At 31.8% G+C, this 461,373-nt stretch carries 320 protein-coding genes, 12 tRNA genes, 2 rRNA genes, 2 other RNA genes, 1 pseudogene and 1 riboswitch (2 of these 338 running past the window's edge); of the genes and pseudogenes, 112 read left to right on the forward strand and 225 right to left on the reverse strand.

The window, feature by feature from the left end; all coding sequences use genetic code 4:
• Nucleotides 1-5,591, forward strand: the 3' portion of a protein-coding gene (locus K4L35_RS00255) for a hypothetical protein (protein WP_221617586.1). The gene continues 1,231 nt to the left of window position 1, outside the view; only the last 5,591 of its 6,822 coding nucleotides appear in the window; its start codon lies beyond the left edge, outside the window; the stop codon is at nt 5,589-5,591.
• 31 nt (nt 5,592-5,622) lie between these two features.
• Here K4L35_RS00255 and K4L35_RS00260 read toward each other — a convergent pair whose 3' ends face one another.
• Together K4L35_RS00260 and K4L35_RS00265 are read right to left on the reverse strand one after the other, a co-directional pair.
• Nucleotides 5,623-11,655 carry a hypothetical protein gene (locus K4L35_RS00260; RefSeq protein WP_221617587.1) on the reverse strand — a complete coding sequence of 2,011 codons (6,033 nt, stop codon included), beginning with the start codon at nt 11,653-11,655 and terminating at the stop codon, nt 5,623-5,625.
• Entirely contained in the window at nt 11,561-14,368 is a 2,808-nt protein-coding gene (locus tag K4L35_RS00265) for a hypothetical protein (RefSeq protein ID WP_221617588.1), read from the reverse strand. Before K4L35_RS00265 ends, K4L35_RS00260 begins: the two co-directional genes overlap by 95 nt.
• Nucleotides 14,369-14,559: 191 nt before the next feature.
• On the opposite strand from K4L35_RS00265, the gene K4L35_RS00270 reads away from it, so the two are divergent.
• Both K4L35_RS00270 and K4L35_RS00275 read left to right on the forward strand, forming a co-directional pair.
• Complete coding sequence (locus K4L35_RS00270; protein WP_221617589.1) at nt 14,560-15,213, forward strand: LemA family protein; 654 nt, start codon at nt 14,560-14,562, stop codon at nt 15,211-15,213.
• Nucleotides 15,214-15,218: 5 nt separating this feature from the next.
• Nucleotides 15,219-16,298 (forward strand): hypothetical protein, encoded by a 1,080-nt coding sequence (locus K4L35_RS00275; protein ID WP_221617590.1) that lies wholly within the window; start codon nt 15,219-15,221, stop codon nt 16,296-16,298.
• Nucleotides 16,299-16,341: 43 nt separating this feature from the next.
• On the opposite strand, the gene K4L35_RS03525 is transcribed toward K4L35_RS00275, so the two are convergent.
• From K4L35_RS03525 to K4L35_RS00300, 5 genes are all read right to left on the reverse strand, one after another.
• Nucleotides 16,342-16,848, reverse strand: coding sequence for a type III toxin-antitoxin system ToxN/AbiQ family toxin (locus tag K4L35_RS03525; protein WP_221617850.1), 507 nt, complete (start codon nt 16,846-16,848; stop codon nt 16,342-16,344).
• Between the two features lie 205 nt (nt 16,849-17,053).
• On the reverse strand, nt 17,054-17,578 hold the full coding sequence (locus tag K4L35_RS00285; RefSeq protein WP_221617591.1) for a type III toxin-antitoxin system ToxN/AbiQ family toxin: 525 nt from the start codon (nt 17,576-17,578) through the stop codon (nt 17,054-17,056).
• Nucleotides 17,579-17,938: 360 nt separating this feature from the next.
• Complete coding sequence (locus K4L35_RS00290) at nt 17,939-30,757, reverse strand: lipoprotein 17-related variable surface protein (RefSeq protein ID WP_221617592.1); 12,819 nt, start codon at nt 30,755-30,757, stop codon at nt 17,939-17,941.
• 172 nt (nt 30,758-30,929) lie between these two features.
• Nucleotides 30,930-31,187, reverse strand: coding sequence for a hypothetical protein (locus tag K4L35_RS00295; protein WP_221617593.1), 258 nt, complete (start codon nt 31,185-31,187; stop codon nt 30,930-30,932).
• Nucleotides 31,188-31,358: 171 nt separating this feature from the next.
• Complete coding sequence (locus K4L35_RS00300) at nt 31,359-31,691, reverse strand: DUF6088 family protein (protein ID WP_221617594.1); 333 nt, start codon at nt 31,689-31,691, stop codon at nt 31,359-31,361.
• Between the two features lie 424 nt (nt 31,692-32,115).
• On the opposite strand from K4L35_RS00300, the gene rpsB reads away from it, so the two are divergent.
• Both rpsB and tsf read left to right on the forward strand, forming a co-directional pair.
• Complete coding sequence (gene rpsB, locus K4L35_RS00305) at nt 32,116-32,970, forward strand: 30S ribosomal protein S2 (RefSeq protein ID WP_221617595.1); 855 nt, start codon at nt 32,116-32,118, stop codon at nt 32,968-32,970.
• Between the two features lie 2 nt (nt 32,971-32,972).
• On the forward strand, nt 32,973-33,851 hold the full coding sequence (gene tsf, locus K4L35_RS00310) for a translation elongation factor Ts (protein WP_221617596.1): 879 nt from the start codon (nt 32,973-32,975) through the stop codon (nt 33,849-33,851).
• A 58-nt stretch (nt 33,852-33,909) separates the two neighbouring features.
• On the opposite strand, the gene rbfA is transcribed toward tsf, so the two are convergent.
• Together rbfA and K4L35_RS00320 are read right to left on the reverse strand one after the other, a co-directional pair.
• A complete protein-coding gene (rbfA, locus tag K4L35_RS00315; RefSeq protein ID WP_221617597.1) occupies nt 33,910-34,254 on the reverse strand; it encodes a 30S ribosome-binding factor RbfA in 345 nt (114 codons plus the stop codon).
• Complete coding sequence (locus K4L35_RS00320) at nt 34,160-35,653, reverse strand: hypothetical protein (RefSeq protein ID WP_221617598.1); 1,494 nt, start codon at nt 35,651-35,653, stop codon at nt 34,160-34,162. Before K4L35_RS00320 ends, rbfA begins: the two co-directional genes overlap by 95 nt.
• 144 nt (nt 35,654-35,797) lie before the next feature.
• Between K4L35_RS00320 and K4L35_RS00325 the strand changes: the two genes are divergently transcribed.
• On the forward strand, nt 35,798-36,394 hold the full coding sequence (locus K4L35_RS00325) for an FMN-dependent NADH-azoreductase (protein WP_221617599.1): 597 nt from the start codon (nt 35,798-35,800) through the stop codon (nt 36,392-36,394).
• Between the two features lie 43 nt (nt 36,395-36,437).
• Complete coding sequence (locus K4L35_RS00330; RefSeq protein ID WP_221617600.1) at nt 36,438-37,205, forward strand: bifunctional 2-polyprenyl-6-hydroxyphenol methylase/3-demethylubiquinol 3-O-methyltransferase UbiG; 768 nt, start codon at nt 36,438-36,440, stop codon at nt 37,203-37,205.
• 26 nt (nt 37,206-37,231) lie between these two features.
• On the opposite strand, the gene K4L35_RS00335 is transcribed toward K4L35_RS00330, so the two are convergent.
• The 19 genes from K4L35_RS00335 to K4L35_RS00425 all read right to left on the reverse strand — a co-directional run bounded on the left by K4L35_RS00335 (nt 37,232) and on the right by K4L35_RS00425 (nt 64,840).
• Complete coding sequence (locus tag K4L35_RS00335) at nt 37,232-46,060, reverse strand: lipoprotein 17-related variable surface protein (protein WP_221617601.1); 8,829 nt, start codon at nt 46,058-46,060, stop codon at nt 37,232-37,234.
• A gap of 318 nt (nt 46,061-46,378) precedes the next feature.
• Entirely contained in the window at nt 46,379-48,577 is a 2,199-nt protein-coding gene (locus tag K4L35_RS00340) for a hypothetical protein (RefSeq protein ID WP_221617602.1), read from the reverse strand.
• Nucleotides 48,578-48,750: 173 nt separating this feature from the next.
• Nucleotides 48,751-50,331 (reverse strand): hypothetical protein, encoded by a 1,581-nt coding sequence (locus tag K4L35_RS00345; RefSeq protein ID WP_221617603.1) that lies wholly within the window; start codon nt 50,329-50,331, stop codon nt 48,751-48,753.
• A 171-nt stretch (nt 50,332-50,502) separates the two neighbouring features.
• Nucleotides 50,503-50,925 carry an ATP synthase F1 subunit epsilon gene (gene atpC / locus K4L35_RS00350; protein ID WP_221617604.1) on the reverse strand — a complete coding sequence of 141 codons (423 nt, stop codon included), beginning with the start codon at nt 50,923-50,925 and terminating at the stop codon, nt 50,503-50,505.
• Nucleotides 50,918-52,318, reverse strand: a complete 1,401-nt coding sequence (gene atpD, locus K4L35_RS00355) for a F0F1 ATP synthase subunit beta (protein ID WP_221617605.1) — start codon at nt 52,316-52,318, stop codon at nt 50,918-50,920. Before atpD ends, atpC begins: the two co-directional genes overlap by 8 nt.
• A 12-nt stretch (nt 52,319-52,330) precedes the next feature.
• A complete protein-coding gene (gene atpG / locus K4L35_RS00360; protein WP_221617606.1) occupies nt 52,331-53,185 on the reverse strand; it encodes an ATP synthase F1 subunit gamma in 855 nt (284 codons plus the stop codon).
• A 1-nt stretch (nt 53,186) separates the two neighbouring features.
• Entirely contained in the window at nt 53,187-54,770 is a 1,584-nt protein-coding gene (atpA, locus tag K4L35_RS00365) for a F0F1 ATP synthase subunit alpha (RefSeq protein WP_221617607.1), read from the reverse strand.
• Nucleotides 54,760-55,317 carry an ATP synthase F1 subunit delta gene (gene atpH, locus K4L35_RS00370; protein WP_221617608.1) on the reverse strand — a complete coding sequence of 186 codons (558 nt, stop codon included), beginning with the start codon at nt 55,315-55,317 and terminating at the stop codon, nt 54,760-54,762. The genes atpA and atpH overlap by 11 nt, the downstream gene beginning before the upstream one ends.
• Nucleotides 55,317-55,880, reverse strand: a complete 564-nt coding sequence (atpF, locus tag K4L35_RS00375; RefSeq protein ID WP_221617609.1) for a F0F1 ATP synthase subunit B — start codon at nt 55,878-55,880, stop codon at nt 55,317-55,319. The genes atpH and atpF overlap by 1 nt, the downstream gene beginning before the upstream one ends.
• A gap of 2 nt (nt 55,881-55,882) precedes the next feature.
• Nucleotides 55,883-56,191: an ATP synthase F0 subunit C gene (gene atpE, locus K4L35_RS03530; RefSeq protein WP_221617610.1), complete on the reverse strand. Its 309-nt coding sequence runs from the start codon at nt 56,189-56,191 to the stop codon at nt 55,883-55,885.
• A 14-nt stretch (nt 56,192-56,205) separates the two neighbouring features.
• Entirely contained in the window at nt 56,206-56,976 is a 771-nt protein-coding gene (locus tag K4L35_RS00385) for a F0F1 ATP synthase subunit A (protein WP_221617611.1), read from the reverse strand.
• Nucleotides 56,969-57,433 carry a hypothetical protein gene (locus K4L35_RS00390; protein ID WP_221617612.1) on the reverse strand — a complete coding sequence of 155 codons (465 nt, stop codon included), beginning with the start codon at nt 57,431-57,433 and terminating at the stop codon, nt 56,969-56,971. The genes K4L35_RS00385 and K4L35_RS00390 overlap by 8 nt, the downstream gene beginning before the upstream one ends.
• 133 nt (nt 57,434-57,566) lie before the next feature.
• The gene (rpsT, locus tag K4L35_RS00395; protein WP_221617613.1) at nt 57,567-57,827 is read right to left on the reverse strand and encodes a 30S ribosomal protein S20; all 261 of its coding nucleotides are present in this window, start codon (nt 57,825-57,827) and stop codon (nt 57,567-57,569) included.
• A gap of 69 nt (nt 57,828-57,896) precedes the next feature.
• Nucleotides 57,897-59,708, reverse strand: coding sequence for a hypothetical protein (locus K4L35_RS00400; protein WP_221617614.1), 1,812 nt, complete (start codon nt 59,706-59,708; stop codon nt 57,897-57,899).
• A gap of 11 nt (nt 59,709-59,719) precedes the next feature.
• The gene (locus tag K4L35_RS00405; RefSeq protein ID WP_221617615.1) at nt 59,720-61,624 is read right to left on the reverse strand and encodes a hypothetical protein; all 1,905 of its coding nucleotides are present in this window, start codon (nt 61,622-61,624) and stop codon (nt 59,720-59,722) included.
• Complete coding sequence (locus tag K4L35_RS00410) at nt 61,612-62,481, reverse strand: ABC transporter permease (protein WP_221617616.1); 870 nt, start codon at nt 62,479-62,481, stop codon at nt 61,612-61,614. The genes K4L35_RS00405 and K4L35_RS00410 overlap by 13 nt, the downstream gene beginning before the upstream one ends.
• The gene (locus K4L35_RS00415) at nt 62,474-63,307 is read right to left on the reverse strand and encodes an ABC transporter permease (RefSeq protein ID WP_221617617.1); all 834 of its coding nucleotides are present in this window, start codon (nt 63,305-63,307) and stop codon (nt 62,474-62,476) included. The genes K4L35_RS00410 and K4L35_RS00415 overlap by 8 nt, the downstream gene beginning before the upstream one ends.
• Nucleotides 63,291-64,667, reverse strand: a complete 1,377-nt coding sequence (locus K4L35_RS00420; RefSeq protein ID WP_221617618.1) for an ABC transporter ATP-binding protein — start codon at nt 64,665-64,667, stop codon at nt 63,291-63,293. The genes K4L35_RS00415 and K4L35_RS00420 overlap by 17 nt, the downstream gene beginning before the upstream one ends.
• 29 nt (nt 64,668-64,696) lie before the next feature.
• A complete protein-coding gene (locus tag K4L35_RS00425; RefSeq protein ID WP_221617619.1) occupies nt 64,697-64,840 on the reverse strand; it encodes a hypothetical protein in 144 nt (47 codons plus the stop codon).
• A 144-nt stretch (nt 64,841-64,984) separates the two neighbouring features.
• Here K4L35_RS00425 and K4L35_RS00430 point away from each other — a divergent pair, with 144 nt between their 5' ends.
• From K4L35_RS00430 to K4L35_RS00450, 5 genes are all read left to right on the forward strand, one after another.
• The gene (locus K4L35_RS00430) at nt 64,985-65,479 is read left to right on the forward strand and encodes a hypothetical protein (RefSeq protein WP_221617620.1); all 495 of its coding nucleotides are present in this window, start codon (nt 64,985-64,987) and stop codon (nt 65,477-65,479) included.
• 104 nt (nt 65,480-65,583) lie between these two features.
• Nucleotides 65,584-66,687: a molecular chaperone DnaJ gene (gene dnaJ / locus K4L35_RS00435; RefSeq protein ID WP_221617621.1), complete on the forward strand. Its 1,104-nt coding sequence runs from the start codon at nt 65,584-65,586 to the stop codon at nt 66,685-66,687.
• 191 nt (nt 66,688-66,878) lie between these two features.
• A complete protein-coding gene (locus K4L35_RS00440) occupies nt 66,879-67,250 on the forward strand; it encodes an adenine-specific methyltransferase EcoRI family protein (protein ID WP_221617622.1) in 372 nt (123 codons plus the stop codon).
• Between the two features lie 320 nt (nt 67,251-67,570).
• Nucleotides 67,571-68,689, forward strand: a complete 1,119-nt coding sequence (locus tag K4L35_RS00445) for a restriction endonuclease subunit S (RefSeq protein WP_221617623.1) — start codon at nt 67,571-67,573, stop codon at nt 68,687-68,689.
• A gap of 65 nt (nt 68,690-68,754) precedes the next feature.
• Nucleotides 68,755-69,309 carry an inorganic diphosphatase gene (locus K4L35_RS00450; RefSeq protein WP_221617624.1) on the forward strand — a complete coding sequence of 185 codons (555 nt, stop codon included), beginning with the start codon at nt 68,755-68,757 and terminating at the stop codon, nt 69,307-69,309.
• Nucleotides 69,310-69,684: 375 nt separating this feature from the next.
• Here K4L35_RS00450 and K4L35_RS00455 read toward each other — a convergent pair whose 3' ends face one another.
• From K4L35_RS00455 to K4L35_RS00505, 11 genes are all read right to left on the reverse strand, one after another.
• Nucleotides 69,685-71,241 carry an RNA-binding domain-containing protein gene (locus K4L35_RS00455; RefSeq protein ID WP_221617625.1) on the reverse strand — a complete coding sequence of 519 codons (1,557 nt, stop codon included), beginning with the start codon at nt 71,239-71,241 and terminating at the stop codon, nt 69,685-69,687.
• A 157-nt stretch (nt 71,242-71,398) separates the two neighbouring features.
• The gene (locus K4L35_RS00460) at nt 71,399-79,369 is read right to left on the reverse strand and encodes a GA module-containing protein (protein WP_221617626.1); all 7,971 of its coding nucleotides are present in this window, start codon (nt 79,367-79,369) and stop codon (nt 71,399-71,401) included.
• Entirely contained in the window at nt 79,294-80,274 is a 981-nt protein-coding gene (locus K4L35_RS00465) for a hypothetical protein (RefSeq protein WP_221617627.1), read from the reverse strand. The genes K4L35_RS00460 and K4L35_RS00465 overlap by 76 nt, the downstream gene beginning before the upstream one ends.
• 17 nt (nt 80,275-80,291) lie before the next feature.
• On the reverse strand, nt 80,292-83,018 hold the full coding sequence (locus tag K4L35_RS00470) for a transglutaminase-like domain-containing protein (RefSeq protein WP_221617628.1): 2,727 nt from the start codon (nt 83,016-83,018) through the stop codon (nt 80,292-80,294).
• 256 nt (nt 83,019-83,274) lie between these two features.
• Entirely contained in the window at nt 83,275-84,981 is a 1,707-nt protein-coding gene (locus tag K4L35_RS03480) for a DUF2326 domain-containing protein (RefSeq protein WP_255558982.1), read from the reverse strand.
• The gene (locus tag K4L35_RS00480; RefSeq protein WP_221617629.1) at nt 84,972-85,205 is read right to left on the reverse strand and encodes an ABC-three component system middle component 6; all 234 of its coding nucleotides are present in this window, start codon (nt 85,203-85,205) and stop codon (nt 84,972-84,974) included. Before K4L35_RS00480 ends, K4L35_RS03480 begins: the two co-directional genes overlap by 10 nt.
• Nucleotides 85,190-86,011 carry an SMEK domain-containing protein gene (locus K4L35_RS00485; protein ID WP_221617630.1) on the reverse strand — a complete coding sequence of 274 codons (822 nt, stop codon included), beginning with the start codon at nt 86,009-86,011 and terminating at the stop codon, nt 85,190-85,192. Before K4L35_RS00485 ends, K4L35_RS00480 begins: the two co-directional genes overlap by 16 nt.
• A 9-nt stretch (nt 86,012-86,020) precedes the next feature.
• Nucleotides 86,021-86,164, reverse strand: a complete 144-nt coding sequence (locus K4L35_RS00490) for a hypothetical protein (RefSeq protein WP_221617631.1) — start codon at nt 86,162-86,164, stop codon at nt 86,021-86,023.
• A gap of 84 nt (nt 86,165-86,248) precedes the next feature.
• Nucleotides 86,249-88,867 carry a PTS transporter subunit IIABC gene (locus tag K4L35_RS00495; protein ID WP_221617632.1) on the reverse strand — a complete coding sequence of 873 codons (2,619 nt, stop codon included), beginning with the start codon at nt 88,865-88,867 and terminating at the stop codon, nt 86,249-86,251.
• A gap of 146 nt (nt 88,868-89,013) precedes the next feature.
• Complete coding sequence (locus tag K4L35_RS00500; RefSeq protein WP_221617633.1) at nt 89,014-89,298, reverse strand: hypothetical protein; 285 nt, start codon at nt 89,296-89,298, stop codon at nt 89,014-89,016.
• A 168-nt stretch (nt 89,299-89,466) separates the two neighbouring features.
• Nucleotides 89,467-90,138, reverse strand: a complete 672-nt coding sequence (locus K4L35_RS00505; protein WP_221617634.1) for a hypothetical protein — start codon at nt 90,136-90,138, stop codon at nt 89,467-89,469.
• A 28-nt stretch (nt 90,139-90,166) separates the two neighbouring features.
• On the opposite strand from K4L35_RS00505, the gene K4L35_RS00510 reads away from it, so the two are divergent.
• The gene (locus K4L35_RS00510; protein ID WP_221617635.1) at nt 90,167-91,873 is read left to right on the forward strand and encodes a hypothetical protein; all 1,707 of its coding nucleotides are present in this window, start codon (nt 90,167-90,169) and stop codon (nt 91,871-91,873) included.
• A gap of 58 nt (nt 91,874-91,931) precedes the next feature.
• On the opposite strand, the gene K4L35_RS00515 is transcribed toward K4L35_RS00510, so the two are convergent.
• From K4L35_RS00515 to upp, 4 genes are read right to left on the reverse strand one after another with little or no spacing between them, the layout of a single operon-like run.
• Nucleotides 91,932-93,770 carry an ABC transporter ATP-binding protein gene (locus tag K4L35_RS00515; RefSeq protein ID WP_221617636.1) on the reverse strand — a complete coding sequence of 613 codons (1,839 nt, stop codon included), beginning with the start codon at nt 93,768-93,770 and terminating at the stop codon, nt 91,932-91,934.
• A gap of 7 nt (nt 93,771-93,777) precedes the next feature.
• A complete protein-coding gene (locus K4L35_RS00520) occupies nt 93,778-95,565 on the reverse strand; it encodes an ABC transporter ATP-binding protein (protein WP_221617637.1) in 1,788 nt (595 codons plus the stop codon).
• Nucleotides 95,565-96,101: a hypoxanthine phosphoribosyltransferase gene (gene hpt, locus K4L35_RS00525; RefSeq protein WP_221617638.1), complete on the reverse strand. Its 537-nt coding sequence runs from the start codon at nt 96,099-96,101 to the stop codon at nt 95,565-95,567. Before hpt ends, K4L35_RS00520 begins: the two co-directional genes overlap by 1 nt.
• A complete protein-coding gene (gene upp / locus K4L35_RS00530) occupies nt 96,101-96,727 on the reverse strand; it encodes a uracil phosphoribosyltransferase (RefSeq protein ID WP_221617639.1) in 627 nt (208 codons plus the stop codon). Before upp ends, hpt begins: the two co-directional genes overlap by 1 nt.
• A gap of 201 nt (nt 96,728-96,928) precedes the next feature.
• Between upp and K4L35_RS00535 the strand changes: the two genes are divergently transcribed.
• Nucleotides 96,929-98,305 carry a M17 family metallopeptidase gene (locus K4L35_RS00535; protein WP_221617640.1) on the forward strand — a complete coding sequence of 459 codons (1,377 nt, stop codon included), beginning with the start codon at nt 96,929-96,931 and terminating at the stop codon, nt 98,303-98,305.
• 75 nt (nt 98,306-98,380) lie between these two features.
• On the opposite strand, the gene K4L35_RS00540 is transcribed toward K4L35_RS00535, so the two are convergent.
• From K4L35_RS00540 to K4L35_RS00610, 15 genes are all read right to left on the reverse strand, one after another.
• The gene (locus K4L35_RS00540; protein ID WP_221617641.1) at nt 98,381-116,524 is read right to left on the reverse strand and encodes a lipoprotein 17-related variable surface protein; all 18,144 of its coding nucleotides are present in this window, start codon (nt 116,522-116,524) and stop codon (nt 98,381-98,383) included.
• A gap of 397 nt (nt 116,525-116,921) precedes the next feature.
• On the reverse strand, nt 116,922-117,749 hold the full coding sequence (locus tag K4L35_RS00545) for an MIP/aquaporin family protein (protein ID WP_255558983.1): 828 nt from the start codon (nt 117,747-117,749) through the stop codon (nt 116,922-116,924).
• A gap of 8 nt (nt 117,750-117,757) precedes the next feature.
• Nucleotides 117,758-119,278 (reverse strand): glycerol kinase GlpK, encoded by a 1,521-nt coding sequence (gene glpK, locus K4L35_RS00550; RefSeq protein WP_221617642.1) that lies wholly within the window; start codon nt 119,276-119,278, stop codon nt 117,758-117,760.
• Nucleotides 119,279-119,300: 22 nt separating this feature from the next.
• The gene (gene glpO / locus K4L35_RS00555; RefSeq protein ID WP_221617643.1) at nt 119,301-120,452 is read right to left on the reverse strand and encodes a type 2 glycerol-3-phosphate oxidase; all 1,152 of its coding nucleotides are present in this window, start codon (nt 120,450-120,452) and stop codon (nt 119,301-119,303) included.
• A gap of 169 nt (nt 120,453-120,621) precedes the next feature.
• Nucleotides 120,622-121,101: a transcription elongation factor GreA gene (greA, locus tag K4L35_RS00560; RefSeq protein WP_221617644.1), complete on the reverse strand. Its 480-nt coding sequence runs from the start codon at nt 121,099-121,101 to the stop codon at nt 120,622-120,624.
• Between the two features lie 37 nt (nt 121,102-121,138).
• Nucleotides 121,139-121,792 (reverse strand): BC85_0335 family putative methyltransferase, encoded by a 654-nt coding sequence (locus K4L35_RS00565; protein ID WP_221617645.1) that lies wholly within the window; start codon nt 121,790-121,792, stop codon nt 121,139-121,141.
• Between the two features lies 1 nt (nt 121,793).
• Nucleotides 121,794-122,330 (reverse strand): Holliday junction resolvase RuvX, encoded by a 537-nt coding sequence (gene ruvX, locus K4L35_RS00570; RefSeq protein ID WP_221617646.1) that lies wholly within the window; start codon nt 122,328-122,330, stop codon nt 121,794-121,796.
• Nucleotides 122,330-124,948, reverse strand: a complete 2,619-nt coding sequence (gene alaS, locus K4L35_RS00575; RefSeq protein ID WP_221617647.1) for an alanine--tRNA ligase — start codon at nt 124,946-124,948, stop codon at nt 122,330-122,332. Before alaS ends, ruvX begins: the two co-directional genes overlap by 1 nt.
• 7 nt (nt 124,949-124,955) lie before the next feature.
• The gene (gene mnmA / locus K4L35_RS00580; protein WP_221617648.1) at nt 124,956-126,068 is read right to left on the reverse strand and encodes a tRNA 2-thiouridine(34) synthase MnmA; all 1,113 of its coding nucleotides are present in this window, start codon (nt 126,066-126,068) and stop codon (nt 124,956-124,958) included.
• 166 nt (nt 126,069-126,234) lie between these two features.
• Entirely contained in the window at nt 126,235-126,588 is a 354-nt protein-coding gene (rplT, locus tag K4L35_RS00585; RefSeq protein ID WP_221617649.1) for a 50S ribosomal protein L20, read from the reverse strand.
• Between the two features lie 62 nt (nt 126,589-126,650).
• Nucleotides 126,651-126,839 (reverse strand): 50S ribosomal protein L35, encoded by a 189-nt coding sequence (gene rpmI / locus K4L35_RS00590; RefSeq protein ID WP_221617650.1) that lies wholly within the window; start codon nt 126,837-126,839, stop codon nt 126,651-126,653.
• A gap of 1 nt (nt 126,840) precedes the next feature.
• The gene (gene infC / locus K4L35_RS00595) at nt 126,841-127,431 is read right to left on the reverse strand and encodes a translation initiation factor IF-3 (RefSeq protein WP_221617651.1); all 591 of its coding nucleotides are present in this window, start codon (nt 127,429-127,431) and stop codon (nt 126,841-126,843) included.
• A 300-nt stretch (nt 127,432-127,731) separates the two neighbouring features.
• Entirely contained in the window at nt 127,732-128,298 is a 567-nt protein-coding gene (locus K4L35_RS00600; RefSeq protein ID WP_221617652.1) for a hypothetical protein, read from the reverse strand.
• On the reverse strand, nt 128,288-128,998 hold the full coding sequence (gene rlmB / locus K4L35_RS00605; protein WP_221617653.1) for a 23S rRNA (guanosine(2251)-2'-O)-methyltransferase RlmB: 711 nt from the start codon (nt 128,996-128,998) through the stop codon (nt 128,288-128,290). The genes K4L35_RS00600 and rlmB overlap by 11 nt, the downstream gene beginning before the upstream one ends.
• Before the next feature lie 46 nt (nt 128,999-129,044).
• Nucleotides 129,045-130,274, reverse strand: a complete 1,230-nt coding sequence (locus K4L35_RS00610) for a cysteine--tRNA ligase (protein ID WP_221617654.1) — start codon at nt 130,272-130,274, stop codon at nt 129,045-129,047.
• A gap of 73 nt (nt 130,275-130,347) precedes the next feature.
• Here K4L35_RS00610 and argS point away from each other — a divergent pair, with 73 nt between their 5' ends.
• The 3 genes from argS (at nt 130,348) to K4L35_RS00625 (ending at nt 135,677) form a co-directional block, all read left to right on the forward strand.
• The gene (argS, locus tag K4L35_RS00615) at nt 130,348-132,003 is read left to right on the forward strand and encodes an arginine--tRNA ligase (protein ID WP_221617655.1); all 1,656 of its coding nucleotides are present in this window, start codon (nt 130,348-130,350) and stop codon (nt 132,001-132,003) included.
• Between the two features lie 3 nt (nt 132,004-132,006).
• Complete coding sequence (locus K4L35_RS00620) at nt 132,007-133,572, forward strand: amino acid permease (protein ID WP_221617656.1); 1,566 nt, start codon at nt 132,007-132,009, stop codon at nt 133,570-133,572.
• An 89-nt stretch (nt 133,573-133,661) separates the two neighbouring features.
• Nucleotides 133,662-135,677 (forward strand): S41 family peptidase, encoded by a 2,016-nt coding sequence (locus tag K4L35_RS00625; RefSeq protein WP_221617657.1) that lies wholly within the window; start codon nt 133,662-133,664, stop codon nt 135,675-135,677.
• A gap of 42 nt (nt 135,678-135,719) precedes the next feature.
• Here the strand turns inward: K4L35_RS00625 and K4L35_RS00630 are convergent, their stop codons facing one another.
• From K4L35_RS00630 to deoD, 5 genes are read right to left on the reverse strand one after another with little or no spacing between them, the layout of a single operon-like run.
• Nucleotides 135,720-136,220: a redoxin domain-containing protein gene (locus K4L35_RS00630; RefSeq protein WP_221617658.1), complete on the reverse strand. Its 501-nt coding sequence runs from the start codon at nt 136,218-136,220 to the stop codon at nt 135,720-135,722.
• Nucleotide 136,221: 1 nt separating this feature from the next.
• On the reverse strand, nt 136,222-136,980 hold the full coding sequence (locus K4L35_RS00635) for a thermonuclease family protein (RefSeq protein ID WP_221617659.1): 759 nt from the start codon (nt 136,978-136,980) through the stop codon (nt 136,222-136,224).
• Nucleotides 136,981-137,016: 36 nt separating this feature from the next.
• Nucleotides 137,017-137,682: a deoxyribose-phosphate aldolase gene (gene deoC / locus K4L35_RS00640; RefSeq protein ID WP_221617660.1), complete on the reverse strand. Its 666-nt coding sequence runs from the start codon at nt 137,680-137,682 to the stop codon at nt 137,017-137,019.
• An 8-nt stretch (nt 137,683-137,690) separates the two neighbouring features.
• Entirely contained in the window at nt 137,691-138,986 is a 1,296-nt protein-coding gene (locus K4L35_RS00645) for a pyrimidine-nucleoside phosphorylase (protein ID WP_221617661.1), read from the reverse strand.
• Between the two features lie 7 nt (nt 138,987-138,993).
• Nucleotides 138,994-139,737, reverse strand: coding sequence for a purine-nucleoside phosphorylase (gene deoD / locus K4L35_RS00650; protein WP_370629450.1), 744 nt, complete (start codon nt 139,735-139,737; stop codon nt 138,994-138,996).
• A gap of 1,016 nt (nt 139,738-140,753) precedes the next feature.
• Between deoD and K4L35_RS00655 the strand changes: the two genes are divergently transcribed.
• The 15 genes from K4L35_RS00655 (at nt 140,754) to K4L35_RS00725 (ending at nt 155,851) form a co-directional block, all read left to right on the forward strand.
• Nucleotides 140,754-141,875: a restriction endonuclease subunit S gene (locus K4L35_RS00655; RefSeq protein WP_221617662.1), complete on the forward strand. Its 1,122-nt coding sequence runs from the start codon at nt 140,754-140,756 to the stop codon at nt 141,873-141,875.
• 348 nt (nt 141,876-142,223) lie between these two features.
• The gene (locus K4L35_RS00660) at nt 142,224-143,996 is read left to right on the forward strand and encodes a hypothetical protein (protein ID WP_221617663.1); all 1,773 of its coding nucleotides are present in this window, start codon (nt 142,224-142,226) and stop codon (nt 143,994-143,996) included.
• Nucleotides 143,997-143,998: 2 nt separating this feature from the next.
• Nucleotides 143,999-144,424 (forward strand): hypothetical protein, encoded by a 426-nt coding sequence (locus K4L35_RS00665; RefSeq protein ID WP_221617664.1) that lies wholly within the window; start codon nt 143,999-144,001, stop codon nt 144,422-144,424.
• A gap of 382 nt (nt 144,425-144,806) precedes the next feature.
• Nucleotides 144,807-145,925 carry a restriction endonuclease subunit S gene (locus tag K4L35_RS00670; protein WP_221617665.1) on the forward strand — a complete coding sequence of 373 codons (1,119 nt, stop codon included), beginning with the start codon at nt 144,807-144,809 and terminating at the stop codon, nt 145,923-145,925.
• Between the two features lie 184 nt (nt 145,926-146,109).
• Nucleotides 146,110-146,766, forward strand: a complete 657-nt coding sequence (locus tag K4L35_RS00675; RefSeq protein ID WP_221617666.1) for a ribulose phosphate epimerase — start codon at nt 146,110-146,112, stop codon at nt 146,764-146,766.
• Nucleotides 146,756-147,364 carry a hypothetical protein gene (locus K4L35_RS00680; protein ID WP_221617667.1) on the forward strand — a complete coding sequence of 203 codons (609 nt, stop codon included), beginning with the start codon at nt 146,756-146,758 and terminating at the stop codon, nt 147,362-147,364. Before K4L35_RS00675 ends, K4L35_RS00680 begins: the two co-directional genes overlap by 11 nt.
• Nucleotides 147,364-148,032: a hypothetical protein gene (locus tag K4L35_RS00685; protein ID WP_221617668.1), complete on the forward strand. Its 669-nt coding sequence runs from the start codon at nt 147,364-147,366 to the stop codon at nt 148,030-148,032. The genes K4L35_RS00680 and K4L35_RS00685 overlap by 1 nt, the downstream gene beginning before the upstream one ends.
• On the forward strand, nt 148,033-148,329 hold the full coding sequence (locus K4L35_RS00690) for a hypothetical protein (RefSeq protein ID WP_221617669.1): 297 nt from the start codon (nt 148,033-148,035) through the stop codon (nt 148,327-148,329).
• A gap of 3 nt (nt 148,330-148,332) precedes the next feature.
• The gene (locus tag K4L35_RS00695) at nt 148,333-148,785 is read left to right on the forward strand and encodes a PTS sugar transporter subunit IIA (protein WP_221617670.1); all 453 of its coding nucleotides are present in this window, start codon (nt 148,333-148,335) and stop codon (nt 148,783-148,785) included.
• 3 nt (nt 148,786-148,788) lie between these two features.
• On the forward strand, nt 148,789-149,064 hold the full coding sequence (locus K4L35_RS00700; protein ID WP_221617671.1) for a PTS sugar transporter subunit IIB: 276 nt from the start codon (nt 148,789-148,791) through the stop codon (nt 149,062-149,064).
• A 9-nt stretch (nt 149,065-149,073) separates the two neighbouring features.
• Nucleotides 149,074-150,567 (forward strand): PTS ascorbate transporter subunit IIC, encoded by a 1,494-nt coding sequence (locus K4L35_RS00705; protein WP_221617672.1) that lies wholly within the window; start codon nt 149,074-149,076, stop codon nt 150,565-150,567.
• Nucleotides 150,568-150,661: 94 nt separating this feature from the next.
• Nucleotides 150,662-151,900, forward strand: coding sequence for a restriction endonuclease subunit S (locus K4L35_RS00710; RefSeq protein ID WP_221617673.1), 1,239 nt, complete (start codon nt 150,662-150,664; stop codon nt 151,898-151,900).
• Between the two features lie 218 nt (nt 151,901-152,118).
• A complete protein-coding gene (locus K4L35_RS00715) occupies nt 152,119-153,213 on the forward strand; it encodes a restriction endonuclease subunit S (RefSeq protein ID WP_221617674.1) in 1,095 nt (364 codons plus the stop codon).
• A 202-nt stretch (nt 153,214-153,415) separates the two neighbouring features.
• Nucleotides 153,416-154,510: a restriction endonuclease subunit S gene (locus K4L35_RS00720; RefSeq protein WP_221617675.1), complete on the forward strand. Its 1,095-nt coding sequence runs from the start codon at nt 153,416-153,418 to the stop codon at nt 154,508-154,510.
• A 105-nt stretch (nt 154,511-154,615) separates the two neighbouring features.
• On the forward strand, nt 154,616-155,851 hold the full coding sequence (locus K4L35_RS00725) for a restriction endonuclease subunit S (RefSeq protein ID WP_221617676.1): 1,236 nt from the start codon (nt 154,616-154,618) through the stop codon (nt 155,849-155,851).
• A 49-nt stretch (nt 155,852-155,900) separates the two neighbouring features.
• Here K4L35_RS00725 and rpsR read toward each other — a convergent pair whose 3' ends face one another.
• From rpsR to rpsF, 3 genes are read right to left on the reverse strand one after another with little or no spacing between them, the layout of a single operon-like run.
• Entirely contained in the window at nt 155,901-156,155 is a 255-nt protein-coding gene (gene rpsR, locus K4L35_RS00730; protein WP_221617677.1) for a 30S ribosomal protein S18, read from the reverse strand.
• A gap of 16 nt (nt 156,156-156,171) precedes the next feature.
• Nucleotides 156,172-156,726, reverse strand: a complete 555-nt coding sequence (locus tag K4L35_RS00735; protein ID WP_221617678.1) for a single-stranded DNA-binding protein — start codon at nt 156,724-156,726, stop codon at nt 156,172-156,174.
• Nucleotides 156,727-156,740: 14 nt separating this feature from the next.
• Complete coding sequence (rpsF, locus tag K4L35_RS00740) at nt 156,741-157,103, reverse strand: 30S ribosomal protein S6 (protein WP_221617679.1); 363 nt, start codon at nt 157,101-157,103, stop codon at nt 156,741-156,743.
• A gap of 294 nt (nt 157,104-157,397) precedes the next feature.
• Here rpsF and K4L35_RS00745 point away from each other — a divergent pair, with 294 nt between their 5' ends.
• Genes K4L35_RS00745 through ftsZ form a run of 4 tightly spaced genes read left to right on the forward strand, consistent with a single transcriptional unit; the run spans nt 157,398 to nt 161,142 of the window.
• Nucleotides 157,398-157,835: a division/cell wall cluster transcriptional repressor MraZ gene (locus K4L35_RS00745; protein ID WP_221617680.1), complete on the forward strand. Its 438-nt coding sequence runs from the start codon at nt 157,398-157,400 to the stop codon at nt 157,833-157,835.
• Nucleotides 157,828-158,754 (forward strand): 16S rRNA (cytosine(1402)-N(4))-methyltransferase RsmH, encoded by a 927-nt coding sequence (rsmH, locus tag K4L35_RS00750; protein WP_221617681.1) that lies wholly within the window; start codon nt 157,828-157,830, stop codon nt 158,752-158,754. Before K4L35_RS00745 ends, rsmH begins: the two co-directional genes overlap by 8 nt.
• Nucleotides 158,744-159,922, forward strand: a complete 1,179-nt coding sequence (locus K4L35_RS00755; protein ID WP_221617682.1) for an MAG3720 family protein — start codon at nt 158,744-158,746, stop codon at nt 159,920-159,922. Before rsmH ends, K4L35_RS00755 begins: the two co-directional genes overlap by 11 nt.
• Nucleotides 159,923-159,933: 11 nt before the next feature.
• Nucleotides 159,934-161,142: a cell division protein FtsZ gene (gene ftsZ / locus K4L35_RS00760; protein WP_221617683.1), complete on the forward strand. Its 1,209-nt coding sequence runs from the start codon at nt 159,934-159,936 to the stop codon at nt 161,140-161,142.
• Nucleotides 161,143-161,291: 149 nt separating this feature from the next.
• Here ftsZ and K4L35_RS00765 read toward each other — a convergent pair whose 3' ends face one another.
• From K4L35_RS00765 to nadE, 3 genes are read right to left on the reverse strand one after another with little or no spacing between them, the layout of a single operon-like run.
• Nucleotides 161,292-162,347: a ZIP family metal transporter gene (locus tag K4L35_RS00765; protein WP_221617684.1), complete on the reverse strand. Its 1,056-nt coding sequence runs from the start codon at nt 162,345-162,347 to the stop codon at nt 161,292-161,294.
• A 4-nt stretch (nt 162,348-162,351) separates the two neighbouring features.
• Entirely contained in the window at nt 162,352-163,077 is a 726-nt protein-coding gene (locus K4L35_RS00770) for a YebC/PmpR family DNA-binding transcriptional regulator (RefSeq protein ID WP_221617685.1), read from the reverse strand.
• Nucleotides 163,078-163,089: 12 nt separating this feature from the next.
• Entirely contained in the window at nt 163,090-163,884 is a 795-nt protein-coding gene (nadE, locus tag K4L35_RS00775; RefSeq protein WP_221617686.1) for an NAD(+) synthase, read from the reverse strand.
• A gap of 139 nt (nt 163,885-164,023) precedes the next feature.
• On the opposite strand from nadE, the gene mnmG reads away from it, so the two are divergent.
• From mnmG to K4L35_RS00790, 3 genes are read left to right on the forward strand one after another with little or no spacing between them, the layout of a single operon-like run.
• Nucleotides 164,024-165,853 carry a tRNA uridine-5-carboxymethylaminomethyl(34) synthesis enzyme MnmG gene (mnmG, locus tag K4L35_RS00780; RefSeq protein WP_221617854.1) on the forward strand — a complete coding sequence of 610 codons (1,830 nt, stop codon included), beginning with the start codon at nt 164,024-164,026 and terminating at the stop codon, nt 165,851-165,853.
• The gene (locus K4L35_RS00785; protein WP_221617687.1) at nt 165,843-166,280 is read left to right on the forward strand and encodes a 23S rRNA (pseudouridine(1915)-N(3))-methyltransferase RlmH; all 438 of its coding nucleotides are present in this window, start codon (nt 165,843-165,845) and stop codon (nt 166,278-166,280) included. Before mnmG ends, K4L35_RS00785 begins: the two co-directional genes overlap by 11 nt.
• 7 nt (nt 166,281-166,287) lie before the next feature.
• Nucleotides 166,288-167,769 carry a hypothetical protein gene (locus tag K4L35_RS00790; protein WP_221617688.1) on the forward strand — a complete coding sequence of 494 codons (1,482 nt, stop codon included), beginning with the start codon at nt 166,288-166,290 and terminating at the stop codon, nt 167,767-167,769.
• Between the two features lie 161 nt (nt 167,770-167,930).
• Here the strand turns inward: K4L35_RS00790 and K4L35_RS00795 are convergent, their stop codons facing one another.
• From K4L35_RS00795 to K4L35_RS00840, 10 genes are all read right to left on the reverse strand, one after another.
• Complete coding sequence (locus K4L35_RS00795) at nt 167,931-169,874, reverse strand: transketolase (protein ID WP_221617689.1); 1,944 nt, start codon at nt 169,872-169,874, stop codon at nt 167,931-167,933.
• A gap of 124 nt (nt 169,875-169,998) precedes the next feature.
• Complete coding sequence (gene lon / locus K4L35_RS00800; protein ID WP_221617690.1) at nt 169,999-172,671, reverse strand: endopeptidase La; 2,673 nt, start codon at nt 172,669-172,671, stop codon at nt 169,999-170,001.
• 9 nt (nt 172,672-172,680) lie between these two features.
• Nucleotides 172,681-175,029 carry a class I tRNA ligase family protein gene (locus K4L35_RS00805; protein WP_221617691.1) on the reverse strand — a complete coding sequence of 783 codons (2,349 nt, stop codon included), beginning with the start codon at nt 175,027-175,029 and terminating at the stop codon, nt 172,681-172,683.
• Nucleotides 175,019-175,702 (reverse strand): MPN527 family putative ECF transporter permease subunit, encoded by a 684-nt coding sequence (locus tag K4L35_RS00810; RefSeq protein WP_221617692.1) that lies wholly within the window; start codon nt 175,700-175,702, stop codon nt 175,019-175,021. The genes K4L35_RS00805 and K4L35_RS00810 overlap by 11 nt, the downstream gene beginning before the upstream one ends.
• 372 nt (nt 175,703-176,074) lie before the next feature.
• Entirely contained in the window at nt 176,075-178,027 is a 1,953-nt protein-coding gene (locus K4L35_RS00815) for an ABC transporter ATP-binding protein (protein ID WP_221617693.1), read from the reverse strand.
• Complete coding sequence (locus tag K4L35_RS00820) at nt 178,027-179,766, reverse strand: ABC transporter ATP-binding protein (RefSeq protein WP_221617694.1); 1,740 nt, start codon at nt 179,764-179,766, stop codon at nt 178,027-178,029. The genes K4L35_RS00815 and K4L35_RS00820 overlap by 1 nt, the downstream gene beginning before the upstream one ends.
• Nucleotides 179,767-179,886: 120 nt before the next feature.
• Nucleotides 179,887-179,960 (reverse strand) — tRNA-Thr (locus tag K4L35_RS00825).
• A gap of 1 nt (nt 179,961) precedes the next feature.
• Nucleotides 179,962-180,052: transfer RNA gene (locus K4L35_RS00830), tRNA-Ser, on the reverse strand.
• 204 nt (nt 180,053-180,256) lie between these two features.
• Nucleotides 180,257-180,347: transfer RNA gene (locus K4L35_RS00835), tRNA-Ser, on the reverse strand.
• Between the two features lie 155 nt (nt 180,348-180,502).
• Nucleotides 180,503-189,829 carry a lipoprotein 17-related variable surface protein gene (locus K4L35_RS00840; protein ID WP_221617695.1) on the reverse strand — a complete coding sequence of 3,109 codons (9,327 nt, stop codon included), beginning with the start codon at nt 189,827-189,829 and terminating at the stop codon, nt 180,503-180,505.
• Nucleotides 189,830-190,245: 416 nt separating this feature from the next.
• Between K4L35_RS00840 and pyk the strand changes: the two genes are divergently transcribed.
• From pyk to K4L35_RS00880, 8 genes are all read left to right on the forward strand, one after another.
• Nucleotides 190,246-191,676 carry a pyruvate kinase gene (gene pyk / locus K4L35_RS00845; protein WP_221617696.1) on the forward strand — a complete coding sequence of 477 codons (1,431 nt, stop codon included), beginning with the start codon at nt 190,246-190,248 and terminating at the stop codon, nt 191,674-191,676.
• A 907-nt stretch (nt 191,677-192,583) separates the two neighbouring features.
• On the forward strand, nt 192,584-192,892 hold the full coding sequence (locus K4L35_RS00850; protein WP_221617697.1) for a hypothetical protein: 309 nt from the start codon (nt 192,584-192,586) through the stop codon (nt 192,890-192,892).
• 195 nt (nt 192,893-193,087) lie between these two features.
• Complete coding sequence (locus tag K4L35_RS00855) at nt 193,088-193,612, forward strand: hypothetical protein (RefSeq protein WP_221617698.1); 525 nt, start codon at nt 193,088-193,090, stop codon at nt 193,610-193,612.
• Between the two features lie 80 nt (nt 193,613-193,692).
• Nucleotides 193,693-194,241: a hypothetical protein gene (locus tag K4L35_RS00860; protein ID WP_221617699.1), complete on the forward strand. Its 549-nt coding sequence runs from the start codon at nt 193,693-193,695 to the stop codon at nt 194,239-194,241.
• A gap of 336 nt (nt 194,242-194,577) precedes the next feature.
• On the forward strand, nt 194,578-194,739 hold the full coding sequence (locus K4L35_RS00865; RefSeq protein WP_221617700.1) for a hypothetical protein: 162 nt from the start codon (nt 194,578-194,580) through the stop codon (nt 194,737-194,739).
• A 30-nt stretch (nt 194,740-194,769) separates the two neighbouring features.
• The gene (locus K4L35_RS00870; protein WP_221617701.1) at nt 194,770-194,955 is read left to right on the forward strand and encodes a hypothetical protein; all 186 of its coding nucleotides are present in this window, start codon (nt 194,770-194,772) and stop codon (nt 194,953-194,955) included.
• A 715-nt stretch (nt 194,956-195,670) separates the two neighbouring features.
• Nucleotides 195,671-197,038, forward strand: a complete 1,368-nt coding sequence (locus K4L35_RS00875; protein ID WP_221617702.1) for a hypothetical protein — start codon at nt 195,671-195,673, stop codon at nt 197,036-197,038.
• Nucleotides 197,039-197,210: 172 nt separating this feature from the next.
• Nucleotides 197,211-197,714: a hypothetical protein gene (locus K4L35_RS00880; protein ID WP_221617703.1), complete on the forward strand. Its 504-nt coding sequence runs from the start codon at nt 197,211-197,213 to the stop codon at nt 197,712-197,714.
• A gap of 33 nt (nt 197,715-197,747) precedes the next feature.
• Here K4L35_RS00880 and fba read toward each other — a convergent pair whose 3' ends face one another.
• Together fba and rpoE are read right to left on the reverse strand one after the other, a co-directional pair.
• Nucleotides 197,748-198,611, reverse strand: coding sequence for a class II fructose-1,6-bisphosphate aldolase (gene fba / locus K4L35_RS00885; RefSeq protein ID WP_221617704.1), 864 nt, complete (start codon nt 198,609-198,611; stop codon nt 197,748-197,750).
• Nucleotides 198,612-198,655: 44 nt separating this feature from the next.
• A complete protein-coding gene (gene rpoE, locus K4L35_RS00890) occupies nt 198,656-198,904 on the reverse strand; it encodes a DNA-directed RNA polymerase subunit delta (protein WP_221617705.1) in 249 nt (82 codons plus the stop codon).
• Between the two features lie 167 nt (nt 198,905-199,071).
• Between rpoE and grpE the strand changes: the two genes are divergently transcribed.
• A complete protein-coding gene (gene grpE / locus K4L35_RS00895) occupies nt 199,072-199,917 on the forward strand; it encodes a nucleotide exchange factor GrpE (RefSeq protein ID WP_221617706.1) in 846 nt (281 codons plus the stop codon).
• A 73-nt stretch (nt 199,918-199,990) separates the two neighbouring features.
• The gene (gene dnaK / locus K4L35_RS00900) at nt 199,991-201,766 is read left to right on the forward strand and encodes a molecular chaperone DnaK (RefSeq protein ID WP_221617707.1); all 1,776 of its coding nucleotides are present in this window, start codon (nt 199,991-199,993) and stop codon (nt 201,764-201,766) included.
• A gap of 84 nt (nt 201,767-201,850) precedes the next feature.
• Here dnaK and lepA read toward each other — a convergent pair whose 3' ends face one another.
• The gene (gene lepA / locus K4L35_RS00905) at nt 201,851-203,653 is read right to left on the reverse strand and encodes a translation elongation factor 4 (protein ID WP_221617708.1); all 1,803 of its coding nucleotides are present in this window, start codon (nt 203,651-203,653) and stop codon (nt 201,851-201,853) included.
• Nucleotides 203,654-203,779: 126 nt separating this feature from the next.
• Here lepA and K4L35_RS00910 point away from each other — a divergent pair, with 126 nt between their 5' ends.
• Nucleotides 203,780-204,754 (forward strand): DNA cytosine methyltransferase, encoded by a 975-nt coding sequence (locus K4L35_RS00910; protein ID WP_221617709.1) that lies wholly within the window; start codon nt 203,780-203,782, stop codon nt 204,752-204,754.
• A gap of 181 nt (nt 204,755-204,935) precedes the next feature.
• On the opposite strand, the gene K4L35_RS00915 is transcribed toward K4L35_RS00910, so the two are convergent.
• On the reverse strand, nt 204,936-206,171 hold the full coding sequence (locus K4L35_RS00915; protein WP_221617329.1) for an IS3 family transposase: 1,236 nt from the start codon (nt 206,169-206,171) through the stop codon (nt 204,936-204,938).
• 335 nt (nt 206,172-206,506) lie between these two features.
• On the opposite strand from K4L35_RS00915, the gene K4L35_RS00920 reads away from it, so the two are divergent.
• Together K4L35_RS00920 and K4L35_RS00925 are read left to right on the forward strand one after the other, a co-directional pair.
• Nucleotides 206,507-207,010 carry a type III toxin-antitoxin system ToxN/AbiQ family toxin gene (locus K4L35_RS00920; protein WP_221617710.1) on the forward strand — a complete coding sequence of 168 codons (504 nt, stop codon included), beginning with the start codon at nt 206,507-206,509 and terminating at the stop codon, nt 207,008-207,010.
• 112 nt (nt 207,011-207,122) lie between these two features.
• Nucleotides 207,123-207,638: a type III toxin-antitoxin system ToxN/AbiQ family toxin gene (locus tag K4L35_RS00925; protein WP_221617711.1), complete on the forward strand. Its 516-nt coding sequence runs from the start codon at nt 207,123-207,125 to the stop codon at nt 207,636-207,638.
• 24 nt (nt 207,639-207,662) lie between these two features.
• On the opposite strand, the gene K4L35_RS00930 is transcribed toward K4L35_RS00925, so the two are convergent.
• Nucleotides 207,663-211,016, reverse strand: a complete 3,354-nt coding sequence (locus K4L35_RS00930) for a DEAD/DEAH box helicase (protein WP_221617712.1) — start codon at nt 211,014-211,016, stop codon at nt 207,663-207,665.
• Between the two features lie 144 nt (nt 211,017-211,160).
• Here K4L35_RS00930 and asnS point away from each other — a divergent pair, with 144 nt between their 5' ends.
• From asnS to K4L35_RS00965, 7 genes are all read left to right on the forward strand, one after another.
• On the forward strand, nt 211,161-212,513 hold the full coding sequence (gene asnS / locus K4L35_RS00935) for an asparagine--tRNA ligase (protein WP_221617713.1): 1,353 nt from the start codon (nt 211,161-211,163) through the stop codon (nt 212,511-212,513).
• A 135-nt stretch (nt 212,514-212,648) separates the two neighbouring features.
• Entirely contained in the window at nt 212,649-213,401 is a 753-nt protein-coding gene (locus K4L35_RS00940; protein WP_221617714.1) for a hypothetical protein, read from the forward strand.
• Nucleotides 213,402-213,520: 119 nt separating this feature from the next.
• Nucleotides 213,521-215,269 carry an ABC transporter permease gene (locus K4L35_RS00945; RefSeq protein ID WP_221617715.1) on the forward strand — a complete coding sequence of 583 codons (1,749 nt, stop codon included), beginning with the start codon at nt 213,521-213,523 and terminating at the stop codon, nt 215,267-215,269.
• Between the two features lies 1 nt (nt 215,270).
• Nucleotides 215,271-215,978 (forward strand): ABC transporter ATP-binding protein, encoded by a 708-nt coding sequence (locus K4L35_RS00950; RefSeq protein ID WP_221617716.1) that lies wholly within the window; start codon nt 215,271-215,273, stop codon nt 215,976-215,978.
• Nucleotides 215,953-216,879, forward strand: coding sequence for an aromatic motif membrane protein (locus tag K4L35_RS00955; RefSeq protein WP_221617717.1), 927 nt, complete (start codon nt 215,953-215,955; stop codon nt 216,877-216,879). The genes K4L35_RS00950 and K4L35_RS00955 overlap by 26 nt, the downstream gene beginning before the upstream one ends.
• Nucleotides 216,872-217,741 carry an aromatic motif membrane protein gene (locus K4L35_RS00960; RefSeq protein ID WP_221617718.1) on the forward strand — a complete coding sequence of 290 codons (870 nt, stop codon included), beginning with the start codon at nt 216,872-216,874 and terminating at the stop codon, nt 217,739-217,741. The genes K4L35_RS00955 and K4L35_RS00960 overlap by 8 nt, the downstream gene beginning before the upstream one ends.
• Entirely contained in the window at nt 217,731-218,606 is an 876-nt protein-coding gene (locus K4L35_RS00965) for an aromatic motif membrane protein (protein WP_221617719.1), read from the forward strand. Before K4L35_RS00960 ends, K4L35_RS00965 begins: the two co-directional genes overlap by 11 nt.
• A gap of 78 nt (nt 218,607-218,684) precedes the next feature.
• Here K4L35_RS00965 and K4L35_RS00970 read toward each other — a convergent pair whose 3' ends face one another.
• Genes K4L35_RS00970 through gltX form a run of 12 tightly spaced genes read right to left on the reverse strand, consistent with a single transcriptional unit; the run spans nt 218,685 to nt 228,244 of the window.
• Complete coding sequence (locus K4L35_RS00970) at nt 218,685-219,083, reverse strand: MscL family protein (RefSeq protein ID WP_221617720.1); 399 nt, start codon at nt 219,081-219,083, stop codon at nt 218,685-218,687.
• Between the two features lie 20 nt (nt 219,084-219,103).
• Nucleotides 219,104-220,183 (reverse strand): YihY/virulence factor BrkB family protein, encoded by a 1,080-nt coding sequence (locus K4L35_RS00975; RefSeq protein ID WP_221617721.1) that lies wholly within the window; start codon nt 220,181-220,183, stop codon nt 219,104-219,106.
• Nucleotides 220,164-221,588 carry an Asp-tRNA(Asn)/Glu-tRNA(Gln) amidotransferase subunit GatB gene (gene gatB, locus K4L35_RS00980; protein WP_221617722.1) on the reverse strand — a complete coding sequence of 475 codons (1,425 nt, stop codon included), beginning with the start codon at nt 221,586-221,588 and terminating at the stop codon, nt 220,164-220,166. The genes K4L35_RS00975 and gatB overlap by 20 nt, the downstream gene beginning before the upstream one ends.
• Nucleotides 221,575-222,906, reverse strand: coding sequence for an amidase family protein (locus tag K4L35_RS00985; RefSeq protein WP_255558984.1), 1,332 nt, complete (start codon nt 222,904-222,906; stop codon nt 221,575-221,577). Before K4L35_RS00985 ends, gatB begins: the two co-directional genes overlap by 14 nt.
• Complete coding sequence (locus K4L35_RS00990) at nt 222,906-223,208, reverse strand: aspartyl/glutamyl-tRNA amidotransferase subunit C (protein WP_221617723.1); 303 nt, start codon at nt 223,206-223,208, stop codon at nt 222,906-222,908. The genes K4L35_RS00985 and K4L35_RS00990 overlap by 1 nt, the downstream gene beginning before the upstream one ends.
• A 7-nt stretch (nt 223,209-223,215) precedes the next feature.
• Nucleotides 223,216-224,076, reverse strand: coding sequence for a pseudouridine synthase (locus tag K4L35_RS00995; protein ID WP_221617724.1), 861 nt, complete (start codon nt 224,074-224,076; stop codon nt 223,216-223,218).
• Entirely contained in the window at nt 224,076-224,651 is a 576-nt protein-coding gene (gene scpB, locus K4L35_RS01000) for an SMC-Scp complex subunit ScpB (protein ID WP_221617725.1), read from the reverse strand. The genes K4L35_RS00995 and scpB overlap by 1 nt, the downstream gene beginning before the upstream one ends.
• Entirely contained in the window at nt 224,641-225,384 is a 744-nt protein-coding gene (locus tag K4L35_RS01005; protein ID WP_221617726.1) for a segregation/condensation protein A, read from the reverse strand. The genes scpB and K4L35_RS01005 overlap by 11 nt, the downstream gene beginning before the upstream one ends.
• Complete coding sequence (locus K4L35_RS01010; RefSeq protein WP_221617727.1) at nt 225,384-226,121, reverse strand: 1-acyl-sn-glycerol-3-phosphate acyltransferase; 738 nt, start codon at nt 226,119-226,121, stop codon at nt 225,384-225,386. Before K4L35_RS01010 ends, K4L35_RS01005 begins: the two co-directional genes overlap by 1 nt.
• A gap of 1 nt (nt 226,122) precedes the next feature.
• Nucleotides 226,123-226,506 (reverse strand): 4'-phosphopantetheinyl transferase superfamily protein, encoded by a 384-nt coding sequence (locus tag K4L35_RS01015; protein ID WP_221617728.1) that lies wholly within the window; start codon nt 226,504-226,506, stop codon nt 226,123-226,125.
• Nucleotides 226,437-226,844, reverse strand: a complete 408-nt coding sequence (locus tag K4L35_RS01020) for a hypothetical protein (protein WP_221617729.1) — start codon at nt 226,842-226,844, stop codon at nt 226,437-226,439. The genes K4L35_RS01015 and K4L35_RS01020 overlap by 70 nt, the downstream gene beginning before the upstream one ends.
• On the reverse strand, nt 226,844-228,244 hold the full coding sequence (gene gltX, locus K4L35_RS01025; protein ID WP_221617730.1) for a glutamate--tRNA ligase: 1,401 nt from the start codon (nt 228,242-228,244) through the stop codon (nt 226,844-226,846). The genes K4L35_RS01020 and gltX overlap by 1 nt, the downstream gene beginning before the upstream one ends.
• Nucleotides 228,245-228,453: 209 nt before the next feature.
• Between gltX and K4L35_RS01030 the strand changes: the two genes are divergently transcribed.
• Nucleotides 228,454-228,529: transfer RNA gene (locus K4L35_RS01030), tRNA-Lys, on the forward strand.
• Nucleotides 228,530-228,634: 105 nt separating this feature from the next.
• Here K4L35_RS01030 and secDF read toward each other — a convergent pair.
• The 3 genes from secDF to ruvA are packed head-to-tail and all read right to left on the reverse strand — an operon-like array spanning nt 228,635 to nt 232,811.
• The gene (gene secDF / locus K4L35_RS01035) at nt 228,635-231,229 is read right to left on the reverse strand and encodes a protein translocase subunit SecDF (protein WP_221617731.1); all 2,595 of its coding nucleotides are present in this window, start codon (nt 231,227-231,229) and stop codon (nt 228,635-228,637) included.
• Nucleotides 231,230-231,265: 36 nt separating this feature from the next.
• Nucleotides 231,266-232,225: a Holliday junction branch migration DNA helicase RuvB gene (gene ruvB, locus K4L35_RS01040; protein WP_221617732.1), complete on the reverse strand. Its 960-nt coding sequence runs from the start codon at nt 232,223-232,225 to the stop codon at nt 231,266-231,268.
• Nucleotides 232,200-232,811: a Holliday junction branch migration protein RuvA gene (gene ruvA, locus K4L35_RS01045; RefSeq protein WP_221617733.1), complete on the reverse strand. Its 612-nt coding sequence runs from the start codon at nt 232,809-232,811 to the stop codon at nt 232,200-232,202. Before ruvA ends, ruvB begins: the two co-directional genes overlap by 26 nt.
• A 159-nt stretch (nt 232,812-232,970) precedes the next feature.
• Here ruvA and K4L35_RS01050 point away from each other — a divergent pair, with 159 nt between their 5' ends.
• Complete coding sequence (locus K4L35_RS01050) at nt 232,971-233,738, forward strand: hypothetical protein (protein WP_221617734.1); 768 nt, start codon at nt 232,971-232,973, stop codon at nt 233,736-233,738.
• 42 nt (nt 233,739-233,780) lie between these two features.
• On the opposite strand, the gene K4L35_RS01055 is transcribed toward K4L35_RS01050, so the two are convergent.
• Nucleotides 233,781-233,854 (reverse strand) — tRNA-Gly (locus K4L35_RS01055).
• A gap of 1,829 nt (nt 233,855-235,683) precedes the next feature.
• Here K4L35_RS01055 and K4L35_RS01060 point away from each other — a divergent pair.
• Both K4L35_RS01060 and K4L35_RS01065 read left to right on the forward strand, forming a co-directional pair.
• Entirely contained in the window at nt 235,684-237,723 is a 2,040-nt protein-coding gene (locus K4L35_RS01060) for a class I SAM-dependent DNA methyltransferase (protein ID WP_221617735.1), read from the forward strand.
• 89 nt (nt 237,724-237,812) lie between these two features.
• Nucleotides 237,813-238,793 (forward strand): restriction endonuclease subunit S, encoded by a 981-nt coding sequence (locus tag K4L35_RS01065; RefSeq protein WP_255558993.1) that lies wholly within the window; start codon nt 237,813-237,815, stop codon nt 238,791-238,793.
• Between the two features lie 130 nt (nt 238,794-238,923).
• Here K4L35_RS01065 and K4L35_RS01070 read toward each other — a convergent pair whose 3' ends face one another.
• Together K4L35_RS01070 and K4L35_RS01075 are read right to left on the reverse strand one after the other, a co-directional pair.
• Nucleotides 238,924-239,886 (reverse strand): IS3 family transposase, encoded by a 963-nt coding sequence (locus tag K4L35_RS01070; protein WP_221617737.1) that lies wholly within the window; start codon nt 239,884-239,886, stop codon nt 238,924-238,926.
• Entirely contained in the window at nt 239,873-240,160 is a 288-nt protein-coding gene (locus K4L35_RS01075) for a hypothetical protein (RefSeq protein ID WP_221617738.1), read from the reverse strand. Before K4L35_RS01075 ends, K4L35_RS01070 begins: the two co-directional genes overlap by 14 nt.
• A 134-nt stretch (nt 240,161-240,294) precedes the next feature.
• Here K4L35_RS01075 and K4L35_RS01080 point away from each other — a divergent pair.
• Together K4L35_RS01080 and K4L35_RS01085 are read left to right on the forward strand one after the other, a co-directional pair.
• Nucleotides 240,295-240,378 (forward strand) — tRNA-Tyr (locus tag K4L35_RS01080).
• Between the two features lie 3 nt (nt 240,379-240,381).
• Nucleotides 240,382-240,456 (forward strand) — tRNA-Gln (locus tag K4L35_RS01085).
• A gap of 74 nt (nt 240,457-240,530) precedes the next feature.
• Here the strand turns inward: K4L35_RS01085 and K4L35_RS01090 are convergent.
• Complete coding sequence (locus K4L35_RS01090) at nt 240,531-240,857, reverse strand: hypothetical protein (protein ID WP_221617739.1); 327 nt, start codon at nt 240,855-240,857, stop codon at nt 240,531-240,533.
• A 38-nt stretch (nt 240,858-240,895) separates the two neighbouring features.
• Between K4L35_RS01090 and plsY the strand changes: the two genes are divergently transcribed.
• The 3 genes from plsY (at nt 240,896) to K4L35_RS01105 (ending at nt 243,238) form a co-directional block, all read left to right on the forward strand.
• On the forward strand, nt 240,896-241,582 hold the full coding sequence (gene plsY, locus K4L35_RS01095; RefSeq protein WP_221617740.1) for a glycerol-3-phosphate 1-O-acyltransferase PlsY: 687 nt from the start codon (nt 240,896-240,898) through the stop codon (nt 241,580-241,582).
• Between the two features lie 15 nt (nt 241,583-241,597).
• The gene (locus tag K4L35_RS01100; protein ID WP_221617741.1) at nt 241,598-242,887 is read left to right on the forward strand and encodes a YitT family protein; all 1,290 of its coding nucleotides are present in this window, start codon (nt 241,598-241,600) and stop codon (nt 242,885-242,887) included.
• A gap of 102 nt (nt 242,888-242,989) precedes the next feature.
• On the forward strand, nt 242,990-243,238 hold the full coding sequence (locus tag K4L35_RS01105; protein WP_221617742.1) for a hypothetical protein: 249 nt from the start codon (nt 242,990-242,992) through the stop codon (nt 243,236-243,238).
• 74 nt (nt 243,239-243,312) lie between these two features.
• Here the strand turns inward: K4L35_RS01105 and gap are convergent, their stop codons facing one another.
• Nucleotides 243,313-244,317: a type I glyceraldehyde-3-phosphate dehydrogenase gene (gene gap, locus K4L35_RS01110; protein ID WP_370629458.1), complete on the reverse strand. Its 1,005-nt coding sequence runs from the start codon at nt 244,315-244,317 to the stop codon at nt 243,313-243,315.
• 360 nt (nt 244,318-244,677) lie between these two features.
• On the opposite strand from gap, the gene K4L35_RS01115 reads away from it, so the two are divergent.
• Nucleotides 244,678-246,252, forward strand: coding sequence for an ATP-binding protein (locus K4L35_RS01115; RefSeq protein ID WP_221617744.1), 1,575 nt, complete (start codon nt 244,678-244,680; stop codon nt 246,250-246,252).
• Nucleotides 246,253-246,951: 699 nt separating this feature from the next.
• Here K4L35_RS01115 and K4L35_RS01120 read toward each other — a convergent pair.
• Both K4L35_RS01120 and parC read right to left on the reverse strand, forming a co-directional pair.
• On the reverse strand, nt 246,952-248,265 hold the full coding sequence (locus tag K4L35_RS01120; RefSeq protein WP_221617745.1) for a class I SAM-dependent RNA methyltransferase: 1,314 nt from the start codon (nt 248,263-248,265) through the stop codon (nt 246,952-246,954).
• Nucleotides 248,255-250,834 (reverse strand): DNA topoisomerase IV subunit A, encoded by a 2,580-nt coding sequence (gene parC, locus K4L35_RS01125; protein ID WP_255558985.1) that lies wholly within the window; start codon nt 250,832-250,834, stop codon nt 248,255-248,257. The genes K4L35_RS01120 and parC overlap by 11 nt, the downstream gene beginning before the upstream one ends.
• Before the next feature lie 168 nt (nt 250,835-251,002).
• Here parC and K4L35_RS01130 point away from each other — a divergent pair, with 168 nt between their 5' ends.
• Nucleotides 251,003-251,278 (forward strand): HU family DNA-binding protein, encoded by a 276-nt coding sequence (locus tag K4L35_RS01130; protein ID WP_221617746.1) that lies wholly within the window; start codon nt 251,003-251,005, stop codon nt 251,276-251,278.
• Nucleotide 251,279: 1 nt separating this feature from the next.
• Here the strand turns inward: K4L35_RS01130 and recU are convergent, their stop codons facing one another.
• The 16 genes and pseudogenes from recU to K4L35_RS01210 form a co-directional block, all read right to left on the reverse strand.
• Nucleotides 251,280-251,747, reverse strand: a complete 468-nt coding sequence (gene recU, locus K4L35_RS01135) for a Holliday junction resolvase RecU (RefSeq protein WP_221617747.1) — start codon at nt 251,745-251,747, stop codon at nt 251,280-251,282.
• Nucleotides 251,748-251,880: 133 nt separating this feature from the next.
• A tRNA-Trp gene (locus tag K4L35_RS01140) sits at nt 251,881-251,954 on the reverse strand.
• Nucleotides 251,955-251,972: 18 nt separating this feature from the next.
• Nucleotides 251,973-253,073 (reverse strand): redox-regulated ATPase YchF, encoded by a 1,101-nt coding sequence (gene ychF / locus K4L35_RS01145; RefSeq protein WP_221617748.1) that lies wholly within the window; start codon nt 253,071-253,073, stop codon nt 251,973-251,975.
• 64 nt (nt 253,074-253,137) lie between these two features.
• Nucleotides 253,138-253,213 (reverse strand) — tRNA-His (locus K4L35_RS01150).
• Nucleotides 253,214-253,330: 117 nt separating this feature from the next.
• Nucleotides 253,331-261,922 carry a hypothetical protein gene (locus K4L35_RS01155; protein ID WP_221617749.1) on the reverse strand — a complete coding sequence of 2,864 codons (8,592 nt, stop codon included), beginning with the start codon at nt 261,920-261,922 and terminating at the stop codon, nt 253,331-253,333.
• An 8-nt stretch (nt 261,923-261,930) separates the two neighbouring features.
• Nucleotides 261,931-267,753, reverse strand: coding sequence for a hypothetical protein (locus tag K4L35_RS01160; protein WP_221617750.1), 5,823 nt, complete (start codon nt 267,751-267,753; stop codon nt 261,931-261,933).
• 21 nt (nt 267,754-267,774) lie between these two features.
• Nucleotides 267,775-270,510 carry a hypothetical protein gene (locus K4L35_RS01165; RefSeq protein WP_221617751.1) on the reverse strand — a complete coding sequence of 912 codons (2,736 nt, stop codon included), beginning with the start codon at nt 270,508-270,510 and terminating at the stop codon, nt 267,775-267,777.
• 848 nt (nt 270,511-271,358) lie between these two features.
• Nucleotides 271,359-275,225 (reverse strand): annotated as a pseudogene (locus tag K4L35_RS01170) (DNA-directed RNA polymerase subunit beta'); the annotation flags it as partial.
• Nucleotides 275,218-278,820 (reverse strand): DNA-directed RNA polymerase subunit beta, encoded by a 3,603-nt coding sequence (locus K4L35_RS01175; RefSeq protein ID WP_221617753.1) that lies wholly within the window; start codon nt 278,818-278,820, stop codon nt 275,218-275,220. The pseudogene K4L35_RS01170 and the gene K4L35_RS01175, both read right to left, overlap by 8 nt.
• 171 nt (nt 278,821-278,991) lie before the next feature.
• Nucleotides 278,992-279,357, reverse strand: a complete 366-nt coding sequence (rplL, locus tag K4L35_RS01180) for a 50S ribosomal protein L7/L12 (RefSeq protein WP_221617754.1) — start codon at nt 279,355-279,357, stop codon at nt 278,992-278,994.
• Between the two features lie 31 nt (nt 279,358-279,388).
• Nucleotides 279,389-279,886: a 50S ribosomal protein L10 gene (gene rplJ, locus K4L35_RS01185; RefSeq protein WP_221617755.1), complete on the reverse strand. Its 498-nt coding sequence runs from the start codon at nt 279,884-279,886 to the stop codon at nt 279,389-279,391.
• 272 nt (nt 279,887-280,158) lie between these two features.
• Nucleotides 280,159-280,521 carry a YigZ family protein gene (locus K4L35_RS01190; RefSeq protein ID WP_221617756.1) on the reverse strand — a complete coding sequence of 121 codons (363 nt, stop codon included), beginning with the start codon at nt 280,519-280,521 and terminating at the stop codon, nt 280,159-280,161.
• Complete coding sequence (locus K4L35_RS01195; RefSeq protein WP_221617757.1) at nt 280,521-281,282, reverse strand: phosphotransferase; 762 nt, start codon at nt 281,280-281,282, stop codon at nt 280,521-280,523. The genes K4L35_RS01190 and K4L35_RS01195 overlap by 1 nt, the downstream gene beginning before the upstream one ends.
• Nucleotides 281,282-282,505, reverse strand: coding sequence for an MnuA family membrane nuclease (locus tag K4L35_RS01200; RefSeq protein ID WP_221617758.1), 1,224 nt, complete (start codon nt 282,503-282,505; stop codon nt 281,282-281,284). The genes K4L35_RS01195 and K4L35_RS01200 overlap by 1 nt, the downstream gene beginning before the upstream one ends.
• 40 nt (nt 282,506-282,545) lie before the next feature.
• Nucleotides 282,546-283,385: a bifunctional 5,10-methylenetetrahydrofolate dehydrogenase/5,10-methenyltetrahydrofolate cyclohydrolase gene (locus K4L35_RS01205; RefSeq protein WP_221617759.1), complete on the reverse strand. Its 840-nt coding sequence runs from the start codon at nt 283,383-283,385 to the stop codon at nt 282,546-282,548.
• Nucleotides 283,358-285,865 carry a valine--tRNA ligase gene (locus K4L35_RS01210; RefSeq protein ID WP_221617760.1) on the reverse strand — a complete coding sequence of 836 codons (2,508 nt, stop codon included), beginning with the start codon at nt 285,863-285,865 and terminating at the stop codon, nt 283,358-283,360. The genes K4L35_RS01205 and K4L35_RS01210 overlap by 28 nt, the downstream gene beginning before the upstream one ends.
• A gap of 135 nt (nt 285,866-286,000) precedes the next feature.
• On the opposite strand from K4L35_RS01210, the gene K4L35_RS01215 reads away from it, so the two are divergent.
• Nucleotides 286,001-287,236 carry an IS3 family transposase gene (locus K4L35_RS01215; RefSeq protein WP_221617329.1) on the forward strand — a complete coding sequence of 412 codons (1,236 nt, stop codon included), beginning with the start codon at nt 286,001-286,003 and terminating at the stop codon, nt 287,234-287,236.
• Between the two features lie 58 nt (nt 287,237-287,294).
• Here the strand turns inward: K4L35_RS01215 and K4L35_RS01220 are convergent, their stop codons facing one another.
• Nucleotides 287,295-288,188 (reverse strand): hypothetical protein, encoded by an 894-nt coding sequence (locus tag K4L35_RS01220; protein ID WP_221617761.1) that lies wholly within the window; start codon nt 288,186-288,188, stop codon nt 287,295-287,297.
• Between the two features lie 77 nt (nt 288,189-288,265).
• Between K4L35_RS01220 and proS the strand changes: the two genes are divergently transcribed.
• From proS to K4L35_RS01240, 4 genes are all read left to right on the forward strand, one after another.
• Nucleotides 288,266-289,702, forward strand: a complete 1,437-nt coding sequence (proS, locus tag K4L35_RS01225) for a proline--tRNA ligase (RefSeq protein WP_221617762.1) — start codon at nt 288,266-288,268, stop codon at nt 289,700-289,702.
• 128 nt (nt 289,703-289,830) lie between these two features.
• Complete coding sequence (locus K4L35_RS01230; protein ID WP_221617763.1) at nt 289,831-290,223, forward strand: MG284/MPN403 family protein; 393 nt, start codon at nt 289,831-289,833, stop codon at nt 290,221-290,223.
• A gap of 4 nt (nt 290,224-290,227) precedes the next feature.
• The gene (locus K4L35_RS01235; protein WP_221617764.1) at nt 290,228-291,337 is read left to right on the forward strand and encodes a hypothetical protein; all 1,110 of its coding nucleotides are present in this window, start codon (nt 290,228-290,230) and stop codon (nt 291,335-291,337) included.
• Between the two features lie 103 nt (nt 291,338-291,440).
• Complete coding sequence (locus K4L35_RS01240; protein ID WP_221617765.1) at nt 291,441-291,722, forward strand: MHO_1590 family protein; 282 nt, start codon at nt 291,441-291,443, stop codon at nt 291,720-291,722.
• 40 nt (nt 291,723-291,762) lie between these two features.
• Here the strand turns inward: K4L35_RS01240 and rplS are convergent, their stop codons facing one another.
• From rplS to rpsP, 3 genes are read right to left on the reverse strand one after another with little or no spacing between them, the layout of a single operon-like run.
• Nucleotides 291,763-292,116 (reverse strand): 50S ribosomal protein L19, encoded by a 354-nt coding sequence (rplS, locus tag K4L35_RS01245; protein WP_221617766.1) that lies wholly within the window; start codon nt 292,114-292,116, stop codon nt 291,763-291,765.
• A complete protein-coding gene (gene trmD, locus K4L35_RS01250) occupies nt 292,106-292,789 on the reverse strand; it encodes a tRNA (guanosine(37)-N1)-methyltransferase TrmD (protein WP_221617767.1) in 684 nt (227 codons plus the stop codon). Before trmD ends, rplS begins: the two co-directional genes overlap by 11 nt.
• Nucleotides 292,789-293,043 carry a 30S ribosomal protein S16 gene (rpsP, locus tag K4L35_RS01255; protein ID WP_221617768.1) on the reverse strand — a complete coding sequence of 85 codons (255 nt, stop codon included), beginning with the start codon at nt 293,041-293,043 and terminating at the stop codon, nt 292,789-292,791. Before rpsP ends, trmD begins: the two co-directional genes overlap by 1 nt.
• A 109-nt stretch (nt 293,044-293,152) precedes the next feature.
• Between rpsP and K4L35_RS01260 the strand changes: the two genes are divergently transcribed.
• The 3 genes from K4L35_RS01260 to K4L35_RS01270 all read left to right on the forward strand — a co-directional run bounded on the left by K4L35_RS01260 (nt 293,153) and on the right by K4L35_RS01270 (nt 296,479).
• On the forward strand, nt 293,153-294,079 hold the full coding sequence (locus K4L35_RS01260) for an RluA family pseudouridine synthase (protein ID WP_221617769.1): 927 nt from the start codon (nt 293,153-293,155) through the stop codon (nt 294,077-294,079).
• Complete coding sequence (locus K4L35_RS01265) at nt 294,079-294,930, forward strand: hypothetical protein (RefSeq protein ID WP_221617770.1); 852 nt, start codon at nt 294,079-294,081, stop codon at nt 294,928-294,930. The genes K4L35_RS01260 and K4L35_RS01265 overlap by 1 nt, the downstream gene beginning before the upstream one ends.
• A gap of 67 nt (nt 294,931-294,997) precedes the next feature.
• Nucleotides 294,998-296,479, forward strand: coding sequence for a hypothetical protein (locus tag K4L35_RS01270; protein ID WP_221617771.1), 1,482 nt, complete (start codon nt 294,998-295,000; stop codon nt 296,477-296,479).
• 86 nt (nt 296,480-296,565) lie between these two features.
• Here K4L35_RS01270 and K4L35_RS01275 read toward each other — a convergent pair whose 3' ends face one another.
• From K4L35_RS01275 to rnpB, 5 genes are all read right to left on the reverse strand, one after another.
• Complete coding sequence (locus tag K4L35_RS01275; RefSeq protein WP_221617772.1) at nt 296,566-298,497, reverse strand: hypothetical protein; 1,932 nt, start codon at nt 298,495-298,497, stop codon at nt 296,566-296,568.
• A gap of 312 nt (nt 298,498-298,809) precedes the next feature.
• Nucleotides 298,810-298,894, reverse strand: a tRNA-Leu gene (locus tag K4L35_RS01280).
• Nucleotides 298,895-298,919: 25 nt separating this feature from the next.
• Entirely contained in the window at nt 298,920-300,143 is a 1,224-nt protein-coding gene (locus tag K4L35_RS01285; protein WP_221617773.1) for a hypothetical protein, read from the reverse strand.
• Complete coding sequence (locus K4L35_RS01290) at nt 300,124-300,480, reverse strand: hypothetical protein (protein WP_221617774.1); 357 nt, start codon at nt 300,478-300,480, stop codon at nt 300,124-300,126. The genes K4L35_RS01285 and K4L35_RS01290 overlap by 20 nt, the downstream gene beginning before the upstream one ends.
• A 51-nt stretch (nt 300,481-300,531) precedes the next feature.
• An RNA gene (gene rnpB, locus K4L35_RS01295) (RNase P RNA component class B) lies at nt 300,532-300,803 on the reverse strand.
• A gap of 95 nt (nt 300,804-300,898) precedes the next feature.
• Here rnpB and K4L35_RS01300 point away from each other — a divergent pair.
• The 4 genes from K4L35_RS01300 (at nt 300,899) to K4L35_RS01315 (ending at nt 304,838) form a co-directional block, all read left to right on the forward strand.
• The gene (locus K4L35_RS01300; RefSeq protein WP_221617775.1) at nt 300,899-301,372 is read left to right on the forward strand and encodes an MAG0490 family ComEA-like DNA-binding protein; all 474 of its coding nucleotides are present in this window, start codon (nt 300,899-300,901) and stop codon (nt 301,370-301,372) included.
• Between the two features lie 125 nt (nt 301,373-301,497).
• Nucleotides 301,498-302,604: a ComEC/Rec2 family competence protein gene (locus K4L35_RS01305; RefSeq protein WP_221617776.1), complete on the forward strand. Its 1,107-nt coding sequence runs from the start codon at nt 301,498-301,500 to the stop codon at nt 302,602-302,604.
• 7 nt (nt 302,605-302,611) lie between these two features.
• A complete protein-coding gene (holA, locus tag K4L35_RS01310; RefSeq protein WP_221617777.1) occupies nt 302,612-303,553 on the forward strand; it encodes a DNA polymerase III subunit delta in 942 nt (313 codons plus the stop codon).
• Nucleotides 303,546-304,838, forward strand: coding sequence for a hypothetical protein (locus tag K4L35_RS01315; protein ID WP_221617778.1), 1,293 nt, complete (start codon nt 303,546-303,548; stop codon nt 304,836-304,838). The genes holA and K4L35_RS01315 overlap by 8 nt, the downstream gene beginning before the upstream one ends.
• Nucleotides 304,839-304,894: 56 nt before the next feature.
• On the opposite strand, the gene K4L35_RS01320 is transcribed toward K4L35_RS01315, so the two are convergent.
• The gene (locus tag K4L35_RS01320) at nt 304,895-305,068 is read right to left on the reverse strand and encodes a hypothetical protein (RefSeq protein ID WP_221617779.1); all 174 of its coding nucleotides are present in this window, start codon (nt 305,066-305,068) and stop codon (nt 304,895-304,897) included.
• A 150-nt stretch (nt 305,069-305,218) separates the two neighbouring features.
• On the opposite strand from K4L35_RS01320, the gene K4L35_RS01325 reads away from it, so the two are divergent.
• Complete coding sequence (locus K4L35_RS01325) at nt 305,219-307,288, forward strand: hypothetical protein (protein WP_221617780.1); 2,070 nt, start codon at nt 305,219-305,221, stop codon at nt 307,286-307,288.
• A gap of 85 nt (nt 307,289-307,373) precedes the next feature.
• Here the strand turns inward: K4L35_RS01325 and K4L35_RS01330 are convergent, their stop codons facing one another.
• Nucleotides 307,374-308,306, reverse strand: a complete 933-nt coding sequence (locus K4L35_RS01330; protein ID WP_221617781.1) for an aquaporin — start codon at nt 308,304-308,306, stop codon at nt 307,374-307,376.
• Nucleotides 308,299-309,336 (reverse strand): 2-hydroxyacid dehydrogenase, encoded by a 1,038-nt coding sequence (locus K4L35_RS01335; RefSeq protein ID WP_221617782.1) that lies wholly within the window; start codon nt 309,334-309,336, stop codon nt 308,299-308,301. The genes K4L35_RS01330 and K4L35_RS01335 overlap by 8 nt, the downstream gene beginning before the upstream one ends.
• Nucleotides 309,337-309,609: 273 nt before the next feature.
• On the opposite strand from K4L35_RS01335, the gene K4L35_RS01340 reads away from it, so the two are divergent.
• Complete coding sequence (locus K4L35_RS01340) at nt 309,610-310,266, forward strand: hypothetical protein (RefSeq protein ID WP_221617783.1); 657 nt, start codon at nt 309,610-309,612, stop codon at nt 310,264-310,266.
• A 31-nt stretch (nt 310,267-310,297) separates the two neighbouring features.
• Here the strand turns inward: K4L35_RS01340 and rpmA are convergent, their stop codons facing one another.
• The 17 genes from rpmA to K4L35_RS01420 all read right to left on the reverse strand — a co-directional run bounded on the left by rpmA (nt 310,298) and on the right by K4L35_RS01420 (nt 326,374).
• On the reverse strand, nt 310,298-310,558 hold the full coding sequence (gene rpmA, locus K4L35_RS01345; protein ID WP_221617784.1) for a 50S ribosomal protein L27: 261 nt from the start codon (nt 310,556-310,558) through the stop codon (nt 310,298-310,300).
• 7 nt (nt 310,559-310,565) lie between these two features.
• The gene (rplU, locus tag K4L35_RS01350; protein WP_221617785.1) at nt 310,566-310,865 is read right to left on the reverse strand and encodes a 50S ribosomal protein L21; all 300 of its coding nucleotides are present in this window, start codon (nt 310,863-310,865) and stop codon (nt 310,566-310,568) included.
• Nucleotides 310,866-311,016: 151 nt separating this feature from the next.
• Complete coding sequence (gene rsmI, locus K4L35_RS01355; RefSeq protein WP_221617786.1) at nt 311,017-311,730, reverse strand: 16S rRNA (cytidine(1402)-2'-O)-methyltransferase; 714 nt, start codon at nt 311,728-311,730, stop codon at nt 311,017-311,019.
• The gene (locus tag K4L35_RS01360; RefSeq protein WP_221617787.1) at nt 311,723-312,652 is read right to left on the reverse strand and encodes a hypothetical protein; all 930 of its coding nucleotides are present in this window, start codon (nt 312,650-312,652) and stop codon (nt 311,723-311,725) included. The genes rsmI and K4L35_RS01360 overlap by 8 nt, the downstream gene beginning before the upstream one ends.
• Nucleotides 312,639-313,295 carry a dTMP kinase gene (gene tmk / locus K4L35_RS01365; protein WP_221617788.1) on the reverse strand — a complete coding sequence of 219 codons (657 nt, stop codon included), beginning with the start codon at nt 313,293-313,295 and terminating at the stop codon, nt 312,639-312,641. Before tmk ends, K4L35_RS01360 begins: the two co-directional genes overlap by 14 nt.
• Before the next feature lie 10 nt (nt 313,296-313,305).
• Nucleotides 313,306-313,890 carry a recombination protein RecR gene (locus K4L35_RS01370; RefSeq protein ID WP_221617789.1) on the reverse strand — a complete coding sequence of 195 codons (585 nt, stop codon included), beginning with the start codon at nt 313,888-313,890 and terminating at the stop codon, nt 313,306-313,308.
• Entirely contained in the window at nt 313,890-314,174 is a 285-nt protein-coding gene (locus K4L35_RS01375) for a YbaB/EbfC family nucleoid-associated protein (protein ID WP_221617790.1), read from the reverse strand. Before K4L35_RS01375 ends, K4L35_RS01370 begins: the two co-directional genes overlap by 1 nt.
• Nucleotides 314,175-314,176: 2 nt before the next feature.
• On the reverse strand, nt 314,177-316,243 hold the full coding sequence (gene dnaX, locus K4L35_RS01380) for a DNA polymerase III subunit gamma/tau (protein WP_221617791.1): 2,067 nt from the start codon (nt 316,241-316,243) through the stop codon (nt 314,177-314,179).
• A gap of 150 nt (nt 316,244-316,393) precedes the next feature.
• Nucleotides 316,394-317,374 carry a YwaF family protein gene (locus K4L35_RS01385; protein WP_221617792.1) on the reverse strand — a complete coding sequence of 327 codons (981 nt, stop codon included), beginning with the start codon at nt 317,372-317,374 and terminating at the stop codon, nt 316,394-316,396.
• A 31-nt stretch (nt 317,375-317,405) separates the two neighbouring features.
• The gene (locus K4L35_RS03485) at nt 317,406-317,528 is read right to left on the reverse strand and encodes a hypothetical protein (protein ID WP_255558986.1); all 123 of its coding nucleotides are present in this window, start codon (nt 317,526-317,528) and stop codon (nt 317,406-317,408) included.
• 95 nt (nt 317,529-317,623) lie between these two features.
• Entirely contained in the window at nt 317,624-318,292 is a 669-nt protein-coding gene (gene pgmB / locus K4L35_RS01390) for a beta-phosphoglucomutase (RefSeq protein WP_221617793.1), read from the reverse strand.
• Entirely contained in the window at nt 318,292-320,661 is a 2,370-nt protein-coding gene (locus tag K4L35_RS01395; protein ID WP_221617794.1) for a glycosyl hydrolase family 65 protein, read from the reverse strand. The genes pgmB and K4L35_RS01395 overlap by 1 nt, the downstream gene beginning before the upstream one ends.
• Before the next feature lie 9 nt (nt 320,662-320,670).
• Nucleotides 320,671-322,311, reverse strand: a complete 1,641-nt coding sequence (locus tag K4L35_RS01400; protein ID WP_221617795.1) for an alpha-amylase family glycosyl hydrolase — start codon at nt 322,309-322,311, stop codon at nt 320,671-320,673.
• A complete protein-coding gene (locus K4L35_RS01405; RefSeq protein WP_221617796.1) occupies nt 322,311-324,326 on the reverse strand; it encodes an alpha-amylase family glycosyl hydrolase in 2,016 nt (671 codons plus the stop codon). The genes K4L35_RS01400 and K4L35_RS01405 overlap by 1 nt, the downstream gene beginning before the upstream one ends.
• 133 nt (nt 324,327-324,459) lie before the next feature.
• The gene (locus tag K4L35_RS01410; protein WP_221617797.1) at nt 324,460-325,125 is read right to left on the reverse strand and encodes a GntR family transcriptional regulator; all 666 of its coding nucleotides are present in this window, start codon (nt 325,123-325,125) and stop codon (nt 324,460-324,462) included.
• 128 nt (nt 325,126-325,253) lie between these two features.
• Complete coding sequence (locus K4L35_RS01415) at nt 325,254-326,240, reverse strand: NAD(P)H-dependent glycerol-3-phosphate dehydrogenase (RefSeq protein WP_221617798.1); 987 nt, start codon at nt 326,238-326,240, stop codon at nt 325,254-325,256.
• A gap of 59 nt (nt 326,241-326,299) precedes the next feature.
• A tRNA-Trp gene (locus K4L35_RS01420) sits at nt 326,300-326,374 on the reverse strand.
• Nucleotides 326,375-326,473: 99 nt separating this feature from the next.
• On the opposite strand from K4L35_RS01420, the gene K4L35_RS01425 reads away from it, so the two are divergent.
• On the forward strand, nt 326,474-326,722 hold the full coding sequence (locus K4L35_RS01425; RefSeq protein WP_221617799.1) for a hypothetical protein: 249 nt from the start codon (nt 326,474-326,476) through the stop codon (nt 326,720-326,722).
• Nucleotides 326,723-326,839: 117 nt separating this feature from the next.
• Complete coding sequence (gene rpmB / locus K4L35_RS01430; RefSeq protein ID WP_221617800.1) at nt 326,840-327,034, forward strand: 50S ribosomal protein L28; 195 nt, start codon at nt 326,840-326,842, stop codon at nt 327,032-327,034.
• Nucleotides 327,035-327,098: 64 nt separating this feature from the next.
• Here rpmB and K4L35_RS01435 read toward each other — a convergent pair whose 3' ends face one another.
• From K4L35_RS01435 to K4L35_RS01445, 3 genes are read right to left on the reverse strand one after another with little or no spacing between them, the layout of a single operon-like run.
• Nucleotides 327,099-329,015, reverse strand: coding sequence for a type IIA DNA topoisomerase subunit B (locus tag K4L35_RS01435; RefSeq protein WP_221617801.1), 1,917 nt, complete (start codon nt 329,013-329,015; stop codon nt 327,099-327,101).
• 29 nt (nt 329,016-329,044) lie between these two features.
• Nucleotides 329,045-331,771, reverse strand: coding sequence for a cation-translocating P-type ATPase (locus K4L35_RS01440; RefSeq protein ID WP_221617802.1), 2,727 nt, complete (start codon nt 331,769-331,771; stop codon nt 329,045-329,047).
• Nucleotides 331,755-332,753, reverse strand: a complete 999-nt coding sequence (locus tag K4L35_RS01445; RefSeq protein WP_221617803.1) for a potassium channel family protein — start codon at nt 332,751-332,753, stop codon at nt 331,755-331,757. The genes K4L35_RS01440 and K4L35_RS01445 overlap by 17 nt, the downstream gene beginning before the upstream one ends.
• A gap of 83 nt (nt 332,754-332,836) precedes the next feature.
• Here K4L35_RS01445 and gmk point away from each other — a divergent pair, with 83 nt between their 5' ends.
• The 7 genes from gmk (at nt 332,837) to msrA (ending at nt 337,877) form a co-directional block, all read left to right on the forward strand.
• A complete protein-coding gene (gene gmk, locus K4L35_RS01450; protein WP_221617804.1) occupies nt 332,837-333,433 on the forward strand; it encodes a guanylate kinase in 597 nt (198 codons plus the stop codon).
• Nucleotides 333,420-334,187 (forward strand): PP2C family serine/threonine-protein phosphatase, encoded by a 768-nt coding sequence (locus K4L35_RS01455; protein ID WP_221617805.1) that lies wholly within the window; start codon nt 333,420-333,422, stop codon nt 334,185-334,187. The genes gmk and K4L35_RS01455 overlap by 14 nt, the downstream gene beginning before the upstream one ends.
• Nucleotides 334,180-335,169 carry a serine/threonine-protein kinase gene (locus K4L35_RS01460; protein WP_221617806.1) on the forward strand — a complete coding sequence of 330 codons (990 nt, stop codon included), beginning with the start codon at nt 334,180-334,182 and terminating at the stop codon, nt 335,167-335,169. Before K4L35_RS01455 ends, K4L35_RS01460 begins: the two co-directional genes overlap by 8 nt.
• On the forward strand, nt 335,163-336,029 hold the full coding sequence (gene rsgA / locus K4L35_RS01465; RefSeq protein ID WP_221617807.1) for a ribosome small subunit-dependent GTPase A: 867 nt from the start codon (nt 335,163-335,165) through the stop codon (nt 336,027-336,029). Before K4L35_RS01460 ends, rsgA begins: the two co-directional genes overlap by 7 nt.
• Entirely contained in the window at nt 336,016-336,690 is a 675-nt protein-coding gene (locus K4L35_RS01470; RefSeq protein WP_221617808.1) for a ribulose-phosphate 3-epimerase, read from the forward strand. Before rsgA ends, K4L35_RS01470 begins: the two co-directional genes overlap by 14 nt.
• Nucleotides 336,691-336,791: 101 nt before the next feature.
• Complete coding sequence (gene trmB, locus K4L35_RS01475; RefSeq protein ID WP_221617809.1) at nt 336,792-337,400, forward strand: tRNA (guanosine(46)-N7)-methyltransferase TrmB; 609 nt, start codon at nt 336,792-336,794, stop codon at nt 337,398-337,400.
• Between the two features lie 6 nt (nt 337,401-337,406).
• Nucleotides 337,407-337,877, forward strand: coding sequence for a peptide-methionine (S)-S-oxide reductase MsrA (gene msrA, locus K4L35_RS01480; protein ID WP_221617810.1), 471 nt, complete (start codon nt 337,407-337,409; stop codon nt 337,875-337,877).
• 43 nt (nt 337,878-337,920) lie between these two features.
• Here the strand turns inward: msrA and K4L35_RS01485 are convergent, their stop codons facing one another.
• The 7 genes from K4L35_RS01485 to pepF form a co-directional block, all read right to left on the reverse strand.
• On the reverse strand, nt 337,921-338,358 hold the full coding sequence (locus K4L35_RS01485) for a hypothetical protein (RefSeq protein WP_221617811.1): 438 nt from the start codon (nt 338,356-338,358) through the stop codon (nt 337,921-337,923).
• The gene (locus K4L35_RS01490) at nt 338,358-340,748 is read right to left on the reverse strand and encodes an ATP-binding cassette domain-containing protein (protein WP_221617812.1); all 2,391 of its coding nucleotides are present in this window, start codon (nt 340,746-340,748) and stop codon (nt 338,358-338,360) included. The genes K4L35_RS01485 and K4L35_RS01490 overlap by 1 nt, the downstream gene beginning before the upstream one ends.
• Nucleotides 340,741-341,799: an ABC transporter ATP-binding protein gene (locus K4L35_RS01495; RefSeq protein ID WP_221617813.1), complete on the reverse strand. Its 1,059-nt coding sequence runs from the start codon at nt 341,797-341,799 to the stop codon at nt 340,741-340,743. The genes K4L35_RS01490 and K4L35_RS01495 overlap by 8 nt, the downstream gene beginning before the upstream one ends.
• Nucleotides 341,800-341,809: 10 nt before the next feature.
• Nucleotides 341,810-343,141, reverse strand: a complete 1,332-nt coding sequence (locus K4L35_RS01500; protein WP_221617814.1) for an ABC transporter permease — start codon at nt 343,139-343,141, stop codon at nt 341,810-341,812.
• Complete coding sequence (locus tag K4L35_RS01505; RefSeq protein ID WP_255558987.1) at nt 343,141-344,247, reverse strand: ABC transporter permease; 1,107 nt, start codon at nt 344,245-344,247, stop codon at nt 343,141-343,143. Before K4L35_RS01505 ends, K4L35_RS01500 begins: the two co-directional genes overlap by 1 nt.
• Before the next feature lie 220 nt (nt 344,248-344,467).
• A complete protein-coding gene (locus K4L35_RS01510) occupies nt 344,468-347,719 on the reverse strand; it encodes an OppA family ABC transporter substrate-binding lipoprotein (protein WP_221617816.1) in 3,252 nt (1,083 codons plus the stop codon).
• A gap of 20 nt (nt 347,720-347,739) precedes the next feature.
• Nucleotides 347,740-349,581 (reverse strand): oligoendopeptidase F, encoded by a 1,842-nt coding sequence (gene pepF / locus K4L35_RS01515; RefSeq protein ID WP_221617817.1) that lies wholly within the window; start codon nt 349,579-349,581, stop codon nt 347,740-347,742.
• A 92-nt stretch (nt 349,582-349,673) separates the two neighbouring features.
• A riboswitch (Lysine riboswitch) is annotated at nt 349,674-349,841 on the reverse strand.
• A 275-nt stretch (nt 349,842-350,116) separates the two neighbouring features.
• Here pepF and K4L35_RS01520 point away from each other — a divergent pair.
• Entirely contained in the window at nt 350,117-353,194 is a 3,078-nt protein-coding gene (locus K4L35_RS01520) for a type I restriction endonuclease subunit R (protein ID WP_221617818.1), read from the forward strand.
• A gap of 39 nt (nt 353,195-353,233) precedes the next feature.
• Here the strand turns inward: K4L35_RS01520 and K4L35_RS01525 are convergent, their stop codons facing one another.
• From K4L35_RS01525 to K4L35_RS01580, 12 genes are all read right to left on the reverse strand, one after another.
• Nucleotides 353,234-353,788, reverse strand: a complete 555-nt coding sequence (locus K4L35_RS01525; RefSeq protein WP_370629451.1) for a thymidine kinase — start codon at nt 353,786-353,788, stop codon at nt 353,234-353,236.
• A complete protein-coding gene (locus tag K4L35_RS01530) occupies nt 353,788-354,756 on the reverse strand; it encodes a bifunctional oligoribonuclease/PAP phosphatase NrnA (RefSeq protein ID WP_221617819.1) in 969 nt (322 codons plus the stop codon). The genes K4L35_RS01525 and K4L35_RS01530 overlap by 1 nt, the downstream gene beginning before the upstream one ends.
• 1 nt (nt 354,757) lies before the next feature.
• On the reverse strand, nt 354,758-356,119 hold the full coding sequence (locus K4L35_RS01535) for a M17 family metallopeptidase (RefSeq protein ID WP_221617820.1): 1,362 nt from the start codon (nt 356,117-356,119) through the stop codon (nt 354,758-354,760).
• A 156-nt stretch (nt 356,120-356,275) separates the two neighbouring features.
• Nucleotides 356,276-357,010, reverse strand: a complete 735-nt coding sequence (gene tpiA, locus K4L35_RS01540; RefSeq protein ID WP_221617821.1) for a triose-phosphate isomerase — start codon at nt 357,008-357,010, stop codon at nt 356,276-356,278.
• A 159-nt stretch (nt 357,011-357,169) separates the two neighbouring features.
• Nucleotides 357,170-357,472 carry an MMB_0454 family protein gene (locus K4L35_RS01545; RefSeq protein ID WP_221617822.1) on the reverse strand — a complete coding sequence of 101 codons (303 nt, stop codon included), beginning with the start codon at nt 357,470-357,472 and terminating at the stop codon, nt 357,170-357,172.
• The gene (gene efp, locus K4L35_RS01550; protein WP_221617823.1) at nt 357,472-358,035 is read right to left on the reverse strand and encodes an elongation factor P; all 564 of its coding nucleotides are present in this window, start codon (nt 358,033-358,035) and stop codon (nt 357,472-357,474) included. Before efp ends, K4L35_RS01545 begins: the two co-directional genes overlap by 1 nt.
• 224 nt (nt 358,036-358,259) lie before the next feature.
• A complete protein-coding gene (gene prmC / locus K4L35_RS01555) occupies nt 358,260-359,006 on the reverse strand; it encodes a peptide chain release factor N(5)-glutamine methyltransferase (protein WP_221617824.1) in 747 nt (248 codons plus the stop codon).
• Nucleotide 359,007: 1 nt separating this feature from the next.
• Nucleotides 359,008-360,087 (reverse strand): peptide chain release factor 1, encoded by a 1,080-nt coding sequence (prfA, locus tag K4L35_RS01560; protein ID WP_221617825.1) that lies wholly within the window; start codon nt 360,085-360,087, stop codon nt 359,008-359,010.
• Between the two features lie 64 nt (nt 360,088-360,151).
• Nucleotides 360,152-360,304 carry a hypothetical protein gene (locus K4L35_RS01565; protein WP_221617826.1) on the reverse strand — a complete coding sequence of 51 codons (153 nt, stop codon included), beginning with the start codon at nt 360,302-360,304 and terminating at the stop codon, nt 360,152-360,154.
• Nucleotides 360,305-360,313: 9 nt separating this feature from the next.
• Nucleotides 360,314-360,688 (reverse strand): hypothetical protein, encoded by a 375-nt coding sequence (locus K4L35_RS01570; protein ID WP_221617827.1) that lies wholly within the window; start codon nt 360,686-360,688, stop codon nt 360,314-360,316.
• Nucleotides 360,681-361,169, reverse strand: coding sequence for a DUF4231 domain-containing protein (locus tag K4L35_RS01575; protein ID WP_221617828.1), 489 nt, complete (start codon nt 361,167-361,169; stop codon nt 360,681-360,683). The genes K4L35_RS01570 and K4L35_RS01575 overlap by 8 nt, the downstream gene beginning before the upstream one ends.
• Nucleotides 361,169-361,642, reverse strand: coding sequence for a hypothetical protein (locus K4L35_RS01580; RefSeq protein WP_221617829.1), 474 nt, complete (start codon nt 361,640-361,642; stop codon nt 361,169-361,171). The genes K4L35_RS01575 and K4L35_RS01580 overlap by 1 nt, the downstream gene beginning before the upstream one ends.
• Before the next feature lie 175 nt (nt 361,643-361,817).
• Between K4L35_RS01580 and K4L35_RS01585 the strand changes: the two genes are divergently transcribed.
• From K4L35_RS01585 to K4L35_RS01605, 5 genes are read left to right on the forward strand one after another with little or no spacing between them, the layout of a single operon-like run.
• On the forward strand, nt 361,818-362,762 hold the full coding sequence (locus K4L35_RS01585; protein WP_221617830.1) for a LacI family DNA-binding transcriptional regulator: 945 nt from the start codon (nt 361,818-361,820) through the stop codon (nt 362,760-362,762).
• Nucleotides 362,763-362,788: 26 nt separating this feature from the next.
• Nucleotides 362,789-363,613 (forward strand): deoxyribonuclease IV, encoded by an 825-nt coding sequence (locus tag K4L35_RS01590; RefSeq protein ID WP_221617831.1) that lies wholly within the window; start codon nt 362,789-362,791, stop codon nt 363,611-363,613.
• 57 nt (nt 363,614-363,670) lie between these two features.
• On the forward strand, nt 363,671-365,320 hold the full coding sequence (locus K4L35_RS01595) for a ribonuclease J (protein WP_221617832.1): 1,650 nt from the start codon (nt 363,671-363,673) through the stop codon (nt 365,318-365,320).
• Nucleotides 365,321-365,322: 2 nt separating this feature from the next.
• Entirely contained in the window at nt 365,323-366,891 is a 1,569-nt protein-coding gene (locus K4L35_RS01600) for a hypothetical protein (protein WP_221617833.1), read from the forward strand.
• Nucleotides 366,891-367,244 carry a thioredoxin family protein gene (locus tag K4L35_RS01605; protein ID WP_370629452.1) on the forward strand — a complete coding sequence of 118 codons (354 nt, stop codon included), beginning with the start codon at nt 366,891-366,893 and terminating at the stop codon, nt 367,242-367,244. The genes K4L35_RS01600 and K4L35_RS01605 overlap by 1 nt, the downstream gene beginning before the upstream one ends.
• Nucleotides 367,245-367,276: 32 nt before the next feature.
• Here the strand turns inward: K4L35_RS01605 and K4L35_RS01610 are convergent, their stop codons facing one another.
• The 4 genes from K4L35_RS01610 to K4L35_RS01625 are packed head-to-tail and all read right to left on the reverse strand — an operon-like array spanning nt 367,277 to nt 370,105.
• Nucleotides 367,277-367,975 carry a hypothetical protein gene (locus tag K4L35_RS01610; protein ID WP_221617834.1) on the reverse strand — a complete coding sequence of 233 codons (699 nt, stop codon included), beginning with the start codon at nt 367,973-367,975 and terminating at the stop codon, nt 367,277-367,279.
• The gene (locus K4L35_RS01615; protein WP_221617835.1) at nt 367,975-368,712 is read right to left on the reverse strand and encodes a hypothetical protein; all 738 of its coding nucleotides are present in this window, start codon (nt 368,710-368,712) and stop codon (nt 367,975-367,977) included. Before K4L35_RS01615 ends, K4L35_RS01610 begins: the two co-directional genes overlap by 1 nt.
• A gap of 4 nt (nt 368,713-368,716) precedes the next feature.
• Nucleotides 368,717-369,862, reverse strand: a complete 1,146-nt coding sequence (locus K4L35_RS01620; protein WP_221617836.1) for a hypothetical protein — start codon at nt 369,860-369,862, stop codon at nt 368,717-368,719.
• 3 nt (nt 369,863-369,865) lie between these two features.
• The gene (locus K4L35_RS01625; protein WP_221617837.1) at nt 369,866-370,105 is read right to left on the reverse strand and encodes a hypothetical protein; all 240 of its coding nucleotides are present in this window, start codon (nt 370,103-370,105) and stop codon (nt 369,866-369,868) included.
• A 116-nt stretch (nt 370,106-370,221) separates the two neighbouring features.
• On the opposite strand from K4L35_RS01625, the gene K4L35_RS01630 reads away from it, so the two are divergent.
• Together K4L35_RS01630 and K4L35_RS01635 are read left to right on the forward strand one after the other, a co-directional pair.
• Nucleotides 370,222-371,409 (forward strand): phosphopentomutase, encoded by a 1,188-nt coding sequence (locus tag K4L35_RS01630; RefSeq protein ID WP_221617838.1) that lies wholly within the window; start codon nt 370,222-370,224, stop codon nt 371,407-371,409.
• 191 nt (nt 371,410-371,600) lie between these two features.
• Nucleotides 371,601-372,566, forward strand: a complete 966-nt coding sequence (locus K4L35_RS01635) for a bifunctional oligoribonuclease/PAP phosphatase NrnA (RefSeq protein WP_221617839.1) — start codon at nt 371,601-371,603, stop codon at nt 372,564-372,566.
• Between the two features lie 194 nt (nt 372,567-372,760).
• On the opposite strand, the gene K4L35_RS01640 is transcribed toward K4L35_RS01635, so the two are convergent.
• Nucleotides 372,761-375,656, reverse strand: a 23S ribosomal RNA gene (locus K4L35_RS01640).
• A gap of 312 nt (nt 375,657-375,968) precedes the next feature.
• Nucleotides 375,969-377,475, reverse strand: a 16S ribosomal RNA gene (locus tag K4L35_RS01645).
• The 16S and 23S rRNA genes sit together here, the layout of an rRNA operon.
• Nucleotides 377,476-377,639: 164 nt before the next feature.
• Between K4L35_RS01645 and def the strand changes: the two genes are divergently transcribed.
• Together def and K4L35_RS01655 are read left to right on the forward strand one after the other, a co-directional pair.
• Nucleotides 377,640-378,188 (forward strand): peptide deformylase, encoded by a 549-nt coding sequence (gene def, locus K4L35_RS01650; protein ID WP_221617840.1) that lies wholly within the window; start codon nt 377,640-377,642, stop codon nt 378,186-378,188.
• A gap of 19 nt (nt 378,189-378,207) precedes the next feature.
• The gene (locus K4L35_RS01655) at nt 378,208-379,515 is read left to right on the forward strand and encodes a hypothetical protein (RefSeq protein WP_221617841.1); all 1,308 of its coding nucleotides are present in this window, start codon (nt 378,208-378,210) and stop codon (nt 379,513-379,515) included.
• Nucleotides 379,516-379,625: 110 nt separating this feature from the next.
• Here the strand turns inward: K4L35_RS01655 and fusA are convergent, their stop codons facing one another.
• The 8 genes from fusA to K4L35_RS01695 all read right to left on the reverse strand — a co-directional run bounded on the left by fusA (nt 379,626) and on the right by K4L35_RS01695 (nt 407,925).
• The gene (gene fusA / locus K4L35_RS01660) at nt 379,626-381,716 is read right to left on the reverse strand and encodes an elongation factor G (RefSeq protein ID WP_221617842.1); all 2,091 of its coding nucleotides are present in this window, start codon (nt 381,714-381,716) and stop codon (nt 379,626-379,628) included.
• A gap of 15 nt (nt 381,717-381,731) precedes the next feature.
• Nucleotides 381,732-382,202, reverse strand: a complete 471-nt coding sequence (gene rpsG / locus K4L35_RS01665) for a 30S ribosomal protein S7 (RefSeq protein WP_221617843.1) — start codon at nt 382,200-382,202, stop codon at nt 381,732-381,734.
• Between the two features lie 59 nt (nt 382,203-382,261).
• Nucleotides 382,262-382,675 (reverse strand): 30S ribosomal protein S12, encoded by a 414-nt coding sequence (gene rpsL, locus K4L35_RS01670; RefSeq protein WP_221617844.1) that lies wholly within the window; start codon nt 382,673-382,675, stop codon nt 382,262-382,264.
• 330 nt (nt 382,676-383,005) lie between these two features.
• Nucleotides 383,006-383,233 carry a hypothetical protein gene (locus tag K4L35_RS01675; RefSeq protein WP_221617845.1) on the reverse strand — a complete coding sequence of 76 codons (228 nt, stop codon included), beginning with the start codon at nt 383,231-383,233 and terminating at the stop codon, nt 383,006-383,008.
• 4 nt (nt 383,234-383,237) lie between these two features.
• Complete coding sequence (locus K4L35_RS01680) at nt 383,238-391,970, reverse strand: hypothetical protein (RefSeq protein WP_221617846.1); 8,733 nt, start codon at nt 391,968-391,970, stop codon at nt 383,238-383,240.
• Nucleotides 391,971-391,978: 8 nt separating this feature from the next.
• A complete protein-coding gene (locus tag K4L35_RS01685; RefSeq protein WP_221617847.1) occupies nt 391,979-400,654 on the reverse strand; it encodes a hypothetical protein in 8,676 nt (2,891 codons plus the stop codon).
• A gap of 179 nt (nt 400,655-400,833) precedes the next feature.
• On the reverse strand, nt 400,834-407,706 hold the full coding sequence (locus tag K4L35_RS01690) for a M60 family metallopeptidase (RefSeq protein ID WP_221617848.1): 6,873 nt from the start codon (nt 407,704-407,706) through the stop codon (nt 400,834-400,836).
• Nucleotides 407,707-407,925 carry a phosphopantetheine-binding protein gene (locus K4L35_RS01695; protein WP_221617224.1) on the reverse strand — a complete coding sequence of 73 codons (219 nt, stop codon included), beginning with the start codon at nt 407,923-407,925 and terminating at the stop codon, nt 407,707-407,709.
• A gap of 82 nt (nt 407,926-408,007) precedes the next feature.
• Here K4L35_RS01695 and K4L35_RS01700 point away from each other — a divergent pair, with 82 nt between their 5' ends.
• Nucleotides 408,008-410,212, forward strand: a complete 2,205-nt coding sequence (locus tag K4L35_RS01700) for a hypothetical protein (protein WP_221617225.1) — start codon at nt 408,008-408,010, stop codon at nt 410,210-410,212.
• A 33-nt stretch (nt 410,213-410,245) separates the two neighbouring features.
• Here the strand turns inward: K4L35_RS01700 and rsmA are convergent, their stop codons facing one another.
• From rsmA to K4L35_RS01720, 4 genes are read right to left on the reverse strand one after another with little or no spacing between them, the layout of a single operon-like run.
• Nucleotides 410,246-411,010 carry a 16S rRNA (adenine(1518)-N(6)/adenine(1519)-N(6))-dimethyltransferase RsmA gene (gene rsmA / locus K4L35_RS01705; protein ID WP_221617226.1) on the reverse strand — a complete coding sequence of 255 codons (765 nt, stop codon included), beginning with the start codon at nt 411,008-411,010 and terminating at the stop codon, nt 410,246-410,248.
• The gene (locus K4L35_RS01710; protein ID WP_255558948.1) at nt 411,010-411,801 is read right to left on the reverse strand and encodes a TatD family hydrolase; all 792 of its coding nucleotides are present in this window, start codon (nt 411,799-411,801) and stop codon (nt 411,010-411,012) included. Before K4L35_RS01710 ends, rsmA begins: the two co-directional genes overlap by 1 nt.
• Nucleotides 411,801-413,159 carry a tRNA uridine-5-carboxymethylaminomethyl(34) synthesis GTPase MnmE gene (gene mnmE, locus K4L35_RS01715; RefSeq protein ID WP_221617227.1) on the reverse strand — a complete coding sequence of 453 codons (1,359 nt, stop codon included), beginning with the start codon at nt 413,157-413,159 and terminating at the stop codon, nt 411,801-411,803. The genes K4L35_RS01710 and mnmE overlap by 1 nt, the downstream gene beginning before the upstream one ends.
• A gap of 6 nt (nt 413,160-413,165) precedes the next feature.
• Nucleotides 413,166-413,840 carry a 16S rRNA (uracil(1498)-N(3))-methyltransferase gene (locus K4L35_RS01720; RefSeq protein WP_221617228.1) on the reverse strand — a complete coding sequence of 225 codons (675 nt, stop codon included), beginning with the start codon at nt 413,838-413,840 and terminating at the stop codon, nt 413,166-413,168.
• Between the two features lie 75 nt (nt 413,841-413,915).
• On the opposite strand from K4L35_RS01720, the gene K4L35_RS01725 reads away from it, so the two are divergent.
• Nucleotides 413,916-414,617: a PQ-loop domain-containing transporter gene (locus K4L35_RS01725; protein WP_221617229.1), complete on the forward strand. Its 702-nt coding sequence runs from the start codon at nt 413,916-413,918 to the stop codon at nt 414,615-414,617.
• 21 nt (nt 414,618-414,638) lie between these two features.
• Here K4L35_RS01725 and K4L35_RS01730 read toward each other — a convergent pair whose 3' ends face one another.
• Together K4L35_RS01730 and K4L35_RS01735 are read right to left on the reverse strand one after the other, a co-directional pair.
• Complete coding sequence (locus K4L35_RS01730) at nt 414,639-414,935, reverse strand: co-chaperone YbbN (RefSeq protein ID WP_221617230.1); 297 nt, start codon at nt 414,933-414,935, stop codon at nt 414,639-414,641.
• Nucleotides 414,936-414,944: 9 nt separating this feature from the next.
• Nucleotides 414,945-415,295: a co-chaperone YbbN gene (locus K4L35_RS01735; protein ID WP_221617231.1), complete on the reverse strand. Its 351-nt coding sequence runs from the start codon at nt 415,293-415,295 to the stop codon at nt 414,945-414,947.
• 142 nt (nt 415,296-415,437) lie between these two features.
• On the opposite strand from K4L35_RS01735, the gene pth reads away from it, so the two are divergent.
• The 6 genes from pth to K4L35_RS01765 all read left to right on the forward strand — a co-directional run bounded on the left by pth (nt 415,438) and on the right by K4L35_RS01765 (nt 431,130).
• The gene (gene pth, locus K4L35_RS01740; RefSeq protein ID WP_221617232.1) at nt 415,438-415,995 is read left to right on the forward strand and encodes an aminoacyl-tRNA hydrolase; all 558 of its coding nucleotides are present in this window, start codon (nt 415,438-415,440) and stop codon (nt 415,993-415,995) included.
• Between the two features lies 1 nt (nt 415,996).
• Nucleotides 415,997-416,851, forward strand: coding sequence for a tRNA lysidine(34) synthetase TilS (gene tilS, locus K4L35_RS01745; protein ID WP_221617233.1), 855 nt, complete (start codon nt 415,997-415,999; stop codon nt 416,849-416,851).
• A gap of 33 nt (nt 416,852-416,884) precedes the next feature.
• Nucleotides 416,885-418,906 carry an ATP-dependent zinc metalloprotease FtsH gene (ftsH, locus tag K4L35_RS01750; protein WP_221617234.1) on the forward strand — a complete coding sequence of 674 codons (2,022 nt, stop codon included), beginning with the start codon at nt 416,885-416,887 and terminating at the stop codon, nt 418,904-418,906.
• 98 nt (nt 418,907-419,004) lie between these two features.
• Nucleotides 419,005-426,864 carry an ABC transporter permease gene (locus K4L35_RS01755; protein WP_221617235.1) on the forward strand — a complete coding sequence of 2,620 codons (7,860 nt, stop codon included), beginning with the start codon at nt 419,005-419,007 and terminating at the stop codon, nt 426,862-426,864.
• On the forward strand, nt 426,864-427,751 hold the full coding sequence (locus K4L35_RS01760) for an ABC transporter ATP-binding protein (RefSeq protein ID WP_221617236.1): 888 nt from the start codon (nt 426,864-426,866) through the stop codon (nt 427,749-427,751). The genes K4L35_RS01755 and K4L35_RS01760 overlap by 1 nt, the downstream gene beginning before the upstream one ends.
• Nucleotides 427,752-427,875: 124 nt before the next feature.
• Nucleotides 427,876-431,130, forward strand: a complete 3,255-nt coding sequence (locus K4L35_RS01765) for a hypothetical protein (RefSeq protein ID WP_221617237.1) — start codon at nt 427,876-427,878, stop codon at nt 431,128-431,130.
• 68 nt (nt 431,131-431,198) lie between these two features.
• Here the strand turns inward: K4L35_RS01765 and K4L35_RS01770 are convergent, their stop codons facing one another.
• Both K4L35_RS01770 and K4L35_RS01775 read right to left on the reverse strand, forming a co-directional pair.
• Complete coding sequence (locus K4L35_RS01770; protein ID WP_221617238.1) at nt 431,199-432,359, reverse strand: MnuA family membrane nuclease; 1,161 nt, start codon at nt 432,357-432,359, stop codon at nt 431,199-431,201.
• Nucleotides 432,360-432,520: 161 nt separating this feature from the next.
• The gene (locus K4L35_RS01775; RefSeq protein WP_221617239.1) at nt 432,521-434,677 is read right to left on the reverse strand and encodes a variable surface lipoprotein; all 2,157 of its coding nucleotides are present in this window, start codon (nt 434,675-434,677) and stop codon (nt 432,521-432,523) included.
• 164 nt (nt 434,678-434,841) lie between these two features.
• Between K4L35_RS01775 and K4L35_RS01780 the strand changes: the two genes are divergently transcribed.
• A complete protein-coding gene (locus K4L35_RS01780; protein ID WP_221617240.1) occupies nt 434,842-436,461 on the forward strand; it encodes an ABC-F family ATP-binding cassette domain-containing protein in 1,620 nt (539 codons plus the stop codon).
• 34 nt (nt 436,462-436,495) lie between these two features.
• On the opposite strand, the gene K4L35_RS01785 is transcribed toward K4L35_RS01780, so the two are convergent.
• From K4L35_RS01785 to K4L35_RS01930, 30 genes are all read right to left on the reverse strand, one after another.
• A complete protein-coding gene (locus K4L35_RS01785) occupies nt 436,496-437,290 on the reverse strand; it encodes a hypothetical protein (protein WP_221617241.1) in 795 nt (264 codons plus the stop codon).
• Nucleotides 437,290-437,730: a hypothetical protein gene (locus tag K4L35_RS01790; protein WP_221617242.1), complete on the reverse strand. Its 441-nt coding sequence runs from the start codon at nt 437,728-437,730 to the stop codon at nt 437,290-437,292. The genes K4L35_RS01785 and K4L35_RS01790 overlap by 1 nt, the downstream gene beginning before the upstream one ends.
• A 290-nt stretch (nt 437,731-438,020) precedes the next feature.
• The gene (locus K4L35_RS01795; protein ID WP_221617243.1) at nt 438,021-439,433 is read right to left on the reverse strand and encodes a hypothetical protein; all 1,413 of its coding nucleotides are present in this window, start codon (nt 439,431-439,433) and stop codon (nt 438,021-438,023) included.
• Nucleotides 439,434-439,715: 282 nt separating this feature from the next.
• Nucleotides 439,716-440,087, reverse strand: coding sequence for a 50S ribosomal protein L17 (rplQ, locus tag K4L35_RS01800; RefSeq protein WP_221617244.1), 372 nt, complete (start codon nt 440,085-440,087; stop codon nt 439,716-439,718).
• 1 nt (nt 440,088) lies between these two features.
• Nucleotides 440,089-441,093 (reverse strand): DNA-directed RNA polymerase subunit alpha, encoded by a 1,005-nt coding sequence (locus K4L35_RS01805; protein WP_221617245.1) that lies wholly within the window; start codon nt 441,091-441,093, stop codon nt 440,089-440,091.
• A 28-nt stretch (nt 441,094-441,121) separates the two neighbouring features.
• Nucleotides 441,122-441,508, reverse strand: coding sequence for a 30S ribosomal protein S11 (gene rpsK, locus K4L35_RS01810; RefSeq protein WP_221617246.1), 387 nt, complete (start codon nt 441,506-441,508; stop codon nt 441,122-441,124).
• A gap of 2 nt (nt 441,509-441,510) precedes the next feature.
• A complete protein-coding gene (rpsM, locus tag K4L35_RS01815; RefSeq protein ID WP_221617247.1) occupies nt 441,511-441,879 on the reverse strand; it encodes a 30S ribosomal protein S13 in 369 nt (122 codons plus the stop codon).
• Nucleotides 441,880-441,887: 8 nt separating this feature from the next.
• Nucleotides 441,888-442,001 (reverse strand): 50S ribosomal protein L36, encoded by a 114-nt coding sequence (gene rpmJ, locus K4L35_RS01820; protein WP_221617248.1) that lies wholly within the window; start codon nt 441,999-442,001, stop codon nt 441,888-441,890.
• A 15-nt stretch (nt 442,002-442,016) separates the two neighbouring features.
• Nucleotides 442,017-442,202, reverse strand: a complete 186-nt coding sequence (gene infA, locus K4L35_RS01825) for a translation initiation factor IF-1 (RefSeq protein WP_370629453.1) — start codon at nt 442,200-442,202, stop codon at nt 442,017-442,019.
• Nucleotides 442,203-442,233: 31 nt separating this feature from the next.
• The gene (map, locus tag K4L35_RS01830; protein ID WP_221617250.1) at nt 442,234-442,983 is read right to left on the reverse strand and encodes a type I methionyl aminopeptidase; all 750 of its coding nucleotides are present in this window, start codon (nt 442,981-442,983) and stop codon (nt 442,234-442,236) included.
• A gap of 57 nt (nt 442,984-443,040) precedes the next feature.
• On the reverse strand, nt 443,041-443,688 hold the full coding sequence (locus K4L35_RS01835; RefSeq protein WP_221617251.1) for a nucleoside monophosphate kinase: 648 nt from the start codon (nt 443,686-443,688) through the stop codon (nt 443,041-443,043).
• Nucleotides 443,682-445,088: a preprotein translocase subunit SecY gene (gene secY, locus K4L35_RS01840; RefSeq protein WP_221617252.1), complete on the reverse strand. Its 1,407-nt coding sequence runs from the start codon at nt 445,086-445,088 to the stop codon at nt 443,682-443,684. The genes K4L35_RS01835 and secY overlap by 7 nt, the downstream gene beginning before the upstream one ends.
• A gap of 149 nt (nt 445,089-445,237) precedes the next feature.
• Nucleotides 445,238-446,167, reverse strand: coding sequence for an NAD(P)/FAD-dependent oxidoreductase (locus tag K4L35_RS01845; protein WP_221617253.1), 930 nt, complete (start codon nt 446,165-446,167; stop codon nt 445,238-445,240).
• Nucleotides 446,160-447,140 (reverse strand): prolipoprotein diacylglyceryl transferase, encoded by a 981-nt coding sequence (lgt, locus tag K4L35_RS01850; RefSeq protein ID WP_221617254.1) that lies wholly within the window; start codon nt 447,138-447,140, stop codon nt 446,160-446,162. The genes K4L35_RS01845 and lgt overlap by 8 nt, the downstream gene beginning before the upstream one ends.
• Nucleotide 447,141: 1 nt before the next feature.
• Nucleotides 447,142-448,065 carry an HPr(Ser) kinase/phosphatase gene (gene hprK, locus K4L35_RS01855; protein ID WP_221617255.1) on the reverse strand — a complete coding sequence of 308 codons (924 nt, stop codon included), beginning with the start codon at nt 448,063-448,065 and terminating at the stop codon, nt 447,142-447,144.
• 38 nt (nt 448,066-448,103) lie between these two features.
• The gene (gene uvrA, locus K4L35_RS01860; RefSeq protein WP_221617256.1) at nt 448,104-450,950 is read right to left on the reverse strand and encodes an excinuclease ABC subunit UvrA; all 2,847 of its coding nucleotides are present in this window, start codon (nt 450,948-450,950) and stop codon (nt 448,104-448,106) included.
• A gap of 91 nt (nt 450,951-451,041) precedes the next feature.
• Nucleotides 451,042-453,018, reverse strand: a complete 1,977-nt coding sequence (gene uvrB / locus K4L35_RS01865) for an excinuclease ABC subunit UvrB (protein WP_221617257.1) — start codon at nt 453,016-453,018, stop codon at nt 451,042-451,044.
• A 36-nt stretch (nt 453,019-453,054) separates the two neighbouring features.
• Nucleotides 453,055-453,131, reverse strand: a tRNA-Arg gene (locus K4L35_RS01870).
• A gap of 47 nt (nt 453,132-453,178) precedes the next feature.
• Nucleotides 453,179-453,275, reverse strand: an RNA gene (ffs, locus tag K4L35_RS01875) — signal recognition particle sRNA small type.
• Between the two features lie 51 nt (nt 453,276-453,326).
• Complete coding sequence (locus K4L35_RS01880; RefSeq protein WP_221617258.1) at nt 453,327-454,157, reverse strand: TIGR00282 family metallophosphoesterase; 831 nt, start codon at nt 454,155-454,157, stop codon at nt 453,327-453,329.
• Between the two features lie 38 nt (nt 454,158-454,195).
• Nucleotides 454,196-455,170, reverse strand: coding sequence for a recombinase RecA (gene recA, locus K4L35_RS01885; RefSeq protein WP_221617259.1), 975 nt, complete (start codon nt 455,168-455,170; stop codon nt 454,196-454,198).
• An 89-nt stretch (nt 455,171-455,259) separates the two neighbouring features.
• Nucleotides 455,260-455,526 carry a 30S ribosomal protein S15 gene (rpsO, locus tag K4L35_RS01890; protein WP_221617261.1) on the reverse strand — a complete coding sequence of 89 codons (267 nt, stop codon included), beginning with the start codon at nt 455,524-455,526 and terminating at the stop codon, nt 455,260-455,262.
• 98 nt (nt 455,527-455,624) lie between these two features.
• On the reverse strand, nt 455,625-456,455 hold the full coding sequence (locus K4L35_RS01895) for an FAD synthase (RefSeq protein ID WP_221617263.1): 831 nt from the start codon (nt 456,453-456,455) through the stop codon (nt 455,625-455,627).
• Nucleotides 456,455-457,273 (reverse strand): YcsE-related riboflavin metabolism phosphatase, encoded by an 819-nt coding sequence (locus K4L35_RS01900; RefSeq protein WP_221617264.1) that lies wholly within the window; start codon nt 457,271-457,273, stop codon nt 456,455-456,457. The genes K4L35_RS01895 and K4L35_RS01900 overlap by 1 nt, the downstream gene beginning before the upstream one ends.
• The gene (gene truB / locus K4L35_RS01905) at nt 457,273-458,115 is read right to left on the reverse strand and encodes a tRNA pseudouridine(55) synthase TruB (protein WP_221617265.1); all 843 of its coding nucleotides are present in this window, start codon (nt 458,113-458,115) and stop codon (nt 457,273-457,275) included. The genes K4L35_RS01900 and truB overlap by 1 nt, the downstream gene beginning before the upstream one ends.
• Entirely contained in the window at nt 458,115-459,002 is an 888-nt protein-coding gene (gene era / locus K4L35_RS01910) for a GTPase Era (protein ID WP_221617266.1), read from the reverse strand. Before era ends, truB begins: the two co-directional genes overlap by 1 nt.
• On the reverse strand, nt 458,989-459,393 hold the full coding sequence (cdd, locus tag K4L35_RS01915; protein ID WP_221617267.1) for a cytidine deaminase: 405 nt from the start codon (nt 459,391-459,393) through the stop codon (nt 458,989-458,991). Before cdd ends, era begins: the two co-directional genes overlap by 14 nt.
• Before the next feature lie 7 nt (nt 459,394-459,400).
• Nucleotides 459,401-459,868, reverse strand: coding sequence for an rRNA maturation RNase YbeY (ybeY, locus tag K4L35_RS01920; RefSeq protein ID WP_370629441.1), 468 nt, complete (start codon nt 459,866-459,868; stop codon nt 459,401-459,403).
• 9 nt (nt 459,869-459,877) lie between these two features.
• Nucleotides 459,878-460,252, reverse strand: a complete 375-nt coding sequence (locus K4L35_RS01925) for a hypothetical protein (protein WP_221617872.1) — start codon at nt 460,250-460,252, stop codon at nt 459,878-459,880.
• Nucleotides 460,233-461,373 carry the 3' portion of a cysteine peptidase family C39 domain-containing protein gene (locus tag K4L35_RS01930; RefSeq protein ID WP_221617268.1) on the reverse strand. Its footprint extends 836 nt past the window's final position, so the window shows 1,141 of its 1,977 coding nt (coding positions 837-1,977); the start codon falls outside the window, past its right edge; its stop codon occupies nt 460,233-460,235. Before K4L35_RS01930 ends, K4L35_RS01925 begins: the two co-directional genes overlap by 20 nt.

Consider the following 461,373-nt stretch of genomic DNA (forward strand, 5'->3'; position numbering starts at 1 on the left):
CTGCGGTCACAGTAGATTACTCAAGATATGTAGATGGTTATAGATATCCAGGTTATAAAGGTTATTTAGTTTCAAATTTTAATGATATATACTATGCCGAAAGACAAGTTTCTGCAAAACAATCAAATCCTGGAATGTCAAACGAGGATTTAAACAGGAATGAGTTATATGAAGATACATTTAATATTTTAATAAGAGAAAAGGTCGACACTTCAAAGGAGCATAAAACTGTAAATTCACTACCTACTTCAAACTATAAATTAAGTATCGATGGAGATGATACCAATTTTATTGAAATAGATGGATATCAAGAAGATAAAATATTATCTAATGAAAAACATCAATACGTAAATAAGTTGTATAAAGTTACTAAACCAGCTAAGTTTATAAATAAAGCTTTAGGAACTCATGTTAAAGTGGTTTCAGATGATAATCAACTAACTTGAAGAACAATAGATCAGCCCTCACCAATAAATATTTCTCACGCTTGAAAAGCTAATTCTGATCAAAATAATAAAGATTGAACTGTTGAATATGGCGACAAATATTATTATGACCCAGCATCAAAAACATTCTTATTTGATATTTCGTATACCAAACAACCGCAATCTATTCAACCTCAATTAGATGCCTTAAGCATTAAAAAAGCTGCTTACAATGGAAGTGATGCCATTCTATTATCTAACTCAACTTTAACTGATCAAAATTATGTTTTAACTTTCACTTCTAACTTCGAAGGAAATAATACTGAATACACAACTGTTTGGGACCCTTCAGGTTATTTAAAAATAGAAGAACTAAATGCTAAAATAACTAACCTTACTACAGCAATGACTCAAAATCCAGATCAAAGAGATAGAAATGGCGAAACAACAATATCTTTTGATATTGTAGGGATTGAAGAAACGACAGCATCAAAAAACTTTCCACAAGTTCCTTTAGCTGGATTTAAAAAAGAAGAAAAAAGACTTGACGAAGCAGGAACAGAACTGAATATAACAACAAAAACAGTCCCTAATGCATCAAATAGATCTGCAAGTAATCAAGTTACAAACGAAGAACTTATAAACCTAATTAATCCTAATTACAGTGTTAAACAAGCTACTGTATTGAATGCAACATCTTCTTATAATACGACTAATGGCACTATAACTCTTTCATACAATTTAAATTCAACTAGAAACGGCTTAAACGATATTCAATCCACTCAAACGTTTACAACTACATTCACAGGTTTTGCCACTTCAGAGACCGAAAAAGCAAGATTGAATCAATTTACAGCTACTGTTGATTATTTAGAATCTGAAAAGAAAGCTTTATTACCTAAAGGTGGAGATTTTACTGATATTCCAAGCGTTAGTGATAAAACCAAACTCATATTTACAATAACTAAAGATGGAATAACATACACAAGTACGTATGACTCAAACGCAAACAATCATCAAGGCGCTTATGTCTTTAATGATTCAGCAAATAATAACCCAAATGTTGAAATCAAAGTAAATGATATTTCATGAGACCCAGTCACTGAAGAAAATGATATATCAGGTGTAATGCCTGTAAGTTTTGAACTAAGCAGTACCATAGAAGGAGCTTTTGCTGAAAGAAGCTTCGATTCTAATGAAATTTCAGGATTTAAAAGAGAACAAGAAAGAATTCAAGAATTACTTAACAAAACCGATTTAAGTACAAAGGATTTTAGTCAAGAACTAAAGAATAAAAAACGCTCAGATTCTATTACTAAAGAAGAAATTGTTGAGCTTTTAAATCCGTTATTCGAAAATGCAAAAGCCAAAGTTGTAATTGACGACTCTTTAGAGCCAAATGTTAATGAAGGTTCTCTTCTTGCTAAAATCAAGCTAGAATCTACTAGAGATGAACTTGAAGGTACAAAAACACAAACAACAAAAAATGCAAATTTTAGTGGTTTCTTAAATGATGCATCTGATGATTCTTACAACGATTTTCAAGATCAAGACTTTATTGCCACTTGAATAGTATCAAATACAAAAGATTTAATAAATCCTATTCAAGCATCAAGTCAAGCAGCACAGACCTTCTCTAATTATTCAGTTCAGCTTTCACAACCAAAAGATATTTACTCAATAACAAATGTTTCTGTTGTCGGGTACGATGATATTTCAGGAAAAACATTACTTCAATTTGATGTAACGAAAACAGTTAATGGAACATCAACAGTTTCTAAAAAATACTATAAAACAGTAGATAATTTCTTTACCGAGCAAGAAAGAGTTAATATCCTTAAAGATAAAATGACTTTTGATGAAAATAGAAATGATTTAACAACAGTCGACTATTATAACGAGTCAGTCCAAAAAAGCGAAGTTAAGGCAAGTTCTTTAGAAGATCAACAAATTAAAAATACTGTTATTTCTAATCCTGATAATAAAGTTTTATACGATTTAAACTCACCAACAATAAGCGAACAAGACGATGTTTTAGGTAAGGTAAAAGTTTCAGCTTCAATAATAACTTCAAAATCTTCTGATGAATTGTACAAAGTAAATTCGTCTGTACCTCAGAGAGATATGCAAAAAGTAAATGAACTATTCACTAGACCGAGTGATGAAGAATTTGCAGTAAAGGCGAATAAAGAAATTGTTATTTCAGGTTTCAAAACAAAGCTTCAAGAAGCTGTGCAAATGATAAACGATAAAGAATTTTTAAATGCAAATGAAAAATTAGAACTGATTAACAACGCTCAATTGGTTGTTGGTTTATATGGAAAACCAACAGAATTTAATAAAGAAAACCATGATCGAGCAATTAAAGATATAGAATCATATGTTTCAAAATCAAAAGAATGAAATCAGACTAAAAAAGAAGCGCATGACCAAATTTCAGAAATGCTTCACTTAAATGATTCGCAAAAAGATTTTGCAAAACAACAAATTAAAGATTCATACAAAGATCCTGATTACATGACTTCTTTCACAGTTTCTGAAGAGGATTCAACAGAATCTAAAGTTCAAAAAGCTACAACTTTAAATGAAGATATGTCAGCCTTAAAACAAAGAGTATATAAAACAAATGAAGAATCTGACTATAACAAAGCTAAAAACGGAATTATTGAACAATATTCTTCTGATATTATGGCAGCAAAAGCTAAAGATGAAGAGCAAAGAAGCGATCGCGAAAAAGCGCTTGTAAAACTAGGTGAAGATATTGATAAATACAACAAACTAGTTGATTTATCAAATGATTTAATCAACAATATTGATCCTTCGACTCAAGACTTAGATAGAACTCAAAAAGACGCAAATAAAGTAACTTTATTGGGAGAAGTTTTAGAAGGTGTAGATTTACCTGAAAACGCTAACTGACCTTCTGAAGCTGTAAACAAATTAAAAGACGCAATTGATGCAAACTTAAAACAAGTTTACAAAGACGCAATTGATGCTTTTGAAAATTTAAATGAAAAAGAAAAAACAGCTCTAAAATCTCAAATAGATCAAATCAATAACTCTGTCGATGAAAATCAAGAATCTAAAAATTTAGTTGAAGAAGCAAATAAAGTTTTAGATCGTGCAAAAGAAATCGAAAAAATGAAACAAAATGCAATCAATAAAATTCTTGATGCTAAATACTTAAGCAAAGAACCAGTTGAAGATAAAGACGATGTTCAAGACTTTGTTGACAAAATCAAAGAACTTGATTTTAGTGATCCTGAACAGGATGAAGCTAATAAAACTAAAGCAGTTGAAATTGTCAAAGACGCTAAAAAGGCTGATCTAGATCAAGGTATTCAAAACTACATTGATAATCGTCTAAATGACGAAAACCCTAACAAGGTTCCTGAATCCAACCCTGATCATACTCAAAGTGCACAAAAACAATCAGCAAAACAAAATGTTTCAGAGCTTGAAGGTGAACTTCCAAGACAAGATGATTCACAAGAAGTGAATTCTGATTTACAAGAACAAAAAGATGCTATTGAAGCTCTAAAAGTAATTAACAATCTAAAAGAAAAATACAATTCTTACATTAATACAGACGTAAGAAACGAAAGTGATTACTTAACAAAACGCCAAAAATTACTTGAAGAAATCAAGAAAACTGAACAATTAATCGAAACATTAAACAACAAAACGTTTAATGATCCAAAACTTGAAGCTAATAAAAAAGCAATTTTAGATGAGCTAAAACAAGAAGTAATAAGAGCTAAAACTGAAGTTGACTTAGTTGACAATGTTCTAAACATTAAAAAACCAAGTTTCACAAAAGAAAACTTCGAAAACGCCTTTAAAACAGATAAAAACGCCTTGAATGAGCAAGGAATAGATAAAAATAACGAAGTTATTGATTACATTGGTACAGATATGTCCATGTTCTATGATTTAGCTAAGAAAAAAGTTAATTTATCTGAAGTTAACGCAAGTGATCTTGAAAGAGTTAATGTTATTAAGGCTGCAAAGTACTACCAATCACCAGTTCTAAAATCGGCAATTGAAAGTCTATTACCTGACAAGGCTTCAAAACCATATAAAGATATCGAACAGTTATTCAGAGATGTTTGAGCTTTAGAATTCTTATCTAAAGAAGAAAAATATGCAATTAACTTAGATTTATTAGAGTTTAAAAACTATCACGATTCTGACAAATACAAAGCCAAGGCCGTTCTATTAGATGCAGCTAAAGGTGATATTTATCGTCAAATTGATGAAATGCAAGACTTAAACCCATCACAAAAACAAGGATTCAAACTTGCTATTATCGATACTAACTTACTAAAAATGGATCCTTTAACAAAAGATGTTGAGGTTTACGAATCAATTATTGAAGAAGCAAAAAAATTAGACGATAAAATGTCTGAATTAGTAAAAGCAGCAAAACAAGCACAAGGTCTGCAAGGGTCATACGCACTTGACAGAATCAATGAACTTGTAAATTCTAAAGAAGTTGATTTACTAAACAATAACGTAGATGCAAAAGAAATGGATGCTTTAATTGAAGAACTTAAAGAAGACATCAAAAAAGCACTGCAAACAGTTCCAAATATTAGTCAAAACTTTATTGATAAGCTAATGGAAGAATATAAAAATGGAGCTTCATTAGCTCAAGTGGATAAAAAAGCAATTCAAACTTCTCAAAATAGACAAAAAGTAAATCAACTAGTTCAAGATTACTTAAATAACCAAAATCAAGAAATAAGATCTGAAATTGATGAAATAACAAACCAAGACCCTGAGTCTTATGTTGACGTAACTAACCTATTTGCAGCACTAGATGCAAAATTAGAGATTGAAAAAGCATTAGATAAGTTCACAAGTGCAAATATAGAGCAAGAAGATTACGACTCAATTAAACAAGATCTAAAAGTTGCTTATGCAAACAATTACTTAGATTCTGATTACGCTAAACCAATCAAAGATCAAATCGATGCTCTAAGAGCAAAAGTTAGAGATATTCTTGAAAAAGAAGAAGCAGGCGACCAAGAAATTAAACCTAAAGATTCAAATGAATCAGGAAAACCTGAAGAGAAACTATACATCTGATGATGAATAGCAGGAGCCATCGTTACACTAGGTGTAGCAGGTCTATTTGCTTGACGCTTCAAGAAACGTAAATAAGAAAAATCATGCAATTGCATGATTTTTTAAATTACTTCTTAAATTTTTTAATGATTAGTGGCATTATTACCGCAATTCCTAAAGTAGCCAGTGCAATTGAAATTCATCATCAAATACTAAATCCTGTTTTTTGGTTTTGTTTGTTTTTATCTACTTCAGGAACGTAGAATTTAGCAAGTGCTGTTTTAATAACATTAGGTTGATTTAACTCATTTATTTCTTTTTGCGTTATTGTTTTATTATTTAAAACTTTTTCAACTATTTGTGAAAGTTGTTTATCCATGGTATTTTTGGTTAATTCATTAAGTTTTTCAGCTTCATTATTTTCAAAAACTTCTAATAACATCAATGTCGATGTTGCATCTTTATTAAGTTCTTCTATTTGATTTTGAAGCGAAGTATTACCCTTGTATTCAGAATTTCTTTGAACTAATTGAGATACCTTTTGTTTTACCTTACTATAGTTTTGAGAATTTATATCAAGACTTTTTAAAAGATCATAAGATTCTTGCAGTTCTTGTTTATTATCGAGGGCATCAATTAGATTTTTGTATTTCGATAAAAGATCTGAATCATTATTTATTTTTTTAAGAATTTCTGTTTTGGTAATGTTTGGATCATTTAATACGTAAGCATCTAAAGATTGTTTCAATGTCAAGTTTTGATTATTAGCAGTTTGTGCATTTTCGTACGCTTTTTGTAACTCTGATAACGAGTTAGCATTATTGATGTCATGACTTAGTTGTTGTTTTTGAAGTTCTTTTAGATCTTCTAAATTTTTAAATCTTTTTAAAACATTTTCTTTTTCTTGCTCAAAGATTTTTACTTTTAAGTCGCTAATATCATTTATGTTTAAAATTGGTGATGAACTTTTGTCAAATTCAAGAGCCCTTTTTGCGTTTTTAAGATGTATATTTTCTTGCTCATCGATTGATTTGTAGTCATCTAGGAATCTTTGAAGATCTTCCATCGCCTTTCCAAGCGATTGAGCTTTTTCGATATTTTCTCTCATTATTTGTTCTTGAAGTGAAGGGTCTTTGCTTATAAAATCTTCGTTTTTCAATTCTTCAAGCAACATATTCTTTTGATTTGAGTTTAGGTTTTTCATTTTTGCAATTCTTTGATAAATGTTAGCTTTAAGTTCATTAAACATTCTGGCTCTCGCTTTAAAACGATCAGATAATTTGTAGTTTTTGAACTCAAGTATATCGAGGTTTACTAAATATTTGTCATTAGTTGATAAAAAGTCCATAGCTCAAACATCTCTAAACATTTGCTCAATATCTTTGTATTTTGAACTTTTTCTGCTTGGTAGTAACGAAACTAGAGCCGATTTGAAAACGTTTGACTTATAAAAGTTTACATTTTTTATTACATCTGCTCTTACAACGTCAGACTCTGAAATTGGCTGGTGATTAATATGTTTTTTAGCAATTTCGAAGTACATCGAATCATCTGACTTGATGTAATTAATGATTTGATCGTTGTTGTTTTCTTGATAAGAGTTTAACAATGTTTTTGCGCTTTCAAAAGCTTCGACAAATTGTTCTTTTGTGTAGCTTGGTTTCAGAATGTTTAAAAGACTATCAACTAATTGAATTTCAGCAAATGATTTTGCTTTGTATTTATCCATTAATTGTGTCATAACATCAGAAGTTTCTTTAAGAGACATTTCTTTGTTCGACGCGCTCTTAAGATCTTTATTATAATCAGACAAGTCTTTAATTGCTTCTGAAAGTGTTTGTTTAACTTGTAAGTATTGTTTTGAGTTAACATCAGATAATAGATATTTTTGATATTTGTCTTTTAATTCTATGAATAAGTCAAATGATCCTAAAACTTTACTATGATTTTCAAGAAGTTCTGGTTCGCTATTGTATTTGTTAGCAATTTCTTTTTTGTAATTTTTAAGTTCTTCTAGATATAGTTTAGAAGTAGTTCTTAAGTTGTCATTTATTTGATCAAAAGGAATTGACTCGATATTTTTGGCTAAATTGTCAATCCCTTGGGCTAAATCGTCTTTCCTTGCTTGTTTTACAATTGAAACTAATTTTTCTTTGTTTTCTAGCTCTTTTTCGCCTTCGACAAAAGCGACTTCTTTAATTCTTTTTACATAAGATTCGCTTTTTTTAGACGAAACATATCTTAATTGTTTAATTTGATCAATCGCTTCTTGTTTTGTTTGATTAATTTCTAGTGCTTTATTGTAAACCTCTCTTGACTGTGTGAATAAATTATCACCAAGTTCAAGCTGATCAATTAAGTTCTTAAAGTTCTCTATTTCTTGTGTATTTAGGTTTGAAAGACTAGAGACTAGGTTTTTGTATATTTCTTTAACTTTTTTATCGACTTCGTCATTAAGTTTATTAACTTGAATTAGGTTTCAGTTAGAGTTTCCTGGATTGTTTTCAAAGTCTAGTAATAATACGACATCGTTATTTGTTGAACTAAAGTTATTTTTTAATAAATCATTCGAGAGATCAATCAATGTTTTATAGGAATTAATTAATTCTGCGTCTTTATCGCTTAATTTGTTTAAATCTTCAGATATTTCATGATAATTTGAATGTGAATCGACATCTTTGTTTGTTTTTTTGTTCAATGACTTCATTTGTGCATTTAAAGCTTTTGAGTAGTCATTTACTTCGTTTACTGACTTAGTTTTTAGATCGGAAGAGAAGTCTTCTTTTCTCAACACTGAATCTATCATTTGTTTTTTGATGTACTTAATTTGATCATCGTTTAAATATGGGTAATTAGTCTTATTTATTGCAAGATAGGCTTGTTTTTTAAGGTTATTTAAAGCTTCTCCTGATAAATTCATTTCGTTTTCTATTTCTTGATATTTACCAAGAGTTTCTTGATATTTGTTTTCAGGATCTTTTTTATATTCAGACTCATAATTATCAAGTTTGGATACAAGAAGTTGTTTTTCATCATTAGATAAATAGTTGATAATTTCTTGCTCTGTATTTTCTTGATTAATCTTCTTAATAACACGATCTTTTTGGTTATCAAAATTATTTAAAGTAATCGTTCTTTCCGAACTTACATCATATGATGAAGGTTCAGCAAAAATTGCTTTTGCATTTTCGTTTTGTGCTGTTATTTTGTAAAGCTCTGAATTTATTTTGGCTGTTTGAAGAGTGTAAGTTAGGTTTGCATTTCCTAATAAATCATTAGGTTTAAGCGATAATGCATTAGCAAACAAAACTTTGTTTGTTGCATCATTAATAATTGAACTGCTAATATTTTCTACATTTATCTCTGAAGGTAATACTTGCGTTTTTGCTTTACTGATTCCGAGATCTAATGAGTTCGCGAACCCAGTATGGAACATTTCCATTCTTTGTAATTCTGTCATGAAACCACTAAAAGATTTATACAATTTCTGACTTTTTTGACCAGTTCTTTTATCTTTGATTGTATATTCCAAAAGAACATTACCATTTATTTCGTTAAAACCTGCAACCAAAACATCCTCGATTAATTTTGTATCATCAACTATAAAAGAATAACTTTGAGGATTTTGAGCAGTTTCGTTTGAAGAAACAATAGAGTTTTGCTCTTGTTCTGCTATTCATGAAACTGCAACACTAATATTGTCAAATGAAACAGGCTGTTCTTCTACTGTTTTTTCGGGTTTTTTAAAACCTTCTAATTCAATCGACTTATTATCGCTCTTTACATTAGTTAAGCCATCTCTTTTAGATTTTAATTTAATAGCAAAATTAACAGTTCCTTGATCTTTATTAGAAGATAAGTCGTTTTCAATAATAACTTCTGCTTGTTGGTTTTGGAATAGTGGGTTTAGAAGGTTAACCAGTTTATCTTTAGTTAAGTCAGAAGCGTAGTTAGTTTCTTTTGTGTCGTTGTCAATATTGCTTGAGTTTATGAGAGTATTATTTAGAATTTCATCTAAACGTTTTTTCTCAGTTTTAAAATCTTGAAGCGTTGATGTTTGTGGTTGATTGGTTGACTCAGAAGTAAATTCTGGTTTGGTTGAAATCAAATTCTCTATAACGACATTAACACTACCAAACTCATCGTTTTTATTTTCAATTTTAAGGTTTGATATTTTGGCTTGTTGGGTTTCAAACACTCATGAACCGTCTTTATATTTTGCCATTTCATCATTGATCGTGATGATTAGGTCTGGATTATCATTGTTTGCTTCAGGTGTAAACACAGTCTCAGAAGGCATTTTACTTTTATATCTGTAGTTTACTGTTATATTTGCAACAAGTTCATTAAGTCTTTGTGATTCTGACTTAAATCCATTTAAAACTTTAACAAAAAGCTTATCTGGATCTTCTTCTGTTTTTATTGTAGTCATTCCATTTCTGGTGGAATTTAATCTGTATTTAAGTGTTATAGAGTTGTTTTGAAAATCTTTTTGCACCTGTAGATCATCGTGAATTACCTTTGCTTCAGAGTTTTGGTATATACCGTTTAAATAATCTGCAAGCTCTTGGGTCGTTACTTTATCGATCGTTTTTTGTTTTAAACTTACTAGGGTTTCGTTATCAAAAGAAGATTCTAGATTTGAGTCTGTTTTTAAGTCATAAAGTCGTTGCAATTCTGTTTTAAAACCATTTACACTAACTTTATAGTCTTTAAAAACTAAAGGATCTTCTTTTGAAACAATCCTGAAGGACACTTTTGTTTCGCCTGTAATATCTCTAACATCAGGCGATTCGAGATCTGTTGTTACAATATTTTGGATTTTAGCGTTAAGTTCATTAATTTTTCAATTTGCAAATCCACCTTGAGAATCTAATTCTTTTGAAACAGTGTAAGTTTTATTGTCTGAACTAAAACTGAAAATATATTTTTCATCTTCTAATCTTTGTTTTTGTACAAGAATTTGGTTTGAATTTGAATAAGAAAGGGATGGTTTAAGAACTTCAAGGTCTTGTGCAATGCTTGGTTTTTTGAATCCTGAAATTTTAGTTTTAAACTCGGAAAAATTAGCCAATGTTGTTTGCTTGTCTTCAGATTTGAAAGGTCTATAAACCTTGTAACCCACTTCAAGTGAATTGTTTTCGTTTGCCACTTCATTTAAGCTAGTGATTTCAATCGATCAACTATTCTCTGAAGGTGTTGAATTCAAGATTATTCAACCATCATTATTTTTAGAACTTAAAATTTCTGATTCATTGGTAAACGATTTAATAATCTTAGATTCAATCTGCGTTTTTTCTTGTTGATTAGACGAATTAAACTGTTTTACAACATCGGAAACCAAAACACTATTTTTATCCTGATAATCAATCGAGACAGTAGATCCGTTTAACCTGGTATAGCTGTCCAATAGTTTAGAGCTAATTTGGTTTATTTTGTTTGCGTATTCAGTAATGTCTTGCTCAGTTAAATTTCCAGTTTTTCAAAGCTTAATTTTATAGTCAGAATAATTAGATGCTTTATTAAAGTTATCGTCCACTTCTGTTTTTAACTCTTTAAGAGAAGTTTCATAACTAGAGTTATCAGTTCCTTTTAGAGCTGTTTTTAACTCTTCTGGAGAAAGATCAAATAAATTGTAAATATTTAATTCTCCTGAGCTGGGTTTAGATCAATTTTTTGGTTTTTGAGTTTTAAATTCAACTTCATGAATAAGTTTGATTAAGCTCTTTGCAGAACCACTATATTTAGGGTTACTATATTTGCTTGCATCTTTTCCACTTATAGGACCTATTCCACTTAGTTTCTCAGCACTTTTGTATAACAAGCCTTTCTTTTGCGCGTTTTGAATTCTTTTTTCTTCGCTATCAGGTGGATTTTGAATATCAACATCATTAATAGCTTTTTTGACAGCAGTTTTAACATCCAATGATAAATAAGGTAATGCATCTACAAGTCATTCATATTCTTTACTTATGAGAAGGCTATAATTTTTTGCTCAGTCTCTTTGCATAACTTTAGCACCAATATACATATTTGTAACTTTAGAATCGGTTATTTCATTTGAATTAGCATTTTCGCCATCTGTTAAAGTTGCCGAGTTTTCAGCTTTCAATTTTTGAAGTAGTGATTCTAATTGACCAAAGAATCCATTTTTTTTCAATTGTTGAAGTTGAATAACTGATTAGCTTTGGATTTGTGGTTGCGTTACTACTTTGATAAGAAAGATTGTCCATTGAATAAAGTTCAGAAATACCATTATCAACACCTTGAACAAAGAAGAAATTGTAAATATGTTTTAGATAATCTTTAACGGTTGCATTTCAAAGATTTTTAAGTTCGGTGTTTGTTATTGGGTTTGTATCATCACTTGAATTTGATGATATACCTAAAAGGTGAGCAACTTTTTGATTTTCTATAGGTCTTTTTAATGCTTGATCCTTAGATTCAATAGTAATTGATGTTCCTATGTTATAAATGTTAAAGCTTTTGATTAATTTTCTATCTGAAGTATCAGTGGTTGCAAGTCTAGATATATCACTGAATAAGGTGAAATCTGCCTCGTCTGCAATGGCTTTTTCTAATCAAATTTTTAGTTTGCTTAATTTATCTATTGCTGTTTCTAGCTTATTTACAGGGCTAGAAGTAGATGCTTGGCTAGAACTTTTATTTGCGCTTTTTAAATCAAAGGCTTTATCATTTGTTTTTAAAAATGTCTCAAAGTTATCTAGGTTACCTTTTATCTTTGCTTTTATTTCTTGAAGTTCGATTGAATTTTTATCTGGCTTATTAATGAAATCGTTAAAAAGTTTTTGATCGATATTAAACAAGCTAGATCATTCTGAAAACATAAACATTGCTTCAAGATATCTGTATATTGAACCAGAAACAACATCTTGCATATTGGTTACTAAAGCCTCTGAAAATGATGCATCAGTGTTTCTGATCATATTATTAAATAACTTTTCAAATAAATATGATTTATATTCATCATCTGCTTTTGATGAATTGTCTGGAAGATCTACATACTGTAGGTTATTTTTAATCCCATCATATATTTTTTTAATTTTAGTTAGATTTGGTGAGAATGAAGAGATTAAATTAGTTCTAAAAGGGACGTTATTAATTTTTGTTTGATTGTTTTCGTAATCAGGATCATTTTTGACAAGTTGTTTGAGTATAAGAGAATCAAAATCATTAATACTTTTAGTGCTGTAATTTTTATTTTCATTTCATTGTTTACTTAATAAGTTTTTGTAAGTAAAAAGATCTCTTTTAGGGTCTGAAGGTTCTCTAAATCAATAGTCATAATAGTTTTTCTTTTGAGCATCTTTTTTTCTTAATGTAACCTCAAAGTAAAGAATTCTTTCTTCATCGCTATAGTGATATGAATTAATTTCACCAATACTTCAAAGTGGTGAGAATTTTCCAGGCTCTGCAAATGATTTGAGAATTTCAAGTTCTTTACCACTGCTTAAAAGATCTCCACTAACTGAAACAACATGGTTTGTTATGTATTGTTTCTTGTTTTTTGAAGTAATTAATTCTTCGTCTACTAATGTTGATTCATTAAATTCAGAAGCATTAATTTGACTGTCTCCCGTAATTGATATAACTCCTGCTTCTTCACCGACCTTTTTTCTTTCATCGGCACTTAAATTTTCACGAATTTTAAAGTTAAGTTTTGGAACTTCATTGTATAAACCGTTAGTATTATCTTGAAACTCATTATCTTCGATGATGTTTTTCTTAATGACTATATTGTAGTTATTTACAGCTTTAGTATTTTCTTGCAATCTTCTTTCGATCGGGTCCTGAGGAACTATATCTAAATTACGTTGTAAACCTTCAATTTTAACTAAACGGTTGTTTGAGGTTGAAGCTATACCAACAAATGATAAACCTGATTTGTAAAGATTATTTTGCGAATATCTAATTACTTCATTTGAAAGTGCAGGATTTTCATAATCTTTAAGTCAAAGTTTTGAAGGCGAATTAGTTTTGTTCTTACGGGTTTTAAACTGGATCACAAATTCACTTAGCACAGGTGCACCATCAGACGATTTGGCTTCTTTTTCGATGTTAAAAACAATGTATGAACCAATGTTTTTAGCTATTTTATGTTTAATTCCTTCTGTTCCACCTTTGAATCTTTCGGCAGAAGCGAATTCTGAGATTTTTTCAATGTAATCATCTTGAAATCTTTTTATGCTATTGTAATTTGTTGTAGGGCTTAATCTGATTTCAGGATAAAACTTAACACCCTTAACAGAAATATTTGATGATGTTGATTCAAAAGTTTTATCTCAATCTCTTTCAGTTCCATCATCATTTTGACCTGTAATAGCATTGAAAAGAACGCCTAAACTTTCTTGTGATGTAATTGAATTGTTTTCTCTCGCCTTATGTGAAATCATTAAAGCTTTACCAGATCCCCTTTGATCAATTTCGAGATCATCAGATAAAAAGATTCCAAACTTGATGCTATCTTGTTTTATAAAATCGTTACCATCATTTGATAATGATTTATCACTATATGTAATTTTTCAAGATTGAAATTCAGTAGTTAAATCACCACCATCAGGCAGTAATTCTATTTTTAAGTGATTGTCAACGATTTTGTCATTGGCAGCAGAGTTCCCTGTTTGTTCATTTATCGCCTTAAAGCTATAAGGCGTTATTAATGTATTATCTTTTTGTGAATTATCCGTTTTGTTTAAATGAATTTGTAAATTTCTTCCACTAGGATTAATTACAATATCAGTTTTTTCTTTGGCATTTTTTCACTCAATACTTTCTTTGTTGGCTATACCAGACGCAAAAATAAATGCAACAGGAGCTATTACTGCAGCACCAATTATGAGTTTTCGTTTCATATTTCTCCTCGTTTGTGATTAAAAATTTTTCTTATAAATAAATTATATTTATTTAATTTTTGCGATTAAAAATATGACGACAACAATGGTTTTAAGATTCATAAAAAAGTATTTTTTTCACATATTGTGAAAAATTAAATGACTTTGATAAAAAGAATATAATTTTATTAATTAAAAAAGGAGATTTAATTATGGCAAATTTATATGATCACTCAGAACAACAAGATCCAAATGGTTTTCAACCAAAACCAAGCAACACAAGAATTCAAGCTTCAGCACCTGCCTTTCTTGTAGTGTTAATGTACATTTCATTTATTTTAATCATTCCAATTTTTTGATATGTAAGTAAGAAAAATAAACTTGTATCATTACAAACAAGCACAAATGAATTAGCTTCAGGCATTGATATTCAATTGCAAAAACGTGCAGATACACTAGGTAAACTTGTGCAACAAGTTGCTTCATACAAAAACTTTGAAAAATCAACACTTGAAAATGTGGCAAAAATGAGAACATTGTCATACTCAGGTAACACAGCTGAATACTCAGAAGAAATAGAATCATTAAACAAATCAGTATTCGGTCGTTTAATGGCAATTTCAGAAAACTATCCAGAATTAAAGGCTAATACTTTATATAAAGAGTTGATGGATGAAACAACATACATTGAACGTGAAATTGCAGCTTCTAGAAGACTTTACAATTCAAAAGCAAACCAATTTAATACTGAAATTTTAACTTACTTCGGTAATGTTCCTGCTTCAGCTATGAAATTATCAACTTTACCTCTTTACCAAGCTTCAGTTGAGTCTCGTAAAGATGTAGACATGTCAGTTCTTAACTAATTTTTATGAAAAGAGTATCAGATTCAATTAGTTTTAAAAGTTTTTCTGATTCTTGTAAGGAATCATTAGGTAGTTATTTACAAGAATTGGTAAGAAATAATTTACCAAAAGCAAAAATAGAAAAAATTAAAAAACTAAAAGTTTACATGCTAATTTCTTTCTGTTCTGCCCCTGTTCTTTTGGTTTTATCTCTGCTATTTATGTCATTCAATTTGATGCATATTGGATGATCACTTGTCTTTTTAACATTTATAGTCTTTTTAATTGGTTACCTATTTTTTAGACAAAAAACTAAAACTACAAAAGAAATTGCTTCAATTATCAAAAGAACAATTCCAAAAGATGAAATTTATCATTCTTTATTTAAACAGTTAAATGAAAAATGGGAATATGTGGGTAGCGATTTAAGCAAAATCGGTGCTTTATACTCACCTGATTTTGTACAGCAAGCTTTTAGTGTTAATGAAATAAATAAAAACAAGCCAAGCTCGATACCTTATGCAGCTCACCTTTACAGTCGCGAGTCTGTAAATGCAGTTTTATTGGATCAAAAGTATCCTCTTTACTATCAAAATATTGTTTGAAGACAAATCATCGAAAGATATGACTCAAGAGGAAATCGCTTTGTAGAATATCGCTTCTTTAATTCTTGTCTTATCAGAATTGACGCATCACTACTTGATGAAGAAAAAAGAGCTTCATTCTCTTTATTTGAAAGTGGTTTTTTCACTAAAAAAGACAGAATTAACCTTGAAAACGATCAATTTAACAAAGTTTTTAAGTTACACTCTAATGATGAGTTAAGAATGAGAACATATTTCACAGTTCTTGCCCAAGAAGTTTTAACTGAAACTTATCATCAAAACATTAATTACACTGCGTGCCGTTCAATCCATACCTATGTTAATGATTGACTAATTACTTATAATTTCCAAACAAAACCAGGGTTCATGCAAATCGACACACCACAGAACACGATTAAAGAAGATTTGATTATTAATCACATTTTTTGAGATATCATGAAAGATGTTTATACATTCTACTTCTTGGTTCAATTGATTTATATTCCAGTATATCTTTACTAAAAAAGCACCCTTTGGTGCTTTTTTTAATTAGAAACATCATAGTCTACCATTGCTTGTTCGAGTTTCAAGAAGTTTGTATGATACTTCATGACTTTACCTGATGAAATTTGCTGATTATAAACGAAACCACAAATTTTTTCAATCAGTTCTTGGTTAGTTTGGAAAAATTGAGTTGTTTATTTAGTAAATTACGATACTTTACATCAAATTTTCTTATATTAATCACCTTAAACAATCCCTTTTTGACAGGAATCATTTTTCTTGTTTCTAAAAGTGCTATCTTTTCGTCTTTTTCGTTCAATATGAAAGCGAAACTCTTAGATATCTTTGGCCATGTTTTGTGTTTATCTTTGAATGATGTCAAAGGTATGAAAAAAGAATGATTATTATTGATGAAAACCAAAATACCTAAAAACGGTTTTCTATTCTTTTTGTAATCTTGTGAATAGAAAACTTCGGGATCGATATTGTTTAAATACTTTAAATAGTCAACATCGATTTCATAAAATTTAAGATTTAAAACTTTGCTGTTTTCATGGATTCCACCAATTTGATCAAAAAAGAAGCTTTTGCTCCCTGAACTTTACATCTCGCTGATTGTCTTCGGTCGCGAAACACCATCTTTAAACCTCGCTGATTGTCTTCGGTCGCGAAACACCATCTTTACAAACATATTTTACTACTTTTAAATACTTGTTGAGAAAAGTGTTTGATTATATTGCTTGAAGTAATTGTCTTCACTTGATATAAGTGTTTTAAAATTGATTTGAGGTTAAATAATTTTTCATAGCTTTTTCAAGTTTTAAGAAGTCACAGTGATATTTTAGAACTCTTTTACCTATTACTTGTTCGCTGTAGACAAATTCAATGTTTTCTACTATTTTATTCTTTTGTTTTCTGCAAAATAACAGCTGTTTTTTAATTAGAGATTTGTACTTAATGTCAAAACTTTCATCAATATTTAGCTCACTAAAAAACTCTTCCTTCACTGGAATGATTTTTCTGAAATCCAACAGACCGATAACCTCATCTTTTTCATCAAATATAAACATGTATCTTTTTGATCTTTTGGATCAATTTTCATGTTTATTTTTAGGTGATGTAAAAGGTATGAAATACTCAACATTTTCAGAAAGACTAACAATTATTCCTAAAAAAGGTTTAGTTTTTAGCTCATAATGCTCCGAATAAAAAACTTCTGAATCGATCTTGTTCAGATATTTAAGATATTTTGGGTAAATTTTATAAATCATCATTTTTTTGAAGTCTGCTTTTCTCATAATTGATTCCCACATTTATGCATCGCGCAATTTAGTTATGCGCTTTAACTTTATTTTACTCTTTTACTATAACAAAATTAATAAAAGTAGAGCTTTGCTCTACTTTATACACTTTATAGTTCCACCTATGGTCTTCGGCAGTGGGTCGCCATCTTAATCGTTTCGCATATGGTCTTCGGCAGCGAATCGCCATCTTGATCGTTTCGCATATGGTCTTCGGCAGCGAATCGCCATCTTGATCGTTCCACCTATGGTCTTCGGCAGTGGGTCGCCATCTTTACAAACATATTTTACTACTTTAGAAAGTAATATCATATAAAAGTTGAAAATTAAACTACCCAGTAAGGGTAGTTAATGCGATTATTTTTTGTTTTTGTTTCATAAAACTATTCCGGCAAGAATTGCAGCTAATGCATTAAATCCTGCTGTTATAAATCATCAAATACTGATTTTTTCTTCAATGATTCCTGGCTCTAGTAATTTTTCTATTAATGATTTTGCTAAGTTTGAAGTTTGGAAAATGTCAAGTAACGCTTGAACCTTCTCTTTGGCTACAGAATCGCCTTGTTTTGCTGCTTTTATGTTATTTGCATCTTGATTTGTAATACCTAAGATTTCTTGTGCTTTTTCAGAAAGTTCTGCTGCACTATCATCGTTGATATTTTGTACGAAGTCCATAACATCTTGAACAGCATTAGTCAATTCTGTCGCTTCTGGCACTCTTTGAGGATCGTGATCTTTGATAGCTTCTTGAATTTTTGCAAGCTCTTGAGATAGTTTATCTTTAAGATCTTCAAAATCTTGTGCATCAATAGTTGAATCTGCGAAGTTTTTAGCCGCTTTTTTAAGTGGCTCTAAATCTAAAATACCTGTTTCTATAGCTGGTTGTTTATCACCTTTATCTGTATTTTCTATTAAATCAGTGTTGTTGATTGGAATAGAGATAGGTTTATTAGGTTTTAAACTTTCTCAAACTTTTTCAATTTCTGGTGTTTGAGCAAGAGGAACTAGCCGTTGTTTTGCTTGTTGTTTTGTATCAGCGTCAACGTCAGGTACTGCGTTTAAGGCTTTTTCGATATTTTCTTGTAGTTTTTCTTCAATTTTGTTAATTAGATCGTTTATTTGATCTGTATCTAAATTAGTAGTTTGATAAGGTTCAACTGTTTCGTTATTTTGAATTTTTTCAACTTTATCAATTAAATCAGCTAATTCAGGATCAATATGTTCTTCACCAACATATTTTTTAATAGCTTGAGCATGTTTCTTAGCTTTTTCATACTCATCATTTAAATCAGCCATTGCATTATCAAGCACTTTAGCATTATCTAAAATGTCTTGCATTGGTTTGTTATCTTCATCATGAAGTTGTTTGTAGTTGTTATTTATTAATTCATCTTTAATTCCATCTTTTTGAGCGTCATTTAGATGAGGGAGCTGATCAACAGCATCAGCCTTTTCTTTTCTTTGGTTATTTACATCGTTAGCTTCATTAATTTCTTGGTAAACAACATTTGGATCATCAGATTTATCAATTTTATCTGTGAAATAGTCTTTTTCGTCATTTGTTAATCAATCTTTATCGGCTAATTCTTGTTTTAATTTATCTTTTTCGTTTGGAGAAATTCCTGCTGCTTTTGGTCTTTGACTCTGAAGAATTGTGTTGTAAACATTATCTTTATCCAATAAATATAGATTTTCTAATGTTTGTTTTTGTTGACCATTTAATTCTTGAGCATTAATTAAATCTAGATACTGTAAATTATCTTTTATAACTTCATCTATTAAAGTGTTCAGTTTATCATCATTTGATTTTTCTTTAACTTTATTAGCTTTATTTACAAAATTGTTTTTATCTGTTTTATAGTCATTTAGATTAATTAATAGATCGGCAAATTCTAAGTGAGAATCGGCTTTAACTAGAGATTGCTTTGCAAAATCAAGAATTTTTGAATCAATTTGATTTTCAGGATTTAATTTAGCCAATTGATCTTCTAGTTTAGCTTTTGCAGCTAATAAGTCGCTTTTTGCTTGATTATATGAATCGTTTGCTACTGAAGAATTTAAAAAGTCATTAATTTTTTTGTTGATGTCATCAAGAGCAACGATTGCTTTTACTTTATCAGAATAAGGTTTATTATCTTCAGAATTGTGATCTTCTAATTCAGAAACTTCTTTCACTAAATCGTTAAGACCAATTGGTTTAACTGGTTTTTGTTGATCAAGATCTTCTTTGTTTGCATCAAGATAATCATTTACTAAATTGTTAATATTTTGGTCTTTTGCTTTGTCAACTAGAGGATTCAATGGTTGATCAAAAGGTTGTTGGTCTGAAATATCAGCGTTTTTAATATCATCACTAATATGCTGTTTTTCCTCGTCGCTTAAGTGAGGTAACTTATCTACTTCATTTAGCGCATCTTCTTTTGCTTTATCAACTTCTTTAGCTTTATCAAGAATTTCTAAAATCTTATCTTCTTGTTCAGGATTATTTAGAACACCATCAATTTCAGAGTTTAATTTCTCTTTATTAGTGTCTGATAAGTTAGGTAAGTTGTTAATCGTATCTTTAGCCGCTTCTTTTTCTTTTGTGTTAATTAGATCAATAATTTTTTGAACATCGTCTTTTGATAGGTTTGACTTATCAGGACTTGTGTTAAAGGTATTTTCTGGAAGTTTAGCTTCATCTTCATCATCCAAATTATTCGAGATTACATCTTTAGCAACTTCTTTAATCTTGTCTAATGTGTCATTATTATCCAATTTTGGAAGTATTTTTTCAAGTTCTTTGATTTTTTTGTCCAATTCATCCATCTTGTCATCTAATTCTTTAGCTGCATCTTTAATATCTTGGATTGTTTTTGGATTATCTCCTACTGAAGTATTATCAACTGTAATTTCAGAGTTTTTAATATTATTGATGATTTGGTCTTTTTGATCTTGGTTTAAGTGTGGGTATTCTGGTGAGTTAATTTCGTTTGCAAGATCTTTTTTTGCATCATGATGAGCTTTAGCTTGATCAAGAACATCTTGAGGTGTTTTTTGGTCATTATCTTGATCAATTAAATCTTTGAAGTGTTCTTTTTCGGCTGGACTCAAGTAATCAAGGTTGTCGATGTCAGTTTTGGCATTTTCTTTTTTCTCTTGATCTGAAGACATTTCGTTTTCAAGTTTGTCAATTAAAGCATTTAGATTTTCAACTTGTTTTTTTGTTCAAGCTGCTGGTTTTTCTGTTCCATTAGCTTGGTCTTGAGGTTTTTCAACATCGTTGTTTCATATTTCATCAATTGGATTAACAGTACTTTTGTTATTCAATAAATCTTTAGCTGTATCGATTAGTTTTTTATATTTATCTTTCAAGGCAGGGTCGGCTTGATCATATTTATTATTTTCAGGATTAGCATCTTTATTTAAGAAACTTGTGTCTGAATTATTAATGTTGTTCTGAAGGTCATTCATAACTGAGTCTAATTCAGCTGCTTTTGCCTGTTCTGCAGATGTTTTTGAAGTATTTTCTGGAAGATTCTCAACTAGAGGGCTGTTATCTAAAACAGAATCTTTAATCTTTTGTTTTACTGCGTCTTTTTGATCTTGATTTAAATGTGGATAGTCGTCCTCTACTTTATTTACAGCTTCTTGCTTTTTCTTATTAGTTTCAATGATTGCTTGTTTTAGATTTTCGAGATCTTCTAAATTGGTTGTATTAGAAATTTTATCTTTTGCTGCTGCTTTTTCTTGATCAGAAAGTGTATTTTCAGTATCTTCAATTGGTGTTGTGTCAACTAAGTTATTTAATTCTTGTTGTTTATCAGCAACTTCTTTGACTTTTTCAGCTTGTTTTTCAAGTATTCTGATAACTTCAGCTACTTGATCAGGATTTAAAAGATCAGAATCATTATTTGGTAGTGCAGTTTCAGATGCCCCATCATTTTTATCTTGATTTCATAAATCTTTAATTTCAGAAGCTAAATCAGAACCTTCAGAAAGATCATTTGCCTTATCTGCTAAGTTTTTAAGTTTGTCTTTTAACTCAGGAGCTTTATCTAAAACAGAAGCATAAGGTTCTTGATCAAGTTTATCCTTAAGATCTTTAGCTGCATCTTTTAGTTTTTGCATTTGATCTGAATATTCGTTTGCAAAGTCTTTAACGTTTGAAACGGGATCTCCTGTTACATTTTCAGAATCAAGCTGTTTAGCATCAATTAATTTAGGCTTAATTTTGTTTGCTATTGCGTCATTAATATTTGGAATTTCTTTAATTTGATCTAAAACATTTTGTTTGTCTTGATTTGTTGCTTTTGCTTTTTCAATAATTTTGTCAATTTCTTTCTTAGCATTATCAAATCAATCATTTCCAGTTTTAGCATTGTTTTTGTGTTTTAGAGCTTCATTTTTAAGAGCTTCTTTTTCTGAATCGCTTAATAGTTCGTTTTTGTCAATTTCAGCTTCGTAGTAGCTTAAGTCTTCTTCGGCAGCATCATTTGAGTTTTGGAAACCATCAAATGTTTTTGCACCTTGATATGGATCTAGATTACTATTATCACCAAAGGAAACATCTCCTGGAAGATCAACTGGTTTGCTAATTAATTCTTGAGGCGTTTTGTTTGAAACAACTTTGTAATTCGCATCAAGAGTGCTGTTGTCTGTGTTTGCCACTGGATCAAGTAATTCAAGTGTGTATTTTTCTTCAGGTCTATATGAAGGGTCTATAGTAACTTTATCTTTGCTTTGATTTGCAGGATTTGTTGCTTTGTTTTCTGGATCATTGTAAATAATTTGATTTTCTAATTCTTTTGCTTTTTCTTCAAGGACTTTCGATTCTTTTTTGAATCCTGGAACTTTAACATATTTCTTAACTGTTGGCTTTGTTTGATCATCTGAATGTTTAGGTGAAATCTCAAACGAAACCAAAGTTTCACCCGTGATAGCATCATAACCTTCAACTTTTTTGTTTGAAATTGTGTAATTCTCTTTTAAATCTGATTCATAGTTGAATACGTAATTATCAATGTTTTTAGCTGGATCTGAATAAGGTGATATGTTTTCATTATTAGGATATAAAACTTGGACTTTATCTGCTTCAGAAGCTGTGTTAGCATTAATTTCTTGCTCTTGGGCTTCAGTTTTAAATCCATTAATTGTAAATGTGTACTCTTGATCTGATTGAATTTGTGAAGGTTGTGAATCACCATTCCTTTTTACTTGTGCATTTGTTTTTGTTGATTCTAATCTTGCCTTAACAGTTAAGGTACCTGTTGTATTGTCATGTTCTATAACGATCGGTTGTACAAGTTTAGCATTTGGAGCTGTGGTCGAAGCAACAATATCAGAAACATTAACATTTGAAGGTAATGTTTGTGCCTTATTTACAGATGAGTCTAAAGCAATATTGAAGTTTGTTGCACTCTGTGATTCTGTATTTAACCTTTCTTTTTCAGTGTCAAAACCTGACATAACAAGATCTTTAGGACCATTTGAACTTTGGTAATTACTATCTTTTGCAATAACTTTAGCTACTGCAATTGTGTTTGTACCTTGTGTTGCATCAAATCCTTTGAAACTTAAATCGCTTGCAAGTACTTTTGCGTTGTGGAAGATGTAAGCTTGTTGATCTGCATCATATGTTGCAATTTCATCACCGTTTTTAAGTTTAATATTTGCATAATTCGATGGAACGTTAAAACTTCCATCTGGAACCGATTTATCACCTGTGTATTCGGCAGATAAATTAGATAAAAAGTCGTTTAATCTAGAAACTTCATCACTTGATTTTTTGAATCCTAATATTTCAAGAGTTTTTGATTCAGATGAAGTTTGATCTTGAAGACCATCTTTTGTAGATGTTAATTTGTATTCAATTCTCAGTTTACCTTCACTGTTTAGAGGAGTTAAAGTAATGTTTTCAAATACAGAAGAATTATTTAGATTTGAGTTTTTCTCCTTATTTAAAGTAGCTTTTGAATCTTGGACATTCACTTGAGACTCAAGTAAGTCATAAATTTCTTTTTCTGTTATTGTGTCTGGTAATTTGTTTTCTTTATCGCTTACATTTAAGGTTGGGTTTTGAGTTTTTAGAAGCCTATTTAATCTTTGAACTTCAGTCATGAAGCCTTCTTGTGTTTCTTTATCTGAAGATTTAACGTCTCCGAAATCAGGGTTTACAGATGTAACTTTAATTAAGAAGGTTGCAACACCTGTTTTGTCATTTTCTGGAGTAGTTTGTTGAACTTGAATATCTGAAACTAAAACTTTTGCATTGAGATCAGCAAAAACAAACGCATCTCCTGTTTCGTTTAATACACCTGTGTATGTATTTGCGTCAGATTGTGATTTTTTAAGTTTAATTTTGCTAATTTTATCTTTTTGAATTGTTAAAGCAGAAGGTAATTGATTTTTATATTCAGGTGTAAACTCAATACCACTAAAGAAAATTGTATTTAATCTATTTGTTTCTTTTGTCGCTGTAACAAAGCCATTTTGGGCAAATGACTTAGATGCAGAAGACTTAGTTTGCTCTAAACTTGGTCTTGTTGATTTCAGTTTGAAATCAATGTTTAAAGATCCGTTTTCTGCATTAACGTTTGTAAAGGTTAGGTCAGTAACTTCAGCATTTGAGTCAGCAAGAATTGCATTTATTTTTTGTTTTACAGCTTCTTTGAATTGTTCGTGAGAACTTGCTGAGTATTTTGCTTTTTCTTGAGATAAATCAAGGTTGCTTAACTGTGAAGCTTTTTTGTTTCACAAGTCATTTAATCTTTCTTGCTCTGTTTTATAGCCACTAACGTTTTCTTGAATAGCATTAGTTGATTTTGGTTTTTGACCAAATCTAGCATCTGTTGATTCAAGTTTAAAGCTTATTGGTTTTGTTCCATTTTGATCATCACTTGCAGTGGTTGTTGGTGATGTAAAATCAACCAATTTTAGTTTTAACTCAGGGATTTCATTATTTTCATTAAATGTGTAAGTTTGGTCATTGTGCACAAGTGAGACAGTAAGCTCAGAAGGTTGAACTTGTCTTTCTCTAGGATAAGCTAAAAATTCTGGTGCTGTTGTTTTTCTTGACACTGTAATATTTTGAGCATTGAAAGCATCGATTCTTTGTTGTTCTTTAGCTTTTGAATAGAAATCACTAATTACAAACTCTTTTGTCATATTTGTTGACACTGTTGGGTTTGTAATACCATTTCTTGTTGATTTTAATTTGAATTTGTATTTAACTTGATCATCGTTGTTATTAAATACAAATGAACTTGGATCTACTGACATTTGTTTAGAAGCAAAGTGTTTGTTTAATCTTGAAATTATTTCATCTCTTGCTACTTCTGTTGAAAGTCTTGTTTTGTCAAGATCTGCAAAAACAGCTGCTGGAATTTCATTTAAAGCTGCAACTTCTTCACTTAAACGATCAGATTCTTTTTTGAACCCTCTAATTGTTAGAGTTTTAGGATTTGATTTAACGTTTGCAAAGTTAGGGTCTGTTGAAGTTAATTTAACTGTTAGAGTTAATTCACCATTGTTGTCATTTGCACTTGTAATTTGAGCAAAAGTTACATCATTTAAAAGTACTTTTGACTTAAGAGTGGCTGATGTAAATGAATTTGCGTTATTTAAAGTTTCTGATTGGTTGTTTGTGTTTGCAACGAAACTTAGTCTGTTTTTATCTAAGCTTACAGGATTTGGATAAGCCAATATTAAAGAATTCGCGTTTGCATAAGATGCTGAAACCAGTTTAGCAAGCTCTGAATTTAACCTTGCTTTTTCATCAGATTCTTTTTTGAATCCTGTCTGCAATAAGTTTTTGTTTTGTGTAGATGAAACAGATGTTAAGCCTGTTCTGGTTGATACTAATTTAAAATCTAAATTAACACTTCCATTTGTTCTGTTTTTGTTTTTGAAAGTAAGATCTTTAACTTGAGCACCATGTGGAGCTAAAAGATTGTTCAATCTTTCTTTTACGGCTGTTTCATAGGCGTTTGTGTTTGCTGGATATTTCTTTTTAAGATCCTCTAAATTAAGGGCGTCAAAAATCGAAGGCGTTTTGGCTAATAATTCATCTAGTCTATTTGCTTCTGTTTTATAGCCCGATGCTGTTTTTGTAACTGTATCGGTTTTTGGTTTATTAGCAAATCTTGCATCTGTTGATTCAAGTTTGAACCTTACAGGCTTCGTACCTGCTAAATCATCCGTATTAACAGTTGGATCAGAAGTAATTTCGACAACTTTAACACCTAATTCAGGTATAAATCCGTTTTGATCAGCTGTATATTCTCTACCATTGTAAGTGATCTTAATATCCAGTTCACTTGGATTTAAAGTTCTTGAATTTGGATATGCTAAATAATCGGGAGCTGAAGATTTTCTTGTAACTGCTATTGGAGCTGCTTTGATTGCGTTTAGTTTTTCCATCTCCTTTGCACGAGAGTAGAAACCTGTTATTCTAAGCTGATTTGTAGCAGAACTTGAAATTGTATTTGGCACAATACCATCTCTTGTTGACTCTAATTTAAAGCTGTAAACGATATCAGGACCACCATTTCTATATGTCATTGAACCTTCGTTTACTTTAGCATTTAATCCTCTTTGATTTAAATAATTATTAATATCTGTGATTACAGCAGTTTTTGGAATTTCTCTTGCTAATTTCGATTTATCTAAATCTGCAAAAGCTGTTTCAGGGATGCTTGTAATTTTAAGCACTTCTTCCTGAAGTCTTCTTGCTTCTGTTTTAAAGCCATTAACAGGAAGTGTGAATGTTTGTGATTTTACATTACTGTATGAAGGATCAGTTGAAGTAATTTTAAATGAAACGTTAGTTGATCCATTTTGATCGTTTGCGTTAGCAATTTCGCCAACCTGAACATCAGCTGGTACAATCTTAAATTTACCTGTTGTTGAAGTAAAGTTGTTTGCTTGGTTTAAATTTTCGTTCGCTGGCGATGTTGTTCTTACAAAAGTAAGCTTATTAGCCTCTAAAACAGCTTTATCTGGATAATTTAGCATTATTTGATTTGCATTTAAGTAAGATGCAGAAGCAATTTTTACTGCTAAATCGTTTAATCTTTTTTGTTCAGAAGTTGCGTTTTTAAAACCTGTTAATTCAACATCATTTGTTGTTGAAGCTGTTACTTTATTTGCACCTGTTGAAAGACCATTTTTTGTTGAAACAATTGTAAATCCAACACCTTTTAGTTTTCCATCTGTATCGTTTGATACAGGGTCTAAACTGCTTACATCAAGAGTTGCATTTCTTGATCTTAAATAGTCATTAATTTTATTTTTGAGTGTTTCGATTTGATCTGAAGGTTTCTTTGATGCTCTTTCGTTTAAAGGTCATAAAGAATTTAGATCAATGCCGTTTACAACATCTTGCAATCTTTCTTGCTCAGTTTTAAATGCACGGATTGTTTGTGATTTATTGTTGCTTGTAATTGCCGTTTTATCTTCATCAGATCTTAATTGGAAAGTTATTGTGAAATCACCATTTCTGTCATTTGCTGTTGTAGTTGGTGTTACTTGTACATTATCTAAATAAGCGTTCATGCCTTCTATATAGGCTTTTCCTTCTTTTTGAATAATGTTGTAAGTTTTGCCATCTTTAGTAACAGTACCTGTTATATTGGTTTCAGAAAATCTGTGCCCACCAGTTTTATTTAAATCTGAAGCCATTGTATTTTGTTTAGGATAATTTAAATTAAATGTTGCTCCAACTAGAAATTTTTCTAAATCTCCTTGGATATCAGCAGGTTCTTTAAAATCACCCAATGTTTGTGTTTTTGGAGTTAATCTTGTAACTTCTTGCTGTTTTTCGGCTTCTGTTTTTTCAGCAATTATTGGTGATAAAACGTAATACTCAATATCCACTTTCTTTGAATCAGTTTTGTTTACATTGATACTTTTGACTCTTACTTCTCATCCTTGGTATTTTGAAGGAGTTGTATCGTTTAAGAATGTTGAAGTAAAGTTTGCTTTATTTTGAGCTGCATCTTGAGCTGTAATTTCATTCATTTGTTTTGAAGAATTTGAGTAAGCAAATTGAGCATCAGCACCATTTAATTGTTCTAGAGCTGCTTCTGCTTCTTTGATTAAGGCATTTAAGTCTGAATCGCTAGCATTTGAGCTTAATTTAAGGTTTGAAAAACCATTTGCAGTATTAAATACAGAATCTGAATCTGATGTGAAGTGAGTTTTAATTTTTCTTTCCACTTCAGCCAATCTGTTTTTGTAATACTGATCTGAGTTTTTGTAAATTTTATCTTCTTTAACTTGGTCAAATTTTTCAAGAGCTATTAAGAGCTTTTTAGCAATACCTTGCTCATTTTTAGTTAAAACTTTTTGATTAGTTTTAGGATCTTGAATATATAAAGGTCCTGAACCACTACGGTTAAACGCTTCTTGGTAAATAGCATCTTTTGCTGATTGATCTTTTTGTGCTTTCATTCTTGATAGAAAAGCTTCTTTTGCAGAATGACTTAAATAAGGTAATTTCTTAATTCTACTTTCATTTAATTCATCAATCATTTTGTCTAACGAACTATTAAGTCTTGATCCAAGATCTCTGAAATTTAATGCGCTTGCCTGTGTATTAGGCTTAGAAGTATAACCAGAAGGTAGATTTGTAGAAGCGTTGAAGAAACCTTTAGATGCTAATTCGATTTGTCTTAAATAACCAAATTGATCCATTAATTCAGTTGTATTTTCTTTTGAATTTGTGAAGAATTGGAAAACAGGAACTTTACCATCACCATTAGGAAGTTCTTGAAGTAAAGCGTCGAAATACGGCATGTTTAAAGTGTTATTAACCTGAATTGTAGGAGTGTAATTAGAAGAAGTTTGAGTTAAAGGATCATAACCGAATCATGAGTAAATAGCTTCGAAAACTTTCTTTGCAGCTTTGTTGTACTCATTTTGGAATGCTGTATCTGATTTTAGAGAGTCTAAAATTCTGTTTTTGTTAGTTGTATTATTTTGTGAAGAGTCTTTATAGTTAAGAGAAATGTTTTTTGTTTCTGTCGACTTCGCTCAGTCGATTATTTTGTTGAAGTTGTATTGATTTTGGATTGAAACAGTTTTTTGTGCTTGTGTTGCATTCGATTTTCTATCACTTAAACTTACAGTTTGTGTTGCTGTATTTGAGCTCAAGAAATTATGTTTTGAATAGTAAGCAACTAGTTTTTGTTTTTGAGATAAGTTTGATAAAGCTGTGTCTAAACCACTTTTTGCATTGTTGTATGAAGATTGAAGATTTGAAATTAAGGTTTGAGCGTTATTTTGAATTTGTAAAACTTTTTTAAGCAATTCACCAAGCACAACAGGGTCAGTATTAGGTTGCGAAATATAAGTGTTAAACTCTTTTGCGAGTGCATTATATTGACCTAAAACAGAGTTTTTAATGTCTTCAATAGCTTTTTTGTTTTGACTTAAACCACTAACACTAGTGTTAGCCAATCCAATTTGTTTCGCAATTTCAATTAAAGATTCTGGGTTATCTGCTTTTAGCAATTTTTCAAACATTAATCCTAAAACATACGATTTAGTTTGTGCAGTAAAATCAGAGTCTACATACTCTCTTTGTTCTGCTGGAATTGCTTGGTAAATATCAGAAATCTTTTGCAATAAAGACTTCATAGAATTCTTAATATCGGTTCGCACATTGTTGTAGTTTGATTTTGTTAAGTCGCCACTTAAATATTCAGTACTTGTATCTGATGATAAATTAGCAACTCTTTTGTCAAAAGCTTCTTTGTAATCGTGTTTAACTTGTGATTTTCTGACAACATTCACATCAAAAATCAAGCTGTTTGTTTCAGGATCAAATTTTGGTGCTACTTCAGTTAAATTTTCGAATCTTAATAATTCACTTGCTCCATTTGTAAAGCTTGGTTTTAATCTAATTGAGCTTAAGTTTGTTAAAACTTTTTTATCAACGTCTTTAATAAAGTTTCTTGTATATGTGTAATTTGTATTACCGTTTCTCTTTAAATTAAATCTTTGAGTAGTTCCATCGTTAAAACTTAGTAGTGTTTGAGGTGTTCTTGTTGATTTATCTACAACCTCATAAGTGAAATTAGGAATTGTTTCATTTGATCCTGCATTTGATAAACCACTAACATTTTCACGAATAACAATGTTCATCTTCTTTTCTTGAGCTCTATTAAAGCTGTAGAAAGAACTACGGTGATTTCCTGTTGAAACTTCATCATAAACACTGGCTCCAACGAAACTGATTCCTTTTTTGAAAGCTACATTTCAGTTTCTTCTTGAGCTATCAACGTAATTAATCGCACTAGGCGCTTTTGTATTTCTTTCTGTTGTAAAGGTAAATACGATTTTATCAGATGCTTTTTGTCTGTCTACTGGATTTTGGATTCTTACAGAAATCCCTTCTCCAATGTTGTCTCAAACAAATTTTCATTCTGGGCTTTTGTCAAAGTTTAAGCTTTTTTGACCTTCTGTATAATTAGGATCAACTCCAAAAAGATCGATGAAATATTTCTTTCTTAAATTCTTATCATTTTGAATTGCAGTTTCTGTATTTTGTCCTGATCTTGTTGCATCAGGTTCAGAATATTGTCATGGTCTTTGTTCAATTGTGTCTCAAACTTTTCTAATTCATGTATTTTGAAGCCTATCTGAGTAGACATCACCTTTTAAGTTTGAAGGTGTTGCGCTTCATCTTATAGATTTGTTATTTGTATTTAATCCGTTTTTGATTTTTAGATCATCCGATAGGTATAACTGAAAACTTAGCCAATCAGCATGAGGTGTTCTTGTACCTTTACCGATTGCTTCTGAGTTTACAATTACAGCTCAACTTTGAGTTGGATTGTTTATCACTGATCAATCGGCATCTGTGATGTCGTAATCATTTTTAGAGGCATTTCAAACCAAGTTAACAGGTTTAACAATTACCGAGTCGCTTGTTAGAACTGGGTCTTGAATTACATATGCTGAGTTTTGATTTGTGATAGGATCAACTCCTCAAGTAGTTGCAACGTTGTAAACATCTCTAACTGTAATTTCATTATTTTTTGAATCATTTATAGTTTCATTTACGGCAATAACATTTCCGTTAAGTTTAACGACTGTATTGCTAGAAGTAGCTTCACCTGCTGACACTAATGAAAAAGCACTTGACAGTATCAACGGGGTTGCTAAAGGAAGTATTAACTTATTTTTCTTCATAAAAATCTCCTATTTTTCATTCTTCATAGTGTAAATTTTACTATTTTTAAAATTTTTTACTACTTTTGGAGACCGAAAATATTTAGTATTTTTTTAAGGTTATATATATATATATATATAAACACTATAAAAAGACCCTTTAGTATTTGAATACAAGATAAAAATAAAGTGACTAAAATAAAAAATAAAGTTTCAAAATAAGTTTAAAACTTGAATAACAGCACTTTTTAATCTTATTTATGGTTATAAAAATTAATTCAATATCGCTCGGAATGTCGCTCGGAATGTCGCTCGGAATGTCGCTCGGAATGTCGCTCGGAATGTCGCTCGGAATGTCGCTCGGAATGTCGCTCGGAATGTCGCTCGGAATGTCGCTCGGAATGTCGCTCGGAATGTCGCTCGGAATGTCGCTCGGAATGTCGTAATACATTTTTTCTTTTTCAACTGTTTTATAACAGTAAAACTTTTTTTCAGTTTTAATATTTTTGAACGTAAAAAATATGAAAATAATGTATTTTTTTAAATGATTTTATAGGAGAATATAATAAATAAAAAGCATAGCAAAAAGAGGGATGAAATGATAGTAAATGAATTACTTAATTTAATTAATTTGGGTGAAGGTGTTCAAGTAGAATTTCAAGAATCTAAAAAAGGGGCTTTTTAATAATTGATAGTTGAAAAAGCACGCAAATTTCAACCACCAATTATTAAAAAGTCCCACATCAGGATAGGAATATTCATTTAGAATTGGGCTATATTTAGGAATTGTATAAAGCCCATCAATTAATCTTTCAATTTTATTATTTTCACACAGCCTGTACATTATTGATTTTATTGTGTTTTTAGTTCCTAAATTATAAAAGTCTCTTATCGAATATACTTTACCTTTATTTTTTTGCATTTCATTTTCAATGCGATTTGCTATTGAACTCATATATTACCTCCTTGCACCTAAAATTACATACTTTTGGGTTCATAATTTTCTTTTTAAAAGTTTTTTATGACCCAATTTTTTCAAAACAAAAATAAAAGTTAAATTTTCTTGAAAATATATGAAACAGTTTAAAACACGAAATATTACGATTTGATTTAGGCGTTAAAATAAACAAAAGTATAAATCTTTATTTCAAATCTCTGTCTATACAATTTCTTATAAACAAAACAGACTTACTTCTTGCAAAATAATTTCCTTATATATTTATATAAAAAGTACAAAATGGTAAAATTTAAAAGAATTAAAAAATTCGCACAAATACATTATTAAAAAGTTTTTATGGATTCGCATGGGTGTGCCGAAAGTGGTGCTAGGCGTTGGAAGTAAAAATTGTAAATAACAAACTAAAAAATGAGGAGACATTATGTCAGATAAATTAGAAAAAGTTGAATCAGTATCAGCTGAAAAACAACAAAAATTACCTATCGTATCAAAAGATAAGTTATTAGAAGCAGGAGCATACTTTGGTCACAAAGCTCACGCTTGAAACCCTAAAATGAAAGAGTACATCGTTCCAAACAAAAAGAACAAAGGTGCTCACATCATTGATATTACAAAAACACAAAAATACTTAGAATTTGCTTACTCTTTAGTTTACAAATTAGCATCTAAAAAGGCAAGCTTTATTTTTGTTGGTACAAAAAAACAAGCTCAAGCAGCAGTTGAAGAAGCAGCTAAAAGAACAAACTCATTCTACGTAAAAGAAAGATGATTAGGTGGTACATTAACAAACAACCAAACAATCATGAGCCGTGTTAAAACAATGGAATCTTTAGAGGCTAAAGCTGAAGAGAACTTCAAAGGATACACAAAGAAAGAAGCTGTTCTATTCCAAAAAGAATTAGAAAAACTACACAAAAATTTAGACGGTATCCGTAAAATGAGAAGATTACCTCAAGTTATGATCGTTGCCGATCCAAACGAAGATGAAATCGCAGTTAAAGAAGCTAAAAGAAAAGGAATTAAAGTTATCGGTATCTTAGATACAAACGCTAACCCAGATGCAGTTGACTTTGGTATCCCTGCTAACGATGACTCAGCAAAAAGTATTGCTTTAATTATGACAGTACTAGCTGACGCTATTGTTAAAGCACAAGGTGGAAAAGAACTTTTCGCTTACCAATCAGACGACAAAGTAGTTTTACCTGAATTTCAAGGTCAAGCAAAACAACGTCGTGAATTCGTTAAAAGAGATCAACAACAAACATCAGGAGAATAATCATGGCAGATATTACATTAGTAAAAGACCTTAGAGCTAGAACAAACGCTGGATTTGCAGACTGTAAAAAAGCTCTTGAAGCTACAAACTGAGACATCGAAGCTGCAGTTGAGTGACTAAGAGAAAACGGTATTGCAAAAGCTGCTAAAAAAGCAGGAAGAGTTGCGGCTGAAGGTTTAGTTCAAATTGCTGGAGACAGCAAAAATGCTGTTATCATCGAACTTAACTCAGAAACAGACTTCGTTGCTAAAAACGAACAATTCGTTACATTATTAAGCGACATTGCACAAGCAGTTTGAAAATCAAACGCTTCTACACAAGAAGAGGCACTTGCTGCTAAATTAGAAAACGGTGAAACAGTTGAAGCTGCTACAGCTTCAGCAACAGCTACAATTGGTGAAAAAATTTCATTCCGTCGTTTTGTTAGAGTTATGGCAAACGACAACGAAGTTTTAGGTCTATACAGACACATCAACGGTCTTGTTGCATCAATCGTTAAGATTTCTGGTTCAAACGAAGAAGCAGCTAAAGGTGTAGCAATGCACTTAACAGCTATGAACCCAGAATTTATCTTAACATCAGATATTTCAGCTGAAAGAATGGACAGCATTAAATCAGGATTTGAAAAACCTGCAAACTTTGATGCTAAACCAGAAAAAATTCAACAAACAATCGTTGAAGGATGATTAAACAAACAATTATCAGAAATCGTTCTAGAAAAACAAGCTTACATTCTAGATGACGCTCTTTCTGTAGAAAAATACCTAAACAACAACAACTCAAAACTACTTGAAGCAGTTAGATACGAAGTTGGTGAAGGTATTGAAAAAGTTGTTTCAAACTTCGCTGAAGAAGTTATGTCATTCGTTGACAAAGCTTAATTTATCAAAAAGCGCAATAGCGCTTTTTTTTGTTTAAAAAATAACGAACATGTGTTCGTTATTTAACATCTTCTTCGTTAATTGATTTAATTATTGCATCAATTTTCATTCCGTAATCAGTAACTTCATCTAAAACGAAGTGAATTTGTGGCACTTTTCTTCACTTTAATGAATGAGATAAAACACCTCTTATGTATCCAGCTGCGTTATTTAAAGCCTGTAATCCTTTTTGTTTATTACCGTCTAAAGCAACAAAAACTTTTAGATGTGATAAATCAGTTGAAAGATTACCATCGATTACGATTGGATTAACTATGTTTACGTTTGTTAGGTCGTTTGTTACTATTGCTGATACCATTTGCATGATTGTTGATTGTTTTCTTAAGTGTGCTATGTTGTTCATTAAATCTCCCTTTTTCTTTATTTATTAATTCTTTTAGTTCTATATGCAAGGCATATTCACTTAATTTGTTTTGTGAGTGCACAAGTTTTTGCAGGTTAAATTTGGCTGATTTGTAGCCTTTTTCATCTTTTTGTTGATTAATTGATGATAAATGATGTCTTGCTTGTTTAATTACTTTATTTAGTGTTTGAATATACTCTCCAACACTTGGTTTACGGTCACTTTGTACTAAAACATTTTTGCGCAATCATAACAAATCAAGGTAGTTTAAATCATTGTCTTTATGTTCAAAATCAACCAAAATCTCCTGTCTTGGTATATGTATCAAATCAACTGTTTTTTTACGCATTGAACTGTTTTGTAGTATCTTGCGTAAAATCACAATCTTATTCACTTTATGAATTGCATTTTTAAAACTATCGTAATTGGCTAGAAAACTAACAATATCAATCATTTCTTGACTCAATTTCTTTTGCTTTGAAAGCAACCTTTTTAGGTTTAAAAACTCATAAATTCAACGATCTTCTAAACTTTCGGATATTACTTCAATCTTTTGCTCTTTATCTAAATCCAAAAGATTTACAATATCCTCAAAATAAAGCTTAAATTTGTTATTTTCAATTTTTTGCTCATAAATTTCATTAACTTGATCAATTAAAGCCCTAACGTCTTTCCGATATTCAAATCTAGAAAGTAATTTAGGAGCCTCCTGTTTTGCATTTTTTGTTTCAGGTCCTTGTTCTGGATAATCAAACTCTTTACTTTCAATTAGTTTATGCATAACTAAAACGTCGCTTTGATTATATGAAACTAAATCAGATATTAATTGTGAAACATTAATCGTCTTTTTAATCTTTAGTTCTTGCGAACTAAACTTGAAATACATATAAATTAAATATGAGCAATAAGACGCTAAATACCCTTTGCTGTAAGGCATTTTCTTGTTTAAAGGTATTAACTTTTTTGACTTGGGTAAGTCTAGTGATTTTGTGTAGTGAAATTGTTCCACTATTTCTTTTTGCTGTGATAAAAAATTAGCCAAAGATGTTGCTTGATTTGAAAACGGTTCAACATCAATATTAAACAAATCTTTGATTATGATTTTTTCTAAATCAGGATTTCATCCTATAAAACGCGTTGTTTCTTCATTTATAACTAAGTTTTGATCTTCACAAAGAATTCTAGCATCACGAATTAACATATCTCTGATTTGAAAATAAGGTGATAATGACTCAGAAGTGAAGTCGATTATTGATGTCAAATATTTGAAAACTTTTTGCTCATTGTAATATCCAATGGTATAACAAACAGGTATTTGAATTAAATTAGGGCTTATTTGCGATGCAAATGGCTGGCTAATTGCTTCAAAATCAATAAAAAATGTTGCTTTAGTTTTCATTTTACAATTATACCACGCATTTTAAACTTGTTTAGAGAAGCCAAAAAACCTAAAAATGCAAAAACTTCAAAAAAGTGCTTTTTTTCTTGTTTTTTTAAACTTTTTCGAGTTTAGTATATAATTTAAATATTATTAAGGAGAAAAATGAAAGTATTAGTTTTAACATCAAATTTAGCACCAGAAGCTGTAAGTAAAAGTAGACAATTATCAAACAGATTTGTTGAACTTTACAAAGAAAATCATCCAGAAGCAGAATTTATTCATGTAGATGTAAACACATTAAAATCAGCTCAAACAACATTAAACTCAACAACAATGCCAGAATTCTGAGCAAACGTTGAGTCAGACAAATTAATTGATCAATTAAAATCAGTTGACAAAGTTATTGTTTCAACACCAATGATTAATTTTAAACCAGCACCTGCTCTTTTAGGCTACCTTGACGCAATTAACGTCGCAAACAAAACGTTCACATACAAATATTCTTTAGACTTTAAAGCAAAAGGCTTATTAGATCATTTAGATGTGATGATCATCGCAACACAAGGAGCACCACTTAACACATATCCATGAGGTAATGTTGCTGGATACATTCAAGGTGTTTTTGAATTTTTAGGAGCTAAAAGAACATTTAACTTAACAGTTGATGCAACAAATATTCCAACAATGAACGGAATTGATGTTGCTGAAGTCGTTAAAAAATACGAGGACAGATTAGCTGCTTTAGCAAAAACATTTTAATCGGGTTAAGCCCTGATTTTTATTTTGCTTGTATAATTAAAAAATGAAAAGTAATAAGGAAATTAACGACAAAAATCTTCATTTTACAAGTGTTTATAATACAGAAGAATCACTAAATCATTACACAAAAGCAACTTTTAATGTTGGTATCTTAGAATCTGAAAAAGAGTTATTAAAAAGGTTTGCGAATAAGGAATCAAAAATTGCTGATTTAGGCTGTGGTACAGGCAGATTTGTATTTAGTGCTATTCAAAATGGGTATAAAAATATTTTTGGTTTTGATATTAGCGAAAAATCAATATTAAAAGCAAAGGCGATACAAAAAAGTAATACCAAATATCAAAGTGCTCATTTTTTAGAATTCGACTTATCTATAGATGAATATGAAAAAAATAACGATTTTGATTTCATGATTTTTACTTTTAATTCATTAATGTGCATGCCACAAAGAAGTCATAAAATTAATTCACTGAAAAACGCTTACAAAGCATTAAATTCAAAAGGTTATTTAGTTTTTAGCTGTGCCGAGCCTGAAGGCAACGATTTAAGACTTGAAATGATTGCAAAACAAAGGCAAGAATTAAAGGTAAAGAACATTAAAGATTGAGATGAAGGTGATTTTGTTTATTACCAAGGTGGAGGTGTTGGAGTCCTTTCTTATTACACGAGACAACAAGTTTTCGAACTCCTTAAAGAAGCTAATTTGCCTATGCCCAAGTTAATTTCAAAAAGAGATGAATTGGCAAAAGAATCACAGAAAGCTCAAGAGTTTTGCGATAACACAACATATTATGTTATTCAAAAGCAATAAAAAATCATGCATAAGCATGATTTTTCTTATTTACGTTTCTTGAAGTATCAAGCAAATAGACCTGCTATACCTAGTGTAACAATAGCTCCTGCTATTCATCATCAGATGTATAATTTCTCTTCAGGTTTTCCTGATTCATTTGAATCTTTAGGTTTAATTTCTTGTTCGCCTGCTTCTTCTTTTTCAAGAATATCTCTAACTTTTGCTCTTAGATCATCGATTTGATCTTTGATTGGTTTAGCGTAATCAGAATCTAAGTAATGGTTTGCATAAGCAACTTTTAGATCTTGTTTAATTGAGTCATAATCTTCTTGCTCTTTATTTGCACTTGTAAACTTATCTAATGCTTTTTCAAGTTCTAATTTTGCATCTAGTGCTGCAAATAAGTTAGTTACGTCGACATAAGACTCAGGGTCTTGGTTTGTTATTTCATCAATTTCAGATCTTATTTCTTGATCTTGGTTATTTAAGTATTCTTGAACTAATTCATTTACTCTTTGTCTATTTTGAGAAGTTTGGACTGCTTTTTTAGCCACTTGTGCTAATGAAGCTCCGTTTTCGTATTCTTCCATTAATTTATCAATAAAGTTTTGACTAATATTTGGAATTGTTTGCAATGCTTTTTTGATGTCTTCCTTAAGTTCTTCAATTAAAGCATCAATTTCTTTTGCATCTACGTTATTGTTTAGTAAATCAACTTCTTTAGAATTTACAAGTTCATTGATTCTGTCAAGTGCGTCTGACCCTTGCAGACCTTGTGCTTGTTTTGCTGCCTTTACTAATTCAGACATTTTATCGTCTAATTTTTTTGCTTCTTCAATAATTGATTCGTAAACTTCAACATCTTTTGTTAAAGGATCCATTTTTAGTAAGTTAGTATCGATAATAGCAAGTTTGAATCCTTCTTTGTGTGATGGGTTTAAGTTTTGCATTTCTTCAATTTGACGATAAATATCACCTTTAGCTGCATCTAAAAGAATTGCTTTGGCTTTGTATTTGTCAGAATCGTGATAGTTTTTGAACTCTAATAAATCTAAGTTAATTGCATATTTTTCTTCTTTAGATAAGAATTCTAAAGCTCAAACATCTCTGAATAATTGTTCGATATCTTTATATGGTTTTGAGGCTTTGTCAGGTAATAGACTTTCAATTGCAGATTTTAGAACTGGTGATTGGTAGTACTTTGCAGCCTTAATAACATTAACTCTTTCAAGATCACTTGCGTTAACTTCAGATAAATTAACTTTTTTCTTAGCTAAATCATAGAACATGGACATATCTGTACCAATGTAATCAATAACTTCGTTATTTTTATCTATTCCTTGCTCATTCAAGGCGTTTTTATCTGTTTTAAAGGCATTTTCGAAGTTTTCTTTTGTGAAACTTGGTTTTTTAATGTTTAGAACATTGTCAACTAAGTCCACTTCAGTTTTAGCTCTTATTACTTCTTGTTTTAGTTCATCTAAAATTGCTTTTTTATTAGCTTCAAGTTTTGGATCATTAAACATTTTGTTATTTAATGTTTCGACTAACTGTTCAGTTTTCTTGATTTCTTCAAGTAATTCTTGACGTTTTGTTAAGTAATCACTTTCGTTATTTACGTCTGTATTAATGTAAGAATTGTATTTGTCTTTTAGATTGTTAATTACTTTTAGAGCTTCAATAGCATCTTTTTGATCTTGGAAATCAGAATTCACTTCTTGTGAATCATCTTGTCTTGGAAGTTCACCTTCAAGCTCTGAAACATTTTGTTTTGCTGATTGTTTTTGTGCACTTTGAGTATGATCAGGGTTGGCTTCAGGAACCTTGTTAGGATTTTCATCATTTAGACGATTATCAATGTAGTTTTGAATACCTTGATCTAGATCAGCTTTTTTAGCATCCTTGACAATTTCAGCTGCTTTAGTTTTATTAGCTTCGTCCTGTTCAGGATCGCTAAAATCAAGTTCTTTGATTTTGTCAACAAAGTCTTGAACGTCATCTTTATCTTCAACTGGTTCTTTGCTTAAGTATTTAGCATCAAGAATTTTATCGATTGCATCTTGTTTGATTTTTTCGATTTCTTTTGCACGATCTAAAACTTTATTTGCTTCTTCAACTAAGTTTTTAGACTCTTGATTTTCATCGACAGAGTTATTGATTTGATCTATTTGAGATTTTAAAGATGTTTTTTCTGTTTCATTTAAATTTTCAAAAGCATCAATTGCGTCTTTGTAAACTTGTTTTAAGTTTGCATCAATTGCGTCCCTTAGTTTGTTTACAGATTCAGAAGGTCAGTTAGCGTTTTCAGTTAAATCTACACCTTCTAAAACTTCTTCCAATAAAGTCACTTTATCTGCGTCTTTTTGGTTTCTATCTAAATCTTGAGTTGAAGGATCGATATTGTTGATTAAATCATTTGATAAATCAACTAGTTTGTTGTATTTATCAATATCTTCACCTAGTTTTACAAGTGCTTTTTCACGATCGCTTCTTTGATCTTGCTCTTTAGCTTTTGCTGCTGTAATATCTGAAGAATATTGTTCAATAATTCCGTTTTTAGCTTTGTTATAGTCAGATTCTTCAGTTGTCTTATCTACTCTTTGTTTTAAGGCTGACATATCTTCATTTAATGTTGTAGCTTTTTGAACTTTAGAATCTGTTGAATCCTCTTCAGTTAAAGATCCATCTCCTATTTCTTCGTAGTCAATATATGAATCGATAACGGCTTTTTTTGCTGCTTCTTTTTGAGATTCGTTTAAATGTTCAAGAGTTGCAACTTCGTCATATTTAGCTTTTTTATCTGCTTCTCATTTATTTGCTTTGTCTATTAAAGCATCCATATCTGATACTGCGCGATCATGTACTGCTTGGTCAAACTCTGTATTTCTGTTGTATGAACCGACTCTTGACTGACCATCAACATCTATAACTTGCACTTCTTTAGCGTTTAAGAATTTAGTTTGCTCCAGCACTTCTTTAATTTCCATAAGTTTTGTTTTGAAGCCTGAAATCACAACATCTTTATTTGCTTTAACTGCAAATTGTTCTTCTGTCGGAGTTGCAAAGATTGCTGAATCTTGAGTATTTAACTTTTGTTTATCCTCTTCTGAAACGGAACTATCAATATTAAATAGTTCTTGTTCAGTTTTAGCTGTATTTAATGTGATATTTACTTTAGCTTGTCCTAAAATATCATCTTTCGAAAGAATGTTTACGCCGTTTTCTTCAGTGTATTTAACTTTGTTATCTGCATTTTCGATTACAGCGTTACTAATTTGATTTTTTTCAAGAGTCGTAGCAAAAACTGTATTTTTGTCTACATTTTCGTTTCTGTACTCAACAACACCGTCATTTGTGAGTGTTTGAGCTAGTGCATCAACTCTTTGTTGTTCTGTTTGGAATCCTGATACAGCTTTGTAGTAGTAACGTGTTGACTCAATAGGTTGACCGTTGTCACCGTTAACTGAAGTGTTTTTTAGTCTAAATCTTACAAGTGTTCTACCTGTTATTTCATCATGTCCAACAACTTGCTTATCAATAACTTCGTAATTATTGTTCTGTGCATTTGGTGCTATTGTATAGTTTTCAATGTTTTTTGCATCTTCTGATCCAGCCTGTGTTTCATTTTGAGCTACAGATGCATCATCTTTTCAATTTACATCAATATTTGCAGGATCAAAGTTTTCGATTTCGTCTTTAGCTCTATCTGTATCAGTTCTAAATCCTGTAAATGTTTGTGATTTTGAACTTGAGTAGACATCACCGACTGACGTTTTTTCAGAATCTTGTCTTGTATCTTCTGAATCTACTGAATACTTAATTAAATCAGCGTTAGTTTTAGTTGTTTTTAGTCTGAAATCAACATTAACTGTTCCTGTTGAATCGTTTGGTGTTAGTTTTGAATTTTTACCATCTGCATTTTCAACTGTTGCTTTGTTTGTTGATTGATTGTCACCATTTAGTGTAAATTCTGTTTCAGTTACTGCACTAGGTAGTTTTTGTTTTGAATCTTCATTTGTTAATGAATATGAATAACTGTCTTTCAGAGCATCAAGTCTTTGTGCTTCGGTCAAGAAGCCTGAAATATCACCTTTTTGGCTATAATCTGTTGTTTTAGCAGATTCATCTTTCATTGACATTAATTCTGTAACTTCTACTTTTAATTTTCCTTCAATATCGTTGTAGTAGTTAGTTTTGATTTTATCAGGTGCTATTTTAACTTGATGTTGTTCAAAAACATAGACACCGTCTTTAAATTTAGCTACTTCACCATCTAATGTAAGACTAAGTGTTGGAGTTTCTCCATCTGCTTGATCATAGACAACTTGTGATGCTTGAATTGTTTTATCTGAGTAATCATTAATTACTAAACTTTCTTTTAAAGCATCAATTCTTTGCTGCTCTGTTTGGAAACCTGATATTCTTAATGTTTTTGTGTCTGATGCTGTTTGATCAGTTAGCAATTGTCTATCTGATTGAATTTTGAATGTAACAGTTAATTCTCCAGTCGAATCATTTGAAGTGATTTGTAAATCTTCTTCTTTGATGTGGGCTTCATCAAGTTGAGTTTCATACTTAGTTTTAAGCTCAGCAATAACTTGTTCTTTTGTTAATGAAGAAGCTTGTATTGAAGATTTCGTATCTGCAAATAAGACATTTTCTGATAATGAAGTTTGGATTGAATCTAAACGGCTTACCTCTGTTTGGAATCCTGTTAGTTCAGCTTGTTTTACATTAGATTTGATTGTTGGTTCTTCAACAGAAGCAAAAGCATAATTAACCTGAGTTTTACCTTCTTTATCTCTTTCGTTTGTTTTTGAAAGTGGGGTTTGTTCAACTTCTACTAGTTTTACTTTTAGATCTTCTATTCATCAGTATTCGAACTCACCTTGTTCGTTATTTTTAGCTGTAACTGTGTAAGTTTGTTCTTCTCTTGCTGGTTGATCACCTTCTTCAGATTTAGCAGGAAGTGTAACAGTAAATGAAAGTTTTGATTCTTCAAGTTCTTGGCCTGATTTAGCTAATAATCAGTCTTTTGGTGCGTAATCTACTTGTGCTACTAAATCGTTGATAATTTCTTCAAGATTTATTTTTTTAAACCCTGTGATTGTGTATTCAATTCCTTCGATTGGAGTGTTTACGGTTTCGCCGTTAACTTCGTGTTCTCAAACGTAATCCTGATTTATGTTATCTGTATTAACAACATATTTGACTTTTAATGTTCCTGCAGAGTCATTAGCTTCAACAATTTCAATAATTGAAACAATTTGATCTTGGTATTCAGTTCACCCACCAGGGTTAGGTTTTCCATTTATAGTACTTGCCTCAATTTGTTTTGTTAGAACACCTTTTAACTTGGCAAGATTTTCAGCCTTTTCTGATTCATCTTCAGAAACAAGCGAGCTTGCTTTTATTTCTGATTTAACAAGTCCTAAATCATCTCTTAAATCAATTGAAAGTGTAGCTCCGTTTGTGTTGTCGATTGCATTTTCAAGTGGTTCAGTTAATTCTTCTAGTTTTTGTTTAATTTCATTGGTTTTGTCAATTAACTCTTGTGCACTAAGTGTTGAAGTTGTGTTTCCTAGAGTGAATAAAACTTTTTTGTCTGAATAACCATTTGAGTTTGAATAATTATCTGTTGGCTCTACTTTTAATAAAGCATGGACTTTTTCTCAAATGTCTTTAAACTCTGCTTTAACAGTAGGATCAGAAGCTCCAAGCCTAACTTTTAAATCTAATGCGTCTGTTGTCGAAACATAATGTTCTGAATCATAGCCTTTAAATACGTATTTTTCAAAAGGTATTACATGTTTAAGAATAGATTTTGCAGCTCCATTATTTGCTGGATCTTCATCATTTAGTGTTCCTAGACCACTTAAGTTTTTTGCAGCTTCATAGATATTACCTTTTAAAGCGTCGTTATCTGGATTTTGAATAGCTGCTATATATTGATTTTTAAGTTCTTGAGAAATGTATGGTAAATCATTAATTTTTGCTACTAATTCTAAACTTTCAAGTTTTTGAATCATGAATTCTCATTCACGTTTCATAACTTCTGAAACACTTTTTGTAGTGTTTGGTGAAGTTTGATCTTCTAAATCTTTTTGCGCTTTTAATTTTTTGTAAACTTCAACAAATTGATCACCAAATGCTTTTGAGTTTAAACTTGATGTTCAAACTGTTTTATTTTCATTAAATGATCCATTTTCAGAAATCGTAACAAAATCAGGAGTTGAACCATATTGCTTGTTGTCATATGTCGTACCATCTGTTGAGGCTTTATTATTGTTTGCTGTATATGATATCGATGTGAAGTCTGGGATGTTTTGCTGGTTTGTTAAACCGTTTGCTGTATTTGAGTTGTTTTCACCTCATAAAAAGTCATAAACATTTTTGTAAAGCTTGTTTACAGTTTCGTTGTATATTCTTACAAATTCAGGGTCGCTTGTTAATTCTGCATATAATTGATCATTTGGTGTAGACATACCTCCCAATGAATCAGGGTTATTATTTAATCAATTCGATCTATTTAAAACACCTAGAATCTCTTTTAGGGAGAAAGCACCCATTGATACATCTTTTTGTGTATATGCTGTTTCGTTTGTATCCTTGGCACTTATAAGTTGTTTTAAGTTGTCTTTTGAAAATGTTGAATTAGATGTTACACCTGAATAAATACTATTTCCATTATCCAATTGTCTTGAGTTAGCAGAATAAATGGATCCTAAACTAAAGTAAGAAGGATTCACTAAAATATTGCTAAAGTTTGAACTTCTGGATCTAACGCCATCTAAAAGGTTTTTAAGTTCAGCGTAGGTGTAATCGTTTCTTTTGATAAGTGATATGAAATCAGAATAGTCTTTATTGAATAAATAAGCCTGAGATTTTAATTCATTAAGTATTTTTGAATATTTATTTTCTGATTCAAAAACTTTGTACAGGTTATTAGGTTTTACATAGTTACCCAAAAATCCAATGTTTTGATCTCTTATTGCCTCATCAAAAAGAATTTTCATCACTATTGATCTGTTTCTTTTTTCTGATTCAGATTCTAAATAATTGAAATTATCTTTAACTCCTTCATATATATTTTTAATTTGTTCTAGGAACGATCTAAACACTGCTTTGGTTGAATCTAAATAAGGTGTATTGTAATTGTTTACGTTTTCATCTCCTCTTGTACCAACTTCAGAAGCAAAGTTTGATGATTTAGATGGATCTAAATCAAGTTGCTTAGAACCGTATAAATAATCTGTACCGTAATCTACATAATTAGATTTATATTCTCTGCTTGGATCATTTTCAAATTGTCCACCCTTGACTCAATAATTAAATTGATTGAATTTGTCAGCATTTTTCATTTCATAAGTTACATCAAAGAAAAATGTTTTAGTAGCGTCGTCATAGTAATAATTATCGTTACCTGAAATGTTTCAGATTTTCTCATATGTTTGTTTATCTGAATCTGTGAATTCAGGAGTTATCACTATTTTGTCAGATAATAACGAATAAACGTATCTAAACGCAAAATTGTAAGCTTTTGTATAAGTTGTTTCATCATTTCTGTTTCTACTGAAATCAGAATTTTCATCCCTTGTGTTTTGTATTTTATACTCTGAATCATTTAACGAGATTGGTAACCCATTTTGTGTTCCACCTGTTTTACTTGTGAATACAAAATTAGGTTTAGGTACAACATCACGGTTATCGTCAACATATCCGAGTGGTTTTTTTACTGTTTCACGAATAATAAATTTGTAAATCGCTTGTTCAGCATTAGGGTCATTCTTTTGTCCTTCTGGTAACAATGCATTTCTATCATAATATCTTGTAGCTTGAACTTGATCTTCAAAACCATATCCTTCATAAGGTCTGATAGCTATACCTGCTGAAATAAACGATCTACCTCTGTTTAGTAAGAATTTATCACTAAATTCAATCGGATCCGTTTCTCCTGGGTTATTTAATTTCACAATAGATGGTGATTTTAAGTTTCTTTCTGTTTCAAATTCAATTGTGAACTTAGTTTGAGCTTCTCTGTACTCAGAACCAGATTCGTTAAATGTAAAAGTTAAGAAGGATCCAGCACTTTCCCAGATCGGATCATACTCAGCACCATTCATTTGGCTATTTATTGCACCACCATCTTGATTCGTTAAGAAATCTTTTGTCAGTTTTTTTGATGTTTTGTTAGAAATTATGCTGTTTAATTCAGTGTTTTTAGGTTCGCTTTCATAACGAAACTTGCTTATTGTTGAAATTAATTTGTTGTTTGCATCTCTTGCTTCGAGCGTTCTTGTAGTACCAGAAGATAAAGTTATTTCTTGATTATAGAAGTTAAACTTATTAGTTTGTCAGGCTGGGGAATTTTCAGCATATGATCCTAATAACCTTATTTTCTGTACTTCTTGTCCATTTACGATTTGAGATTTGATTTTGTAATCGTCAGATAGAAAAAGATTAACTGAGTAAGATCCGTTTCATCAGTTTCCTGTATTTTCAAAATTGTTATTAAAAGAGACTCTTCACTTTTGAGTTAAAGAATCAAGATCTCCCTCAACTTTTTCAATTTTTACAAATTTATCCGTAGCTGTTTCTAAGTCGTTTGGATTTCTTGTTGTATCAGAAGCTAGTCTTGTAAAATTTTGACTGCTTGAGCTCATAAAGTTCTTTTGAATTTCACCATTGATTTTACCAGCAGGAGTATCTTGGTGAATGTTGCTTACAGTTTCTTCTGTTCCATCAGATTTGATAATTTTAATCGAAGTTCCGTTGGCATCATATTTTTGAACACCACCAGCTAAACCTGATGTAATTGTTAATGTGGCTAAAGGGCTGACAGCTAGTACGGCCAGCATTAGTTTTTTCTTCATAAATTTTCTCCTTGAAATATTGAATATTGAACTTTATGTAAATGATACTTTTATTAAAAGTATTATTACTTTTACAAAAAAATAAAAATTTTTATTTTTAGTAAAAAATAATTAGCTTTTTCATAGGTCTAAAAGTAATACTATATATTTTTAGTGCTATTTTATAGGCAAAAAAATAAAAAATATTTTAATATTTTTAAAATTTTCAAGCTCATAAAAAAATCGCTTTTTCTTGCAAAAAAAAAAAAAAAAAACTATCTAGCAAATCTAAAAGTAAAAAAGTATAAAAAAATGTCGCTTTTTGCGACATTTATTTAACTATTCAGCTGGTTTTGGATACTTATCTGCTTTTTCAGCAAACTCAAGATATTTAAGGTAGACATCTTTTGATTTGTCAACTTCTTGAGCTTCATATGATTTTACTTGGTCTGCTAATGATTTACCTTCTTCAACATCTGTGTTGATTCCTTTTTCGAGACCACGAATTGCTCCTTGGAAAAATCCTTTGAACAATCCTTCTAATTGTGGCGTTCTTTCTTTCATTAGCTCAAGAGCAGCAACAAACATTCCTATAGATGCAGTGTCTGAACTTACATCAGAAAATGCTATATTAAGCTTGTCAAATCTTGCTAATACATCATTTTCTAGTAAATCTTGCATTGTAGTAAATGATTCTTTATCTCTTTGAGGGTTAAGCATTTTTAAAATTTGTACATAAAATGTGGCATCTTTTTTATAGTTTGCAACATCTTGCATCAACGCTTCTGTTAGAGAACTTTTTAGAGTGTTTGTGTATTCTATTCTTTTCGCTCTTGCTTTTTCAGCACTATCAAGTGTTGTTTTTAGTGATTCATAATCTTTTTTTGTAGTTTCATAAAGTTTATTTAAACCATTCACAACTTCTTGACCGTAGTAATCTTTGATAGCTTGTATTTTTAACAATTCGCCGTAATTTTTGAATAAAGTATCAATCATTTTGGTGAATGCTCTCGTAGGTCTTGTTTTTTGTAGTTCTGCGAACTTAGCGAAGAACTCTTTGTATTTTTCATATACAACTGTGGTTTTATCTTCATCACCTTTTTTGTAAGCTACGACTTGATCTTTTAAAGCTTTTTCTTCTTCGTCCTTATCAAGCAATAGTTCACCAATTTTATTTACTGCGTATTGAACTGCAAGTGGAAGTTGGTGTTCAACCTGAGCTTCGATATCAACAAATCCTTTTTTAACTGCAAAGATTCTTTCCACTACTTCTTTATCTTTTTCAGAGTTTTCAAGAGTAACAGTCTTAAGAACAGTACCTTTCAAATCGTTTTCCAAAGTATTTAAAAGTGTTTCAGAAGATCTTCTTGTAGGATCTATTGCCTTAATAACAGATATATATGTATCAAGTTTTTCAAGTTCTGTTTTAAGAATTTCTTTAACTTTATCTGCTAAAGCTTTAATTAAATCTGCTTTTATTTTTGATTTTAATTTTAGAATTTTGTCAATTGTATTAGCTTCAGATTCATTTTCTGTTTTATAAGCTTTTGCATCAGTAGAAGTTTTTTTAAGATCGTTTAAATCTGCTTCATCCTTAACATTTTCAGTAACAACTTCTAAAGCGATTAAATCATCATATTTTTTAATAATTTCATCAATTTCTACCTTGATTTCATCTACTGCCTTACCAGCTAGAATATCTTCAAAGTTTTTAATTGATGATTTTAAGTTTTTACTTGCTTCAGCTAATTTGTCTTTGTCAATAGAGTATTTATTCTTGACATGTTCTGAAGTTTTTTTGATTAAATCTTTTAGATCGTTAACAGTCTTTTCATCTACTTCTTTTGCCAAGTCTGCTTTTAATATTTCTTGAGCTCTGTTCAGAGAAATATTAAGTTCTGTTCCGTAGTATTTTTGTAGTTTTTTGTTTAGCAAGAATTCTGAAAGTTTTGATTTTTCAAGGCTTAAAGCAGCACTTTTGTTTCCATTTGTTTTATCTGATTTAAGAGCTGATAAGTTTTCTTTTAGTTTGTCTAAAGAGTTAAACATATCAAGAAACTCAGTTTCTTTTAATAATTCTTCTGATTCTTTGATTAATTTATCTGAAGAATCTGATGAAACAGCAGGAAGATTTTTAGCAGGAGTTGGGCTTTCAACTGGTGCTGGTTTGACTACTTCTGGTTGAGATGGTGTCTCATTTGCTGGTTGGGGTTCGTTTGATGGATTTTCAGCAGGAGTTTCAACTGCAGGAGCTGGTTTTACAGTAGCTTCTGGTTGAACTGGTTCAGGGTTGCTTACAGGAGCTGTTGTTTCTTCAGCTAGAGGTTGTGAAGTTACTGCTGGTTTTTCAGTTTCAGGCGTTGGTGTAGCAGGTTTAGCTTCAGGTGTAGTTTCATTGTTTTCAGTCTTTTCTACAGGCTTACTTTCTACTTTGTCATTTTTCTTAACTTCAGTTTCTCCACAGCTAACGGAAATGACTCCAGTAGCTATTACCGAAGGGAGAATACTTCCTAATAATATTAATTTTGTCTTTTTCATTTTTTCCTCGTTTTTATATATACATTTAAATTTTATTTAAGTATGAAACTGAAATGAAAATTTCCACATTTGTTCCATGCCCGTCTGCAAAAAAAAAAAAAATTTTAACCTCTAAAACTCCTATAGCATAGTGGTAAAAGTTTTTTAAATTAGTGTAACAAATGATGTTTTGTTTATAAAAACTTTGAAACTTTTTTACTAAAGTCTACAAAAAATTCAAAAATTTCACTGAAATTCATGTCAGGCGTAACACTCGCTTGTTTGATTTGATTTATCAATTCGGCTTGTTCAGCATTATTTTCGTCTAATTTTGCTAAAAATTCTTGGTTGATTTTATCACTGTAAGTTTGCTTTAGTTTTTTATCTAAATAATCTAACTTCTCTTTTGCATTCTTAATAGATGAAGTTACTTTAGATAACGTACCCATGTCCTTTTCTTGGTCTTTTAATGTAAATTCGTAATCTTGTAAATTATCTATCAATTCTTTTGTCTCTGCAATTAGTCCTTCATTACCTAAAATGTTTAAATCTTCTAGTTTCTGAACAAAGAAACCAAGAGAGATTGACAAGTTAGTTGTTTCTTCATTAAAAACTGAATCTAGTTTTTCTTTTAAATTATTGATTGTTCTTGATTTGTAGTTCTGTACTAATTCTGGAGTATTTAAGTTGTTCTTAGCAGCATCAAAGTCTTTTTCTATTTTTTCTTCTGTGTTTATTAATTCATTCAATAAATCTGATTCCACAAAGTTATAAAGACTTTCGTTTGATGTAATAGAGTTGAAAATATTAACTGCTTTTTGAATATTATTTAGCTCTGAAAAAACTGTTATTTTATTCTTAAAATCAGCAAAAGCTGTATTAACTTCTAGTATTTTTGCTTGAATTTCTTGTTTATTTGCATACTTATTACTTTTGGCTGTTTGTAATAGATCACTAAGTTCATTTTTCGCATTATTAAACTGACTTGGAGTGACTGTTTGCGAAATGAAGGTTTCAGCATCAGCTATAACAGAGCTCAAGTTTAGTCTGATTCTATTAAATTCTCTTAATACTTCTATATGGTTATTTAAGTTATTTTTAAGATCAATTATCTTTGTTTTAATTACATCGTTTTTGTAATCATTTGTGTATTGATTTAAAAGTACTTTTAATTCTTCTAAGTTTGAAAAACTTTCTGACTCTGGGTTGTTTGATATAAATGAATTAATTTCATTGACAAATGAAAGAGCTTTGTTTTTCAGTTCTTGCTCCTTGGCTTTTTGTTCTTGTTCTAATCTAATTCGTTCTTCTTGTTCTTTTCTTTGAGCTTCTTTTAGTACTTTTTCATCTTCAGATTCTAAGTGATCTTCTTCTGTGACATCATTGTGATTCTCAGGAGTTTCAATACTTTTTGCATCATTTAATGTTTCCGAAGGCTCTAAATTATTAAATTCTTCTTTTTCATCTGTTTCCAATGAATTTTCATGATTTTCTTGTTTATTTTCTGGTTCAGTATTTTCAACAGCGTTTTCAGGTTTTGTTTCTATGATCGGTTCTTGATTATCTGAAATTTCAGTGCTTGAAGTTGTGCTTTGACGTTCCTCAATATTTTCATTCATGATTGGTTCGTTTTTTGTTGTTGTTTCATCGCTTTTTTCCTGTTTTTCTAAGTCCTTACTTGTGGAAATGCTTTGATTGTTTGAACAACTCATAATTGTTGGAGTGCTAATAAGTGATATTCCTAAAAGTCCTATAAATAAGTGTTTTTTGTTCATTCTTCCTTCTTTAATATTTGTTATATAAATCAATATTTTACATAAATCGCAAACCGAAAAGTGCTTGTATAGGAAGTGTTTTTGGACTTTTAGTTTAATATTTTTAAAAAATTTTAAAAGTCAAAAATGCATTTTTGGTGCCCTAAAAATAAAAAAAGTAATACTTTTGTATTACTTTTTGATAAATTGGTTGTAAGAATCAATTTTTAAAAGTGCTTTTTTTAGTTTGAGCTCGATATTTCTAATATCTTCAAGGGATGATTTTGTTGCTTTTGCAAGTTCTTGCTCAGCTTTTTCCTTGTCTCTTTGAGCTCTTTCGATATCGATGTCTTCAAATTTGATGATATCATCGGTGATGATGTTCACTTTTGTCGCATCAGCGTAAACTAATCCGCTACCAATTAAAAACTTTTGGTGATTTTCACTTTTTTGAAAGTTGATGTCGATTGTTCCCATTTCTACGTTAGAGAAAAAAGGCGAGGCATTTGCTTGTAGCCCGATGTATCCTTCTGTCGTTTTTAAAGTAACAATTTCCACGTCTTTTTCAAAAAACTTTTTGGTTGGTGTTGTGATGGTTAAGTGTGTTTTATTCATTTGCTTCTTTTTGTGCTTTTGCGATTACGTCTTCTATTTTACCTGCATATAGAAAGGCGTTTTCAGGTAAGTTGTCGTGTTTACCTTCAAGAATTTCTTTGAAACTTCTGATTGTTTCACTTAAAGGTACATAAGCACCATTAATTCCTGAAAACTTTTCAGCAACGTGAAAAGGCTGAGATAAGAAGTTTCTGATTCTTCTTGCACGAGCAACGATTTGTTTGTCTTCTTCCGAAAGCTCACCCATCCCTAGAATTGCAATAATGTCTTGCAGTTCTTTAAATCTTTGTAAAATACCAACAACACCTTGTGCCACTTGGTAGTGATCTTGACCAACTACTAAAGGATCTAATAGTCTTGAAGAACTTTCAAGAGCATTAACGGCAGGATAAATTCCAAGCGCAGCGATATTTCTGTCAAGAACTACTTTTGCGTCTAAGTGTGTGAAAGTAGTAGCTGGTGCAGGGTCAGTTAAGTCATCAGCAGGAACGTAAACAGCTTGAACTGAGGTGATTGAACCACGACGTGTTGAAGTAATTCTTTCTTGTAGTTGCCCCATTTCAGTTGCCAGTGTTGGTTGGTAACCAACGGCACTAGGCATACGTCCTAAAAGGGCTGAAACTTCAGAACCAGCTTGCGTAAATCTAAAAATGTTGTCGATGAATAAAAGCACATCTTGGTTTTGTTTATCACGGAAGTACTCAGCCATTGTTAGACCTGTAAGAGCTACACGCATACGAGCACCAGGAGGTTCGTTCATTTGACCAAACACAAGTGCCGTTTTGTCAAGAACTCCAGCTGCACGCATTTCGTAATAAAGATCATTTCCTTCACGTGTTCTTTCACCAACTCCAGCAAAAACAGAAAGTCCGTTGTGCTCTGTGGCGATGTTGTTGATTAGCTCTTGAACAAGAACTGTTTTACCAACTCCAGCTCCACCAAACAGACCGATTTTTCCACCTTTTGCAAAAGGAATTAATAAATCTACCACCTTAATTCCAGTTTCAAGAACTTCTGATGTAGTTTTTTGTTCCTCATACGAAGGACTTTTGGCATGAATTGGTGCATATTCAGCGCCTTCAGGTTTATCCATTTCATCGATTGGATTACCTAAAACATCAAACATACGACCCAAAACAGCATTACCAACAGGTACAGAAATTGCATCACCTGTGTCGATAACCTCTAATCCACGGCTTAAACCGTCTGTTGAAACCATGGCAACAGTTCTAACTGTATCGTCTCCAACATGTTGAGCAACTTCCAGTGTATATGTTTTGTTGTTTGCTTCAACGGTCAGGGCGTTTAGTAATTTAGGTAATTTTTCTTTATCAAAACGAACATCAACAACAGGACCTAAAACTTGGACAATTTTTCCGATATTTTTTGTCATATATACTCCTTATTATGTTGCATCAGCTCCAGAAACAATTTCGTTAATTTCTTGAGTGATAGCACTTTGACGTTTGTGATTGTATTCAAGATTTAAATCATTTAATAAATTGTGAGCATTATCTGTGGCATTTTCCATTGCATTTCTTCTTGATGCTAGTTCAGAAACTTTTGAAGAAAGTCCTAAACTATAAATTTGACTTGAAATATAAAGGGGAATTGCGTTAGATAAAACTGTTTGTGAGTTCGGTTCGAAGTGAACTGGCGATTTTTTAGTCACCTTGTTTTCATCAAGAACGAATGGAATTAATTGTAAATTCTTTGCATCTTGGAAAACATTATTAACAAACTCTGTGTAAATGATATTAATACTTTTGACTTCTTTATTACGATATAAAGTAAGTACTTTTTTAGCAAGCAAATTAGCTATTTTATAGCCGATTTCGTCGCCGTAGTTTGTAAAACTAGCAACTACTTCGTTGTCTAAATTTCAAGATTTTCAAGTGGAAAGACCTTTTGATCCAAACAAAATGACTTTGTCTTTTGAATTAAGGTTTTCTTTTAGTAAGTTCATAACATTTGAGTTATATGAACCACAAAGACCTAAATCAGAAGTAATAACTAAAAATAGTCTTGCTTCAACGTCTTTGTGATCAGGGAAAACAAGTTTAAACTCAGAAGTGTTTATTTGATTCATCAGTGAATCAAAAGTACTACTTAATAAATGTTTATATTCCTGAATGCCTTGATATTTAGCTTTTGCTTTACGTAGTTTTGAAGCAGCAACTAATTCCATCGCGTGAGTTATTTTTTTTGTGTTATTAACTACACCGATACGGTTTTTGATTGAATTTAAATTTGCTGCCATTTTAATCCTTAATTAAATCATAAACATCTTGAGGAATTGCTTTATGTTCTGTTGGATTGTAATTTGGTATTGTTGCAATCAGACCTTCAACGATCTTGACAAGTGCTTTTGTCAAGTCTTTTCTGTTTGCTTCTGATACCACTTTGTTTTGTTCGATTTCTAGATAAATTTGGTGACCGTGTGGATCACTTTCTAAGTAATTAACTACTTGGTTTTTGTATTCTGTCATACATTCTTTAGGTAGTGGGTTGATAATTCTTGATTTTACACCTAATAGAATTACGGCTTGTGAAATTTGAGGAATTGGTGAGTATTGTTCTTGTTTTAAAATTTCATATACTTTTTCACCATGATTTAAGATTGATTTGGTGCTTTCATCAAGATCAGACCCAAATTGAGCAAAAGCTTGCATTTCATTGTATTGAGCTAATTCAAGTTTTAAAGAACCAACAATCGATTTCATCGCTTTGGTTTGAGCTGACCCACCAACACGACTAACTGAAAACCCTATATCAACAGCTGGTCTTTGACCTGCATTGAAAAGACTTTCACGTGTGAAAATTTGACCGTCTGTAATTGAAATCACGTTTGTTGGAATATAAGCCGAAATATCACCTTGCTGTGTTTCAATGATTGGAAGAGCTGTAATTGAACCACCACCATATTTTTCATTAACACGAGCTGCTCTTTCTAAAAGTTGTGAGTGTAAGTAGAAAACATCACCTGGATAAGCTTCACGACCTGGAGGTCTTCTTAAAAGTAGCGAAAGTGTTCTGTAGGCTACGGCATGTTTTGATAGATCATCATAAACGATTAAAACATCATCACCTTGAGTCATTCATTCTTCAGCAATTGACACCCCTGTGTAAGGTGCAATATATTGCTGTGGCGCTAATTCGCTTGCTCCTGAAACAACGATTGTTGTATATTCAAGGGCATCGTTGTCAGAAAGTTTTTTAACAATTTGGGCAACCGTTGAATTTTTTTGTCCAATTGCAACATAAACACATTTTACGTTTTTACCCTTTTGATTGATAATTGTGTCAATTGCAATGGCTGTTTTTCCAGTTTGACGGTCACCAATGATTAATTCTCTTTGCCCTTTACCGATCGGAATCATTGAGTCAATTGCAATAATTCCTGTTTCTAAAGGTTGATTAACTTCTTTACGTGTCATAACACCTGAAGCCGTTTTGAAAACATTAGTTGATTTTTTAGTATTTATTGGACCTTTTCCATCAATTGGAAAACCTAGAGCATCGACTACTCTTCCTAATAATTCATCTCCAACATTAACTGAGATAACATTACCTGTTCTTTTAACTGCATCACCTTCTGAGATTTCGTTGGCATTACCAAAAACAGCAACACCTACAAGATCTTCTTCGATTAGCATAACAAGACCATAGATGTTTTCTTTGATCGTAACAACTTCAGTGATTTGCACGTTTTCAATTCCTGAAACAATAGCTATACCATCACCGATCGAAACAACTGTCCCTGTTTCAGCATAATCGATTTTAGATTCATAACTCTTAATTCGATCTTTAATAATTGCTGAAATTTCATCAATTCTATTCGCCATCTAGACCTCCTTTTTTTGCAATAATATGATTTTTGATTTTGTGTAGTTGTTCCAGAATATTTTTTTGAATAATATCTGAACCGATATAAATTTTGTATCCACTGATTAAATTTGGATCAATTTCTTGAACCAAATCAATTTTTTTGTTATATTCTTTTTCTAATTTTGCAAGTATTGCAAGAAAGTCATTTTGTGAAAGTTCCTGTGCAACAACGATTTTGGCATAAAGGATACCTAACTCTTCATCTGCTTTCTTTAAAAACTTAACTAAAATTTCTTTAAGATAACTAGCTCCGTTTTTTTGAATCAGGACTTTAATTAAATTCTTAAATGTTAAATTATATTGAGAGCAGATATTATCAATCAGAGTTTCTTTTTCGCCAAAATTTACAAAACTACTTTTGAAAAAGTCAATAAGTTCAGGGTTCTGTTTTAAAACCTCTTTGAACTCGAGAACATTATCATAAACTTCTTTAAGTTTATTTTGTTCGATTGCCAAGTCAAACAAGGCAATTGCAAAACCTTCAACATTTGTATTTTTTTGCATTATTTAATGTCTTTAGCATCTAAGAACTCATCAATCATTTCTTGATGTTTTGAGACGCTAATTTCTTTTTGAATAATCTTTTGTGCAAGTAAAACAGCAGTTTCTGTAATTTTTGCTCTTGCACTTTCTTCAATTTGTCTTTGTTGATTTGCAATATCTATGGCCGCTTCTTCTAATAAGTGTTTAGAATCGTTTTTTGCTTTTGCAGTATATGCAATAACAACTTTTTCGGCATTAACTTTGGCGTTGTTTATAACTTTATAAGCTTGATTATGAGCTTCTTGTAATTTTTCGTTTGCTTGATTTGTTAAAACAATTGCTTCTTCTTTTTGTTGAACTGAAGCATCAATGTTTGCTTGAATAAAATCTTTTCTTCTTTTAATCATTGCTTCTGTTGGTTTTTTTAGAAAGTAAACTAAAAATACGAACATAATTCCAACAGCAATAATTGTTGCAATCATCAAAGGAAGATTAGGGAAGATGTTAAGCATCTTCTCTGAAATACTGCTTGCAGTCGATACTGGTTCATCAACTGCTTTAAGTAATACTAATTCTGTTGTCATTCTTATTTAAAAACGAAGAATAGAAGAATTGAAATAACAAAAGCGTAAATAGCTGAAGATTCAGCAATAGCCATACCAATGATCATCATTGATCTGATTTTTTTCTCAGCTTCTGGGTTTCTACCTACAGCTTCTGAAGCTTTACCTGCTGCATATCCTTGACCAGCACCTGTTCCAAGAACACCAATCATTGATGCTCCAATACCAATAGCGATTAATCCTCTACCTGTATCTCCTGATGCTACTGTGTTTTGTGCATTTTGAGCAACTTCATTTGTTTGCTCTGCTAATGTAACTAAATTTTCAATCATATTAACCTCCATAATTAATAAACTGCTTGATTTTGTCTTTTAATAATTTGCTTACTTTTTTCTGTTTGAGATTCTTCATGGGCATCACCTGCTTCAAGGGCTCAATATACACATGTAAGAACCGTGAAAACATAGGCTTGAATAACTGCTCCAAAGACATCAAAATAAGCATGTAAAATAGGTGTAAATAAAGGAGCAAAGAAAAATCATTCATGATTTTCCATCCCTGGAATTAAGTTAGTTCAAACATAACCACTTAACATATAAATTAAATAAATTACTGTTCCACCACCTACTATATTTCCGTAAATACGGAAAGTTATTGAAATTAACGGTGCAAATTGACCAACGATTTCAATTGGGTTTAAAAACTTTTTGAAAAATTTCAGTTTGTGATAAGAAACACCTACAACATATATTCCGACCCAAGTAACTAGTCCAAAAATAATCAAAATTGATAATGAACTCGAAATTGGCTCTAACCCAAATACTGTCAATAGGTTACCAACCAGTAAAAACGTGAAAAGAACGAAAATGTAGTTTTTGACTTTTGGAAGTTTACCTTCTGTGTTGTCCTCAAAAATCCCGTTCACTGTTGTTACGTATTGTTCTGCAAGTAAAGCAATTCCTGTTGGTGCTTGATCTGGTTTAATTTTTCTAACTTTGAAAAAGACAACAACAGAAATTGTGCAACAAACTAAAACAAGCAAAATAAGTGTCAAAAGTGGTGGTTTAAAGAACCACTCTCACTTATCAGCTCAAAAGTGTTCTCAAATTTTATCCATTCAACCCCCTTTCCTTCTTTGATTTTTTTAAAAATTCAATGATGTTTGCAATAATAATTGCAATTACAAGAGTTGAGAGACCTCCAATAAAAGAAAAAATATTAATCGGTCGGTCAACCAAGTTTCACGGATGAGCAACGTTTAAGTTAATTTTGGCATTCTGATTAATTAAAAGGATTGCGATTAAGTGCAACCCAAGCAAACTAAGTGTGAATATCGTTCAAAAAAAACTTAGCAAACCCATCTTTCTAGCACTACTATTTTTGCTTTTCATTACAAAATAAACATATATATCGTGTAATCAAAAATTAAAAAAGACTGCCAAGGCTCCGATAGAATAACCAAAAAATAAACCGAAATTTACTTTTCATAGCATTAAAAAAATTACGTTTGATACTGTGAACAAGGCAAAAAAAACTATTAAAACTTTTTTAATGAACTCGTCCTTACCAAACATTTCTTACCACCTTGGTTGTGCTGTTATTATTTTAAAACTTTTTTAGGTTATCTTAATTTTTTTTGCAAAAAAGTTATAAAAAATCAGGAGGTATTACCCTCCTGTGTTCGTTTATGTTATTAGTTTAGGTTAACTATTTGCTTGCGTTTACAAAAGCGTCTAAACGTGCTTGTTTTCTTGCACCTTTGTTAACGTGGAATACACCTTTTTGAACAGCTTTAGCAATGATTGCATGAGCTTTAGCAACTTTTTCAGATGCTTTTTCATCTTTAGCTAAAACAGCTTCACGAGCAGCACGAATTGCTTTTTTAACACGTGATTTCATAGCAGCATTTTTAGCTCTGGCTTGTTCCATTTTTGCAATACTTTTAACTTTTGACTTAATGTTTGCCATTTGTATTAACCTCCCTTTTTCATAATAGTCTTACGACTGAAAAATCTTCCTTATTATAGCATAATGAAATTAATTTTTAGTATTTCTATAATAATACTCTTGAACTTTTGACATTAATTCATCTGATATAGGTGATATTCTTGTGTGAACTGCTGGTTTTCCTGAGTATACATTTTCGTTTGAGATAATGTAGATGTTTCTTGCGTCTTCATCAACTTCTCCAGTTGTTGCGTCTAGGAAATAGTTATCAAGCATTAATGTGTAATCAAAGAAATTTGCTGGTGTATAGTTTACAAAAGCAAAATTTGAAAGATTACCATATTTTTCGAACAATTCATCTTCATCTACATAATCATCAATATTGATGTATGAAAGTTGATATAGAACATTATAAACTTCAGGGTATTTTTTTTCCTTTATAAGGAAATATCATTTAAAAACTTTTTTCAAAATTTCTTTGACTTCTGGATTTGCATCAAGTTGTGCTTTACGAGCTTCTAGATCTTGATATCACTTAACATTGTAAGTTTCTAGTAATCAATCATGAAGTTTTTGACGTTCTTCATCCGTAACTTTTTTAACTTTTTCTAGCATTGAGTCCAACATATATGGTAAAAAGTCTGCATAAATATTTTTAGCGTAAGTCTTGTAAGCTAATTCTTGGTCGTAGTTACTTTCTCTGATTAACTTAGCATGATCAAAAAAGCTATTATAGAATGTTCCTCTTACTGTTTCGTAGATTAAGTTTTCCGTGTTTTCTTCTAGGTTTTTAACAACGATAAAACCATCAACTAGAAGTAAGTTTTGAGTTGGTTTAACAACACCTAATGTTCCAACAGGAACTCTTGCTGGTGCTTCTTCGTCATCTTCATCATATTCTTCAGTAGCAATTTTACCGAAGTTATCTTCTGAATTATAAGCATCTAGCGCATCACCGTTGTACATAATTGAAAAACGAGCATCATTACGATCGGGATCAATTGTTTTATTTAATAACTCTTGACCGTCAGCGATTGCGTTAACTGCTGAAGTATCGGTAATTGATTTTCCCATTGCATCCAAAACCAGGTTTTTGAAGTTATCAATTAGAGATCCATACGTTTCTTCTTTAACATCACCTGTAAATTCAGAAGAATCAACAACTTTTCGAGTACCGTTTAATTTTGTTCTGTAAGTTGAACCGTAAATTAAGTTATCTCTCATCGCATCTGTGAAAAAGAAACGGTTGAAACCATTGTTTTTCATAGTATTAATGATGTTAAATTGTGAATAAGGATCACTGATACCTTCAACATTTTGAATTTTTGCTAAGTTTTGCTCTAGCAATTCTGTTGTTATTTCTATTTCTTTATTTTTATTCGAAGCTTTATTGTATCCAAAAACTGCATCTTGAGCAAAGTATGGCACGAAGTATTTTCATAAGTGATCGTTTATTTCGTTTCCTTCTCAGTCCGTTTTTAAGTACTCATCATAACTTTCTAAGTGATTTCAAACCGTTTCTGTATACAACTTTTCAAGTAATGATTTAAGCTCATCTTCAGTAGTTGTTTCTGGTAAATCTAAAAACTTTTGAAAATTAATTGGTTGTAAGTATCCTTTTTTAATTAAAGAAGCTGCTTGGAAATCACTTCCGATACCTGCAACAGCTTTGTTATTGACAATTGCTGTTGTAAATTCATTAATTCCAGAAAAGACTTTGTAATCCATGGTTTCTGATAACTTTGTCAAGTTTGAAGCAGAAATATATGATTTATAGTTTCAAAAGTTTGGTTTGTAATTATTCTTAATTTTGAAGTATACAGCACTACCAAGTGCTCCTACAGAAGCAGCACCCAGAGCTAAATATAGTCAGAATTTAGATTTTAGAATTGACTTTTTCATTAGTTCCTTTACTATGATTTTGTTTTTTGATAGTAGTAGATTCTTATTTTTGACTTAAGTTCGTTATCAACAGGGATGATCGCTTTATGATCCACTGAATCAGTAGATTGCTCGATGTAGAATAAATTCTGAGCAACTGAATCATTGGTTCCGTCGCCATTATAAAAGTAATTATTGTAAACAAATAATGAATCTGCTTCTATAGGTAGTGAATAATTAATATAGTCAAAATTGTCTATATTTAAGTAGTTTTTGTAAATTTTGTTTGTGATGTTTTCTGTATCTTCTTCATCTTTGGATAAAGATACTCAAGCAATATTGTTAGCAACAAGATCATCAATTTCAGTTTTATCGTCTTTTTCTCTGTTTTGGAAAATATTATCTATTAAAATGAGCTCTAAATTATTATTGATCTTATTTAATAAATCATCTCTTTTTTCTTTTTTCGAATAACCTTGAGTACTGTCATCAAGATTCTTATATTCTATAAGTGCTTGTGCAAATACGTTTATAACTGCATCTTTGTATAAAGTTTGAGTTAAATCGGCATTCTTGGCACTTTGTAAATAATTGAAATTGATTTTATCGATTAAGTCATTAACTTCTTGCTCTCAATCTTTTTCAGCGTTATATTCTTGTGCAATTTCTAATAATTCTGGGTATTTTCAATTTTTGTAATACTCTGCTTGCACGTTGAATACAGCTTGTTTTCTTAATTGTGCAAAATCCCAATCTGGATTTTCCACTTTTAGTTTTTGATAGTATAAATAGGTTTTTCCTGCATCTTGGTATGGACCTCTAGCAAGTAAATCCTGATATTTTTGATTTTGAAAATTAGTATTTGCTTTATTTAAAACTAAACCGTCTACTAAATAAACATTTTGAGAGGGTCTTACTGATGAAAAAACCTCTCCTTCTGGTAACTCTCTAAAGTTATCATTTGAGTAGTAGGCGTCAATCGCATCTCCGTTATACATTAAAGTAGCGTTTACGTTTTGCTTTAAAGGATCAATAAGGTCGTTTAACACTTCAAGTCCATCACCTTTAAATGTAATGTATTTTGTGTCTGTAACATTATGCCCCGTACCGTCTTTAATTAAATGTGAAAAATTATCAATGATTCTTTTATACGTTTGATCATTAACGGTTCCTGTAAATCCTGTTTGGATTCTTTCTTCGTTATTTAAGGCTATGTCATACGTGGTACCATATAACATGTTGTCTCTTTGAGCGTCGGTTATTGTTCAGTATTCATAACCATTGGCACGTAAAATTTTCATGATGTTGATGATTGAATAAACATCTTCGCCAACTAGAAAATCGGCATTTTTATATTTTTCAAAATCAATTTGCTTTAAAAGTTCTCCGTCTTCTGAAATTTTGTTTTCGTCAGCAATTGGAACTTTTTTGTAATTATAAGAGATGACTGCATCTTGTGTAAAATAAGGCACAAAATATTCTCAAAGTTTAATTTGTTGACCTTGTTCGTCTTTTCCTAAATAATCATCGTATTCTTGAAGATGATCTCAAACTATGGTAGATAAAGTCACTTTTAACATTTCTTCATAGTCTTCTGGTTTTAAATCTGGAAGATTAAAAAGCGTTGCATAATCAATTTTTGCTAAATAGCCTTTTTTGATTAATTCTGCTGCTATATAGTCAGTTCCGATTCCTGCTACTGCTCTATTATTAACAATTGCAGTCGTAAACTCAGTGATTTCATTGAATTGTTTATAATCAAATTCTTCACTTAAAACTTCAATGTTATCTTCAGACATCGAAGATTTGTAGTTATAAAAACTGGGTTTGAATTTTGTGTTTAGTTTTATAGAAAAACTAACAATAAAAACTAGTAAGATTGCAAAAAAACCAAAAGCAAAAGAGGCAAATCTTTTAAGAGTTTTTATTTTTTTCAACTTAGCTCAAACGCCAACTTACTTTTTTGACCTTCAGTGGTCTTTTTGATGTTTAATTTTGGTTTTTTTGTTGCGTTAACTTTAACTGAAACGTAAATTACGTTTACAACTAAAATAGTCATTAATAAAATAGCACCAAAAACAAGTGATCATGGTTCGAATGAACCTTCGTAAAGTTTTAGACCTAATGTTGAAGTGTTAGATACTGTTCTAGTGATGATAAAGTCATCCATACTTAGAACTGTTGAAACAACAAAAGTCATTACGATTGAAGGCATCATGTAAACAAAGTATGTTTTGAATCATGAAGAAAGTTTTGAGTGTCCTAGATCTTGTGAAGCTTCAAATAAGTTATTATTGAACTTTTCAGATCTTGGGTACATCAATGAAATTCCATAAGGAAGCGCCATAACTGTATGTGCTGCAATTAATCTTGGCATTCCTTCGCTGTCAGAAGAAATAATTCCAAATAGTAATCCAAAAATTAATACTAACCCGATTGCTGTGATGTTGTCAGGGTTAATGATTGGAATATTCATTGTTGCATTTAATGCACGTTTTACCATTTTATTTTTTTGTCTATACATCGCATAAGAAGTAATTAAACTTAAGAAAATAACAATCACAGAAACAGTAACAGCAATAATGATTGTATTAACAAGTGCAATATCACGACCTGCTTCGAGTACTGATTTTCAGTGTTTTGTTGTTGTTTCTGTTCAAGTAGTTGTTAAGAACCCACCTTTATCTGGATTGTCGTTGAATGATCAAATCGCTCCAACAACAAGTGGAATATAAACAATTAATAGCACAAATTGCACATAAATGTTTTTGAAAACTGCGAAAAATCTATTCATAAATAAATCCTTTCTTGAATTTAATAATAATTCTAGGAGTAATGATAATTAATGAGTAGATTAAGATGAATAGCGATGATACAACAAGAACAAGTGTTGAACCTTTTGCTAGATCATATTTATTACCTGGATTAATTGATGAGTTGATTACATCACCAATTGTTTGGTTTTGTGAACCATCAGGTAACAATTTTGCTGAAATAACGAATGTTGTCGCACCACTTAGGAACACCATACCAAAGCCACTAATTGTTGCTTTTAAAGCATAAGGTATTACGACCTTTACTAATGTTTGGAAAGTGCTGTATCCCATATCATGAGAAGCTTCGACGATATTTTTTGGCATGTCTTTTAAGACTGTATATAAAGGCATTATCATTAAAGGTAAGTTTAAATAAGTTAAACCTAGAACTAAGAATCATTCTTTGTTTAACTTATTTTCGTCGTCGAAAATGTTGACAAATAATGTTCTAATTGAATAAATTCTTGCAATTGTAAAAATTGCCATTGGACTTAAAATCAAAGTCATTGCATAAACTTTAAAAATCGCTGATTTTGAAGTCGAAATGAAGTAAGCAAAGGGGAATCCAATAATTACACAAAGTAGTGATGATGCAATCCCGATTCTTAGCGATCTTCAAATAATGTTTCAAGTTGTTGTACTTGTTACTAAAGAAGTATTATCTCCACCTTCAAGTGGCTTAAAAGCACTAAAAACAATTAATACTAAAGGTAGGATAATCAAAAATGTTGCAATTAAGAAATAAGGTATAGAAAGTGATAGTCTTTTGTTGAAATTTAATTTTTGATTAATTTTTGAAAACATCTGTACTATAGTCTCATTTTTGATCTTTATCCATTAAGTGGATAGAGTCAATTGTTCAGTCTAAATAAACTTCTTCACCTAATTCAAATTTCTTAGCTGTTTCAACATAAATTTTTTGATCTTCTTCTTCAAGTTCAACTGTTAAAAAGTAGTAACTTCCACGGTATGACATTTCTGTTACTTTACCTACAAGTTTTGTATCTGATTTTGGCTTAACATTAGTAATATCAATGTCTTCAGGTCTGATTAAGGCATCTAAATCTTCTGGATTAGCAAACTCTTTAAGTTTTGAAATTGTTTTAAAAGTTTTACCAAACATTTCAACTTTGTTATCTTCTTCCATTGAAGCGTTGTAGATATTTGAATCACCAATAAATGATGCAATTCATTTGTTTACAGGGTAATCGTAAATATTTTTTGGTGTGTCATATTGTTCAATTCTACCATCACGAACAACTGCGATTCTATCTGATAGCTCAAGAGCTTCATCTTGGTCGTGAGTAACAAAAACGAATGTTAGACCTAATTCTTTTTGAATGCTTCTTAATAAAACTTGCATTTTTTGACGAATTTTAGCGTCAAGAGCTGAAAGAGGCTCATCAAGAAGTAAAATGTCTGGTTCAATAACCAACGAACGTGCTAATGCAACACGTTGCTTCATACCTCCTGATAGCTCAGAAATATGTCTTTTTTCATTTCCGACAAGACCTACAAGCTCGATCATTTTGTTAATTTTTTCTGACATTTCTGCTTCAGTCATTTTTCTCTTGAAATATCTATTTTCAAAAGCTTGTTTTTTAAGATTTACATAATTTTCTCAGTATGAATATTTAAAGTCTGAATCATCAAGTCAATCTTGACGTTTTTTATATTTAAAAGTATTTGGTTGTAAAGTTTCAAGTTCTTTTTCATATTCCTCTTGAATCTTGTCAAGTTTTTTCATTTCAGCTTGCGCTTTTTCTGTTCATTTGACAATTTTTTGTTCAAGTGCTTTTACGTGTTTTTCGTTAATTGTTTCTTTTGGTACTCTTTTTAATTTAAGTCCGTAACGAATATTTCCTTCAACATTTAAGTGAGGGAAAAGGGCGTAATCTTGGAAAATTGTTGAAACATTTCTTTTGTGAGCTGGTAGATCTTTAATATCTAAGTTATTAAATTTAATTTCTCCACGTGTTGCTCATTCAAAACCACCTAATAATCTCAATATTGTGGTTTTACCTGATCCTGAAGGACCTAAAAGTGTTACAAATTCTCCTTTATTAATGATTAAATCGACATTATCTAAAACTCTTTTATCACCGAATTCTTTAACAACTTCTTTAAGTTCGATGATTGCGTTTGATTTGTTTTTTTGTGACATATAAACCTCCTAATTATTTTTAAACAAACCTAAACTTTTAGGGAGGCTTTATCAAATGCAAATAGTGAGAAAAATTCCACGAAAAAACGTAATGTTGGATACTCAACATCAGTGAAAACTGCTAGGATAATTCTCGCTAATTTTTGGTGCAAATTCTTAATGCAATTTTTCATAAAAACTATTATAAATGCATAACAAAAAAAATAAAGAAAAAAACAGATTTTTTGCAATTCAAAAACTGTAATTGCTATAATGATTTAAATATTAAAGACAAATAAATCATAAATTTACATACATTATTGCTTCATAGGGGTTTTATGAAAAAAAACATCAATAAAAAACTAGTTAAATTTAGCTTTATTTTTGTTATTCCTTATTTGATTTTCAGACGTCAGAAATCACAGCTTTTGCAACTTGAAAACGAAATGAAAAATTTAATCCTTTTAATCGAGGCTCAAATGATCAAAAAGCAAGAAAGTTATTCTCGTTTTTTAGAAGTAAAAAATATAAATAATGTTCAAATCAATGATCCATTTGAAACAATAAAAAATAATTTAAATTTTGATTTAAAAAAAAGATCAAAAGATCTGAAAAAAGTTTATAAAAATTTAAATGAATTTGAGATCGATCTAAATATAAAAGCAAAAAATGAAATTAAAGAAATAATCAAAATAGTTGAGCAAGAAAACACAATAGCATTGCAACTTTTCGAAAACTCAAGAGTAAAATACAATGAGATTTTAGGTGGTTTATTCAATTCATTACACACAGAGAATGCAAATAAGCAAGCTATAGAAACGTTTGTAAAATAGCATATTAACATTACAAACTTATTTCAGTTAACAACAAAAGCGTTTGCATTTTATTTTTAGCAATCAAATATTTTATTTGCTAAATGTGTTAAAATAATAACACTATGAGCAAAAAAAGAGATTACTATGAAGTTTTAGGTGTTGCTAAAAACGCAACTGATCAAGAAATTAAGAAAGCTTACCGTAAGCTTGCTATGAAATATCACCCTGATAAACTAAAGGATGGTTCATCAGATGAGAAAATGAGAGAAGTAAATGAAGCTTATGAAGTTTTATCTGATGCTAAAAAGAGAGCTAATTATGATCAATTTGGTCACGAAGGTGCTAATGCAGGATTTAACTCTGGAGGCTTTAATGCAGGTGGTTTTGGAGATTTCGGAGATATTTTTAGCGACTTTTTCTCAGGCTTTGGTGGTCGTTCGCAAAAAAGAAGTGGACCTCAAACTGGTGATGATTATAAAACAGAAATTGAAATCAGTTTTATGGAAATGATCAAAGGTGTTTCTTTGAAACGCAAATTTGATAAATATGAACTTTGTCTTTTCTGTAATGGTTCAGGGGCTAGAAGTGCTTCAGATATCCAAACTTGTTCAACATGTAATGGAGCAGGTCAAGTAATTAAAAATACAAGAAATCCATTTTTTGGAATCATGCAATCAAGAGAAGTTTGTCACGATTGTTCTGGTCAAGGTACAAAAGTTGGTCACAAATGTGGCGAATGTAAAGGTAAAAAATACATCAAGAACCATAAAGAGGCAACAATCAACATTCCTGCAGGAGTCAAAAGTGGTTCAAGAATGATTCTAAAAGGTTATGGAGCTAAAGGGCACAATGGTGGCCCTGCTGGTGACTTATATGTTTTCATAATCGTTAAAGATCATCCGTTTTGAAAACGCGATGGAGACAATATTATTATGAACTTCGATGTTTCAGTTTTAGACATTTTAAACGAGAATGCTGTTGAGGTTCCAACACCATATGGTATTCAAAAAATTAAAATGAAAAAATCTTACACAACAGGAAAAATTCTTAAACTGGACAAGGCAGGAATTCAGTCATCAAGAATGACAGGCGACATGAAATTGATCATAAATGTAATATTGCCTGAATTAAGCAAAAAAGATGAAAAAAAACTTATTGAACTAACTAAGAATCTTGAAGATTCAAGCAACCAAAGTTTTGTCAAAAATGTAATGAAATATTCATAAAAACGGGATCCCGTTTTTATTTTTTTATCTGTGAAACAGTTCTAAAAGTAAAACAAATTATATTTAAAGGTATTACCACGAAGAAAGAGTAAGATATATACAAATAATTCGACTATAAAAAATCAAAACTTTTTTGTGTTTAAAATCATGAATTACAAAGATACAGTGAACATTGATTGAAAGGTGTGTAAATGAGACAAAACGGTAGACAGTTTTTGGAAATAGCAAAAAGAAACAAAAAAGACGAGTTTTACACACAAATGCATGATATAGAAAGTGAGCTTTCTTACTATCAAGACAAATTTCAAGGGAAAGTTGTATATTACAACTGCGATGATCCTCAAAAAAGTAACTTTTTTAAGTATTTTTACACTAATTTTTCAAAACTAAAACTAAAGAAACTGATTGCGACCAGCTATTCTAAAGAAGGAAAAGCAAAGTTAAAAAGAAGGGTAAGTTTTATACCTTTAAAAAGTTGTGGTTTTTCGAGTAAAACACATTATCAAGAAAAAAACCATTACTCTAACCACACAAATGCAATAAATCTGATAACAAGGCCTTAAACAATAATAGTTCGATTCAAATGAAAACTAATCGTGAAACTTCTAAAGCTAACCAATCTCAATTTTTGATTACTTAATCCTAAATTCCTTTTTTCGTTTCTAATTCAGGATCCTAAGAAGGTTTTTTTGTTTTTAAATTCTATAAAGCAGTTTATATAGCAAATGTAAACGGTTTTTATTTTGTATAATTTAGCTAACTTATGGGTTTAACCATAAAAAACAGGGAAGGTATTTAGAATGAGAGAGAGAGAGAGAGAGAGAGAGCTAATCAGCCACAATTAAGGTTTCAAGGGTTCGAGGGTGAGTGAAAGCTCAATAAATTGAGTGACATTGTTTTCTACCAAAACGGTAAAAGCTTTGAATCGTTTCAATCTGATCAAGGCAAGTATTCGCTTGTTAAAATGAATTCTGTTAATTTTGATGGTGTGTTTAAAGAGTCAGGAAAATTTATAGACCTTGAAGCACAAACATTACTAAAAGACGATATTATCATGATTGTCAGTGACATTGGTTTTGGAAACCTTATAGGTCTTTGTGGTGTAATACCCGAAAACAATAAATACGTACTTAACACTCATACAGCACTTTTGAGATTAAATCAATTAGAAAATAATTCAATATATGTGCAAAATTTCATTAATAAAAATCAACCTTATTTCAAAAAGAATTGTCTCGGAATGTCTCAACTTCATATTACAAAATCGTCAATATTAGACTTTCCAATATATACTCCTTTCATAGCAGAGCAAGTAAAAATTGGCAAAAATCTTCGGTTTGTTCTTGATATTTTTGAATCCTCTATCAAAATAATTGAATTTAAAATAGTTCTTAAACAAACTCTTTTATCAAAACTGTTAATAAAAAATAATAGCTCGCTACCCGATTTCAGATTTAAAGGTTTTGAAGACGAATGAACTTATAAATCATGATCTGAAATTGTAGAAAAGATATCAAAAAACTCAAACGATAATACTTTACCTAAGCTTGAATATGAAGATATTGACAAAGGGAACGGAGTTTTAAATAAAGATATTTCAAATAAGTTTGACAACAGAAAGGGAATACTTTTTGAACCTGGTGATGTTTTGTTTGGTAAATTGAGACCTTACTTAAAAAATTGGTGATTGGCCGAATTTATCGGAATCGCCTTAGGTAATTTTTGAGTTATGAAGCCACTAAACAATGATTCTAATTTTGTTTTTAATTTGCTTCAAACAAACAGATTTAAAGAAGTGTCAAACTTAACTTTCGGAACTAAAATGCCTTCTTCTGATTGAAGTTTAGTTTCAGAACAAACATTTGCCATCCCATCACTTTCCGAACAGGTCAAAATCGGAAGATTATTTAAACTTCTAGATAAACTCATAAATCTGCAAAAGCAAGAAATCAACATTTTACAAAACCTTAAGAAAACAGCTATGAAAATGTTGTTAGTTTAAACACACCACTAATAACAAAAGTCTATTTTATAAGACTTAAGCGCCTTTGTGTTATTATTTAAATTATGAAAAATATTATTAGTGTAAAAATCGAAATTCAAAAAGATTCAAAAATTAAATACGAATGAAACCGTAAAACGAAAGAACTTGAGGTTGACAGAATTTTAAGAGGTGATTTTAAATACCCAGCAAACTATGGTTTTATTCCTAACGCTTTAGACTGAGATGGTGATGAATTAGATGTTTTAGTTTACAGCGATGAAAAATTCGTTCCAGGCGTGAGACTAAATGCTAGAATCATTGGTGCAATGAAAATGATTGATGATGGTGAAACAGACACAAAATTAATCGCAGTACATGCTGATGATTATAGATATGATTCAATTCAAAAACTAGAAGATTTACCAGCTCCTTTCTTAGATACAGTTAAAACATTCTTTAGTACATACAAAAACTGAAAACGTCCAGGAATCACATCAGTAGGTGGGTTCAATGATGTTGAATGAGCATTAAAAGAATACGAAGAATGTGTTGAACTAATGGATAAATACGGAGATATGGACAAAGACGATTTCATCAAATTAATGATGGAAAAACACCCTGAAAAATACGAAGCTTAATACAAAAAACAGCCACAGGCTGTTTTTGTTTTAACCTTTTTATCAACCACGACTTTCTAGGGTACTTTCTAGGGTACTTTCTAGGGTACTTTCTAGGGTACTTTCTAGGGTACTTTCTAGGGTACTTTCTAGGGTACTTTCTAGGGTACTTTCTAGGGTACTTTCTAGGGTACTTTCTAGGGTACTTTCTAGGGTACTTTCTAGGGTACTTTCTAGGGTACTTTCTAGGGTACTTTCTAGGGTACTTTCTAGGGTACTTTCTAGGGTACTTTCTAGGGTAGCACATCTTAAAAAAATAAAAACAATTTTTTTATTTTTTGGTTAATAACAAAGAGCAAAACAATCATCATGTCACACTTTGTTGTGGCTGAACAATTATATATTTACTAAAAGTTTTCAAATTCCTTTTTTGGTACCACCTTCTCTTTCCAGGAAGCCATGTTCTTTTAGTTTTTTTACATTTTTTCTAATACCTTCGAACGAAAGTTCACCAATCTTTTTATGAATTTCACTTATTTTTATTTCTGGGTCTTGTTTTATTACTTTTAATATTTTCACTTGTATATTCGTTAAAGATGAAATTCGATTCACTACTTCTCCATCTATGACTTTTTCTCTCTCAAACTGACCGTACACAGTATTTCAAAACACATCGTTAATATAAATAGACACCAATGTGTAATCATCTTCTGAAGATATTTCTCTAAATTTTAAATTAGGTGAGTTATTAAGTTCAAGTTCCTGTTTTGCTCTTCTTATTCCTGATCCATATGATTCTATATATTTAAGAGCATGAAAGCACTCTTTTAGTTTCTCATTAATGTATTTTCTGTTATCAAATTGTATACCCTGGTTCATCATTTCAGGAGTAATAGGTGGTATTGGTCTATTCAAATTAACAATTGTGATTTCTTTATGATATGCATGAACCCTTACAGGTTCTCTGACTGTGTAATCTTTATGCAAAATAGCATTAGTAATCAACTCCTCAAAAGTAACTTTTGGGTAATTGCATACTATTTCATGTTCGATTTTATCTCTGAATCTTAACGTCAGGCAATCATACACCGAACTTTCAAAATAATCAATAGCCTGTCTTACTTGTTTTCAAACAGGTCCATAGAAATCTTTACCTATCATTTGATCTTCCGTTTTGATCTGTCTAATGAATTGAACGTAGGCACCTGGAATAAATTTACTTGGATTTCTGGTAAACATTAATACAGCTCAGTTTTTAACTCTAAAATCATCTTCTTCAAGAGTAGACACCATACTTAAATGTCTTATTAAATCTTCTTTCGTCATAGCTAGAAAATCAGGATTTGCTTTTATTTCTTTTAAATACTCAATAATTAAGTCATGATTTAAGTCATTGACCGTAGCTAACTCATTATAGTTTTCACAAAAATTAAATCTTTCAAACTTGCTCAATAAATAAAGCTTTTCTCGTTTTGTTGCGAGTTTGGTTCTTGCATTCTCCCTGATATAAACACCAACTGGAAGACCAATCGTTTTATCGTTTTGAGCCTTCTCTGTAGTAGAATAAGGTCCTTCAAAGCAATTCTGCAACGAAATAACAATAAAGTTTCTTCCTTCAAACTTGTCAATCACAATTTTGAACTCCACTTTTGGTTTTATATAAGCAGTAAGCGATCTTAACTCATTTTCTGTTGTTTCTAAAAGCGATTCTTCAATACCTTTAATAGGCATTTCAGGTATTGCCTTTTCGCCACTATCAGAGTCATTTACTTCTTGTACACCTATAAACAGGTAATTTTCTACATTTTCATCAATATTGTTAGCAAAAGCACATAATGTTTTCAAAATAGCATCCTTATACTTTATTGAAGATTTGTATTCAATAGAAGGACCCTCAGCTAAACGTTTACTAAGAATTTTCTGTGCCACTTTTTTTATTTCATTTGTCGTCATTTTTACCTCTTATAATAATTATATTTATTAGTAAATAAACAGTTGTAATATAGGCTTTATTACGATCTATTTAAGTAATATTTTCACAATTGTGGAATTTTCTTATATGCCTGTAAAACAGCGTAAAAAAACACACATTAAGTGTGTTCTTTTTGAGTTATTTTCTCTTTGTAAAGTATAATCCTAAACCAGATAAAAGAGCTAAAATTGAAGCAATAACAGTTGCAATAATGTGTGGTGTAATAACGTCAATTTCGAAGTCAACTAAGTCTTTTGCCATATCCTTAATCACTGTCTTGACGATATTAGGTAACTTTTCATCCTTGACAATTTCTGTTAGGATTGCTTTTTCAGCTTTTGTTAAAGGTTCATTCTTGTTGATTTTATTAATTAAGTCGAATAATTTACCTTCTTGAGCTTTGTTTGCGAAGTTCTCAAGCTCTTTTGAATCATCATTTCGGTTATATTGATCTATTATTTGTTTAAAACTTTCACCATCTGCATTTTTAATAGTATCGATAATTTGGTCTGTTATTTCTGCTTTCTTAATATTCTTTTCTAGTTCTTGGTGCAACTTATCTATAATTAGTTGTTCGGACTCTGTAGCATTGTCAACTCTATTTGAATCAGTTACTTTCGCTCTTGCAATTTCAGCTTCAAGCTCTTTCTTCAGATCTTGACTTTCTTTTGTTCCATATTCAGAATTAAGGTATTTGTCAAGTAATTCTTTAACCTTGTCATTTGCGTTGACTTTTTCAACAATTTTTGCTAATTTTTCAACGTTAGGTAAGTTTTCATCAGATAGATCTTTAATTAAATTATTTGTTCTATCTTTAATTGTTTGTCTATCTTGAGTGTCTGCATTTTGATCATCTCTTACAAGATCATTAATTGCTTTTTCAATTTCTTTGATCTTTTCGTTCGCTTCTTGAGCTTTATTAAATGCTTTTGCAATTTCATCGTTTTGGCTTACTGGATCGGTGTCAAGGTTTTGATCATCTTGTGCTTGATTGTTGTTTTCAGGAAGTAAATCTGAGTTTTTAATTTGGTTTTTAAAATGATCTTTTTGAATTGGGTCAAGATTATCTAAAGCATCTACTTTGTCGATTGATTCTTGTTTTTCCTCATCAACTTCTTTCGCTTTTGCAATGACTTCGCGTAGATCATTTGAAGGAGCCTGGTTTTTAGCTCGTTCTTTGAGAATTTCTTTTTCTTTATCGCTCAAGTTTGCCTTATTGTCGATTTCATTTAATGCATCTTCAAGTGTTGGATTAACAACTTTTTTAGCTTCTTTTAAATCATTTAAGGCTTTTTCCAGATCTTTTAAAGGTGTTGAATCTCTGTTGTCTAACAATTCTCTTGCTTTATCTACTGCATCATTGTAAGTCTGTTTTTCTTCATCACTACTGTTTTGGTAATCATGAGTTTTTTCGACTTGATCCTTATTGTCTGTTAATTCTTGTAACTTCTTAATTGTATCTTCACGTTTTTCTTCACCATTCAGTTCTTTTGTTGATTCTTTTAATCTATTAATTAAATCTTCAACATTTTGTGGATCTAAATTAGCGTTGTCCGAAACTTGATCTTTAGCGTCATTTGAAGCCTGATCAAAGTTATTTTTCTTATCTTGATCTGCTTCGTTGTAATCAATTTTTGAGCTTTTATTCTCGTCATTAATTGGATTAGTTTTAACTAAATCTTTCAACTCACCCATTTTCTCATCAAGAATATTTGCATTATCTTCTATTTCCTGAACTGCATCGTTTGAAGTTAGTTCATCAACTTTGTCAAGTAAAGCCTGTTTTTGATTATCGTTTAGATTTTCTTTGTTGTTAATTAAGTCTCGAGCATCTTGTTTCTTAGCTTCTAGTCTTTCATCACCATCAAGTTTATTTAAATCTTGATTTAAGTTGTCAATTAATTCTTGAATTTTATCAGGATTATTTCTTTGATCTTGGTTTGAAAGTGTTTCTGAAACTTTATCTATTGCGTTATCAAAGCTCTCTTGAGAAGAATCGGAAGCATTTTTGTAATCAACCGAATTCTTAGTTTGATTTGCTTTTTCAAGAGCTTCTTGGAGATCTTTCATCTTATCGTTTAGCTCTTTAGCGTTCTCGATAATATCTTCCATTTGTTTTGCGTTTGTTAAGTTTCTAATTTGATCATTAAAATCTTGCTTTTGTTGAGGTGTTAGGTAAGGAAGAGTTTCGATTTGTTTAATTGCATCTCTTTGATTTTTATCAACATTGATAATACCATTCAGTGCATCACGAGCATCATTAACTTTATTTTTAGCGTCTTCGATTAAGGCAGGGTTGATAGCTTCACCTGAATTAGCCTTGTTTATAAGCTCATTTGCATTTTCGATAGCATTTTTCAGATCGTCTTTTCTTGATTGATCTGCATTTTGATAATCAACAGTATCTTGTAATTTTTCAAGATCATTATTTGATAGAGTTTCTTTTAATTCTTTTGTAGACTGATCAGCTTTCTTAGCATTATCCGTGGCATTTTGGGCATCTTGTGGAGTTTGAGCTTCTTCAAGTGCTCTTATCGCTTCATCTTTCTGACTTTGAGTTAAATTAGAAAGATTTGAAATTGATTGTTTAGCAGTATCTTTAGCTTCTTGTAGAACTTGTGTACCATCAAGAGCTGCCCTTGTTCCTTTTAATTCTTCAAGAACTTTGTTTAAAGCGTCAAGGTTTTGTTCATTATTACCTAAACGACCTGTGTCTAGTACTAAATCAGCATTTCTTAGAGCTTCATCGTAGGCGTTCTTCTTGTCAGAAGAAGCTAATAAATAGTTTTGATTATTTACTGTAGGATTGTCACCTTCAGTATGTTTATCAAACTCTTTTTTGATTTGTTCCATAATTTTATCAACTGCTGTAGCTTTGTTTTTAATTGGCTCAAATCTATCGTAGTCTGTATTTAAAGTAGTCTCACGAATTAAAGCTTCTTTTTGGTTTTGGTTTAAGTGTTCTAGTGAGTTTATGTATGCAGTGATCTCTTTAACCTTTTGTTTAACAGTTTCTTCGCCATCAAGAGCATTAAATGCATCAGTTATGGCCTTTAAATGCATATCCACTTCAGACTCTGTCATATTTGCATTTGGGTTAGTTAAAAACTCTCTCGCTGCATCAATTGCATCGTCATATGAAGTTCTCTTTGGTCTTTCAGCACCAGTGTAATCAATTTGTTTTCTGACTTCATCATACTTAGCAACGATGTCATTCAACTCTTTCATTTTAGCTTCAAAGTTGTTAATATCTTTTTTAGTATTATTAACTTCCTCTTCCGAAATTGCGTTTTCGATTTGCTTTTTGAACTCATCTTTTTTAGGTTGAGGTATGTTGTCTGCATCGTTTAAAACTTCTTTTGCAGAATCTTTTTGATTATTTAATTTTTCATTTCCATTTAGAGCATCTTTAGCTGCTTTAAAATCATTTAAAAGCTCATTTGCTTCTTCTTTGGTCAAGGAAGCACCTTTTTGAGGATCAATCGCTTTTTTAACTTTTGACGACTGATCTAAGAACTCATTTTGTTTATCAGCATCAGCTTGAGTAAATGAAACATCTGTTTGTGGCTCTTCTTTCAATCCTACAGGTAAATTGTTTAAGTAATCTTTTAGATCTTTCATTGTATCATCAAGAGCTTGAGCTTGATCTATAACACTTTGAGCATCCTCTGAATTTGTTTGAGAAAGTTTTGCATCTAAAGTAGCTTTTTGAGCATCGTTTAAATTAGGCAGATTTTCAACAGTGTTTTTTGCATCAGCTAGTACATGGTCTGCTGATCTTGCTTGGTCAACTAATTTTTTAAGATTTTCGTCGATTGCTCCTTCATTTCCATCTGTTTTTGTGGCTTCTTTAACTTTTAAGGCTATTTCTTTCTTTTGGGCTTCAGAAATGTTATCCATTTTCTCTAGGTTATCAATTGCATTATTTTTTGATTCATTGAACGCAGCATCTAAAATTTTGTTCGCTTGTTCTTCTGTAATGTTTCTACCAATTAAATCTAAATCGTTTTTCAATTTAGCTTTTTCATAATCTGTCAATAGATCAAACTTGTTTTCAAGTTTATTTTTTGCGTCTTCGTAAATACCATTTAGATTTTCTCTAGTAAAATCAAGTAATTCTGCTTTTCGTTCAGAATCTTCTAGCGCTGCATTTAAGACGCTTTGGTCATTTACGTCTAGATTTTCTAATTTAGAAAGAGCTTCTTTAGCGTTAATTAAATCTTGTTCAAAACCTTCTTTTACTGCTTGTGTTTCACCTGTATATTTAAGTGAGTCTTTAGCTTCTTCAGCGTTAGCAATTGCTTGTTGAAGTTTTGATTTTAGATCTGTTAACTTTTGAGCTTGATCTTTTACTTCATTTAATTTTTGAGCATTTTGAGCATTATCAAGTTTATTTTGGAAATCTTGCGTTTGCTGATCGCTTAGTTTTTGAGCATCATTAAGTGATTGAATATCAGCTTTTGCATTATCTAAAACTTCTTGACCATTTAATGCATCAATTTGTTCTTGGTAATTATTTAGTTTTTGAATAAGTTGTTCTTTTGTTAGTTGGTTACTATCATTTAAGTAATTCCTTAAATCATTTTCTAATGCATCAGCTTGTTCTTTATTTGAAGCAAATTTGTACTTAGGTTGATCTTTGGAATAAGAATTAAATAAATCTTTTGCTTTTTTATTTAAATCATTGATTTCGTTTGCCAAAATCAATTCTTGTTCAATATTAGCAGCACTTAACTTTTTGTCAATGTTATCTTTAAAAGTTTGTTTTTGCGATGGAGTTAAATGTTCAAGAGCCTCAATATCTGCTTTAGCTTTATTTTTGGCATCTTGTAATTTCGCATTATCAAGAACGATACCTAAGTTTGCATCGTAAGCACCATCATCACGAGATTTAGTGTTATCAATAGCTCTTGCAAAATCTGATTTTTCCTGTGAACTTAGATTTTGCAATTCATTTACCTTTGTTTTAATATTTGCTTTTGCTTGTTCAAACGCTTTCTCCTTAATCACCTGTAATTCAGATGCAGGAGCTGTTTTTTGTAAAGAATTAACTTCTGTTTCTAGTGCCTGTTTTTGCTCAGGAGTTAAATTCTCAAAAGATTGGATATCAGAAATTAATTTCTTTCTATTTCCGTCAAGAGTTTCGTAAGCTTCTTTATAATCTGCGACTGCATTTTGAATTTGACTTAATTTATTTATTAAATCGTCAGCATTTGATAAAGCAGGAGTGTTAGCGTTAGCAAATTGATTTGCAACATTTTGTTTGTTGGTGTCATAAGTTTGTTTAACCGAAGAATCAGTTTCGTTTGTATAAATCGTTTGAGAATGAGCTGCGTCATAACTCTGTGCATTAGCTTTTTCTTGTTCGTTTTTCTCTAAGTATTGATCTAGAGCTTGATTTAGTTTATCAAGTTCTGTTCTATTTTGAATTGTTTGGTCCACATTTTGTGTAAGAGCACTTTTTGAATCTTGAGATAAGAGTGTTTCGTTTGCGTTTGCAATTTTTTGTTTAACTTCGTTCAGTTTTACAATACCATTTAAAGCATCTTTTGCATTTTTAGCTGCATTATAGGTACTTTCGATCTCTTGACCTGTTGCATTTTCTTTTGCAAGAACATTTTTTAACTCTTGCATTTTTGCATCAAAGGTAGCTTTTAGGTTTTGATCTGCAAAAATATATTCTTTACCTACTTTTATTTCAGCTTCTTTTAAAACAAATTCTTTAGCAATTTCTTTTGGTAAATCAAGATTTTTTATTGCATCTACTGCATCTTGTGATTCAGATTCATTAACCTTATTGATCAACTCTTGTTTTTTAGCTTCGCTTAATTCTGAAAATCTAATTGCATTTAGTGCTTCATTTCTGTCAATTGGTTTACCGTTCAACCCATTAATCGATTTATCAATGTTGCTAATTAAAGATTCAAAATCTGTATCAGACATTTCAGAACCTTTTTGATTTAAAAGATATTTTGTATTGTCTAATTTGTTGTTTGAATCGCCATAAGGAGCCAGGTTTGCAAGTTCCTTCATTAACCCTTCTTGACCATTTGTTCCGTCTAGTAATTCCTTATTACCACTTTTGTCATTTTTGTATAAAACTGTTTTATAGTGGTCTGCGTATTTTTGAACTATATCTTGAACTTTTTTAGCTCTTTCTTTCAACTTGTTCAATTTAGCTAAAACTGCTTCATATCTAGTTACTTTTTCTAGATAATCCGTAGAACTTGAACTTCCTTGCAACTCTTTTATTAAAGCATCCTTAACTTCTTGAGATAAAGAAGCATCAGAACTGATTTGATTTGTTAAGTTATCAACGTATTCTTTTGCTTTTGATATTAATACTCTTTGGTGGTTGCTTACAGTGTTATTTAAATCCTCAACACCTTGTTTTTCACCTTCTAATGTTATTTTATTTTGGTTAGCAGAACCTACTAAGTAATTTTTCAATTGATTTTCTGATTTATCTGAAATTTGAATTGCTTTATCTTTACCTGCATATGAATTAGAACCAAGAAACTCTTGAAAGTTGGTTAAAAATAAGTCATATTCACGTTTGTCGGAATCACTGAGACCTTGTTGTGTAACAATGTTTTGAATTTCTTGAATACGTTTATTCAAGTTATTTCTTGCAGCTTCGATTTTTGATTGAATATCTTTAATAAGGGCATTTGTTTCAACAATGCTTTGTGGTGAAGGATTTGAAGTATATCTTGCATAAGCTGCTATTTCTTGGTCTTTCAGTTGTCTTAAAACATCAAGCTCATTTAAAGCATCAGCTTTAATATTTTCAGCTTGTGAAAGAGCTTTAGTTGCTGAACCTAAAATTGTATCTGATGTTTGATTTGAATCATTTGTTGTTTCAAGATCTAAATTTTTGACTTTTTGAATGAATTCTTCAAGATTTTCAGAAGTAATATCTACAGGTGTATTGTTTGTACCTAAAGTTCTTTGTCTTAATCCTTCTCTATACGCCTTAACTATTTGCATATATCTAATTTTTGCATAGTCATTTAAACCAGTTTTTGCTTCCACTCTAGCTTCAAGAGCATTAAATTCTCTATTTAAGTGTGATCAAATAACTTCTTTTGAAGCTTTAATTGTTCAGTTAATTCTAAAAGTAATTGTTTTATTAACTTGATCGATTACAGGAGTAACATTATAGCTAATTATTTTTCTTGAATCTTCAAGTGTATTTGATAGAAGGTTTCTACCTCTCAACTGCAATCTTCACTCTCTATTTTTGCTGAATTTTTCAATTTCTTCATCAGAAACTTTAGTTACAAAGAATCTTGAGTTTAAAGCTATTTCAGATTCTGTAGCTTTATTAAGATTTTCAAAAAGTTTTTGATCAATTTCTGCACTTAAACTTTCAAAAGTCGAATCAGGCGCACCTACTTCTTTAGAAACTAGTTTAATACCAAATTTTGCATCTTCTAGAGATGTAATGCGTTCATTTGCTGGTTGAATTTGGAAAAGAGGGGTTGATGAATCAACGTATTTGTCTTTTTTGATTGTGTGATTTACAGAAACATCAAAATTAACAATCGGTCTTTTGTCATAAGTCTTCATTAATGTTCTTGTAAAAACGTAGTCATAATCAGGGCTACCTGCTTGAAGAAAAGAACCTAGAGCCGACACTCCTACAATTGATTTTTTTCTTCCTGAGTTAACCTGGTCTTGAGTTAATTGTAAATAAGGTGAATCGTAATTGATTTTTGTTTTGAAAGTAAATTCTACTTTTTGTGATTGACCAGAAGTGTTGCTTCTTTCGTTTTGAAAAATCTTCATAATCAGAACATTACCTATGGCAGATTGATCAACTCTGGAATCATATAAACTACTATTTACACCATTATTTCTTAAAAATGTAAAACTTGACTTATTGTTTGATGAAATTTTTTCAGCAGTTGATGTTTTTTCTGTATTAGAATTTGCAAACAATCATTGATCATCTCAGGTGTAACCTAAACCAAATTCTTTAGCTTCATCATAAGATAAAAATCTTGTTTCCACAGATGTACTTAAAGGTATTAAAAAGTTTTTTTGGAATTTTGGTAAGAATGGAATGTTTGATGTTGCTCAAAATCTTCAACATCAAAATCTCATCCTGTCGTATTTGGAAAGGTTTGAGAAGATGAATTATAATTACGTACATACGAATTGTTACGTGTGTAATTAATACCATCATCATAGATAATCATATTTCTGTTAAGAAATCTTTGCACATTTAAAATTGAGAATAATTTATCTTCTCTTGCGAAAGAGTCGGTTAAAGAACTTTGATTTCCTACGTATTCACTATATGTTTTTCTAGGATTTGTAACATTCTGATTAAAACTAACAACATTTGATGCGTTTATATTTTTCGCAGAAGCAAATATATACTCTTTAACAGGAATGTCACCACTTTTATTTTTGACAACAGGTGTGGCCTTACTAAAAGTTGGTGCTTTTTTGGGGTCTATAGTTGTGTTTGTTTTAAAATCAATGTCCAATTGACCAGTTTTTCTTACGCTTTCCAATCAATCAGATGTTACATATGAAAGAGATCCTGGAACAAATTCTAAATCGTCTGATAAATATATTGCAAATCTTGATAGATCAGGGTCATTTCTTAAGTATCCACCATTTCTATCATTTGCATTGGGTAAAGCTGAATTAAAAATTGCCTTTCAAGTAATTAAGCCATTTTCTGTTGAAACGTATTGGATGTCAGCAGTCTTTTTAATACTTTTAATTATCTGTGTTTGGTCGCTTTTATTCGCATAATCTTTATGTGTATCAGAAATACGATCTGATCCGTATGTCATTTCTGTTGAAATATCAATAACATCACTTTGATATCCTGTTATATATTGAATTTCAGCATCTGCATCATTTCCAACATTTTCTCAAATTTCATTTGATTGAGTATTTTGTGCTTCACCTGCTGAAAGAAGTGTTAGTGCAGGAAATGCACTGAGTAGACCAGCGCTTGATACTAATAAAATCTTATTTTTGGTTTTTTTCATAATTTAAGGTTAACGTTTTAAACTCCGTCAACTACCTTTCTTATTTTGATTCATTCATTTCATGAAGGTTGTTGTGATTGGTTTTTAGTAAAGTATTCCGAAATGCCTTTATACTCGTATGGACTTGGATTTTTATATTTAAAAATAATATCCATATAGTTTGATATATCAGGTCTTAAATCATTTCTATCGTTTCTTTCTTGGATTAACTGATCCATATTTGCTTCTTTATTTAAAATATAATCAGCTAATTCTTCTTGGGTTAGTTCTTCTTGTAAAAGATCAATTTCTTCAATATGATCCTGGTTATCTAAATTTGTTAAATCCACTATTTTTCATCTACCATCTAAATATACTTCATTTCAAGCGTGACCTCCAGCTTGCGTGGTAGCAAAGCCATCTTGCAGCAGCTCTCCTCCAACAATTCTGACTGGTATATTCAATAATGTTAAAGCTAAAGAAAGATTTGAGCTATACCCAACACACTGCAATTGTTTGTCTTTTCCAAAAATTGCAAAAGGTGAGTAAAATCCGTTTCCTTCTGAATTAAAGTTATAGAGATTTCCATCTGTGTTTAAGCCAGATAAGTAAGTGGTGTTATTTAAAATGTAATACGAAACAGCTTCGATCTTTTGTTTTTCAGTTCACTGTGGGTTAATTATTTTCGGCAATATTTCTTTTCATTTTGCAATTCAATTTAAATATAAAGGAATTGGATATTGAGAATTTTGAACATAATAATTACTTAAATCTAAACTTGTTGGTTGACTTAAATTATGTTCTTTGATCACTATTCGATCTTTTAATTTGACACTTCTGCCATTTTGGTAAGTATATTGATTAAAGGAAGTGATTACTTTTGAACTTGCATCATTAATTTTTATTGGGTTGATTTGAACTTCTCAATCAGGACGAAGTAGTTTATCAACGAAATAGTTTGGTTTGTCAAAGTAGAGATTTGCAAAAAATGAATCGTAATCTGTTCGATCAACAAGAATTCCATTTCCTTCTTGTGGGAATGCACTAAAAGCTAAAGCATACTTATCGTAATCAACATTTTTGTAAATTACATTTGTATAAACTGGTTTTTTAGATTTTGTAAACTCTTTTTCAACTGTTTCATAGTGATATTCCACGTTTGGATCGATTTCGCCAGTGTAATTAAAAAAGTATTTGCTCGCATATTCTGGATATCTTTCGCTAAATGTCTGAATATCATTAAAGTCTTTATCTTCAACTAAAAGCTCTTCATTAAGACTTTTTTGAAGATATTCTCGATAGTCATTTTGATTACGAACATTACTTAAATAAGATCAAGTTGATGTTGTAAAGTTATATGAATCTTTAATAAACTTCTGTGCTTCAGGGCTTTTGAACTTAGTTAATAAATTAAGAGCTTCAATATTTTCTTCTGAAATTAGTTGAATTGGTTCGCCTTTGTAAATGTATTTTTTATCATGATCGTAATTCTTCAAAAATGAAGCTATTAATTCGTCTGTCATTCTTAAAGTCATATATTTTGAAGATAAATATTTTGTCGGATAAAGACTTCATTGATCATTATCATCGATTCCTCATTGAACCAAAACAACTTCGTTGTAGTTGTTTTGGTACTTATCGATTAAAAACTTAAGTCTTTGTTCTGCTTGTAAATATAAATGATCATCAGTTTTGTAAAACTCATACATTTTGATCAAATGGTCTAAAAAATACTGTTTTACTGGGTTATTTGCATTAAAAGTTATTCCTGCTTTTTTAGCTTCAATTGCTTTTGAAAGAAAATCCTTTTTATATTCTGCTAAATCAGGTTTGCTATAAATTTCAAAGGCTGGACTTTCGATTTCAGAAGAAAGTGTTGATTCATATTTCTTGCGTTCTAATCAACTTGTCAATTCTAAATAATTAAAACTAGTTAGAGCTTCTTTAAAACTTAAGTTTTCAACTGATTGCTTTCAGTTTAAAAATGCTTCCTGTTGATTTTTATCTTCAAAAGCTAAATCTTCTAGAACTGCTTTTCTTACTATTTTATAAATAGAAATAACATCTTTTAAATCTTTTATTAAAGAAGTTATTAAATTAGTTCCATTAATCTCTGTATGAGATATTCCTGTTCTTTGGTAGTTTATTGAAGCTTCAGGAAAATCGTTTAAACTCAAAACAAATGATGAATCTTTTTTGCTTGCGTTTCAATTCGCTTTGATTTGAAGCAGTTCTTTTAATCAAGGAATTTTGCTTGCAATAACTTTTGAGCTTAAAAGTTTGCTGATTTGAATTTGAATCTGAGACTTGCTACTTAATAAAGCTAAATCTGATTCAAAGTTGTTCTTAAAGGCATTAAAAAGAAAGTTATGATTTTTCTCTTGGCTTATCTTGCTTTTTAATGCATCAGAAATATGATTTGAATCCAGTTTTACATTAAAAACTTGAATCACTTGTTGAACACTTAAATCTTCATTTTCCAATAATAGATTAAAAAACTGATCGGAAAGAGCTATATTCTCAAGGTCCTCAAAGATTTCAAGCGAGTTTCTTTGTTGAGCAGCTTCTGTTTCGGAATTTTTTTGATCTTCAACGATTTCTGGCTCTTTAGCTATTTCAGGCTGATCGTTTTGTGGCGTTTTGAAATTATCATTTTTAGTATTCTCTTTCTTGATTTCTTGTGAAGAACATGATAAAAGAAAACTCACAAAACCAAGCGTACCTATTGATGATGCAATTAAAAACGGTAGTTTTTTAGTTCTCATATTACCTCCTTTACTTTTTATCGATTAAGTCAAATAAATTTATTCTTGGTAATAGTATGTTATATATTTTAAAGATTTATTCAAAAAACGGCAATATTCGATTAATATCGGGTCTTGTAATCAAGATGTGATTTCAACAAAAAAAACGGCAAAAACTGCCGTTTTTTGTATTTTTTATTAGGTAGTTAAATAACCTAGCTTGAAAAGTAAATTTTTTTATCAAAAATAAAAATTTATTTAATTGTTTAGAAGTTTTCTAAACTTTAAATAATTTAGAGTTTTGAGAAAGTTCAAGAACAGTGTTATCGTTTTTTAATTTTTGTGGAATTTTACTTTCTAGAATTGATAAAACGACTTGAATGTCTTTGTTAGATAAATAATCATTTAAAAGTAATAGCTGATTATTGTCCATTAATTCTTTTTTGTCATTAACTAAAAAATTAAGAGTTTTTAGTTTCATGTTTTTGCAATATAAGATGTAGGCAAGATCAAAACAAATTATTTCTCCTTGCTTTTTACCACTGCTTGAAGTCGTATTTGATGTATAAAAATCAATTTTCTTGTTCTTTTCGTTTATGTTATAAACTAAATAAAAGTTTTCACCATAAAGTGCTCTTGATGCTTTAGAAAAATAGTCATTTAAAACTTCTAGTCTTAAATCAAGTTCTGCCAAACTTTCTTTGCTTTTCTGTTTTTCAAAAATCTCGTTCAGTTCAAATTTTTGAGCAGATACTTCTTGCTCAATTTCATTTATTTGCTTAAGTTTCTGAGTTCATTCTCCCTTGAAAAGATAAAGTAATTTTATTTCCTGGATTGCCTTTTCAAACTGTTTAGGGTTATCGATGTGTTTATACTTCTTGTGTAACTCTTGTCTCTGTGTCTGCAAATTTTCGAGATCTTTAAGCAAAATGTCCTTAGTATCAATCAACTCAGGAAGTTGTTCTTTAAGAATGGTTATTTGATCTTTTATCATTTTATTATGAAAACATACTAGATCATCAAAACTTTTGTTGATATTCTTTACAAAACTTGAAGTTGTTTTATAAACACTATCAAGAGTAAAGCTATCCTTTGTATATTCTCTTTCATGAAACGATTTTATTGAATCATTAATTAACTTTATTTTTGTATTACATTCATAAATTCTGACTTTATTAGACTCGATTTTATTATCTAATTTATATACTTCATCAAGAATCTCATTAACATTTTCGACATTCATAAGAGATTCTATGAATTTTTCCATTCTTTCAATTTGTAGATCATTATTTTTTAATACTTGCTTAATTTCTAAAAGCTTAGTGCCATTTTTTGTTCTTTTGATTTCGAGATTTGAATTTTTTATACTTTTATTTAAAACGGCTTTGTTCGTATTATCTAGAAGTTTTAATCCCAATTTATAATAAACAAGTTTTTCGTACAAAAAATCGCTTGTAGAATCAACTAAGGTCTTAATTACGTTATTAATCGATCTATCTGTAATTCGTACATTTTGTGAGACTATTTGTCTAATAGTAAGGCTGTTTTCGCTATCACCTTTATTTTGAAATAAAAGTTTTTTAAGTTCTATTCTGTAATCATTTTCAGAAAAAATGGTGCCGTTAATTATGTTTTTACCTTTTTTTGGCTTGAGCTCACGAGAAACAACTAAACTTTTAAAAACATGTTTCTCATCAAGCGAATCACAAAACTCAACAATTAAAAGAACTTCATTATTTTTAAGAAACTCTAAAACATCATTGTTTTCGGAATTATTATTTTCGGGAGACTGATAAAGAATAGAAACTTTAGCTCCAAGAGCAATATCAATCAATCTGAGGGTGGTGGTTTTACCCACATTATTTCCTGAATTAGTTTCAACGGAAGAATCGGTCTTGTCAACTATTAAGTTTAAACCTTTCTTAAACTTAATTTCTCTTAAAACTTTTTGATTAGAAAGAAGAGTTAGTTTATTTATAAACATCTGTAAATCCTTCCTTTTTTATCAATATTGATTTCGTTTATCAAATAAAGTCAATCAAGTCCAAAAACAAACATTCTTGGAGTTATTTTTTCCTTTTTATTAATGTCTGAATAAAGATCTAATCAATTTTGCTCGGAAACATTGTTTTCCACTATGTGCTGTAAAATCAAAGTAGAAACGTAAAAAATAGAATCTTTAGGATTAATGTTTATTGGCAGAAGCATCTATTCCTCGCTTTCACTTTTTTGAATATTTTACATCTTTGAAAAACTTCTAAAATTATTATTTGCAAATAAAATTTAATCGAGTCTTCGCTAATTTTGCCATTTAATGTTTTAAGGTTTTTACTTTCATAAACTTTTTCAACCAGTTCAAAATAAATTTGTTCGGGCTTTTTATTATCTGAAACTTTGATTTTGTAATAAATACTACTAATACTTTGAGTAACAAATTCCGGAAAAGGAATGCCTTCTTTACTTTTTTCTGAGTAAAGCTCTCTAACAAAAGAGCAATAAGGAAAAATATCAATTAAGTAATCTTCAAGTTCTATTAGATCATTAACTTTTATCTTTTCTTTGAAATCAACAAACTTTGTATCAATAATTTCATTATTTTGCTTTATATTTACAGTATAAAGGTACTCTATAACCTCCATAAGTTCAGATTTTTTAAATACATTTTTTTGTACATCTGGGAAATAATAATCTAATGTGTTTGAAATTTTTTCAACAATTCTCGAACCTAAACCAATAATTCTTTGTACCAGTCTTGGAACAGTAAGGATTTCGATATTCTCGTTTATGAAATTCGTGCTTTGTTTTATGTAATCGTTATTAATGTCTTTAGATGAACAAAAAACAACGATAAGATTGTATCCCTTTAACGATTCTAAGTCACACTTTTCTATCGTTCTTTTTATTTTATTCTTTACGTTTGATGTATTTGTTGTGATTTGACAAATAATCTTATTTTTATGATCAATTAAATCAAATCCTGGATTGTTTTTTGAATAAGAGTTAGCGTTGACCAATTCTCACTTTTACACTAGATTTAAAGTTTCCTTATAAAGATTTTCAAAAAATGAAACATAAAAATCTGAGCCCGATTTATTGTTTATTGAAATGAAATTCTGTGATATTGAAAACTTATTTTTAATATTGTCGATATGATTTTTATAAAGCATATAAAAATTATAGTTTATCACGATTTCGCAAGTCAAAGTTTCCACATTCCTTGCATGAAAAAAACACCCTAAGGTGTTTTTATGTTATCTAACTTCTAGAACTGATTCTTTAACAGAAAGTTCTTGATCTGCTTCTTTTACAAAAGTAACATCTTTGTGTGTGCTTTCACTTAGAACAACAACAATTGGAGAAGATTTTAAGTTGTGTTCTTTTAAAACAGCAAGATCAACTTGAGCAAGTAAATCACCAGCTTTAACTTCGTCACCTACTTTAAGTTCTGTTTTGAACCCTTTACCGTTTAATGTAACAGTGTCAATACCAATGTGAACTAGTACTTGAACACCTTCTGAAGTTTCAATTCCGTATGCGTGTTTTGAATCAAATAAAACAGTTAATTTTCCTGAAACAGGAGCGTAAACCATTCCTGTTTTAGCATTTTCTGAAAAGTCCATTGCGAACCCTTCACCCATCATTTTTTCAGAGAAAACACCGTCTTGAATACTTTCAATACTTAATAGTTTTCCATCTGTTACTGCACTAACAACAACTGGGTTAGATAGCACATCTGATGACTCTTGTGAAGCAACTTGTTCTTCTTGAACAGGAGCTTCAAGTTTATTACCTTTTGCTTCTCATGCTGCAATAGCTTCACGTGAAGCTTTAATTTTTGTGTTTAGTTGTTCAGCAGCTGGACCAAAGATCGCTTGAACGTGTTTTTTACCTTCAATTTTGATTGCTGTTGCACCTGCAGCTTTTAAAGCTGCTTCATCAACAAGTGCTGAATCAACAACATCATATCTTAGTCTTGAAGCACAGTTGTTAAAAGCAGTAATGTTACTTAGACCACCATAAGCTTGAACAACGGCTAGTGCTCTAGGATCAACTTCTTCTGATCCATCTTTTTTAGCTAAGAAATCTTTTTTGTTAAATAATTTTGTGTTTGAACCACGTCCTGGTGTTTCTAAGTTGAATTTCTTGATAAAGAATCAGAATCCAAAGAAGTAAACTGGAACGTATACTAATCCGATTAGTAATGATCAATAGAAGTTTGTACCTTTTGCGACGTTAACAGCTCCATAGATTGTTAAGTCTAATAGCCCTCCTGAGAATGACATAGGTACGTGAACTCCAGCAATGTTTGCTGCCATAAATGAAACAGCACAGAAGAATGCGTGAAATCCTCAGAATAAGTAAGGAGCTAAGAATAAGAATGTAAATTCGATTGGTTCTGTAACCCCTGTAACTAATGATGTAACAGCTGATGGAACAACAGCTGAAAGAGCAACTTTTCTATTTTCTTTTGGAGCTGCCATAACCATAGCTGCAGCTGCAGCAGGTAGTCCAAAGATCATGAATGAAAACTTACCATCCATAAATCTTCCTACTTTAACTCCTAGTTCTTGAGCAACGAAAGTAAATAAAGGAAGTGTAACTTTTTCTGAAACACCATTAACAGTTTTTGTGAATGAAACTGTATCTGGGAATTTTAATAATGAGTTTGACATTGTTGAGTCACCAACAAATTTTGATGGCTCTTCAGCAACTTCTTTGATTAAACGCATTAAGTTTGCATCAAAGTTAGATACTACAACTTCTTTATTTGTAGTTCAAGTTTGTAAAGCTGAGTTTAAATCACCACCAGCATTTGAGTATCATAATGGTGAGTAGAAAGCGTGGTGTAGTCCAAACGGAACCAATGATCTTTCCATGAATCCGAAAATAAATGATTCGATTCCTAAAGGAACTTTACCTAGAACGTTACCGAACGCACTAAGACCAACACCAACTCATGGTCATAATAATAAGAATACGAATGCTAGAACAGCCATCGCAGGAACTGTAACGATAGCAACGAATCTTTTACCTCCGAAGAATGAGAACATTCCTGGAAGTTGAATTGTGTGGTATCTGTTGTATAAGTATTGAACAATAAGACCTACTGTTAAACCACCAAATACTGATGTTTGCAATGATGTGAATCCTAATGTAGATCCAACAGTACTTTTAAGTACTTCTGCATCACGTCCTAATCCTGAGAACAGAACGTTGTAACCTGTAACTTGAAGATTTAATAATCTTGAAATTTCATCTTTTTGATTTAAAGTAATAACTCTTTCTCATTCGACTTTTTCGACTTTTACGCCGTTTTCAAGAACTTCTTTAATGTTCTTTTTAAATAAGATAACTGGACCATCTGCAAGTCCTGATACCTTAAATGATGTAAAGTTTTCATTTACATAATCTTTTGAATTTTCTGGTAACGCACCATTATAGTAGAACAATTCAGTTCCAGGTGTGTCACTTAATTTCGCAAAGTCTCTTACTGGAGTAATAAATGGTGATTGCACAGCTGTGAAAACCAAGTATCCAATAATTGCAGCAAAAACAGCAACACCAGCTTCGTCAGTGAAAGCGATAACGAAAGCTGCAGCAAATAATAATGGTAATGCAGAGAAAACAGGATCACCTAACATTTGGATAAATTTACCAAACGTTTCAAGACCTGATCCATCTGCAGCATTATTAGCAATAGCAGCACCAACTCCTAGTCATAGCCCAGAGATAGCCATAACTGAAATTGGAAGCATAAATGCACCTGAGATTTTTGATAAAATCTTACGCATTTTACCTGAACCACTATTGTCTAGTTTCTTGTCTTTTTTTGCAAAAAGACGAGATTTTCCTAAACCTAATGTTTTCATTGAAATTAACCTTTCATAATTTATATTGTTATAGTCAACCGAAGAAGTAATGAATATAACAAGTCAATTTTAAAACATGAAAATTGCTGTTTTTCATAAAAAAAACATTTGCGAGAAAAACTCTGCAAATGTTTCCACATTTCATTCTATAAAGCTGCTATAAGGGCTACGAATAGAGAGACAGCGATGATTAAACTTGCTAGTCCAAATATTAAAGGAGAATTGTATTTAGCTCTTTCTCAAGATGGTAAAAATAGTCCAGTTTGTTCATATCTTGTGAATTTTGTTCTTGGGTTATTCTTTTTATATTCCTCAAATTGAAGCTTCTTAAATTCACGAATCTTCCTAATTGATATAGGGTAAAACGAAAATAGCACAATAGAAAGAAGTCCAAAAAGCACTGTAAATGTTATTAAAAATGGGATAGTCATTATTTTCTCCTTGGTTTTTTGGTTAATCGTATTATATGATAAAAAATACCACATTTTATAAGCAAAAGTATTGATAATACGGAAATATATCCATATTAATCCTGTTTTTATCAAGGTAATACCAAAATAAAAAAAACTAATAGTGAGTTTCATCACTTTATAAACCAATTAAACAGATAAAAATAACTTTCTGTTTTGTTTATTTAAAAATCTAAAATAAAAATTTTGTTTCTTGCTTAAAAGTTCTTTAAGTTCATTATTGGTTTTGGCTAAAAAGTATAAGCTTCAAGAAATACAATAACCAAAAATTACTAGCATTACTATTAATACTTTTATTCCGTTTATAGGACTTGACAATGTATCAAATGCAATTGATAACAAAATTGCAAATAAAGATATAAATATAAAAAGCAGTAAAAATGTAAAAATCAAAAAGTAATGATTTAAAAACGACTTAGCCAAACATTTTTCAAGTTCGACTTTTGATTTTGGTTGAGATTTTTTGAAATCATTGTAGTCTTTTATATATAGACCAAAAGGAATCAGAAGTTTAATCATGATATCCATGATTTTTAATTCCCATTTTTTCCTTAAAATAGCAAAACCTATGTAAGCTTCTAGGGTCTTAAATAAGATAAATAAACCAAGACTTATATATGACAACGCAATTAAAACTACTGGTTTTTCAACCATGATTGTTTGCAGTTGCAAATTCAAGAATAAAGGTTGTGAAACTTTTATACCTATAAATAATGATAAAAAGAAAAATGATAGTATAGAACACACAGTAGAGATTTTGAAAGACAGCTCTTTTTGATAAGTGATAACTTTGTTTGCCATAATAACTATTTTATATAAAATTTAAACTATGCATAAATTTTGACGAAACACGATGTTACTTAGTCTTCTTAGTGTAGGATCTATCTCTCTCGTAAGTTATTTAGTATTTAGAGAAGGTGGTTTAAAACAAACTTATGATAAAAGGATTTTGAAATTAAAAGATAATACGTTCAGCAAAGATCAAGCAGATGCTGGTGATTTAGAACTCGAAAATATCGAAGAGATTCAAGATAAAGCTGATATTAATATTTATTACACGAAGTGAGGTGTGCAAACTTTCTATAATTTATTACGTTTATCGTTATTGGCTAAAACTGAAGTTCAGTTTCTTTATTCTTCTGAGATTCATCAACAATCTAAGATCAATCTTGAAGAATTAAATGACTTTTTAAAAAACAAAAAGTCTAACAATTTATCAAAAAGCGAACAAGAGAATGAATCACAGTATCAAAAATCACAAGCGATTGATTTAAACAAACAAAAAGTTGACTTTTTTGACTTTATTGAAAGAAAAGTAATATCAAATCCAAATAAAAAGATTCAAATTTGAATTAATTCTGATTCGATTAAAGATGACGCCAGAGTAATTAAATTACTTTCACATCCGAATGTTATTATCAATGGTATAGAAGACTCAAATGTAATCGCCTATCATTTATTAGAATTCTGACTTAATAAAGAAAAAGCAAGCCTATACGATCCAACGACAAACACTTGAAGCAACAAAGATCAAAAGTTTTATAATCGTGCTACCCAATATATTCTTCCATCTGATTTGCTCCAAAAATATAATATCGATCGTTATAGGATTTTCTTCTCGGAAAATCATTATGTTGACCTGTTGAAGCGAACAGGGTTAAAGAACATATTTCCGTTTTTTAAAACAGAAACTTCTAAAACAATAAAAGATTTGATTTTTACTACAAGAGATAAAAACAAAAAGCGAATAAGTACTTATTGATCAAAAATAACTTCATTGAATTGAGAACTCGAAAGAGATAAAGTTAACGCAGATAAAAAGCTTAATAATCGCCCAAGTATGATTGTCTTAGGAACTGCGCTAAACGATGACTTTGATTTTTTTGCCACTTTAGTAAAAGAGTATAGTGAGCAATATAACATCTATTACAAAGGTCATCCTGGTCACAATGTGACAAGCAATCGAATCACGAGTAAGATATCAAGTCATAATAAATTTTCATTTTTTAACTATAAAACAGGCTTAAATGAAGATTTTACATTACCAATAGGCAGCATTGCTTCGGTATTAGAAACACAAATACCTTCAGAAGAACTAACAAGTGATCATGCAACCGAAGAGAATGGATTGTATTTTGATAAATGAGCTCTGACTGATCCATTAACATCAGCAGCAAAAGCAATATTTAATGGTGTTAATACTCCGAAAGATTTTATAGTCCTTTTCGAACAAGATCAAAGAAAGATAGTAACAAAAGAAAACTTCAGCGAAAAATTAGACGAGTATAGGCAAGAGTCTCTGAAAACTTACATCCAAAACAACGTAAGTTTTGAAGTACCAGAGAATACCGAAAACCTCGACTTATGAAATCAAGGATTATTGATCACAAATCCAAATACCTTTATAAGAGAAATTTCTATTTCAAGAGTGTCAAGAGTTGAAAACACCTTCGATATAGTCTTAAACGTAAAAATACAAGCAAATGGTTATACTGAATCATTTAACGATATTCATATAACTAAGCCAATATCTTAGCAAGTTAGATAAATTAAAAACGCTAGATGTTTATAAACATTTAGCGTTTTTAATGATCTTATTTATTACTGTTTAAGCTGGCATTGTATAAATCATAATAGAAACCTTTTTTAGATATTAGTTCATTATGATTTCCAATTTCCACGATAAAACCGTTGTTTACAACAATAATTTTATCTGCGTTTTTAATTGTACTTAAACGGTGAGCAATAACAAACGTTGTTTTGTTTTTCATTAATTCCATTAAAGCTTTTTGAATGACTTGTTCGGTGTTTGAATCCACGTTTGAAGTTGCTTCGTCAAGAATTAATAACTTTTGATTAGATAAAATTGCACGCGTGATCGAGAGAATTTGTTTTTGCCCTTGAGAAAGTACAAATGTTTCATCTATCACTGTTTCATAGCCATTTTCAAGAGCCATAATGAAGTGGTGTGCATTTGTAAGTTTGGCTGCATCTTCAACTTGCTGATCGCTAATATTAGTATTGTAAAGTTTCAGATTATTTCTGATTGTGTCTTTAAATAAGAATGAATCTTGTAAAACAACAGAAGTTAGTGCTCTGAAGTTCTGTTTATCAATATTTTTAAGTTCGATGCCATCAACTAGAATTTGACCTTTGTCGTATTCATAAAACTTACTTAGCAAGCTAATGATTGTTGTTTTACCTGCTCCTGTAGGTCCAACAATTGCAATCTGCTCTCCTGGTTTTGCTTCAAAACTGGCGTTTTTAAGTTGGTATTCTAAACTTTCTTTGTTGTATTTAAAGTAAACATTTTTGAATTCGATATGCCCTTCTAGGTTTTCAAGATGCACTTTTTCATTCGTTGTTTTTTCAGTTTCAATTTTCAGAATTTTTGAAACACGAACAATTGAAGCAACTCCGTTTTGAAAGCTGAAATTTAATCTAAGCAGAGCATTAAATGGTCCTAGATAGTTTCAACATAAAGCTGTATAAGTGATAATAAAGCCAGAATCTGCATGGTCATTTGAGTCCGCTCCAAAACCTGAAACTCCTCATAACGTTACATTGTTAAAAAAGAAGTAAGTTACAATTACCGTGATCATCACTTGAGCTGTGTAAATAACGACCATGAATCAAGGATCAACACTACGCGAATATAAATCGCCTTTAAAAGAATTATGTCTTATGCCGTCAACAATGTTGTCGAATTTGTTTTGCATTTGTTTAGTTTGATTAAAGGCATTTGTAATTCGAGTGTTTGCGATCGCCTCTTCAAGAAAGCCATTCATTTCACCAAAACCTTCACGAACTGCAATAAATAAGGGTTGGGCTCTTTTGAGTGCAAAATAAGAAAGCATCATCATCACTAAAGTAACAGGAACAAAAATTAACGAAAGTTTTATTGATGCTAAAAACAATGTTACAGTCGAAAGCAGAACATTAAACAAGTTGGCAAAAATTGAGTTTAAAAATGCATACATCGTTGTTGAAACGTTAGTTACGTCATTAACAAGTGTTGAAATGATATCACCAGCTTGGTTTTTGTCATAATAAGTGACATTGGCTTTAAAAAGTTTATCCATCAAGGCACGACTCATTTGACCTGATGATCTAAATGAAGCCTTTATAAAACAATATGATTGTAGGTATTTAAAAATTCCATATGAAATAAACATAACGGCAAGAATTGTCAAGTCAATTGCAAACTGTGTCGAATTAAAAGATTCATAAGAAGCTTTGCCATCAGCAAAAGCTGAAAAATAAGTTCTAAAAATATATCCAATGTAGAAACTGCCTATAACATAAGTTAATGCGTTAAAAAAAGCAAAAGTAATACCTAAATTCATTTGGAGTTTTTGCTTTAATAAGAAACTCTTAAGAACAAAAATTGATTCTGAAAATGAAAAGTTTTTTGATTTAACTGTTTTTTTCATATCGCTCCTATTGTTCTAATTGGTTTAAATTAATTTGTTTGTATCAGTCATTGCTTTGAATCAATTCTTCGTGTGTTCCTAATCCAGTTACTTTTCCGTTTTCAAGAACCAAAATTTTATCGGCATTTTTGATTGCTCCAACTTTTTGTGAAATGATAACTGTTGTACATTGGTATTTTTCTTTAATGTTGTTTAAAACACGCTTAGTCGTTATGTTGTCAAGAGCTGAGGTTGAATCATCGAGCACCAAAACTTTTGGATTAATTGCAAGTGAACGAGCAATTGATAAACGTTGTTTTTGACCACCTGAAAGGTTTTTACCACGTTGTTCAACTTCATGTTTTTCTTTATCTTCAAAAACATTAATGAAATCCCAAGCACATGAATTTTTGAAAGCTTTTTGCATTTCTTCATGAGTGATTTCAGGATTTGCAAATTTAATGTTTGATTCAATCGTTCCTTTGTATAAAAGTGCTTCTTGATAAACGATACCGACATTTTTATAAAAGTCTTTTTGATCAATATCTCTTATTTCTTTTTGGTCGATTTTAATCGATCCTTGTAGATATTTGTAGTTATTTAGCATCAAGTTTGCAATCGTCGACTTACCTGAACCAGTAGGTCCGATAATTCCAAGCACTTCACCAGCCTTGAGAGCAAAAGATATATTTTCTATTGCATTCTCTTTTGCTTTGCTGTGATATTTAAATGAAACATCTCTAAATTCGAGATCTAAACCATTGTTTTTTGAAGTAATTTGTTCATTTTTACCTGTGAACAAGTGTTCTACGTGCATATCGAGCACAGCGTTAATTCTTGTTGTTGAAACTTTAGCTCTAAACGTTGCAATCAACACCTCACTTAAAAGTACTACACCAAGTGTAACGTTAAATGTATATTCAATGAAAATCATGATGTTTCCAAGGAATTTAGGATCGACATTGTTTGAAACAATTGAAAATCCTCCTAGAATATAAATAACGACGATAACAATGTTGATAAGTACAAAGAAAACTGGTTCACCAATCGAAACTACAGCATTAGTTGTAATTTGTCTTTTAACTCAATTTTGAGTTAAATCATTGTAACGATCTTGCCTTTGCTCTTGCAGGTTGTAAATTTTAATAATTTTTGCACCTGTAATATTTTCGTTAACATCATGAGTTAGAGCATCGATTGTCTGTCTGTTTCTAACCATCAATGGACGTGTTCTTTTTGTAACATAAAAGATAGTCAGAATCATAATTGGTATTACGAATAGCAAACTCATTGATAGTGTTAAGTCTGTAATCAATGAGAAAATCACACTAAAAATAACAAGTAAACCACCACGAATTAGAGAACCTGTAACATTTAATCAAAACTCTCAAAAAGCACTAATATCACTTGAAACACGTGTAATTAATGAAGCCGAACCAAATTTTGAAATATTTTTTAAACTCATTTTTTGAATCTTAGCAAACAAAATACTTCTTATATGCTCACAGCTTTTTTCGCTAGCTCATGAAGTAGTGTAAATTTGAATGGCATTAATTAAAATTTTGAAAACAATCATTAAAACAACGAAAGTTACTAAGCTATTAAAAACATAATCTCTTGGTCCTTCTCAAAATTTGTGACCTCAAACTTCAACACTTGTGATTGGTTTATCTCTTTCAGACATCAGGACTATAAAACGACTAAAAAATAGAGGTAAAACTAACGTTATAATTACATCAATAGTTACTAAGAAAATACTTAATCATGAAATGATTTTGACTTTTCTAGGCAATAATCTTAGTGTCTTTAATAACATTATTCTCCTCTTTGTTTATAAATCCCAATATATGGTAAATTACGCAGTTTCTCTTTATAGTCCAATCCAAAACCAACTAGAAAGGCATCAGGGACTTCAAATCCTGCGTAATCAGGTTTTAAGTCAACAATTCTTTTACTTGGTTTATCCATTAAAGTTAAGATTCTTAATGATTTTGGGTTTCTAATTGAAAGAATTTTAATAACTTCTTGAAGTGTGATACCTGAATCGATTATATCTTCGACAATAATCACATCTTTTCCTTCGATTGTTTGAGCCAAATCCATAATAATCTTTACTTTTCCAGTCGATTTAATCCCACCATGATAGGAGCTTACAGTCATAAAATCTAAAGAGTGATCGACTTCAACAGATTTAATTAATTGTGCAAGGAAAGGAATTGAACCTTTTAAAAGACCAACAAGTATTAAATCGTCTGATTTACAGTAGTTTTGGTTAATTCAATGAGCACAGTTTTTAATTTTTTCTTCAATAAATTCTTGCGTGAAAAGAATTTTTTCAATATCTTTATGCATTATTTAGTACCAAAAATCCTATCTCCTGCATCTCCAAGACCAGGCTCAATATACTTTTTATCATTCAGTTTTTCATCTAATGAAGCTAAGAAAATTTCAAAGTCATTTCCAAACTCTTGTTCAACAGCTCGAACACCTTCTTTTACACCTACTAAACAACATAATTTGATATTTTTAAAGCCTCTTTTTTGTAACATTTTAATTGCTTCAATTGCACTTGCTCCAGAAGCTAACATCGGGTCGACCACAATTAATTCACTATCTAAAGGTACTTCAGGCATTTTGTAGAAATATTCAACTGCTTTATGTGTTTTTTCATCACGATAGATTCCAACATGTCCAACACGTGCTTCTGATACTAAGTTTAAAAGACCGTCTAACATTCCTAAACCTGCTCTTAATATAGGCACAAAAACAACTTCTTTATCAAACGTTTTTCCTTTGTATTCAATGTTTAGAGGTGTTGTTATCACTTTTTCTTTAGTCTGATAATTTCTTAAGATTTCATAAATCATTAGCGATCCAATTTCGCTTAAATTTCTTCTAAAAACAGAGTGATCTGCACTTTTATCACGCATGTTTGTTAGTTTTATTTCAATTAATGGATGATTAATTATTTTTAACATTTTCGTCCTTTTTTATAATGGTTTTTAACATTATAACACTATAAAACAAGACAAAAAACAATTAATGACATAAGTTTGAAAAGATTTTAATTTTTTGTAAAAAAAGCATGGTAACATTGCCTTAAATTATTATTCTATCTAAAGGCAAAATTTAATTTTTTTAGCTTTAAAATAATATAATTTTAAACAAAAGGAGAAATTATGCTTAAACAACTTTCAAGAGAATTAAATAAAGATTATATGTTAGTTAAAGCCGTTTTCAAAGGTGACGAATATTCAAGTCACGTTATTGAAAAACAAGGGGTTTTAACAGAATTTTTTGATAAAAATGAAGCTTTAGTTTACATGGGTGAAAGATCTAAATTAGATTACGAGGCTGTTGTAAGCTTCGCAAAATCAATTGCTCAAAGACAAACAAGAAACTATCAAATCGACGTTGATAGTTTCGATGTTGATGGTGTTTGCTTATGTCAAACAGTGAAGGCATTTGTTATCGGAATCAACTATGTTTCGGCTAAATTATGATCTGCTAAAACAAAAGAAAAAGAAGCAGAATACCAAGTTTCACTATACACAAAACACGACTCAGAAAAAATCAACAACGGATTCAATGAAGCGCTTGTACTTTCAGAGGCTGTCAACTTTGCAAGAAAATATCAAATTACACCTCCTAACGTATGTAACTCAGAATATTTAGCTGCCGAGGTTGCTCAAGACCTAGCACAATACAGCAATCTAAAAGTTACAGTGTTAAACAAAGCACAAATTGAAGAACTAAAAATGGGATTATTACTTTCAGTGAACCGTGGAAGTATGTACGAGCCAAGAGTTGTAGTTATCGAATACAACGGTGATGCAGATTCAAACGACAAAACTGTATACGTTGGTAAAGGTATTACATTCGACTCAGGAGGTTACAGCTTAAAACCTTCAAGAAGTATGTTAGGTATGAAATTTGACATGTCAGGTTCAATCATCGTTGCTTCAGCTATGAAAGCGATTGCACAATTAAAACCTAAAGCGAACGTTGCTGCTGTTATGTGTATTACAGACAACAGAGTTAACGGTGATGCTTCATTACCTGATTCAGTATGAACAAGTATGAATGGTAAAACAGTCGAAATCAACAATACAGACGCTGAAGGTCGTTTAGTTATGGCTGACGGTATTACATATGCCGTAAGAAACCTAAACGCAACAAGAATCGTTGACGTTGCTACATTAACAGGAGCTATCTTAGTAGCACTTGGATCAACATATACAGGAACATGAGCAACAACAGAAAAAGCTTGAGAAGAACTTAAAAAAGCAGCCGATGAACAACACGAATTAGTTTGAAGAATGCCTTTAGATGAAGCGTTTGCTAAAGAAATTAGAAGATCAGAAGTTGCTGATCTTAAAAACACTGATTTAAGTGGTGCAGGTGGTGGTTCTTCATCAGCAGCTATGTTCTTAAAAGAATTTACAGAAGGTGTTGAATATATTCACCTTGATGTGGCTGGTACAGCAGAACAAGGTGCAAAACCTACTGGTGTAATGGTAAAAACATTAACACAACTAGCTTTAAACAATAAGTAACAAAAAAGCGCACTTGCGCTTTTTCTTAATCTTTTCACTAGCAAAGAAAAACATTCCGTATTGGAATGTTTTTTTCTATTTAGATTTCTTTATCAATAGAGGGATTGCAACACTTAATCCTAGAGTCAATAAACCAAGGGCAATGAATCATCATGGGTTGAGTTTTTCATCTGGTGCTTGGGTGTTTTCTTGATCATTTTGCGTTTTCTTAGCCACTAAACTTTTAATTACTTTAGGTAGGTCTAATTTACTAATCTCTCTGTTTGATAGAGGTTTTTGATTTAGTAAGCTTTCAAGAGCTTTATTTAAGTCTTCATTTTTACTGTTATTTTTAATATTATCAATTGCTTGAGTATTCATATCTTTAACAGCATTGACTAGACTAATAAATTCAAGAACTTCTTGACGTAATTCATCAAATCCTTTTTTACTTTCTTTGTATAACTCATCGATAATTGTAGGCATTTCTTTTGCTTTATGATCTGAGTTGGCTAGATCTGATAAGTTGTTTAATAAAACATCAAAGTTTGAATCATTTACATCTAAATCTTGGAAGTATTTAAAGTCACTTGACAATTCTTGATTTTCTTTTAGCACTGTAAATAGGTCGTTTAAGTCTTTATCATCGATTTCTTCCACTTGATCACTTAGAGAATATAGATCATCCTTAAGTTTTTCTACTAACTCTTTATTATTTTGAACAGTTTTTGAAATTGTTGATTTAAGTGCTTGTAGTTCGTCAAGGCTTGCATTATCAATTTCTTGACTTAAATCAGTTTTTTGGCTTGAGAATAAGTCAGAATTTTGAGAAACTTCATTTTTAAGTTCATCTTTTACAAGATCAACAAGTTTTTGATTTAACTCATGTAAAACAACAGAATCTAAAGCTTCTTTATTTAATTGATCTTTAATTTGATCAATTAATTCTTGTTGTTTTTCGCTTGGATTTTGAATTTTATCGAGTGTTGATTGTAGTTCTTTTTTAGCTTCAACTTGCTCTTGTGCTTTTTCAAGAATCTTAGCTAATGAATCAGGTTGAACTACATCAAAAGAAACTAAGTTAAGATCTTTAACCTCTTTAGCTAATGCTGCTTTTTGTGCAGGGTTTAGATCTTCATTTTCATTAATTTGATCGATTACATATTGTTTAGCTTCATTTAAGAATAAAGCCTTGGCTTTGTATCTGTCTGAAGTATGATAATTTTCATGTTCTAGTAGTCCTAGATTTAGTTCATACTTCTCAGCTTTTGATAAGTTATCAAGAGCTCATACATCTCTAAACATTTGTTCAATGTCTTTATATTCAATCGCTGATGAATCAGGAAGCAATTTAACTAATGCTGACTCAAATACAGGCGATTTTGAAGCATTGTTTGCATGAACTTTATTAATGTCTGCTAAATCTTTTGGCGTAATTGATTCACCGTTAGCTTTTTTCTTAGCTAGTTCAAAGTAACGATTTTCAGGATCTTTAACAAAATCAATAATCTGATCTAAAGAATCATCATTGATTTCATTAAGCATTTCTTTAGCCTTTTCGAAAGCTTTAACAAAATCTTGCTCTGTGTAATCAGGTTTTTGTGTATTTAGTAGTGCGTCTACTAAATCAACTTCCACTTGACCTTTTGTTGCATACTCTGTGATTTCATCAATAATTTTATCTTTAAGATCGTTTAACTTTGAATCCTCAAAATCATTGTTTTTAAAGTCTTCTAAAATTGGTTTTGATTTTTCAATTAAATCAACTAGTTTATTTCTTTTTACTTCAAATTCAGGATCATCAATTGCGTCAGAGTTTAAGAATGTTCTATAAGCATCTTTTAATTCATTAATAAAGTCTAATGTTTCAATCGCTTTGTCTTGTTCAGAGTATTTTTCATCTGCTTGATCTGGATTATTTTGGGCTTTTGGAACTTCGTTTCTTAAGTTATTTACGCTATCAACTGATTCTTTGTGTTCGCTGTCAAGTGAAACTTTTCCACCGTTTTGAGGATCAATAAATCTCTCGACGTGCTCTTTAATTCCTTTGTCAAGATCAGCTTTTTTAGCTTCATCAACAATTTCGTTCAATTTATCTTCGTTTGCTTGATCTTCTTGAGGATCAACAAATGATACGTTCTTAATTTTGTCAATGTAGTATTGTTTATCTTCATCACTATCTTTATTTTCGTCAGATAGGTGGTTTAAATTGTTGATTTTATCAATTGCTTGTTGTTTTTTATCTTCAATTACTTTGGCTCTATCTAATACTTTTTTAGCTTGATCATAAATGCTTTCACCATTTTCATCCGAAATGTTTTCAATATCAGATTTTAATTTATCTTTTTCTTCATCAGATAAATTGTTTAAAGAATCAATCGCTTTTTTGAATGCTTCTTTAACATTTTTATCTAGTTCAGAAACAATTTTTGAAACTTGGTCTTTGTTTCAGTTTGCATTTTCAGGCAATGTATCAGGAGCGATAATAGATTTTGCAAGCTCTTTATTTGAAGGAACTTTATTATCCATAATTTCGTTTGCAAGATTGATCAATTCAAGATATTTATCAATTTCTTTTTTCACTTCAGGATCTTTCATGATTGGATCATTTGAATCTAGAAGATCATTTTTCAGTTTGATGTAATCAGAGTTTGAATCTGCAGCGTTATCAGCTTTTTTAGCTAATTTATCCATTTCAGCATCTAGTTCTGCTGCTTCTTGCTTAACCTCTTCAACTGATTTAGGTTTTGGGTTTGCGTTTTCAAAATCAGCAGGATTATGCACAGCATTTAAGATCTGATCTTTTAGTGCGTCTAATTGATCTTGATTTAAATGTGGATAATTTTGTGCACTGATTGAATCATAATCAGCTTTTTTGAGAGCATTTAATGAATCTGGTTGATCAAGTTTTGTTTGATTTTCGATTTCATCGAATTTTTCAATTGCTTGATCATGTTCAAGTACTTTTGGCACTTGTTTGTAGTTGTTTTCAATTTCTTCTGTTTTTGATTTTAGTAAATCTTTTTCAGCTGGCGATAAGTAATTTACTAAATCGCCTGTTTCAGGGTTTGGTTTGTCAATTTCAGAATCAACCACTTCACGTTTTGTTTTAAATCCTTCAATCTCACCTTGATTTGTTGAAGTTATATCTGAATTTGCTGGTTGAGCAAATAGTGAGTCATCTTCTAGAGTGACACCTTCATCAATTGAGAACAGGTTAGGCTTGTGATCGTCTGAAGTTTTGACTGTGTAATCAATTGTCAATCTACCTAAAACATCATCAGCTCTTAATTCAGGGCTATTTTCTTGGTATGAAACTGTTGAATCTTGATCGATAAGATCATTTTTAATGTTCGAAACTTCAACATTCGAAGGTAATAAATCATTTGATTTTGTAGCTTCTTTTTCGAAATTCATTGAATCTCGCATATTGTTTGCAATTTCATCAAGACGATCTTGCTCTGTTTTAAAGCCATCCACAACTTTGTAGAACTTCTTAGATACAACTTTTGAACCATCAGGGTTTGTATGTGAATTATCTGTAATATTAAACTCAACTAGCGTTTTACCTGAAATATCATCGTGTCCAACAACTTTTAGATTTGTAATTTCAAAGTTATCTTTATTAGGTGCATCTGGAGCAAATGTCGATTCATAGTTGCTTGCATTTCTTGCGCTTTCACCACTTGGCATTTCATTTGCTTTTGGTTGCTCTTGATTTGCTCAATCAATGTTAACCTTAGATAAATCATAACCATCAACAACTTCTTGAGCTGTTTTAAAGCCATTTAGAACTATTGAAGGTGCTTTTGGACTTGAAATAATTCCTGGTTTTTGATCAGCAGCTTTTGAAGCATCACCTTCAGGAGCTACGTAATCATTGATTAAATCCTGATATGTTTTTCCTGTTTGCACTTTAGGTGTAACAGTTAAAGTACCTGTAATATCATCTGCAACAATATCAAAGTTTTCTTCTAGGAATTGAACTTTTTCTTGTTGTGATTGATCTTGGTCAGGATTTTCTGGGTCTGATAACAATTTATTCGTTAAATCAGCAAATGTAATTTCAGAAGGTAATACCTTTGTATTTTCTGCTGTTTTTTCAGGGTCAACTGAAACAGAAACATTATTAATTAATTTATTTAATCTATTTTGTTCTGTTTCAAAGTCACTTACAACTGATACTTTTGAATCTGTGTTGTTAGATTCAATTGTCGTATCGATTGTTGAAATTAACTTATCGATAGTAAATTTAACAGTTCCATCAATATCATTTGCATTTGAAGGGGTGATTGTTTTAACTTTCGCATTTAATGATTCAAATACTCATGCACCGTCTTTGAAAACAGCTGTATGGTTTTGACCGTCTTTTTCAATTGTTAATTTTAAGTTGTTTTCAAGATTGTTAGCAATATCTGATTGAGTAGGTAATTTTGATTTATCTACATAATCAACTTTTACTGTTTGTAATAAGTCATTTAATCTTGATTGCTCGTCATCAGTTTGTAAGAAACCTCTTAGCACAACTGTTTTTGTACCATCATTTTCTGAATCTGCTGTATCTTGAGAAGTTACATCAGTTATGTTTGTTTTGTTTGAAGAAACCTTGAATTTAACTGTAATGGTTCCTTCATTGTTATTTGTTGAAAATTCTAAGATATCAGAATCAAGAACATTCGCGTTATTGTCTGTAAATAAAGCATCTAAAGTATTCATCACTTCTTCTCTTGGAACTTGAGAAGGACTTCTTGTCACATTTGTAATTAAGTTTTCACTTACTTCTTCTGCTTTAATAACTTCTTTTAAACGTTCCTGTTCTGTTTGGAATCCTGAAACTGTAGCAGTTTTTGAAACTTTATCATTTTCTGAGGTTGGTTCTAGACCTTTTACAGTAGTTGATAATTTCGCACTTGTCTCAAATTGACCATTTCTATCGTTTTCTGTAGAAATGTTTGTTGATAAGTCATCAAGTAAAATTTGAATTTTTTCACTATCGAAAACAAATGCTGTTTTTTCAGGGTTTAGAACACCTGTAACTGTTGAACCATCAGCTTTTGTAAGGGTTACAGTAAATTTAGTTTTGTCAATTTCTGTTTCAGAAGGTGTTTTTGTAGTTTCTGGATATGTTACGCCAACTGTATATTTATCCATTCTTGCTTTTTCAGTTTCTTTTGTTGAAAAGTCACCGATTACAACTGTTTTTCTGTTTGAATCTGATGAAGTAACAGCATTTTCGCCATCTAACATATCTCTTGTTGAAACAAGATCAAATGTTACAGAAATTTGTTCTGGATTTGATGTTCTATCAATCGAAACTTGTTTAATTTCAGCATCAGAATAAGCTTTACTTAATTCAGCTTTAATTTGCTCATCTGTAAAATCGTTTGCAGTAATTAAATCTGAGTTAAGAACTTGCTTTTGAGTTGGTGCTTTTGCAATCTCTTCATTAAGTCTTTGTTGCTCTGTTTTAAAGCCGTTTAAGCTTGTTGGAGCATTCAGTGGGTCAACTTGTGAATCAGTTAACGTAGAACTTAATTTAGCAATTGTCATACCAATTGATCCATCACGGTCGTTTGAATTCGTTGGAGTAGCAATCGTTATATCTGAAAGTTTCACTTTTGCATTTAGCCCATTGAATTCAAATGCATCACCGTTAAGTGTTCCTGTAACTTCTGAGTCTTGAATTTCTTGACCGTTTTCATCTAATTTAACAAGCACTAAAGAAACGTTTTGTTTTTCAAGAGTAGTGTTTGTTACTAAATCAGTTGTGTTTGCATAAGTTGCTGACTTAATTTTTAGTTTGTTTAATCTATTAACTTCATCATTATTTGTATAGAATCCACTGAATGTTTTTTCAAATGTTTGAGTAGATTCTTGATCTGATAGACCATCTCTAGTTGAAACCAATTTGTAAGAAACCTTTACAGTTCCTGTATCATCACTAGCTTCTGATAATTGAATAGAACTCTCAAGTACTTGAGCTTTGTTATCTTCTGTATTGTAGATAGTGTCTAACAACTCTTTAGCTTTTGCACTTGTAAATGCTGACGCTAAAGTTTGCTGTAAATCAGGAGTAAGAGTTAATGAACCAACTTGTGTTTTTACTGAGCTATCATCTTTGTTTAGGTCATCAAGACGTGCAGGTTCTGTTTTGAATCCTGATATATTATCAACATTTTTAGCTTCTGTTTTAGCATCGATATTTTCAACAGTTGAAGTTAACTTAACTGTGATACCAGTAAGTGTTCCTGTTTTATCGCTTTCTGAATTTGGCTGTGTGTAAGTAATATCAGTAAATAATACTTTTACTTTATTATTTGCAAAAACAAAACCATCATCATCTTTTTGACCTATTTCTCCATTGATTGTAATTAAAAGATTTTGTTTATTGGCATCTGTAAATCCAGGGTTGTTTGTTCCATGACCTTGAAGCATTTGGTTTTGTGCTTCAGGATATGTAACAACAGGTGAAAGAACATCCATCCTTGTTTGCTCAGTTGACGCTGTAACAAGACCCGTGAACTGTTTTGAGAATGTTTGCGAAGATTTAACTTCTCTTATTGAATCACCTTCATTACCTCTTGTAGATTGAAGTTTATATGTAACATTGATTGTTCCTTGGTCATTATTTCTTACAATCTCAGAATCGTTTTCAATAATAACTTTTGCATCAGGATATAGGTTAGCTAACGCGTCAAGAATCTCTTGTTTTTGAACAGAGTTTGCTGCTTTATCTTTGTTTGCAAGGTCTTTAGATTGTTTTTGAGCTATTAATTCTTGAGTTTCTAATCCATTTAACCTTTGTTGTTCTGTCTTAAATCCTGAAATTGAATTTGATTTGTTTCCTGACTCCACAGATTGATCATTTAATGAAGTTAGTTTGATATTAACTGTGTTTAAAGTACCTGCGATGTCGTTTGCAATGTTTGTTTGATTTACAAATTCAATATCATCGAAGTTAATTTTTACTTTAGCTTCAGAGTCAAAAGTAAAGCTGTTTGAATCTGAGTCGGCTGTTCCTTGGTATAAAACACCATCTTTTGTAATCGAAATTATTAATTTTGACTTATCAAGAGCTCCATCAGAAAGCATGATATCTTGTTTACCTGTGTAATCTAATGTTGTAATTGAAAAACTATTTAATCTTTCTAATTCTGAAGTAAACCCTGTAAATTGTTTTGCAAATGTTTGTGTTGAAGTAACACCTTCTAAATCCCCACCTCTTGTAGATTCGATTTGGAAAGTTACATCAATTGTTCCACTTGCGTGATTTCTTGTGATTGTTGGATTTGCTTTAACTTGAGCGTCAGGATAAAGGTTAGAAATTGCAGTTGTAATTTCAGAGTCTAGAACTTGATCAACTGTTCTGTCTACAGGAAGAGTTAAGTCAGATAAGTTTGCCTCTTTTTCAGTTTTGTATCCATCAAGACGTTGCTGTTCAGTTTTAAATCCATTAATTTCAGATGATTTAGAATCTGATTTGCTTTGGATTTTTTCATTCGTCGATGAAAGTATTACAGAAGGTGTTAATGTACCGTTTTTATCATTAGTTAATGTTGGGTTTACTGTAATATCGCTTAAGGCAATAAACACCCCTTTATCATCAAAAGTAAATCCTTGTTTTGCTTCATCTCATGAACCTGTAACTGCAGGTTCTGAATCTTTTTGAATTTGAATTGTTAGTAGCTTTTTGTTTTCTTCTGAACCTAAATTATCGTAATTAGGTAATTTAGTTGCTTTATTTGCAAAGTCAAACGTTACATTGTAAGCGTCTAATTTAGCTTTTTCTTCTGATTCTGTTAAGAATCCGTTGAATTCTTTGTTCTTAGATTCACTTGAAGTTGTTGATTCAAGGTCTTCTCTTGTAGATCTAAGTTTTATTGATGAACTAATTGTTCCATTATCTTTGTCAGCTGCTGGATCTTGTTCAATATATACTTCAACATCTTTTCCAACAAAAAGAGGGTTAAGAAGTTGTTCAATTTGTTCTTTAGTAATATCAGTGGCAAAATTTGCCTGTTTTACTAAGTCATCAAATTGTTTTTGAGATATATCAACTGACTGTAATACATCATTAAGACGTTCTTGTTCTGTTTTGAATCCACTTATTGATTTGTCATCCACCAATCTCTCAGCAGTTAAGCCTGGTACTGTTGTTGAAATTTCATATGAAATACCGATTTCTCCATTTAAGTCTGCTTCTGATGATACAGGAGTTCAAGTAATGTCAGTTAACTTAATCTCAACATTAGGATTTTCACCATCTTCAGATATAAAAGTATAAGCTCCAGTTCCACCATTTGCAGAGGAGTCATATGTACTTGTGTATGTTTTTCCATCTTTTGTTAAAGTGAATGAAAGTTTTGTTTTATCTAGCGTTTTTTCGCCACCTTTTGTATATCCTGAAACTAAAATAGATTTTTTATCTTCTGCTAAATAATCAACAGTTGATTCAAACGAGTCAATTCTGCTTTGTTCAGAGTTATTTGTAGCAAAACCTGAGAAAACTGTTGTGAAAGATTCTGAAGATTGAACATGCTCAAGTGAACCTTTAGTTGAATTCAATTGATAATTTAAAGTAATTGTTCCTGCGTTTTGATCGTAAGAAGCAGTTGCTGAGTTAACAATGGCTTGCTGCCCTTGATAAGAAGGGTTAATTAATGATAAAAGATCATCGTTGCTGTATGAACTATCAGCAATTCTATCTTTGACGTTTTGGACTTCTTGTCTTGTTAGTTGTAACGTATTACCAACTTCATTAAGTCTTTGTTGCTCTGTTTTGAATTGGTTTATAGTTTCTGTTTTTTGAGCAGAATTTGATTGTGCTTGAACACTATCTTTTGTTGAAGTTAAGCCTGTGATTACAACATTTGCTGAACCAGTTTCATCATTCTTGTTTTGAATGTCTAAGTTTGTAACTTTTGCTTTGTGTTTTTCAAAAACTCAAGATCCATCGACGTATTTAGCAGTTTCACCGTCAACTGTTAGAACAAGGTTTGGAGAATCGTTATTTGTCATTGGAATAAACTCTGTTTCAGAAGGTAAGTTTGATTTATCAGTAAATGAAACAGTAATACCTTCAAACAATTTATTTAATCTTTCTTGTTCAGTTTGGAAATTGTAAGTTTTATCTTTAGTTTGATCAGAGATTTCAGATTCTAAACCTGTTCTTGAAGATTGAAGCTTGTAACTCACACTTAAAGTACCTGCAGCATCGTCAGCTGTCACAGATAATTCAGAAACAGTAGCACTTGAACTTTGGTATAAAGTATTTAATTTTTGTTTTACCTCTTCTGAAGTTACCTCAGAAGGTGATTTTCCAAGCTCTTCTTGAGTGAAGATATTGTCAATATCAGTTGAGTTTATTAAATCATTTAATCTTTGGACTTCAGTTTTGAAACCTGAAATCAACTGTCCTTTATCAACAGATTTACTTGTAACGTTTGCATTTGATGAACTTAATAAGATTTGAGGTGTAACATTACCTAACTTATCATTTTCAGCAGTAACTGGAATTGTAATATCATCTGCTTTAACTTCAACGTCTAAACCGTCAAAAGTAAACTTATCACCATCTCATTGACCTGTTACTCAATCACTATCTTTTTGAATCTTAATTACTAAGTTTTCTTTTTGAGAAGCAATATTATCTAATAAAGGAAGTTTTGATTCTTTTTGGGCGTAATCAACTTGAACAACGTAAGCATCTAATCTTGTTTTCTCATCTCTTTCATTTAATAATCCACTGAAAGTTTTGCTTTGAGTTTGTGACGATTTAATACTTGTTAATGATTCTCTTTTTGAAACTAATTTAAACGTTGCTTCAACTGTTCCGTTTTCATTATTTTTATTTACTTGAGTAACTTCTACTTGTGCTTCATCTGAAGATTCTTGGAATAAAGCATCTAGAACTTCTTTTACTTTTTGATCAGTAACATCGTTTGCGAAAGTTACTTTTTTGTATTCTTTATCAAAATCTGCTGAAGTAATTACTTGTGTTTTTGCAGCGTTTTGAATCAACTCATTAAGACGCTCTTGTTCTGTTTTAAATCCTGAAATCGATTTGTTATCAAAAGCTTTCGGATTTGCAAGATCGACAATAGTAGAGGTTAGTTTATATGAAACTGTAAAACTTCCGTTTTCGTCATTTGCATTAGTAATAGGTTGAATTTGAATTGAATCAACTTTTATTTGAGCATTTGGATTAACACCATCTTTAGGTTGGAAAATGTATGCTTGTTTTTGAGCATCATAAGCACCTTCAAAAGTTTTTCCATCTTTTGAAATAGTGAATTTCAGATTATCTATTGTCGGTTGGTCTTTTGCAATTAAAATTGACTTTTTATTTGTTGCTGTGTGATCAACTTCTGAATCAAAAGCATTAATTCTTTCTTGTTCTGTGTTTGAAGTAGCAAAACCTGTAAATTTAGTTGTGAACACATCTGAAGATTGAACGTTTGTCATATCTTGATTATATGTAGGCGTTGTTTTTTCAGAGTTTAACTTGTAAGTTACAGTGATCGAACCATCTTGTGCGTTTGCTGCTAAAGAAACAAAATCTTTAACTTTTGCAACAGAAGAACCAAAATGTTCAACAAATTTAGGAAGTAATAAGTTCTTGTCATACGAATCTGAAGCAGTTATATCAGAAACGTTGTCTAATGATATTTGCTCTGGTTTATTTTCGTTACCAACTTTATTTAGCCGTTTTTGCTCTGTAAAGAATCCATCGATAACTTCTTCCTTATTTGAATCGTTTGAACTTTCGGCTGTGACATTTGGTTTTGTAGAAACTAATTTATCGATAGAGATTCTAGCAGTTCCATCAATGTCATTTGATTCTGAGACAGTAATTTTTTTAACTTTAGCTTTTGCTTTACTAAACACTCATTCATTGTTTGTGTAACTTGCAGTTTCACCATTTAGAGTTAATCTAAGTTTTGGTGTTTCTGAATCAGAATTTGGCACAAATTCAGTTTCAGAAGGTAATTTAGATTTATCGTTGTAATCAATTTGAATTTGATTAATTAAATCAGTTAATCTTTGAGCTTCTGTTTGGAATTGGAAGGTCTCAGTTTTATTTGTTGTTGATTTTTGATTTGTTAAATCGGATCTTTTTGAAACTAGTTTGTAATTTACTGTAATTTGTCCTGTTGTGTCATCTATTGTTATTGTGTAATCTGAAATTTCTTCTTTTGAAGAGTCATATTTAGCATTTAATTTTTCTTTTACTTGATCTTCAAAGAATGCTGAAGGCATTCCTTGTTTTTCAGATTCACTAAATAAATCAGTTATTGAAGTTTCATTAATCAATTTGGTTAAACGTTGTTGCTCAGTTAAGAAACCAGAAATTTGATTCCCTGTTTCCTTTGATTTTGCGCTTAGACCTGTAATAGTAGAAGTTAATTTGGCTTTAGCTTCAAAACTTCCGTTAATATCATTAGAGTTTGAAATTGGTGTTCCATTATTTATAACAATGTCACTTAAAAGAACTTCAAAGTTTAATGAACTATCAAAAACAAATTTGTCGTTTTGGAATGTTCCTTCATATTCTTGATTTGTATCGTTTGATCTTGCTTTAATCGAAAGTGTTTGAGAACTTACATTCGCACTTGTAACAAGACTTTCTTTTCCTGCATGATCAATAACTAAAGTATAAGAATTAAGTCTTTCAACTTCTTTTTGTTCAGTTGTAAAGCCACTAAATGTTTTTGTAAATAAATTACTTTGTTCTGAAGAAGTAACAATGTTTGAATCTCTCAACTGATCTCTATCAGACGTTAAACGATATGTAACAGCAATTGTTCCATCAGCGTTTTTAACTATTGAAAGATTATCACTTCCGTTTTGCACATAAACTTTTGCTTCATCTTGTTTTCCCTTGTAGAAATTATTTAATAAATCAATAACTTCTTGATCAGAAACTGAGTTTGCAGCTCTGTTTAAATTCATATATTCTAAAGATTCAATCTCATTTGATCTTGAATTTTTTAATTCTTGAAGACGCATTTGCTCAGTTTTGAAACCTGAAATTTGAGCGTCTGAAATTTGCTTTTGAGCAGTTGTTTGCTGTGAAGTTTTATTTGCAGTAGATTCGAGAGTGTAATCAACAGTGTAAGTTCCATTTTGATCATTTAAATTGCTAATTGTGTCGATGTTGACAGATACAATCTTTACCATTGGATCTAAACCATTGACAGCTGCAAAGGTAAAGCTGTTTGATCCTTGATCAAAGCTACTTTCAAATCTTTTTTGTTGGTATTCAAAAGTAAATTTCAGATCACTTAAACTTGGATTTTGTTTGCTTAGCAAGATTTGAAGCTTTGTACGCGAATCATCTACAGATGGGTTGATTTGATTAATTCTTTGTTCCTCATTTAATGATTGAGTAAATGTTTTTTGGAAGTGCTTACTTGAAGCATCTCCTGTTGAAACGGTTTGCAACATATCACGCGTTGAAACTAGGTTAAATTTAACTGAAATAGTTCCTGAATATGGATCTTTTTCAATTTCAAGAGAACTATCAAGAACTTTTGCGTTATTAGTTGCAAAGAAAGTATTTAGTTTATTTTTTATCTCTTCATCTGTAACAAATAAAGGTGATTTGCTTTGATCATCAAGAGTTAACTCGTCTAATTCTTGAGATCTTGTATTTTTAAGTTCTTCAAGTCTCGCTTTTTCAGTTTTGAATCCAGTAATAGTTTTATCGTCGACTTTGCTTTGTGCACTTAATCCTGTTTTTGTTGTTTTAAGTACTAAAGCAGGTGTTAAAGTTCCGTTTTGATCAAGACTGTTCAATTTTGTATTTTTAAAGTTGATTGAACTCAGTTCAACTTTTACAAATTGATCTTGACCATTTGCGCTTGTAAATCTAAAAGCATCACCCTGTTGATTTAACGTTCCATTAATTCACTCTGAATTTTGATCAGAAGATTTTTGTCTAATTTTGATTGTTAATTTCGTTTTATCAAAATCGGTTTCAGTAATCAATTTAGTTTTTTCTTGATAATCAATCTCTACGTCAAAGTTATTAATTCTTTGTTGCTCGTTTGCTTCTGTAGCAAAACCTGTAAAAGTTTTTGTTTCTTTTTCGGTGTTTGATAGCACTTTAGGTTCATTTGTTAACTTAGTTGAAACTAATTGATATTTAACGGTAACAGTTCCATTTGTAGCATTCTTTTCAATTTCAATATTATTTGACGAATCAGAAGAATTAACGTAAATGTTCGCACCGTTGGATGTATATAAATCTTTTAATAAGTCTAAGATTTCATCTTGTGTTACTTGATCAGCTGATCTTTGTTTTTTATCCTCTGTGAAATCTTTTGTATTTAATTCAGAATGTTTACTTGTTTTTAGCTCATTTAAACGTGTTTGTTCAGTTTTAAATCCTGTAATATTTGCTCTTACAGATGCAGCTTTCACAGTGCTTAATCCTTGTTTACTACTTGTTAAAGCAACTGATACACCCACTTGTCCATTTCTGTCATTTTCAACTGTAATAGCATCAAAATTAATGTCGCTGAATAGGATGTGAGCTTGTGCTTGATCAAAAGTGAATCTATCATTTGCAGTAGAGTTTGATGATATTGGTTGTGTACTTGCTTTTCAAGTATTAGTTGCACTATCTCATTCTTGAATTTGAATTTGAAGAGATGATTTTTGAAGTGTTACTAAATCACTAAGAAGACTATTTTCGCTTGAAGGATATGAAATCGATTTAATACGATATTTAGCTAATCTTTCAGCTTCTTTAGCAGGAGTTAAGAATCCTGTGAAAACCTTTGTGAACTTTTTATCGCTAGAATTAGAAGATTCAATTGCTGTAAGACCATTTCTTGTTGATTGTAATCTATATGTTGCCACAACGTCTGAATCATTAGATGATTTTGACAGCACTAAATCAATAACTTGTGCTTTTTCATCATCATTTTTATAAACTTGATTGTTTAATAAATTTTTGACATTTTCAACAGAATTTGGGTCGGATATGAAAGTTTCGGGAGTAAGATTTTTGTTTAAAGAACTATCGTTAACTGAAGATAATTTTCCTGTTGTAGTTGTATTCGTTTTTAGTTCATTAAGCCTTGTTTGCTCTGTTTTGAATCCTGATAAATCAATATCAGAAAATACTCTGCTTTCAGCTGGATTATCATACCCAACAACTTTTAGCGATACTTTCATAGTACCATTTGCATCACGAGTGTCGGGGCTAGGAATATTAGTTTGTTTTAATTCAACAATCTTTACTTTTTGACCGTCAATTGTGAAGGTGTAAAATCCAGAATCGTTGTTACCTTCTCAAACTAAAGGAGTGATAGATAAATTTCCTTCAGGATCTGCAAATGTTATTTGGTAAACATCTTTTTGAGCTTTATTAGCAGGAGTAGGAGGTGTTTCAGAAGCTAATACGTGTTGTGCATTTGGATAAGTTACAGAAACGTTTAATTTGTTAATATCATCTTGTAGACTTCTTGTCTTAAAGCCTGTTATTGTAAAGATTCTTTCATTTCCTTGATTTTCTTGATCAAGTCTTGTTTTTAATTGTTGTGCCGATTCTGTAACCGCTTGACCATTAGAGTTTTCAAGTGGTCTCACAATACGATATACAACATCAACGCTTCCATCAGTAGAATTTGGATTTTTGATATCAGTAATTTCTACTTTTCAGTCTAAATTATTTGATGTTCCTTGTCTTCTTCATGGTGATGTCTCATCGATTTCACCATTATAAACTTCAATTTCTTTTTTAAATCTTGCTGTAATTTCAGATCTGATTGTTGCTTTTTGTGATTCGTTTGCTTGATTATAAGTATTTACATACTGTTCTGCAGTCACATTAGCTTTCTTTTGAGTTAAAGTTGCTGTTTCTTCAATCAACACAGAAGCACCGTTCAATCTTCTAAATGAAGCATCAAGCGATGTTCTTAGTCTGTTTAAAGTTTGTGAGAATCCATCTAATAGAGCAACAATCCCACGACTTCTAATTTCTGAAGAACTAAACACTTTGTGAGCTTTAAAATCAGAATATCCTTCCGATTTGGTGTAAGTAGTTCCTACTTGTTCAGCTACATCTGTCAATTCTTGAGAAGTGAAATCTTTATCAGAAAGCACCAAGTCTCTGATGTATTTTGAAGATCTACCAAACAGAACATCTAAATCTAAGTTTTGTAAATTTGTATCTTGTGGAGATTCATAGAAGCCTGTCGTAGGGCTAATAGTTAAATTATTTTTAACCCTTGCATGAACAACATTATAAAGTCTTAAAAGACTTTTAGCAGAACCAACGTTTTGAGAAGACGTATCAGAAATAAATCCATCACCACTTAATCTTCTTGCAGCGTCATAGATTCTTTGTTTTTGATCTTCTGCACTGACTTTTTTAATTTCAGCATTAACAGTATCTTTTATAGCTTTCGAAATATAAGGTAAACTGTTTACTTTTGTTTCTCATATCTTATTTTTAAGATCGGTGATCATTTTTTGTCAATCACGATACATAACGTGTGCAGCATTAAGTGTATTGTTAACTTTTGAATCCTCGATATCATCTATACTTGCAGGTCTATTTTGAATATTAGACGCTAGATCATACTCCGATTTCATACCTGTGTATATGTCTTGCATTTGACGAAGATAACCTTTGTTATTAAGATCTGTTTCCCGAATTTTAATTTGTTTGGTTTTGACATTTAATGAAGATGCTTGTTCTTCGTAAGAAATAGAGTCAAGTTTTCTAAGATTGTTTACATAATTAACGCCAGATATATTATTTTCATAAATAAAATCGTAAATTAATTTACTATATCTTCTCGCAATTTCGTTGTAAACATTAGCAAATTCAGGATCTTTTTTAAGGATTGCTGCCACTTCTTGAGAAGTAAGGTTTTTATTACCTTGACTGCTTGTTCTAAGATTATCTGCATCTTTTGTAGCGTAAGTAGAAACTGGGGTTATGGCAAAAAATTCTCTGCTATTCGTGTCTGAGAAATTAACTGGTTCAACATCATTTCTCAATCCTTCAGAATCAATATAAAAATCTGGAGAACTAATAGACATTTCCTTTACATAACCTTGTCTGTCGTCATAGTAATTTGCGTGACTTTTAAGAGATTCTCTATTTAACCTTGATATATCGAAGTTTTCTATACCATTTTGATCAGCTGTTGATGATAAATATTCCAGCTTGAAGTTGTTAAAGTTTCTTTCCAAAACTTCTATGATATCCTCTAAATCTCTGATGTCACCATTTTCATTATTCATGAAATTTGCGTAATCTATATAGTCTTTATTGAACTTGTTTGCATTTTCACGTAATAAAAACATTCTGCGTTCGTACTCATAAATAACATTTCCGAAAACATTATTGTTTAATCTTACAAGTGGATTTATTAAATAGAAAAACATGGAGTAATTTCTATCTTTACTTGTAAATCCTTCAAAAAGTTTTTTTATCAATCACGATCTGTCGTCATCTACTGGGTCTCTCTTAGCATAATTTACATATCTTGCGTATTTTGGGTCTTTAAAAATTTCATCTATTTTATTAAAAAGTGTCGAAAACGAGTTTTTTATATTAGATCTTACTGATAAGTCTTTCGTTCTTACGTTCTCATTTGTTTGCAGTGATGTGGAATGTACATCTTTATAAACAGCAGAAGAATACAGAGGCGATTCTCAAATATTACTTTCATAAATTTTATATTCCCCTTCTTTTCAATACTTGTAATAACTAGCCTCATCAGTTTTCTTTTTCTTATAGTTTATTTGAATAAAAAATCTTTTCGATTCTGAGTCAAAATAGTAATCAGGATTTGTAGAAATTTCAAAACTATTCTTTATGCTTTCAGGAGTTCCTGTGGGTCAGTTTGCTAAAATGTCTAATTTATTGGCAAAAAGCTCCATATCTTGATTCGAATCAATTTTAAAGTTTGTTGTAAATGAGTTTTCATTTTGATTTGTAAAGAATCCTCTAACTGGCTGATCATTTGTAATCCTATATAAAAATCTTATCGGGTCATTACCAAACACAGATTCTTGCATTACAATTTCTAAGTTAGGCAAGTCAGCTGGAAAGGTTGCTGTTTGAACGAAGTCAGGGTCCTGAGTTATGTTTTTTCTTACAACAATTTCATAGTTTTGAAATGTAGTATTCTTTTCGTTTAAATCAGTGATACGAATTTCACTTTTATTTCTTTCTCAAGCTCTAAGAGTTGTGACGTCATAATTTACAAGACCACTACTTTCAATAAGGGAACCTGAAACTCCGACGAAACTCTTACCTCTTCTGAATAATTTACCATCCTGTTTTGCGATTGTTCCATCTTCAGAAACGTCTGTTTTTCAAAGAGAGTGTGGAGAGTCGTAGTTTTTTTCTGTTTCGAAGGTAAGCTCAAGTTTAAAATTATTCGGAGAATCTACCTTTTTAGAGTATGTGAAAGTTAAGTAAGAACCAACGTGTGCTCTCACTTTTTGCCTTCCTGATTCTGTTTGTTCAGTTAAATCTGTATTTTTAAACGAATAACTAAGTTGATTATTAAATCATCCTTCAACTGTACTTTTGATATTTCTTGGAGTTCTTGGACTAAGTTTCGATAACTCAAGTGCTGGTTGATAATTAATATTTCCCACAAATACTTTTCTGTTGTCAGAAGCTGTAGTATATGTTGTATTAGAAATTTTGTTTAAATCAAATCCTTCATTTAGAACTTCAACTCATTGCCTTTGTCCTGGTGAGTTTTCAAAAGCGTTGAATTTTATACCTCTATTATCTGAACCTTGTATAACTTTAAAGTCATCGGAAATTAAAATATTTCCAAAGAAAGTTTTCATATCTAGCTTTGTGGTGCTACGAAGAAAGTTTTCTTCTGTTAATGTAACTTTTCATTTTTGTCTACCGTATTCAGGGACCCCAGAAAGAAGTTCAACATTGAAAAAACCGTCTGTTCTCGAGTTTGGTACATATCTTGTTTGTGTACCTTCTCTGATTAATAAACCTACCCTTGATCTTTGGTTATCGTCATCTTTATAATCAGAATATACTACTGAAGAAGTATCATTAGTTCTATTGATATCGATTCATTCCTGAGTTCCATTTCTATTTTGAATGTTAAGAACTCCGTCCGAACTATTTCCTTGTTTGTTAATTAAAAGCCTAGAAGAAGTTTCTGCACCAGATGTCATCATTAGTGTAGCTAATGGGCTGACAGCTAGAGCTCCTATAACTAATTTCTTTTTCATAAAATCTCCTTATAAGAAATTAAATATAGATATATCTATATTTTGCTTTTTAATTTTAAAGATTTAAAAAAATTACATAAATAATGTATTTTTTTGAAGTTTTATGCACTTTTAATAAAAAAGATTTTAATAATCAAAAAGATAATTTGTGTATACAGCTGTTTTACAGTAACAAAAATAAAAAGTGGAATTTTATTTCCATAAATAAGAGTTTAAAATTTTTTATTTATAGATAAAGCAAAAAAAAAAAAAAAAAACAATTTGAAAACTAAATCACAAATTTTGGAGATTTTGGGAAAATTGCATATATTGCCAAAAAATGCGTAATTTTTAAAACTTTTAAAGCTAGAAATGAAAAAAACTCACGCAGTGTGAGTTTTCTTTTTTGTTTGCTTAATTAGAATAAGTATGTTAAGGCACCAACGATTAAACCACCTAATAATGGTGCTGCAAATGGTACAGATAGACCGTATGATAAATCAGCACTTGTGTGGTTTTGAATGTGTTTACCAAATAGTTTTTGTGTTGCTAAGAATACTAATCTTGGTGATAAATCACGAGCAGGGTTGATTGCGTATCCTGTTACAGAACCTAATGACATACCGATAGCCATAACGATTGCTGTAACACCAAAGTGTCCAACAAATCCTAATTCTGGAGTTGCTGCATTTCCGTTTCTTCCGACAAGAACGATTAATCCAATAAGTAGTAATGTTCCTAATAATTCGTATGAAAAGTTTTGAACGAATGCATCTCTGTGGCTTGGTCCTGTACAGCTTGATCCTTTAAGAACTGCTGCATCATTTTCTTTAATGTGTCTTCAGTTGATGAAGTTTAAAGCTGCTTGTCCTAGAGCTGCACCAACGAATGTTGCTAATGTTAATAAAACAAATGATAGAACTGCATGTCCAACATTTACACCTTCTTTACCAACGTTTGCAACAAAGTCAAACACAGCAACTGCTGGGTTTAGGTATGCTGTAGGAGCACCAATACCAACGGCTGTAATAACACCCATAAGCACTGCTAATCCTCAAGCAAGTGTGATAAGAACTCAGTTATTTCTGTTATTCTTTGCAAACATGTTTTTGAATGATGCTGATGCCACAACACCATTACCAAAAATAATTAAAACAGCTGTACCAAATAATTCACCTAAAATGTATGGCATTAAAACTTTTATTGGGCTTTCGGCACTAGCTAAAGCTGCTAATAATCCTGACATAATTCTCCTTATTCGATGTCTTTTAGTCAGTTAAGAGATCTTTTAACTGCTGTGTCTCAACCTTTTGTTAATTTTGCTACTTTTGCATCGTCAAAGGCTGGTTTGTAAACTTGATCGATTGAAACGTATTTTTCAATTTCATCAATATCATTTCAGTATTTAACTGCAAGACCTGCTAAGAACGCTGCACCCATTGCTGTTGTTTCAACAACTGTAGGTCTTACAACGTCAACTTGTGAAATTGATGACTGGAATTGCATTAAGTAATTTGATTTTGATGCGCCACCATCAACTTTAATTGTGTCGATTGGATAAGGTGTATCGGCTTTCATCGCTTTGATCAAGTCATTTGATTGGTAAGCGATTGACTCAAGAGTTGCTTTAACAATGTGTTCACGTTTAGTTCCTCTTTCAATCCCAAAGATGGCTCCACGTGAGTATGAATCTCAATATGGTGCACCTAGACCTGTGAAGGCTGGAACAATATAAACGTTGTGAGTTTCGTTTTTAAGTGCTAATTCTGCATAGAAATCACTTTCTGCTGCATTATATAGAATACCTAATGAATCACGAACTCATTGGATTGCTGAACCTGCAACGAATACCGAACCTTCAATTGCATAAACTGGTTTTGCATCTCCAAGTTTTCAAGCAACAGTAGTTACTAATTTGTTTTTAGAAAGGATTGGTTTTTCACCGATATTTACAAGCGTAAAACATCCTGTTCCATATGTGTTTTTTACCATTCCTGGTTTTACACACAATTGTCCGAATAGTGCTGATTGTTGGTCTCCTGCGACACCAGCAATTGGAACTTGACCTTTTGCTCTTAATGATCAGTGGTGTGGTTCTACATAACCATAGATTTCTGAAGATGATTTTACTTCAGGTAATATTTCACGTGGAACTTCGAATAATTCAAGTAATTCATCATCTCAGTCCATTGTGTTAATGTTAAATAATAACGTTCTTGAAGCATTTGACACGTCAGTAGCGTGAATTTTACCATCTGATAATTTTCACATTAATCACGTATCAATTGTTCCTGCAAGCAATCTTCCTTCGCTTAAAGCTTTTTTAGCTGCTTCTGAATTTTTAAGAATTCATCTAATTTTTGTACCTGAGAAGTAAGGGTTAATTAAAAGACCTGTTTTCTCTTGTACCATTTGAACTTTATCTGATAAAGTTTCACAATAATCACTTGTTCTTCTATCTTGTCAAACAATGGCGTTGTATACTGGAAGTCCTGTTAATTTATCTCAAAGCACAACTGTTTCACGTTGGTTTGTAATTCCTAGAGCTGCAATGTTATCAGATTTAATATTGGCTTTTAATTTTGCTGATTGCATTGCTGAAAGTTGTGTGTTCCAGATTTCAAGCGCGTCGTGCTCTACTCAACCACTGTTAGGGTAGTATTGAGTAAATTCACTTTGTGATACTGAAACAATATTTGTTTCTTTATCAAAGATAATTGCACGACAAGAAGTTGTACCTGCATCTAAAGTAATAACGTATTTTTTATCATTCATTTTTTATGTGATCTCCTTGGTTTTAGAAAACATCAATTTCGTAGTCAGGGTTGAAGTTTTCTCTTGGTTTTAATTCTAATTCAAGCAATTCAACGATATCTTCGGCAATTGAAGGAGCTGAAGAAAGACCTGGTGATTGCATACCTGCTGCTAAGACAAAGTCAGGGTCATTTTTTGATTTACGAATTACAAAATCGTTTGTTTCAATATCAATTGGTCTTGATCCTGAAATAGTCATTATTGTGCGATCCAATTTAATTGAAGGAACAATTTGTGTTCCGATTTTTCCAATGTAATCGTATTTTTCTCTTGTTACAAGTCTTGTATCTTCTTTTAAAACTCCTTCTTCTGCTGTCGGTCCAACGATGTATTTTCCATCTAATGTTGGAGCAACTACAACACCTTTACCGTGAATTGTTGGAACTTTAAATAAAACTGAAGAAACAAGTTTTGGATCATAGTTATCAAGAACCCTGTATTCACCTCTTCTTGTTGTTTGTTTAAAGTCATCAAAACCGTTTTCGTTTGCTAATACATCGGCGTAGTGACCTGCTGCATTAACAATTTTTCTTGCATAAACATATTCAGATCCGTTGTTAATTTCAAGTTTGAAGATTCCGTCTTCTTTCGTAATTTTTGTAACTGCACTGTTAACTTTCAGATCTGTTCCGTTTTGTTTAGAAGCTCCTAATAAAGCTTTAGTTGCTTCTACTGGATGTATTGCAACTGAAGAAGTACATAGTAAACCACCAACAACTTCAGGGTTAACATTTGGTTCTTTTGCTAAGATTTGCTCTCTATTTAAGATTTGCATATCTTTCGGGTCAAGTTTGTTTGTTAGACCTCTTTCATATAACATATGAATATGTTCCATCTCTTGTCCATCATCAAAGGCAAGAATTAACGAATCAATTTTTACTCTTGGGAATTTTAAGTGTTTAAATCAATCGTTTTGTCATTTTCTATTTCCATCGAGATTGAGACGAGCTTCTAGTTTGTGAGGCTCAGGGTCAAACCCTCCGTGAATTAGTCCTGTATTACCAAGTGAAGTTTCGTTCGCTACTTTTGGATTTTTTTCGAGAACGATAACATCTAAATCGTATCGTGCTAATTCATAAGCAATTGAAGCACCGATGATACCTGCTCCTACAATTGCTACATCATATTTTTTCATGAGTTTTTCCTTTCTAAATTTAATTACTACATATTCATTTTAACCAACATTGCATGATATTTTTCAAAAATAGTGTTTTTATGGAATTTTTTCCATATTTATATATTTTTTGAAAATTGAAATATCAGAAAAAAGCAAAATAAAAATCTGCATGTTGCAGATTTATTTATTATAGAAATTCAATATTTTTGATTTTAATCATGTATTTTGTAGGAGCTTCGACTTCGACTTCTTCGTCGATTAAGTGTCCTAACATCGCTTCAGCAAGTGGGCTTTCGTTTGAAATTTTTGCTTCAAATGGGTTTGCATCGTGTGATGCCATGATTGTAACTTTGTGCTCTTTGTTATCAGCATAGTTAAAAAATGTTACAGTTGCACCAATACTTACTTTACCTTGTGATGATACCTCAATTAAAACAGCACGGTCAATAATTGCTTCAAGTTCACTAATTCTACCTTCAACAATCCCTTGACGTTCTCTGGCTGCATCATACTCAGCATTTTCAGAAAGGTCACCTTGTGCACGAGCTTCTTTAAGAGCTTCTTGAACAGCTGGACGTTCAACGTTTACTAAGTGTTCATATTCTTTTTTGTACTTTTCTAGCGTATCACTAGCTAAAAAAACTTTTTCGTTACTTTGTGTTGCCATAGTTTCTCCCTATGTTTAAATGTTATTAAATTATAAATTAATTAGTTTTAGAAATTAACAAAAACTTACTTTTTGCAAAAGTTATTTGGTTTTTAATCTCTTTTTCTTTCAAGAAATTCATCAGATTTTTTAGTTCATTATTTTTTTGATATTTTTGATTAATAATAATCATTCCGTTTTGATTTAAAAGTGGATAATATGCTTCAAAAATTTCTTTATTTGATAAATCTGTATCGTGAAAGATGACACAATCGAGATTTTGGTTGGTGTGTGAAATAGGTGTGAAATTGATTAGTTCTTTATTTTGTGAATAAATTTCATTTCACTTTTGTGTATTAAACTCTTTTTCTTGGTAGTAAAAAGCTTGTTTAGTTTTTTCTTGCAAGGCTGCAAGCAAGTAGTTATCGTTAAATGAGTTGGCTAAATTATGTTTGTAATCGTTAATATAGATAGTGTTGATTAAGAACTCAACATCTAAATCCTCGATTTTTGAATTAAATGCATCTTTGAGTTCAAAAGGTAGAATCCCAATATCATCACGAACTTTACGTAGTTCTTGGTATAAACGTTTTTCTTCTTCTTGTGTGTACTTTTTACGAAGTCTACGACTTAAATACATCAAAGTGAAGTAAACGCTAAAACCAACAATTAAAACTACGAAAACTGAAATTAATAAAATTGTTTTTATCATATTAAACCTCTTTAAAATCAGCTAGTACATTTGATAAATCAATATCTTCAAAGTCAGTATTTGATCAATCAACTTCAAGTTCCTGTTTTTGTTTTGTGGCTTCTCTATAGTCATCTAGGTAATCTTGAAGAATGATAACAGCAGCTAGTTTATCTTTAAATTCTTTGCGTTTTTGACGTGTTAAATTAGCAGAAATTAAAACTGATTCAGCTCTTTTTGTTGAAAGTTGCTCGTTATAAAAATGGTATTCCAGTTCAAAACCATTTGAACTTAAAAAGTTTTCTAGATTTTGCTTAAATTCTTCAACCATAACTGTTCTTTGGCTTTTTGTGCCGTTCATTCTTAAAGGATGACCGATTACAATTGAAGTAATATTTTTATATTCTTGGAGATAATCAAGTGTTTTTTGATAAACATCTTGAAAGTTTTTTTCAAAAAAACGAAAGTTTTCTAATCCTGAAGCAATGATTAAATCTGAGTCAGAAATTGCAAAACCACAAGTTCTAGTCCCTAAATCAAGACCTAAAACTCTTGACATTATAAAACCTTGTCTAAAATATCAAAGATTTGTGAGATGTGAGCTACTTTACCCATTGATAGAATTTTATTTCCACCACCACGACCTTCAAGTAGTCCAAAGATTTTTTGTGCAATTGCGTTTGAATCGGCAAATTTAGAAGCAACAGCAACCATTCCAGATGCTTGATCGAAACAGATTACTACATTTTGTGCATTTTCTTCTCTTAAGTTTGCAACAACTGTTTTAACAGCTTGTGCTGAATCAACTTTAACTAAAAGCACATTTTGATCATTGATTACTTGGTCAACAATTACATCATAGTTATTTGCTGAAGCTTCTTGTGCTTTTTTAAGTAAAACTCTTCCGTCGTCGTGTGTTTTTTCAATTAAATCTTTTAGTTTGTCGTTTGCTAGCTCAAGATCAGAATTTAATTCGTAATCCAATTTGTAGTTTGCATCGATTTTTTGGTTCTTTTCGATGTTTTTGTTTAGTTCCTCTAGAAGTTGTTCTTGAACTTCTTTTAAGTAAGCTTCAACAATTGTATTTGATGAAATAGCCCTAATTCTGTATACACCAGCAGCTTTCTTTTCAACATTTGTAATTTTGAAGTTTTCTAGTTTACCCGAGTTTGACAAGTGAGTTCCACCACATAAATCAGCTGTAATTCCGTCGAATCTAACGATACGAACATTTTTTGGATTCATGTATTCTGCTTCATCAAGAGTCATAATTGCGTTGATCGCTTTTGCCTCATCAGTTGTCATTTGTAGGTATTCACGTTTTACGTCTCGTTTAATGTAAGATCTAACTTCGTTTTCGATTGCACGAATTTGTTCATCAGTAGGTTTTGTATCTGCTGGTAAGTCAAATGTCAATCTTTCTTCGTTGTTATCCGATCCGAGTTGAACAATTTGTGGACCTAGAACTTTTCTTAAGGCACAGAACATTAAGTGTGTCCCTGAGTGGTTTCTTTCTAGTCCTAAACGAATTGTTGCATCAACGTGACACGATACTTCTTGATCTTTAGAAACGTTTCCAAGAACTTTATGAATATGGTTTCCGTGTTTATCTTTGAAAACATCAATAATTTCAATTCTTTGGTCATTTTGAAGAATGTATCCACGGTCATGCTTTTGACCACCATTTGTTGCATAAAATGGTGTTTCTTTTAAAACTAAGTATGAATATTCTTCATTAGTTGCACTTTCAATACGGTTTTCACGATCAAACATTTCTAGGATTTGTGTTGTGTTTTCAAGTGTGTCATACCCAACAAAATGATCAATCTTGCTTGTTAATAGTGATAAAGAGTTGATTACTTTATCCATACCTGAAACTTGTTTTCCACGTGATCTGTTAGCGTGCTCTTCTTTTGCAGAATTAAACTCGTCTAAATTAACACTTAAATTCTTTTCAGCAAGAATCTCTGTTGTTAGTTCAATTGGAAATCCGTATGTTTCTGAAAGTTTAAAAGCAACATCACCTGGGAATTGTTTTAAATCAGGTGTAATGTATTCTTCTAGTAATTCACGACCTTTATCAACTGTTTTGGCAAATGTTTCTTCCTCAGCTTTGATTATATCTTGTACTACTTTAACATCGTATTCAAAAGGTAAAGTTGATTTGATAACTTCAACTAATTTGTATAAGAAAATTGGTTGTTTTACTTGTAAGCTCATTGCTGTATAAGCTGAACGACGGATTAAACGTCTTAAAATGTAACCACGTCCAACGTTTGAAGGTTGAGCTCCATCAGCCACGGCATTAGCAACTGCACGCATGTGATCAGCGATAACTTTGAATTTAGAGTTGATTGCTTCTTGTGATGGATCTTTTTTGAAATAGTTTGAGCCGTCATATCTAAAATCTGTGTATTTTTCGATTTCAGAAATGATTGGCATAAATAAGTCAGTATCGAAGTTTGTTGGTGCGTCTTGAAGCATTGAAACAATTCTTTCAAGACCTGCTCCAGTATCGATATTTTTTTGCACTAACTCAGTGTAATTTCCTTCTCCATCTGAATTATAGGTAGAAAAGACAATGTTTCAAATTTCGATGTAACGATCATTTTCAATATCGTTTTGTAAAAGCTCGATTCCTCTTTGGTCATATTTTGATCCACGGTCATAGAAAATTTCTGTGTTTGGACCACAAGGACCTGATCCTACTTCTCAAAAGTTAGTTGATTCATCACCAGGAATCATGTGTGATTCTTCAAAACCGTGTGACATTCAAAGTTCTTTTGTTTCTAAATCTTCATGATAGTATGTAAAGTAAAGTTTGTCTTTTTCAATTTTTAAAACGTCTAATAAGTATTCAGCAGCAAAAGCGATTGCTTCTTTTTTAAAGTAGTCACCGATTGAAAAGTTACCAAGCATTTCAAAAAATGTATGGTGACGAGCTGTAACACCTACATTTTCGATGTCATTTGTACGAATCGCTTTTTGTGAGTTTGTCAATCTTTTAGCAGGTGGTGTTTTTTTACCTGAAAAAAAGTCCTTTAAAGTTGCAACACCACTGTTAATTCATAAAAGTGAAGGGTCGTTTTGTGGTACTAAGCTTTTTGTTTCAACAATTAAGTGTTGTTTTGATTCAAAAAACTTTAATCAACTTTCTCTAATTTCTTTTGAAGTCATAATTCTCCTATACGTAATCTATTTTCTTGTTGTCAATGAAAATCTCTTCGATGATTGCACCACCGATACATTTATCACCGTCATAAAAGACAATTTGTTGTCCTGGTGTAACGGCTTGCGATTTTTCGTCATAAAATACTTTAACCATGTTGTCTGCTAAAATTTCAATTCTAACTGCGATATCTGCTTGACGGTATCTGAATTTTGCACTTAAGTTGCTTGGATTGTAATCTGTGTTGTTTAAGTTAAAACTACTTGCGATTAGTGAGTTTGATTCTAATCATTCAGGTTGTGAAGAAGGGGCAACATAAAGAATGTTTTGTTTTACATCACGACCACAAACATAGTAGGGTTCTTTCATTCCACCTAAATTTAAACCTTTTCTTTGTCCAATGGTGTAATAGAAAGAACCAACGTGACGACCAACTTTTTGTTTAGTTGTAATATCAACAATATCACCTTCTTGAGCTGGAATATAGTTTTGCAAGAACTCACCAAAGTTACGCTCTCCAATGAAACAAATTCCTGTTGAATCTTTCTTTGTAGCTGTAACTAGACCTAATTCTGCTGCAATTTCACGGATTTGTGATTTTTCTAAATCGGCAAGAGGCATGATAACACGTTCAAGTTGGGCGTGTGTTAGTTGAGCTAGAAAGTATGTTTGATCCTTGTTTTGATCTTTAGCACGATAAAGGTGTCCGTTTTCAACCTTAGCATAATGTCCCATGGCGATGTAGTCAGCTTTTAATTCGTCAAAAGCATGTTTTGCGAAAGCGTTAAATTTGATGTATTTATTACATAAAATATCAGGATTAGGTGTTCTACCTTTTGCATATTCGTCAATAAAGTTTTGAAAAACATTATCTCAGTACTCTTTAACAAAATCGACACGATGCAGTGGTATATCTAATTGTTCTGCAACTTTTTTAGCATCTTGATAATCCACTTCTTGAGGACAGTGATCGTCGTCTAAAAAGTTGTTCCCTTTAATGTCGTTATTGAGCATACTATCTCAGTTTCGCATGAAAAGACCGACTACTTCATAGCCTTGTTTTTTAAGTAAATAAGCTGCTACTGAAGAGTCGACTCCACCACTCATTCCTATGACAACACGTTTCATATTGGCTCCTTGGTTAAAATATATAATATTTTAACATTTTAAAATTTGCGAGGTTAAAGTAAATCAAGCATTTTCTTGATTTGTTTTATTTATATTTTAGCACTTTAACATGGATTTTGCTAATAATAAAATAAATAAAAAGCAGGTTTTCCCTGCTTATTTCGTTCTATTTTGCATCTTTTGCTAATTGAACTAACATTGAGAATGTTTTTGGTTCGTTAATAGCTAATTCTGAAAGCATTTTACGGTTAATTGTAATGTTTGCTTTTTTAAGTCCATTAACAAATCTTGAGTAACTTAGACCTTCAGCTCTAACAGCTGCATTGATACGAGCGATTCATAGTTTTCTGAAATCTCTCTTAACTTGTTTACGGTCTCTGAAAGCGTATGTTCATGATTTAACAACTGCTTGTTTAGCAACTTTGTAACCGATTGATTTGTGTCCAAAGTAACCTTTAGCTAATTTTATTCATTTTTTACGTCTTGCTCTTGTAACTGTTCCACCTTTAACTCTTGCCATTTTAAATTATCCTTTCAATTTGTGTATTTTTTTAAACGTTGATAAATTTATAATCTCAAAAATTAAAATAATGCTTTAAATCTTTTGATGTCTGATTTAGACATTAGAGCAGATTTACGAGATTGACGTTTTTGTTTTGTTGTTTTGTTTTGTGCTAAGTGTGAACGATATGCTTGTTCTCTAAGAACTTTACCAGTACCAGTAATTTTAATACGTTTTTTTAACGCACTTTTTGTTTTCATTTTTGGCATGCTATTCTCCTTCTTTAGCGTTTTGGTTTTCACCATTTTCGCTAGATTTTTCTTTTAAATATTTTGCTATTTTTTGTTTATTCGGTTGGAGGTTCATATCTAAGAAACGATCGTTAACTAATTTAGGTTCTTTTGTGATTTCAGCAATGTCTTCTAATGTTCCAAAGAACTTGTTTAGTGTTGCTAATGCTAAATCTTGTCTCCCGATTTCACGTCCTCTAAGTTTTAGAGAAACCTTAATACGGTCACCTTTTAATAAAAACTCTCTTGCCTTACGACTTTTGGTCATAAGATCGTTTTCACCAATCATTGGTGTTAAACGAACTTCACGGTTTTGTACATTTGATTGTTTTTCTTTAACTTCTTTTTGTTTCTTTTTACGGTCGTATTTAAACTTTCCATAATCCAGAATTCTAGCTATAGGTTTCGGTTCAACTTGGATTAAAACTAAATCCATTTTTAAGTTCTTTGCTAGTTCAACGGCTTCTTTTGTGTATTTAACACCGATCTTTTCACCGTCGTGACCGATTAAAAAGACTTGTTTGAACGGAATTGCCTCATTAACATAGTGCTCTGCACTAGGCTTTTTCATTTTTCTGTTTGGTTGAATGATATTCTCCTTAGTAATAAAATAATAAAAAGTGGTTGCCCACTTCTCTACTATAAAAAGTAATCCTTTTTAACTTAAAAAGAAAAAATCAATAAGGAATACATTTAATTGTAGCTAAACCCAAAGCTATGCGCAATCAGGTGAGAAGTGATTCTACTTTCTGCAATTAAACAAATATTGCTTATTAATTTTAGCACTTTCAAAAAAGTTTTGACATTTTAAATCGAGTTTTTTAATATTAGAAAAAAAGATTTTTTGTCCTTTTTTACAAAGCTTTTAGATCTAAAAACACTGTATAAATTTATCTTGAATTGATTTTTTTATTTGATTGACTTTATATTTTGAGTAAAAGCTGAGTTTTTCGCTGTTGTTTTTAGACATCATAATAAAGTCTTTTTCATTCTTTGTTAACGAATTAATAAAATCGGTTTTTAGTTGGTTTTGTCAAGATTCATTTTTGTAATTACTTTTTGCAAAATTTTTATCCATTTCAAAGTTCTTTATGCAGTTAACTTCAAATTGGTTTTGCTTATTTTTATACTTATTTCTCAGTGATTTACACTTTCAAATCACTTTGCCAGTGCAAAAGTGATTCCAATCCAAATTCTTTTCAGAGTTCTTTAAAACTTCTTCAAAAAGCTCACAAAGAATGGTGTTGAGAATTAAATCAAAATCATTTTTATAACTATAAGACAGCTCTAAAAATTGTTTTATCTTTGCTTTTATTAACGGTTCTGCTTTATAACGTAAAAGTAAAAATAATTTCTTTTCAGTTATTAATTCACTTTTAGTTTTTAAGAACTTGGCTAAACTTTCTGATATCAAAGTTCTTGAAAAATTATTGTTCATTCCTTAATTTATTAACTGCATCAAACAGCAAAATCCCTGTCGCTACAGATACATTTAAAGATTGCACTGTTCCAAATTGTTTAATGTAAACTGTTTGATCAACCATCGATAATGTGCTTTTCGAGACTCCCGACCCTTCATTTCCGACGATGATTGCACTTTTAGGTGAATAAGACACTTGCGTCATTTCTTGAGCTTTATGATCTAAGGCTGAAGCATAAACTCAGTAATACATTTTTTGTAATTTAGTTATTGTGGCTGAAATACTACTTACTTTGATGAATTTCATACCAACAAATCCACCTGAAGAAACTTTTAAAACAGTTTCGTTGATATCTGCTGCTCTAACCTTTGGGTAAATAATGTGCTTTATTCCTGCTGCATTCGCACTTCTGATTATTGCACCAAAATTATGAGGGTCTTGGATATGATCCAAAATTAATACTAAATCGGGTTGGTCTTTTTCTAAAATTGACAAATCATAGAAAGAAGGAGGTTTTATAAATGCTGCAAAACCTTGATGATTTTCTTTAGTTAATAAATCTAACTCCCTTTTGCTTTTAATTTCTATATTCACTTTTGTGTGTTTAAGAAGTTCGTTTTTATTTTGTTCATTGGCTACTCAAATTTTTAAAATCGGCAAACCGTCCTTGATCGCGTCTTGAACAGAGTTTTTTCCACACACTATTAATTGTTGCATTTTGTTATGCTCCTTTTTTCCTTATTTTGTGATTATTTTATCCACTTTAAATGTAATTTTTTTCCCTTAAAATTCCAGCAATCTCATCTGCTTTTTCGTAGTTTTTGGCTGCTGCATAGGCTTTCATGTCAAAATATGATTGTTTAGATTTTTGCATATCTTCAAGGTCAAATTTGAAACCTAGATCAAATATGAGTTTTTTAAAAGTTGACAAGTTTTGCAAATTCTTATCTTTATTAATTTGTTTTATAAGTTCATGAATTGAAAACATTGCTTTGGAGAACGCAAATTCAGAAACCTCTTGATATATGTGTTCTAGTGATTCTTGATTACCTAATTCAGAAGCTAGGTCATCAGCTTTAAGCACAAATTCAAAAATCAGCATTTTTATTCTTTTGATTAACTTTAAGTTAGACTTTATTAAATCTTCAGTGATGTTGATTGGATTTGAATATGCAGAAGTGAAAATTATCATTCTCAATAAGTTAGGATCATATTGTTCTAAGAAATCTTTTGCCTTAATTATATTTCCTAACGACTTTGACATTTTTACATCATTTAAATTAAATTGACCTACACGCTTTCAGTCAGCCGATAAGGGAGATTGAAAAAGGGCTTGGTGTTGTATGTTTTCGTTTTCATGGTGAGGGAAAACTAAATCCATTCCACCACCATGAATGTCAACGCCTTGTGAACCAAAATGTTTATGAATTAAAGCCACACATTCAGTGTGTCAACCTGGTCTTCCTAGACTTGAATTAAAAGCAAATTTCACACCTTTAGATGTTGTTTTTCAAAGTGCAAAATCAGCCAAATTGTTTTTAGTTATTTCAGTATCTTCAAAAACCATGTTTTCTAAACTTTGATTCGAAACATCACCATAGTACTTTTGATTTTTAGCTACATCAAAATAAACACTACCATCTTCAAGTGTGTAAGCATTTTTCGAATCAAGCAATTTTTGCACATAGTCCTGTATTACAGGCATATTTGGAACAACATACTCGATATCGGTGATTGTATTAACGTTAACCTTCTCTAAAAGCTCTAAATAAGCGTTTGCGTATTTCTGAGCAATCTCAATTTCGCTCTTATTGGTTTCAATTGCTTTGTTGACAATTTTGTCATCAATGTCAGTGATGTTATGGACAAATTTGTAAGGTATTCCTAATTGCTTATAAGCCCGTAAAACAAGGTCAAAAGTTAAAATAGGACGTAAATTTCCTATATGTACATGATCATAAACGGTAGGTCCACAAACGTAAATTTTTTTCATATTTATGATTATACTAATTTAAAAATATATAAAATGGTAAAATTTATAAGATTTATACAACACGGAGGAAAATATGACAACTTTAAACAAAACAATTAAAAACATTATTGAACAAACGATTAGAACTTTAATTGAAGAAGGTGTCATTTCCCCCATTAGCAACTGGTCAGAATTTAATTACAAGTTAAACGAAGTTAATATCGAGGTGGAAGGACAAGACTATGTTTACGATTACGCAACAAACGTTGCTTTTGTTGCTAAAAAATACAGTCAAAAAAATCCCCTTGATCTTGCGAACTTAATCAAAGAAAAGCTTGAGCAAAATGATTTATTTGAAATTGTAGATGTTGCAAAGCCTGGTTTTATTAACTTTAAACTAAATAGCAAAGCTTTTGAGGTTATTTTAGACAACGTTCTTGAAAGTCAACAAAACTATGGAAGCAAACAGATTCATACTGATGAAGTAGTCAATGTTGAATACGTTTCAGCTAATCCAACAGGATTTTTACACGTTGGTCACGCAAGAGGAGCTGTGATCGGAAGTGCACTTGTTAATATGTTAAAACACTACGGATATCCTGTAGTATCAGAATATTATGTTAACGATGCAGGAAATCAAATTGACAACCTAGTGGCATCTGCGCATGTTAGATACTTGCAAGAATTTGGTATCGAAAAAGAAATGCCAGAAGATTCATACAAAGGTCAAGACATTGTTTGACTAGCTAAACAATTAATCAAGAATCAAGGTGAGTATTACTTAAACGATTTTGAAACAAAAAGAACTGAATTTAGAAACGAATCTGTTTCAATCCTACTCGACAAAATTCGTCAAGACCTTGCAGATTTAGGTGTTCACTTTGATTTATTTACAAGTGAGTACAAAATTAAAGCTGATAACTTAATAGAACCAGCGATTGAAAAGTTAGGTGATCACACTTATCAAAAAGATGGAGCTTTATTCTTAAGAACCACTGATTTTGGCGATGACAAAGATCGTGTTTTAATCAAGTCTGACAATTCTAATACTTACTTTATGCCCGATATTGCATATCATGAACAAAAAATGCAAAGATCAGCTCAATTGATTAATATTTGAGGAGCAGATCACTCAGGATATGTTGCAAGACTAAAAATTGCAATGCAATGTTTAGGATACGATGCAAATAAAATCGAAATTCTAGTAGTTCAACTTGTAAGATTACTAAAAGATGGTGCTGAATTTAAAATGTCAAAAAGAGCAGGCACGAGCGTTACCTTAGCAGATTTATTAGAAGTGTCTTCAAAAGATGCAATTCGTTTCAACATGTTAACTAGAGATGCAAATTCAAAATTTGATTTTGACATAGACAAAGGTAATGAAAGAGATGCAGCAAACCCTGTATTTTCAGTTCAATACGCACACTCAAGAGCATGCTCATTAATTCAAAAAGCACAACAAGAAAGCGTTTTAGATCAAAATTTTGTATATCCAGACAAAGCAAAAGAGTTGTTGATTCAAATTGACATGTTTCCAGATTTAATTAAAACGATCGTTGAAACAAGAAAAGTTCAACTAATGACAAGTTATTTAATTAACTTAGCAAGTTTATTTAATAGTTTTTATTCAAATAACAGAATCATTGGCAGCGATTATGAAGCTCAAATGATGAGAATTGTTCAAGCAGTTAAAGAAGTTTTAAATCTAGGACTAGAACTAATAGGTGTAAGTGCACCTGAGGCGATGTAATAAATGGATAAGTATAACAAGCATAACCATTTAAAACCTAAAAACAAAATAAGCTTCTTTATGGGTATGATGATTGTTGTAGGTTCCTCAATTGGGGCTGGAATTTTCTTTAAATCAGGAGTAATTCTAAAATACAACAACTTATCATTAATTCTTTCTGCACTTTCATGACTGATTGCTTCAATAGCAATAATTATCATGGCTCTTTCTTTAATACCAATCACTTCCAAGAAAAAAGGTAATTTATCATTTGTAGGTTGAAATGAACACTTTAATAGTTGAATGACTTACCAAATGTCTAAAAACTTTGCTGTATATATAAATGTGGCACTTACTTACTTTTTCATGCCACTTTATGCGATTATGTCTCTGCAAGATGGGATTAAATCATTTTTAGGCGAGGGTTCAAGTCCGAGCTTTGGGACAAGCAACGATTGAGCAATTTGAATGCTAATTGGAATAGGAATTGTTTTATATTTCAGCTTGACATCAGGCTTAAACTCTAGAGCTGCAACAATACAAAACGGAATAACATTAACCTTTAAAATTTTTGCAATTATTGCTTCTGTAGTTGTTGCATTCGTCTTCATTTTTGTTCAAAAAAGTTTATTGGAATTAAAATGACTACCTGAAATGAAAAACGATGCTCACCAAGTGCCTTTTGCTTACAAAATGATTCCAGGCTTAGGTTTATTTTTATCTTGAGCAGGAATATTCTTTGCCTATGATGGGTTTTATGTTTCAACAGGAATTGAAGAAGAACTTGAAAATCCTAAAGACACACCAAAAGTATTGTTGTTTGGTTTAACTTTAGTTACAATAATTCACTTAGTAATTGCAATCTCAATGTCATTAAACGGGAAGGGTGATTTCAATGAGTTTGGTGCCTTTCTAGCTAAAAGAAATTTAAGTTGATTAATGGGTATTATCAATATTTCAATCTTTATCGGAGTTCTTGGAATTATGAACGGGTTTTCAATGTGAATACCTCGTCTATTACAAGAATTAATCTTAAAAGATGAATTACCATTTTCAAAACGCTTAAAAAGCAAAATAAAAGCAGGAAGCTATAAAGTCGGAGTTATGGTTAGTTTAATAATCGCAATTCCTCCCGTGATTCTATTTTATGTAATTGGTGGGCTTTTCTTCCATGAAGGTCATGATTTTATCGGTTATGGAACTGGAATGGCAAGTTTATACAATCTAAACGAACTTGTAAGTAACTGAGTAAGCGTTATTATTTTTGGATTCATTGGTTTAGCAATTTTTGGTTTTGCAAGAAACTCACAAAAAAACAAATGATCTAACGGAAAGCTAATTACAATCTTAAGCTATATCGTATCAATCTTTTTATTTGTTGTTTTATTTGTAAATTTCTTAATCCCAATAATTGACTTAACTTACTTGTACACAGGTATAAAAGCAATAAGTAACGATTCACAATTGTTGCAAGAATACAAAGATAACATCAAAAATATTTACATTTCACTTGCAATACTTTTATCGATGGTAAGTGCAATAACACTACCTGCTATTTGAACAAAAACAAAATTGAGCAGAGCTAAATAAGCTCTGTTTTTTTAAAAAATTTTTTTACATTTTCTTAAATAAATAAATTTTTTTAGAAATAAAACCAATATTGGTTTAAAATTTTAAATATGAAAAAATTCTTAAATCTTAAAAAATTATCGTTTGTTCTGGCTTGCGTTTCAGCTTCGCCACTTTTTGTGATTGCTTGTCAATCAAAAGAAGCAAAAAATGATGTACAAAACAGCAACAAAGCAACAATTCCAACTCACGCAAATAACAATCCAGAACAACCTCAAAACGAAAGTAATACTCAGCCACATACAGAAAATAGACCGGAAAACAATTTAAAAAATGAGATAAAACGTTCAATAGAGCGAAATGACTACAAAATGCAAACTTATAACTTCAGAAACACTGCATCTTCTTATAAGTTTTTAAAAAATACAATGAATCTTTACACATTTCCTGATGACCCAACTCAGTATGTTGACGTTATGGAAACCATTTTGTTTTTAAATGGTAAAAACGATGGATCAGGTTATAAAGGTTTTTTTAACACTAAAGGTATTGCCTTTGAAAACGAAAATGAAACTTCAACGGAATTCAAAATCGGTTTCAACACTTCTGTAGAGGGTGAACACAAAAAATTTAGGATCGATTGAGAACAAAGGAAAATTTACATACCAGATTCGAATGTTTTTGTTTTTCCAGAAAACACAGAAACTACAGAACAAATGACAGGACTTAGAGAACTTCCAAAAGAAATAAGAGATCTTGACAGTAAAGAAACTGTTTTAGATTTAGGAAAATACAACATAAACCTTTACGTGGCAGCTCCTAGAGAAGGTGATAGATGACAAAAAACTTTCATGCCTCTTTGATTATTTAACCTCATTTTCTGTAGTCCTAACTACTTCAACATTACGTTTACAGGAAGATCACTTTACGGCATTCAATTCGTATCTCAACCTAATGATCCAAATACTGCCAAAATAAGAAAAAATAAATTAAATGGTGCGACAGCAACTACAGAGCAGAGACAAGAAGTTTATAACCAGCTTAAATTTATAATCGAAAACTTTTATGGATTAAAAGAAATAAGAAATATTACTAATTTTGACGATTTTATAGGTCCAGAAAATAAAAAATTATTATTGTCAACTGATACAAACGACAATAATAAAGCATATGTTAATATTATTTTCAAAAAGTTAAACGATCTTCACTCTGTATATCACATGCCATCCTTCTATAATCAACCTGATACTCAAGTGCAAGACATTATAAAAGCTGTAGGCTTTGCAACACCAGAAAGTGTTAACGAAATCCTTTCTGAATTCAACTCTGTATCTAAAAACCTTGAAGATAAAAGGAAAGAGTTGGCAAAACAATATAGCTCAAGAAAAGACCTAAAATATGGAACACCAAATTTAAGATTTGAAGGAGAAACTGCTTTTATAAACGTAGACCAATTTGCACAATTAGCACCTAATAATCCAAACTATGAAGCGATCGACACTTATGGTGTGATGGAAGATTCGATCAGAAGAATTAAAACACGGAATGAAGAAATAAGAACAGGTAAGGCACCATCTTACTTCGTTTCTGAAACGAAATTAGAGACAGGTGCAAAAGCAACAAAAAATGTTGTCATTGATCTTTCGGTAAATAACGGTGGTCTTGTGCTTGCTCTCAACAGAGCATTTGGTTTAATTACGAATAAACCATACATAAAGTATGAATATCACGTTAATGATAAAATACTAACAAAAGAAACTTACCAAATTGACACTAATGGTGATAGAGAATATAACGAAAAAGACGGTCACCCTGAGTTTAATTACTATATCTTAACATCGCGTGCGACGTTCAGTGCTGCAAACTCATTTGCTGTACTTGCAAAAACAAATAAACTAGCTAAAATTATTGGACAAAAAACAGGAGGAGGAATGAGTGCTATCCTTCCTGTTGTCCTAAGCGATGGAACACAGTTACAACTTAGCTCAAACAACGCTCTTGTGATGGTCGATGACAATCAAAGAGTTGTTTATACTGATGAAGGTATTAGTCCTGATATCGAAATTGGATATGACAAATTCTATGATTACGAATTTATCGCTAATAAAATTAAGCAATCACAATAACAAAAAACGTATATCCCTTATTTATAGAGATATACGTTTTTATTATAGACTTTCTAAAAAGTTCTTAATAGCATCAAAGTCCACTTGATCACCGACTGAGTTTTGGTTTATGTCTTTATAAATAACTTTTTGCTCTTTATCTAAGACTAAAACGGCACGATTGAATAAGAAAACTTCGTCAAGTAATAAACCTAAAGAATTTGCCATTTCTTTTGTTTTATAGTCAGAAAAAGCTTGCATTCTTCCAAATCCATGACCGTCTGCATAGTTTTTTAAAGCGCTCGGTAAGTCCATTGAAAAAGCCACAAAATCAACATTTTCAAATTGATTGCTTAAGTTAGCAAGATAAGCAATTTGCATTTCACAAACACTCGTATCAATTGAGGGGTATGTTGTTAAAACAGTGTAATCTTTTGATAATACAACTGGATTATCGATAAAATCACCTACAGTTGGATATTTGTTAAAGTAAACTTTATCTCCTAGCTCAATTTCTTTGCCTAATTTTTTGATTTCTAGATCTTTAAATTTAATTGTTTTCATATTAGTTCTTTCCAAAGACGATCATTGGGCTGCTTTCGGCTCAAAAACCTGCTCTTTTTAATATTGCCTTACTTTCTGTTTCTTTTAAAAGTTTGAAATACTCTTTTTGGAAGTCTGTTCTTGTGTAATAAATAGAAGAAGGATTTTTGTTGTTTATATATTTAACTCTCGCAAGCCCTGATTGAACCATTAAGAGATTAAAATCGTGGTTATCGTCAGCAATGATACCAACCGATCTTCCATAAATATCTGTCGTTAACTCTTTAAAGTAAATCGTTTCAGGTTTTAAATTACTTAAAAGCTCTTTCAAATAATTCTTTGCTGCTTCGCCATACTTTAGTTCTTTAGGGGCTAAAGTATCTAAATGTGGGTTGGTTTCAGGAGTATCAATGCCATACATTCTGACTTTTATAACTTTGTTTGAATCTTTTTTAGTGATATATACCGTATCACCATCAACAACCTTATCAATTGAATATTGGTTATTCTTATCCATATAAGAAGTATCCATATTCATGATTTCTTTATTAATAGTAATCGGTATATTGACATGCTCTGTGGATTCGGCGCTTGTCGAAGTTTTTGGAGTAGTTGAGGCTTGATTAGATTTTAAACTGCTATTTGATGTATTTGTTGCAGTGTTGTTTGGGTTTTCAGTTTTCTTTTGTATTAGTGCAAAAGGGTTAGGAAAAGAGCAACTAGATGCTAGTAGTGTTGCACTGGATGTTGCGATTAAAAGTAGTTTCTTAATTGATTTCACAATTATATTTTAACGAAAAAAACCTCATTAGAGGTTTTAATAACTTCCTTTTGCAGGTTTTGTTCCTTCAACGATTGCAACTGAACGGCTTGTTCCGAATCTCGAAGCACCAGCTTCATACATTGCAATCAAGTCATCCATGTTTGAGATTCCTCCAGCAGCTTTGATTAATAAAGAATCTCCACAAACAGATTTCATGATTTGTACATCTTCTAGAGTCGCTCCTCTGAACGAGAATCCTGTTGATGTTTTAATAAATTCTGCTCCTGATTTCATAACAATTTCAGTAACTTTTTTAATTTCATCAACAGATAATAACGCTGTTTCAACAATAACTTTTAAGACATGGCTTCCACATGCTTCTTTTACTGTTTTAATGTCGTTTAAAACGTATTCATAGTCACCTTGTTTAAACTTACCAACGTTGATCACCATATCAATTTCATTAGCTCCGTGATCAATTGCTAATTTTGTTTCGTGAGCTTTAGCTTGTGAAATCATTGCTCCCAAAGGGAATCCAACAACTGATGTAATTTCAACATCGCTATCTTTAAGTTTCTCTTTACAATATTTAACTCATGAAGAGTTTACACAAATTGTTTTAAAACCATATTTTTTAGCTTCATCGATTAACTTGTCGATGTCTTTTTGTGTCGCTTCAGGTTTTAAGTATGTGTGATCGATCATTTTGTTGTAATTCATATTTTCTCCTATTTTAAACGATCTAAAATGATTTTATTTTCAACCTTGTTTTGGTTTATTTGGAATGAAGTTTTAAGTTGATCTAAAAGTTCTAAGTTAATTGGGTTTGAAGAATAAAGATCAAAAATTACTTCACCTTCTTTTACGTATTCATTTGTTTTCTTAACGATTGTAATACCAGCTTCGTTATCGATGTCATCTTCTTTTCTTGCTCTACCAGCACCTAGTTTCATCGCAACAATACCCACAGTAAGAGCGTCAAAGATTTCAACATATCCTTCTTTGTCTGCCACTAACGAAACTTTGTATTTTGGGTTTCAGAATTCTTTTGATTTTAAGTATTCCACATCTCCTTTTTGGAGAGCAATAAACTCGTAGAATTTCGCAAGAGCTGAGCCGTTTTCAATAACTTCTTTAACTTTTTGCATTCCTTCTTCATGGCTTGAAACTGCTTTTGCTTGTTCAAGAATTGTGGCACATGATGAATAAACTAATTCTGTGAAGTCGGCAGGTCCGTTACCTTTAAGTGTTTCAATTGCTTCGATAACCTCGTTTTTGTTTCCGATTTCTCTACCAATTGGACGGCTCATGTTTGTAATTTCAGCTCTAACGTCAACATCTAGTTCTTTACCAATGCTAATCATTGTTTTGGCCAAATCACGAGCTGAATCAAGATCCTTCATGAAGGCTCCATTACCACATTTTACGTCCAGTAAAATTGCGTCTGATCCTGTCGCAAGTTTTTTAGACATGATACTTGAGGCAATTAAAGGTATTGATTCAACTGTATCTGTAACATCACGTAGTGCGTAAATTTTCTTATCTGCAGGTACTAGTTCAGCAGATTGGCCAATAACTGCGATTTTGTGATCGTTAACTTGTTTAATAAATTCTTCATCACTTAGGACAACATTAAATCCTGGAATAGATTCTAGTTTATCAATTGTTCCACCTGTGTGACCAAGACCACGTCCTGACATTTTGGCAACTGGAACCCCACATGCTGCAACAATTGGTGCTACAGATAAGGTTGTTTTGTCACCTACTCCACCTGTTGAGTGTTTATCGACCTTAATTCCTTGAATGTTTGACAAGTCAATAATATCTCCTGAATGCATCATTGTTTTTGTGAATGTTGCAATTTCTTTGCTTGTCATACCGTTAAACATAACAGCCATTAGAAATGCTGAAATTTGATAATCTGGAGTTGTGCCCTTAACATAAGAGCTGATTAAAAATTCTATTTCTTTTTGTGATAATTCTTTATTTAATCTTTTTTTATGTATTAAATCAACTACACGCATTTTTCCTCTATTTTGCTAATCTAAGAGCTATTTCCATCATTTTTGTGAATGCTGTTTGTCTTTGATCTGCTGTTGTTTCTTCGTGTGTAATTAAGTTATCACTAATTGTTAATAAACAAGCTGCATTTTTGTTTAATTTTTCAGCGTTTGTAAATAGTGCAAAAGATTCCATTTCAACACAGATTGATTCTGTATCAGCAATTCTTTGTTCTAGAGGTACTGCAGAATAGAACACATCTGACGAGTGCACTCTTCCTTCGTGAAGTTTAATGTCAAGTTCTTTGGCAATTTCACGAATTTCTTGGTTTGTTTTTTCTGATGGTTTTGCAACCACTTCATCTTTTTCTAAAACTAGCTTTCTAAAAGCTGGCGAGTCTGAGAAAGCTTCAGTTGCTAAAACTACTTCGTATAAACCTAAGTCTTTTTTATAAGAACCAGCTGAACCAATTCTTACGATTGTATCAACATCATAGAAGTTGTATAACTCATATGAATAAATTCCAATTGAAGGACAACCCATTCCACTTCCTGCAACTGTAATTTCTTTCCCTTTATATGTTCCTGTGAACATAAACATATTTCTTACTGAATTAACTTTTTTATAACCAGGATCTAAAAATGTCTCGGCGATAAACTGCGCTCTAAGAGGATCTCCAGGCATAATAACTGTTTTTGCGATTTCACCTTTTTTGGCTTTAATGTGTGGTGTCATTGTTTCTCCTTGATTAAAATTATTTGGTGGCATTTTCATGCGTCGTTTTTATTTAAAACTACCTTTTATATTTTACCACTATGCAGAAATTAGCCGTAAGACTGGAAAATTTTCCAGATTTTGCCAAAAATTAAAAAAACATTCAACTCACAAAAATATGTCTAATTCAATAAAAATCAATTATTGGAGTTTGTTTTTTAACAGCATTTTCGAAAAATAAATATGTATAGTTTGGGTATAAAAAATTGTCTAATAGATCTAGTGTGACAGCAAGGGGTCTCGAAATTGAAAATCTACTAAAGGTGCGTGTAGATTTACAAGCAAAGTTAAGATTATTATCTCATGATGGATCGTCTTAAATTAAGAAGTGTTTAGAAGGTAAGTATCTTTATATAAGAAAACAGAAATAGGTAAAATAACATCAACATATGCTCGTATTTTTAATTAAGACCTTTATAAGCAAGTAATCTTAAAACGCTAATTAATCGCATACCTTTAGGCAAACTGACAAAGATTTAGCAAGTTTTGGTTATTCTTAAAACCAGTTATTGGCAAAAATAATACAAAATATAGCTTTTGCAAGAACAAATATGAAGTCAAGAATCTATAATTGAGCGATCCAGGAAAGAACAGCAACTTTGTTTCTTTAAACTGAAGAAATTGCTCTAATTGCCATGAGCAATGATTTTTAGTTATTCCTGAAAAGCTTGTTTCTGAACTTAAAAGTTGCTAGTTGGATATCATGAATGAGAAGATAATTAGTACTATCAACATTTATGAAAGAATATTTGCTAAAAAGTTGTAGATAACTTTATATAAAATTCAAAATAAATTTTTCACATAAAGCACCAAAACATCTGTAAAGCAGAGATTTTCAATAAAATGTGTAATCATAAAACGCCATATTCAGGCGTTTTATTTTAGTATAATTTAAATAACTTATGGATAGACCATAAATCAGGGAAGGTGTTTAGAATGAGAGAGAGAGAGGTAACCAGCCTCAAATAAGATTCCAAGGATTCAAAAGTGAGTGAAATAACCAAAAATGATCTCAAATGGTTAAAAGAGTTTCTGAAACATCAAACTCTAATAAGTTAATAAAGATTGAATACGAAGACATACAAAAGGGTTCTGGTGAATTGATAGGATCTCCATCCAAAAATATTGAATGCACAAAAGGTATAACCTTTAAAAAAGGTGATTTGCTTTTTGGCAAAATAAGACCCTATCTTAAAAATTATTTAATTTCAAAATTCGACGGCGTAGCAATAGGCAATTTTTGGGTAATGAGACCCGTGCATTCGTTTAGCTCTGATTTCTTATTTTTAATAATGAATTCGCAGAAGTTTTTCAGATACTCGAACGTTTCTTACGGAACTAAAATGCCAATAGCTGATTGAAATTTAGTTTCAAACGTATATTATTGAGCCCCTGAAATAAAAGAACAAAAAACAATAGGTAAATTCTTTAGCAATTATCAATCAAACGAATTGAATAAAACGACATACGTTGATAAATTAAAACAGGTTAAAGATATATTACTTTCTACACTTTTCATAAATACCCATAAAACAGAGCCAGAAATAAGGCTTAAAGAATTTAAAGATAAATTAAACATAAGGGTCTTAGGTGATTTTTCCAATGTTGTCAAAACCAAAAACAAAGATCTTTCTATATCTAATATCCTCACAATATCGTCAGAAATGGGAATAGTAAGGCAATCAGATTTTGGGTTTGAAAGATGGCATAAAGAGGAATCGTTATCAGGGAGATTGATAATAGAACCTGATGACTTTGTAAGAAATCCAATTATTTCAAAAAACTCACCTGCTGGTCCAATAAGAAGAAATAATACTAACGAAACTGGTATTATTTCAAATATTTACTTTGCATTCAGAGTCCATAGCGTTGATAAAGATTTTTTAGAGCATTATTTCTTTAGCAACAAATGAAACAATTTTGTCGAAATATACGGTCAAAAGGGCGCAAGAGTAGGATGTATTGAAATACAATCTTCTGAAATGATGAGGCTACCAATCCCAATTCCATCTATTGAAGAGCAATCTAAAATTGGAAAGATATTTAAAATTATTGACAAGTTGATAAATCTTAAAACCAGAGAGATTCAAATCTTGAAAGATTTAAAGACAACAGCCATAAAAATGTTTCTAATTTAACTTAATAACTATTTATAACGCCACGTTTTGTGGTGTTTTTAAATTGATTTGAGCATGATAATGTTTAATATACAAGACGAAAAAGCAGTAATTTATATAAACTACTCTATAGTTATCAACTACCGTAAATAAAAACTTTTTAGTGCGCATTTTTTCGAAAAACACGAACTTAAAGTTACTTTCAAAACGTCTGTTATTATCGCTGATTCAAACTTATTCTGTCATACAAAAACAAGCTAAATAAAAACGTTTTTTCTGACAGATTTAATGGAACGAAAATATAACATTTTCAAAATTGTTATAATTTTATAAAATAAAATTTCGTAAAAATGGAATAAAGGCAGGCGCATGATGAACTTTGTTTTTTCTAGTAAAGATTTCTTTTTTTCTTTGCAAAAACACAAAGAAGACTTTGATTCAGCTTTAACAAGAAGTTTAGACACTTTAAAGTCAGATCAGAAGACTAGAGTGCTGCATTATGGATATTTTCCTAATCTTGATTTTTTTACATTAAACGAAATAATACAACAGCAAGGTATCAATGCATTAGTATTTCAAGTCAAAAAGTTTATAAAATCTGACCAGGATGTTTCTTTTTTAAAAATATCAGATGATCAGAGCATTGCACTACATAATACTGATGTAGTTTTAGTAAAAAGAGTATATGACTTTTTTGTTAATCAAAATCCAGGACTTCAAAAAAATATTCTTTTTTCTTTGAAAGATCAGCCAGTAGGTAATTTGCTAAATATGTTCTTATTTTCTTCAAGCTTGAAGAAACAAGTTGAGCAAATTAATCCTATTTTCAAAATTTACAACAACTTACAAGAATGAGTAGATTCTTTTTTAGTACCAGCAATCAATAATGAATTATTTACAAAATACTTTTCGATAAATAACACAAAGAATTATCTCTTTTTAAGAATGATGCCTTTTCTAGAAGATCCACAACTGGAAGTTGTAATAAAAGATGAAGAGCTAATTAGATTGATTCAAAAAATAGAAAATAAGAACCTTAAAAAGAGTTTTGAGGACTTTGTATGAACTGTTGGTTTCTTCATGGATGCAGATAGGTCACAAGAGTTTTATAACTTTATTGCTTCTGCACCTTCATACGCTTTAAACAGAAAATGGATCGAGAAGAAATACGCTGAATTCCTAGATTTTATGATGATTAAGGATCCAGACGAGTACCAATTAAAAACTCATATAATCCCTCAACCATCAGTAAATGATGATTTATGAAGTTACACTCACCGTTTTCGTTTTAATAACAACGCAAAAATCTTTTTTGTAAAATCTAAAGCGAACTTACATGATTTATTCAAGAATTTCTTACTTGATTTGTTTAGTAGAAATCTTTTAAGAAAGGACATAAAATGATCTAACCCTAACTTTACCCTTTCTGAAGAAATTTTTAACAGTTTTAAAAGATTGATTCAATCTAAAAGTGTTGTCATTGATCCAGAACAAGGTGGGTTATCGCAAAATGTCGCAACTTTAGAAAGCTTTTTAACCCTTTCATTAAACGAAAATACCAAAAACAAAATTGATACAAAGATATCTCAATTAAAGGCAAATGCCTTAAATGAGTTTTTGGACGTTTTTAAAAATGACGATTTTAAGAAGAGAGGTTTTTCGTTAGATTACAAACTAGTTTTTAAAAATGGAGATTCGATAAACATACTCGAAACATCAAGAGCTATCAGATCCTTTGTTGAAAGCACAATGAAAATTCTGATTTGAAAAAACGAAGTAGAACGCGATCCAAATATCAACAATTATGAGACAATGGAAAAGCTATTTGAAAAAAACATTTTATACGGGTCACGCATATCTTTAAAAAATAAGTTTATTGAACTCTTTTCAGGCAAAGGTTCATATTTTGAACCTTTGATTGGAATTCTAGAAAATGATTCTTCTTGAAATGCAATCAATAAAATGGTTCACTACGATTTTTGATTTAATATTTCTGTATTAAAAAACTATCAAAATAGTTTTACTGAAAAAAGTAAAATTGACAAATATGTTCTTAATGCCATAAACTTATTGAGAAAAGCATTTGAAAATGGTCTTCTAGATGAATTAAACAAAATAAAGTTATTAAACTTCGGAGGATAGAGATGTTTACAGCAAATGAAATATCAGAAACTAATTTTTGAATCGATTCTGCAGGCATGCCTTACTTGCCATGGTTGGGAAAATCCTTTGAGGAAGCAGAAAAATACATTGGCGTTTCTCTTCATGCAGATGCTCATATCTATTTTTTTCCCGTTTCCAAGAAAAGAAAATTTAAAACAGATATTAATCTGTTTTACGGCGAAAGAAGTTTTATTGAAGACATAGAAACCAAGAATTTTTGAAAAGTGGAGGGCGTTGAAAACAAAAAGTGTTTAAAAGTATTAAGAGGGTCTTATGAAAGAATAGATTTCACACCTATCGACCAACAAATGTTGGTTAAAACCAATATTATTGGAGTGCTTGGAGATCTAAAAGTCCTACTACTCGATAATAAAGTAGAATGCATATACTTAAACCCTAACGCTTAAAACCAATAAATTTTTACTTATAAAACTAAGCGTAGCTTGTTTACAATATAAAAGACGCACTAAATGTGTGTTTTTTAATCTAACATGTAAGTTATTTCTATTGAACCATAACGGGCAAATAAAATGATTTTGTAAATAAATGTTTATTAAACATTAGAATCAGTATCAAGGGGTATTTATTTATATAAAATGGATAATTACAGGATAAAACGCCACATTATCAGGCGTTTTATTTTAGTATAATTTAAATAAATTATGGATAGACCATAAAAACAGGGAAGGTGTTTAGAATGAGAGAGAGAGAGAGAGAGAGAGAGCTAATCAGCCTGAAATAAGGTTCCAAGGATTCGAAGGTGATTGAAACAAACAAAAATGATCTCAAATGGTTAAAAGAGTTTCTGTTTTGTCTAGCGATAACAATATTCCTAAACTTGAGTATCAAGACATTTACAAAGGGTATGGTGTTCTAAATAAAGACATATCTAAAAAACTTGATTCAAGAAAAGGACTGTTATTTGAGTCAGGAGATTTATTATTTGGATTTCTTTCACCAGAAAACAAAAATTACATGAAAGTAGACTTTAATGGGATAGCTGTTGGAGATTTCTGACTGTTTAAATCTCAACAAAACAATCCAGACTTTATTTACACTTACTTTGAACATCCAGATTTCATTAAGTCATTTAAAGTACAATCAGGAACTAAAATGCCAAGAGCAAATTGAACTTTAGTTTCAAGCGTACATTATTGAATCCCCCAAATAAAAGAACAAAAGATAATAGGTAAATTTTTTAGCAATTATCAATCAAACCAATTGAATAAAACAAGATACGTTGATAAATTAAAACAGATTAAAGATATATTACTCTCTACACTTTTCATAAATACCCATAAAACAGAGCCAGAAATAAGGTTTAAAAAATTTCACGACAAATGAAATATAAAAGTTTTAGGCGATATATCCGAAAAAGTAAGAGAAAAAAACAAAGAACTTAAATACACAGAAACTTTTACAAATTCAGCGAAAAATGGAATCGTTTCTCAAAACGATTATTTCAACAAAGCAATAACTAATGACTTAAATATAGGTGTATATTACATAGTGGAGCCAGACAGTTTTGTTCACAATTCCCTTGTTTCTGAAAATGCACCAGCAGGTCCAATGAATCGTAACAATCTTGGTAGAACAGGAATAATGTCGCCATTGTATTTTATTTTTAAGGTTCACGGAACTTCTCTAGATTTCGTTGAATACTTTTTCAAATCTACTTACTGACATCAGTTTATTCAGGAAAATGGTGATATAGGCGCTAGATCAAACAGATTTTCCATTAAAGATAATACTTTTTTCGAACTACCTATTTCAATGCCACCCCTTTCCGAACAAACTAAAATTGGAAAACTATTCAAAACTCTTGACAAACTCATAAGTCTCCAAAATACAGAAATTAATATCTTAAAAGAACTTAAGAAAACAGCTATGAAAATGCTTTTAATTTAAATCACAAGTAAATCTTGTGGTTTTTATTTTTCACAAATCTGAAAAAATTACGTTCATAAATGATAAAAATGGAAATATTTCAATTTTTTCCACATTTTTTTATGCAATTTCTGCAAAAAAACTGCAAAAAACAAAAAAAAAAAAAAACAGTTGTATAAGGGTAAAACTGAAAATGGAGGTAAAAATGAAATATGCACAAAGCGTTGCTGCTATGAACTATTTTGTAGCTGCAAACAAGCTAGAAAAGCTTTATCAGCAAGGTCTTAAAAACTTGCATTTAGACATTGTTGATTTTGAATATGTCCAAACTTTTGGTTTAAGTTTCGACATTATTAAAGATATTAAAAATAGGTGTGACCTTGATATTGATGTTCACTGTATGGTTGCAAAACATAACGTATTACCAATTGCACAAAAATTGCATGAGTTAAATCTAAATAAAGTATCCTTTCCAGTTAGTCAACTAGACAAAGCATTAATTAAAGAACTAAAAAGTATTTCTAACTTTAAGCTTGGCTTAATGATTGAAGCTCAAGATCAAGTAAGTGATTATCAAGAGTTTATTAAAGAAGCCGAATTCGTTGTTTTAATGACGATTGACAAAATTGGTGGCACTGGACAACCTTTCAATCCAGTTTTATTGCAAAAAGTTAGTGAAATTAGAGCAATTAAAAAGCAAATTGAAATCATATCTGATGGTGGTTTGAGAAAATCAAATTATCAAGAGTTTTATAAATCAGGAGTAGACGTGGCTGTTGGTGGATCGATAGTTAACGAATATTTAGATTCAAATCAAAACTTCATGGAATGCTGATCACAAGGTTTTAGAAATGAAAAGTAATTCTCTTTTAAATACAGCTGTTTTGATCGGTTTAGGAATAATGGTTGCTGCATTAGTTATTACAATCATATGACGTGTATGACACGATCGCAAAAGTAATTTAGCTTCCAATTCAAGAGAAATTGGAGCAATTACCAAACAACTAAATACCATGATTGAACAACTACAGGATGACAAAGATTTCAGAATCATCTACAACGTCTTGATTCCAAATCGCTTTGCTAAAAAACGTTACTCTTTAATACCAGCAATTTTGATATTACAAAACAAAGTTTTTTTAGTTTCAAATATGATCTTAGACAACTCTCGCGAATTGCAAGAGTTACAAAACAACTTACCTCCAAAAACAAAACATCTAAATCTTTCTTGATATAAAGAAATTGAAAAGTATTTAGAGCAAAAACACAAACAAAAAATTCAAAAACTTATATTAACACAAAACGATTCGCAAATTCAAAACCTTCAAGACTTTGATGTCGTTTGCCAACTAGAGCTTAAAAGCTATTGCCAAACGAAAGATATTGGAGTTTGAAGTGATTTTGAAATTAACAAAATGATTAAAGACCTTAGTGATAACAACCAATATAAAGGAAGATAATGTTTGATTTTCAAAGTATTATTTACGGATTGGCTTGCTTAATAGCGATTATGCTACTTAGTTTTGGATACTTGCATTTGCATGTTTATCGTCTGAAAAGACATCTGCAAAATGCGAAAGTTGATCATTCTCATAAATCGCTGGCTCATTTGGTTTTAGAACAAACAAAACTAACAAACAAATTGCAAATTAAAGTTAGTTCGCAAACTGCCAAGTGTCAAATTGACACCAAAAACGCAACTTTTAAAGTTAGCACGCAAAACGCTTTAGCAAATGATGTTTTAGCTTACACTGATATGCTCTGTTGTGCTTACCTTTTTAAATTTAATTATACTTTGCCTAAAAAGCCAATGATTCTTACTATTTGTGTCTTAAATATAGCATCATTAGCATTTTGTTTTAGTCCACTTTGATTAGTTGCTCCTTCGATTTGATTATTGAGCTTGATATTATGCCTTTTCATGGAATTAACCAACTTCAAAAATCGCTTAAAAGCACTATCAATAATCAAAGAACAAATTGCAAACACAGTAAGTGAACAAAAAATTAAAAAAGCTCAAGCAGAAGCTAAACGTGAAAGTCAAAAATATCTTAATCTTTGAATTTTAAGCTTTTGCTTACCATTAATTTTTATTTATCGTAAGTTTCAAAACTGAGGAAAAGATTAAATGAACCAAACTTGAGATTTATTAATTCACGTTTATAACTATCAACCAGAGCAATTGAGCTCTTTAAGTCAAACTGAACTAGAGCAATTACTTGCTCAAGAGCAAGGTAAGTTAATTCGCAAAAAGAAAAATCCTAATGGTTTTTGAATCATTCGAGGTTTGCCAGAACCTAAAGAAATTGAGCAAACCACTAGTGCAAAGTGAGGGTATATTATAGTTTTTGCTTTTTTTGCTGCACTAATCCTTGGAGGTGTTGCAATAATGCTAATCGGATTAGTCAGAAACGGAGTTATTTAATTTATGTCTAATTTATTTAAAGCCGATTTAGTAGAGTATAGAAGTGATCTGAAAGATTGAAAAGAAGTCGTCAAAGCAGGGGTGAAGATGTTAGTCGATAAAAACCTTGCCACAGATGAGCTTGCAAATGCAATCTTTGAATCAACTTCTCAATATGGAGCATACTATGTTCTCGAAAAAGGTATTGCTCTTCTACACGCAGCACCAGGTCCATATACACTTGGTGTTGGAACGGGGACAATAATTTTAGATTCGCCCGTGATCTTTAATGACCAAGCAGATAAAGAAGCGCAAATTATTGTCACATTGAGTTCAACTGATGCTCATAGTCATCTTGAACTTTTACAAGAATTTTCACACTATTTTACAATCGAGGAATTTAAACAAAAAGCTTATCAAGTTAAAAGCAAACAAGAGTTCCTAGAACTAGTAAAAATATATCAACCAAAGGAGTAAAAAATGGTTATACAAACAGTATGTGGGTCTGGATTAGGTTCATCACTACTTGTAGAGATGAACGTTAAATCTGTTTTAGATGAATTAAACGTTGCTTATGACTCTGTTGAACATACAAACATCTCTTCATTTACAGGTCAAGGCGTAGATTATGTCGTAGTTGGTGCTGATGTTGCACCAACACTTGACTTCCCTGAAGATAAAAAAGTAGTGCTTTTAAACATCTTGTCAAAACAAGAACTAAAAGAAAAACTAGTTAAATTATTAAATTTACATTAAGGATTGATAATGTGAGTACTTAACTTTTTAAAAGACTTTCTTGGTACTCCTGCCTTTGTTGTGGCTATTTTCACAATTATTGGTAGTCTAGTATTAAAGAAAAAAGCGTCACAAATTATTATTTCTGCCTTTAAGGTTATCATAGGATTTTTAATCTTAGGTGGAGGAGCAGGAGTCTTAGTTGGTTCTCTTAATGCCTTTCAACCTGTATTCCAAAGAGTCTACGGATTAAGTGGTATTATTCCTAACAACGACGCCTTTGCTGGTGTTCTTTCTGGTGTTTCAGACATTGCTAAATTAGGTTCATTAATCATGATTGTTGGTATGGTAATCAACATGATTTTAGCCACAACATCAAGATTTAAATATGTTTACTTATCTGGACACGTTTTATTTTACACATCATTAATGATTGCAGGTGTGTTCTTAACACTTGGATTTAATCCAAATAATACAACTGATTTTATCTTAATGCTACTAGGTGGATCATCATTAATTGCTGTTTACATGGTTATTTCACCTGCAACACAACAAAGATTCATGAAAGACATTGTTGGCAGCGATGAAATCGCTCTTGGTCACACAGGAGGCTTTGGTTATGCCTTAAGTGGTTACATTGGAGCTGCTGTTGGCAAAGTTTTCAAAAACAAAGTTGTTTCAACAGAATCAATTAAGTTCCCTAAAGCTTTATACTTCTTTAGAAACTCAATGGTTTCACTTTCAATTACAATCATTATTTTCTACTGTTTTGCCTTCATTCCTGGTGGAATCATGTACGAAAAAGGTTTAATACTTGATACAGAAGAAACAAAAACCTTATACAACATTTTAGCAAGCAAAAACTGAGTTGTTACAATGCTTGTCCAAGCATTTACATTCACAGCTGGTGTTGAAATTATGCTAAGTGGAGTACGTTTATTTATCGGTGAATTAATTCCTGCATTTAAAGGTATTTCTGATAAATTTATCAAAAATTCAAAGGCAGCTGTTGACTGTCCTGTGGTATTCCCATATGCACCAAACGCTGTGCTTATTGGATTTATCTCAAGCTTCGTCGCAGGATTAGTTGGAATGCTTGTGACAATTTTATTCAACAGAGTTGAATTACTACCTGTTGTTATTCTTCCTGGTTTAGTTCCTCACTTCTTCCTGGGAGCCACATCTGGTGTCTTTGGAAACTCAAAAGGAGGAATCCTAGGAGCAATTCTAGGTTCATTCATCCACGGTTTAATCATAACAGTTGTTCCTGTTGTGTTCATCATTGGAAAATGAGTACCTGCACAAAACGAAACATTGCTTGAATTAGTCCCACCAAAAGACTTAGATACTGTTTCATCTCTTAACTGAGGAGACACAGACTTTTTAATTGGAGCAATTCCAGGTCTATTAGGACTTGCAACAAAATGATTAGCAGTTATTGCACCAATCGTTGTTGCTCTAGCTTTAGTTGTTGATGGATTAATTAAAAAACAAATCGAGAAATATAAACTAAAAACAGCTTAATTACAGCATAAAACGTCACATTGTGTGACGTTTTATTTTAGTATAATTTAAATAACTTATGGGCTAACCCATATAAACAGGGAAGGTATTTAGAATGAGAGAGAGAGAGAGAGAGAGAACTAATCAGCCACAATTAAGGTTTCAAGGATTTGAGGATGAGTGAAAGCTGAAAAATCTCATTGATGTAGTTGATTTTAAAAACTCTAAATCATACGAAAAACAAATGAAAGATCATGGTAAGTTCGAACTTGTAAAGATGGGGTCTTTAGATATTGAATCTAACTTCAAACATTCGGGTAATTTTATAGATGAAAGTGATGAGGTTTTGAAAAAAGACGATCTATTCATGATAATGGCGTCGCCCCCTCCTGGAAATTTATTAGGAAGAGTAGGTTTAATACCTGAAAGCAATAAATTTGTTTTAAACACTCATACTCTGTTATTGATTCCTAAAATAGAGTCTCAAAGATTTTTCTTATGAGCATATTTAAACGCTAAACAATTTTACTTTAAAAAGAATGCATTGGGTATGGGGGCAAAACATATGTCTCTCTTGACCAGAAATAATTTTCCTTTATACATTCCACCAAAAGGGATCGAAGAAAAATTGGGATTACTATTTAATTTACTTTCTCAAAATAAAAAAACCAAAAATTCGTTTTTAGATAGTGTTAATCGTCTCAAACAAGCTCTACTCACAAAACTTTTCATAAATAATAATAGCTCACTTCCTAATTTTAGATTTAAAGGTTTTTATGATTTTTGACAAACAAAACAATTAGGAGATATATCCGAAAGAGTCAGAGAAAAAAATAAGGAGCTTAAATATACAGAAACTTTGACTTGTTCTGCTTCAGCAGGTTTAGTATTACAAAAAGATTATTTCAGCAAATCAATATCTAATATTAATAACATAGATAGTTATTACGTAGTAGAAAAAGGTGACTTCGTCTACAATCCTACAATCTCTAACCTTAGTCCTGCAGGGACAATAAGAATTAATAACTTAGGAATTGATGGCATAGCTTCGCCACTTTACTTTGTTTTTAAGGTTTTTAAGAAAGAAACCAGATCCTTTTTATCGTCATTTTTCTTTTCTAAAATTTGAAATAAGTACATTCTTGAAACTGGTGTAACAGGTGTTAGAGCCACAATAATAAACATTGGAGTAGAAGATATGTTCAAACTTCCTATTTCAATACCCTCACTAGAAGAGCAAGATAAAATTGGAAAACTATCCAAAACTCTTGATAAGCTTATAAATCTTCAAAACAAAGAAATCAACATACTTAAAGAGCTTAAGAAAACGGCTATGAAAATGATGTTAATTTAGTTATAGCACTTAATTACAGTTTAAAACGTCACATAATGTGGCGTTTTATTTTAGTATAATTTAAATAACTTATGGGTTAAGCCTATAAAAACAGGGAAGGTATTTAGAATGAGAGAGAGAGAGAGAGAGAGAGAGAGAGAGGTAACCAGCCTCAAATAAGATTTCAAGCTTTCAAAGATGAGTGAAAACTGAAGAAATTAGAAGAAATATCAACATATATGCCTGGTAAAAGTTATGAAAAGTTCATGAAGTCAGAAGGATTGTATGAACTTACAAAGATGATAACTGTAGGTTTTGATGGAAATTTCGTTCACTCTAACCTTTATGTTGATCAAGCTGATTGACTTTTACAAAAGAATGATTTGGTTATGATGGTCAATGAGCAAGGTGTGGGTGAACATTTAGGAAGAGTGGTTTTAGTTCCTGAGGATAATACTTATGTATTGAATGGCACAGTGGGATCACTAAGACCCAATAAAGACATAGACCCTTTTTTTCTAAAATATAATATTAATAATAACCAATATTACTTTAAAAACAATAGATTAGGAACATCTATTTTATACGTTAGAAGATCTACTATAGAAAAAATGAGTTCTTTAATTCCTCGCTTTGAAGAACAGAGAAAATTAGGAAACTTTTTTAATGTTCACGAATTAAAACTTGAAAGATTGGAATACAAAATAAAAAAATTAAAACTTTTAAAACAAACCCTACTCGCAAAAATCTTCATAAATAATAATTACCAACTACCAAGTTTCAGATTTAAAGATTTCCAAGATGAATGAACTTGAAAATCATGATCCGAAATTGTAGAAAAGGTTTCAAAAAACTCAAATGATAATACTTTACCAAAGCTTGAATATGAAGATATTGACAAGGGGAAAGGAATTTTAAATAAAGATATTTCAAATAAGTTTGACGACAGAAAGGGAATACTTTTTGAACCTGGTGATGTTTTGTTTGGTAAATTGAGACCTTATTTAAAAAATTGATGATTGGCTGATTTCATCGGAATCGCTTTAGGTAATTTTTGAGTTATGAAACCACTAAACAACGATTCTAATTTTGTTTTTAATTTGCTTCAAACAAACAGATTTAAAGAAGTGTCAAACTTAACTTTTGGAACTAAAATGCCTTCTTCTGATTGAAGTTTAGTTTCAGAACAAACTTTTGCCATTCCCACGACTTCCGAACAAACTAAAATTGGAAAATTATTTCAACTTTTAGATACTCTTATTAACCTCCAAAACAAAGAAATCAACATACTTAAAGAGCTTAAGAAAACGGCTATGAAAATGATGTTAATTTAGTTATAGCACTTAATTACAGTTTAAAACGTCACATAATGTGGCGTTTTATTTTAGTATAATTTAAATAACTTATGGGTTAAGCCTATAAAAACAGGGAAGGTATTTAGAATGAGAGAGAGAGAGAGGTAACCAGCCTCAAATAAGATTTCAAGCTTTCAAAGATGAGTGAAAACTGAAGAAATTAGAAGAAATATCAACATATATGCCTGGCAAAAGTTATGAAAAGTTCATGAAGTCAGAAGGATTATATGAACTTACAAAGATGATAACTGTAGGTTTTGATGGAAATTTCGTTCACTCTAACCTTTATGTTGATCAAGCTGATTGACTTTTACAAAAGAATGATTTGGTTATGATGGTCAATGAGCAAGGTGTGGGTGAACATTTAGGAAGAGTGGTTTTAGTTCCTGAGGATAATACTTATGTATTGAATGGCACAGTGGGATCACTAAGACCCAATAAAGACATAGACCCTTTTTTTCTAAAATATAATATTAATAATAACCAATATTACTTTAAAAACAATAGATTAGGAACATCTATTTTATACGTTAGAAGATCTACTATAGAAAAAATGAGTTCTTTAATTCCTCGCTTTGAAGAACAGAGAAAATTAGGAAACTTTTTTAATGTTCACGAATTAAAACTTGAAAGATTGGAATACAAAATAAAAAAATTAAAACTTTTAAAACAAACCCTACTCGCAAAAATCTTCATAAATAATAATTACCAACTACCAAGTTTCAGATTTAAAGATTTCCAAGATGAATGAACTTGAAAATCATGATCCGAAATTGTAGAAAAGGTTTCAAAAAACTCAAATGATAATACTTTACCAAAGCTTGAATATGAAGATATTGACAAGGGGAAAGGAATTTTAAATAAAGATATTTCAAATAAGTTTGACGACAGAAAGGGAATACTTTTTGAACCTGGTGATGTTTTGTTTGGTAAATTGAGACCTTATTTAAAAAATTGATGATTGGCTGATTTCATCGGAATCGCTTTAGGTAATTTTTGAGTTATGAAACCACTAAACAACGATTCTAATTTTGTTTTTAATTTGCTTCAAACAAACAGATTTAAAGAAGTGTCAAACTTAACTTTTGGAACTAAAATGCCTTCTTCTGATTGAAGTTTAGTTTCAGAACAAACTTTTGCCATTCCCACGACTTCCGAACAAACTAAAATTGGAAAATTATTTCAACTTTTAGATACTCTTATTAACCTCCAAAGCAAAGAAATTAATATTCTTAAAGAACTTAAGAAAACAGCGATGAAAATGATGTTAATTTAGTTATAGTGATTAATCACAGTATAAAACGGCACATTAAGTGACGTTTTATTTTAGTATAATTTAAACAACTTATGGGCTAACCCATAAAAAGGGAAGGTATTTAGAATGAGAGAGAGAGAGAGAGAGAGAGATAACCAGCCTCAAATAAGATTTCAAGCTTTCAAAGATGAGTGAAAACTGAAGAAATTAGAAGAAATATCAACATATATGCCTGGTAAAAGTTATGAAAAGTTCATGAAGTCAGAAGGATTGTATGAACTTACAAAGATGATAACTGTAGGTTTTGATGGAAATTTCGTTCACTCTAAACTTTATGTTGATCAAGCTGATTGACTTTTGCAAAAGAATGATTTGGTTATGATGATCAATGAGCAAGGTGTGGGTGAACATTTAGGAAGAGTAGTTTTAGTTCCAGAAAATAATACTTATGTATTGAATGGAACAGTGGGAGCCCTAAGACCTAATCAAGACATAGACCCCTTTTTTCTAAAATATAATATAAATAATAATCAATATTACTTTAAAAATAATAGATTAGGTACATCTATTCTTTACGTGAGAAGGAATACTATAGAAAAAATGAGCTCATGTATACCTAACTTTGAAGAACAAAGAGAATTGGGTAACTTTTTTAGAATTTATGAAATAGTATTTGAAAATTTACAATCCAAGATAAACAACTTAGAATTTCTGAAACATTCACTTCTTTCTACTTTTTTTGTAAATACCTATAAAACAGAGCCACATATCAGGTTCAAAAATTTTTATGACAAATGAAATATAAAATGTCTTGGAGACATATCCGAAAAAGTAAAAGAAAAAAACAAAGAACTTAAATACACAGAAACTTTTAGTTGCTCAGGAAAGTTTGGATTAGTAACACAGAGCGATGTTTTTTCTAAATCTATCACTAACATCGATAACATTAATACATATTATGTGGTTAGGGAAGATGACTTTGTATTTAATCCTAGTATTTCAGACACATTTCCAGCAGGACCATTAATGAGAAATAATTTAAAAAGGGTTGGTGTATCTTCACCGATGTATTACATTTTTAGGTTAAAATCTGAAAACCACGACTTTATAGAGTACTTCTTTTTAGGAAAAAACTGAACTGAATATGTTCTCAAAACAGGTTTCAGAGGAGTTAGAGCAAAAGTTGTCAGCATTGCAGACGAAGATATGAAAAAACTGCCGATAACAATGCCATCCCTTTCCGAACAAACTAAAATTGGAAAATTATTTAAAACTCTTGATAAGCTTATAAACCTCCAAAGCAAAGAAATCCACATACTTAAAGAACTTAAGAAAACGGCGATGAAGATGATGCTAGTATAGTTAATTTATACAAGTTTAAATAAAAAACACGGTTGCCCGTGTTTTTAAATTATTTTTGTGTACGTACACGTACGATTGTGTAAGGCATTAAAGCAATAAATCTTGCTCTTTTGATAGCTGTAGCAATTTTTCTTTGGTGTTTTGCACAAGCTCCTGTAGCACCTGAAGGTTTAATTTGACCTGTTGCGTTTACGTATTTTTTAAGTGCAGCTACATTTTTGTAGTCTACATATTCTTGTTTTAATTCACAAAATTCACAAACTTTTCTTCTGCTTGAAAAACCTTTTCTTTTAATGAAAGCCATTTTAATCTCCTTTTAATTAAAATTCATCATCAATGTGAACAAAATAATCATTTTCTTCACTTTTTGAAGTTGAATCATTTAAATTTTTATTTTCGCTAACTGATTCTTGGACCCCAAAAGTAGGTTTTGGGAATGGTCCAAAAATTTCTTTTGCGTTATCTTCGACAACGGAAGTATAACTTGCTTGCTTAGCGTATGAGTTGTTATATGAATTAGAGGAAGCAACACCTGCAGTTTGTCTTCTTTGATCCATTACTGCTTTTGATTCAAGTAATGTGAATCTTTCTGATAGCACCTCTACCGAGGTCACTAATTCTTGGCGATCGTTTTGGTATGTTGATACTGAGATTCTACCTTCGATTGCAACAAGAGCACCCTTTAAAGCATAATCGTTAATGTATTTTGCTTCTTGTCTTCAAGCAACTACTGGAATAAAATCAGCATTATTTGTTGTTGAATTTGGTACATTTCTTCTGACAGCGACTGTAAAACGTACATAGTCGATACCTGATGGTGTTTTGTTGTAACGAATTTCGTTTGAAATTCTACCAACAAGCGATACTCTATTCATAAATACTCCTTAAATTATTTTGAAGAAGCTTTATCTTTTGGTAAAGATCTTTTAACTTCTTTTCTTACAAAAGATTTTTTAGCTTTAGGTTTTTTCCCGTAACCTTTTTCTGAATCTAAGTTAATTACTAATTGTCTTCAGATAGGTTTTAGAATGTTTGATCTACGTGTGAATTCAGCAATGTTAGACTCTTCAGTCTCAACTTCTGCGTAAACGTATTGTGCTTGGTTTGATTTATTGATTGTGTATGCTAATTGTGTTAATTCTAATTTTTCAGCTTTTTTAACACCACTTCCGAATACTTCAGAAAGTAGGTTTGTAGCAACTTCTACTTCAGCTTTAGGATCAACAATAATCATAATCTCGTATTTTGACATTTTTTCTCCTTTTGGTCTCAGGGTTGCAATTAAATTCCATGCAACCAAGGAAGTATATAAATACTCTTTTAAATTATATAGATTTTTTCATTTTGTGATCCTTATAATATAAGCCATTTTTTCGACGATTCGACCCACTTTTTGCCACCAAAAATGGGTATTGCGTATTTTTGCCATTTAAACTGCAAAAAAATTCCACAAATCAGAAAACAGTTATTAAAAAAATTAAATTTTTGTAAAAAAATCTTGCTTTATTTCATAAAAATGTAAAATAGTGGTGGATAGTGGGGAGATATGGTCGGAATACTAGAACGTAAAATTGATGATAAAAACCGTGTACAGTTTCCAGCATCTCTAAAAAACGAGATGGGAAACCACCTTTTTATCTCTTTAGGTTTTGATGGTAACGCTGAAATCAGAAGCGCATCAGACTTTAGTAAATACGTTGCAGTTATGGAAAACCAATCTTCATTCAACAAACAAGCAAGAGTCCTAAAAAGAGCGATTCTTGGAAATACTGTTGAAGTAATGCTTGATGCATCAGGGAGAATGTTATTCCCTAAATTGCTAATCGAGAAACTTGCTATCCAAAAAGATATCTATTTTGTTGGTGTCGGTTCTATTGTTGAACTTTGATCAAAAGAGAGATATGATGACTTTATGTCAGAAATATCAGACGAAGAAATTTCATTGATCGCACAAAACTTTTCTTTAAGAGGTGACAATGAATAATGAAAATCAAGAACATTATTCTGTAATGTTGACAGAAGTGGTCGAGAGTTTACAAGTTAAGCCCGACGGAGTATATGTTGACCTAACACTTGGTATGGGAGGACATTCTTCTCATATATTAAAGAAACTAAGCGACGAAGGACACTTATATTCGTTTGATAAAGATGAATACGCAATAAATCAATCGCAAAAAAGATTGTCACAGATTGCACCTAACTTTACATTAATAAGAAGTGATTTCAAAGATATAAAAGCACAATTAATGGCAAGAGGTGTCGATCAAGTTGACGGTATTATTGCAGATTTAGGTGTTTCATCACCTCAATTAGATCAAGCAGCAAGAGGATTTAGCTACAACAAAGATGCTGAATTAGATATGCGAATGGATCAAGATCAGCTGTTAACGGCTCAAACGATCGTTAATAATTATTCAGAAGCTGAATTGGTGGATATTTTAATAAAAAACGCTGATGTTAAGCTTGCTCGGCAAGTTGCGAAAGCTATTATTAAAAATCGACCGATTAATTCAACTTTAGAATTAGTTGATGTTGTCAAGTCTGCATATCCAGCATCATTATTAAGAGCTAAAAATCCAGCAAAGGCGATATTTCAGGCAATCAGAATCGAAGTTAATAACGAACTTGATTCATTACGCCAAGTATTACGAGACGCAACATCAATGTTAAAACCAGGTGGTGTGTTAAGTATTATCACTTTTCATTCAATCGAAGACAAAATCGTTAAGAATTTTTTTGGTGATTTAATTAAAGATAAACACCATGCGAAACTGCCTATCATTGAACAAAAAGATTTCATCGCAAAACAAGTTAAGCCTTCAGAAAAAGAGATCGCTGAAAACAGACGATCAAGAAGTGCAAAATTAAGATACTTAATCAAACTTTCCAAAAATGACAAATAGTTATTTAAACATAACTCTTTCTAAGAAACAAATCTCATATTTGTTTTTCGAAGGGTTCGAAAACTTTGGTTTTGTTTCTAATAAAGGTACTGAAAAAATTGAAAGTGACAATTTTGACTTGCAAGAGTGAACCAAAGCCTTGAAAGCAAAATATCACAAAAGATTTTTAAACCAACAATTACAAACAAATGTGATTTTTGAAGACAACTTTTTTGACAATCTTGAAGTGAAATTAATAAATTCTTCTTTAAGTTGAAACAACCAGTTTTTAACTGAAGAAGCCAAAGTTGTTTTAAGTGAAGATATTAACCAAAAAATCTTTAATCAAAAAACAACACCAATAGGTTTAAACAAATATCGTTATATTCTCCTTGATTTAAATAATCAAGAAAAAGAATACAGACAATTTCCGATTGCTAGACAGGCAAATCAAATAAATTGCAATGCAAGTTACTTTGTAACTAAAGACGAAAAATTTGATCACATTTATAATACTTTTAAATTTAATTTACCAAATGTTGAGTTTTCAACAAAATCGCAACTACAAGGTCTAAGTTTATCTAAAACAAACGGATACAACTTATTTATAGATGTAAAAGATGATTGTGCAACAATTTTCTTTATATACAATTCAGCTGTTATCATGTACAAGCAAATTTCAATGGGTATTGAAAATATTTTTGCAAGGACAAGAGAGCAAACGAATTCTTTAATTCCAACATCTGTGCTTAAGTCAGTTTTAGAATTTGTTGAAAAAAACCAAGATTGAGAATATAATTATTTATCCAAAGACGTGGTAGTCTGGGTTAAAGAAATTATTGACCAATTTTGTGCTGATCTTCTTTTAGAAATCAACCAATTTCTAAAAGAAAAATCAATCGAAAAGCTTAATTTCAACATAATTGCAGTGGGTGGTGCCATAGCAAATGTGTTATGTAAATTCCTAAAAAATAAAGCTCAATTTCAATTTGAATCACCAGTTCTAATTGAAAAACTAATTAACAATGAATTCAAGATAGACGACAAAGCTATTGAAGAAGCAATTTTATTGAGAAGGAAACAAACTAATAAATTAAGTAATAAAGTATTTACACAGACAGAAAATATTTCTCAAAAAAGCAAACCAAACTTTTTTGAAAAAATATTTAGACCACGCAAAAGAATATAAAGGAGTTTAAAATGTACAACAAAGAAAACAACAGTTTTTCACAATACGACGACACTGTCAACCAAAATAGTGCTGATATAACATTAAAGGTCATCGGAGTAGGTGGTGCTGGGAATAATGCCATCCAAATGATGGAACGTGATGTTTTTAAAAATGTCGAATTCGTTGTTGCGAACACAGATGCACAAGCGCTGTTCAAAAACGACACAAAAATTAAAATTCCTTTAGGTAAAGATTCACGTGGTTTAGGTGCTGGTAGTGATCCTGAAGTCGGAGAAAAAAGAGCTAAAGAATCTTCTAGAGAAATCGAAGAAGTCCTAAAAGGCGCTGACGTGGTAATCATCGCTGCAGGGTTCGGAGGTGGAACTGGAACAGGAGCTGCACCAGTTATTGCTGAGTTAGCTCGTAACGCTGGAGCTCTAACAATTGCAATTGTTACTACACCATTCATGGATGAAGGTAAAAAACGTTCTCGTGTAGCAAGAGAAGGATTGGAAAAACTAAAACAAAAAGTTGATTCATATATTGTCGTTTCAAACGAAAAATTAATGGAACATTATCCAGACGTACCAGTCGATGATGCATTCAGAATGTCAAACCTATACCTAAAAAACATTATCATTTCAATTCACGATATTCTATACCGTATTGGTAAAGTTAATATCGACTATGCTGATGTACGTAAAGTTCTTGACAATGCAGGTCTAACCTTGGTAGGGTTAGGTCAAGCATCTGGTAAAGACCGTGCAATCAAAGCCGTTGAAAAAGCATTCCAAAATCATTTATATTCAGTAGAAATTGCTGGAGCAGAGAAATTCTTAATTAACATTCAGTACGATAAAACAGCTACTTTAAGTGAAGTTAGAGCAGCAATTAAAAGAGTTAATGAGATCTTAAACAAAGATCCTGAAGTGGAAGATGATATTATCATCGGACACGAGTCAATCGAAGGAAGCGAAGATATTTTCAAGGTATCTATTATTGCTGGACACGCGATTCAAAAAGAAGAATCAGCTGCATCAAAACCTGTTGCAGATCCAGCAGCATACGTTCAACCTGTAGTACAACAAACAGTACAATACGAAGCAGAGTTAAACAAAATGATGAATGAAACTCAATATGATTCAGTTTCATCAAATGATTCAGGACCATATGTTGACGATATGTATGAAGAAAATGAATACGAAGAAACAGAAAGCAAGTCAAGCGACTGATTCTAGAAAGTCGATGTAAGAAGAAAGACTATTATCAGTGACTTCTTCTACTCTAAATATTCATTCTATTTAAAAAAGCAAGATGGATTCTTGCTTTTTTCTTTTTTGCCTTTACACCTATAAAGCATAAGTAAAAGAAAAACACGTTTTGCGTGTTAGATCTTGCCGTGTAAATGGAACGACATAATAAAGATTGAAAAAATGATTCCTGCAAATAAACATAATAAGATAAAGAACCAATTTCTCTTGTGATTGAAATGAGTGTGATAGAACTCAGGAAAAAATTCAACCAAAGATGTAAAGAGGAATATTCCACCAATAAACGAATAAACTGACGCCTTTATATATCAAAGCCCCTCAATGTAATTACCTGAATAAATTCCAATCATCATGAACGGAAAGAAGAGCAATAAAGCTCCTGTTGATAAGAGCAACGATTTTCAAGGTTTATATCCTGCTTCTCTTAAACGGTAGTAAAAAACAATTTCTTCAGGTATTAAGTGAAGCACCAATGATACAAAAAACGCTGTACTTAAGTTTGTTTCTTTATTTTCTAAAAATAAGTTTAGGTTGTATCCTAGAATTAAACCTTCAGGAATCCTGTGCGTTAAAAGTAATAATAAAGCAACTACCTTTAGTTTTGATTCAACTTTACTTTCAATTGAAACTCTGGCACGGTCTTTTGTGTTTTGAGCAATTAATTCTTGCGATGATACATCAATTGTATCGTTACGGTTAAAGATAAAATCAGGATGTTCGTGTGTGTGAGCATGTTCTAAGCCATCGGCATCGTGCGAATGGTAAAACGCTGACATTTTTTTAGATCGAATTAATTTCTTATTTAGACGATAAGAAATAACGAACTTCACAACGAACGAAAACAAAATACCTACAAGAGCTCCAAGAGCTACGGTAGATATATTCGAAAGATATATTCAGTTTTGAGAATATCCTTTAGATTGTGCATTTACTGATGATATTTCCAAGGCTTCACGCATGAAACCAAAAAGTGATATAACAATGAAAAACCCTGTAATAAAGGCGTATAAGTAAACTTTGAATCTTGGTTTTATTTTGTGTCTAAAAAATGGTAATATCGATGAAACAAGGATAGGAATAAAGAGAAGTATTGCTAAAGTTACCAAAACAAGCAATAACTTTGTTAGATCCTCTCCTATGATATTTCTAGTCGATTCTAAAAAATCTCTCATCTAATTATAATTCGATGTTGTGGTAAACTTGTTGCACATCATCGTCATCTTCCACTTTAGCTGCAAAATCAAGCAGTTTTTGTTTTTTCTCAGCATCTACTTCAACATATGTATTTGGGATATATGTTACTTCACACTGAATAAATGTTTCAATTTTTAAATCTTCTTCGATTGCTTTTTTAACTTCGCTAAAAGTATCTGGTTGAGTTAGAACAACATAAGATTCTTCTTCAACTTCAAGATTTTCTGCTCCTGCTTCAAGAACAGTCATCATTAAAGTATCTTCGTCAACTAGTTCTTTACTAATTTCGATGATTCCTTTTTTATCAAATGAAAAAGGTAATTGGTTTGTTTTTCCTAAAGGTGCGTTTTGTTTGTTAAAGAACGCTTGAATATTTGATGTAACACGGTTAATGTTGTCTGAAAGTGTAACAACTAAGAAAGTAACACCTCCTGATACAGTCGCATTAAATAATGTTTCAATGTACGCAGAAGAGTTTTTGTCTCCTTTAGCTTTTGCGATTGCTCTTTCGATGTTATCTTTTGGCATGTTTTTTGCTTTAGCCTTTGAAACGGCTAATTTCAGAGCAGGGTTAGTTTCAACATCAGGTCCCCCTAAACTTGCAGCTACATAAATTTCCTTTGATAATTTTTGGAAAATTTTTCCTCTTGCAGCATCCTGTGCACCTTTACGGTGGGCGATATTAGCAGCATGTGAATGTCCAGCCATATTTAAATCTCCTTAATCTAAATTAATTGGAGCAAGTGGTCTATAAGCTCCATCTCTTTTATGTTGTGATAATGCATGACGTCTTTCGATTTTTGCAATCACGTCTGCATCGAGGTGTTTTTCAATCACGTCTCTTGAATCTAAGTGTCTTAAATAGAAATCAAGATCAGCATATGTAAAACCTAATTCATCTTCATCTGATTGACCTTCTCAAAGACCTGCTGAAGGTTTTTTTTCTAAAATTTCAGATGGTACGTTTAGTAATTTAGCTAAAAATCTTACTTCTGATTTTGTTAAATGGGAAATTGGAAGTAAATCAGCTCCTCCATCACCAAACTTTGTAAAATAACCAATAAAGAACTCGTCATAGTTATCAGTTCCTGCCACTAAATAGTTTAATTCTTGTGCTTTTGCGTAAAGAGTTGTCATTCTAAGTCTTGGTTTAATGTTAGCAATTGAAAGATTGTCCTTTACATTTAAAGCCAGTTTGATAGTCTGAAAAGTCGAACTTAAATCAACCACCTCAAACTCAGATTCTAGATTTGATTCTAGTTTTTTAATGTGAGGCATATCAAATGACATGCTATCGATTGGCATAATATAACCTTTAACATTATTGCCTAGTGCTTTTTTAGCAAGGGCAAAAACTAGCGCAGAATCAATTCCACCACTAATTCCAACAACCATTCCTTTTGCATTTGCAATTTTCACTCTTTCTTGGATAAAAGCAGTTAAGTGATCAATATATTTTAAAGCATTCTCTTCGTTGAAACGAATTTCTTTATCTTGATAATCTGTTATTTTCATGTATTAAATTTTATAACAAAATCAGTTTTTTGTGTAAATATTACATAAAAGGAATATAAACTCTTAATTTATATATAAATTAAATTTATTGACGCAAAAACAACGTTTTTTCACTTTTTTTATATAATTAATAATTATGATGAAAAACAAATATCAAGCTATTGTAGTAGGTGGTGGTCATGCTGGTGTTGAAGCAGCTTTTGCTTTAGCAAAAATGGGTATTGACTCTGCTTTAATCAGTTTTAATTTAAATCGTTTAGCAATGATGCCTTGCAATCCTTCAATCGGTGGTCCTGCAAAAGGAATTATCACAAGAGAGATTGATGCCTTAGGTGGAGTTCAAGGGTATTATGCTGATCTTGCAATGATCCAAATTAAAATGTTGAACGAATCAAAAGGTCCTGCAGTTAGGGCAATTAGAGCACAAATTGATAAAGAAAAGTATTCAAAAATTATCCGTGAAGGTTTAGAAGCTCAAAGCAACTTAGATTTAATTGAAGCTGAAGTATTTAAAGTTCTAACAAACGAAAACAAAGTTGTTGGTGTTGAACTTTCGGATGGAACACAAATTATGGCAGATGCTTTAGTTATCACAACTGGTACTTATATGACTTCTAAAATCATTAGAGGTCAAGACGTTACTGTTGCTGGACCTGATGGTGAAAAAACAACAAACATGCTTTCTGAATCCCTAAAAGATTTAGGTTTTGAACTTCAAAGACTAAAAACAGGGACACCACCAAGAATTTATAGCGATAGCATTGATTTTTCAAAAGTTGAAAAAGAAGTGTTGGACGATACAGCTCTAAGTTTTTCAAATCGTTCAAATGTTAAACTTCCTGAACAAATTTCTTGTTACTTAACGTATACAACGCCTGCAACACATGAATTAATTAGACAAAACGTGCACCTTTCAGGAATGTACTCAGGTGTTATTGAGGGTGTTGGACCTAGATACTGTCCAAGTATTGAAGATAAAATAATGCGTTTTGCAGATAAAGAAAGACACCAAATTTTCTTTGAACCCGAAACATTGGAAGGTGATGTTATGTACATCAACGGTTTTTCAACTTCGATGCCTGTTGAAGTACAAAAAGAAATGGTAAAAACAATTCCTGGTCTTGAAAATGCACGCGTACAAAAATGGGCTTATGCAATCGAGTATGATGCTCTAGATCCTATGGATTTAAAACCATCTCTTGAAACTAAAAAAGTTTCTGGTTTATTTACAGCAGGGCAGATTAACGGAACTAGTGGTTATGAAGAAGCAGCAGCTCAAGGTTTAATGGCTGGAATTAATGCAGGACTAAAACTCCAAAATAAAGAACCTTTAATTATTAAGCGTGATGAAGCATATATCGGTGTTTTAATTGATGATTTAGTTACAAAAGGTACTAAAGAACCTTACCGTATGTTAACTTCTAGAGCAGAGTATCGTTTATTGCTAAGAAACGACAATCCTGATATTAGAATTTCTAAATATGGATATGAAGTAGGTCTTTTAACAAAGGATCAATACCAAAATGTAGTAGATAAATATGAATTAATCGACAAAAAGATTCAAGAACTAGAAGCTACATTCTTATCTTCAAAAGATCCTGTGGCTATCAAATACGGAATTAACAATGGAGTTAGTTTAGTTAAAGTTTTAGCTCGTCCTGACGTATCAGCAAAAGATGTTTTAGGTGATTTTGAATTTGCTAACGAATTGACAACAATGGTTCGTTTAGATGGATACATTAAAAAACAAAAAAACACTGCAGCAAAGCTTGAAAAGTTAGAAAACTTAAAAATACCATCTTGAGTTGATTACAATAAAGTTGCCAACTTAGCAACAGAAGCTAAACAAAAATTACTTAAAATTCAACCTTTAACAATTGGGCAAGCATCGAGAATTAGTGGTATTAATCCTGCTGATATTCAAATGCTAATGTTCCATATTGAATCAGCGAGAAAAGATGAAAATTAATATCATCGCTATAGGTTCACTAGAAAAAGATTACAAAGTTCTTTTTGACGAATATATCAGAAAAACAGCAGCTTTCGTCACTGTTAACATAATTGAAATCAAAGAAGTTAAAGAAAAAAACATTGATTTAAAAAAGGAAAAAGAGACTAAACTTATTTTAGAAAAGATACCTAAAAACTCTTTAGTGTACTTATGTTCATTACAAGGAAAACAACTTAAAAGTGAAGAGTTTTCAGAAATCTTTAGGCAAGATAATATCACGCTTGTTATAGGTGGAAGCAATGGTGTTATCGAGTCAGAATTTGAGCAAAGCAAAAAGATATGTTTTAGCAAAATGACATTTCCACATCAGCTTTTTAGAGTGATGTTAGGAGAACAAATTTATCGCGCTTTTTCAATTCTAAATAACAAAAAATACCATAAATAAGGACTATATGAAAAGAGTAAGTAAATTGTTGTCTATAGTAATAGCAACACCAGTTGCTCTTTTTTCTTTTTCTTCTTCATGCACAAATTCGCAAAATACACAAAATAGTGATGTTAAGGAGATTTTAGACTCTTTAAATTTAAACAAAGATCAGCTTCTTACTATTTATAACTCTAATTATTACAATGTGTTGACTAAATTCAAAAACGAGCCAAAAGAAAATCAAGTTTTACTCAGCGAAATCACAAACAAGACTGTGAAACAGGTTCAAAAAGATTATGATCTTCTAATCAAGACTGATTTTACAAACATCGAAAACACTAAAACAAGAAAGAAAATTCTTCAAGAGAAATTTCAAGGTGTAAATCCTTTCAACGTGATTTTTGCCTTTTATAGCATCATCGATAATTACGAAAAATACAGCACAATTTTTCCAAACTTAATCCCTTTAAATAGATTAAGAAAACAAAGTTTATCGAATAATAAAGAGCAAATTTATTATTGAGAAAAATGCATGGAAATATATCTCAAATCATTCGGATTTGCAGATTTAAATAGAGTAGAAATAACAATAAATGAAAATGATGTTAATCGTGTTTTGGTCAAATTGTACGACATAAATTCATCGTTATTAGCTCCTGAAATAAACTTGCAAATGCCTGATTTGTTTTCATATAAAGCAATAAATCCAAGCTATAAGTTTGAGAACGAATCAAGTCAGTTGTATTTTGACGAATACTTAAAAGACGCCAAAATATCTGTAAATAAGTCGAAAACAAATTTTGATTGAAACGACTTTGACAACTTTATTGATAATCGTTATATTAAAGATAACTATAACGCACTGTCTTTTGCAAACATTATTAAATCAAGAAAAGATCTCCTATTTATAGAAGTTCCAAAATATAAAAAAGGCGAAGATGAAAGTTATGTTTTGAGACTTAAGGACAATGAGAGAATAGAAAACAACTTTTGAAAAGAAGATCAACTAGGACGCGTCATAGTCGAAACAGAAGTCATCATAACAAAAAAAGACGGATCAATAATAAAACTTCCTTGGTTATCGATCAACTTTAACGATCACTATCATTTGATGCGCAAGATTAACAAAAAACCAATAGATAGTTTTAACGATTTCATTCAATCTAGAATTAATGAAATGTCTGATGATTATAAACAAAATATTATTTTTTGATCAGAAGATATTCAATCTCAAATTGAAGCTTATTACATAGGTCGAAACATTGAGTTTAAAAATCCCAAAACTCTTATCTGATTTGAAGATTTTAAATCGACTTTAAATAACTACCTTTTAAGAGAAAGCCTAGAAGGTTATGAAGATATAGTGTATTATGAAATCAAAAATACAGAGTATTCTGATCAAAAATTAGCTGGAAAATCTGGAAAATATTTCTTTACAATCAAACCAATTTCAAGTTCTAAAGCGTATCCTGAAGCGATTTTTTGATACGGCAATTTTAAAGAATAACTAAAAACTGCGTAAATACGCAGTTTTATTAATTTATAACATAAGATAAAAAGTGATATTAATGAGTGTACAAAAAAACAGTAAGCAGTAATACCAATCTGCATAAAAATGTTATAAAAGTCGTTTTCTTAAATTAAAAAAGCACAAAAGTGCTTTTTTTATTATTTCAAGAACTCTTCAACTTTTTCTGAAATGTTTTCTGGTGTGAAACCTTTTAGTTCGTATACTTTTTGACCATCTTCAGATCATCCATAACCGTTGGCTAAGAAAGCATCGGTTTTGTTGTATTTTGAAAGACGGTATCACATTGAATCACTTGTTGCCTCAATTGCGTAAATTGGTTTTAGGTGTAATCCTAATGATTTAATTAAGTTTTCATCTTTTAGAAGTCTTTGTAGACTTGGAACCGAAAGAACTTGAGCCTTAATTCCTTTAGCTTCTAAAGCTGCTGCTGTTGAAATTGCTAACTGAACTTCTGAACCTGTAGCAAGTAGTGAAACGTCGTAATTGATTTCGTTTTTAACGATGTAAGCAGCTGGCATTTTACCTTTTGGTAATAAGTTAAGTGATTTTAATGGTTGACGACATCCAATAATTGCCACTTGTTCTTTTTTAGAATCTAAAGCCAATTGGAACGCTCCTAGCATTTCAGATTCATCGGCAGGACGGATAACTTCTACATTTGCCATTGCACGAAGCATTGGAATTTGATCAAATGGTTGGTGTGTTGGTCCATCTCCTCCAACTTGGTATGAATCGTGTGTGAAGACGTGAATTGCTGGAAGCTCCATTAGGGCACCAAGTCTAATTCCTGCTTTCATGTAATCTGCAAAGGCTAAGAAAGTACTATCAACTGTTCTTAGCTTCATATCTAAGTTAATTCCATTGTTGATTGCTGCCATAGCAAATTCACGGATACCGTATTTAATGTTTTGACCACTTTCTGATTTGAATTGTTTTGCAAAACCAACTTTTGTTGCACTGTATAAGTCAGCTGATCCTCCAACAATACCTTTGTAGTGTTTGTCGATGTATTGCATAATTGTTGCAATGTAGTTTCTAGTTGCTACGTTAGTTTCTGTAAATTCAACACCTGAAAGATCGAATTTTTGTTCTCCAGATGAAATTGTTTCAATTTCTTGGGCTAATTCAGGGTAAGCTTTTCTGTATTTTGCATACATTGCTAATCAAGCTTCATAGTTTTCGTTTTTAGAATCTCATAGAGATTGTGCATATTCGTAAACATCTTGGTCGTATTCAAAAGGAACTTCGTTTGATAAACCGATTTTTTGTTTAAATTCTAAAGTTGCATCTTGTTTTAAGATTCCGTTGTGACCTGCTGATTTGTTTGCGTTTGGTGTGTTTTCGGCAATGATTGATTTAACTTGAATGTATGACGGTTTATCTGAAGCTTTAGCGGCTTTAATTGCTTTATCAATTGATTCTAAATCTCTTGTGTCAGCTTCAAAAACGTCAAAGTTTTGTGATTTGAAGTATTCTTTTAACTTAACACCGTTAACTTCATCTGAATATGAGTCAATTTGTACGTTGTTGTAGTCATGAATCATGATTAAACGGTTTAGATTTAGCGTACCTGCAAGTTGGATAGCTTCAAGAGCAACACCTTCTTGAATACATCCATCACCATGAAGAACGAAAACGTCATGATCAAAAACGTTATATCCTTCTTTGTTGTATCTTTCTTTTAAATATTGTTGCGAAATTGCCATTCCGATACCCATAGCAACACCTTGACCTAAAGGACCTGTTGTTGCATCGACATAGTCGTTTGTATCAATTTCAGGGTGAGATGGAGTTTTAGAATGGATGTGTTTGTGCTCTTGCATATCTTCTTTTGATAAAAGACCTAAGAAGTGCATGATTGAGTAGATTGACATCGAACCATGTCCAGCACTAAGCACGAAACGATCGCGATTAATTCATTTTGGATCATTCGCTTGAATGTTTAAGTGTTTACCTCAAACTGTGTAAGTGATAGGAGCTGCACCAATTGCCATTCCAATGTGACCTTGACCTGCTTTGTTAATTGAGTCAAGCGCAACACCTTGCATTGAAGCAACTAATTTATTTTCAATATTTCTCATAATACCTCTAATATAGTTATAGTTATTTTAATTATAAGTCATATTAGTCATAAAGCTTAAATATGGATACTTTTTTCCATAATATTTTGCCCCAAAAGATAATAAAAAGAGGACAAACCTCTTCTTATTTGTTGTTATCCTCTTCTTCAGTAAAAGTGATTTCTTGATGTGGTTTTTTATTTAAGAAGATCACATCGTAAATTTGTTGATACTTTGAAACAGGCACATAAATCAAGTCTTTCTTGATTTCAGGGTGCACATCTCTTAAGTTTTTTGTATTGTTTTCAGGGATAAAAACATATTTTAGTTTTTTCTCACGAGCAGCGAATGATTTCTCTTTTAAACCACCAATCTCAAGCACTTTTCCACGCAGAGTTATTTCACCCGTCATACCGTAAATAGCAGGAACAGCTCGTTGTGAAAGAGCTGAAATAATTGCTGTTGTGAAAGTAACACCAGCACTTGGACCATCTTTAGGTACAGCACCTTCAGGAACGTGAATGTGAATATTTGTGTTTTCAAAATCAAAGTCTTCAATACCAAACTCTTGAGCGTGTGCTCTTACGTATGTAAGGGCAATTTGCGCTGATTCTTGCATAACGTCTTTAAGTTGACCAGTTAGTTTTAGTTCACCTTTTCCAGGATATGTTGTAACTTCGATTTGTAGTGTTGAACCACCAGCAGATGTATAAGCAAGACCAGTTACAGATCCAGGTTCAATATCAACCTCAGGTGTTTCTTCCTTAAATTTGATTGTTCCTAACATTTGCGTTACTGTTTCTTTATCTAAAACAAATTCTTGAATTGTTTCATCCTCAAGCGTTTTAACAACTACTTTACGTGCTAGGGCATCAAGAGCTCTTTTTAGTCCACGCACACCAGCTTCAAGCGTATAGTGTTTAATTGTGTATAAAAGAACTTCATCTGAAATTTGGAATTGTTCAGGTGTTAAACTTGCTTGTTTAATTGTTTTTGGTATTAAGTAATTACGAGCGATTTTTACTTTTTCTGTTGCTGTATAGGCACTTAAGTTAATAATTTCGACACGATCTAGAAGTGCTTCAGGGATTTCTTCGTAGTAGTTGGCTGTTGCAATGAATAGAGCTTTAGATAAGTCATATTCATGTTCTAGATAGTGGTCTTGGAATTTTGTATTTTGTTCAGGATCTAAAACTTCAAGCATCGCTGATGCAGGATCACCTTTTTGATTTGAAGCCATTTTGTCAATTTCATCTAACAAGATTAGAGGGTTAGAAACTTCAGCCTTCATAATTGCTTTAACAATTTTTCCTGGCATTGCTCCAACGTATGTTCTTCTGTGCCCACGGATTTCACTTTCGTCATGTACTCCACCAAGCGAAATTTTTACGAATTCCTTGTTTAAAGCTTCTGCGATTGCTTTAGAAAGTGATGTCTTACCTGTACCTGGAGGACCCACAAGTGTCAAGATTGGTACATTGTTGTATTCAATTTCTGTCGGTATTTTGTCATTTTCTTTGAAAAGGCTTAGATCGATTTGGTAATCTTTATCAATTTTTAAGTAATTCTTTTTGCTGTTTTTATCAACTGATTTTTTCTTAATTAAAACACCTAAATACTCGATGATTCTTTCTTTAACTTCCTCTAATCCATAGTGGTATTTATCAAGAACTTCACGGGTTTTTTTAATGTCTAAAACATCAATTCTTGTTTTTCTTCATGGTAATTTTTTCAAGTTGTCAACGAATGTTTTGGCAATGTTTGCTTCAGGAGAAGAAGGCATCATGTTTTCAGCTCTTGCTTGTTCGTTAGCAATCATTTTTTTAACAGATTCAGGGTAAATTTTGTTTAATTTTTTGTCTGAAAGTGTTTTTTGAAATTCGTCTTCAGCTTCATCTGTTTCATTTAAACGATCTTTAATTACCTTCATTTTTTCACGTAGGTAATACTCATTTTGTTGTGATTGCAGTTTTTCAGAAATTTCTCCTGTAATTTCGTTTTCTAAACGCATATGAGCAGCTGCAGATGTTGCTCATTTAGCAAATACTTCAACAATTTTAGTTGCGTTTTCAGCCGTAAATAATGCTGTTTTATCAAATGAAAGTTCAGAATCGATGAAGAAACCAAACATCGCTAGCAATCTTACTTCGGGAGCATATTGAGAAAGCGATTTGTTATCAACTTCAAAATATAGCTGCTCAACTCAGTTTGATGTAATGATGTCATTTGAGTAAGGGATGTTAGCAAATAGATTGTAAGAGCTATCTGTTTGCTTAAAGATTAAAAGAATACGATTGAATTCTTCAATGTTTTTTGTAACATGACTTAAAACACCATCAAATTCTGGATGTCCTGCAAATGCTTGAGATAAGATATCAACTTTTTTCTCAGAAATTTCAACAAAAGGATAGTCTGGAAACTCAAAAGCAAAATTTTGTTGTCATGTTTTTTCAAGGTTGTACTCGATTATGGCTGCGTACAACTCTGTATTTTGTTCTTTTTTAGCTTCAAATTCTTTATAGTCTAGGAATTTGTTAATTTTTCCTTTTGACTTTGTTTTATAGAATAAAACGAATTTTCCTGGTTCTGGTTCTTCAAGTTTAATCGGCTTAATAATTGCTGCAAGATCCAAAAAACCATTTTCTTGGTAGTAATCAGAGTTATTTCCGTTACCTTCGATAATTAATGCTAATTTTGCATTATCTTTTTCCATTAATTTCTTAAGGAAATTAACTTCAGTAGAAGGAACTTCCATTACACCTATGTTACCTGGAAAGGCAACACGATCAATTTCGGTTCAGAGTGCTTTATAAATCATTCATTCTCCTTATTTGTCTTTTACAACAATATTTATAAGTTTGTTTGGAACAAAAATTTCTTTAACGACATCTTTGTTCTCTAGTCATTTAGAAACTGCAGCTTTAGCTGCTTCAAGAGCTTCTTCTTTAGTTGCGTCTTTTGAAAGTGTTATTTCACCTCTAGCTTTTCCATTAACTGTAATTCCATATTTGACTTCATCATCAACTAAGGCGTTTTGGTCTATGGTAAAGTCTTTTAAGTTTTTTAAGTCGAAAAATTCTTTTGATAACTCTCATGATAAATATGGAGCAAATGGTTCCAAAATGTTTAAAGTTACATAAAGATATTCTTTTAATAAAACACTTCTTGTTACTTCTGAATAAGCATTTAGAGTTTCCATGCATCAAGCTATTATTGTGTTAAATGCGAACTCGTTTTGTGGATTTTCGAAAACATCTTTTGATTTCTGTAGTCCTTGGTAAAGTTTTTTTCTAGCATTTTTTTCAACTGATGATAAAGTTAGATCTTTGATTGTTTTAATGTCATCTTCATGGTTCACTTGGTTTGAAACTTCAAACACGCGTTTTAAAAATTTAAAACATCCATTAACACTTGATTCTTGTCAATCTAGTTCTTTTTGAGGAGGGGCTGCAAATAAGATAAATAATCTCGTTGTGTCAGCACCAAATTTTTGAATCATATCAACTGGTTCCACGACATTCCCTTTTGATTTAGACATTTTTGAACCGTCTTTTAAAACCATTCCTTGTGTTAAAAGATTTTTAAAAGGTTCTCTAAAGCTTACTAAATCTAAATCTGCTAACGCTTTTGTAAAGAAACGTGAGTAAAGAAGGTGTAAAATAGCATGTTCGATTCCACCAATGTAGTGATCAACTTGGTTTCAGTATTCTAGTTCTTCTTTAACAAAAGCAGTTTCCTCTCTTTGTTCTGCAGGCGTTGTATATCTTAAGAAATATCAACTTGATTCCACAAAAGTATCCAAAGTATCAGTTTCACGTTTAGCATCTGCTCCACATTTAGGACATTTTGTTTTTTGTCATTCTTTATTTGAGTCTAATGGATTTCCAAAACCTGTAAATTCAACTTTATGAGGCAGTAAAACTGGTAAGTGTTCTGCTTTTACAGGATTAATTTCGTTACATGAATCACACTTAACAAGTGGAATTGGTGTTCCTCAATATCTTTGACGTGAAATCCCTCAATCTCTTAAGTTATATTTAACCTTTTTATCTTGTGAAAGATCAAAGTTTGATTTTTGGTCTTTTTTATAGTCTAATTGGTAAAAATCTAAGAATTGAGCATCTCTTTCTTTTTGATAACTTCCAACAATCGCGTCTTCGTTTGGATTTACACTAGAAAAATCAATGATGTAAACTGGTAGATCTTGGGCAATGGAATGGCTTTTTGCTACTGCATTTTCAAGTTTTAAGTAAACTTTCTCATTAAATATTTTTGAGTTGATGTTAGCGTTGATTTTTTCAATCGTTGCCTTTTGCTCTTGATTAAAGTAGTTTTTAGAAAGTAATTCTTTAACTAGTGCAGAATTTGCGTTTAAGGCTACAAAACTTGGATAAGGTAAAACATCTGCATTATCTTCAAACACTGAAACAGTTTTGTTTTCAAGATCATATCCTGAAATAACAATTTCAAAATCAAGTTCGTATGCTTCTTTACGACCGATTCAGTTTTTTTGCATTGTCAACACTTGTTGAGGTCAGTGTCCTTCAAGACTTTGTAAATCATCAAGTAATTCTTGAGCATAATCTGTGATTTTTAAGTAGTATTGTTCCATTTCTTTTTTGACCACAACTTCATCACATCTTCAACACTTGTTGTCAACAACTTGTTCGTTTGCTAAAACTGTATTATCTTTTTCACAAAAGTTTAACAAAGTTTTTTTCTTGTAAATTAAACCTTTTTCCCATAGTTTGATAAATAAGAATTGTTCTCATTTTGTGTAATCAGGATTTGCCGTAATTGATTGGTAGTTTCAAGCAAAAGATAGACCTAATTTTTGTAATTCAGCATTCATGCTATTAATGTTGTCGTATGTTCAAGTTCCAGGGTGAATTTGGTTTTTAATCGCTGCATTTTCGGCAGGTAGTCCAAAAGCGTCTCATCCAAATGGATGGAAAACATTATACCCTCTACGACGGTAGTAACGGGCAAAAGTGTCACCTAAAGAATAATTACGAGCATGACCCATGTGCAACTTACCACTTGGATAAGGAAACATGCTTAAAATGTACTTTTTAGGTAATGTTTTATCTTTTAATGGTTCAAATGAGTCATTTTCTAATCAGTATTGATTTCATTTTTGCTCAATTTTGCTAAAGTCATAAGTTTTAGTACTCATAATAATCTCCTATTTTGTATTTTAGATGGCTAAAAGCCTTTGTTTTTTTGTTGAAGTAGTAAAGTCCGTAAAATAATCAACTTACAATCATTAGGTTTGCTAAATTGAAAATTCCATAAAGTGTAAATGATGCAAAATAATAGTTATCAATTCCAAAGAAGTATCCTTTAAACTTTTGGTAATTAGTAAGAAGATCATTTAAAAATGGGGTTTTCAAGAATCCAAACAGATAGAAATAAATTGAATTAAATAAAAAAGTATTTAAAATAGTCATCAATGCCGTGCAGTATAGAATGGCAAAAAATGCAATAAATAAGTATTCATGCTTTTCGAGGTTCAATTTTTTTGCTATTTTGCTAAACAATAAGTAAAAACAAACAAAACTCGAAATCGAAATGAGAGAAATAAAGTGACCAAAGTAAGAAGCGAGCCCAAATGCAGAAGATGAAATTAAAGGTCCTAATAAAAATTTCGAGACCAGCACTAATAAACCAGATCTTTTTGAAACAAACAAAAAGCAGAATAAAATTGGCACTAATGAAAAATCAGGACTTAAAAACGACACTTTAAACTTGTTTGTAATTGAAGAAAGTACAATCGTCATAGCCAGAATTAAGGCAGCAAAAGATATCTCTCTTATGGTCATTTGTTTGCTAAAAATTGTTTTTTCCATGATTAAATAAATACTTATTTAAATTTTATATTGTTTATATTTTTTTGTAAGTTTTTAAAACGGTAATACTTTGCGTTTTTTGATCTATAAATAAGCAACAAAACGCAAACTCAAATTCAAAATGCAAAAAAATTTTTGCAGATTAGCATCTTATTTGCTAAATTTGCTTTTTTTAAGATTGATTTTTAACCCATTGCTTGATTGTTGTAATCTGCAAAAAAGATGTTATTTTTTTATGTTAAAGCCTTATTTATAGTTTTTTAAAGATTTAAAAACTGTGAACATTAGTTTTTCTAAGTAAAAGCAGATCTTAAATTTATACTTATTTATTTGATTGAAAGTCAATAAAAAATGTAGGAAAAACCTACATTTTTACGATAATTCTTCTTTTCCTGTGTATAAACGGTAGTAGAAGGAGTGATTTTTTATCAGATCAGCATGAGTACCTTTTTCGATAATTTTTCCATGTTCGAGCACAACAATAACGTCTGAGTTTTTGATTGTACTTAACCTGTGAGCAATGATAAATGCTGTTTTATTTTTTAGCAATTCTTGCAGGGCAAGTTGGATTTTTTGCTCTGTTTGAGTATCAACAGTACTTGTTGCTTCATCTAATATTAGGACATGAGGATTGATTGCTGATGTTCGAGCAATCGATAAAAGTTGTCTTTGACCTTGTGATAGTTTTTCACCAGCTTCTTCAGCGATAGTTTCATATCCAAAGCTCATCATTTCAATGAAATCAGCAGCATTAGCAATTCTCGCTGCATTTCTAACCACCGATTCTTGAACTGAATCAAGACCGTATGCGATATTCTCGGCAATTGAAGCTGTAAATAAGGAAGTGTCTTGAAGGACTAGACCATAAGCTCTTCTTAAATGATCAATCTTGATATCTTTAATATTGATGTCATCAAAATAAATTGCACCTTTTGATACTTCATAGAAACGATTTAGTAGGTTAACTATTGTTGTTTTACCAGCTCCTGTAGAACCAACTAAAGCAACTTTTTGACCTTGTTTTACGTCAAGATTTAAATCTTCAATAATCATTTTCTTAGGTGTATAACCAAAGCAAACGTGATCAAATTTGATATGACCTTCAACAACTTTAAAAATTGTTTTTTGTTGGTCTTTTTTGATTTTTCAGTAGTAGTCTGATGGTACAAGATTTTGCTTTTCAGTTTCATTTAACTCTGATTCATGGACTAATTCGATATATCCGTGATCTTCATGAATTGGTAAGTCCATAATTTTGTAAACTCTTGAGGCTCCTGCTGTACCTTGCATAACAGTATTAACTTGTTGCGCTATTTGTCCAAAAGGTCCAGAGAATGAACGAGAAAACATTAAAAACGCAGCAAGTGATCCAATGTTGATGCCTAGGTCTGATCTTCAACCTGCAGGTTTACTTAGAGCTTGAATTGTTGCACTTAAATCAGCATTTTGTGGCACACCTGAAGCTAGAATTAAACCACCCATAACAGCGATAACGATGTAATTTACAGATCCTAAATTAATCATTAAAGGCATGATTATATTTGCTCATTTAAGCGAATGATAATCTTGTTTATATAATGTTTGACTAATTTCTTTAAATCTTTCATAAGCTCTTTGCTCGTAGTTGAAAGTTTTAACAACTTTAGAACCATCAATAATTTCGGTTAGATAACCATTTAACTTTCCGATTGTTATTTGTTTTGTAACAAACATTTTACCAAGGTTTTTTGTTACTAACATTGAGATTAAAACCATTGTAAATGTTAATGCTACTAAAACGATTGTCAAAAATCAACTTGTTATTGACATCATTACTAAGTTGAAAACAATAGCAAAAAATGAAGAAATGACTTGTGGAAAACTCTGTTGTACAGTGTTTTTCATCACTTCGATATCATTTGTATATCTAGAAATTAAATCGCCTTTTGAACTACCATCAAAAAATTGTAACGGTAATTGTTGCATATGTAAATAAAGGCGATTTCTAAAATTTTCTACAGTTTTATTTGTAACTAAGATCATTAATTTTTGAGAAAGAATGTTAGCAACAACTGCTGATGTAAATAGCACACCAATGATTGTTATCGCAACATTAAAGCTTTTTCAATCAAAGAAAGGTTTACCTTGCGAAAGGCTTTCTAGATAGTCTGATAGATACCCGCCTAGGAAAGTGTTTGCAAAGAATAAAGTTGCATAAGATTGAACAGCTGCAGTTAAAATAACACAAAAGATTGCTAAAGTGAAAGTAACTTTATTTAGTGAAAAGATAAATTTAAAAAATCTAAAAAAGTCTGACTTGGTACCTTTGAGGTGAGAATGAGACATTATTCAACCTCCTTAATTTTTTGTGATTCGTAAAGATCGCTATAAAATTCATTATTTTTAATTAGGTTTTCGTGTGTGTCAAAAGCAACAACCCTACCAGCTTTCATAACGGCAATTTTATCTGCTGATTGAATTGATGAAATACGCTGTGCGATAATGATTTTAGTCACGTCTTGTAGGTCGTTTGCAAATGCTTGCCTAATTTTTTTATCAGTATTATTATCAACAGCACTTGTTGAGTCATCTAAAATGATAATTTTAGGTTTCTTCATCAGTGCTCTTGCGATTGATAGACGTTGTTTTTGACCACCAGAAAAGTTTGATCCTTTTTCTTCAACCATGTAGTCAAGGTTGTTTTCTTTTTCGTAAACAAAATCATACGCACAAGCAATTTTAAGGGCATGATTTATTTCTTCATCAGTACCTTTTTCATTACCTCAAAGCATGTTTTCTCTAATCGTTCCTTTGAATAGCAAGTTATTTTGCAGCACGATTGAAACATTATCACGCAATGTTTTTAAATCATAATTTCTAATATCGATACCGTCGATTTCGATTGATCCTTCGGTTACGTCATAAAGTCTTGGAATTAAGTTAACGATCGAAGACTTTCCTGAAGCAGTAGGTCCAATAATTCCAATAGTTTGACCACTTTGGATCTCTAAATCAATATTTTTTAAGACGTTGTTTTCTGCTTTTGGGTCATATTTCAAGAATACGTTTTTGAACGAAATGCTTCCTGATTTAACATCGTTAACTGGATTTTCAATATTAACAATTTCAGATCTTTCTTCAAAAACTTCCTTGATTCTTCTTCATGAAGGCACAGCAATTGCAACCATGATAAAAACAACTGTGGTAAGAACAATTGCGAACACCACTTGGAACAAGTATCCAACGAATGTGAGAATTACTCCTACTGTAATGTCGCTCGAATTACTTGTAACTGCATTGGCTGTATAAATCATGATTCCAAAAAATGAAAACAGAAGCATTGCAGTAACAATTGGTTGGAAATAAATAACAAAATTTTGGGCTCAGTTTGAAATTTTACGAACCTGTTGTGTTCTGTATTTAAAAAGTTCGTATTCTTTATCTTCTTTAACAAAAGCTTTTATCGTTTTTATACCTAAAATATTTTCTTTGATTTTTTTGTTCAATTGATCAGTTTCGTTAATCATTTTTGCAAAACGAGGAAACGAAATTAATAAAATCAAGAATAGGACGATTGTTAGCGTCACCATTGCACCCACAAGAACTCAAGCAAGTCCTGAATGTGTTAAGAACGCCATAATTAAGGCAAAAGGCAAGATAAAAGGTGTTCTCATCAATACTCTTATAACCATAAAATAGGCATTTTGAATGTTTTGAACATCAGCTGTCATTCTAACTAAAAGTGAGGCGTTTGAAAACTTATCAGCATTCTTAAACGAAAAACCTTGCACTTTTAAGAATAGCATTTCACGCATATTTTTTGCAAATCCAGCACTTGATTTTGAAGCTAAAATACTTCCAATTACCGAAACTGTAAATGTAATAAGGATTAAACCAAGTACGATTGAAGCATACATTCAGATTTTAGCTGTATCACCTTTTTGAATCCCTTGGTCAATTAAATAGCTAATTAATTTGGTTGTAACTACTTCAGCAGCCGTGGCTATATAAAGCAGCAAAATAGAAACAAACAATTCTGTCCGATAGTTAACTGTAAAATCGAACAATTTTGCTTTTTTGGACATTTTTTAACCTTTCTATTAAATAATTAATGCATTAATTTTACAACTTTAAAAAATTTAAAAATTAAAAAAATGAATCAAAGAATGATTCAAAATATAATAAAAAACCACTTCAAGTGGATATGGTGCCGCTTACGAGAATCGAACTCGTGTTTCTTGATTACGAGTCAAGTGCTTTACCACTAAGCTAAAGCGGCATGGCGGTCAATGAGAGATTTGAACTCTCGCGGGAGTTGCCTCCCCTATCGCTTTTCGAGAGCGACCCCTTCAGCCTCTTGGGTAATTGACCGTTTAAAAACTCTAAATAAATTATATATGTTTTTGTTTTTTTATGGTATTATTTATCTGATGCGTTCATACAGAACGGTTGCCTCATCAAAAAGGCTGCTCTGGAGTTTATGAACTCATTTCAAATGTTAATACAGCTATGCTGGGAAAAAATACGGTGCTCCGTATTTTTTTTAATTATTAGCAAAAAAAAGAATAAAAAAAATGGCGGAACAGAGAGGATTTGAACCTCCGCGGGAGTTGCCTCCCCTACAGTCTTAGCAGGACCGCCTCTTCAGCCTCTTGAGTACTGTTCCAATTCGTTAATTATTATAACATAAGAATTTTGTTTTTATCTAAAAATCCAATTTTTAAGGTGTCAAATGTATATACAACCTTGAAGTTGACTTAGAGGTAATTAATGACCAAATCTTTATTAAGAACAAAGAAAAATCAGCTTTTTAGCTGATTTTTATTTCTTTTTAAAGTTTTTGTAAACAAAGTAAGAACTAATTAAAACAAGCAATGAATTTATGGCTGTAGTTATAAATCATCAAATGCTGATTTTTTCCTCAATTCCATAGAGTTTCATTTTACTTATTAGTAATGTTTTAATTACATTTGATAGATCTGCGTTATTTACTTTATTGAAGTCATCAGGTCCAAAAACTTTTTGCTTTGTCTTGAATTTATTAATCAAGTCAAGATCATCATTTAAGGCACTTAAGATCTGATCATCACTTGTGCTTCCTTTGATTATGCCTAGGACAAGATCTCAATCTTCGTTATTTACAGCGTTAAATAACTTAACAAGATCTTGGGCATCTTTAATAAGATCTTTTGTTTCTGTTGAATCATTTTCGGATACAGATTCAGCAGCTTCTTTAACTAGAAGCTCAAGTCTTTGTAAGTTATCTGCCTGTGTGTCAGAGTCATATGAATCTTTAACCAACTCATCATAAGCTTCTTTAAGTTTTGAAGGATCGTAAACAGATCCGTTTTCAGTTGGTTTATCTGAATTAATTTCTGGTGTTTCCTTTGTTACTTCTACATTTGTTTCATTATCCGTTTCGGATTTAGAATCACTTTGTAATAACTCATTTCACTTATCTACAAAATATTGAGTATCATTGTGTTGATCAAAAAACTCTTTCGCTTGTTCTTTTTTGCTTTCATCAAGATTTGGAATTTCATCTAAGTGTTTTGCAATTTCTTTCTTAACTTCATTTTTGAGCTTGTCAATTAACTCTTGAACTGAATCACTATCTAAGTTTGCATCGTTGTTGCCATCGATGGCAACATTAGATAATGTTTTGAAAGCATCATCAATAGCTTTTTCAAATTCTGAGTTTATTGCATCAGTACCAAAAACTTTCTTGATTGCATCAAGGTGCTTTTTGGCTTTGTCATGCTCATCTTTTAGATCTTTCATCTTATCATCGAGAACCTTGGCTTGATCTTTGATTTCTTCAAGAATATCTTTAGATGAATCACCTAAATCAGGTTTGTCTTTTGAGTAAGTCTCGTTTTTTATTTTATCTCTTAAAGCTTCTTTTTGATCATCATTCAAGTTTGGATAATTATCTAAATTAATTTGATCATAAGCATCATGTTTTATTTGATCATGGCTCTTGGCGTCATCAAGAGCTTCTCTTACTTCACTCGGTGTTTGAGCTTCCTTAATTTTATTTTTAAAGTGTTCTTTTTCCTTATCATTTAAAAATGAAAGGTTGTCGATGTCGCTAATCGCATTTTCTTTTAATTCATTAATATCACTCATTTGATCTTCTAATTGATCAATTAATTTATTGAGATTTTTAACCTGATCAACTGATCAATTAGCCTCTCCTGTAGCACTATTGGTATCTTGAGCTGGTTTTTCTACTTCATCGCCTCAAAGTGATTTAATTGATTCAATTTCGCTTATATTTTCACCTAATTGAATTGCAGCATTAATTAGTTTTTTGTATTTATCTTTTAATACAGGGTCTGCATTTTGATATTTTGTATTGTCGCTGTTTGCGTTTTCATTAATAAACGTATTTAAACTTGCTTTGATGTTGTTTTTCAGTTTTAACATCTCTTGATCAAGATCATGAGCTTTATCAGATACATTTGAGTAACTTTTATCTTGAGTAGAAGGGTTGTAAAGAATTGTATTGTCAAGAGATGAATCTTTGATCATCTTCTTAACATTATCCTTTTGATCTTTGTTCATGTTTTGATATTGATCATTAACTGCTTGTATTAATTCATCTTTTTTACTGTTGGTTGAATCTAAAACGCTTTTAATTTCTTTCAATGCAACTGAATCTTCTGTGTCATTTGCAAGTGTTTTTGCCTTATTTTTTTCTGATTCTGAAAGATTGCTAAGTGATCCATCGGTTAGTTTATTGTTGATCTCTTTTTTAAGATCAATAACCTCTTGAGCCTGTTCTGCAGTTGTTTTTAAAACTCTGATTAGATCTTGAACTTGGTCTGAAGATAAGAACTCGTCACTTTCTTTAAGCGAAGGAACTTTCTTATCTGAGCTTGATTTACCAAAATTAAAGATTGAGTTTAAGGTTTCAGGAGTTAATTCTCCTTGAAGGACTTTATTTGATTCAGTTATAGCTTTTTTAATAATGTCCTTAAGTTTTCCGTTATTGTTAAGAATACTTTCGAAATCATCTGAACCAGCAATAGACTTAGTTTTATTTAATTGATTTGTAAGATCGCTTAGATCTTTGTTGTAATCCACGGCAAATTTAAGAACTTCTAGGACACTTTCATCATTTATTGAAGGATCTTCAATATATTTTGCATTCATGAACCTATCTTTGAGAGCTTCTTTCATTTTTTCATTAAATAAAGGAGCTAGGTTTGAAATTGCATTAAATAAGTTTGTTTTTTCCTTATCCCTTTCTTTAAACTCATTTTTTAAATCTGCATAATCTTTTGCAATGTCATCGATATATGAGTTTCCACTTAAAACTTTCTCTCTAATTTCTCGAGCTTTTTGTTTAAATGAATCTTTTTCTCTTGGACTTAAGAACTCTGATTTATCAAACTCATCAAGGCTACCAAGCTGGGCATTCATAGCTTCTTGAGGATTTGCAAAACCTTCAATAGATTTTTGAGCATTTTTCGGCTCTAAATGATTTGAAGAACCGAAGTCTATATTAGCAGGGATATCTTGAGGTTTTTTAACTAATTCTGAATCAGATTTAGTTGATGTGGCTTGATATGTGACATCAATTTTATTTGCATTTAAATCAGGATTTTGTGAAGTTATTGACACCTTAGTTCCTTCAGGAGAAGTAAATTCAGGAGCAATAACTACTGCATTTCTTGTTTGGTTTGGTGCTAAATTAGATTTGTCATCTTTGTTGTACTTGATGTACTCTTCTGCTGCAGATAATGCTTTTTCAAGTTTTTTATCTTCTGTATTGAAGCCATCAATAACAACGTACACTTTACGTTTAAGGTCTTTTTTATCTTCTGCTTTTGGTTCAAGAACATAAGAAACAAGAGTTTTTCCTTTTATTGCGTCATAACCTTCGACTTTTTTATCTTTTAATTCAAACTCATCTTTTCTTGGTGATTCATAGGTAAATGTGTAATTTTCAACATTTTGAGGATCACTAGAATAAGAATCAACCCCTTTTGTTTTGTTATATGAAACGTTTACCTTTTCAATTTCTTTAGTAATTACTTCGGGATTGATTGCTGCTTCTGCAGATGTTTTGAATCCTGAAATTACAACGACATAATCTTCGCTTGATTGGATTGTTCCTGCGTCTCTTGGCACAATATTGTTGTATAAGTTTTCGTTATTTTTAGTTGATTTGATTTTTGCTTTAATCGTTAAAGCACCTGCATCATCGTTAGCTTCCAGAGTTAAAGGTGTTACAAATTCTGCATCTGGTATTGATATAGTTTTTGTTAAATCTGATTCTGTGATAGTTGAAGGTAGTTTTTTGCTTTTTGAAGCTTCATCAGTTAGAGATATTGAACGTTTAGAATCGTCTTTTATCGCTTTATTTAAACGTTTTTGTTCTGTTTTATAACCTTCATCTCTTATGTGATCGTTTGCCGAATCACTTTGAGCTGAAGCGTCATTGTTTGTTGCCTTTTTTACAGAGAAATTAACTGTTCCATCTTTTGCGTTTCAGCTTGTTACGGAAATATCGTCTAGTGATATTTTTGCATTCTTTGTAGGGAAAGTAAACTGTCTTGTGTTTGAATCATATGTTGCTTTTTCACCATCAACAGTTACTTCAATATTGTTAGGATCAATAGTTTTTAAGCTAGGCGAAGGGACAACATCTTTATTTACAGTATTAACTTTAACTTTTAAGTTTGAAAGTAAATCATTCAATCTTGATTTCTCATCATTAAGTGTTTGGAATCCAGAAATAGTAATTTCTTTTTCAGTTGAAGATTTAATATTATCTAAACCACTTAAAGCAGAGTTGATTTTGTAAAATACTTTTAAAGTTCCAGTGCTATTTTGTGGGACAAGTCTAATGTTTTCAAAATCTGCATTAGGATCTGAATCTAATTTATTATCAGGGTTTAGATTTGAACGGTGTTTTGTGGTTTCAGGCAAGTTATCAAAGTAAGTTTTAAGAAGTTTATACACTTCATTTTCCTTGACATCTTTTGGAAGCCTACTTGCTGCGTTCGAAACAGCTAACGAAGGAGTGTTATTGTTTAAAACTCCATCCAATCTTTCTTGTTCCCTTAAAAACTCAGTCGCTTTAAAGTTTAAATCATTTGATTTTGTAGAAAATCCATTTTTTGTACTTGAAACCTTTATCTTAATTGGTAGATCACCGTTTCTATTATTTGAGGATTCTACTATCCCTTTAGTAATGTCGTTTTTGTCAACTTTTATTTTTAACTCATTGTTTATAAATGCGTTTACAGCTGCATCATAAGTTAAAACGTATTCTTGTGAGTTTGAAGCTGTTTTAATTTTAATTGTTGAAACTTGATCTTTAACATTTTGAACATCTTCAGGAATTTGATTTTTTGTTCCATTTTTGAAATCAACTTCAGAGATTATAAGTTTGTTAAGTCTATCTAACTCTTTGGCTTGTGTTGTAAATCCTGACTCTTGCCTTTGCACATTTTTGGTTGATTTAATATCAGTTAAATCAGCTCTTTTAGATTTAAGTTTAAAATCAAATGTAACGGCTCCTGCAGTGTCATTTGGATTTTTGTAAGTTAAATCAGATACTTCAGCATCGTAACTATTTAGAAGTTCATTTAGTTTTGTAATTAAATCTTGTTTGTAACTTTCAGATGAAGTTAAGTTATTGTCTTTTATATTAGTTAGATCCAGACCTGAAAGTCAGTTTTGTGATTGATCAACAATTGAATCTAATCTATCTTGCTCTGTTTTAAAGCCTGATACGTCTTTTGTAACTTGAGAGCTTTGTAATCTAGAAGATGAAAATCTAGAATCAGTTGATTCGATTTTAAATCTGACAGCCTTTTGACCCTGTATGTCATCTGTGTTTTTTGTGTTATCGCTTGCAAGTTCTACAATCTTAACTTTTAATTCAGGAATTTCGCCATTCGAGTTCGCAGTATAAGTTTTTGAATCTTTAGAAATTGTAATATTAACATCTTTTAATGTGAGCTTTTTAGAACTTGGGTGAGCTAACATAACATCTCTGTTTTTTGGAGTTATGCTAATGATATTAGAATGAAGATCATTAAGTCTTTGAATTTCCTTTTCAGAAGTATAGAACCCATTGATTACGAAGTTTCTAGAATGATTATCTGTAGAAACTGAAGTTCCTAAATTAGGTTTTGTAGATTCTAGTTTAAATTTGAATGAAATTTGACCTGGGTTGTTCTTTTCTAATACTAAAGAACCATCTTTTAAAGCGATGTTTTTATTTAGACTCGAAAGGTGGCTTTTTAAAGCGTTACTAATCTCTGAAATTTCAACTTCACTATTTAATTTAGTTTTGTCAATTTCACTAAAAACGCTCTCAGGAATTGATAAGCCATTTTGTTCTGCTGTAATTCTTTCTTTTTCGGTTTTAAATCCTGAGATTTGTTTAGATATAGCATCTGTTATTTTTGAGTTGTCTGTTTTTGAACTTAATTTGAAATCGACTGTAATCGAACCACTTACATCATTTTTAGCTGTAATATCTTTTGTTTTAAGATCAACTATCTCTAGATTTAGTTGATCAACAAAAAGCTTATTTTCTCTTCTGGTTATTGAGTAATTTTGATTTTCATATCTAAAAGTTCCTAGTATTTTAGAACTTGAAAACATCTTCGACCCAGATAATAATTCAGTTGGTAGAATATTTTGCTTATCGTTGTAATCTAAAGTTATTTGTGCATTACTTTTAATTTGATTTAGTCTGTTTAATTCTGTGTTTGGATCTTTAAATCCAGAAAGCTTGGTTGTTCTGGTTTCTAAGGCATTTATTAATTTACTTTTTGGTTGACCATTTCTCATATCAACAATAACTTTAGGAACTATTTTATATTGAACATTAACTGATCTGGGATCTTGAGAGTCCACTCTTTTATTTACTAATCTAATGACAAAACCAGCCGTTCCATCTTCAGTTGTATTTGTTATTGGTGCTTTTCAACTTTTGTTATTTTCGACTAGAACTGCATCTTGTGCTTTTGTATTTTCAACATTTACATAACTAATTTGAAATCTCGCCCCATTAAGCATTGAAATTGCAGAATTTGAGTCATTTATCAATTTTGTTAATTCTTTGTTGTTTAATGTTCTTGTGAGTTTTAAATCTGAATAACCTTTTGATGAACTAAATTTAAAATCGGGCTCTGTTTTAAATTTCTCTAAAATTTTACTTTCTAAATCATCAAGAGCTTTTTTCTTTGAAGCATCTGCTAAAGCATAGATATTTTTAGCTTTAGCTTCTTTTATTTTTTCAAGTTGTACTAAAAGTTTCTTGGCATGACCTGTTTCGGGCATTGTTAAACTATTGTCGATATTTCTGATTTTACCTGTACCACTTTGAGTTTTTAATTCGTTATAAATTCTTTCTTTTTCTTCATCACTTGAAGTTGATCTTAGCCTATTTATAGCATCAGACTTCATTTCTGAAGACACATAAGGTAGAAGATTTACAAGGACTTCATACAATTTATCAATTGCTTTATCTCAGGTTTTTAATACTTTTTCTGCAGTTTGTTTTAAACTTGCCTCCTGGGTTCCTTGATTTGAATTTAAATCACTGTTTTCTAGAGTCGTTTTGTTTAGGTGTTTGACTTGATCTAACAGTTTTTTATTCTCAAATGTAACACCTAATTCTTGTTTTTTAATTTCAAAAGTGATTGTTTTATCTTCATTTTCTGGATTTGTGATTTCTAATCTTTCTGAATGAACTAAACCTGTTAGTGGTCTGTATTCTATAGGCATCAAGGAATCGCCGTTACCTTCACCTAGATAATCTTTTAGTTTATTGAAGTAAGCTTTTACAGTTTTATTGTAGGCTTCTTTAAACCTTGAATCATTTTTTAAATTATCTAAAAGCTGAGCTTTTCTATCATTGGTATTATCGGTTGGATTTTCAACTTTAATTAATGTTGTTTTTCTTTTTAAATCATTGATCAGATTTTCTAAGTTATATGGATTATCAATTTTTACACCATTAAATGTGTATGTTTTAGAAGAATTAGAAGTAAAGTCCATATTAGAAAACTGCTTTAATGAGTTCGCTAAAGACTCAAGAGCACTAAGATTTAAATCAAGATTTGGATTTTCAGAAATCTTTCTTTTTAGCGAATCTGAGTACATTTTCTTTTGTTCTTTATAGTTTTCTAATATCCCTAAAACATCTTCTTCTGTATGCTCAACGTTATCTATTAAAAGATTAAACTTGGTAGAATTCTCATTAAAGTTATTTTTAATTTTTCCGTTAAGAAGATCTGCGAACTCAGAAACAGATTTGTAGTTTTGAATAACACCATTCTGATTACCAAAAATATTTGTTAGTTTCTTCGTAGAAGCTTCATTTTGTGGGTGTAATAATTTGGTGAACAAATCCTTAAAAACATACGATTTAACCTGTGATTGGGCTTCAGAGGCTAAATACTCTCTTACATCTTTTGTTGATTCGTCGTTATATACTCCAGGAACAATACTTAAAAAGCTATTAAGTGAAGTTTTGAATGTCGACGAAATATCGGCATAATCCGAATTCGAAAAACTTGAAGATCAATATCCGTTTGTATTAGTATCACTTTTTAATCTTTCGAATCCTTTGTTTCATTCATCAAAGTAGTCTTTCTTAGTTAATTTAGTTACACTAATATTTTGAATTAAAGAGTTAGTTTCTGCGTCATATTCTAGTTTATCTGATAGTTCAATTCTATATTTCGGTTCATCTTCAGAATTCACAAAACTAACTTTTGTAATGACATCTTCATGAAATGCGATAATTCTTTTATCAATGTTTTTTAAGAAATTAGTTGCATGATATTTTTTTGAATTATCTGATAATCTTTTTTTATCTGGGGTCGTGAAAGATTCTTTAATTTCTTCAGATAAAAAACCACCTTTTTGGCCTAAAGAAAGATCGAATTTAAGCTTCGGCAATTTTGACTTATCTTCATCATTTAAGCCAAAATAATTCTCTTTTAAAACAATGTTTGTAGTTTTTTTATCAGCTCTTTTTCATGCTTTAATATCTGCTTTAATTTGCGTTTTTGGGAAGTTTCATCATCAATCATTTGGTACTCCAGAAGCAATGGCTCCCACAAACGTTGTACCTGGTGCAGTGTCAACTGGGACATATTGACCAGCAGCATCTTTTTTATCAATATAACCGACTGTGCTTTTGTTTTTTATAGTGGTAAAGGTGAAATAGAATTTTTCTTTTACATAACCATCTTTATCTCTTGGTCTTCTGATTGTAAACGAAACTTGTTCACCTGTATTTCTCCTGAAATCTTGTCAATCTTTGCTGTATCTAGGGTGATCTTCGTTTTGTTCAATCGATTGAGGTTGATATCTAATTGTTCTAATTAAGTTGTCATACCTATTCGATCAAGGGACTAAAATTGAGGTATTTCCATATCTAAAGTCAGAATTAACAACATCTTCTTCACCAAACGAACGTTCGTTATTTGTGTATTTTCTATAAAAAGGGGAAATATAATCACTTCACTTTTCACTTTGACCTGCAAAAGCCGATCTCTCTTCTCTTCTAAATCATCTTTGTCTTGTGTCTAAAAATAAATCTCCACTATCGTTTTCATGTGTTCCTGTAAGCTCACCTTTTGTTCTACTAATAACTTCGTATTGAATGGACGCATTATCGTTTAACTTATCAAAGGTTAAATCGTCTGAAAGAAAAATAGAAACGTCGATAAAGGCAGGATCATGTCCAACTAAACCGTTAATAACTCTGTCATTAATAATAACAAGCCAATCTTGTCTATCTTTGTTCATCAATCCTCTAGGATCTAGAGGGGTAAACGTTTCTTTTGATGTCGCGTTATTAAAATCGTAATTTATTGGGTGAACTTGAACTGTCCTTGTTGCGAACTCCTTCTCAAGAGCATCATCATTTTTAACCTGTCTTCTTCTTCCTTCGATGCTACGGAAAAAATCACCTTTATAGGTGTAATCTTGCTCTAAATTAGCTATTTGATTTATTTGTGAGTCTATTTCTATAGCAACGCCTTTTAATTTAACAAGATTTTTTCCTGTGGTAGTTTCACGAACATTACTCAATGAAATTGCTGAAATTGTCGTTCCTAAAATTGCCGATGAAACCAACGGCAAAATAATTTTATTTTTTTTCATTTTCTATCTCCTAAAATAAGATGTGAAGTGGTTATTATAATTTTTAAAATTATATTAATTTCATAATATATATTCAAATATTATAAATATTCAAAAAGATATTTCTGATTATGGAAAAACATTTTTGAAAACAATGTGGAAACTTGCTCTTTTACGCCTTGTCCACAGTCTCTTTCGAAACAAAAAAAAAAAAAAAACAATGTGGAAATTAGGCTTATTATGGTGTGTAAAAATCTATTTGATATGTCAAGAATTTGCAAAAAATGAAATTTTTATCACTTTGGGTAATACCATTTTAGAGATAAAAAGTAGAAAATATCACTTTATAAAAATGCATTTGCAATTCTGAAAATCGATCTTATATCTAAAAATTAAAGTGGTAAAATATAAAATGAATTAAATATACAGGAGAAGAAATGAACTTAACAAATAAAAGAAGTAAATTAGTTGCCACAATCGGACCATCAAGTGACAACTACGACACATTACGTGCACTTGTTGAAAACGGTGTTACAACAATTAGAGCAAACTTCAGCCACGGTGACCACGCTGAACAATTAGGTAAATTTGAAATTGCTAACAAAGTTTCTAGAGATTTAAACATTCCTGTTTCATTATTACTTGACACAAAAGGACCTGAAATCCGTGTTGGTAAAATGAAAGATGGAGCACAAGTTATTCAAGCTGGAACAGAGTTAATGATTTGAACTACAGAAGACAAATTTAAATCATTAGAAGGAACAGAAACAGAAATTTCTGTTGCTTACGACATGTCAAAAGACTTAGTAGTAGGAAACCAAGTTCTTTTAGATGACGGTAAATTATCAACAGTAGTTACAGAAGTTGGAAAAGGGTATGTTAAAGCTAAAGCTGAAAACACACACAAACTTAAAACAAACAAAAGAATTAACTTACCAGGTGTTGATTTCTCATTACCATTCCTAGCTCAAAAAGATATCGATGATGTTATTTTCGGAATTAAACACGGAATTAACTATGTTGCAGCATCATTCGTTAACTCAGCTAAAAACGTTAAAGAATTACGTGAATTATTAAATGCTAATGGTGGAGAACACGTAAAAATTATTTCAAAAATTGAATCACACTTAGGTGTTATGAACATTGATGAAATTTTAGAGTACTCAGATGCAATTATGGTTGCACGTGGAGACTTAGGTCTTGAAATTCCTTACTATGACGTTCCTTACTACCAAAAAAGAATGATCAGAAAATGTCGTGAAGCAGGTAAACCAGTTATCGTTGCTACACAAATGCTTGATTCAATGGAAAACAACCCACACCCAACTCGTGCAGAAGTAACAGACGTTTACTACGCAACAGAATTAGGTGCAGACTCAACAATGCTTTCAGGAGAATCAGCAAACGGAAACTTCCCAGTTGAAGCTGTTAAAGTTATGTCAGCAATCAACAGAAGAGCAGAAAAAGAATTCTACTCAAGAAACTACTACGATGTTCAATTGGAAGAAGTTCGTAAAAACTCAGACGAATCACAACGTTCATTAATTGCTTACGAAGTTGCAAACAAAACACGTCGTGGAGCATACAAATTCGCTATTGTTCTTTCAAGAACAGGTCAATTATTAAGCGAAGTGGCAAAATTCCGTCCAAACTCATTAATCGTTGGTGTTGTTAACGACGCAAAACAAATTGGAGCATTCGGAATTACATCTTCAGTATTTACTTCATTAGATTCGTTAGCTTTATTCCCAGCTATTAAAGAAGATCATGAAAAAGCACTTGACGCATTAGCACCTTACGGAGCTAAATCAGGTGATAGATACTTAGTTGTGGAAAACCACCAAATTACAGAACACATCGTAAAATAATAATTAATACAAAAAACTCAGACAAACTGAGTTTTTTTATCTGCGCCTTAAGATATTAAAAAAATCTGCTTTGTGCAGATTTTTAAATCATTTATTATTTATTCATTTATTTAATTAGTTTAATTTTAGTATTCAGCGTAAATACCAAATAAAGCGGCTGCACCTGTTTGCATACCTTTATCGTTTCAAATGTTTTTAGCTACTTTTTTAGCTTCTTTTCTATCTTTTTTTGTATACATTTAAAACACCTCCGTTCTTTTTATTTATAAAAATTATTAAATTGAAAAATTAATTGATATGTTATATAGTTTTAATTATTTATCATATTGTGAACTTAAAAATAAGTTGCTTTATTATTTTAGCATGAAAAATAATTTTAACAAGCAAAAAATTATTTTATTTTTGATACGTTTTTAAAATATAAAAGTGCAAAATTGCTAGTTTTTTGATCTTAATTTTGATTTTTTAAATTTTTAAGCATTATTAAAAATATGCAAACATTTACACATTGATAATTATTTGTTTTTAAAACAAAATTTTTTTAATTTTTTTAGACTTGAAAAACGCAATCAAAGATCGTAATATCTAATAAATCTTCTTGCGTGTATAATTAAACTCAGAAGGATACGAGATGCATGAGAATTCAGTTACTTACTTAATAAGTGGAACACTAGTTTGTTTATTTTTAATTTATTTTTGTTTGTCTTTTTATTTCACGTTGAATTTCGACATTAATTTTTGGATAATCAAAGACCTTACTAACAATAGAATTAAATAAAAAGTTGAAGCTGAACTTTATCAAGAAGCTAATCATGTTTTAAAATGTCATTATAACAAGGCAAGGTATAACTTTTATATTAATATTAGTGCTTTAATAGTTTTGCTAGGTTTTGTAGGATTTTGTTTGGTGAGATCAATTTTCTATTCTGAAATCATTTGAGCTGCATTTGCATCGGGTTCATCAGTTTTGATATGGTTAGCTATCAAAAAAGTCTTCGAAAGCTTTTGAATATTAAAAGAAGGCAAGTCTGCAATTGCAGATTTTCAAGTAAATCTGCAAACTCAGGATGTAAGTGAAATTATTTTAGTTTCTAAAATAACACAAGAGGATATCGATCTTTATCAAAATTCCAAAATTATGTGTAGTCAAAGATACAAACACATCAAATTAATAATTTTGATAAATCAAATCAAAAAGGGATTGTCATATGAGTAAAGAAATAGTAAAAAGTAGAACATACAAGTAATAAAGGTAAAAATAATGCTCATATTTATTTTTGTTTTAAAGTGAGTAGTTCTTTACTCAATATGTCTTTATCAATTAAATTCTTATAATAAACTAAATTGACCAATTATTCTTTTAACTATTCTTTAAAATCATCAAAAACTAACAGAAATCCCCGAGCATATAATGAAAACTGCTCAAAAGACCTATGAAATAGCCACAAAAGGAACTAAAAGGTTTTTTAAAATCATTATTGCTTTAAATATTCTTTCGATAATAAAAATTATCATTTTGCTATTTTTATTTGAATTCATTTTAGCTTTTGCCTTAATGCACGTGGCACTAGTTGCTATCCCAATCTTTATTTATTTTCAGATAATGATTGATATTCCTAAAAATTGAATCAAATACAATCACAGAAGATTAAAAATTTTAAGCGATACTGAATTCATCCCTGATCCAAACTATAACCCTTACAACGAAACAGAACCTCTTTATGAGTTTCGAAGCATGCCTTCAAGTATTTTTAGCTTTTATTGAACTTTTAGGATTATTAAAAAGCAAAAAGATAAAGAGTTTGAAAAACAAGTCATTCTGCTTCATCTTTATGTTTCAGAAAAAACTAATTTTTCATTTGAAAAGGATACACACTCTTTTTTCTTTTGAAAATATGAACAATTAAAATCAAAAGCATTATCTGGTGGAAGATAATGCTTTTTTAAACATGAACACGCAAATGGCAAGTCATCTGGCATTAAATCAATAAATATATAATTTATAATGAGATGCAAATGGATTTAAATCACTTTTATTTAGGAATTTGAGCAATATTTCTTTGCTTTACCAGTTACTATGGAGTTTTTTTGAGAAAACTTTGCATAAAATTTGAATCCCACTATTGAATTATTCAGAGGTTATCAGATAAAGAAACTTTATCAAAAATCAGTTATCAAACAAAAAAAGACGCTTATCACGTTATGGATTGCAACTCAAGATTTATATTTTTACCGTTTTTAATAGGAATTTTGGTTTCACTATTTCAAGAAGTATTTTTAGTTCTTACAATTTTATTTTTTGGTTTTGATAGTAATTATGCCGATATTCTGCTTTTGGTAATTTTTGGCACAATATTTCTTTTTTATTTTCGTGACACATTAAGAACTGGTCGTGTTTTTGCATTATACAAAAAGGAAGTCAAAAAGATAAAAACCTCACTTTCAGAAAATTTTGAAATTAAGCAAGATAAACATAGGCTCAAATACTATTTTAAATGCTCAAATTCACAAATCCACAAAGACCTAATTGCAAATCAAATAAATACAATAAAATTAAACCAATAAGATACGAAAAGAACTTAAACACAGTACTAAAGGATAAAATGAACGCTTACGCTCTAATATTATTATCATTGTTTTTAATTTGTATTTTCCTTTTTAAAGTTTTAACATCAAATGTAAATGATTTGTTAATTGGTGCGTACTTTATAAAGAGAACTTATTGACAAAAGCATATTCTAGAAATTCCTATGATGATATGAGAATCTGCTGTTACTTTGCATAAATATGCAATAAAAGAGTAATCCGAATTTCATTAGCAATAGTTGGATCAATTCTATTCTTTTCTAATGCGACATTTATAATGTGTCTATTCCATGATAGTGGTTTCTGTCTGTTGCAATGTTAGCCATAGGATCAGGAATTTTATTAATAGTAACGCTTGAGCTATGAACCGATTACTTATTTTGCAAACCTAATTACAAAAAGACTATTAAGAAAATTAATATTAATCCTGATTTGACTTTTGAACCTGATTTACAGTTTATTCCAGAAACTTTATAAAAAGACACAGAAGAGAGTCATGATCAATGAATGGGCTTCATTGTAATTCCAGGGCTTTTGAGTATGGTTCAAAAAATTAAGGACAAAAAGATCGTAAAAGATTATCTTTTACTACTTCTTTTTGTTTCGGAAAAACTTGATAATTACATAAAAGCTGATGCACGTTCAATTCTTATAATGAAATATCGGGACTTAATTGAACGACAAGAAAATTAAAGAGGACAAGGTAGAGCTAAGTTTAAAAACTGTGCTCTATTTTTTAAAGAATTGTTCATAAATTTATAAGGACAAAAGTTCTTAGACTGTTATCATTTATATACTACTAAAAGCGAGGTTTAAATGAATTCTTCTACTTTTTTTACATCCATTTTTAATAATGAATACTTGTTTCACTTTACTATCATTATTTGAGTAGGCTTTCTGTTTTTTGTATATAGTGGTGCTTTTAATAGAGTTTTGGCTTTTTTTTCTAAAAAATTTGAAATTCATTATTGAATTTTACAAACGATTTCAAACAAAAGTCTTATAGACAAAATGAGAAAAGAAGACAAAGAAAATGCAGTGCATACTTTGGAATGTAATATAAAAGACATTTTTGTTCCACTTTTTGTTAGTCTTTTAACTTTACTTTTTCAAGGACTTTTTTTATTTTTTTCGATAGCAGTTTTCTCTGTCCATGGAATATATTATTTATTAGCAGTAGTTGTAGCATCTGTGTGAATAATGAGTATGTATGTTTTTTTCATTATCAAAACATACAGCGTATACTCGGAGTATCAAAAAAAAGCAAAAAAGATAAAGAATGATTTTTTTCCTGATTTTGATTATATGAAAAATTTTAGCTCAAAGATAAAGTTTAAGAAATGTGTACACAAGTCTAAACACGATGACTTATTAGTATACTTATTAAAAAACACTGAGGAGATAACATATGAAAAGTAAATTATTAAAAACATTGGATGTATACCAGCCATTAACTATGTCTGCAACGAGCGTTGTTCCCAACACCAACACTGCGCATATTTTAAAAATAAGTACTGATGACGATATACAAGCACTAGGCTCAGAGCTTCTTTTTAGACTTTCTTACCAGATAGCTGATAATAAAATTTCCACAAAGAAAATCATGGAAGGTTTCTCAAAAGAAGATATTAAAAATATTTTAATAACCATTTTATATCAAATGAAGTCTCAATTCATAGTGAATCAAGATCAAATAAATGCTATTATTAATGTAAATTTTGAAAAAGCATATCCCAAACTTAGAAAAGAAATCTCTAAATATTCTATAGCTTCAAAAAAAACTCTTTCTGCAATGGTCGTTTCAGAAGGTGTTTCAGAGGAAGAAATTTCGTATTTGAGCACTCCAGAAGGGACATACATAAATATAGAATCTGGGGAGGAATTCTCAAATTCTAAATATATCGGCTTGTTAGCCGGCAGATTAGAAAAACTTTCTGACACATTTCGTGTTTTAAAAGAAAATTTGATTAAGGCAAAATGAGATATAAAAATTAATTACATAATGGCTGGGGTTTATAAAACACTCGTATCTGCAGCATTTACAGGTTTAGGAGAAGCAGCAAATGTCGCATTGCCTCCTGTGGCAGGACAATTGGTTTCTGCAGGATTGTCTCTTTCAAGTTGACTTATTACAGAGGGTATAGACTCTCATAGCGACGAAGTGAGAAATGGGATATTATTTGTAAATGATTTAATAGATAAAATAAGTAAAATTGAAAAGTATCCCATATCGAAAACTATATCCTTTATTTCTAACTACAAAACTGGTGTTGAAATCGGAAGTTCACTTTCTAAAGCAAAAAAGTATTTTTCATTATTAAACAAAGGTGGGCAAATAGTGAAAAGTGTATCAAAGTGAACCAAATTCATTCCAATAATATCAATCGGTGCAGACATTATTCTAAACGGCATTCAAGCAACAGCTAAAATATATGAAACTAACATAACCATAGAAGAAAAGATAAACGAAATAGAAAAAACATTTTGATTATCAAGAAAAGTAAATCAGGAAATAAATGATTTAAATGTCAAATGGTTTGTCATAGAAGAAACTCCTTTAACTAAATCTTACAAAAAGGGTGGTACTGGTGGCAAGAATTTAAAATTCAAAAACTCTGCCACAAAAGAAGTTTTTACTTTAGAAGAAATGCTTTCAAAAAGCAAGTACGAACTTCGTTTGATGGGTCTTGAAAAAGTTCAAATCAAGAAAACAGGAGCAGGAGAATGATATATAAGAACATTGAAAAACAATTTAATGATTGATAGTTTAGGATAGCATGTTTATATTTTTAATATTCTGTTTAGAGTTAATTTTTGTTTCAATTTATGTTTATTTGGTCGAACGAAACTTTCAATTTTTAAAACCATTGTTTTTTCTAAAAGTACTTTCAGAAAGCGATTCATCTACAGAGATACCGAAACATATTCTTCAAAGTATTAATAATTTATTGAAATCGACAAAAAAGTCGCTCTTAAAAATATCAATCGTCCCTGTATTCTCGTCAGTATTGATTTTTTCTTTATCCGTTTTTTTCACACTTTTTGAATCAGATTGATTCTACGAAAATATTCATATTTGAATATTCATAATTTTTGGAAATATTACTTTCCTAATTCTTAAATGATGACTTTATGGTATATATTTCTTTGCAGTTCGTCAAGAAACCGAAAAACTTGTTACAACAGAAAACTCACGTTTTGAGCCTAACTTACAGTATATTCCTAAAGAATATGTAACAAACGAAGGACAAAAAGCTATTTATTCATTTTCTTTTTTCGATTTATCATTCAGCCTCAAAACTTTTGATTCATACAAAAAGAAACAATTTAAAAAAGACATATTACTAATTTACCTTTTCATTTCAGAAAAAACTGATTATTCTTTAGGTGAAGATAATCATTCACTCTTACTTCTTAAGTATAAAGAACTTCTTGAGGAAGAACAAAAGTAAATAAAAAACCTGTGGTACAGGTTTTTTTGTTTACTAAGCTTTGTTATTTGAACCAAATTCGTGAATTTTAGCTCTAACTGTTTCACACATTGCGTCGTATCCAGGTTTTAATAATTTACGAGGGTCAAAGTTTTTACCTTCTAAATCTTTACCTGAAAGAACGTATTCTCTTAAAGCTTTGTGGTTTGCTTGCTGTAGTTCTGTGTTAACGTTAATTTTTGTAACACCTTTAGCAATAGCTTCTTGAATTTGATCAGCAGGGATACCACTTCCACCATGTAGAACGATTCCAATTCCAGCAGCTTCTGAAATTTCTTGTAGAACTTCAAAGTTTAATGATTTTCATGATTCAGGGTATGGACCGTGAATGTTACCAATACCAGCAGCTAGAACGTCGATTCCTAAAGCAGCCATTTTTCTTGCTTCTTCAGGATCTCCTAAATCACCGTTTCCAACGATTCCGTCTTCTTCTCCACCGATTGTTCCGATTTCAGCTTCCATCGACATGTTAGCAGCTTTAGCTAATTCAACTAATTCTTTTGTTTTTGCATAGTTTTCTTCAAATGGATAGTGTGAACCATCGAACATTAATGATGTATATCCAGCAGCGATAGCTTTTTTAGCACCTTCAAATGATCCGTGATCTAAGTGTAGAGCAACAGGAACTGTAATGTTTAAATCTTTAACAAGACCTTTAACCATACCTGTAACGACTTCAAATCCACCCATGTATTTTAGTGCACCTTCACTTGTTGCAATAATAACTGGTGAGTTTTCTGCTTGGGCTGTAACTAAAACAGCTTTTGTTCATTCTAAGTTATTAATGTTAATGTGAGGGATTGCGTATTTACCTTCTTTTGCTTTTTTAAGCATTTCTTTAGCATTTACCAATGACATTTTTTCTCCTAATATTACTGAAGTATTTAATATTTAGCAACTTTTTATAATTCTCTTGCTGATCAAAGACCATCTTTGTCTCTTACAAAACGACCATCAACAGTTAATAAACGGTATAACTCACCCATTTTTTTAACTCTTAAATCATCATAAGATTGATTCTCTGATACAAGCGTATTATTTCAGTGTTCTTTTAAATTATTTTCAACGACTTCGAAAATTTGATCGAATTCAAATGAAAGCGTTGCGTCTTCACAAACAACGCTTAATGCAATGTCCAACATTGTTTTCATAGTTGCTCCTTCTATATTTCTATACTATTATAAAATAATATTATTTTTAGTCGCCTAATTAATCAAAAAAATGCTAAAAAGTAATTTAGCAATTAAATATTTTATTTGCTAAAAATTGAACTTTTTGCTCTATAATATAATTAACAAAATGTTGCAGAGGAGACAATATGAAGATAGAACTTAAAGACGTTTTAAAAGCAAAATTTGAAGTTTACAATCAATTTGAAACTTTAGTTGAAGAACTTTCAGGTGAAAAGGAATTAGTAATTGGTGAAGATCAATTTTTAGAAGAATTCGATGAAAAATTGATTGGATTAAAAGTTAAAGAAAAGTTAGAAATCGATCATAACTTAAAAATGCACGGATCTGCTGGTGATGTAATGTCGATGCTGGTTCATGTTGTGATTTCAGATATTAAACTGACAAAAGCAAAGCATGAAAAAACAGAAGCTAGTGTGAAAGATTTGCAAAAACAAATTAAAGAATTAGAAGAACAAAACGCTAAACTACAAGCTCAAAATGCTCAAATGCAACTTGAGTCTCAAATTCAAGCACAAGCTTACAAAAGCAAAGCTGCTGAATTAGCACAAAAAGCAAAGAAAGAACTAGAAGCATCAATAGCACAAAAACAAGAATTAATGGATCAAGAAAAAGCAAATGTAAAAGCCTTTGCTCTTCAATCATTTACAGAAGATTTTTTAGTGCCTTATGCAAACTTCTTGCTAGCAACTAAGGCTGCAAAAAGTACTGACAATCCAGTTCTTAATAACTATATTATAGGATTTGAAATGATTGACAGACAATTTAGATCAGTTTTAGATCAACACGGTATAGAAATTATTGAGCCACAACAAGGAGAAGAATTCAATCCTGAAAATCACTTTGCAATTGATATTCAAAATGATTCAAATTTCGAAGACAACAAAATTATTAAAATGAACAATTATGGTTTTAAATTAAATGGTAGATTGGTTAAACCTGCACAAGTTGTTGTAAATAAATTTAGCAAATAAATGTTTAGACTGCTAAAAATGTGTTATAATAATATTAACTTAAATGAAGATTAAGTTTTAGGAGGATTAAAATATGGCAAAAGATATCGTATTAGGAATCGACTTAGGAACAACTAACTCAGTTGTTTCAGTTATGCAAGACAAGAACGCAGTAGTTCTTGAAAATCCAAACGGAAAAAGAACAACACCATCAGTCGTAAGTTTTAAAAACGGAGAAATTGTTGTTGGTGAAGTTGCTAAAAGACAAGTTGAAACAAACCCAGATACAATTGTGTCAATTAAAAGATTAATGGGAACAGGTAAAACTGTACACGCAAACAACAGAGATTATAAACCTGAAGAAGTATCAGCTATGATCCTTTCATACATGAAAGAATATGCAGAGAAAAAATTAGGGCAAAAAGTTACAAAAGCTGTTATTACAGTTCCTGCATACTTTGATAATGCAGAGCGTGAAGCTACAAAAATCGCTGGTAAAATCGCAGGTTTAGAAGTTTTACGTATTATTAACGAACCTACAGCAGCAGCTCTTGCTTTTGGTTTAGATAAAACCGAAAAAGCAATGAAAGTTTTAGTTTACGACCTAGGGGGAGGGACATTTGACGTTTCAGTCCTTGATCTAGAAGACGGAACATTCCAAGTGCTATCAACATCTGGAGATAATCACTTAGGTGGAGATGATTGAGATAATGAAATCGTAAAATGAATGGTTGAACAAATCAAGAGAAACTACGATTACGACGCTTCAGGCGACAAAATGGCAATGGCTCGTTTAAAAGAAACGGCTGAAAAAGCAAAAATTGATTTATCAAGTCAATCAGTTGCAAATATTAACTTACCATTCTTAGCTGTTACAGCTCAAGGTCCAATCAACGTTGAACTTGAATTAAAAAGATCTGATTTCGAATCATTCACATCACATTTATTAGACAGAACAAGAAAACCAATTGAAGACGCTTTAAAAGAAGCTGGATTAACAGCAAACGATATTCATGAAGTTCTACTTGTTGGTGGTTCAACAAGAATGCCTGCCGTTCAAGAAATGGTAAAAAGAACTTTAGGTAAAGAACCTAACCGTTCAATCAACCCTGATGAAGTTGTAGCAATCGGGGCAGCCGTTCAAGGATCAGTGCTTGCTGGTGATATTGACGACATTCTATTATTAGACGTTACACCTCTTACTTTAGGTATTGAAACTATGGGTGGTGTTGCAACACCTTTAATTTCAAGAAATACAGCAATTCCAACAACAAAATCACAAGTCTTTTCAACAGCAGCAGACAACCAAACAGAAGTAACAATCCGTGTTGTACAAGGTGAAAGACCAATGGCGATGGATAACAAGCTTTTAGGACAATTTAACCTTTCAGGAATTGAGCAAGCACCTAAAGGAGTTCCTCAAATCGAAGTTAGCTTCTCAATTGACGTTAACGGAATTGTAAAGGTTACAGCTAAAGACCTAAAAACAAACAAAGAACAAACAATAACAATCGAAAACTCTTCAAAATTAAGCGATGAAGAAATTCAAAAAATGGTTAAGGAAGCAGAAGCTAACAGAGAAGCAGACGCTAAGAAAAAAGAAGAAGTTGAAACAGTTGTTCGTGCTGAAGCATTAATTGCACAAATCGAAAAAGCTTCTGCAGAACAAGGTGATAAACTAGATCCTAAAGCCAAAGAAGAAACAGATAAAATGGTTAAGGAATTAAAAGAATTAATCGAGAAAAAAGATATTCCTGCCCTTAAAACAAAGTTAGATCAAATCGAAGAAGTAATGAAAAACTTTGCAAACTACAGTGCTCAACAACAATCTCAAGCACAAGAAGATGTTGCTGAAGTAGTCGAAGACTAGTTATAATGAAAAACACACTGCATGTGTGTTTTTTTTCATACGACACTATAGAACAGAAGAAAACAAAAAACTGCCTGTGCAGTTTTATTGTTTTTTAGGATCGATATTTGTTTTCAGAATTGATAAGAATGCTTCTTGTGGAACTTCGACACTTCCAAGTGTTTTCATCCTTTTCTTACCTTCTTTTTGTTTTTTCAGAAGTTTTTGACGTCTTGTTGGGTCTCCACCATATAGTTTAGCAGTAACGTCTTTTCTGAAAGCTTTAATCGTTTCACGAGCAATAACCTTTCCACCAATTACGGCTTGAACAGGCACCTCAAAGTTTTGTCTCGGAATTGCTTCTTTAAGTTTTTGACATAATTCACGAGCAGAAGGATAAGCGTGATCACGGTGAGCAATGATCGAAAAGGCATCAATTTTATCTCCATTAAGTAAAATGTCAACTTTTACCAAATCACTTTCACGGTATCCAATTCATTCATACTCAAATGAGGCATAACCTTTTGTAGTACTCTTTAATCTATCAAAAAAGTCAAAAACAGTTTCAGCAAGTGGCAACTCGTAAACTAAACGCGATCTATTAGCATCAATATATTCAAGATTCTTGTAAATTCCACGCTTGTTTTGACATAGATCCATTGCATTACCAATGTATTCGTTTGGTAAGAAGATGCTTGCTTCAATATAAGGTTCTTCAATGAAATCAATAAATGTACGATCTGGAAGCATTGAAGGGTTTGAAATCATTTCAACATCACCATTTGTCATGTGAACTTGGTATTCTACAGATGGTGAAGTAGCAATAACACCGACTTTATATTCACGGTCTAAACGCTCTTGCAGGATTTCCATGTGCAACATTCCAAGGAATCCAACACGGAAACCAAAACCTAAAGCTTTTGATGTTTCTTGCTCTCAAGTGATTGATGAATCACTTAATGAAATCTTTTCTAAGCTTTCTTTTAACTCGGTATAATCTTTTGTATCGATTGGATAAAACCCAGTATAAACAACAGGTTTCATTTTTTTATAACCTGGTAAAGCATGTTCTGTAGGATTATCAACGTGTGTTATTGTATCCCCGACACTAACCTCTTTAGCATCACGAATAGCAGCCGAAACTCAACCAACTTCACCTGATTCAAGAAATTCTTTTTTAGTTTCGTGTGGATTTCTAACCCCAAGTTCTATCACATGATACTCTTCGTTATTTGACATGAATTTAAAACGGTCGCCGACAGCTAGCTTACCTTCAAAAATTCTGACTAGCATCACAACACCACGATAAGGGTCGAAATAACTATCGAAAATTAAGGCTTTAAGTGGTTTTTCATCATCTGCTTCTTTTGGCGAAGGAATAAATTTTTCAATCGCTTCAAGAACACCAGGAACACCTAATCCTGTTTTTGCAGAAACCAAAACGGCGTGTTCTGTAGAAATACCAATCACTTCTTCAATTTCACGTTTGACTTCTTCAACGTTCGCGCTTGGTAGGTCAATTTTGTTAATAACAGGAATGATTTCAAGATCGTTTTCAATTGCTAAGTAAACATTAGCTAAGGTTTGTGCCTCGATACCCTGTGTAGCATCAACAATTAAAAGAGCACCTTCTGAAGCTGCTAAAGAACGCGAAACCTCATAAGTAAAATCGACGTGCCCAGGGGTATCAATTAAGTGAAAAGTGTAGTCTTTGTATTTAAGCTGAACAGCATTTAATTTGATTGTGATACCACGCTCTTTTTCCAAATCCATTGAGTCTAGAAATTGCTCTTTTAACTCCCTTTTTGAAACTGTATTAGTTAATTCTAAAATACGGTCAGCCAGTGTTGACTTACCGTGATCAATATGTGCAATGATTGAAAAATTCTTAATTTTTGACTTATCCATAGTATTTTAAATTATATAAAATATGTGTTTATATACGCTATGTTTTTTGGTGATATTTTACTGTCAAAAACTTTTTAATGGCATTATTAAAAAACACTTTGAAAACTAAATTAATTAAGGAGCAACATGATCCCTATAAAAGAGAAAAAATTAAAAAATATGACATTTATTGATCTTTTTGCAGGGATTGGAGGTTTTAGATTAGCTTTTGAATCATTTGGAGCAAAATGTGTTTTTTCAAGCGAAATTGATAAAAAAGCAATCGAAACTTATTACAACAATTTTGGTGAAGTTCCATCAGGGGACATTACTAAAATCGACGAAACTGAAGTTCCAGATCATGACATTTTATGTGGAGGTTTTCCTTGTCAAGCTTTTTCTATAAGTGGAAAAAGGATGGGTTTTGAAGATGCAAGAGGTACTTTGTTTTTTGATGTAGCAAGAATTATAAAATTTAAAAGACCAAAAATTGTGCTTCTCGAAAACGTGAAAAACTTGAAAACTCATGACAAGGGAAGAACAATTTCGGTAATCGAAAATACACTAAAAGATCTTGGTTATAGTGTTTTCAGTCAAGTTTTAAGTGCTTCAGATTTCAACATTCCACAAAAAAGGGAAAGAATTTATATCGTAGCCTTCAGAAGCGATTTACAAATACACACTTTCAACTTTCCTGTACCTCTTGAACAAAATAAAGTCATCAAAGATATACTGCTAAACGAAAAAGAAATAGTAACTTCAATGTATTATCAAAAAACTTGAAAAAAGATTGAATCAAAAAATAAAGATACTCCTAGAAAACCTAAAAAGATTGGTTTTGTTGGAAATGGTGGTCAAGGTGAAAGAATTTACTCAACAGAGAATGTGGGTGTCACACTATCAGCAAATGGTGGAGGTGTTTTTTCAAAAACTGGTGGTTATTTAATTAATGAAAAAGTAAGGAAGCTACATCCTAGGGAATGTGCAAGGATGATGGGTTTTCCTGATTCTTTTTTTATAAATAACTCTGCATCACAGGCGTATAAACAATTTGGCAACTCTGTTGTTGTTGACGTATTACAGCATATAATTACTGAGATTGTGAAAAAGTTAAAAATATAAAGCAATCTTTTTATAAAAGCATTAAAACAAAAATGAAAATCTGTAATTCGCACCGAAGACAATAGACAAAATGCAATCAAAATTATAAAAAAGAATATATAACCCTTTTTACAAACTAATTAGTACTAAAAACATTTGAGCCCAGCTTTTTTAAACTAGGACAGTTATTTCGGAATTTAAATTATCTATATAAAGCACTTCAGGATTCCTGAGGTGTTTTAAAATTGAGTTTTTTCTGAAATCTTTCGGTGTTATATCATTCAATAAAATTGTTAATTTGACTTTTTAGTTCCACAAACGACATATCTTTTGTGGAAATGTTGTAAATAAGTTCAGTTTTTAGAATTGAGAAAAAGTATTCAATTTCTCTGTTATCCAACGAGTTTCCAACTCTACTCATTGAAATTTTGCCATTCAAGTTTTTTATTGTTTCTAAATATTCCTGACTAGAATATTGTGATCCATGATCTGAGTGAATTACGAAGTCATGTATTTTGGAAAAGTTAATAGAAGTTAAAGAATCAAGAACCAGTTCAACATTATTAGTCCTACTTAGAGATCATCCGACAATCTTTTTGGTTTTATTGTGTAAAACTGCTGACAAAAAGACATGATTTTCCTTAACGTCCTTAGGTGCAGAAATATATGTAACATCGGTTGAAAATGTTTCTTGTTTAAGTCCATCAAAATCTCTTTTCATTAGGTCTGGAAATTTAACATTTGTATTTTTAGATTCTTTTCTTTTTGATTTTTGTCTGATAACACATTTCAAACCAAGTTTCTTCATTCTTCTTCCTATAGTCCTGTAATTAAGTGCTATTCCATGTTTTTTTAATATGTAAAAAGACAGTCTTTCCCTACCGAATCTGAACTTAGTATCTTCCATAGCTTTTTTAATTATTTCCATCTCTTTCTGAATTTGAGATTTTTTAAGTGTCATTTTGTATGACCTTTTTACGAAGTCATAAAAAGTAGATTTTTTAAATAAGAAACATAAAATTAGTTGTGATCTTTTCCTGGATTTGCCTTTCTTTTGGTTTAAAAGTTTTATGGCATCTTGAATTGTAAAATCAACTCCGTTACGATCAAAAATCTCTCTAAACATTTCTATAACAAAAACCATGTCTTCTTTATCAAAAACATCGTAATCTACTTTTCACTCTGGGCTGCTTAGGTCAACCTTTCTTTTTCTTCCTCTTCTTTCGATTGATGGTTTTTTCTTTTCTGGCAAAGTACCTTTTTCTTTGTAATTCATATAATAAATTTTAAATTTTTTATACAAACTTGGTTTACCAAAATCAACAAAGAACTTTTCTTTTATATATAAGAAAAACATCTTGTCTCCATACTTCTCAAAATTAAACTTTTCATAAACTTTAAAGAGTTTTATAAGCATTTCATTGTTTAAGTTTTTCATTCTTGCTCCTTTAGAAAAATAAAAATCGGAATTTCCGATTTTTTTGTCCTAGTTTATTTTTAAGAAAAGCTTGAAAAAAAGTAAAAACCTGCTTTAAAAGTAATAAAATATAGTTGAAAAGTTGGTGATTCGCTACCGAAGACAATAAGCGAGCGATTAAGTTGGTGACTTGCTACCGAAGAAAATAGGCAAAACGTAAAAGTTGGTGATTCGCTACCGAAGACAATAAGCGAGCGATTAAGTTGGTGACTTGCTACCGAAGAAAATAGGCAAAACGTAAATGAACTTTTCGAGAGAGGATTTAAATCCTCTTTTTTCGACAAAATAGAGGAAAAATGAAAAGCAACGTTTTTGATCTTTACTATATAGATTTAAACTATTTAAAATTTTTACACTCAATAGATTCAGAAGTTTATTATTCAGAAAAATATTTAAAAAACAAAAAACCATTTCTTGGAATAATAATGATATTGAACAAAGATATTAATTTCTTTATACCTTTTTCATCTCCTAAAGACAAACATAAAAAATTTCCACAAAGATCCAACTCTTATGTCTTGATGAAGGACAAATCTGGCTATGCATTAGGACTACTGGATATAAGAAAAATGATACCAGTCAGATCGGATCTTTATGAAAAAGTGGATTTCTCTAAGATAAAAGAAAGAGGATATAAAGTTTTACTGTCGAAACAGCTTAAATTTTGTAACGAAAATTTTGACTCAATTAAAATCAAGTCTCAAATAACATATAAAAAACAGACTGAAAGAGAAAAAACACTTAAGTATCATTGCAATTATAAAAAGTTGGAAAATGATATGAAAAATTATAAAAACTAGTTCTTTATAAGTTGTAAAATATGGTTGTAAAATTGATGTTTCGCAACCAAAAACAATATGCGAGCGAAAAAGTAAAAAAAGTGCTCGGTGCCCTTTTTTGATGAGGTACGTAATGAATAAAATTGATTTTAATCTTTATGATATTAATCCTGAATATCTAAAATATTTATACAGTATTGATAAGGAAGTGTACTATATTGAAGGGCACAAAAATACCTTAAAACCTTATTTCGGAGTAATAGTTATACTGAACTCTAAAAATTATTTTTTTATCCCATTAACACCACCAAAGAAAAAATTCTCAAGATGACCAAAAAATTCTAAAAGCTACATTTTTGTTCAAGATAAAAGTGGGTCCATTCTTGGAATGCTAGATATCAGAAAAATGATTCCAGTTAAACAAGGTCTTTTTGTACAAACCGACTTAAATAAAATAACTGATGCAAAATACAAAAATCTACTTTTAAAAAAGATATTGTTTTGTAAGAAAAATAGTCATATTATCTTTTACAAATGCATGAACCTATATCAACAAGTTAAGAGTAGGCGAAAAACTTTTAAATTTCACTGCGATTACTTGGAACTTGAACAAGCAATGAGACAGTATAACCTTAAAAAAGATAAATAAAAAGTGCCTGCTGGCACTTTTTTATTAACGATTAATAATCATGCTTAAGTATTTAAGAATACTATTTTTTTCACCTTCAAATCTGAAGTTACTAATTCTGTAAATTGGATATCCTTTCGAAGCAATGAAATCATCTTTTAATCTGATTTCTAATAAATCATCAATTGTTTTTGAGTCAGTTGAGTCATCTAAAGAAATACCAACTAAGAATTTTTCGTTTTCGTCTAGAATTGCAATATTGATTGCGTATGAACCTATTCTATAGTTAGTTTTAATTTTAATAGGTTGCGTAAATTCTAGTGATTTTAATCATTGCATTACATCTTGTTCAAAGTAAGTTTTGATTCTGCTTAGTGAATCTTTTTCGATTGTTGTGTAAGCCTTTTGTTCTTGTTTGGTTAAATCAAGGAACTCTAATCATTTTTTGAATGTAGTTAGATTTCCTGATCCACCTGAAGACGGCATTACTTCTTCAGCTGTAATTGATTTAATTACAATCATTTTATCTTTAGCACGTGTAATTGCAACGTTTAAAGCGTTACGTCCACCTTTTGTTCCGATGTAAGTTGAAGAAAGAGCTGCTTCTTTTGTATATCCAATTGAAGCAATAACAATATCAGCCTCATCACCTTGAATATTTTCAAGGTTTCTTAAGTAAATTTTATCTTCAAGTAATGAGTAAAGTTTTGGTGATGTTTCAGCAATTACTTCACGAATTGCATCTTGTTGTTTACGGTTGAAAGCTAATAGAATCATTGATTCATATTTGTCAATGTTTTCTTCTGCTAACTTTACTGTTTGTTGTGCTTCAACAATATTACGGTTATTTCTTCAAGAACCATTTACGTTATACACTTCGAGTGGAACGTCAATTAGCGAATTGTATTTGTCAATCCCTTTTAGTTTTGAATCATAGAACTCTTTTGCCGAGAAAAGAATTAATTCCGATGAATTACTTCTGTAGTTCATTTCTAAGAAGAACTTAGGTAAGTTGTTGTGAAGCGCTCAATCAAGCAATGAGTTCACTTCATCTTGTGAGTAATCATCTTCTGAATCATCACGACGACTGAATCAGTTACTTGGTTGCATTTGTTGATCATCACCAGCGACAATAACGTGTTTACTTAGGGCGATGAAAGGAAGTGCTTTTTCAATAAAGATTTGAGATGACTCATCGAAAATTACGTAATCGAATGGTCTTTGATCTTCTTTAATATTTCCTTTTTTGTCTAGGACTGTTTTAAAGGCACTAAAGTCCACAAAGTTTGAAAGAATTTCAGGGGTACCAACAAAGACATTGTAAATATTGTGAATCATATCTTTGTGTTGATTTATTAGAACGTGAGGTGCTGTAATACCACGCGAAATCTTACCAAGGAAAACTTTAAGCTCGTTTTCACCATCTTCTTTTTTGACTTTGAATTCTTCAAGTCTCTTACGAGCTTCAAGCGCAACTTTTTTATACATGTTTTCAAGCTGCTCAGGGGTTGTGTTTGAATTTGTTTTATTGTCAATGTAGTTTTTGTATTTTGACTCAACTTCATCGAAGATTCTTAAAGTATTAAATCTTAGTAATGAACCAATTTTAATGAAGTCCACAACTGAGTATTTTCCTAATTTATCAGCTTTTTTGAATAAGCTTCTAATTTGTTTAGCGTGTGATTTTTTAGATTGAATCTCAAGTTTTGAAGATAATTTTTCAAGACCTTTTTGATTTGCTACATTCAGTGTTGCAATGTAATCTTTGAAAGCTTTAGCTTGCGCTTTTTTGACTTCTTTGTAGTTTTTAGAGTTAGCTGCTTTTTTGAAAACATCATAGTAATCTAAGTAAGCTTCAAGTTCCACCTTATTTTCAAAAGCATTTAAGTGGCTAAATAGTTTCTTAACTTCTTTATAGTCACTTTCAAAACTTTCATCTTTTGCGTTCATGATGTTGTAGTAAGATTTTAGCTCACCAGAGTTAACAAAAGATAAATCTTTTTTAGCGTTAATGTAATCAAATTCTGCTTTTTTCAAGAAGGTTTCTTTATTTTCAGGAATTTTTTCATTAACGTTTAAATCTAACATTTCGCGATAGAAGTTATTTAAAGGACGATAGAAGTAGTTTCTTTCATATTTATTTGCCTTGTTTGTTTCATTAAATTGGAAAACAAGGTCTGAGTATCTACCCATTCTTTTTAGCACGACATCAAGAGCTGCTTTCTTTTGCGAAATAAATAAAGCTCTTTTTCCGTTTTCAAGAATGTTAACAAGAATATTAGCAATTGTTTGCGATTTACCTGTACCAGGAGGACCGATAATAACAGCTGAATTAGTTAGTGCACCAATAATAGCTTTTTCTTGTGAAAGGTCTGTTCTTGCAACACGAATTAGCTTAGCTTCATCAATTAATGCTTGTTTTGCATTTTTCTCGTGATTTGTCAAGTCATCGTTTTTAATTAACTTTTCGATCTTATCTTCAATAATCAAGTTATATAAAGCTTCACGAAGTTTTGTTCCTTGTGGGTGACAAATTGAAAGCACAATACCAGGACTTAAAGTAATTGTTGTATAACTTCCCAAGTCATCTCTTTGCATTTCTTTAAACTTGTCAATCATTTCATTGGTTAAATCGTTTAGCCCGTTAACAATTTTTTCACCTAATACTGATTTTAGTTCTAATGCAGCTTCTTCCAGTGATATATTTTCAGGATTATCAAGAATTGGCATTACAATTCCACTACTTTGCTTTAATACATAGACTAACTTTTCGTTGTAAACAATTGAGTTATCACGGTTAGTTAAAATTACTTTTCCGTTTTTAATCTCTAAATTGACAGCCTTTAATAATAAAGGAGCATAAAGTGAAAGATCATCTTTTGCATAACGAATGAAAAACGTTCCAACAAATAATGGTCAAATTCCAGTTTCTGTATAAATTTCTTGAATCTTATTAATGTTAAATCTTCACTCTTTTAAGAAGTTAACATGTTTATTAGTTAATTTTTCACTAATCTCACCGATGTGTTTTGAAAAGTTTCTTGCTAAATCTTTTTCTAGTTTTACAGGCACTTTATATTTAGCTTCTTGTGCTCAAATCACAAACTCTTCGTATGTTTTAAGATTGTTCAAACGATTAATTTGATCATCTGTGTAAGCACTTGTTAGTTCTACCTCAAACTCTGATTTAACGAAGACTTTTTTAACATCATCTTTCTTGATTATCTTATTTAAATCTTGGTTAATTTTAGACAAATGATAAAAAGTGGCATTATCACCATTTGTTCTAATGTCTAATAAGTTATTTAATAACTTTTTATGCTTTGAATCATTAATTTTCTTTGAATTGGCATTCTTTAGATCGCCATTATTAAACTTGAAAATTCTCGTCAAATTCATTCTTACCTCCATTTGTTAATGAAAACATCATTAGTAAAAAAATTATATATTATCCATAAACTTTTTGACTTAATACCAGATTTTTTTATCTTCTTTTGAACGGTTAAAAATATATAATAAAGAAAACATTTTTAAGGAAAGTTTATGCATACAATTAAGAACATTTTATTAAGAACAAATTATTATGATCAATGATCAGATTTTCAAATTACAGGATGAGTTGTTTCGAACCGTGGAAACAAAAAAATCCGTTTTTTAAGCATCAATGACGGATCAACTGTGGCTAACTTACAAGTTATTTTTAAGGGTGAAGCTTTTGATTTTGATTTATTAGATAAAGTTAATAATGGAGCTGCAGTATCGATCAAAGGAACTTTACATGCAACACCTGAAGCTAAACAACCAATTGAAGTAGTAGCTTCTTCTTTTGAGTTATTAAAAAACACAGAAGATTATCCAATTCAAAACCAAGAGATTTCACTTGAAACATTACGTGAAATACCACACGTTAGACATAGAACTAACTTATTAAAGTCAGTAATGTTAATTAGATCGACTCTTGCTCAAGAAGTGCACCGTTATTTTATGGGTAAAGGTTTTTACTACATGAACAGTCCGATTATTACTTCTAACGATGGAGAAGGAGCAGGTGAAACTTTCAACGTTGATGATTCAAGCAAAGAACCATTTTTTGGTCAAGGTAATAAAGCTACACTAGGTGTTACAGGTCAATTACACGGTGAGTCTTATGCTTTAGGAATGAACAAAATTTATACTTTTGCTCCTACATTTAGGGCTGAACACTCAAATACTAAAAAACATGCTGCTGAGTTTTGAATGATTGAACCTGAAGTAGCTTTCTATGACTTAAATGATGCAATTAATTTAGCTGATGACATGCTAAAAGTTGTAATTAGAAACACAATTGCAAAACACCCGTTTGAATTTAAATACTTAACAGAAAACTACAAATCAGATCTATTACAAAACCTTGAGAAATTTTTAGATAACAAAGTCGCTGTCCTTGATTATAAGGATGCAATTGCAGAACTTGCTAAAGTTAAAGACCGTTTTGAAGAACAAAATATCGAATTTGGTTTAGATTTGGCAACAGAACACGAAAGATATCTATCAGAAGAGCTTATAGGTGGACCTGTTGCTGTTATAAACTTCCCTAAATCATTTAAAGCCTTCTACATGCACCAAAACCCAGATGGCGAAACTGTGGCATCATTTGACATGCTGGTTCCAGGCATTGGTGAATTAATTGGTGGATCACAACGTGAAGTACGTTATGATAAACTGATTCAAAGACTAGAAGAATTAAATATTGACAAAGAAGATCTAAAGTGATACACAGATCTTAGAAAATTTGGAGATGCAGGTTCTTCAGGGTTCGGAATTGGTTTTGAAAGACTTGTTATGTATGTAACAGGAATTGATAACATCAGAGACGCAATTCCTTACCCACGTACAGTAGGAAACATCAGAATGTAGCATTCTGAAAATTTTTTGCAGATAACTAAAAATAATTTAAAATATATATGTTATAGAATCTGTAATATTTGTTTCTAAATATGTGATTTTATACTTTCAATTGAAATTAAGTAAAACTTATATAAGGAGAATAACATGCTTAAGAAAAAAGTTGCAGTTCTAGTATTAGCAGGTCTAGTTGCTGGTGCTGCTGTATCAGCTGCTATCGTAGTTCCAACAGTTGTTGCTTCAAAAAACGCACAACAAAATAAACTACAAGCAGAAAACGACCGTTTATCAAACAGAAATGAAACATTATTAAAAGAACAAGAAGCTTTAGCTAACAAAAACGCATCATTAAGAGATGAGTTAAATACAGCTACATCAGAAGCTTCAAAAGCACGTGCACAAAGAGAAGAAGCTGCTAAAGTTGCTCAAGCAAAAATTGCTGAATTAGAAGCTAAAGTTGCTGAATTAGAAGCTGCTTCTGCACAACCAGCAGAAGAAAAATCAGCTGAAGAAAAACAAGCTGAAAGCGAATTAGTTGCAAAACTAAAAAGAGAAATCTCAGAACTTGAAGAACAAGTAAAAAACCTACGTAGAAACGCTGCTGCTCAATGAGGAGCACCAGCTGAAAAAGCTGCTGAAGCTGAAGAAAGACCTGAAGTTGCAGAACAAAACGCATCTGAAGGTGGAGAAGCTGCTGCTGCTGCTGAAGGTGGAGAAGCTGCTGCTGCTGAAGGTGGAGAAGCTGCTGCTGCTGAAGGTGGAGAAGCTGCTGCTGCTGAAGGTGGAGAAGCTGCTGCTGCTGAAGGTGGAGAAGCTGCTGCTGCTGAAGGTGGAGAAGCTGCTGCTGCTGAAGGTGGAGAAGCTGCTGCTGCTGAAGGTGGAGAAGCTGCTGCTGCCTAATCTCTTATTATATAAGACTAACAAAATTCGGGATTTCCGAATTTTTTTGTTTATTTTTTTTCTATATTCTACTAATTTGTAGTAAAATCTATACATATTACAAAAAAGGAATATGAGAAATGAATATTAACTATTTAAAATTTTTAAATAAGATTGAACTTAAAAGAATTAACACATATGTGATTGCTTTAATCTTATTTATATTTAACTTATCAATATTTGTTATTAGTAAATCTAGTGGTTTGAGCTCTATATGATTTTCAATCTCTTGATTTGCCACTTTATTATTAACATTAATATTAGCTTCGCTAAAATTTGTCAAAATTTTAAGCGAATTAGAAAGCGAAGGTTTAGACTTATTAGTTTTATCTAAACCTATCGCAAGAAAAAGGGTTATAGCATCCAAAATTGGATGATTAACATTATTTGGGTTTGTATGATCTGTTTTTGCAACCCTTACGTTTATATTCACTATAGTTGCAGGAGATATTGCAATTACAAACTTGATATGAGTTTTTGTGGCAGTTTTTTTATGCTACTTAATTTTTGGATCTATTGCTTCTTTAGTTGCCTACAAATTTAGCCAAAAATTATCTACAATTATCCCAATTAGTATTTTTATACCCCTAACTTTTGGTGGTGCAATTATTTCAAGCACATCTACTTCTGAATTAACTGAAATGACAAATACAATTTCAAGACAGTCAAAAAATACAAAGTCAGGTATTGAATCAGACACTAACGGATTCTTCCTAAATAAAGAAAAAAGTCCACTGTATTTGATGCCAAATGGTTATGAAAATAACAAGTTCAAAGATTTTCAAAATGAATATTTAGAAGAAGCAACAAAGGCAAGCAACAGTGGAGCCAAAAAATGACAAACTTACTCATCTTGAGCAGTTCCGTATCAAATGTTTAACCTTGTTGATTCACAATTTAAAGGTTTAAAAGATGTTTTAGCTGCACTTCAAGCTAACGAATCTAAAGTAATCTATAACCCAGTAAACACTTCACTTAATTACCACTACGAACTAAGAGAAGCACAAAATCTTCTAAAAGTTAACGTAAGTAAAGTTGAAGGTACTGAGCTTTTAAAATATGTAGTACCAAACACGCTAAAAAATAGCTCGGTCATTGATGGTCTTGTAAACACAAACATCATTTATGCTAGAAAAGGGGCAAGCGACTTCAATCTAAATTTCCCAGAAGATTCTTATGGTTATGCTAACCCTAATAATTTAGTTGGTGAAATTCAATGATCTAAACTTGCTAGCTTACTTTCAGATTCAAACTTTGCTCTTTGAGCTCAAGAAGTCTTAGATGGGTTTGAAACAAAAGATAAATCAGCACAAGAAATCAAAAACGATTTTCTCAACTTAATTTCAACGAAAACAGAAACAGAAGGAGTTTACCTTCAAGGAGCTAACCCAGAATCTCCTATATCAGATGATGCTATTAAAACCAAATATGTAAAAAATCAAACAGAACAAAAAGTTTACATCGCAACAGCTTTAATTCACTACGCTTACTTTGCTCAATATAACGACATTATAAAGTCACTTATCACTAATGACAATAACGTTATCCAGTCGCAACCATTAACTATATCAATTGATGGATATGACTACCAAATAGGCGGATATGAAAAATACGTAGTAAAACAAAAAGTCGAAAATGATGAGATTAAAGTAAGATATGAACTTACAGAAAGTCAAAACAACTTATTCTATTTAATGGATGAAGTTAAAGAATTTGCTCCTACATCTAAAGTTGTAAACCATGAACTACAAACACTGTTGTGATTAACTATCGCCTTAGTTTTAGTGTTTGCTAACTTCTCTCTATACACAAGAAAGGATTACCGTTAATATGAGTCAACAAATACTAGTTTTAAATAAATTCTCAAAGATTTACGATAAAGGTAAAACAGGTGTTTTTGATGCGTCGTTCACAGTTAAAAAAGGCGACTTTCATGCCTTCATTGGTGAAAACGGAGCAGGTAAAACCACAATCATCAAGTCGGTAATCGGAGCATACACACAATTTGAAGGAGAGATTTTAATTAATAGCATAAGTAACCGTAACCCTAAATCTAGGCAAGGTTTAGGTTACGTTCCAGAAGTTGCCCTTTTTCCTAAAAACGTAACAACATTTAATTACTTATTATCGCTAGGTATGCTTTCAGGAATTTCTAAAGATAGCTGTATTCAAAAAATTGATCACTTCTTAGAAAAACTACAAATTACAAACTTAAAAAATAAGTATCCAACAAATTTCTCTTCAGGTCAAAAAAAGAAAGTGTTACTAATCCAAGCACTATTATGTGACCCAGAAATTATTGTTCTTGATGAACCAGCATCAAACTTAGATGTTAGCGCTAGGTTTGAACTATTCTCAATTTTGGAAGATTTAAATAAACAAGGAATTACAATATTTATCAGTTCGCACATTTTGAGTGAAATTGATAAATATGCAAACTCATTAACATTAATTCACAAAGGTCAAGTTTTATACAACGGTAAAAAATACAATACTTTGGAGAATATTTTCTATGAAAAAGTACTTGAAAGTAACTAGTGTTTTACTAGCCCTTAGCCCTGCCTTTGCTTTTGTGTCGTGTGCAAATGCCCAAGAAACTAAGCAAGAAGTTAAATTCAAAAAAAACGAAAAGGTCGAACATTTTCTTTTCGAAAAATTGGAGTATGATCAAAAACAAAAAACCGATTACTTAAATCTCTTAAAACAATTTGACAGCACTATAAAAACAGAGCTAGAGATTTCACTAATTTGATTTCCGATGTTTAAAACAGATACAAACGAAAATATTGACGTTCGTAAGTCGTTTTACGATGCTAAAAAGTTTATCAACAAAACCTTGAGCGAAAACTGATATTGATATCTTCAAAATCTTAATAATTTAAAATTTGTTTTAACATCTTATGGCGATAACTACTCACAAAATGGATATGATGAAATCTACAAAAACCAAAATGCTTGAGTGTTGAATCAAAAAATTGATTTAGATTTAAACAACTATATCGAAATACCAGTTGCACTTAGACAAAGTTCTAACAATGAACTACAAAGTTTAAAAGCTATCTATTTAAAGGATAAAAAAAACAATATTGCTTTAAAACTTTATTTATACAATTTTAATAACAAAACGCAGATTTTAATATACCCTGAACTATTTAGCTTTGAAGGTCAAGATTTTGCAACGTTTGCTCAAAATCTTGAAAGTGAAACGAAAAAACAATGAGAACAAGCCTTTACAAAGGAACAAGAATACCAAGAGAGTCTTGGCTCGTACACAGAAGAGTCTCGAGAACTTTTAGATAAGACTTTTAGTGATACAAATTTTCTAAAATTTCTTAACGGTAATTCAGCAACTCAAGCAACTTTTGCAGCTGTGGAAGCGTTAAATGCAAACTCAGAAACAAAAATTCATCGTTACAGATTGGTAGGTATAAATGAATAAACTAATTTTTGCATTCCCTTTATTACTTTCAGGTTTAAGCTTAACAGCTTGTTTTAATGCTCCTTACAAAACACAGAGCAATCAAAAACTTGCTGAAATTGCTAAGAAAAACACCGATGCAATCGCTTCACAAGACCAAGAAAAAGTAAAGACTACAAATAATATTATCAATCTAATCTTAAATAAAGCATTTAAGGGTGACACCAACGCGATTGATGCTTATAAAGAAGCTCAAAAAGATGCTTCCTTGCTTGAAAAGTGAAAGAAGCTTTCAGCTAAATTAGAGAAATCTAGCGAACCATTTTATCGTTCAGACTTACAAGAGTTTTACAATCAAAACTGATTATTCATTTTGCAAAACATTGATAAAGCATACGGAAGGTATGAGTCATGATACTTTCTAGAACCAGCGATGTTAATCACAACTAATGAATACCCACAAGGTATCAAACATAGTGATGAGTATTTAAATTCGCTACCAATTTTAAGCGAGAAACAAAAAGCAGAATATAACTATTATCCTGCTAATAACTATTGAGATGAACTTAAAACAGGAGAAGAAAGTTCTGAGCTATTAGACGCAACTGTTTTCTACTTGAAAAAAGGTAAAATAATCCTTCGTTTTGAAATCCAAAACGAAAATGAAGACCCCGAAATGCATATGACAATACAAGGAATCTATTTCAAGGATGCAAAAACCGAAGTATCCATTTCACTTTTTAATAACCTTTATCACAATGCTGTATTACATTCAAATGATATTAGACCATTCAGAGAATTTGAAGTTGATTTAATCAAAAATAAGCGTTATGGTCAGCCTGCAACAGTGTTGTTGCTAATGAGAGGTGCAAATGAAAATTAAAACCTTGTTGAGCATTGGATCGCTTAGTATACTGCCTTTAGTTTTTATGTCTTGTTCACAGCAAGTGGGATCTAAACAAGAATTAAAAAGAGAGATTCAGCCATTTTTCAAACTAAAAGCAACAGATAGCTTATCTTGAGATAATTTCTTAAAACAAAAACCAATTGTTTACTTACTAGATAGTCTCTTTGATAATCAAGAAGCAAGGAATGACTACATTCAACAACAAATGGAACTTGATGAACAAAACTCACTAAAAGAACTAAAACAAGCATTGGTTTTTGCCAACGGAATCACAACTTCATATGGTCACTCAGGAGGATTATTCTCACCTCAACCTACTGCAGCTAAAGAATCAAAGAAAATTTTACAAGATCAGTATTTAAAGCAAAACTGATTATGAGTTTTATTCCACGTTGATAAATTGAAGTATTTCTATTACCCAACATTAGATCTCTTTTCTTCAAGCTCATCAAACTATGATCTCGAAAACAAAGAACAAAGTTTACTTTCTGGATCATTCGTACAAAGCCCTTCCAACAAAATTCAGAATTTTGGTTCGCAAGTATATAACTCTGAAGAAGATGAATATGAAGAAAATATCTTTTTAGAACTAGCTAACGGAACAATACTAAATGCACAGATCAAACAAGATTTCTATGACGAGAAAAAAGTAATACAATTAAGCAGTTATATTTTCCAATTCACTAACCCTGAAAAAAATCCATTCTCAATTGATCAGTGAATTAATCAAACTAAAAGCTTTTTAGACAAATCGGCAAATAACGTGAAAACGATCGCTTTTAACGACGCTTACGGTGGAGCACCTAAACGTTTCACTCTAATAGACGTGAAGGCAAAATAAAAACTACCAACAGGTAGTTTTTTTGTTGATTTTGGGTTTAAAGTGCTCACTTCTCCAAATAGCACTATCCAAAATTAACTATTTTTTACTTTTTAATGATTGGTTTAATTCTTTAAGTTCTGCAAGGATTAATTGATCTGTAGATGGAGCTGCAGGAGCTGCTTCGACTACTGGTTTTTTAGATTCACGGTAGTGAACGATCATGAAGTATCCAACTAATAGAACGAATAATAGGAATGTAACGATTACAAAGTTTAGAACTGTTCCAAGGAATTTTCCAATTTTCATTCCGTAAACTGCTCATTTTTCTAATTCTTGTGATCCCATTGCGTTTGCAATAGCACTCATGATAATGTCGTTTGCTAAAGATGCAACAACAGCGTTAAATACAGTTCCTAATAATAAACCAATCGCTAATAATAACATGTTTCCTTTTTTAAGGAAATTATTAGCACTTTTTACTGATTTTTTAAACATAGTCTATATTATAGCAGAAATTAAATTTTGAACAAACTTCTTTTTTGGAGGGTGTCTTCAGAAATGAAGCTCTTGTAATAGGCTTCATTCATAATGATTCCTAGATATAAAAAGTAAGTGTAAAAACCAATGAAAAGTGATAAAAACATAAATATTCCGATTGGTCCATATTGTCCAAAAGATGCAAAACGCGCTATAACTCCAAGCAATAACAGCAAGCTTCAGCAAGGAACACTTGCGATAATTACTCCAATTTTGACATCTTGTATTCTCAATTTAAAGGAAGGTGTGAACTTGTACATTAAAAACATACCAAGTGTAACAAAAGGTATTGATAAAACTGCAATAATAGCAAATTGCTTAGTACTATCTTCAATCACCAATGATACACCTTCATTTACTAGTGAAATCGAATGGGTCGATTTGGAAATCAAAAATGCAAAAACAGTCCAAAAACTTAAGTACACCGAAATCGCACAAACAACGAAAAAACCTTTAAGACGGTTACCGATGCTTGTTCCTGTGTATTTATGTTTATAAATAATGTTTTGAGATGAAATTAATTTTCCATAACCGTTGCTTGAAAACCAAATTGCTGACAAACAAAGGAAAAACAAAGACGAACCCCCAAGGGCTGAAGACTTTTGTGTGTCTTCGATTTGCTGCGTTATCGCCTGAATTCCTGGAATAATTGTTGGCAGTATTATATCTAATAAAAACTTATGAATTGGACCAATAAATGAAAAGACATTAAGGAAAAGATAGCTAATCATCACAATTGGAACAAAAGATAAGATAAAGTACATCGTGTTAGATGAAGGCATGAATGCAAATTCGCGCGATGCAAACCTTTCATAAGCACGATCAATCATCTCGTTTGATTTGGTTTTCTGTTTACGATATTTATTAAAAATGGTTGTAATAATCAAGAACTTGATAAAGGTCTTTAAAAGTACTTCGATAGGATTAAAATTCAGAAGTGGTTTTCAAATTATGTTGTGATAGAACTTGTCTTTTTTTATGTCTCTTTTGAGAGTAAGAGATACTCTTTTGTGTTTACGAAAGTATTTCTTATAAGAGTTATTTTTTTGATAAAACATCTTTTGCGATTGAATCTGCAACAACAGGCGAAATTTGACCACCTGATATTTTCATTAAGTGTCCTAAAATCATTTTCAGAACTCTTTCTGGACGCTCTTTGTACTCCGTAACACTTTCTGGCTTAATTTCTAGATATTTTTCAATTTCAGATGTAATTAAAACAGGATCAATAATTTGAGCTAAATTATGTTGATCAACTAGGTCTTTAACTTCTCCGTTAAAATCTGGAAGAAGGCTGATTAGTTTTTTGAGTGATTTACCTGATATCACTTCCTGATCAAGAAGTTCAAGAGCACTTTTAATATGTTCAGGTTTTACATTTAGGTCATACGCATTTTTTGACTGTGCGTTAGCCATAGAAACCAATTCTGCAAAAAATACTTTTGATAATTTTTCACGATCTGAGTATTGAATTGAATCAAAATATTTTGATAACTCAATATCATTTAATAAACTTTTTACATAAATCGGATTGATTTTTTCTGATTCGTATCTTGCTTTTTTAGCCTTTGGCATTTCAGGAAGCTCTACAGAAGAAATAAATTCTGGAGAAAGCTTAATGAAGGGAATATTTGGTTCTGGAAAATATTTGTAATCTGCAGTTCCTGTTTTAACACGCATTGTTACAGTTTGATTGCTTTGATCATCAAAACGTTTAGTCTCCTGTAAAATTGCTTCACCTTTTAGTAGTTTGGTTGTTTGTAATTCTATTTCATACTCAATTGCTTTTTTAATGTTGCTTAAAGAGTTCATGTTTTTTATTTCAACTTTAGTCCCGAAGTAATTAGTACCTTTTGGTCTTAGTGAAATATTAATATCTGCACGAAGCGAACCTTGCTCTAATTTAGCATTAGAAATACCTAATGTCAAAACCGTTCTTCTGATTGCATCAACATATGCATAAGCTTCATCAGCAGAATGAATTGTTGGGTGAGAAACAATCTCAATTAACGGAACACCTGCACGATTGTAGTCGATTTTTGTCCCTTCGTCGCTGTGGTGTTGACGGGCAGTATCTTCTTCTAAGTGGATTCTTTCGATTTCAATTTCTTTTGTTGAATCATCAGGTAATGTAATTTCGATTTTTCCGTTTGAACCGATTGGTCTAAAAAACTGGGTAATTTGGTATCCTTTTGGTAAATCTGGGTAGAAGTAATTTTTACGATCGAAATGCAGTTCATCATCGATTTTCATATCAAGCGCTTTGGCAAGAGCAACACCAGATTTAACAGCTTGTTTATTAACTAATGGTAAAGTACCTGGATAAGCAAGGTCGATGTGGTGCGCTTTTGTATTTGGATTTGCTTCAAAATCAATTCCAGCAGGAGAAAACATTTTTGTTTTTGTTGAAAGTTCAACGTGAATTTCAATTCCAATGATAACGTCAAAATTATTTTTCATCATTTCCTCCATTTTGGATTACCCCTTCAACTCAAAGAGCGTGTGACAGTAGTTTTTCATCATTGTATAAAAAGCTATCAATCGCCAGGTTAAAAGGTAGGTGATCTTTTTTAGCTAAAGGTATTGAAAGAGAAGGGTTACCCACAAGGTTCGCACCTGTTAGAATATAATCCATAAAATCATATGATTTGTTTTTGCTTGAGTCAATATAAGGGGCTACTGCTGCCGAAGCTGGATAAATTAAAATATCACCTTTTCTTTGAAGTTCCTCAAGGTAATTTTTAATCACTCTTCTTACCTTTTGAGCTTTAATAAAGATTTTTTCTTGATTTTCTGTGTATAAATAAAAACTACCAAGAGTTAATCTCCTTTGTACCATTTCACCAAAGTTTTTTGTTCTTGTTTGAGTCATAATGTCAGCTCAATTGTTTGAGTCTTGACGATTCCCAAAAGCAATTCCGTTAAGATTTGCTAAATTGGATGACGCTTCTGAATATGAAATGATGTCATAAACAGGTTTGATAGCTCTCAGAATATCTTGATTAACAGAAACCAGTTCTACTTCAACATTTTTTGATTTTAGTTGATCTAGTAACTTTTCGTATGCGTCTGCAACATAAGGCTCTACAAAGCTTGATAAATTTAAAGCAACTACTTTTTTAGGCTTTAATTCAGTAATATTTGCAATAGCAACTTCCTTTGAAGTCATATCTTTTGAATCTTTGCCATAAACAACTTGAGAAACTAATGCTGCATCGTTGACTGAGTGAGTAAAGTAAGCGTGTGTATCTAAAGAAGAAGCGTAAGCGAATAGACCATAACGTGAAATTGCTCCATAAGAAGGTTTGAAACCAACAACTCCGTTGTAAGAAGCAGGAAGACGAACACTATCTCCTGTATCACTACCAAGTGAAAAGGCGATGTTTTTGGTAAAAGTTGCAACCGACCCTGAAGATGAACCACCTACCAACCTTTGAGAATCAAGTGGATTTGTGATTAAACCAAATGCTGAAAAAGTTCCAGTTCCACCTAAGGCGAGTTCATCGTGATTAACTTTAGCGATCGGTAATGCACCTGCTTGAACTAGTTTTTCAACGATTGTAGCGTCGTAAGAAGGTTGGAAACCTTCAAGTATTTTACTTGAAGCAGTTGTAGGGGCGTTTTTTGTAGCAATGTTGTCTTTTATTGTAAAAACGGCGTTTTGTAAAACACCTTTGTTCTCATTTTTGGTTTGAAATAAGTACTTTAAGGCGTTATTAGTATCTGCTTGGAGTTCTTTTTGTGCTTCTTGTCAGTTTCCTAATTTTTGCATTTTAAGCATTATTGAACCACCTTCCCAGTAATTATGTAATCACCATCACTTTCTTTTGCATTTTCTAAAATTTGCGATTTAGAGACTGATCAAGACATATCTTCTTCATCTTCACGAAGAAAATCGATTTGGTATGACTCATCTATATGTGTCATTGCTGCTATATTATCAGTATTAATTTTGTCTAATCAAGTTATCTGCTCTTCAATTTTGTGTCAGTCATCTTCCAAACCATTTAAAACATCTTGAGTTGGTTCTAACATTAAAGATTTGGCAATTTCTTTAAGTTTGTCTTTTGATATTTCTTTCATTACTCTCCTATCATTTAGGCTCTGAAACAAATTCAGATTTGTTTAAGTATGCTAATTCATCACGTAATTTGTCGAATTTAACAATGTAAGAATGCAACATTAAACGTTCATGTTTTTTACCACCATATTTACGATCGCCTCAAATTGGACAATTAATTGCTGAAAGCGATAAACGAATTTGGTGTTTACGTCCTGTTGTAATTTGTGCAAACTTACGCTTTTTCTCGATATAAAGAATTGTTTCGAATGGTTTTGACCCTTCGACAAACTTTTTGCTAAATGACATTTTTTTCTTGGCTTCATTTTTGTAGATATAACCCGAAACCACTTGTTTTTCAACATTGAAATCGCTTTTAAACATATAGATTTTAGTTAGCGTATTTTGGCGTTCTAATTGTTTTTGTGTTTTTAAGTTTTTGGCATAAACCACAAGACCACTAACTTCCTTGTCCAATCTTCCAATGTGCGAAGGCACAAAAGAATCGACTTTTTTGAACTTTAAATATTTTAGAACTTGCATATCAAGCGAATTGTCTTCTGAGTGCATGGCAATATTGATTGGTTTGTCAACGACTAAAATATTTTCGTCTTCGTAAACATTCTTGAACTTAATTTCAACGCTCTTAAAATCGAGATCGTTGTTTGTTTGGTGTGCTTCGGTCTTTGAAATTCCATAAACCATAATTTCATCGCCCATGTTAACGATTGTGGTTTTTGATACTTTACGATTGTTGTTGATTTTAACGTCGTTTTTACGGAAAATTCGTTCGATTCTTGAAGCTGGAATTGCCTCAAAATAACGAGAAAGAACCTTGAGTAAGGTTCTGCCGTCGTCATTTTGTGTTGCTTTAAATTTTGAAAATTCCATTAAAACTCCCTTTGACTTCCGTATAAATCAAAGTCTTCTTGTTCTTGCTCTTGTGTGTCAATGTAGTTAAAATCTTTCAGTGGTGGTAATTCTGATAGTGATTTGATTTTGAAGTAATCATAAAATAAGTCGGTAACTCCATAAAGCGTTGGATTTCCTGGTGTAGAAGCTCTACCAACTTCTTTAATAATACCTTTGATTAATAATGTCTGAATAATATTGTCCGAAGAACGACCACCTCTTATGTTTGTGATTTGACCTCTTGTAACTGGCTGTTTGTAAGCAACGATTCCTGCGACCTCTATTGCTGAGTTTGAAAGTCTTTGACGGTTATTCATGTTAACCATTTTGCTAACATACTCCTTCATACTTTCTCTTGTTGCAAGTTTGTAAACATCGTTAAATTCAACCACTTTTAATCCACGCTCTTCTGCGTTATATTCCTTAATGAAATCCATGACAATTTTTTTAGCTTCCATTAAATTACTTAAGTTGAAAATATCTTTCACTTGTTCAAGAGTTAAACCTGCATCTCCTTGAACGTATAACAACGCTTCTAAAATTTTATTTTTCATATTCTGGACCTTTTTCAAATCTAAGAAGTCCAAATTGTTCTTCTTGGATAATAATTATTTTTTGTTTTCTAGCTAAGTCTAAAACGGCGATTAATGTTACAACAAAATGGCTTAAGCTTGGAACGTCAAAAACTTCTTCAAAAGTTGCTTTTTCTTTGTTTTTAAAAATTTCAAGAACACGTGGTTCCATATCTTTTGGTGTTAACTTAAAACTTTGAAAATGTGTCATTCTCAGTTTTTCAGCATAAACACGTTCAAACATTTTACGAAGTGTTGACATTAGTTTTAACATGTTAGAACTACCGTCAAGTTTTGATGATTGCGAGTTATCAATTCAGTACTCGTCTAAATCGCTTTGTTTTTTAATAAAGATGTCACCTCTTAACACTTCTTGTTCACGTAGTGTTGAAGACACTTGTTTGAATTGTTGATATTCGATCAAGAGTGCAAGCAACTCATTTTTATCTTCTTCAACTTCTTCTTTAGCTTTTGGTGTTTCAAGAAGGCTTTTAGCTTTTATTTGTAACAAAGTGGAAGCCATAACTAGATATTCACCTGCGATGTCTATTTCATTTTCTTGTAAATTCTGAATAATATTTAGGTATTGAGTACAAAGTTCAATTAAATCAATTTCGAGAATGTTGATTTTCTTGTCTTTTACAAGAGTTAATAGAAGATCTAAAGGACCATCGAAGTCCTCAAGCTGAATGTCATACTTATTTTGTGATGTCATTATAATTTGCTTTCAACAATTTTTTGCACTCTACTTGCTAAGGCATCCGTTTCTTGTGTGATTAATTCAGAAGCTTTAATTGGTTTGTGGAAAATAACTTCAACCTCTACACGACCTTTACGTTTTGAGTTAAAAGCTTCTTTTGAGTTTTTAATTGTTGTCGGAATAACGCTTAAGTAATTTTTTTGGGCTACTTTAAAAGCGCCTGCCTTAAATTCACCTAAAGCATCAGTTTTAACTCTTGTTCCTTCTGGGAAAACAACACCAAACGTTTTGTTTTCTTTAATATATGCTCCAAATTCATTCATTGTTCTTAAGGCTTCTCTGAAGTTTTGACGGTCGATTGTAAAAGTGTCTAATAAGGACATAGTATTACGCATCGTTTTTTTCTTTTCAAGTTCTTTTTTGGCAACGAATGTTGCTAATTTATCAAAGTGATCTGGTCCTTCTTCTTGTTTTTCTAGTGCAGCTAAAATTACAAGTGGATCGATATTTGATTTGTGGTTTGGTGTAATAAGAGCTGGACCATTTTTAGGTAGATTTTCATAACCTGTCACTTTTAAATCAACATTATAAATTTTGATTAACTTTTTTGCGTACCTTAATAACATTGTATTTCTTTGTTGTGGTAAATACATGTCTGGGTTTTTGTGATATTTTCTTGCTGTTGAATTAATTTTCATTACTCTGAACATTCATACAAGACCAAAAATTATTTTTTTGAATTTTATACTCATTTTAAACTCCTTGTTTATGCACGACAGCGACTAAATATCCATCATCGTGTGTAATTGAAATTGAGAAATTTCTGTACTTCACAGGTTTAATCTCAAAATTAACATCAATTTCGTTAAATTGATAATAATTGTTATCACATTTAAAAATAGCTTCTTTTGCAGCTCAATTTTTTGCGATATATCTAATTTTCTGATTCTCATCACCTAGTTTGTCATAAATCTTTTTTTGATTATCAGTGAGAATCCTGGTGCTCATTAAGATGTGATTCTTTTCGAATCTTGAAATTTTTGTAAAATCTACACCTATCGCGAAATCTAAATCACTTCTGCTTGGAAGTGAACTTTGGACAACACTTCTAATTCTTTTTCTTTGTTCTCTTGGCATATTTCGTAAACAAATTTGATGGCTTTAGAATTCATTTCAAGTTCGTGTAACTTTGTAACAACGTTAAAGCTTAAATTTTGCGACCCTTCTTTTAGTTGATAGTTATTATGTAGATTTTTTGAGATCTCAAAATTCAGAGCATTTGAATCTGTTATCACTTTTAATTTTTTTTGATCTTTGGAAATCAATAAACGATCGTTTTTTTTAGTTATTACATTATGAAATGAAAAATCAAAATAATCTCCAAGATCTAAAATTGAATAGTTTTCGTCGAACTCGTGTTTATCGAAATCTTTTCTTTGGGGATAGTGTATAGTGTATGTGAAATGCATTTTCATTATTTAAGTCTCTCTAAGACAAGATCTTTTCCGAATAAAAAGATTGCCTTAGCTAATTCAGGACCATGTTCTTGGAATGTTGCAGCCTTTCTGATTGGCATAAATAATTTTTTACCTTTGATATTTAAATCGTTTTGAGTCTGTGTAATAGCTGCTTGAACTGATTCGACACTGAAATCTGATTGATTGTTTAGAAGTTGAGAAAAATGGTTTGCAACTGCTTTTTCTTCATCATAAAGAACTAGTGGTTCTTGTGATGGGTTAACGTAAATTAAAATTTGATCTTTTAATTCATCGAGTTTGTAAATACTTTGTTTGTATGTTTCAACAAAAAGGTCAAGTCATTCGTCAGAAAAATTAGTAGTTTTTTTGAACTCAAGCTTTTCAATAATTTCTTGATTATCTGTTTTTTTGATGTACTGTTTTGAGAATCATTGCATTTTTTGGATGTCAAATTTTGATGGTGATTTACTTAATCTCTTAGGATCAAATTTTTCAATTAGTTCTTCTTTTGACATAACTTCTTTTGCATCTGCTGAGGTTCAACCAAGAAGTGCTAAAAAGTTAAATACTGCGTGGGCGTCATATCCTTCATTTTTATAGTCTTCGATAAATTGTTTTAGTGATGTATCACGTTTTGAAAGTTTAACACCCTCCATATTTGTGATGATAGTCATGTGCCCATATTCAGGATGATCTCAACCTAGTGCGTCAAAAATAGCAAGTTGTTTTGGAGTGTTTCCGATGTGCTCCTCACCTCTTAACACGTTTGTGATTTCCATATCATGATCATCAATTACAACTGCAAAGTTATATGTTGGATAACCATCTGATTTGTAAATTACTCAATCACCTATTTCACTTGAATCAAATGTAATTTCACCACGAACAATATCATTTCAAGAATACTTAACATCTTTAGGCATTGAGAATCTGATTGAATATTCACCTGCTTCATCTCTTCTTTGTCTCTCTGAATCTGAAATTTTTAATCAATTTCTGTCAAATCTGAAAGATGGAATACCTTTTGCATCCGATTCTGCTTTTTGTGCATCTAACTCTTCTGAGTTATCGTATGCTTTATAAGCAAAACCTTTTTCGATAAGTTCGTCAGCAATTTTTCTGTATCTTTCTAATTTTTCGCTTTGTCTGTAGTTACCATATTTTGGATTTGGATTTAAAGGTGACTCGTCAGGTACGATTCCTAATCAAGCTAAATTATCAAGTTGGCTCGCTTCTCCACCTTCAACATTACGTTTGAAGTCTGTATCTTCCAGTCTGAAAATAAAATCTCCATTAAAGTGTTTGGCAAATAAATAACAAAAAAGTGCAGTTCTTGCTCCACCAACGTGTAAATATCCTGTTGGACTTGGTGCATATCTGGTTCTAATTTTTTTCACAAAAACCTCCTAAAATTAATATTTTATATTATAAACTTTTCAAGGGTTTTTTTGGTGTATAATGTCTTATAAATATCTGTTATATAAAATATTTTTCAAAAAATGTATTTTTTATTTTTCAATTAATATAAAATATATAACAGTGATATGGAAATTTTTTTCCGTATTACAAAAGAACATTACAAAAGTAATATAATATTTTTGTAAGTGCATCGTTAGCTCAGCAGGCAGAGCAACTGGCTCTTAACCAGTGGGTCACAGGTTCGAAACCTGTACGGTGTACCATATCCTTCTTTGTGAGGAGGACTATCGATATAAAAAAATCAGCACCCAGCCTGATTTTTTTTATTTTTTTGCTTCCAAAAAAAGAAAAAAGCCTGTACATAGGCTTTAAACTGTGTAATCATTAATTCCGACAAAGTATTGTTCTTCAGGTTTGTTAACGTCTCAATAATGATTATTTTTTCTTTTTTGTACACGTTTTTGTCTGATATTTTCCAGAACTGTTCATAATCATGAACAAATGAAAATTGATGAATATGTACCGATTGCCATACCAAACAGAACGATGATATTGAATGAGAAATCTGTTGCGTTTTGGAATGCTAGTAATACTAAAATAGCCATCATTGTAGTTACTGTTGTGTAAATACTTCTTTTGAATGTTTGTGCAACAGCCTTGTTCGCAACTGCCCTAACTTGTTTTTTGTCAAGAGTAGAACTGGTGTTGTATTCTTGGGTCAAAATCTCTCTAATTCTATCAAAAGTAACGATAGTGTAATTTATTGAGAAACCGACGATAGAAAGCATTGCTGCAACAACAATAGAATTTACCTGAATTCTTGTTATTATTATAAACGCCACTACAAGTAAAATATCGTGAACTAATCCAAAAATTGCAGCGATAGAGAATGTTCATTTCATTCTTAATAATGTATAAAGAACGATTCCTACGAAACTTATACTTATTGCCATTAACGCATTAACAACTAGAGTTGTCGCTTCTTTTGAAGACACAGCATAACTTATAACAGATACATCCGATAATTGTGATGCTACATCAGCTTGAATTACAGAAGTTAATGCTGAAAGGTCTTGTGTTGTTCTTAGAACTAAAATTCAATTATCAATAGAAAGATCAGATCTTTGAATTGAAATTACTTCGTTAATATTTTGAATACCTCATTCAGAACTTTTTTGAACTAAGTAAGAACGAACATTTTCGATATATGTTTGGTCAAGCGAGATGTTGTAATCTTGATTACCTCTTATAAGAATATTGGTTCCACCCCTGAATTCAATCGATCTGTTAATACCTGATCAAATGCTTCCTTGTGATAATCCAATTATAATAAAAGCAAGTGCTCCAGCAAGTATGATTGCAAACGAACCGATCGCAAATCATTTCGCGTGTTTAGTGTAGTTTACTTTTTTATATCAAACATTTTTATTTTGTTTCGCAATGTACTTCTTATGAACACCAAGTAATCAAAGTCTTTTTTCAAAGTAACCTGTTTGAACAATCATCGTTGATAAGAATCTTGTGAAAACAAGCATTACAAGCAATGTGAATAAGATTGATAAAATCAGCGATATACTGAACCCTTTAACACTTTTAGTACCAAAGTAAAATAGAATGAATGCAACAATAATTGTTGTTATGTTAGCATCAATAATTGAAGAAATTGAAAGTCTGTTTGAATTTTTGAAAGATTTTTTAAGGCTATCACCTGAATAAATTTCGTTTTTAAGCCTTTCAAAAGTAATAATATTGGCATCAACTGAAATACCAATACCAATAACAAGAGCAGCAATCGTTGAAGGACTGTACTCACCTCTCAACACTGAGAACATTAGTAGTGTTAAGAAAATATAAAGTGCAATAGAAATTGTGCTTAGAGCTCCAAGTAGTCCATAGTTTACAATCATAAAGATCGCAATTAAAGCAAAAACCACTACACCAGCTCAAATAGCTGAACTAAAAGCATTGTCATTTAATGTTGGTGTTACATAAATTGAAGATAAAAGATCTAATTTGTAATCTGTAAGACCGTAATTAATGTTGTTTGCTAATTTAGTAGCTTCTTGAGTAGTAAAGTTACCACTAATCACAATGTCTTTAGAATTTAAAGGTTGTGTAACAGAAGCAGCACTTATTAAGTATTTTTCTGCGTTGAAACCAGCAGTTTTGTAAACATTCTGAATTAATTTTGTCGAATTTGTTTCAGAATCAAATTGCACTTCGCTTGGTTTGTTATTTACAAACATAAAATTGTAAAGGTTCTCACCAGAAGCAATTCAATCATCTCTAAATTCATCAGATTTTGCAATTTTTAGAATTTCATCTAAATCTGATCAAATTAAAACAACATTTTGACCACTAGGTTTTTTAGATAAATAATCCGTTGCTTTAGTTCATTCTAAAACAGCCGAATTATCCTTTAACGAAATAGCAACAGCGTTTTTGCCATTTTCAGGCTTGTACTTCGCAGAACCTTCCTCAAAAGGAGGGATTCACGATTCTACATTTCCTACTTCTAGAGAACCATTTTCTGTAAAAACACCATTATCAAAAAGAGGATTGACATTTATGTCAGTCATCGTAATAATAGGTTTGTGTGTTATTGTTCTTTCAAGTTCCACTCTTTGGGCGTCAGAGACAGAACCACTCTTTGTAATTCTGATCTTACCATCACCCTCTTGTGAAACTTTCGTTCCGTTTAAATCTGTTCCTCCACTGAGTCTTTGTGTTAATGATTCAGAGACCTTAGTTGTAAGTTCTTGCGAAGCTTCTTGATTATCTTTTTTAACTTGTACTAAAATCTCAACACCACCACCATATTCGATTGATTTATTTGGGTTTTGAGATATGAAAAAAACACTTCCAAACGTAATTGCTAAAAATGTTCCAACAATTGTGATTAAACTAATCAAAATACGTTTTCAGTTGTTCATTTCAAATCACTTTTTAATGCGATTTTTCATATTCTATATGATACCATTTTTTAACTTTTATTTAAGTTAGGATATAGACTGAAAATTCGACAATAAATAGTCAACTCCGTGAGATGTAATTCTTCTGCCTCTCGATGATTTTTCGATCAAATTGTTACTCAATAAAACAGGTTCTATTTCCTTTAAAATGTTGTCTTTTGATGAAGAAACAATGTTGACAACAGTATCAAGAGATACCCATTTTTCATTGAAACTTTCTCTTAGTGTTTTTAGAAAATCGATATGCTCGCGATTAAGTCCAAATTTAAAAATTTCAAGATTTTTGAAAACTTCTGCAACATTTTTAAGAGAAAGAGTTTGCAACTTTTTAGCAAACATCAAGTCATTGCATCTTTTGAGCAAATGGTTTGCGATTCTAGGTGTTTTGCGCGAATGCTCTGCAATTAAGGCAGAAACGCCTTCATCTAGTTGCATTTTTAACTTTTTAGCACTATTTACAATGATTTTTTCAATTTCATTATCTTCATATTGTTTGAATCTTGCTAGGAATCCAAACCGTTCTTTGAAAGGTTTCGAAATTAAGTTTAAATCTGTAGTTGCTCCAATCAAAGTAAAAGGCTTTAGTTTCATTCTCATTGTGCGTGCATTATCCTCAACACCTACAATTAAGTCAAAAACGAAATATTCCATTGCCGAATAGAGAGATTCTTGCAATTGTTCATTTAAAGAATGAATTTCATCTATAAAAAGAATATCTCCTTCTTCTAAAGACGCCAAAAGAGCGATCAAATCTGATTTCTTTTCAATGTTTGAGCCTTGAGCATAGTGTATTTGGGTATTTTGTTCATTGGCAATTACACTAGCAAGAGTCGTTTTTCCAGTACCAGGAGAACTGTAGAATAAAATGTGATCCAGTGGTTTTTTCTGAACTTCTGAACTTTCAATCATCCACTTGATGACATTGATTATTTTATTTTGACCAACAAAATTTTTGAACGAATTAGGCTGTAGCTGTTCTTTGTTCATGCATTTGTTTTGAAATTATTTCAATCGATTTTTCAACAAGTTCTTCTGTAGTTGAACATTTAGGACTTTTTTGCAGTGCTTTTTGAATTTGGTTATCCTTAAATCCCATCATTTTCAGAGCTTTTTGAGCTTCTTCTGATTGTTTTGGGTCATTGTGTTCTTTTTCATGATCCTTATTGTTGGATAAGTTCAAAATTTTCTGTCATTTGCTTGCTAATTGGAAAATTACAATCTTGATAACTTTTTGAGGAACATAAGGAATTGCATTTAAAAACGCGTAATCTTCTGTTGCAATGGCGTTAGCAGTTTTTTCTCATCCCACATCAAGCATATTCATTGCTATTTTTGGACCTACTCCATTCATACTTACAAGGTCAACAAAAAGCAATCTTTCTCAATAGTCTTTAAAACCATAAGTTTGCTTTACAAAATCGCCATTAATTTCGTAAACATAAAGTCTTAATTTTTGTTTTGGTTCAAAACGTTTTGAATCGCACACGGTTATGGCGTAACCATCACCTTTAGACTCTAGAATTAAATTGTTACCATATTTATATGTTATTTCACCTATTCTGTATATGATCATTTTTACCTCTTTTTCCGTTTTATATTTGTTAAAAACTTAAAAGTTTCATAAAAGATGGATAAAAAAGGCATAAAATTCACTTTTTTCCACAAAAGTTGGTATGAATATGGAACAAAAAAGCAGCTTTTTGAAGCTTTGGTAAAATCTAGGTGAGGAATAATGAAATGAAAAACAGAAGGTGTCAAAACTTTTTTGAAAAATTACTTTCAAAAAAATGAATTTGACTATAAAGAAGACAGAAAAGGTTTCAATTTATCTCTTAACCACGGTGAATTGTATATTAAACCTATAGATTTTGATTTTCCAGTAGCAGATTTTGCAATTAATATTATCAAACCAAGGTGTCAAATCGTTTATTCAAAAAGCAATGGACCCGTTATCGATCGATATACTCAAGAATTTATTGACAAAATGATGCCTAATAGCAAGGAATACGGTGAAAGTGACTTAAAAAATATAAGTTTAAAAGTTACAGAACTTGATTCAGTGAATTACTTGAAAAATAAGTTAAAACACTTAAAGATAGAATTTTTAGCTTTTGAAACTAAAGGTAATACGCATGTTGTTTCAGTTGATGAGATACCTGATTTTTTTGATGTTTTAGCAGTTTGTAAAAAACAAAAAGGTGAATCTAGAAGTCTAAAAACAAAGAATATTACTGATTTAGCCTATTCACTAAATAAAATCGGTCTTGACTTTGAAATCAATGATAAGGTCGTGCAATTTAACTGCAAAATTAATGATTTAAAAATTGAAGGAAAAAAATACGATTACACAATAAGACTGACTGATCCTGAAAATAACATTTACAAAATTAGGCAACACACTAAAAACTGTGATTATCAAGTAATGTTTTATTTGAAATTTAAAAAAGGTATTACCTTTGCAGAGCAATTTTTAAGTTCTGAGTTTAAAAAAATGAAATAAAAACTTCCCTCTAGGAAGTTTTTTTAGGTCAAGTTAATGATATGGAGCGAGTGAAGGGAATCGAACCCTCACAGTCAGCTTGGAAGGCTGAAGTTCTACCATTAAACTACACTCGCATTTGCTTAATTATTATAGCATGAATAAAAAAATGTATCAAGATATTTTTTTAGATTTTTAAAGGTGGAAAAGCAATGAGCAAAAGAATGCAAAATAGAAGTTAAAAATTTGAAGTAATTTAGGATTTAAAAATAGTATATTTTTCGCTTAGTAGTATAGCCTATGAAAATCCACATATAAACTTCTTCCAAATTTTAAGCTAATGCTACACTAAAGTGTACTAAGGGATTTTTTAAAATGACATAAAGATAACAGTCAACGTAAAAAACTAAACAAAACTGTAACTGATTAAGTACTAAAATAAATTTTAGGGTGTCAAAAAATGACAGTCAAAGCGATAGTCAAAATGACACCAAAAGTGAAACTGTTGAGATACTAAAGGTGATACCAATTGAGACTAAAAGTGATACTAATGTGATCTTAAAAGACACTAAAAATTAAACTTTAAATTGAAGATCAAAAGATGCTTAAAATACTATATAAAGCACTCAGATTAATTTTATGGTGTCAAAAAATGAAAGTCAAAACGACACCAAAATAAACCTAATCGACGCTAATTTGACACCAAAAGCAATACTAATGTGATTTTGAAAGACGCCAAAAATCAAACTCTAAATTACAGATTAAATGATGCCATAATACTCATATATGGCACTAAAATAAATTTTATGGTGTCAAAAAATGACAGTCAAACCGATAGTCAAAATGACTCCCAAAGCGAACATGATGTAGAACTCATCTGATGACATTCAAAACGACAGCAAAAATAAACCTGATGCGACACCAAAAGCGATACTAATGTAATCTTAAAAGACACTAAAAATTAAACTTTAAATTACAGATCAAACGACGCAAATATAAATATATAAGGCACTAAAATAAATTTTAGGGTGTCAAAAATGACAGTCAAAGCGATAGTCAAAATGACACCAAAAGCGAAACTGTTGTGATACTAAAGGTGATACCAATTGAGACTAAAAGTGATACTAATGTGATCTTAAAAGACACTAAAAATTAAACTTTAAATTACAGATCAAACGACGCAAATATAAATATATAAGGCACTAAAATAAATTTTAGGGTGTCAAAAAATGACAGTCAAGGCGAACCTGATATGGAACCAATCTAATGACAGTCGAAGCGACATCAAAATAAACCTAATGCGACACTAATTTGACACAAAAAGAGGTACTAATGTGATCTTAAAAGACACCAAAAATTAAACTCTAAATTACAGATCAAACGACGCAAATATAAATATATAAGGCACTAAAATAAATTTTAGGGTGTCAAAAATGACAGTCAAAGCGATAGTCAAAATGACACCAAAAGCGAAACTGTTGTGATACTAATTTGACACCAAAAACGATAATAATGTCATCTTAAAAGACACTAATAATTAAACTATAAATTACAGATCAAAAGACGGTTAAAATACTAATATATAAACACTCAAATAAATTTTAGGGTGTCAAAAATGACAGCCAAAATGAACGTGATGTGACACTAATTTGACACCAAAAAATATTTCTGAGAAGTCCTATTAAAAAAGGTTTGCATCTGTCACCATAATCGACAAGAAATGGACACAAATCAATAGCAAATCTTAATAAAAAACAGGTGTTCTAAAAATAATTTAAAACATACAGAATAAAATGAGACAAAACAGAAAAAATATTTTTTGTTTGTTTTCAAACATTACATGAAAAGTTTCGACTTATTTCTATCAATCGAATGAATTATAATAAATATAAATATTTATTAAAAATGTTAGTTTTTTAATGGATTTTAATATCATGTTTTTGATATTTAACATTAGGGAGATAAGATGCAAATTAAATGATCTTTAGAAGATGACGTAAATGACTATGTTAAGTCAAAATTGGAACAATTAGGACTAGAAAAGAACAAAGATTATAATGTAGAATCATCAATGTCAGATTATATGAAAGAGGCACTAAGAGGTAGTGCAAAAACTAAAAACAAAACAAATTTTGGGAAACCTGACTTTAACATTGAAAAGTACTTTAATAGCAATAAAAGTAAAGTGCCTGTAGTTTTCGAAAATAAATTAGGAATTAAAAAGTTGATTGCTAAAAATAAAGAAGATATTAAAACAGATGAAAAGTCAATTAGAGATTATGCAGTTAATGGTGCAATTCATTATGCAACACAAATGATTGACAGTGGAAAATATGATGAGGCAATCGCAATTGGTGTTGCAGGAAATGATAAACTCGATGTAGAAATACAAGTGTATTACGTTTATGGTTCATCTGTTAAATCCGTTAAGTATATGCACGATTATACAACTCTTGATTTCTTAGAAAGTCAAGAATCGTTTGATAACTTTTATAAAAATGCAGTACTAACAGAGGAAGACAAACATAAGTTATTAATAACAAGCAAGAAGGCACTAAAAGAGTACGCAACTAAACTAAATAAATTGATGAATAACCTCAATATCACTGCTCCACAGCGTGTTTTGTATGTTTCAGGAATGATTCTTTCGATGCAAGATATTGTTAATAGCAAGGGTCAAAAAATTAAAGACGGTTTAACTCCCGAAGATCTTAAAGGTATCCAAACCGATTTAAGCCGTGATGGTAAAATAATCAGTTTGCAGATTGAAGAGTTTTTAAAAGCAAGAGATATCGAACCTGATAAACAAGCATTGATGCTTGCTTCGTTTTCTGAAATTTCAAAAGATAAACAACGTGATGAACCTGTGGAAAACCAAAAAATTGTTGCAGATTTATTAGATAAAGAAACGAGCTGCAACAAGCAGATTTTTACTTTCATTTATGAATATGTTTTTAAACAGATTGACGGAATTTCAGGACATATTGACATTATGGGTGAAATGTACTCTGAGTTTCTAAAGTATGCATTAGGTGATGGAAAAGATATTGGAATTGTTCTTACACCTCCTTACATAACAAAATTAATGGCTCAGATCTTAGATATTTCTGACGAAAATCGCGTAATGGACTTATCTACAGGGAGCGCAGGATTTTTAATAAGCAGTATGGAATTAATGATTGCAAGCGCAGAAGCTAAATTTGGTAAGGGTACAGAAAGAGCAAATCAAAAAATCCAAGAAATAAAGAAAAAACAGCTTTTGGGTGTTGAGCTTAATGCCGAAATGTACACTTTAGCAGCTACAAACATGATACTGAGAGGCGATGGTCAAAGTAATATTCAAAAAGGTAATACTTTTAAAACACCTGAAGAGATGTATACAAACTTCAATGCTGATAGATTACTACTAAATCCTCCATTTTCTTATGAAGAAAACGGCATGCCTTTTATCTTATTTGGCTTAGACAGAATGCAAAAGGGAGGTCTTGGTGCAATTATCATTCAAGACAGTGCAGGAAGTGGAAAGGCTATAAACACAAACAGACAAATACTTAAAAATCACACTTTAGTAGCAAGTATTAAAATGCCAGTTGATCTTTTTGTACCTATGGCAGGGGTCCAAACAAGCATTTATGTTTTTGAAGTCGGTAAACCTCATGACTTTGAAAAAACTGTTAAATTCATTGATTTTAGAAATGACGGTTTTAAAAGAACAGCAAGAGGTATCAACGAAACAGATAACCCAATGCAAAGGTACCAAGATATCATTAAAATCTACAAAGCAGGTAAATCGGCAAAAGTTGATCCCATTTTATGAAATCTTGATGAAATATACATCGAAGACTTTATCGATAAAAGCTATGCAGATTGAAACTTTGACAAACATGCAAAAATTGAAAAAATACCCACAGAACAGGACTTTAAGCAAACTGTATCTGAATATTTATCTTGAGAAATAGGAAACATTCTTAAGGAAACCACAATAGAAGATGATATAAAAAAGTAGGTTTCTCACTGAATAAAGAGTTATCAGATATTCAGTGAGAAGACTTAAGAATAGGTGACATATTTGAAAAAATAGAAACCAAAAATGTAATAAATAACCAAAAGGGTGATCTCCCAGCCACAACAGCAGTGTTAACAAATAATCAAATAGGTAGATATATTTCTCGAGAAAACGCTACCATTTTAAAAAATGTTTTTTCAGCTACAGCAAACGGTTTTGGAAGAGTATTTTACCAACCTAATGAATTTACGGTTTTGCAAGATAGTTTTGCATTTAGCTTTATAAACAAGGCAATAAATCCAAAAAATGTTAGCCACTTTGTTATTGCTACTTTAAATAAAGTTTTTTCAAATTACAACTGACAAAACAAATCAGGATGAAACAAAATAAAAGATGATTTTGTTGAACTACCGATCAAAAACGGTCAAATTGATTATGAAACGATGGAAAAAATATCAAAAGGTATTGAGATTCAATATTTATTGAAAGTACAAAAGTACTTAACTAAGAAAACTCAAAAAAATACTTCTTTATTAGAAATTGAGAGAGAGAGAGAGATAGCATCATTTATTCCGTTCAAGATTTCAGATTTGTTTACTAGCGAAAACGGGGATTTTGACATACAAAAGAAACATATCAACGATCATGGTGAATACGTTATAACTTCTGGTCTTGCTAATAATGGAGTTCTTGGAAAAAGCGATATAAATGCTAAAGTTTTTAACGAAAACACCTATACAATAGACATGTTCGGAAATGCTTTTTATAGATCTTTTAAATATAAATTAGTTACACACGCAAGAGTTTTTGCATTATTTCCAAAATTCAGAAGCAATGAAAAAATAGGATCATTTATTGCGACTAGCTTTAAAAAATTTAGCAAAGTTTTTGGTTATTCTAATATGTGTTCCTGGTCAAAAGTAAAAAAAGAGGTTATTTTTCTTCCTAGTAAGAATGGTGAATTAGATTTAAAATATATAGAACATTTCATCTATTCTATCGAAGAAAAGATTATTGAAAAAATAAGTAATTTTATAGATGGAAAAATAAGCGACTTAAACAAAAATTAAAAAAGTGGTATTCCACTTTTTATTTTCATTTTTTTAAGATATTAAATTTTTGTCTAGAAACATAGTTTTCTAAACTATGTATTAAAACCTTTAAATCTTCTAAACTAGGACAGTTATTTCGGAATTTAAATTATCTATATAAAGCACTTCAGGATTCCTGAGGTGTTTTAAAATTGAGTTTTTTCTGAAATCTTTCGGTGTTATATCATTCAATAAAATTGTTAATTTGACTTTTTAGTTCCACAAACGACATATCTTTTGTGGAAATGTTGTAAATAAGTTCAGTTTTTAGAATTGAGAAAAAGTATTCAATTTCTCTGTTATCCAACGAGTTTCCAACTCTACTCATTGAAATTTTGCCATTCAAGTTTTTTATTGTTTCTAAATATTCCTGACTAGAATATTGTGATCCATGATCTGAGTGAATTACGAAGTCATGTATTTTGGAAAAGTTAATAGAAGTTAAAGAATCAAGAACCAGTTCAACATTATTAGTCCTACTTAGAGATCATCCGACAATCTTTTTGGTTTTATTGTGTAAAACTGCTGACAAAAAGACATGATTTTCCTTAACGTCCTTAGGTGCAGAAATATATGTAACATCGGTTGAAAATGTTTCTTGTTTAAGTCCATCAAAATCTCTTTTCATTAGGTCTGGAAATTTAACATTTGTATTTTTAGATTCTTTTCTTTTTGATTTTTGTCTGATAACACATTTCAAACCAAGTTTCTTCATTCTTCTTCCTATAGTCCTGTAATTAAGTGCTATTCCATGTTTTTTTAATATGTAAAAAGACAGTCTTTCCCTACCGAATCTGAACTTAGTATCTTCCATAGCTTTTTTAATTATTTCCATCTCTTTCTGAATTTGAGATTTTTTAAGTGTCATTTTGTATGACCTTTTTACAAAGTCATAAAAAGTAGATTTTTTAAATAAGAAACATAAAATTAGTTGTGATCTTTTCCTGGATTTGCCTTTCTTTTGGTTTAAAAGTTTTATGGCATCTTGAATTGTAAAATCAACACCATTACGATCAAAAATCTCTCTAAACATTTCTATAACAAAAACCATGTCTTCTTTATCAAAAAACATCGTAATCTACTTTTCACTCTGGGCTGCTTAGGTCAACCTTTCTTTTTCTTCCTCTTCTTTCGATTGATGGTTTTTTCTTTTCTGGCAAAGTACCTTTTTCTTTGTAATTCATATAATAAATTTTAAATTTTTTATACAAACTTGGTTTACCAAAATCAACAAAGAACTTTTCTTTTATATATAAGAAAAACATCTTGTCTCCATACTTCTCAAAATTAAACTTTTCATAAACTTTAAAGAGTTTTATAAGCATTTCATTGTTTAAGTTTTTCATTCTTGCTCCTTTAGAAAAATAAAAATCGGAATTTCCGATTTTTTGTCCTAGTTTATTCTAAATCGAAAACATAAAAAAATTAAAAAAACGTTTTACACTTTTAAAAATTCATTATATAATAGATATGCAAACATGGGGGGATAGCAAAGCGGCCAAATGCGGGTGGCTGTAACCCACTTTCTTAGGATTCGGGGGTTCGAATCCCTCTCCCCCCACCATTTTGCCCCATAGCCAAGCGGTAAGGCATCGGGTTTTGGTTCCGACACGCGTTAGTTCGAATCTAACTGGGGCAGCCATATCACTTTAGTGACTTAAAATCAGCTTTATGCTGATTTTTTTATTTCCCTGTTCTAAAAAAAATAGCAAAAAGCTATTTTTTTACTGATAATTTTCAAGTTTCTTCTTTTTCAAATGTATAAGATTCGATTAACTTGTCCATATCTTCTTGTGTTAATTCTTCTTTTCGCATCATGCAGCCATATAAATGCGATGAGTATGCACGATAATCAAATCTTGCCTTCGGTTTTACTAAGTTATAAGAGAGAAAACCACCTCCACTTAAAGGTTCGTTTATCGCTATTTCAGTGTCTGAAAACTCCTCTTTTAGTTCTTTTCTAAGACTTGCAACTTCTTTTTGAAGTTCGATCATTCTTTCTGCTAATAATTTTACTTTTTCAACGTTAACAACCTTTTCCATTTCTCTCCTTTTACATTATTATAATGTAAAATATATCTATGCAAATTTGATTTACTATTTTAAGTTCAGTCATTTTTTTAGTATTTGGATACATTATCGGTTCACTGAACACATCAATCCTTTACGGAAAGATCTTTAAAAAAGGTGATGTAAGAGAACACTTTTCAAAAAACGCAGGAGCAACAAACACCAACAGAGTGTACGGTAAAAAAGTTGCTTTAACAGTTTTATTTGTGGATATCTTGAAAACAATTTTTGCAGTGTATATTGCCTTCTTACTATGTTGAATTTTTAAAACTTTCTACTTTGACAAAAATCAAGACGTTTTATTATTCCCACTGCTTGCAGGGCTTGGAGTTGTTATAGGACACACATTCCCAGTTTTCTTTAAGTTCCAAGGTGGAAAAGGTGTTGCAAGTTGTATTGGGCTTCTGTTTTGCTTTAATCCAATTCTTTTAGTTGCAGGAGCAGCTATTTACATTTTCATTGTATGAAGATCAAGATACGTTTCGCTTGCAAGTATTTTAAGTGGATTAATAATGATTGCTCTTGGCTATCTGCCTTGAATTTATGACTTATGACCATTACATCACATTTTAAATGGTGTATTCTGAATCGATGCAACAATTTTTAGTGCAGGTGTTTTACTAATGATTGCATTACACCACTCAAACATAAAAAGATTATTAAACAAATCTGAAAATAAATTAAAATTTAAAAACTAATATATTGGAATAAAAATGAATCAGACAAATTTAAATAATGATAAACCTGTTTTAGATACCTGCTGTGCAGGCAAAAAAGGTTATTACGATCATAAAAAGTACAAATTAAAATTTCTTAATCGGCAAGGACCCTTATTTGTCCATCAACCTAGTTGTCCAAAATACACTATTAAAGAAGAAATTATTGATGTTAAAGCTTCTTTAATTAATTATAAAATGGGCGAGCACTTACTTAATAATTCAGACGCAACATTAACCTTTACTAGTTTTCTTAAGCGTTATGGATTAAGAATTTTAGCAATTTTTATTGCTTCAATTATTTTTAACTTTGGAGTTCAAGTTTTCTTAATTAGATCAGAAACAGTGCCATCAGGTTTGACTGGTATTCCTGTCTTAATTAACCTTTTATCACCTGCAACTAAACCATATTCAGCAGCAATTTACTTGCTAGTTAACATTCCCTTGATTGTCACCTTTGGAATTAGAATTAAAAGGTCATTCACGCTTTTATCAGTTTTATTCATGCTCTTTCAAAACTTGACAATTTTCATATTCATCAAGTTTCCTTGAGTTCAAATCGAGCCTGGTGAATCAGCAGTTTATGATCACTGAACATTTGTGTTTAACTTAGTGCAAAAAAACTGAAACGCACTTCCAAACGAATACGCTAAAAACCCTGAAACATGACCAATCTTGCTATATGGAGCAATTGGAGCCGTTTTCGTAGGAGCAGGAGTAGGTATAACTTGAAAAGCTGGTGGTTCAACAGGTGGAACAGACTTTATTGCTTACTACTTTTCAACCAAAACCAAAAAAAGCGTTGGAAGCGTTTTGAATGTTATCTCAATTATTGGCGCTCTAACATTCTTAGTAATTCTAAAAACTTATAAATTAACCCACGAAAAAGAATTTTTAGAAGAAGCTAGAAAGTACAACCCTGAGTGACAAATGCCAATTATAGGAATGTCTGAAATTTCAACTTTAGCTTATATTTTAATTAATAACACTGTCGTCAACTTAATTTATCCTAAATACAAAAAGGTAAAAATGACTATCTCTTGCGCAGATCCAACAAACATTCTCGCTTACTTGAGATTAATCAACTACTGACATGGTTATGAAGTAATTGAAATGACAAGTGGATATACAGGTAAAAAAATTTACCGTATAGAATCAGTAATGTTATTCCTTGAAACTAAAAACTTAATGCTTGATATTAAAAAAGTTGACCCTAACTCATTCATCTCAATTACACCGATAAATGTTGTTAAAGGTAACTTCAATACCGATTTCGTTGAAAATTAACACTGCATCGCAGTGTTTTTTTGTACAAACTTTGTTTTTGTGCTTTTTTTGTCCAATTTGAACTTAAAACCAAATAAACTCGCAGTATTAAGTGGAGGTAATATGGAATTGAAAGATTTAAAACAAATACCTGATGATAAACTTGAGCAAATTTCAGCAGGTGCTGCAGGCGTAGCAACAGTTGCAATTTTAAGTGCAATACCTGCAATTGTTAATTCTATAGCTCCCATCGTTGGTATTATCAAATCTAGTTTATCAGCTAACGGTGAAATAAAAACTAAAGAAGCAACGTATAAGTGAGACGACACTAAAACTGCAGATAGTATAGCTAAGAATTACGTTCTTTTTTAGGTAAGCAGCATTTTGCTGCTTTTTTCAAAACAAAAAAACTCAGATAAAAATCTGAGTTTAATGTGAATAATTAATTATTTTAATTTTGCAAAGTAATCTACTGTTCTAACTAATTGTGAAACGTATGACATTTCATTGTCGTATCATGAGAACACTTTGTATAGGTTTCCTTCTGATGAAGAAAGTTTTGATGTTAATGCTGAATCGAAGATTGATCCGTATGATGAACCAATGATGTCTGATGAAACGATTGGTGCTGTTTCATATTTCATTGTTTCGTTAGCAGCTTCTTTGAAAGCAGCGTTTAGTTCTTCAACTGATGGTTGTTTTTCTAATGTGAATGTTAAATCAACGATTGATCCTGTGATTGTTGGCACACGAACAGCTGAACCATCTAAGATTCCAGCAGCTTGAGGAACAACTAGACCGATAGCTTTAGCAGCACCTGTTGATGTAGGAACCATGTTTTGTGCAGCAGCACGAGCTCTACGTAAGTCGCTGTGTGGAGCGTCTTGTAGTCTTTGGTCACCTGTGTATGAGTGGATTGTTGTCATGTATCCTGATTTTAGTCCGAATTTGTCTGTTAGAACTTTAACAACTGGAGCTAAACAGTTTGTTGTACATGATGCACCTGAAATAATTTCGTCTGATGCGTTTAGTTCTTCGTGGTTTACGTTGTAAACGATTGTTTTAACATCGCTTCCTGCTGGAGCTGAGATAACAACTTTTTTAGCACCTGCTTTTAAGTGTTTTGCAGCACCATCACGTTTAGCAAAGAATCCTGTAGATTCGATAACTAAGTCGATGTCTAATTCACCTCAAGGTAATGCTTCAGGATCTCTTTCGGCAAATACTTTGATTTCGTTTCCGTCAACAACAATAGCACCGTCTTTAGCTTCAACTTCAACACCTAATTGGTGGAAAGCTGTATCGTATTTTAATAAGTGAGCTAATGTTTTAGCATCTGTTAAGTCGTTAATTGCAACAACTTGTAAGTCTTTGTTTTGTGTTTGTAGAAGACGACGTAAAACTAGTCTACCAATTCTACCAAAACCGTTAATTGCTATTTTTTTCATTAAATAACCTTTCAATAAATATATTTATTTTTTGTACAAAATTATACATTGCTATTATACACCTTAAGGGCGTATATAGTTCCATATTAAATCTTAGCAAAAAATAAAAATGTGGTAATAATTTTACATTTTCACAAAAAATGCGTTTTTTTGTTTTTGGGCAAATCAAGAGTGTTTTACATATTTTAAAAAAAATAACACAAAGTACATTATTTCATCAGAGTTACAAATGTATTAAAAGTTAGTAAAAGAAATTTGTAATTTTTAACCTTATACCAAAACCATTGTCATCGAACTCAAATCAATAACGGAATGAATTTAACATATTCAAAATCTTTGCAAAAATCAAAAAAAGGAGAAGTAATGAATTTATCAAACTTTGTGGGAGAAACCAGTAACCACGAAAAGAAATTAATGCTTGAAGAGAACAAGCCTAAAAGCTGGTTAAAGTCGGTAAGTGCATTCGCTAACACAAACGGTGGAAAAATTATTTTCGGTGTCGACAATGACGACATTCTTATTGGAATACAGGACACAAAGAGGGATTGTGAAAAAATTAGTGAAATTATGAAAACTAGATTAGATCCAATTGCAAGAACTAATTTAGAAATATTTAAAAGTGATGATAAGGAGTTTATAGTTTTAACAATATACTCTGGTGATGAGACGCCATATAACATAATCGAAGGATGGGGGAGAATAGCATATACAAGAATAGGTAATCAGAGTGTTGTGGCAAATAGTATGGAGTTAAGAAACTTAGTTGTAAAGAGTATGCATAAAACTTTTGATTCAACAAATACTAGAATCCCTAAAGATAGAGCATCTTTCTCTAAGCTAAAGTCTGTATATTACAAACGAACTGGAAACGATTTAACAGAAAATGATTTACTTTCTTTTGGAATTATCGATAACAATGAATGTTTAACGTATGCTGGAGCACTACTTGCAGATGAACATCTTGTTTATCAATCAAGAATCTTCGCAACCAGATGAAACGGGGTTGATAAGTCTAATAGCAGGTTAGAGGCTTTAGATGACAAAGAAATTGAAGGTGGGTTGCTTCAATTGCTACAGAGTGGAGAAGATTTCATAAAACTGAATTCTAAGAAAATGTGAAAAAAAGGTGCGAAATACCGTATGGAATACCCCGATTACCCTGAAAGAGCAATCCAAGAAGCTTTAGTAAACGCATTAATTCATAGAGACTACAACATTATAGGATCGGAAATACATATAGATATGTACGATGATCGTTTGGAAATATATTCGCCTGGAGGGATGATTGATGGATCTTTCATACACGATCAAAACCCCTATAAAATCTCTTCCAAAAGAAGGAATCCAGTAATAGCAGATATTTTCAGCAGAATGAGTTTGATGGAAAGAAGGGGCAGTGGTTTAAAAAAGATTCTTGATACATATGAAAGCCAAGATAAGTACGAAGAATACTTGAGACCAGAATTTCGTTCAACCCAAAGTTCATTTTTCATTATTTTAAAAAACTTAAACTATAAAAATGAAGACATCAATAACATTTCTAATAAAAAAGAAGCTGATTTCTCTACAAAAATAAATGAGCGTGTAACCGATCAAGATAGTAATCAAAATGCCGAAAAATTTTCAGAAAAAATTCAAAATGAAAAAATGATAAAAAAATCGAAGCAAAAAGATAAAGTTAAAGCATTTTTAAGTATTAGCCACATTAACAAAAAAAGTTCCAAAGTTCTTCTCAGCAATCAAGAAAATTTGGTTTTGAAGTTTGCAAAAAGGAAAAAGTCATTTCAAACAAAACATATTGAGCATTTACTCGGTATTAAGTCTTCTAGAGCAAGATCCGTGATATCAAAAATGATAGAAAAAAATATTTTGGAGGGAATTGGAGAAAAGAAAAATAAAGAATATAAACTTAAAAATGTCAGTTCAAAACAGGGTTAGGTTTTTAATTAATCTGAACAACGAAAAATAGACATAAAAAATTGAAATCGTTGTAACTCCAGAAGTAATAAAAAAGTGGCGATAAATTCATGAAAAAGTGGCGATAAAAAATTAAAAAATCCTCGAATGCAAAAAGTCATAAAAAATGGCGATAAAATTTAAAAATAAATGATTAGAATTCATATAAAAAATGATGATAAATTATCGCGATAACTAAGATATAGTTTTTCAAAGATAAAAAATAGAACTTTTTAAAGTCTTTAAAAAAGGTGTATTAGTAAAAATATAAAATTACGAGCATTTTGTTTTTAAAGTTTTATAAATAAAAAACTGATTTAAAATCACCAAAAAGTGTTGATAAAAGTTAAAAAATCATAATATGAAAGTTGTATAGAAAATGGCGATAAAGTGGCGATAAACTCATGAAAAAAGTGGCGATAAAAAGTTAAAATCATCGTAACTTCAAAAGTAATAAAAAAGTGGCGATAAATTCATGAAAAAAAGTGGCGATAAAATCACATTGAGTGGCGATAAATTATTGTTCAGTGGCGATAAAGCATAAATGTTCTCGATAGAAAGCCTATCCTCCATTGATAAAATTTAGTCTTTTTTTACTTTCATAATGTCGAAAAAAACAGGATTACCAATCAAATAATTAGGGCAAAGCCATCAAAAAAATATCAACCACAAAAGTGAATGCTATTTTTTTGAAAGCAACACAACACTCTCGATATGGGGAGTAAAAGGAAAATTATCAAATCCTGATACTTGATCGAAACTATATCCCTCAAAAGAGAATTTTTTTAAATCTCTAATTAATGTTCTTGGGTTACAAGAAATATACAAAACATTTTGAACGTTTAATTGAGAAAGATCTTCAATTGTTTTATCTTCTAATCCATCTCTTGACGGATCTAGAATAACAAGATCTTCAGAATTGATATTAATTTGCCTTAAATTATCAGAAACATCTCCCGCATAGAATGCTGTGTTTTGTTGTTTATTTTTATGAGCGTTCATTTTTGCATTATTTATCGAATGCTCGGAAATATCCATGCCCACTAGAATTTGCTCTTCATTTTTGAGAGATATTCCAATAACTCCTGTGCCACAGTATAAATCGATAATTCTTCTAAATTTTGACAAATCAATTATCGACTTCAAGAAATTCAACATTCCTTCAAAAGCTAAAGTATCTGTTTGAAAAAAAGACTGAATATCAACTATGAAACTTTTATCTAAAATTTTAATTTCAAAAGGCTTTTTCTCTAGTACTTTTTTGTATTTAGAATCAAGTAAAATGGATAGCGAAATGACTTCTGGTATTGATTTTATACGTTTTTCTATTTTTGAAAAATCTAAATCATTCGTTACTTCCAAAAGGACTTGAACTTCATTTTTAGTGTTTATTCTTCCAGAAATTGAAATTAATTTTTTTATTTCTTTTTCAGCAAGATCTGAATTTAAGTACTCAAGCAATAAATTAAGAGCAGATGAAAGATTTTTATTTATTGTTTTTTGCATCTGTTCTTTTTCTACAATTAATTTTTGTGTCGAATTGAACCTATTTACAGCAAAATACGCCTTGCCGTCTTTTATCTCTATGAAATACTTGACTTTATTTCTATTGTGATACTCAAAAGGAGCAGGCACTATTTCGCTGAACTCTATACATTTGTTTGGAAAATTTCATTTAAACTGCTGTCTTAAATAATCTCTTTTTCACTCTTTACTTACATTATATGAAAAGGGTAAAAACGGTGCTATATTACTCATTAATAAATTATGACTAGGAATAAACTTTCTTAAAGCATGACTGTGCGTTATTTCAATTGGGTAACAAAAAAGCAGTTTGCTTGTTTTATAAAAAACTTTTACCTTCGCCTTTTCGCCTATAAATAATCCTAATGTGAAAATTGTGACATCACTTCTTCTTTCAACTCCAAGCCCTTGATAACTGACTTCAGTTACTGAAGTTTCGATAATTTCGCCTATTTTAAAACTATTTACCACTTTTTTCCTTTATTGATTTATCAATTCTTGCTAACAAATCATCAAGATTTAAATCAATTCCATTAATCACTTTTTGAGCATCTTCAAAAACCTTATCACTCTTCTTATTTTCTTCTCTTGTTAGTTCGAAAATAGTTTCAGTTGTTCTTTGAGTTTTTCTAATCACACCGTTTGAAAAATTGTCAATATTAATATCTAAAAATGACGTATTGGCTTTCGAGAAAGAATAATCCTTAACGTTATCTAAGTAACTAAATCCTAAAGTGTCTCTTAAAAGAAGAGAATCTGTATCACGTGTTGCATAAATATCAGTGACTATGTGTCCATCTACTTTGTTATTTTTAAACAACTCTTTGCCTTTGTTAGTTTTAATGACGTATGCTATATCCTTTGCTCTAATTTTCTTTAATTTACCTTGTGCTGTAATAAAGGTTAAAACGTCATTGCTTAGAGCTACAGTAAAGGCTGATATATAGTCATTGTTCATCAAATAGCAACCTTTATTTCCTTTAGCTTTTGCTCCATAAACACTAACTTCATTTTCGCTATACTTTGTACATAATCCAAAACTAGTAATAAGAATCACATCTTTATTTCCGTCGCTCAAACAAGCGTTAACAAGCTCGTCATCAGCGTTTAAATTCATTGCAGTATAAGTTTTTAGTGTTCTAGACACTTTGAAATCAGCAACCAATGTTTTCTTTAATTGTCCATATTTTGTTGCCAAAACAACATATTCATTAACATCTCAGTTGGAAACTTCAATAACACTAACAACTACCTCATTCACTTTTAAGTCGACGAAATCTGTTAAGTGCGTTCCAAGATCTTTTCACTTATTTTCTGTTATTTTATGAATCGGAATAATGGCATAGTTTCCAAGATTAGTAAAGATTAAAAAAGTATGCATTGTGTTTACTTTGTTGTAGAAAGTTAGGTAATCATCTTCTTTTAAAACAAAGTTTTTAAACTCATTGGAATCAATTGTTTTTTGTGAAAGACGTTTTATATACCCGTGTTTTGAAATAGCAATATTGACGATTTCTTCTTTAATCAAGTCTTTTTCATCATAACTAAAATCAAACTCATGTTCATAAATCGTTGTTTTACGATCAACATGGAATAAGTCCTTAATTTCGTTAAGAACAGATATTATGTATTTTTTAAACTCATTTTCATTAGTTAAAAGCAATGTGATTCTTGCAATTTCTTTTTCCAAATCAGCTTTTTCTGCTTCATATAAACTTTTGTCAGTCTTAGATAAACGGTAAAGTTTCATTTCGGCAATTGCTGTTGCTTGGATTTGACTAAAACCAAAACGTTCCATCAAGTTTGTTATAACACCAGATTTCGAACCTTCTGTTTTTCTAATTACTTCGATTATTTCATCTGTAATTTCTGCAACTTTTAGAAAACCTTCAACAATTTCAAGTCTTAGTTTTTGTTTTTCTAAATCAAATGATAATGTTTTAGTTTTTACTTCTTTAACATGATCGATATAAGCTTGCAAAATTTCTCTTAAATTAAGCAATTTAGGAGCATTATTGACGATTGCAACGTTGTTGTATGAATAATTAACTTGGAGTTGTGTTTTTGAGAATAGATAGCTTAAAATCGACTGCTCATTTGCATCTTTATCAAGCGTGATTGCAATCTTGATTCCTTCACGGTCTGACTCATCTCTGATTTCTTGTATTCCGTCAACGGCTGAGTTTTGGATCAAAACATCGATTTCATAAACTAATTGACTCTTAACGACTCCATAAGGAATTTCTGTAATAATAATTTGTTTATTTTTGTCTTTTTTAACTATTTCATACTTAGAAAAGATTTTAATTCTTTCCTTGTTCATTTTTCCTTGCTCAAAAGCTTCAATAATTCCTTTTTGCCCGTAGATTACACCACCTGTAGGAAAATCAGGACCTTTAATATATTTCATTAAATCATAAACTTTAGATTCAGGTTTTTTAATGAGTAAAATCGCTGCATTTATCACTTCACTTAAGTTATGTGAAGGCATTTCAGTTGACATACCAATTGCAATTCCTGTTGTTCCGTTTACTAAAAGATTGGGAAATAGTGCTGGAAGAACAACTGGCTCTTTTTCAGAATCATCAAAGTTAGGAATAAAATCGACCGTTTTTTTCTTGATATCACCTAACATGTATGCAGCTATTTTAGACATTTTTACTTCAGTATAACGCATTGCAGCTGCTGGGTCATTGTCAATTGAACCGACATTACCATGCATATCTAGAAGTCTTACATTTGATTTTCATCATTGACTCATATTTACCATTGCTTCATAAACTGAAGAATCACCATGAGGATGATATTTACCAATAACATCACCAACAACTCTTGCTGATTTTTTATAAGGCTTATTTCACTCAAGACCTAGTTCATGCATTGCAAAAAGAATTCTTCTTTGAACTGGTTTTAATCCATCTCTTACGTCTGGAAGAGCTCTGTTCTGGATGATATACTTAGAATATCTCCCAAAACGTTCTGCCATGATATTATCAAGTGACTCGTTAATAATTTTTTCTATGATTTGTTCTTTTTTCATACTTATTAGTTCCGCAATAATTTTAATATAAAAAACGGCATTTTTCTTTCCTGCTAATTCATAAGCTGAAAAATTCTAAAAATTGGTGGAAAAAATTTTCAAATTAGTAGATTTTTTTACTTTTAAGCCTATTTTACTGTAAAATAAGTTTGTAATGTGGGAGGACGTATGACAAAAAAAGAATTTGTAACTAGAATCGCTGAAAGAATTGATGTTCCAGTTAAAAAAGCTGAACAATTTCTAGACGCATTTGTATTTATCTTAAAAGAAGAACTTATCGCTGAAGAAAAAGTTCAACTATCTGACTTAGGAACATTTTCTACACAGATCAAACGTGGGCGTACAACAAAGAACGCTTTCACAGGAGAACTTTTAGAAATTCCTGAAAAACGTGTTGTTAAATACAAACCTTCTAAATACTTACGTGAATTAGTTGATTTTTAATCTAAACTAAATAACATATAAAATCAAGTACTCCTGGAAATGTTATCGGTACTTCCTTCGAGTGCTTTTTTATAATTTCAAAACTAAGCGAACCTTCTTCGTTTAGTTTTTTTAGTTTAATTGATGAAATGATAAAAAACTTGTTTTGAACAAAAAAATAAATGACATAAAAGCCTATTCCTCCGTTTTCTTCAATCTTGTTTAAATAGTTCATTTGATGCGTTTTAACGCTTGTTTTTTCAAGCCTATTACTCTTAGTCATTTTAGCTTCAAAAGCAATGAATTTACCTTGGTAGCAGCCATAATAGTCAACTGTAGACTTTTGTTTAATCGTCCCTTTAACCTTAATTCTTTCTTCGTTTTTAGAGACATTCTTGAAATTAACTGGAACACAATTCTTTTCAATATATGCAATTTTATTTTTTGAATAAAACTCAATTGTTTTATTGATAATTTGTTCTAAAAGCATTCCACGATTTTTATGAGTATTTAACACGTTAATATATTGATAATATTTTCTAAAAATATTCAAAAAAAGATAAAAAAAGGAAAAACTACAAGTTTTTCCATAAAAAAAGCAGCAACGCTGCTCAATATCGTTTTGGCGGGGGTTACAGGAATCGAACCCGTCTTGACGGTTTTGGAGACCGCTGCATTGCCACTGTGCTAAACCCCCGTAAAATAATCTAAATGATTATTTACCAAATTTGAAGTGACAGACATCACCGTCTTGCATGATGTATGTTTTTCCCTCCTGACGCATTTTACCTGCTTCACGAGCTCCAGTTTCACCTTCATTATCGATATAATCTTGGTATGAGATGACTTCTGCTTTAATAAATTTCTTTTCAAAATCTGTATGAATGATACCTGCACATTGAGGTGCTGCCATACCTTTTTTGAATACTCATGCTCTAACTTCAACCACACCAGCTGTAAAATAAGTTTGTAGGTTTAATAACGAAAAAGCTTCTCTTGTTAAAATATCAAGACCACTTTCTTCGACACCGTACATTGAAAGAAACTCTTTAGCTTCTTCTTCATCCTCTATTTGAATTAACTCTGATTCCATTTTGACAGAAATAGGAATGATTTTTGTATCAACTGGTAAAGAGTTTTTAAGTTTTAAGTATAAGGCATCATTTTGATAGTCTGTAATTTGTTCATTTGACATATTAGCGACGTATAAAATTGGTTTCAGAGTTAAAAGTTGATACCCTTTTATGATTTTGTATTGTTCCTCGCTTAAATCAGCTTCTCTAGCAGGCTTTTCGCTTTCAAGTAATGCTTTTATTTTTAAAGCAGCATCTTTTTCAGCAATTGCTGTTTTATCGCCTGATTTAGCTTTTTTCTCAACTCTGTGTAAAACATTGTTAATTGTTTCTAAGTCGGCAAGAATTAGCTCAAGATTAATAATTTTCTGATCTCTTTCAGGATCAACTGAATTAGCAACGTGCATAATATCTGTGTTTTCAAAACATCTAACAACATGAATAATCGCATCTACTTCACGAATGTTTGAAAGAAACTTGTTTCCAAGACCTTCGCCACGTGATGCACCTTCAACCAAACCTGCAATATCAACAAAATCAAAAGTTGCATAAACCACTTTTTTGGGATTAACAAATTTTGAAATTTCATCAATTCTTTTATCTTTTAAAACAACGGAAGAAATATTAGGTTCAATCGTTGTAAAGGCGTAGTTAGATGCTTCTACTTGCTTTTTGGTCAAAGAACTAAAAAGCGTACTTTTACCAACATTTGGTAAACCTACAATACCTGCTTTTAATGACATAAAAACTCCTTAAAATCCTTATTTATAGATGAAAAAAACGACTTTTACGGTCGTTTTTAACAAATGGGGCGATCGACGGGATTCGAACCCGCGTATGACGGAACCACAACCCGCTGTGTTAACCTCTTCACCACGATCGCCATAGCTAAAAAATTATAGCATAAAAAAGAAATAATAATACATTTAAATTTTTGAATTTTATAGATGTGTGTATAAACGTAAATTAAAAAATACTGGATTTTTCCAGTATTTTTATGCTATCTAATTTTTACAAAGAATGTATCGATTGATGTTGAGTATAGCGAGTTACGCGCTGCTCTTTTCTTAAGATTTACAGTTCCTGTTTCGCTATAATCTCTCCCATCACCATTTGCTCCGACAGGTGTAAGAATTATTGATTTAGCACCGTTTGCTCCTCAATCAACTCTTGTTCATCTAACCGTCGCTTGACCACCACTGATAGGTCAAATTGGGTCTGCAAACTGTTCTGTTGTGGTGTTTGAAGCCCCAACAAGTGTAAATTGAGAACCCTGTCCATAAGCAACGACTTTTTCATGAACTGATGAATAAGCTCAAAGAACTTTATTAAGCAATTCACTTGATAATTTAGATTTATCAGGCAGTGCTTCTACTTCTTCGTATATTCGATTGTACTTAGCAACATTTTCAGGACTTTTATCCCTGTTATTATTTGTTATATTCTTAAGTTCAGTAATACGTTCCATTTGGGTTGCACTTCTTAAAAATAGTGCATTTTCTACTCATGAATTATAGATGTAAAGGTCTTTAGTGTTTGTATCATACTCGAAAGCAAATTTATATGCATTTACAGACGATGCAGCACCACGGTCCTCATAATTTGTATAAGCTCATCATTGAGGGTTATAAATATTCAATTGCGATTTCAATCTGTTGTCATAGTGTTGAGGTGTAAACGGCTGACCTTGAATACTTCCTGTTCCTGCGATTGGGGAACCAATAAATTGCCCAGGAGTAAACGTGTATAGGGCAATTTCTTGTGTACCATCAAAAGCCTCTAACCTTGCAATTTGTTTGCTATTATCTAGCAATACGGAAGTATTGTAAGTTACTGAAAGTGATGATCCAGAGTTAATTTTAAATCCGTATTTTTCATTGGTAGAAGGATCTGAACCATCGTAGGCAACAGTTATTCTACCTTGATTACTTCCAGGTCTAACAAAGTTTCAGTCTGAACCAGGCGCTTTATTTTGCTCTGTTCCATAAACAATCTTTTTGTAAATACCGTAAGCTTTAGAAACTACTTGTGCAGCAGACATATTACTTGGAATATGTCATCCTGCTTCTTCTGCATTGAAGACTTTCACTCTCGCAGCTTGTGCAATTGTATTGTCATCTGTATAGAAAATTTTTGAAAGACCTCTTGGAAGTTCAATTCTGTCTATTGTGTCAAATGTTATTTCGATTTGTTTGTCAATTGTGTGACTTTTTAGTTCAGAGTTATCCGAAGTAAATTGATAACTCAATTTAACTCTTATTGTCTTTCTATCCACGTCAGCTGTTTGAACATCTTCATCATATCATTTAGTTGAGTCTCATTTTTTTAGTCTTACTCTAAATGCATTTTGAGCAAAAATAGATTTTTCTTGTTCTTCAGAAGTAAAATCTTTTGTTGTAAATGAGAATTGTTTGAAGTTTTGTAAGAATGTGTCATTATCAGTTATATCTAAAAATTCACTATCAGAAGGCAATATTGATGTGATAGATCTTAAAAAAGCTTCTTTAGTTAATTTCTCTACAGGAATAGCAATTTTAAACTTTTCTCCAAATGTTACATTTCCTGAATTTGCCTGTGATACAGGTGGTAAAGGAATTTGAACATTTGAACTCGATGTTAATTGACCAAATAATAAATTTAGAATATTTCCTTGATGTATTCAATCTTTATGTTCGGTCGCTTTTGTGAATGATCCTTTAATTGCTTCGATCAATTCTGTAGATGAACCATCTAAATCCTTAACTACATAAGTGTCTAAAGTTGATTGTGATTTTTCAACTTGTAAATTAGTTGGTAATTTAGCGATTGCTTCTTCTACTGACTGTTTGTGTTGGTTGTAAAGATTTTTTACTTCTCTTGTGTAATCTGAATCAGTTTCGTATTCTATACCTACGTAAAGATCTTTAAATACAGCTACTAAAGGATTTACAGATGTAGCTTCCGAAATTCTTGATTGTAGTAATACTTCAAATTCAACAAATGCGTCATTAAGATCTTGAAGTCTTTTAGCAAATGATGATAAGTTTGTGGCTTCATCTTCATTTTTTACTGAATCATAATCTGTTGCGAGCGATTCGTAATTACTTTTAAGACTTGTGTACAGGTCTTTTAGTGTTTCAAGACCGTTGTAATCAAAAGGATTCTTATCTGGTGTTGAAGCAATAAATGCATCCATTGATTCAACAAATACAGGATAGAAACCACGTGTTTGACCCGAATCAGCTGTAGGACTCATTTTTTTGCTGAACTGTTCTCTGATTTTCGCTTTAGTTTGGGCAACCACTCCTGAACTCCCTGAGTTAACAACTTCAAGAAGTTTAGAAATTTTCACTTCGTAATTATCCTCAGAATCATAAGATTCGTTTTCGACAGCATCCATAGTTTCTTTTAGAGCCTGTAAAGCAGATAAATCAGATGTTTGAATACCTGCTCCAAACTGAGCTTGTTGGTTTAGAGGACCAAACTCTTCTTGAAGACTTGTAAGAATATCTTTAGCTTCAGTAACTTTTTGTAATGCACTATCGTAAACTTTAACGACTTGTTCTATAACGCCTGATTTGGCTTGTCTTAAGTATTTATTCACCTCGCCAAAAGAAAGTGTTTCGATAGGGGTTGCAGAACCAGATACTCTCAGAGCATCTAAAGCATCTATAGAGTCTCTTTTAAACGCTTCAGTTAAATAATCTTCCGTTCCAAAAAGGGTTGTTAAACTTGATTTTCTTGAAGGATTTCCTGTGTCATCTGTTAAGAAATTCTTAAGATTAAGATCAAGTTCAAGTTGAGTATTGATTTGATTTCTTTTTGCAGTTAAGATTTGCTGGTTAATTGTTGCTAGATCTGCTGCAAGTGTTTTCTTAGTTGCTTCAACATTTGGTTTAGCAACCAAAGCTTGTTGAGCAAGAGTTTTTTTGTTTTGTAGTTCTAAAAATTTTGATGTTACTTCAGCACTATCTAAGAAAGGATCTTTTAATAGTAAGTAAGAATCGGAAACTAGAATTGCATTTTTTAATTTCTTTGCGTTTTCAAGTGCATATTTAATTAATTTGTTTTTCTTATCTGCATCAGCTTCATCAGCATTTTTAAAGAATGTTTCAAAAACTTCTTCAGGATCTGAATTTGGTTGTAAATAAACAGATCAGAATTCAGTTATTAATGCATCAATCGGTTCTCTTTCGTGCACTGTGTTGTTTTCAACCAAGATTGTTGTAGATTTAAACTCTTGATAAACCTGTGAGTATTCAAAAAGAATGTTTAAACGGTGGTAAGCATCAGAAACTTGCTCAAGTTTTTGAGTAATCTGATCTTGATAATTTGCTGGTATTTCTTCAAGATTTATTAAGTCTTTGGCTTCTTGAATTAATGCTGAAGCCCCTTCTTTTTGTTCCCTTATTCTTCTTGGACTTTCGTTTGGATCTGGATTATTAGGATCATCACTAGGTGCAATAACACGATTATTTAAGTTTTCATACCTTGCAGTTTGAGCTGCTAATTCTTTAATTACAGCCACAAAATCACGGTATGACAGAGCTTGTTGTCTTAAATCGTACAGTTCACCTTCGTTTTGATCTTCATTCAGGTCTAAACTTTTATCATTTCTTCTTATAAGTGACTTTACTCTCTTGTTTACAGCATTTTTAGCCAAAATCTCTTCTGATTTGAATGTGTTTCCATCAAGTATTGACTCAAGAACAGTATTGGTTTCGTTTCTGTACTCATTAACTGCTGTATATAATTCTTGTTTTTTTCTTGCTTCACGAACACTTAGTTGATCATTTTGTGATTCATTTGCTCTTAAACCTTCTGAAGAACTAGGAGGATTAAGAGGTGCAGGTACTGTAGATCATAATAATCTTGTTAAACGGTCGGCGTCAGTGATATTCCCTGTATAGCCTTCGTTTAATAATCTTGTTATTTGCTCTGAAAGTTCTTTTTGGAAAGCAACTAGATCTTTTGCTTCTGCTTCGAATTTTGCTTTTACTTGAGCTAGTTTTTCGATTGCATTAGCATCACCAGATTCAGCAATTGAAGCTGCATAAAGATCGTAGCTTTCAAGATATTCTTGCATTGCTCTACGCTTTGCAACACCTGATCCTTCAGGGTCTAATCTATGGAAGCTTACTGATCTTAAGATTTCACTTTGTTCTTTAATTAAAGTGTTAAGATCATCAACCATGATTAGTCTTTGAGTCATGACTTGCAATTCTTCTTTTATTCTTGTTATTGCATCTATATCATTTGCGCTTGAATAAATGTTTTGAGCTTCCTTGATTTTTTGGTCCAATGCAGCTCTCAATTTTCTCACACCTGGTGCACTTGGATTTACTAACCCTGGTTGTCCTGGTGAAGCGATTTGTGTTGCATCTGTAGCTGTCTTGATCTCTTTGGCTAGATCAACGAATTCATTAATATTGTTGGCTATTAAATTAACACGGTTATCGATTGCGTTTAGCCCTTGTACACCATTTTGATCTTCAAGTGATTCGCTTAGATTGATCTGACTGATCATTTTATCTAAAACTTCGTCTACTACAGCTTTTTGTTCAGGTAAAACTTCTGATTGTTGAGCATCTAAAGCATCTTTTAGACGTTTTCTAATACCTTCATTTCCTGCTGTAGTTGATTCAATATTATTTTTGATTCTATTTCTGATGTCAGCAATCTGACTTTCTTGGTTTAGGACATCTCTTAATTTAGAATAGAAACCTTTTTGATCTCCTTCATCTGGTATACCTAAGTAATCAGGTGAAATTGGTTTAAATTCTTCAAGAGCATTTCTCAAGTTTTGAATTGATTGGGTGTTAACTTCCTTGCCTTGTGATTCTGCTTCTGTAAGCTCCTTGATTTTATCAGCCGTTTGTTCTTGAAGTTTTACCATTGAAAGTTGGTTTTTGGCTGTTTCATACATAGCTTCAACTTGTTCAGGAGTTAAGCTTGGGTCATTTATAGCTGCTTGAATTGCTGCAATGTATCTTTCTGCATCTGCTTTTACTTTGTCATGTTCTGGACTTGTGCCAAAGTCAGACGATTTTAGAAAGGCATCTATTTCAGCTAATTTAGCTTTTACTTTGTCTTTGTTTAGGGCAGCTTCAAGTTGTCTTTCAAAGTCAGCTATTTCTTGAGTACCATTTAATACTTTGTCGTTTTTGGCTGCTTCATAAGCTTTTTTGGCTTGAGCATAAAAACTTGAATCATCTAGACCTAATGTTTCTGCCGAAGAATCCAATCTTTCTTGAAGAGCATCAATAGCTGTCACTTTTTGGTCATATTCGTTATTTTCTGTGACTTTTTGCTCTCTTAAATCTTCCATTTTATCTTCAAGAGCTTTTCTTTTTGCTTTTAGGTCTTCAACAGTTAAATTATCGTTGTATAAGGCTTCTAGCATTTCTGCTTTAAGCTTTTCAACTTCTTTTTTAGTTTCTTCATGTACTTTTCAGTCTTTTTCTTCACCTAAAATATCATCTAATTCAGCAATTTTAGATGCTAAATTCTTTTTCTCTTCTATTAAAGGTTTAGCTGCTCTAAGGGCATCGATTTTAGCTTGTGCTTCTTCAGCAGAATCTGAAGGATTAATTTCATTTTGATTCATTAAATCTTCAACGTATCTTGCAACTAGCTCACTTGTTTGATGATCTAATGCGTCATAAATATCTTGAATATCTTTTAATTCATTAGCAAGTTCTGCTTCTTTTTCCATTTTTTCAGCAAAAACACCTAGTTTATCTAAATCTGTTTCAGTCAAGGCTGAATTTACTTCTCTATCCAGTGACGCTAAATCATCACGGTTGTTTGAAGCTGGTTTAGAATCGTTATTTGATTTTGTAGCTTGTGCTGAATCATTTAGTTTTTGAATTTTATCTTTTAAGAAAGAAGCCTTGATATTTTCTTCATTGTTTTCAATTTGATTTTTAAGAGTATCAACACCTAATAAATTAGGAATGTTTCCATTTTTAAGAGATTCAATCATTGCTGATGCCTGTGATTGTAGTTCATCATTTTTAGCAAAAGCTTGGTTTGTTCTATCCCCTACGAATTTACTTGATTCAACTGAAGATTTTGTTGAATTAGAAGCTGCTTGAGCTTTTTCTAATTCATTAAGAGGTTCGACCAATGCATAAAGTGAATCAATTTCTTTATCCACTTTTGAAACAAATTCAGGTGTTATTTCTTCAGTGTCAATTTGCGTTTGTAATTTATCAATTTGAGCTTGAAGAGCCTGTGCTGCAGGTGAATTTGGATTAGCGAATGTTTCGTCTTTTTTCTTTCTCAGTTCTCTCAATTTATCTTCTAGATCAAGTTTCAGCATCGCTTTTTCTAATTCTTTTCTTTTTGCTTCAAGCTGTTCATTTGCTTTAGCTACTTCAATAAGTGAAGCATTTGGTGTTGAGAATAATGCCTTAACTTTAGCTCTTTCAACTTCTAGAGCCTCAATTTGAGGAGCTAAAATATCAGCTGCCTTATGACTTTTAGCTTTATCTAAAAGGTCGCTTGATTTTTTATCTGTATTACTTAAGTTTTTAAAGGCTTCTCCTGTATTAACCATGTTTTGAAGTCCAGCAGTAATACTATTAATCTCATCTAGAGTTTCTTGCGAACTATCACCTTCATCAGCTGCTTTTCTTAGTTCTGCAAGCCTTACATTTTTATTTTTGTACTCTTCAATTCTTGCTAATTCATTTTCTGAGAATTGGTACTCAGGGTTACCGTCCGAGAAAACCGTTTCTAAAAAGTCACTTGCAAAAAGTGATTGCTTATTGGCTTCAGTTACTTGTGCAGCAATTTTAACGTTTCTGATTTTATCTTCGACTTTTCCAAAGTTTCTAAATAACTCAACCGAAGGAATAGGATTGTTTTCTTCGACATCGTTTTGAATTTCTTTGATTAGCTCCTCACTTGATTTTAAAACCGATTCATTTTGATCAAGCGATTGCTGTGAAAGTCTGTTGTTTTGATATTTTAAGTCTTCAATTAAATTTCTTAAGTGTTCTTTTAATAAAGAACGCATTTTTTCATTTATCGACTGTTTTATAGGAGTTAATGCAAATCCAGGTAAACTAGAATCTCTAAACATAGTGTCAATTTCAGATAGCAAGCTTGAAATTTCACCGTTAATATTCTCCCTTAAATAAGCAGAAGACTTTACAACTCTTAGTTGAAATGCAATAATTGAGACATCACCGTAAGTTTGGTTTTTGGAATCTAATTCTTGAGATTCTTTTTTGATTAGTTCTAAAGCTTGATTCAGCTTAGAATCAAGATCTTGATCAACTGATAGTAAACTTTCTACACGAGATTCAACAACTGCTTTTTCTGAAGCATTTACAATACGTGAATCTTGGGCTTCTGTCAGTTCATTTTTCAGATCTTTATATGCGTCTGATAATAGCATTGCTTTTTGAAAGTTCGATTGTAACTCTTTGCTTTTTTGACGTAAGTCGTCGCCAGAGAGAGTTGAAATTAAACTTGCTAGTTTTGAAATTTCGTTTTTTACAATTGAAAGCTCTTCTGGAAGCTTAACAACTGCTTTTGAGATTTCTGAAGCTTGGTCGTGAATTTGAGAATCTGTTTTTGTTTCATCTTTAAGAGACTCATAAAAAGAAGTTAAAGATGTCTTAATTGTTTCGAAATCAACTTTAGAAGATGCAATCGCTTCGTCATCGTTAGCTTTTTGTAGAAGCTCTTCGATTTGTGATTTTATAGTTTCAGAAGTGCTAGTTGCTTCTTTTACTAAATTCAATTTTTCTTTAAGTTGTTGGATTTCTTCGATCGTTTCTGAAGAATCTTCTAAAAGTTTTTTAGCGCTTAAATATGTTGAATTTACTAAAGCAGAAGTAATTTGGACATCATTTCATCTAAGATCTTTTTGGACTACTGTTTTCAATAAGTCTTCGATTGTTTTAACTATGTTTTGAGATAGATTAGAGTGTTTTTCTTCATTCTCTTTTGCAAAGTTGTAAGCATCTTGAATCGAATCAAGGTAAGAGTTTATTTTTTGATTTTGTACTTCTAAAATTTGATTTAAACCTTTTTTGAAGGCATTTAAGAAATTAGCTTTTTGTTCTGAACTCAATTCATTTGCTTCTTCTTTAAATTTCTCAATTCAAACATCAGGCATTGAAAGTAATTGATTTTTTAGGTCTTTTTCTCTTATTCTATCAAGCTGATTATCTAAAAAGTAGACTCAAAACTCCTTTTCTCTTTCCTTGTTATTAAATTTGATTGAATCTAATTTTTCGATTACTTTATCCAAGAATAGGCTTTGAGCGTCTTCCATTTTTGCAAGTTGCTCTTTTAACGATACTTGTTCTTCTGAATCTGATTGATAATCATCAACATTTAACTTTTGATCGTGTTTTACAGCATCAAATGCATTTTGAAGTTCTTGTACATCTTGGTTATTTAAATCTAAATAATCTTTGTATATTTTGAAATTAATCTCTGATTCAGAGAAAACTTTGTAGACAGAATCTTGATTTTTAACATGTAAATCTTGCGAAAGTAAATAAGCAAAAGTACCCAATCCAATTGAAATAGGGAAAGTGATACCTGCTGTAATTAAACTACCTTTTAATACTTTATTTGTTTTGCTACTCATGTTTCTCCTTATTGAATTTTGAATTTCATTTCAAATTTTTCTATTTTATCTACAAAGTTAGAGTCTTCGCCTCAATCTTTTGATTCAGGTCTATTGAATACTCCGTTAGAGTCTGGTTTTAGGATGTTTATTCCTCTTCAATTTAATCCCTTATAAGCAGTTCTGGTTCATTGATGGAATTTAATATTATTTAATGTGTTTTGAGCAAACGCTTCTGGTGTAGAAACTATTTTTGAATCACCATCTGCCTTGGCATTGAAAATGTAAAAGTTTTTACCAAAATCATCATCGCTTAATTTTACAACTTGAGGAGTTGTACCTGAATTTTTATCAAACCTATTTATTATCAGAAGCCTAATAACCAATGCTGCGTTGCCATTTACAGATACACTATTGTTATCTACTAAACCTGGGCCGGCATTTCTTGTCATAGGAATAGAAATAATAATAGGAAGAACTGAAAGTACTTTTCCTGCATCTTTTGATTCATTAAATCTATATCTCTGTTCTCAATATTCAATCAAGTTATTTTGATTTCAAGTGTCTCTTCCTAAGTTAACTGGGAAATCGTTATCTCAATAAACCCCTCTTGTTTCAGTATATTTAATTTCATCATCACTCATAAATACAGGGTTTAAAGGTTTTCAGTAAACGAAATCTCCATGTTGTGTGTAACCATTGAAATCTGGTTTCATTTTAATTTTAATTCTGAAAGAATCAGGGCTAGTAGTTTGATTGTATGAACCTAGTTCTTGATTTTGACCATCAGCAGTTGTGAAAGGTAATGTTGTACTTCTGTCTTCAGGAAGTGATATTTGAGCATCAATATCTTCATCGACTCTTTCTGTGTAATAGCTCAGTTTTTTGTCGATAAGTGTTTTATGACCTGCGTTTGCAAACGCAGAAGCTAAATATGCAGCCGTTTGAATTGGTTCCCATCCAGCTTCTTCAGATGTAAATAATGTATTACCTATATTCGTGGTAGATAACATTTCTTTATTTACTCTTATCTCGCTGAATGTTTTAAACGTAATTGCTACATTTTTATATAAAGCATTTAATTTTTCTACATTGTAAAATGCACTGTTTGCTTGTGTAATTGATGTCGGTCTTACATATTCAAAATACAAGTTTACAAAACCTTTTTTAATAGTTGTGTCTGACTGTAAAACTAAGTCTACGAAAGAAGAAGCATCGCTTTCTTTTAGTAAGTAAACCTTGAAGTTATCTGACTTGAAGAATTCTGCTGCAGTTCCTTTTAGAATGTTCATTTGCTCAAATTTTTCAAGTAGTTTTGCTTTATCTTTGCCTTGTTCGGGCGATAAATTAATTGCTTTATAACTACGTCCGTTAATTTCTTTATCAGTTACCGTTAAGTTTGCTTCGTTTCTTCCATCTTCGGTGTCTACTATTTTTTTGAACACTTCACCAGATGTTGCATCTAAAGGTTTGTTGTTTTGGTAAACCAGTGGTGCACCTTCTTCTGTATTAACTTTTTCACCTAAAGAACTTAAAACAAGGCTGATATGTGATTCTGTATCGAATCATCTGCTAAATGATTCCATATTTTCAGCAACTTTTTTGATTGATGTAAACTCTTCCGTTCTTGTAGATTTAGCTTTTGAATCATCTTGTTTGTTTAAAGCTTGAAGTGCAGCATTCATTACTTTTGCAATGTCTGCTGATTTTTGATATTCAAATATTGCTTTTTCATATCTTGTTTCAATATTATTTTCTGAAAGGTTAGATAAAAATTCTTTAATTTGAGTCAATCCAACATATGATGAATCTCCTAAAATTGCCTTGTTTACAGTATTTTTCAGTGAATTAGCATCTGATGTATCAGAACCATAAATTAACATGTCAGCTTTTCTGTTTGCAACTGTTAATTTAGCAACTGCTTGTTTGTATTTTTCAAATTGAGCAGTTCTTTCTTGTTTAACTTGCTCAGAAACAGCTTGTTCTTGTGAAACGTTTCTATCTTCAACTCTTGCTGATAAAGTTTTAACATCTGAAATTGCTGTATAGCTTGTGTTAAATCCGTCGAATCTATTTTTTAGTTCACTAGATTCTTGGGGAAATCCAAGTTTCTTAAGAACTGTATAAATATTTGAAGTAGAGTTTTCATCAGTGGTTTTGAATTGCTCAGCTAACCTATCGAATTGTGTAGATTCAGCCTTAAGTTTAGGAACTGAAAGAATATTGATTCTTGAATATAAAGTATCTAGGTTTCTTGAATGTCCTGAAATTTCAAGAGCAACAACTCTCATTTGATCTAAATAAGCTGATAAATCATCTTGGTTCGCTTTTGCTGCATTAACTTTTGTCTCCATCGATTCAAAAGTAAGAATCGATTCGAATAGCTCAACATCAGATTGTGATATCCCTGCTGTTTGTAATGCTGCTGACCCGTCGATTGTTTCTGATTCTCCAGTAATTCCGTTTTTAAAGATTTCAAAGTAAGGTTGATATCTGTCTTTGTATGACTTAAATTTGTTTGATTCTCATGATCACACTTTGTCGAATTGATCTTTAAGAGCTTGCACAGAAGCTTTTAGTTTTTCATTTGTATCTGTGTAAGCTTCAGGAGTATCTCTTGTTGTTCTTTCTAGCTGTGTAATCGCAACATCAACGAAGTTAGAGTTAATAGGTGATGTTGTTGCGTTTGAGTAAAGTGAAGTCATCAATCTATTAAGTCTTTTTGCTGCTGCAAGTTGATTTTTGACTTCATCTGATTTTGCTTTTTTCAGTCTTGAGATTAAACCTGAAGTTGAGTTCATTAAATCACCTTCAAATTTAATTTTTTTAGACTCATCATGGTTTACGTCATAAAGAGCAATTTCAGATTCAGAAACTTTACTTTGAATGTCTGTAAATAACGCTAAAATATCATTTTTTCTTGAGAATTGTTCATTTGTTTCGTTTTTAACTGCTAAGTACGATTTAGCGATATGAACAGCTTTTCTAAGTGAAACAGTGTTTTCTTTAGCTACTAAGTAAGACTCGTTTGTATTACCTTCGATATATTTGTTTCTTAAATCATCATAAGTTTCTTGATTTTTAGGAAGTCCTGTTTCAAGTAATTCGAATGGCTTTCTAATAATATTTCTTAATGGTGTTTTATCAGAATTAGAACCGTCCACTAGCATGTAATCAACAAGCTGTCCATTTTGTTCTGCAACTGTATTATAGTCTTCTAGAGATTTAAGAGCTTTCGAAACTGCTATACCTAAATCCAGCAATGCTGTTAAATTTGCCAAGTCATCCGAAAATCTTTGAAGCTCAATTGAACTTTTATTTTTAAAGTAAATTGAACCGTTTTCTTCGATTTGAGCAATTATTGCTTTTAAGTCTCTTACTGTATTACTTAAATCTTCAGTTACAGATGGATTATTTACTTCCTGAATATAAGTCTCTGCCTTGTTTATACCATCTTTCGCAAGTTGTACTTTATCCGCTACCTCAATGTATTGCTCAAAAACACTGTCAAACAGTCCCGATTCTGCAGATACATTTTGGAATAATATTTCTTGATCATCTGCACTTAAGTTGTTTGCACTATTTGCGATTTTTTGCGCTTGTTCATGGTAGAACTTATTATTATTAGCCCAAATTAAGTTGTACTTAGTAGGCATTAAAGCTGCATCACCTTTTAATTGATTGTACTCTGAGTATTTAAGAGCTTTATTTCTGTTTGCATCATAATCAGGTTCAGAGTTTGAGGCTCTATTAAAGATCAATTCATCAAGAGTTCTTTTTCTAGATTTGTAAAGATTTCAAACATCTCTTGTTTCTTCTTCTAATCTACCTGGAATGATTCTTTCAATGTTTGTAAAGTTTTGCATTTCAGGATCTCTTAAAGATGGAATAGATCTTAAGATTGCGTTAGCATATTTTTGAGCATCTTTTTCAAAACCATATGTTGCTTGTTCGTTTTGATCATTATGAACTACACCTGTATAATCTGTATCTTCTTTAATTGTTGTATAAGATTTAGTTCCGTCTGCTGAAGTTCCGATTTGCACTTTATGTTTGTCAAGCAATGATTTAAGAGGTGGTATTTGTGATAATAAATCTTCTAAAACGTCTGTTTTATCTGCGTTTTCGTAAACTTGAGTGATTAATGAATCAATGAACTTGTCAAAAAGATCTTTAGCTTCAGCACCAGATTGTGGCTTTTCTGCTGGAAGAGTTCCATCTCCATCAGGGTAGGTGATCGCAGCTAGTTCAGCTTTAATTTCCTTAAATTTATTTGCTGCTTCTTTTGATTTATTTAAGTTATCAAGAAGAGTTTGTATTTCTTCTTGTCTTTGTTGAATTTGCTCTGGTGTTAAAGTTAAGTATTCGTTTTGAGTTTTTTCTGTTAATTTTTTGATTTCATCTCTAATTTTGATTTCTGCAGGGTCTTGTGAGTTTTCTAATTCAGCCGCTTTATCATTCGCTGTTTTAACATCACGACCTAGAGCAATTAACGAATCTCTTTTATCTCTTAGATCTTCTAGTTTTCCATCCACAGGAATAATTTGTGCTTTATCAGTTACTCCTGTTAGTTCAGTAGTTAGAGCATCTGTCGCACCTTTTAAAACCTCAGCAAGTTTAGGATCTAAAACGTTGTTGTTTGCTGTAAGTGTTGTTTCAAGGTTATTTTTAAATTGATCAATAGCTGATTGCTGAAGATTTTTTGCTTTCTGTAATTCTGCATTATCAACGAAAGCTTGAAGTAAATCTTTGTTATCTTGACGAATTTCAGACACCGAAACATCAGAAGCTTTTCTTAGGCTTCCGTTTGTTTGTGTAGCTGGGACATTTTCTTTTAAAGCTACAATAATCTTTTGTCTTTCAGCTTCTGCTGTTTCAGAATTGGCTGATTCTGGCTGGTTTAATTGCTCAATAACTGATTTCTGTCTTTCTGCTAAAGCTTCTAGAGCATCTAATTTCGCAATAGCTGCTTTAACATCAGAAACTTTGTTAATGTCATCGATTGAGCTTGCTTCGTTTCCGATTAAATCAGCAAGAGCGTTCATTTTATCTTTAACTTCTTGAGTTGTTCCATCGCTGTTTGTAACTTCAGGAAGATTTGATATTTTATCTTTAAGATCAGCAAGTTTTTTAGCTGCTAAGTCTTTTTGGTAAGCTAAGTCTAGTTTCTTTTGAAGTTCTTTAAGTTGCTGTGTTGTAGTTGGGTAAGATCCATCAGAATTTTGTTTTGCTTTAATGTCATCAAACTCAGCGAAGATTTCATCAATTTTTGTCTTATTCGTTACACCATCAAGAGCTGCTTGGTCATTATAGAAAGTTCTTAGATTTTCTAAGTTAGCTACTGTATCATCATACTCTTTTTGTGTTCTTGCTTTTTGAGCTTCTGCTTCCTGAGTTGCTCTTTTAATTTCAGACTTGATAATAGCAAGTCTTGCTTGTGTTGTGTCAGGATTATTCAATTCTGCTTGGTATTTAGCTACTAACGCTTTTACATCATCTGCATCTTGTTCATGAATTGCTTTTTTAGAGTCTTGTTCACTATAAACTGCTGCAAGTTTTTCAAGTTCATCATTAATGTCTTTTCTGAGTTCTGTTTTACCTTGTTCTGTTTTGATGTTCTTAACTTTTAGTGCATAAGCATTTTTGTCATCATCTAAACCTATTGCGTTATTAGCAATAACATTTTTTAGATTTTCATAAGCTTCAGGATGTTGATCTTTATCAATAGTGTCAAGTTGTTCTTGAGCTTCTTTTAAAGTTTGTGCTAAAGTAACAGCACTCTCAATTTGTTGCTGCATTTCTTGAAGCTCTTGCTGAGTTGCTTTTGGTTCTTTTGCTAAAAGATCGTTCATTTTTTGCACTAAAGCATCAACTTAAGCGTTAGCCTGTGAATAAGGATCGTTAGCTACATTATCCCCTTCATATTTGACTAACTTCTTAGCTGAATTTTTAAGTAAAGCACGTGTTAGAGCATCATCAAGATTTTCTTGTTCACTTTGAGCTTGTGAAGTCAAATCATCATATGTTTGAGCTGGCGTTACAGTTCCGTTGTTTAGATTTTTTAATAAATCTTGAATTTGAGCTAGTTTAGCTTGTGCTTGTTCAATTTCAGTTGTTGGGTTTAGTTCATCTAAATCAATATTTTGTGCTCTGGTAATTGCGTTTTGTAACTTATTAGCTTCTTTATTTAATTCCCTTGCTTTTGTTGCGTTATCGCTTAAAGTTTGCATTTGAGCAATAAGTGCGTCACGTTCATCTTGGCTTAAATCTGGATTGTTGATTTGATCTCTTAATTCTTGGGCTTTATTTAAGAAGTTTTCTTTAATTGCTTGTTCTTGATCACTTGCTCCTGCAAAAACGTTATTAATTTTGTCAACAATTTTAGCTGCAGCTTGATCTGCTTGGTGCTTTGCCTGTTTTTCTTTAAATTCGACAACTGCATCATCAAGATCTGAAGCTAATTCAATTGGGTTTGACTCATCTGGAGCATTAATAGCTTGTTCACCTTTATTTAAAAGGTCTTCGATTCTTTTAATTTCTTTTTGCAAGGCATCTGCTTCAACGGGCGAAACAACGGAAGCTAGAGCTTCTTTTGCTTTTGCTAATGATTCTTCAAGAGTTTTGAATTTTTCTGCATGATCAAGTACATTTTGAATTTTTTGCTGAATTTTGTCAAACTCAGCTTTTTTAGCTTCTTCTGATAAAGAAGGCGACAACGAAATTAACTCACCTTGCTTTAAAAGTGAATCTAAGTCTTGTTGTAATTTTTGTCCAAATAAAGAATCTTTATCGAAGATATTTTTAAGACCTTCCTTTTTGTCTGCTGTAAATTCTCTTAGATTTTGTGTTGATTCATCTGTTCTAGAATCTTTTAGCAGTTTTTTGTATTCTTCGATCAAGAATTGAAGCTCTTGTCTTACTGCGGCAGAATCTTTTTGAATTAAAGGAAGTGCTTTTGAGTTTAAATCTCTTAAAAGTACTCTGTTTCTTGGAGAAAGTGAATCTTGCTCATCTAAAGCTTTTTGTGCTAATTGGTGTAGTAGATCAAGCTCTTTCTTATTAATGTCTCTAAGTTGGTTTGAAAGCTTTTGCAATTCATTTGATAAAGTCTCAACTGATTTTTCATTGTCGACAAGACTTTTAGCTTTATTTGCGATTTCCTTTAGAGCATCCTTATCTACTTCTAGACCGTATTCATAGGCAAATTCAGCTTGTTTTTCAACTTCGTTTAAAAATTGTTTTAGCGTTAAGTTTAGCGAAGCTGAATCTTTTAATGTGTTAAGAAGGTCTGTGTAGCTTGTTAATAGTTTTTGTCCATCTGTTTGTGAAGATAATTCATTCAACTTATCAAGAATTGATTGCTTAAATTCTGGATCAATTGCATTTTCTTGTTCAAGTGAAGCGAGTTGCTTTTGAATTTCTGTTTGGAGAGCTTTGGCAGAATTTAATAATAATTTGGCTTTTTTAATTTGTGTTAATTTTTTAACCAATTCTTCTTTTGACATTTGGTCAAGATTTAAGTCTTTGTAGTTTGAAATTAAAGCTTCCTTTTGGTTTTCAGGTAAATCTAAGTTGCTTAAGTTTGCAATTTGTGCTTCGAGTTCACTTTTTAAGTTCACTTCTTGGTTTTGGAGATTAGAAATTGTTTGTATTTCGTTTTGTACAAGCTCTTTAAGTAAAGCAAGATCTTTTAGTTTATCTGAACTAAGAGTTGCTTCAGGAGAATTTGCGAGCTCTTTATAACTTGCCAGCTGTTCTTTGATTAAATCCTTGGCATCTTGACTTAAGGCTGCTGAATAAACCTCTGATTCAACTACTCTCAAAGTATTGCTAAAATCAGCCATAGCATCAGTTATGGCTTGTAAATTTTTACTTACTTGTGCTTCAGCACTATCTAGAAGATTAGAAGCTTCTTTTAAGTTGTCATGAGTATAACTTTCATGATCTAATAATTTTAAAACCTCAAGGGCATAAGAGCTGATCATTGCCTTTTCGGCAGGTGTTTTGTATGATGATGTTCCTTTTGCGATGTTGTCAATTAACCTTAATGCTTTTAATTCTAAATTAAATTCTAAATCTGTTTGACGATCAATTAAGTTGTCTGCTGATTTAAAGAAGTTGTTAAGAACTTCCTGTTTGTTATCAGCGTTTGCTAATGCTGCTTTGGTTGCGTTAAGTAAATCAGGTAGCGAACTTCTTAAATCATTGTCTTTAACTTGTTTTAAGTAATTTTCGAGTTGTTGATCTAATTCTTCTGGACTTGCTTTTAGAACTCTTGCTTTAGCTCTTAATTTACGAAGAACATTTCTTTTTCTTAACATATCTCCTAAAGAAGACTTTTTGTTATCAAGAAACTGTTGTGCATGTTCTAACTCATTTTGAAGCTCTTTTAAAAACTCAGGATCTAAATTTTCGTTATTCTCCTTAAGTAAATCTTCAAGAAGTTTTGCTTCTTTGTTAAGTGGATCAAAAAGATCGTGGGCGATTTTTTGATCTTCAGGGTTTACTCTTAAGTGATATAAATAAGCTAATGCACCGAATGCTCCTGCTCCTAAAAGGGATGTAGTTATTCCTAAGCCTACTCTTAACTTTTTGCCTTTACCATTCATATATCTCCTTCACAAAAAAAAAAAAAAAAAACAGATCCTTCAGCCATTTTGTATAGGTCTAGAGGCTGTTTTATAGGTGGTTAAAAATCTTTTTTTTAATTATAAATTAAAATTAAATTTTTTAAAGACTTCAAAGCATAAACGCAAAAAAAGTGTGGAAAAATCTGAAAATGTTTGCACAAGTGCAAATTAGGTTTACTTTGAAAGCCAAAAAGTGTAAAAAAACGCATTTAGAGTGCTAAATGCGTTAGTTTTGTAAGATTTTATTCGAACATATCCATGTCATCACCTAGGTCGTCTGAGTATGAATCATCTGAATCTTGGTCGAAGTCCATGTCTAAGTCATTTACAGATTCAATCATTTCCATTTCAAGATCTAAATCTTGGATTGAATCTTCGATGTAGTCATCTAAATCAGAGTTTAGACCTGCATCTTCAAGAGCACTTGGGTCATATTTGTTAGAGAAGTATGATTTTGGATCTCTAATATCATATTTACCTTTTAGCTCGTAATCAATGTTTGTTCCAGCAGGAATTTTTTGTCCTAAAATAATGTTTTCTTTTAGTCCATGCAAGTTGTCAACACGTTGTGAAATTGATGAGTTAACAAGAATTTTAGCTGTTTCTTGGTATGAAGCAGCAGCTAAGAACGAATCACTTAGCAATGGAGTTTGTTTAGCTCCACGGATTTTAACTTCACCAAAAGCAGGTCTTTTACCTTGTGATAATAATCTACCATTTTCTCTTTGGTAGACAAATGTGTCAACAAGCGATCCTGTGAAGAAGTTTGAATCTCCTGGGTCAGTAATCATAATTTTTGAAAGCATTTGTCTAATGATGATTTCAATGTACTTGTCAGAAATTGTGATACCTTGTAGACGGTATAAACGTTGAATTTCTTTTAGTAAGTAGTTTTGAACAGCACGAGTATCAACTGTTTCAAGAAGTTCTGTCAGCACAATTGGTCCTTCAACTAGTTTTTGACCTGGAATAACGTGATCACCTTTTTGAACACGTAGTTTTTGTGAAACACGTGCTTCATATCTTCTTTCAACTGGTCCTGTATCTTTTTGTGAAGTTACTTTAATTAAAAGAATATCTGTATCGTTTCCATCTTTATCTTTGGCTGTAGTAATATCACTTACAACACCGTGCTCAGCAGCAATTACAGCTGTACGTCCTCAAGGAGAGTCATAAGCATCGATTAACTCAATCAATCTACCAAATCCACCTGTAATATCTTCAACACCAGCAACCCCTCCTGTATGGAATGTACGCATGGTTAGCTGTGTTCCAGGTTCACCGATTGATTGTGCAGCAACAACCCCAACAGCTTCTCCGATGTTAACGATTCTGTTTGAAGCAAGGTCTTTTCCATAACATTTTTTACATACCCCGTTACGTGTATGACAAGAAAGAACTGATCTAATTTCCACTTCTTTTAGACCTAAGTCGTTAACGATTACGTTAACTAATTCAGGCGTAATTAAAGAGTTAGCAGGAATTACCACATTTCCATTAGCATCTGTAATTTCTCTGTTTGTAAATCTTCCACTAATTCTTTCTACAAGCGATTCAATAACTGTATCAGTTTTTGTATCTTTGATATCTTTAACAACGAATCCAAAGTCACTTCCACAGTCTTCTTCACGCACAACAATTCCTTGTGCAACGTCAACTAAACGACGTGTTAAGTATCCTGATTTAGCTGTGTTAAGAGCTGTATCTGTAAGTCCTTTACGGGCACCGTGAGTTGATGAATAGAATTCATATGCTGTTAGTCCGTCAAGGAATGAAGATTTAACAGGAATTTCAATTGTACTACGAACAACACGGTCGTTAGCAGCATCGGCTTTAAGAACTTTAGTGTTGTTGTTCATCAATCCACGCATACCAGCTAGCTGAACGAAGTTTGAAGTATTTCCACGAGCACCTGATGTAAACATCATAAATAGTGGGTTGTGTGGGTTTGCTTTTGTAACTTCTTTAAGGTCACTTTCAATGTTTTCCTTAATTTTTGATCATTTCTGAATTGTTAGCGTATAACGTTCGTCATCTGTTAAGAAACCTTGTTTGAAGTAGTCTTTTAATTGTTCAATGTATTCCTCACCTTCACGAATTTTTTCTTTTGTTGAAGAAATAGTCATGATGTCGTTCATTGAAATTGTTATACCTGAAAGTGTTGAGAATTTAAATCCTAAATCCTTGATTGTGTCAAGAATTTTAGCAACTTTGTTTGTGTATTCAAATCATACTTTTTCAAGTAGCTCTGTATATTGGAAGATGTTTCATTCAACTTCTTCGCCTTTTGATTGCCTTTGAAGTTCGTGATCAATTAGTGTTAAGTTTTCACGAATCATGTTTGCTAGTGTTTCTGCGTGCACAGGATCAATTAATTCATTTTTGTAATCCTTTAGTTGTGCAAGCTTCATGAAGACATCTTGAACATTGTGACGGTTTGTATCGTTAATGACGTCAGCAATATCTTCCATTGTTACAACAGCAACGTATTTTTCGTATGCTCTACGAACAATTTTTGAGATTTCTTTTTTACCTAAACCACCATTAATTGGTAAGTTTTTGATAAATTCTTTGAAGTCTTGTCCGTATCCAATTGTGTATTCTTCTAAGAAGTCTGCTGATGTATGAACAACTTCTACGTCATTCATTTTAACTGAGCCATCAACTGCAACCTTAGGTACTCTTGTAACTCTTTTACCAAAAACGAAATCAAAGTCTGAAGGGAATGAGTCATTAAATAAGATTTTACCCATTGTTGTGACAACATATTTTTTGTCGCTGTTAACTTTTAAGCTTGATTTGTTTAAAGCATCAATTGGTAAGACAATTCTTGAGTGTAACTCAATGAAGTCTTGTTCGTATGCTGTTTTTGCATCCTCAATACTTCCGTAGTATGAACCTTCACCTTTAGCGTTTTCTTTTTCAATTGTTAAGTAGTAAAGACCCAGAATAATATCTTGAGAAGGGTTGATGATAGGTTCACCATCCTTAGGTCCAAGAATGTTTTTTGAAGCTAACATCAATTCACGCGATTCACGAACAGCTTTGTCTGAAATTGGAACGTGAACAGCCATCTGGTCACCGTCGAAGTCAGCGTTGAAGGCTGTTGTTACAAGTGGGTGTAGCTTAATCGCTTTACCACGAATTAAAACAGGTTCAAAAGCTTGAATTGAAAGACGGTGAAGTGTAGGAGCACGGTTTAGAAGCACAGGTCTTCCTTCAATCGCTCTTTCTACGTATGGTCAAATCATTGGATCTAATGATTCAACTTTTTTCTTAGCAGCTTTAATTGAGTTGATTGTTTCGTCGTTTTTAATAATTTCTCTAATGATTCAAGGTTCAAATAATTTTGAAGCCATATCACGAGGAATACCAACTTGGTGCATTTTTAGTGTTGGTCCAACGACAATAACGCTACGTCCAGAGTAGTCGACACGCTTACCAAGTAAGTTTTGACGGAAACGACCTTTTTTACCTGTAATTGCGTCAGAAATAGATTTTAAAGGACGTGAATCTTTTGAAACAACAGGGCTTGGTTTTTTACGTCCGTTGTCAATTAAGGCATCCACAGCCTCTTGAATCATACGGTACTCGTTTTGCTTAATAAGCATCGGAGCATCTGATTCATTTCATTTTTCAAGACGGTTGTTTCTGATGATGATACGACGGTAAAGTTCGTTGATGTCACTTGTTGAGTGACGACCACCATCTAGTTGAATTAAAGGTCTTAAATCAGCAGGAATAACAGGGATGTCGTAAATCAACATACTTGTTGGTTTTTGGCCTGATTTGATGAAAGAGTTGATAATTGTTAAACGTTTGTAGAGTTTAGCACGCTCTTGTGCTCTTGTTCCTGTAACAATTTCACCTTTTTCAACTGAGTTATTGATGTCGTCGATTTTTCTTTGAACAAACTCAGCTTCTTTTTCAAGGTCGATGTTTTTAAGTAGGTACTCAATCGCTTGAGATCCTGTACCAATTTTTGCTTGTGAGTATTCGTGAATGATGTCGTTGTACTCATAGAAGTCAACCCCGTAATCACGACCCATTTTTGAGTGGGCATATTCTCTTAGTTCTTCAAGAGCAAATTTAATATCTTCATACTCTTCTGAACCTTCATCATATTTTGAAAGCATTTCAATTAAACATTGTTCGTAAATTGAAGGAGCTTCGTTAATATCAATAATTGTGTTCTTTTTAAGACTTTCTAGACCACCGTCTTCAAGTACGATGTGAGATTTATAGTAAATTAATTTTTCTAAATCTGATTTTGTAACTGGACGGTTATCATCAACTCTTAGACCAAGAAGTTTAGAGATGATTGAGTGGTCAATTTTGAAGAATCAAAAGTGCACAACTGGGTTGTGTAGATGAATGTGACCCATTCTTGATCTACGTGTGATTTTTGGTAAAATTTCTGGTTTATATTTTTGACAAGCAGGTGTTTTTGAACAAACTGAGTTTTCGTCACTTCTTTTGTATTTTGTGTTACAAATCGGACATTTGTAATCAGTTGTTGGTCCAAAAATTAACTCATCAAATAAACCATCTCTTTCAGGCTTAAATGATTTATAGTTAATTGTTTCAGGCTTTGTGACTTCACCGTGTGATCATGAAAGCACATCTTCGTTTGTCGCAAGACTTAAAGATACCTTACCAATATTCCTTTTGTTTTCTTGATTAGTATTAATCATTCTCTAACTCTCCTGTTTCAATGTATTGTAAGAATTCAGAGTTATCTGAGTCGAAATCTTCTTGTGAAGTTTCAATTTTAATTCCTAAACCTTTTAGTTCATAGCTAAGAACGTTAAATGATTCAGGTGTACCTGGCTTAGGTAGAGGTTTACCTGTTGCTAGAGCACTATATAGGGCGTTACGTCCGTCAATGTCATCTGATTTATATGTCAAGATTTCTTGAAGCACATTTGCAGCACCATAAGATTCGATCGCTCATGTTTCCATCTCTCCAAATCTTTGACCCCCGTTTTGGCTTTTTCCTCCAAGAGGTTGTTGAGTAATAAGAGAGTAAGGTCCAACTGAACGAGCGTGCATTTTGTCATCAACCATGTGGCTTAGTTTTAGCATGTACATCACACCAACTGTAACAGGGTTGTCGAATTTTCTACCTGTAATTGGGTCAATTAGTACTTGCTTACCTGTGATTGACAATCCAGCATCAGCAAGAAGTGATTCGATGTCTTGTTTTTTAACCCCGTCGAATGAAGGTGTAACAAATTTTGTATTTAATTTACGAGCAGCCATTCCAAGGTGTAATTCCAGGATTTGACCGATGTTCATACGTGAAGGAACCCCTTGTGGGTTAAGCATAATGTCAAGTGCTGTTCCGTCTTCTAAGTGTGGCATATCTTCTTCAGGAAGAACGATCGAGATAACCCCTTTGTTACCGTGACGTCCAGCCATCTTGTCACCAACTTTGATTTTACGTTTTTGAGCGATTGAGACTTTAACAATTTTGTCGATTCCATCTTCTAAAACGTCTCCATTTTCACGGCTTAGAATTTCAATACCGATAACAGTTCCGTTGTGTCCATTTTTAACTTTTAATGAAGTATCTTTGTCGTTTGATGGACGTTGTTGTAAAATTGCCATCAACAATTTTTCTTCTTGTGAAGGGTTTTCTTCACCTTTAGGAGAAACTCTACCGACTAAAACGTCCCCAGGAAGAACTTCAGAACCAACACGTACGATTCCATTTTCGTCTAAGTTTCTGATTGAGAATTTTGAAACGTTTGGAATGTCAGCTGTTAAACGATCATCACCTGCTTTTGAGTTTCTGAACTGAATTGTTTGTTCTTCAACGTGAATTGATGTATAAACGTCATCTTTAACAAGTCTTTCATTTAAGATAACGGCATCCTCAAAGTTATATCCGTTTCATGTTGTAAATCCAACTAATACGTTTTTACCTAAGGCTAATTCACCATCTTTAAATGATGAACCATCAACAAGTAGATCACCTTTTTCAACATAGTCCCCAACTTTAACGATTGGTTTTTGGTTGATAACTCTACCTTGGTTTGAACGCTCAAAGTTTCTTAGAGCGTATCTGTCTGTTGTACCTTTTTCGTTTTTAATTTGAATTTTTTGAGAATCAACATAAACAACTTCTCCAGCGTGTTTTGCTGTTAAGTTGTATGAAGAGAACTTAGCAATATCTGCTTCAATCCCTGTTGCAATTAAAGGCGCTTCAGCCTGTAGTAATGGAACTGCTTGACGTTGCATGTTCGATCCCATAAGTGCACGGTTGGCATCGTCGTTTTCAAGGAAAGGAATGGCAGCAGCAGCTACTGAAATCATTTGTTTTGAAGAAACCTCGATGAAGTCAACATCTTTTGGTGTACCAATAACATATTGGTAATTATGTCTAATGGTTAGCACCTCGTCGGTGATTCTATCGTTTTCATCAACGTGAACAAGTGATTGAGCAAACTTATGTCCGATTTCTTCTGAAGCTGTTAAATAGTGAACGTCGTTGTAATCAACAACACCATCGTTAACTTTAAAGTAAGGAGTTTGTAGGAATCCCATTGGATTTACTTTTGCGTAAATAGCGAAGTTAAGAATCAATCCGATGTTTTGTCCCTCAGGAGTCTCGATTGGACAAATTCTTCCATAGTGAGTTGAGTGAACGTCACGAACTTCGAATTGGGCTGTATCACGATTAAGCCCACCAGGCCCTAGAGATGTAACACGTCTTTTGTTTGAAACCTCAGCAAGTGGGTTGATTTGATCCATGAATTGTGAAAGTTTCGATGAGTTAAAGAATGTTTTAAATTGGTTTGTAATCAATTTGTTGTTTGTAACGTTTTTAGCTGTTACTTTTTCAGGTTCTTTAGCACCCATACGTTCACGTGTTGTTTTTTCTAATTTGGTTAGTGCGACATTAAGTTGGTTTTGTAATAACTCACCAACTGAAACTACACGTTTGTTGATCATTGAATCTGGATCATCGTCTTGACCAATGTTTTCAATTAAGTTAAAGTAGTAACTTACAGCAGCAATAATATCTGAGATCAGTAAGTGTTGTTCTGTTGAACGAGGGTCGTTAGCAAGAACAATTACAGGTTTTGTTGTTTGTTCTTCCATTGCTTTTCTTGTTCTGTAAACTTTAACTTTAGCAACTTTGTTACGTTTTAATAAAGTTTTGTTTTCTTCAGTTAATTTGTAGTAAACAAATTCTGAATTAACACCATCAATAGTGTCTAAACCGATTAGTCCTTCTTGGAATCCTTTGTGAATTTCTTGAGCTAATTCGTGTGTAATGTATGTTCCTTTTTCATATAGAACAGTTGAAGAATTCTTTTGTTTAATGTTTTCAGCTAAGTATGTATCTGTAATTCTATCAACAACAGAAAGTTTGTTGTTTAACATGTAACGTCCTGTTAATGATAAGTTGTATCTTCTAGGATCGAAAAGAATACCTGGAAGCAATGATTTTTTAGCTTCATCAGAAATACGATCACCTTTTCTAATTCCTCTGAATAATTCTTCTTGACATGCGTCTGTAATTTCTTCAGGTGATAATTCTTCTGAATTAATGAATTTATCTTTTGAAAGAGTTTCATTTAGAACGGCACTTTCACCAAAAAGTTTTGTCATGTTTTGGGCTGATAGACCAAAAGCTCCTAAAAATGTTGCTAAACCAACATTTTTGTTTTTATCAATTTTAACCTTAACTGTGTCAGTTGTTGTTGAAGTAACTTTGTGAGAAACCTCAATTCAAGACCCAATACGAGGCAAGATTTCGAGTTTGTTGAAAAGGTCATCTGATTGTTTATTACGCACAGCACGTCCGTAGTAAGCACCAGGTGAACGAATAATTTGACTAACGATGACTTTTTCTGATCCGTTGATGATGAAAGATCCACCACTTGTCATTAATGGTAGTTCTCCTAGTAATACTTCATCTTGTTTGATTTCACCAGTACCAGTGATTTCACGTTTCAGTGTTGCATATAGTCTTGCAGAAAAGTTAATACCTTTTGCTTTGGCTTTTTTGATTTCTTCGCCTTCGCTTGTGACTTTTTTGTAAGGGTATTCAACTCTTAGAGATTTTTTAACGTAATCTAAACGTACTTTTTTATCAGCTGCTTCAATTGGGTAGTGATTTGAAATTAACTCTTCTACACCAGTGTTGATAAACTGTTCAAAACTTTCTTTGCTTGTTCCTAAAAGGTCAAAAACAGGAAGAGAATGCTTAGTAATTGAGTAATCTCTTCTCTCTGTTTTAGGACCGAATTTACGAAGTTTGTAGTTTAATTCTGCCATTCAGAACTCCTTAAATTTTATGATTTAATTGAAAATGAAAAAACGCCTTTCAATTAGTAGGCGATATTATTTTACACTATTTTTATTTTAAAAAAATAAAAAATATGGTAATAAATACCAAATTTTAGAAATAAAAAAACCACTTTAAGTGGTCTTTTTGTTAAGAAATTATTAGTCGATTGAAACTTCAGCACCTGCTTCAACAAGTTGAGCTTTCATAGCTTCAGCTTCTTCAGGTTTAACGTTTTCTTTAAGAACAGCTGGTAATGCATCAACCATTTTTTTAGCATCCATTAATCCAACGTTTAATAATTCTTTAACTACTTTAATAACAGCAACTTTGTTTGAAGCTGAAACTAATTTAACTGTAACTTCTGATTTTTCTTCAGCAGCAGCAGCTGGAGCAGCAGCAACTGCAACAGCAGCCATAGGGTCAACTCCAAACTCTTCTTTCATAGCGTCAACAAGTTCCATAACTTCTTTAATTGACATTTCTTTTAATGATTCAACAAATGATTCTTTTGTTAATTTAGCCATTTTAATTTTTCCTTTCTGGTTTTAAATAATATTATTCTGATTTACCTTCGCTCACTAACTTAAGTGATAATGAAAGCATTTGTAGTGGAGACATAAGTGAACGTCCAAGAATTGCAAGTGCTTCTTCATATGTTGGTAATGTAGCAACTTCCATAACTCCTTGAGCGTCAACAACTTTGCCTTCGTGTGTTCCGGCTTTGATAACCATAATCTTGTTATCTTTTGCAAAGTTAACTAAGACTTTAGCAGCAGACATAGCATCTTGGTTTGAAAAAGCAAAAATGTTAGGTCCTACTAAGTGATCAGCTAGGTCTTCGTATCCTAGTTCTGAAGCAGCGATTTTGAATAAACGGTTTTTGTAAACTTTAATTTCAACACCGTGTTCTTTAGCCACTTTTCTTAGTTCTGATAGTTTTGAAACAGTTAATCCACGGTATTCTGCAAAAGCAAGAGCTTCTGATCCTTGAATTTTTGATTTAATTTCACTAACAACTTCTCTTTTTGCTAATTTTAATTTTGATTCAGACATCAATAGCCTCCTTTCATAATTAGATTGAGCAACACATTTAAAAGTTATACATTCGGTAACATATTAAGGCGAACCTGTTACTTTCTCTATGTATTGCTTCTATATTATAAGCAAAACTTCAATTTATCAAAGTAAAAAGAATTGCTTTTTTGAAACGGATTTTAGTCATTGTTTTTTCGATAATTTAATTTAAAAAACATCTTTTTGATACAAAGATGTTTTCCATTAAATTTCTTTTAGTACTATAAAACAGGAGTTTTAGCAAATGATGATTAATTTTGAGCTTTAAAATCGTCAATTGCTTGTGCTGCTGATTTTCGGTATGCTCTTATTAATCCACCTGCTCCTAATTTAATTCCACCAAAATAACGAATTACTACAACTAAAACATTATTGACTGAATTTAAGTGTATTAAGTCTAAAATTGGTCTCCCAGCAGTACCTTTTGGCTCGCCATCATCGTCAAACCCAGCATTTTCCACTCCGTCTTTAATAAAGGAATATGCATGGCAAATATGACGAGATTTTTTATACTCTTTTCTGAGCTGTTCAACAATCGGTTTTATCTCATTTTTGTCTTTAATAGAGTAGACTTTTGAGTAAAAAGTTGATTTTTTAATTATCAATTCTTGCATTATTCGTTGTAGGTTTGAAAGCTTTTGTTTTGCTTTTTAGTTTGATATTCCTTATCTAAAGCGTAGATTTTATCGATATAAGGTTTATCATCAAAATGTTTTACCGTTTGAGCGTTAACTCAAAGAACTACAAGGTAGTTAACCAAAATCATATTTTGTAAGATGTACTCTTCTTCCACTGGACCAGCATAACCTTGGTATAATCAATCAATTTGTTCTGAATTTAAGTTCGAGGCACAAATGAAGTAGGCAAGATCAAAATGTTTGTCACCCATTGTTGCATATTCTCAATCTAAAAATCAAATTTTGTTATCTTCGTCCTGCAACATATTTATAGGTCATAGGTCATTATGGCAAGGATAAATGTTTTCAGAGTTACGTAAAATCAAATTAATACGACGGTAAAAATCGTCGATTACACTGATCTTCAAACCTTTTTCACGTATTGTTTTTTGATAGTTTTTGACTCTTGAAGCAATATTGTTTTTAGGAAACTGAATATCCGTCATATGTAACGTCCTGATATTACGTCCAATTTGTATTAAGTTATCCTTTGACATTTCAGGAATTTTTCCATCTATAAAATCTCAAGTAGCTTCCGTTTTCGAATTCGCTATTAATTTAGGTACAAAAGTAAAATTTTGGGTTAAATTATAGTCAATTCCGTGGTTAAATCCTGTGTAAGTTTTTTCTTGAAAAAAGTACTTATCATCAAGTTTGTATGATTTATTTGTTTTTCCACCGTGTAGTTCTACTTTCATTAATTCTCCTTAATTTGATAATCAACATAAATAGGCGCATGATCAGAAATGGTTGATGCCATTTTGTGATCAGTTATACCATCACTGTCGTTATCTTTTTTATAAAGTTTTGTGTACTCAGCTCTATCCAAGATCTGATTTTTAAAGACTTTTAATAAATCAATTTTAAAGCTTTGTTCTGGATTTTTAATTTCAAAAGCACTTAAAAAATCAATACCATCTTTTTCCTTAAAAACAATTTTATCGTAGGCGTTAGCATAATCACTTTTTCCAATTGAGGTTTTAAAATTTTCAGCCATAGCTTGATTATAAAAGTTTTGAATTCCGTTTTTGCCTTCAAATAAGTCCAATAAGTCTTGATTTTCAGTTTTGATATTTGTATCACCTGCAAATAAGATTGCTGCGTTTGGATTTGATTTTGCTTCAAAGTATGAAATGATTTGAGGAATTGAAAAAGCCTGGGCAACCTCAAAGTTACCTTGTGACCCTTCTAACTTAATACCTTTGTAAGGTGTAGGAGCTGGTTTTTCACCATTTTTTTCATTAATACCTGGTGAGTCAAAGTGCGCAAATACTGTTGTAACATATTTATTGTTAGCTTTATCTCTGAATTGTGCTCCAAATGGTGGTCTTGAATGTTCTGTTTTTCCACCTTCTAATAAGTTAATTTTTGATCTAAAAGAATCACCACTTACTGATGAATCTTGGTTTGCAAATGGCACGTATTCAAACTTGTTTTTGTTATAAATTATTGCAACTTTTTCGGCACTGTTTTCAAAAAGTGCAGATCTTGCTTGTGAGCTATCTTGTACAATGTAATCAAAAACGTCTGAACCTGCAAACCCGTTCATTGTTTTTACAATTCTTTGTACTTTTTCTCCGTCATTAAAGTTTACTTCTGTTAAGCCAATTAAGGATGCTCCTGATTTATAGATTATTTCAGAAATTGCATTTGTTTTAAATGACCTAAGAGTTGACTTTGCTCCTCCGAAATTCAGGATATTTCAGTGCATAATACGAATTACTTTATCACTTAATTTTGGGCTCTCGATTCTTTTGATTGGGTGGTTATCAATATCAGCATCTTTTCACAATTCAGCTCTTGTGCTATCAGATGTTTTAATAAAGTTGTTATATACGTAATATCCAGCAGTCCCTAAGGCAAGGATAATACCTAAAACGGTTGTACCTGTAGCAACTGTTTTCTTTGATTTTTTAGCCATAAATAGTTCTCCTTAGTAAATAAAAAAGGCTTTTGCAAGCCTAATTTTTAATTGCATCAACTAAATTTTTTAGTAAACAAGCAACTGTCATTGGACCAACTCCACCTGGAACTGGTGTGATTGCCGAAACTTTATCCTTAACAGATTCGAAATCAACATCACCACATAAATCAGCTGTTAATTTGCTATCTAAGTTTGTTCCGACGTCAATAACAACAGCACCTTGTTTTACGTTTTTATCTTTTACTAATTTTGCTTCACCTGCAGCAACAATTAGTAAGTCGGCATTCTCTGAACCTTTAATACCTGTATTTTCGTCATAAGTAGCTAAATTCGCTCCTCTTCTTTTAAGAATGTGAGCAACAGGTTTTCCTACTAGATAACTTCTTCCAATAACAGCCACTCTTTTGCCTTTTACGTCTATTCCATAGTGATCAATCAATTCTAGAACAGCTCTTGCTGTCGCTGGAACAAACATTTTATCATCTGGACTTGTTGCATTGTAAAGTGCAAATTCATTTCTATTGCTTAGACCATCAATATCTTTTTGATAAGGAATTGCATCTAAAATAACTTGACTAGGTATGTGTGAAGGTAGAGGTAATTGAACAATGACACCATCTGAATAATCGTTGATTGTATCCATTTTCTTTAAAAGACGATCTTGAGTGATTGATTCATCGTATTTATATAACTTTGCTTCAACACCTAAAAATTCGGCTTTTTTGATTTTTTGTTCAATATATTTGTTTGAAGCAGGATTGTCTCCTACTTGAATTATGGCTAATCTAATTTGTCTTGGTAAATTAAGTTCTTCTATTTCTTTTTTTAAATTCTGAAGAGATTCTTTTGCTAGTTCTTTTCCGCTAAGTATTTTCATTTTAACTCCTCCTCGTACGCTTTTAATTCTTCCTTGAATTGAGTTAATTTATTTTTTTCTGCGTTTATTAGCTTTTCTGGCGCCTTGTTAACAAAACCTTCGTTTGATAGCATTTTTTCGATTCTTGCTATTTCAAAGTGTAATTTGTCAATTTGTGATTCAAGACGCTTTCTGTTTTCTTGTTTTAGCTCTTCATTTATTTCAATATATAATTCATAGTTTTTCAGTGCAAATAAAGCATCCTGATTTACTTTTACCTCTGCAAAGGCAAGTTTGTTGACATATGCTTCAATTCTCTTGTCAACAGATTGTCCTTTAAGGTAGTAATAAACAACTTCTTTTTTAGAAATGTTATTTGTTTCTCTAAAATCTCTGATGCTTTTAACTGATTCGATAATATCATCGACATATTCCACATCATCAAACCATTCTGCTTTTGATAGTTCATTGTCTAAAAGCTCCGATTTGAAAATATCTGTGTAAATTCTATCTGTTATAAAAGGTAAGAAAGGATGAACTGTAATTAAGAACTGCTTTAAGATCTTGAGAGCATTTTCTTTCGAAGGTGCAACCTTAAGAAGTTCTATATACCAGCTACTAAAATCTTCGTAAATGAAGTTGTATATTTCTGTACCTATGACTGTAAACTCATATTTTTCCATTGAGTTTTCAATTTTTGCTTGTAATTTATGGAGTTTATTTGATATTCACTTGTCAATATCAGTCCATTCTTCTTTAGACTGATTATCTTCAAGCATATAAATATATCTAGAAATATTTCAAATTTTATTATTTAAGGCTCAAGCATTTTTAAGTTTCTCGTGTGAAAATCTTAAGTCCTGTCCTGCAGTCGTATTTGTTACTAAAAATCATCTTGTAGCATCAGAACCATATTGATCTAAAACATCAATTGGGTCGATTCCATTGTTTAATGATTTCGACATTTTTTGATTATTTTCGTCACGAACTAAACCATGTAGCAATACATGTTTGAAAGGTTTTTGGTTCATAAATTCTAATCCAAACATATACATTCTCGCGATTCAGAAGAAAATTAAATCGTAACCTGTAACTAATACATCTGATGGATAGTATCTTTTTACCATTTCTAGGCTATTTGGTCAACCTAGGAATGCAAAAGTTGAAATACCACTAGAAAATCACGTATCTAGAACATCCTCATCCTGAGTTCATCCTGTTCCTGGACTTTCAATTTGTACTTTAATCTCTCCATCTTTAAATCAAGCTGGAATTCTGTGTCCTCATCAAAGTTGTCTCGAAATGTTTCAATCATGAACGTTTTCCATTCATTGAACTAAGGTTTGTTCCATTCTTTTTGGGTAAAACTCAACACCATCTTCAGAAGCTAAATGTTTTAAAATATCTTGACCAAATTTTTCCATACTTACGAATCATTGAGGCATGACAAGTATTTCAATTGGCGTTTTACTTCTTTCACTGTAACCAACTTGTGAAGTGCTGGTTTCAACTTTTTCAAGTTTATTTAGTTCAGCAAGTTTATCAGCAATTTTTTGTCTTGCTTCAAATCTTTCTAAGCCGTGAAACTCAGAATCTACTGAATTAATAAATCCATTTTTATCGATTGTCTCGATGATTTCAAAGTTATGCTTTTTGATAATTTCAATATCGGCTTCGGCGTGAGCTGAAAGCTTCATTGCCCCTGTACCAAAGTCTAATTCGACATATTCATCTGTAATTATAGGAAGAACTTTTCCTGTTAAAGGGTGAATTACATTTTTGCCTACAAGATCTTTATATCTTTCATCCTCGGGATTTACTACAACAGCAACGTCACTTAATAATGTTTCTGTTCTAACAGTTGCGACGATTAGATTTTGATCTGAGTTTTCAACTTGGTATCTAATGTAGTACATTTTTTGGTCAACAGGTTTATTAATTACTTCGATGTTTGATAAAGAAGTTTGAAGTTGTACATCTCAATTTATTGCTTTAACTCCACGATAAATTAAACCTTTGTTGTAAAGATCGACAAACACCTGTAAAACAGCTTTGTTCGCCTCTTCATCAAGAGTAAATCTTTCATTTTCGTAATCTAATGCTAAACCTAAGGCTTGTCATTGACTTCTGAAAATATCTGCATATTTGTATTTTCACTCTCAAACCTTGTCTAGAAATCCTTCTCTTCCTAGATCATACTTAGATACACCTTCGGTCTCCATTAGAACTTGCTCAACTTTTGCTTGCGTTGCAATTCCAGCGTGATCCATCCCAGCAATTCAAAAGACATCATAGCCTTGAAGTTTTTTAAATCTAATGATTGTATCTTGAATGTAGGAGTTTAAGGCGTGACCTAAGTGTAGCTTTCCAGTTACGTTAGGAGGTGGAAGAAGAATTGAAAACGGTTTTTTTCTTTGGTCATGATTTGAGAAAAACTTTTTATCTCTTCACTTTTGTTCAATACCTTTTTCGGCTTCTTTGTGGTTGTAAATTTTCTCCATAATTACCTCGGTGCAATTATACCAAATTTATCGAAAAACCTTACTACATAGACCCAAAACAAAAAAGCAAATAAAAAAATAAACTAGGACAAAAAAATCGGAAATTCCGATTTTTATTTTTCTAAAGGAGCAAGAATGAAAAACTTAAACAATGAAATGCTTATAAAACTCTTTAAAGTTTATGAAAAGTTTAATTTTGAGAAGTATGGAGACAAGATGTTTTTCTTATATATAAAAGAAAAGTTCTTTGTTGATTTTGGTAAACCAAGTTTGTATAAAAAATTTAAAATTTATTATATGAATTACAAAGAAAAAGGTACTTTGCCAGAAAAGAAAAAACCATCAATCGAAAGAAGAGGAAGAAAAAGAAAGGTTGACCTAAGCAGCCCAGAGTGAAAAGTAGATTACGATGTTTTTGATAAAGAAGACATGGTTTTTGTTATAGAAATGTTTAGAGAGATTTTTGATCGTAATGGTGTTGATTTTACAATTCAAGATGCCATAAAACTTTTAAACCAAAAGAAAGGCAAATCCAGGAAAAGATCACAACTAATTTTATGTTTCTTATTTAAAAAATCTACTTTTTATGACTTTGTAAAAAGGTCATACAAAATGACACTTAAAAAATCTCAAATTCAGAAAGAGATGGAAATAATTAAAAAAGCTATGGAAGATACTAAGTTCAGATTCGGTAGGGAAAGACTGTCTTTTTACATATTAAAAAAACATGGAATAGCACTTAATTACAGGACTATAGGAAGAAGAATGAAGAAACTTGGTTTGAAATGTGTTATCAGACAAAAATCAAAAAGAAAAGAATCTAAAAATACAAATGTTAAATTTCCAGACCTAATGAAAAGAGATTTTGATGGACTTAAACAAGAAACATTTTCAACCGATGTTACATATATTTCTGCACCTAAGGACGTTAAGGAAAATCATGTCTTTTTGTCAGCAGTTTTACACAATAAAACCAAAAAGATTGTCGGATGATCTCTAAGTAGGACTAATAATGTTGAACTGGTTCTTGATTCTTTAACTTCTATTAACTTTTCCAAAATACATGACTTCGTAATTCACTCAGATCATGGATCACAATATTCTAGTCAGGAATATTTAGAAACAATAAAAAACTTGAATGGCAAAATTTCAATGAGTAGAGTTGGAAACTCGTTGGATAACAGAGAAATTGAATACTTTTTCTCAATTCTAAAAACTGAACTTATTTACAACATTTCCACAAAAGATATGTCGTTTGTGGAACTAAAAAGTCAAATTAACAATTTTATTGAATGATATAACACCGAAAGATTTCAGAAAAAACTCAATTTTAAAACACCTCAGGAATCCTGAAGTGCTTTATATAGATAATTTAAATTCCGAAATAACTGTCCTAGTTTAAAATGTGCGTTTGCACATTTTTGTTATTTTAAAAGGTCTCGATCTTTTTAGCATGTTCAGATAGTTCTTTAAGACTTTTTGCTCACTCTGTTTCTTGGTATGACTCTGCAAAAAACATCTCATAAACTTTCTCAAATCTGAATTTTTCCAGAATTTTCTTTCTTAATGGGTGACTAACATTTTCATTAGCTGGCAGATTTCCTAAGGCGTTTAAAATTTGATCATCTTTTAAGAAATCGTGAATTTTTTCACCAAATTCTAATAGAAGGTTTAATGAAGCGTGTTCATGATTTTCATCGTTTTCTTCGTCATGATCTGCATGTTCATGCTCAGCTTCTAGATGTTCATTAAATTCTTCAAGATCAACTACAAATCTGTTTAAAGAATCTAAAAATGCCTGTTTTTTAGCTTGATAATCACTTTCATTAACAGCTTTTTTGCTTGCTTTTTTCTCTAACAAACTGATTAAGTTATTGAAATGAGCATCGATTGAATTTGATTTTGCGTTTCCTTTTAGAACTGTTAAAGCATGACTTACAGCTTTAAGCGATGAAGTTTCAGTTAACTTCTCAAATGATTTTTGTAGATGTAGTTCTGGTCCTCAATCAACTTCGTTTGTAAATTCAGCTTTAAGTTCAGCATAAAAATCAGCAAAAAGTTCTTGGAATTTTTCAAGATATTTCATCATACCCTGCACTTTAATCCCTGTTTCGTTGTTTTCACCGATAACTTGGTAAGAAAGAATTGAATATTGACCTTGTAAAGTTGTAATTTTGTCAGCTAAAACAACATCTTTTGGTGATGTGTTGTTTTCAGAATTGTTTGAGCTGTTTTTTGCTGTATTAGCACAAGAAACGGCAGCTAAGGCAATCGGTGATAACGAAACCCCTGATGCCACTAATAATAATTTTTTAAATTTCATGACCAAATTATACAAAAACTTGTTTTTTTCGATAATTCTAAAGGCTTTAAAAATCTTTTTCGTTTATAATAATTTTTATGAAAGCACTTGATAAAATTACACCACTTGAAGAAGACTTTGCGAAATGATATACAGACGTTGTTAAGCAAGGTAATTTAATAGCTTATGGACCTGCAAAAGGTACTTTAATCTTCAAACCAAATTCATACGGGATTTGAGAGCAAATTCAAAAAAGTTTAAACGCTGAATTTACAAAAAAAGAAATTCAAAATGTTTACTTACCTTTATTGATTCCTGAATCGCTTTTTGCTCTTGAAAAGAAACACATAGCAGGTTTTAACCCTGAATTAGCGACTGTTACTAAAGTTGGAGACAATGAATTATCTGAAAAACTATTCATTCGTCCTACATCTGAAGTACTTTTTGCCGATTTATTCAAAAATTCAATCGAATCATACAAAGACTTGCCTATTGTATACAATCAATGAGCAAACGTTTTAAGATGAGAAAAAACAACAAACCCATTCTTAAGAAATAGAGAGTTCTTGTGACAAGAGGGTCATACATGTCATGAAACGGCGATTGAAGCTCGTAAATTAACCAGAGAAATGATTAAACTTTACGAAAAATTCTTAAAGAAAATGTTGGCTATTCCTGTTATCGTAGGTAAAAAAACTCCATACGAAAAGTTCGCAGGAGCCTGCAGCACATACACTGTAGAAGCGATGATGAAAGATGGTAGAGCCTTACAAGCAGGAACAAGTCACTACTTAGCGCAAAACTTTTCTAAGCCTTACGGCATTAAATTTAAGGATCGTGAAAACAAAGAGTCTTACGTATACCAAACTTCTTGAGGAGTTTCAACAAGACTTTTAGGTGCGATCATCATGACTCACGGAGACAACAGAGGAATCGTTATTCCTCCACGTGTTGCTCCAGTTCAAATTGACTTATTAGAGTTATTTGCAGATAAAAACGAAAAAGTTGCCCAAGTATCAGCTCAACTAAAAGAAGTGCTTGGAAGAAAATGAAGAGTTAGAATCGACAAGACAAATAAAAACCCAGGTTTCAAAGCTTCCAACTCAGAAATTCAAGGTGTTCCTTTAAGAATTGAAATTGGTCCTAGAGATCTTGAGCAAGATATGGTTACAATCGTAAGAAGAGATACTCTTGAAAAAATGGCTGTTTCTGTTTCAGAAGTTAAAGATCGTGTTGCTGAACTATTAGACGCAATTCATGACAACCTATACGAAACAGCAAAAGCCCGTCTAGAAGCTAAAACTGTTTCTGTAACTACATTTGAAGAATTTAAAGCTGAAATCGACAAAAATAACTTTGTTTTAGCTCCTTTCTGTTGTGGAGATGATGCCGAAAGAGAAATAAAAAACAAAACAGGGGCTTCAACAAGATGTGTTCCACTAAACATGGAAAAAAATGAAAAAAATGTTGAATGTATTATGCAAGATTGCAAAAATAAAACCTCTAAATTTGTTGTTTTCGCAAAATCATATTAGTAATATCTGGAAATAATGCCATATTTCTGAAAAAAATACTGTTAAAAGCTGCCAGAGGTGGCTTTTTTAACATATCTTGCTGTAAATAAGGTAAATAAGAAAGTGGGAGGATATATTTGAGAAAGACTATGAAAACAAATTCTATAGATCAGAAAATTGCTAACGGAAAATCTGAATTGGTTAAAACTATATGTAATCTTTACAAGCTAAATTTAAAATCAATTGAGCTTGAGAAAAAAAGAAAACTTTTATATGCCAAAGATAAAGAATCTGACACAGCTAGAACTCTTCCTGATAAGACGGAGTTTGTTAGGTCAAATAAAGAAAAAACATCTAATACAGAATTCTTGAAATTAGTACTTAAAAACATGTCTAAAAAAGAAGCTTGAATCATCGAAAATACCTATATTAATGATGAAGATAACACTACTTGATATGAAAACTACTTTTCAAGAAGCAATTTTTACAAAAAACGAAAAGAAGCAGTCGATCAATTTCTCTATTTATATTTTGGAATTTAAATAGATGATAAATTCAATCCAATTAATTAAGCAGATTGAGAAAAAGTACAACATCGAACATGAGTATTGAACTAAACAAGAGATTACTTACGGTCAGCCTTCCATCTCGGGCATAGAGTTGAAGGTCTCTGTGATCAAAAACTATAAGAATGACAACTTTGAGTTAATTATAGCTCCTGACATTGATACTAGCAAATATAAACAAAGTTTTTTATTGCAAAAAATCCAACTAAAGATTTCAATCAATGATAAAACGATAATTACAAAATCGTTATCTGAACTTAATTCAGACATTTGAATTGAAAGTTCAGTTATTAACCTGCAACATAGCAAGTTAAGTAGTTTAAAAATTGAAATAATCCAAGACTCCGATAATTATTTATCAACCACTTTCTTTAAGAAAAAAATAAAACGTGAATTTGAAAACATCAAAATAAAAAAAGGAATAGAAGAACTAAAATTTCAATCGGGCATTTCATTTCATTTGGACAAGTCAAAACATTCCTTCTCTTCTAGACCTATTTTTACAAGTGTTTTCTTAAATATAAATTTAATAAATAGCACAACTCATCATTTTAACAAGCACCCAATTTACATCCTTAACATCGGTGCACTCCATACTCTTGAAATAAACAACAATTCAAAATCGCCTTACTATGGGTTTGTCGGTAAACCTAGAGTATTCAAAAGCGATTTAACTTTAACCTTTAACCATACAAACTCATTATCAATGCCAATCAAAGTGCTTGAAGTAAACGAGAATCAATTTAAAGGCTTGGTCGAAGTCAAACCTAAAAGTAATGATATTTTCAAAAAATACTTCAATTTGAAGGGCAAAAATCTTTATATAGCTAAAAACTTTAATAAAGAGCTAACATACGAAATCGAAATTCAGATCGAAGATGTTAATCTAGTATTTGAAAAGTCAATTGTCTTTGACAATAGAACTAAAGTGCAAAAATCACGCATAAAAATAACAGATCATCCTTATACACAGTTAAAAACGCAAAATTCGTTTTTGATCAAAAATATAAACTGACAAAAAATCTTAAAACTCAAAAACATTACGATGGATGCATTTATTCCATTTAGACGTAAGAAAAATGAAGACTAGCACCAAATATCTCTTATCCTCCCTTATCGGTCTTACATTTTGTTTAGGAATCTGCGCACCCCTTGTATATGAGTATTTCGGTGGGAATAAAGCTGAAAAAAAGGTGAGCAATTTAACCCTTGAATATGACTTACCACCAGCATTGACTTTTGATAATCAAGAATTGCAAAACTATCTTGACAATCTGCAAGAAATTGATGAAGATGTAGTTGCTTACATCGCTTCCGAAATTATTAAAACTTTGCCTGAAAATGAAGGCTCAGTTTTGTTCGATTACATTATTTCAAATGACAGAAGATCAGCAACCATTTCAGTAGTTTGACAACTATCCGATAAAAACATTGGGAAAAATTATCAACTAAAAGTTGTAAACGAAGTTAGTTAATAAAAATCTCGCGTGTGCGAGATTTTTCTTAAGGACAATATTATTTTCTTTTAATTTCTTTTAGACGTGCACTCTTACCACTTCTGTTTCTCATGAAGTAAAGTTTGTTACGTCTTGTTTTGTTTGAACGAACTACTTCGATGTGAGCGATTAATGGTGAGTTTGTTGGAAATGTTCTTTCAACACCAACTCCGTAAGAAATTTTTCTAACTGTAAATGTTTCTCTTGTTCCTGATTCTTTTTTAGAAATTACAAGACCTTCAAAGATTTGGATACGTTCTTTTTCACCTTCACGAATACGAACGTGAACTTTAACGTTATCCCCTGATTGGAAAGCAGGAAGGTCTGAACGTAACTGTTGTTTTTCTACTAATTCAATTAAACTATTTCTCATTTTTAATCCTTTCAATTATGTCAGGACGATTTTTCAATGTTTTTTCTCATTGAGCTTTCGTCTTTCATTCATTAATTTCTTTATGATTACCGTTTAAAAGTACTTCAGGTACTGTCATACCTTTATACTCGCGAGGTCTTGTGTATTGTGGGTAATCGAGGAGTCCGATATCCTGAAACGAATCATGAATATGTGAATCTTCTCGAATTACTCCTGGCATTAATCTGACAATTGAGTCAGCCATTACCATTGAAGGTAGCTCACCCCCTGTCAAAACATAGTCACCGATTGATAATTCCATATCAACTAGTTCAACTACTCTTTCGTCAAAACCTTCATAACGACCTGCAATAAAGGTGATTTGATCATGCTTTGCAAGTTCATTTGCAATTTTTTGATCCAATCTTTTACCTTGTGGCGTTACAAGAATTTTAAATCCACCTCTGTTTGGTAGCGATTCTAGAGCTAAGTCAATTGGCTCTACTTTAAGTAGCAACCCATGACCACCTCCATAAATCTCATCATCAACCTTGTTATGTTTATTATTACTAAAATCTCTAAAGTCTACAACTTTAACATCGATTAAACCTTTTTCGATCGCTTTGTTTACAATGCTTTCTTCAACAAAAGGTCTGTAATAATTTGGGAACAACGTTAAGAAATTAATTTTCATTATTTACCAGATTTAAGTTTGTCTGTTAATTTGTTAGCTCTAAATAAGTTAGCAACAGTTTGTGTAGGTTGAGCACCTTGAGCTAATCATTTAGCTGTAGCTTCAACATTTAAATCTAATTTCTTTGAGTGTGGGTCGTAGTTTCCAAGTGCTTCGATGAATTTTCCATCACGTGGTGCTCTAGCGTCAGCAGCAACCACTTTGTAAACAGCGTGGAACTTGTGTCCTAAACGTTTTAATCTAATTTTAACCATAAATTATCCTCCTTAAGTGTCAAGCATTTTTACTTGACAGTGTAAAAATATTATACATAAAACCAAAAAATAAACACGAAAAATTTAAATAAAAAATTATAATAAAACAATGATTAAATTAAAAGTCGAATACAAAGAGAGAATCGATAAATATATCTCAAATCACACGGAGCTATCAAGAAGCGATATTAAGCAATTAATTGAGCAAAGAGCAGTTTTTATCAACGGCACAAACGTGATTAAACCTAAGTACATAGTTCGTGAAGGTCAAGAAATTGAAATCGTGAAATTACTTGATAAAGAAATTCATATCGAGCCTCAAAAAATGGACATTAACGTGATCTTTGAAGATGAACACATTATCATTATTGATAAACCAAGTGGGATGGTGGTTCACCCATCGCCTGGTCATTATGAAAACACGCTTGTAAATGGTCTTTTATATCATTTTAAAAATAACCTATCAAATGAAAACGGTTTAATGCGTCCTGGAATTGTTCATAGAATTGATAAAGATACTTCTGGTTTACTAATTGTGGCTAAAACAAATGAAGTTCATCAAAAATTATCAGATATGTTCAAAGAACACGCAGTTAACAGAAAGTATGTCGCAATTGTTGATGGTGTTCTATCAGCAAACAAACTCAAAATTAACTTGCCTATAGGTAGAAGTGAAAAAAACAGACAAATTATGGCAGTGACAAATGTCAATTCCAAACACGCAGTTTCTCACTTCGAATTATTAAAAACTTTTTATTTAGATAACCTTCCTAAAACATTAATTAAATGTCAGTTAGAAACAGGAAGAACGCATCAAATTCGTGTTCATGCAGCTTATATCAAGAATCCGATTTATGGGGATCCTATTTACAACAAAGAAGTCGATGCATTTGGTCAAAGACTACACGCTTATGAACTGGAATTTACTCATCCAATGACAAACGAGAAAATGATTTTCCATTCAAAACCACCAGTCGAATTTGCAGTCAGTGAATTTGATTTTAATACCTTATTTAAAGTTGAAAAGGAGAAATAATGTTTAATTTAAGACAATATGCAGTAATAAACAGTATTCCTGAACTATGAAAAAAAGAAAAACAATTCAAACCATTTATTTTTACTTTCATGGCTTTTCTTTTTTTGGTTTCAGCAATCTACTTAACTCTTGGGATTTTAACAGTCGTTTACAAAGAAGACTTAATCACAAGTATTCAAAACTTTCTAGCTAAAAATAATCAAACTTTGCGTCAAGAAATAATTTTAGAAGCAGCAACAAGTACAGTAACAGGATTAATTACAATGAATTTCATCATTGCATCATTAGCTTTACTACTTAATATCTACTACATCGATGGAGTTAGAGACTCATATAAAAATCAGAACTTTTCAAGGTTAAAAGGGTCGGTAACATTCCTTTCATCATTTTATGTGCTATTTATCATTATCAGTTTAGTTCTTAACCTAATTAGAGGTGGTATACAACTTGAATTTCAACACCCAATCCTAATTGCTGGATTAGTAATCAAAATTGTTCTAGTTGTAGGATGATTCTTAATTGGAGCACAAGTAAGAAACATTAGACAATTATTCATTTCAATTGAACAAAGAATTGCATTTGCAAAATTTGTAGAACAAATGAATGCAAACGGAGGAATCCAAAACCCATTCTTCGCTTCAGCAGCAACTCAAATGAATAACCAACCAGCTCAAGAAGTTAAAAATGAACAAGAAGTTAAGCAAGAAAAAACTGAAGATAAGCCAATGGATCCAAAACTAATGGAACTATCAAGAGAACGTTTAGAATCTGTTGCCAAAAAAATGAACATCATCGGGTACGAACAACTAAGTGATGATGAACTTCGTAACGCAATCAACCAAAAACTATAAAACACATTTATTGTGTTTTTTTCTTTTTTTGGAGTAAAATAATCTAAATATTTTGTGGAAGGAATATATGAACAAAAATTTATGAATACTAATGGGAATACTAGCAATTCCTGTTGTCGGAGTCCCGTTAGCAATTATGGTTGCTAACGCTACCAAATCAACGCAAAGCGAACAAAAACCTAAAGACGAAGTAAACAAAACTTCAAAAACAGAAGAAAAAAAAGCTCAAGATGAAAACTCAAATATAGGTTCAGAAAAATCAGAAACTAAAGCCGAAGGTGAATTAAACACAGAGGATAATTCACAAAACGCTGAAAATAATTCTGGAGAAAACACGCAAGATGATCAAAATTCTACTGTTGCAGAAAATGAAACTGAAGACAATAACAACAACTCTAATGAAGAAGCAAACTCAGAAACTGATCAACCCAAAGACGAAAATAATAACAATCAAAATAAAGACTCAGAAAACGAAAATACCTCAAACACAGGCCTAAACGAAACATCAGAAAGCACAGAGGCTGAAACAAATAATGACAGTAGTTCAGACAACGTTGAGGAAAACACACACAATGAAACTTCTGAAGCGACAGATACTGCTGGTGTAGAAAACACAAAAGATGTCATATCTGATGAAGACTCAAATTCTGAGACTCAAGAAAATACTACTGAAGATCAACAAGATAACGATTCATCAAAAGTGAATGTCGAGGACAGTCAATCACAGGAAGAAGACAAAAATCAACAACAAGATCAAAACACAGATGTAAATGCTGAAGTTAACGAAGATAATCCAACAAATACAGAAGATACATCTACAGTGGAAAGTGATACAAAAGTTTCAGAAACTATGGAAAATGAAACTGAAAAACAAACAGAAAATAACTCCCTTGAAACTTCAGAAGAAGAAACAAGCAATATGAATGTTTCAGATTCAGAAAAACCAGTAACAGAAGAAACTACATCTGAGGAAGTAACACAACCTGAAGAAAAAACTCAGTCTGATGAACAAACAGAAGATGTAAAAGAAGAATCGAAAGAAGTTATGGCTAAAGACTTTTACAAAGAACAGGAAGAAGTTCAATGATTAGCTAAAGCCCTTACAACTGAAGAAGGACAAGTAGAGTGAAATCTTCCTGTAGTTAAAGAGTATCTAGAAATGACAGGAGATGATAAAAAACCTCTTGCAGTAGCACTAAAACAGTTTGCTTACGGAAACTACGTTTTAAACTATTTCAAAGATAAAGATAGCACGACAATTCAAGAAGAAATAAACACTATTTCGCTTCAAATAAAATTCGGGTATCCTGAAGAGTTCCAAAACTTTGAAGCTAACAGAAATACCTATAAAATAGAAGGATTCAACGAAAAGAACAGGGCTGTAAACAATGCTATTTTAGCGATCGTGAAAAAATTAAGTAATCAAGGTGTGACATTACAAACTTTCGGAATCAAAGAAGAGCTGAAAGAAATAACAACAATAGAAACACCTCAACACACAGAAAGTTCTGGTGAGTTCGACAGAACAACTACAGTTCAAGGTTCATAATAAAACTGCCTAATGGCAGTTTTTTTGTTTTCAATAACAAATTGAATAATTAAAAACTTGAACCATGCGTTCAAGTTTTAAGTTAATTAAGATCTATTTTTTCTTCTTTTAACAACAAAGAAAGTAACTAAAGAACCAATAATTAGTCCAAGAATAAATAAGATTCAGTAGAATACACGCATGTATCATTGGTATTGTCTTAGTCCAGAATTTTCTTTTTCTAATTCTTGTTTATCAGCTTCAAGTTTCGCTAAATCTGCTTTAGCTTTTTCAACTTTTGCATTCGCTGCTTGAAGGTTTTCTTTTGCTTGATTTAAATCTGCTTTAGTAGACTCTAGAACACCGTCTTTATTTTGAATAAAGGTATCAATTAGTTCAATGACTTTTGCTAAGTTATTTAATTCTAAGTCATTTAATTCTTGAGCTTTTTCAAGACTGAATTTATCCTCTTCAGCTTGTTCATAGTTGTTTTTAATTGAGTCAGTAATTTGTTGAACTTGTTCAATGTATTCGTTAAGTGTTTGTTCTTCTTCTTGAGTTAAAGCAAAACTATCTTTCGCTTTATTTAAGATATCAACAACTTTTTCACCTTCTTCAACTGAACCTAGAGAGTGTCTCTTGATGATTTCTCTTAAGTTTTCAGCTTCCACAGTTAACGCATCAAGTTTAGCTTGAACTTCATTCTTTTCATTTACTGCTGCTTCTTTTTGAGCAACTGCATCATCAAGTTTACCTACTGCTGCATCTCTTTCAGCAACAGCTGCATCTTTTTGAGCTACTGCTTCTTCTTTTTCAGCAACAGCTGCATCTAATTTACCTACGGCTGCATCTCTTTCAGCAACAGCTGCATCCTTTTCGGCTATAGCACCATCTAATTTTCCTACAGCTTCATCTCTTTCAGCCACTGCAGCTTCCTTATCAGCAACAAGTTTGGCGTCTTTTTCCCCTTCTGCAATTGCATATCTTTCAAGAACTTCATTAAGTTGTTCATTAACGAAAGCTCCTCCTTTTGTGAAGGCAATATCAGCATAAATAGGGTAGATTAATTCAAGGTTTTGTGATTTTAAGTAAACAATAAATGATTCAATTGAATAAAGTGATCTAACTCACATCATATATTTGTTTCTTAAATCATCTCTTTGATTTCTGTATCCTTCTACTCCAGGGTGACTATCCTTATTTTGATCAGGATTTTCTGAGAAATAAACTACGTTTTTTTGTAGCTCTCTAAACTGTTTAATGTTTAGAACAAGACCTTTTAATGTGTTTCAAATTTGAAACTGATCTCCAAACTCAGATCCCAATTCTCTTAGTTTATCTTCGCCTAAATCATAAATCTCAGTTCTATATTTTTTATATAAAGGATCATTTTCACCAGCTGAGAATTCTGTTTGTGCAAAAAAGGTTTCGATTTCTTGCATTTGAGCATCAATTGCTTGGTAGTAATCTTCGTCTGTCATTTGGTCTAGATTTTGATTATATTCTTTGAATCCACCTTCATCTAATGGTGGTTGATTTGTAGCTGATTTAAAAATTCTATAAATACGATCTAAATTTGACTTTTTAAATAAGAACTTAATATCTTCGTCAATTCTTAATCTTTCTCGATCATCATCAGAAAGGTTTGAACCTGAGTTCTCTCTGGGAATTCTGGAATATGGAACATTAGCGTTCTTTAGTGACTCAATGTAATTTAAATCTGTTACTGCATTAACACCTTCACGGTAAAGCTCTTTAAAATCACTATCGCTTAAAGATGATAAATCAGCCATCCTGTCCAGAACGGATTGTAAAATATACATTGCAGATCCATAATCAGATCAAGAGTCTCCATCATAATCAAGGAAGTCGAACTCATGCTCTTCAGCGTAATTATTTTTATTTTGAAAATATGTTTTTACTGATTGCCTATCAGCTTCGCTGCTTCAGTTCATTGATGCTGACATAGATATCAGTGCACCAAGTGGTGTAATAATACCAGCGCTTACACCTCCTAATTTTAAAAATTTGTTTTTCACGTTAATCTCCTAAATACAATAAAAAAATTTAAACATATTAAAATAATTTTAGAAAAATGTCAATAAATACACTTTTTAGTTTTTTGTGTAAAAACTGTTTTCGGTATGACGTTTTTCTCAGCTACTGTGCAACAGAGCTTTTCGTGAATTTCTATTTTTGAGTAATAATGTGTATTTGAACTTAATCACAGGAACCCTCAAAACAAAAAAAAAAAAAAAAAAAAAACAATTTTAAAAACAAAATTGGTAAAAAGTGAGTTTTTTGGGTAAAAAATCGGAATAAAAAAATACACGTCTGCGTGCATTATTTCATGGTGCCCAAGACAGGAGTCGAACCTGCACAGGTCTCCCTACTAGAGCCTTAATCTAGCGTGTATGCCAATTTCACCACTTGGGCATTTTTATAATTATAGCACTTACAACTAGAAAAGTGATTTTTTTGAAACTATTGAAACAAAAATTAACGCTTGCGAAAGAATTCCCAAAAGTTCCCCATAGTTTTCCTCATCATTTGTATCAATGACAATTTCGCTATAAGAATTTCCTTGTTTAAATGACGTTAAGTGTTGTTTGTATAAATCGAATAAATTTTCAATCGATTCATTAATTTGCGAAATTCCGTATTGGTTAAGTCCATCTTGATTATTAACATCTGATGTTATTTTGTAATCAAAAAATTGCGACTTTAGATTAAGTGATAAAACACCTTTGTTCCCTTTACCTGAAAACAGACTTTGCGAATATGAGTTTGCTGTAGGGGCAAAAATCACGGAATCTGTATACATTTTTGAACTTAGTTTTAACATCATTTCCTTAAATCAACTAGCCAATAAAAAAGTATTAGACAGCTTAGAAAGAAGAACCATTAAGTTCGAACTTGAATTGATATCAATAATAATATCCAAAAGTTTATAAGAAAGATTGTAATTCTGATCGACTAAATAGCTATTGTTAACAGCTATTTTATAACCATTTAGAATCTTCTTAATGTTTATTCCTTGATAGGCCAGTAACACTAAAACAGCTTCTGTGAAAAACCCGAAGTTGTTTTTTATTAAAAGATTGTTAAAGAAGATATTTTCTTCTTTAACTCTTAACTTTTGCAAGTCAGAATCTAAAATCTTATCCGTAAACAGGAATGTGTTTGAACGCATTCATTCATAACCATATCTTGAATAAACATCTTTCACGAAACCTAAAAAGATTTTTTTAAAATTAGAAGACTCTTCATTTCTCGTCACATAAAAAGTTGCAATTTTTCGAAACTTTTTAAAGGTATAATCAAGTTTTTTGGAAATATTCGCTCCTGATTCATCTTTGTTGATAAAAATTAATTCAGCTCTTTGATTTGATAATAAATCAAGTTCTCCATTTAAAAACTGAATCGCACTTTTGACAAAATGCATTGTGTAATAGTCGCAAAAGACAACAATAGAATCAATTTCTCTATCGTAAATTCCATGACATGCGTTGATAACTCGATTTAAAAGCGAAGAACTAATATTTAAGAAAAAAGAGTTGTAATCAGCATATTTAAAGTTAGGAACTTTCTTGCTATAAAAGTCCATTACTAAGCTTTTTACATCTGGAAGCCTTGAATCAGCCTCAAAATTAGAGCCGATTACTTTATTTATTTTTATTTTCATACATTACTTCAATTTCTTTTTCAGCACTAGCTTTTAAGTTCTTAAACCCAGAAGCAGTTTCTTTAATATTGTGCTTGAAAATACCAATAGCAAAATTTGGGTGATTTAGCTTAAAACTTGCTTTTCCGACTTTGTCATTTTTGGCTTCGTCAACTATTACAAAGTTAATTTTGTCACCTGTTTTAAAGAGACTAACAGGGTCAATAGCTCTTCAATCACTCAAATCTGATTTTTCGATTTTATAAACTTTTTGGTTTTTATTTTTAACAAGAATGTAATTGCTTGCAACATCAATTACGACTCCAAAACCTACATTGCTGCTTGAACTAATTTTCATATCTGAATTATATTAAAAAAGCAATAAAAAAATAGCCCAGGAGGCTATTGCACCTATAAGCCGCTTTTTGTACCTTGTAAACAAGGTGCTAGCAATTTATCTAATCTTACGATTTTTCTTCTTAGTTGTTATTCCCTTGAAGAAACTCCAGTACCAAAATTTCTGTTTCTACCTCATGGAGTTTACCCGTTTCACAATTCTCGTCTCTGTGGCACTAGTCGTCTAGGCTTAGGTTTATTAGACCTAACATGAACACTACAGGCATTTCAGCCTGTGGTAGAGCGGACTTTCCTCTACTCAAAGAGCAGTAGCTAGCCGATGCAAAAATATCATACCAAAAACATGAACAAAATGCTGCTTTTTCCTTTTTTTATCTTTTTTAAAATGAATTGAAAAAACTTTGACAAATAAAAATGGTATGAGAAAAAAGATTGCATTTGCAATATTAGTTTTTTGTGTGTTTATTGCTAGCTTTTGTGCTGCTACAACCTTGAAAAAAGGAGGAAAGATTGTCAACAATTTCAAATACTCATACATAGTAAGTGGTGCTGTGCTCAGCCCACAAGAAATAAACACGAATCAAAAATTAACCCCGAGACAAATTTTTGCTAAAACAGGTCTTGAATCAGATGCTGACGTCTCAAGTTTTGACTACGACAAAATAAAAGAGCCTGGTGATTTGTTCGTACCATACAAAATGGAGAAAATAAAGATGAAAAATTTAAATAACATAATAGAACTTACAAAAAGGGGAGTTGGTAAAACTGCTGCAAAAAGAATTATTGAGTACGCAAAAACTAATGAGGAATACTCATGGGATGAAGTGTTAAGACTGCCTGGAGTTGGACCTGCAACTTTTGAAAAAGTTCAAAACATAATCTCAATTGACTAAAGCCTCAGATTTATTGTCTTTTTGCTCTTTTTTTACTTTTGTTCTACGAAAAAAGAGAAGTTACCTATTTATTAGGATGTATCGCAATTTTAATTTTTGCTTTTTGTGCTTTGAGAGAATGAAAGATGCTTCTGATTGTAGGATCAATATTTTTAACGATTGTATTATTACAAAATTACTACTATTATCACTATAAAATAGGCGAAAAAGGGACTTTCTATGTTTTAGAATCCGACAATGATGAGAGCTTTATCTCTATTGATAATCGTCTTTTTTATACTAATAGAAAAAACTTAATTTCTGGAGAAGTTTATGATTACAAAGGTTTTAGCTCAAAGGGATACTTTTCCAAATCTAGTTTTATTTTAGATTTTTTAAGTTTTAAGACCGTGCGAAAAAGCGAAAAAACGTTTTGATCACTCTTCACTTTGAAGAATCAACTTATTCCGAATTACATAAAGAACAGCTACGCATATTCCTTGATTTTTGGGCATTCGCCAAATAAGCAAGTATCAGCACTCTTGCAAAACTTGGGTATATTTCATCTTTTTGTAATAAGTGGTTTTCATTTTATAACGCTAGAAAAAATTCTGGGATATATTTTTAAGAACAGAAAATATGGTAATTTTTATACACTATCAATCTTGATTTTTTACTTCTTAATCTGTAAAATAGGTGTGTCATCGCTCAGAATCATAACAAGTAAGGTACTAGGTTTTTTCTCTAGAAAAGTCAAGATTGAAGTTTCGGCAGTAAATCTTGAAACGGTTTGCATCTGTATTTTATTTTTAATAAATCCATGATTTTTACTATCACCTGGATTTTGGTTAAGTTGTGGACTTTCATCCCTTATTCAAAAGCGATATCAAAAAGAAAAGGATACAAAACAGGAGCATTGACTAAAAAGCTATTTAAAAACCAATTTCATTGCCTTTACTTTTATGTCTCCAGTCCTATGGAGTTTTTCTAAAGAGGTGAACCTGCTAGCAATTTTGACCTGCTTAATCTTTACCCCAGTAATACAAGTTGTATACATTTGCTCTATCATTTTTATTACTATTCCACAGGTGATTTGAGCGCTTGATAAGATTCTGTTTTTGATGCTTAAAGGATTTTCAGATTACTTATCTTTTTTAGTGATTGTAAACACTAGATTTAAGTATTTTTGACCAATATTTGCTTTTTTGTCATACAATTTTTGAATTTATAAAACAGTTCCTAAAAATATATAATTAATGAATGAAAGTAATTGCAGGTCCAGAACAATTTTTTATAAAAAAACACTTAGCAGAAGCAAAAGAAGAAATTTCAAAAGAAAACGTATATTTTTTTGATTCAAACACAAATATTTCAGAAATCATAGACCAGGTAGGGCAAAGACAAATCTTCCAAGAAAAAAGACTTTTTGTCTTTGACAACTTATCTGTTTTTAAAGAAAAAAGTGAATATGATTCTAAAAAAGATATTTATGATCAATTGATTGAAATTTTAAAAGAATCGGAAGCGTCGGGAGATGAAAGCGTCTTTTTACTTCAAGAGGAAAAAAGCTTGCAAAACAACTTTAAAACGTACGTTTACTCGGTAGCAAAATTTTTAGATGCTAAGAAGCTTGATGTTAAAAATGTCGCAAACTTTATTCAAAATTATATTGAGTCAAAAGGTGGATCAATTGAAAGAGAAGCTTTATATGAGTACGTAAAGCTCGCAAATACAGATGCATTACTTTTAGCTAACGATTTAGATAAACTGCTTCTTAATCAAAGGGTTATTACATTAGAACTACTTAGAAGCCACGAAACTTATTTTAGAGAAGAGAATTTATTTGCTTTTTCAAATTCTTTGGAAACGCTAAATTTTAAAAATATTTGAACTTCATACAAAAAAATGACAAAACAGCAAGTGGAAGCTAGAGTCCTTTTTGGTCAAATTTGCAATTTATTCACATTAGCAAGTGTTGTTAAAAATTACTCAAAAACAGGAATGAATATAAAGCAAATTGCAGTTGTTTTAAAAACTCACGAGTTTAGAGTAAGAAAAGCAGCAGATCTGGAAAGAAAAATTGGTGAAAAAAGACTTAAAAAAATTCTCTTGGATTTAAACGAAATAGATAAACAAATGAAATGAGAAGGGCAAGACATTGAAGAACTTACTGAACAATTTATTATTAAAGAATTTGCGTAAAGAGCAATCCAAAAAAGACTTTTCGCCAGAGAATTACATCTTTTTAGACAAAAAAATATTTGAATCACTGAATCATGTCATCATAAGGGACTATTTAACTTCTTTTCTTGCTTTCTTAAAGGGTAATTCAAGCAAGTATTTCACAGTAGTAATACCAGATCTTGAAGATTTACTAAACTTTACATATTCAGATTCCGAGTATGAAATAAAAATAAAAAAAGAAGTAATATCTAACCTGAAACTTTTTTCTCAAAAATGTAAGTCAGAGGGAGCGAGAATTGGGATATGTGTTAATTTTGTAAGCATGCCTTCCTTAGAGAAAAAAGTGAATAGGATTCTTGAATACAAAAAAGAATCAGTAAATAACTACTGAGTAAATGTTGAAAAGGCAGACAAGAAAAAGAATAATTTATCAGACTTCTTAAAAACACAGTTATTAACATTAAGTGTTTCTGAGGACGGATATAGTGCTTTTAAAGGTGCTATTCATACCATTTCTAACTTTTATAAAAAAACATTCTACTGCGACATAATACTTTTAGAAAACGTAACCGAATATCTTGATAAAGCTGACAAAAAAGAAGTTTCTTCTTTTTGCGATGAAATCAATTACATCTTTGAAGGTATTTCTAAAAACGAAAGAATTACTTTTTCTATTCTAAACAAGTACACTGATAACAATAAGTATATAAAGCAGTTTTTGGCTATGAATGCGTTCAAAAACATTATTATGCAACTTGATTGAAACGATAACAATTTCTTTGAAAAATACAGTTTCTGTGTTCAAAGAAGAATTCAGATGAGTCTAAAATACTCTGTGGATGAACCATTTTTAAATCAAGATAAGAGGTATTTTTCTTTTGTTGAAAGATTGGGTTCCATAATGAAATTGATAAATATAACTACGACCTCAACGTCCTTTAATTTTCATTACAACTATCATCAAAGACCCAAAGATATCAAAGATCAGTACTTTCACGAATTCGGTTGTTTAAACGACGTAGTTTATTCAAGTTTACATTACAAAGATATTTATGTAAAGCAAATTTTAGAAGCTCTAGACTTAAATAAGTCGATGAAAAATTATTTATTTAAAAACCAGTGTAAAAAGTTTAAAAACGAAAAGAATGTATGGTCTTTCGAAATTTACAACGAAACTTTCAAATCAACCATTATCTTTAATAATAACGAATCTGTCTCATTAATAGATGAAAAAGACTTTATAAAAAATTCAATACATAAGAAAACAATCCTTAAACCTTTTGAATTTAAGATAATATCTTAAAGTTTTTAATTACAAATAAAACACTATATGCAATCATAAGCATATAGTGTTTTAATCTACTTATCAGATTTTTTCTTTTTCATTCTTTCCTTTAACATTAGCATAGGAAGATCTCTTGAAATTCCGTGTTCTTCTAGAACTTCTTCCATCACTTCTTGATAAAAAGCTCTTTCATAATCATTTAATTTATTAATCGAAAGAACTTTTGTTTTCACTTTTGTTTTTGCCATAAATAAATAATATAAAAATGACATCGACTTTAAACAAAAATGTGAATAATTTTGAACTATTTTAGATGCTTATTTTCATAAATATTCGTTTTATGTCAATATAACTGCTAAATCGGCTAAAATTAAAATATAAAGAGATAGGAGATTTAAATGAAGAAGTGAAAATTATTATTAACTACTGCTGCTCCATTATTACCTGTAGCCGTAATGATGGCTTCAGCAGAAACAGACTCTCTAGAGGATATAGAACCTGAAGATAAGTTAGAAACCGAAGGAGCTAGACTTGATGCTATAAAGTCTAACCTTGAAATAAAAGTCAAAGAAGGAGCAGAGGCACTTCAAGAGCCTGCAATTCACTGAAGCTCTCCTGATGAAATAGCAACAGATTTAATATTGGTATATCAAGGACAGGAAAAAGCCTTAGAGGAAGGGCAAGATGAATGAGTATTTGAGGACCAAGATTTCAAAGTTAAAAGAGATGAGCTTTCTATTGAGGATCAAAATGATATTGAAGGATATTTAAAAATAAGAATAGATATGGTCTACAGTAATACAGATGAAGAATACACTTCATTATCTGAAGAACCTAAAGTTATAAAAATCACTGGATTTAAAACAGAAGAGGATAGATTAAATCAATTAATTAAAGAAGGTTCTCTAGGTCCAAAGGGTCAAGCTAGAGATCCAGAAGCGATGAAAGAAGTTAATGTAGACGATGTAACAAACCAGAACTTCTTAGAACACGTAATTCTCGGTGTTGGTGATAACGCGAGTGCTTTATTTGCAGATTTATCTTTTGTAGAAATTAAAGAAAGAAATCAAGACGAAGGAACAATCACCATAAAAGCAAAAATAAAATCAAACAAAACATATGGTGAATTGGTCAGAGACGATAGTTGAACAATACCTGAAGGTGCAGGAAAAGATGCAGTTTCTAATGTTTCTTCTACAGATACAGTTGATGTTATTGTTACAGGATTTAAAAAACCAACAACTGCAGTTGAAGAACCACCTGTAACTAATGAAGACGAAACCAATAGTGCCAACACAAATGGGGAAAATGCTGTCGAAGCAGTTAATTCAGACACAAATGAGACTCCTGAAAAGGTTTCTGAAAATACACAAGAGTCTCCCGAACCTACAGAAGAGAACGAATCTGAGCCAAAAAATGAAGAGATGTCAGATCAACCAAGCGAAGATATGAATTCAAATGAAGAGACTGAAGAACAAGTTAATTCTGCTTCAGAAAAGCTAAAAGAAGCTACTGAAAAAACTAGAAAAGTAGTTTTAGATCTTGCAAAAAATTCAGATCTAAAAGAAGAATTAATGTTTATGTCAAGTTTGATTGCAGCATCCGAAACTGTACTTAATAAAGAAACATCTATTTCTAAGGTTAACGACTTTCTAAACCATGAATCAACAGGTGAAGCAGTTCAAATAGCTGAATCTTCTGAATTAACAGATGAACAAGTAAATGACTTAATTAGAGTTCACGAGCTTTTAAGAGCAAAAATTCAAGAGAAATTAAAACCATCAACAGAAACTTCTAAAAATACTGCAAAAGAAGCACCTGCAGCAAACGACAATCAAGGTTTAAGTTCTGATAACCAGTCAGCAGATCAACCTACAACATCAAACGAGGATGAAACCAATACAGGCAATTCTGAAAATAACACGCCAGAAAACAGCAAGGATTCTTCTGAAGATACTTCTGATATCACAAACAAAACAGAAGAAGAAATAAATAACTCTGGAGATACTTCGAATAATAATGCTAACGAAGAATTGAGTAGTTCAGAAAATGATGAAGACAATGCAAATAAAGAGTCGAATTCTCAAGGTTCATCGGAAAACGCAAATGCAGAACAACCTGCAAATACAGGCGAAAGCACTCCGACAAAATCTGAAGAGATTGCAAATCAAAATGCAAATAATGAAAATACATCAGAAAACGCAAATGCAGAAAAACCTGCAAATACAGGTCAAAGCACTCCAGCAAAATCTGAAGTACAAGAAGACAGCAAACCTGCAGTAAAAGAAGATACAAAAGCACAAGAAAATAACAACAAACAAGAAATTGAGAAAAAAGGTATCTTAGAGAGATTATCTATTTGATACTGAATAACAGGTGCATTAGCTACTGTATTCTTAACAATATTCTTCATTATATTCTTCTGACGTAGAAAAAAAGATGATGAAGATCAACCAGCTCAAAAGTAATGCAAAATAAAAGCAAGTAATACTTGCTTTTTTCTTTTATGGCTGTCAGACGGAAATAAACAAAAAAAGGCAAATGCCTTTTTTATTATTTTTGGTTTGGTTTTGTCATGTTGCTTGGTCTGTTGTTTTTGTATTCAATGATTTTAACAACAAGTGGGTTTACGTATTTTTCTGTAAATCCTTGTACTCAGATGTAGAATACTGAACCAAATAGACCACCCAGAACCATTGCTACTGTTCCTAAAGCAACATCTTTGTATTGTTCGTAATTAGGGTAGAAAAGTAGTGTAGGAAGTTGTTGCGCTAAACCTCTGGCAGGGTTGATAGCTGCTGTTCCACTTAAAACACCCATTCAAACAACAAGTGAAATGATAAACATAATCATTAAGTCACGGTATTTGTTGTCAATTCTTGGTGAAAAGATTGGGAATAGAAGACAAGCAACCATAATCGCTTCGATCACAAAGATGTAAATAAATCCTGCTAAATGGTGGTGTCCGTTGTATCCGTCTACTGTTAAAATTTGGTTAAATACGCTGGCATTAACAACTTTTGTTGTTTCGATCGCGTGATTAGCTGTGTGAGCTCCTGCGTTTCTACCAACTGCGTAAATGATTAAAGCTGCGATGAATGCCCCAATGATTTGCATAGTTCATTTCATTAGTGCATAAGGAAGTGTGTTTGTTCCTTTTAAAAGTCTTGTTAAAGTAACTGCCGGGTTTAAATCACAACTTCAACGTAGGAATGTAAATAAACAAATTCCTACAATAATGAATCCTGCAAAGAATCCAACAAATCATTTAAATGTTAAGTAGTGTTCGATAACACTATATTCTGTAACGTGTGTGCTTAGTCCTGCAAGACCAAGTGAAATAAATACTGTTCCGATAATTTCAGAAATCGCATGAATAAATCATGTTTTTTTATCTTTTGGTTGTTCTGCGTTTACTCTTTTTGCTTTTGTTAGTCCGAAGTATTTAAAAACTGATAATTTTTCTGTGTTCTGCATACTATCCATTCTGCACACGACCTGATTCTAAAAGCTTAAGTGCTTTAGAGAAGTCACCTTTTTGTGCGTCATCTGCGTTTTCAAGAGTAATTTTTGCAATTTGTGTAAGGGCAACGTTTGTTAAGAACGCTTGGTGTGATGTAACTACAACGTTATCCATTTGGATAAGTTCGTATCATTGAGGGTCAATTTTTTTGTATTCTTCAATTTTGTCAGAAATGTCTTCGTAAAATCTTCCTTCTTCTCTTTCAAGAACGTCTGTAGCTAGACCAGCAATAACACCTGATTTTAATCCATCAATCATTGCTTGTAAGTCCATCAATTCACCACGAGCTGAGTTTACAATCAGCATTCCAGGTTTCATAACTTTAACTGCTTCTGCATCAAGTAAATATTTTGTTGATGGTAATAAAGGTGCGTGAAGCGACATAAAGTCTGCTTCTTTTAAGATTCTGTTTAATGAAGCATATTCAAATCCTAGCTCTTGTGCTAAGTGTGGGAAGTTTGTTTCGCTGAAAATGTCAAATACAAGTACTTTTGCACCAAAACCTTTAGCGATTTTAATGAAAGCTTGACCAATTTTTCCACTTCCGATAACACCGAATGTTGAACCAAAAACAGTTTTACCGTCTAGTCCACTTAGTGTAAAGTCATATTTTTTAACTTTTGAACTTGCTTTAACAATATTTCTGTTTAAAGCTAATAATGAAGTCATAGCAAATTCTGCCACTGACTCTGCTGAGTAATTTGGTACTCTGAATACTTCGATACCTAATTTTGCTGCTGTTGCTAAATCCACTTTGTTGTATCCCATTGATCTTTGGAATCAGAATTTAACACCAAATTTAGCTAATAATTCTAAAACATATTTGTCACCGTATGTGTTAACAAAACCACAAACAGCATCAAATCCTTTTGTTAATTGCACTGTGTTTAAGTTTAAGTTTTCTTCAAAATAAACAATTTCGTGTCTTCCGTTATTTACGCTATCGAAGTATTTCTTGTCATACTCTTTAGCGTCAAAAAAAGCTATTTTCATTTGTAATAATCTCCTAATGTGCTTAGTTTCCTTATATTATAATTTTTTATTTTTTAGCAGCAAAAAAATATTTGTTATTTTTTAAATTTAATAAGAAAAAATAATCAATTTTTAAAGTTAAAATCTAAAAGGAAAAAATGCATTTTTTTGCTTTTTTTATCTTTTTTTATAAGTTTTTTACGATTTATTGCAATATAAGTTGTTATGTTGGCACAAAAAATTATTTTTTTATCACTTATTTTTAGTGGCGATTATGAAGAAATCAAAAAACACATGAGGAAAAATACGTCAGTTTGAAGGGAGAATTTGGATTGAACTGCAAGAGTATTAAAAGATAGCAAATATAAATGTGTAACTGCTGCAGATCCTGATTTTCCAATTCAACTCAAGAACTCAAAAAATTTACCTTTGGCTCTATTTTACAAAGGTGATTTTAATTTATTGAAAGCAAAAAAGAGACACTTCATAATCAGTAAAGCAACTAAAAAAGATATTTCAGAATCAGATCTTATGAATATAGAGGACAAAGTGCCCTTAATTTATCTAGACAATGAAAATGAGAAAGCTTTTTTGAATAAATTAAATCAGGAAAATAAAAGCTCGGTTGTAATACTTAGTCACCAAGACGAAAGTTTGATAAACAGATATGGAGATAAAAATCTCATTATTTGATTCAATACAAACCCTAGACACCCTTTAAGACATGATTTTGGGATAAGGAATTTCGTAGCTTCTTGTTTCTGTGATAGTTTAGTGCTTGTTGATGTAGAAAAAAGCAAAAAACTTTGGAGTTTAATTTCAAACTATAGCGAAGTAGGAAAAACTGTTATTTGCTATGAAACAGATGTAAATTATCAACAAAGAAACTGATTTTATGAAAATGATTTGCCAGTTGCTTTCATGAATGAACCGACGGAAATACAGATATAAAAAAGAATAGCTTACGCTATTCTTGAAAATCTTATTGTTTTCTTTCAGTATAAACAGAAGCAAATTTTCTATTTCTTCTAGTTTCATATTTTACGTAACCATCAATAACTGTGTATAGTGTGTCATCTCCACCACGCTTAACATTCACACCAGGGAAAATCTTTGTACCTCTTTGACGGTAAATGATTGATCCAGCTGTTGCGAATTGTCCATCACCTAACTTAGCACCTAGTCTTCTTCCGGCCGAATCACGACCGTTACGTGTCGAACCACCGGCTTTCGTTGTTGCCATGTGTTAATTAACCTACTATTCCTGTAATTTTAATACGTGTATATGGTTGACGATGTCCAAGTTTTCTTTTGTGAGTTGATTTAGCGTTGTGACGGTAAACTACGATTTTTCTTGATTTACCTTGTTTTTCTACTATACCTGTTACGTAAGCTTTTTCTAAATATGGTTGACCAATTTTGTCGTTAACTAGTAAAACTTTTTCGAATTTTACTTCTTCACCTTCTTTGGCTTCAAGTTTTTCAACAAAGATTGTGTCATCTTTTTTAACTAAAAGTTGTTTGCCTCCAGTTTCGATTATTGCTAACATTGCAATACCTCCGATTTTGGCTCGTCTTTAAGGTGTGCTTTTGCATCTTTGATACCTGTTCAGAACGGTTACCGAAGTAACAGCATAATTATACAACATTAATCATAGATTAATAAAAAAACGGTTTTGCGTAAACCGTTGTTCTATAGTATTAAAAGTCTTTTTTGTATTTATTTACTTTTTGTTTTTTGACTTTAGGAATGTGTAAAACAAGTGTAAACTCACCTTTTAACGAATTTGAACTTAAAACCTGATTTTTAACATCTTCTGCGTTACCAAAAAATCAATTTTCGTGCATTTTCGTCAGTTCTTTTGCTAAACAAATTTTTTCGTTACCTTTAAAAACATGAGTTATATCATCAAGAGTTTTTTCAAGCTTATGAGGCGAAGCATAATAAATGTATGTTCCTTGTTCTAGTTTTTCGAGTTCGTTAATTCTTTGTTGAGTTTTATCCTTAAAAAATCCGTTAAATGCAAAAGTGCTGCTAAAATTGGATCCTACAAATGCTGTTATTGCTGCATTTACTCCTGGTATTATTTCAATTTCAAAATTATTAATTCTTGCCATCTGAATTAATTCAAATCCAGGATCTGAAACAACAGGCATACCTGCATCACTAACTAGAGCGACGTCCTTACCTTCTTCTAAAAACCTTATCATACCTTTTGCTGAATGAGATTCAGTATGGTTGTTATAAGTAAAAAGTTTTTTGTTGTTTAAGATTTGGTAATGTTCTAAAAGCTTCTTGGTTACTCTTGTATCTTCACAAGCTATGTAATCGACTTCTTTTAGGATTCTTAAGGCTCTAAAGGTTATATCTTCTAGATTACCTATGGGCGTTCCTACTACATATAATTTACTCATAGCACTCCATTAATTTGTTAAGCATAACTTCTTTGCACAAAGCAAAATTCAAGTTTGACTCAATATTGATCAAAAACTCATTCAACTCAAAAACGAAGGATAATAATTTGTCTAAAATATGACCTTTGTTTTTGGCAATATAATTTATTTTTTCTCCATAAATCTTGTACATTTCAATTTCAGGTCTTTTTTTCATAATTAAGAATAGCTGGCAGATCATTTTTAAAATTTCTTTTGTTTTTTCTGGCTTTTCTTTTGTTAAGCTTTGGTTCAAAAACACATAAAAAGGAGCAGGATCGATAAACGAGTTTAGTAAATGTTCATAAACATTTTGCAAATACTCAATATTTTTTGAATCTGTGAGTTTTATTGCTTTTTTGTTTTCTTGAGTTTGAATTTTTATTAGGTCAATATATTCTTGTGGAACTTCTAGTTCGGAAAGACTTTCTTGAATGATTGAATTAGCATTACCTGAAACTCTCAACGATACAGAACGAGATAAGATTGTTGGTAATACTGCTTCTTTTTTTCTTGTCGTTAATAAAATGAGCGTGTTACTCTTAGGTTCTTCAATCGATTTTAAAATTGAGTTAGCAATCAAACTTGAAACCTTTTCAAAATCCTTTATAATCAGGATCTTTAATCCTTCGTGAGATGAAGCATAATCAAGATTTTCAAAAACATTCATAAAAGAGTCTTTTTGAAAATTGCCGTTTTCTCCTGTAAATAAGCAAAAAACGTCACTATCAATAACGTTTTCTGTAAACAGTTTTTTATATTGTTTGCCTTTTAACACTCTCAGAACTAAAGATACTGCTTCAAGTGTATTTTCTTCGGTATCTGAAGATATTAAATAACAATGGCTTAGCTTTTTCGAACTAAAAACAGTATTTAATATTCTTGTACTTCTAGCGTTTAGCATATTTTGTAATATAGTCCTTAAAAGCCTCGTTTGCTTCTATTTTAGAAATTAATTCATCAAAAACGTCTTTTAGGGGTTTTGTGGCATCAATTATCAAAAAACGCTCAGGGTTTCTATTTATTAAATGGTGATATCCTTTATAAACTTTTTTGTGAAACTCATCAGCCTCATCATCAAGTCTGTTTTGAATTAATCTACCTGCATTTCTTCTTTCTTTTGCTTGTTCTGGTGAAATTTCTAAAAACACAGTTATATCTGGATATGTTTTTTCAAGGATTAATTCTGTTATTGTTTCAACAAATTCTAGTCCCAAATCTCTTCCGAAACCTTGGTATGCATAGAAACTGTCGATATATCTGTCACAAATTACCAATTTATTATCTTTTAAAGCAGGGATAATCACTTTCTCAAGGTGGATTCTTCTTGAAGATGTGTAAAGCAGAGCTTCTGTTTTTGCTGATAAATCGGAATCTTTATGCAAAATAATTTCTCTAATTTGTTCAGCTTCCTTGATTCCTTTACCACCGGGCTCTCTAGTAAATAAAGTTTCTATGTGCGAATACTTTTTAAGCAAGTATTCTGTGAAAAGTTCCAAAACTGTTGTTTTTCCTGATCCGTCTAAACCTTCGAATGTAATGAACATAAATGCCTTTCTATTTAACTCTATTTAAAAATGATTGTTTCAAAGTTAATGAATCAATGTAATCGACGTTAGCCCCCATAGGTATTCCTATTGCGAGTTCTGAAGATTGAATCCCTAACCTTCTAAGTGTTGTTTTGATAAAGTGTTTATTAATTTCTCCTGCAATAGTAGGACTAAGGGCAAGAATCACCTCAGATCTTTCCTTTGAAGCATTTTCTAGCTTATTTAAATATGATTCCAAGATACCTTCTTCCAAATCTTGCGAAGCATCAATGTCTCAAATTAAATAATAACCTCCATAGAACTTATCTTTTTCAAACTTGGTAATCACTTGGTGGTTGTCAACAATGATAAGTTTATTTTCACGAAAATCGTCGCTGCAAACCTCACATACTTCACGATCTGTAATATTTCCACATTTTTCACAGTTTTTGATTTCTTGTGTCAGTTTTCTAAAAGTTTCAACAATTAAAGACTGATCCATTTTTGACTTTAAAATAAAGCCTTCCACAATTTTTTCGGCAGTTTTCTTTGATATACCTTGAATGCTTTTAAGTAGAGAAATTAAATTATTAACTGATTCAATATCGTTCATTAAAATGGCATTCCTGGCATCGAAGGAGCAAGTGCTTCTTGAGCTTCTTGTATTTGATCAATTGCTTCGTTAAGAGCAACAACAAGTAAATCTTCTAGAAGTTCTTTATCTTCTGGGTCAATTAGGCTTTCATCAATTTTGATTGATGAAACTGAAAAATCACCAAGCATCACTAGGTTTACACCATGTTTTTCGACTTTAAACTCTTTTTTCTCAAGCTCTTTTTGTTTTAATTCCATTTCAGATTGTAATTTTTTTAATCTTTTAATCATTTCTGGATTCATAATTAACCTTCTTTCTTTTTAAACACAGCATTTTGACCAAATAGGCTATAAGCTGGTTCTAATTGTTTTAATTCGTTCAATTTAGGTGCTTTAATTTCTCAAGTTCTAAAAGCAGGCTTCTTACCTTCTTTAATTTGTTTGAACTCTTCCATTGCTGCACTTAGTTCATTTCTTGTTGGCGTAAAGATCTTTAGTGATCTTTTACCTCAATACTCAACCGTCAATAAAACGGGCAGAGATGAAATATGTTCCATTAAAATCTCAATATTTTGATTTTTCTCGGGAAGTAAAACAACAAACTTCTCTCCTGCTGCTACTATTTTATAGTTAAAAAGTAAATCAATTCCTTCGCGCATTTCAGGAAACTCTGAAGCTGCCTGTTCTAGGTATAGCTTTCTTTGTCTTAAGAAGAAAAATCTCTCTTTTGTAGTTTGAAAAAGCATGTTTACAAGCTCAGTAAACTCATTTCTTTCCACAAACTCCTCTTCTTGTTCAGGACTTTCAAGATCCATCGAGAATTCATCATTCTTTGTGAATAAATTAGAATCAGATATTTTAGTTGGATATTCTTCTTCTTTTACCTCTGTAACGTTGACCTCAGATGTTTCTTGGGGAACATATTGTATTTCGTCTCAGTCTGAAAATGCATCCTTCTGTATAGGTGTTTGATTAATCAGAATTTCTTCTGTATTAGATTCAATTTTGGGTAAATCTTTCTTTTTGTCAGGTTCTTTTGATTTTACAAACTCGTCTTCAAAGATTTCTGTCATTCTTTCAGACTCATAGAAATCATCTAGTTTGATTTCAGTTTTTTGCACTTCTGGTTCTTTAAAAACTTCTTTATCTTCCTCGCCAAAACTTAAACCTTTTTTGATTTCAAAATCTCTCAAACTTGATCCCTTAGGCAATTCTAGAGAATTTAAAATTTCACGCTTAAGTTCTTTTTTGATTGCATCTAAATCTAGCGAACTTGACTGATTTACAGATCCATAAGTTGGTTCCTGAGTTACAAAGTTTAAAATTTCAATAAAGCAAATTTCTATGAGTTGAAATGGTATTTCACTTTTTGTAATTGCTTTTTTAAGTTTTTGTAGCGATTCGATAGCATGAGTTACAAAGCGATCTGTAATTCGCATTTTTTTAATTTCTTCAACACCTATTAGTTCTAAATAGACTGTTTCATAGGTCTTTTTAAAAACTAAGTAGTCTTTTAAAGCGACGACCATATTTTTAATTAAGACATTTGGATCAGCACCTTGATTTTTAAGGTTATTTAGTAAATCAAAAAGTGCTCTTGTATTATTTGATGCTAAAGAGTTAATTAGAGCAACTAAATTTGCTGTTGAAATTATTCCAAACGTTTGAAAAACGTGTTCTTTTTTGATTTCTCCTTGTGAGAATGAGCTCAATTGGTCAAGAATTGAAAGAGCGTCTCTCATACCACCTGTAGCTAAATTAGCTATCATTCCAAGCGATTCCTCGTCATGACGAATTGATTCTAATTGACAAATTTTTTCAAGTTGTTGGATTAAAACATCAGAATTCATTCTTTTAAAGTGAAAATTTTGTGCCCTTGAAATGATCGTGTCAGGTATTTTGTGAGCATCAGTTGTTGCAAGAATAAAAATAGCATGCTTTGGTGGCTCTTCCATTGTTTTTAAAAGAGCATTGAAAGCACTTTTAGTTAACATATGAACCTCATCGATGATGTAAACCTTGTACATCCCTGCAATTGGTGCTAATTCAATTTTTTCTTTTAAGTCTCTAATTTCATCTACTCCATTGTTTGAAGCAGCATCCATCTCGATGATGTCAGGGTTGATATCTGTATTTTTAAGACATTCTTTACATGCTTGGTTAGAAATTTTCGAGTGGGTACAATTCAGCAATGTAGCAAAAATTTTGGCTATTGATGTTTTACCAACCCCCTTAGGTCCACTGAAAATATATGCATGATTAACTTGGTCTGATTTAGAGATATTTTTCAATGTTTCGACGATATGATCTTGCCCTACAACATCTTCAAATGTCCTCGGACGGTATTTACGGTAAAGAGCTATATAAGACATAATACCTCCTTTGTAATATTATTTTAAACAATTAATAAAACCAATGCGTGAAATATCAGTTTTTTCAGTTTAAAGCCTTTAAAATATAACATAAAAACTGCACCTTTTAAAACTATGTTTTAAAAGAGAAAAAGAAAAGACCCAAAAGGTCTAGTCTGTAATCGGTTTTCTGTTGTTTGCTTCAATTCAAGAATTTTTGAAAGCTTCGTATGTGGTTGATTTTTTCACTTTTAACTTCATTTTTTTGCCTTCAACTTCAAAAACGAGTTTATCTTGTCAGAAATAAAGACCAAGAAAAAGCAATAAGTAAAGCAGGGCAACAAAACTGAAAGTAAGAGTAATCATAGGTCATTTTGTCAAGGGACCAAGGGTTTTGTGGTATTTGTTAAACTCATCCATTCCTGTGTAGAAATAGTTTATTTGTCACCCTGGTGTTTGAGCAACATGTCCTGAAATTGCGTTAAATATTGAAGCAACAATTATTGCGCCTAAGTTTAGGGCTGATGTTATATAAACGTCTTTTAGTGTTAATTTTAGATCGAACATGATCATTAAAACGATCGGAGCAAGTAAAATAAATCCATGAGCTAGTAAATAGTCTCAGAAGATATATGAATCATATCCTTTCGATCATTTGAAAACTGATTTTCCGTTTTGATAAAAAACACCATCAACATAGTATGTATCTTCAGTCATAGTATTTTTTAAATCAGGGGCAAAAAGGGCAATTAAAGCACCGATAAATGAGAATGCTAAAATGTATTTTGTATATTGTGGTTTATTGATTAATAAGAAAAATCCAAGTAATGTGATGTTGAATCTACATAAATGAAGAGGAATGTTTTCTCAATAAATTGGGTATCTAAAATAAACAAGCAATGCAGCTCTTAAAATCATAAAAAGCAATGTAGCAGCACCTGCTGTTCTTATCATGATTTCTTCTTTTTTGGCTGAATTTTCAGTTCTAATTTTTCAGTTTTGATATTTTTGAAAAATTTGTCTTTTAAAAACTCAGACTAAGATCATTGCTAAAATGATAGCCCCAACAATTCCATAGTAAACGATTAGGGAATCTGAATAGCTAACTCTGTTTCCTAAAAAACTAAAAAAACCGGTATAGTATTTACTCATTTTTTTCTCCTTAAAATAAAAAAGAAAATTCTTATTTAGAACTTTCTTGTGCTAATCTTTCTGCTCTTCTTTTGTCTCTAGCTTGTTCTAAAGCTAATTTGTGAGCTCTTTTAGCTGCACGTTCTTTGTTCTTTTGTCTAACAATTTTACGCATAAGTCCTCCCCTTAATAAAGTTTTATATAGGTAATATAATTTTACAAAAAAACGCATTTTTTTAATCTAAATAAGATTGAAAATGCGTTTAAAAATTATTTAAAAAAATCTTTTAATTTTTGAAGTGTTAAATCAGCTGTTGTATGTAAAACTAAGTCAGATAAGCTAAAGTCTACATCTGAATTATAGTCAAAAGCTACAGATTTAATGTTTGCACCTTTAATTGCTTGGACTCCTGCGATTGCATCTTCTAGTCCAATGCAATTTTCTTTAGGAACATCAATTAACTGAGCTGCTTTTTCAAAAATTTCAGGATCTGGTTTCCCTTTTTTGACATCACCTGGATAAACAATGGCGTCAAAGTAGTCAATTAAACCTAGTTTCTCTAGAATAAAGGGTGCATTGTAACTGCTTGAAGCAATTGAAAGTTTAATTCCTGCTTGTTTACAGTCCAAAATGAACTCTTTGATGTTTGGCAAAATGTAGCTAGGATCAATTTTTTGCTTTAAAAGTTGAACATAAAGATCATTTTTTTCTTTGCAAAGCTGATCAGATAATTCTTTTGTCAGTTCAAGATCAGGTTTTTTAAGAGCAACAATAGCTTTTAATGTTTCAGGTCTAGGAAGTCCTCTCAAATTTTCGTTTTCAGCTTCAGTATAGTCTATGCCTAGTTTTTTAACAGTTTGTGCTCAAGACTCATAATGCAAACTCGCTGTGTCTGTAATTACACCATCAAGGTCAAATAATATTCCTTTAATTTCCATTATCTCACTACCTCAAATGTTGCTTTGATGTTTGTTAATGTTGTTGGTTTCCCGTTAACTAAAAGATCCAGTGTTTTGTGTTGAGAAATTGTTCTTGCCACAAATTCAGTAGGTCTTACTTCAACTTCAATTCAAACACCTCTGTATTGAACTCTATAAGTTAACTTTTTGTAATTTTCAGGCAGCACAGGTGAAACGTCTAATTGATCATTAAATCATGTTAATCCACCAAAACCAAAAACTAGCATTTGTCAAATAGCAGCTAAGCTACCAGCATGAATCCCTGCATCTGATGTGTGCATTAATGGACCCATGTCAATATCGATTCCATATTTAAAAAGCTCGTATGCTCTTTCAACTTTTCTTAATCTTGAAGCTTCAATCATGTATGAAGCTGCACTTAATGAAGAATCGTGAGTTGTGATTTTTTCATAGTAATCAAAGTTAGCATCTCTGACTTCTTTTGTGAACAAGTGAGGCATCACTTGCATCAATAGTACAACGTCAGCTTGTTTTACAAGTTGAGAACATAATCTTTTGTGCCCTTCTGCTGTTGAAAATAGTTTTTTTCCTGCATCATACAGCATTTGGAAAGGTTTTACATCAATTAGAGGTAACCCCAAGAACTGATCGTTTTCAGCAACGATTAATTCTTTGTTAGGTTTTTGAAGTTTTATCCCTTCAGAAACTTTTTTCATTTTAGTAATGCTTACAGGGTATGGTAATTTTCTTTTTATTTCATCAAGGAGTCTTGGATTGTTTTCTTTTAAGTCTTCAAAAACTTTAATACCTAAATCAATGTTAAATTTAGCCATTTGGTTAATATAAGCGTTATTATCAATATTACCTTTGTACTCATTAGGTCCCATAACGTCTTTAATTTCAAATGATCCATCAGATTGTATTTCAGCTCTATTTGTATAGAATCAAGCCGTATCAATGATCATTTCGTAACCATATTTTTCCATAAATACTTCATCTTGAGTGATTTGGTAGTATTGGTTAACAGCGAACGCAACGTCTGCTGAAACGTGGATTTCCTGTCTACGAGAAGCGATTGGTACTTGCTCACCTGTAACAACGTCAGCTTGTCCTCAATAAGGACAAACTTCACCGTCTGTTGGTCAAGCCATTTCTCATGGATATTGAGCACCTTCAAGGTTTGACTCTTCTGGTCTTAATTTAACTTCCTTAGCTTTTGCTCTTGCTCCTTTAATACCTTTATATCTATAAACAAGCAAGTTTCGTGCTACTTCAGGATCTGTGAATAAATAGTTTGGATTAATAAAGAATTCAGTGTCCCAATATGTGTGACCTTGATAACCTTCTCCCGATAAACCTTTTGCTCCAACATTTTTGTATTTTGAATCTTTTGGAACGAAGTTGTTTAAGTGGAAAATACCGAACTCAAGTGCAAGTTGATCGTATTTAGAACTTTCGTCACCTTCAATTTCGACAAAAAAGCTTTCTCAAACTTTTTTCATCGCTTTAACTGAAGCGATTTTTAAAGTTTCATAGTTAGAGGCTAAAAGCATACTGTGTAGGTTTTGTGCTGCTTCTTGCACTTCTTCGTCTTTCATCGTCGCATTTTTGCTATCAACTGATGTTGACACTGACATTAATTTTTCAAGAACAATAACATCGCCAGGTTTAGCCTTAACTTTAATTTTAAACTTGATTAAACGTCTGCTCATTGCGACTACGTAATCATCGTTTCCACCTTTTAGTTCGACACCGTTATGAAATACTTTTGTGATTAAGTTGTGCACTGCAAGTCTTTTTGAACCATTTGTTTTTTGGCTCATTGATAAAGATTCAGTTGTAACTCTTCTTTTTTCACCTTCAGCGAAGTGCTGTGTACCTGTATTTGTTACTTGACCATTAATCATAGGTTCAAGAACAACTTCGACATCTTGATCTTCTTTAGTTGATAAGATCTCGATTTTGATTTTTTGACCATAAACGTTTTTGTTATCTTGAGATACAAATCTTTCTGTTTCAATTAAAAATTCACCACTATCTCTTTTTGCTTTTACACGTCTAGATAAAAAACCTTCTTTAATGTGAAGTGTTTTTTCATATTTATCTTTCGCAGATACTTGAAACTCGATCCCATTGAAAAAGATTGGGTTTTGAATTAAGTTTGCGTGGTTTGCTAGTTCTGGTACATCATCTTTATTTTCTCTGTTGAACATTCCGTTAACAAAGAAATCTTCTTTGTTTACTTTTGAATATTCTTCGTCTACGGATCTAAGACCCATGTATCCATTACCAAGAGAGAAGATACTTTCAGTTTTTGCAGTTACTCTTCTGTCGTATTTTACTTGTGTGATTAATTTATGTTTTGTGTCATATTTTAAGAAATCCATTTAATCTCCTTAAATTTCCAACATTACAGATTCATATGGTCTTAGTTTTTTATCAACATGTTTTGAATCTGATCACGAAGAAATTATTTGTTTTTTATTTGCGTATGACTCAGATAAATCTAACTGTTTTCCAGTCATATTAATTAAAATTATAAGTTTTTTATTTTCATATTCACGAACTAACTTAATCAAGTCGCCTTCATAATCTAATTTAGCTTTTCCTAAAACAAGTAGATCGTGGTATTCATTTTTTCTAAGTTGAATCATTTTTTTATAAAAGTTTAAAATGCTATCTGCATTTTTGAGCTCGTTTTCTACATTGATTTCATTGTAGTTTCTTCCCACGTGCACTCAAGGTTTTTGAGCTTTTGTAAATCCTGCATTAGCATTAGCACTTCATTGCATTAAACCTCTACCAGCATCACGAGAGTTGATATTGCTATACATTAACATTTCTTGTTCAGAATAGATTTTTTTGTTGTCCACAAAATCAGCAAAAGCATTGTGTGAATCAACATCTTTGAAATCTTGTCTTCTTGCGAAGTGATTGTTTAACATTCCGATTTCTTCGCCATAATAAATTGAAGGCATACCTTTTAGAGTTAACAAGAATAAGGCATGAGATTTTGCAGATTCATTTCTGAAAACAGTTTCTGATCCTCAACGAGATACCGAACGAGCAGTGTCATGATTTGATAAGAAGTTAGTAATCATTTCTGGTTCTACTTCTGCACTTTCTTGGAAAGGTTTTTGTTGTTTTGCAAATTCTAAGTGATCTCAGTTTGCATCATAACCATTTCTTCCAGTTTCTCTTCCTCATCCAATTCATCATCATGAGAAGTTGTAGTAGTTTTGTGCTACTTTATTTTCGCCTTTTCCATATTTTAATAATTCCTCAATCGAAATACCAGAAGCTTCACCTAGTGTATAAGCGTCAGGTTTGTCTGCAAAAGCAACTCTGTTAAATTCTTTTAAGTATTCTGTCGCTCCATTTGATCATGAAAAAGCAGGGTTTCAACTTGCTTCTGAAAAATCTTTTGCCACGTGTTTTATAGCATCTAATCTAAATCCACGAACACCTAGACCATATCAGAAATCGATCACTTCAGACATCGCTTTTGTTGTATTTTCATTTGCTCAGTTAAGGTCAACTTGAGCAGTCGAGAACAAGTGGAAGTAGTATCTATTTACTGAAGGAACATATTCTCAAGCTGAACCTCCAAAAATACTTTCAATTTTCTTTTCTTCTTCTGAAAGTTCATCTCTTCAGATGAAGTAATCATGTTCTTTGTTATCTCTTGATTCACAAGCTTTTTTAAATCATTCATGTTCGTTCGAAACGTGGTTAAGAACAATATCCATTATGATATCAATTCCTTTTTCTTTAGCTTTTTGTGTTAGCTCTTTAAAATCTTCTAAAGTACCAAATTGTTTTCAAACACTCATGTAGTCTAAAACATCATATCCTGCATCAACAAATCCTGTTTCGTAAATTGGACATAATCATATTGCGTTAACACCTAAATCAGATATATAATCTAATTTCTCTGTAATACCTTTAAGATCACCATCTCCATCATTGTTTGAATCGTAGAAAGAACGTGGAAATATTTGATAAATGATTTTATCTTCAAGTTTGATTGTTTTCATTAGAACTCCAATATCATTGCACTATGTGCACTTAAGTTTTCTTTCGTTTTGTTTATTTTTGAATCAAATATTAGTTTTTGATCTGTTTTATAGTTGTATTCGTAATCTTCATTACCAAAGTTTAAGGCTAATCTAAAATTACTTGTTTTATTTTGGATTTTAAAAATTAATACACCTTTATCTCTATCATATGTTTCAATCTTTAAATTTTCGTTTACTTCATTAGATGTTTTCAAAGAAAAAGCGTCTGTATTTTTTCTAAAGTTTAAAAGCTGTTTTGTGAAATTAAAGATATACTTTTTAACATTTGTATTTTCAAGGTGTTTTCACTTAATGCCATTAACGAAATCAGTTGTTTTATAGGTATTTGGCATATATTTGTTGCCTTCTGGATTATCACTTAATTCATCTTTGTAAGGGCTCAATCTCGATCTGTGTGAATCCATACCTGATTCATCATTTGGTTTTGATTGAAGAAGTTCGGTACCTGCTAAAAGTAACAATCTTCCTTGTGTCACCACATTTGCGACTAAAGCTAATCTGTATCTTTCTAGCCTTTCTTCAAAACTTAAATTTTGCGTAGAAGTGCTTATTTTATCTCAAAGCGTGAAACCGTCGTGACATGCAAAATAAGTTAAATTCATTTCTGGGCTAGAAGCGAAACAATCATATGAGTCTGATTTATAGTTTAATTCAGAAAATTGTTTAAAATCTCTTATTCCTCCAGTTATTGACGATACATATTTATCAAACATTTCGGGTCTATACTTAGAAACTAATCCTAAATATTGATGATCATCGTGATGTTCTGCACCTGCTAAAGCATTTCTAATTGAGTCATTAAAGTATGCAAACCCTAAATCGTTTGTTGTTGTGCCTTTGATTCAAGATTTTTGGTACTCTAAATCAGAGAATGGTCAACTTTCACCATGCAACACAATGTTTGGATTTATTTTCTGTAAAGTTTTTGTTAATTCTTCAAGTGTTTCTGAATCCATAAAGCAAGATAAGTCAAACCTAAATCCATCGATGTTAAATTCTTTGGCGTAATATACTAAAGAATCTACTATTAATTTTCTAACCATTTGACGTTCTGAAGCAAGTGGTGGATAAGAAACAGGCTTTACTTTTGCACCATCTCTAAAGTAATAACCAGGCAATACATTTTCAAGAATGTTATTGGTCATTATATGGTTATAAACAACATCCATTATTACACCAACACCTTTTTCATGGGCTTCGTTAATCAATTCTTTAAATTCCTTTATCCTTGAATAAGGATTTTTTGGATTTGAACTATAAATACCATTAAGCGTGAAGTAGTTGTGTGGATCATACCCTCAGTTATAATTTGTTGTTCAACCACTCCCTTCACCTTTTGCCAAGATTTTATTATCTAATTCATTAACAGTATAAGTGCTATTAAGAGGCAATAGCTGTAAATGCGTTACTCCGAGCTCATTAAGATAATCAAATATTTGTGCTTCTTGTAAACCTTTAAAAGTTCCTTTGTTTTTGATTTTTGGGTTTAAACTTGTAAAGTCTCTTACATGTGCTTCATAAATTATTGCTTTACTTTTGTTTGTAAAATCTTTTTTCAACTTAATAGGTTTTAATCCTGCTTTTTCTGAATCGATGTTAACCAAAGCCCCTTTTGCGACCTTATCTTCTTTGCCTTGTCAATCAAAAGGTGCCATGGATTTAGCATAAGGGTCTAGTGCTCTTGTCACGTTTCCGTCTTTGTGTGTGATTTCAAACTGATAATAATAACCTTCAAAATCATTCGAAATTTCAACTTTAAAAACAGGGCGTTCTTTAATCATTTCAAAACTTTGAACTTCACGATCAAAGTCATTTTTGTCGAAAATGATCAACCTTACATTTAAAGCGAGTGGATGTCACAACTTTACTTTTATTGAACCTTCATTAAAAGTAACACCTAAATCATTTCCTTGGTAAGAATTCTTTAAATCAAAGTCTTTGTAAAAGTCTTCTTTTTGTAATTTTAGTGTCATAGCATTATTATTATATTTAGGATTTTTTGCCTTTGTATTTAATAGTGAAAATACATGACTGTACAAGAAGACAGGCATACTTAACTGACTTATTTATAGAGCTTAAAGTTAAAAAGTAATAAAAAAATCCTGATTAGGATTTTAATGAAAACTCATGATGGAAAAACTTGAAATATTTAGGGTTAATGTAATACTTTCCTGCGATACTTACACTTTCTTCATCATATCCGTAAGTATAAATAACAACCATTTGTTTTAAACCAAAAAGATCTACTTCTTCATAAACCATTTCGTATACGATGTTTAGTAGTGCACCTTTTTTTGTTAAATAATCCACTAGTGATGAATTTGGATCAACTTTGTCGTCCCCGATTGCTTCGGAAGATATATATTGTTCTGAAATCATGGCTAGCTCACCATTTTTGTAATACTCTTTGTTAAACTTTTGTGCTTCGACAGGGAAAATTAAATTTCTTTCTTTAATTCAAACAGGTAGTTTATCCATGTTTGCACGCTCTTGTGTTCCTCTTTGTTGCTCAGTTTTAAGTAAAAAGCTAATTGGTTTAATTAAGTTGTGAAAGTTTTCTGCTACAAAATGACCACGTTTTTTGATTGAATAGATTGCACCTAGAGCTTCTAATTTGTTATAAGCAGATATTACTACACTCCTTGAGCAATTAAAACGTTGCATTAAAGCATGCTCAGAAGGCATTATTTTATTTGTTGGTATTTTTCTTGATTTGATTAACTCCATTAAGTAAATAATGATTTGTTGTGTTTTATTTGCATTGTTTTCCATAGTATAAAAATTATAAAATATTCTAAAAAATTAAATTTATTTATTTTTAAGGCACAAAAGTCAAAAAATCAGGGTTTTGTACTCAACATGCATACATCTTGATGAGTATAAAAAAAAGCACGAACGTGCTAGATGTTAATAATTTCGCTTGGTTGAGCTTCGTTTTTTAAGATTTGAAGTATTTTTGCAAAAACAGGATAACTATCATCAAACTCAAACATCTTATCTATGATTAATGCCGTTTCATAACCTTCTATTGTTTTTTGGTTTTGTGATAAAGATGCTTTTAACCCTGTTTTATATATGCTTTCACCAAAACTGAAGTTTCTACTTTTGTTTGAGGTGCATGTTAGAAAGACATCTCCAATCGAACAAAGCGAAAAATCGTTAATATCAAAACTGTTTTGTGGATACAATTTTTGACCCATTCTTGAAATTTCAGAAATTCCTAAAGCCAAAAATGAGCTAATTGTATTTTTTTCTTCTGTAATGCTATGTAAAATTCCAGAACCAATTGCTAAGACGTTTTTTAAGGCTGAAAAGAATTCTGCTCCAACCACTTTATCAGATGGTAATACCTTAAAATAATTATTTTCAAACATTTTTGCAACATTTTTTGCATATTCTAAGTTCTTGCTAACCACATTGACGATCGTTTTTTGACCGTTAAAAATTTCAGTAGCGAAAGAAGGACCAATTAGAGAGCATGTGTTTAAAAGATTATTTGAAAAGGATCTTTCGATTAATTCGGAAAATAATAAATTACTTTCTAAATCAATTCCTTTGGAAACGTTTATGATATTGACCTTTCTTTTACCTAAGAAAGTAGACATTTTTTGGAGTGTACTTTTAATAAATTTTGAAGGTACGGCCAAAAGAAAAGTTTCGTTATTTTTAACCAATTCTTCAAAGTCTTCTTCAACATCTAGATATTCAGGATTATTAAAAACTGAGTTTTCGAAGTATTTAGAATTCTTTCCTTGCTTGATGTCTTGAATTTCTTTTAAGTCTATACCGTACATCTCGACATTGATTTTATTATGAAGCAAAACATTTGCTAACGCACTTCCGAAAGCTCCCGTTCCTATGATTGCTATTTTATTATTTAGTGTCATTCTGGCTCCGTATATTGTTTTAAATATTATAAAACATACGAAAAAAAAGTATAAAAAAATGGCAGGAGTAGCAGGATTCGAACCCACAACACACGGGGTTGAAGCCCGTTGTTCTACCGTTGAACTATACTCCTAACAGTTTGTTAATATTATAACATGCAAAGATAATAAATGAAAAAATAAAAAAACTTTATTTTGAATAATGTAAAATATACATGTTAATAGGAGCAAATATGTCAACAGAACTAAATTTACAAAACCAGCAAGAAGAACCTAAAAAAGAAGAGCAAAAGAAAGAAGTTTCAAAGAAAAAGAAAGTTCTATTATTCCTTTTAATTGCAGTAATTATTATCCTTTTAGTTGTTATTGCGGTTGAAATTGCCATTATTTCTGACTTCTACATCTATAAAGGTAAGGGTGATGGTCTTATTTGAACAGTAGCCCAAAGACAATTTGGATTCTTTGCAAGATTCTGAGGTTAAAATGCATTTTATGCATTTTTTTATCTCCTTAGTTGATAATCTAGACACGAAAAAATAATTTTCGTGTATAATTTCATAGATTTATTAGCTAATACAACTTAAAGAAAGGAATATTCCATGTCAAGAAGAGATCAAATTACTGGAAAAGGTCCACAATTTGGAAACAAGCGTTCACATGCAATGAACGCTTCAAGAAGAAAATTTAACATTAACCTACAAAAAGTTAGAGTTAAAACAGCTTCAGGAACAAAAACATTAAGAGTAAGCGCAAAAACTCTTAAAACATTAAAAAACAAAAATGTAATTTTATAATGAAAAACAGAGCGTGGCTCTGTTTTTTTACATAAAGCAATGATAAAAGCCCTGTTAAAAAGGCTTATTCATATTTTTCTAAAAAGTCGTCTTCGTTAGAGAAGTCGATGTTTTTGTCGATTCAGTCTTTTCTAGCTTTTGCGTTATCACCCATAAGCATTGAAACACGTCTTTCAGCAAGAGACGCATCATTTATCGAAACTTTAATTATTGTTCTAGTTTTAGGATCCATCGTTGTTTCTCAAAGTTGATTAGAATTCATTTCTCCAAGACCTTTGTAACGTTGGATTTCATAACCAGATTTAAGTTCTGTTAAAAGATCTTTAAGTTCATTGTCAGTTCAACAATAATGTACCTTGCCTTTGTGGCTAACTTTATACAGTGGTGGAAGTGCGATAAAAACACGACCGTCTTCAATCAAAGCTCTCATATATCTATATAAGAATGTTAATAAAAGAATTTGAATGTGAGCACCATCGGTATCGGCGTCGGTCATAATTATTATTTTTCCGTATTGTGCTTTAGATAAGTCAAAATCATTTCCGTATCCAGCACCTATTGTGTTAATTATTGTACTGATTTCCACATTTTTTAAGATATCAATTAACTTATATTTCTCAGCATTTATAACCTTACCACGAAGTGGTAAAATCGCTTGATACCTTCTATCACGTCCTGACTTAGCAGAGCCACCAGCAGAATCACCCTCGACAAGGAAAAGTTCTTTCTCCTCGGGTTTTCTTGATTGAGCAGGAGTTAGTTTGTCAGAAAGAATGCTTTTTTCTTTTAAGATATTCTTTGTTTTTCTTAACTCTTGTTTACGTTTTTTTTCTTCGTTTCTAATTTCATAAGCTCTCTTGATTTTCTCAAGAAGTTTTTTAGCAATTTGCTTATTTTCAGCAATTCAAAGTTTCAGATGTTTAGTAACAATTTCTTCGACTATATTTTTAGCTTCAGGTGTGCCTAATTTATCTTTCGTTTGACCTACAAACTCAAGTTTGTTTTCAGGAACTTTTAATGAAAGAACACATGTTAAACCTTCACGGACATCACTACCCTCAAATGTTGTTGATTTAGACTTAAAAATATTTTCATCACTACCAAACTCGTTAAACACCTTTGTGAAAGCTGTTTTTAAACCTGTTTCATGCGATCCACCATCACGTGTTTTAACATTGTTAACAAAACTTACAATTGTTTCGTTGTAAGTATCTGTATATTGAAAACCAAATTCAACTTCAATTCCGTCTTTTGAATCTTTAAAACTAAATGGTGGAAAGTTTGGAGTCTTAGAGTCGTTAATAAACGCAACAAACTCTTTAATACCGTTATCGTATTTGTATTCTTCTTCAATACCCTGAATTTCGTCAATAATGACCATCTTAAGGCTTGAAATCAGAAAGCAACTCTCTTTAAATCTTTCGCTTATTTTTTCAAAATTTAACTTTGCACGCTTAAACATAGCGTAATCAGGTCAAAACTGAACTCTTGTTCCTTGCTTTTTAGTGCTTCCGATCACTTTTGTTCTTTGAGTAATGTTATCTTGAACAAACGCAGTTGCGAAGATTTTGCCTTCTCTATAAACTTCAACTTGTAGTTTTTCAGAAAGAGCATTAACCACTGAAGATCCAACACCATGAAGACCCCCAGAAGTTTTATAAGCACCTTCTCCAAACTTACCACCAGCATGAAGTTCTGTAAAAACAAGTTCAACAGCCGTTCTACCATCAGCTGTCTTACCAACAGGTATACCACGACCATTATCTTCTACAACTACTGAACCATCTTGTTTTAATGTAACTGTAATTTGATTAGCAAACCCTGCAAGGGCTTCATCAATAGAGTTATCGACAATCTCTCAGACAAGATGATGAAGACCATTAACATCAGTACCACCAATGTACATTCCTGGTCTTTTTCTAACGGCTTCCAAACCTTTTAGTTGTTTTATATCTTTTGCTGTATATGTGTTATTTGGCATATGCTAATTATAAAAAAATAAGTAGTTGCCTACTTATTAAAATTGATTATTTTTTTGTTTTCTAAAATTTTTCAACCTTCGTTTGCTGCTGTTAGCCCTAAACCTAGGACTACAGGTATGAATCAGTAACCGAAATCATATGAAGGATTGTCATACATTTTAAATACTGAGTTAACTCCTGGGATGTATGCAGCAAAAATAACACAAACTAAAGAAAACATTGAGGCTAGATAGACTAATCTGTAGTAGTAAATATTACATACAAATAATGATCTTGTGCTCATTAATGAAAGTGAGTTTAAGCTTGCTCCGATACCCATAGTTACAAAACAAGCTGTAGAAGTTAGTTTTACAAACTCCTCACCTCTGACATTATTATTTGCAGCTATGATTCCAATAATTAAGTAAGCTGCAATAGATAATACCGATAGCACTACTGATTGGTATGCTAATCTTCAACCCATACCTCTCGAGAACACCGATTCTTTTTTGCTAAATGGCTTCCTTGACATAACGTCAGATTCTTTAGGTTTAACCATTCCAAGAGCGATTGCAGGAAGACCGTGTGTTAACAAGTTAATTCACAATAATTGTGAAGCAGAAAGTACTCAGAAATCAGCTTCTGCTCCAATATATTCTTTAAATATAAATCTGAAAACAAATAATCCAAATAACATAACGATGATTTCAACCAGTGATGAAACAAGCAAGTTTTGAATTACTGTTTTAATTTTGTCATAAACTTCACGACCACCTTTTACGGCTTTAACAATCGTGCTGAAGTTGTCGTCTGTTAATATTACGTCAGCAGCTTGTTTTGAAACATCTGTTCCTGTAATACCCATCGCACAACCAATATCAGCAGCTTTTAAGGCAGGGGCATCATTAACACCATCACCAGTCATAGCCACAACCATGTCGCGTTTTTGTCAGGCTTTAACGATTCTTAGTTTATCTTCTGGATTTACACGTGCGTAAATTGATACCTCGTGAACTCTCGCTTCAAGCTCTTCTTGTGATCATTGAGATAACTCAGCTCCTGTAATAACTGTGTCGCCTTGTTTGTAAATACCAAGATTACGACCAATAGCCACAGCTGTAGTTAAATGATCTCCTGTTATCATTACAGGTTTAATTCCTGCTGCTAAACATTCATGAATTGATTGTTTGACTTCTTCCCTTGGAGGATCCATCATAGCAATCAGACCTACAAATTCCATGTTGTTTTCATCTGAAAAATCAAGCTTTGTTTTTTCTTTAGAAACTTTTTGAACGCCCACGGCAAGCACACGGTATGACATGTTAGCTCATTTTTCGTTTACTTCCTTAGCAAATTCTAAATTTCCATTAGACTTACTTAAAATTACATCAGGTGCTCCTTTAGTAAAAATTAAGTTGTATCCTGCTTTTTCAACTAAAACGGACATCATTTTACGGTCGCTATCAAAAGGAAGCGAATCTAGTCTTTTCATCTTTTGGTAAAGATCTGACTTCACAATTCCTTTTTCAAGACCAGCAATTAAAATACCTGTTTCTGTTGGATCACCAACTTCTTCATACTTTCCATTTTCATCAACGTGAACACTAGCATCTGAAGCGACGATCATCGCTTCTAGTACTTTATTAAAGTCCTTTGTATCTGTATCAGTCATTAAGGAGTTCTCAAAGAAAATGTCCATTACAGTCATTTTGTTTTGAGTTAAAGTACCTGTTTTATCACTACAAATAATATTCGCTGAACCTAATGTTTCAATTGTTGGGAAGGATTTTATGATTGCGTTTTCCCTTGTCATTTTTGAAACACCAATCGCTAATATAACTGTAGTAAATGTGATTAGACCTTCAGGTATTGCAGCTACAGCTAACGAAATTGCTGTAACTAATGAGTTTGAATATACTTGGAATTTGCTTCAATCACCTGTAAATAAGTTAGAAATTAAAACTTGTAAAATGAAACTTACAATAAGTAATGCAATTCCAGAGTAACCAAATAGCTTACTTAAACGATTTAGTTTTTGTTGTAAAGGCGATAAATTACCTTCTTGTTCCTGAATTGTTTTGTTAATTGTTCCAATAACGGTGTTTGCCCCTGTTGCAACAACTAAAGCTAAACCTCTTCCGTTTGTAACGTATGTTCCAGAAAAAATCTTATTTTTTTGCTCTGCTAAGATTTTTGAGTCATCGACTTTGGCATCTCAAGATTTAGACACTGATTCGTTTTCACCTGTAAGTGAGGCTTCTACGACTTGAAGATTGTTTGATTCTTTTAAAATTGCATCAGCTGAAATCGTATCTCCTGCCTCAACAATTAAAATATCACCTGGAACTATTTCTTCTGATTTGATAATCATCATTCTACCGTTACGAATTACTTTTGCTGTTAATTCATTAACTTTTTCAAGTGCTCTAACGGCTTGATCGCTTTTAATTTCTTGGTATGCTCCCAACATGCTATTAAGGACCACAACCACTAAAATGATTATCGGTTCAACAAAACTGATAACAGTTTCTGAAGTGGATTTTGGATGCGCTGACGTTTCGTATATGGCTATAGAGAAGCTTAAAACGACAGCTATCATTAATAAAATAATCATAAAGTCTTTAAACTGTCTAAAGAAAGCAACAAAAGGATTTAACTTTTTATCACCATGAATAAGATTTAATCCGTGTTTTTCACGCTGCTTTAAAACCTGTTCATCATTTAATCCAGTTGTAATATCAGTTTCTAAAACTTCTATATTAACTTCTTGTTTCATATTGCTCCTTGTTTTCTGTTTTAGTATCTTTTTTGTTTTTGTGTTTCTTTTGTTCTACAATTTTACTCATTTCGCTTAACATCGACCCTGCAATAACACCAGATGGAATTGCAAATATTGCAATTCCTAAAATTGAAATAATCATAACAATTACTTTTGAAGTATCTGCATGAGGCGAGAAGTCGCCATAACCTATTGTTGTCAATGTTACAGTTGCAAAATATAACGAGTCAAAAAACGTGGTTACAACTCCTGAAGAATTATCGTTCAAGGCTTTTTGGTAAAGCTCTTGATAATTTTGAGTATCTGGCGTTACGTTTTCTAGTCGCAATTGCTCAAGTGCTTTTTCTTGCAATCATTCTGTTTCATTGCTATAAATAATCAAGGCGAAAAAGATGATTAAAACAATAATGAAACCAAACACATATGCAAGCACTGTTTTTTGCTCAATAAACACATTAATTAGAACTTTAAAAGGTGAAAATACCTTTAATATTAAGATTAATCTAAGCAATCTAACTAGTGTTAAAGTTTTAAATACTTTTGCAATCCTGTCAAAGTCGCCATTTTGCACACCTAAATGTTTAAGCGATTCAAACGAAGGTAAGACACACAAAAGAAGCAAGATTCCAATTAAAGTAAAAGGAAATTTTAAGTAACTTTTACGCCTGGACTTGAAGGATGTGTCCCTGATTGGATATGTAATTCAGTGCAAAACATAATCGGCTGCAAAAACAAAAAAAGTTAGTATATTGATGCTGATTAATGTGGCTTTAAAATTTTCTCCTTTGATTAGAAAACTTGCAAAAGAAAACATAACAATGAAAAGCATCATTATTAAATATGCATTTCTTAAAAGTCTTATTTTTGATTTATTTTTATTAAATTTTTGAGGTATGTCGGAAGCTGATGTTACGACAATATTTAGAATCTCAAAAAAGTCATCTAAATTTTTTTTGAGTATTTTTTTAGCGTCTTTCATAATAGTGTTTAAATTTTATACTTTTTTGGCTTTTTTAACAATATGACAAAACAAAAAGCAAAAAAATTGTGTAATATTTGTATATGTTAGATAAGAAAATACCAATTATAGTTTTTACAGGACCAAGTGGAGTCGGAAAAGGAACGGTAGAGCGTTTGCTTTTTCAATTTGAAGACTTGGATATTAGGCTTTCATGTTCAGCAACAACAAGAAAACCTAGAAGTGGAGAAATTAACGGTATTCATTATTACTTCATGGATCGCTCAATTTTTCAACAAAAAATTAAAGGGCGTGAGTTTATTGAATTTTCATACCATTTTGATAACTACTATGGAACATTGTTCCGTGAGCTTAAGAAAATAGATCTTCTAGGTAAAATTCCTATGCTAGAGATTGAAACGAGAGGGGCTCGTCAAATCATTGAAAAATTAAAGGATGACCCAAGGTTTAAATTAATAACTATTTTCCTATTACCTCCAACAATTCAAGACTTAAAGGAAAGAATTATCAAAAGAGGTTCAGAGGACGATGACACATTAAGAATCAGGCTTGAAAAAGCTCAAGAAGAAATGCGTGATTCAGAAATTTTCAAATATAAAGTTGTCAATCACGTGCCTCAACAAGCAGCAGATCAAATCAGAGATATTATTTTAAAAGAGATTAAAAATGATGACATTTAAAACAGCAACAAAAAGCATAAAAGGACACATAAGAAGCATTAACCAAGATAGAGTAGCATTTGGAGATTATTACGATCTCTTTTTTGCTCTTATTTGTGACGGAGTTGGTGGTGAAGAAGGTGGCGAAATTGCTGCTCAAATAGTTGCAGACGCATTTGAAAGAAGATTTACAGAAATGGTAATCGACGAAAGAACCATGGACATTACTGACGTAGTCGTTGAAACCGTTGATGATCTTAAAAAAGCAATGGCTATAATCGGCGAAGGAATGGTTTATTCAAAAATGGCAACAACATTTACTTCATTTTACTGAAGCCAAAAAAATGAAGACAAATTCATGTTCTTCCACTGTGGGGACACAAGAGCATATTTAGTTTTTGAAGATGGAACCATTAAGCAAATAACAGAAGATCATACAGTTGCTTCATGAGCAAAAAATAATAACGTGGATGTTTCAGGTGTTAAAAACTCAACAGGTAAACTGACAAATGCAATATCAGCACAAAATAAGAAAATCAATGTGGACATCCTTGAATTAGATACAAAACCTCTTTTTGAAAAAGGTCTAAGATATATTATGTTAACAAGTGACGGGATTCACTCATTTTTAACAAACGAAGATTTTAAATCTATTCTGATTGACCAAAAAGGAACACCAAGACAAAAATCAATTAAATTAACGCAAATGTCAGAACATGAAAGAAACTCAACTGACAATCAAAGCGTTGTTTTAATTGAGGTTAAAAATGCCTAAATTCTATAGTGCTCCACCAAAAGACTCTACAGTTTACAAAAAGTACAATATCTTAAGAGTAATTGGTCACGGAGGTTCTTCAACCGTTTATTTGGTTGAACCACACGGAGTGTCAAACAAACTTTTTGCCCTCAAATACAGGCATAGAGATAATAATCATGATAATTACACGAGATTTTTAAATGAACTAAATTTAATTAAAAAAATCAAAAGTAATAATGTTCCAAGATATCACAGCAGTTATGTTGATGATAATGAACAGTATATTGTTATGGAGTATGTTGAAGGGAATACGCTTCGTGACTCGATTGACAAAAATGGCTACTTGGATGTTAGAAGAAGTTTGCTTTACACAAAACAAATTGCTCAAGTTGTCGGACAACTGCACAGCCTTGGAGTAATTCATAGAGACTTAAAAAGTCAAAACATAATAATTACAAAGAATCAAACTATAAAAATTATCGATTTAGGAATCTCGATAAATCAAGAGACAACAAGAGTAACAAAAACTCACAACATAATCTGTTCTGTTTATTATTCAGCTCCTGAACTTGCATCCAAAAACATTCCAACAACAAACTCAGTTGACGTTTATGCCTTGGGCATAATGCTTTACGAAATGTTAACAGCAAAATATCCTTTTGAGCACGATGACCCAACACAAATAATTTGAATGCATAAGAATAAAAAAGTTCCAGCGATTTCGCCAATTAGAAACATTCCCGATTCAATCGATGACTTAATCGCAAACGCCACAAACAAAGATTACAGAAAAAGATTCAAGAATATATCTGACTTTGTAGCAGCAATTGATGACTGTTTATTTGATTTAAACAATCCAGAAGATTTCGAGAAGTTAAAGAGAATTAAGGATAAAAACAAAAAGTTTTTCAATAATTTTGGTTTATTAGTAACAATCGCAATTATTTCCTTAATCGTTTTAGGTGCTTCAATATTTGCTTTAGTAGGTATAAAATGGTAGGAAAAGTATTTTCAATAAACTCAGGAATATACAAAATTAAATCTGAATCAGGAGAGATTTTTAAAATTCCTGCTGCAGGAAAACTTAGACATCTAGGAGAAAGTCCGTTAGTCGGAGATTGAGTTGAATTTAATGAAGGGATGATTTTATCTATCAAGCCTAGAAGTAACTATTTTATAAGGCCAAAAGTTGCAAATGTAGATCAAGTATTCCTGGTTATGTCTTTAAAAGAACCTGATTTTTCATCCTTTTTACTAGATAAATACTTAAGTGTAATCGAATATGAAGACATCGCGCCTTACATATTAATCACCAAGTCTGATTTAGACTCAAATGATGAGTGATATCAAAAATACAAACGCGAAGGCTACAATGTTTTTAAAATAGATAACAACGAAAAAAACTATAAAAAAGATCTAGACGCATTTTTTAAAGACAAAACAAGTCTTTTTATGGGTCAAACAGGGGTTGGTAAAACTACTACTATAAATTATTTAAGCGACAACACTTACAACACTCAAGCAATTTCCAAGGCTTTAGGTAGGGGTAAACATACTACTAGAATCGTAAGAATTATTGAATTTAACGGTGGAGAGTTGATTGATACCCCAGGATTTAGTTCTTTGATTCTAAATCTCACGAAACAAGAGCTTGCAAACAGTTTCCAAGCGTTTAAGCACGGAGCAACTCAATGTAAATTCAGAACTTGTTTACATATCAACGAACGCGCCGAAGACTGCTTTATCAAAAAAAGTGTGGAAAAAGGTGAGATATCAAACTGAAGGTACGAAAATTACTTAAAATTAAGTTTAGAAGCTTTTGAGAATAAGTTTGAAAAGGATAAATATGAGAAGAAGTAAATACATCACTCCAAGTATTCTTAATGTTGAAAAAGAGGCAAGACCTAAAGTGGTTCAGGAATTACTTGATTTAGGTATAACGTGAGTACATTACGATGTAATGGATGGTGATTTTGTGCCTAACACAGCAATTGAATATGAAGAGATAAAAAACATTAAAAGCACTGTGGATAAGCACTTTATGGATATCCACTTAATGGTGAGAAACCCAATTGCTAATATTATTGAATTTGCTGATGCAGGCGATATCATGACAGTTCATTATGAAGCAGTTGAAGATAAAGACTACTTTTTCAATTGATTGCAAGATAATGAAGCTAATTATAAAATTGGTCTCGCAATTAATCCCGAAACAGAAGTAAAATCAATTAAAAGATTTCTTCCTTTTCTTTCTTTGGTTTTAGTAATGTCTGTTAAGCCTGGCGCTGGTGGACAAGCCTTTATTCCTTCGGCACTATCAAAAATTGAGTGATTAAAAGAACAAAGGCTAGTAAACCAATTTAGCTATTTAATACAAGTAGATGGTGGAATCAACGATGAAACAGGTCCAATGTGCTTTGATGCAGGTGTTGATGCAGCAGTTGCTGGTTCTTATTTGGTGAAAGAAATAACAACTGAAAGAATTAAGTCGATTTTAGGATCTAAATACAAATTAAAATAATTCACAAGTTTGTGAATTTTTTTAATTTTTGTAAAGCGAAATTTGCATTTATCATCTTGTATCTTCTTGCTTTTTTCAAATTTATTAATATAATAAATTTTATGAGATTAAGACATGACAAAAACGCAATCATTAACTTACAAAATTCTGAGTTTTTTATTCAGAAATTTCCTATCAAACTAGAAGCGAATAATATTGTAGAAATTGGAGCAGGTAAGGGGGAAATGATTTCTGAACTTGCCAGACAAAATCCAAACATTACATATTATGCTTTAGAAAAGTACGATACCGTAGCCAACAAAATTTTGAAAAAAATAAATGCACTTGGCTTAAAGAATTTATACATTATCAGCGAAGATGCTACAAAAATACCAGAACTCTTTGACGGAAAAATCAATGAACTGTGACTGACATTCTCGGATCCTTGACCTAAAAGAGCTCACGAAAAAAGAAGACTTACATACAAAACTTTCCTGGATCTTTATCGTCAAATATTACACGAAGATGGTGTACTTAGATTTAAAACTGACAATGATAAACTGTTTGAGTATAGCGTTGAATCATTTGAGCAAAACAATTGAGAAATTATTAATATCACAAGAGATCTGCACAATAGTAAATTTAATGATGGGAACGTGCCTACTGGTTATGAAATGAAATGATCAAGTTTAGGCAAAAATATTAATTACTTAGAAGCGAAATTTAGATAGGAAAACATGAAAAGAATATATATAGCAGGTGGTTGCTTTTGAGGTGTTCAAGGATACTTTAAAACAATTCCAGGAATTAAATTTACAACTGTAGGATACGCAAATTCATTAATTAATAATCCTTCATATGAAGAAGTCAAAACAGGTAAAACAGGAGCTGTAGAAACAACAGAAATTTACTACGATGAGTCAATCATTAATTTAGGTCAAATTATTGAAAAACTGTTTGCAGTAATCGATCCTACAGCGCTTAACTACCAAGATGTTGATCATGGAACTCAATACCGTAACGGAGTTTATTTTGAGATTGATGAAGAATATCAAATCATTAAAGATAAAATTGATGAACTAGCTGTGAACTACGATAAACCAGTCGTAACTGAAAACTTAAAGTTAGAAAACTACTTCTTAGCAGAAGAATATCATCAAGATTACAGCGATAAACACCCCGATGTCGCTTGTCATATAACGTTTTAAAATTAAATAAAAAAGCCTCGTGATTCACGGGCTTTTTTAATATCTATAAAAATGCAAAAACTGCTGCTGCACAGGCATATACAAGAAATAAGATATAAAACATAGCGTCAGTTTCGTTTGCCTTTTGAAATGCTTTTCTTTGAGCTAGTTTTTTCTCGTAAGTTTCTCTAGCATGCTTTTCAGCTACACTTTCTTGCTTTTTATTAGTTTGAGTGACTTTTTTAACTCTCTGTCTATCTTCTGCGATTAACTTACCGTAATTATCCTTTTTTAAGGTAATAATTTTTTTTATTACAATAACTAATAAAACAAGTAAACACGTAACTAAGGCAGAAAAGTGGATTGCGTGAGCAATGCGAGATTCTTTTAGTACAACCGACAGGGTAAAAAGTGTTACAAATGAGATTATTGAAAATACTAAGCCGTAGTATGAAGGATAATATTTTCACATCTTTGATAAATGAACTTTTAATCTAGTCATTATTTTACTCTTGTTGAAGCTTTAGAATAATGTTCGCTTTTCAGTCATTTTTCGACTTGTGAGTCTGTACCATAGACAAAGTGGTCCTTTTCGATTTCATGAATAAACGGAACATTTGGGAACCTTTGCTCTTCTAAGTAAGAAAGTTCAAATGACACATTTTGGAATTTTTCGTTTGCGTTTGAAATCTTAGGAATAGCTTTGAATAAGTTGTTTGTGTAGGGATGGATTGGTTTGTCATAGATTTTTTCTGTCTTACCTGATTCAACAATTTTACCTAAGTGCATAATTTGCACACGGTCAGCTACGTACTCAATCATACTCAAGTCGTGGGCAATAAAAATCATTCCAATTTTTTTCTTCTCACAAAGGTCTTTTAGCAAGTTAACAACTTGAGCTTGAATAGAAATGTCAAGAGAAGCGATTGGTTCATCGGCTACGATAACTTTTGGATTTGTAATTAAAGCTCTCGCAATAACTATACGTTGTCTTTGACCACCTGAGAATTCATGTGGGTAACGGTAAGCAAACTGTTTTAGTAAACCAACATCGTTCAGTGCCTGGTAAATTCTATTCTTAATGAATAAATATTTAATTTGTGGTGTATATAGTCATCCTAATACGCTTAAAGCAACTTTTCTTGCTTTTTTGTTTACTGCAAAAAGTTTATCCGTAACAAGGTCTGTACCTAAAATTTTTCTAATACTTGATAAATCTTTTCTTAAATATTTCTTTTCAACAAAGTAAGAAGCTAAGCTTTCGTTTTTCTTCTTAACATTTGTTTTATAGATATTTAAGTCAATTTTGGCTAAAGAAATTTTCTTTTTGTCATCACCTAGACTCTTTAAATAATCATTTAAGTATCAATTTCTAAAACGCGAAAAAGTTTGTTTAAAAACAACATCCAACGAATGAACACGCTTGGTTAACTGAGCATCTTCATCTAGAGCTTTAGCGATTAAAATATCTAAATCATATATTCTCTTTTGGTATTCTTGAACATATACGGCTAGCTCTGAATCATATAAGTTTTGAGCTTTTTCAAGCTTAACTTTTCTCTTTTCTAATTGATCATGAGAAATTGCAGCTGGATCCTTTTTAGCAACTTTTAATTTTTCTTTTAGGCTCTTGATTTGAGTTTCTAGTTCTCTGATTTGGTTATTGACTTCCATTTCTTTATTATTAGAGAGTTCAATGTAAGAGCTTAAGTCGATAAGGAAATGCTCGTTAACTGCTTTTAGAACATCATCTTTTGAAGACTCAAGCTCAGCGTTTAGACCATCAAGATTTTTGTAGAAGTTTGAGATGTATTCATTAACCTCTTTAACCATTCTTTTTGTTTGTTGAAGGTCAAGGTATTGTAATTTAGATTTAAGCGATTTTACTTGTTTATAAGCACTTTCGTTCATTTTTCACATTTTAAAACTGTGTAAATGGTAAGCTAAATTAACAGTGCTTAAAGCATTATTTTTGTGTAATGCCATTTCGTGCTTCATTTCTTCACAAATGTTACTGATTACATTTTTTGAAATTGATAAAGCATCTCTTTTAGCTCTTTTTTGTGCTTTTAGACTTGCAACTAAAGCAGCTTTCTGTTCTGACAGGTCAATATAAGAAGAAGAGTAGCGAGCTAATTTTTTACCTTGCTCATAACTATCTCTTGCATTTTTCAGTTCGACTTCATCATATGACAAGTTTTGAGAACGGTATTCTTCTTGTCTTGATTTGTAAAGTTTTAACATATCTTCATTTGTTGTATAGTACTCACCAATAATACTTGAGTGCATTGCTACTTTTTCTTCAAGATATGAGTAAAACTCGTTAAACTTATCGTCGATATTACCTGGAAGGTTAAAATCGATTTCTTCCATACTTCCTTCTCATTTTGAAACGAATTTGTTTAGAAGCTTATTAGATTTCTTGATGTCTTCTAAGTGATTTTTCTTGTCAAATTCTAGGAAAGTATAGTGAAAGTTTTCTTGGATGTATTTTCAGTCTTTTTTTAGTTCATCTAATTCGTCTTTAATGATTTTGTTAACAATTAAAGGTTCTTTTAATATTGAGAAAATTGTTTTTTGACCATTCAAAGAAGCGTGTGGATCCTGGAAAATCATTTGGATATTTTTACGCATTTTCTTTGAACGAGAACGCGAAATTCTCTTACCTGAAATAATGTCGCCATCAAGGGTTACAAAACCGTTGAAGTCATCATATAGACGTAATAGCGAACGCCCAACAGTCGTTTTACCAGAACCAGATTCACCGATAAGTCCAACAACTTCACCTTCATGCACTTTGAAGCTAACACCATCAACAGCTTTGTTTACAACAGATTTATTCACAAAGTATTTTTTTAAGTTTTCAATTTCTAAAATTGGTTTTTTATTCATCTTTAAATACCTTTCTAAATGTTTGTAAACGAACTTCTAGTTCTGGAGATAATTTTACTTTTGGTGCATCAGGGTGTAGTAATCATGTTGCTGCAGCGTGTGTTTCTGATATTTCAATCAAAGGTGGTTCTTTAATGAAATCTATTTCCATTGCATAATCATTACGAGGCGCAAAAGGATCACCTAAAGGTAAATTCGCCATATCTGGAGGGGTACCTTTGATCGAATATAAACGGTCTTCTTTATTTTCAGGAATCGCTGAAATTAAGGCTCATGTGTAAGGGTGAGCTGGCTGTGTAAAGATATCTTTTTTAGATCCTCTTTCAACAATTCTTCCTGCATACATTACATAAATGTAATCACAGAATTTTGCAACAACAGAAATGTTGTGTGAAATTAAGATGATTGAAACATTCATTTTTGTACGTATGTCTTCAAATAAAGCCAATACAGAAGCTTGAACTGTTGGATCCAAAGCAGTTGTAGGCTCATCGGCAATAATTAAATCTGGTTTTAAGGCAACAACCATTGTAATTACAACACGTTGTTTCATACCTCCCGAAAGGGTATGAGGATACATGTTGAAAACTTGTTCTGCATGTCTAATTCCAAACTGTTTTAGTAGGCCGATTAGATATTCTTTTTTCTCTTCTGACGATTTATCTTTTCAGTTAGTGTTTTCATTTAAAGCGTCAAGAAGTTGTTTTCCTATTTTTCTTGTTGGGTTAAGCGATGTTAGAGGATCTTGTGGAATGTATCCGATTTTTTGACCTCTAATTTTTACTCATTGTTTTGTTTTTAAACTTGTTAAATCTATTCCATCAATTTCCATTTGGTCGGCAGTAAAGATTGAGTTCTCATTAACGTTTAATAGTGATTTTGAGGTAACAGATTTACCTGAACCTGATTCACCCACAAGTCCGACGATTTGACCTCTTTTAATTTCAAGATCAACACCACGAACGATTGTCATAAATTTGTTTCTACCTGTTTTAAAGCTTACTTTAAGATTTTTCACAGATAGTAAGATGTCTTGATTTTGTTTTTCCATGAAAAACCTCCTATTTTACTTTGATAACTTTAGGATCAAGTGCGTCGTGCACACCTAAAGCAATAAAGTGTAGTGATAATGATACTGAAAGTAAGATCAATGATGGTAGAAGAAGAACTCAAATGTTTGAAGAAGCTTCTGAAGCAGACTTAGAAAGAATTGCTCCTAAGTTTGCCGTGCTTCCTCTGAAGAATCCAAGGAACGCAAGTGATGAAACTGAAAGAATGATGCTTGGAATTCTAGAAACGAAGCTAGTTGCAATTTTTCCTAAAATTGCTGGAAGAGCATGTGTATAAATCAATCTGATTTTACTTGTTCCAATTGACTTACTTGCTGTAATATATTCCTCATCTTTAACAGTAAGAATGAACATTCTTGTTCCTCCAACAGGTCCTGTTCAACCCGTAAACACAAGGGCAAACCCAAGTGTAAAGTCGCTTGTTCCGAATAATGAAGCAAATAACAATAATCAAATTAGTGAAGGTGGTGATACGAAAATATCAATCAATCTCATAACGATTGTATCAACTCAACTTCCCACATGGAAACCTAAGTAAGCACCAACGGCAACCCCAATAATTGTTTGAATAGTTGCAACAATGATTGCAAGTCTAATAGCGTTTCATGTTCCAACTCATGCTTGAGTTCAGATGTCAATACCTTCTGAGTTAGTTCCTAAGACAACACTAAGGTTAAGTTGTGGATTAAGTGCGATAAGTTTGTCTAGCGATTCTCTTATTACTTGTTCTGAATCAAATTGAGAAACCCCAGAAAACTCTAAAAGGTTTAGAAAACTTTGAGCTTTATATAGTTGATAGGGATTGATTCATAAAACGTTTTTACCAGTATCTGATCTTCATTGAAAATCGTTGCTTGTTGATAAGAACTTTTGTGCAAGAACTCCTCTGTAAGCAGGATCAAGAAGTTCATTTTTGTTACCTATGAAACTATAGAAGTCTTGTCTGATTGTTCCAGTTGTATCGGCTATTAAAGTATCTCTGCTAACAGGTAGGTTAGTTATTATGTAACCACTAACAGAATCGTTGTGAACTTCTCCATTTAAGTCAACAAGCTTAATCGACTTATAAATCTGTTCTGTAGCACTAAAAGGAGAAGTGAAAGTAACAATAATACTTAATAAAAGGATTGTAATGAATAAAACGAACGATGCACTTGAAACTCAGTTCGAGAAAAAACGCTTTAGGATTTCAATTACTAGTTTTTTAGGTTTACCTGCAACTGTGTTGAATAAAACGCTGGCATCTCTTTCGTTTAAAACTAAAGTTGTACTTGCAATTTTTTCTGAAATACCGTACTTAGCATTGAACTCTTTCGATGTCACTATTCACCTCCTTTCTCTAAACTGTGATCTTTTTGGTTAAGATCGTATAATTTTCTTCTCTTTATTCAAGCTTTGAATTTGTATATCATTCCAGCTTGGCTTGAAGAGGCAAGTTTGATTCGTGGATCAAGAATTGCGTATGATATATCCACGACAATAACAGTCATTAAACTTAAGAAAGTGAAAAAGACTGTATTGAACATAATTAGATTTATTTCACTCTTTGTGAAAGAATCTGCAAAAACCCTTGAAATACCAGGAACTCCAAAGTATGTTTCTAGAATAATTCCACCCGAAAGCAGACCAATATATGAAGGTATTAAGGCTGCTGCGAGAGGAATTGAAATATTTCTTAAAACGTATTTAAAGAAAATTTGAACTGTTGAAAGACCTTTTGTCTTTGCAATTAAAACATAGTTCGATGTCAGAGCAGATATAACTTGGTTTCTTGTATATGTAATGTAACCTGAAAGTGATCCAAGCACAATTATTGATATGGCAGGCAATGCTGCTTTAATTTGATCTCAAGTCGAGAAAATCTCTGATTTAGAAGGATCTATGAATTTGTAGTGCGCTGTAGGGGCAAAATATAAAATCAACGAAATTGCAATAGGTGCAATAACGAATGAAGGTAGGGCCGAAAACACAAGGGAGAATGCATTGATTATCGAATCGATGATTTTTCCTCTTTTGTACCCTGCTAATATACCTAAGGCTATTCCTAGTGTTGCACTAATTAAGAATGAAGGTAAAGTAAATCAGATTGAGTATTTTAAGTATTTAAATGTAAGTTCAGGAATTGTCTTAACATTACTTACAGATAATAATTTTGTATCCACAACTAAACCAAACGGTCTTTCTGAATTAAAAGCGGATTGGATTCAGTATAGAAACCTTGAAAATTCATTAACTTTATATGAGTGTCAATCAGTTAAGTGTTCTTCCAAGCCACCACTGGGTGCATAGGTGTAATGGTACTGAATTGACTTTTCGTAGGCACTACTGATTGCTGCAGCTTGGTCTGCAACTTTTTTCGAACCTTCGGATAGGTTAGAACTCGTAACTCCTTGTAAAAAAGGATTATCCGAGAAGTGAGCTACTGCCATAAAAACAACAAAAATGATTATTAACAGTGTTAAAAATGCTAGTGCTATTCTCTGAGTTAAATATTTAACCATTTCTTCCTTTCTTTATGTAATAAAAGTATAAAACAATTAATCTTAAAGATTAATTGTTTCACTTTTAGTTGTTTAAAAAATCTTTAATCGCAGACTTTACTGCTGTGTGTTTTGCGCTATTTTATGTAAAACTTTTAATTCCAAATGTCTATTTAGATGAATTTTCTTCTAAAACGATTGATTTGTTGTAGTGTGCTGTTAATCTTCCGTTTCAAACAGGTATTCTGTAGTATGGGTTAACTGCAACGTTTGAGAAGCCTTGAATTGATGAGTAACCATCTGAGAATAAAGGCATACCTAGTAAGTTTCCTAGTTCTCTTGTTAAGTCAAGAAGTTCTTGTTTCGAAAGTTCTTGTTCTGCATAGATTCAGAATTTAGCTGTTGCAACACCTAAATCAGCATATTGTTTTTCATTGTTCTCAGGAATTGCTTTAATTTCATTTGACTCTTGATCGTAGTAGAATCTGTGAAGTGTATTTTCGATTGCTTTTAATTGAGCGTTTGTTAATAAATGTCATTTATCTAGAGGAATTGAAAGGTTTGAGAAGTTTGTATCTGATTTCATGAATTCTTCTAGTTTATCAAGAGCTTTAGCTAAAGCTGGATAAACTGATTGTAATTTTGTTCTGTATTCTGGGTTTGAAAGCGCTTGTCCAAAGATTGGCATGAAGTAGTATGTTGAGAATCCATCGAATCCTGTTCCAATACCGTCGTAGTCGTAGTTTCAACCATTTCTTCTTGCTGGCGCAACTGAGTATCAGTATGCAATCAATTCTTCAACACGAGCATCTTTGCTCATTAGTGTGAAGTCTAGTCTTCCTTTTTTATCAAGACCTTCAAGTACAGTTAAAACTGTTGAAAGTGCATCGTGGTAAAGTTTTGGGACACCTAAGTAGTAGTTACCAATTTGTAATTCTACTTTTTGACCAGCTAACTCAGGTTTTGCTTCATAGAATTTGTCTAGAAGTGCTGTCATTTTTTCTTGTAGATCTTGGTAGTAGATTGATTTGTATTTTTCTTCGTTTGTTTTTAATCTATCTGCAAGATAATCTCTAATTGTTATTTCTTTTGATTTTTTATTGTTTCTTGAAGTTAATGTGTATTTTGCTGCGTTTGCAGAATCAATTACGAACAATCTGTTAACTTCATTTATAAATCCTCTTACTGTGTTTTCAGCACCTTCGGCTTCTGAACCTTTAATTTTGTTATCTGGTGCTACAGCTACGTAGTAAGGAGATGATAATCTAGGGTTTGATCCTGCTTGAGCAAGGTTGTATCAGTTAATTGCACCGTAAAGGATAGACTTAAACTCTCCACCCATACCTACAGTTGCGTGTTCAACATCAATTTTAGCTGAACCGTTGATTAATTGTTCTAAAGTAACATTCAATCCATATTGAAGAGCAACGTAAGCATCGTTCATTGACTTGTTTACATATGGTTTGTACTTTTCATCTTCTTGACCTGGTTCACCTAGAACTGAAACGTTAGGAATTAATTCGAATGTAGCCTTTCTGTTATAGCTATTTTTGTTGATGATTGGAACTTTGTTTTCACCATATAGAGGTGCGTTTGCTGTAATTTTGTCTTGTTTATCTTTTGAGAATGCTGAAAGACTCATGTATGGGTTTGAACCTTGTGTATATGAGTGTAGCAATTGATCTAGATATAATCCACCCTCTAATGGAGTTGTTTTGTATTGTGTAATAACTTTTTGAACTGTTGTAGGAGCATCTACGAAATCTTTATCAAAGTGGTGTTTGTTTAACAGAACTTCAACTGATGTGTTTTCAGCGTTGTAACCTGGTGTATAGTATTTTCCTGAGAATAATGTTGTTTCAGGTGTGAACCCATATCAGTAGTAACCCATGTCTTTTGCAAGACCTGTTGCTTCTGAAAGTTTTGTTTTTAACTCTTCTTGTTTAGCTGAGTCTAAAGAATTTTTTTCTTGGAAGTCATAAACAGGGCTATCTTTATGTTCTTGGATGTATTGACTAGGTAATGGCAAGAAGTCTGCTTTGTTGTAGAAAGAATCTAAGAAATCATAGAATTTTCATGAAGTAGCACCTTCAACTCTTTTAACCACGTAGTACTCTTGCTCATCTTTTTTAAGAACTGTTTGGTCTTTATCCATTAATTTAGATTGATCAATGTTAAATAATGGTAATAGGTAGTTGTTTTTGTTTTGTGTTTTTTCATCAAATAATGAAGTATTTGCTTCTTCTAATGTTTGTTTTAGAGCTTCATCTAGTTCTTTTGAACCACCTTGCTCTCTTCTGTATGTTGTTGTTAGGAACTGTGTTTTCATGTAACCTAAGTAGTAATCTTCAGCAGTTACTTTGTAATTTGTTTTTTCACCGTTTTTGTTTACTCAAGGTTGTTCAGGTCTAATTCTGAATCTTACTTCTGAGGCTTTAGCTAATTGATCTTTGAAGTTTTGTGAGTTAATTGATCTTTCATTGTTTGATGTGGCTTCTACATAAGGATTTTTGTAGTAATTATATGTTTTTCCTTCATGTACGAATGATTCCACAGCTTCTGGACGAACTTCTGCATCATCATTATCAAATACTACTTCTTCTCCATCAACTACTAAAACCATCGCATCTGCTGCTGCTAGTTTTAGAGATCCAACAAGTGGTGATGTGTAGTAAGTTTTTGAAACGTTAACGTTATCCTCTAGAACCTCAACTGTCACAGTTGATAATTCTCCTTCGAATCTATACTCTAAGAATAAGTTTGCTAGAGATAAATCTGTTTCTGATGAGAATGATCCTGAAGCATATGTGTTGTCAAACTCTCAAACTGCTTTTGAGTATGTTGTATTTGAATCGTTGTTGATGATTCCTCTTGAAGCATATGTTTTAAGAGAGTTTTTATATTCTGAACTTAGTTTGGCAAGCCTTTGAGACGGTGTAATGTCTGCTGATAAAGTTCCTTTTTCAGATTCTTGCTCGTTTGTTTCGTTTTGATTATTTGAATCTGCATTTTCTCCATTTGGAGCTGTGTTTTCATTATTTGCGTCGGCATTTTCTGATTGATTTTCAGTGTTTGCATCCGTGCTTTCATTATTTGCGTCGGCATTTTCTGATTGATTTTCAGTGTTTGCTGAAGCATTTTGGTTGTTTGCGTCAGCGTTTGTACTTTCTGAAGATCCCTGATTGTTTGACTCTGAATTTGTGTTATCTTGTGAAGTCTCTTGGTTTTGTGATTCACCTTGATTATTAGCTTCACTATCTGTTTTTTCTTTTACTTCTATTTGATCAACAGAAACTTTTCCTTCTTTTACCTTTTCAGCTAATTCATTAAGCTCAGCACATGAAGCAGCAACCGAAAGAAGTGGCGCTACTGTTGCTACAGTACCAAGCAGTAAAAAGCTAAATCTTTTTTTCATTTTCATGATTGTCTCCTTAATTATTTTTATTTAAGTTTTGATTTAAAAATTTTTTTACCTAATTCTATTCATTCATCGATTAATTCTTTAACATAGTCAAATCCATCTTTGTAGAAATCTTCGCTATTTAGATCTATACCATTGCTTTTTAGGATTTCTAATGGATAGTCTGAACATCCAGCACTTAAGAAGTTATTAATGTAATCTTGCAATGCTGAAGTTCCATGTTTTTTATACTGTGCAAAAAAGTAGTTAGCTGCTAACTGTCCTACTGCGTATTTATAAACATAAAAATGGTAGTAGTAATGTGGAACATATATCGAAGCAATTAAATGGCGATCAACTTTTTCTTTTGCAGGTTTAATTGCATATTTATTTGCGTTTTCGTAATATAGTTGGCTGATTGCTTGTCAAGATGATGCAGGTTTATCTTCCTGAATCGCTTTATATAGATTGTATTCGTAGTTTGATCATTCAACTTGTCTTAAAACAGTTCCTATAAATCCGTCAATCATTGTTTGTAAAATGTAGAACTTAAGTTTATCGTCGTTACTTGTTTTTAGTAAGTGATCAAATAACATTAATTCGTTAAAGATTGACGCGATTTCGGCTAAGAAAATTGGGTATTGACTTTGCACTAAAGGTTGTCTAGTGTCCGAGTAGTAAGAATGCATTGAGTGTCCAAGCTCGTGAGCTAGCGTTTCCACACTCCGTAGTTGACCATCAAAGTTCATTAAAATGTATTTCTTTGAAAGTCCATAACTTCCTCCGATTGAATACGCTCCCGAACGTTTTCCTTTGGCTGGCATGAAATCGATTCATTGCTCATTCATCGCTTTATTAATTTGACCAATGTATTCTTGACCAAACGGCATAAGAGCCTGTGTTACAAGATCTTTGGCTTCTTCAACTGTATACTCGCTCTTAACGGAAACAAGTTCACGTTGCGAATCTCAACGTTCCATTTTTTCACCATATTTTGCTTTATAGAACTTTTTAGTGTATTCACGATACTTTTTGAAAGTAGGAACAACGCGACTAGAAACTTGTTCATATAAGTTTAGAAGTGATTCTTCAGGGACACGATCATCGTAAGTCAACATTTCAACTGCCGATTTGTAACCTCTTGTTTCGGCTTCGACAACTAATCCTTTAAATTGCTGGTAAAGTGTTTGCGAAAGTGTTGATTTGTGATCTAGATATGCATCAGCATAGTTTTCCATGGCACTTTTACGAAGTTGCTTATCGTTTTTCTTCATTAAAGTCGAATAATTAGCTTTGTTTAAGGTATATTTTTTACCTTTCGAATCAACTGCATCCTTAAAAACAAGTTCGCTGTTTGTTAAAATGCTAAAAATTGTACTTGGACTTGCATTGCCACGTGACTTTTTGATGATGTATTCTTCCACTTCATCACTAAGCTTGTATTTAAATGAGTCAATTGTATCCTCAATTGATCTTTCGTATAAAGATAAACGAGGATCATGTTTTCACTCATTTAACTTATCAACATGTTGATACATTCTATTTTCTTCTGAACCTAGCTCTTGACTTAAACGAGCAAATGTGTTAGAAACTTGTTGTGACTTTTCTTCTCAAGTTGGGTCAACAACATTTGTGTTTTGATTGTTTGATAAGTAGTTATTCAATCTAAAACTTAATAATGTATATTCTTCTGAATACTTCATCGCTTGAATATAGTTTTCAATTGATTCATACTTGCTATCTTTGACTTCAATTAGTTTCTTAAAAGCCTGTACTGTAGCATCAAACAACTCTTCGTATGTCTGACCTTCTAAGATATCTTCTAGATTTCATCTATACTCAGAAGGAATGTCAGTATATTTTGCATATTCTTTTGCAGCCATCTAATCTCCTTGTGTAAATAAAAAAGGTTTTGTAGGGCACATATTGCCTTACAAAACCTTTTTTTAGTAAATATCTAAATTATAGGAATTTGTAAAACTATAGCACCAAAGTTTTTTAAAACCAAGAGTGAAAATCTTTTATGCTTTTTCACCAATAACTTAAATTGCCATTTAAGTCATTTCGGCTTTCATAACCTTTCAATGACTTACGTGCGCCCACTAGGTCATTTACTATTTCTGAAAGCTCCTCTATAGTAATTTGTAGTACGCAGATACAAGCAATTTATCGTTTTGTATCTGGTTTATTATGAAATTTTAAACAAATACAAAACTACACCATCGGAATAATGGTAATAATAAAGAATTGTTTAAACATTGTATTTCTCATAACGAACTCATTATACAATAAAAACATTTTTAGAAAAAACAAAAATTTTGATTTTTTTCAAAAGAAGCTCATTAATTTTCTAAATTTAAAAAATGTATAATTTAAATAATTAACTATATATAAGGGTAAAAAGTCAGGAGGTTTGCTATGAATGAATACAACATCGAAGAACAAGTCGACAAAAAAGAAACTGATTTTGAGAAAGATGTCATAAGATATCTTGAAAACTTAAGTGGAACAGAACAGTGAAAATATGAACCAGATATTAAAACAACAGAAGATCTATGACAAAACTTTCGGAGAATTGTTGATCAAAACAATATTGGCAGAATCGGAAGAAATTTAAGTGATGACGAGTTTAAACGTGTTAAAGATAATATAACTAACATTAAAACTCCTTATGAAGCAGGAAAATTTCTTTTTGGAACAAACGGTTTTTCTGAAATGGATATTGAGCTTGATGACGGGACAAGACAGGTCATCAGAATTTTCGACCAAGAAGAAAATGGGGCTGGTAAGACAGTATATCAAGTTGTAAATCAAATTGCTCGAGAGAAAAAAGGTAATTACAAAGCAAGAAGATTTGATATTACGTTACTAATTAATGGTTTACCAATTATCCAGATTGAACTTAAAAACGGACACGGTAGATGTAAAGAAGGTCTAATTCAAATGATGAATTACATTCGTGAGAGACAATATAGTGACATTTACTCCACATTGCAAGTTTTAGTATCAATGACTCCAACCGAAATTAAATATATGGCTAATTCAACATTTGATCAGTTCAATATGAAATTTGCTTTCCATTGACAAAGAGAAAACGGAGATCGTGTAACTAATTGAAAAGAGTTTTGTAGAGAAGTGTTAACTATTCCAATGGCTCACGACCTAGCAACTCGTTACATGATTTTAGAATGAACCAAAAATAAGCAATCAATTAAAGTTATGCGTCCTTATCAAGTTTACGCTACGCAGAAAGTGCTTGAGAAAGTTAGAAAACATAAGTTTAACGAAAAAGATGCTCGATTGGGATATGTATGACATACAACTGGTTCAGGAAAAACAATCACAAGCTTCAAGACTGCTTGGCTTGCAAGTAGAAGTTCTAATGTCGACAAGGTTGTTTTCTTGGTAGACAGAATTGCACTGACTAACCAAACTTCTAACGCTTACCGAGCTTACGATTTAACAAAAACGGAAAGTAACCCAGACAGTGGTGTTGTTTCAGATACACAAAACACAAGTGATCTAGAAAGAAAACTTCTTGGGAAGGGTGATAAGAAAATCATTGTTACAAGTATCCAAAAAATGAGCAAACTTGTAACTAATACTAAAAAGGAATTTAAACCAAACATTCTATTCATAGTTGATGAAGCTCACAGATCAACAAACGCAAATCAAAACTCAGAATCAGAAGGAATGATTAGCAACATTAAAGCTAAATTGCCTTTTGCAGCATGAGTAGGTTATACTGGTACTCCAATTCCTAAAAAAACCAAAGAAACATTTGGTGACCTTTTACATTCATACACAATTACTAACGCAATTCGTGACAAAAACGTGCTTGCACTTCGTGTTGAGTTTAAGAATACAATCGTCGTCAATGAAAATGAAATTTCTAGCGAAGCTTATAACGAAGAAGTGGCATCAATTTATGATCATAGTCCTGAGCACTTAAACTTAGTTGTCCAAGACGTCTTGAAATCATGACAAAAACGTTCGGTTAACCGAAACTTTAACGCCTTATTTACAGTTAGTGTCGGAGGTGGTAAGCCTTCAATCCCACGTGCTCTAGAGTACTATAAAAAATTCCAAGAGGAGAACTTAAAAGTTTACCCCGATAATCCTCTTAAGATTGCAATCATCTTTTCTGAAGATAAAAGCAACAGTGAAAAAAGCATCGAAAACAATGCTGGCCTTGAAGAAGCGATTAAAGAATATAACAAAACATTTGCAACAAACTTTGACATGACTACAGTCAAGGAATACACAGAAGACGTTTCAAGTCGTTTAAATAAAACTGCCGATGATAGAAATTATCTTGACCTTGTGATTGTTGTTAATCAGTTGCTTACAGGGTTTGACGCTCAATCACTTAACACATTATATGTTGACAGATCCCTTCGTAGTCACTCACTGATTCAAGCATATTCAAGAACAAATCGTGTCTTTAACGAAAACAAAACACACGGTCTTGTAATTAATTATCGTTTTCCAAAAGAAAATGAAAAGCATATGAATAAAGCTATTTATTTATATGGAACTAAAGATGCAATGGACGCAAAAGAATCCAAACTTGAGGATTATGAAGAATATAAGAAGGTAAACATTATTTCAGGTATTTTAGCTAAACCCTTTGAAGATAATGTTAAAGAATGTAAAGAAGTTATTGCTAGAATCCAGCAAATTACTAATGATTTTTCATATACTCCTGATGGCGAAGATAATAAGCATATATTAAGCGAACTACTCAAAGAATACAACTACCTGATCAGAGTTCTTAAGCAACAAGAAGCAGAAAATCCTGAGAGTGAATTTGGTGAGGATTATTTACTTAATCAATTAGGAATCAAAAAAGAGGATGAGCAAAAGTTAGGAAATATTGCAAAAGAGCTCAAACAAGAAATGTCAAAAAGGCTAGACGTTGGTATTTTCCATAATGAGTTTAAACTTGTTCACATCAATGCTGTCGACATTAACTACGACTATATTCAAAAGTTATTCGCAAGACTTGCAAACCAAGTTTATTATCAAAAAGATGAAGAAGCTCAAAAGACATATGAACTCCTTAATAAAGAAATTGACAATCTTGAGAACGAAACAGAAGCAGAACGTTACAGAAACTTTGCTGAAAATATTTACTCAGGAGATCACAAGTTTGACAACTATCCTGTTAAAGAAAATGATTCTGAAATTTTCGAAAAAGAACTGGATCGTAACATGCAGAACAGAAAGATTAAGATGATAAGAGACTTTAAAGAAAAGTTTGCTGTTATAGATAAATCTGAAAACTGAATCTTAAATTTTATTACTGAAAATCATGAAGTAGGTCAAAAAAATCTTGATAAAAGAAATGTCTTGACAGAGGTCATGCTTGCAGCTGGTAAAATTTATAAAACTTCGTCAATCGATGAAGAAATTAAGAACATGCCATTTCCAACTTTCTGAAAGAACTTTAAACTAGGATTTTACGAAATGGCTGATAAAATAGTCGCAATCTAGTGTTCGAGCAAAAATAAAAATAGCATTTTATGCTATTTTTTATTTCTCTTTGTGGCACTTACGGCAGCGCGCTTCATATTCCGAGTCACCTAAAAGGTGTCTTTGGTTAGATTTCACTTTACGGTAAGACATTGATGCTTGACCAAAACATTTCATACATACTGCTTTTAGCTTAGAAACGTGGTCTGCAATTGCTAGAAGTTCGCTTGTAATTGCAAAACTTTTTCCTGCAAAGTCCATATCTAGACCTGAAACAATAACTCTAACCCCTTTATCGATTAACTTTAAAACAGTTTCATAAATGTCTTCTTTAAAAAAATGCGTTTCATCGAAAGCAACAGCATTTATTTCAGGAGTTCAATGTTTTCAAACATCATTAGTGTCAGAAATTGAAATTGCTTTTAGGTTTGAACCTGTACGACTGACAATTTGATCCTCACCAAAGCGAGTATCGAATTCAGGCTTGAATACCATGAAATTAACTTTGGCAATTTTTAAGATTGTCAACCTTTTAATTAGCTCAGCACTCTTTCCTGCAAACATCGGTCCTGTTATTACTTCTAGTGATCCTTGTGTATCTGATCAAAACATCATTATTTGCTTTCTAAATATGCTTTGACTTCTGCAGCACAGTCATCTACGACTTTTTCAACATCATCGAATGAATTTAGCATACATCCCGAGGCTTTCTCGTGACCACCACCACCTCACTTAACTGCAACATTTCTGACAACAGGACCATTAGACCTAAACTCAGTTCTAATTCTTCCGTCTTCTTCCTCTGTAAATTGAACTCAAATTGGGTAACCATCGATGTTTCCAATCGAGTTAACTCTGATTGAAGTTTGAGGTGTTTTACCTAATGAAACAGTGTCTTTGTATGAATTCTGAATATAAGCAACTCCGTCTCTTGTTTTTAACGTTGACATCAATCAAGCGTTATATTTAAGATCGTCTAAAGAGACTTTGGCTAGATTTTTATGAATCATATCTGCTTGAAGTCCGTTCTCATACAGATGAGCAACTAATCTAAAAGTTCTTGATGAAGTTTTATCAAACAAGAATCTTCCTGAATCGGTGTTAATTCCTAAATATAGGAAGTTTGCTGCTTTTTGTGTTATTTGTCAATTATTTGTAACTGCTAACTGTGCAATCATTTCGTCAGCTGCAATATAACTCGAATCGACTCATCTAGTACAATTTTCAAGATCGTCTTCATTCGGGTGATGGTCGATTCTTAATGTTTCGGCAAATAAGTTTTCATCTAGAAGCTCTCTTGTTTCAATTCTTTCTTTGTAGTTTGCATCAACAATAACAGCTAACGATTTGGCAAGAACTTCTTTTGAAGGCACTTCATCATGTTTTAAGTCCAGAAAAGCAAAAGAGCCTTTTGAATCTCCAACTGCATAAACTTTTTTGTTAGGAAAATTACTTTCTAATAGTTCTTTTAAGGCAAATTGACTACCTAAACAATCACCGTCGGGTCTGATGTGGTGAAAAATTACGATCGAATCGTATTTTTCTAGCAATTCTGTGGCTAATTTTTCATTTCCTAATAACATATTATTCTCCTTGTTGTTGAGCTAGTTCAACAAATGATGAAATTAGACAACCCTGAGGTTCTCCGTTGATATCAGCAGTGAAGGCGACATCACAGTGAACGTAATCAATCTCGTTTGTGAACTCTTTTAAAAACATTGCAGCAGAGTTTGAATCGCTTTTACTTGATGACGAATAGTTCTGTAAATCAGCTGTTTTCGACTCTTTATTTGTTTTATGAAAATCTTCGTGTAACGGCATTCTTCAAACTTTTTCTTTTGAATTTTTAGCAGCTTGTTCTAAACTAGCTCAATCTTTGTCGTTAGTTGCTCAAACTCCTGTATATACTTTACCTAAAGCATAAGATAACGATCCTGTTAATGTTGCAACATCAATTAATTTTGTCGCTTTAAGCTCTGTTGCAGCATAATATAAACCGTCTGCTAATACTAAACGACCTTCAGCATCTGTGTCTGATACTTCAACTCATTTTCCCGACATTGACTGATAAATGTTTTCAGGTAAGCTTGCATCACCTGCTAATCTGTTATCTGTGATCATCATCAGCGCACTAAAGTTTGCTTTAATACCTAGTTGCGCAATTGCTTTAACTGCATAAGCAACAATTACAGAACCAGACATATCAAACTTCATACCTTCCATGTGATAACCTTTTGTGTTAACTCCCCCAGTATCGAAAGTAATACCTTTACCAACTAAAACGGTTTTTTCTTTTGATTCAGGATTCCCGTTGTATTCAATAACAACAACTCTTGATTCGTGTGTACTACCTTTGTTTACAGAAAGTAAAAGACCCATTTTTAAATCTTCAATTTCTTTTTTAGTTAAAACATTCAGTGTTAAATTAGGTACTTTTGCTAAGTCGCTAACAACTTTTGCAGATAAATTTTCAGAGTTTAAAAAGTTCTCAGGCATGATTTGTAAATCTCTACATTTATTTATCGCATCATAGACTACTTCAAGCTTTTTAGTTAAAGCTTCATACTTTTGAAGATCAGAAAGTAAGAAGTTAACTTCTTTAGCTTCTGAGTCATCTTCCTTGTTTGTTTTTTTGAATAACTTGTAAGAATCAAAAGCTACTCTTGAATAAAATAATCTGATTACTTCCTCAAGCGAAAGATTATTTCTAACAAAGCTTTCAAGATCAACCAAAAGATCTCTTTTATAGCTTGAAATCGACTTTAATAAATCGTTTAATTCATAGTAATTTGCAGCGTCTTTATTTATGTATATGTAAACAGTGTTATTTTGTAAATCTTCAGTAAACGCTCCATTTTTAACAGCGACAAAATTTGGATTTTGACTGTCAAAATATGCAGCTTTCAGCAGCATATGATTATTTTTTTGTTCTAAAAATTTCAACATATTTTCTCCTAATATTAGTATTTTAAAATTATATATTATTAGCGTTTTTGGTGCCTTAATTACCTTACTTTTCCATATCTTTTTTCCTATTCACAAATTTATTAACAATTAACCGACAGTATACAAAAAAGAAAAAAACGCAATATGCGTTTCTTACTATTTTCCTAACTTTAATAATGACATGAAGCTATCCACTTCTAGTGAAGCTCCACCTACTAAGAATCCGTCAATACTTGCTTGTGAGTGTAGCTCAGCAATGTTTGCTGGGTTAACACTTCCACCATATTGCACAACTAAGTCTTGTGATGTAATTTCTTTTACGTATGAACAAATGTCTTGAGCAATTTCAGGTGTAGCAACTTTTCCTGTACCGATAGCTCAAACTGGTTCATATGCAACAATAACTTTTGTTAAATCTAAGTCTTTAAGAGATGCTAAAGTTTGTTCTTTAACAACTTCTTTTGTTTTGCCTGCTTCGTATTGCTCTAGTGTTTCACCAACACAAACAACTGGTACAAGTCCGTTCGCCAATGCTAACTTAGCTTTTGCGTTAACTTGTTCATCAGTTTCATTGTGATAAGTTCTTCTTTCTGAGTGACCAAGAACAACATATTTTGTTCCCAAATCTTTTAACATTGAAACGGCAACTTCACCTGTGTAAGCACCTTTTTCATGTAATGACATATCTTGAGCTCCTAGAGAAAGAGCTGAAACTTTGTTGTCTTGGAAAGCTGCTAAGTTTGTGTAAGGCACTGCTACACCGAACTCAACTGCTGAATCAACTAAATCTTTTTGAGCTTCATATTTAACTGCAAAATCATTTAAAAACGCTTTAGTATCTGAATAAGTTTTGTTCATTTTTCAGTTACCAATGATTACTGTTCTTTTCATAATATCTCCTTGTCTATGTGACTTATATTTAAATTTTATTAGATTATGTTTAAAACGGTGAAAAATAGCTTATAAAGCTATTGAAAGTATGTTTACACATGTTTGAATTAAAATGTCTGTTTTATAGTGATAAACAAAAATCAGAACAACGTTCTGATTTTAAAATTGACCTAATAAATAAATTTGAATGTTTTTAGGCTTTACACCGATTAAGTAAAGAACTTGTTGTTCTACTTCGTGAATAAGGTTTTTAATTGCTGATTCTGTATCAACTTTGTTTGATACTTTAACATCAAGAAAAATGTCAACGTTGCTGTTATTTTTAGCTAAACTCACCCTTGGCTCGTTTACTAAACGGTATTTTGAATTTGTTGAAAATACGTGATTTACAGCATCTAGGAAAGCCCCTTCTTCAACTTTATAATATTGATTCAAACTGTGGTTAACTAAAACTACGTTCATTATTTGTTGTTTTTACCTGCGTATTTACCTGTTTCTGTAGAAACGATAATTACGTCACCTTCTTTAATGAACATAGGCGTTTCAAGCTCGAAACCTGTTTCAAGAATAACTTTCTTTTGTGGGTTAGTTGTTGTGTTACCCTTAACAGCATCTGGAGCTGTTTCAACTCTTAGGTCAACGTTTGCTGGTAGTTCAATGTCAAGAACTTCGTCTTGGAACTTACGAATTTGAACTTCTGACCCTTCTTTTAGGAAGTTAAGCTCTCATTCCACGACTTTCACTGAAATTTCGATTTGTTCATATGTTTCATTATCCATTAAAATAATGTTTTCACCATCTGAGTATAGGTAATTCATACGACGCTTGTCGATGTGTGCAGGCTTAACTTTATCTCCACCTGTATATGTTTTAAGTGTTGTTGATCCTGATCTTAAATTTTTAACTTTAGCTTTAACGTTTGCTTGACCACGACCTTGTTTTGAATGTTGAGCTTCTAAAACAACGAAAATATCGTCGCCGTCTTGGAATGTGATTCCTGGTTTAAATTCGTTAACATTAATCATTTTGACTCCTAATTGCTTTTTAAATTTAATAAATTATACCTGATTTAAATTGAAAAAATAAAGCTAAAAAGGGATTATAAGTCTTAAGTGCAGTTTTCTAAATGGCTACAAAACAGATCTTTTGGCAACTTTTCATTAAAGTCTTATAACTGATTTTAAAACAAAATAAAACTAATTAATTAAATTGAAATTTGTAACAAAAAAATCCCCTATGAGGACTTTTATTATCTTGATTTGTATCTTAAAACGATTTTGACAAATCTTGCTTTTCCATTGATGTCAGTAAAGATTTGTAAATCATAAGCTCTTGAAAGTATCTCTCAAAAATCAAAGTGCAGAGGGTTAATTTCAAAATAAATTGTTCCACCATCTTTTACATAGCTTTTAGCTTGATCCAGGATTTTGTTGTAAAACTCCATTCCGAAATCTTCAGCAAAAAGAGCATGATGAGGTTCATGATCTAAAACACTTGGAGACATTTGAGATTTTTCTTCATACCCTATGTATGGGGGGTTTGAAAATAAAATGTCAAACTTGTCGTCTTCACTTTTGATTGTCTTTTTAAAAGCATCAAATAAGTCAGACTGTACAAAGTTAATTCAAGTTCCGTTGATAGAAGCATTAATTGTCGCTTGATTAACGGCATCTTTATCAATGTCAGAACCAAACACTTGTAAATCAGGTCTAGCCTTTTTAAGAGCAATTGCTATAAAACCACTTCCAGTGCATAAATCAAGAACTTTGGCATTCTTTTTGATTTCGGGCAAGAATTTTAATACCATTTCTTCGGTTTCATATCTGGGGATTAAGACTTTGTTTGAAAGGTCTATTGTAACTCCTGCAAGTTCAACGTGTCCGATAATTTTTTGTACAGGTGTGTTCTTATCTAACAATTCTTGTTCAGCTTCGCTAACAACTTCAGGTAGACCATATCTTCTTTTTTCTAAAAGTAAATCTTCTCTAGTTGGCATATTAAGAAAGTCCTGCTTCTTTTATTTTTTCGTTTTGTTCTTCTGTTAATAGAGCCTCGATGATGCTGTTCATTTTTCCATCCATTACTGGGCTAAGACTTGTTGAATATGAAATTCTGTGATCTGTAACACGATCTTGAGGGTAATTGTAAGTTCTGATTTTTTCACTACGTGCACCTGAACCAGCTAATTTACGATATCCTGATTCTTCTTCTTGTTTCTTTTGGATTTCTAAATCGTAAAGTTTTGATTTAAGAATTCTCATTGCAAGATCTTTGTTTTGAATTTGCGATTTACCCTCTTGACAAGAAACAACAATACCAGAAGGGAAGTGGGTAATTCTTACGGCACTATCTGTCGTATTAACTGATTGACCACCATTACCACTTGATCTGAACACGTCGATTCTGATATCTTCTGATTTAACTTCAATTTCAACTGTATCATCAATTTCTGGCATAACAGTAACTGTTGCAGTTGAGGTATGCACACGCCCTTTTGTTTCGGTAACAGGCACTCTTTGTACACGGTGTACTCCTGATTCAAATTTTAATTTTGAATATGGTTTTTCGCCAGTAACTGAAAAAGTGATAAGCGTGAATCCTCCTGATTCTGCTTGCGTTGAATCTAGAATTTTATATTTCATATTATTTTGATCACATCATTTAGAATACATTCTGAATAAATCACCTGCAAAAATGTTGGCTTCATCACCACCTGCTGCTCCACGAATCTCAACAATAACGTCTTTTGTGTCATTTTCGTCTTTTGGAAGGACTAAAATCTTTAGTTCTGCTTCAAGCTCTTCCATGATTCTTTCTGAGTCTTGGATTTCCATTTTGGCTAAATTAACCATTTCTTCATCTTTTTCAGAAAGCATTTCTTTGGCTGTATTTAAGTTGGATTCAGCATTTAAGTACTTATCAAAAGCTTCAACGATGTCAGAAATTGAATTCATTTCTTTATTGATTCTAGTGTATTTTTTAATGTCCGAAATAACCTCTGGGTCGTTGATCATTTTGTCCATTTCTTGATATTTCTCTTTAATATTTTTTAATGATTTGTACATTGTTTCTTGCATAATTTTTAAATTATAACACATCAAAAAACAAAAAAGCCAACAGCGTTGGCTTTGTGTTTTAAGTTTATTGTAAATAGTAAAAGACTCCACCAAAAATTGCTAGAACTGCCCAAAGCACAAGTGCTCAAAAAAACAATTTAGCTGCTGCTTGGATGACTTTCAATACAACAAAAACTATGACTATTAAGGCAAGAGCACCAAGTATATATAAAAGCATATTTTACTCCTAAAGTGATTCAGTTAATGAATCAACCTCTTCTTTTGTTAGATATTCAGCTTTCTCAATTTGAGAAAGTGCATTTTGATTTTTTTCTAGATTATCTTTGATTTTGTTTTTGAAGTTTGTAATGTTCAAAAATGACTGTAGAGCAATTATAAAAGTAACTACGGCCGTAATTATTGCTATTGCAACAAATAACGCCATTGTTTCGATTGGAAACTTGTTGTAACGAATTGAATATAGGTTTAAAAGGATAGTTAGCGATGAAATAATGATCGCTGTAATACTTAAAGCATAAAAGATGTATTTGCTTTTACGTTCTTTTGATTGCACTTTTTTAAAGTAAAAAGGGGAAGGATTTTTTTGGTTCTTTTTAGGCATTTTTCATCTCCTTGATCTCTGTTCTCAAGTATCTTTCACGATTTGTAATCGTTAACGTTCTTTTATAAAGTGTGTAAGCTTTTTTATCTTCGCTAAGTCCTGCATAGTAGAATGAATTACTTTTAAAAAGTACGTACTCGAGCCTGATTTTTGTAATTTGAGATTTATAATTTTGAAATTTTTGGTTAACTACAAAAAACGCCAAAATCGCTGATATAAAGCTTGTTACGCAACTTGCTCCAGTAATTATGAAAATGTAATTTGTAGACTCGTTTAAAAACGTTCGATATGGATTTAGGCTTGGGCTTTCATAACCTGTATTATTGTTACCAGCTAAAAATAGGGCTGCTATTACTGCTAGAAACAGGGCTATGAAAATAGAAAGTAAATTCAGTGTGTAATAAAGAGCACCATAAACTAAAATTTTTCTTTCAACGAGTTTCTTTTCCCTTTCAAAGAAGTGGTATGGACTGATTTCCATTAGTTCCCTTTCTGCTGCAACTTACCTGCAACTACCTTTGCAATAACTAACTTTTTCTTTTTATTAACACTAACTCAAAGTTGTTCTAAATATTCGTTAAGTTCTTCAATTGTGATAATTTCTGAATGATATTTAATGGCTAAATCTTCGATTGTGTTCTTAACTTTTTCATACTCCCTGTATCTGGCGTTTACTTTATAAACTTCAATAACTATTGTCAAGACGAAGGAAGCAATAATAAAAACGACTAAGATGACTAGCAGCAAGAATGAAACATCTTCGTATCAAACGTAATCTTTTGTCTTTTTGATTATTTCTATCAGCTTAAATAATGCTGTAATTGCCAACGAAATGATCGTTAAATTTAAGACTAAAATTGACAAACCAAGCATTTTGTCGGTAAATGCGTACCATTTTAACCTTTTCTGATCTTTTTCAATTTTATTTTTCAAAGCTTTTATAATTTGATTCATATTTATATTTTACACAATCAAAAGCAAGAAAAAATCAGGATTCACACTTTAGCAAAATAGCCTTAAATAAGACAGATAAACAAAAATAATATTTAGTTTTTATAAAAAATTTTATTTTCAGTAAAAAACTGCTAATGTGGAAATTTTTTCGCTATTCTAATATAATTTAAATACTATGAAAAGCATTTCCTACAAAGATATATCAAGATTGGCTAACGTTTCGATATCGACTGTTAGCAGATACTACAACAACGGATACGTTTCGAAAAGAACCAAAGAAAAAATTGAAAGAGTTGTTCAAGAAAATGAATATTACCCAAACCACGGAGCAAGGTTAATTAGAGGGAAAGATTCAAGCATTTTTATCATTATGCCTGAATGAGCACAAAGCATTTACATCTCAATTTCGAACGGAATTATTCAAGCAGCTAAACTTAGAAAAAAGAAAGTTCACATGAGCTTCTCAGAATCAGGAACAAAAGAATATATTGAAACAATCAAATTTATTCTTTCATGAAAACCAACATCAATCGTTGTTTTTACACCTAACTGTGATAAGGAGCTTGCAGATTTTCTAAGAAGTATTCAAGACGTTTCAATCGTTATTTTTGGTCACGAAGTGGACGGATTAAACTACGTAAAAATTGATGAGGAATATGCTTTTTATAACCTGACTAAAGCTTTTTACGCTGCTATCGTCGACAACAAAAAAATGATGTTTGTGTCTGACGCAAAGCTTGATCCAATTCAGCTAAAAGATAGACAAACAGGATTTATAAGGGCCTGCAAAGAATTGGGTGTCGATCACGAAATCTATTATTTAAAAGCGAAATCAAAAAACACAATCTTCGAACTTAACAAGTACACAAGAAAAGAAAGTATTTCAAACCTTGTTTGTTCAACTCATGAAGTCTTTATTGCTCTTAACGCATTAGGAGATGAAAATTTAAGATTAACGGATTTTGGATACCAGTCAATCTACGATTACATCAGAACCTATAAATCAAAGATTTTCGTCGATTACCCAAGTATTGGATTTGATATTGAAAACATGATTCTCAACCATTCAAGCGATAATGTTTTAAAGCAAAAAATTATTAAGCCAAGGATCATCAGCTAGATGATTTCTTTTTTTAAGGAGATAAAATGATTAAAATCGGTAGTCACATTTCTTTCAAAGCTCCCAAGTACTTGATTGGAGCAGTTGAAGAAAGTATAGAAAATAAAGCAAATTGTATGATGATATATCTTGGGGCACCTCAAACGACAAAAAGAGTAGATATTGAAAAATACAGGATTCCTGAATATAAAGACGCTTTCACAAAATACATTTCACCTGAAGATATTGTTGTACACGCACCTTACATTACAAACCCTGCAAACCCTGATAAGGCCAAATTCGCAAGTGATTTTTTAATTCAAGAAATCCAAAGAATGAACGCTATTGGATGTAAGTATTTAGTATTACACCCAGGTTCTCACACTACTTACAGCATTAAAGACTCGCTTCACGCGCTGATCGATTCATTGAAATACATTCTTTCGAAAACAAAAGATGTAGTAATCTGTTTAGAAACTATGTCAGGAAAGGGTAGCGAAGTTGGTCGTAATTACGATCAGATAATGTACGTTATTAAAAACGTGATTTCAGACAGAATAAAAGTTTGCTTAGATACATGTCATATCTGAGATGCAGGTTATGATTTACACAACTATGATCAATTTAAAAAGGAACTTAAAGAATCAGGAATCTATGAACACCTAAAAGTTATTCACTTAAATGATTCAAAAAATCCATTAGCTTCACACAGAGACAGACATGAAAATATTGGTTTAGGATATATTGGTTTTGATACACTTCGGAGAATTGTGCATGATCCCGATTTTGATGAAATACCAATTATTTTAGAGACCCCTTGAGTTGATAATAAACCAATTTACAAAGAAGAAATTAAGAAATTAATGAGCTAATTTTTAGTTCATTAATTGTTTATAATTAAACAAATTAAACATACATGAAGGAGAAAGATGGCACATGTAAATATTTATAGCCTCGGTGGCTTGGATGAAAATGGTAAAAACTGCTATGCCCTAGAGGTAAATGATGAAATATTTGTCGTTAATTTCGGTGCTAAGGTTCCTATCAATTCGGTCAATGGTGTAGACACATTGATTCCAAATTTTGATTACTTAGAGAAAAACAAAAATAAAGTTAAGGGAATTTTTATAACAGATATTAAAAACGAAAGTTTTTCAGGTCTTCCTTGACTTTTAATGAAGCTTCCAAATGCAACAATTTATTCATCTCCGTTTAATAAACTTTTAATTTTAGATCGTTTAAGCAAATACAGATTAAACCACACAAAATACAAAAACGAAGTTCTGGTTAAAGAGACTAAAGTTGGTAATATTTCTGTCAAACCAATTAACGTCGCAGGAAGTCTTCCTGGTTGTATAGGATTGGATTTTATAACACCTGATGGTGATGTAATTTTCATGTTTAACTTTGTTAAAGCAGATTTAGGAATTTACGGTAGAACAGACTATGACGAGATCAAGCGTGAACTTAAAGACCGTAAAGTTTTAGCGCTTGTCGCTGACTCAGGTCATTCAAACTATGCTGGATACTCAAAAAATAAAATCGTATTACCAAATTCAATTAAGCAAGCTTTTGTAAAAACACCTAAAAACAAGAGAATCATCGTTGGTGCTTACGACGAAGAAATGTATGCTCTTCAACAAATTTTAGATTTAGCAAAAGCTCAAAATCGCCCTGTTGTTACTTATGGAAAAACATATGCTCAAACTTTATTTTTGATTAAAAAAATAAAAGGTGAAAAAGAGTTGCCACAAATCATTGAATACAAGGATCTCAAAAAATATCCAAACGCAGTGATTTTGGTTACTGGATCAGTAGAACGTCTTTACTCAAGATTTTTAAGAATTGCAGGAGGTAACGATGTTTTACTAGATCTAAGAAAAACTGACGCAGTACTTATGATAGCTCCACCTGTAAATGGTTTAGAATCAACAGCTGCACTTTGTCTAGATGATATAGCACGTAATACACCTCACGTTCACGAAGTTACAGGTTCTGAATATTATTCGCACAGACCTGCAAGGGAAGATCTTTTAGAGTTAGTTGAAAAACTACAGCCCGAAAATTTCATTCCTGTTCAAGGTCTTTACAGATATTTAGTTGATATCAACAACGCAATACTGGCTAAAAAAGATAATAAAACTAATCCTATTCTACTTTCACAAAACGGAAAAATTGCCCACTTTGTTGATGGCAAACTATTCAGCGTTAACGGTAAGATTAAAAACGTTGGCGACTTGATTATAGATGGTTTCGGAGTTGGAGATATTTCAAGCGAAGTTATAAACGAAAGAGAAATGCTGGGTAGAGATGGTTTAATTGTTGTTAGTTTAATGTTTAATACTAAAACAAAAGAAATTTCACCAGATTTTCACATTAACTATGTCGGAATAATTGATAGAGATGACCGTCCTGAAATGAATAAAATAATTAGTCAAACAATTGTTACAATCATCGAAGAAGAGAGCTTCGAAAGACTAAAAGACCTACAGGAAAGACTTAGAAGATCAATCAGAAAGAAAGTTTACAAAAATTGCGATAAAGAACCAATGATTGCAATTACTTTTAACACATTGTAAAAATGAAGATTTTTAAATCAAACAAAAACCCATATATGGAAACTGATAAAGTCAAAAAGATTAATTATTTTGAATATTTTAGACTTCTAAAAAACGTTTCTATTTATAAAAAACTAGGTCTTAAAAACTTTGAATACACAACTGATAATCAGCGTATTTACTCTAAAAAAGTAAATCTTGTAGCATTTATCGCCAAAATGTTGGGGATCGTAAGTCTTTTCATTCTTTTTAACATTTTAACTTTTGTGGACATTTCCTTTTTAGGAACACTTTATAAATATTCTTTCGGTTTGTTATTTGGAAACACAATTATCATCGTTGGTGCCTTTGTTATAGTTTGATATGCATTTTCGTTATACGCTCAAATGAACAAACAGAAACTAATTTCTTTCTTTTCAAGAACAAGAAAAGTTGATGTTTTTGTCTTCAGAAAACAATTGCTTATTTTCTTCATATACGCATTTTTTATAATTACACTAATTCAACACTTAAGTCATTATTATGCTAATAATTACAACTTTGAGTTCAGCCCTTCTCAGGTTAACCTTTTTAAAGAAGGATGGTTTAAACTTTACAGTTCTCAAGGACCTAATGTTTCAAATAATATTGGCTATTTACTAGACACTATTTATAATATTCTTTACTACATTTCGGTTTCAAGTATTTTGCCATTCCTTTTACTTTTAGCCCTTATTATCGTTGGCTTTCTTCACGTTGTGTTTATAAAACCAACAACATTTTTCAAAACATATTTATCAAAAACTCTGACAATTAAAAAAATGTTAAGGGTAACAGAAGGAAACAAACTTCCTTTCTATATGACAACTGATACTAGAAAGTATTATGACTTTTTATTCTACACTGCCAAAACTTTAGGTTTAAATATTGAAAATACTTCATTCTTTGAACTTCAAGTTTCAGCAATAAAGAATATCCATTATTTAAACTTCGCATATTTCTTACAAAAAAACGAAGAGTTTAATAATAATAAACAATCAAATATTCAACCCAGAACAAAAAAAAATATAGTTAAAATTGAAGAGGAAAAAGTTGAATCTTCCTTTGAAACAAATGAATACGAAAAAGCAATAGCATCTCCAATTGTCGAGCAAAAAACAATAATTGAACCTACAGAGCAACAAAAAACGCCAGCTTCAAACGAATTGCTTCAGACAAACACACAAAAAGAGTCCAATTATGACGACTTGCAGATGTATCTATCAGAAGAAGATACAGATTATGAGGAAGTTACCGTCACAGAATCAGAAAGTGATCTTGGTGATTTCTTTGTTGAATTGGATGATGATCAAGTAAATCTTGCCAAAGAGCCTGTAAAACAGACTCAAGTACAAAAAGAAGAACCTCAAAGACCAAAGCTATTCAAACCTACAGTAATCGAAGAGGAAGTAGTCTTAAAGGAAAATCCTAAAGCTAAAAGATTTGGTGATGAGCTTGAAGTAAGAAGTGATGTAGAAGATAAGCTTACAAATAAAACAGATAAAAATACAAAAGATAAGGTGGACTCAATTGAAGATTTCTTAAGTAGTATTTCTCCAATTGATAAAAAATAATGCAAAAGCTAATATGAAAAGAAGCTCAGGAAAGAATCGCTTCAACAAAAGATAAGCTTATTTTCTTAGAGTTTACAACTGAGTGATGTGGAGACTGCAAGATGATGGCTCCCGTGATTAACCAAGTGGAAGAAGAATTTAAAGAAAATAAATTTATTGAGTTTATTAAAGTAGATGCAGAGGAAGCTCAGCTATTTAGAAATCCCGATTCTAAGTGAAAAGTACTAAGAGTTCCAACCCATCTTTTAATAAAAAACAACGAAATTCTTAACAAAGGATATGAATACTATCCAAAAGAAATCATCGCTAATTGAATCGAAAATGCCTTAGCTACAGTAGAAGATCACAACTAGTGATCTTTTTTTATAAAAAAAACTAGGAGCACCTAGTTTTGTGGATTATCGTTAGGATCAAGATCAAACTCATCAATGAGTTTATCTAATCTATATAAATGTCTATGTTTTATAAAAGTTCTTCAACCCAGAACTCGCCAGTATAAAGATCTAACAAAATAATCTCTTTCGATGTTGTCTTTTAATTTATAGGCTTTATAAATCATGAATCTAAAAAAGATATGTTCTCCATCACCAGATATTTTTAATCTAAAATCATCTATTTTAGAACAAGAAGGAGCATGTTTGCATTCTCTTAACTTAAATACATCAGATTCACAATATGATATTTTCGAAATCGCTTTAGATATTTTAGAATCGTTTTGGAATAAATATATCAAGTAAAAAGCAATTATTAATATTGCAGGATATAACGGTATTGCACAAATCAGATAAATTGTGAAACCAAAATTTGGTTCCATGTAAGAATTGACAAAAACTCCAGACATAAACAAGAAAACTAGAATCGCTCAAGAGACAAGCGAACAAGTAAGGAACGCTTTTTTAAGTATTTTTCTCTGAAGAATCAACCCTTTTAAAACACCTTTTTCTAAGCTTTGATTTTGATCATAGACATTCATGATCTCTTTATTCAAACGTCTCAAGGCTATATTTATTAAAAACAAAAGAATGAAATAAGTTAGCGAAACGAAAGTAAAACCCATTATCGATATAATTTGAGCTAATCTCATTAACTTTTACCCCCTTGCTCTTCGGTGTCTTTTTGTATTAATGTTATAACCTCTCTCACGCAAAGAATAATAAAAGGCGATGTAGTATTTTGATTGATTTGCGAAAGTCAATTAAGAAAAATTAAAACATTTTGCAAGTCGTCAGAAGTTTTCAATTTTTTATATATAAACTTACTCAAATTTAAATACATTTCTTTTTTAAACCAATAGAAAATTGATTGTGGAAAAAATCTTTGTTTTTTAAGATCTTCCTTAGATAATTTCAGTCTTTTATAAACTATAACATCATCATTTTCTACCATATGTCTAAAAAATCGAAATAAATTATTTCTTGCGTAAGTTATTTTTCGAATGTATCAAATTACTCACGCGACCAAAGGTATAAAAAGTAAAACTGCTAAAACAATGAAGAATATTACTATAACTCAATAATCAAAAGTTCTAGAATAAGGTAAAAAACGGAAAAACCCAATAGCAAAAGTTCCAAAAAAAGCAATCGGTACGAGCATGATCCTGAATCATGTACCTTTGAGTGTATTCATAAGGGCTTGATGACCTAATAAAACTCTGGAGTTTATGCTCAAATTTAATTCTTTGGCTTTTAAAAAAGCATAACCTGTTTGATTTTTAAGATCAAAAGTCGACAAGCACCAAGGTCACATAACAGTAAAAAGAACGGTAGCCATTGAAAGAAGAAAGAGGCAAAAAGCAACTGTATTTATTGTTTTAATATCCATAAATCTAACCCAGATTATCCTTTTTCGTTTTATTTCTTATTGTTCTTATGTATCATTCGTTTAATTTTGAGTTAAAAACTTTTCTAAGACCTTTAGTATATAGTTCTTCATCACTTTTAGAAAGTAACTCTTCAAGAGAATAGTTTTTGTTTTCGTTCATGTTTCTGAAAATAAGATTTTTACCACCCTTGCCACCATCTCAATAAAACCCAGTTTGTCTGGTTTCGTGAATAACGACTCAAGAGATAGAATCATCCTTTTTCTGCTCTAACTCCTTAGTTAAGGAATCAATACATTGTAATAGGTTTTCACTAAACTTATAAACCTTAGATAGATTTGCATTCGAATCCCTCAAATGCATATAAGAAAAAAAGGTATCAGATGCACCCAAAAAGAATGAAATCTTATTTAGAGCTAAAGAAAATTTTTCAGAAGCTTTTGGTCAGGTAGGTTTAAATTGTTTCACTATACCATCTTTTTTTATTGCATCTATAGTCATTGCTGTTTGTGCTGCTGCAACTCCTCAAGACATTGGAGAAGTAATATTATTTCACATTCTTTCAAACGCTTTTAAGGGCGTTTCCCCTATAAATAAAGAATTAAATGCAGAGTCCAGTGTTTTTAAATTTTCTAAGTGGTTTTCAGCTTCCGTTCTTTTTTCACTTAAAACATAAGTAGTGACAGAAATAGGTATTGAAGCTAATGAAAGACCAGGAACAAAGAATCCAAGACCTGCACACAGAAGATTTGTGACTGATACAGCGAGAATTGATATAGAAAGTGAATTGACAAGTTCGGCGTTTACAATTATTTCTTCATTTAAGATTCTTCTAGTTGCCTGATGTTTTTCAATCAAGTTTTTAAGTCTTTGAATCTCCATTCCGTATTGTTTAGAGTTATTTTCGTCATTTTCATTTGAAACATTTATAGCATAATTTTCGTATCCTGAACGAACGAACCTGTGTGTCTCAAAATATTTCTTTCTATTTTCAGACGATTTCTTTTGTTTCTTGTTTATAAGATTTATCTCTTTTTTAAGTTCTTTTTGAAATATAGGATAGTATTCATCTACTTTTTCTTCAAAATTATTAAGTCAGTCATCGATAGTATAACCATTTTGTTCAATACCAAACTGAATGATTCTCATCATGATTTAGGAATACATTTCTTTGTCTAAAAGGTTAGGTAAGTTTTTGTTCCCTCCCTTCATATTTATAGATGTAAGTATCAAATCTTCTAGAAAGGATGCTCTTATACTTTGATAAAGTTGATCTTTATTTTCAAATTTATTTTTCTTGAATTCTATTGGAACAACTGTAGAGATAGCAACTTCAGAAAAGTCATTGATTATCTGCGCATTGTTGATCGCGTTAATTAGTGACAATTTGCTCATTATTTCCTCCTTTTATACATATTTTAAATAATAAACTATGGAAAATATTGTGGAAGTTTATTCCACATTAATAATTGAAGTAAAATATATATAAATAAAGTATTTAAGGAGAAAAAATGCCAAAATTTAACCGTGTTTTCATGATTGTTACTGATGGTTTAGGAATTGGTCCCGATAGAGACCAAAACGCTTTTGGTGACAAAGGTGCAAACACAATCAAATCAGCCTCGATGTCTGATGATTTTAAAATTGATAATTGAAAAAAACTTGGAATTGGTAATATTACAGACTTAAACGGTAATTACCATGTACAAAAACCACTTGCTTACATGGCAAAAGTGCAAGAAGTGTCGAATGCGAAAGATACTTTAGCAGGACACTGAGAAATGATGGGAATTAAAACAAATGTTCCGTTTCCTACATACGCAGAAAACGGATTTCCTCAAGATTTAATTGATGCTTTATCCGAAGCTTTTGATGGTCGTAAAATTATTTGTAACAGAGCAGGAAGTGGTACAGAAGTTATTGATGAATATGCAGCTCAGCAAAAAGCTGATGGTTCAATTATAGTGTATACATCAAATGACTCAGTATTACAGATTGCAGCTCACGAAGAGTGAATTGGATTAGAAAACCTTTATAAATATGGTAAGTTAGCTCGTAAAATTTGTTCTTCAAAACCAGAATGAAACGTAGGAAGAATCATTGTTCGTCCATTCGTCGGTGAAGAAGGGGCTTACAAGAGAACATTTAACCGTCACGACTATGCAAACCAACCACGTGAAATGATTTTAAACGACTTGCAAAAACAAGGTGTAGAAGTAATTAGTGTTGGTAAAATCAACGATATCTTTGTAGGTCAAGGAATATCAAAACACTATGCTAGTGGTAGCGATGCAAAAGGGATGGATATTACAATTGACTTAGCAACACAAGATGGTAAAAATCAATTCATTTTTACAAACTTAGTTGAATTTGACTCTCACTACGGACACAGAAGAAATGTGCATGGATTTGCAAAAAATATTGCCAATTTAGACCAAAAACTAGGAGTGTTACTAAAAGCTCTAAAAGAAGACGATCTTTTAATTATGACTTCTGATCATGGAAACGATCCTTTATATCCAGGGTTCAACCATACAAGAGAATACCTTCCAGCTACAATTTACTCAAAATCATTTAAAAAACCAAAAGTTCTGGATACATTCCAAGGACTAGGAACACTAGGAAACATTGTTGCTCGCAATTTTGGAGCTGAAACTGTCGTTGAAACAGGTGACGATGTATTCGATAAGTTAGTTTAATTTAAACAATTAAGTGCTCTTTGTCAATGAGCACTTTTTATTTAGCGATGAGTTAACCTCCGTATTTAAGACAAAATTGATCACATAGCAACCGACTCATTCAGGTGGTTGTCTTTCCATTTTTTCCAATTGCTAACGCCTTTTGCGATATGGTTATATAATAAAAGGAGCATAAAATATTAAGGAGAACAATGAAAGTTGGAAATTCACAAGTTGCAATTGATGCAATTAAAAAATATGATTCAATCATTATTTTTCACCACATTAGACCTGACGGAGATTGTCTAGGATCTCAAGCAGGTTTAGCTGAATTAATTAGAACAAACTTTCCTGAAAAGAAAGTGTATACAGTTGGAAACAATCAAAATGTTTTTAACTTCATGAACTATCATTTTGACAAAATTGAAGATGTTGATTTTAACAACTCTCTAGGTGTTGTTGTAGACGCTTCTTCTGGTGACAGAATTGAATGTTCAGAATTACTTTACGAAAACAAAACAACAGCAAAACTAAGAATTGATCATCATCCAAATGATTCTGACATAAAGTATGACTATTTATGAGTTGATGAAAAATACGTAGCTGCTGCAGAAATGATTGCTCAAATAGCTAAAGACGGTAACTTTGAAGTTACACAAAAAGCATCAGCTCACATTTACTTAGGAATTAATACTGACTCAGGAAGATTCTTATATCCTGATACATCAGCAAGAACACATGAGTTAGTAGCGTTCTTGATGCAAAACGGTTTTCACCCTGATTCTATATTAAAGGAATTAAACAAAAGATCGATGAAAGATTTACAATTTGTAGGTGAAATCTTGAGTGGATTTGAAAAAGATGGTCGTGTTCTGTACTTCAGAGTTACTGATGAAGTAATGAAAAAACACGGCATGAATAATCTGGAAGCTGCAATATTTGTAAACGAGTTAGCAAATATTGAAGATAACCGTTGCTGAGCATTTTTCATTCAATTAGAAGACGGAAAAGTTAGAGGTAGATTGCGTTCAAACGGTCCACTTGTAAATGAAGTTGCTCGCAAATACAACGGTGGTGGGCACGACAATGCAGCAGGAATTACAATTGATTCTTGAGACCAAATGCCACAAGTATTAAAATACTTAAACGACTGCATCGCAGCTTGAGAGAGCAAATAGTTAAATATATCAAAATGATAAGTAGACACTGAAGGGTGTCTATTTTGTTTATCTTTTTCTAAGTAGTCGAAACCTTAAGGTGTTAATTAGGAATGCATCAAAAAAATAAAAAAAAATAACCCTCCGTGGGTTTTGATCTTTGAAAACTGAATAGTTAGGATTTTAATTCATTAAAATGTGTTAAAATTCATCACACTTTTAAACCTATCAATTTATTAGTAATGGTCAGCTGAATGTATTGCTACACGTACACTTCCATCCTATCAACCTCGTAGTCTACAAGGAATTTCAAGGGAATACTCATCTTTGAGGAGGCTTCCCACTTAGATGCTTTCAGCGGTTATCCTTTCCACACTTGGCTACCCTGCTATGCTTCTGGCGAAACAACAGGAACACCAGCGGTGTGTCCACTCCGGTCCTCTCGTACTAAGAGCAGCTCTCATCAATATTCCAACGCCCACATCAGATAGGGACCGAACTGTCTCACGACGTTCTGAACCCAGCTCGCGTACCGCTTTAATTGGCGAACAGCCAAACCCTTGGAACCGACTCCAGCTCCAGGATGCGATGAGCCGACATCGAGGTGCCAAACCTTGCCGTCGATGTGATCTCTTGGGCAAGATAAGCCTGTTATCCCCAGGGTAACTTTTATCCGTTGAGCGACTGCCGTTCCATGACGTACAGCCGGATCACTAAGTCCTGCTTTCGCACCTGCTCGACTTGTAGGTCTCGCAGTCAAGCACACTTCTACCTTTGCGCTCTGCATACGGTTTCTGACCGTATTGAGTGTACCTTTGAACGCCTCCGTTACCTTTTAGGAGGCGACCGCCCCAGTCAAACTACCCACCACGCACTGTCCCCCCACCGGATTACGGCGGCAGGTTAGAAATTCAACATACCAAGGGTGGTATTTCAAGGATGACTCCATTAAGACTGGCGTCTTAACTTCAAAGTCTCCCACCTATCCTACACATGTTAGGCCAAATTTCAATACGAAGTTGTAGTAAAGCTCCATGGGGTCTTTTCGTCTTGATGCGGGTACCCAGCGTTTTCACTGGGACCATAATTTCACCGAGTCCAATGTTGAGACAGTTGAGAGATCATTGCGCCTTTCGTGCAGGTCAGTATTTAGCCGACAAGGAATTTCGCTACCTTAGGACCGTTATAGTTACGGCCGCCGTTCACCCGGGCTTCATTTCAACGCTTCGCTTAAAGCTAACGCATCCACTTAACCTTCGGGCACTGGGCAGGCTTCACCCCCTATACATCACCTTGCGGTTTAGCAGAGAGCTGTGTTTTTGATAAACAGTTGCCCCTCACAATTTACTGTGGCCCATTCAAGATGGGCTCCCCTTCTCGCGAACTTACGGGGTCAATTTGCAGAGTTCCTTAACATTGGTTTTCTCGCTCGCCTTAGAATACTCATCTTGGGAACGTGTGTCCGTTCTCGGTACAGGTATCAATAACTTTAAACGTTTAGAAACTTTTCTTGGAAGTGTGAAATCACAAAATTCGTTACTCGTCGCCTTTCACTATGCATCACATCTCCCGGTTATACAATGCGCATTTTACTACATTGACCAGTTGATGCTTACCCCCAAATCCAATAATGGGTATTGCTATCCTTCTCCGTCATTCCATCACTAGTTATTGACAGTACAGGAATATTAACCTGTTGTCCATCGGGTACGCTTATCAGCCTCCCCTTAGGTCCTGACTAACCCTGGGTGGACGAACCTTCCCCAGGAAACCTTTCCCAATAGGCGTCGCGGATTCTCACCGCGAATCGTTACTCATACCGGCATTCTCACTTCTTAGCGCTCCATATGTCCTCACGGTCATACTTCATTGCCCTAAGAACGCTCCTCTAACGTACAAAATGTACCCGTGGCTTCGGTATCGTGTTTTAGTCCCGTTACATTATTGGCGCAAGTTCTCTTGACTAGTGAGCTATTACGCACTCTTTAAAGGATGGCTGCTTCTAAGCCAACCTCCTAGTTGTTTATGAAAACTCACAACCTTTCTCACTTAACACGATTTTGGGACCTTAGCCGACGATCTGGGTTGTTGCCCTCGCGAGCCGGGACGTTAGCACCCCGGTTCCGACTGCATGACAATTCACAATGGTATTCGGAGTTTGATTATAGTCAGTACCGCTAGGCGCGGCCATTCCATATTCAGTGCTCTACCACCAAAGTTTAACATCACACGCTAGCCCTAAAGCTATTTCGAGGAGAACCAGCTATCTCCAAGTTCGATTGGAATTTCTCCGCTATTCACAAGTCATCCGGGCACTTTTCAGCGTACTACGGTTCGACCCTCCACTTGGGATTAGCCAAGCTTCAGTCTGCTCATGAATAGATCACCTGGTTTCGGGTATATGTCAACATACTAAAGCGCCCTATTAAGACTCGATTTCTCTACGGCTCCGCTTTTTTCCACTTAACCTCGCATGTTAACATAACTCGCCGGTCCATACTGCAAGATGTACGCCATCACGCTTTAACGCGCTCTGACTAATTGTAAGTATACGGTTTCAGAATCTATTTCACTCCCCTCCCGGGGTTCTTTTCACCTTTCCCTCACGGTACTAGTTCACTATCGGTGTCTGGTTAGTATTTAGCCTTACCGGATGGTCCCGGCAGATTCAGACAGGGTTTCACGTGCCCCGCCCTACTCAGGATACAGTCAGAAGATTGTGCCATTTCGCATACGGGAGTTTCACCCTCTATGCTTGTGTTTCCCAACACATTCTGCTATAACACAATTTTGTAACTTCATGTAGACTGTCCTACAACCCCAACATATGTTGGTTTGGGCTCTTCTACGTTCGCTCGCCGCTACTGATAGAATCATTATTTATTTTCTCTTCCTGTTGCTACTAAGATGTTTCAGTTCACAACGTGTCTCGCTCAACTAACTATTTTATTCATTAGATGGCAGCTAAGCTTTCCCTTAGCTAGGTTCCCCCATTCGGAAATCCCCGTTTCATAGCGCATATCCAGCTCCACGAGGCTTATCGCAGGTAATCACGTCCTTCATCGACTTCCAGACCCAAGGCATCCACCATATACTCTTACTTATTTAAAAGTACAATATTTACCTATTGTTGATGTATTTTAAGACATTTTAATGAATTATTAAATGTTAAATTTAATAATTAACTCGGTATCAAAACAAATAAGACTTTTACTTTATCTTTATTTATTTTTTGATGTCGTTGTTATATTAAAATATTTTAATTAACTATTCAGTTTTCAAAGAACAAGAGAGAATGTTCTCTCAAAACTAGATATATTACTATTGGGCTATTAACAATAGCACATGACGCATTTAAATAAAATAGCCATTCTGTTAAGTGTGTCGTTGACTTCTCATTTTGAGAAGTTGTGTACTCCGTAGAAAGGAGGTAATCCATCCCCACGTTCTCGTAGGGATACCTTGTTACGACTTCACCCCAGTCACCGGTCCTGCCTTAGGCAGTTGTCTCCGTAGTTAACAAAACCGACTTCGGGCATTACCAGCTCCCATGGTGTGACGGGCGGTGTGTACAAGACCCGAGAACGTATTCACCGTAGCGTAGCTGATCTACGATTACTAGCGATTCCGACTTCATGTAGTCGAGTTGCAGACTACAATCCGAACTGAGAACGGTTTTTTGAGATTTGCTCAACGTCGCCGTATTGCTTCTCTTTGTACCGTCCATTGTAGCACGTGTGTTGCCCCACTCGTAAGAGGCATGATGATTTGACGTCGTCCCCACCTTCCTCCCAGTTACCCGGGCAGTCTCCTTATATCATCTAAATAAGGACAAGGGTTGCGCTCGTTGCAGGACTTAACCGAACATCTCACGACACGAGCTGACGACAACCATGCACCATCTGTCATTCCGTTAGCCTCCACTATATCTCTATAGCTTTGCGGAAGATGTCAAGAGTGGGTAAGGTTCTACGCGTATCTTCAAATTAAACCACATGCTCCACCGCTTGTGCGGATCCCCGTCAATTCCTTTAAGTTTCACTCTTGCGAGCATACTACTCAGGCGGATGATTTAATGCGTTAGCTGCGCCGATGAGCTCCCCATCAGCTAATCATCATCGTTTACGGCGTGGACTACCAGGGTATCTAATCCTGTTTGCTCCCCACGCTTTCGTCTCTCAGTGTCAGTATATGTCCAGTAAGCTGCCTTCGCCAGGTTGGTGTTCTTCCTTATATCTACGCATTCCACCGCTTCACAAGGAATTCCGCTTACCTCTACATAACTCTAGTTTGCCAGTATCCAATGCAATTTGGAGTTGAGCTCCAAGTTTTCACACCAGACTTAACAAACAACCTACAGACGCTTTACGCCCAATAATTCCGGATAACGCTTGCAACCTATGTATTACCGCGGCTGCTGGCACATAGTTAGCCGTTGCTTTCTGACAAGGTACCGTCAAGGCAATAGCATTTCCTCTACTGCTTTTTCTTCCCTTATAACAGCGCTTTACAACCCGAAGGCCTTCATCGCGCACGCTGTGTCGCTCCATCAGGCTTTCGCCCATTGTGGAAAATTCCCTACTGCTGCCTCCCGTAGGAGTCTGGGCCGTATCTCAGTCCCAGTGTGGCGGATCAGTCTCTCAACCCCGCTAAACATCATCGTCTTGGTGAGCCATTACCTCACCAACTAACTAATGTTACGCACCCCGATCCTCTAGCGAAGCAAACGCTCCTTTTATATTAACTTCATGCGAAGCTAATAAGTATTCGGCATTAGCGATCATTTCTAATCGTTATTCCCATCTAGAGGGCACGTTAAGTACGTGTTACTCACCCATTCGCCGCTAAGTTCCGAAGAACTCCGCTCGACATGCATGTATTAGGCACACAGCCAGCGTTCATCCTGAGCCAGGATCAAACTCTCGAAAAAATTGACTGTCATGTTTTATATATCTAGTTTTCAAAGAACATTTTCACGATTTGCGTCGCAAGTCGTAAACTTATTTTAGCACGAAAAAATAAAGTTTCAAAATAAAAAAATATTTTTTTCAAAATCTCTTTCGTTTCTCATTAATAAAAATATAATGTATTTATATGTATAAAGTAAATATAGTTAAATTACCAAAAAACGTGTTAAGAAAAAAATCTCAAAATGTTCCGATCCCTCTTTCTGAGGAAGATGTGCATTTGGCAGAGACGATGATTTATCATGTCGATGACTCACAAAAACCTAAAACAAGGTTTAGACCAGCAGTAGGTGTTGCGGCGGTTCAGTATGGCATCTTGAAGAATGTTTTTTACATTCATGTTAAGGACCATAATGACAAAACAGTTTTTAGAGATGTTTTATTTAATCCAGAAGTTTTAAGCAAATCTGAATCTGTTGTTGCACTTTCTGATGGTGAAGGTTGCTTAAGCGTAAAAGAAAACTGACCAGGGCAGCAGGGTTATGTGCCAAGATCAGCTAGAATCAAGGTTAAAGCATATAGCTATTTTAAAAAAGAAGAAGTTATCTATGATGTTGTTGACTATGTTGCGATTGTTTTCCAACACGAATTAGATCATTTAAATGGAAATCTTTTTATTGATCGAATTAATACCAAGAATCCATGATCTAAAAAAAGTGATTGAAAATTACTTTAATGCATAGGAAAGGGTATAGATGAGTACAGAAATATCAGATAAAGTTTTAGAGATTCTAAGAATGGGTGATGCTGGTAATGCGATCTTAATAGTCTTATTATTGGTGTTAATTGGTTTCTCAGTATTAATTGGTTTTCTAAAGGGTTGAAAAGGATTAGTTGTCAAGATTACAGTTGTAGTAATGTTCGGCTTAATTTTAGGGCTAATTCTAAACGCTGCATTGAACAATACAATTTACAATGTCATAATTGATAATGTTAAAGATGGAATGCGTGATGATCAAAAAGCAATATTCCCAGTTATTGAGTCGTCATACAGGGACTGAATTAAAGGCATAATTGCATTATTCATATTCCTAGCAGCATTTGTGATTTCTCACTTAATTGGATTCATTTTATGATTATCACTTTCACCAGTCTGAAAGAAACTTCAAAAGAAAATTGACGAAAAAGTCAAAATCAAAAAAGTTTTTGTCAAGTTAATTTGTGCACCTATTTACGCAGGTTTTGCAACTATTGGAACGTTGATGTTAGTTAACGTGTTTACATTAGGACAAAAAATTGAAAAGGATCCAGTAACAAAAGACAAAACTGATGGATACTACAAGTTTTGAAATGCCATGGCGAAAATGGTTACATTTGGGCAAGGTTCTTCACCATACGGTTTAGCTCAAGAATTAAATGATTACATGAAAAAGGCTGAACTTTTAAATAGCTCAAATGCAACACCAGAAGAAAAAGCAGGCTTCATTAAAGAAGTTGCAAAAAGTGTAAACATCGATAGAGTTGTGGAAGAAGTTGTAGTTAAAAACCTTGACCAAGAGTCAAAAAATGTTGAGATGTACAAGGAAGATGAAGCTCAAAGACTTGAACAAACAAATCCTGAGCAAGCACAAGCGATCAGAAATGACATTGCAACAAAAAACAAAATTGAAGAAATTTCAAAACAAACAGTAATTAATAAAGAAGAAGTTAAACAAGAAATTGAAAAAATTCAAGATCCAGAAATCAAAAAAGCTGCATTAACAAGCTTTACAGTTAACACAATTTCTAATAACCTTAAAGGTGAATTAAACGAAATTAAAGATGCAGTTCTTGATAGTTTTTCAGCAGAAGAGCTAACAAGTTTAGTAAACTCTGCTCAAAACCAAGAAATTAGCGACGATGCTCAAGAAAAAGCAGAGAAAATTGAATCTGTATTAAGAGAAAAAACTAAAGACCTTGATCCAGAAAAAGTGGCAAACGTGGAAAACGTTCTAGCTCTTGTGGAAGAAAACTCTCAAGACATTGATTACCAAAAGATCTTAAAATTAGTAATTCCAATTTAATAGATCAACTAATCACACGCAAGTGTGATTTTTTGTTATCAATTTATGAGCTTATAAGTATAAAACGACAAACAAAAATGAAGAGCGTAAGCTCTTCAATTTTTTGATTATTATTCTTCGTCTTTTACGTGAACATTTCTACGTTTGATGATTTCATCAGCAATGTTTTTTGGTGTTTTTTCGTAGTGATCAAATTGCATTTGGTATGTACCACGTCCACTTGTCATACTACGTAGGTCAGTTGAGTAACCGAACATTTCTGATAGAGGAACATTTGCACGAACGATTGTAGCACCATCGTTTCTTTGTTCTTGGTCATTTACAAGACCTCTACGACGTGATAAATCACCGATAACATCTCCGATGTAGTCACTTGGAACAACAACTGAAACATCCATGATAGGTTCTAGAAGAACTGTACCAATTGCATCTTTAGCTTTTGTAAGTGCTTTAGAAGCAGCAATTTTGTAAGCCATTTCAGATGAATCGACGTCGTGGTATGATCCGTCAAATAATGTTGCTTTAACGTCGATCATTGGATATCCAGCTAGAATACCAGCAGCCATTTTGTCTTCAAGACCTTTTTGGATTGGTTTAATGTATTCTTTAGGAATTTTTCCACCAACGATTTTGTCAACGAATTCAAATCCACCATCTGGGTTTGGTTCAAACTTAATTCATACGTGACCGTATTGTCCTTTACCACCAGATTGTTTAATGTGTTTTCCTTCAACTTCTGCTTCTTTTGTGATTGTTTCACGGTATGAAACTTGAGGAGCACCAACTTTAGCTTGCACACCGAATTCACGTTTTAGACGGTCAACGATGATGTCAAGGTGAAGTTCACCCATACCAGCGATGATTGTTTGTCCTGTTTCTTCGTCTGTGTAAGTTCTGAATGTTGGGTCTTCAGAAGCTAGTTTTTGTAGACCTAATGATAATTTTTCTGTAGCAGCTTTTGATTCTGGTTCAAGAGCTTGTGAAATAACAGGTTCTGGGAACACCATTTTTTCAAGAATTAACTTAGGTGATTTTTCAGAGATAAGTGTGTCTCCTGTTGTTGTTGATTTTAGACCAACAGCAGCAGCGATATCTCCTGCACGACATTCATCGATTTCAACACGGTTGTTTGCGTGCATTTGTAGGATACGACCAATACGTTCTTTTTGTCCTTTTGTTGAGTTGTAAACGTATGTTCCTTTTTCAAGAACTCCACGGTAAACACGGAAGAATGTAAGAGTTCCTACGTAAGGGTCAGTCATAACTTTGAAAGCAAGTGAAGCAAATTCACCTTCATCTGTTGCTTCAACAGAAATTTCTTGACCATCTAATTCAGCTTTAATAGCTGGGATGTCTAAAGGTGATGGTAAGTAATCAACAACAGCGTCAATCATTTTCTTAACACCTTTGTTTTTGAATGATGTACCACAAACTACTGGGAAGAATTGTGATGTTAATGTTGCTTTACGGATTGCTTTTTGTAGAGTTTCAGCATCCACATCTTGTCCATCTAAAACAGCTAACATTAGTTCTTCATCAAAGTTTGCAACAGCTTCTAATAATTCTTGACGTTTGATTTCAACAATGTCTAATAGTTCAGAAGGTACTTCTGTTTCAATTTCTTTTTCATCAGCTTCACCATTGTATGTGTAAGCTTTTCTTGTAACAAGGTCAATTAATCCCTTGAAATCTGATTCTTGACCGATTGGTCATTGAATCGCAACTGCATTTCCACCTAAACGTGATTTAACAGAAGCAACTGAGTTAGCAAAGTCAGCTCCTGCTTTATCCATTTTGTTAACGTAAACAATACGTGGAACTTTGTAGTTTGTTGCTTGTCTTCAAACTGTTTCAGTTTGAGGTTCAACTCCTGATTGAGCATCTAAAACAGCAACAGCACCATCTAGTACACGTAGTGAACGTTCAACCTCAACTGTAAAGTCAACGTGTCCTGGTGTATCGATGATGTTAATTCTTTTACCTTTTCAGAAGGCTGTTGTAGCAGCAGAAGTAATAGTAATACCACGTTCTTGCTCTTGAGCCATTCAGTCCATTTGAGAAGCACCGTCGTGTGTTTCACCGATTTTGTGGATTTTCCCTGTGTGGAATAAAATTCTTTCTGTTGTTGTTGTTTTTCCGGCATCAATGTGAGCCATAATACCGATGTTACGGTAATCTTTTAATTCAAATTCTCTAGCCATTATAAAAACTTCCTATTATCACCTGAAGTGCGCAAATGCACGGTTAGCTTCAGCCATTTTGTGTGTATCTTCACGTTTTTTGATTGCTCCACCTGTTTTGTTTGAAGCATCAATGATTTCGTTAGCTAAACGGTAATCCATTGTTTTTTCATTTCTTTGACGTGAGTATTGTACTAATCATCTTAATGATAATGCTTGTTTTCTTCTTGGAGAAACTTCAGTAGGAACTTGGTAGTTTGTTCCACCAATTCTTCTTGTTCTGATTTCTAATTGTGGAGTAATGTTTTCTACAGCTTGTAGAAATACTTCCATAGGATCTCTTTGAGTTTTTTCTTTAACGATTTCAAAAGCTGAATAAAGAATATCTTGAGCGATTGATTTTTTACCGTCAAGCATAATTGCATTGACTAGTTTAGTAACTAAGATAGAGTTGAAAACTGGATCAGCCAACACTTCTCTTATAGGTGCACTTTTCTTTCTTGACATATAATGTCTCCTTTCCTAATATAGTAATAACGTTTAATTAATGTGTGAATAATTTCTTACTATGCTTTAGGTTTTTTAGCACCGTATAAACTACGACCTTGAGCACGTTTTGAAACTCCAGCAGCATCTTGTGTTCCACGAACGATGTGGTATCTAACCCCAGGTAAGTCTTTAACACGACCTCCACGGATTAATACAACAGAGTGTTCTTGAAGGTTGTGTCCTTCTCCAGGAATATAAGCTGTAACTTCCATTCCGTTTGATAACTTAACACGAGCATATTTACGTAGAGCTGAGTTAGGTTTTTTAGGTGTCATTGTTGCGACACGAGTACATACACCACGTTTAAATGGTGATGCCATTTTTTTAGCTTTTTTAATTAATGAGTTGTAGCTTAAGCTAAGTGCAGGAGCATTTTGCTTTTTGATTTTTGAACTACGACCATTTGTAATTAATTGATTTGTTGTTGGCATAATTTCTTCCTTTCTTGAGATTACAACTTTAAATTCGTTAAAGTGTAAAAATATTATATAACAACTTAGCCGTGCGTATCGGATTTTCTTAATTTATTTTAGTTATTCTTATGGCGTTAAAAACACTTATAAATAATCTTTTTAGATTCACTTTTGGTGCTGTATCACAGTGTTAAATGTGGATTTAAAGTTTTGTATTTTATTTTTAATTCCGTCAAAGCATAGAGATAAATTTCAGTTTATTTTCATTTTTATATAAATAATTTGTTATTTTTTGGATTTTTAAGTAAATAAAAAAACAGCCATTTTGGGCTGTTTTATTCTAAATTCTTATTTGCTAAAAATTGATAGAAATCCATTTTCTCTTGAAGCTGCACTTCAAATAAGTCCATCTTCTGTTGTGTTTTTGTAATTGTTAAAATCAACGATAGCGACAATTCCAAAAACTAATAAAGCTAAGAAAATTAACAATAATAAAGATACTAATGTGTAAAAGACAATGTTTTGTCTTTTATTTTTTTGAACATGAGTAGGTTTTTTGTTTTCTTGATTTGTCATTTTACTACCTTAGTTTAATAAAGAATTTAGAAATTGAGGCTGAGTATAGTGAGTTAAAAGCTGAGTTTTTAAGTAGTTTACCTCAGTTTACACCACCATCTCTCTTGAACTCGGCAACATTGAAGTCCGAACCGCCAGCTACTACGTTTTTAGTTGCTTGGTATGGGTCGTTATTTGGATAAATAATTGTTGCTTGTCCTCCACCTAGAGGTCAAATTGGGTTTGCTGCTTCATCAACTTTAGATTTAGAAATCGAAATAATTGTGTTGAATCTTGGGTCTTCTGATAAGACTTTATCGTAAATTGATGAATAAGCTCAAAGTAGTTTTGTCATTAATTCTGAAGAAACTCTTCCTGAACCTACGTTTGCATATTCTCTAACGATATTTCTATATTTCTCAATTTGTTCTGATCTGTAACCTGCAATAAGTTTTTTATCAGCATTTGCGTCTTTATCAATATCAAAATTGTCTTTAATCTTTGCAGCTACAGCTGGAAGGTTGTTTGTGAAACTGTCTGTAGAAGAGCTGTATTTTTGATATGCAGTAACTCATAGAGCATTTTCTGTTCATGTATTAAACAAGAATAAATCTCCTGTGGCTACGTCATAATCAAGAGCAAATTTGTAAGCATTAACGTTAGTTGAGCTACCTACACGATCTTTTGGTGTGTAAGCAGGGTTGTCTGTTTGGAATGCGTTAAGCTCACCGAAAAGAAGGTCGAAGTCATACTGTGAAGGTTGGTAATCTTTTCTATCAAGTGTATTACCATGAATTGGAGCACCATTAAATTCACCAGGTGTGAAGGTGTAAATAGCTAATTCTTTTTTGCCGTCTCTATCTATAACTTCGATTCTTGTGTAGGCTTTTTCAGGGTCAAGAACTACACCAACATTATATGTAACAGACATGTATGAACCAGCAGAAACTTTAATTTCAAATTTCTCTGTTTTAGCTGAAGGATCAAGACCTACAGAAGTTCTTTGTGGTGGAGAATCATTACCTTGAACTTTAAGTCCCATGTTGATATCTTGATAGTTAACACTTTGTCCATCGACATTTTGGACTGATAGAATTGCTCTTTTGATTTTGTCAAATGCTTTTCTGATAATGTCTTCTTTTGTTTTGTTTGTTGTTAATCAACCTAGTTCTTTAACGTTTGCAAGTTTAACTTTAGCATTAAGTCCAACATTACCTGAGTTATCAATGAAAATTGATGAAGTTTGATCAGGTAATTTCATTGTATCAAGTGTTTTAAAAGTTAACTTAATATCTTTTTCAACTTGGTAGTTTTTAATATCTGAGTTTTGAGATTCAAATGTATAAACAAGTTTTAGAGATATTGTTTTTCTTAAAACCTCTTCTTCAGTTTGTGCTGTTTCAGTAAATCAAGCATTACCTTGTTTTTTAATGTTTACTCTGAATCTGTTTTGTGAGAACATTGAAGCCATTTGGTTTGCAAGTGTTGCATCTTTTTTGGTAAAGGCAAAAGTGTTGAAATACTCTAAGAATAAGTCGTTTTCAGTAATATCTACTAAGTCAGTTGCATTTGCAGCTATAGTGTTTAATGTTTTTTCAAACGCTTCTTTTGTAACATCATCAACAACTATTACTTCTTGATATTTCTTCTCAAATGGTTGATTATCTTGAGTAGGCGCCTCTCCAAGAGTTCTATTAATTCTTGATGATAAGTCGATTTGGGCAAACAATTTATCTTTAACTTCTTGTTTTTGTACTCATTTTGCATGATCGTCAATGTTAACAAGAATTGTTTTGATTGCTTGCAATTTATCGACAGAAGATCCATTTAACTTATTAACTCCATAGTTTTCCGCATCCTGAAGTGTTTTTTGTTCAATAGTATAATCGTCAACACCCTCAAGAGCTGAAGTTAGGCTAGCTAAATGTTGGTCGTACATTGTTTTTAGATCTTTAATGTTTTGAGGATCTGAGTCACTTGGGTTATTAAAGTCAATGCTTTTGTAAAGATCTGAGTAAACGTTTACAAGTGGATTGTAGGCGTTTGAAGTCGTAGAACTTTGTTTTGAGTATTTAACAAAATCAGCAAAAGCTTCGTTTAGTGATTGTAAATCTCTTGCGTAGTTGGCAATTTCAGAATAATCGCTTGAATTTTGAGTGGTTGAAAATCTCTGTGAAAGGTCTGCAATTTGTTGTTTTACTTTTTCAAGTGATTCTTTAACTGAAGCTAAGCTATTTTCATCTAATTTTTGTACTAAATCAGCGTCAAATGTTGCGTTGATTAATGAATAGAAACCAGCTTCAGCTCCTGTTGCTAGTTTAGATTTAAATTGTTCTTTTACTTTTGTAACAAAAGCAGCAATTTTACCTTCAGTATCTGAATTTGAAATTTCAATAAGCTTTTCAAGTGTTGATTGATAATTATCAATTGTTCTATATCTTGATTGGTTATTTTTAACGTCAGAAATTTCAGTGTCTAGCTCTCTAAGTGAGCTTAGATCGCTTGCATTTAGGTTTGCTCCGTAAATTGCATCAAGGTCTGTTTCTCTAAATTCTTCTCTAATTACTGATAGAGATTGTTCTACGTCATAAACTTTTGCGACACCTCTTGAATAAACGTTGATTAGCTGGTCAAGCATCATTGCTTTTGAAGCCCTTAAAAGTGAGTTAGTTTCACCAAAGCTTAAATCATCAACGTTTTCTTTTAATTTATTAATAGCTTCAACATCGTAAGTTGCAATCATGTATGGCGTTTGATTATCAGCTGAAGCTTGAACATTGAATAATTTTTTAAGGCTCTCAAGTTTTGTTAGTGTTAAGAATGTTTTTAATTCTTCAGCGGCTTGAGCTTGTTCAGCAAGTTGTGCTTTTTTAGCACTTAATACAGCTTCATTTGCAGTTCTTAATTCTGATAGAACAGCAACTTTGGCAGATTCAATATTTGGAAGTGCATCAATAGCAGCTTGAGCTTTTTCAACTTTTGCCTTAAGGTCGGCAAATCTTGTTTTTACAGTTTGACTATCTAAATCGCTATTTTCTAGAGATAAATATGTTTTTGCTGTTGCAAGCTGTGCCTTAATATCTTTTGTATTTTTAAGAGCATACGAAACAACAACATTCATATTTTTTGCTTGTCTTTCTTGGTCAGAAAGGTTCTTGTAATCTGGGAAGTACTTGTCAAGAAGAATTGAAGAAGTAATTTCATCTGAAGAATCGATTTGGTTATATTCTGCTCAGAATTGATCAAATAACGCTTGAATAGGTGCTTTTTCAGAATCGCTAAGAGTTGTTGCTGAAATAAATGACTGATGTTCTTGTGTTTCTCTAATTAAAAGTTGCATTTTGTCAAACGCTTCAGATACTTCTTTTGTCTTGTTTTTCAGTTCAGATAGCGTTTGCTGTGAAATTTCAGACTTGTTAATTAGTGCTTCAGCAGAATCAATTAATGCTTGAGCTTTTTCTTTTTCTGCTGAAATTTTTCTATAGTTTTCAATTGTTGCTTGATCAGTGGTTGAAGATTCTTCAGGAACCACAATTGTGCCATTTAAGTTTTTAAATTTCTTTGTAACAGACGCTAAGCTCTTGTAGTCTTCGATTAATGTTTGGAAAAGATTTGCTTCTTGTCTTAGTTCATACAATCTACCTGCGTTTTGAGTTTTTGATAAATCAACCGAATCATTGTTTTCGCTGATCATTGCTGAAGCTTTTTTAGAAACTGCAACTCTTGCCATTTCTTGTTCATTTGTATATGATGTCTGGTTTGCAATACCTTCAAGAATCAAGTTAGTTTCAATACGATACTCATTTATAGTTCTGTTTCAATCACTGTCTGATCTAAACTCTTCAACTGATTGGCTGCTTGAATTTGTTGTATCAGCTCTAAGGACTCTTGCTCTTAAACCTTCAGGGTTAGCTGATGTTAAGGCTGCTGGAACAGTATCTCATAACAAGATAATCATTTGTTCAGCATCAGTTAAGTTACCAATATATGTCTTACTTAGTTCGTTAAGCTCTTTAATTCTTGCTTCAAATTCTTTTTGAAGTTCAACAACAGGCTTAGCTTTTGTTTCAAAGTCCACTTTTAAGTTTGTGATTTGAGCTAGATCTTGATCCATTAATTCAGTTGCTTTTGTGTCATATGATTTCAAGTAATTAATCATTTCACGTCTTTTTTCGATACCTGAAGGATTTTGCTGTCCTTTGTATTCTTCTAAACGGAAGAAGTTAATTGCTGAAACTGTATTTACTGCTGTGTTGATTAATGTGTTTAATTCATCAACTTTTTGTAGTCTTAAAGTTAGATCTTGGATCTTAGCTCTTTGAGCTTTGATTGCCTCAATATCTGTAAGGTTTTTAATTAAATTATCAGCTTTAGACATTTCATCTTCTAAAGCTTTTTTATAGGCAATTACTCCTGGTGCGTCTGGATTTTGAAGACCTTTATTAGGAACTTCTGTTACTGTTTTAGCTTGGTCTGCTTCTTCCATTGACTTGATTAAGTTAATGATTGAAGAAGGATCGTTTTTAACTGTTTGAATTCTATTTCTTAGTTCTTCAATTTTAGGATCATTTTCGTTTTCGATCGCCTTTATTTCTTTAATTCAAGAGTCCATGATCTCTTTAATTTTGTCTTTGTATTTTTGAGCATCTTCGAGTCTTGCATTGTCAAGTCCATCATTTAACATTTTTAATAGACCTGGGTTTTCTGTTGATTCAGAAGTTATTTGCTTTTCTAGCTCATCACGAATATTTGAAATAGTACTTTCTTTGTCAAGTACTTTTTGCAATTCTTGCTGATTTACAGCACCATTCGCATATTCTGTTGGTGTAATTCTATATTGGTTAAGTGCATCTTGAAGTCTTCTTTTTGACTCTTCGTTGACATTGTTCGAACCATCTTGAGCTGCTTGATCTTCAAGGCTTAGAATTTTGTCTGCAACCTTATCTTGAGTTAAAACAAGGTTTTGCTGTTCTGTCGCTTTTTTAAGGAGTTGTTCAACTTCTTGGCTTGTTAAATCTGGGTTGTTTAATTTACCTAAAATATCTGCTATAAAGTTTTCTGCTTCAGATTTTATTTTTCCATGGTTTGTTGAAGTACCAAAATCTGCATCAGAGTTTATAAACCCTTTGATTTCGTTTAGCTTATCTAAAACTTTATCCTTATTTACAGCTGCATTTAACTTATCAGCAAAAGCGTTTATATCTTCAACAGATGTTAATTCACGGTTTTCTTTAGCTGCTTCATATTGTTCTCTTGCTTTGTCGTAGAATGTTGGCTTATCGGCTGGATTTGTGACATATCTTGGTTTTTCTGCAAGTGTTTGATTTTCTTGATCGTCGAACTTTTCGATTGCATCAACAGCTTCAACAGCTTTGGCTCAATCAGCATTTTCTTTATCTTTTTGAGCTTTTAATTCAGTGATTTTATCTTTAAAGGCTGCTTTTTTCTCTGCTAATTCTTCAGGTGTTAAAGAATTATCATAAAGGGTGTTGTTAATTTCGGCAAGAAGTTTATCGATTTCATTTTTGGTGTCTTCGTGATTTTTTCATGTTTTTTCATCACCTAAAATGTCATCAGCTTCTTTGTAAAGTTGAGCGATATCTTTTTTGGCTTCAATTAAAGCTGCTGCTTTTTTAAGGTTTTCAATTTTTGCTTCTACATCCTCTTGATTATCAAGATTGCTTAATCCATTGTCAAGCATTAATCCTTCAACATAATCAGAAACTATCTTGTTTGCAGGATCTTTAGCAAGTTCGTCATAAACATCTTGCATTTTTGCAAGCTCTTTTGCAAGTTCAGATTGTTTTTCAAGTTTATCTGCATAAACTGTTAGCTCGTCTAAATCACTGCTTGTAACTTTGATTTCGGCTTCATTAGAAACAGCATCAATATTATTGTTGTTTTTTGTTGCTGGAACAGATTCTGAATCACTCTTTGTTGCTTTAAGTTGTTCTTTGTAAGCGTTAATTCTATCTTTTTGAAGAGCTAGCTTCATTTTATCATCGCTATTTTCAAGCTGATTTGCAGTTCCTTGCACGTCGCTTAGAGAAGGAACTTGACCATTAGCAAGTTGATCGATAAGGTTTTGTGCTTTTTTGTCTAGTTCAAGTTCTTCAGATACAGCTGCGTTTGTTAGATCACCTGCACCAGGGTTAGAAGAAACGTTGCTTCTTGTTTGGTTTGCTTTTGCTCTTTTTTCTTCAAGATCATTTAATGGTTCAACCAAGTTACTTAGTTGATCAATTTTATCAGTAATTCTTGCAACATCTTCAGCTGATAAATTACCTGCATTAATTTCGTTTTGAAGCTGTTCTATAGTACTTTGCATTCCTTTTGCAGCAGGAGTTGTTGGGTTTGTAAATGTTTGTGCGGCTTTATCACGAAGAGCTTGAAGTTTATCATTTAAGTCTAGACGATCGTTTTCGTCATTTAGGGCTTTAGTTGCTTTTTCAAGCTCTTTTTTAGCTAGTTCAATTTCACTTGCTGTTGCATTCGTGTTATTGAATAAATCAGCAACCTTTCTTCTTTTTTCTTCAAGATCATTAATTAGAGGTTGAAGTCTTTCTGCGTTTTTACTTTCTTTAGCTTTTTCTATAGCTTCTTTTGCTTTTTTATCAGCATCAGAAAGATCTTTGAAATCCTGTGCAGTACTTTCCATGTCTAAAAGCTTTTTGCTAATATCTCTGACTTGGTCAAGTAAAGTAGGATCTGAGTTTCCTTCATTAATTTGTTTTCTAAGTTCATCAAGCTTGTCATTTAGAGCTTCGTAAGCTTCGGTTCTTTTTGTTTCGTTTTCAGTTAACTCATAGTTTTCGTTACCATCAGAGAAAACTACTCTTAATTTATCTCTTGTGAATGAAGATTGTTCAGCAGTTTTAGTTTGCTCAAATGATGTTCTCGCGTTTTGAATTCCATCTTTGACTAAATTGAAACTTTTTAATAAATCAACCGATAAAACAGGGTTGTTAGGTTCTGTTAAAGGTTTTAATTGATTTGCTAATTCTTGCGATTTAACAATAACTGGTTGGTTAGCGCTTGTCGACTGATCGTTAAGTTTTTGAACTCAAGCCGAAAGATCTTCAATGATATTTGAAAGATTATCTTTTAACAAGTTTCTCATTTCTTCATTGATATCTTTTTTCATAGCAGCAAGCGCTGCTCCTGGAAGAGCAGAATTTGATTTAAGCTCTTGAATTTTATTCTTTAATTGTGCTGATTTAGCTGCAATTTCTGGTTTCACGTAAGGCGATGAAGTAACAATATCTAGCTGTTTTAAGGCAACATTCGCTTCTTCAAGTTCGCTTTCTCTACTATTTAAATCCTCAAGAATTAAGTTAGCTTGGTCAGAATATTCTTTGAGTTTTTCATCAAAATTAGATTCTTCTAAGCTACTTAAAATAGTTTCTAAGTTTGAGTTGAATCTTACCTTTTCAGTTTCAGTAATTAAATTATTTTCTAATGCTTTTGAAAGTTTTTGTTGTAATTGACTACTTAGTTCATTAGCAACAGAAAAAGCAAGAGACATGTTATTAACTTTTTCTTTTTCTTGCAATAAATCAGCATCCGAAGCACTTAAGGCTGAAGCAATTTTAGATAAAACAAGGTCTTTAACTTTTGGTAAAGTTGTTTGTTTATCCGAAGCTGCATTTTGAATTGATTGAAGCGACTCTCTTAATGAATTTGTTGGTCTATCTTTGTCTAAAATCGAATCTTTTAGAGACACAAGCTCTGACTTAGATAAGTCTAAATCTGAATTATTTAGGGCTTCTGACAGGTTTTGTTTTGCTTTATCAAAAGCTGGAAGAAGTTTATCTTTTAATTCTGATGGTGTATTTTCAGAATTAATGTAATTTGAAATCTCGTTCTCTAAAGTAGAGATTTCTTGTCTAGCTGGATTATTGTTTAACAGTTCAGAAAACTTATTAGCCTTATTTACAGATAATTGCGATGAAATCTCAACTTCATTTAACCTGAATTGTGCAAGCGATGCTTTTTCAACAAGATCTGATAATGCAGATTTTACATTATTAGACATTGCTTCAAATTTTGAATTTTCATTAACAAAATCAACAGCATTTTGAGATTTATCTAAAAGTGTTTTTAGTTTTGAATCTTGATCTTGAATGAACTCGTTTAATTTTTCTGAAAACATTCCAAGGAACTCTTGAATATTTTCTTTAGACATTTCAGGAGAGTTGTTAACAAAGTTTTCAAGTCAAAGATTGTTAACGTTTTCAAAATTTGTTCTTATATCAATTTCTCTAATTCTGTTTGCTTGGTTGGAGATAAACTCTTTTCAGAATTGCTTTACAAAATCTTTGTCATTATTAGATACTAATTTATCAAAGTTTGCAATTACTGCTTCTAAAAACGCGTTTTGTGCAACGTGCAGGGCGTCAAGTTTTGGACTTAAAGTATTTCCTGAATGAGTTTGTTCATCAGAATCTGCTTGAACTTCAGGGTTTGAATCATTATTTGTTTTAGGCTTAATTTCTTTATCATTTCAAACTTTGTGTGCAGTTTCAAACTTTTGATCTAAGTCTTTGAAAGTCTCAGAATAAAGGTCTAGTTTTTTACCATAAACTTTGTATAAAATTTCTGTTTCGCTAAATAGTTTATAAACATTATTTTGATTTTTAATATGCTCATCATTGTTAGCCAAAGCGACAAAAACACCAAGACCAATCGATGCAGGCAAAAGAACTGCACTTGTTGCTAATGCAGTCTTAAATAATTTATTTTTATTTTCCTTATTCATGTTTCTCCTTATTGTTTTTTATCACCTTGTAAGTTAAAGTCTAATTCAAATTTTTCAATGTATTCTTGAACGAAAGCAGGTGTGAATAGTCCGTAATCATTTGCTCCTGATGTTGTTTCTACTAAGTAAGATCCTGGTCTAGCAGGGTCTGGTATTCTGATTAGAGCTGGCTTGTATGTAGCTCCTGCAGTTTGTGGGTAAATGCTTTTTGCATCTTTTCCATCAGCTGGGCTTCAGCTTAAACCAGCGTAAATTTTTCTTATGTATTGAGGATACTTAATTTTGTCAAGAGTTTCTTTTGCTAATGCCTTAGAATCTGTTTTGTTTGAGTCACCTAAGAATAAATATGTATTAGATCCAAATGGGTGTTCAAGAGTAGCTGACCCTGATGCATCTAGAACATCAGCGTTTAGAACTACAGTTTGTGGACCTGTAGGATTTGCTTCAAATCTATTTAAAATAACAATTCTAAATACAATTGCACCCTTTCTTGAACCACTAGATGATGTTACTGTTGCTGGAACCGATACTACAATCGGAAGCATTGATAATATTTTGTTTTGATCTTTTTCAGATAATGTTGTTCTGTATCCATCGTAATTTTCTTCTCTTCAAGTTAAATCTGTTTGTGAAGAAGAGTTACGAACGTCAGCATGGTCGTATGAACTTACATTTTCTTGGTATGCGATTTCTGTACCTGACATATATTGTGGGTTAAGAGGTTTTCAGTAAATTTCATCACCATCTTGTGTATATGTATTTCCATCAATGTCGCTGATTGATTTAGACATTTTTATTTTTATTTTGAACTTACTATTTGATCCGTTTTCTGATGAAACCACATTTTCCGTGAAGTATGTTGCATTTTGAGCATTCAACTGCATTAGTGTAGCAGAAGCGAATGCTGAGGTAAGGTATGCTGATGTTTGTGATGGTGTTCAACCTGCCTCTTCTGAAGTGAATAGTGGCTCCTTACCAATTTTATTTAAGTCTGATAGATTTGACTTACCTACAGATACGCTTTCTCTTGTTTTAAATACGATAGACACGTTTTCAATTAAGTGATTAATGTTTGAAACATGAGCAAATGCTCAAGTGTCATAATGGCTAGTTCTGCTTCTAGAGTTTCTAAATGAAAAGTTTAAGTCTACTAAGGCTCTCTTGAATGAAGTCTCTGCTTGATCGATGATTGTGATGAAGTTATGAGTACCATCAGAATTTGTACCTTTACTTATTATTGAAACCTTATTTATTGCCCCTGGGTTTCTTCTATCAAAATCGTTTTTGTATAAATTTAGCACGTCTTCAGAATCGTTTTTAAGAATGTTAAATTTATTGAATAAATCGGCATACTCTTGCATAGAAGCAACGTTAGAAATATTTACAGCTTGTTTTTCTGTTCCGTTTACATAAGATTTATCAATTCCTCTGATATCTAATTTCTTGATTTTTTGCAATACTGAATGGAATTTCTCTGCAGTTGTTGAATCTTTTGGTTCAATCGCTGCATAGTTTGGTTTTGTAACTAAGTCAGTATCTGCAATAGGTTGAAGACCATTTAAATAAAGAGCATCATAAATTAACTTTGTATTTACAGGAGACTCAAATCATCTTGAGAAAGAATCTAAACTGTCAACTAATTTACTTGATGTGATAAACATTTGAGCTTTGGAAGTTGTGTTTCTGTCTAGAGATTGCAACTCTTGATTAATTGCTTTTGAAATTTCTGCTGTTTTATTAAATTCAGCATAAGCTTTTTGGAATTTTGGACTATTTGCATCAAATTCTGCTGTTGTCATTGTTTTTAGAAATTCTTCAAGATTCGAGAATCCGACATAAGAGTCGTCCCCTAATAAGAATCTGTTTAGTGCTGTTTTTAATCCGTAAATATCAGTTTCTGACTCTCCATAGAACATCTTGTCATAACTGTTATCCAACACGGTAACTTTTTTAAGAAGGTCTGAATATTGTTGGAAGTTTGAAACATCTGTTATTAAAGGAACTTGTGCTCATTTTGAAACAAAATCATTAATTCTTGGTCCCATATTTGTAGAAATTGCGTTTGTTGAGCCATAATACTTAATTCTTTTTAGGAATGCAAGTCATCCATTTTGTTCATCAGAAAGTACATTTTTGAACTTTTCGTAATCTTTAGTATCTGCTTTTAATTTATTTACAGATACAACTTTAACTCTTTCTTCTAATCTATTAAGTTTTTCTTTTTGACTTGTGATTAGAGTAAGAGTGTCTCTTTTTGGATTTGATTCTTCAGTTTCAGCTTCATTAAATTTGTTTCTAAGATCTGCTTCAGAAGTTTGCTGAATAGTTTCAAATTCTCTTAAGTCTGACGCATTAATGCCTGATGTTTTTAAAACTTTTTCAGCATCAACAGTAACACCATTTTCTGTTATCGAGTTTGAAAGCAAGTCATAATACTCTTTGTATCTATCTTTTGCTTGTGTAAGAAGTGTAATTTCTTGGTCGAAAATAGCTTGATATTTACTATTTGTTTTGTCAATAGATTTTTTAAGTTTTTCGTTTGTTAAATTAATTTCGTTCGGATAGTTTCATGCGGCTCTTTCAAGGTCTTGAATAGCTACTGTTTCGAAATCTGCATCACCTGGAACGGCAGCACCGTTGTAATATGAGTCAATCAATCTTTGCAATCTTTTTGCATTGTTTAGTTGATGTCTTACTTCATCAGATTTTAATCTTCTGATTTCTGTTAGCACACCATCAGTTGGGTTAAGAATTGACTCTGCTGCTTCTTTAATAGTGTCGTTATTTCTTTTTTGACCTGACGCATTTTCTTGACCTACATTAGAAGCAGAAAGCAGTGCTTCAGATGATGTAATTTTGTTTTGAAGATCTTGGTATTTTTGTGCTACTTCGTTTGATTTAGAGAAGTTTTCAGTAGTTTGAGCATTGAATTTAACGTATTCTTGTGCATAGAATACAGCTTTTCTAAGACCTAAAGAAGATTGAAGAGCTGTTTTATAAGAGAAATCACCAAAACCATCAATGTATTTTTCTTTAATTTCTTGGTAAACCTCTTCACCACCTGCTGAATTTAGTGATTCAGAAACAGCTAATTTTATAATTTCACGTAACGGCTGTTTATCAGAGTCTTCTAAGAAGTTTGCAAAGTTCTGAATTGAGTTAGGTTTGTTTGTATTATATTTGTCGATTTCATCTAAAGCCTTAGCAACTGCAATACCTAAATCAAGAAGTGCAGTTTTATTCTTAATTGAATCTCTTTTTGTTTGTAAAATGAATGGATTTTTCTCGCTGTAGTAAGCAGAAGAAGTCGAGTTATCTTCTGAACCTTCAGCTCATTCGATTTCAGATTTTAATTGAGCAATAACATCTCTAAGCGATGAAGTATTTTCTTCTCTTGTTCCTGAGGTTGCCATAAAGTCTTCAGCTTTTTTGATTGCTTCTTTTGCTAAAGAAATCTTGTCAGCAATTTCAACATAATAATCAAAGACATCTGTAACTAGTGAAGCTTGGTTTAGGGCATCAGAGAATTTTTCTAGTTGTTGAGCTCTTGTTTCTTTGTTATTGTCATCTGATGCTTTAACTTTTTGTGCTTGTTCATTGTAGAATTCGTTATTTCTCGCTCAAAGTTTTGCGTATTTATCTTCAACGTTACCTTGTTCATTTACTAGTCTTGCTTTTTGCGAGAATTTGTAAGAATTGTTTTTAGGTTCTGCATGTTCTGGAAGTTCATCTTTTCTGTTGAAAATAAGTCTGTCAAGTGTTGATTTTCTTGACTCGTATAAGTCAAACGCTGCTTCTGTGTTTTTGTTTAAATCAATTAATAATTTCTTTTCAACAAATGTAATACTTTCTGTTGTTGAGTCACCCACAACAGGAACTGTTGCGATTATAGCATTTGCGAATTTATCTGCATCATAGGCAAATCCGTATGTTTCCTTAGATGTTGAATCAGGGTTTATAGAAACATCTTTGTAATCCTCATCTGCTTTAATTTGGTTATACTTCTCGATTGCTGCCTTGTGAGCTTCGATTGCATTTTTGATAGGATCGATACTTAACTTAATTTCTTCAAGTTTTTCAACATCTGTTGCATTAGCATCAATAGAATCGTTTAGTTTTTGAACATAAGCTTTGAAAGCAGTTTTTGCTGCTTCAGCATTTTCAGGAGTTGTGGCTCTTGGTTTTTCTTCTAAAGTTCAATCAGGTTCTGGGTATGTAATACCGTCTAGTAATGTGTTTAATTCTTTTACTTTTTCTTTGATCTCTGTTGTTGTATTTAAGTTTTTTAGAAGTTCTTCAATTTTATTTTTCTTAGCTAAAATATCTTCTTCAGATAAGCTTAAGTAATTTCCTTCTCCATCTCCTTGAATTTGGTTTGTAATTTCTTTAATTTTATCTGCTATAGCTTTTTTTGCTGGATCTACATCATTAATAGGTGCTTCATCAGTTCCTAAAATCTCAGCGACTTTATCAGCTGCCTTTTTAACTGTTTGTGAAAGCTCGACTAATTTATCTTTTTTATTTTTAAGATCTTGTAGTTTTTCATCAATTGCAGGGATTGCTTCTTTATTTTCTGCATTTTTAAGTTCTGTTCTAAGTTCTTCAATTTTCTTTAACAATGCATCTTCAAGAACAGGATCTTTTGAAGAGTCTTTTTCTTGAGTAGGAGCACCTTGTTCGTCAGTAGTTTTGAATGAATCTTCTACAGCTTTTTTGAACTTGTCAATTTCTTTTTCTTCAGCTGTTTTAATGTCGTCCAATTCTGAGTTTTCTAAATAAACATCAAAGATATCTTTTGTTGCTTTTCTGATTTCAGGATTTGTTACGTCTTCACCTAAATTATCAACAGAAGTTGGTATTTTACTAATTAATGCGTCCGCGATTTTGTTTCTTTGGTCTACTGCTGTTTGCTCTTGGTTATTGCTTCTGTCGTTTAAGCTATCTAGATATGTCCCTTCTCTATCTGTTAGGTTATCAAGAGATGCAAGTTTTTCAATAGCTCTTTTAACTGCTAGGGCGTCTTCAGGATTTTCTTTTGTATCCACACCTGCTTTAATTGCGTCATTAAGGGCATTTAGTTTTTTCTTAACTTCATCAGTTACGTTACGAGCTTGACCATCTTCTGTGTCAGAGTAAGCTGTTAAACCATCAATTTTTGCCTTAAGATCTTCATATTTTTTGTTGAACAAGTCTTTTTGGTAGGCTAATTCTAATTTTTTCTTAATATCTGCAATAGTTTGAGGTGTTGAGTTTGTAGTGTCTGCTTTTGCTGTTTCAAATTCAGCAACCACTTTGTCAAGGTTTGTTAAATCTGTAACCCCTGTTGCTTTTGCAAGTTCTTTTAATGCATCGATTTGAGCTTGTGTGTCATCAACAGCTTTTTTGAACTCTTCTTCACGAAGTGCTTTTTTAGCTTCAAACTCTTTTTTCTTAGCTTCAGCCTGTGCTAAAATAGTCTGCAATCTTGATGCAGTTGTTTCAGGATTTTCAAGTTCTTTTTGATACTCAGCAATGATTTCTTCAAGTTTTGCTGCATCTTCTTTATGAATTGCTTTTGCTTTGTCTTCGTCTGAGTATAGCGTTTTTAATTCTTTTAATTTGTCAGCAAGAGCTGCACGTCTGTCTGTTTTCGATAATTCGATATCCAGGTTTTGAACTTTTTGAGCCTCTTGAGATCTTGTATCATCGATGTTCATTAAGTTATCTAAAATTGCTTGTTTTAGATTGTTGTAAGCTTCAGGATGATTTTCAGCATTTACAGTTGCTAATTTTTCATTTGCTTCTTTAAGTTTGTCAGCAAGGATTTTAGCTTGTTGAACTCTTTTTTGAGCTTCAATTAGTTCTTCTTTTGTTGCTTTTGGATCTTGCTTATCAAGCAATTCTTGCATTTTAGCAACTAATGCTTTAACTGAATTATTTGAATCAACATAAGGTGTTTGATTTTCTTTATCACCTTCTGGGTCATCATAAAGCGAAAGCTCTAAGTTTTGCATTGCTTGTTTTAGACCTGCTCTGTCAAGGGCATCTGAAAGATCTTCTTGAGCTTTAGTTGCATCAGCAATTTTTGCTTCATAATCTTCAGCTGGTGTAATATCTGAATTATTAAGATTTGCTAGAGCATCTTTGATTTTTGCTAGCTCTTCTTTTGCTTTTGTGATTTCAGCAGTTGGATTATTTGCTTGTCCAAAATCTCTGGCTTCAGCTTGTTTAATTAAATCTTCTAATTTTTTAGCTGCGTTTTCTAACTCTTTTGCCTTTTCAGCGTTTTCAGCAAGTTTTTGAAGATCTTCGATTGCTTTTTGATGCTCTTCTTCTGATAAAGAAGGGTCTTTGATTTTATCTCTTAGCTGTTGAGCTTTGTCTAGGAAGTTCTGATGAGCAGGTGATCTAAGATTTTCAGGTAAATCTCCACCAAAACCTTTGTTGATTTTTGCAACTGCATCTAAGTACTCTGCGTCACCTCTGTAGTTGTTTTTATCATTAATAAAATCATTAACTGCTTGGTCAATATCTTGAGCAATTCTGTCTGCTTGTGTATCTTGTGGATTGTCAAGAGATTTAATACCTTCGTCGATTAAGTCATTAATCTTATCAATTTGTTTTTTAAGAGCTGCAGCTTCAGCAGGATCTGTTACTTTTGCAAGTTCATCTTGTGCATTTTTGATTGAATCTTCAAGCTTTTTAAACTTGTCTGTATTTTCAAGAACTTTATTCATTTGGTCTTCTAATTCTTGAAGTTTTTGAGCTCTTGTTTCTTCATCAAGAGTTTTATCTAGCGCTATAAGCTCGGCTTGTTTGACAATTTTGTCAATTTGTTTTTGAAGTTTGTCGTTAAAAGTTGAACCTTCTTCAAACTTTTCTGAGATAGCTTCTTTAACTTTGTTTGCTTTAGCTTTAAAGTCTGCTAATTGAATATCTGCACTTGCAGCATCAAGTGTTTTTTTGTATTCTTCAATTAAGTTTTGAAGCTCTGCTCTAAATGGTGAGTTTGTTTTTGCAAGCATTGTTTGTGCTTGGCTATTAAGAGCATTCAATCTATCTTTTGTATTTTGTGAAAGTGATGTAGCAGTGTCTAAAAGTTCTTTTGATTTTTCAAATAAATCAGTAAGTTCTTTTTTATTGATATCTCTTAATTGGTTTGATAAAGAAACAAGCATGTCATTTAATGCGTTTGTGTCTTGTGGATTATCAATACCATTTGATAACTGGTCAATTAGACTTTCAAGAGCGTTTGTATCTACTTGGTACCCTGTCTCTTTCGCATGCTGTGCTTGTTCTTTTACTTCTTTTAAAGCTGCTTTTAGTGTTTGATTGATAACGGCAGCATCGTTAAGTGAATTGAAAATATCACTTACTTGTTTCAGTAAGCTTTCTAAATCTAAATTTTCTTGTGCGAATACCTGTGTTAGAGATTCTTGTGTCTTGTTTGCAAGTTCTTCAGTGATTGATTTTTCTTGCTTGTACGATTCTTGATTTTGATTAATTTGATCTACTAAGTCAGAGATAGTTTTTGAAAGTGTAAGTATTTCAGAAATTTCTCTTTGTGCTTTTAAAACAGCATTTTTGTCAAGCTGATCTAATTTAGACTCAACCTCACCTGATTTTTGCTTAACTAATTCTTGAACTTTTTCGTTTGCCTGTAAGTTTTTAGCTGTCTCAATTAACGCTAATAAGTCATTTTTGTTTTCTTGATCTGTTTTTTGTGCTCTTTGAATGTTTTCGATCTCTTGTTTGATTAGTGTTTTTAAAACTTCTAGTTCTTGTGCTTTTGTTGGGGCTAAAGTTGAAACTGGGTTGTTGATCGACTTTTTATATTCTTCTAAACGATCCAACATTTCTTGCTTTTGATCTGCTTCAAGAGCAGCATCTTGCACGATGTCTCTTACATTATCTAACGATCTTAAAGCTTCCATTTTAGCATCGAAAACTTTTGTTGTGTTTTCGCTCAAATCATTTACTACCTTAGAAAACATTTTTGAATATTCAATAATGTTGTCGTTTGTGTACTCATCTCTTTCAAGCATTTCAACAACTTGTTGGATTGCATTAGCAACAAGGGCTTTTTCAGCAGGTTTAGTGAAAACAGATGTTCCGTTTGCTAACTCTTTGTGCATTGTTCAAACTTTAGTTTCGAGAGCAAGTTGTAACTCATTTTGGCTTTTAATCAAATTATCTACTGAAGCAAATAAGTTATTTAAAACTTCAGATTTATCAGCTGAATTTGCTAACTGCGATTTAGCATTTTCTAGTGCCTCTTGAGCAAGTTTTTTTAAATCTGAATCTTTTACTTGGTTGACATAAGCATCTAAAACAGAATTCAAGTCTTGAGATTCTGCAATCTTAACTTTTGCTTTGGCTTTTTCATTACGTAATTCATTTCTCTTGATTACTAAATCAGCAATCCCTGTCTTTTCATTACTTAAAAGCTGGTTTGCGTTTTCAAGAAGTTGGTTTAAGGCTTTTCTATTCTCTTCAGATAAGTTTTTGGCTGCTTCTGAAGATAAAAAATCTAAAAGCTCTTGACTTTCATTTTTGAGTTGCTCAAAAACATAACCTTCTGGGTTTTGTTCTTGATACTTGTTATTTAGTGTTAACAAAATAGCAGTTGTTGATAAACCACCTATTGCTAAAAGTGTCGCTGACACACCTAAAGCAATCTTTGTTTTATTACCTTTTGTACTCATACTACATCCTTTTTATTACTATGTAATACGCCTTTTGGTATTACCTAATAAATTTTTTTAATTTTTATAAAAATTATTCTTATTTTAATTATAAAGAATTAACAAACTTATTAACATCTCGCGTACAATGTCATCGGTGTCAAGCAAAAAAAAAAAAAAAGAGCCCTAAGGCTCTATGTTTAAGGCTTAGAAGTTACTATGTAATTAATTACAAGTTCTTTGTTTTCAAGATTTTCTATTTTTATTTTGTGTTTTTGATTTGAATTAATTGCTAAAACACGTTGAAAAATAGGAGCATTGAAATTTTGTGTTGGGTCAACCGTAGAAACGCTGTCGACAACTACTTGATCGTCGACGTAAATTCTGAAAGAAGATCCGTTTCTTGATTTTTTACCTACTAAAGTAAATTCGTTTCCTTCAAGATCAAATTCTATGAAGTCGCCTTCCGTAGTTGTTCTTGAAGCGATATTATTAACCACAGAATAAACTCTTTCATCATCATTGTTTAACAACTCTCATGAACCATAGTAATTAATTTTTTCGCTATTTGCAGGTATTAATTCTTGTGGCTTAACTTTGTATCCTAGGTTTATTTCAGAAAGGGTAATTCCTGAACCAGAAGGGGTAAAGCTGTCCTTAGATCTTCGTTCCATTTCAACGTGAATTGCTTGTGTATAAATGCTTTTGTTGAAAAAGATTCTTGCTTTTTCTGAGCTTGCAAAACTTGTGTTGATAAATCCTTCAAAAAGCACTTCGTTCGTACTTGCATCGGTATTTGCTGTTGTTATTCTATATCAATTAGGCACAAAATCTGATGTTGCAGCACTGAACCTTGTAACTTCAAGATAATTAATGATTCTAGGTTTAGGCATTCTTAATCTAAATCCAGTTTTGTTTGATCTCTTTTGTTCATATTTAGTATAAAGATTTTGATCAAAAGCGTTTCTTATCGGGAAACTTCCTAAAGTGTCTGCTGCATAGGCATTATCAGCATCAACAAAATACACTTCATCACCTTTTTCACTTGGTGCATATCTCGAAATTTCATTTTGATTTAGCTCGTCTTCATCTCTAAATCTTGGCTGATATTTGTACTCTTTATTATTTATTAGCTGATCAACGCTAACACCAGTTTTTGATTTATTCGCTGCATATCCAGGAGCTAAAGAATTTTCTTCAAGGTAATATTTCTGCTGGCTTACAGGTTCAGTAAATCAATATTGTGCTCTACCAGCTCCAAATTGATTAAATACTTCAATCTTGAAGTTATAAACTCTTCCTTTTTCAAATCGCATTTCAAAAGGTGATTTAATTTGGTTTTCTTGAGAACGTTCGTGTTTTTTAACTTGTCCATCAACCGTGATTCTGTATTCATCATCAAAGTATCCTCAAAATTCAAGTGTTCCAGTGATCGGAGCTACGAACTTAGCTTCAACTACCATTAAGGTATTTGATAAATTAGGTTCATTTCTTTTGCTAAAGTAATTCAGCTGACCCGATTTTCAACCTTGAGAGATAGTTACCGAATTACGCTGATTTACAGGTAATGAAGATGCATTTAAAGCATCATTGATGTTATTGAGTGACCCTCTCATTTTTGGATAAAGAGTTAGTTTAGGTTGATTAACGACATTTCTGATTTTAATTTTGAATTTGTATTTAGGCACATATTTTGTAGGCTTTCCTGATCATGAACCAGGTATTATTTCCAGATCAAATTCATCAATCTCGTTTAGTGATTCTTTATTGGCTGTATACGTAATTTTCTTGCCGTTGACCCTTAGAGTGCCACCTAGTTTTGTTGTTCTTGGGACTGATCCTAAAGTTCATGTAAAGTTTGGGTTTGCAGAAGAAATCCCTTTTTCAAAATCAAAGGTATATGGTTCGAAAGCAGGAATTTCAAAAGCAGGCATAACATCACCAGTGTAATCAAAACTATTTGCTCTCGACTCATAAATGAACTGACCTGATGCGTAAAGATTACCGACAAAATCAACTGCAGGATAGTTATAGAAGCTATCATAAATAGAAGCATAAGCGTCTTTTTGAATTTCATTACGAAGTGGGAAGGCGTCTAATCATCTTCTGTTTCTTTGACGCGCTTCATTATCACCATTACTTCCAATTGTTCTCATTCCTTTTAGCGATAATGCTGCATAATGGAAGTTTAAACCAAACTTGTCAATCATAAATTTAGTTGTATAAATCGGGTTGGAAACCTGGTGCGCATGATGCCCTTGGCGACTTGATTGTTTAACCCATTCCATAAACTTATCACGTCCCATTGCATATAAAAATGAAGCATACATTCTGTATCAATCTCCCTGTTTTGCAGTATCAGAAACCACAAAAGCATTTGATAAAGTTGCCCATCCAGCAGTCATATTTCCATCTCAATCATGAAGATTTCTATATCTCGTTCTATCATTTAAGTAAGTTAGATTCAATAAAGAAGGTATATTGGTTCAACCGTGATTTCTAACATTAAAAGGATCTTGATGACTTTCAAAGTTATGGTTAATTTCATGGTAATTACCTCAACCACCAAAACCAAAGTCACTTAGTCCTTCAAAATAAGATCTAGCTCACTCTACAGGTGCTCAAAGGTTAGCTCCACCACCTCAAGCAGCAGCATTTTTTCAAATACCTCTTGCATAATTTAGTGCAATTCTTGATGTGCCAAAATCTGATCATTCTTGTGAAGTTTTGTAAAAACTATCTCATTTTTGCAGGTTTTCTTTTGGATACTTAAATTTATCAATTGTAAGTCCAGCAATTGAATGTGTTTGTTTCTCAGGATCAAATGGAACAAGAATTGATGAATAGTTTGTTTGAATTGCGACCATAGGAGCTGCAATTTCACGACTTTGGACCTTTCTAATTTGTTCATTTCAATCTTGCTCTGTAGTAACGCCATGTTGATAGAATAACATTTCTACGGCGTTGGAAACTGTTGCCTCAAAATTAACGTTGTATCCCATGTTATCAATTAATTGGTTATTTAATAACAATGTAATTGGCCCACCAAATGGCGATCCAATTTTAAGAGTATTGTTTTGAATGTCTGAAAACTTAAACGCAAAAGTAGTCTTCATAAACGGATATCTAGTGTTAATTCTTCCTGTATCGTTGTAAGGATAACTATCTCAATAGTTTTGATTTAGAATTAATTGAAATGGTAACGCTACATTAGGTGTGTTTCTGTACTTGTTTGTCAAGAACTTCATAAAATCAGCAGAAAAAGTAATATTAGCAACTTCACCAGCAGGAATATAAAGCCCGAAGCTTGTATAACCAGCCATCGCTCCTGATACAACAACATTCTTAGTTACAGACTTTGTTGAATCCTGGACGTCATTGATGTATGCATTTTTAGTATAAGGGTGTTTTTTAAGTCTATTATTTTGAATTTCTTGACTAATTCAATTCGCGTCATTGTACTTTTTGCCTTTATCTTTAGGATTTGTACGACTTTGCGTTCCAGGAACTCTTTCTTCTAAAAGCATATCTGAAATGTTAACTCTTCTCATTTGCCCATCAACAGGAACAGTTAAAAAGCTGTATTCATGATTTGAAGTCGGACCTGAGTAGTCGTAATTATAACCAGGATATTTAAAGTTATATTGCTTGTATCTAGTTTCTAAGTCTGTTTGATAGAACTCACTTTGAGGCGTTCTAGTTTGAGAAGATATGGTTTTTGATTGAGAAGTTGTAATACTTATTTTGTTCGTTAGTTTTTCTTTAAAACTTGGTACTTCGTTTAAATATGTTTTGTTTTCAATTTCAACAGAATTAGTTTTAAACTGTGTTCCATCTGCTGATTCTACAATTGCGTAGTAAATACCTTTTACTGTAGTTGCATAACTAAGATTTGACGAAGTATTTACTAACACATCTCCTTTGTATCACTTAACTTTTGAAACAGAACTTAAACCTTCAATCATTAAACCTCTACTTGAGGCGCTCAATGTCGCACTTCTTAAAGGATTTAAAATCCTTACTGTTAAATTATTTATCGTTCTGTTTTGCGCACCTGAACTAATTCGAACGCTAAAGTTTGTATCGCTCGAAATTGAGTTTTTAGTTACATTAAGTTGTTTTGAAGATTGATTTGAAATTCTAACACCTTCTTTGTATCAAATTATGTTTACAGGTTCTAGATCTCTGCTTACATTATTTAAGGAAATAACTACATTGTAAGTATCATCAACAAAATAACCATTATTTGAAAGCGTCGCAGTTATTTGATTTAACTTATCTTCAGTACTTCTGCTACCTTCTTTGAAGTTTTTGTATCTTTGAACTCTTAACGGCGACTCTTCATTATTGTATTTTCTAATTAATTTGAAATAGACGGATACTTCAGATCCGTTTCTGTCGATTCTATCTATATTTAAGTCAAATTCGTTTTTATCATAAGATTCAAAGTCAAGTGAATCATTATTTACTTCGTTTGCAAAAGTTTGTTCTTCATCAACTTTTAGAATTACTCTTACATTTGAAAGAGCTGTTCTGATATTTTCTCTAACTTTAAACCCTGGAATTACCAGAGTTTTCAATCTTGAAGTTATATTATCTTCATTATCTCTGATTGAATATGAAACGCTGATTGAATCGGACTGAGGTGTAAATGATAGAGCTTCTAATGAATAAATTGAATCCATTTCAGAAATAGATAACATATCTTTTTGTACTTGATCAGGATATATTTCAGATTTATTACCATTAAACGAAATTGACGAATCTTCAAGAACATCATCAATATTTCTTTTTATCTTAAATCCTGTAATTGATGCAATTTTAAGGTTTGATACACTTTGTGAAACAAGATCTTTTAACTTGAATTGTACAGAGATTGACCCTGGCTGATTTGTAATTGAAATATCTTGAATCTGATATTCATATCTTTCATAACCTGAAAATCTTAATTCTGAAGAAATAACATTTTTAGAGTAATTTAAACTTTTATCTTTTGTATATTCAACTACAACTGAGTTTATAACATCATTAACATCAGGTCTAACTACTCTTTCTTTGAAAGGTCCGAAGTTAGATGTTTTAAGACTTGATACTTCGCTTGTTTCTTTATCTTTAATAGAAAACGAAACAGTAACAGTTCTGTCATTTATAATCAAATTTTTGTTTACAATTTCATATTTATCACTATCATATCCTGTTATGTTGAAATCGGTCTCAATTACTTCGTCAGCATAATTTTCTGAAACATTTTTAATATATTGAACTCTTGTTTGCTCTAATATTTGCGAAATAGGCTGTTTTACAGGCTTTTTCTTAAATCCAGTAATATCCACGGTTCTAAAGCTCGATAAAGTATTTAATCTTTTGTTAAAAAATCTAAAACTTACTGATAAAACAGAATCTATAGCCTCTAATGAGACATCTCTAACTTCATAAAGATCTGTGTTGTAGGCAGAAAAACTAATTTGAGATTTACTTGCATTTTCAGAATATATATTTTCTTTTTCACCCGTGAACGAAACTTCAACATTTAATATGTCTTTATTAGAGTCATCAGGTATTTTGAAACCTTCAAATACTACAGATCTCTCTTCAGAAACTTCATCAGAGTTTAGTTTTCTCACTTTAAAAGAAACGGACACATTATCATCTTGTTTATTCAGCCTTGTAATTTCTAAAAGATACTTTTCTTCATCTAAGTTTGAAAAAATGACATTTTCTTGATCCACATCTCTTGAGTAAGTTTCAGATATTAATACGTTTAGATCTATTAATGTCTCATTTAATACTTCTGATAAGTTTTTTTCGACTACTAGTTCTTTAAATCCTATTAATGTTTCTTGCCTAATGCTTGAAACATTATCCGAATTTTTTTCTTTTAATTTAAAAGAAACCAAAACTTCAGTAGAAGAAGGTAATAAATCAGTGATTTCTACTTCAAATTGATTCTTGTCAAAACCTGAAAAAATTACACTTTTTGAATCAACATCATGAGCAAACACATCAGCTTTGGTTCCGTCAAACGATACTTGTACTGAAGGTAAAATAGAATTTAAGTTCACTTTTTTCTCTTCAACTTCTTTTTCTTCGATAATTTCTACTGGCTCATTCGATTCTTTGGCATCTACTTTAAATCCATTGATCTCGATAGTTTTGCTTTCTGGAAGTTGAACTTCTCTGCTGTATCCACTTGATATTAAACTAAATGTTACAGATAAACAATTTTCAAGACTTGAAATGGATACATTATTAACTAAAGCTTTTTTAGATAAGTTTTGGAACATAATTTGAGAATCCAAAACATCTCTTGCGTAAGTTTGATTCTTATCTACATCTGTTTGAACAGAAATCTGACTTAAATCGCTTCTTAATTTATTTAAAATCATTGACTCTGTAAGCAAATCAGAAACTTCAAAAAACTGTGTTTCTGATTTGACTGTAATGTCATCTTTTTGCGACAATCTATAGGCTAAGACGGCTTTTCCTTCTTCAGAGTTTTTAGAAAGGGACTGAATTTCCAAGTCGTATAGGTCTGTATTATAACCACTCACTTCAAAGTTATCAAGATTTACATCTTCTAGCAATAGGAAATCTTTATCTCCTAAAAAACTTGCACTAAGTTTTTTCGCATCTTCATTTATATCGTGAACTTCAGATTCTCTTTTCTCTCTGATTAAGAACCCCTCAATCTTTCTTTTTACGTTTTTAGCAACAACTTCTTTGGTTTCTTTTGAAATAACATCGAAAGTTACAACAACATTACTTGGATTATCATTGTTTGTCTCAATTGTTAAACCTGCTATTCTATATTCTTCAAGGTTAATATTAAAAAAACTTAAAAGACCAAGATCAATATTTCTGACCTCAGTTAGTTCTTTTTGTGGGTAGTCTAAATTTATACTTTCTACATCAAAGGTTTTTTCATCTTTTTTATCTTCTGTTTCTTGTTCTTTAGTTGATTCTTTGTTTTCAATTTCTTTACTTTTATTTAATAGAAAAAAAGCAGCAGCTGAGCCACCAATTCCAAGCAGTGCAGCAGTTGCACCTAGTATGACGATTGCTTTCTTTTTCATTTAAACCAATCTATTTAAAGTTTCAACTAAATCTTGTACTGATTTTATTTTCATCAGTTCTTCATCAGGAACTGTGATTCCTAATTCATCTTCTGCTTCCATAACTAGTTCAGCTAGGTCTAAACTATCTATATTTAAGGAGTCAAACGTATCATGCAGTGATACTTCTTTTCTTGCCACCTTTGAAATTCTGTCTAAAATTTTTTGCTCTAAATTCATGTTTTTATTATACAGAAGAAAGGGTGGCTTTTTCTAGTTATTAAAACTCTTAATTTGACTAAGTTATATAATATAAAATAATATGAAGAAAAACAAATTAATTAAAACCATGAATATGTTGCTAATTCCAGCAGCGATTTCGCCTATGGCTTTTGTCGTAGCCTGCTCGAGCGAAAAAAACACAAGTGCAGAAAATAATAATGAGGTTCCTCTAACAATTGATGTGACTACTACTACTGAACCAGAAACTAACGATATTCCAAAAATCACTGAATCACACGAAGAACTGCAAAAATGAAGAGACAATGTTCAGGAATTAGTAAATAAACTGAATAAACTCGCAACTTATGTAGAAGACGTTCAGCGTGAACACAATACACCAGAAGTTATAGAATTAAGAGAAAAAATTGTAAACAATGTAAGACCATTACAATCTTCCTTACAAGAAGAAGGTACTACAGCGGAAATTCTTAAAGGAAGCTACAATTATTTTTCTGAAAAACTTCCACAATTAGAAAAAGAAGTAGAAATATTAAAGCAAAAATTTAACACAGATCCAAACACAGTTCAATCAAATAACGAAGTGGTTACGAGCGATCATGAATCGAATAATGTTGAAAATAATCAGAATGAGCAACCTACAGAAAACAACCAACTAGAAAATCTAGAAAATAACAATCATGAATCACAAGAAAACTCAGAATCGACAAATTCAGGAGAAAACGATACTCAAGAGACAGACGTTCAATCTGATTCAAATAATTTTAACAGTGATACAACCCCTGTATCAGAGACTGAACAACCACAACCAGAAGAATCGAAAGCAAAAACAACAGAAGAGAAGAAAACTCAGTTCAATGCAACAGTCCCTGATATTAAAAATAAATTGGAGCAACAAAGCCTTACTAACTTTGGTCATTTTCCCATTATAGTGGGCTTTCATCAAAGAAAAGATGTAATTGATAATATCATAAGACAAGTGGAAGGTCAGTATTCTGAGTCAAATTACGAGAAAATGTTAGAAATTAAGAGATTATACGACGATCTTCAGGAATACCTAAAAACGGAGCTAGGTAAGTTGAGACCTAACTTTACTCATTGATTAACTCAAGATGAAGTTATTGAACTATGAAAAGAAAGTTTGAAAAGAATTACATTCGAATCAGACCCACAACACTCTGAGTGAATTAAATACGGCGCTGAACACGGTTTAACGAATGATGTAGCTTACGATGCAATGCTTAAATTTTTAGAAAAAGATTTAAAAAATTATCCTTACTTTTCTATATCTAGTTTAGGTACGCCTAGATTTGACCTAGGAACTGATTTTATATCTCAATCGGCTTTTATGCGTAATATTTTAGACGACAAAGGAAGCAAACAAAAAACACTTCACACAAAAATTGCAATGGAACTTGTAAAAGATTCAAAAATGTCTGTTCATGAAAAAGTTTATGTATTAATGAAATATGTCGCTGAAAACATGAACTACGTTGATAATGAACCAAACCTTCAAAAAACTTATGTAGATTTTGAGGGTGTATGTAAAGAGTATGTAGACGTTCTTTCGTGATTACTTTCATCAGCAGGAATCAAGTACAGAATTGCAACAGGTGATGCTCATATTTTCATGGCGTATCAAGATGAAACAGGAAAATGAACATACACAGATCCAACTTTCGTTGATACAGCAGGTTCCACAACAGGTGAAAATGCCAAGAAAATAGTAATAGGTCAACCTGGAGATAACGATCTTGATAATGCAGCTCAATATCATACATTCAGATACACACCAAGCGTTAGCGAGGTTAACCAAGCTATGTTTAACCTTAACCCAAGTGCAAACGCTAAAATAGATAACATTAATACAAAAGAGTCTCTGAAAGATACAATTGTCGGAAAGATTCAAAGTCTTTATGGATACGATTCAACAAGATTGACTAATTTATCTGCTTTACAGTACTATAACCGTAAATTTTATTTCATTGAAAAAGAAGGTGAAATTTACAAGTTAAAAACACTTGACGCAGTAAACAAAGGAGCCGAGGCTGATGTAATGACTTTAGAAGGTGCTACAGCATTGCTTCTTAACCAACACGGAAAAAAACTTTACTATGTAAAAGGTGACAAACTTTGAAGCATTGATTTAGCTAACGCAAATGCTCAAAAGGAAGAACTGACAAATTCAAATGGAAACATTACAAGCACATACTTAATGCGTTTCTCAGAAACACCTTATGTAATCTTTAATAATGAACAAAACACAAAGGCAAATTTACCTAAATAAGTAAACAAAAACAAGGCAGACTGCCTTGTTTTTTTAGTCTAAAGCTTCTTTAAGCTTAATAACTTCTTCTAAAGATAGTTGCTGAATTCTAATGTTATCTGATAAGTTTAATTCTTTATATGCTTTTTCTATTGTTTGATTACTATACTTAGTTTTAAGTGAGAAACTCAGTTTTTTTCTTCTAGCTAGAAAGCATAACTTAAAAAATTCGAACATTTCATCTTTTTTGTCAAAATCTTTATTAAAAGTTAAAGAAATGATTGCTGAATCTACCTTTGGGGCAGGGCTAAAAGAACCTGATTTAACAATAAATTCTAGTTTGGGTGTTGAAATATAATTAGTGCTTAAAGTTAATTTTGAATAATCTGGAGAGTTCTTAGAAGCGACTAATCTTTGAGCTACTTCCTTTTGAACCATTAAAACTGCTCTATCGATTTTATTTGCGTTTTCAAAAAGTTTAAAAAGAATATCGGTGGTTATGTAATAAGGAATGTTGGCAATTACGCTTGAAAATTGCATGTTGCTTAAATCAACCTCAAGAAAATCCTTGTGAATTAGATGGAAATTATCTGACTTAATTTCATTAGTCAAAATTTCCACCATATCACCATCTATTTCATAACAAGTAAGACTTTTGGCTTCTTTTACCATTTCCTTTGTTAGAGCGCCACGACCTGGTCCAATCTCGATAATATTTTTATCTTTAACATCTGCAAGAGCAATGATCTTGTTAATAATGTTTTTGTCGGTCAAGAAATTTTGTCCATATTTCTTTTTAGCGTATACTTGGTTTTTCATTATTTAATACCTAAAAATTCTTTGGCATTTTTGTTAACTCTAGCCACAAATTTTTCCATTCCTAAATCTAAAACACCTGCAGCATAGTAAGTTGTGTAAACAATAGTGTTAGGTTCATTCTTTTCACCTGTATACGGATGAGGTCTTAAGTAAGGGGCGTCAGTTTCGCATAAGATTCTGTTTAATGGAACAATTTTAATAACATCTCTTGCTTGCTGGTTTGATGAAAAAGTGATTGTTCCACTAAAACTAATGTAGCAATCAAGTTCAATAAACTTTTTAGCTCATTCCACAGTTCCTGCATATGTATGAAGCATTGCTTTTACTTTATATTTCTTTAAAGTTTCATATGCATCTGCGTATGCGAGATCTGAATCTTCTTTATCCCTTATATGAATAACTACGGGAAGATTTCTTTCTTGAGCTATTTTTAATTGTTCTTCGAAGTTAATTAATTGCATTTCTCTGGAAGGCCCATCTTCGTAGTAGTAATCTAACCCGATTTCACCTATGGCTAAGACGTTTTCGTCGATTAAATCTAAAATTAACTTGTAATCATCCTTTGAAGTAATTGTTTCAGGATGAATTCCGATTGCAGGTTTTATTTTGTCAGGATATTTTTTAGCAAGCTCTAAAACACCCTTGTTTTCTTCTTTATGTCCACCATTTAAAATCGTAAATTCGACTCTGTTAAAGTCAAACTGCTCTAAAATCATATCAATGTGTTGCTCAAGGTAATATTTTGAAGTTACGTGTGAATGAGCATCTATAAAAAGTGTTTTTTTAGCCATTATTTACCAAGACAGAAGTTCTTGAACATTGTATCTAGCAAGTCTTCTTTATCTACCCTTCCTCTAATTTCTCTCATTGCTTCTCATGCTGCTATCAAGTCGACAATAATAACATCAAAACTTAGTGCATAATCCTGGATTGCATCTAAGGCTTCTTGCAAGTGAAGAGAAGCTTTTTTAATTAACGATAATTGTCTTGTGTTGCTCAAAAGCCTCTCATCATTTACGTCAATATCTTTAAATAAATCTACTAAAGCGTTTTCAAGCTCACTAATCTCTTTGTTTATTGCACTAACTGTAATCATTTTTTGGTCTTTTTCTTGAAGTAAATCGGATTTATTCATAACAGGCAAGTAAAACTTATTCGTTGCTAAAACTTCTTTTCTTATTAAGTCGTCATACTCGTTTTCTACTTGTGTATGGTCTAAAACGTGAATTATAACATCAGCTTTATCGATCTGAGAAAGTGATCTTTCAATCCCGATTTTTTCAACTACTTCTTCCGTTTTTCTTAGACCTGCAGTGTCAACAAGTTTAAATAATAAACCATCGATTTGATAAGCAGCTTCAACCAAGTCTCGAGTTGTTCCAGCAATATCTGTAACGATTGCTTTTTCTTCGCTTAATAAAGCGTTTAAAATACTGCTTTTACCTACGTTTGGTTTTCCTAGGATTGCTACATTTACTCCCTCAAAGATATATTTACTTCTTTCAGATAAATGTACAATTTCGTTCATTTCTTTCACAAGCTCAGCAACTTTAGGTCTAATTTCATTATCAGTCACGACTTCAATGTCATCGTACTCAGGGTAATCGATGTTAACTTCTAAAAGACCTATCAAATAGCTTAATTTGTTTTCTAGTACATCTAGTTTTGAACTTGTTTTTCCATCAAGTTTAGCTACTGTGATTTGAGTCTGCTTAGTCGTTTTAGCCATAATAATGTCATGAATTGCTTCAGCTTTAACAAGGTCCAACTTTCCGTTTAAAAACGCTCTTCTTGTGAACTCTCCAGGTGTAGCTAGACGTGCTCCATTAGCTAAAAGTAGTTCTAAAATTCTGTTTGTGACAACAATACCACCATGAGCATTTATTTCAACTAAGGGTTCTCCAACGTAATTGTTGTAGACAATTTCTCCATCTTTTTCTTTACCGACAAATCACATCACAAGAACTTCATCAACCATTTCCCCTTGGTTGTTTTGAATTTTTCCGTATGTTATTTCGTGATCTCTTCCGACACGCCCTTTATAAACTTTTTTAACGATTTCAACTGCATCAGGACCCGAAACACGAATTATCGATATCGGTTGATTAACTTTCGAACCCGAGCTAATTGCTGCTATATTATCAAACATATTAACCTACTTTATTTGAGCTAGCATATACATCGATGCCGTTTCTGCTCTCAATATTCTTTTTCCTAGACTTACTGGGAAAAATCCCTTGCTGATTGCTAGGTTCACTTCTTTTTCTGAAAAACCACCTTCAGGACCTACTAATAAAATCTTGTCGCCTGGAATTTGATATGGATTATTTTCATTTTTTGTCACTTTTTCATGAGCTATGATTTTTACTTCTATTTCTGTATTTAAGACAGTTTCGATTTTCTGTGGTTCTTCTAAAACTGGTATTACATTTCTAAAAGACTGTTTTGCAGCACTGTGAATAATCTCTTTGAAACGATCGACTTTTTTGTAATACTTAAACTTTGCTAAAGTACCATCAACATGCTCGCTTATAACAGGAATAATTTTAGTAACACCTAACTCAACTGCTTTTTCCAACATTCACTCTCAGCGATCAATCTTGATCATTGCTGCTGCTAAAATTACTTGAGAATCAAACTCATGATTTTCCTCAATTTCTCTCTCAATAATTCCGATGTAATTTGAATCCAATTTACATTCATAAAATTTACCTTCAAAAACTGCTATAAATGTCTTATTTACAAGTCTCAAAACATCAAAATGCTTATGTGTTTTAGAATCAAAAAATAATTGATTTTCTATCATTTTTTGTGCAAAAAATCTGTTCATAAATTTATTATAAAGAATAAGGAAAAATGTGGAATTTCTATTCTAAAAATTTTTTAGCTTTAAAATTATATAGATATGACTATTACAACATTAGATATTATTTCATGGACAACAGCAGTAATCACAGCTGCCTTGTCTATTCCACAATTATTTAAAGTTTTAAAAGAAAGAAAAACAGGTGATGTTAACTTCACTTCGTTCTGATTATTTGAGCTTGGTTGCTTATTGTGAGTCATTTTTTCAGTCTTTTCAACAAGCGACAAAGGTAAAACTGGTGAAGATTTACACTTCCAACTTCTAAATTCTGTTATCGCTAACGGAATTGGAGTGATAGTTACGGCAGTTACTATATACTTAATGTACCATTTCAAAAAAACGGCATCTCAAAAATCAAAAATGTTTGCGCTGGTTGGTGCAATCTCCTTTATTGTTGTTGATATTGCCCTTTTAGCCTTATACACAAATACAAACTTCAGACTTTCAGGTAAATACTTAACAGTTATGGGGCTAATCTTCCCTGCATTAACAACTTTTGCTTTCTTCCCTCAAGTTCTATACTCAATAAAAACAAAAGATTACAAAGGTATAAGTTTAGGGATGTTTACTCTTTACACAATTAACAACATTCTTTGAATGACGTTCTGAAGCTTAAGTATGAAAGATCAAGGAACTCAACTACACTTAGTTGGTGGACTTGTGTGACAAATAATTTCTTTCTTAATTTATTCTTACCAACTAGGAGCTGGTATTTACTACTTACACATCAAAAAAGCATAATAAAAAGCCATTTAGGCTTTTTTAATTTAACTCTTGCTCAAGTTGTTCAAGAGGACGGTATCCACCAAAAGCTTTTGTCACTGCACCATTTTCATAAACAAAAGTTGCAGGAATGCTTTGTACTTGCATTTCTCTTGCAAGTTCTTTTTCGCTATCGATATTTACTCTGATAACATCAACACCACTTTTAGCTGAATACTCCTCTAAAACGGGTTTATACATTCTACATGGTCCACATCAGTCGGCATAAAAAACAAGTAGTTTTTTTCCTGAAGATAGTTCTTCTTGCACATTAACTGTGTTTGATTCTTTTAACATCTTTCCTCCTTAGCATTGTTTGCAATAACACTCTATTGCTAAATTACAAATATCACATGCTTCCACTGGATTTAAAGTTTCTAATTCACTTAATGGTTTGTATCCTAAAAAGTTTTTGACACGTCTTCCATTTTCAAAAATGAATGTAGCTGGAATGCTTTGTACTTCAAATTGTTTTACTAATTCTTTTTCAGTATCTATATTTGCTCTTATAACATCTACGCCTGATTTAGCTGAGTATTCCTCTAAAACAGGTTTATACATGTTGCAGTTTCCACATCAGTTTGCATAAAACACTAAAACTTTTCTTCCTGTTGATAACTCAACATCCACATTTATTTCATTTGCTTCTTTTATCATTATTCCTCCGAAAAAAATTATATTGGAAAAAGTTAAAAAAATCGATTAAAAAAGCTAAAAAAACAACTTTTTGCGAAATAACGCGAAAACTAAACTCGTTTTTTGTCTTTTTAATAAAAGATTTATATTTTATAATTTTTAAATGAGATTAATAGTAGGATTAGGAAACCCAGGTTCAAAATATGAGAACACAAGACACAATGCAGGTTTTATGGTCATTGACCAAATCTGTCAAGAACTTAAGGTTTCATTAGATAAAACTAAATTTAACGGAGATTTTGCAAAAGTTGATGACTTGATAATTGCAAAACCTCACACATTTATGAACTTGTCAGGAGAATTTGTTTCTCAAATTGCAAACTTTTACAAAATCCCAGCCGAAGATATCATGATTATTCACGATGAAAAAGATTTTGAGGTTGGTCAAGCAGCAATAAAAATTGGTGGTAGCGATGCTGGTCATAACGGAATTAAAAGCGTTACTCAACAGCTTGGAACACCAAATTACAAAAGATTGAGAGTCGGAATCGGAAGACCTAATGGTATTCAACTAAAAGACTTTGTTTTACAGACATTTAGTTCATTCGAAAGAGATAAATTAAACGAAGTTTTAAGAGTTTCAGCAAAAGCAGCAATCTCCTTTGCTTTCAACGACATCAATACAGTCATGAACTCGTTCAATCAAAACAGAAAAAAATAATATGAAAGTTTTAGCAGTAAGTGGTGGTCCAGATAGTGTTTTTTTGCTTGAAAAATATAAAAACGAAAAAGTAGTCGTATGTCATGTCAATTATCAAAAGAGAACAACATCTAGTTTAGATCAAACAATTGTTGAAGCTTTATGTAGAAGGTACAGCATACCTCTTTATACGTTAGACTTGTCAAATGTGAACCATCAAGGTAACTTTCAGGATTGGGCAAGAAAAAAAAGATACGATTTTTTTCGCGAAATATACTATAAAACAGGTGCAGAAGCATTATTAACGGCTCACCATATTGACGATAATATTGAAACTTACTTGATGCAAAAGAAAGTAAAAAAAGTAATAAATCATTATGGCATCAAAAAAAATAATGTAGTTTATGGAATGAATATTTATAGACCTTTTTGTTATTCCAAAACTAAAAAACAGATTTGAAAAGAAATAAATAAGTTAGGATTGCCGTTCGCAATCGACGTTTCTAACTTTACTGACTCTTACCAAAGAAACAAAGAGCGTATTTATGCCAAAAATTTCCATTTTTTAAGAAAATTAGCAGTTTTAAACATAATAAAGATGAGAAACTTTTTCTTGAAAATAAAAAATTGAGGCGTTGATCGAGAATTTAAAAAATGATCCAAAACCTCATTTGATCAAGAGTGTTTTTCACATCTTAAAAATAAAGACCAGCTTGTTTATAAATACATAAATCAAAATTTTATGGACATAAAGTTGTCAAGAGGCAAAATAGCTGCGATAAATGATTTTATTGTTTCAGAAAATAGAACTTCAAAATATAAACTTAAGGATAATTGCTATCTTATCAAATATAGGGGTAGACTGCTAAAAAAGTAATATAATTAATATTATAAATACAGAAAGGAAGTTATGAAAAACAAAAGACATGAAAAACCAAATGGTAGAAAACTAGCCATTGCACTGGTTGTCGCAAGCATTTGTATCGCGTTATTGATTTTTTACATTGTAACTGCTTACTCAAAATCTGGTAGTTCAACGAATCTTTTCGATTTGAAGAACGACTTAGAGAGTTCGCTAGCGTCAACAGATGACAATAACTATATTAAAACATTATCTTATAGTTTGGTTTCTAACGAGTGAAAATGAGAAGTTGTTTCTAACGGTCAAGCAACTGCAAAAGTTGCACCTGGTCAAATGCAGCTTTTATCAAGTGTTCTTGGTAAAAGTCTAAGCGAATACAACGATGCATTTAAATGATTAGAAAACGGAAAAGAACAAATTGGTTCTGTTAATGGTTCTAAAATAGAACAAGAATCAGCGTTCTGAGTTTACTTCTGAAGACTAGCACCAATTATTGCTATGGCTGCTGTGACATTCTTCATTTTCTCAATGTTTGCTAAAGGCGCATCAGGTGGGGCGATTGCTGAAAAGAATCCTGCACAAAGAATTAAAACGGATAAAAAATTCAGCGACATCGCAGGTAATGATGAAGCTAAAGAAGAAATAAAAGAAATAGTGGATTATCTAAAAGATCCTAAAAAATATGCTCAAAGTGGAGCAAGATTACCTCATGGTATCCTATTAGGTGGTCCTCCAGGTACAGGAAAAACACTTTTAGCAAAAGCTACTGCTGGAGAAGCGAACGTTCCTTTCTACTTTATTTCAGCCTCAAGTTTCGTCGAAATGTATGTTGGGCTTGGTGCAAAAAGAGTTAGACAAGTTATTGCTGAAGCAAGAAAAAATGCTCCTGCAATTGTGTTTATCGATGAGCTTGATGCAATCGGAAGAACAAGAGGAAGTGGTATTGGTGGAGGACACGACGAAAGAGAGCAAACACTTAACCAACTTCTTGTGGAAATGGACGGAATCCAAGGAAACACAGGGATTTTATTCTTTGCAGCAACAAACAGAACAGACGTTCTTGACCCTGCTTTAGTGAGACCTGGACGTTTTGACAGAACAATCACAGTTGGGCTTCCAAACAAAAAAGAACGTGAAGAAATTCTTACTCTACACGCTAAAGGGAAAGCCTTTGATAAAAGAGTTGATATGGCTAATATCGCTAAAAGAACGCCTGGATATTCAGGTGCCGAACTTGAAAACGTTATTAATGAAGCAACTCTTTTATCAGTCAGAGAAAACACAAACGTTATTACTCTTGAACAAATGGATGAAGCGATCGACCGTGTAATGAGTGGTCCTGCTAAGAAAAACAGATCGATTTCCGAAAAAGAATTGACAAATGTCGCATACCACGAAGCTGGTCACGCAGTTGTAGGAATCAAAATTCCTGGTGGAAACAAAGTTCAAAAAATCACAATTATTCCTCGTGGTCAGGCTGGTGGTTACAACCTTATGATCCCTGAAGAGGAAAAATACAACATGACAAAGCAAGAACTTCTTGCTTCAATAACAAGCTTTATGGGTGGTAGAGCTGCCGAAGCTATCGTAAACGGTGAAGATAACATTTCAACAGGTGCTTCAAACGATATCGAAAAAGCTACTGCTATTGCAAGAAGAATGGTTACTCAATACGGAATGAGTTCTTTAGGACCTGTTAGATATGAAGAAGACGAAGGTTCTCCATTCTTAGGTAAAGCACTTGCTTCAAACAAATCATATTCAAGCCGTGTTGGTCACGAAATTGACATTGAAGTTAGATCTATCATAAATGATGCTTTAAAATTAGCTACAAAAACAATTATTGAAAATAGAGAGCTTCTTGAACTAATCAAAACAAGACTTCTGGAAAAAGAAACAATCGTTGGTGAAGAAATTGAATACATTGCTCAAAACATGAAATTACCTGACGATTCAGAAAACACATTTGTTAATAAAAAATTCACTCTAGATGAATTACTAGAATCAGAAGAAACAGTTGAAAACGAAGCCAAAAATGAGCTAAAAGAAGAGCAGGTTTCGGCTGAATAATATACAAAGTGGCAATGCCACTTTTTTTGTTTTCACTTATTCCACAGGCTTATAAAAAATTTTTAAATTATATATAATTTAATGAAATTAGGAGTACTATGTGAAAATTATTTAAAGAAACTTGAAAATCTCTTTCTAAAAACAAAGTTGCTGTTGGTGGTTTAACAGTTCTTGTTTTTCTAACCTCAGGAGTGTTTACGCTTCTTTATGACATGAACAAGTCACTTTCTACACAAGTTGAAAAATATGACGAAAAATCAAAACTTCATGACTTAACGCTTGATTTAAACTTACCAACAGCAGGTGGAGCTTTTAACGACGGATACTACATAAACGGAATGTATCAGTCTGATCCGACGACAATAACAAGCTACAACAAACCAATCATTTATATAGAGCCACAAACTTATGTAAATAAATTCAAGACTCTTACATTTTCAAAATTTGATGGTGATTACATACCAGCAAATCTTTTCACACCTATTCCTGAAAAATTTAAAGATATTTATTTCTCAAAAAGCGATATTCAAAAACTGTTTGACGCTTCAAAAGACGCGTCTCAATCAGTTGTAGTATTTGACTTATCAGACTCAAAAAATAGTTTTACTACTAAACAACCTTATGATTTAAGGGTTTTTCAAAAAAATGAAGATCAGTACTCAGAAATAATTGAGCACCAAAGTCTTGAATTAAATCAAAGAATAAATTTTGATAAAAATTACAAGCTAAGCGAAATTTCAAACGCCAGAATAATTGATTCTAAAATCATTGTTTCAGAATTATCCTCAATGTACATTAACTTTGTAACAAAAGAAGCAACTTTTGATTTTACAAAGGGTAAAATGTGAGAAAACCAAGGCGTAGGTCTAAATATAAGCTCTAGCGTAGTGGCAAACTTACTTGACTTGGAGCAAACAGAAAACGAAAATATTTACCAGGTTAAGCAAGAGAGTTTCAAAACTACGATTGAAAGAGAATCCCTAACTTTATCAAACTCTTTCTTAATTTCACAATTTTCAAATACTCCTATACAAAACGAAATAAGCAAAAAATTAACTCTTGAAGCTAAAAAAGAACACATAATCAGTAACCTTTTAGTTGTTTCTGAAGAAGAAGTTACTTACTTCAATCGTTTCAATTACACAATTACTTTTGACGATGTCAACTCAAGTAAATGAACGGGTGTTTACAAAACTTTTATCGAAAATCAAAAACTTGAAAATAACGGTTCAATACCTCGTAAGTTCAAAGATTTTTCAAGATGAAGCAAAAATGTCATAACAACCCAAATTTGACAAGATGAGCAAGGTAATGAATTAGAAAGAAAAGAAATTGCAAACATTGAAGCCCCAATTCTTGTTTCTGATCTTACAAAAGAGCTTTCTCTAGCTACATGAGATCTTCAGGTTAGAAATTTTAGATCTGATATTTACAACTTTGAAGGCTCAAAAAATATTAGAGAAATTGAAAATGATTTTTCTGAAAAATTAATTGATGACATTAATAACGCTTCAATTAAAGACGAAAGGTTTAACGAGATTAAGTCTGGTTCTCTAAAAATTCTAAAACAAATAGTTATTGAAGAGGCTAATAGAAAAATTGGATCAAATAACTTAGGATACAGAAGAAGCTTAGTCGCTGAAACCGTTAATGATAAAACGTTTGAAAAGGAGTCGTTCCTATTTATAGACGCTGGTGATTCAAACGGTTATGTCCAAAATTTAAAACAAAACGTTGGTAAATTATTTAGCGAAGATTCAAACACACTTTTTGACAACTACGACTGAGAAAGTAACAAATTTGTAAGGTCAAAACAAATAACTCCTAGGGTTTCAGCAGATTTATCCGAAGACGTTTTATTTGGGAATTTCTCAACAGACCCAAATAACATTATTTTAGATATTTCTTATGAAGACACGCTTTTTAGAAATGTTGTTTCTGGAGAAGAGGCTTTAGTAAAAGGTTCTAAAATCATTAAACTTGCTAAATACGAGGAAGATGAGGAAAACGCTTCTGAAATAAATGTTGATTCAGGTATTGCCATTTCTGGTTGATTAGGTAAGTTTTACTTCATTAAGTACAACGAAAAAAACCAAAGATGAGAATCACTAAAGATTTCAAATGTTGAAAAAAACGCTTTCCAGCATCCTGAACTTCCAGAAATTTTAGTATCAAAAAAATTAACTTTTAAAACTAAATACGTGAATCCAAATGGCTGACTATCAGATGCAGGTCAAGCTGGATCAGAATGAGTTTTACCTATTGGATATAGGGCTCCAAAAGCTGATATCACAAATGAAGCAATTAACAAAAACTCTTTAAACCAGCTTTTATTCTCAATCCAAAAAACACTACTAAACTCAGGTTTAGTAACTAAAGGAATATTACTTCCAACCGATTTATACAAACTATTTGACGCCATTAAAATAACAATGGCAGAAAATAACTTGGTTTCTGTTATTGCAACAGGTCAAATTAACCCAAGTATTGCACCAAAATTAGTTGTTGACATGTTTTACCACATGACTCACTCTGAAACAGGAGATGATTTTTCACAACTATTTAACAACTTATTCAACAGAATTAAGGGAGTAATACTTTCAACTCCTGAAAACGAAAGAGAAGACTTCTTAAAACAAAATTTAAACGGACTTATTTCAGTCTTAAAGGTCTTTTCAGTTGTTAACTTTGATATTGCACCTCACTTAGACGCAATTGTTAAGAGTTCACACGATCCAGTGGTTTTCATTGACGGTATTCAAGATTTATTTAATTCATTTGATTGAAAAGCGATCTTTAGCCAAATGAGAGAAATATACGGTAGAGCTTTAAGAGATGAAACAATTGAAGTCGAAGGAGAAGAAAGACTACTAAAAATTCACGAATCAGAACTACTTTCAGTCGTGGTTCAAAATATTAGTGCAAACTCACTAAAACTTGCAATTTTTAAAATTATCGACAACTTAAATACTGATTATCTTTTAGATTATCAAGATTCTTCAAGCTTAATTTCTACGTTGTTGTCAACCTTAATTCCTGATAATAGCACAAGACAAAAAGTTCTCAATATCTTATCTGTTATTGATCGTGGAGAGTCAAGATTTAAAACTTCAATCGAAGCTGTAAAAGATATTATTAGAGCTTTCGACTTAAACATTTTTGCAAGCAGTATTGAAAAAGAATTTAGGTTTGAAAAAACCGATGTTACGATAACAACTTACGACAAAACAATCGATAAATATGTATCTAAAAACCTAAAAACTGTTGTTAAAGTTCTTGACCCTAAGGCTTGAATAGTTTCGGCAATTAAAGCACTTTTCACAATTGAGGGATCTGACAGATCAGTCAAAGATAAAATCCTTGAAATCATAAACGTATCTACAGAAGCCAAAACCTTAAAGCTAACGGATGATATTAGTATCCTAATTCCTGCAAAAAGTGAAGGCAAATTAGGTCTTTTAGAAATTATCGAACTCTTTTCAGGAAACAATTCTTTATCAGAGAATTTAAATACACCAGAAACTACAACAGAGGTTGTAACTACCACAAGTGAAAATCAAACAATTGAAGATTTAGAATTATTTGATAAATACTTAAAATCAATTTATAAGCTCAAAAAACATCTTGAATCCATTGAAGAAGTTGATTTTGATACACTACAAGAAAACGAAAAAGCCTTATTAATAAAATACTTTAACTCATCAATCGTAAAGATCGATGATACAAAAGAAACGTACGTTGAGAATGTTAAAACGATTAAAAAAGATGTATTTAACAATACTTACGAAGAAGTTCTTGTAATTTTTGACTTTTTCAAAACTAACGCCACAAATTCAAAGGTAAATTCATCAACTAATTTCGGAGATTTAGCTAACCAATACATAAACTTCATACCTTCTCAAACTAATACGCTTTTTGGGAGAGCAAGCAGTTTAATTAAGCAATTCGTAAATTACACACCTCAAAATGCTTACGATAATACAAAACAGGTTTATCCATTGTTTTCGCTTTGATTCAATATTTTTGTCAGCCCTGAAGCTAGGCAAAACCCTGAAAAAGCAATCAATTTTGCAAAGGCTCTTTTAAGTCACGCTATTTCTGAAAAAGCAAACTTTAACAACACAAACTTTATTGACGGAAAAGATAACAATCTTCCTCTATATGAAGAAACTGAATTCTCAGTTGCAAGTAGTTTAGCAAGACCAATGGACAAAGTTTTCGAATTATTCAGAAAAGACAGTGACGGAAACTACTTAAATACAGGCTTAAACGCAGTTTCAAATCAATTCCCTGAGTTTAAAAACTTTATAAAAAGAAATGCATTTTTAATTTCATTAACATATGCATACGTTGCTCAAAGTGAAAAATACACCTTCCTAACAGATCAAGAAAAAACAAACCTAGGCATTGATTCAAACGCCAATGGAATTTATGCAATTCAAGCACAAAACTTAATCAAAGCTTTTGAAGAGAAGGAAGCATTATTAAATAACTCAAATTTATTAAACGATTTAGTTGCACAGATGAGTGTTAATGTTGCTCCATATTTACTGAACATTCCAGCACACTTACTAAAATTGGGTATTACACATCATTTCCCAGATCTTTTAGTTTGATACGTATCAGAATTAACAACAGATGAAAAATTAAAAAATAAAGGTAATATTGGAGCTTTAATTTCTAACAAATTAACAAACTTCGAAAACCTTGCAAAAGAAAATACAAAAGATTTAGATGATGTTATCTCAAGCTTATTTGCACCTGTTAGCGTCACAGGAGTTCTAGGCCTTACTCAAAACAGATCAATCGCACTTGATGATTTCTATATTAATCTATTGAAAGATTCTGAAGAGTACAAGCAAAACAAAATTAGTGTCTTTGGAATAAACTTAATTGACTTCATTATCGACATTTTAAACTCAGTAACTTCTGTTCAGTACGAAAACTCAAGAATCAAATACAACGATCGATCTTCTTACTTAGCTCACGCCAACTTCGCATGAATGCAAAAAAACAACAAAGAAATCTATGCAGCTGAAATACCTGACAACCCTGATGAAATTCAAGAGTTGATTTCAGTACTAGACGAAAGATATCTTGTTGATGTTGCTGGTGTTAAATACATTCTTGTTGGAGAAAATATCACAGCAGATATTCTATATCCTGTGTTAGATGAAGAAAATACACAAGTAAATACAAAAAATCAAGCAATTCTTTACGTAAACACAAAAGGGTTTAATAGAATTAGGAACTCTTTCCAAAATAACAACGTTAAAGAATATTTATTAATCAAATCACCGTACAAAAAAGCAACAGAAACTGAAAAATTAAAACAAGACTTAGAAACCTTTGTTCGTGACAAAGTTTCTGATACAACAAACTTACAACGTGTGTTTCTAGCTGACGAACTTGATCCAGTAAACCCTGAAAGAAGTTTAAGAGTTTCAGTTATTCAAACAATCATCAAGGCTATCTCAAGTGCTTCAAAAACAATTTTAATTCTGTTAATGATCATGGTTGCATCGGCAATCGTATTCATCATCGGAAGATATATTGCAAACAAAAACAAAGTGCTAGGAATTCTTGTTGCACAAGGGTATTCAACAATGGAAATCGCCTTGTCATTCACTATATTCGCCTTAATTACAGCACTTTTAGGTGGCGTACTTGGATACATTACAGGATTCATGCTTCAAGGTGTCGGAATCAAGATTCTTGAAAGTTACTGATCACTTCCAATAGTTACATACAAATTCTCAGTTGTAAGCTTTATTTTCACTGTTATTGTTCCTTTCGTGGCAATGGCAGGTCTGATCGTTCTAATATCTGCATTCTCTCTAAGATTTAAATCACTAGACTTGATGAGTGGAATTAGTGAACTTTGAACAGGTGAGTTGTTTAAAAAATACATGAGAATATTTAGAAAAAGAAATGTTAAGACTAAGTTCTCGGCATCGCTATTAGCAAACTCAGTTTTTAAAATGATCTTGTTCGGCTTCAGTATTATTCTGACCTCAATCACAATATTATTCGGTATTTCAACATTTAAAATCTTTGACTACAGTGTTGAAAAAACATACGAAAATAGACACTACAATTATCGGCTAAACTTAGCAACGCCAACACTTGAAAGTGGTCCATTAATTGCTTACAATGCCCAGGATTTAGACAAGTCTCTTTACGTACCTATTGGTAAAACAGTCGAATTAGAAAGAACAAACGGAACATACTTTAAGCCTGGGTACTCAGAAATCATTAACTCAGAAAATAAAAATGGGTTTCCTGATGATTTCACATCACATATCTTGACTCAATACTCTGTTAATATTAAAATTGATGGATCAGTTTCTGTCGATCCTTGACAACTTGCCTATGGAGCAATGCCCGACTCGCAAAAAGCGAGAGTTAACTTACTAAGAAATAAAATAGGTCATGAACTTGAAAAAACACAAGAAGGAGTATACTTCACAGAAACTGGCGAACTTGATTATGAAAAAGTTGCTGGCAAAGATTCCTTCTTCCACTTCATTTCCGACAAGAAAAATTCTTTAAACTCTAAATTTGTTAGATACGTATGAAATATCAAAACCAAAACTTTTGATATTTTAAACATTACGACTGGTACACAGCGTGAAGACTATAGAAACTTCCTTGTCGAAGGTTATAAAAAGCTCGAAAAAGATGATGCTATAAAAGAATTCTATATTTCGTTTGGTGGTGTTTTCTTTGACGATCGCTACGATGAAAAATACACTTATCTATCAGGTATCTACAAAGACAAACACAAGATCAGTCTTTATGGATATCTTCCCGATTCACAAAAAGTAGATATATTCGACAAAAACGGAAATAACTTAAAAGATGTACTGAATAACTACCAAAAAGATGAAAAAGGCTACGTCCCACTTGTTATCAACGAACTTACAGCTAAAAAACGTTTCTTAAGTGTTGGTTCGGTGATAAGTATCGACATTACTAATAAAGTGGATAGATACAAAACTGCCCTAAGTAAGCTTCTTAACGAAGATATTCAAGAAAAATCTAATACTGTCCAATTCAAAGTTGTAGGTATAAATCAAACATACATCAACGAAGAGTTTATCATCACTAAGGCTGATGCAGATCGAATTATCGGACTTGATAAATTAAGCTTCCAAGATGGCGTACCATTTAACGGAATTCTTTCATCTAAAAAAGTTCCTGAACAATTAATAGGTTCAACAGGTCTTTATTCTCCATCAGGATACTACCCTGCTATTAGTTCTTTTGACGTTTCTTCGTCAGATCAAGCAGATATTGAACTAATCTATAAAAATCTATTCTCACTAGATGGCCTAACATTTAGAACTGGCTGATCAAAAACAGATGTTGCTAAGTTCATTTCAAACAACGCAACAGAAGATTACCAAAGTGCCTATGATACAGGTATTCTACAACCTACTCTTGCGATAAATAAATTTGCAAACCTTTACGAAGATACACTTTATGTTCCAATATCAACAACTATTGACGCCAAAGATATCGAGGTTGGTTTCATTGCAACAATTTCACAGACTGTTCAAACAATTGTTACAGCAATCATCATTCTCGGGTTCATCATCACAATTGTTATTCTTGTTATTCTTTCAACGATTATGATTAACGAAAACGAGAAAAACATTGCTATTTGAACAATTCTGGGTTACTCACAAAAAGAAAAAGCAATGATGTTCTTGAAAGTCTTCTTGCCATTCATCTTGCTAGCAACGATTGTTTCAGTGCCATTCTCGCTAATTATCATCCACAGTTTCAGCTTACTTCTGATTTACATTGGATCAATCGCTATTCCTATTTCACTAACATGCTTAAATGTTCTTGTTACATTTGTAATAGTTCTATCTGTATTTTTACTAACATCAATCTTCTCTTGAAGATCAATTAACAAAATTAAAGCAATCGATTTACTAAAAGGAAAATAATGAAATTTAAAAAAGAAAAAGTTAAAATCAGTCGTCACAACGTTTTTGAAATTCTTGATGGTGAATCATCGCACATTGTTAAGGATTTGGACAAAAGAACAATAAAAGCTATTAAAAAAGCTAATAAGAAAAAGAGAAAAAAAGACGATAGCATCTCACTTAAAAACAACGAAGATTACATCATCGAATGTACCAACGTAAGTAAATACTATTTAAGTGGTACAACAGCAACAAAAGTTCTGCGTGACATTGACTTCAAAGTTAAAAAAGGTGAAATAATCGTTATCTTTGGTAAGTCGGGATCTGGTAAGTCAACACTCCTTAACTTGATTAGCGGTTTAGATCGCCCAAGTAAAGGAAATGTTGTTGTTGCTGACACTAATTTACCTTATCTAAGTGACAATGAGTTGACAAAATTTAGAAGAGAAAATGTTTCTTTTATCTTCCAAAACTACAACTTACTACAAAATATCAATGGTTACGACAACGTTGAAACAGGTGCTTATTTAAATAAAAGCAAGCCTACTAAAGAAAGAATTGAAGAACTTTTCAAAGTATATGAAGTTGACGGCGTTATGGATAAATATCCATCACAAATGTCTGGTGGTCAACAACAACGGATTTCAATTCTTCGTGCTTTAATCAAAGATTCGCAAATCATCTTCGCCGATGAACCAACTGGAGCTCTTGATGAAGCAACAACAAGAATCGTTTTAACTTCTTTATTCGAAGAAAACAAAGCCAAAAATACTACAATCGTAATGGTTTCACACAACCCTGCAATTGAACCAATGGCAGACAGAATAGTTTTTGTTAAAGAAGGTAAAATAACAGGTATTAAGCATAACCAAAATCCTGTTCACCCAAAAGATCTGGGGCAACTTTAAACAAAATCACGTACCTTCGGGTCGTGATTTTTAATACATTTTGACGCTTAAAGTTTTTTATTAAATAAAATAGATAATGTAAAATTTTATATATAAAACTAGAGTTTTATATCTTGGAGAAATTATGAAGAAGAAGAAATTAATGTTACTTTTTGCAACATCTCTAATTAGCTCACCTTTTGCAGTTATTGCTTGCACAAGTCCTGCAAGTCCAAAAAAGGAAAATATAGAAGTTGTAAAACAAACTGAAAAACCTGAAGAAAATTCTGCCGAAACAGTAGATTCTTTTGATGTTGAACCAAGCGAGTCCGAAGCGCAAAATCCAAGAAATGAAGATTCTACAGTCGCTTACAACAAGGAGAAATTTGTTGATCAGAAAGAAAAATCTGAAAATAACGAAACACAAACTTCTGAAGACAAAAGTGAAGCATCTGCCGACAACAGCAATGAAAAACAAGAGGATAGCGAGCCAGAAGGTCTAACTACTGATACAAAAGATGTGGAAAATAAAACTGATCCTAACACTAACAACTTAGAAGAATTTAAGGAACAACCAGAAGCAGATCAAGATGCAACTCCAGAAGCTGAAAACAATATCAGCGAAGAAAATGACAATATTCAGATCGATCAAGAGGTAAGTAAAACAAAAGAAGAAGTGGTTTCAACTAATGATGAAACTAAGTCAGGTTTAACTGACCAAGATTCTAACAAAGTGGAAGAAACTGCTTCTGAATTGCAAAATGATGAAACTGAGTCAGATTCAACTACCCAAGATTCTAACAAAGTCGAAGAAACAACTTCTGAATCGCAAAATGATAAATCTGAATCTTCACAAAATGAAACATCAACTGATGAACAAGCACAAAACGAAAGCGTTAATAGTGATGAAGAGAAAATCGTTAACCACGAAATAGAAGAAATACCATCTATTGTTCATCCTACTCAAAAAATCGCTTCAAATGGAAAGTATCTAAATCCTTACGATTTCGAAGTACCTGAAGACCAATCTGCTGGCAATGATTTCAACTACGGAAATGCACCATTAATTAAAAAGAAAACTATCTTCTTAACAGAAGATGATTTGGTTGATATGTTCGATTTCATTATAGCCAATCAACTTGCAGAAGATTTTAATTTTGGGCAAAGAGAGATACCATCAAACTTAATGGCAAATGCATATGCTAAATGAATAAACAACAATTGAGTTAAGTTTCCTTACTTCTCGCTTGCAAACTGAACAATTTCTTTTATTCAAAACTCAGCTAAAACTGTTGTAACAGGAATGCAAAGTCCTAAGTATGCCCATTCTTGAAACAGTTTTAACAAACAAAGAGATTCATACAATAACTTTGTTCATGGTGCTTTAACCAAAATCAAAGAAGGTATGACTGACTACGAAAAAGCGTTTTCGCTTTGATTATATGTAGCAGAGTTCTTTAAATACGATTTAGCAAGAGGGATTTCAACTGTTGAAAAGGATGTTTTTGATCAAATTACAGTTTGTGCAGTTTATGCAACAGTTTATGGATACCTGCTTAATCTTGTAGGATTAGAAGCTTTAGTTAATGTGACAGGTATTTCATCAAACTCAGAAATTCACGAAGTTGTTTATTTAAAACTACAAGTTCCTGGCGAAGACAAACCTAAATGATACTTGAGCGATGCAACGTGAGCCTTTACACTTTGAGCTAAAAAAACTTTAGCTAACGACATATCTACAATTGATAAAAATAATTTAGTTTTCAGCGAGTTTCTTTCTCCTATTGGACAATCTCCTGAAAAAGGGATTATTGATGTTCAATTCAGCTCAAGCGAATTCTGAAAATTGCCTTGAGATAATTTTAAAAACGGTGAATGAGAGTACGGTGAAACTAAGGCGATTTCTGCTGATAAGAAATTCTTCTATGGTTATACCATTTCAAAAGACAATTGGTTAGACAATAGAAGTAGATATGAGTATTACAAAGGCGAATGATATACACTCATAAAAGAATCACAAGGTAATCTGCAGTTATATAAAAGGCCATTCCACTCTTGACGTGAAGACATCATTTCGTTAAGAAATGTTTATCTAAATGAACTGTTCTCTAACGATACTTCTTTAGTAGATGGTATTAGAACTTTTAATGGTCAGCCAATGCTTGCAAGTTCGCATAAAAATCTAATTTTTATAGGTCATAAAAATGGTGAAAACGCCTATTTTGCAGCTATAAACATGGAAGACAAATCAGTTATCAAAATTGATGTTCCTAATTCTGCTGACATTGAAATTCATAGATTTTACGTTAAAGACCAAACTTTATATTACACAACATCATCAGATACCGAAACACCTATTACTGTCCCTCTTTCAAATGAACAAAAAATGTTCTTGTTCGAAAAGAAAACAGTGTCTAAATTTGATTTAGATATGTTAGCTCTAGAGCTTCAAAACAGGGTTAATCTATTTGTTGTCGGCGATGACGTAGGAATGATTAAATACTCTAAAAAAGTCGAGTTTTTTAACTATCTAGATCAATTGAAAAATCTTTCTGATTCAGAAGACATTAAAACTAAATATAAAGAACTTAACGATAAGTTTAACGAGTTATTAAGTACTATAAATAAGACAAATAAGAAAATTTTGTTCAATACAACTTTACCTGAAGTAGTTTCCTTAACAAGCAGTCAAATCGATACTTACGGGTATAACTTCGAAGGTATTGAAGGTGTGGTAAGATTTAGCGACTTAGTATTTAGAAATAACAGTATGAGATATGATCTGTTATATTCAAAAACTAAGGACGGAGAATATTCAAACATAATCTCAAATGTGGAAAGAGACGACTTAAGACTTAAAGGAGAATCAACATCAAGGTCAGGATTTTACAAAATAAAAGCTTATCTAGCAGGAGCACAAGACAATTTTTCAGAAACAGATATTTTAGAAATAAAAGTCTCTGACCAAGATAGATCCAAAGTTTTAAATTCAGGATTGAGAGAAGAACAAAACTGAAGATACGTTAACTTGGACTCAAGAGGTGAATTGATAAAAAATGGTTTAAGACTAGAGGCGTTTGTTGGAACAGAAAAGTGAGCATCTGTTTCTACCGATCTATACTTTTTAAGCTACAAAACAGGACTAAAGCAAAAACTTCAAAGCTTTTCAAACATCACAAATTCTCAAGAAATTCTATATACAATAGATACTGTAACAGAGGATAATGCCGGAATTTATTATGTAAAAGTAAATAGAACTGATAACACAACAAATGAATTGTATTCTGATTACTTAAAACACTACTACGTACTGGGTGAAGAACAATATGACAAGATGTTTGAAGAAAATTCAAATGACAGGTATCAGGAACTTCTAAAACTAATTAAAAAAGATGCATAACTGCATCTTTTTTTAAAATTTGTATTGGTATAAATATTATAAAGTGCCTGTTTTATAGACGTTTTAGTTTATTTTGTGTTTCAGATTACGAATACAGGGGCGTGATCAGATATTTTACGAACCATATCTCTAATTTTTGGTTTAGCGTTAAATTCACTTGTATAGATTTTTTTCATCTCATTTTTGTTTAATAAATGATTGCTAAACGCCTGAACTATGTCAGATTTAAATTTAAACTCTGCTCCTCCTTCTTCTTCATCAATTATGTCTGAATCATATTCCCTGAAAATAATTTTGTCATACGTTTGAGAATAACCTGTTGCTGATCTATTAATAGATGTTTTGTGTTTTTCTTCTGAGTCTCCATAAGCAATTTTATATCCTCCAACTAAACTAGATGAAAGAACATTGCTATTTCCTTGTTTAATATTTGTGTCACCAGCAAAAACTAAAGTTGAATCACCATCTATGGAATCATAATAGTCAAGAACATCTTTAATTCCGTAAGCCTCTGACAATTCATTAACACCTTGCGAAAAACTTAGTTCTATATCTTTACCATCAATTGTGAACGATTTTGTTGTACTTTCCTTTTTAGGCGAACCACCAGGAGAATCAAGATGGGCAAAAATTGCTGTCAACTCTTTGTCAGATCCTTTATCTTTGAATTTTGCACCAAAAGGAGGTCTTATAAACTTATGAGTTCCACCATTAACCTTTGCAATTGGTTTTGTAAATGAAGTTCCAAGTTTTCCGTTATCAAACTCCAATAAATCTAATCTGTTTGCGTTATAAAGAATTGCGATATTTTCTGCAGCATTATCACTACTTCCTGTTAATTTAGACTCTTCATCTGTTTGAATTATAACCCTTCAATTAGATGAATCATCTAACTTATTAAGCTGATTTAAAATCAAATTAACTTTGTCCGACTTACCAAAGTTTATTTCTGTAAGACCAATTAAATCGAAATTCTCATTATTTATGATTGTAGAAATAGCTTTAACTCTGTATGAATTTTCACCAAGGCCTTCTGCTCCATAATTTCATATATTTCACTGACCTATTTTAAAGCTGTTAGGTGTTTTTTCTGATGATTTATTAACAATAGTGTTGTTTCCATCTTGTGCTGATCTATATTCTATTTCTTCTACGTCTGATGCATTTTCAGTTTCTTCTTCGCGATCTAACTCTGAGTCATTACCACTAGGATCATCATTATCTTCCAAAAAGTTATCATCTAAATCTTCGTCAGTTTCAGCTTCAAAAGAATCGTCAACTAACTCAGGATCTTCTTCAAATTCCTCGTCATCTTCTACAACAAATTCGAAGTCTTCATTTTCATTGTAATTTTCTTCTGGATTTATTAAGTTTCTTTTTTTATTATCTTCTAACTCAGCGCTCCCTCCGATTCATCACTTATTGATTCTTTAGAAATTAATCTGTAAATTCTTTTTTCACCTGTAAGTGCTTCAATATTTTTATTTGTTGATCCATCTTTTCCCATTACTTTTGCTGAGATGTAAAAACCGTCTTCATCTTTTAGAATTCAAAACTTCGGATCTGAGTTTCACGGTCCTTTAGCTGAACCGTTAACGATAATAAGAACATCTTCTTTATCTTTGTAAGCTTTTTTTACATTTAAATTAACAATGTATTTCAAAGATTCATCTGAAAATCCAAAAAACTCTAATTCTGTTTTTGTGGTGAACGAACCTTCTTTATGTGCGTATCATTTGCCTTCTAAAGTGTTGTAAACAATATTCATTCTGTTTTTAGAAGTATCCTTATATTGATCGAAAAGATTTGAAATAGTAGAAATATTTTCGTTAGTAAAAGGGTTGAACACTTTCTCTTGCTGAAGCAATTCATTCAACTTTAATGATTTTTCTTCAAGAGTAAGATCTTGTACCTCTTCATTAGAGTCTTCAATATCAGTTGTTTCATCCTGTTTTTCTTTAATTTCTCCCTGATTTTCTTCTGAAGTTTCATTATCAACTTCGTCATGTTTTTCAGAAGCGAAAACATTTTGTTCAGATTCATCAGAAATAGTTTGTTTTTGTGCTTCTGGACGTTCTTGTTCGGGTGTAGTAACAACAGTTTCGTTCGCCGTTTCCTGACTTGTTTGTTCAGAAGTTCTTGATGTTGATTCCTTTTCGGTCTCAGGATTCGCCAGGTCACGATCTTGTGTCTCACTTTGTTTTTCTTCTTCATTTTCTGTTTCTGAGTGTAGGGAATCTTGCGAACTTTTTTTATCGTTAGTATTAATTTCTGAATCTTTTGTGTTTTGTTCTGGATTTTCATTGACAGGATTTTGTATTTCTTTTAAAGAAGAATCTTCATTTTTGTTTTGAGAATCATTTTCTGTCTGATCTTGAGCATGTTCGTTTTGAGAATCATTTTCTGTCTGGTCTTGAACAGGTTCGTTTTGAGAATCATTTTCTGTCTGGTCTTGAACAGGTTCGTTTTGAGGATCTACTATTGTAGATGTGTTATCATCAGCAACTTTAGTTTCTTCTAATTGCTTTGAATAAACAAAATCATACTCTTTACCTTTGTATGTGATGTGAAGTGTAATTTGACCCTGAGATTCATAATTTTCATTTTCGAATTCTAAATATTTTGCTCCTGTATCTGTACGAGTTAAGAACCCTATTAATTTTTTGTCAATGTTATCTGCAAAAGTAATAAATTTATTTAAGCCTCATCCTACACCTTCGCCATCATTTGATAAGTATAATCTTGTTTTGTATGATCTTTGCTTGTTATGCTCATGTGATGCATCAACTGCTGATCAGTTTAATTCGCCTTTACGAAGATTTTTGGATGTTAAAACAAACTCTTCTTCTACTGAAGGAGTTGATTGGTTCATGTTTTCTGATTGGTTATTTGAGTTTGTTTCAGTTGTTTCTGGTTCAGAGTTTTGCTGAGAATCAGAAACTTCTGAAGAACTTATATTCTGATTTTCATTTTGGGTTTCAGATGTTTGATTTTCATTCTCAGAACTTTCTTCGTTTTGTGTAGTAGTATCTGATTCTATGTTTTGTTGGTCATTTTCATCGTTGTTATCTGAATTATTTTGAATTTGGTCTGACTCTTCGCTTGGTGTGGTTGGATTTGTGTCATTTTCAAGTTCACTCAGTATGGCCATTTGCTTTTCTAGCTCTTCATACTGCCTTTGTAATAAGCTAAGAGAAAGTTTCTTTTCCTCTTCTGTTTGATCAGAAAGATACTTTTCAGGATTTTTTATAAATCTCTTTGATGTTTCTACTGCAAGTTTAAGGTAATCTTTGATTGTACCCTCTTCCATTTTTTCTAAAACTCAAGCAGAGCTCTCTACGTATTTTTTGTAAAGATCAACAATCTGGTTATCTATTTCTGTTAGTTTAGACCCATTGTTGTTTTGCTGTTTTTCTACAGTATTCGACTGATTTTCAGCAGGGCTTGACTGTGTTTCAGCAGCACTTCCACAAGCTGCTGTAACTAAAGGTGCAACAGTTAGTGTTGAAAAAACACCTAATTTAAGTAAGAATTTTTTAGACTTCATAATGTTCCTCCACTTTCATTTTAAAATATGAACGAAAACCTGCAAGTTTTAATGGAAAATTTCCACATTTTTGGGCTTTTTTGCCTTTTGTAAGTTTTAAATTCAAATAATGTAAAATTTAAATAAATTCCTTACTGCAGGGATCTAATTATAAAGGGGAAATTATGATTGAAGTGCAAAATTTATCAAAAGTTTTTAGTGATAAGAAACTTTTTGAGAACGTTACACTGAAGTTTACAGAGGGTAATACCTACGGTATTATCGGTGCCAACGGTGCTGGTAAGTCAACTTTTCTAAAAATTTTAGCAGGAACTGTTGAACAAACTTCAGGACAAGTGATTATTGAAAAAGGAAAAAGAATTTCCGTGTTATCACAAAACCATAACGAGTACGACGATATGATTGCAACAGAAGTTGTTATCATGGGTAATACAGAGTTATACCAAATCAAAGAACAAAAGGATGCGATTTACGCAAATCCCGAAGCAACAATGGAAGATTACACATTAGCAGGTGAGCTTGAAGAAAAGTTCGGAAACTTAGGTGGGTGAACAGCAGAAAACGATGCACAAGAATTATTGAGTAACCTTTCTATTCCAGCTGATAAATGAAATGTAACAATGAGAGAGCTTACGGCTAACCAAAAAATTAAGGTTTTACTTGCTAAAGCACTTTTTGGAAATCCTGATATCTTGATCATGGATGAACCGACTAACCACCTTGACTTAAAAAGCATTAAATGACTTGAAGGTTTCTTAATTGATTATCCAAATGTTGTTATTGTCGTATCTCACGACAGCGACTTTTTAGATGCAATCTGTACAAACATTGTAGATATCGATTTTTCAGAAGCTAAAATGTACAGTGGAAACTATTCATTCTGAAAACAATCTTCTGAACTAGCTCGCGAAATGACAAAACAGTCTAACTTGAAAAAAGAAGCTCAAATCGAAAAACTGAAAGAGTTCATTGCTCGATTCAGTGCTAACGCTTCGAAGTCTAAACAAGCTACAAGTAGAAAAAAATCATTGGAAAAAATTACTCTTGATGAAATAAAACCATCAAACCGTAAGTATCCTTTCGTAAGATGAGACATGCACCGTGATCACGGTAAACAAATTCTTTCAGTTGAAAACTTAACTTACGTCAACGATGCAGGTGAAACACTATTCGAAAACGTTTCATTTAGCCTTTACCCAGGCGAAAAAATGGTTATCATCGGTGAGGATGATATCGCAAAAACCAGATTACTACAAATTTTGGTTGGTGAACTTCAACCAACATCAGGTGAAGTTGTTTGAGGTCAAACAATTAAGCACAGCTACTTCCCAAACGATAACTTAAAATACTTTGGTAATCCTGAGGAAACAATTTTAGATTGAATAAGTAAATGACCTCTTGAAAACTCAACTCAAGAAACTAAAGATAACAGTGACTCAAGAATGAGAGGGTTCCTTGGTCGTATGCTTTTCTCAGCTGATTCAGTATTTAAGAAAGTTAATGTAACAAGTGGAGGGGAAAAAGCCCGTTTAATGTTTTCAAGAATGATGCTACTTGAAAGTAACTTCTTAATACTTGATCAACCTTTAGATCATCTTGATACAGAAAGTATCGACTCTGTTATCGAAGGTGTTAACACTTACAAGGGTGGAGCAATTTTTACAACATACAACCGTGCATTCGTTAACCAATGTGCTGACGTGATTCTTGAATTACAAGAGCCAGGATCAAGTTTCCTGTTTAGAGGAACACTTGAAGAGTACGAAGAAGCCATGAATTACTAAGAAAAAAGTGGAGAAGTCCACTTTTTTAAATATTTTAATCGTAAATGTTTTTTAAGTATCAACTTTCGGTTCTTCTTCACCATGTTTGCTTGCGAATGTTGATATTTTTGAGTTTTACTTTAGAAGTTAGAATATCTTTTATGTATTGAACCACTTCATCTGAATATTGTTCTTTATTCTTTAAAATTAAATAAACAAGCAAAATTTCAGGATTTTGAACTCCATAAACTTTGTTTCAAACAAATGAATGATTGTTTAGTAAAACTTGATAATAACTTTTAAAGTTTACCATTTCAGTTCAAGAAGCGTTTGTTTCTCATTTCTCATCAATGAAATGCGATACTAACTCAGATCTATCGGCAGGTTTTTCTTCAGTTTGCTGATCCAGTTTTGCTAAAACTAATTCTGTTTGTCTTTTCATTTTTTTAATCTTGTATTTAAGTTCAATAGGGTTAGAAGACATGGATATACCATGAACAAAGAGTAAAAACAAAGACAAGTGTAAAGTAATTAAAGATAAGTAATTTAAACTTTCTTTTAAAACAACGAAAATGAATAAACTTACAACTCATCCGATTATTATTATTCAACTTCTTAAATAGGAATTCATTGTCAAACTATTAAGCTGCTTTTCTAGATTTTGTTTGAATTGTTTAATCAAAATGACAACATTAACAGGTACTTTTTCATCTTTTTTAAGTGAAAGTATAGTTGCATTTATTTGATTGTTAAAGGAAAAAAGAACTATTTGTTTTCTCGTTCTGCTTTCTGAATATTCAAAAAGACCGTTTACTAGTATAACAATGACTAAGATTAAAACTGCTGGCATTATTTTTCCTCCGAAATGATTTTATGTTCGGCTATTAGCTCACATATGAAGTTTCCCTTTGAATAATTTACACCTTCTTTGAAAACTCAAAACATAAACTCTAGAATCATCATCTTTTCATTATTGTCACGAACTTCTCTTAAGAAATAAAGCGTGTTTATATCATCTGCTGCAGCAATTTTAGACATAAACTGAATTTGTCTAATACTTTTATCTCTTATTCTGTACACCTCTTCATCATATCAGTTTGAATATGTTGCTGAGTTGCATGATGTTGGCAGCACTAAGGGATTATCTTCAATAATGAAACTTTCTATTTCCTTTTTTATGACTTTTTCGTTAAAAGTAAAAGATATCATTATAACAAAGCCGATAAGTACAGAAATTACCGAAAAAACAAAACCAGAAACGAAAATGAATAAAGTAATATTACTTATCACACTGATCAAAATAATAGTACAAGACACCAAACAAATCAAGTAAATAAGGCTTATCAAAAAACATGGAATAAGTCTTTTGTATATTAAAAAACTTTTTTTGCTTTTCAAAAACAAATTACAACCTTGCAAAACCCTTTTATTAGGTATTCTGGTTTTCGACTCTTTTTTAAACCTTATTATGTTTTTTCTTGCGCTTACTATTAGAAGGGTTTTTCCTTTTACGATGTAAGTTAATCAAAAAATCAAAATAAGTCCAAAAAAGTTTATTGCAAAGCTTATTAATAGCATTTTTAGCCTAGATTATCAACCACTATATTATTTTTTAAGGTTCTTACGTATCATGTTCCTCTAGCTGGATTATAGACTTTTTGCAAACCTAGAAGTCTAAGCTCGAACTGAGTTTTGTATAAAAGGTCAGATATCGAGAAAGTTTCACCAGTTAAAACATTTCTGAATTCTAAATTTTTTCCTCCGTAACCGCCTTTTTCGTATTCGAGTTCTTGTTTTGTTTCGTTTGTGACAACTCATTTAACGCCTGTGCTTTTGTAAATATCTATGATATCCATAAATTCCATAACCTTATTAGAAAGACCATCGAAAAATTGTTCTGCGATTTTGTCGTTCTCAGAAATTTTATCAAGTTCTCTAATATTGTTAGCTAATGCTGGAACTCCTGTTATAACAGAGTATAAACTACCAGCGAACCCTAATACTCTTCCTGTCTTACCTAAAAATCCTGAAATTTTGTTAAAAAGCTTTTTGCTTATTATCCTTAAGGCTCCTGTTCCTGCATCTAAACCATTCTTAAAATCGGTTAGAACACTTAAGAAATTGTCTACACCTTTGCCAAAGAAAATTTCTATTAAACCCATATTTTCCTCGGTGATTACTAATTTTTGTTTTATGAAAGTTTTGGCTAATGATAAACCACCAGATACTGCTGCAGTAGCCACTGATGTCCCAAATAAAAACGGAGAAGCAGCTGCACCAATACCTGTAATAAATACGAAAGCTCCTGCAATTCCTGACAGAAAACTTACTACTGTACTGAAATTATCCAATTTTATAATTGTCCTTAATATATTTGAATAAAATTCATGATTCTCACTTAGTTTTGCCCTTATACTTTCGACTTCATTTGAAGTTCTATTTATTTCATCAATTTGTAAACCAATATATTTAGAATTTTTGTATTTATTATTCAACTCTATATTAACGTTACCCGATGAAGTTCTAACATATGTAAACTTTGAATTTTTTGAATTTGAGGCATATTCCTTTTCCACATTTTTTAAAATTTTCTTAGTTTCTAGAATTTTCTCTGTCATTTGAGCTATGTATAGTGAATACATATTGTCTATTTTTTTCGAAATTTCTTGTTTTATTTGTTGTTTTTGAATGTTATTATTTGAAAAACTGTTTTCTATGATTGTATATAACATTGTTTCAAATTCAGTTTTAGTCAACTGGCTAACTATACTTTTAGTAGATGTTTTTTTATCTAAAATTTTGCTTAGTAATTCATTGTTATTGACTATTTTTGAAATACTTGGGTTATTTAAATCTATAGTTAATTGATAACTACTCTGCTCTTTCGCCTTTATAACATTTGTATTTGGTTGTGCAGTATGAACTATACTAGCACCTAATTGTGTTGTGCCTTCCACGTTTTGTAATAAATTTAATAAATTTTTTGTTTTCATTTTTACTCCTCGAAAATTTTTTTCACAAATAAATTATATAAAAGTAACCATAGGTAAAATGTTTTTAAATAAAACTAAATATAAAAGTGGAAATTTTCCAGTTTTTCTTTTATTCATTCCGTTAACATTTTATATAACAAGTTCTAAACAAGTTAATAACCAAATTACTAAAAAAACTAAAAGTTATTAACAATTAGAAAAATGGGTGATTGTTAATAAGTGAAAAAGTTATATTAAAAAACATCACAGCAGTGATGTTTTGATGGTTGATTAAAAGGGAAATTAAACAAGTTCAATAATTGCCATTCTTGTGTTGTCACCTTGACGTTTTGGTAACTTAATAATTCTTGTGTATCCACCTTGTCTTTCGTTGTATTTAGGTGCGACTGTGTCAAATACGTATTTTAGTAATTCAACTTCTTGTTTTTCTACTTTAACTGTTAAAGGACGTAGGTATGCTGCAACTAAACGACGATTTGCTAAAGTTGGGTTTTTAGCTTTTGTAATCATTCTTTCAGCTTTTCTACGTAATTCTTTTGCTCTTGTTACTGTTGTTGTAATTCTTCCGTTAGCTAATAATTCACTTGTTAGTGAACGCATTACACCATTTCTTCATTTTGTATCACGTGAATAAATTTGTTTTGGATTTGCCATATTATTCATCTCCTTTTCTTAGTGAAAACCCGTATTCATTAATTTTTTGTACGATTTCATCTAATGATTTTTTACCAAGGTTTTTAGTTTGCTCAAGTTCATCGTATGTCATTGCTGCAACTTCAGAAATCTTTGATTTTCCGATTCTTCTTAGTGCATTCAATGAACGAACTGATAAGTTTAATTGGTTAATATCTAAATCAGTTTCAGTAGGTTCTACTTCTTGTTCTTTTTCATCATAGAAAACATCAAGTTTCATTTCATTTACGTTTCCAAGCACTTTAAATTGTGCCACTAAAATTTCACATGCTTGTTGAATTGCACTTTCAGGTTTAACTGTTCCGTCTGTTTCAACTTTGAATAATAATTTTTCTTCAATTTTTACGCTTGCTGAGTTTAGCTCATCAATTGTGTATGAAACTTTTTTAACAGGTGAGAAGTTTGAATCAACAGCAATAAATTTTGCTTTTTTCAATCTTGAGTTTAATTCTGGCTCAAGTTTTGTAACTAAGGCTTTGTTTTCTTCACTTGACATAAATCCACGTCCTGGACGTAGGAAGATATCTAGTTTTAGTGCACCTTGTTGTGTTACTTCTGCAATGTGAATGTTTTGGTCGCAAATTTCAACATTAGGATTATCTACTACTTGTAGGTGACGTGATGTCACTGATCCTGTGTCTTCAACTCTTAGTTCAACTTTGATGATATCATCATCACCAACAAACTCAGGGTCATATGTGAAACGAACTTTTCTTAAGTTCATGATTAATGATGGAACGTCTTCGATTACACCTGTAATTCCTTGAAACTCGTGATTAACACCTTCAATACGTACTGCAAAAGGTGCTAAAGAAGTAATGTTTGATAGAAGAACTCTTCTTAATGCTACTGCTAATGTGTTTCCAAACCCTCTTTCTAGAGGTTGTAAAACAAATGTTGTTTCAAAATCATTAACTTTTTCAATTGTAGGGATTTTGATATATTCTAATTTTTTCATCTTTTCCATGAGTCCTACTTTCTAATTCTTTGGTAAATTATCTTTTCTTTTCACGTTTTAAAACACGTTTTGGAGGTCTTGTTCCGTTGTGTGGAACTGGTGTAACATCTTTAATTTCAGTAACAGTAATACCTGACACTTCGATTTGTTTTCTCGCTGCGTCTTTACCTGAACCTAATCCTTTAAGTTCAACTTTAACAGTTTTAATTCCATGTTCTTTAGCTGCTTCAGAAGCTGCTGCTGCTGCTAAACCTGCTGCATATGGAGTTTTTTTCTTTGTACCTTTGTATCCGATTGCTCCTGCTGATGATCAAGCAATAACATTTCCAGCTTCATCTGCAAAAGTGATAATTGTGTTTTGGTTTGTTGAGTGGATGTGAGCTACACCACTAGTAATATTTTTCTTTTTACTTTTACGAGCCATTATTATTTACCTTTCTTTCCAGCAACTGTTTTTCTAGGACCTTTACGTGTACGGGCATTCTTTTGAGTTGATTGTCCACGAACAGGTAATCCTCTACGGTGTCTAATTCCACGGTAGCATTTAATTTCCATTAAACGTTTGATGTTTAATGTAACTTCTCTACGTAAGTCACCTTCTGTTGTATATTCTTTAGCAGCTTCACGGATTCTTGATAGTTCATCTTCAGATAAACTTTTTACACGAGCATCTTCACTAACTTTAGCTGTTGCTAAGATTCTTTTAGCAATAGCAGGTCCGATACCGTAAATGTATGTTAATGACACAACAACACGTTTGTCATTAGGGATTTCTACGTTTAAAATTCTGGCCATTATTTCTCCTATCCTTGTCTTTGTTTGTGTTTTGGTAATGTACAAATTACACGAATAACACCTTGACGTTTAATGATTTTACAGTCTTTACACATTTTTTTAACACTTGCTCTAACTTTCATTATTCCTCCTTGTTATTACTTATGACGGTAAGTAATACGCCCTTTTTCTAAATCATAAGGACTTAATTCCACTTCGACTGAATCTCCAGGAAGGATACGAATATGATTTACACGCATTTTTCCTGAGATGTGAGCTTCAACCACTAGCCCGTTTTCAAGTTTTACTTCGTAAAGGTCTGTTGAGTGAACCTTTTCTACTATTCCTTGAACTTTAAGTGCATCTTTTGCCAATTTAAATTCCTTTCGTCAGAACAACACCTTTTCCGTTTTTAATTAATACAGTGTGTTCGTAATGAGCAGTCTTAGAACCATCGCTTGAAGCGATTGTTCAGCCGTCACTTAAATATTTAATTTTTGGAACTTTGGTAATCATAGGTTCTATACAGATAACCATACCGTCTTTAAGTAAAGGTCCTGTACCTTTTTTACCATCGTTAGGGACGTTTGGATCTTCATGTAATTTTGCTCCAATGCCGTGCCCACAAAAATCGTCGGGTGTAAACATCTTTTGACTTTTAATATAACTACCAATCGCATTTGATATATCACCAACTCTTGCTCCTGGTTTAATCGCAGCTACACCTTTTTCAAACGCAACTTTTGCGACATCAATTAATTTCAAATCATCTTCTGAGACATTACCAACACCCTTGGTAAATGCACTATCACTGTTATACCCTTGATAAACACAACCTAGATCGACACTTATTAAGTCTCCATCTTGAACAATGTAATCGCTTGGTATACCGTGGATCAATTCATCATTAACTGAGATGCAAGCTGTAGCAGGAAACCCGTACAGTCCTAAAAAGGCAGGTTTTGCACCTCTTTTTTTTATTTCATTAAAAGCTAATTGATCTATTTCTTTTAATGAAACACCTGGTCTTACAAAGTCGTAAACAACTTGTTTAACTTCTGCCAAGATTTGACAACTTTTTGTGATTTTTTCTATTTCTTGTTTTGTTTTTATTAATTTACTCATAATATTTCAAAAAATGACAAATTTACCCGTTCGGGCAAATTGTATATATATTTTATATTATTTCTTTAAAAATTCAAAGATTGAACTCAAAATCTCTTCAGGAAAAGCTTCTGCTTCTATTACAACTAAACGGTTTTGTGATTTGTAATAATCAAGAAGTGGGGCTGTTTGTTTGTTGTAAATATCAAGTCTTTTTTGGATTGCATCTTCTTGGTCATCTTTTCTTTGCACTAATTCTGTGTCACATTTTTGACAAACATCACCTTTTGATGATGGTTTAAATTTGATGTGGTAACTTGCTTTACAGTTTGGACAAGTTCTTCTTCCACTTAATCTTTCTAGTACTGTTTTGTCTGATGCTTTAAGCTCGAAAATAACGAATGGTGCTGTAGATAAGGAATCTAAGTACATTGCTTGCGCAAGTGTACGTGGATATCCGTCTAAAATTAATAATTCATTTTTTTCGTTCAGTTCCATTACTTTTGCTTTAACGATTTCATTTGTGATTTCATCAGGCACATAACCACCACCTTGAACAATTTCTTGGACTTTTTTTCCTAGTTCAGTTTGATTTTTGATTTGTTCTCTAAAAATGTCACCTGTTGAAACGTGGTGAAGGTTTGAATGGTGAGCAACTTCGTCTGAAATTGTCCCTTTACCTACGCCAGGAGGACCCATAAAAATAATGTTGTTTTTGATTATCATAGTAAACCACTTCCGTTTCTTAATTTTCTTGAGGTTAGTTTTTTTGCAGCTTTTTTAGCTTTTGCCAATTTGTTTGTTTTATTTCTTGCCTTCAATTGTGATCAAGTTTCTAGTGCGACAGAAACTAAGATTAATAGTCCTGTTCCACCAAAAGCAATCGAAGGATCTAAAATACCGAAAATAATTTGTAATCATTGCATCGAAACAAGTGCGACAAGGAATAAACCACTAAAAATGCTTAATCTAAATACAATCCCGATTAAGTAGTCTTGAGTTTCTTCTCCAGGTCTAACACCTGGAATGAATGTACCTGATTTTGCAAAATCTTCAGCAATCCGATCAACTCTCGATTGTTGTATACCCATTAACAATGATAAGCAGAATGTAAGAAGTACAAGTAGACCTAGCCCAATTGGTTTTGTGAATTGTAAGTTATTTAAAATTCAGTATCTTGGATAGTTATCTTCAGGCAATACATTAGCAATCATTGTTGGGAATGAAATAACCATCATCGCAAAAATTGCAGGCATAACACCACCAGGGTTAAGTTTTATTGGTAATCTACCCATTTCCTTAACGTTTCTTGATCTACCTGCTCCAACTTGCTGAATTGGTATATGACGTTCAGAGTTATAAACAATAGCAACAATTAAAATCACAATTAAGTAAACAAGAATGTAAGTTGAAAAGTTAAGTACACGAACAAAAATACCTTCCGTGTCACCTGTTCCAATTAAAATGTTGTAGGCTGATTTGAACTGTTGAGGCAATCTTGATGCAATACCAACAAAGATAATCATACTTGTTCCATTACCAACACCTTTATTTGTAATTTGCTCTGAAAGGAAAACAGCAAATAAAGAAGCAGCAGATAATGTAAGTGGAATTATTAGGAATCTAATTACCCCGATTGAAAAGTAAGCGTTTTCTTTAATTTCAATAAATGGGTTAGCTCCCGAAGATAACGATTGACTTAAGAATATCGATTGAGGTATAGCGATACATATCGTGATAATTCTAGTGATAATATTAATTTTTCTTCTACCTTGAGGTCCTGATTGTCCAAGCCTGTAAATAGGTGGGAACAGTTTAGATTGTAGAACCATCATGATTAGCGAAGCGTTAATAAATGGGCTTATACCAAGGGCAAAAATGGAGAATTGAGTTAACCCACCTCCACCAACAAGGTTTAAAGTATCAAAAAATGAGTTAGAAGATAAACTTTGACCTGCCCTTAGAGATACAAAAGGAACAGTAATTGTTGTGCCAACAATGTAGATTGATAAAAGTAAAATTGTGTAAGCTATTTTTTTAGGTAAATCTTTTGAAGAAAAAAATGAACCAACTGATGTTTTGATTCTGTAAAAGCTATTTTGAATGGAAAAAAGTAAATTCTTCACTTATACCTCTAATAAATTACTTTTATTATACTAAAAAAATATTTTTTTGGCGTTTTGTTTGAGCTTTAATTTCACAATTGATTTATAAGTAAAAAAATAAAAAAGAGTTCTTGTGCAAACTCTTTTTTTACTGTGAATAAGGGTTAAAACTAATTAAGTGTGTTTAAGTAATCAGAAATACTTTTAGCTGCTGTTGCTCCATCGCCAGCTGCTGTAACAATTTGTCTGACTTTTTTGTCAATAACATCCCCAGCTGCATATAAACCTTTTACACTAGTTTCCATCTTGTCATTAACAAGAATGTATCCGTGATCATTTGTGACCCCAAGATCTTTAACAAAGTTAGTTTGTGGGATCATTCCAATGTAAGGGAAAAATGATGCAACATCTAATTTGATTTCGCTACCATCTGCCAATTTTACATAAGCTGCTTCAAGAGAATCAGAACCTTCTAATTTTGTAATTTGTGAGCTAAAGAATACTTTTACGTTTTCCAGTTTTTGAAGCTCTTCGACAAGACTTTTTTCAGCAGTAAATTCTTCGTCTTTAACTACAAGATAGACTTGTGAAGCAATTTTACTTAAATACGCTGATTCTTCAACAGCTGAATTACCACCACCTAAAACGATTGTTGGTTGTTTTGCAAAAAGTGGTCCGTCGCAAATTGCACAGTAGCTTACACCTCTGTTTTCAAATTGCATAAAGTTTTCAATAAAAGTAGGTTTTCTATTTTCTGTTCCTGTCGATACTAAAACTGTTTTTGATAAAAGTTTTTCACCATTTTCTAAAAACACTTCAAACAAGTTGTTTTGGTCATTCTTTTGAACAGATTCAACTTTCCCGTACTTGTGAGTAGCACCGTATTTTATAGCATGGTTGTAAAACTGTGTTGCCAACTCTCAACCTTCTGTTAGCACTGTTCCTAGTCAGTTTTCAATTTTTCAAGTTGATGATAGCTTACCACCTGGTGCACCTTTTTCAACAAAAACAACATCAACGTTTGCGCGTGATGCATAAAGGGCTGCATTAAGACCTGCAGGTCCCCCACCAATTATGATCAGATCTTTAATATTAGACATTTTTTACCTTTTTAAATTTTCTTTTCAACATTGTAACTAAGCATGTTTTATCAACTCAAAGGTTGTATTGTTCTTGATTAATCATTGTGTATGTATAGTAATATTTTTTTCACTCTTTTTTGTATAAAACTCTTGAAAGAAACTGAAAGTAAATGAATAAAAGAGCTCCAAAAATGATGAATATTGCTGCTGTATAGGTATAAAGACCAAATGACTCTTGACGCATTGGTTCCATAACTATTCTGACAATACCATAGAAGAAGAAGTATAAACCTGAAGTCGAACCTGGTTTAAATATCCCAAATAGATTAAATACTCAAACAATGATTAAGTATCCTACTAAGTTTAAAAGACTTTCATATAAGAATAATGGAACTCTGTAGGCTCCTTCATCTGAGTTTAAGATTGCTTTTGAATATGAATCTGTGATGAACATATTGCTTGCAAAATTTTTTCCAAAGATTAAAACGCTTTTACCGGTTCAGTCGATTTGACCATAAACCTCATGATTAGCGTAATTTCCTCAACGACCGATCACTTGACCAATTAAAATAGTTGGAATGATAAAGCTCATTGCTTTTCTCATATCAATTTCTTTACGTTTGTAGTAAACGTAGAGCATATCAGCAATAAACGCTACAATAATACCACCTTGAATCGAAAGACCACCTTCTCAGACCTTTCATCAAGCACTATTTTGAAATGGATTTTCTTGATAAATTAGAGCTTCAATTACATAACCTAAACGTGCTCCAATGAATGACATCGGAATTGTGATAATAACAAGTGTTAAAAGTGTTTCAATTTTATATTTTTCACGCATTCAGAAAAAAGCAATTGTTAAAACGGAAGCAAGAATACCAAACATAATCATGAATGAATAAACGTGAGCACTATAACTTCCGATTGTGAAAAGTGGTGTGTTTTCGCCTGGCGTAAATGCGTATTCTGGTTTTCAAATTTGATTTTCCATCTTAACTCTCCATCGCTCTTTTGTTTATTTCTGAAATTATGCTTTTTCCTTCTTTTCTTACAAGATAAGAACTGACGGCAGCTTCAATTAGCGAAGCTGTGTTGCTTCCGTCTTTAACTGGGATTTGAATTTTCTTAATGTGTGAATTTAAAATTGGGTATTTTAAGAACTCATCACCTAGTCTATCCAATTCATTTTGAGCACTTTTTTGTACCAATTCGACAACAAGATTAATTTGTGCTGATTCAGCAACCGAATTAACTCCGTATGTATATTTGATATCAATTGGTCCAATACCTCTTATTTCTAAAAAGTTTCTAGTAATAAAAGGGGATCTACCAACAAATTCTTGACCTACCATTTTCACTAAAACAGCGTCATCAGTGATAAATACATGACCACGTTGTACAAGATCTAGTGTTGCTTCTGATTTACCAATACCACTTTGACCAACAACCATTACGCCAACTCCACCAATTAAAACTAAACATCCGTGCACCTGCACTTCTTCAGATCAATAGTCGTTTAAATAAGCCCCTACAGTTGTTGTAATTGTCGCAGTTGAACTTTGACCAGCAGCAACAGGAACTTGGTACTTATTAGCAATTTCAACTATTCAGTTTTTAACTTCGTCAGAAACACCTTTTGACAAAATGATTAAAGGTGGATTTGCTGAAAATACATGCTCAAGAGCAAGTGATGAATTTGACTGTCCTATAGACTCAAATCATTCACTTTCTGTTGTACCTCAAGCAATCACGTTTCTAGCACATAATCTGTTGTCAACGCTTCTTGTTAACTCAAGACCTACTCTTTTTATTGAAGGAGCATAAATTTGCCCGTACTCTTTGATTTCATCTTTATTTATTATATTTAGGTCAAAACGATCTATTATCGTTTCAACACTTACTTTTCTATCTTGCATAAAACCTCGATTTTTAATATTTTAATTATATTAAAACATTAACGCTTTTGCAGCATTTGACTTAAAAACTGACCTGTATAGCTTCCTGGAATTTCAGCAACTTGTTCAGGAGTTCCACTAGCAACAAGTCTACCACCATTGACACCACCATCAGGACCTAAATCAACTATATAATCAGCACATTTGATTACATCTAAGTTATGTTCAATAACAACAATGGAATCACCTCCGTCAACAATTCTGTTTAAGATTTTGATTAATTGAGCAACGTCATGAGTATGTAAACCTGTTGTTGGTTCATCAAGAACATAAATAGTTTTACCTGTTGGTTTTTTCTGTAAATAAAGAGCTAATTTAACACGTTGGGCTTCACCACCCGAAAGTGTTGTTGAACTTTGACCAAGTTTGATATAACTCAATCCAACATCTTTTAATGTTTGAAGCCTTGTTTTAATTTTTGGTCTTGCATCAAAAAGTAACATTGCCTCATCAACTGTCATATCAAGCACGTCAGCAATTGTTTTTCCGTTGTATTTAATTTCAAGTGTTTCATGGTTGTATCTTTTTCCGTCACATTGATCACAAGGAATGAAAACGTCTGGCAGGAAGTGCATTTCGATTTTGATCGATCCATCTCCACTACATTTTTCACATCTACCACCAGAAACGTTAAAACTGAATCTTGATTTTGTGTATCCACGATTTCTTGATTCTTCAACAGCTGAAAAGACTTCTCTAATTTCATCAAATACACCGACATATGTTGCTGGGTTAGATCTTGGCGTTCTACCAATCGGTGATTGTGAAACAGCAATAATCTTGTCAACGTTGTGTAAACCAGATATTGAGTCAAATTTTGCTCTTTTTGAATCTTGAGCACTCGCCATTCCAAGAGCACTTTCAATACCACTCACAAGAATTGAGTTTACTAGTGTTGATTTTCCTGAACCTGAAACACCTGTTACTGCAACAAGTTTTCCAAGTGGAATTTTGACATCAATATCTTTTAAGTTATTTTCTTGAGCCCCTTTGATTACAATCACTTGTCCATTACCTGAACGCCTTGAAAGTGGAACTTCAATTTTCATTTTTCCCGATAAGTACTGTCCTGTAATCGAATTTTCAACTTTAGCAACTTCATCTACTTTACCAGCAGCCACAACTTCACCACCGTGAACACCAGCTCCAGGTCCGATATCAACAACGTAATCGGCAGCAAAAATTGTTTCCTCGTCATGCTCAACAACGATTAAAGTATTACCAATTTCTACCATTTTTCTAAGTGCATCAATTAACTTTTGGTTATCTTTCTGGTGCAATCCGATTGAAGGTTCATCTAAAACATATAAAACACCTGAAAGGTTTGAACCAATTTGTGTTGCAAGTCTAATTCTCTGTGATTCTCCACCACTTAAAGTTTCAGCTGTTCTATTTAAAGTTAAATAATCTAAACCTACGTTTTTTAAGAAACTTAGACGATTATTAATTTCATTAAGTATTAAATTACCAATACTTTTTTCTACTTCGGTAAATGGAATTTCTGCAAACTTAGCAAGACAGTCATCAATTGACATTTTTGTTAAGTCGTAAATGTTCATGCCATGAACTAAAACAGACATTGCTTTTTTGTTTAATCTTGAACCTTTACATTGTGAACAAGGGAAAGTACGCATATATTTTTTCAAGTAATCTCTAACTTGTTCACTTGAAGTTTCGATATATTGTCTTTCAATTTTGTTTATGATACCTTCGATCATTTTTGATCTTCGAACTTTATTTCCATTAACTGTTTCAAGGACGAATTCGATTTCCTCTGTTGAACCATAACTAATGATTTCTATTTGCTTTTTAGTCATGTCTGAAATTGGTAAATCAACCGGTATATCGTAATAATCAAGCATTACTTTAAACTCTTGTCATTCTAAATTCATTGTTCCATAGGTGTTTTCAAAAATTTTGATCCCACCATCTTTGATTGTTCTTCAATCCTCAGGCACAATCGCATCAAAGCTAGCTTTTAAATCTACACCTAAACCTTTACAGTTATCACACATTCCGAACGGTGAGTTAAATGAAAACAATCTGGTTTCAATTGGTGGCATATCAAAATCTTTATATGGACATGAGTGTGTTTTTGAATAAGTTTTCATTTCACCAGTATCAACATTTTCTACAATTACTGTTCCACCTGATTTTTCTGCAGCAATATCAACAGCTGTAGCAATTCTTAATCTGTTTTCTTCTTTTAAAACTAAACGATCAATTGTAAGTTCAATATTGTGTCTTTGATTTTTTTCTAACTTTATTTCATCTTCTAGAAGCATACTTTGTCCGTCTACACGAACACGAATATATCCTTCTTTTTGCAATTTGGCAAGTAAGTTTGCATGAGTACCTTTTTCGTTTTCAACAACAGGTGCATAAATGATTAATTTTGCATTTTCAGGATTTTCAAAAATTGAATCAATAATATCTTTTGTTGTTTGTGAAGAAATTTCGATCTTGTGAGTAGGACAAAAAGGTTTACCAACTCTGGCAAAAAGTAGTCTAAAATAGTCATAAATTTCGGTAACAGTCCCTACTGTTGAACGAGGATTATTGTGAGTGGTTTTTTGTTCAATTGAAATTGAAGGGCTTAGTCCGTCAATACTATCAACATCGGGTTTGCTTGTTCCACCTAAAAACATTCTTGCATAAGAACCTAACGAATCCACATATCTTCTTCTACCTTCTTCATAAATAGTGTTAAAGGCAAGCGAAGACTTACCTGAACCAGAAAGACCTGTTAAAACAACCAACTTATTTTTTGGTATTTTTAAAGAAATGTTTTTTAAATTATTTTCACGAGCTCCTTTGATATCTAAAAATTTCTCATTATCGTGCATATTTGCCTCCAATTTAGTATCAAATATATTGTTTTTATTATATTAAAAAAAATAAAAAACCGTTTTTCTATACAAAAAACGGCGTTTTTTGTTATTTTTTTTCCATTTCGATTATGATGTCTCTCAATTCGATCGCTCTTTCAAAATCCTGAGCTTTTGCAGCTTCGTTCATTTGTTTTCTCAATTCTTCAATCGTGTCTTTTATCTGAGATTCAGAACCTTTTTTACCTGTTTTGTTCATGACAAGCTCGACAGCATTCATAATGTCATGACCTTGAATTGGTTCAGGTATTGGTTTGATAATCGTTTTAGGAGTAATGTTATGTTTCTTGTTGTATTCAAGCTGAATTTGACGTTTTTGCTTATTGTCTTCAATCGCCTCTTTCATGGGGTTTGAAATTGTGTCAGCATAAAAAATAACGCGACCGTTTGCATTACGTGCTGCACGACCTGCAATTTGAATTAAACTTGATCTATCCCTAGATAAACCAGCCATATTCGCCTCGATTACAGCCACTAACGAAACTTCTGGAACGTCAATACCTTCTCTAAGTAAGTTAATTCCGACAACTACATCATAGACACCTTTTCTTAATTTACGCAAGATTTCATTTCTTTCAAAAGTGGTGTGATCACTATGAATATAGGCACATTTATAACCCTTTTCAATCAATGTGTTTGACAAGAATTCTGAATTACTCTTTGTTCTTGTTAAAATGAAAGTTCTTTCATTTTTTGCGATCTGTTTTTTTAGCTCTTCTTCTAAATCGTCCATTTGACCTAATTCAGGTCGAACTTCAATAATTGGATCCACAAGACCTGTAGGTCTAACATACATTTTAGTAACAACTCCATAAGTTTTGTCCAACTCATAAGAACCAGGAGTTGCTGATATGTATAGTCTTTGCATCCCTACTTGGTTTTCAAATTCATCAAAACGAAGAGGTCTGTTTTCTTTTGCACTTGGTAGTCTAAAACCAAAATCTACAAGATTTTGTTTACGAGATTGATCGCCACCATGCATACCTCCAAGCTGAGAAACCATCATATGCGACTCATCGATAAATATCAACCCATCCTTTGGAAAGTAGTCAAAAATTGTATAAGGAGTTTCGCCAAAATCCCTTTGATCTAGGTACATTGAGTAATTTTCAATACCTTTACAAAAACCAAAGTTTTTCATGTCATCAATGTCTTGTTTTACTCTTTGATGGATTCTTTCTGCTGCTTCGAATTTGCCTTCTTTTTTAAATTCAGCGACTCTTTTTTCAAGTTCATTCTCAATTTTAGGAATTATCGTGTCAAATATCGAATTTTCAACTGCATAAGCTTCACCAGGATATATGTGATATGTCTTAAAAGACTTAATTACAGTTTTATTCAGAGGATCAATATGTTGAATAGCTGCTATTTCATCAAACATAAAATCAACACGAATCAAATATCCTTCAGCATCGGCAGGCGTAATTATTACTGTATCACCTTTAACTGTAAATGTCCCAGGTGTATTTGCAGTATCGTTTCTATCATACTTAATCTTGACAAGTTGATTAATAAACTGTTTATGTCCAAACTCTTGTCCTAAAAAGATTTCAAAAGTGGATTTTTGATACTCAGCTGGATTTAAAGCACCATAAATTGCTGATACAGAAGCCACAACAATTACATCTTTTCTTGTTAATAACGAGTTCATCGTTGACATTCTCATTAATTCAATATCCTGGTTTGTCTTAGAACTTTTTTCAACGTATGTATCTGTTGCAGGACTGTATGACTCTGGTAAATAATAGTCAAAATAACTGACAAAATATTCAACAGCATTTTCGGGAAAGAATGTTTTAAATTCTGAATATAACTGACTAGCAAGGGTTTTGGTATGAGACAAAATCAATACAGGCCGATCCATTTTTGCAATAATATTCGCCATCGCAAAAGTTTTACCAGATCCTGTGACCCCTTCAAGAACTTGGTGTTTTAAATTCGATTTCAAACCATTAACGATTTCTTCAATTGCTTTTGGTTGATCACCTGAAGGTTCATAGTTAGCATTCAATTTAAATAAAGACATAAAACAATTATATATGATAAAAAAGAATAAAAAAAATGGCGATCACGAGAGGATTCGAACCTCTGACCACAAGCTTAGAAGGCTCGTGCTCTGTCCATCTGAGCTACGCGACCACGCTAAATATATTTTAGCATTTTTTAGAAATTTGCGTGCAAATTTTAAAAAATAAAAAAACCACAGACACAACACTTCCAGATGTGGCTGCTGCTGTTAAGCCCTGACCAGGTTACCAGGTTATTGTTCTGTGGCTCTATAATTATAATAAATAAATGCTTATTAGTTTTTTGATTTTGCTAATTAATCAAAAATTAAATTTTTTGGATTTTTTGTGGATTGTAATTTATTAGTTTTGGTGGTTTTGGTTTCTTGCTTTTTGAAAGTGTAAATATAACACCGTTAAATTGGGGGTCATTATCCGAGGATTTAAATTTTGCACTTCTTTCAAAACGCATTCTTTCATAAACTTCATCAAAGTTAGCACCAATTGCTGATTGATAAGGTCCTGTCATACCAGCATCCGATACTAGTTGTGTTTTTTGTGGAAGAACTTGAGCGTCGTTTGTTTGAACGTGAGTATGTGTGCCAACTAATGCGTCTACTTTTCCATCTACATACAAGGAGAAAACGTATTTTTCGCTTGTAGTTTCACCATGGAAATCAACAAAGTGATAATCAGCATTATCAACACTTATAATTTCATCAATAGCATCAAAGAAATTTTCAGCTTGCTCTTCTTTTCAAGGTAAAAATAACTTATTAAAAGTTATCCCCATAATTGAAGTTACTCTCAATTTTTGACCTTTTACATCAAATACTTTAGACCCCACTCCAGGGTAACTATTAGAAATATTTGCAGGTCTAATAATATCAGAGTCGTCAATTATGCTGTAAATTTCTGAATTTGCTCAAACGTGATTACCCATCGTAATTGCGTTTATACCTAATTCTTTAAGTGTTTGATAATCAGCAACATTCAAACCTTTGCGCCCAGATACATTCTCACCTTGGGCAATAATAAAGTCAATTTTGTGCTTATTTTTTAAGTAAGGGATTACTTTTTTACATGCTTCAATCCCTTTTTCTCCAAAAATGTCTCCGATAAAAAGAATTTTGATTTTATTAGCTTTTGAGTAATTCATATTTATTATTATAAATACATTAATTTAAAAATATCAGTTTATGTCAAAATTTCTGATTCAAGTTCTTTGAGTAATTCTGAGTCTTGCTCAAGTAAATCTCTGAATGCTTTTTTACCCATTACTGATTTATCTTTATATTGTAATCAAGCACCTTTTTTGAGAATCAAACCTTGTTCTTGCGCCAGATCAATTAGCTCAGAAACTTTGTCAATACCTTTAGCAAATACGATTTCAGTTTCAGCAGTTGTGTAAGGGGCAGCTAGTTTGTTTTTAACAACTTTTAACTTAATCAAATTACCAACAACACTTTTATCTTCAACTAGATTTGTTGATTTTCTTACTTCTAACCTGATTGAAGAGTAAAACTTAAGTGCTTTACCTCCTGCTGTTGTTTCGGGATTTCCAAAAATAACACCCACTTTTTCTCTTATTTGATTAATAAAAATTACAGTAGTTTTATTTTTATTTAAGTTTCCTGTGATCTTACGAAGTGCTTTAGACATCATTCTTGCTTGAGCACCAATTTGTTGGTCTGTCATATCTCCATTAAGCTCTGCTTCAGGCACTAAAGCAGCAACAGAATCAACGACAATTAAGTCGATATTGCCGTTTTTTGCTAAAATATCAACAATTTCCAAACCTTGCTCTCCTGAATCGGGTTGACTTAAAATTAGGTTGTCTATATCAACACCTATATTTTTGCAATAAACAGGGTCTATTGAATGCTCAGCGTCGATAAACGCAGCTATTCCACCATTTTTTTGAACTTCTGAAATTGTGTGAAGTGCAATAGTAGTTTTACCTGAACTTTCAGGACCATAAATCTCGATGATACGACCTTTAGGAAATCCCTTAATACCTAAAATTTTGTTTAATTTATAACTACCTGAAGAAAATGTTTCGATTTCTAAGTTTTCTTCATTGCCTAAAAGCATGATAGATTCTTTACCAAATTTTTTTTCAATTTCCTTTAATGCATCTTTTATTAAAATATCTTTTTCTTTTGTTTCCATAATACCTCACTATATAATTGTGAAAATATTTAAAATTCGATCAAAAGTGGAAAAAATAAGTAAAAAAATAGTGCTTGTGCACTATTTTATTATTTACGTAGCCCGAAGTCAACAAGTGCTTTGTTGTAAGCTTCTAGGTTTTCACCTTTTAAGTGTTGTAATAAAGTACGACGTTTTGAAATTTTAGCCATAAATCCACGACGTGAGTGTTTGTCTTTTGGGTTTGCTAAAAAGTGAGGTTTTAGAGCCTCGATGTCAGCTGTTAAGATAGCGATTTGAACAACGATGTTCCCTGTGTCTTTAGCGTCTTTACCGTATTTTTTAACTAATTCGGCTTTTGTTGCTTTGTTAATCATTTTTGCTCCTAATTTTTGTAATTAAGTTTCACCCAAGCAATGATTCAAGATCATACCTAGAATGAAAATCGTTTTTATATTATTGCTAATATGGTTTATTATATATTTTTTTCTGCAAAATAGTCTTCTTCAATTAAAAAATCTTTTTCGTTTGAATAAATAAGTCTTATTTCTTTTTCAATGACTAATACGTATCTTTTTTCGGGATCAAAATCTACTTTTCCACCCTTTTCATAAGTGTGTAAATGATATTCTAAATTTCTATCAACATGCAATATGTATTCACTTGGTGAAGATTCTTCAAAAACAAATGAATAATAAATACCTGGGTGCAATTTTTTTAGTTTTTCATCGATAGAAAGTTTTTGACTTATGTATTTAAATGAAAAACAGTAGTTTTGAACTAAATATTCGTTTAAGTCAGATATTTTTCCTTCAGATATATAATCTCTTAAAATCGAAGTTCCGATTTTTACTTCCGAATCTTTTAATAAAGGTACTTCGTAGATATTTTTTATATTTGGTAAATTTACTGTTTTTAGGGTATCTTTTTTACCTTTACCAAATTTGAAGTCTGAACCTGCAACTAAAATGCTTTCTTGACCATTGGTTAAAATTTCTAAAAACTCATCCCCTGACATTGGTTTTACATCTAGAAATTCGATCGATATTGCATAATCAATTTCTGTTGTTGAAATCACAAACTCTTTGGCGAAGTCATCTGTGAAAATTTCGTTTGTTTTATAACTTAAACTTTCATTTGTGAAGTAAACCAATGCGATTTTGTATCCTGTTTTATTTCTCAGATTTAATGCTTTTTGTAACAGTTTTAAGTGTCCTTTATGTAAGGTTTCAAATGATCCTAAAATATAAATTATCTCTTCTGTTGGTCTTCATTTTTTTCAATCAAAAATAATTAGTGGGTTCATTATATAAGTTTCAATTCCTTTAATTTTAAATAAGCACCATCATATTCACAATCAAGTGCAACATCATTTGCTACTGATTTTATTCTTTGAGAAGCCCTTTCCATAGCAACACCATAAAAAGCATCTCTAAGCATTTCATAATCGTTTGAAGAGTCTCCGAAAGCAATTAAATTATCCATAGATAGACCCAATTTTTCTGTTAAATTCTTTAAGGTTGAACTTTTGGTAACACCTTGTGGAGCAATGAAAAAACCATGTGTTCAGACTGAATTTACAACCATGTCTAAATTATTATTTTCAATGTATTCTTGGAAATGTTTTGCATCCTCTTTCGGATTTTCGCTTGTAACTGTAATTAAATAAGTTTTATCTTGTGAATTTTTAAGTTCTTCTAAATTTAATTCCTTATAGTTTTGAATATTTGGTTTTACAAATCAAGAATTTAGTTCTACGCCTTGTGTATAGTAGGAAAACTTACCGTGAGTTACAACAAAACCAACAACCTTATCCAGAAAGTTAGAAACAATATTGGATACATCTTCAGATTTTAAGGAGTGTTCCTCAAGTACAGAATCTTTTTCTACATCATAAATGAAAGAACCGTTTGCTCCTATAAAATAATCAGGCTTAAGCACTTCAAGAAAGTTACCAATTGTCGAAAACTCTCTTGCACTTGAAATAACTGTTTTATAGCCTGCATCTTTTAACAATGAAAACATTTCTATAGTTTTATTACCAAAAGATGTATTTCCATAAGGTAAAATCGTACCATCCACATCAAATGCTGCAATCTTAATTTGGTCTTTTAATTCTCTCATTATTTCTCCTTATTTAATCGACTGTGAAATACGTTTTTAGGGTATGCAACCGAGTTCTTAATCTCAACAACAGATAAAACTTCGTTGTCTTTGTTCACTACTGCGCATAATCCGTCTTTTTGTTCTATTTTAAACTCATTTCCATTTTGCAATCTAACCATATCACACTGTTCTACAGGCAACTTATTCATTTTAATTATTTTATCTCAAGCTATTTCTGAATAAAGTTGATGATCTTCTCACATTTCCTGATCACCAATTTTATGCCTCTCCAAATCAGACATGTATGCGTAATTATCACACATCTTTCCTAAATCATGAACAAGGCTTCTTATATATGTTCCCTCAGAAACATGAAACTCGATTTTAAAGAATTGTTTTTCAAACGAGAACTCAAGTACTTTGTAAAAATAAACTTCTATATTTTGTGGTTTTAATTCAACACTTTTACCTGCTCTTGCTAAGTCATAAGCTTTGATTCCGTTTATTTTTTTAGCCGAGAATATTGGAGGAACTTGTGTTTTTAACTTTGCTAATTCATCTAACTTTTCTAAAAATTTCTCTTGTGATACCTTTTGGTCTGTTGAAGAAATAATTTCTCCTTCAATATCATAAGTATCATATTCAGCACCGAAATAACCACTAACGATATACTTTTTTGTTTTGTTATCAATATATCTAAGAAGTTTTGTGTCCTCGTTGGTGGCTACCAACAAAAGACCTGTTGCAAGAGGGTCTAAAGTACCAGAATGTCCTACTTTTCTAATTCCATTATTCCTCGCAAAATTTCTGATTGCTTGAAATGAGGACTCACCTTTACTTTTTTTAATTAAATAAAACATTAATAACCAAATTTCTTAAGTTGTTTTTCATCATCAACTCATTTTTTAGCTTCTTTAACATTTAAATTAAGGACAATCGGCGTATCAAACTGTGCTGCAATTTTCTTTCTAGCAAGTTGACCAATTTTCTTGATCATTTTTCCACCAGCACCGATAACCATACCTTTTTGTGAATGTTTCTTAACATAAATTACTGCATTAATTTCAATATGCGTTTCATCTTCAAGAAATTCTTGGACTTCAACGGCAATTGAATGTGGTAATTCTTCGTGTAAATTTAAGATTGCCGACTCTCTTATGATTTCTTTAGCTAAAAACCTCATTGTTTTATCTGTTATAAAGTCTGGATCGAAATAGTAGTTATCTTCTTTTCCGTAGGTTTTTATCAAATTAATTAAAGACGTAATTGAGTCATAGTTTTCAACAGAGGTTGATACAACTTGCTCGAACCCTCATTCTTTTAGCTTTTCAATTTTTTGGATTAATAATTCAGGTGTTTTTCTGATTTTGTCAATTTTAGAAACAACAGCAACTTTGTTTTTTAAAGATTTTATTTTTTCTAAAATTAACTCATCACCTTTTCCTATTTCTTCATCAGCAGAGGAAAGGAATAGCACAAGGTCGTTTTCTTTTGATGCATCAAATGCAGATTCGTTTAATTGTTCACCTAATTTGTTAAGTGGTTTATGAATACCAGGTGTGTCCACAAAAACTATTTGGCTATCTTCGTCAGTATAAACTCCTGTTATTTTATCTCTTGTAGTTTGTGGTGTATCAGTTACGATTGATAGATTGTAAGAAAGTATTTGATTTAAAAGTGAGCTTTTGCCAACGTTTGGCCTTCCAATAATAGCCACAAAACATACGTTTGTTTTATTTTGATTCAAAAAGAGTCTCGTTTCTTACTGCAAACGGAACCATTTCGGCAACAGTTGTTTTTCTTACTTTCTTACCATCGTATGAATATTGATAAATAATTGCATCATCTGGCATAAATTCAACCATTACTTGTCTACAACCTGCACAAGGACTTATTACTTCATCATTTAATTTAGAAATAATATGAATTTCTTTAAAATCTCCAACTTTACCACCGTAAGCTACTGATCCAAAAAGAGCTGATCTTTCAGCACATAAACCAGACGGAAAGGCTGCATTTTCAACATTAACACCATAATACTCTTTTCCTTGAGAATCGATCGCTATTGCTGCAACAGCAAATTTAGAATAGGGAATATATGATAGCTCTAACAAGCTTTGTAATTTTTTAAATTCCATGTTATACCTAACTTTCTCTTGTAATTTTTAGTGGGTCAAAAATTTCATCAACTATTTTATTCATTTCTTTTCTTTCAGATTCTTCTTCATGATCATAACCCATTAAATGCACCAAACCGTGTGTAAATAAGTAGCAAAACTCTCTTTTAGGACTGTGACCAAACTCTTCAGCTTGAGAAAGAATTTTTTCATAACTTATATAAAGTTCCCCTAAATGTCTAAAAGGCAATTTGGCATAAATCTCAGAATCACCAAGATCAAAAGATAACACATCTGTGGCGTAATCTTTACCTCTGTGAACTTTATTAAGTTCTCTAATTTCCTCGTTATTGATGATGACTAAATCTACTTCTAAGTCTTGATTAAAGGAAAAATAGTTTCTTAGATTAGATAGAATTTGGTTAGTTTCAAGTTCTCATTCAAATTTATAATCTGTGTTATTTTCTACATTAACTAAAACACTGTTTAAATACATATCTTAATTTTACTTTATATTCACAAATATAAATAAAGATACAACTTCTTCCCACATTTTTTTAGTGCTTTTCAGCACAAAAATGCTATCTTCATACTTAACCAAATGATTTTTTATTTTTTGTGTTGTATCGACGTAAAAAAATCCATCCTTTTCATAGAAACCAGATAAATTCATCTTTTCTACACCTGAATCTGTTTTTATGGCTATATCAACGTTATCTTTGTAGAAGTTATCCTTAAAACAAAGGTATAAATTTTCCTTGTCAACATAAGTTTTTACTTTTGTATAGTATGTTGCTCTTGTGTTTAATAAAATGTAATACAAAATAATTACGAACAGTATCAAAAGTATAGCGATAAAGCTAATTGTTAAGTTTTTCAAAGTCAAGGACTTTGTATTTTTTGGCAACGTATTTTCCACTGTGATTTACCTCAATAAAAATTGCATCTTTTTGCTCATAACGAATGCACTCAACCAAAAACCTGACCACCTTTTCTTCTAACCCATCTAAAACTTCATCTAGCAAAATATAGTTATATTTAGATAATATTAACCTCAAAATCTGAATAAATCTACGCTGCCCTAAAGATATGTTGCTTGCATTATCAATTAAATTTTTATCTAGATTTAGTCCTATAAACTCAAGAACATATTCGACATTATATTCTTTTAATTTAGATAAAACAGTATCTTTATTTTTCTCCGAAACATTCATAAGATACTGTAAAACAGTCTGATTTGGTATATACTCATCTGAAAAAATCGAAGTTATTTTGCTTTTAAACACGGGAGTTAAAACACTTCCAAAATCAGGAACTATCTTTTGAGCTAAAACCTTTAAAAATGTTGTTTTACCACAACCATTAGGTCCTTTGATAATTAGATTTTCTTTTAGCTCTATTTTTTTACACTCGAAAAGTAATCTTTTATCTCTTTTAAAATAAATATCTTTGAGCGTAAGATACTTATCACTGCTTTCTACCCTATGCTTTTCTTGATTTATATCATTTTGTAAATCAAGAAACAACTCCTTAGATTTTCTAAAATCTTTCAAATCACCAAAAACACATACCAGCTTTAAAATAGGCATCAAAAGTAAAGAAGTGTTCATCACGAAAAACAACAACATTTCACTTGAAATTAAATTTTTTCAACTCAAAATACAACCTATAAAAAATATAACGATTACACTCAAAATTTTCATAAACTCTTCAAACTTCCCTTTTAAAATAGTTTGTTGACTTAATTTCAAACTAAGTTTTAAAAGCTTGTTTTGTGTATTTTTAAAATTAAACAAAACTCAGTTTCTATAAGTTTTTGTACTTACGTTTTTTGAAAAAAACATGAGATCTAAAAAATTTCTTTCATACACTTTAGTACTTTCTATAATTTCGTAAAACTTCTTTTTGATCTTGTATCTGAAAAACAAGCCTCCAATAAATAAAACAAAATACAAAGAAATCAAAACACAGAAAAGTGGGTAACTCACAGACAAACAAACA

This window comes from Mycoplasma sp. Ms02 (genome assembly GCF_019720735.1).
GTDB lineage: Bacteria > Bacillota_I > Bacilli_A > Mycoplasmatales > Metamycoplasmataceae > Mycoplasmopsis.